Origin of the sequence: Lentzea sp. NPDC003310, from assembly GCF_040610935.1 — a bacterium.
In the GTDB taxonomy this organism is placed as follows: domain Bacteria; phylum Actinomycetota; class Actinomycetes; order Mycobacteriales; family Pseudonocardiaceae; genus Lentzea.
Genome location: NZ_JBEXNC010000007.1, coordinates 1 through 419,277, shown reverse-complemented (window position 1 = coordinate 419,277; position 419,277 = coordinate 1). Strand labels below are relative to the sequence as shown.

Here is a 419,277-nt window from a genome sequence, read left to right as displayed (position 1 = left end):
CTTCTTCTTTTTTTTTGTGTTTTCAAAACTACATCTTTTTTTCTCCTTTTCCCCACCCCTCTTCACGTGTGGCCCGCTCTTGGCTCGGCTCGTGATGGGACCCCACCGCCAACGCAAACATCTACGCAACAGGCAGCCGCTCTGAGCAACAGGCGTGCCATCAACCCGCCCACAGCGCGGACCCCCTGATCAGATTGCCGGGGTCTGGGGCAGAGCCCCAGGGGAAGCACGCAACAGGCGGCCCGCCAACGCAAAGGAACCACCAACGAAACCGACGCGCCCAAAAAATTGGTCTAAACCTTGACACCGAATCCCCACCCCTGAAACGGTGAAACCACGCCCCGGAGGGGCGTGAAGTCGACACAACTGCAGGCCGCGCTGACCGCGCTGGCGATCGCCGGATCAGGAGTGCTGGTGACCGAACAAGCAGAGGCCGCCCCCGCCACCACCCTGCAAGAGCTGGTCCCCCAACCAGCCCAGGTGAAGCCCCACCCAGAAATCACCTTCACCCTCACCAATTCCGCGAAGATCCAAGTAGCCACCCCCGAGGCCCAAAAACCGGCAGAACTGCTGGCATCAATCCTCCGCCCCTCCACCGGCTACGACCTCCCGATCGAACAGGACAAAGCACCAACCGACGGCATAGTCCTGACCGCGGGAGCAGACGAGAAAACGGGCCCAGAGGGCTACCAGCTGGACGTCACCCCCAACCAGGTGGTCATCCGAGCGAACACCACCGCGGGCCACTTCAACGGCATCCAGACCCTGCGCCAACTCCTGCCGCCCCAGATCGAGGCCAAGACCAGACAGCACGGCCCGTGGCACATCCCGGGCGCGAGCATCCTGGACCACCCCAGGTACCACCACCGCGGCGCCATGCTGGACGTCTCAAGGCACTTCTTCACCCCAGAACAGGTCAAGCGCTACATCGATCAGATCGCCGCCTTCAAGATCAACTACTTCCACCTGCACTTGACCGACGACCAGGGCTGGCGGCTGGAGATCGAGAGCTGGCCCGAGCTCACGAAGATCGGCGGCAGCACCGAGGTCGGCGGCCGCACCGGCGAGCTGTTCTACACCCAGGACCAGTACCGGGACCTTGTCGCGTACGCGGCGGACCGGGGCATCACGGTCATCCCCGAGTTCGACATGCCGGGACACACCAACGCCGCCCAGGCGAGCTACGCCGAACTGAACAGCGACGGCGAGAAGAAGTCGCTCTACACCGGCATCGAGGTCGGCTTCAGCTCGTTGTGCATCAACGAGGACATCACGTACCGGTTCGTCGAGGACGTCATCCGCGAGGTCGCCGCGATCACGCCCGGCCCGTACCTCCACATCGGCGGTGACGAGGCGCTCTCCACACCCGACGCCGACTACCAGACGTTCATGGACCGCGTGCTGCCGTTGGTGGAGAAGTACGGCAAGACGACGGTCGGGTGGCACGAGTACATCAAGACCACCGAGGACACGAGCGTCATCCCGCAGTTCTGGGGGACCACGACGACCGACGACAACGTCGCCGCGGCTGCCGAGCGCGGCAACAAGGTGCTCATGTCGCCGGCCAACCGGATCTACCTCGACATGAAGTACGACAAGGACACCGAGCTCGGACTCGACTGGGCTGGGCACGTCGAGGTCAAGGACTCCTACAGCTGGAACCCCGGCGCGTACCTGAACGGTGTGACCGAGGCGAGTGTCCGGGGCGTTGAGGCTCCTTTGTGGACGGAGACCGTCCAGACGTCCGCCGACATCGAGTACATGGCGTTCCCGCGGCTGCCGGTCGCGGCGGAACTGGGCTGGGCGCCCGCGAGCGCGCACGACTGGGACCGGTTCGCGCCTGCGCTCGGCGCGCAGGCACCCCGGTGGAGGGTGCAGGGCGTCAACTTCTACGCGAGCGGCCAGGTGCCCTGGAAGCAGTGAGCTAGAAGTAGCCCTGCCCGCGGTCGGAGTAGCTGACCACGAGGTGCTTCACGCGGCGGTAGTCGGCGAGCACGGCGGTGTTCGCCGGGTACGCGTAGTAGTTGTTGATCCACACCCGCTCGGCGCGCAGGTCGTGGCCGACGTTGTGCGCGAGGACGACGTCGCGGCACCAGACGCCGGCGCCGAGCTGGGCGGTGGCCTCGTTCGCGATCTTCAGCGCGTCGTCGCGGTCGTCGAAGCGGGTCACGGACACGACCGGGCCGAGCACGTCGTCGGCGAACACGGCGGAGCGGTGGTCGCCCTCGAAGATCGTCGGCTGCACGTAGTGGCCGGACGCCTCGCCGCCCACGACCAGGCGCGCGCCCTCGGCCTTGCCGCGCTCCACGTACGCAAGAACTCGATCGCGTTGCGCAAGACTCACGACAGCGCCGACCATCGTGTCGGTGTCGAGCGGGTCGCCCATCCGCAGGTTCTGCGCACGGACCGTCACGAGGTGCAGGAACTCCTCGTAGACGGCGGTCTGGATCAACGCGCGGGACGGGGCCGTGGCGATCTCGCCCTGGTTGGCCGCGAACATCGCGAAGCCCTCCAGCGCCTTGTCCAGGAAGCTGTCGCGCTGCGCGGTGACGTCGCCGAAGAAGATGTTCGGACAGCGGCCGACCTGCACGGGGTGGTCGGCGGAGCCGGTGACGACGTTGACGACGCCGGGCGGCAGCAGGTCGGCGATCACGCCCAGCAGCACGTGGATCGAGGCCGGCGTCTGCAGCGCGGGCTCCAGCACGACGGCGTTGCCGGCGGCGAGCGCGGGCGCGAGCACGCGGCAGGCGTTCATCAGCGGGAACGTCCACGAGACGCGCTCGTGCACGACGCCGAGCGGCTGGAACGTGCGGTAGTCGACGGTGTTGCGGCCGAGCTGCTCGACCTCGCCCACCTCGGCGCGGATGACGGCGGCGTACTGGCGGAACAGCTCGATCAGCATCGGCAGGTCGGCGACCAGGGCCTCGCGGACGGGCTTGCCGTTGTCCCACGTCTCGGCGACGGCGAGCTCGGTCGCGTGCTCCTCGATGCGGTCCGCGATCTCGACCAGCACCGTGGCGCGCTCTCGGGGCGTGGTGCACCCCCACGCCCGTGCGGCGCCACTGGCGGCGTGCAGCGCACGGGCTCGGTCGGCGTCGGTGCCGCGGGCGACCTCGGTGAACACGTCACCGGTCACCGGGGTGACGTTCTCGACGTACTCGCCGGCCACGGGCGACACGTAGTCGCCGCCGATGAAGTGGTCGTACCTCGCTCGGTACGCGACCACGCTGCCGGGCTGACCCGGTGCCGCGTACTGCGTCATTGCGACTCCCTGCCGAAAGAGGCCCACCGGCGGAGTGTGGTGGGGAAAATGAGAAAGTAGGCAGCAGAACGTTGCATGCTCGTTGCAAGCCGTGGATGGATCAGTGGCCCACGAACCCGGGCAACACGCACTGTTGCTGAGTCGAGTCAGAGACGCCGTGTTGAGTGGCACTCGCACGGTGAATTCGCCACGCTCAGTGATTTCCGCGTCGTGGCAGCGATCACTCGCCGCCAACGTCGATCCCGACCTGCACACCGCGCCGACCGTGTTCGCCGCCGACGAGCTCTCCGACCTGCGCGAACGGCATCCGCTGCACCCGACGCTGCCGGTGCTGCGCGACACGTTGCTGGGCTTCGCCGAGGAAGCCAAGCACATCATGATCGTCGCGGACGCCCAGGGCCACATCCTGTGGTGCGAGGGCTCCAAGGACACCCGCGGCAGCGCCGAGGACGTCGGCCTGGCGGAGGGAACGCTCTGGTCGGAGGGCGCGGCCGGGACGAACGGCATGGGCACCGCGCTCGCGGTGAACTCCCCCGTCACGGTCCACTCGGCCGAGCACCTGGTCCGGACCTACCACCACTGGACGTGCGCGGCGAGCCCGATCCGCGACCCCGACACGGGCACCACGATCGGGGTCGTCGACCTGAGCGGCCCGATCGAGACCGTCCACCCCTCGATGGTGGCTCTGGTCTCGGCGTCGGCCCGGCTCGCCGAGTCGGAGATGCTCGCGCGGATGCACGCCCAGGACGAGGAGCTGCGGGCCCGCAACATGCGCCACCTCCTCGCGCTGCGCGGCCAGCCCGGCGCGCTGCTCAGCCCGACCGGCCGGGTGGTGGCCGCCGACCCGTACGGCCTGCTGCCCGCGCGGGTGGACGTCTCCCGCGACCGGGTGGAGCTGCCGGACGGCCGCGAGGCGGTGCTGGAGCCGCTCGCCCAGGGCTACCTGCTGCGCATCCCCCGCCAGCGGCACGTCCGGCGCGGCGTGCTGTCGCTGTCGTTCCTGCTGCCCGAACCCAAGGTCGTGCTGGACGGCCGCGAGGTGCCGCTCTCGTTGCGGCACGCGGAGATCCTGTGCGCGCTGGCGTTGCAGGGCAGGCTCACGGCCGACCAGCTCGCGCTGCACCTCTACGGCGAGCGGGGCAACCCCACGACCGTGCGCGCCGAACTGCACCGGCTGCGCGCCCAGCTGGGCCCGGACGTGCTCGCGACCCGGCCGTACCGGCTCACCGCCGACGTCGAGACCGACTTCCTGGCCGTGCGCGCCGCGCTCAAGGACGCCGACGTGCCGCTGGCCGCGAGCCGGTACCGCGGTTCACTGTTGCGCCGCTCCGAGGCCCCCGTCGTGCGGGCAGAGCGGGACGACCTCGCGACCGGCGTGCGCAAGGCGGTCCTGCAGCGCGGCGACGCGAACGCGCTGTGGACGTTCACCCAGACCGACTCGGGCGAGCACGACGTCGAGGCACTGGAACAGCTGGTCAGGCTGCTGCCACCGGACGACGTCCGGCTCGCCCTCGCGACCGCCAGGCTCCGGAGACTGCACTACGACGACTGACCGCCGTTGACAAGAGTCTCAAAACCTGAATATCTTCCTTGCTAAGAGACTTAGTAGGGGAGGCTGTCATGCGCGTACTCGTCATCGGAGCGGGGACCGGTGGCCTGTGCCTGGCGCACGGGCTGAAGAAGGCCGGCGTGGACGTGGCGCTGTTCGAACGCGACCGCACGCCGCGCAGCATGCTGATCGGCTACCGGGTCGGGATCAGCCCGGACGGCAGCAAAGCGCTGCACAGCTGCTTACCACCGGCCGTGTTCGCGGAGTTCGTCCGCACCACGGCCAGGCCGCCGAAGCACATCGTCATGCGGACCGAGAAGTACAAGGAGCTGCTGGTCGGCGAGGTCGACACGAACCTCGACGACAGCCGCAGCGAGAAGTCCGTCAGCCGGATCGCCATGCGCACGGCGCTGCTGAACGGCCTGGACGACGTCGTGCGGTTCGGCAAGACGTTCACGCACTACACCCAGCACGACGACGGCACGGTCACCGCGCACTTCGAGGACGGCACGTCCGAGACCGGCGACGTGCTGGTCGGCGCGGACGGTGCGCAGTCCAAGGTGCGCCGGCAACGCCTGCCGCACGCCAAGGTGGTCGACACGGGCATCACGTCGATCGCGGGCAAGCTGCCGCTGACCGACGAGAACGCGAAGCTGCTGCCCCCGCTGGCCGACGGCGGCATCACGCTGCTGTTCGGGCCGCACGGCGAGTTCGTGATCGTCCACGTCATGCGCTTCGACGGCACGGGCGTCGAGGACGACTACATCATGTGGGGCTACGCGGCCGCGCACGACAAGTTCCCGGACCTGAACGGCATGAGCCCGGCCGAGCTCAAGCAGGTCGTGCTGAACCTGACCCCGCGCTTCCACCCGGACCTGCGCGAGCTGTTCGCGAAGGCCTCACCGGAGACCGTGTTCCCGATCAGGGTCCGCACGTCCGAGCGCCTCGAGCCGTGGGAACCGAGCAGCGTCACCATGATCGGCGACTCGGTGCACCTCATGACCCCCGGCCGCGGCATCGGCGCGAACACGGCACTGCGCGACGCGGAACTGTTGTGCCGCAAGCTCGCCGAGGCCGACCGCAGCGGGAACACCGTGCAGGCCATCGGCGAGTACGAACGGGAGATGGTCGAGTACGGCTTCCACGCCGTGGAGGCGTCGCGCGAGATGATGGACGGTACGAGCCTGATCCACAAGCCCGTGATCGGACGGGTCGCGGCCGCGTTCTCGCGGACGTTCCTGCGCGTGACGAACGCGGTGCCGCCGCTCAAGCGGAAGATGCTGGCGGAGGACGCCGCCGAGCGTGATCACGTAAGTTCTGCGCATGAGGTCGTTCACGCCCGGTGAAGTGGTGGTGCGGCGTGAGGTGCTGCACGGCAAGGTCTGGTCGGAGATGCCGACCAGGGTCGTCGCCGACGAGCCGGGACTGCTCGCGGTGTTCGTGGAGCCGGGCACGCGCCTCACCTACCCCGACCACCACCACCCGCACCCGTGGGACCAGCCCGACCGCGGTTTCTGGCGCGGCCACGGCAAGCTGATGCTGCACCGCCCGCAGGACGCCTACTCCGTCGACCTGTTCTGGAAGGGCGAGGACAGGGTCTTCGGCAACTACTACCTGAACCTGCAGGCGCCCTACCGCCGCGTCGAGGACGGGTTCGAGACCCTCGACCACGCGCTCGACTACACCCTCGCCCCGGACGGCACGTGGGCGCAGCGCGACCTCGACGAGTTCGAGGAGCAGGTCGCGTCGGGCAAGTACTCCGCACGCGAGGCCGAGGAGATCCGGGCCGAGGCCCTGAAGATCGAGAAGATGCTGGCGTCCGGGGACATCTGGTGGGACACGGCCTGGGCGGACTGGCAGCCGTGAAGGTTCGGCCGCTGACCTTCGACACGCTCGTCGCCGAGATCGTCGACCAGGTGTCGGAGCTCGACGGACGGGTGCGCGTCCTGATCGACGGCGCACCCGCCGCCGAACCCGGCAGGCTCGCGGACGCCGCCGTGGAACCGTTGCGCGCCTTGGGTCGCGCGGTGCAGCGGGTGTCCCTGCAGGACTTCCTGCGCCCCGCTTCGGTGCGGCTGGAGCACGGCCGCACGGACTCGTACTCGTACCGGCACGACTGGTTCGACTACAAGGGGCTGCAGCGCGAGGTCCTCGACCCGGCGCTGGACGGCCGCGTGCTGCCCTCGTTGTGGAACGCCGCCACCGACCGGGCGAGCCGCGCCGAGTACGTCGACCTGCCGGAGAACGGGGTCGTGCTCGTCGACGGCACGCTGATGCTCGACCGGTGGCTGCCGGCCGAGCTCACGGTCCACCTGTGGCTCTCCCCCGGCGCCTTGAAGCGCAAGACGGCCGAGGAGTGGACGCTGCCCGCGTTCGACGACTACGAGCCGTCGGCCGACCTGTTCGTGCGTTACGACCACCCCGAACGGCCGGGTCTGGTCGAGTCGTGAACCGCCCTCCCCCGCGCGGACATAGGCGGGGAAGAGAGGAGGGTCCGTGACCGACGAAGAACTCTGGGGGCGGGTCCGGACCGGCGACGGGGACGCGTTCGGACTGCTGTTCGAGCGCCACGCCCAAGCCGTGTTCGCCTACTGCCTGCGCCGCACCGGTACGTGGGCGGGCGCCGAGGACCTGGTGTCCGTGGTGTTCATGGAGACCTGGCGCAAACGCACGTCCGTGAGGGTCGAGGAGTCCCTCCTGCCGTGGCTCTACACCGTCGCCCTGGGCGCCACCCGCAATCACCAACGCGCTCGCACGCGGTACAAGGCCGCGCTGGGCAAAGTTCCGCCGGCGCACGCAGACGACGATCACGCCGATGACGTCGCACGGCGCGTGGACGCCGAGGCCAGGACACGGGCGGTGATCGCGGAGTTGGAGAACCTGCCCGCAGGCGACCGGGAGGTGCTGGAGATGTCCGCGTGGTCGGACCTGTCCCAGGCGCAGATCGCGCAGGTGCTCGGCATCCCGGTCGGCACGGTGAAGTCCCGTCTCGCTCGCGCGCAACGCACCGTGCGAGGCGCACTGGTGGAGGAGGCGCTGTGAACATCACCCCGGACATCCCGCAGCTCGACCCGATGCGGCTGCAGGTCCGCAAGCACGCGCTGCTCACCGAGGTCAGCGCGAAGCCGTCCCGCCGGTGGTGGCGCTTCACGGTGCCGGCGACAGCCCTCGTGGCCGCCGTGGCCGTGACGCTGGTGCTGTGGACGCCGACGAACCAGGACGCCGCCGCGGCGTGGACCGCCGAACCGAGGGCGCCCGGCGACCTGGCACCCGTGCTGGCGGACTGCGGGAAGACGCTCGACCGGCACGACGCCGAACGGGGCGTGAACGGACCGGACTGGCCTGCTCCGCGGGACGTGGCCGTCGTCGACCAGCGCGGAGACATGACGATGGTGCAGTACATCGGTCCGCAGTCCGAGATGCTGTGCCTGCGGACACCGACGGGCGTCGGCGCGAACGGACGCGGGAACCTCCAGGACCAGGAACCGCTCGGCGACCGGCTGTTCGCCGACTTCGTCCCGTCCGTGGGCATGTACGACGTGGATGGTCGCAACGCCATGACCGTCATGAAGGGACGGGTGAGCCGCGCGGTCGGCAAGGTGGTCATCGGCACCGACGACGGGCTGGAGGTGACCGCGACCATCGGCAACGGCTGGGTCCTGGCCTGGTGGCCGAGCCTGGGCAAGCCGAAGGACGTCAGGCTCTACGACGAAACAGGCGTTGTCCTGCAGACCGCCCCCATTCCAGTCAAGTCCAGGTAGTCTGCAGGGCATGTGGCGACCGGAGACCAAGCAGCGGGCGATGCTCCTGCTCGCGGTCTTCCTGCCTGCCCTCTACGCCTTCACGCTGTTCTCGTCGCCCACCGAGGTCGTCGCGGCCGTGACCGCGCTCGCCCTCGCGTTGATCGTGGTCGTCGCGCTGGTGCCGCTGTCGGTGGCACCGGCGCGGTCGCTCTCGATCCGCGAACGAGCCCAGCGCACGGCACAGCTGCGGCTGCGAAACCCCGACGCAGCAGGCAAAGCCCGTCCTCGAGCACCGGGATGCCGGACGTTCTGACACGTCCCGCAAGCCCAACTCAAGACGGAGAAACCACCCTTGTTCGCTGACCTGGGCGCTGCCCTGGCGAGCTTCGGCATGCCCGCGCTCGCCATCGTGCTGTTCACCATCGTCGTGCGGCTCGCGCTGCACCCCTTCTACCGCGCGGCCGTGCGCGGCGAGAAGGCCAAGGCCAAGCTCGCGCCGGAGATCCAGAAGCTGCAGAAGAAGTACGGCAAGGACCTGGTGCGGTTCTCGGAGGAGTCGCAGAAGGTGTACAAGAAGAACGGCGTCTCGATGTTCGCGGGCATGCTGCCGATGCTCGCGACCGTCCCGTTCTTCATGGTCATCTACCAGGTCGTCACCACGCCGAACCCGTTGCTGGAGGGCACGTTGTTCGGCGTCTCGCTCGGCACGCACTTCACCAACGGCTTCGCGTGGGTGTTCTTCGTGCTGTTCGGCCTGCTCGCCGCGGTCGCCTACCTGACCGTGAAGTGGCAGCAGTCGCGGATGACGATCACACCCCAGCCGGGGTTCATGACCGGGCTGATCAAGGTGCTGCCGTTCGGCACGCTCCTGGTGGCGGCCTACCTGCCGCTGGCCGCCGGGCTGTACCTGCTCACCACGACGACGTGGACGATCGCGGAACGGGCGCTGCTCTACCGCATCCTGAGCTGAAGCTGGGCGACGAGCCGGACGAGCGGGTCGTCCAGGTCCAGGTCGATCCGCTTGAGCCGGTACCTCAACGTGTTCGGGTGCACGTGCAGACGGTCCGCCGCCGCGCGCACGTCACCCAACGCGTCGAGGTACGCCAGCAGTGACTTCGCGAGCTCCGGGTCCAGCGCGTCGATGCGCGGATCCCGGATGCGCGGGTTGTCCTGCAGCAGCGCCAGGATCTCACTCACGAGGACCTGCGAGCGGACGTCGGCGAGCGTCGCCACCTCGGCGTCGAGGTCGCGGGCCATCGCGTCGAGCACGCGTTCGGCCTCCTGCCGCGAGACCTGCGCGTCGTCCAGTGTGGACACCGTGGAGCCGACCGCGGCCTGCACCGCCGTGTGCAGGTGACGGCGTGCGGTGTGGACGATTTCCTTTGTCAGGTTCAGGAGCTGGGCGTTCGGGGCTAGGTCCGGCAGCAGGACGTAGGTGCGTCCGCCGGACTCGCTGACCAGGGCGCTGCGCCGGTACGCGGCCGCGTGCACGGAGATCAGGCCGGTCATCTCGGCGCGGCGCAGCTCGTGCTCGCTGCGGTCGCCCTCGGCGCTGCGGACCGCGAACACCACGACCGCGGCGGGTTTGCGCGGGTCCGCGCCGATCTGGCCGGCGACCGTGGCGGCGTCCATGCGGCCGGTGAGCAGTGCGGCGAGCAGGTTCTCGCGGAACCGCGAGGTGGGCTGGTTGCGCTGCTGGATGAGGTGCGGGGCAGTGACGCGGGCAGCGCCGAGCAACGCCCGTTCGGCCTGCTCGGTCAGCGGCTGGTCGCCCTCCTGCACCCAGATCGAGCCGAGCGGCTGCTTGCCCGCGTGGATGCCGACGGCGATGCGGCGGCGGATGCCGAGCTCGGGGCGTTCGTCGATGCGCACGACCTCCTCGCCGGAGCGGAGCAGGTTGTAGACGCCCCACTCGCGCAGCATCTTCAGGTACGGCTCGGGGCCCTGGCGGCCGAGGATCGACAGCCGGCGCAGCTCGTCGACCTCGTCGGACGAGCGGGAGTACGCGAGCACGCGGCTCGCGGTGTCCTCGATGCTGACGATGCCGCCGGTGAGCGTGGCAATCGTTTGCGCGAGCGCGAACAGGTCGCCGAGGACCTCGCCGTCGTCGGTGGTCGTGGTCAGCACGCCCTTGGCGAGCGACTCCAGGTGGCCCCAGCGGACCTCGGGCCGGACCTCGATCAGCGCGACTCCCGCGTCGGTGGCCGCCTGGGCGAGCGCCGGCGACGACTCCTTCACCGCGACGGCCGCCGCCTTCGCCCGTCCGGAGGCCCTGACCAGCGGCAACGCGGCCCGGCCCCGTGCGCCGATCAGCAGGGCCAGATCACCTGCGGCAACATCGGGTGGGTCGTCCGGGTCCACGATCACGACGTCGCGCACGTCCACCTCCAGGCCCTGCGGAGCGACCTGCAGTTCGACGAGGGGATCGCCGAGCGCGATCAGGATGTGGCGGAGGCTCGACACTGTCCGATCGTACATCTGACCTGATGAATCTTGGCCTGTTGGACAACCGAGGCCACGTCGCCCGGACTTACGGTGTGCGTACCGACGCTGACGTGAAGAGGAGTTGCCGAGTGGACGCGGTCACCCAGGTTCCCGCCCCGGTCAACGAGCCGGTCCTGCAGTACGCCCCCGGTACCCCGGAGCGTGCCGAACTGCAGGCGAAGCTGGCCGAGCTGCAGAAGGAGCCGCTCGAGCTGACGCTGACCATCGGTGGCGAGCAGCGCATGGGTGGCGGCGAGCGGTTCGACGTCGTCCAGCCGCACAACCACCGCTCGGTCCTCGGCACGCTGGCCAGCGCGACCCAGCAGGACACCGTCGACGCCCTGGCCGCGGCCCGCGAGGCCGCCCCGGCGTGGCGCGCGATGTCGTTCGACGACCGCGCGGCGATCATCCTGCGCGCCGCCGACCTGCTCGCCGGCCCGTGGCGCCAGACGCTGAACGCCGCGACGATGCTCGGCCAGTCGAAGACCGCGATCCAGGCGGAGATCGACTCGGCGTGCGAGCTGATCGACTTCTGGCGCTTCAACGTGCAGTTCGCCCGCAACCTGCTGAGCGAGCAGCCGATCTCCTCCCCCGGCGTCTGGAACCGCACGGACCACCGTCCGCTCGAGGGTTTCGTCTACGCCATCACGCCGTTCAACTTCACGGCCATCGCCGGCAACCTGCCGACCGCGCCCGCGCTGATGGGCAACGTCGTGCTGTGGAAGCCGTCGCCCACCCAGTCGTTCGCCGCGCACCTCACCATGCGGCTGCTGGAAGAGGCGGGCATGCCGCCCGGCGTCATCAACCTGCTGCCCGGTGACGGCCTCGCGGTGTCCGAGGTGGCCCTCAACTCTCCCGACCTCGCGGGCATCCACTTCACCGGCTCCACCGCGACGTTCCAGAAGCTCTGGGCGCAGGTCGGCGCGAACATCGCGAACTACCGCTCGTACCCGCGCATCGTCGGCGAGACCGGCGGCAAGGACTTCATCCTCGCGCACCCGTCGGCCGACCCGGACGTGCTGCGCGTCGCCCTGATCCGCGGTGCTTTCGAGTACCAGGGCCAGAAGTGCTCCGCCGCGTCGCGCGCCTACGTGCCGCGGTCGGTGTGGAACAAGATCAAGGACCAGTTCCTGGCCGAGGTCGACGCGCTGACCTACGGCGACGTCACCGACTTCTCGAACTTCGGTGGCGCGGTGATCGACCGCCGCTCGTTCGACAAGCTGTCGGGCGTGCTGCAGGCCGCTCGCGCGGACTCGTCGCTGGAGATCGCCGCCGGTGGCACGGCCGACGACTCGGACGGCTTCTTCGTCCGCCCGACCGTGCTGCTGGGTTCGGACCCGGCGAACTCCGTGTTCACCACCGAGTTCTTCGGCCCGGTGCTCGCGATCCACGTCTTCGAGGACGCCGACTACCTGACCGTGCTGGGGCAGATGGAGAGCGCGGCGCCGTACGGTCTGACCGGCTCGATCATCTCGCGTGACCGCGCCGCCGTGGCGCACGCGCAGGAGGAGCTGCGGTTCGCCGCCGGCAACTTCTACGTCAACGACAAGCCCACCGGTGCCGTCGTGGGCCAGCAGCCGTTCGGCGGCGGCCGCGCGTCCGGCACGAACGACAAGGCGGGGTCGGTCCACAACCTGCTCCGCTGGGTCAGCCCGCGCTCCATCAAGGAGACCTTCGCGGCGCCCACCTCCCACCTCCACCCGCACCAGGGCTAGATCCGGCCCTCCTGAGTGAGGGGAACGTCGTTGCGCCACAAGCACTTCGACGTTCCTCTCACCTTTCACACCCTGAGGACGTGAACCTATGTTGCGCTCCAGCCTTCTCCTGGCGTCCCGCAGCGCGGGTGCCCGCAAGCTCGTCGAGTCGACGCCGCTGACCCGGCCCGTCGTCGAGCGGTTCGTCGCCGGCGCCGACGTCGACTCGGCGATCCGCGCGACCGCCGAGGTGGTCGGCGACGGCCGCCTGGTGACCCTCGACCACCTGGGCGAGGACACCTTCGAGGAGGCCCAGGCGGGTGCCACCGTCGAGGCCTACCTGACGCTGCTGGCCCGGTTGGAGGCGCAGGGGCTCACCGAGGGCGCCGAGGTGTCGGTCAAGCTGTCCGCGGTAGGCCAGTCGCTGCCGGTCGACGGCGAGAAGATCGCGCTGGAGAACGCCCGGCGCATCTGCGCGGCGGCCGCCGTCGTCGGCACGACCGTGACGCTCGACATGGAGGACCACACCACCACGGACTCCACGCTGGGCATCCTGCGGGAGCTGAGGGTCGACTTCCCGTGGGTCGGCGCGGTGCTGCAGGCGTACCTGAAGCGCACCGAGCAGGACTGCCGCGACCTCGCGCACGCCGGATCGCGCGTGCGGCTGTGCAAGGGCGCCTACCAGGAGCCCGCTTCCGTTGCCTACCAGGACAAGCACGACGTCGACCTGTCGTACGTGCGCTGCCTGAAGATCCTCATGGCGGGCGAGGGCTACCCGATGGTGGCCTCGCACGACCCGCGGCTGATCGCGATCGCCGCCGACCTCGCGTCCGCGCGGTCGAAGGACTCCTACGAGTTCCAGATGCTGTACGGCATCCGGCCCGAGGAGCAGCGCCGCATCGCCGCCGAGGGCAACCGCATGCGCGTGTACCTGCCGTACGGCGACGAGTGGTACGGCTACTTCATGCGCCGGCTCGCCGAGCGCCCGGCCAACGTCGCGTTCTTCGCCCGCTCGCTGCTCACCACGAGCTGAGCTCCTCGGCCGTCTCCAGGGCGAACTGCAGTTTCACCGGCTCACCGGCCGCGCGGAGGATCTCCACCGCGCGGCGGGTGAGCCGGAGTGCTTTGTCCGTGTCGTGCCTCGTCTCCGCGCACAGGCGGCCGTAAATCGTCAGGGCGTCGGCGTACCCGGCGTTGCGCTCCAGCTCCGGTCCCGCCAGGTGCCACAGCACCACGGCGGTGTGCGCGGTGTTGCGCGCCTCCTCCTTCCGCTCCGCGCCGCGCAGCCGGCACACGTGCTGCTGGAGCGCGGAAAGGTACGCGGTGGGGGCCGTGCGCGGGGTCAGCGCCCGGCAGACGCCGACCGCGAACTCGGACAGCCGCAGCGCGCGGACGTGGTGGTCCGATTCGGACAGTGCGCGGGCCGTGCTCTGCAGTGGTGCCACCAGTTTCGGGCCGAAGAAGTCGATGAGCTGCGACGGCAGGCGGTGGCAGAGGTCCAGGCACTCGTCGGCGGTCTCCAGCGCCTCGGCGTCGAGTCCGCGCAGGAGTTGCTGCTCCACCAACGTGGCGAGGGCGACGACGAGGCCGGTCTGGTTCCACACCAGGTCCTGCGCGACCAGGCCGCGGTACACCTCGACGGCCTCCTCGGCCGCGCCGACGTCGCCGACGACCTGTGCGACGTTGAGCAACGCGGAGCCCAGGCCCTTGCGGTCGCCCGTCTCACGCCACAGCATCACCGCTTCGCGCGCGGTGAGGGCGGCGTCCACGTCGTCGGCCAGCACGAGCAACGCCTGGCTGCGCCGCGTCAGCGCGTCCGCCAGGTCGGTGCCGAACGTCTCGGGGTTCACGACGGCGAGGCGGCGGAACAGGTTCACCGCGTCCTTCAGCGTCTCGTCGGCCTCCTGCGCGAGCCCCAGGTCGAGGAACACCGCCCCGGCCGCGACGAGGTTGCGGGCCAGGTCCGGCTCGTAGCGCGGGTCCTCCTCGGCGAGCGCCTGCCAGGTGCCGAGCGCGAGGTGCATCGAGTCGGCCGCCTGCTGCCGGTTCCCCTGCGCGTGGAACCGGTGCGCGAGCACGCCGGCGACGCGCGCGAAGTCGGCGCGGAAGAGCGCGGGGTGGTTCTGCGCGAGCTCCTGGAACAGCAGCGTGGCGCGGCTGATGGCGGTCATCGCCTCCTCGTCGCGGCCGAGGGTCTGGTAGCGGTAGCCGATCTGCTCCAGGGCGGACGCGAGCTGCGGGGTGGTCTCCGGGTCGTCGAGCGCGATCTCGTGCCAGAGCGCGATCGCCTCCTCCGAGACGGCGAGCACCTCGTCGTGGCGCTGAGCGTTGATGAGCCGCAGTCCGAGGTCCCCCAGCGCGTCCGCGAGCAACGGCCGGTTCTCCGGGTCGCGCTCCACCAGTTCGCGGTAGCACTCGACCTCGGCCTGCGAGGCCTCGACGGACTCCTGGCGCAGGCCGCACAACATGGTGCGGGCGCTGAGCATCCCGTACATCTCGGCGCGGTCGAGGACGTCGCCCGCCCGCTCGACCAGGCGGCGGGTGAGGATCGACGCGATCGCGTCGGTGGCGAAGCGCTCGTCGCGGAAGACCTGCCGGGCGATGGTCTCGGTGGTGGCGCACGACCCGATCTCGGCGGCGATCCGCAGGCTGTCGCAGGCCATGTCACGCACGACCTCCGGGGTGCCGGTGACGAGGTCGTCGAGCCGCGGGCGCAGGTGCGGCCACCGCTGGGCGGCGCGGGCCAGCAGGTCCGGGTCCGGGTCGTCCGGGGTGACGACGGCGAGGTGGTCCTCGGCGACGCGACCGGTCGCGGAACCGTCCTCGTGCTGGAGCAGCCGGCGGACGAGCTGGGTGCGGTTCACGTCGCACGGGTCGCCGCGGACGACCGCCAGCGCGGCCATGTGCAGGTCGAGGACGGTCTCCTGGGCGATGTTCGGCGGGGGCTCGTCCGGCGCGGTGACGTCGAGCTGCTTCGCGAAGTGCTGGCAGGCGAGCGTGAACGACTCGGCTCGGTCGTCGAGGGTCGGCGTGAGGTCGACGGCCAGGACCTCGTGGTCGAAGTCGGCGATGCGCTGACGGGTGGAGGACCACCACCAGCCCGTGGTCCGCGCCGCGAGCAGCACCCGCGTGCGCGCCGGGCCCTGCCGCAGCGTGTCCTGCAGCAGCTCGAAGACGGCCTGCCACGGCAGCCGATCGGCGTCGTCGACCACCAGCAGCCTGCCGTGCTCGGCCTCGTCCCAGTGCGCCTCGGCGAAGCGCTGGAGCAGCCTGGTCTTGCCCGCGCCCGCCGGGGCGTGCAGCAGCAGGGAGGCCCGGGGTGCGGCGCTGTCGCGCCAGAGCTCCAGGGTCTGCAGCTCGGATTCTCGGCCGTGGAAGGGGACCACCTGACGGGTGGGATCCAGCAACGCGGCGACGCTGAGTGCTCGGTCCACCACTTCATAGTCGGACGCGGGTCAGGCCAGGGGTAGGAAGACCACACCATCGTGGTCTTTTCCCGTTTTTCCTTCACTCCATCGCCGACTCGCTTGGAGAACGTCCAACAGCTACCGGCCCACGTCCGGTTCAGCCTGGACTGAAATTGTCGGACCCCCTCGGCACAATGGGAGACGTGCTGGTCGCTCTGGTTGCCGAGGCGGACGGTGCGGGCCGGTGGCAGAAGCTGGACGACGACGGGACCCCGGCGGGTCCCGCGATGGCCGCTGCGTCGCTCGCCTCCGCCGTCGCGTCGCTGGAGCGCGCCCACCGGCCGCGCTGGGTGTGGGCGGACACGTCCGAGATCTACCCGCTGCTGCTCGCCGCCGGGGTGCGCGTCGACCGGTGCTGGGACCTGCACCTGACCGAGGCGCTGCTGCTCGGCGTCGAGGGCCGCCACCGCGAGCCGAAGGAGCTGGCCGGCGCGCTGGCACGGGTGCTCGGGCTGCCCGCTCCCGCGGACGTGGGGCCGCCGAAGAAGGACGACGCGCTGACGTTGTTCGGGCCGGAGCCGGTGGCGCTGCCGGGCGACACGGACCCGTTGGCCGCGCTGTCGCTGGTTTTCCGGGCGCAGCAACGGAATCCGTCGATCGGGCTGCTGATCGCGGCGGAGTCGGCGTCGGCGCTCGTGGCGGCGGAGATGACGTTCCACGGGCTGCCGTGGCGGGAGGACGTGCACGTCCGGTTGCTGGAGGAGGTGCTCGGGCCGCGTCCCGCGCCCGGTCAGCGGCCGAAGCTGTTGCAGGCGTTGGCCGAACAGATCCAGGAGGCGTTCGGCGGCCGGGAGATCAACCCGGACGCGCCGGCCGGCATCGTGCGGGCGTTCGCGCGGGCGGGCGTCGAGGTGCCGTCGGCGCGGCGGTGGGTGCTGAAGAAGGTCGATCATCCTGCTGTGGCACCACTTCTGGACTACAAGGAGCGCGCACGGCTGTGGGTGGCGCACGGCTGGACGTGGCTCGACGCGTGGGTGTCGGACGGGCGGTTCCGGCCCGACTACGTCGTCGGCGGCGTCGTCACGGGGCGGTGGGCGTCGCGCGGCGGTGCGGCGTTGCAGATCCCGCGGCTGATGCGGCAGGCGGTGATCGCGGACGACGGCTGGTGCCTCGTGGCGGCCGACGCGTCGCAGCTCGAACCGCGCATCCTCGCCGCGTTGTCCGGCGACGAGCGGCTGATCGAGGTGTGCGGCGACGAGGACCTGTACGCGGCGCTGGCGGCGGACTCGTTCAAGGGCGAGCGGCCGCGCGCGAAGATCGCGATGCTGTCGGCGATGTACGGCGGTACCTCGGGCGAGGCCGGGCCGCTGCTCGCCGTGCTGCGCAAGCGCTTCCCCACCGCCGTCGGGTACGTGGAGGCCGCCGCGCAGGCGGGCGAGCAGGGCCGGATGGTGCGCACGAGGCTGGGCCGCACCTCGCCCACGCCGTCCGCGGCCTGGCAGGAGCTGACCGGCGGCGCCGACGAGGCGGGCAACGTGTCGAGCTCGTCGCGGCAGGCCGCGCGGAACTGGGGCAGGTTCACGCGGAACTTCGTGGTGCAGGGCAGCGCGGCGGACTGGACGGCGGCGCTGCTGGGCGTGCTGCGGACGAGGCTGCCCGCGGCCGCGCACCTGGTGTTCTTCCAGCACGACGAGGTGCTGGTGCACTGCCCGCGTGAGGACGCCGACGCCGTGATCGAGGCGATCGCCGAGGCCGGGCGCGAGGCGACGCGACTGCTGTTCGGCGAGACGGCCGTGCGGTTCCCCATGAACGCCGTGCCCGTGACCTGCTACGCCGACGCGAAGTAAGTCCAAACGAGACGGTCCGGTGCGCGCCGTTCGTCCGAACGGGCGCTTGTTCTTACGCCGTGAGAGCGCTCTCATAAGTGGACTGCACCCGTGACAAGGAGGTCACTCGCGCATGAAGCAACGCCGCCGCGTCCTCGCGGCCACGACAGCGCTAATTGCCGCGGTACCCCTGGCGATCGCCGCCATGTCCGCCAACGCTTCGATCCCACCCCCTGCATCGGGATGGACGCAGGTGTGGGGTGACGACTTCAACGGTTCCAACGGATCGCTGCCGTCGAGCGCCAACTGGATCATCGACACCGGCCACGGCTACCCCGGCGGACCTGCCAACTGGGGTACGGGCGAGATCCAGAACTACACGAACAGCACCAACAACCTGAAGCTCGACGGCAACGGCAACCTGCGCATCACCGCGTTGAAGGACGGCGCGGGCAACTGGACGTCCGCGCGCATCGAGACCCAGCGCTCGAACTTCAAACCGGCCGCCGGCGGCAAGCTCGCCATCGAGGGCCGCATCCAGATGCCGAACGTGACGGGCGAGGCCGCCCTGGGCTACTGGCCCGCGTTCTGGACGCTCGGCGCGCCGTACCGCGGCAACTACTGGAACTGGCCGGGCATCGGCGAGTTCGACATCATGGAGAACGTCAACGGCATCAACTCGGTCTGGGGCGTTCTGCACTGCGACGTCGCGCCCGGCGGTGCCTGCGGCGAGTTCACCGGCATCGGCAACTCGCGGACGTGCCCCGGCTCGTCCTGCCAGAGCGCCTTCCACACGTACCGCTTCGAGTGGGACGACGCCGCGAAGACGTTCACGTGGTTCGTCGACGGCCAGTCGTTCCACCAGGTCACGCAGGCCCGTGTCGGCGTGAACGTGTGGAACGCGATGACGTCGCACGCGGGCCACTTCATCCTGCTCAACCTCGCGATGGGCGGCGCGTTCCCGAACGCGCTCAACAACAACCAGCCGACCCCTGTCGCGGCCACCCAATCCGGGCACTCGATGGTCGTGGACTACGTGGCCGTCTACTCGGCTGGCGGCACGACCCCGACCACCACCACCACCACCACCACCACGACCACGACGTCGAACCCCGGCGGTGGGGGTTCCGCGTACAACGAGATGCAGGCGGAGAGCGCCTCCGAGCGCTCCGGCGGCTCCGTTGCGCCCGGTGATGGCGGTTCGGGCGTGCACCAGATCGCGAACGGCGGCTACCTGAAGTTCTCCGGCGTCAACTTCGGCACCGGTCCCGCCCGCCAGTTCTACGCCCGCGTCGCCTCCGGCGCCGGGGGCGGGGTGAGCGGCCTCGTCGAGGTGCGGCTGGGTTCGCGCACCGCGACGCCGGTCGGGTCGTTCGCGGTCGGCAACACCGGTGGCTGGGACGCGTGGAGAACCATCCCCGCGAACATCTCGAACATCTCGGGGACGCACGACGTGTACGTGACGTTCACGAGTGGTCAGCCGTCGCCGTACGTGAGCGTGAACTGGGTGAAGTTCGGAACCTGACCCCCTGGGAGCGCCGGGGTGGGCCCGTCCGTTAAGCTGTCATCGCACGACCACGGATGATTAGCTCAGCGGGAGAGCACTACCTTGACACGGTAGGGGTCACTGGTTCAATCCCAGTATCGTCCACGGTTCTCGGGGCGAGTGGTGTTCGCGGAAAGCGCGAACCTGCTCGCCCCGTTGTGTTTTCCGGGGGTGCAACCCCAGACCCCGCCCGGCGGGCTACGCCCCCGGACCCCCGCCCGCGCGCCGTTCGCTGCTTTTCCCAGCGGGTACGGTCGGGGCGTGTACGCCGAACGTCCCGCTCCCGCGGGCCTGGCCTGCCTGTGGACGCGCACGGTGTCGTCGCCGACTGTGCAACGCGTGGTGCCGGACGGCTGCACGGATCTGATGTGGACGCCCGCGTCGGGCGCGTTGTTCGTGGCCGGACCGGACACCGAGGCGCAGCTCGCGTCCGTCTCCCCTGGCACGTTGTACGGCGTGCGGCTGCCGCCGGGCGCGTTCCCGTCGGTGTTCGGAGTGCCCGCCCACGCCGTCCGGGACCAGCGGGTGCCGTTGTCCGAGCTGGTCCCCTCGGCCAGGCTGGAGACCTTCTCGGACATGGTGGCGTTCTGCGCGTCGCGGGTGGTCGTCGATCCCGCGCTGGCGGCGACGGCGTCGTTGCTGCGGTCCGGTGACGTCTCGTCCGCGGCCTGGGAGATCGGGCTGAGCGAGCGCCAGCTGCGGCGGCGGTGCCTGGACGCGTTCGGCTACCCGCCCAAGGTGCTGCAACGGGTGCTGCGGTTCGACACGGCGTTGCGGCTCGCGTGGGCCGGTCGCCCGTTTTCCGCCGTGGCGTCCGAAGCCGGCTACGCCGACCAGGCGCACCTGGCCCGCGAGGTGCGCGCGCTGGCCGGAGTCCCGCTGGGTCAGCTGATCCGGCCGTAGCGGCGCAGCGTCAGCAACGAGTCCATCGTGGCGATGGACCGCCATTCGAAGTTCACGACCGGCGTGAACGCGGGGAAGCCGAAGTTCCAGCCGCCGTCCTCCTGCTGGCCGTTCTGGAGCGCGTCCAGGTCCTTGCTCAGCTCCTCCTCGGAGAACCACCCCCGCGCCAGGCTGTCCGGCCCCTGCGCGAACTCGTGCGGGTCCAGCCCCTCGCCCTCCGCGTACCCCTCGGTGCTCGGCGTGAGGTGCCGGAGCTTCTCGGCGGCGAGCTCGGCGCGGGCCCGGTCGGGCACCACGTCCAGGAACATCGCCGCACCGCGCAGCTCGTACGGGTGGGTGTGCTCGAGCTTCTCGATCTCCTGCCAGCAGTAGTCCGTGGCCCGGTCGAGCCACGGCCCGGTGACCCCGAGCGCGTGCAGCGCGGCGGCGATCTGGCTGGTCAGGAGCAGCCCGCCCTGGTCGTCGGCCTGCACCCACGGCGCCTTGGGGTGGTCCTTCGAGGTGGACAGCCCGAACGGCACGCTGCCGTCCGGACAGGTGGCGTCGAGCCAGGTCAGCACCGACGCGGCGAGCTCGGGAGCGTTCACCTCGCCGAACATCTGGAGCGCGCGCAGGGCGTGCAGCGGCTGGCTGGTGGGCCCGCGGTGGTCGGGCTCGAGCCCGTGCCCGTACCCGCCGTCGTCGTTGCGGTAGGCGAGCACCGCCGAGACCACGTGCTCGGCCTTGCCACCGTCGAAGGCGTGCTCGAACCAGCGTTGTTCCAGCGTGCGGGCGTTGAGCCAGAGGAAGGTCCTCGCTTGTCCGATCATGCCCCGAACCTAGGCCGGTCGGCCCGCGAGGTCTTGAACGAATCGGCCATGTGACCTGATCTGCTGATTCGTTCTCCTCCGCGGGGAACCGGTCCTATGCGAAAATCCTCCAACAGGGGTGTTGGGTTCTTCTGAGGGGAGCTGGCCAGGATGCTGATGTTCGACGCACTCGTACCGATCAAGGCCGCCGCCGTGGGGGCAGCAGCTGGTGCGGCTGCAGCCGCCGGCGCGGCTGCGGGCGCTGGTGGTGGCGGGGTCGCGAAGTTCAGCGTCGAGCCGGAGCAGGCCCAGAAGATGATCGACGGGCTCAAGCAGGCCCTCGAGAAGCTGATGGACCTCCGCAGGGAGAGTGAGGGAATCGGTCGCGTGGGGGCCCCTGGGCCTGACCCGTTCAGCGGCTACGCGACCCTCGCGATGCGCAAGACTGCCGGCGGCGAACCCGGTGGCTACCTGTGGGCGAACCAGGAGGCCCAGAAGGCCCTGGAACAGACCATCAAGAACATCGAGAAGGCGCTCGCCGAGTACCAGGCCACCGACGAAGCGGCACAGACCGCGATGAAGGGCTGACAGACCTTGAAGCGCATGACCGCCTTGCTGACCGCTGTGCTCGCATTCGGCGTGTTGGCGGGGTGCACGAACTCCGAGACCGGCGGCAACCCGACCACGGCCTCGACGACCGGTGGCGGGCAGACGAGCAGCCAGCCCACCAGCGAGGATCCCGGTACGAAGCTCGACGTCACGAAGTTCGTCAGCGCCCCGTGCACCATCCTCACCGCCAGCCAGGTCACCACCCTGGGTTCGGTGCGAGCGCCAGAGCCAGGCACGTCCGCGTTGGGCCCCAACTGCACCTGGGACGGCCAGGACTCCATCAAGAACTCGACCTACGAGATCTCGGTGACCACCGGCAAGGACTTCGATGCCATGAACGAGAACTCCAAGAAGAACGGGGTCTTCGTCGACAAGCAGATCGACGGCGTGCGAGTCATCTCCACGGACAGCACCGACGCGTCGATGTACTGCTTGACCTCGATCCAGGCGTCCAAGACCGATTCCGTCACGGTCCAGATCTCCACCGCCTCGGACGAACGAGCGACCAAGAAGCCGTGCCCGGAGACTGAGCGGGTCGCGCAGCTGATCATCACAAACCTGAAGGGGTAGCGAGATGGCTGGGGATGAGCCGAACATCGGCGGTTTCGCGTTGCTCCCCTTCGCGGGCGGCGAAACGATCTACAAGTGGTTCGAGGCCGGCAGTGGTCCGAGCCAGAGCACCTCGATCGCTTCCGAAGCCTGGCGTGGACTCTCGAACGGCCACGGCGACGTCGCCCAGTTGATCGAGAAGGCCGTTCGCGATTCCGGCGCGGCCTGGGAGGGGTCTGCGGGTGATGCGGCCCGAGGTGGCACGTCACCCCTCGCCGACTGGGCAACGGTCACCGGTGAGACGGCGACCCAGGCCGGCACCAACGCGGACACCGTCGGCAGTGCCTACGCCAACGCAGCGAACGCTATGACCAAGCCTCCGGCGGTGCCGGACAAGCCGTTCCTGAACGACATGTGGCCGTGGGACACGGACTACGACAACGCAGTCGAGAAGAACCAGCAGGTCAGCGAGCAGAACATCCGCGCGTTCAACCAGTACGCCGGAGCTGTGAACGCGACCATGAACAACCAGCCGACGTTCATCGCGCCTACCGCCACCGACGGCTCCGTCCAGGAGCAGCCCGGTAGCAACCAGCGGATCGACCAGGTCGGCTCCAGCAGCAACAACCCGCCGTCCACCGGCAACACCCCCACGCCCGGCGGTGGCGACCGCGGTGGCAGCGACGGCACGAACCTCGCCGGCTGGAAGCCGCCGACCGACGGCACCAACCCGGCGGGTGTCGACGACCCGCGGTTCACGCCTCCCCCGACCGACGACCCGCGCAACCGGCCGCCGACGAACATCGGTGACCCGACGGTGCCGCCCGGTGGCAGGTTCGACCCGAACGACCCGCGTCGTCCGGGTGGGCCGCTCGACCCCAACAACCCGCGTCGTCCCGGCGGGCCGCTCGACCCGAACAACCCGCGCAACCGTCCCGGTGTGCCTGGCGTGCCCGGTGGGCCCGGTGGTGGTTCCGGCGGCGGTCGTGGTGGCGGCGGCGGTGGTGGGCTCGGCGGGCCTGGTGCCGGTGGTGCCGGTGGTGGGCTCGGCGGTGCCGCGGCTGCCCGCGGCATGGGTGGGCCCGGTGGCATGGGCGGTGGCTTCGGTGGTGCGGCCGGCGTTGCCGGTAGCGGTGCCGGTGCCGGCGCCGGTGGCTTCGGGCCTGCCGGTGGTGCTGCGGGTGCCGCCGGTCGGGCCGGTGCGGCCGGCATGGGTGCCGGCGGTATGGGCGCCGGAGCCGGTCGTGGAGAGGGCGCGGAGGACTCGGAGCACAAGTCCGCCTCCTACCTGCAGGAGACCGAAGACATCTTCGGCGACGGAACGATGGTCGCTCCGCCGGTCATCGGCGGATAAGGGGGAAACGTGCTGCGGAGCAGGGTCGCCATCCCTGTCACGGCGCTCTACCAGGCGTGGCAGGCCGCGGGCCTGCCGACGATGCACCGTGCGCTGATCGCTCAGGTCGACTTCGACGAGGGACTCCTCGAGTCGGGTGACGTGAGCGAGCTCGAACGGATGCAGAGGTCGGCGTGGGCGCAGCTCGAGCAGTACGGGCTCGCGCGCGGCGGGCAGGTCCACCCGGACCTGGCCAACGCGCTGCGGCTCGTGGTCGAGGCCGGCGTGGAGTACTGGGCGTTCTTCAGCCTGAAGGACGGCCCCCAGCAGAGCGTGCTGGTCGTGTCGAACGGTCAGGACGCCCTGCGGATCCTGCTCACCCAGGACCAGCAGTTCGTGCTCGAACCGGTGCGGGCGGACGAGGCGCCGCAGGCGTTGGTCGGCGCGCTGCCGCCCACTCCGGCGGGCCGGGGCAACCCGATCACGCTGCCCGCCGACGCGTTGCAGCAGAAGCGCCAGCCGTCCTATGAGGACACCGGCTCGTTCCTGCAGCAGAGCCGGCCGACGAGCACGCCGAACGACCAGCTCGTGGCGCAGCTCAAGGAGATCATGGGCCAGCCGCGCACCGGTGGTGGCCAGGTCTTCTCGGCCAAGCGCGACCACCTCGGCCGCAAGCAGCGCTGCGTGAACCCGTTGACGTTCATCGACACGCCGAACGGGCGCTACCTCGCGGCGAAGAGCGACGGCTGGCTGCGGGTGCAGCCGGCCGACTTCGGCACGCTGGCGCGGATGACCGCCACGATGCCGTAGAACGTGCCACGGCCGGGTCGCGTGCAGCGGCCCGGCCGTTGTCGTGTCAGGAGAACCGCAGCGCGTCCGGTCCCAGGTCGGCCGGGCTGCGGTGCCCGGACAGCCCGAGCGTCAGGTCGAAGTCCGCGAGCAGGCTGCGCAGCACGTGCCGCACCCCGACCTGACCACCGTGCGCGAGCCCGTAGGCGAACGGCCGCCCGACCATCACGGCCTTCGCCCCCAGCGCCAACGCCTTCACGATGTCGGCACCGGTGCGGACGCCGGAATCGAACAGCACGTCGATCTGCTCCCCCACCGCCTCCACGACGGACGGCAGCGCGTCCAGCGACCCGACCGCGCCGTCGACCTGGCGCCCGCCGTGGTTCGAGACGACGACACCGTCCATCCCGTACTCGACGGCCTTGCGCGCGTCGTCCGCGTGCTGGATTCCTTTGAGGACGATCGGCCCGTCCCAGTGTTCGCGCAGGAACGACAGCTGGTCCCACGACTTGTCGGTGCCGGTGAAGAGCTGCACCCACCGCAGGATCGCCATCGGCAGGTCCTCCTCGGGTGAGCGCTGCAGCCCGGCGCGGAAGACCGGGTCGCTGAACGGGATCGCCGTGCCGACGCCGCGCAGGAACGGCAGGTAGGCCTGGTCCAGGTCGTGCGGCCGCCACGCGAGCGTCCACGTGTCCAGCGTGACGACCAGCGCCGTGTAGCCCGCTTTCCGAGCCCGGTCCAGCAAAGAGGCGCACACGTCGGGGTCGTTCGGCCAGTAGAGCTGGTACCAGCGCGGCCCGTCGCCGGACGCCTCCGCGACCTCCTCGATGGTGTGCGACGACGCGGTCGACAGCACCATCGGCACCCCGAGTTCCGCCGCCGCCCGCGCGGTGGCGAGTTCGCCGTCGGGGTGCAGGATCGACTGCACGCCAATGGGTGCGAGCATCACCGGTGCCGGCAGCTCGGTGCCGAGCACCGTCACGCCGAGGTGCCGTTCGGTCGCGTTGGTGAGCATGCGCGGCACGATCCGCACGCGGTCGAACGCCTCGCGGTTCGCGCGCACGGTGGCACCCGAACCGGCGCCTCCCGCCACGTACCAGAACGGTCCCGGGCCGAGCCGGTCGCGCGCGGACTGCTCCAGCGCGTCCGGGTCGGTGGTGAACGGGGGCACGGCGCCGCCGAGCCCCTGCAGGTAGATCTCGTTCTGGTACGCGGCGAAGGAGGTCATGCCGCCTACTTTGCTACGAAACGGGTGGCACGAGCTAGACCCGTGCCCCCGTCGTCCGCTTCCTCTTCACCCCTACCTGCCGCGGCCACCGCGACTCCAGCCAGATCGCCACGGGCGCGGCCGTGACCACTGTGGACACCGTGCCCGCCACCAGGCCGACCAGCAGCGCGATCGCGAAGTTCGCGAGCGACCCGTCGCCGAGCACCAGCAACGCCGACAGCACGAACAGCACACCGATGCCGGTGTTCACGGTGCGCGGCACCGTCTGCACGACCGCGTCCGACACCACGTCCGGGTACAAAGCCTTCAACCGGGAGCCGCGCAGTTCGCGCAGGCGGTCGAAGACCACGACGGAGTCGTTGACCGAGTAGCCGATCACGGTGAGCAGGGCGGCGAGGAACACGCCGTCCGCCGTCTTGCCGAGCCAGGCGAACACGCCGATCAGCACCACGACGTCGCTGAGCAGGGCCGCGACCGTGGCGAGGCCGAGGCGCCAGTCGAAGCGCACGGCCAGGTAGCCGAGCTGGGCGAGGACGGCGATGGCCAGGCCGATCACGGCGTTGCGGCGCAGTTCGGACGACAGCGACGGGCCGATCAGCTCGTTGCTCGACTGGCGGGCGCCTCCGTCGACGGCGGACGAGACGACCTCGCCCAGCCTCGACGACGTCGCGTCGTCGATCGGGCCGGTGCGCAGCGAGACCTCGTTGCCCGAGGACGAGACGACCACGTCGGAGAGGCCCGCGTCGGCGAGCGCTCCCCGCACCCGGCCGGGGTCGATGGTGCCGCCCGCGGTGAAGTCGAGCATGCGGCCGCCGGTGAACTCGACGCCGAGGTTCAGGCCTCGCGCGAACAGGCCGACGAGGGCCACGAGCACCACGGCGCCGGCGCTGATCAGCCACAGCGCCGGGCGGCGGTAGAGCAGGACGGACAGGCGCCGGCGGACCCAGCCGATCGTGTGCAGGCCGCTCAGGCGGGGGCGCTTGGCGATGAACCGGGAGCCGATGACCCACAGCACGAGCACGCGCGACAAGACGAGGGCGCTGAACATCGACGCCAGCACACCAATGGTCAGCGTGACGCCGAAGCCGCGGACCGGGCCCGTGGCCAGCCAGAACAGCAGACCCGCCGCCAGCAACGTGGTCACGTTCGAGTCGGCGATCGCGCTCAGCGCACCGCGGAAGCCGCTCTCCGAGGCGCGCCGGAGGTTGGGTTTGCGCGCGTACTCCTCGCGCGCTCGCTCGAAGATCAGGACGTTCGCGTCGACCGCCATGCCGATGGCCAGCACGAAGCCGGCGAGGCCCGGCAAGGTGAGCGTCGCCCCCACCGCGAGCAGACCGGCGTAGGCGACGCCCGCGTAGCCGACCAGCGCGACGACGGCGAGGAAGCCCGCGAGGCGGTAGGCGACCATGAGGAAGATCGAGGTCAGGGCGATGCCGATGATCGCCGCCTTGGCGCTCGCGTCGATCGCCTCGGCGCCGAGGGTGGCGCCGACGGTGCGCTGTTCGATCACCTCGACCGGTACCGGCAGTGCGCCGGAGCGGACGACCAGGGCGAGCTCCTTGGCCTCGGCCTCGGAGAAGCGGCCGGTGATCGTGGTCGCGCCGCCGCCCTGGCCCGCGCCGCACGGGGTGTCGAGGCTGACCTCGGGCGACGAGATCGGCTTGCCGTCGAGCACGAACGCGATCTGGCGGCCGGGCGTGCCGGACGGCTCGCAGGCCGCCTCGCCGGTGACCTTCTGCCAGGTCTTGGTGCCCTCGCCCTGGAACTGGACGTTGACCACGAAGCCCGCGCCCTGCGGGTTGCGCGCGGACTGGGCGTCGGAGATGCCTTCACCGGTCATCACGGTCTGGCCGTTGCGCTGCACGGTGAGCTGCGCGGTCTGCCCGAGGACCTTCACGGCCTCCTCCGGGTCCTGCACGCCGGGCAGTTCGACGACGATGCGGTTCTCGCCGGAGCGGGCGATGACCGGTTCGGCGACGCCCAGCGCGTCGACGCGGCGGCGCAGCACCTCGAGAGAGCGGTCGGCGGCGTCGGAGTCGCCCTTGGCCTCCAGGACGATCTGGGTTCCGCCGCGCAGGTCGAGGCCGAGGCGGGGGTCGGTGGTGAGCAGCAGGAATGCGGATGCGACGAGGACCCCGAGCGCTATGAGGGCGCGCAGGAGGAGGCCCCGTCGCGCGGTGTCGCGCGACATGGGTGGGAAGACCTTCCGGGACGTGGGTGCTGGAAAAGGGGATTCAGCGACCGGAAGGCGGTGAGCGGGCGGGCTGGGGCGTCCAGCGGATGCCCTCGGGCGTGCGGTGCACGCGGCGGGCGAAGGAGACGACGAACCGGACGGGCAGCGCGGGCTTGGCGACCGGCGGCGCGTCCATCGGCAGCTGGGCCTGCGGCACCTGGGCCGCGTTGGGGTTGTGCGGCTTCGGCGCGGTGACCGGCAGGTTCGCGAAGTCGTGGCCGTGCCGGACGACGGCACCGGACGTGGCGGGCTCGGCGGGCGCGGCGACGATGAACAGCTGTCCGAGGAACAGCAGGAACGCGAGGGCGACCGCGTTGCGACGCATCACCGCTTCCTGCCTCCACCGACGTAGACGAGCGCTCCCCCCACGACAGCGCACAACCAGGAAAGCACAAGTGGCTGCATCGTCGTAGCCCCGAGGAACAACGCGACGGTCCAGCCGAGCAGGACCAGCGCCGACACGCCGAGCAGCGACACCGTCACGGCGAGCTTGCGCAGGCTGAAGAGCAGCCGGAACGGACGCAGCCGCAGCGCCACCACCAGGCAGCACAGCACCACCGCGCCGGTGAAGAACCCCAGGTAGGGCGTCGGCCGGGGCATGCCGGCGACCAGGCCGAGTAAACCGCCGCCGACCAGCAGCAACGACAGCGTGCGCAGCGCACGCCACACCTGCACCTTGTTCAACTGCAGCTGGACGGGCTTCGACGAGCGCCGCCGTTGCACGGTCGCGAGGTTCGTCCTGGAGTCCGCGTCGGACGGGTCGAGCTTGATCGCCGTCCGGTACGCGTGCTCGGCGGTGCCCCAGTCGCGCATCCGCAGGGCCGCGTCGCCGAGCACCTGGAACGCCCGCGCCTCGCTCGGGGCGAGCTGCGAGGCGTGCAGGGCAGAGTCGAACGCCTCGACGGCACCGTCAGGTGCGTTGGCCAGCACCTCGGCGAGCACGACGTAGCACCGCCAGTCGCCGGGCTTGCGCCGCACGGACTCGCGCGCCGCGACCGCCGCCTCCTGGTGCCGGCCGAGGTCGCTGAGCGCCAGGGCCGCGAGGCGCTGGGGCCAGGCGGGCTCGCCGTCGAGCACCATCGCGCGCTTGGCGGAGTCGAGCGCCTGGTCCGCCTCGCCGAGGTCGAGGTGGGCGGCGGCGAGCCGGCACCACGCCTCGGCGTGCCGAGGGTTCGCCGCCACGAGGGGCCGCAACAGGTCGATGGCCTGCCGCGGCTTCCCCGAGGCGGTGAGGTCGGCGGCACGCAGGAGCACCGCTGTCATCGGCTCGGACACGCCGCACAGTGTGACAAAGCATCGGCGGAACCCGAACGGGTGACCTCGGCGGAGGTGGCGGGGAGTGCCGCAGAACCATCGGCGGAGGCAGCCGGGGAGTGCCGCGAAGCCCTCCCCGGCCTCTCGCTCAGACCGACGCGCCGAACCAGCGCGCCAGCTCCCCCTCCAGCTCCGCCTGGTCCTCGCCCACCCACGCCACGTGCCCGTCCGGCCGCACCAGCACCGCCGGCGCGGTCAGCTCCTCGCTCACGTCCACGACGTGGTCGACCCGGTCCGCCCAGCCGGCGGCCGACAACGTCCCGGCCTGGTCGAGCAGGACGCCACGCCCCGAGTGCATCTGCGCGTAGAGCCCGCCGCCCTTGAGCGCGAGGTCCCCGATCCGCCGCCCCACCAGGTCGTTCTCCGAGCCGAGGTCGTACCGGACCGAGACCGCGATGATCTTCTCGATCAGGTACCGGTTGACCTCCTCGAACTGCACGAGCTCGGTGAACAGCCGCCGCACGGCCTGCGGACCGGGCTCGACCTTCATCAGCTCGATCTGCGCGCGGGTGTTGTTGAGCACCTCCTCGGCCACCGGGTGCCGTTCGCTCTCGTAGGTGTCCAGCAGGTCGGAGGAAGCCCGGCCGTGCACGACCAGGGCGAGCTTCCAGCCCAGGTTGAACGCGTCCTGCACGCCGAGGTTCAGGCCCTGGCCGCCGGTCGGCGGGTGGACGTGCGCCGCGTCGCCCGCGAGGAACACCCGGCCGGACCGGTAGCGCTCGGCCTGCCGGGTGGCGTCGCCGAACCGCGAGAGCCAGCGCGGCGAGTGCACGCCGAAGTCCGTGCCGACGACCTTGACGAGTTGCTCCTTGAAGTCGTCGAGCGTCGGCATCACGGCACGGTCCTCGTTGACGCCCTCCGCGGGCACGACGACCCGGTACGTCGCGGTGCCGCCGATCGGGCCGACGCCGAACCGCTTCTGGGTCTTGCGGACCTCCAGCATCAACGGCATCGCCTCCTCCCACGGGATGCCGATCTCCATCTCGCCGAGCAGCGTCTCGACCCGCGACGGTTCGCCGGGGAAGTCGATGCCCGCGAGCTTGCGCACGGTGCTGCGGCCGCCGTCGCAGCCGACCAGGTACTTCGCCCGCAGCGACGTGCCGTCGTCCAGCGAGACGGTCACGCCCTCGTCGTCCTGCGCGAAGGCGGTCACCGTGACGCCCCGCCGGATCTCGGCGCCGAGCTCGGCCGCGTGCTCGGCGAGCAGCCGTTCGGTGACGGGCTGCGGGAGGCCGAGGACGACCGGGTACTTCGTGTCGAGCTTCTCGGGCGCGGGCTTGTCGATGCCCGCGAAGAACCCCGCGAGCGGGTGGGTCGTGCCGGCCTCCAGGAACCGGTCGGCGATGCCGCGCTGGTCCAGGATCTCGATGCTGCGAGCGTGCAGGCCGAGCGCTCGGACGACCTTCGTCGGCTCGGGGTCCCGTTCGAGCAGCACCACGCTCACGCCGTGCACGCGCAGCTCGCCGGCCAGCATCATGCCGGTCGGTCCACCGCCGGCGATGATGACGTCGATCATGGAGTGATCCCCATTTCCCCAGGTGGATGACGTTGGCCGGGGAATGATGAAGCACACCCAGGGTCTTGTGGCAAGGCCCCCGGTGCGCTATACGTTGAAGTGGGAGGAGAGCGGTGCTCTCCCCCTTTCGTCGTTTCTGGGGGTTACGACGTGGTCCGCTGGTACTTCGCCGGCCTCGTGCTGTCGTTCTTCGGAACGAGCGCGATGATGCTGGTCGCCGGGATCTGGGTGAAGTCGCTGACCGGCAGCGACGCGCTCGCCACGCTGGCGCTGCTCTGCGTGTACGCGCCGGGCGTGCTGTCGCCGTGGATCGGCCGGTTCGCCGACTCCTACCGCCGCAAGCCGTTGCTGGTCTGGACAGACCTCGCGATCGTGCCCGCGCTGGCGCTGCTGCTGGTCACCGACGAGCTGTGGGTGATCTTCGCGGTCCTGCTGCTCTACGGCACGAAGGCCGTCCTGGTGAGCGCGGCCGAGCCGGGGTTGCTGGTGGCGTTGCTGCCGCCGGACCGGCTGGCGAAGGTCAACGGACTGCGCATGTCGTTGCAGGAGGGCATGAAGCTGGTCGCGCCGTTGGCGGGCGCGGCGCTGTTCGCGGCGCACGGCGCGTGGCCGGTCGTGGCGATCGACGCGCTGTCGTTCCTGCTGGCGGCCGGTGCCACCGCGATGATCAGGGTCGACGAACCGCCGCCGGCGCCACGCGAGTCGGCGAGCCTGCCGCAGCTGAAGGCGCTGCGGTGGCCGATCGTCGGCGCGGCGACGGCGTTGTTCGCGTCGTCGTTGAACACGGCGGCGGCGTTCCCGCTGGTCGAGAACGGGCTGGGGTACGGGCCGGAGTTCCTCGGCGTGCTCGCCGCCGTGCAGGGCGCCGGATCGGTCCTCGCGGGCCTCACCGGGAAGCACGCGAACGTCCGCGTCGGCCTGGTGCTGGTCTCGGTCGCCGCGCTGGCCCGTGCGACGGGCTGGCTGCCGGCGGTGCTGGTCTCGGGGTTCGTGACCGGGATCGGCCTGGCCTGGACCGTGGTCGCGGTGGCGACGCTGGTCCAGCGCAGGACACCCCCCGCCGTGCTGGGACGGGTCAGCGCGACGGCGATGAGCCTCGTGTTCGGCGCCGTGCCGCTCGGCCTCGCGGCGGGCGCGTTCCTGGTGGCGCACCTGGGTTTCGCGACGATCTACGTGCTCATCGCGGTGGTGACGGCGTTCGCGGCCGCGGTCCGCGAACGTCAGGCCAGCACCCCGGTGCCCTTCAGGTGATCGAACACGACGCGGGTGACCGGGGAGACCCGGTCCGCGTCGGCGGCGGTGAACCACGCCAGTTCGGCGATCTCGCTCGCCGGCGCCAGCTCCCCGGTGAAACCCGCCGAGTAGCAGGTCATCCGCACGGTCTCCCCCTCGGCACGACCGTGCGCCTGCGCCTCGAACACGCCCACGAGCTCGGCGCCGTGCACGTCGACGGACAGCTCCTCGCGGATCTCGCGCGCGAGCGTCTCGACGTCGGACTCCCCCGGCTCGCGCTTGCCGCCGGGCACGTAGAACGTGTCCTTGCCGTGCGAGCGGGCGACGAGCACCCGGCCGTCCACGACGTGGACCCAAGCCACCTTGTCGATCACGCGACCGACCCTAGGCGCTGGCCAGCTCCTTGACCACGCGGTGCGCGTCGGCGAGCGACTCCACGGCGAGCTCGCGGAACTGGTGCATCTGCGGCACCACGTCCGCCAGCGTGAGCTCGGCGTGCACGAACTCGAGCCGCTGGTCGAGCCCGACCATCGACAGCACGGCGCGCAGGTACGGCTCCTGGAAGTCGAAGCCCTCGCGCGGCGTGCCCGGCTTGTACGAGCCACCGCGGGCCGTCACGACGACGACGCGCTTGCCTCCCCACGCGAACGTGCCGTCCTCGCGAGCGAAGTTGGCGGACGTGGCGACCTGGTCGATCCAGGCCTTGAGCGTCGACGGGATCGAGAAGTTGTACATCGGCGCGCCGATGAGGATCACGTCGGCGGCGTCGACCTCGGCGATCAGACCGTCCGCGATGCCCTGGTCGGTGCCGTCCTTGTGCGGGATCGGCGACGCGTGCAGGTCGCGGTAGGTGTAGCCGCTGCCGGGGTTCGCGGCACGCCAGCTGTCGGCGAACGCGCTGGTCACCTCCCGGGTCACGGACCCCTCGTACCGGATGCTCGTGTCGATGTGCAGCAGATTGGTCATACTCGGAACATACGAGCGAAGAATTTCCGAGTCAAGATGTTCTTAGTCGAGAACATCTCTTCTGGGATGTAGGATGGGACACATGGAGGCGCAGCCGGAAGTCATCGAGGCCTGCTTGGAGAAGTGGGACATGAACTGGCTGCTGCACCGCGCCGCCCAGCGGGTCGGCGCCGCGTTCGCCGAGGAGATCACCAAGTTCGGGATCTCGCTGCGCGGTCAGCTCGTGCTGCAGGCGCTCGCCACCGAGGAGGCCCAGCGCACGCAGCTCAAGCTCGGCGCGATGCTCGGCCTCGACAAGACCACGCTGACGAGCGAGCTCGACAAGCTGGAGCGGGCCGGCCTGGTCCAGCGCGTGCCCGACCCCAACGACCGGCGCGTGCGCACGCCGGTGATCACCGACAAGGGCCTCGCGCTGCAGAAGGAGGCGGGCGACGCGCTCGCCGAGGTCGAACGCGCCTTCCGCTCCCGCTTCACGCACGACGAGATGGTCGTCATCCGCAAGGTGCTGCAGGACCTCTCTCGCGGTGAAGGCCCGACGCACGGGTCCTGCATCTAGACCAACGCGCCGAGGTCCGCCTCTCGCAACTGTTCCGGCGTCACGGTCGCCTGCGCGTCCACCAGCGCCTTCAACGCCGTGCCGTGGTCCCACACGTTGACGTTCATCGCCGCCCGCAACCGTCCGTCGCGCAGCCAGAACGCGATGAACTCCCGCGAAGCCAGATCGCCGCGCACGACCAGCTCGTCGTCCGGGCCGGCCAGGCCGCGGTACTCCATGCCCAGGTCGTACTGGTCGGTGAAGAAGTACGGCGACTTCACGTACGGCTCGTCCAGGTCGAGCAACGACCCCGCGACGTGCGTGCCTTGGTCCTTCGCGTTCGCCCAGTGCTCGACGCGGACCCGGCCGCCGTAGCGCGAGTGCTCCTGCGCCGCGATGTCGCCCGCCGCGAAGACGTCCGGCGCGGAGGTGCGCAGCACCGCGTCCACGGCGACACCGCCTTCGGCCAGGTCCAGGCCCGCGGCCTCGGCCAGTTCGAGCCGGGGCGTCGCCCCCACCGCGAGCACCGTCACGTCCGGGTGCAGTTCGGTGCCGTCGTCGAGCCGCACCCCGGACGGCGAGAAGCTGTCCACTCCCGCGCCCAGCTCGAACTCCACGCCGTGCTCCTCGTGCAGGCCGCGGAACATCGCGCCCATCTCCGGGCCGAGCACGCGCACGAGCGGTTCGGCCAGCGGGTCGACCACCGTCACGCGGCAGCCGTGGGTGCGGGCTGCGGCCGCCACCTCGCAGCCGATCCAGCCGGCGCCGACGATCACGACGTGCCTGCCCTCGCGCAGCGCGGACTTCAACGCCACCGAGTCGTCCAGCGTGCGCAGCACATGTCCTTGTGCGCCAGGCAGGACGCGCGGCCGTGAGCCCGTCGCGAGCAGGAGCCGGTCGTAGGACCGCACTGCTCCGTCCGAGTCCACGACCGTGTGATCGCCGGGCCGCAGTTCCAGCACCGACACCCCGAGCTGGAGGTCGATCTCGTTGTCGGAGTAGAAGCTCGGCTCGTGCACCCACGCGGGTTCCGCAGCCTTGCCCAGCAGCACGTCCTTGGACAGCGCGGGAAGCTCGTACGGGCGGTGGTGTTCGGTGCCGAACATGGTGATCTTGCCGCCGTAGCCGCGATCGCGGAGCGCACCCGCCGCGGAGGCACCGGCGAGACCCGTGCCGACGATGACGATGCGTTGCGGTTCCGCCATTTTCACCCCTCCAGGTGACCTATTCTCGTCCCGAGTGCGACGCTAACCGCAGCTCGGCACGGTCGCTGGACGGAGACGCGAAACCTCCGTCATGACAGCCGGTGACGCACGTCTCCCAGACGTGAGCGCCGGTGGCACCGAGCCGGCGCGCCGAGTGAGCTGGAGGAAGAACCCCGTGGGAGCACCAGAGGAGTGGCAGGTGAGCTGCCGCGACATCGCTTCGCGCCGACGGGACATGACGGTGTTCGTCAGCCAGGGGCACATCGTGATCACCGTGCCGCCGGGGGAAGCCGCCGTCTTGACGCCACTGGAGGTCGGTCGCCTGCGGGCGGCGTTGCGCGATGCCGTCGTGAGCGCGTCCAACACAGACGTGTGACCGCAGTCACACCGTTACCTACTCGCTAGTAGGTAGATGGCAGAGTGGGTCGCATGGTGACCCGCGTGCTGCTGACCCTGGTCAAAGCCGGAGTGATCCGGCCGTTGGGCCCGCGCGGGCTCGCCGGCACCGTCCGCGGGTACCTGCACTGGGACATCACGCTGGCGTGGGGCTACCAGACGGGCGCGGGCCGGCACCCCGACCGCGCGGCGATCGTCGATGACGAGGGCGTGCTCACCTACGCCGAGGTGCACGAGCGCACGAGCAGGCTCGCGCACTCCTTCCGCGCGAGGGAACGCGTCGGGCTGCTGTGCCGCAACGGCCGCGCGTTCATCGAGACGATGACCGCGTGCACGAAGGTCGGCGCGGACGCCGTGCTGCTCAACACCGGCCTGAGCGCGGCACAGCTGGCCCAGGTCGCGCGGGACCAGGAGATCGACCGGATCGTCGCCGACCGCGAGTTCGCCGGCGCGCTGCCGGACCTGCCGACGTTCTTCACCGACGAGCTCGAGTCGCTAATCGCCAACGGGTCCACCGCGGCGCTGCCCCGCAGGCCCCCGCGCGGCCGGTTGATCATCCTCACCTCCGGCACCACCGGCGCGCCGAAGGGCGCCCGCCGCCCGGAACCCGCGAGCCTCGCCCCCGCCGCCGCGCTGCTGTCCCGGATCCCGCTCAAGCACGGCGACGTCATCTCCATCACCTCCCCGCTCTTCCACGCGTGGGGGCTCGCCGCGTTCCAGCTCGGGCTCGTGCTCGGCGCGACCCTGGTGCTGCGCCGCCGGTTCGATCCCGCGCAGGCGCTGAAGGACGCGAACCGGTGCACCGCGATGTTCGTCGTTCCCGTGATGCTGCAACGGATGCTGGAGGTCGGGCACCGGCCGAACCTGCGGATCATCGCGTCCAGCGGCTCCGCGCTGCCGCCGAAGGTCGCCGCCCGGACGCTGGAGGAGTTCGGCCCGGTCCTCTACAACCTCTACGGCTCAACGGAAGTGAGCTGGGCGAGCATCGCCACCCCGGAGGAGATGCTGCGCGAGCCCGGCACGGCGGGCAAACCCCCGCTCGGCACCCGACTGGCCATTGTGGACGACCACGGCACACCGGTGGCACCGGGCGAGACCGGGCGGATCTTCGTCGGCAACGAGATGCTCTTCGACGGCTACACCAACGGCACCAGCAAGGAGTCGCTGGACGGCCTGATGTCGACCGGCGACCTCGGCTACGTCAAGGACGGGCTGCTGTTCGTGGCCGGCCGCGACGACGAGATGATCGTCTCAGGTGGCGAGAACGTCTACCCACACGACGTCGAGGACCTGCTCTCCACCCTCGACGGCGTCACGGAGGTCGCGGTGCTCGGCGTGCCGGACGAGGAGTGGGGCCAGCGCCTCGCCGCCTACGTCGTCGGCGCGGAAACGCTGACCGCCGAACAGATACGTGAACACGTGAAGGCCCACCTGGCGCGGTACTCCGTTCCCCGGGATGTTTTCTTCGTCAACGAGTTGCCCCGCAACGCGGCCGGAAAAGTGCTGAAACGCCAGTTGCGCGAACACCACTAGAGTCAGGCCCCGAGTGAGGGGGCTTGACCATGACGGTTCCCGGCAGAACCGCGGATCCGCGGTCCACCGCCGTGCACAACCTGCGCGAGGCGCGCATCGCCCTGGACGAAGGCAGGCCGGGCGAGGCGTTGGAGCACGCGGAGAAGGCGGTGGCTGCGTTCTCGTGGCTGGACGACGCGGAGGGCGTGGCCGAGGGTGTGCTGGCGCAGTCGGTGGCGCTGGGCAAGCGGGGGCTGTGGCCCAGCGCGCTCGACACGATCGACAAGGTGCAGGCGATCGCCGCGGCCAACCGCCACATCGGACTCCAGGCGCGGTGCAGCTTTTCCCGTGCCGTGGTGGAACAGCGTCTCGATTCGCGGGAGCGCAGCTTCAACTCCTTCGCCCGCGCGCTGGGTCTCGCGGAGCTCACCGGGGACAACGAGCTGATCGGCTCGGTGCTGTTCGAACAGGCACGGGTGTTGCGCGTGCAGTACCACGAGCACTGCACGATCCGCACCGAGGAGAGCCGGTGCAGCCTCGACGGGGAACCGTGCGTGCGCAAGCTGCGCCGCGCGGAGGCGTTGTGCGCCCAGGTCCGCGACCGCTGGAAGACGCTCGGCGACCCGGTGCGGATGGCGATGGTGAACGTCCTGCTGACACACGTGCGCATCGATCTGGGTGAACTTGACCGCGCGCACCGCAGCTGGCAGCGCGCTGACCAGTTGCTTGCCGGAAGGACCCGTCCGGCGGCGCGGGCGGAGGCGTTGATGGCGCGGGCTCGGCTCAGTGGCTCGAGGGAGCGTTACGCGGAGCAGATCGCCCAGCTGTCGCAGGCGGCCGAGCTCGCGATGAGCTGCCTGGCGCGGGAGGTGGCGGTGCACGCGCACCAGCAGCTGAGCGAGGCGCACGAGCGGTGCGGCGATCTGGAACGGGCGCTGCGGCACGCGCGGATGCAGCTGGAGCAGTACCGGTTGTGGGAGCTGCAGGAGGGCCGCGACCTGCTCCGGATGCGCGAGCACGACCTGTCGTCACGGCTCGTGGAACAGTTGGCGCACAAGCGTTTTGAGCCTAGGCGGGAGGATGCGGCGGTGCGCGTCCCGCACTCCGGCGAGCTGCACGAGACCGGTACCGCGGAGCACACGAACGCCCGGATCGCCCACGCGTTGCGGGCGGGACTCACCAAACGCGGCATCGAGGTGCTGCGGCTCGTGGCCGCCGGGGAGAGCACGGCGATGATCGCGGAGTCGCTCGGCCTGTCCCCCAAGACCGTGCAGAACCATCTACAGCGCATCTACACGACCCTTGACGTCAACGGCCGCGCCGGCGCCATCGTCTGGTGGATGAACCTGACAGCGCGCTAGACATGCATTGTCAAACGATTGACAACTGCTCCGACCAGACAAGTTGACCATCGTCCGTTCGGTCGCTCGACGCCGACCGGGAACTGCCGGTTAGCGGGTGATTTACCTACGCTCACGCGGTTGAATTGGGTGTCGTGATGGGTAACAGGTCTGTGTCATGCTCCGGTAACAAGGTGTCCGGTTGACGAGCGAGGGGCGGTCATGGGGAGGCAACGCCGCCGGGCCGAAGCGTCAGTGCTTGCGCAGCGCGATGCGTGCCACGTCCCGCCACAGCAACGGGTCGACGCCCTCGGGGTTGATGTGCTCCAGCAACGCGGCCAGCGCCGTGCGCGCGTCCCCGCTCTCGTCCGGGTCGACCTCGTCCGCCGCCCGCACGAGCAGCAGGTGACACCGCAGCTGCTGCTCCTCGTCGAGCCGTCCCGTGGCGAGCGCGGCCTCCGCGAGCGCCCGCGCCCGGTCGACCTCTCCCTCGCGCAGCGCCAGTTCCGCCCGCAACGCGCGGGCGTGGGCGAGCAGTCCCTCCGGCCGGCGCAGCGCCGCGACGGTCTTCTCGACCTCGTCCAGCAACGCGACCACGTCGTCGAGGTTCACCCCCGGCGAGCGCAGCGAGATGGCCGCCCCCGCCAGGCGGACCCGGCAGCCGTACTCGGGATCGCCCTCGAAGTCGTCGAGCAGCGCCACGGCCTCGCGGATGCAGTGCGCGGCCTCCGTCCTGTCCCCCAGGCGATCCGCGACCTTGGCGCGCACCCACCACGTGGAGATCGCGAGGCGGTCGCGGCCGAGTTCGGGCAGCCGCACCGAGAGCTGGTCCACGACCTGTTCGGCGTCGGCCAGCCGCCCGGCCGCGGCGAGCTCCGCGCACAACGCGATGAGAGCGCGCGTGTGGACGCGACGCACCCGTTCGCCGTCACCGGCCGCCAGCTCCACGGCCTCGGTCGCGGCCTTCACGGATTCGGCCGTCCGGGCGAGGCGCCGCAACGAGGATGCGCGCAGGATCTCCACGAGCGCGTCCACCGCCGGACCGGGAGACCACGACTTGCGCAGCTTCCCCGCCGCCAGCAGCAGGCCCTCGTGGTCGCGTTGCCGGGCGAGCACCGCCAGCCGCGTCCAGCGGACGCACCAGCCGAACATCTCCTCGTCGGTGCGCTTTCCCAGCGTGTCCAGCAGGTCGACGGCCAGCACCAGGTCGCCGTCGTGGTAGGCGAGCAGGGCCTCGCACCACGCGAGCGCCTCGTCCTGCACGGCCGTGCGGTCCTCGTCGACCACGAGCTCGGACGGGTCGACGCCGAGCACCTCGGCGAGCCGGCGGACGACGGTGGGCGACGGGACTCGTTCGCCGGACTCCAGGCGCGACACGTAGCTCATCGAGACGCCGGGGCACGCGAGGTCCTTTTGCGACAGACCGCGCTGCAGCCGGACCGCCCGCAACCGCGCACCGAACCTCGTCAACGACTTCCTGCCCTCATCCACGGCCGCCACCCAACGAAGGAGCCCTCAATGAAGTTGAACACTATCGCCCGGACCATCGCGGCCGTGATCCTCAGTTTGGGGGCGGTGCTCGCGATGTCCGGCGCGGCGTCGGCGGACGACACGGACTCGAAGTTCACTCCCCCGTACTGCGCCCAGCCCTGACCGTCCCGACCGGCCGGGGTGGTCCCGCCTCCCTCGCAAGCGGGACCACCCCGGCCACCGACACACGGATTTCCCCCTCCTGACCACACCGCCCCGCGCGGGTGAGGCACCCTTGAGGGGTGACTCTGCAACTGCGCACGCCTCGTCACCAGGTGAGCCCGAAGTCCGTCCTGCTGTGGACGATGCAGGCCGCCGTCTTCTGGCTCGTGCTGTTCGTGCCCCAGCTGGTCGTGTACCTGCTGGTGGACGAGCCGCCGACGTGGGAGTTCGTGCTCATGATCGCCACGGCGGTCGTCGGCGTCGTGCACACCGCGGTCGAACCGACCTGGCGCTACCGCGTCCACCGCTGGGAGACCACGCCGGACGCCGTGTACACGCTCTCCGGCTGGCTGAGCCAGGAGTGGAGGGTCGCGCCGGTGTCGCGCATCCAGACGATCGACACGAAACGCGGGCCGTTCCAGCAGATGCTCGGCCTCTCGACCGTCACGGTGACGACGGCGTCGGCCGCCGGTCCGGTCGAGATCGAGGGCCTCGACCACGAGACCGCGCAGAGGCTCGTGGTGGAGCTGACGAACACCACCCAGGCCACGCCGGGTGATGCCACGTGAGCCTCCCCTCCGAGGTCCCGGCGGGACTGCCCGCCGCACCGGAGTTCGCGGAACCGTTGCAGGAGTGGCACCGCCTGCACGTGCGGATGCTGGTCGTGCGGCCGCTCAACGAGGGCATCGCGATGCTGGTGCCGATCCTCGTGCTGCTGTTCACCGGCAACGGCGAGAAGTGGCGGCTCATCGCGTCCGGCGCGACGGTCGCGGCGATCCTCACCTTCAGCTATCTCATCTGGCGCACCACGAAGTACCGCATCACCGACGAACGGGTCGAGCTGCACACGGGTCTGCTGACGCGCAAGCAGCTCGCGGTGCCGCGTGATCGCATCAGGACGGTCGACCTCACCTCCAAGCCCGGCCACCGGATCTTCGGCCTGTCCGCGGTGCGGATCGGCACGGGCCAGCAGGACGTCCCGGGCACGGACGGCCTGACGCTCGACGCGGTGACGCAGCAGGAGGCCGAACGGCTGCGTTTGTTGTTGCTGCAGAAGGGGGTCGCGCCTCGTCCGGCGGCCGCGGAGGGCGAGCACGCGGAACCGGTTCCGGTGCCCGAGTCCGAGGTGATCTCGCAGCTCGACCTGAAGTGGCTGAAGTACGCGCCGCTGTCGTTGTCCGGTCTCGTCGCGATCGGTGCCCTCTTCGGCGTGCTGTCGAACTACGCCGACGACCTGGGCCTGCACCCGGTGCAGGACCTGTGGGAGTGGCTCTTCGAGAACCCCAGCCTCGCGCTCTTCGCCGGCTTCCTGGTGGCGCTGGCCGTCGTCGGGCTGATCCTCTCCGTGCCGCTCTACATCCTGCAGTTCTGGAACTACCGCCTGACCCGCGAGCCGGACGAAACCCTGCGCGTGCAGCGGGGTCTGCTCACCACCCGGTCGGTCTCGGTGGAGGAGCAACGACTCCGGGGCGTCGACATCCAGGAACCGCTGCTGGTGCGCGCCGGCAGGGGTGCGAAGCTCGCCGCGGTCACCACGGGCCTGGGGTCGAAGGGCGAGAGCAACCTGTTGCTGCCGCCCGCGCCGCTGTCGGTGGCGCACCAGGTGTCGCGGGACGTGCTCAAGGTCGGCAACGACCCGACGACGTTGCGGCTGCGCAGGCACCCGTTCGCCGCGTTGCGCCGCAGCCTCTTCCGGCACACCGCGCCGTGGATCGTGATCGCCGTCGGTCTCGCGGTCTTCGCACCGTCGTGGGCGTGGCCGATCCCGGTGGCGGTGCTGCCGTTCGCCGCGCTGGTCGGCTGGGACAACTACCGGTCGCTCGGCAACGCGCTGGACGAGCGGTACCTGGTGACGCGCAACAACTCCCTCGTCCGCAGCACGGTCGCGCTGCAGCGCACCGGCATCATCGGGTGGCGCATCCGGCGGTCGTTCTTCCAGCGGCGCAGCGGGTTGATGACGATCGGCGCGACGACCGCCGCCGGTGCGGGCGTCTACCACGTCACCGACGTCGGCGAGGCCGACGGGCTGGCCCTGGCGGACGCGGCCGTGCCGGACCTGCTGCGGCCGTTCCTCGTCGAGTCCGGTGTGGACGGTCAGGCGGAGCGGAACGTCTGACGGTAGGCGCTCGGGGACACCCCGATCGACGCGGCCAGTTGCTGCCGCAGAGCCGCGCCGGTGCCGAAGCCGGCGTGGTTCGCGACCTGGTCGATCGGCAGGTCGGTGGACTCGAGCAGGTGCCGGGCCCGGTCGACGCGCTGCTGCGTCAGCCACTGGCCCGGCGACATGCCCGTCTCCGCGCGGAAGCGGCGGGTGAACGTGCGCACGCTCATCCGCACCTGCGCGGCCATCGCGGCGAGGTCGAGCGGTTCTTGGAGCCGCTCCAACGCCCACTCGCGGGCCAACGCGGTCGAGGTGTCCGGGTAGCTCGGCACCGGCCGGTCGACGAACTGGGACTGCCCGCCCTGCCGCCACGCCGGCACGACGCAGTAGCGGGCGATCCAGTTCGCGACCTCGCTGCCGTGGTCGGACCGGATGACGTGCAGGCAGAGGTCGATGCCCGCCGCGACGCCCGCCGAGGTGAGCACGTCGCCGTCGTCGACGAACAGCACGTCCGGGTTGAGCCGCACCTTCGGGTAGAGGCGGCGGAACTCGTCGGTGGTGTTCCAGTGCGTGGTCGCGGGCCTGCCGTCGAGCAGCCCGGCCGCCGCCAGCACGAACGCGCCCGTGCAGATCGACATGATCCGCGGCGCCTTCGTCGTCGTGAGCGCCTCCAGGACGGCCGGTTCGAGCCACCCCTCGCGCGCCGGCTGGTAGTAGGTGCCGGGCACGAGCACCGTGTCCGCGTCCTTCAGCACCTCCAGGCCGTGCTCGGGCGCGATGGTGAAGCCGCCGCTCGTCGGGATCGGGCGGCGGTCCGGCGAGCAGACGACGACCTCGTAGCGGTCCCTGAGCCGGGCGAACATGTGCGTCGAGCTGCCGAGGTCGAACGCCACCGACTGCTCCAGGGCGAGAACGGCGATCCGGTGCATGGCCCGATTCTTTCACATGTTGGCCATCGGGCCACTGGTTGCCGCGTCGCTTTTCGCCGAACCTGGTCCGCGTGAGACTGCATTGGGCCTGGGTTGTCGCAGGGGTGTCCTTCATCGCCCTCGTGGGTGCCGCGTCGTTCCGCGCGGCGCCGGGAGCGTTGATCGAGCCGTTGCGGGCGGAGTTCGGCTGGAGCACCGGCACGATCTCGCTCGCCATCTCGATCAACCTGTTGCTGTACGGGTTGACCGCGCCGTTCGCGGCCGCGTTGATGGACAAGTTCGGCGTGCGCGTCGTCGTCACCTACGCGTTGACGATGGTCGCGATCGGCAGCGGCCTCACCGTGTTCATGACCGCGTCGTGGCAGCTGATCCTGCTGTGGGGCGTCGTGGTCGGGCTGGGCACCGGGTCGATGGCGCTCGCGTTCGTCGCGACGATCACCGGACGCTGGTTCGTGAAGCACCGCGGCCTGGTCACGGGCGTGCTGACGGCTGGTGGCGCGGCCGGGCAGCTGGTGTTCCTGCCGCTGGTGGCGTGGCTGTCCGGGTCCTACGGCTGGCGGTACGCGTCGCTGGTCATCTGCATCGCCGCGTTCGCCGTGGTGCCGCTGGCCGCGTTCTTCCTGCGCGAGTACCCGCGGGACGTGGGTCTGCTGCCGCTCGGCGCGACCGAGGACACTCCCCCGCCGCCGTCCGGTGGCGCGGCCCGTCGTGCCCTGGGCGCGTTGACCTCGGCCGCTCGCACCCGGCCGTTCTGGCTGCTGGCCGGCGGGTTCGCGATCTGCGGAGCCTCGACGAACGGGCTGGTGGGCACGCACTTCATCCCCGCCGCGCACGACCACGGCATGCCGACGACGACCGCCGCCGGGCTGCTGGCGCTGGTCGGCGTGTTCGACATCGTGGGCACCATCGCGTCCGGTTGGCTGACCGACCGGGTCGACTCGCGGCTGCTGCTGGCGGGCTACTACGCGTTGCGCGGCCTGTCGCTGATGCTGCTGCCGCAGCTCTTCGCCGAGTCGGCGCACCCGTCGATGCTGGTGTTCATCATCTTCTACGGCCTCGACTGGGTCGCGACCGTGCCGCCGACCGTGGCGCTGTGCCGCCAGTACTTCGGCATGTCCGGACCCGTGGTGTTCGGCTGGGTGTTCGCGTCGCACCAGCTCGGCGCGGCCCTCGCGGCGTCGGCGGCCGGGCTCACCCGCGACCACCTGGGCAGCTACGACCTGGCCTGGTACGTCGCGGGCGGGCTCTGCATCGGCGCGGCGGTGCTGTCAGCGTCGCTTGCGCGAGGTCCCGAAGAGGCCCCGCGTGATCTCGCGCGCCAGGGCGCTGCCGGCTGACCTCAGGAACGACTTGACGGCGCTGTTGCCGAGCACCTTCTCGACCATCCCCGGTTCCTCCTTCTCGCGCTTCGGCTCGGGAGGGGCTTCCGGGGATTGTTCCTGTTGGGGCGGCGCGACTTTGGCCATCAGCTGCTCGTAGGCCGACTCGCGGTCGACGGTCTCCGCGTACTTGCCGTGGAGATCGCTTTGCCGAGCCGCCTGCTTGATCGCGTCGTTGCCGATGGTGTCCATCAACGAGCGCGGCGCCCGCAGCCTCGTCCACGCGACCGGGGTCGGCGCGCCCTTCTCGCTCAGCACCGTGATGACCGCCTCGCCGATGCCGAGCGACGTGAGCGCCTTCTCCAGGTCGTAGTGCGGGGTCGTCGGGTACGTCTTCACCGTGCGCGCCAACGCCTTCTGGTCGTCGGGCGTGAACGCGCGCAGGGCGTGCTGGACGCGCGCGCCGAGCTGCGACAGCACGTCGTTCGGGATGTCGGTCGGCAGCTGCGTGCAGAAGAAGACGCCGATGCCCTTGGACCGGATGAGCTTCACGGTCTGGGTGATCTGGTCGAGGAACGCCTTGGAGGCGTTGGAGAACAGCAGGTGCGCCTCGTCGAAGAAGAAGACGAGCTTGGGCTTCTCGACGTCGCCCTCTTCCGGCAGCGTCTCGAAGAGCTCGGCCAGCAGCCACATCAGGAACGTGGAGAACAGCGCCGGGTTGCCCTGCAGCTCGGCCAGTTCGAGCAGGCTCACGACACCCTTGCCGTCGCGTTCGCGCATCAGGTCGGCCGGGTCGAGCTCGGGTTCGCCGAAGAACCGGTCGCCGCCCTGCGCCTCCAGGTTGACGAGCGCCCGCAGGATCACGCCCGCCGTGGAGCTCGAGACACCGCCGATGCCCTTGAGGTCGGCCTTGCCCTCGTCGCTGGTGAGGTGCTGGATGACGCTGCGCAGGTCCTTCGTGTCGAGCAGCGGCAGACCTTTCGAGTCCGCCCAGTGGAAGATCAGCCCGAGCGTCGACTCCTGGGTGTCGTTCAGGCCGAGCACCTTCGACAGCAGGATCGGCCCGAAGCTCGTGATCGTCGCCCGCAGGGGCACCCCGATGCCGCCCGTGCCGATCGACAGGAACTGCACGGGGAAGGCCGTCGCCGTCCAGTCGTCCCCGGTGTCCTGCGCGCGGGTCTTCGTCCGGTCGCTGTCCTGGCCCTGCTGCGACAGACCGGACAAGTCGCCCTTCACGTCCGCCATGAGCACCGGCACGCCGTTGTTGGAGAGCTGTTCGGCGAGCAGTTGGAGGGTCTTGGTCTTGCCCGTTCCCGTTGCGCCTGCGACAAGTCCGTGGCGGTTGACCATGGACAACGGGATGCGGACGTGTGCGGTCGACTCGACGGTCCCGTCGACCAGCACGGCACCGAGTTCGATGGCAGCGCCCTGCGACGCGTACCCGGCAGCGATCTCAGCTTGAGCCGTCATGCACGGGGAGCGTAACCAGGTTGCTGCACGCCGCCACTCGAAGTTGACGCTCCGCGCAGTAATGTTCGGGGCGTGATGGATCGTCTGGTGTGGATCGACTGCGAGATGACCGGACTCGACTTGGGCAAGGACGCTCTGATCGAGATCGCGGCACTGGTCACGGACGCCGAGCTGAACGTGCTCGGCGAGGGTGTGGACATCGTGATCCACGCCTCCGACGAGGTGCTCGATTCGATGCCGGAAGTCGTCATGCAGATGCACGCCAAGTCGGGCCTGACCGAGGAGGTGCGCGCCTCCGCGGTCTCGTTGGAGGAGGCCGAGGCCGCCGTGCTGGCCTACATCAAGGAGTGGGTGCCGGACCCCCGGACCGCTCCCCTGGCCGGCAACTCCATCGCCACCGACCGCGGCTTCATCGCGCGCGACATGCCTGCTCTGGACGCCCACCTGCACTACCGCATGGTCGACGTGTCGTCGATCAAGGAGCTGTGCCGGCGCTGGTACCCGCGCATCTACTACGCGCAGCCGGGCAAGGGTCTCGCGCACCGGGCGCTCGCGGACATCGTCGAGTCGATCCGGGAGCTCGCGTACTACCGGCGGACGGCGTTCGTGCCGCAGCCCGGTCCGACGACCGAGCAGGCCCAGGCCGTGGCCGCTGACCTGCTGAAGGACGTCAAGTAGACCCCGATTTCAATATCGGTGGCTGCCGTTGCTATGCTTTCCTCGCCGGTCAACGACCGGCACATGGTGGGTGTAGCTCAGTCGGTAGAGCACTGGGTTGTGATCCCAGGTGTCGCGGGTTCAAGTCCCGTCACTCACCCTTTGTCGAAAGGCCTCCGCTTTTGCGGGGGCCTTTCTTCACGTTTACGGGAGCCTTCATGACCACGCTCGTCGCCAAGGACCTCGCCGCCGGTCACGGTGATCGCGTCCTCTTCTCCGGCCTGGACCTCGTCGTCGCCCCCGGCGACGTCATCGGCCTCGTCGGCGTGAACGGCGCGGGCAAGTCGACGTTGCTTCGCACGTTGGCCGGCCTGATCCCCGCCGAGTCGGGTCGCGTCACGCTGAACCCGCCCTCGGCCAACGTCGGCCACCTCGCGCAGGAACCGGAGCGCTTCGAGGGCGAGACCGTGCGCGACTTCCTGGCCCGCCGCACCGGCGTCGCCGAGGCGCAGCGCACCCTGGACGCCGCCACGGAGGCGTTGACCGCGGGCAACGACGAGGGCTACTCCGACGCACTGGACCAGTGGCTCGCGCTCGGCGGCGCGGACCTGGAGGAACGCTCACTGGAGGTCGTCGCCGACCTCGGCCTGTCCGTGGGCTTGGACGCGTTGATGACCTCGCTGTCCGGCGGCCAGGCGGCCAGGGCCGGCATGGCCTCGCTGCTGCTGAGCCGCTACGACGTGTTCCTGCTCGACGAGCCGACCAACGACCTGGACCTCGACGGTCTGGAGCGGCTGGAGAAGTTCGTCACGGGCCTGCGCGCCGCCACCGTGCTGGTGTCGCACGACCGCGAGTTCCTGGCCCGCACGGTCACGAGCGTGCTGGAGCTCGACCTGCACCAGAACGCCGTGCACCTCTACGGCGGTGGCTACGAGTCGTACCTCGAGGAGCGCGCACGGGCCCGTCAGCACGCACGGGACGACTACGAGGAGTACGCGGACACCAAGTCCTCGCTGGAGGCCCGTGCGCGCATGCAGCGCGCGTGGATGGAAAAGGGCGTGAAGAACGCACGGCGCAAGGCGGGCGACAACGACAAGAACGCCCGCAAGTTCCGTGCGGACGCCACGGAGAAGCAGGCGTCGAAGGCCCGTCAGACCGACCGCATGATCGAACGGCTGGACGTCGTCGAGGAGCCGCGCAAGGAGTGGGAGCTGCGGATGGAGATCGCCGCCGCACCCCGGTCCGGCGCGGTGGTGGCGTCGCTGCGCGCGGCGGTGGTCGAGCGCGGGGGATTCCGGCTGGGCCCGGTGGACCTGCAGATCGACTGGGCGGACCGGGTCGCGATCACCGGCGCGAACGGCGCGGGCAAGTCGACGCTGCTCGCCGCGTTGCTGGGTCGTGCGGAACTGTCCTCGGGCTACGCGACGCTGGGCTCCGGCGTCGTGGTCGGCGAGGTCGACCAGGCGCGCGGGCTGTTCCTCGGCGACCTGCCGCTCGTGGACGCGTTCCAGGAGGCCGTGCCGGAGATGAACCCGGCCGACGTGCGGACGTTGCTCGCGAAGTTCGGCCTGAAGGCGGCCCACGTGCTGCGTCCCGCCGGGTCGCTGTCACCGGGAGAGCGGACGCGGGCGGCCCTCGCGCTGCTGCAGGGCCGCGGGGTGAACCTGCTGGTGCTCGACGAGCCGACGAACCACCTGGACCTGGCCGCGATCGAGCAGCTGGAGTCGGCGCTGGAGAGCTACACCGGCACGTTGCTGCTGGTCACGCACGACCGGCGGATGCTCGAGGCCGTGCAGGTGAACCGTCACCTGACCGTGTCGGGCGGCCAGGTGACGGTGTCGTAGCTAGCGGTTGCCCTGCACCCAGGTCGCCCACGGGACCTGCCAGTCGCCGAAGCCGTCCCACGACTCCAGCGCCGGCCCGCCCGAGTTGGTGACGATGACGACGTCGCCCTGCTTGCTGTTGTCGAACACCCACTTGGCGTTCTCGGGCGACAGGTTCAGGCAGCCGTGGCTCACGTTGCGCTTGCCCTGGTCGCCGATGGACCACGGTGCGCCGTGGAAGAAGATGCCGCTGTTGGACATGCGGTACGCCCAGTCGACCGGCGTCTTGTAGCCGCCGTTCTCCAGCGCGAGACCGTACGTCGTGGAGTCCATGATCATGTGGGCGTGCTTCTCCATCAGCACGTACGTGCCGGTGGGGGTGGCGTCGGCCGGCTTGCCCATCGACGTCGGCATGGTGCGCACGACCTGGCCGTTGACCTTGGTGACCACCTGGTGCGTCTGGCCGTCGGCCTCGTGGATGACCTCGTCACCGACCGTCGTGGTGATCGTGCGGTCCTCCTGGCCGTAGATGCCGTCACCGATGTGCTTGCCGTAGACCTTGATGTTCATCGTGATCTTGGTGCCCGACTTCCAGAACTTCTCCGGACGCCAGTGCACCTCCTTGTCGTTGAACCAGTAGAAGGCGCCCTCGACCTTGGGCTCGGTGGTGATCTCCAGCATCTTCTCGGCCGCGACCTTGTCGGCCACCTTCTCGTCGAAGTAGAAGGCGAGCGGCTGCCCGACGCCGATCGTGGTGCCGTCCTGGGGGTTGGTCGACACGTAGGTCAGCGTCCGCGGCTTCACCGTGGTGAAGGTCGCTTCCTTGGTCTCGGACTTGCCGTCCGCACCCGTGGCCGTCGCGGACAGCTTGTACTGCTTCGAGTACCCGAGCGGCTCGGTGTTGGTCCACTGAGTGGACTCGTCGTTCATCTTGCCCAGCACGAACTTGCCGTCGGGGTTGGTCAGCTTGACCTCGGTCAGCTTCCCGTCCGCCGCCGTGGCGATGACCGGCAGCCCGGGCATGACGTCCGCCGCGCCGTTGTTCAGCGCGAGCGTCAGCGTGACGGGCTTGGGCGGAGGCGGAGGAGCAGAGCTCGACTCCCCTCCCGCACCGGTGGCCGTCTCGCCGCCGCCCGAACAGCCTGCGATCAGCATCACAGCGATTCCCGCCGCGACCACCCCACGACCGCGCCTGCTCCACATCCCCATCGACGTACTTCCGATCTGCTTGTCGCCCGCTCCCGAGACTGCCTGCACGAAGTCGTTTCAGCGTCCCCCGTCAGAGTGACGACAGGGGGTGGCCGGAAGTTGCTCGAGTGGCCGGATCGTTACGTGGCCGATGCACCCCCAAACCCGCGCTGACCAGCCGATTGGGAACGCGCGGAGGCGCTGTGCTAACGTTCTTCACGTCGGAACGAGCAAGGCTCCGGCACACAAACAAGCGCCGCTAGCTCAGTTGGTTAGAGCAGCTGACTCTTAATCAGCGGGTCCGGGGTTCGAGTCCCTGGCGGCGTACTCCAGAGAAGCAGGTAGAGATTCGTCTCTACCTGCTTCTCTGCTTTTCGGGTGATGAATGGAATTCGCCGTGCGAGTCACAGTCCGGCGGCCTGGATCAGGTAGTCGCGGTCGGCGCACGCGGTCCGCCTCGGCCCTGAACGCCGACCGGCACCAGGACCGTTCGGGGTGGCCCCAGACATCCAGGGCGGACGCGTTGCCGGGATCGGCGGGTTCGGACAGCAACAGGAACCCTAGGACGCGCTCCGCCTCCCTCGGCCACGTCGGGGTCGAGGAGGCCCCGCAGCACGACCGGGACCTCGGCGAAGCCTCGTCCACAAGTTGCGGGTACGTCGCTGTCAGAGAAGCGATCGCGACCTCGTGCAACTCCTTTCCCTGGCGCTGTCACAGATCGGTGCCCTGTCCGGTCTTCGCTGACATGAGCCACGAACACGCCCACCACCTCGACAACCCCGACAAGAGCGGCCCTCCCCCGCGCATCGACGTCATCGGCATGGTGCCGGGAGCCCCGCAGATCCCGGACGGCGCCGAGGCCATGACGATCCTCGTGACGTTGCCACCGTCCAGCCCGGGAGCTCCGCCCCACCGGCATTCCGGCCCCGCGTACGGCTACGTCGTGAAGGGCGCCATCGTCTTCGAGTTGGAGGGTGAGCCGGCACGGGTCGTGCGCGCGGGCGAGACGTTCTGGGAGCCGGGTGGCGACGTCATCCACTACCAGGACGGGAACCACCTGGTGGACGAGGAGTCCGCGTTCGTCGTCACGATGTTCTGCGCACCCGGCCAGCCGATGCTGACCGTCGTGGAACCGGAGGAGTTGGAAGCCCGCCGGCACCTCAGGGCGTAGGACCGTCCATCGTGGACACGGGCAGAAACGGTGAAGCAGGTGGAGAGTCTCCACCTGCTTCACCGGTCAGCAAACAAGAATCAGCCGCGGTGCCACTTCTGGTTGGCGCCGCCGACGCAGTCCCACATGTGCAGGACGGCGTCGTTGTTCGGGTTCCACTCCGCGATGTCGACGCACTTGTTCGCCTGCGGGTTCACCAGGTCACCCGCGCCGGAGAGCACGAACTGCTGCGCCGCGTTGCCGGAGCAGGTCGCGAGCTGCACGGCCGCGCCGTTGTCCCGCGAACCCCACGCCACGTCCACGCACTTGTTGTTCTCGGTGCGCAGGGTGCCGTTGACCCACTCGAACTTCTGGTTCGTGCCGCCCGTGCAGTTCCACACGATGAGGCGCTGGCCGTCGGAGAAGTTCCAGTTCGGCACGTCGATGCACTTGCCGTGCCAGTCGCTCACGATGCTGCTGAAGTTGCTCGCGGGCGGCGGGGTGGAGCCGCCGCTGAACGGGGTGAGGATGATGCCGGCCGAGCGCGGGTCGCCGTCGTGCACCAGGGACTCCTGGGCCTGCACGTCGTCGAACGCGAAGCCGTACGCCTTGCCGTCCACCATGTTCTGGTGCACGAGCCGGGAGTAGTGGTTCGTGATCGCGCCCTGGTAGAAGTCTGCGGGACCGCCGCCGGGCTGGGTGGTGATGCGGTCCAGCGTGGTGCGGTGCAGGGCGGCGCACAGGGTGCGGGCGATCGGGCCGACGATCTGGTCGTTCGGCGCGTGCAGGGCGCCGTCGCAGCCCCAGACGTTCGAGGTCGACGGCTTCGCGAACGACGCGACCTGCTGGCCGGCGCTGTTCGTGAAGTTCATGTTGTTGCCGGAGGTGCGGCCGAAGTACTTCACGTCCGGGCGGTCGCCGAACGGCTGCACGGTCAGAGTCCTGCCCGTGTAGGAGTTCCACGCCTGCGTGATGTACGGGTCCAGGTAGTTGCGGTCGAAGTTGCCGACGTCGGCGGCCTTGCCCGGCGCGAGGACGCGCAGGACGGTGCCGTCGCCGCGGGACATGATCGAGCCGCCCCAGCCGGACTGGTTGCGGATGCCGTTGATGACGGCGTCGCGGCCGCCGGACTTCAGCTCGCCGGTCTTCTTCGTGGTGCCGCTCGCGCCCGTCACGGTCACCGCGTGCGGGACCGCGAACATGTCCACCTGCGAGCTGTTCAGCCAGAGGCCGGCGTCGTTGTAGGTGAACTCGCTCCAGTCGAACAGGATGCCGCTGTTCGGGTCGCCGCCCGCCCACGGCGCCGGCTGCACCAGGCCGTCGGGCGTCAGGAAGAACTTCAGCTTCTCGCCGAACGACATGTAGACGCGGCCGGAGATGAACCGGGGCACGCGCAGCGTGGCGGTGCCGCCCTGGCCGGGACCGGCGATCGACACGTCCGGCGCGGGGGTGGGCGGGTTGCCGCCGGGCGACCACGGCGTGAACGTGCCGGCCTGGTTGACGTACCCGAGGCGGCCGTTGCGGATGTCGGTGCCGAGGACGTACAGGTGCACGGCCTCGGAGCGGCCGCTGTTGTTGGTGACGTTGAGCGGCAGCAGGTCGGGGCCGATCGCCTGGGCCGGGGTGATCGCGATGGACGCCGCCGCGGCCGTCGCCACGGCGGCGAGCGCGCTCCACCACTTCGTACGAGTGCGCATGTGACTCCTTGTGCAGGGGGTGCTCTGCCGGGCAGGTCTCCCGATCGGCGTCAGGGCGACCGGGAGCGTCCGCTCTGGGAAATGGTCCAGACCGGTTATGAGAGCGCTTCCATGGTTGTTCGCGGACATGAACGCTGTCAATACGCGGGCCGGAACTGGCCCCTTGACCAGCGGCGTCGCGATCAGTCCCGCGGCGTGCCGCGCCGGCGGCCGACCACGAACGCGAACCCGGCGAACACCGGCGCCATCGGCAGGTACCGCACCCAGACCTGTCCGGTCGCCTGTTCCAGCCAGTAGCCGGCCGCCATCGCCGCGACGATCCCCACCAGCAGTGCGATCACGACGAGCACGACGGTCCGTCGACGAAGTCTCCCCATGCACCAGCAGTACCCGGACGACGTGCCGCTCCAACGTCGTGGCCCAGATCACAGCGATTCACCCCAAGCGTCGCACCTCGCCGAATCGGCCCGCGACGAACGGCGGGCGGCGCTACGGTGGCCCGGTGCTCACGGCGTGGGGGCTGACCAAGGCCTATGAAGGTCGCACGGTCGTTGATCAGGTGGGCTTCGAGCTCCAGCCGGGGACCGTCACGGCCTTTCTCGGGCCCAACGGTGCCGGCAAGTCGACGACCCTGCGGATGATCACCGGACTCACCAGACCGGACCGGGGACAGGCGACCGTGGCGGGCCGCCCGTTCACCGCGTGGCCCAACCCGTCGCACGTGGCCGGGGTGCTGCTCGACGCGGCGGCCGTCCACCCCGGACGGAGCGGCCGCGGCCACCTGCGGATGGCCGCCTCGCTCTCCGGCGTGCCCGCGCGCCGGGCGGACGAGGTGCTCGAGATGCTCGGTCTCGCGGACGCGGCGACCCGCAAGATCGGCAAGTACAGCCTCGGCATGCGCCAGCGGCTCGGCATCGCGCACGCCCTGCTGCCCGACCCGCCGCTGCTGGTGCTCGACGAGCCCATCAACGGTCTCGACCCGGAGGGCATCCGCGCGGTGCGGAACCTGTTGCGGGGTCACGCTTCCCGCGGCGGCACCGTGCTGCTGTCGAGCCACGTCCTGTCCGAAGTGGACCAGACGGCCGACCGGGTGCTGGTGATCGGCGGCGGGCGCATCGTCGCCGACGGGCCGCTCGCCACGCTGACCACCTCGTCGCGGTCCCTGGTGCGCGCGAGGGACATGAACCAGCTCGCCGGTGCGCTGCAGCGGGCCGGCGTCGCGATCCAGCCGGCGGCGGACGGGTTCCTCGCGGCCCACGCACCGGTCGAGCAGGTCTCGAACGTCACGTTCGCGGCGGGCATCCCGTTGCTGGGCCTGCGCGAGGAGCAGATGAGCCTGGAGGACCTGTTCTTCCGGCTCACGGGTGGGGGCAGGGCATGACGTACACCGTTCCGCAGGTGCAGCAGGGTCCGGCCGGTCCCGCCGCCGGTCCGTGGGCGGCCCGTGCCGCGCAGCGCTCCCCGTTCTGGCGGCTGGTGGCGGTCGAGCTGCGCAAGCTCGTCGGCACCCGGTCGGACAAGATCGTGCTGGCCTTCGCGCCGGTCTTCCTGGTCGGCCTGATGGTGCTGTTCACGTTGCCGCAGACGAAGCTGCCGAGCGCGGGCGACCAGATCGGGCCGTTGCTGCTCGTGGTCCAGCTCGGCCTGCTGCTGGTGTTCGCGACCGTGATCAAGCTGGTCGCGGGCGAGTGGCAGTACAAGAGCGTGCAACCGACGTTGCTCGTGCAGCCCTCGCGGATGCGCTACTTCCTCGCCCAGGGCACGGTTCTGCTCGTCGTGTGGCTCGTCTGCACGCTGATCTCGTTCGCGCTGTTCCCGGCCCTGATGAAGATCGCGGCGGACGGGATCCACCACAACTACCTGCTCGGCCTGCGCCTCGGCTGGGTGCTCGGCGTGACCATGCTGGCCACCGCGCTCGTGCTGCTGACCGCGCTGGTCGTCTCGCTGCTCGTGCCGAACACCGGCGGGGCGCTGACGGTGTTCTTCGTCGTGGTGCCGATCCTGATGGTCGCGCGGCTCTCGCTGCCGGAGGTCTTCGGCCTGATCTACCCGCTCGAAGCCGCGTGGCACCTGGCGGGGCTCGGCACGGGGTGGGCGCAGACGATCTGCTCGCTGGTCGTCTGGCTGGCGCTGCTGGGCATCTCGCTCGTGCGGCTGCAGCGCCGCGACGCGGGCTAACGCGCCCTGCTGCCGCCGTTCTCGTCGATCAGCGGCAGCACCTTCTCCGCCGCCCCGGTAGCCGCGGGGCAGAACTCCCGCAGTGCCCGGTCGATCGGCTGGTCCACGTCGAGGTCCTTCAGCTTCATGCTCTCGTCGAAGTCCATCCCCGCCGCGACCTGGAACGGCAGCTCGGACCCGGTGTCCACGGTGACCGTGCAGTCCTCGTTCACCTCACCGCTGATCACGGTGGTCGCGTAGTAGCGGTCGAGCAGCACGGACCGCTGGAAGTAGTTCCCGGCCCCGCGCTCGCCCATCCACACGTCGACGAAGTGCTGCGCGTTCGACTTCCGCCCGGCTCCCGGCCCCAGCAACGAGATGCGCAGCTTGCCCCACTCCATCTCGGCGACGCAGCCGCCACCCATCTCCGAGGTCACCGGCTTCTTCCGGGAGCCGACCAACGACTGCAGGTCCCTCGGCAGGGTCTCGCACGTGTTGTCGAAGACCGACGGACGGCTCAGGTTGAAGTCGAGGTTGTCGTAGGCGATCGCCTGCCGGTCGAGCACCGGCGCGGGCGAGCTCAGCGGCGGCTCCGGCGGTGCGGTGCAGGCCGTGAGGGCCACGACGGCGGCCAGGACTGCGGTGGAACGGATCGCGCGCGTGCCCATGTGCCAAGTTCAGCACATCCGCGATCTTCGGGGTGGCTGTTCGGGCTGTTCAACCGGGTGACGTCGCGACGCGACGGCGGCCCGTACGATCGCCGGTCGTGACCTCACCGCTGCGCCTGTCCCGGCGTTCCGTGCTGCTCGCCGGTGGCCTGGGCGTGTCGTTGCTGGCGGCGGGAGTCGTGGCGCAGTGGCGGCCCTGGGAGGACGCGGACGGCCTGCCCGGCGCTCCCGAACCCACGGACGACCCGGTCGAGGTCGTGTACTGCGCGGGCTGGGAGAGGTCCGGTCCGGTGTCACCGATCTCCGAGGAGGTCGCGCGGGCCCAGGACGCGGCAGGCGGCCAGTACGCCGTGGGCCTGCTGGTGGGTGGAACGGCGCGGGCGGTCGTCGAGGTGTGCTGGCAGGCGCACCACGCGGAGGTGTGGTTCCTCGACGACTCCGGGCGCCGGTACCGCGGTGTCGCCTACCGCCGCTGGCCCGACGAGCGGTTGCGGCTGTTCGAGGTGCGCGGCTGGAGCTCCGGTTCCCTCCCCGCGGAGCCGGCGGTGCGAGCCCGTGTGCGGCGCGACGCGAGCGGGTCGATCGAGAACGTGTCCCTGGACGAGGAGCTGCGCGGCGGCGGCAAGCTCCACACGAGTCCCGGCTGGGAGCGCTGGCCGGGATCGAAGGTGCTCGAGGAGGAGGTCGCGCTGCCGCCGTGGAACGGCTGGACCGCGCTCGCCGGCCTGACCGGGCCCGTGACCGTCCGCGCCGGGTCCGGCGAGGTGCCCGCCGCCTTCCCGTGGCAGCCGCCGTTCCCGCTCCGTCCGCGTCACGTCACCGAGCTCACCACCGAGGGAACGCGGTTCCGGCTGGACAGCGGCGCCGTCGAGACCGTGCGGCGCACTCCCGCCGGCAGCATCCGGTTGCCCAGCGGGACGCTGCTCGTCGGGGAGCCGAGCTGGTTCGACGCCTCGTCCCCGCCGCTGGCCGCGACGGTCCCGCCCGGCGAGTACGCGGTGGACGTGTTCGGGCTGTCGGGCGACTTCCCCGAGACCACCGCGTGCCGGGTGACCGTCTCGGACGCGCCCGTCACGTCGTGGGAACTGGGCTTGCGCGAGGGTGACCGCGAGCTGGAGCTGGGCGCGGGCGAGTTCTTCGGCAACCCGGTGGACGCCGCCACGCTGGCGCTGGTCGACCGGACCGGCGCGACGGCGTTCAGCGAGGAGGACGTCGAGAAGGCGATGTCCACTGAGGACACCCACGTCACGGTGCGCGGCGAGAAGACCGACCTGGTCGTCGTGCCGGGCTGGAGCGACGGCGCGTTCCCCGTGTGGCTCGGCCGGGCCGCGGACGGGTCGCTCTGCCAGTACGTCCTCGACTTCCAGGTGCCCGGCCTGTCCCCCGCCTGATCGCTACCCTCGAAGGCAGTCGACCTCCTGGGGGCGGGCGTGGAGCTCTACGACGACATCGGCACCGGCTACTCGGCGGGCCGGCGCACGGACCCGCGCTGGCTGAGCGCGATCCTCGCCGCGGTCGGGGACGCCCGCACGATCGTCGACGTCGGCGCGGGCACCGGGTCGTACGAGGTGCCCGGCCGCACGGTGCTGGCCCTCGACCCGTCCGGCGAGATGCTCCGCCAGCGGCGGCCGGACGCGGGTCCCGCGGCCCGTGCGGTCGCGGAGGCCTTGCCGGTGCGCGACGACGCGGTCGACGCCGCGCTCGCGGTCCTCACCGTGCACCACTGGCCGGACTGGCGGACCGGGCTCGCCGAGCTCCGCCGGATCGCGCCGCGCCGGGTCGTGCTCGCCTACGACACGCGGCGGCACACCGAGTTCTGGTTCGTCCGCGAGTACGTGCCGGAGATCGCGGAGCTGGAGCTCTCCCGGCCGTCCGCCGACGACATCGCGCACGAGCTGGGCGCGGACAGCGTCACTCCCTGCCGCTGCCGTGGGACTTCACCGACGGGGTGTTCCCGGCCTACTGGCGCCGCCCGGCCGCGTACCTCGACCCGGTCGTCCGGCGTGCGTGCTCCGCGCTCGCCCAGACCGATCCGGCGGCGGTCGACCGGGGCGTCGGACGGCTGCGCGAGGACCTGCGCAGCGGGCGGTGGCACGACACCCACCGGGACCTGCTCGACCTCGACGAGTGGGACGCGGGGTTCCGGCTGGTCGTGGCGGGCTGACTCAGGCCCAGTCGGGCGAGCGGCCCGCGCCGAACTCCGGCAGGTTGAACTCCGGGTGCGGCACTTCGGGTTCCGCGAACGCGGCAAGGACGTCCCGCGCCGCCACCCCGTACTCGTCCGGTCCAGCCGACCGGACCTCCCAGGCGTTGGGATCGGCCCCGTGTCCTCTCGCCGCAGCGGCGAAACCGTGGTGCTGCGCGGTCATGTGCGCGAGCAGGCCGGCGAGTGTCCACTCGGTGCACGGCGTGCGCCTGTCCAGGTCCTCGGCCGTCACCCGCGACACGATCTCGACGCTGGTCCGCACCACGGCGCGGTGGTGGGCCAGCAGGTCATTGATAAGCATTCGCATACGATATGCAGGTGCTTATTATCTGCGCAAGGTCGTTAGGATGCGGGACGTGGACGGCCGGCGACGTGACCTCGCGGCGATGATCGCGCCGCTGCAGCGGGCGCTGGTCGCCGCCGAGCAGCCGGTGCTGCGCGCGCACAGCCTCAGCATGTGGGGCTACGTGGTGCTCGACGCGCTCGACGGGCAGCCCGTGCGCACCCAGGCGGCGCTCGCCGAGGCCATCGGGGCGGACAAGAGCCGGATCATCGGCGTGCTGGACGACCTGGAGGCCGAGGGCCTGCTCGAACGCCCCCGCGACCCGGCGGACCGGCGCGCGCGGCTCGTGTCCATCACCGCGCAGGGCCGGCGGCGCCGCGCCGCCGTGCAGGCCGAGATCCAGCGCGGCGAGGATCGCCTGCTCGCCCGGCTCGCCCCCGCCGACCGCGAGGCGCTGCTGCGCGCGCTGGCCGTGCTCGCCGACGAGTCGCAGAAGCTCGACTGAAGGAGACACCGTGCCCGACCTGCACGCGCTCTACCGCGACCTGCACCAGCACCCCGAGCTGTCGCTGCAGGAGTTCCGCACGGCCGGTGTGCTCGCGGAGGCGTTGCGGCCGTTGGGGTACGAGGTCACGGCCGAGGTCGGCGGCACGGGTGTGGTGGGCGTGCTGCGCAACGGCGACGGCCCGGTCGTGATGCTGCGCGCGGACATCGACGCGCTGCCCGTGGAGGAGGCGACGGGACTGCCTTACGCCTCAACGGTCCGCGCGACCACATCGGACGGTGCGGACGTGCCGGTGGCGCACGCGTGCGGGCACGACATGCACGCCACGTGTCTCATCGGAGCGGCCGCACGGCTGGCGGAGTCCCGTGCGGAGTGGTCCGGGACGCTGCTCGTGGTGTTCCAACCGGCCGAGGAACTGGGCCGCGGCGCACGGGACATGGTCGCCGACGGCCTGTTCGACCGCTTCGGCACACCGGAGGTCGTGCTGGCGCAGCACGTCAGCCCGTTGCCCGCCGGGATGATCGCGCACGGCAGCGGCCCGCTGATGGCGGCCTCCGACTCGGTGCGCGTCACGTTGTTCGGGCGCGGCGGCCACGGGTCCGCGCCGGAGACCGCCGTCGACCCGGTGCTGATGGCCGCGCACACCGTCGTACGGCTGCAGGGCATCGTCGCGCGCGAGATCGCGCCATCGGAACGTGCGGTCGTCACGGTCGGGCGCATCCAGGCGGGCACCAAGGAGAACGTGATCCCGGAGACGGCCGAGATCGGCGTCAACATCCGGACGTTCAACGAGCACGTGCGCGGCATCGTGCGCGCCGCCGTCGAACGGATCGTGCGTGCCGAGGCCGCCGCTTCCGGTGCGCCGCGCGAGCCCGAGTTCGACTGGTACGACGGCACTCCGGTGCTGGTGTCCGATCCGGACGCGACCGCGCGGACGGTGGCCGCGTTCGCCGAGCACTTCGGCGCGGGCAACCTGATCCCCGGCGCGGTGGTCAACGCGAGCGAGGACGTCGGCGTGTTCGGGACGGCGGCGGGCGTGCCGACCGTGTTCTGGTTCCTCGGCGGCACGGACTTCAGCACGCGGCAGGACGGCCGGCCCGTGGCGATGAACCACTCCCCCGAGTACGCGCCGGACGTCGAGCCGACGCTGACCACCGGGGTCGACGCGCTGGTCGTGGCCGCGCGGACGTGGCTCAGGTAGCCGCGATCCCGTCGTACATGAGGCGCCGCAACGCCTCGCTCTGCGCCGCCTGCGACTCCGGCGTGCGCAGCGAGGAGATCGCCGTGCCGAGGATCATGCCGTTGATCGCCCTGGCGGTGTTGTCGACGTCGAGGTCGGCGCGCAGGTAACCCAGTTCGACGCCGTGCGAGAGGTACGCGGCGGTCAGCGCGGCGGCGAGGTCGAACAGGTCGAGGATCCGCTCGGCCATCGCGCGGTCGATGCCGGGCGCCTCGAACAGCAGCAGGCGCGGCACGCGGGGGTCCTCGCCGAAGATCCGGCCGAGCGCCTCGCCGATGCGCGCGGACTGCTCGCGGTACTCGGCGAGCGTCGACACCGCGTCCGGGGCGTTCTCCGCGGTGAGCGCCCCGGTGATGCGCGCGACCAGCTCGTCGACGACGTGGTCGACGATGTCCCGCTTGTTCTGGAAGTAGCGGTAGAACGTGCCGTGCCCGATGCCGAGGCGCGTGGCGACGTCGGCGATGCCGGTGGCGTGGTAGCCGCGCTCGGCGAAGCAGTCGAAGGCCGCGTCGATGATCTCGCGGCGCAGCTCCTGCTTCTTGCGCTCGGCGCGGCTGACGGGCTCGGCACTGGACGTCATGCGGCCAAGTCTATGACCTGCGGAGTCTTGCGATCACGCGCGGAACTGACATACGGTTCCGAAACTGACACGAGATTCCGTTCAGGCTCGGGAGGTCGGGGATGCACGACGCGGTGATCGTCGGGGCCGGGTTCGGCGGCATGGGTGCGGCGATCGAGCTGAAGCGGCTCGGGCTGCACGACCTCGTGGTCCTGGAGCGGGAGGACGACCTCGGCGGCACGTGGCACGTGAACCGCTATCCGGGGCTCGCCGTCGACATCCCGTCCTCGACCTACTCGTACTCGTTCGAGCCGAACCCGCACTGGTCACGGCTGTTCGCGCCGGGCGAGGAGCTCAAGCGGTACGCCGAGCACGTGGCCGTGAAGTACGGCCTGCGGCCGCTGATGCGCTTCGGGGTGACGGTGACCGGCGCGCGGTGGCGGGGTGACCACTGGGAGGTGCGCGCCGGCGCGGAGACCATCGCCGCGCGCTACCTCGTGACCGCCACGGGGTTCCTGTCGATGCCGAAGACGCCGGACATCGACGGCATCGGGTCGTTCGCGGGCGAGGTCGTCCACACCGCCGCCTGGGAACCCACCGACCTGACCGGCAAGCGCGTGGCGATCATCGGCACGGGCGCGACGGCGGTGCAGCTGATCCCGGAACTGGCCCGGCAGGCCGCGGCGCTGACCGTCTACCAGCGCACGCCGATCTGGGTGAGCCCGAAGCCCGACTACCCGGTTCCTCCGGCCGTGCGGAGGGTGTTCGCACGGCTGCCGTTCGCGCAGCGGGTCGTGCGCTGGGTGGGCAACGCGGTCCTCGAGCTGATGATGATCTCGGGGGTGGTGCGCTACAAGCAGTTGCGGGTGGTGAACCGGCTGGCGGAGCGGTGGTGCCGGGCGCACCTGCGGCGGCAGGTGCGCGATCCCTTGTTGCGGCGCCGGCTCACGCCCGACTACTCGTTCGGCTGCAAGCGGCCGACGTTCTCCAACGACTACTTCCGCACGTTCACGAAGCCGCACGTGCGCCTGGAGACCTCGGCGATCGACCGGGTGGACGCGTCCGGGATCGTCACGGCCGCGGGTCGCACGGACGTCGACGTCCTGGTCCTCGCCACCGGCTTCAACCTGTGGGACACCAACTTCCCGGCGTTCGAGGTGATCGGGCGCGACGGCAAGGACCTGGGCGCGTGGTGGCGGCAGCACCGGTTCCAGGCCTACGAGGGCGTGACGGTGCCGGGGTTCCCGAACTACCTGTCGCTCAACAGCCCCTACTCCTACAGCGGACTCTCGTACTTCACGACGATCGAGTGCCAGATGACGCACATGCGACGGCTGTTCACCGCGATGCGCGCGCGAGGATCAGCGTTCTTCGAGGTCACCCAGCGGGCCAACGACGAGTTCCTCGACCGGATGCGCACGAAGGTCGTGGAGAACACCGTGTTCTCACTGGGACAGTGCGCCACGGCCCACAGCTACTACTTCAACCAGCACGGTGAAGCCACCCTGCTGCGGCCGACCTCGACGGTGAGCGCACGCCGGGCCGCGCGCAGCTTCCCGTTGGCGGACTACGACTTCTCCGGGCGGGGGTCCTCCGTGATCGACGACACGGCGGCGACGTCGAGCCGGCGCTTCTAGTCTGAGCCTCTCAACGGCGAGAGGCACTCATGAAGAAGCAGGCGTACGCGGTGGCCGCGGTCGTGGACTCGATCGCGGCCACCGTGCGCGGCGCAACCTCCGTGCGCCCTGTGACGAAGACCGCACTGATGCCCGCACTGGCCGTCGCCAGCCCACCCCGGGACGCGGGCATGGCCGTGGGCCTCGCGGGTTCCTGGGCAGGCGACATCGCCCTGCTCGGAGACTCGGACAAGGCCTTCCGAACAGGCCTTTTCAGCTTCCTGGCCGCCCACCTCGGCTACACGGCGGCCCTGGCCCGCCGCTCCACCCCCGGTTCCCGCCGCCTGGTCGTCCCGATCGTCGCGGCGTCGACCGCGGGCGCACTGGCGTTCGCGAAGGCGGCCGGCCCGATGGGCAAACCGGTGGGCCTCTACGCCCTCACACTCGGCACGATGGTGGCCGCGGCCTCCACGGCCCGAGGCCCCGGTGCACGCCGCGTTTTCGGTGGTGCGGCGCTGTTCGCGCTCTCCGACGGCCTGCTCGGCGCCAGTCGGTTCGTCCTCAAAGGACGTGCCGCGCGCGTGGCGTCGGCCGGGGTCATGCCGACCTACGCGGCGGCGCAGTGGCTGCTGCACACGGGGTTCCGGGAGTCCGACGGGTGACCCCCGTGAAAACTCGGTGGAACCCCCGTGCTAACGTTCTTCATGTCGGAACGAGCAAGGCTCCGACGTGGATTAGGCGCCGCTAGCTCAGTTGGTTAGAGCAGCTGACTCTTAATCAGCGGGTCCGGGGTTCGAGTCCCTGGCGGCGTACACCGGAGAAGCGGGTCAACTGTCGAGTTGGCCCGCTTCTCCGTTTTCCGGGGCACTCATCCCGATTCTCCCGTTCGCGTGCGGCGGCGAAGACTCGCAGGCCCCGTTCTCCGGCTGGCAGGATGCGGTGCGGGGGGGTCGTGCCCGGCGGACGCGCGTTCCCCTTTCCCGGCCCGAGGATTGGACGCAATGGGACGCTCGTCGGTGTTCACCTTCCAGTACATCGCCATCGACACGGAGGCCGGTGTCACGCCGGAGGAGTTCGAGACCTTCGTGCGTGCCGAAGGCGTTCACCTGCCCCTGTACCCGGGGTGGCGGTGGACCCTGCTGCGCGGGTTGCGCGGCGAGCGGACCGGGCAGTACCTGATGTTGTACGAGATCGAGAGCGCCGAGCAGCGCGACCGCTACGTGACGGCTCGAGGTGAGCAGACCGAGGAGGCCAGGGCGTTCTGGGCGCGGCACCCCGAGGCGGAGGCCGTGTTGGCGCGCTGGCGGCGGCTGGGCACGTTCGGTGAGCTGCCGACGTTGTTCACCGACTACCGGCTGCTCGCCGACAACCCGCGGAGCACGGTCGCGCCCGGCCCCCGGTACCGCGACCGGCCCGGGGAGGCCCCGGTCGCCCGTGTCGTCGGGATCCACAACCTCGCGTTGCGCGCCGGTGTGACCGAGGAGGTGTTCGACCGCTTCATCGCCGAGAACCACCACCGGATCGACGACTACCCGGACTGGCGGTTCCACGTGCTCAAGGGCGAGCGGGGCAACCGCCTCGACCAGTACGTGATGATGATGGAGATCGCGAGCCTGGACGCGCTGGACGTCTTCTACCCCGAACCCGACATCGCCACCGGGGAGGCCGCGGTGTTCGCGGCCGCCCACCGCGACACCAAGCAGATGTACGAGGAGTGGAAGCAGCTCGCCTCGTTCTCGGGCTCGCCGCAGATCTACACCGACTACCTCGCCGTCGCGGAGAACCCGGCCTGACCTCCGCTTCAGTCGATCCGCAGTCCGTGCCCGAACGCGAACAGCGGGTCGTCGTACCCGGCCACGTCCTCGTGGTGCCGGCGCACCTGCTCCATCGACCGCGGCAGGTCGAACGGCAGCCGTCCCTCCGGCGCGATCACCCCCGACACCGCGTCCGCCAGGGCCTCGTCGTTGGTGCCGTAGCTGACCACCACCGTCGACGCGACCTCCAGCAACGGCGTCAGGACGGCGGGCCGGTCCAGCGTCACGTCGAGCACCAGCGGGCACGGGATACGGGCCAGGCGGGAGGCGAGGCCCGGCGGGAAGTCGAGCGAACCCTGGTGGAACCACGACTCCAGGAACAGGTCGGACCGCGGGTCGAACGGCGCCATCAGGCGGATCAGCGCGACGTCGGCCTCCTCCGGGGTCGCCACCACGGTGCCGAGGCGCGCGGCGGCCTCGGGTGAGACGTTCTCCACGTACAGCTTGAGTCCGGAAGCGAGCGGCAGGCGGGCCGTGTCCGAACCCAGCGTCAGCACGGTGACCGAACGGGCCTGCGCGCGGTGGCCCTCGTCGCGGAAGTCCTGGCGTCCCACCACTTCGGCCGCCCGGTCCTCGTCGACGTACGGGTCGTCGAAGAGTCCCAGGTGGAACTTCAGGGCGAGGATCCTGGCGGCCGACTCGTCCACGCGGTCCTCGGTGACGCGGCCCTGGGCGACCAGGTCCAGCAGCACCTCGACGCACTCCTCGCCGCCGAACTGGTCGGCGCCCGCTTGAAGGATGAGCTCCATGCGGCCGTGGGCGTCCAGGTGTTCGACGCCCCAGGCGCGGGCCGGGAGGACCTTGTCGCCCACGTGGTTGTCCATGACCAGTTCCCAGTCGGTCAGGACGACGCCGGCGAAGCCCAGGTCCTCGCGGAGCATGCCGGTGACGACCTGACGGTTGTAGCCGAAGCCGACCTCGTCGATCGCGGTGCCGTCCACCTCCAGGCCGACCGGCATGCCGTAGTACGGCATCACGGCGGCGGTGCCGGCGTCGACGACCGCGCGGAACGGGGCCAGGTGGTCGGCGAAGCGGCCGCCGGGGTAGACCTGTTCGCGGCCGTACGGGAAGTGCGCGTCCTCGCCGTCCTTCTGCGGGCCGCCGCCCGGGAAGTGCTTGCTGGTGCAGGCGACGGAGTCCGGGCCCAGAACAGGTCCCTGGAAGCCGCGCACGTACGCCACGGCCAGATCGGAGGTCAGGGTGCTGTCCTGGCCGAACGTGCCCGCCTGCCGCGCCCAGCGCGGTTCGGTGGCGAGGTCGATGGCCGGGTGCAGGGCGTAGCGGATGCCGACGGCCACGTACTCCTGGCGGGCGATGTCCGCGAACCGCTGCACGAGGGACGGATCGCGCAACGCCGCGAGGCCCAGCGACTCGGGCCACTGCGAGAAGGCCTTGGCGCTGAAGGAGGCGCCGGCGTTCTCGATGAACGCGTGCCGCGGGTCGGTGGAGATGGTCACCGGGATGCCGTGCGGGGTGCTCTCGGCGATGCGCTGGAGGTTGTTGTGCCAGCGCGCGGCCATCCGGGCGTCGTGCAGGGCGTGCACGTTGAAGTGCGACAGGTGTTTGCCCGTCACGACGACGGTGGTGGGCGACTTGCTGATGTCGCCCGGTGCCTCCTTCACCGTGCCGTCCGCGCCCGCCTCGATGACGGTGTGGAACAGCAGGCCTGCCTTCTCCTCCAACGACAACCGGGCCAGCAGGTCCGCCACGCGGTCGGCGACGGGCAGGCGCGGGTCCTCGTAGGGGTCCATCACGCCGTTGCCGTTGAGGTCGCGGTACTCGACGCCGTCCTCGGAAATCAGCCGCACGGGCCGCATGCCAATACCTCCGTAGCTGTTCAGACTCGGCTCGCGCCGAACTCCTCCACGCCGATCACCGGTCGCAGCGCGCGTTCCACGGCCGGGGTCGCGAACGCGCGGCGGATCACGTCGCGGCAGAGGACGTTCCCGATCGCTCCCATCACCATCGCCTGGTCGAGGGAGAGGTAGCGGCGGGCGATCGTGCCCGACCGCACGGCCACCGCGTCGAAGAAACCGCCGGTGCCGTACGCGCGGAGGTCCTCCTCGATGCGGACGAGGTTCGTGTACGCCTCGTCGCGTTCGTGCATCATCGCGAGGAACGCCGCGTGTGGCGTGACGACACCGTCGCCGAACGCCGGTGTGGGCGCGGTGGCGGGCCGGCAGGTGCCGAACCCGATGTCGTAGTTCGTCATCTCCTGGTCGGAGAAGTACCCGTTGGCGCCGTTGCCCGGTTCGTTGCCCGGCCCCATGCCGAGCGCGTCGACGCCGTACTCGCGGTAGCCGCCGGCCGGGTTGCTCGACGGGCTGAAGCCCCAGAAGCCGTACTTCGCCTCGACGAGGCCGTGCTCGCGCTGCGCCCGCACGTGCAACGGGTGGTTGCGGCCCCACGACCGCGGCGCCCATCGGGCCTCCGGCACGAACACGTCCGGCATGAGCTCCTCGAACATCGATCCGCCCCAGCCAGGCACGATCTTCATGCCGCGGTACGGGTACGCGCCCTCGAACACCTCGATGCCGTAGTACGTCCGGGTCTCCCCCACCGGCTGCGTCTCGTGCCACGACCAGTCGCACGACGCCGGGAACGTCCGCCACATCGCGAAGTACTGCTTCGGCGGGATCTGGCCGGTGATGATGCCGAGGTAGCTCGTGATGCGGGTCTCGGACACCGTGGTGTCGTAGTGGTGCGTGGTCAGCCAGACGGGCTCGCCGACGATGTGCGTGCCCTGGTAGACCCCGCCGGGCCGGTCGTGGTCGAACGGGAAGAACCCGCCGTGGATCAGACCTCCCGGGCGCACGGGGTGCGCGGGGTCGTCGCCGGGGTTGTAGAACGCGTCCCAGCGCATGCGGGAGAAGATCCGGCGGGCGAGTCCCGCGGCGGCGCGGTCGGCTCCCGCCACGACGAGCAGGGCCGCGCCGAGCCAGCCGTTGTCCACGCTGGAGCAGAACGGGTGCACGACGGCACCGGTGCCGGGCCAGGCGCGCAACGCCTTCCCGGTCGCCTCGTCGTACCAGTTGAAGTACATGCCGCTGGCTGCGTGGTGCTCCATCCGCTCCACTGTGGACAGCGTGCGGATCAGCCGGGCGGAGGCCTCGCCCGCCGAGATGAGGCCCAGCTCGCGGGCCACGACCGTCGACCACAGGTAGCCGCCGATGTTCGTCGGCGACGTGTAGCCGGAACGGTCGGAGGCCGCGAGCGACTCGGGGATGTTGTCGGCGGGCAGGCCGGTGTTCGACGGGGTCATGGCGACGAGGCTGCGCCAGGTGTCCTTCGCCCAGCGCCGCACTCGGACGGGGTCGACGGTGCGGGTGGCGGCCAGGGCGGACGACGGGACCGCGAGGGCGGCCGCGCCCGCGACGAGCAGGGTTCGGCGGGTGATCCTGGCTGGCGATGTCATGTGAGTCCCCTTTGGACGTTCACTTGATGCCGGTGGTCGCGATGCCTTCGATGAAGCGCCGCTGGAAGACGAGGAACACGAGCAGCACCGGCACGACGACGATGGTCGCCCCGGCGAGGAGCAGGCCGTACTGGATCGAGTTCTGGCCGGTGGAGTACAGGGCGAGCGCGACCGGGAGCGTGTACTCGCTCTCCTGCTGCGCCACCACCAGCGGCCACAGGAAGTTGTTCCAGCTGCCGAGGAACGTGAGGATGCCGAGCGTGGCGAGCGCCGGTCCGCACAGCGGCAGGACGATCCGCGCGAAGATGCGCAGCTCGCCGGCGCCGTCCACCCGTCCGGCGTCGAGCAGGTCCTTCGGCAGCCCGACCATGAACTGGCGCATCAGGAACACGCCGAACGGCGACACGAGGAACGGCAGGATCAACGCCGGCAACGAGTTCGCCAGGCCCGCGTTGACCACGAGCACGTACAACGGGACGAACGTCACCACGCCGGGGATCATCAGCGTCGCCAGGACGACCCCGAACAACGCCCGCTTGCCCTTGAACTCGAGCATGGCGAGCGCGTAGCCGACCATCGAGCAGAAGAGCAGGTTCCCCAGCGTCACCAGCACGGCCACGATCGCCGAGTTGAGGAAGTACGTGCCGAACTGCAGGCGCGAGAACAGCTGCGTGAAGTTGTCGAGCGAGGCGGACTCGGGCCACCACGTGGGCGGGTTCGACCGGATCTCGCCCTCGCCCTTGAAGCTGCCGAGCACCATCCAGGCGAACGGGGAGACCACGACGACGAGCGCCACGCTGAGCGGGACGTAGAGCCACCAACGGTTTTGCCGGTTCACGTCAGCTCCTCTCCCGCAGCAGGCGGAACTGCAGGGCGGTCACGACCGCGATGACGACGAAGATCAGGTAGCTCATCGCCGAGGCGTAGCCGTAGTTGCCGAACCCGAACTGCCGGTAGGTGTACATCGACGCGGAGATCGTCGAGTTGAGCGGCCCGCCGTTGGTCATCACGTACGGCTCCTCGAAGAACTGCAGGTAGCCGATCGCCGTGGTCACCGACACGAACAGCAGGGTCGGGCGCAGCAGCGGCAGCGTGATGTGCCGGAACCGCCGCCACGACCCGGCGCCGTCGATCGACGCCGCCTCGTGCAGGGACGCGGGGACGGCCTGCAGCCCTGCCAGGAAGATGATCATCGCGGTGCCGAAGTTGCGCCACGCGGCCATGAGGATCAGCGCGGGCATCGACCAGTCCGGGTCGCCGAGCCAGTTCGGGCCGTCGATCCCGATCCAGCCGAGCGCGGTGTTGATCAGGCCGAACTCGTCCTGCAGCAGGAACCTCCACACCACGGCGACCGCGACGATCGACGTGATCACCGGGGTGTAGAAGCCCAGCCGGAAGAACGCGCGGAACCGCGTGATCCCCTTGTCCAGCACCACGGCGGCGGCGAGCGCGATCAGCAGCGTGAGCGGCACGCCGACCAGCACGAAGTACGCGGTGTTCGCCGCCGCCGTGCGGAACAGCGGGTCGGCGAACGCCTGCGCGTAGTTGTCGAGCCCGACGAACTCCACCGCGAACGGCGTGCGCAGGTCGCGGTTGCGCGTGTCGGTGAAGCTCATGAACAGCGACTGGAGCACCGGCCACGCGGTGAAGATCCCGAACAGCAGGCAGAACGGCAGGACGAACAGCCACGCCGCCCGTCCCGCCGCGACGGACGACCTCACTTGCCGGTCCCGATGGAGTCGGCGGAGGCCTGCGCCGCCTTCAGCGCACCGCCCGCGTCGGCACCCGAGCGGGCCACCTTCTCGACCTCCGTGTCGAGTGCGGTGATCGCCTGCTCCCACGTGGCGAAGGTCGGCGGCGCCTGGGCCGTGTCGAGCTGCTTGCCGAACGCGGCGAGCTTGGTGTCCGCGGTGAGCGCGGGGTCCTGCCAGACGCTCTTCACCGACGGCAGGTCCGTCGAGGACTGGTACCACTTCACCTGGGTCTTGGCGTCGGCGAGCCAGGTCACGAACTTCCAGGCGGAGTCGCGGTTTTTCGTCTGCTTGAACACCACGAAGTCGGAACCACCGACGAAGCTGGACGACGTCTTCTTGACCGGCATCGGCACGACGTCGTACTTGTCCTTGAAGTCGGCGCCACCGATCTTCTCGACGGCGGACATCATCCAGGGGCCTGAGATGAACATCGGCACGCGGCCGCTCACGAAGTCCGGTTCGGTCGTGGGCTGCGCGGGCGCCTCCTTGTCCGCGATGCCCTCGGAGAAGTACGAGCCGTAGTACTCGAGCGTCTCCTTCATCTCCGGGCTGTCGAAGTTGTAGGCGCCGTTGTCGTTCTTCGTCAGCTGCGCGCCGTTGGACCACGCGAAGGGCAGGAGCGTCTGCCACGAGCCGGTGCCACCGGCCTGCAGCCCGATGCCGAACTTGGCGCCGGCCTTGGTCTGCATGGCCTTGGCCATCTCCTTGAGGCCCGCCCAGTCGTTCGGCGGCTTGTCGTAGCCCGCGGTCTTGGCGAGGTCCTTGCGGTAGTAGAGGAGCCTCGTCTCGACGTACCAGGGGATCCCGTACGACGTGCCGTCCACCTCGGTCGTCTTCTGCGCGCCGTCGAAGAAAGCGCTCTTGTCGATCGAGGACGGCGTCGGGTCGAGCGCGTCCATGCCCGCGAACTCACCCATCCACGTCGAGCCGACCATGGCCGCGTCGGGGGTCTGGCCCGCGGTGATCGCCGAGGTGAACTTGTTGTGCGCGGCGTCCCACGGGATCGCGGTCACCTGGACGTCCACGCCGGGGTTCGCCTTCTCGAACTCCTCCGCGAGCGCCGGGAGCTTCTCGCCCTCGGCACCCATGGCCCAGACGGTGATGGTGCCGGTGGCGGGTCCCTGCGAGATGTCGGCACCCGCCTGACCTCCCGCCTTCTCGTCACCGCGGCCGCAAGCGGCCAGCACCAGCACGAGGGCTGCCACCCCCGCGAGCGTCTTGGAAGTCGTGCGCGCCATTGCTCCTCGCTCCCTCTTGGCGTTCGGTCGGGTCGGGTGGTGATCAGGTGCAGCCGCAGGACGAGCGCACCACCAGCTGGGTGGGCAGCGTCTGCGCGTGGCCGAGCGGCGGTTCCCCGCTCACGAGCTCGTGCAGGCGGTTCGCGGCCAGCGCGCCGAGCTCCTGGACGGGCTGGCGGACGGTCGTGAGGCCGGGCCGCACGTACCGCGCCGTCATCACGTCGTCCCAGCCGACCACCGCGAGGTCGCCCGGCACGTCCCGGCCGGCGTCCTGCAGCGTCGTCATGATCGACAACGCGAGTTCGTCGTTGGCGCACATCAGGGCGTCGGCCTCGTGCTCGCCGCGCAGCAGCCGCCGGGCGAACGCGGTGCCGTCGGCCTCGCTCGGCGCGACCCGGACGGGATCGGCGGGCTCGAGACCGCGGTCGCGGTGCGCGGCCACGAAACCGGCGTGCCGGTCGCGGTGGTCGGGACCGCTGTCCGGGTCGCCGACGAAGAGCACCCGCCGCCTGCCGTGGTCCAGCACGTGGCCCGCGAGCTCCCGCGCGCTCTCCAGGTTCTCCGCCGCGACCGCCTCGACGCCGACGCCCGCCTCGCCGGCGATGACGACCACCGGTTTCATGTCGCGCAGCAGCCGCACCACGCTGTCCGGGATCGCCGACGACCCGAGCACCGCGATGGCGTCGACCCTGGTGGCGAGCTGCCGCACGGCCGCGGGCAGGTCGGTGCGGCTGCCCGCGAGCACCAGCACCACGGACTGGGCGAGCTCGGCCGCCCGCGCCTCGAACCCCATGAGCAGCTCGGCGTAGTAGGGACCGGCGAGCTCCGGCAGCACCAGGCCGTGCGCCTCGTGGTGGCGGACGGCGAGGCTGCGGGCGGCGCCGAGCGGCACGTACCCCAGCTCGTCGACGGCGGTGAGCACCTTCTGGCGGGTGGTCTCGGCGACGACGGCGCCGCCCTTGAGCACGCGCGAGACGGTGGCGATCGACACCCCGGCGCGCTCGGCGACCGAGTAGATCGTCGCTCCCGAGGCCTTGACCTCGGGAGACGCCTGCTGCTTCGCCATCGTGCCGCCCCGCCTGGTTGATGTAAGCGCTTACATGCCCACTGTTTATGTAAGCGCTTACATGCGCCTGTTTCGGCCAGGTTAGGCACAGGTGTGCGCCGGGCACAAGGGCGGGCATGCGGCGAGCACCCGCCTGAGCCTGCGAAAGCCGCAGGTCAGACGGGTGCTCGATCGGTCCAGATCTCTATTCGGCAGTGAAGACCATCGAGTGCCAGCCGGTGGCGCCGTCCGGGATGGGCGCGGCCCGGTCGTTGGTCTGGGTGAGCCCGTTGCGGTCGGTGGCGCGGCACTCGACGGTGTGGTTGCCGGGCGCCACGTCCAGCTCGATCCGCCACATCCGCCAGGTGTCGACGTTGACCTCCCTGCTCAGCGTCGCCTGCTGCCACGGGCCGCCGTCGATCCGGACCTCGACCTTGTCGATGCCGAGGTGCTGGGCCCACGCGATGCCCGCCGCGACGAACCGGCCCGCCGGCGCGCGTTCGAACGACTTCGGCCGGTCGATCCGCGACATCACCTTGACCGGGGCCTTCTTCGCCCAGCCGCGCTGCGCCCAGTACGGGTCGAACGCGTCGAAGGTGGTGAGCTCCATGTCCACCAGCCACTTCGTCGCCGAGACGTAGCCGTAGAGGCCGGGCACGACCATGCGGACCGGGAAGCCGCGCTCGAGCGGCAACGCCTCGCCGTTCATCCCGATGGCCAGCATCGCGTTCGAACCCGGGGCCATGATCGACGAGACCGGCGTGCCGCACGTCCAGCCGTCCACGCTGCGGGTCGCGAGCTGATCCGCACCGGACCGCACGCCCGCGTCGCGCAACAGGTCGGCCAGGTCCACGCCGATGAAGTTCGACGTCGAGATGTACGGGCCGCCGACCTCGTTCGACACGCACACGAGCGTGATGGTCTTCTCCAGCAGCGGACGGCGCAGCAGGTCGTCGTAGGTCAGCACCATCTCGTTGTCCACCATGCCGTGCACGCGCATCCGCCAGTCCTCGGCCCGCAGCCGGGGGATGCTGAGCGCGGTGTCCACGCGGTAGAACTTCTCGTTGGGCGTCAGGAACGGCGGCGTGCCCTCGCGTGCGAAGTCCGCGTCGAACGGGATCTCCGGCGCCTTGCGCCCCGGCCGCAACGCGATCCCGCGCCGCGAGGCCTCGACGTCCACCCGTCCGGCGAGCAGCTGCCCGCCCACTCCCGCGACGGCGGCGCCCGCCGCTACTGCCGCCGTCGACAGCAGGAACCTCCGCCTGCCGGGTGCTTCGGCGGGCTCGCGGGACCACAGCCAGCGGAACGCGGCCATCCCGACCAGGAGGCTCGTCACCGGGGCGAGCACCGCCCACGCGCTCGCCGTGGGCCGGGCCAGCACGGCGGCGATGCCGACGAGCCCGAGGACGCCGGCCAGCGCGGTGCCCGGCCACGGACTGCGCCGGGACAGCAGTCCCGCCACGACCCCGAGCCCCGCGAGCACGACCGCCATGCCCGCGAGCAGCACGACCTTGTCGTTCTCGCCGAACGTGCGGATCGCGAAGTCCTTGACCGGGTGCGGTGTCAGGTCGATCGCGGTGTTGCCGACCGCGAGGAACGGCGAGGCCAGCGGACTCACCAGGCCGGCGACGAGATGGCCTGCTGCCAGAGCCGCGGCCACGGACACGAGGCCGATGAGGATGGAGCGTGTTGCCTTCACACAAGGGATTCGAGACAGCACGCTGGGTGGATTGGCCCGCCGGAAAATCCACAGTGGACTTTCCGGACAGCACTGCAGGCACCCACGCCGGTGGCGCGGGTGCCTGCAGTGTCACGCGTGAAGCGTCAGGCGGGCATCAGGACCGAGTCGATGAGGTAGACGGTCGCGTTGGCGGTCTTCACGCCACCGCAGATCACGTTGGCGTCGTTTACCTTGATGGCGTTGCCCGAGCCGGTGACCTTGACGGTGCCGGTCTGCACGGTCTTCTGGTCGCCGGCGATCTTGTCGGGCGCGATCTGGCCGGGGACGACGTGGTAGGTCAGGATCTTGGTCAGCAGCGCGTCGTCGGTCTTGAGCGTCTCGATCGTCGCCGGGTCGATCTTGGCGAACGCGGAGTCGACCGGCGCGAAGACGGTGAACTCGGCGCCGTTGAGCGTCGAGACCAGGTTGACCTTCGGGTTGAGCTTGCCGGACACGGCGCTGACCAGCGTCGTGAGCAGCGGGTTGTTGCTCGCGGCGACGGCGACCGGGTCGGCGGCCATGCCCGCGACGGAACCGGCGCCGGACGGGACCTGCTTGGCGTAGTCGGCACAACCGGGGCCGACGAGGTTCGCGGCCGGGTCGGCCATCGCCGAGGACGACGCCGCGGTCGAGGTGGGGGCGGCGCTCGACGAGGTGCCGGTGCTGGCCATGTCACCCGAGCCGCACGCTGCGCCGAACAGGGCGAGCGAGGCGGCGCCGAGGGCGAGAACGGTGTTGCGGACGGTCTTGTTCATGACGGACATCTCCAAGGGTGATCGAGCAGTTGCTGCTCGTGATTCGCCGCCCCTCGGGAAGCGGATGGGTGCGGTTATGAATCCGTTACCCGGCACCGTCCACAACGGACTCACCGCGCTGCTGGAAAGACAGTCTGTGTGATTGCGCATTCAGGACCGATCCATCGGCGTCCCGGCTGCGAACACCAGAGGAGAAGACCGGAGAGAGGACCTGGGATGCCAGAGCGTGAGCGGGCGCTGCAAAGCCTGCAGAGCACTCCGCGTGACGTCGGCCCGAGCGCCGACGACCTGCTCACCCTGGTCGCACGGGGTGACGAGGCCGCGTTCGAACGGCTCTACGACGTGGTGTCCGGCTCGGTGTTCGGGCTGATCAGACGAGTGGTGCGGGACCAGGCGCAGTCGGAGGAGGTGTTCCAGGAGGTGATGCTCGAGGTGTGGCGGACCGCGACCAGGTTCGATCCCGAGCGGGGCAGCGCCACGACCTGGATCCTCACGCTGACGCACCGCCGCGCCGTCGACCGCGTCCGGTCCGCCCAGGCCGCCTCGCACCGCGAGGACCGCGCCGCCCGCCTCGACCCGGCGAGGCCGTTCGACGAGGTCAGCGAACAGGTCAACGGCCGCCTGGAACAACGCCAGGTGCGCCGGTGTCTGAGCTTCCTGACCGAACTGCAGCGCGAGTCCGTGCTGCTCGCCTACTACCAGGGCTATTCCTATCCGGAGGTCGCGAGTCTGCTGGGCATACCGCTCGGCACCGTGAAGACCAGGATGCGCGACGGCCTGATCCGACTGCGGGACTGCATGGGGGTGACCGGATGAGGACGACATCCGCTGATCTGCACACGCTCACCGGCGCCTACGCCGTGAACGCGTTGTCCGACGCCGAACGGGAGGCCTTCGAGGCCCACCTGACCGGCTGCGAGAGCTGCGCGGTCGAGGTGGCCGAGCTCGCCGCCACGGCCGCGCGCCTCGGCCTCGCCGTGGAGGCACCGCCGCCGCCCCAGCTGCGCGCCAGGGTGCTCGCCGCCGCGGCCGAGACCCGGCAGCTCTCCCCCCACCCCGTGCGCCTGCGCAAGCCGCGGCGTGCGCGGTGGGCCGGCGCACTGCTCGCCGCCGCCTGCCTCGTCGCCGCCGTCTTCGTGACGGTCCAGTACACGGGCACGTCGGACCAGGAACGGCAGCTGGCGCAACTGTCCAGCGAATACAGCAGGTTCGCCGACTTCCTGTCCACACCGGACGCGAGGCTGATCAACGGCACGGCCCCGAACGGCGCCTCCGGCACCGCGGTCGTGTCGGCGAGCCGCGACGAGGCGCTGTTCCTCGCGAAGAACCTGCCGGACGCGCCCGACGGGCACACCTACCAGCTCTGGCTGATCGACGGCGCGAACGAGAAGCACTCGGCCGGGTTGCTCGGTTCCAGATCCGCGCCGGTGGTGATCAGCGGGCTGACCGGTGCCAAGGAGGTCGCGCTGACCGTGGAGCCGACGGGAGGGTCCGAGCAGCCGACGACGCCCGCGGTGATGGCCATGCCGCTCGCGTGAACCAGGGCCGTGGCTGTCCTGGATGCCTGCCAGCATGCGGCGCATGATCGGACGTTGGCACGGCCTGGTGATCGACTGCCCTGATCCGCAGGCCCTCGCGGAGTTCTACGAGAAGCTGCTCGGCATGGTCCGGGTGCAGGACGACGGGGCGTTCGTCGTCATCGGCGACGCCCCGGACCGACCCGGCGTGGCGTTCGCACGGGTCGAAGGGTGGGTACCGCCCCGGTGGCCGGCCGAAACCGCCCAGATGCACTTCGACGTCCGGGTGGAGGAACTTTCTTCGGCCGGCGCGGAGGTGCTGGCGCTGGGGGCACGCCGGCTCGAAGGGGGTGGCGAGCGGTTCCACGTCTACGCGGACCCCGCCGGCCACCCCTTCTGCCTCGTCAGCTGGTAGGCCGGCGGAGCCGGGCGCGCATCACGTGCGCGTCCAGCGGCAGCGCGTGCTTCTCGACGAGGTCGAACCCGGCCTCGTCGAGCAACGCGCGGTAGTGCGATTCGGTGCGCTCCCGGCCGCCCGTGTTGCACAACATGTGGATGTCCCAGGGGATCGCGAGGGAGTCGGCCTCGCCGTTCTCCGGCAGCAGGCGCTCGATCACCAGGATCTCGGCGTGCGCGGGCATGTTCCGCGCGCACGTCGCGAGGATCGTGCGGCACTGCTCGTCGTCCCAGTCGTGCAGCACGCGCGACAGCAGGTACACGTCACCGGTGGCCGGGACGGACTCGGTGAAGTCGCCGGGGACGAGGGTGACGCGGCCCGCGAGGTCGGCCAGGCGCGGTTCCGCCGCGGCCAGCGCGTTCGGCAGGTCCAGCAGGACGCCGCTCAGGTGCGGGTTGGCGTGCAGCACGCGGGACAGGAGTTCGCCGTTGCCTCCTGCGACGTCCACGACCGTGCGGGCGCCGGAGAAGTCGACGAGCTTGGTGACGCCGGTGAACATGGCGTTGCTCGCGGCCATGGACCCGTGGAACAGCTCCGCCAACGCCGGATCCGTTGCCATGTGGGCGAAGTGGTGGGCCCCGAACGCCTTCGCGTACGACTCCTCCCCGCTGCGGACGGCCTCCGTGAGCTCGGCGAACGAGAGGTAGAACGGGCCGCCGTACATCAGGGCGAGCGGGCGCATCGAACCCGCCAGGTCCGACCGCAGCAGCTCGCCGAGGTCGGTGAGGCGGTGCCGGTCGCCGGAGACGTGCACGACCCCCAGCGAGGCGAGGTAGCGCAACAACCTCGCCAGGCTCTGCGGCTCGGTGCCGGTGGCCTCCGCGAGACCGGGGAGGTCCTCGATCGTCGCGAGGTGGTCGAGCAGCCGGAGCTCGGCGGCGGACGCGATCGCCTGGGTCGCCCACGCGCCGGTCAGCAGGCGCAGCAGCTCCGTGCCGGCGCAGGACTCGCGCTGGTGCAGCGACTGCAGCTGCGGGAACCGGCCCGCGGCGATCAGCTCCAGCCGGCGGAACGCGGGATCGGCGCAGTGCGCGTCGCGGAAGTAGAGGACCGAGTTGTTCTCGTAGCCGTTGTAGCCGCCGCCGTCCGGGCGCATGACGCCGGTGATCATCGTGCGGAGTCCGCGCAACAGCACGGGATCCGGCCGGCGCACGGCCAGCGCGACGTGGTTCTCGCGTTCGTGGCGGCGTTCGTCCTCCGCGATGTGCGCCAGCTCGGGCGGCGTCACCATCACGAAGATCTCCAGCTCGCACGGCCAGCCGTTGCGGTCGGGCACGGGTGCGCGCAGGATGCCGACCTTCAGGTCCGCGACGGGCACGGAGTAGCGGGCACTCAGCCGTTCCCGGACGACGACGCTCGGCGTCATCGTGCCGACCTCGAGGCCGAGCCGCGCGAGCTCGTCCGTCAGCCCCACCAGGGTCTCCGGGAAGATCAGCAACGCGGCGTGGTCGAGGGCGGCGTGCCGGGTCACGGCGGCGCGCTGGTCGGCGGGCAGCGACGGCACGGCGGCGGCGAGCGCCGAGTGCGTGTCGTGCCTGCCGATGAGGGAGATCGCGGCGGTCAGCCGGCCGAGGTCGGCCGCGGCGATGATGCGCGTGGTTGTTGCAGAGGTCATGGTGGCGGTTCCCGGTGGCTCAGATGCCGACGTAGTGCTCGGCGAAGAAGTTCTGGTGGGCGCGGCAGTCGCGCAGGCTGTGCAGCCGGGCGCGGCGGAGGGCGCGGTGGAAGTCGTCGTCCGGCGCGTGGAGGAGGTCGATCATCCAGCGCGAGAACTCCTGCGCCCGCCAGACGCGGGGCAGGCAGGTGCGCGAGTACGCGGCCAGCGGCCGTTCGTCGTCGTTGTGCAGCAACGAGATCAGGGCGGAGGCGAGGACCTCGGCCTCCATGATCGCGAGGTTGGCGCCCTTGGCGGCGGACGGGCTGATCAGGCTCGCCGCGTCGCCGACGAGGAACAGCCTGTCGTGCTGGATCCGGTCGGAGACCTCGGACCGCAGCCGCACGACCCGTCGTTCGGTGATCGGGCCCTCTTTGAGCTGACCGAACTCGTCGACGCGCATCCGGGTGCGCAGTGCCGCCCAGATCCGGTCGTCGGTCCAGGTCTCCGGGTCGTCGCCGGGTGGGACCTGGAGGTAGTACCGCGTCACCTCGGGGCTGCGCGCCATGTGGCCCGCGAAGCCGTCGTCGTGGATCGCGTAGGTCACCGCGGCCATGCTCTGCGGTGCCTCGGCGAGCACCGCGAGCCAGCTGACGCCGTGGTCCTGGGTGAGGCGCGGACCCGGCACGGCCCGCCGCGTCACGCCGTTGCTGCCGTCGCACCCGGCCAGGAATCGGCCCGTCGCAACGCTGTCGCCCTGTTCACCGCGGTAACGGATCGTCGCCGTACCGGAATCGACGTCCGTGACGGTGGCGCCGAAGCGGATCTCGCCGCCGCGGTCCAGGTACTCGGCGACCAGGTCCGTGACGAGGTCCTGCTGCGGGTACACCGTGTGCACCTCGCCCTGCCCGAGGCGGGAGTAGTCGAGCTCGAACTCCCCGTCCTCGCCCCGGAAGGCGCAGACGCCGTGCGATCGTCCTTTGTGGAGCAATCCGGCGCCGAGGCCGTGCTCGACGAGGACCCGCGCACTGTTCGGTCCCAAAAACCCAGCCCTGGCACGGGTTTGCACCTGTTCGCGACTGGCCCGCTCGACAATGAGGGTGCCGATTCCTTGCGCCTGCAACAGGTTTCCTAACACGAGCCCTGCCGGCCCCGCGCCCGCGATGAGCACGGTGGTGTGGTCGACCACGCCTTCTGGTCCTCTCTGCGGATCCATTTTCGGCAGCACTGGACAACAGCCACACGGGCGCGTGCGCGCGGCTCGCCGAGGACCAAGATCATGATCACTCCATCGTGTCCGAACGGAACCGCGCGGTACCGGATCACCGGTCCCGCTGTCGTTGTCCGAAAACGGACAAAGGTCGGCCGAAACGCCCGCCCGGTCCGCGGGCCGCTGGTTTCCTCGGAGCAGAGACCGAACTTGGGGGAGTTCACATGCGCAAGAAGTTGTTCGGCGTGCTCACAGCAGGTGTGGCGGTCGCCGTGGTGGCCGCCGGCCCGTCCGCCGCGGACCCGGCACCGGCACTGATGCAGCCCGATCCGGCGCTCGCCTTCCTGCCCGCCGAGGTGAAGATCGACCAGGCCGCCGTCGAGCGCGGCCGCGAGATCCGCAAGCAGGCCAGGGAGAAGGCGCGCGTGGCCGCGAAGAGCGCGGGCGCGCCGCTGACCTACGCCGAGAAGGAGACCGGCCAGGGCGCCAACGACGCGCCCGCGCGGGCCGAGCACGTGGCCGGGTTCGGCACGGGCCGGGGCAAGAACCCGAAACTCGCGCTGACCGGCACGCTCGCGGGCGATCCCGCGCTCCCCGTGGTGCCACCGCCCGCCGAGACCAACGACGCCATCCCGCTCGCGAACGCCATCAGCACGCCCGTGCGGACCAGCGGCACGATCGGCGACGGCCCGTACGGCAGCGGGGGTGACGGCACCGGCGACCACGACTTCTTCAAGGTCACCGGCGGCGCGGCAGGCACCCTCGTCACCGTCGAGACGGACACCCCGTCCGGCGGCCTGGACACGCTCCTCGCCGCGTTCGACGCGCAGGGCCGGCTGCTGGCCGAGCACGACAACCTCGCGGGCACCACGGACAGCAGGCTCCAGCTCTCCGTGAACGCCGGACAGGACGTGTACGTGATGGTGGCCGCCGCCGGACCGGGCGGCATCCCGGCCGATCCGCTGACGCCGGGCACCGGCAAGCGCGTGCTCACCGAGGGCGCGTACGACCTGACCGTCACGACCGGGTCGGAGCGTCGGGACGCCGACCACTTCTCGGTCGACCTGAAGGCCGGTGACGTGCTGGGCGCGTCGGCCGCGGGCAAGGCGACCAGGGTCGTCGTGCACGACCCGGCCGGACGCGAGGTCTTCGGTTCGTCGCAGGACTTCAGCTTCCTGTACGCCGAGAACTCGCCGATGCCCGCCGGGGGCAACGCCGTCGCGGACTTCGTGGCACCGAGGGACGGCCGCTACACCGTCGGCGTCGAGAACGGCGACGGCGCGTACGACGTCACCGTCGAGGCCTACCGCCCCGGCTCGGAGCTCAACCAGCGGCCCGAGGTCCTCACGCTCTTCCTGGACTTCGACGGCGCGCGCGTCAACACGCGGATCTTCGGCAGCGACCCGACCGCGGGCAACAAGGACCTCTCGCCGTTGAAGAAGTTCCTGCCCGGCTGGGGCCTCTCCGACGCCGACGAGAACAAGCTGATCGACGGCGTCGTCGCGACCGTGCGCGAGAACATCGAGAAGGACCTCGCCGCCAAGGGCACCAACAACCGCTTCGCCGTGCGGATCCTGAACAGCCGCGACCACGCCGACCCGTGGGGGCAGCGCAACGTCAGCCGCGTGGTCGTCGGCGGCTCGATCGCCGAGTCCGGCATCCAGACCGTCGGCATCGCGCAGTCGATCGACGCGGGCAACTTCGGCAAGGAGGAGACCTCCCTGGTGCTGCTGGACATCCTCAGCGCGCCCGCCGCCCAGACGAGCACGTCGCTGAACCGCTACATCACCCCGGCCAGCGACAAGGTCGCGTTCATCGGCCGGGCGATCGGCAACATCACCGCGCACGAGGCGGGCCACATGTCCGGCAGCTGGCACCAGGACCAGTTCAACGCGCTCGACGCGATCATGGACCAGGGCGGCAACCCGAAGGGCATGTTCGGTGTGGGCCCGGACGCCGTCGGCGGCACGGCCGACGACGTCGACGTCGACTTCCACGAGGACGTGCTCAACCCCAACGAGGGCTTCACCGGGATCGAGGACTCCCTCAACCGCACCGCGTGGGCGTACACCAGGGGCGCCAACTGACGGTCCGATTCCCGCCAGACCGCGGGCGGTGATCGCGGCAGGCTGATCCGCATGGGATCACTCGAAGACAAGGCGGCTCTCGTCACCGGCGGGAGCCGCGGGATCGGGGCCGCGGTGGCCGGGAAGCTCGCCGCACTCGGCGCACGCGTCGCGGTCACGTACCAGAACACCAAGCCGGACAACGGTTTCGCCATCCGGGCGGACAGCGCCGACCCGGACGCCGTGGTGGCCGCGGTCGAGGAGACCGCGGTCCACTTCGGACGGATCGACGTGCTGGTGAACAACGCCGCGGTCTTCCAGGTGGGACCGCTGGAGGACCTGGGCGCGGCGGAGTTCGACCACACCATGGCCGTGAACGTGCGTGCGCCCTACCTGGCGGCACGCGCCGCGGCACGGCACATGGGCCAGGGCGGCAGGATCATCAGCATCGGCAGCAACGTCGCCGTGCACGCGCCGTTTCCCGGCTTCGCCCTGTACTCGGCGAGCAAGACGGCGCTGATCGGGATGAGCAAGGGACTCGCGCGCGACCTGGGTCCGCGGGGCATCACGGTGAACGTGGTCAACCCCGGTCCGACGGACACCGACCTGAACCCGGCCGACGGGCCGATGGCGGAGCAGATCCGCGGCCTGACGGCGTTGGGGCGCTACGGAGAACCGGAGGAGATCGCCGCGGTGGTCGCGGCTCTGGCTGGAGAGGCCGGTGCGTACGTCACCGGCGCCAGCATCAACGTCGACGGCGGTTTCACCGTCTGACAGCGGCTACGCCCAGGTCACGGGCAGGGCGTGGACGCCGTAGATGTTCATGTCGGTCCTGAGCCTCACCTCGCGCGCCGGCACCGCGAGGCGCAGGCTCGGGAAGCGGCGCAGCAGTCCCTCGAAGCCGGCGCGCATCTCGATGCGGGCCAGCTGCTGCCCCAGGCACTGGTGCACGCCGTGGCCGAACGCCAGGTGCCCGCGGGCGTTGCGGTGCACGTCGAGGGTGTCGGCGTCGTCGTAGCGGTCCGGGTCGTGGTTGCCCGCGAGCAACGACAGCACCACCATCGACCCCTCGCGGATCGTCTCGCCGAAGAACTCGATGTCCTCTGCCGCGTAGCGGAAGAAGACGTCGGCGACGGCCAGGTAGCGCAGCAGTTCCTCGACGGCCTCGGGGACGAGCGACGGGTCGGCGCGCAACGCCGCCAGCTGGTCCGGGTGCTCCAGCAACGCGAAGGTGCCGAGCGACAGCATGTTCGCGGTCGTCTCGAACCCCGCGAGCAGCAGCAGGAACGCCATGCCCGTCAGTTCCTCGAGGCTCAGGTCCTCGTCGCGGGCCAGGTCCGACAGCAGGTCGTCGCCCGGCTCCGCGCGCTTGGCGGCGACCAGCTCGTACAGATAGGTGTTCATCGCCATGTACGCGGCCATCTTGTCCTCCAGCGTCACCTGGCGTTCCATGAACTTGGAGGAGTTGTGCTGGAACGTGTCGCGGTCGGCGTACGGCACGCCGAGGATCTCGCAGATCACCAGCGACGGCACGGGTAGCGCGAACTCCTTGACCAGGTCGACCGGCGGGGTGAGCTCCGCCAGCGCGTCCAGCTGCCGCTCGGTGATCTCGACGATCTGCTCCTCCAGCGCCTTCATCCGCCGGACGGTGAACGCGCCGGTGAGCTTGCGGCGCAACCGGGTGTGGTCCGGCGGGTCCATGCTGATGAAGAGACCGGGCGTCTGCGGGACGGGTTCGGTCTGCTCGGGCATGCCCGGCGTCGGGAACGGCACGTGGATGATGCCGAGGTCCTGCCGGCTGCTGAACCTGGTGTCCGCCAACGCCTGCCGCACCGCGTCGTAGCCGGTGATCAACCAGCCCTCGTGGCCGTCGGGGAAGAGCATCGGGCTGACCGGGCGCGTCGCGCGCACCGCGGTGATCTGGCTGGGCGGGTCGAACGGCGTGACGTCGCGGTCCATGGGAAGGCCGTGCAACATCGGGGGTTCTCCTTCAGCGGGTGGATTCGCGGTTGAAGAGCTTCTTGGACCACAGGTAGCCGCCGAGCCCGATGACGAGGCACCAGGCGAAGGCCAGGTAGCCGCTGTTGCCGATCGGCGTGCCCGTCAGCAGCCCGCGCAGGGCCGAGATGAACGGCGTGAACGGCTGGTACTCGGCGAACCACCGCAGCACGACCGGCATCGAGTCGGTGGGCACGAACCCGTTGCCGAAGAACGGGAGCAGGATCAGCGGCAGGCCGACGTTGCTCGACGACTCGACGGACTTGCTCGCGAGCCCGAGCGCGGCGGACAGCCAGATCAGCGCGAACGACATGCCCACCAGCAGCAGTGCGATCACGAGCCACTCCAGGGCGTTCGCCCGCGGCCGGAACCCGATCGTGACCGCGATGCCGAACACGAACGACATCGCGAGCACGGTCTGGACGAGGCTGCCGACGACGTGTCCGGTGAGGACGGACACGCGGGCGATCTTCATGGTGCGGAAGCGGTCGACGATGCCCTCGGTCATGTCCATCGCGATCGAGATGCTCGTGCCCTGCACGGCCGCGGTGATCGCCATCAGGATGATCGTCGGCGTGACGTAGTTCAGGTACTCGGCCCTGCCACCGGACGGGCCGCCGAGCCCGGCGCCCAGCGTGCCGCCGAAGACGTAGACGAACAGCAGCAGGAACACGACCGGCATGATCAGCAGCTGGAACGTGAGCGACGGGTAGCGGATCATCCGCCGGAGGTTGCGGCGGACCATCGTCGCCGAGTCGGTCAGCACGTAGGTCATCGCGGGGCCACCTTGTCGGAAGTGCCGGTGAGGGCGAGGAAGACGTCGTCGAGGTCGGGTGTGTGGGTGCTGAGCGACTCGACCTCGACCGCGTTCTCGTCGAGCCGGTCGAGCAGGGCCTTGAGGGAGCGGACGTCGCCGTCGCTCGGCACGCGCAGGGCGAGCGCGTCGCCGTCGCGCGAGGCGTCGCGCACGACGCGGGCGGCGGCTTCGAGGTGCCGCAGTTCGGTGAACTGCAACAGGACGTGGCCACCGGGGATGCGGCGCTTGAGCTCGTCCGCGGTGCCCTCGGCGACGATCCTGCCCTGGTCCAGCACCGCGATACGGTCGGCGAGCTCGTCGGCCTCCTCCAGGTACTGCGTGGTCAGGAAGATCGTGACGCCGCTCGCCACCAGGCCGCGCACGATGCCCCACATCGTGCGGCGGCTGCGCGGGTCGAGGCCGGTGGTCGGCTCGTCCAGGAAGATCACCTGCGGCGACCCGACCAGGGTCATCGCGAGGTCGAGCCGGCGCCGCATGCCACCGGAGTAGGTCGACGCGGACTTGTCGGCCGCGTCCACCAGGTCGAACTGCTCCAGCAGCTCGCCGACCTTCCGCACGCCGGCCGCCTTGCCGAGGTGGTGCAGGTCGGCCATCAGCTTGAGGTTCTCCCGGCCCGTCATCAGGTTGTCGACGGCGGAGAACTGGCCGGTGACACCGATCGCGGCGCGGACGGCGTCGGGATCGTCCGCCACGTCGTGGCCCGCGACGGACGCGGTGCCGCCGTGCGCGCGGATCAGCGTGGAGAGGATCTTGACGGTGGTGGTCTTGCCGGCGCCGTTCGCGCCGAGCAACGAGAAGACGGTGCCGCGCCGGACGTTCAGGTCGACGCCCTTGAGCACCTCGGTGTCGCCGTAGGAGCGGCGCAGGGCGGTGGCGGTGATCGCGTTCACGGTGTTCCCCTCAGGCACGGCGGACGGAGATGTCGCCGAAAGCGGTGTGGGCGGTGACCTTGACGGTCTCCGCGGAGGTGCCGGGGCCGTCGCTGCCCTCCAGCGAGTTGGTGACGCGGCCGAACGACGTCTTGGCGTCGATCCACGCGGCGGTGCCGTGCGCGATCCCGACCTCGATGCCGCCCATCGCGGTGTTGAGCGTGACGGTGTCGCGGACGACCTCGCCTACCTCGATCGAACCCATCGCGGTCCTGGCCTCGACGAGCGACCCCGCGCGCTCGACGTTGATGTCGCCGTTGGCCGAACGCGCCCTCAGGTCGCCGTCGACCGAGCCGACGTCGATGTGGCCGTTGGAGTTCTTGACGACCAGCGAGCCGTGGACCGTGCCGACGCGGAGGTGGCCGCTGCCGGTCTTGACCTCGGCGTTGCCGACGACGGCGCCGATCTTGACGTAGCCCGCGCCGGTGTCGGCCTTCAGCTGGCCGGTCCGGTCGAGGTGGATGTTGCCCGCGGACATGTCGACCTCGGTCACGCCGAGCACGCCGATGGTGCGGACGCTGCCCGCCGTCACGTCGGCGTCCACCTTGGACCCGGCGGGCAGCTCGACCACGACGTCGACCGACCGGGTCTTCTTCGAGAAGTCGAACGTCCGCTTGGGCCCGCGGACCATCAGCACGCCGTCGGCGTAGTCGACCGTGGTCTTGCGCGCGGCCTCGACGTCCGAGGAGTCGGACGAGTCGGTCGGCCGCACCTCGACGTTCGTCGTGGTGCGGTCCGTGGCGACGAACTGCACGTGCCCCGCGTAGATGTCCAGGAGTACGGAAATCGGTTCCGGTGTGGCGTAAGAAGGCATGGCTGTCCCCTCAGAAGGTGGTGGTGGAGCATCCCCGCAGGTCGGGGCGAAGTGGTGCGGTGCGGGAGCTAGCGGACCCAGCCGACGAAACGCGTCGAGCCGGTGATCTCGGACGTGATGGCGTCCGCGATGGACTCGCGCTTCGGGCTCAGCTGGGCCGACGCGGCGCGCACGAGCCACGCGTTGACCGAGCGGCCCTCCTTGGCCGCCGCCTCGTCGATCGCGGCCTTGAGCGGCTCGGGCAGGCGCACGTTGATCCGCACGGTGGTGCCGTCGTCGAAGCCGGCCGCCACGTCCTCGGTGGGGGCGGCGGCGGGCGGCGGTGCGACGGCGGCCGCCGGCTCGGGCGGCCGCCGCGTCACGACGAACTTCGGGTCACGGCCCCGCAGCAGCACCTGCACCGAGTCCGGTGCCAGGTCCGCGGTGATCTCGTCGGCGGCGGCGGACAGGGCTTCGAGCAGCGCCAGCCGGATCGCCGACTCCATCGTCACGGTCAGCCGCTCGACCAGCGCGCTCGCTTCCTCGCCACCGGTCTCGACGGCGGTGAGGAGCTCGCGGCCGAGGGAGGCCACATACGGGGTCAGATCCATGGCACCACTATGGCACACGGTGGCACCACCGGCAAGCAATTCTGGCTCAGCCTGGCATCACTTTGGCTCAGGGCAGGTCGGAGGGGGTGTCAGCCCAGGGCATCGGCGAACGCGGTGAACGTCGGCGTGCCCTTCTGCCGGTCCAGCACCGCGAAGACGACGTGCTCGAAGTAGCGGTTGTCCCGCAACGCGAGCGCGAAGATCCGGGCCACGGTCGCGGGGTCGTTGCCGAACACCCCGCACCCCCACGCGCCGAGCACGAGCCTCCGGTGCCCGTGCGACGCCGCGACGTGCAGCACCCGGATGGCCCGCCGCAGCAACGCGAGAGGGATGCCGTCGGCGCGCTCGGGCTGGCCGCGCAGGATCGCGGACCGGTTCGGCGCGGCGGCGGTGAGGAACGAGACCTCGTACGGCTGCGGCAGCAGAGAACCCTTGTCGTCCTTGAACACCGGCACGCGCGGCGAGTAGATCACGCGGTCGGTGTAGGTGAGGTCCTCGTGCGCGCGGTGGTACGCGTAGAACTCGCCGGCGGCGCGCAGGCACGGGTAGATCGCCGACGCACGGGCGATGCTCTCCTCCTGCGCCTGCGCGCCGTTGAGGAACCCGCCGCCGGCGTTGCGCGCGGAGGCGAAGTTCAGGGCGGCGACGTCCCCGCCGAGACGGCGGGTCGCGTCCACAGTGGACTCATTGGTGACGTCGACCCGCGCCGCCCCGACCTCCGCGGGCAGCGGCAGCACCTCGTCCGGCAGGTGCAGGCGGGTCCCCTCGACGGCGGGACGGACGGCGATGGCGACCTCGCCCGCGGCGGTGGAGTAGGAACCGCGCACCGCGATGGCGACGGTGTCGTGGGCGATCGCTCGCAACCTTGCGCTCATGATGCCCCGAGTCTGACCGGCGCCGGGAGGAACGCCAAGCGAGTTAGCCGCGGCCGTAGATCTCGGCCACGGCGGCGAACGCGGCCTTGGGCTCCCACGAACCGTCGTCGTGGACCTTCACGATGCCGGGGCTCGCCATGTCGAGGTCGCGCTCCGGGTCGTCCGGCCGGTGCGGATGGCTGTGCAGCGCGAACAGGTAGACGAACGCGCTGTCGACCCCGGTCTCCTCGAACGTCGTCAGCACCTCGCGCAGGTAGGTGGCCTGCTCCTCCTCGTCGCGCAGGTACCCGTCCCGAACCCGGACGGGCCGGCCGGTGTCGTCGTTCTCGACGATCTCCATGCTCCGCGGCGCCACCGCCCCCGACCCTCGCCACGCGGCCGTGTTGAAGCCGGTGATGGCGACCGGTTGCCCCTGCGCCACCGCGCTCCTGATGCCCTCGGCGTAGACGTCGGCGACCTCGGCGGAGCGGATCAGCTCGTACGTCCTGAAGTCGAACAGGCTCCAGTCGGGGTTCTCGAACGGGATGCAGGCGTAGGTGACCTTGCCGTGGAACTCCTGCCGCACCAGGGCGACGGCCTCCGCGAGGAACTCCCCCAGCCGCGCGCCCGCGTCCCGCATCCGTTCGGGCTGCCCCAGCAGCCCACCCAGCCGCTGCAGGATGTCGTCGCCGGGCACGAACCCGGAGTTCATGATGCTGAGCTCCACGCCCGTCATGAACACGACCTCGGCACCCCGCGCCCGGACGCGTTCGGCGCGGCGGGCGCAGTCGGCGAACAGGTCGAGGATCTCGGCGGGCGTGAGTTCCAGCGGGTAGGGCGAGAACCAGATCTCCAGCCCGAGGTCGGCGGCGATCTCCGCGGCCCGTTCGAGCCGGTCCGGGTCCCCGCCGACGAGGTGGACGGCGGTGCAGTGCAGGTCGTCCCTGATCGCGGTCAGGTCCCGGCGGACCGCGTCGAGGTCGAACTTCTCCAGCGAGATCTCTCCGTGGCGCACGAAACCGGTGTCGTACGCGATGCCTTTGGCGCGCATGCCGACGAGACTAGGCGCGAAAAGTGCGTGCGCGCAAGTTTGCGTGAGCGCAGTTACGACGGCCAGACGAGCAGCACCGGGCAGAGGGCGTGGTCCACGACGAACCGGGTCGCCGGGCCGAGGCTGCGCGGGCCGGCGTGGCTCACGTCCCCGTCGCGGCACAGCACCAGCAACGACGCGTCCCGGCACGCCGCGACGACCTCGTGCTCGACCCGGCCGGTCCGCGTCTCCGTGCGGCACGGCAACCCGAGCCGTTCGGCGGCCGCTTCGAGCAACCGGGTGGAGTGGCCCGCCGCCAGGTCGTCGACCCGCGCGCCGGGGTCCCTGGCGGGATGGCGTCCGAACAACCCGGCGAGCGCTCCGTGCGCCGCGCCGGGCACGTCGTGGTCGCTGACGTGCAGCAACAGGAAGTCCTCACCGCCGTGCGCACGGGCCGCGTCGACGCAGTCCGGCCAGGTGTCGTCGGCGATCCACACGACCACCGCCATGGTCATCCTCCGATCAGCCGCAGGGACGCCCACAGTGCCACGACCGCGGCGACCAGGGTGGCAGGCACGGCGAGCAGACCGAGCTTCGTGAACTCCGGCAGGTTCACCTCGGTGTCGTGGTCGTGCACGATCCGCCGCCACAGCAACGTGGCGAGCGACCCCGCGTAGGTCAGGTTCGGGCCGAGGTTCACGCCCAGCAGCACCGCGAGCACCACGCCCGGTCCCAGCGGGGCGACCAGCGGCAGCAGCACGAGCACCGCGGGCAGGTTGTTGATCACGTTGGCGAGCACGGCGGCAACAGCGGCCACCCCGAGCAGCGCGAGCAGCCCGGTGCCGTCCGGGAGCGCGAGTTTCAGCACGTCGTCCAAACCGTTGTCGACGACCGCCCGCACCACGATCCCGAGGCCGAGCACGAACGCGAGGAACGGCAACGAGGCCGCCCGCACGACCTTGCCGACCGACGTCCGCTTCCGCACCAGCGCCCGTCCGGCCATCACCAGCGCGCCCGCGCACGCCGCCCACGCCGGGTCGATCCCGGTGGCCGACGCGACCACGAACCCCACGAGCGTCAGACCGACCACGGACAGCGCGAACACCGGCAGCTCCTGCGGCGGGTGCACCACCGGGGCGTGCGCGGGCGCGTCGAGGTCGGTGCGGAAGAACCGCCGGAACACCACGTACTCGACCGCGATCGCGACGACCCACGGCAGCGCCATCAGCGCCGCGAACCGCGTGAAGCTCAGCCCGCTCGACGCGAACGCCAGCAGGTTGGTCAGGTTCGACACCGGCAGCAGCAACGACGCGCTGTTCGACAGGTGCGTGCACGCGTAGACGTGCGGCTTCGGCCGGACCCCGAGCTGCGCGGCCGTCGCGAACACCACGGGCGTCAGCAGCACGACCGTCGCATCCAGACTCAGCACCGCCGTCGTCACCGAGGCCGTGACGAACACCCCGCCGAGCAACGTCCGCGGTCTGCCGCCGGACGCGCGCGCCATCCAGGTGCCGCAGGCGTGGAAGAGGCCCTCGTCGTCGCAGAGCTGGGCCAGCACGAGGATCGCGGCCAGGAACCCGATCACGGGCCCCAGCCGCACCGCCTCGTCCACGACGTGGTCGAGCGGCAACGCTCCGGCCAGCACGACGACGACCGCCGCCGGCACCGCGACCGCCGCCTCGGGCCAGCCCCACGGCCGCACGACCGCGCAGACCAGAACGGCCACGAGCAACAAAACGGACAGCGCCAGCACGGTGGATCCTCCTGCGCCGGCAAGGGATCCGGCCGCGCTGACTCTAGGTGCTGCCCCGCGTCAGCTCATCTTGGCCGCCGCGCTCTTGATGGCCTGCCGGATCCGGAAGTACGTGCCGCAGCGGCAGACGTTCGCGATCCGGTCGATGTCCTCGTCCGAAATCTCCTGCTTCGTCCGGAGCAACGCCGCCGCGGCCATGATCTGCCCCGGCTGGCAGTAGCCGCACTGCGCGACGTCCTGCTCCAGCCAGGCCTCCTGGACGGGGTGCAGGTCCTCACCGGACGCGAGGCCCTCGATCGTGGTCACCTCCTGCCCGGCGCACTCGGACACCGGGGTGACGCACGGCTGGACCTCCGCGCCGTTCAGGTGGGACGTGCAGGCGCGGCACACACCGATGCCGCAGCCGAACTTCGGGCCGCGCACGCCGAGCTTGTCGCGCAGCACCCAGAGCAGCGCCAGGTCCGCGGGAGCGTCCACGGTGACCGGCTTGCCGTTGACGACGAACGTGTAGGTGGGCACAGGGGACGCTCCTTCAGCGCGGGAACGGCTCGAAGTCGACCGGGAAGATGATCGGGAAGCTGCGCGGCACCACACCCGTCGCCCGCGCGTAGGCATTGGCGATCGCACCGACCGCGGCCGGCACGCCCAGTTCCCCCGCGCCGCCCGGTTCCCCGGTCGCCGGCATCACGTGGATCTTGACGTCGAGCGGGGCGTCCTTCTGCCGGGCGTAGTGGAACTGCGAGTACGAGCCCTCCAGCGGCAGCCCCTTGTCGATGTGCAGACCGGCGCGCAGCGTGGTGGAGATGGCGTCGGTCAGGCCGCCGAGCATCTGCGCCTCGAGGCCGCGCGGGTTGATCGGGCGGCCGACGTCCACGGCGATGGTCGCCCTGACCACGCGCGGGTTCTTCGGGTCGCGGGCGTCGATCTCGACCAGGCAGGCGGTGCAGGACTTGTACTCGTCGTGGAACCCGATGCCCTGCGCGAAGCCCTTCGGCATCGCCTTGCCCCACTGGCCTTCCTCGACGACCTTGTTGAGCACGGCGCGTTGCCGGGCGGTCTTGAGGAACTCGCGGCGGAACGCGACCGGGTCCTTGCCCATCTTCTTGGCCAACTGGTCGACCAGGATCTCCTCGGCGCCACGGGTGTTCGCCGAGTAGACCGACCGCCACGACCCGGTGTGCATGCGCAGCGGCACCTCGTTGAGCAACGAGGTCACGACGCCGAAGTTGTACGGCACCTTGCACGTCGTGAGGAACACCGTCTGCGCGAACGACAGGTTGCCGCCGACCGGCAGCTTCGCGGCCGTGGCGGTGAGGATCTCGCCGAGGCCGTGCCGGAAGTCGGTCTCGACCGAGGCCACCCGGTGCTCGAACGTCAGCACGTTGCCGAGCGCGAACGTCGCCCGGAGCTTGTGGTGGCTCGCGGCGCGCGCCCGTCCGTGCCGCATGTCGTCGGTGCGCGACCACATGAGCTTCACCGGGCGCTTCAACGCCTTCGAGATCTGCGCGGCCTCGATCGCGGCGTCGAAGAAGAGCCTGCGCCCGAACGAGCCGCCGCCCTGCACCACGTGCACGGTGACGGCGGACTCGGGCAGCCCGACAGCCGCCGCGATGGTCTGCCGCGCCACGATCGGCGACTTGAGCCCGGCCCAGATCTCCGCGCGGTCGTCCCGGACGTCCGCGATCGCCGAGTTCGTCTCCATCGGCGCGTGGCTGACGAACGCGAAGTCGAACTCCAGGTCGAGGTGCTGGGTCAGCAGCGGCGGCACCACGAACGGCAGTGCGGCAGCCTGCAGCTTCGCCCGGATCTCCTTGTCCGACAACGAGTCGATCGTGCCGGGGTTCCAGGTGACCTTGAGCGCGTCCCGTGCGGCCATGGCCTGACCGAACGTCTCCGCGACCACCGCGACGCCCGTGGGCACGACCCCGATCGCGAGCACGCCGGGCATGGCGCGTGCCGCCGCCGAGTCGACCGACTTCACCGAGCCGTTGATCGTCGGCGGCCGGCGCACGACCGTCGGCATCGCACCCGGCATGTCGTGGTCGAGGGTGTACCGGAACTGCCCGGTGACCATGGCGCGGGCGTCGATGCGGGACTGCGGTGTGCCGACCAGCCGGTGCTCGCCCTCCGGCTTCGGCTGCGCGGCGAACGCCCCGGTGAGCTGCGCGGCGGCCGACGTCAGCAGCCCGTACAGGACCGGGCGGCCGTCCGGCAGGATCACCGCGCCGTCGCGGGTGGACAGCCGCGAGACCTCGACGCCGTGTTGCTCCGCCGCCGCCGCGAGCAGCCGGGCGCGGGCGGCGGCCGCGGCCTGGCGGACCGGCCCGTACACCGACCGCATGGTGTTGGACCCGCCCGTGAGCTGGTTCATCAGCAGCTCGGGCCGCGCGTCGGCGAGCGTGACGCGGACCTGGCCGAGCGGCAGGTCGAGCTCCTCCGCGACGAGCATCGCGGACGCCGTGGTGATGCCCTGACCGACCTCGGCGCGCGGCAGGTCGAGCGTGACGACACCGTCCTCGCCGACGCTGAGCACGGCGAGCGCGCCGGCCGTCGGGGCTCCGGCGAGGATGAGGACGTCGCCGAGATCGAGGATCTCGGCCGGTTGCGGCAGTGTCGGTATGACGGCTTCGGCCGTGCCGGGCACCGCGACGGTGAGCACCGGGGCCGCCACGAGGAACGTGAGGAACCGCCGGCGTCGAACCGGGACCTGGGCTGCAGGGACCGGGACTTCGTTGTCACAGGTCATGTACTCGTCAACGACATCCGGCCCATGCGGGTACGACCGTCAGCCGAACGGGTGCACGACCGATCTCCCTAACGAGCCTGCGGCACCTTCCGGCGCAGCACCGTCTCGGCGCCGCCGGTCGCCACCAGGAGCTTGACCAGGACGCGTTTGACCTCTTCACTGCCGTACACGTCGAGCTCGCGGCGGAGCCGGCGGCTGTCCTCGACGAGCTGCCGGCCCCGCTCCGTGAGGCGGGCGCGCCGGGTCCGGCTGTCCACGCGGTCCGGCACGCGTTCGACGTAGCCGAGGCGCTGCAGCTCCATCAGCTGCTTCGACGCGGCCTGCTGCGTGACGCCGAGCAGCTCGCCCAGCTCCGACACCGTCGGCTCGCCCTCGACCAGGTGCTGCATGACGTAGCCGTGCGAGATCCGCACACCCTCGTGCCCGATCTCGCGCAGCTGCTGGAGAACTGCGTCGTTCGCGGAACTGCCCGCCAGGAACGCGAGGGTCGCGACGTCGATGTCCATCAGGTCCACGGCGCCCATCCTGGCACTCACCGCACAGGTGCACAACGATGGTTGTGAATATGACTGGACATCGTGATCTCCTCTCCTCCCCACCTCCGGCGCCACAACCGGTCGTGGGTCGCCACGACCACCGCGCCGGGGTAGTGGGCGAGCGCCGCCTCCAACTCCTCGACCAGGGCGGGCGACAGGTGGTTCGTCGGCTCGTCCAGCAGCAGCACGTCGGCCTCCCGCGCGAGCAGGCGGGCCAGCGCGACCCGCCGCCGTTGCCCGACCGACAACGCGCCGAGCGGAGTGGCGAAGTCCTCTGTCCTGAGCAGACCGAGCGCTTCGAGCTCGTCCTTGCTCCCGCCGAACGCCTGCAGCACCGTCTGCTTCGGTTGACGCACCACGGTTTCCTGCGGCAGGTAGCCGACCACGCCGTTGCGGACGACCGTTCCCCGCTCGGGTTCGCGCTCTCCAGCCAGGATCTTGAACAGCGTGGACTTGCCGGAGCCGTTCGGTCCCGTCACCAGCAACCGTTGTCCCGCCTCGACTTCGAGGTCACCGAACGCCAGCACCACGCCCTCGCGCACCGCCGCGGCGGGCGGGACGTTGAGGCGCAACGGGTCCGGCGGCTTCGGCACCGGGTCGGCCCGCAGCCGCTCCAGCCGTTCGGACGCGCTGCGCACCCGCGTCCTGATCGACGCCTGCACGCGGCGGCCGTCGCCGTTGTACTTGCACTTGTTGTGGTCCGGGATCGCCCGCCCCGGCGCGACGCGGTGGGCCGTCGTGCCGCGCCACCCGGTCCAGTGGCCGATCTCGCCGACCCACTCCGCGTAGGCCTGTTCCCAGCGCTGCCGCGCCGCCCGCTTCTCGGCGACGTAACCCGCGTACCCGTTGCCGCAGCGGGTGATCGACCGGTTCTCGACCTCGACGACCGCCGTGGTCACCCGTTCCAGCAGGAGGCGGTCGTGCGTCACCACGACCAGGGTGCCCCGGTGCCGGCGCAGCCTGGCCTCGAGCCAGTCGAGCGCCCGGTCGTCGAGGTGGTTGGTGGGCTCGTCGAGCAGCAGCAACTCGGGGTCGGCCGCGAGGACGCAGGCCAGCGCGAGCCGCGCCTTCTCACCGCCCGACACCGTGCCGAGCGCGCGGTCGCGGCCGATGTCGACCCCGAGAGCGGACATCGCGGCCTCGACCCGTGCGTCGGCCGAGTAGCCGTCACGCAGTTCGAACGCCGTCAGCAGATCGCCCAGTTCGTCGAGCCTCTCCTCCGCCGCGGCCGCGGCGATCTGCCGTTCCAGCAAGCGGATCTCGGCGAGCGCGGCGTCGACCGCGTCACCGACCGTGGCGTCCGGCGGCAGGTCCAGCACCTGCCCGAGGTAGCCGATGCCCTGCGCCACAACGGTGATCTCACCGTCGTCCGGGACGTCCTGCCCGGCGATGAGCCGCAGCAGCGTCGACTTGCCCGAGCCGTTCTCCCCGACCACGCCGAGCTTCTCACCCGGCCGGACCGTCAGGGACACGTCGTCGAGGACGCGCTTGTACGCGTAGTTCTTGGTGATTTTTCTGATCGTCAACTGAGCTGACATGAGGGACCCCCACACCGCCGAAGGAACTCGGACACGGATGCGCTGAAGGCGGGGTCAGTAGATCACCTAACCGATGTTGCCATACACCGTACGAGGAGGCAAGCGCATACCGCCCGCATACCCGCCCCCGTTTGCATCTCCCCTGTTCACCGAACGAAGGGAGACCGGCGATGTCCGGCGAAAGGCAGTACAGCCGCCGCTCGATCGGCAAGCTGGCGGCGGGCGCCCTCGCGGCGGCGGGCATGGCGTCGCTGCCGGGCAGCGCCTCGGCCGCACCGCACTACCGCGCGCACGGGCCGTTGCTGACCGACGGCTACCAGACGTGGCTCGACGCGATCACCAACCAGGGCGCCGACCTCGCGAAGGTCGTCACGGGCTGGGGCATGCCGGGCCCCGGGCCGTGGCAGAACTTCCCCGACCACGTCTGGACCGCGGCGGGCGCGACCAACTTCCTCATCGTCCGCACCGTCACCGGCGACACCGACAAGATGATCGACCCGAACCAGGCCGTCGCCGAGATCCGCGACTCGCGCTTCTTCGAGTTCAAGAGGATCCGGTCCGGCGCGGACAAGTGCATCATCGAGCTCGGCAACGAACCGAACATCCGCGTCGCCGACCCGTGGGCGTACGGGTACAACCTGAGCGTCACGATCGACCGGATCCGGGAGACCTTCCCCGGAGCCAAGATCTGCGGCACCGCGCTCTCGCCGAACAAGACGACGAACCCGGACACCTGGTACGCCAACCCGAACTTCGTCAACGCCATCAAGAAGTGCGACTTCGTGGGCGTCCACTTCTACAGCAACGCCGACGACGGTAACTTCGCCGCGCAGGGCGGCTGGAACGAGCTCACGTACGCGGAGACGCTGTCGCGGTGCGCGCAGAAGTGGCCCGGCAAGCCCGTGATCGCGACCGAGTACTCGATGCGGACCACGCGCGTGACGCCGTACAACAAGGGCTACAAGTACGGCAGCCTGATCCACTTCGACGACACGGTGGCGTCGAGCCTCTGGGGCGCCTGCTACTACCACGTGCAGACCAACCCGAACGGCATCGACTTCCACGAGAACGTCGGCTCCGAAGGCGCGCGCGGCTACCGCAAGAGGTTGAGCGAAGGCGGCCTCTGACACCCCTCCCCCGGGTAGACTGACAAGGCGTCTACCTGGGGGTTTCAGGTGCAACGGCACGTGCGCACGATCGACGACGTCATGGCTTTGCTGGACGAGCTGGCCGCACCGTCCGACGGCGACTGGTGGGACCGCTTCTACGCGGACCGGTCCCGCGAGGTCCCGTTCTTCGTGGAGAAGCCGGACGAGAACCTGGCCGCCCACGTGGCGAGCGGACTGCTGAAGCCGGGCCGTGCGCTCGACGTCGGGTGTGGACCCGGCCGCAACGCGGTCTTCCTGGCGCGCAACGGGTTTCGGGTCGACGCCGTGGACATCTCGGCCACCGCCATCGCGTGGGCCGGGGAACGCGCCGCGGGACTGGACGTCCGGCTGCGGCACGGCGACGCGTTCGCGACCGAGGGCGCGTACGACCTGATCTACGACTCCGGGTGCTTCCACCACCTGCCACCGCACCGGCGCGTCAGCTACCTGGCGCTGCTCGACCGCGCGCTCGTCCCGGGCGGCCACTTCGGGCTCACCTGCTTCACCGCCGAGGAAGGCACCGCCGTGCCGGACGCGGACCTGTACCAGCGGACCGGTCTGTCGGGCGGCGTCGGGTACACACCGGACGAGCTGCGGTGGATCTTCCAGGACCTCACCGAGGTCGAGGTGCGGCGGATGTCCGAGGAGCCCGCGGACTCGCCGTCGTTCGGGAAGCGGTTCCTGTGGACGGCCCTGTTCCGCAAAGACGTGCAGCCAACGGACACACGTGTCCGGCAGGCGGAATGATCCGGTGCCGCCACCTGCGAAAGTAGGGACAACCCCCTGCTCCAGTAGGTGATCCAAGGCACAAAACCGGCAGTATCGTCACGCGCGTGACGCACGCCGGAGACCTGGCTGTGGTGCTGCCACTGCTCGTGGCGGCCGTGCTCGCGGGCCTCTACGTCGGCACGCGGCGCAGCCTCACGCGGGCGTTGGCCGAGCGGGACCGCGAACTGCGGGCCGAGCAGGCCCGAGCCGACGAGCGCGCGAGACTCGCCGCCGAGATGCACGACGTCGTCACGCACCGGCTGAACCTGATGGTGCTGCACGCCGGCGCGTTGCGGATCGCGGCGCACGACGACGGCGTGCGCGAGGCCGCCGGCGAGCTGCGCACCGCGGGCTGCCAGGCGCTCGCCGAACTGCGCGACCTCGTCGGCGTGCTCCGGTCCGGCCGCGCCGCCCGCATCCCGGACGTGCTGCCGGACCGGCTCTCCCGCCTGGTCGCCGACTCCGGCACCGGCCTCGCGGTCACCCTCCACGAACACGGTGACGCGGACACCATCTCCCCCGCGATGCGCCGCACGATGTACCGGGTGGTCCAGGAGTCCCTCACGAACGTCCACAAGCACGCGCCCGGCGCGCACACCGAGGTCACCATCCACTGTGGACCGAGCAGCGTCCGCGCGGTGATCCGCAACGCGCGGCCGTCCGCGCCGGTCCTCGCGCTCCCGGGCTCCGGCGGCGGCCTGCTGGGCCTGCGCGGCCGGGTGGAGATGGTCGGCGGCACGCTGACCGCGGGCCCGACGGCCGACGGCGGGTTCGAGGTCGACGCCGTGCTGCCCGCGTTCGTGCCTACGTGACCTCGTCCGAGGCGCGCACCGCACGACACGCCAGGTGGACCGCCAAGCGTTCGTCCGGGTTCAGCAGACTGACCCCGAGCAGCTGCTCGACCCGGTTGATCCGCTGCGACACGGTGTTGCGGTGCACCTTCAGCCGCACGGCCGCCGACGACGTCACCGACTCCTCGTCCAGGTAGACCGCGAGGGTGCGCAGCAGCTGGCCGTCCTCCACCCCCGCCAGCGGTGCGAGCAGCCGGGCGGCCTGGTCGACCAGCGCCGGGGTCTCGGCCGCCATCGACAGCAGGCGCCGCACGCCCAGCTCGTCGACGTGCACGACCTTCGCCGAGCCGGTCATCGCGGCGGCCTCGCGCGCCTCGGCGAGCGTCCTGCCCACGCCCGTGACGCCGGGGTGGGGACGGCCGATGCCCGCGACGAGCGTGCAGCCGCCGAGCACCTGGGCGATCTTCGCGGTCAGCTCGCGGTGCTGCGCGAGCGGCGGTTCGGTGTCGTTGGTGAGCCAGAACGACCAGCCGTCCACGCCCTCGACCAGCTGGCCGTGCAGGCCGCGCCGGGACAGCTCGACGCGCAGCCGCTCGGTGCCGGAGGTGTCGAGCACGCCCGGTGCGGGCGGCACCACCTGGACGCCGGTGTGCCAGCCGTCGAGGCGCCACCCGGCGAGCACGGCCCGTTGCACGAGCTGGGGCGGCACGGCGTCACCGGCGGCGAGCAGGTCGGCCAGCAACGAGCCGCGCGACCGGGCGCGGCGCTCGTCCTCCAGGCGTTCGGTGGCCACCCAGCTGCCCAGGGCCCACGACGCGACCTGGCTGATCCGCAGGACGGTCTCCGCCCAGCGCTTGGTGCTGCCGCGCGCGTGCGAGACCAGCCAGAGGTGCACGTGCCCGGTGCGGTCGGCCTCCACCGGCACGGCCACGGCGAAGCCCTCGGCCAGCTCGGCGGTCGCGGCGACGGAGCCCGCGAGCAGGTCCGGTGGGAGGTCGAGCGGGAACGCGCCCTCGATCACCGTGCCGTCCGCGCTGATCACCGCGCACGTCACGCGCAGCTCGCCGGACAGGATCGTGATCACCGACCGCGGGTCGGGTCTGCCGCGGCCCAGCCGCGCGGTGACGGCGTGGAGCAGCCGGGCCGCCGCGACCTCGGGGCGCCGCACGGCCGTGCGCAGGGCGTCCGCGACCAGCAGCGGGTCGTCCGCGTCGGTCTGCAGCAGCGGCACGCCGAGCCGGTTCGCGAACGACGTGGTGGCGGTCGAAGGAGCCTGGTACGCACCGGTCGACGGCCGCACGAGCACGACGGCCCGCACGTCGGCGCTGTAGGCCCGGCGTAGCGCCAGTTCGACGAGGTAGGGCTGGTGGCCAGTGAGGATCACCAGGTCGCCGGCCGAGCAGGCCTCGACGGCGGTCATGTCGGCGGCCAGCCGCACGTCCGCGACCTCCGTGCCGAGACCGCGTTCGCCCGCCAGCAGGGTCGCGTCGCCGAGCGCTCCGATCTCCAGCAGGTCGCGGACGGTCAGGGAACCGGCGTCGTCGATCACCCGGCGCCCCGGAAGGGCACGTGGTCGAGGTCGTAGCCGAACGCCCGCGGGTCGACCCGGCCGAGCACCTCGGGCCGCAGCCACTGCGGCGGCGCCGGGAGCGCGACCACGTCCACGACCGCGCCGAACCGCAGCCGCTCCGCAGACACCGGCTGGCCGGTCTCGGCGTCGAGGCAGCACAGCAGGTCGGGCGTCGTCACGAGCGCCTCGCCGTCCGCGAGCGCGATGAGGTACTCCCCCTGCATCTCCAGGCGCACGTACGCATCGTCGGCGTCGAGGCGGCGCAGCGCCACCGTTCCGCGCGGGAAGTCGCCGATCGATTCACGCCACACCTCGACGACCTTGCCGCGCGCGACGAGGAAGCCGCCGGAGGCCTTGGCCCGTTCCTCGACCGGGTCCGCGTGCCGCGACCAGATCTCGCCCAGCTCGAGCGCGCGGTGCAGCGACCCGGTCACGCCGGCGGCAACCGCGTCCGCGAGCTTCAGCGGCTTCGCGACCATCATCGCCCAGCCGCCGAAGTCGACCATGACCGTGCGGGCGAGCTTCTCGATGCCGGTCGAGTCGAGCACCGCGCTGTTGCCGCTGGGCTCGGTGACGGCGAGCGGGGTCGTGGGCAGTCCGGCCGCGTCGTAGGTGGTCTGGTCGATCCGCGGGAACGCGCGCCCCATCCCGTCCACGTCGACGTACGGCAGGCCCAGCCGGGCGGCGAGGAGCAGCGGCAGCAGTCCGTTGCACCCGCCGACCTCCCACCCGATGACGGCGGTCGCGGGCGTGGAGTCGTGCGCCTGCAACACCTTCAGCGCTTCCTCGGCCTCCCGGCCGGACGGCAGCTTCTCGATCATCACGGTCGGCGCGCCCAGCAACCCGACGCGCGCGCCGTACCCGTCCGGGTCGGCCTCGCCGGGCTCGAGGACGGTGATCGGGCCGCTCTGCCGCATCTCGTGCCGCAGCATCGCGGCGAACGCGCGGGTCTCCTGCTCGCCCCCGCCGCCCCCGCTGCCGAGCAGGACCACGCCCAGGGCGAGCCGGTCCACCTCGTCGGGCCGCAGCAGGTGCATGCGCAGGACATTAGTGGCCGAGCAGCAGATCACCCACCGCACGCGCTCGCACGCGGCTCGCGTTGCCCGGCAGGTAGGCGAGCGGGATCTCCTCGACCTCGACGATCCGCACGCTGCCCGCGTCCGCGCCCGCCGCCACCGCCCTGTCCACGGCCTCCTGCCCGGCCGCGTCGAGCACCTCGTCGCGGCGGGCGGCGTCCATCGGGAAGACGCGGTCGACCTCGCCGCCGACCTGCGCGATCGCGGCGCCGATGGCGTTGGCGAACGCGTGGTGCGCGGGCCGGACGACCTCGCTGACGCCCTCGATCCCGTCCGGCACGAGGATGCTGCCGCCGCCGACCAGCACGACGGACAACGGCTCCGGACCCGTGCGCATGCGGTCGACCTGCGCGGCGATCCGATCACCGACGTGGTCGAGCACGGCCCGAACGAGCGTGCGGTCGAGGTGGCGGACGAGGCTCCGGTCGCCGATGTCGGCGAGACCGGCGGCGACCGCGACGTCCGTGGCGGTCAGCGCGTCGCCACCGAACACCAGGGCGCGGTCGGCCAGCCGGTACCCGACGCTGTCCGGGCCCACCCGGAGCTCCGGTTCCCGCCGCACGAGGCTGCCGCCGCCGAGACCGGTCGAGCGGACGTCGGGCATCCGGAAGTTCGTGCGCACGCCGCTGATGACCACGTCGGACGACGCCTCGCGCGGGAACCCGTGGTGCAGCACGCCGATGTCGGTCGTGGTGCCGCCGACGTCGACGACCGCGCAATCGTCCATTCCGGACAGGAAGGCGCCGCCGCGCATGGAGTTCGTGGGTCCGGACGAGAACGTGACGACCGGGTGGCGGCGCCCGTACTCGAGGTCCATCAGCGTGCCGTCGTTCTGGCTGAGGTAGACGGGCGCGTCGATGCCCTGTGCCGCCAGCGACTCGGTGAGCCCGTCGGCGATCTGCTCGGCGAGCACGCGCAGGGCGGCGTTGATGATCGTCGCGTTCTCGCGCTCCAGCAGCCCGAGCCGGCCGATCTCGTGCGAGAAGCTCACCAGCAGTCCCGGCACCTCGGCGGTGAGGACGTCCGCGGCCCGTCGCTCGAACTCGCTGCTGACCAACGAGAACACCGACGAGATGGCGACCGACCGCACGTCCTTCGCGGCGAGGTCGGCGGCGACCGCCTTGAGCTCGTCCTCTCGCGGTTCGGAGATGACCCGGCCGTCGTACTCGTGGCCGCCGTGGCAGAGGTACGCGTACCCGCCGATGGCCTGCCGCAGCGGCTCCGGCCACTCGACGAACGGCGGAAGTGCCGTGGTGGCGGGAAGTCCGAGCCGCACGGCCGCCGTGCGCGCGAGACCTCTGCCCTCCACGACGGCGTTGACGAAGTGCGTCGTGCCGATCATGACCGCGGTGACGTCCGCGGGCCCGAACGCGTGCCGCAGCCCGCCGACCGCCTCGACGATCCCCGTCGTGACGTCGGCCGTGGTCGTGGCCTTGCACGCGGCGAGGACCCGCCGGCCCTCGACGAGAACGGCATCGGTGTTCGTACCGCCGACGTCGATCCCGATGTGCATGTCCACCCCTCAGGCGGCCGACGCTTCCTCGACGACCACCTTACGGTTGGTGGCCCTGCGCGTCCTCATGCGGAGAAGGTCCAACCGCCCAGCGGACACGTACAGCGCGAAGGCGAGCACGAGAGAGTTCACACTGGACTGCCCGAACGGCAGCACCTCGGCGACAACAGCCGAAGCGGGCCACACGACGACCGTGACGGGCACCCACGACGGCGCCGACCGCGGCACGAGCGGCCGGGTCGAGATGATCTCGTTGCGCCACCGCCGCACGACGAAGTACTCGGCGGCCATGATCCCCGCGACGGGCGGGAACACCACGCCGAGCAGCACCAGGAAGTGGCTGAACTGGTGCACGATCCCGGCCGTCGCGAGCAGCGTCCCGGCACACCCGACGACCACCGTCACCTGCGCCCGGCTGATCCGCCGCGCGAACACGGCGTCGACGAAGTTCACGAGCCCGAGCGAGGCCGAGCCGAGGTTCCAGTCGTTGATCTTCAACACCGCCGTGACGACGACCAGCGCCCCGATCCACCCACCGGACGCGCTGACGGCGCCCACGACGTCCGTCGTGCCGAGCCCGTGCGCGATGGCCACCCCGGCCAGCCCGACGACCCACTCGCCGAGCGCGATCCCGAGAACCGTCTGCTTGACGACGTCGCTCTCACCGCGCTGGAAGCGGGTCAGGTCCGGCGACGTCACGGCCCCGACGATGAAACTGCCGGTCACCAGCGTGATCGCGGTCCCCATCCCGATCGGCACCCCGGCCGCCGGACTGCTCACGACGGCGCTGACATCGTTGACACCGCCGACCAACACCCAGCCGACCAACAGCAGGAACGCGGGCACCGCCACGTACGACGTCCACGCCGCCCACCGCACGCCGCAGGCAGCGACAACAGTGACGACAACCCCGAACAGCAGCGACCACACCGGCACCGGCACCACCCCGGCCACGCCGGCGAGCACCGCCCCGGCCAGCCCCGTCTGCACCCCGAACCACCCGGTGCACGCCAAGGCGATGATCAACCCGAGCATCGCCGACCCGGCGTGCCCGAACCCGGTCCACCGACCCAGGAACGCCGTCGACAGCCCCTCCCGCTGCCCGATCACCCCGACAGCGACCGCCACGACGTTGAGCACCACGGCACCGATCGTGAGCGCGACGAACGCGTCCCAGAACGACATGCCGAAGCCGAGAGTCGCGCCCAGCAGCAACTGGCTCAGCGCGGTCGTCTGCCCGATGCGCTGGGTCGCGACTGACAACCACGGAAACCGCGCCTGGTCAGGGACACGGCTGAGGGCCTGATCATCACGCCCGAGAAGAGCGGCCACGACCATCCCTCCGCCCCGTGATCGACAACCCGGACAGTAATAGCCCAGTCACGATCGAGCTACAGACAATGTGCACAGTCGGGTGAATCACCACGTTGCGATTCGCACAGCCACTCAATTCATCGCAAGAGCAATCCGCCGCCGCGCCACCAACCGAGTCTGGTGCACGTCCAGACTCACCCCGAGCCCGGGCCGCCGCTCAAAACGGTCGTAACTGCGGCTGAGCAGCCAGTGAGCAGCCTCAGGACTGATCAACTCGAGCCGCATCTCGTCCCGCAACCGCGCCAGCGCCTCCTCCACCTGCCGCGTGAGAAACGCGTGCCGCGTGAGACTCCCGCTGATTTCATCGATCATGAAAACCATGCCGTGCGACGAGTCCCCGTACGAATAACTGCACAACAGTGCCAGATATCCCGCGTCGATCGACCGGTCCCCGATCCAGCAGTCCCCGAATGAAAGCGCTCCCAGATCCCACGCCGGCCCAGGCTGGCGCCGCGCGGCCTCCTGAGCCCACACCCCGGGCCGCCCCGGCAACAGGTGCCCCAACGCGGTCAGCAGAGCGGCACTCCGCCGACTCGGCACCTCCCCCAGGTGCCGGACGACGACCTCCCACAACTCCTCGTTGTCGGCGAACGGCCCCGCGAGCGCGCTGACCTGGAGCTCGACCTCCAGCGGATCGGTGAGCTGCGGCAAGGGGCGCCCGGCGTCCACCACCGCCTGCTGCATGGGGGTCAGCCTCGTCCGCATGGCGGGAGATTAGGCCGATCGGAGCAACGCGCCCCTCGGGTCGACCCACGCCACCACGCGGATCACCCCATCGTGATCACGTCACACGGTCCGTCCAACGGAACCCCGCAGGCGTTGACCGCCTGCCGTCCGACCGTGATGTCCGCCCAGTCCGCGTGCCACCCTGCCCCTTTGGAGATCGCCGCCGACCTCGCGACGAGATCGCTGAACATCTCCTGGGACGTCTTCTCGTGTTCCTCGATGTGTGCTTGCGTCACCCGCCGAACCACCCGACGTGGTCGCCGGCAGCGTCCGAAGCCGGCGACGGGTTGCGCGACTGGGGCTACATGATCTCCTGGTGGTGCAGTGATCAGCAACGAGGCCACCCCGGGTCAATCCAGCTTCCACATTGGACTGACCATTCGTCGGGTCAAGCCTCGGTCATCCAGGGGTCACTGCGGCTGCACGGCATCGAAGACCTTCCTCGTCACGTCACGCGCACTTTCGCGGCACAGCTCGCTCCGCGGGTCGTCGTCGTTCTCCCCAGAGCTGTAGGTGAACGTCATCACCGCGTTCTCGTCGAGAACCTCCAGTTTGCAGCCGGCTCCCCCTGCACGATCAGGCCAGCGGGCTTCCGATCCGAGGTTGAGCCTGGTGTCTTTCTCAGCGCCTGACGACGAAGGCGCGGTGAAGGCGGTTTTCGCGAGTTCGGCTCCGGCGGAGTCCTCCTCGTTGCCGAACGCCTGGACCTGGAAGGTGATGAAGGGTCCGGCGCCGGCCGAGGCCGTGAACTCGCAGGTGCTCACCAATCTCGTCGCGGACCTGGAGACCTGGGGTGCCAGGGGCGGAGGCAGGTCGGGCGCCTTCCGCTGGATCTCAGCGCAGGTCGCGAAGGCGTCCAACCTGTACTTGAGCGTCGGCGGAGGTGCGCTGTCCGAAGTGGGCGTCGGGTATTGCTGGACGCTGGGGACGCTGCAGCCGCCGGCCATCACGATCGCGGCCGTGGCGAGGGCGACAACCAGTCGATTGCGTGTGCGGTGAGGTTTCGTGCTCATGGCCTCTTCTTGTGATGGGTACGACTTCAGCCGGCGACTGCCTGTGGCCACTGCTGACCGGGAAGTTTGAGATCGGTCATCATGCTCTTGATGTCCCGCACCTTGCTGAGTGCCTCCGCGAACCTCTTGGCGATGCCCACCAGGTTGTCGAGGGCCTGAGTGACGAGGGTGCCGATGGCGCCGGCGAGATCCTTGACCGCGAACGGGATTCCGACCACCGTCGCCGCCTCGATCGCGGCGGTGACGAGCGCGCCGAGGAAGCCCGTCGCCATCTTGGACAGCTCGGTCATGTACTCGATGTTGTACTTGGCGATGTCCATCAGCCACTTGCTCACGCCATCCGCCTTGGTCGACACGGCAGTGATCGCCTCGTTCTGCGCCGCGGCCCGCGCCTTGTAAGCGCTGGCCGCAGGCCCCTCCCAATGATCGGCCAGGAACGTCGCGGTCGGCTGCTGGCCGAGTCCGTTCACCGGCGCCTGGACGTCATCGATCCACTTGAAGGACTGCACGATGAGTGACACGACGGGAAAGTGGTGTTCGACAGCTGTCCTGATCAGCTTGAACAGCTTCTCCAGACCGTCACGGATCTTGTCGAGCGCGGGGCGGAGAGCGATCATCGCCGGACCGAGCACGAACCGCCAGTCGTTGATGTGGTGGACGGCGGCGTTGAACTTGTCGCCGCACTCCCGCGCTTTGTCTTCCAGCCCCGCGAACCCTCGGTCGAACTGGCCTTTCATCTCGCCAGAACCTGACATTGCTGTCATCAACTCCTACACGCTGTAGAACTTCGCGAGGTCGATCTCGTTGACGCTTTCAGTGCGGTCGTACTCGTCGGCGATCCTGCGCAACGCGACGTCGATCTGGCCGAACTCGGTGACCGCGCCTTGTAGCACCTTCTCCATGAAGACGCGGAACTCCTCATACTGACGAGCCTCAAGCTCCGCGTTGACGATTCCCGCCCCGAGAGTCGCGAGGTCGCCGACGAAGAATGCGGTAGCCGAGAGGTAAGCGTTCTGCACCGCCGTCACGATTGGTTCGGCCTTGTCCGCCTTCTCCTGCCAGAGCTTGGCTTCTTTGCGCAGTTCTGACGTGACAACCTTGAAGTCAGCCACTTCCGTCCCCCTTGCCCAGCACCTTGAAGCCGTCGAAGTACTCGTCGTCCGCATCATCGCCGTCGCCGCGAGGCCGCTCAGTTCGCGCGACCGGGCTTGGGCGTTCACCCGGACCGACTCCAAAGCCGGCACGGGCGAACAGGTGGAGGATGTCCTCGGCCAGCACGGTGTCGGACGGGTTGTCGAGCGCCTGGGGATTGCCGTGCAGCGCGATCGGACCGCCGTCTCGTACCTGCATCATGAGATACCCGAGTGGACTGCGGATCTCGGTCGTGTCCACCTGCGGCGCCCTTTCCCGCCGGCGGATCGCGTCGTACTCGGCGTCGACGGCGTCGAGCCGGGACTTGTTCCTCGCCAGGAACTCCTCGAGCGACAACTCGGCCGAGTCCACAGAGGACTCGCCCGGCGCGGGCGTGCTCCCGGTGCTTTCCTGGCCCTGGGGCGGCTGAGCAAACTCCACAGCGAGCGCGCGCTGAACCGCGGTGATGTAGGTGTTGTAGAGCGCGGCTGGGAATGCCTCCGGCCTGAGGTGCTCGTACCACCGAGGACGAATCCGAACATTTGTCACCAATTGCGACTTGTTCACGGTGACGGTGATGAGCCCGCCGGGATCGCAGGCCTCGTACGTTTCGGCTGGCCGCAGTTCAACACCACCCGGACGGGTGAGTTCGGCGTAGCGAGCTCTCGTTTGCAGATCATCAGGGATGTTCAGGTTGGCCAGCTCAATGTGCTCAAGCGGCACAATGCCTCCCCCCAAATTGCAGGTACAGCTGCAGTTGCGAACCGACCGTAGCGCCATATCGCCGACAAGTCTGGATTTGACGTAATCGGCCGGTCGCGCTGGGTGATGAAGACGGAAGGCGTCATCCCCTTGCGGCTACCGGTCAGCAGCCACCAAGCTTGGTGCCTCCCACTTCTCCAACGGACCGAGCCAGGCGTGGCCACGGCACACAACCCGTCGAAGAGCAACACGCCCGCATTGCGACGCCACGATCGTGGCCGATGACGGCAAGCGTTATCGCTACAGCAGCAAGAACTCCGGTCTCACCCCCGCGGACGTCGGCAAGCAGGTCCCGATGACCAACAACCTCGTGCGATCCGGAAGGTCGTCCCAGGCGAGCCCGACATGGGCGCTCGCCGAACGAAGGGAGCCGAACAAGGTCGCGTACATGCTGTGCCTCCTGGGACTGCCCGCGATCGCGCTGTTCGTCACCTTCCGCCTGTTCCGCGACCAGAAGCCGGTCCCGTGAAAGGGCATCACCAACGCTGGCTCGCCGTCGTCTGGCTCGGCCTGTGCGCGTACGGCGCGGCGTTCCTCATGCTCTTCTGGGAAGACCACGGCTCCAAGGGCAGTCCCGTCGCCCAAGCCGACGACATCCGCTGCGAGCGCAACTGGCTCCTCCTCGGCACCCGTTGGAGTTGCACCGCGATCGTCACCGATCAAGGTGTGCGCCACCGCTACACCAGCGACTCCTCCCTGCTGACCCCCGCCGACACCTCCGTCCCCATGCAACGCCTCGCCCCGCACCACTTCGCCCCCGCCCGCGCGTCCTCGAACCCCGCACCGTGGCCCGCTGTGGGTGCGGTCTCCCTGGTCGCACTCGGCCTCGTGGGCGCCGGTGTGCTGTGGCAGAACAGCCTCGCGAACCGACCAGCCGTCAAGCACGAGGTGCGGCGCCTGCGCGCCCAGGCCCGTTGGTACGTCGGCGCGGGTGTGCTCGCCTTCCTCGCCGCCTACTTCGTCCACGGCTTGCTGATCACCGCCCGCGCCGACACCTGGCCGCGACGGGCAGAAGGCATCGGTGTGGCGACCTCGTGCGACCGGGATTGGCGTTATCTGGGCGCCCAGTGGCGCTGCGATGTCGACATCACGGCGGAGACCGGTCAAAGGCTCACCCAGGTGATGAGCCACTCGCAGTTCACGCCGGCGGACGTCGGTGTTCCGAAGCCAGTGACCGCCACCGGTGCGAGGTGGGAGGCCGTCGACCAGCCCTACGAGCACAGGTTCGCCAAGGCGTTGTTCGTCCTCTTGCTGGCGGCCGGCGTGGCCTTGCTGATCAAGCCGACGTACGACCTGGCGAGAGTTCGGGATCTGGAGCGCCCCGACGTGCCGGCGCCCTTCCTCCCCGTCAGGTGACCGAGTGCCCGCCCTGTCACCCGAAAGCCCCATAGCGACCAGCTACGGTGGCACAGGTGACGACGTTTCCACGGGTGCCCGCGGACCTGTTCCGCTTCACCACCACCGACCAAGCAGACCTGCACACTGCAGTGATGCGCGTGTTCGGAGTGGCGAACGAGCGCCTGCAGACCGTCCTCACCCCCGATGACGTGCAGCAACGACTCAGGGCAGTCGGCTGGTCCGAGCAGGTGACCGACGACGAGCTGCAGGCTTCCCTCACTGCGCTGCGTGGGTGGGGCCTGCTCGACGCGACCCAGCACCGCTACGGCCTCACCAAGGCGGGCGAGGCCGCGTGCGCCGGCCTGCAGAACGCCACCCACACGCTCGGCACCACCGGCGCGTTGCAGACCGCCGTCCTGGACGCCATCGCCGGCCACCTCGACGAACTGCGGACGCCGCTCGACGAACGCCGCGCCTTCACCGCGCTCACCGAGCTCGAAGCCCACTTCGACGCCTTCAAGGTCGGCACCACGCGCTTCAACGCCGACCTGCAGCGCATCCTGCGGGACGACGAGACCGACCTCGCCACCTTCCAGGACGTCAAGCGCACGACCGTCACCCACCTGCGTGAGTTCGTCGCGGACCTCGACGCGCGCAAGCAGAAGATCCGCGAGGCCGTCACCGCCATCGACGCCGCCGAGCTGCACGAACGCGCGCGCAAAGGGGCCGGGCTCGTCCCCGAGTACTGGGTGCAGCAGCGGAAAGAGCGCTGGAACGACCTGAGGGCCTGGTTCGCGGACAACCCGCCGCGCGTCGAGGAGCTGCAGGACGTGTCGCGCAAGGCGATCGTGCAGTTGCTGCGGGTGCTCGACCGGATCAGCGAGCAGCGCAAGAAGCCCACGAACACCGCCGCCGACTTCCGGGCGCTCGCGAAGTGGTTCGCGCGGACCGAGACCGAGGACGAGGCGCACGAGTTGTTCAACGCCGCGTTCGGGTTGTGGTCCGCGCGGCACGCGCACCTCGCGCACGCCGACGGTGAGCTGTTGCCGACCGCCGAGGCCTGGCACAACACGCCGCCGGTGCCCGTGTCGCCGCAGCTGCGCGCTACCGGCAAGCAGGAGCACATCGGCAGCACGGGCAAGGTGCGCAACGTCGACGAGGTGCGGCGCAACCGCCGGATCCAGGCCGAGAAGGAACGCGCGGAGCTCGAGCACGCCTGGTCGTTGATCCAGACCGACGGCGCGATCCGGATCTCCACGCTCACCAACCTCGACCACGACACCTTCCACCGGCTGATCGACCTGGTCGGGCGGGCGCTCGGCAGCGATCCGGACAGCACCGGCACGCGCACGGCCGGCACGAGCGACGGACGGATGCAGATCAACCTCCGCAACGCCCGCGGCTGGGCGACGATGACCACCCAGAAGGGCACTTTGAGCGGGCCTGACTACGTGATCGACGTGCAGAGCCGATGAGCCGCACGGGGAACCAGCTCGCACGGCTGGAAAGCGAAGAAGTGGCGCGTGGCGTTCGTCTGCTGCTCGCGCGTCCGTTGATCACGGCGACGTTGGACCACGACGGGTTCGACCTCATCAGACGGCGCCGTGAGCCGATCACGAAGTGGTTCGACTACTACTGCGGCTGGCGAGTGGTCGTCGAGCCACGGGCCGGATACGCGCGTCTGTTCAAAGTCACGCAACGGCCTGATAGCTCGCGTCCGGCGTTCGACCGCAGGCGCTACACGCTGCTGTGCCTCGTGTGCGCGGAACTGCTGACCACGCCCGTGATGACGCTTGACGAGCTGACGACCCGCACGAAGCAAGCCGCCACAGAGGACGGCCTCACGCCGTTCGACCCCTCGCGCCGTGGCGATCGCAACGCGTTCAACGACGTTCTCACGTTCCTCGAGGAGCACGGCGCTGTGGAGGCCGGTGAGCACGTCCGCGCGGACCCGACTCTCATCACGCGCCTGCTCGCCGCGCCGGTGCCGCCCTCCACAGTGGACACGATCGCGGACCTCACCCGCGAGACCCGCTACGACAACGCCCACCGCAGCCTGTGGCAGCGGCACTCGGTGATGCGCCGGCTCATCGACGACCCGGTGCTCTACAAGGAGGACCTGACCGCGAGCCAGCTCTCCTTCCTGACGTCCCCCTCGGGGCGCAAGGTCGTCCAGACGGGCATCCGGCTCGCCGGCTGCACGCTGGAGGAACGCGCCGAGGGCTACCTCGTGGTCGACGCCGACGCGATCGCCACGGACACGAGGTTCCCGGACGACGACAACCACGCGAAGGTCGCCGCGTTGTTGCTGCTCGACCGGCTGGCGCTGGGTCCGGCGACGACCGAGGACCTGGCCGAGGAGGCACGCGAGCTGCTCACGAAGTTCCGCACCTGGGCCAAGGCCTACCAGTCGGACGGCGGGGCGGGCAGACTCGCGGCGGACGGGCTCGAACTGCTGGAGGCGTTCGGTCTCGCCCGCACGGAGAACGGCACCGTTCACAGGCTGCCCGCCGCAGCCCGGTACGCGGTCGAGGAGCTGCATGACTGACCGGTGGCAACCCAGCCGCGCCGGCATCATCAACGTCTGGCGCTACTACGACGAGATCTTCTCGTTCTACCAGGGCAGACTGCTGCTCAGAGGCCCCAACGGCACGGGCAAGTCGAAAGCGCTCGAGCTGCTGCTGCCGTACCTGTTCGACGCGAACCTGCGTCCGCACCGCCTGTCGACGTTCGGCAGTGCGGACCGCACGATGCACTGGAACCTCATGGGCGAGGGAAACCAGGGCAGCACGCGTGTGGGGTACGTGTGGCTGGAGTTCCAGCACGGCGAAGAGTGGTTCACGTGCGGTGCGCGGCTCCAGGCCACCACGAACACCTCGAACGTCTCCGCCACGTACTTCACGACGTCGCTGCGGATCGGTGACCTGGCGCTGGTCAACGAGGCCGGGCGCCCGCTGACCACGACCGACCTCACGGCGGCGATAGGCGACCACGGCGTCGTGCACACCTCACCGGCCGATTACCGCAACACGGTGCGGACGACGTTGTTCCCCGGCGTGAGCGAGCAACGGTACGACTCGCTCATCACGGCGTTGCTGCAGCTGCGCACGCCCAAGCTGTCCGAGCGGCTCGACCCGAGCGTGCTGTCGTCGTTGCTGTCCAAGGCGCTCCCGCCGCTGGACCAGTCCGACCTGACCGAGATCGCCGAGGGGTTCGAACGGCTCGACCGGCAGCGCGAGGACCTGCGTCGGCTCGACGAGGAGATCACCACCGCGGAACGGCTCGCGGACGTGCAGCGCGGCTACGCCCAGCGCGTGCTCGGCGCGGCGTCGTGGGCGTTGGAGACCGCGACCGAGCAGCTCGACGAGCTGACCAGGGCCGCGCGGATGAGCGACCGGCGCTTCGAGCGTCAGATCACGCTCACCGACGAGGCGTTCGACCAGCTCGCGGCCCTGGGGCGGGAGGCGAGCGCGGTCGACGCGGAGATCTCCGGCATCTCCGACCTGCCCGCCTACCAGGAGGGCAAGCAGCTCGACCTGTTGCGGCAGCAGCTTTCCGCCGCGACCCTGCGTGCCTCCGAGGCCTCCGCACACGCCGTGAAGCTGCGTGCGCGCGCGGCCGCCGACGACGAACTGGCGGGCCAAGCGAAGGCCGATGCGGCCGCACGCGCCGATGAGCTGCGTCGTTCCGCGGTCATCGCACGGGAGACCGCGGAGCAGGCGGGCATGCGGTCGGTGTTCGAGGAGATCGAGTCGGGTACCGACGCCCGCTCGAGCCGTCAGCTGCTCACCGCCGCCATCCAGACCCGGTCCATCGAGATCAACGAGATCGTGCGTGCCGTCACCGCGCACGAGAGAGCGCTCGACGCACGGAACGCCGCACGCCAACGGCTTGAAGAGACCCGTGACGAGCTCGACGTCGCCACGGACGCGGAATCCGTCACGGAGCAGGCGTTCAAGCAAGCGTCCGCGAAGTTCCGCGCGGACTTCGACACGTGGGCGCACGGCTGTTCCGAGCTGAACGTCGCCGAACACGGTGAGGTCGTCGAGGCCGCAGCGATGTCCCGCGAGGAGTTCAGCCGCATCGAGGCACGCCTGCACGAGACGCGCGCGGCGTTGGACGGTCAGCTTTCGCAGTACCGGGCCATCCGCGAGAAGCTCGCCAACCAGGTCGACGTACCGCCGCCTGCGCCGTACACGCGTGACGGCGACTACCGCTTGCACGCCGGAGGGGCCCCTCTGTGGCGTTTGGTCGACTTCCGGCCCGAGACGCCACAGTCTGTGCGTGGCGCGGTCGAGGCGGCGCTGGAGGCGTCAGGACTGCTCGACGCGTGGCTCACGCCGGAGAACTCCTACGGCGTGACGGAGCGGGATCGGTTCGTGGAGCCGTCCCTGGCGCCTCCTGCTCCCGGCTACACGCTGCTGGAAGTGCTCCTCACGGACGACGAGCGCTGCCGCCGGTTCCTGGAGGGCGTGGCGTTCGGCGACACGGCGACCGGGCACGCCATCGCGATCGGCGCGGACGGCACGTGGCGCCTCGCCAACGCGCACGGCCAGTGGACTAAAGACTTCCCGACCTACATCGGCGCGGACGCCCGCAAGCGCGCCCGTGCGGGCCGGATCGCGGAGCTGACCGGTCTGATCGAGCAGTTGGCCACCGACCTGTCCGGGGTGGACGCGGCGCTGAACCAGATCTCGGTGCGCCGCGCGACGCTGGCGGGCGAACTGGCCCGCCAGCCCTCGACCGATCCGATCGAGGTCGCCGAGGAGCAGCGCACGAAGGCGCAGCTGCGGTGCGCGGCGCGCAAGGACGCCGTCGCGGCCGCGAACCTGCGGGTCGCCGAGACCGAGGCCGAGGTCGCCCGGCACCCCGCCCCGGCCGAGGTCCCGGACGCGGACGCGCTGACGACGTTCGGCACGGCGGCCCACCGCTGGCTGGACGACCGCCACGACGCGGCTTCGGCCGAGGCGCTCGCGGCGGAGGCCGTCAGTCGCGCCTCGACGAGCAGCGCGCTGGCCGACGAGGCCGAGGAGACCACGGCCGCACGTCAGCAGGAGGCCGCCGACCTGGCCGTCACGCTGGAGACGGTCGAGCGTGCCGCGGGCTCCGAGTTCCACGCCCTGGACCAGCAGCTCATCTCGTTGCGCGCCAAGGCACTCGCCCTGGCCGAGGAACGCGAGCTGCTGCAGGACAAGCAAACGGGCCTAGCGCGCACACTCGGCACGTTGGAGGAGAAGCGCCGCGGCGACACCGCACGCGCCGCAGAAGCCAAGATCGTGCACGAGGCAGCCGAAGCGCGCTACCGCCACCTGACCAGCGGCCACCTGCCCGCGGACGCCGGCGAGGTGCCCGACGGCCCGGTGGACCCGCGCCTGATCCGCGACTCCGAGTCCCGCCTCGGCGCCGCCGTCCACGAGGCGCAGCAACGACTCGCGGGCCGCATCCACCTGTCGCTAGACCCCGACGACGAGGTCACCGTGCTGACCGCAACGCTCGACGGCGCGCGCATGGGCGCACACGCCCTGTTGCAGACGCTTCAGGCAGAACGCGACCGCGTGCGCACGCACATCACGGACGGCGAGCGCGACCTCTTCGACCAGACCCTGACCGGCGACACCCGCAGGCACATCGCCCAGCGCATCCAGGGCGCGGCCGAGCTCGTCGAGATCATGAACGAGCGCCTCGAACGCGTGCAGACCGCGTCGGGCATCCGCGTGCAGCTCGACTGGCAGGTGGACCCGCAACTCCCGCCGGGCACCCGAGAGGCACGCGACCTCCTGCTGCGCTCAGACCTCAACGACGACGAGCGCGCGTTGCTGCACCAGTTCTTCCGCGAGCGCGTGGAAGAGGCACGGGCCCATGACTCCGCAACGGGCTGGGAACAACAACTCGCCCAGGTGCTCGACTACACGACGTGGCACCAGTTCGTCGTGAAGGTGGACCGAGGCGAAGGCTGGGTGCCGGTCACCAAACGCGTGCACGGCGCGTTGTCCGGCGGCGAGAAGGCGATCGTGCTGCACCTGCCGCTCTTCGCCGCGGCGGCCGCGCACTACCACGCCACACCGACCGCACCACGGCTCATCCTGCTGGACGAGGTCTTCGTGGGCGTCGACGCCACCAACCGCGGCCAACTCCTGGAGCTGCTGGTCGACTTCGACCTGGACCTGGTGCTCACGTCGGACCACGAGTGGTGCGACTACCGCGAGCTGACCGGCATCGCCATCCACCAGCTCACGACCGGCACGGACGGAGACGACGCCGTCACGACCGTGCGCTTCACATGGGACGGACACAGCCTCACGGCTGATGACTGAACAACGCCAACAACTCTCGTTGGTCTTCGGTGAGCGGGAACGCCGCGCTGGGCCGCGGATAGACCTCCGCGGCCTCCCACAGCTCGGCTCGCACGCTGGTCGCGGTACCGATCCGGCGGCCTTGCAGATCGACCTTGAGCTTGGCGGCGTCGAACAGGTACACGGCTTCGATGACCAGCGGTCGCGACGTTCCGACCGAACTCGCCGCGGCCGACTTCGGACCCGTCAACACCAGGTAGACCTCGGGACCGTCCTCGTGCAGGTCGAGGATGCTCTCCCGCTTCGGGTACCACCTGACGTTCACGGTCCGGCCGTCGGCGAGCCACCCGTCGACGGCATTGTTGGCGTGCGGCTCCAGCGCGATGCCGAAGATCCGCGCCGCGATCCAGTCACCGAGGTGCCCCGGCGTCGCCGGCCTGCGGATGCACGCCGACAACGCGACGTCGATCCGGTTGCGCTCGCCGATCAGCCCGGCCACGCGCCTGATGTCGTCACTCATCGCACACCTCCGCTGCGTTGCACGGCATACGTTCGAACGGTTCGCGGCACCGCGAGCCGCACCGGTTCCAGCTGACGGGCCCGGTCCAGGCACCGCACCAGAGCACGGGCGGACGCTCGTGCCGCCTGCAACGCCGTCCCCGCCGCCGCGGGAGCGAGGTCCCGCGTGCTCATCCCGGAGCTCTCCGGCAGCTCGTAACCGAGCCCGTGGAACTCGGCCGCCAGCGACCGCAGGGCGAACGGCAGGTCGTGGGCGACGAGCACCCGTCCGGACAGGCGCGCGGCCAGCTCGCCCGCGACACCGGCGAAGTCCGGCGCCCGGTGCACGTCCGCCGCGTCGATGCCGGGCAGTTCTCCCAGTTCGCGGCGCGGGTTCACCAGCGTGCACCACTCGTCGGTGCGGCGACCCGTCCCGTCGAGGTGCACGACGGCGACCTCGACGAGCCTGCGTTCGAGCCCGGCGGTCTCCACGTGGACGGCCGCGTAACCGTTGCCCATGCCGGGATGTCGTCCGGTCCCGTACGGACGTTATCCCCGGCCGCCCAGGTCATCCGTAAAGACCAACGCGAGCTCGCCCCTGGTCGTGATGCCGAGCTTCGAGTACGTGTTGGACAGATGGTTGTCCACAGTCCGCACGGAGATCACCAGTGACTCGGCGATCTCCTTGTTGGTCAGGCCTCGTGCGGCCAGCACGGCGACTTCTCTCTCGCGGCACGTGAGTGGTTCCAGAGCGATTTGTGCCAGCGCGGGCGTGCGCGCGCCCTCGCACAAACCGATCAACCTTCCGGCCAGTGCACGGTTGCCCGACGCGGCTGCGGCCTCCGCGGCGTACAGAAGGAATCCGGCTGCCTCGAAACTCGCCGCGACCTCCTGCAGCGCTGTGGAGTCGTTGCGCACCAGCGCCTCCGCGTGAGCCGCGAACACCGGGACGAGCAGCCCGGTCGTCGTGGCCGCGAGCTCCCGCAGCCGTTCGACGGCTTGGGCGGCGTGACCGAGCCGCACCGCTTCGTGCAGCAACAGCGCCTCGGCCGCGAGTTCGGAGTGCGCTCGAGCCTCTTCGGCCGCGTCGAACGGCGACGCCCCGCCCGCCCAGATCCGCGCCTGCCACAGACCGATGCGATAGGGACGCATGCCCTGCGGCGCCAGAGCTTCTGCCTCGGCCAGCAACGCACGGGCGTCGTTGCCCAGCAACGCCTCGACGTGGGCGAGTTCGATCGTTTTGACGAACGGCTGGGCGGGCCGTGCCTCCCGCAGCAGGCGGCGAGCTTCCAGCAGCCTGCCACCCGCCCGTGCGAGGCCCGCACACGACACGGCCCAGATCGCCCTCATGGAGTCCCACTCGGCTTTTTCGCTGTGTGCTTGCACGGCGAGACGTTCCGCACGCGCCAGATCGCCGTGCATGGAGTGCACGAACACCTCGGAGAACGCGGTCATCTCGGCCCCCGGACCGACGCCGGGGTGCGGCGGGATGACCGGGAACGGGCCCGTGTACCGGCCTTGCACGACGTCGATCATCGCGAGGATCGCCGCCTCGCCCGGGTCGTCGTGCGAGAGCAGCGCACGGGCTTCGTCGTACTGCCCGTCGAAGTACAGCATGATGGCCTGGGCGGCCGGCATCACGTGCATGGCCGCGGCCTCGCTCGTGCGCCCCAGCGCCCAGCCGAGGTTCATCGCGCGCATGGTGGTGACCTCGATCGGGTCGTCGTCGGACGCGACCGAAGCGAACACCTCCTCGGCCTCCTCGGCCCGGTCCGTGAAGAGCAGCACGAACGCCAGTTGCCGCGCCGCTTCGACACCGCCACCGATGGACCACGCCGCCCGTGCGAGCCGTTCCGCCAGCACGACTCCCCCGGTCGAGCCGGCGATGTGCGCGGCCTTCAGCAACAACGCGGGGTCGTCCGCCGTACCGCTGTCCAGACGCAACACCGCTACGCGCAATGGGTCGTCGAGCACGGAAGCCAGATACCGCTGATGGTTGCGCTTGCGCAGAGGAGGGCACTGCGCGCGCAGGACTTCGCCGTACAACGGATGCGCGAGCCTCAGTCCGTCGTCGGTCACGGTCACGAGGCCGTCCAACGCCTCAGATGCAGCCAGGTCCAGCGGTTCGCCGAACGCGAGCAGCTCGAGCACACGGCGTTCCTCGGCGGGCACGGCGGCGAGGTGCGCCTCGATCAACTCGACCAGTCGCGGCGACAACGGCAGCGGACCGTCCAATGACCACACACCGCCGTGCGACACCCATTGCGCGGCGAAGTGCATCTCTCGCAGCAGCAACATGTTGCCGGCGGACGCTGTCCACAGCCGATCGGCCGTCACGCTGTCCAGCACACCGCCGAGCACCGTCTCCAGCACCTCGACCACCGCCGCACGGCCGAGCGGCTCGAGTTCGATGCGCGGCAGCAGCTCGTCCTTCCACAGCGCCACCACCGGTTCGGGTGCGCGTTCACCCGATCGCAGCGTGGCCACGACGACGGCTTCGCGGTGCTGCACCAGCTGGTGCAGCAGTCCCGCTGACGCGTCATCGAGCAGATGAACGTCGTCGACGACCACGACCCGACCGCGCAACACGGCCCGTGCGGCGTTCAGCATCGCCAACGGCGAAGGGTTCGTCGACGGCAAGAAGGGCGCCATCACCCCGAGTGGAATTTCCGCCATCGCTGCCGTGGCGCGCAGCCGGACGTCGCAGTCGACCTCGTCCAACAGCCGTGTCTTGCCCACGCCGGCAGGGCCCGCCACGATCAGCCCCGCGCCTCGCACTGCGCGCCGGACCGCGGTCAGTTCGGCGTCCCTCCCCACGAACGGCCACCCCATGACGCCAGGCTAGGGGATCCCCGCGATCAAGATGGGTGATCGCCTACTCATGCCTCTGAGCTGCACGAACACCACCATGGGGGCATGAGCTTCTTCACCGACCCGACCCCGTACTTCCACGAGTGGCGTGCGCAGGGCCCCGCCCTGGTCGAGACCCCGGACGGCCAGAAGTCGTGGATGATCAGCCGCTACGACGACGTCGTCGCGGCTCTCGACCACCCAGGGCTCAGCAGCGCCCTCATCCCCGGCGGCATGCTGAACCACACGGACCCACCGGAGCACACGCACCAGCGCAAGCCCATCGCGCGTGCGTTCTCCTCGCGCCGGATGGAGGCCCTCCGCCCGCGCATCCAGGAGATCACCGACGAACTCCTCGACGCGTGGGAGGACGCGGAGGAGGTGGACGTCATCGAGACGTTCGCCTATCCCCTGCCGATCACCGTCATCTGTGAACTCCTGGGAGTGCCCAAAGAGGACAGAGACGAGGTTCGGAGGCTCTCCGGAGAGATGGTCGAACCCGAGACGATGGCCGAGGCCTTCGGCCGCTTCGCCGCCTACGTCGAGCGCCTGCTGGCCACCAAGGAGCCCGGTGACGACGTCATCACCGAGCTCCGCGACGAACCGAACCTGCTGATGAACCTCGTGTTGCTCATCACAGCGGGGCACGAGACGACCGTGCAGCTCATCGGCAACGGCCTGCTCGCCCTGCTGCGCGACCCCGCCCTGAGGCGGCAGCTGGCCGACGATCCGATCCTGATCCCGGAGGCCGTCGAGGAGTTCCTGCGCTTCGACGGGCCGCTCGCCGTGGGGGTGGGTCGCGTCGCCACGTCCGACGTGGAGATCGGAGGGGTCACGATTCCGCGATCTTCGCAGGTCACCGTCTCACTAGGGGCGGCGAACCGGGATCCGTCCCGGTACCCGGACGCGGACGTGTTGCAGCTGGGTCGAGACCCGCACGTCGCGTTCGGTCACGGCATCCACTACTGCGTGGGGGCGCGGCTGGCCCGCATCGAGGGTGAGATCGCGTTCGGAACCCTCCTGGGGCGATTCCCGGAACTCGCGCTCGCCGCTGAGCCCGAGTGGAGGGAGTCGTTCATCCGAGGCTTGGGATCATTTCGCGTGCGACCGAAGCCCTGACGGCGGCACGGGCGGCCGACAGGTCGTCGACCGCGTAAATCTCGGGACAGGAGGCGATGACGAGGTCCTTGTCCGACGCAACGGTCAGCAAAGAAACTTTCTCCGTCAACGAGTTGGCTTGCCGGACAACTCCCTTGGCGTCAACGCGGATCAACGTGACCCACGTCTCTGACCAGGGAAAGTCCGCTACGGCGCTGGATTTCCGCAGGCCTTCCACATCGAACTCGGCAAATCTGGGCATGACACCAAGATAACGAGTCGAGGTAGCGGAAAGGCAAAGATCACCCTTTCACCGCAATGCAGCCAGCAGATGGGACAGGTTGACACCAACGGCGTCCGCCAACCGGCGCACGACTTCCGGAGCGGGTGCCAACGGGTGTGTCTCGCGGGTGAACGGCAGGCCTTCACCGCCGGAAAACTTCGATTGCGGCGTGACGGGGGCCAGGATCGGGTAGACGCGCCAGCGCGGCACCTTCGAGTCGGCCATGGCGAGCGTGTTCTCGTGCCACAGCATCACGGCGGATTGACGCACATTGCGCGCGAGGACGCAGCCATGGCCCGTGAGCGTGATCGCGCGCGCAGCGGCGCGCACGGGGTTGCGGAACTCGCCCTCCACCACCCACACGCCGGCCATGAACTCCGCGGAGAGACCCTCCGCCTCCAGCGCGGCGATCGTCTCGGCGTGCTGGTCGTCCGCTGCGGCCGTCGCGAGCTCGACGACCTCCTGCACCTCCGAGGTCGTCACGACGCGCGCACCAGCCTCCGTGGAGTGCTGCAACAGCCGTTCCACGTGGCGGTCCTCCGCGTAGGCCGCCCACTCCTGGGCCTTGTCCCACGCCGACCGTGCGATGACATCGGCCTCGGAGCCGCCACGTAGGCGTGCGTCCTGCAAGAGCTGTGCGAGCACCACGGCGATGACCGAGCTCAGCAGTGCGTCGTCACGCGCCTCGTCGTCCTCGGGCACGAGAGAGACGACCAGGTCGCGCAGATCGGTGCGCCAGCTCTCGTCACCCGCCCACACGCCGATGGCGAGCAGGTTCAGGTAGTGGCTCGCGATGGCCATCCGCACGAGCAACGGCTGCGTGGCCACCTCCCGCGCATCGCGCCGTGCGGTCGCCTTCACCTGCTGCCGTTCCGCGGGATCCACCACGCTCACGCGGATCTTGTCGAGTTCGTCGAGGAAGTCGTCCCACCGGTCGTCCGAGAACCGGGCGAAGACGTCGTCCACCTGTTACCTCCAGCTCAAAGTCGAGCGACGGACTCGAGTACTCGTCTGGTGCGCGCCACTTCGTGCGCGCGAAAGACCGCGGCGCCCGCCAACGCCGCGATCGCCGTCGCGACGAGGGTGCCCTCGACGCGCTCGTGCAGTTCCACGCCGAGGGTCTCCCCGACGAAGTCCTTGTTGGACAGCGCCATCAGCACCGGCCACCCGGTCGCCACCAACGCGTCCGTGTGCCGCACCAGCGCGAGGCTGTGCCATGTGTTCTTGCCGAAGTCGTGTGTGGGGTCGATCAGCACGCTCTTGCGTGGCACACCGAGCGAGACCACCCTCTCGGCACGTGTCGTCGTCTCCGCGATGACGTCGGAGACGAGGTTCGGGTAGCTCACCCGGTGCGGACGGGTGCGGGGCACCGCGCCGCCCGTGTGGGAGCAGACGTAGCCGGCGCCGTACTCGGCGGCGACCTCGGCCAGCTGCGGGTCGGCCCCCGCCCACGTGTCGTTGAGCAGGTCGGCGCCGGCCTCGCAGACGAGCCTGCCGACGTCCGCGCGCCACGTGTCGCTGCTGATGATCAGGTCCGGGTAGGCGTCGCGCACGCGTGCGATGAACGGCACGACGCGACGGACCTCCTCACCAGAGTCGACCAGGTCACCCGGCCCGGCCTTCACCCCGCCGATGTCCACGATGTCCGCGCCCTCGTCCACGACGCGGTGCACGGCCTCCATGGCCACGTCCTCGGCGTAGGTGGCGCCCCTGTCGTAGAACGAGTCCGGGGTGCGGTTGATGATCGCCATCACCAGCGCGTGCTCTCGGACGACGGTCCGGCCGCGGAACTGGAGCTCGATCACATCCCGTGTCTACCAGGTGGTCCCCGACCTTTGCACATGGCGGACGTCTCATACTGCGTGGCGTGGAACTGGTGAAAGCGGTCGACGCGCTGTGGCAGCGCGGCTGGCTGCCGTACGACGTGCGCGAGATCGTGTCGCGTGAACTCGACGAGTCGGCCACCTCTCTCGTGGTGGACGTGATCGCTTTGTCCTGTTCGCCGCATGCGGCGGCGACCGTGCACCCGCGCTGGCAGAGCCAGCTGGACGAGATCGGCGCCTCGGTGTGGTGGGAGGGACCGCTGCTGGAGGCGTGGGCGACGCGGCACATCGAGACGCTCTCGTACGCCGAACGCACGGCCTCGGAGCTGTTGAAGTTCCTCGGGAGGTTGCCGTCGTTGCCGCAGATCCTGCCGTTGCCGGGCGACGTGCTGATGTCGGCCGTGCGCGCGGGACTGGACCCGAAGGTGCTCAACCGGGTGCGCGGGCTGCTCGCGAAGGCCGAGTCGACGGCGTTCCCGGAGGAGGCCGAGGCGCTGTCGGCCAAGGCGCAGGAGCTGATGAACCGGCACGCGCTGGAGCGAGCGATGCTCGACGCGGACCTGCCGGCGCTGGCGACGTCGCGGCGGATGTGGCTCGACAAGAGCTACTTCAAGGAGAAGTCGCAGCTCGTGCACGTGGTGTCGGGGGCGTTCCGGTCGCGGGCGGTGGCGTACGACGGGTTCGGGTTCGTCGCGCTGGTCGGCGACGAGGTCGACCTGGAGAGCGTGGAGCTGCTGTCGACCTCTCTGCTCGTGCAGGCGACACGGGCGATGGTGGCCGTGGGCGGAAAGGCCGGCAAGGGCAGCGAGGCGCGCTCGCGGCCGTTCCGGAAGTCGTTCCTGGTGGCCTACGCGTCCCGGATCGGCGAACGGCTGGAGGCGGCCGCGGCGCCCGAACCGCTCGCCGCGGACGAGCGGTTGCTGCCGGTGCTCGCGGACCGCAAGAAGGCCGTGGACACGCTGTTCGAGGAGATGTTCACGCGGACGCGCACGTCCCGCGTGACGGTGCGGTCGGCCGCCGGGTGGGGCGCGGGGCGGGCGGCGGCGGACGTCGCGGACATCGGCACGGGCCGCAACTCGGTGACGTCGGGCTGACCCCTCCACCCCTTCGGGTGAACTCCCGGTCCCAAGAAGCCCTCCCGGGGTCCCACCCCGGAAAAACCGTCAGACCCCCTCCCTAACGTCGCCCCCATGACAACCACCTTCCACAACGAGATCAAGCTCGGCGAGGTCAACTACCGGCTGAGCGCGACGACCGACTCCGACGAGTCCCTCGTGCTCGACCTGCTCGGCTCGCTCGACTCGGGCGAGGTCGTCGCGGACGGCCGCCTCCGCCTGCCGGTCGAGGGCGGCGTGACGATCGGCAAGCTGCTCGCCCGCGTCCTGGGCGCCCACACGCGGCTGCGCAGCCGGCCGTCCCGCCACGCGAACGCCAACCAGCCCTGGACCGAGGCCCTCGACACGGAGCTGCGCACCGAGTGGCTCACCTCACCGGAGACCGACTCGCCGAAGCTGATCAGGACCCTGGCCGACACCATGGAACGCTCCCCCACGGCCATCCGCGCCCGGCTGGCGAGAGTGGGCTGCGACCCGGACGTACCGGGCCGCGAGCTCTCCGCGACGGCCGCGGTCCTGCTAGGGGGAAACTCAGGGGCCGCTCAGGGAAAGACCTGATTCGTCCGCCCCGCGCCCGGCGGACTCTGGAGTGACAGGCACCAGAGCCCAGGGGGTACACAGTGGAGATCGGCGGCTTGTTCACCGCACTGCTCTTCGGAGCGATCATCGGCGGCCTCGGCCGCCTGGTCGTCCCGGGCAGGCAACACGTGTCGCTGCTCGCGACGGTCTTCGTGGGCATCGTCGCCGCCCTGCTGGGCACTGCGGCGGCCACGGTCCTGGGCGTCGCCGACACCCCGGGAATCGACTGGATCGAACTGGCCCTCCAGGTAGGCCTCGCCGGCGCCGGCGTGACCCTGCTGGCCAACCGCTCCAGGCAGAAGGTCCACCACTGACACACGGGCCAGGGCGGCCCGACGCGCCCACCCACACCCGCTCGCTCGCCGCACCCGAGCCGTCGGCCCTCCGCGCGCCCACCAACCACCGCGCCCGGACCGCCAGGCACCCAACGGGTCCAGCGACTCACGTGAGGCCTCCGGCCGACCCGAGCAGCGCTGCCGTCTCGCGCACGAACGCGTCGAGACCCCAGCGCTCCCAACGGGTCCGCCGGCCTGAGGCCGGGTGCTCGCCTTTCATCCGAGAGTCGCACGCGTGCCAGGCGTTCTCCCCGCGAGACGTCTCGCCGCAGCGACTCGGCAACCGCCGCACCCGTCCGCAGGTCGGCGCTTGCCGGTACCGGCGAGCGTCCCGCACCCCGAGAACGCCACCCCTGCACCACCCACCCGGCCACCGTGCATCACCCACCCGGCCGCCGGGCCAACCACCGTGCCCACCGACAACGCCCTGCCCGCCTGTCTGCCTCCACCGACAGATCACCCATCCACCAACCTGTCCACAACCACCAACCTGTCCACCATCCGCCGACCGCCAGCCGATTCCTCACCCCACCAACCGATTTCCCACCCACCAGCCGATTCCACCTACCAGCCGATTCCCACCTACCAACCAACTCCCCCACCCACCAACCGACTCCCCACCCACCTCCAACCACCACAGCCCAGCCGGCACCCGAAGCACACCGGCTGATCAGCGACCGTTCATCCTCCAGACCCCTGGGGCGGCCACAATGCGCGCCTCCGAGGGTTGAGGAGGACCAGTGGTCCGGTTGTGCACAGGCCTGGTGGCCTTGGTGTTGCTCGTCTCGGCCGCCCCCGCCGAGGCGGCGGCGCCGTCGCGGTTCCAGCGGTTCGACACGATGCCGGTGTTCCGCAACAGCTCTGCCGCCGAGCACACGGCCGCCGAGATCGCGGCGGCCACCTCGGACGGCAAGCTGGTCGTCTACACCGACTCGCCCGGCAGGCGGATCGGGTTCGCGCGGGCGGGGCAGCGGCTCGTGCAGGACGGTGTGCTGGCGATGCCCGGTGAGCCGACGTCGGTCGACATCGTCGGTGGCCTGGCGCTCGTCGCGGTCAACACGTCCGCGTCGTACACCTCGCCTTCCGGGGTGCTGGTGGTCGTGGACCTCGGGGCGCGGCGGGTCGTGGCCACGCACGATCTCGGTGGGCAGCCGGACTCGATCGACATCTCGAAGGACGGCCGGTACGCGGCCATCGCGATCGAGAACGAGCGGGACGAGGACGTGAACGGCGGTGCGATCCCGCAGGCGCCCGCGGGGTTCCTGACGATCGTCGACCTGGTCGGCCGCGAGCCTGCGGCGTGGCAGTTGCGCCGGGTCGAGCTGACCGGGCTCGCCCAGGTCGCGCCGGGTGACCCGGAGCCGGAGTACGTCAGCGTCAACGGCCGGAACCAGGTCGCGGTGACGTTGCAGGAGAACAACCACATCGCGGTCGTCGACCTGCGGTCGGGACGGGTCGTGCGGCACTTCTCGGCCGGTACCGCCACGGTCGCGAAGACGGACACGAAGGACGACGGGAGGTTCGAACCGACTGACACCATCACCGCGGCGCGCGAGCCCGACGCGGTGGCCTGGTTGGACGACCGGACGCTCGGCACCGCCGACGAGGGCGACTACCTCGGTGGCTCGCGGACGTGGACCGTCTTCGACGCCGAGTCCGGCGAGGTCGTGTTCTCGTCGGGCAACGAGCTGCAGCAGATCGCCGTGCGGCAGGGGCAGTACCCGGACGGGCGGTCGGACAACAAGGGCGTCGAGCCGGAGGGCCTGGCGGTCGCGCAGTTCGGGCGGGACCGGTACGCGTTCGTCGGCATGGAGCGCGCCAACCTCGTCGCCGTCTACGACGTGAGCAACCCGCGCCGGCCGCGGTTCCTGCAGGCGTTGCCCACCGGGGTCGGGCCTGAGGGACTGTTGCCGATCCCCGCGACCGGGACGCTCGTGGTGTCTGCGGAAGAGGACTCGGCCGAGGACGGCATCCGGTCGTCGCTCAGCGGGTACCGGCTGACGCGCACGCCGCTGGCGGTGTCCCTGGCGCACAACCAGGGGACGCCGTCGATCGTGTCGGACGGCATCGGTTTCGGTGCCCTGTCCGGGCTTTCCGGCATCCCGGGGAACGCCCGTGACGTCGTCGCCGTGACGGACGCCGCCTACACGCCCACCAGGATCCTGACGATCGACACCGTCGCCGCGCCGGCGAAGGTGCGCAAGGAGGTGACGCTGACCAAGGACGGCAAGCCCGTCGGGTACGACGGTGAGGGCATCGCCGCGCGCCGGAGCGGGTACTGGGTCGCGGTGGAGGGCGACGGCAAGCAGAAGCCGAACCTCTTGCTCGAGGTCGCGGCGGACGGCGCCGTCACCAGGGAGATCCCGCTGCCCGAGGCGGTCGCGAAGACGGCCACCGGCAACGGGTTCGAGGGGGTGACGGTGGTCGGCGCGGGACGGTCCGAGCAGGTGTGGCTCGCCGTGCAGCGTGAGTGGAAGGCCGACGAGCCCGGCCAGGCCACGCTGGCCCGCTACACGCCGGCGACCGGTGAGTGGGCGTTCGCCGCCTACCCGCTCGACGCCGCCCAGGCCGGTGCGTGGATCGGGCTGTCGGAGATCACCGCGCTGAACGACCGGACGGTGCTGGTGCTCGAGCGCGACAACCAGCGCGGTGACGCGGCCAGGACGACGAAGGTCTTCCGCGTCGACCTCGGTGGCCTCACGCCGGTGCCCGCGGGCGTCGAGAAGCCCGTGGTCTCCAAGAGGCTCGCCCAGGACCTGCTGCCGGCGCTGCGGGCCGACGGTGCCGCCACGCACGACAAGCCCGAGGGCCTCGCCGTGGTCGGAACGTGGCCGTTGCAGCGGCTGGTCGGTGTCGTGGACAACGACGGGCTGGACGACGCTCCGGGCGAGTCGGTGTTCCTGCGCCTCGGCTGGGTCCACTGACGGAGCGGGCTAGGCCTCGGGTGGCAGGGACAGGTAGGCCGGGCGCAGCAGGTCGGCGAGCGAGGACCGGCCCACGGTGATCGGCACGCCGTCGAGCTGGTCGAGCACCGCGTCGGCGCGCACCGCGGCCGTCGGGTCGCCGAAGGACAGGCTCGACGTGGTCTGCCTCTGCCAGAACGTGTCCAGGCTCTTCGTGAGCGGCGGTGCCTCCTCGCGGGTCACCGCCGCGCGCGTCGTGCCGCGCAGGGTGCGGAGGCGGTCGAGCAGGTCCTCGCGGCCGCGGCCGCGCCAGGCGAGGATCTCGAACGGGTCGTTGTCGAACGACTCGGCGAGCAGGTAGCAGGTGGCGGCGAGGTGCTTGCACGGCACCTCCCAGTCAGGGCAGCTGCAGTCCATCGTCATCTCGCGCTGCGTCGCGGGGAAGAGCCGCAGCCCGAGGGAAGCGAACAGCTCCTCGATGTCCTGCGGCATCTCGCCGGCGAGCAGCTTCGCCGCGTACAGGGCCTTGCCGGCCAGGGCGTGCTCGATGCGCTGCCACTCCTGGCCGGTGAAGGACTTGATGGCGATCCGCGTCTTGTACGGCGTGGGGCGCGAGCCCTGCACCAGTGCGATCACCATGCTCGTGGACAGCGACAACGACAGGACCTGGCCCTGGCGCGCGTAGTTGCGGCCGCGGGTCAGGCGCCCGCCCATGCCGAACGACTCCAGCACCTCGATGAACCGGCGCGACCACCAGGTGGCGCCGATGTCGCCGCGCTTGCTCTTCGCCTTGATCCCGTTGTCCACCTTGATGGTCTTGCCGTAGCGGGACTGGCGTTCGCCGGTCGGGCGTTCTCCGGACCAGTGCTCACTCACCGACGGCCTCCCCGGACAGCGTCAGCAGCTCCCGCAGCTGCGCGGTGGACAGCTCGGTGAGCCAGTTCTCGCCGGCGCCGACCACCAGCTGGGCCAGGGCGCGCTTCTCCTCGATCATGGCGTCGATGCGCTCCTCCAGCGTGCCGATGCAGACGAACTTGCGCACCTGCACGTTGCGGCGCTGGCCGATCCGGAACGCCCGGTCGGTCGCCTGGTCCTCGACCGCGGGGTTCCACCAGCGGTCCAGGTGGATCACGTGGTTCGCGGCGGTGAGGTTGAGGCCGGTGCCGCCCGCCTTGAGCGACAACAGGAACAGCGACGGGCCCTTGGCGTCCTGGAAGCGCTCGACCATGCGGTCGCGGGACGCCTTGTTCGTGCCGCCGTGCAGGAACATCACCTCGGTGTCGAAGCGCGCGGCCAAGTACGGCACGAGCATGCTGCCGAACTCGGTGAACTGCGTGAAGCACAATGCCTTGTCGCCCTCGGCGAGCACTTCTTCGAGCACCTCCTCGAGGCGCGCGAGCTTGCCGGAGCGGCCGGCGACGCGGGAGCCGTCGCCGAGGAAGTGGGCGGGGTGGTTGCAGACCTGCTTGAGCTTCGACATGGTCGCGAGCACGAGTCCCCTGCGCTCGATGCCCTCGTCCGCCTCCTCGATCTTCTGCAGCATGTCGTCGACGACGGCCTGGTAGAGCGAGGCCTGCTCGGTGGTGAGGTTGCAGAGCTGACGCATCTCGACCTTGTCGGGCAGGTCGCTGATGATGCGCGGGTCCGTCTTCACGCGGCGCAGCACGAACGGGTTCGTGATCTTGCGCAGGCGCGCGGCGGCGTCCTGGTCGTTGTGGCGCTCGACCGGGACGGCGAAGCGGGCGCGGAACGTGTTGATCGTGCCGAGCACGCCGGGGTTGGCGAAGTCCATGATCGACCAGAGCTCGGCGAGCCGGTTCTCCACGGGCGTGCCGGTCAGCGCGACGCGGTGGCGCGCCTGGATCCGGCGCACGGCCTGGGACTGGCGGGTCGCGCTGTTCTTGATGTTCTGCGCCTCGTCGAGCACCACGCGGTCGAACGTGAGGTCGCTCAACGCGTCGGCGTCGCGCGCGGCGAGCGCGTACGTCGTGAGCACGAGGTCGTTGCTCTCCACGGCCTCGCGCAACGCGTCGCCGTCCAGGCGATCGGCGCCGTGGTGCACGTGCACCGAGAGTTCCGGCGTGAACCGGGCCGCCTCGCGCTGCCAGTTGCCGACCACCGACATCGGGCAGATCAGCAACGTCGGCGGCCTCTTGCCGTGCGCGCGGTTCAACGCTTCCAGTGCGAGCAGTTGCACGGTCTTGCCGAGGCCCATGTCGTCGGCCAGGCACCCGCCGAGCCCGATCCGGTCGAGGAACGCGAGCCACGCCAGTCCGCGCTGCTGGTACGGGCGCAACTGGGCGGTGAAGGTCTCCGGCGGCTCCACGGGTTCGAGCTGCTCGTCCGCCCGCCCGGACAACAGGTCGCCGAGCCAGCCGTCGGCCTCGACGGACATCAGCGGGAGAGGGAGGCTCTCGTCCTCCTCGGTGAGTCCACTGTGGAGCATGACCTCGGCCGCGGTCATCTGTCCGCCGCCGCGCTTCAGGAACGCGAGCCCCGCCGCCAGCCGCTTCTGGTCGACCTGCACCCACTGGCCGCGCACCTTGACCAGCGGCACCTTCGCCCTGGCCAGCTCGGCGAGCTCCGCGTCGGTCAGCGTGTCCTCGCCCAGGGCGAGCTCCCACTTGTAGTCCACGATGGACTTGAGGCCGATCTCGCTCTCCTTGGCGACGGTGCCCGCGGTGCCGCGGCTCTTCGTCGTGAGCTTCAGGCCGAGCCTCGTCGTCTGCTGCCACCACGAGGGCAGCAGCACGCCGAACCCCGCCTGCGCCAGCACGGGCGCCGCGGTCAGGAACCGGTAGGCGCCCTCCGCGCCCACCTCCAGTTCGGAGGGGTGCTGGCCGCGCAACGCCTCGTCCAGGTCGGGGTGCAGCTTGCTCGCGCGGCCGAGATCGGCGAGCAGGTGCTCCTGCGGCGCCGGGATCCAGCGCCGCAGGACGCCGTCGTCCGCGAACCAGACCTGCTGCGCGGGCACGAGCACGCTCGGTTCGTCGACGGCCTGCAGCAGGAACTCGACGGCCCACTCGTCGTCCGCGCGCTGTTCCGGCGACCGCAGCCGGAAGCAGGTGCGGACCGGGCTCTCGCTGCCCGCGCTGTCGCGCCAGCGGTCCAGGTGCTCACGCAGTTCGTAGAGCTCGACGGGGTCGGCGTCGAAGGCGGGCTCGCCGGTGAGCGCGTCGAGCCACGACTCCGCCGTGGTCGCCCGGCCACGTCGTTTGGGGGCGAGCGCGGTGCCGGCCAGCCTGCTCCGCACCTGCTCGTCGACGGCGGTCGTCAGCGCGGCGCGCACGAGTTCCGCGGGGTCGGCGACGATCTGCTCGCACCGGCAGGCGGGCGGCATCGCGGCCTGCAGCGCCGCGAACCGCGCCGAGTCCGTCCCCGCGAGCACCGGCACCCAGCGCGCGACGGGCCGGTCCGGCGCGACCGACGGCAGCACGCGGCCGCGGTCGACCAGGTCGGTCGCGAACCCGAAGACGTCGAACGCGAACCGGGCGGAGTCACTCAGCCGCACCTCGGCACCGAGTTCCGGGACGCCGGCGAGGCGGACCGTGGGCACACCCCACTGCCTCAGCTGCACCTTGCCGCGCGGCGCCCGTCCCGCCGTCAGCGGGTCGCGCACCAGTTCCGGAGACGCCATCGGCCCCGCCGCGAAGGACGGCAGCAACAGCTGCCGCGTGGTCGTTTTGCCCGGTTCCTGACCGAGCGCGACGGCGAGCGACTCGGCCGACGCCGCGAAGGGGTGCGGTGCGTCCCTACGCGTGCTCTCGCTGCGTGCGGGCAGCCCTGAATCCTCGGCCCACAGCGCGAGGACGCCGTCGGTCGTGCACAGGCCATGCAGTACGAGCACCTTTGAACCCTATGTGCTCACATTGGCGGCATGGTCGAAGACTCCCCTGTCGTGCTGGACGGTCAGTCGCTCAGCGCCGACGACGTGGTGCGCGTCGCGCGGTATCACGCGCCGGTGACCCTCCACGCTGATGGCCTCGCACGGCTCGATGCGTCGTGGCGGGCCAGCCAGCGCCTTGTGGTGCGGCGACAGGTGTACGGCCGCACGACCGGGGTCGGCGCGAACCGCGACCAGATCGTCAGCACCGAGGGCTGGGCCGAGCACGGTCTGCGCCTGCTGCGCAGCCACGCCGGCGGACTCGGCGGCATGCTCCCGGAGGAACAGGTGCGCGCGATGATGGTCGTGCGCCTGAACCAGCTCCTCGCGGGCGGCGCCGGCGTGCGCGCGGCCGTGGCCGACGCCCTGCTCGCCGCGTTGAACGGCAGCTGCTACCCCGGCGTCCACGAGTACGGCGCCATCGGCACGGGCGACCTGACCGCGCTGGCCGAGACCGGGCTGACCCTGCTCGGCGAGCGCTACTGGCTCGGCTCCACGCAGACCCCGGACCCGATCGAGCTCGACTCTGGTGACGCACTGGCGTTGATCAGCAGCAACGCCCTCACGATCGGCATGGCGGGCCTCGCCTGGAAGGACGCGCACCAGCTGTTGAGGGCCACACAGGTCGTGGCCGCGCTGTCGTTCCTCGCCGTGGACGGAGCCGTCGAGGCCTACGACGAACGCGTCCACCAGGGCCGCCCGCACCCCGGCCAGGTGGCGGTGGCCGCCGAGATGCGCCGCCTGATCGGCGAACCGCCGCGGCCGCCCGCCCGCATCCAGGACCCGTTCGGCTACCGGTGCTTCCCGCAGATCCACGGCCCGGCCATCGACGCCGCCACCGACCTGGCCCGAGTGCTGGACGTCGAGTTCAACGCGGCCGCGGAGAACCCGCTGATCGTCGCCGACCAGTTCGGCCCGGAGGACGACGCGGCCTACCACCACGGCGCGTTCCACAGCGCGTACCTGGGGCAGGCCCTGGACCGCCTGCGGCTCGCGATGCTGCACACCGGCCACATCTCGACCGCGCGCCTTGCAACGCTGGTGGAACCGAACTTCACCGGCCTGCACCCGTTCCTCGCCGAGGACGTGCGCGGCAGCTCGGGCGTGATGATCCTCGAGTACAGCGCGAACTCCGCGCTGGCCGAGGTCCGCACCCTCGCCGAGCCGGCGAGCATCGGCAACGCCGTGGTGTCGCGCGGCCAGGAGGAGAACTCGAGCTTCGCGTTCCAGTCGGCGTCGCAGGCCCTGCGCTCGCTGGGCGCGTTCCGCCTGGTGCTGGCGTGCGAGGTGGTGGCCGCCGTCCGCGCCCTGCGGCTGCGCGGCATCACACCGCAGACCCCGGCGCTGCGCACCGCGTTCGAGGCGGCCGAGTCGAAGCTCAACCCGGACATGTCCGACCGCCAGCTCAGCCCGGACGTGGAGGTGGCCTCGGCCCTGCTGGACGACTTCGCCACCTGCTGAGCTTGATCTCCACCAACCTGGAGCTTCTACGGTCAGGTACGACCAGGTTGTTCGAGGTGGGGGATGTGGTTGCGATGCGTGCCGTGCGCGTGCACGAGTTCGGTGGGCCCGAGGTGCTCCGCGTGGAGGACGTGCCCGAGCCCGTGGCGGGCCCAGGCCAGGCTTTGGTGGCCCTGGAAGCCGCCGACGTGATCTTCCTGGACACGCTGCTGCGCGGCGGGTGGGGCGGCGAGTACTTCCCGCTGACCCTGCCGTACGTGCCTGGCGGTGGGGGCGCGGGCCGAGTGCTCGCCGTCGGCCCGGACGTCGATCCGGCGTGGGTGGGGCGACGCGTGATCTGCCGCGCGCCCGGCGGCTACGCGGAGCGCACGCTCTTCCCCGCGGCCGAGATGGTCGAGGTGCCGGACGACCTGGGCGCGGCGGAGGCGGCGGCCATGGTGCACGACGGCGCCACCGCGCTGCTGCTCGCGCGGCGCGTGCCGGTCCCGCACGGGGAGTGGGTGCTGGTGACGGCGGCGGCAGGCGGGGCGGGGTCGTTGCTCGTCCAGTTGCTGCGCGATGCCGGGGCACGCGTGGTCGCGGCGGCTCGGGGTGAGCGCAAGCTCGCGCTGGTCCGGGAGCTGGGGGCGGAGGTCGCCGTCGACTACTCGCGGGGCGACTGGCAGGACCAGGTGCGGTCGGTGACGGGTGGCGTCGGGCTCGTCTACGACGGGGTGGGAGGGGTGCTGGGGAGGGCCGCTTTCTCGGTCGTGGCCGAGGGTGGGACGTTCGTCACCTATGGCAGTTCGGACGGGTTCGCCGACGTCGACCCGGAGTTGGCGGAGCGGCGGCGGGTGCGGGTGGACAACGTGCTGGCTGGCGGTTCGCCGGATCCGGTGACCTTGCGCGGACTGCACACGGACGCGGTTGCGCTGGCTGCGCGGGGGCGGATCCGGCCGGTGGTGGGGGCGACCTTCTCGTTGGAGGAGGCCGAGAAGGCGCACCGGTCGCTGGAGGAGCGGGCCACGCTGGGGAAGTCGGTGCTGGTGATCTGAGGTGGGGCCGCAGGGTGGTGGGGCCGCGGGGAGGTGGGGAGGTGGGGCCGAGGAGGTGGTGGGCTGCAGCGTGAGGGGCGCGGGGTGCAGCGCCAGAGTTTGGGCCTGGCGGAGGCGGCGCGGCGGGGGTCGCGTGATTGGAGCCGCGCGGTGAGGGCGGCCGCGCAGGGCGGCGCTGTTGAGGGGCGCGGCGTGAGGAGAGCAGCGGTATTGGGAGGCGCGAGGACGCGGCGGTGTTGGGGGCGCAGCGCATGCCGACCCGACGCGGGGCCTGGCAGCCCGGTGCGGCGCGGGGTGTGAGGGCGGCGGCGTGAGGGGCGCGGTGTGGCGTGGCGGCGCGGTTCCGTGTGGCGGCGCGGCGGGCGCCGTGTGGCGGCGGGCGGGGTTAGGGGCGTGGTGTGGGTTGACTGGGGTGCGCCGCGATCCCCGTGCGGCGCACCCTGCGCCTGGGGTCAGCCTCCTGCCACGGACGGCAGGATCTGGATCTCTGCTCCTGCCGGTAGCGGGGTGGCTGGGCCTGCCAGGCGGCGGCACTCCTCGCCGTTGACGTAGAAGTTCACGTAGCGGCGTAAGCCTGCCTGTTCGTCGCGCAGTCTGCGGTCCAGGAGGGGGTAGGTGGTCGCCAGTGCGTCCAGGGCCGCGCCCAGGGTGGCTGGGTCCGGGACCTCGACGTCCAGGCTGGCGTTGCCGTCTGCGGCTGTGCGGAGGACGCCTGGGATCAGGACCTTCACCTTCACGTCGGGATCACCGCCGCCCTGACCGACATCACGTCCGGGAGGTGGGAGACCACCTGGTGCCACGTCTCGCCTTCGTCGGGGCTCGCGTAGACCTCGCCGGAGCGGGAGCCGAAGTAGACGCCGGTGGTGTCGGCGTCGTCGGCGCACATCGCGTCTCGCATCACCGCTGTCCAGAAGGAGTCCGGGAGGCCGAAGCCGAGGGACTGCCACGTGTTGCCCGCGTCGCGGGAGCGGTAGACGCGGCACTTGCCCTCTGGTGGGAAGCGGCGGCCGTCGGCCTCGATCGGGAACGTGAAGATCGTGTCCGGGTCGTGCGGGTGGACGACCATCGCGAAGCCGAAGTCGGTGGGCAGGCCTTCGGCGATGGACTGCCAGGTGTCGCCTCCGTCGTCGCTGCGGTAGACGCCGTGGTGGTTCTGGGCGTAGAAGCGCGACGGGGCGGCCGGGTGTTGCGCGACCTTGTGGACGCACTGGCCGAACTCCGGCCACGGGTCCGGGAAGAAGTACGCCTTGATGCCCTTGTTGCGGGCCTCCCAGGACTTGCCTCCGTCGGCGGTGCGGTAGACGCCGCCGGTCGACATCGCCACCAGCACCCGGTCCGGGTCGACCGGGTCGGGCACGATCGTGTGGACGGCCTGGCCTCCGAAGCCCGCCTCCCACTCCGGGCGGTGCGGGTGGTTCCACAGGCCCTCGACGAACTCGAACGAACGGCCGCCGTCCGTCGACTTGAACAGCGCCGACGGCTGCGTGCCCGCGTACACGACGCCCGGTTGCGAGGCCGGGGCCGGCTGCAGCTGCCAGACGCGCTCCAGCGCAGCGCCCTCCACCGGGAACGCGATCGGCGGCGTGTCCGGCTCCTCCCAGGTCGCGCCCAGGTCGTCCGAAATGGACACACCGGGACCGAAGTGCGGCGAGGACACACCGGCCAGCAGGCGCAGGCCCGCGCGCGTGTCGAACGCGACCGCGTACACCTCCTGCATCGCGTGGTGCGGGCCGTCGACCTGCCACGAGACACGGTCCTCACTGCGGGCGAGCCAGAGCCCCTTGCGCGTACCGATCGCCACGACCACCGTCATCGCAACGCCGCCTCCTGAAGTCGGGGGGATGTGATGCGGAGCACGTTACGCCGGGGGTCTGACAATTTCTGAGCGAGCGAGAAACGCCACGTAGCCGCACAAGTTACTCACTGGTAGCGTCCCGGGAGCAGAAGACGCAAGGAGGCGACCAGTGCTGCTCGACCCGAACCACTACGACCCCGCCCACCTCGACGAGGAGACCCGCCGCCTGCTCAGGGCGACCGTCGACTGGTTCGAGGCCCGCGGCAAGCGGCAGCTCATCGCGGACGCGCAGGACCGGGTCTGGTACACCGAGTTCCTCGACTTCGTGAAGCAGGAGAAGCTCTTCGCCACCTTCTGCACGCCGAGCGGCGTCGACGGCACCAAGCGCTGGGACGCCGCCCGCAACGCCGCGTTCAGCGAGGTCCTCGGCTTCTACGGCCTGCAGTACTGGTACGCCTGGCAGGTCACCGTCCTCGGCCTCGGCCCGATCTGGATGAGCGGCAACGAGGAGGCCAAGCAGAAGGCGGCCGCCCTCCTCGACAGCGGCGCGGTGTTCGCGTTCGGCCTCTCCGAGAAGGAGCACGGCGCCGACGTCTACAGCACCGACATGATCGTCACGAAGACCGACGACGGCTACCGCGCGAACGGCAGCAAGTACTACATCGGCAACGGCAACGTCGCCGGCATGGTCAGCGTCTTCGGCAAGATCGACGACGAGTACCTCTTCTTCGCCGTCGACAGCCGGCACGAGAGCTTCGAGCTCGTCAAGAACGTCGTCGACAGCCAGATGTTCGTCAGCGAGTTCCGTCTCCACGACTACCCGCTCACCGACGCCGACATCCTGCACCGCGGCCCGGACGCGTTCTCCGCCGCGCTCAACACCGTCAACGTCGGCAAGTTCAACCTCTGCACGGCCAGCATCGGCATCTGCGAGCACTCGTTCTACGAGGCGATCACCCACGCCCACAACCGGATCCTCTACGGCAACCCGGTCACGGACTTCCCGCACGTGCGCCAGAACTTCGTCGACGCGTACGCGCGCCTCACCGCCATGAAGCTCTTCGCGGACAGGTCAGTCGACTACTTCCGCAGCGCCAACGACGACGACCGCCGCTACCTGCTCTTCAACCCCATCACCAAGATGAAGGTGACGAGCGAGGGCGAGCAGGTGATCGACCTGCTCTGGGACGTCATCGCCGCCAAGGGCTTCGAGAAGGACACCTACTTCACCCGCGCCACCGCGGACATCCGCGCGCTGCCCAAGCTCGAGGGCACCGTGCACGTGAACCTGGCCCTGGTGCTCAAGTTCATGCCGAACTACCTCTTCAACCCCAAGGCCTACGACGAGGTCCCGACCCGCCACGACGCGTCGGACGACGACTTCTTCTGGCGCCAGGGTCCCGCACGCGGCCTCGGCAAGATCCAGTTCCACGACTGGGAGCCGATCTACGCCGAGCACTCCCACCTGCCGAACGTCAAGCTGTTCCACGAGCAGGCCAAGGCCATCAAGACCCTGCTCGCCACGGCCGCGCCGGACGAGGCCCAGCAGAAGGACCTCGACTTCCTGCTGAACCTCGGCCACCTGTTCACCCTGGTCGTCTACGGCCAGCTCGTGCTGGAGCAGGCCAAGATCACGGGCACCGACCAGCACGTGCTGGACCAGATCTTCGACGTCCTGGTCCGCGACTTCGCCGGTTACGCGACCGCGTTGCACGGCAAGGCCAGCAGCACCGAGGCCCAGCAGCAGTGGGCGATCGGCCAGATCCGCAAGCCGCACGTCGACGAGGCCCGCTTCGACGCCGTGTGGCAGCAGGTGGTCGCGCTCTCAGGCCGGTACGAGATGAAGCCCTAGCCCCGGTAGCGCTCCAACGCCGCGATCATGAGTTCGAGCCCGAACTCGAACTCCTGGTCGTGGTCGTACACCCCCAGCTGGTCCAGCACCCCGGCCGACAACGGGAACGCGGCCATGTCGACGGCCCCGTACGGCGAGAGCGCGATCCCGCCGAGCTCCGGCGACGTCGCGACCTCCCGCATCAACGTACCGAGCAGGTACGACACCATCGCCCGCATCATCCCGACGGCGATCTCACCGCGGAACCCCGCGCGGTCGAAGTTCGCGAGCGCCGACTCGATCGTGCGGAACCCCGCCTCGCTGCTCAGCCGCCGCGTCGCCAGCAGCACGAACGCGCGGGGGTGCCGGCGCGCCAGCTCCCGCACCGCGCGGGCGTGCGCCCGGATGTGGTCGCGCCAGTCGTCGCTGTCCACTTCGTACGGCTGCGCCTCGGCCATGATCCGCTCGGCGGCGAGGTCCACCAGCACGGCCTTGTTCGGCACGTGGTTGTAGAGCGACATCGTGCCCGCGCCCAGTTCGGCGGCGAGCCGCCGCATCGAGACGGCCTCGACGCCCTCGCGCTCGATCAACCGCACGGCCGCGTCGACGATGCGGTCGCGGGTCAACGGCTCACGTGACGCGGACACTGGCGGAGACCATACGACGTGGAGTAGCTTCCCTGCGACGTACGGCGTACGTAGGAGGGTCACCCGGCATGACCGAGTCCAAGGCGCTCAGAGCGCTGCGTGAAGCGATCGTCTTGGAGCACATGGAGTCGCAGAACGACCACGACTTCGACACCTCCCTGAACACGTTTCCGCACCCCCGTTACGAGATCATGGCGTCCGGCCAGGTCCTCGAGGGCGTCGACGCGGTCCGCGACTACTGGCAGCGCACCCGCGCGGCCTTCCCCGACCAGCGCAACAAGGTCATCGACGTCCACCACGCGGACGACGCCGTCATCCTCGAGTTCGAGCTGCAGGGCACGCACCTCGGCAGCCTCACCGGAGAAGAAGTTACCGGACGGTCGTTCAAGGTGAGGATGGTCGGTTTCTTTCTCTTCGACAAGGACGTCCTCACCTGCCAACGGGTCTACGGCGACACGGCCACCGTCATGGCGCAGCTCGGCATGCTCGAGGTCCCCGAGGAGTTCTAGAACACCACGCGCACCTCTCCGACGACCTGACCGCCGCCGAGCACCGGCACGGACAGCGACTCCTTCGCGGGCGACACGTCGAACCCCATGGCCGCCAACGCCGTCAGCCCGATCGCCGTCGTCGCGCGGGGGTTGCCGTCCAGCACCTTCACCGCCACCGCGTGGCCCGCGGCCGTCGCCAGCACCAAAACACCTTCCGCGCCGCCCTTGGCCACCACACCGGGCAGCTGCTGCATGACCACCGTGTTCACGTGGCCGGTCCCGCCCACGTACTCGGGAAACGCTCGCATGGCGTCCGCGACGGGCGTGCGCACCAACCCCTGCATCGCGCGCGCCAAGCCGTGCAACGACAACGCGAACACGGGCGCGCCACAGCCGTCGATCGCCGTGTGCGCGACCGACTCGCCTGAAAGCTCCTCCACCGTGCGCATCACCTGCTGCTGCAACGGGTGTGTGGGTTCCAAATAGGTCTGCGTCGGCCACCGCGCCGCCACACACGCCGCGAGCATCGCCGCGTGCTTGCCGGAACAGTTCATCCGCACCCGAGAAGGTTCCGTCAGCCGTTGGCGCGTCTCCTCGTCCTCGGGCCAGGAGACGGGACACCGCAGCAGCCCCACCGGCAGCCCGCCGAGCAACTGCATGACCAGCTCGACGTGGTGGTTCTCCCCCGTGTGCGACCCGGCCGCGATCGCCAGGGACGGACCGGCCAGCGGCGCGCCGGCGGCGAGGCAGCCCAACGCCTGGAACGGCTTCATGCACGACCGCGGCAGCACCGGGTCCTCCACGGCGCCGACCGAGACCCCCACGGCACCGGACGGCAGGAGGCCGACGACGCTGCCGTGGTGCAGGCTCTCCACGAACCCCGACCGGGTCACCTCAGCGAGCAGTGCGGGCACGACGGGCCTCCAGCCGGTGGGCCAGCCTGGACAGCGCCAGGTTGACCACGAGGTAGACGAACGCGACGACGATGAACGTCTGGATGAGCAGACCGTTGTAGTTCGCGAGCACTCGCCCGTTGAACAACAACTCCGTGTAGGACACCACATAGCCCAGCGATGTGTCCTTCAACAGACTGACGGCCTGGGTCACGAGCAACGGCGCCATGTGCCGCACGGCCTGTGGCAGCACCACGAACCGTGTCACCACACCGTCCGGCATGCCCAACGACAGCCCTGCCTCGCGCTGTCCGGGGTCGACCGACGACACGCCCGCCCGGAAGATCACCGCGTAGGACGCCGCGTGCGACAACGCCAACGGCACCACGAGCTTCCAGAACAGCGGCAGGTTCACCCCGAACGACGGCAGCACGAACAGCATCACGTACACGAGCAGCAGCACCGGCACCGTGCGCATGACCTCGGCGTACGCGCGCGTGAACCGGTTGGGCCGCAACGCGAGCAGCAACCCGCCCGCCATCGCCAGCACACCCGTCGCACATGCCGCCACCACCGTCGACCACAGACCTTCAAGCAGATAACGCCACACGGGCCAGGTCAGATACGGCCTCCACCGAACCAGCTCCAGCTGGCCGTTCGCGGCGAACTGCCGCAACCCCAGCGCCACCAGCCCGACCAGCACCAGCCCGGACGCCACCGAGACCCAGAAGACCCGGCGGCGGAACCGCGGGCCGGGAGCGTCGAACATCAGGCGTACCGCCGTTCCAGCACCCGCGCCCCGAACCCGATCCCGGCCGCCAGCACCAGGTAGCAGAGCCCGACCCCGGTGAACACGAGCAACGGCCGCGCGAGCTCCAGGTTGATCCGCTGCGCCGCACGCGTCAGGTCCACCACCCCGACGACCCCGGCCAGCGCCGTCGCCATCGTCAGCGCGATCGCGATGTTCGCCAGCGGCTGCACCACCCGCCGACCCGCCTGCGGGAGAACCACGTGCCACAACGTCTGCCGGAACGACAGTCCCAGCGCCCGCGCCGCCTCCCCCTGCCCGGACGCCACCGAGAGCACGCCCGACCGCAGCGCCTCCGCCACGAAAGCCGCCTCGTACAGCGAGATCGCCGCGAAGGCCGTCCAGAACAGGGGCATCTTCACCCCCACCTCGGGCAGCCCGAACACGAACAGCACGAGCCACGCGAGGAGCGGGATGTTGCGCCACACCTCGACGTAAACCGCGCCAACGGCCCGTAGCAACGGCACGGGCACGATCCGCAGCACGGCCACAAGCAGTCCGACGAGCAACGCGCCCGCGAAAGACAGCAGAGTCAGGGCAACGGTGTTCAGGAAGCCTTCGAGGACCAGGCTCATGAGGCGATCGCGGGTGGCGCCGGCGCGTCGCCGGTGACCACGGTGCCGATCGTCTGCTTCCAGACCTCCTGCCACAGCCCGGACCCGCCGATCTCGCGCAGCCAGTCGTTCACGAACTCCGTGAACTCCGCGTCGCCGTGCCGGATGCCGATGCCGTACGGGTCCTCGGTGAACGGCTCGCCGACCAGCTGCAGTTCGCTGTCCTTCGACGCGTCGGCGACGAGGATCGCCTGGTCCTGCACGTAGGCCTCGCCGCGCCCCTGCTTCAACGCCGTCAGGCACTCGGGATCGGAGCCGAACTCGAGGATCTTCGCGGTGGGCGCCGCGTCCCGCACCGCCTGCACACCGGGGGTGTTCGCGCCGACGATGACGGTCTTGCCGGCCAGATCGGCGGGGGTCGCGATGCCGGACGTGCCCTTGCGGACCGCGATCGACTGACCGGACTCGTAGTAGGGGCCGGCGAACGACACGCGCTCCTGGCGGGCGGGCGTGATCGTGTAGGTCTGGATGATCACGTCGACGGTGCCGTTGGCCAGCAACGGTTCGCGCGTCTCCGACGTGGCGGAGAGCAGCTCCGTCGAGGTCTTGCCGACTATGTAGTGCGCGAGCAGCTTGCCCAGGTAGGCGTCGAAGCCGGTGAGCTCACCGCTGATCGGGTCGAGCTGGGAGAGCAGCGGGGCGTCCTGGGAACCACCGATGAGCAGCCGGCCGCGCTTCTTGATGCGGTCGACAGCCGAACCAGGGACCACCTGACCTGTGTAAACGGGCGCTTTGGCGAGCAGGGCGTCGATCTTGCCCCCGCCCGGCACCGTACCCTCTCCGCCCGAGCACCCGGCCACGAAGAGCAACAGCGCGGCTACGAACAGTCTCCCCATGGGCCGAAGTTACTGATCGCGATGAACCGGGCACAAGACGCACCGAAGCCGTCTGTCCGATACAGGACAGACGGCTTCGGTGTCAGATCAGATGTGCTGACCAGTCAGACTCAGACGGCGCGAACGCCCTGGGCCTGCGGGCCCTTCTGGCCCTGACCGATCTCGAACTCGACCCGCTGGTTCTCCTCGAGAGCCTTGTAGCCGTTCATCTGGATCTCGGAGTAGTGGACGAACACGTCGGCGCCACCGTTGTCGGGGGAGATGAAGCCGAAGCCCTTCTCCGCGTTGAACCACTTGACGGTGCCCTGTACTGCCATCTTGCTACTTCTCCTCTAACAGGTGCCGGATCGCGCTCGCGACCACCGGGTCAAGTCACAGCGGCGTGAACTCCGGAACCTGGAGAACCCGCTCACTCGCAACCTCGTTCCGCGAGCGGGGTAATCCACGAACACGAAACGTACGACCGCAGACAGTCAACCACGGCTCCCCGCCCTCAGTCGAGCCATCGATTTCGCCGCTTCCGTGAGATCCCGAATGAGCCCCGCGGCGGTGCTCGTGTCCGGGCAGACGGCGATGTCGATCAAGGTCACCGTCGCGCCCCCGGCCCGTGACGAGGGCCGCACGACGATCTCCAACGAGCTGGTCGGCGGCGTCCACGGCACCGTGCGGACGATGAACTCGCCGGAAGGCCGGTAACCTGGAAGGTCGTTGACCCAGGGGGCCGTGACCTTTGACCGGCAGCGACAGACTGCTCTTCTTCTTCGTCGGCTTGGTGACCACATTCGTGTTCATCCGCATCAGCGTGCGCCTGATCCGGGCGAAGGTGCGCTGGTGGCCGGGCAACATCGTGGCCGGCGACACGCACGTCCACCACGTCGTGTTCGGCACGGTCCTGCTGCTGCTCTCCAGCGTGACGAGCCTCGTCATCCCGGACGACCTGCACGGCGCCCGGCTGGCCGCCGCGGCCGGGCTCGGGGTGGGCGCGGCGCTGGTGCTCGACGAGTTCGCGCTGATCCTGCACCTGCGCGACGTCTACTGGACGAAGGCGGGCCGGCTGTCGGTCGACGCGGTGTTCCTCGCGGTGGGCCTCACCGGGACGTTCCTGCTCGGCGCGCGCCCGCTCGGCTACGACGAGGTGCTGCAGCTCAACCCGGACACAACGCCCGCGTCCACGTTCACGCTCCGGCTGATCGCGATCGGCGTGAACCTGTGCTTCGCGATCGTGGCCCTGCTCAAGGGCAAGATCTGGACCGGGCTGCTCGGTCTGCTGGTGCCCGTGGTGCCCGCCGTGGGCGCCGTGCGGCTCGCACGGCCGGGTTCACCGTGGGCGCGCTGGCGTTACCTGGAGGGCTCGCGGAAGCTGACCCGCGCGTACCGCCGGGAGGCGCGGATCCGGCAGCCGATCATCAAGGCGAAGATCGCCGTGCAGGAGTTCATCTCGGGACGTCACGACCTGCCTGATCAAGACAGGCCGTGACGGGCTCGAGAGTCACCCTCCGACGATGTCCTGCTGGGCGCAGACCGGGGCCAGCGAGCCGGCGCACAGCTCGGCCGGCTTGACGATGCCCTCGGTGACCAGCGTGCGGACGGTGTCCTTCTTGATCAACGTGGCGCCGAGCAGCACGGACTTGATGTCGCGCCGCGCGACGGGGTCCCGCAGGTTGCCGGTGGCGAGGTCGTCGGCACCCTCCAGGTCTCCCTTGGCGATGGCGATCGCCAGCCTGGCGGCGGCCTCGGCCTCGTCGCGCACCGGCTTGTAGACGGTGACGCACTGGTCGCCCGCGAGCACGGCCCTCAGACCGTCCACTGTGGCGTCCTGGCCGGTGACCGGGACCTTCAGGTTCTTCTTCTTGAGCACGGCGATGACCGCGCCCGCGAGGCCGTCGTTGGCCGCGACCACGCCGTCGACCTTGCCACCGTTGTCGTTCAGGATCTGCTCGAACAGCTGACCGCCGAGGTCGTTGTTCCAGTCGGCGACCGGCTGCGACTTCACGAGCTTGAGCGCGCCGCTGTCGTACTTCGGCGCGAGCCTCGACTTCTGGCCCTGCGTGAAGAGGGTGGCGTTGTGGTCGGTCGGCGCGCCCTCGATCTCGATGATCTGCGCGCCCGGCTTCTCCCCGAGGCAGCCCAGCAGGCCGTCCGCCTGCAGCTGGCCGACGTTCACGCTGTCGAAACCAACGTGGTACTCCGCCTGGCCGCCGAGCGTCACGCGGTCGTAGTCGATGACCGGGATGCCCGCGGCCTTCGCCTTCTTCTGCACCGCGAGTCCACCGGCCGCCGACAACGGCGTGATCATCATGACCTTCACCTTGCGGCGGATCATCTCGTCGGCGATCTGCGCGAACTTCGCCTCGTCGCCCTCGGCGTTCTCCATGAACGGTTCGATGTCGGCGTAGTTGAACGCCTGCGTGAGCAGTGGGCGGTCCTGCTCTTCCCAGCGCGCGGATGTCGTTCGGTCGGGAAGGATTACCCCGACGATTGGTTTGGGACCGCGCGTAGGCAGCGTCGTAGAGCCCTGACCAGCCTCACCACAGGCAGAGAGGAGAAAGAGCAGGCACGCCGACGATGCCATTACCCGTCTTCGCATAAACGCGGAGTCCAGTCCTTGAATCTTGTTAAGTCAAGATTTCTTCTCATAACATCACGCTCCGCTGCCGATCGACTACAGTTCGATTCCGTACGAAAGGCGCTGATGCGTGACGAATTTTCGTGTCAGTGTGTCCAACTTGGGCGGCAATCGGGGGCCGCACCGTGTTGTTGGATCCAGCCCTGACCGGGTGTGAGGAGACAGCTAGGTGAGAACGCGCAGAACCGTGATGGCGGTGGCGGCAACGGTGTCGCTGGTCGCCGCGGGTACTTCGGCGGCGGGGGCCGCACCGGCCTCCACGGGGCCGGTCACGGAGTACACCGTCCTTCTGGAGGAGCCCGGAAACCGCGACTTCGCGATCGACGCCGTGGAGGCGGCGGGTGGCGAGGTCCTGCGGAGCAACGACGCCGTCGGTCTGCTGACCGTCAAGGCGCCCGCGAACGGGTTCGTGGAAAAGGTCTCCGCTTCGAGCGCGATCGTCGGTGCCGCACGGTCCAAGCCGATCGGGCACGCGCCCGCGGCGAAGGCCGAGAAGGCCAAGCGCGAGAACGTCGAGAAGGAGAACAAGAGCGAGAAGGCCAACAAGGCTCCCGCTCAGCAGGGTTCGACCGCCGGCATGGACCCGCTCGACGGGGACCTGTGGGGCCTGAACCTCGTCCGTTCCAACATCGCGCGGGCCAAGCAGGCCGGTGACAAGCGCGTGTACGTCGGGATCCTCGACACCGGTGTGGACGGTTCCCACCCGGACATCGCGCCGAACTTCAACAACGAGCTCTCGCGCAACTTCACCGTCGACATCCCCAACGACTCCGACGGTGGCGTCTTCGACGGCCCGTGCGAGTTCCGCGGTTGTGTCGACCCGGCGAACTGGGACGACGGCGGCCACGGCACGCACGTCGCCGGCACCATCGGCGCCGCTGCCAACGGTTTCGGCATCTCCGGTGTCGCGCCGGGCGTGTCGCTCGTCAACATCCGCGGCGGCCAGGACGCGGGGTCGTTCTTCCTGAACCCCGTCGTCGACGCGCTCACCTACGGCGCCGACATCGGCCTGGACGTCATCAACATGTCGTTCTACGTCGACCCGTGGTACATGAACTGCGCCAACGACCCCACGGCCTCGGCCGAGGAGCAGCTGGAGCAGCGCACGATCATCGCGTCCGTGCAGCGCGCGCTGAACTACGCGCACCGCAAGGGCGTCACGCTGATCGGCGCGGGCGGCAACAACCACGAGGACCTGGGCAAGCCGCGCCAGGACGTGCAGAGCCCGAACTACCCGCCGGGTCACGCCCGTCCGCGTCCGGTCGACAACGCGACGTGCCTCAACCTCCCGACCGAGGGCAACCACGTCATCTCCGTGTCGTCGCTCGGCCCGTCGACCAACAAGGCCGACTACTCGAACTACGGCGTCGAGCAGACCGCGCTCTCGGCTCCCGGTGGCTACTTCCGCGACGGCCTCGGCACGCCGTGGTACCGCACCAACGAGAACCTGATCCTCTCGACGTACCCGCGCAACGTCGCTCTCGCCGAAGGCGCGATCGACGAGGCCGGCAACATCACCCCCGACGGTCTCGCCGCGGGTGTGAAGAAGGCCGTGCAGGGCGACAAGGTCGGGTACTACCAGTACCTGCAGGGCACCTCGATGGCCGCCCCGCACGCCGCCGGTGTCGCCGCGCTGGTCGTCAGCGAGTACGGCAAGAAGGACAAGAAGAACCCCGGCCTCACCCTCGACCCCGACAAGGTCGAGAAGGTCCTCTACAAGACCGCGATCCAGCGCGCCTGCCCGAACCCGCGCACTGTCTCGTACGTCAACGTGGGCCGCTCGCCGGAGTTCGACGCCACCTGTGAGGGCGACGCGAAGTTCAACGGCTTCTACGGTCACGGCATCGTGGACGCCTACGGCGCCGTCACCCGCGGCAAGCAGTTCCTGTAAGTCGTTGTAGGACAACAAAAGGCCCCCGGTGTCTTGCCGGGGGCCTTTTGCGTGCGACGAAAGTGGACTCTCCCCGACACCTTCGTCTGAACTCTCCCGGCCTGCCTTGACCGTGCCGTAGCGGCATAGTTTCAGATGGGTCCTGTCAGCGACCGGAGAGGAGGAACGTCGTGGCGTGGAGCACCAGCCAGCTGGCCGATCTCGCGGGAACGACGTTGCGCACGATCCGGCACTACCACGACGTGGGCCTGCTCGCCGAGCCGGAACGCCGCGCCAACGGCTACAAGAGCTACGGCGTGCCCCACCTCGTGCGGGTGCTGAGGATCAAGCGCCTCACCGATCTCGGGTTGTCGCTCACGCAGATCGCGGAGCTCGGCGACGGGGACGAACATCCCCGCGAGGCGTTGCAGGAGCTCGACACCGAACTGGCCGCGCAGATCGAACGCCTGCAGCGGATCAGGGCCGAGCTGGCACTGGTGCTGCGCCAGGAGGTGCCGACCGACCTGCCGCCGGACGTCGCGGCGATGATCGAGGACGCGAACCTGTCGCCGCAGGACCGGTCGTTCACCGTCGTGCTGGCCCAGCTGCTCTCACCGGAGACGCTGGCCCGCTACGCCGAGACGTTGAAGAACTACTCGCGTGACCCCGCGGTCGTGGCGTTCGACACGCTGCCGGCGGACGCCGACGAGGAGACCCGGCAACGGGTGGCGGACGCCATGCGCGAGATGCCGTACATGGCGCAGATGCGGGCCGCGTTCCCGGATCCGTCCGGCCTGTGGAGCGACGCGCCGCGCGGCGTGGAGCACGCCAGGCGGACGGTCGTGAAGGTCATGGTCGAGCTCTACAACAAGGCCCAGCTGGACGTCCTCGTCCGCATGAGCAGCTGAGCACTCATTTGTGGCGCACCGAGGGGGTGCGTCGTCGGGGAGGTATTTGCCAATGCGAAAAACGTTGTCGCTGGCCGCGGTCGTGACCGCCGCCGCGGGGCTCGTGGCGGTGCCGGGGGTGTCGACCGCCGCCACGCCGAAGCCCGAGGTGCAGTGGGTCGCCTGTCCCACCGACGTGGCGCTGCCCGGACTGGAGTGCGGCAAGCTCCAGTTGCCGCTCGACTACCGCAAGCCGCAGGGCCGCAAGACCGAGGTGATGATCACCAGGCTGGCCAGCAAGAACCCCGCCAAGCGCAAGGGGATCCTGCTGACCAACCCCGGCGGGCCGAGCGAGGGCCTGACGTTCCCGGCCGTGCTGAAGGCGGTCGGACTGCCGCAGGACGTGCAGGACGCGTACGACATCATCGGGATGGACCCGCGGGGCCTCGGCTACAGCTCACCGTCCACGTGCGACATGACGGACGAGCAGATGGCGGACGGCAGCGTGCCGCCGTACGCCAACAACTCCGCCGAGGTGCGCCAGCGCGCCGAGGAGGTCAAGAAGATCGCCGAACAGTGCCTGAAGTCGCACTCGGCCGACGAACTGCCTTACAACACAACGCAGAACATCGCGCGTGACTACGACTCGGTCCGCGCCGCGCTGGGCGAGAAGAAGGCGTCGTTCCTCGGGTACTCGTACGGCTCGTACCTCGGTTCGGTGTACGCCACGCTGTTCCCGAAGGCGTCCGACCGCGTCGTGATCGACAGCAACCTGCCGAAGGGTGGCTGGGACGTCGAGGGCGGCCGGCTGATGGGCCGCGGTGTCGAGGACACGTTCCCCGACTTCGCGAAGTGGGCCGCGGCGCACCCCGAGTACGGCCTGGGCACGACGCCGCAGCAGGTGCGCGCCAAGTTCTTCGACCTGGCCGCGCGGCTCGACAAGAAGCCTTCGGTGGAGGGCATCGACGGCAGGCTGTTCCGCTTCCTCACGTTCTCGGGGCTCTACGCCACCGGTGACGAGGCCTTCAAGAAGCTCGCCGCCTCCTACCAGGCGTTCGACCAGGGCAAGCCGCAGCCGCCGCAGGAGTACCCGGAGGTCCCGCGCGTGCAGGCCCTGCTGGCGGGCCGCCTGAACGTGATGTGCGGCGACTCCGCCTGGCCGTCGTCGGTCGGCGCGTACGAGCGCAACGTGGCGATCGACCGCGTCCGCAACCCGATGTTCGGCGCGGCCGCGGCGAACATCCAGCCGTGCGCCTTCTTCCCCAAGCCGGTGGAGAAGCAGGTCCTGCCGTCCGACCGGGGCCCGCGCAACGTGCTGCTGGTGCAGAACGAGCGGGATCCCGCGACGCCGCTGGTCGGCGCCCAGTCGACGCGCCGCGCGTTCGGCGACAGGGCCGCGATGATCACGATCGACCAGGGCGGGCACGGCGCCTACATCTTCGGCAAGAACAAGTGCGCCAACGACAAGGTCACCGGGTACCTGCTCGGCGAGCAGCGTCCGAACGACGTGAAGTGCGCGGCTGAGACCAGCTGACGGCCCGCGGTTCGACATCGCGTGACCTGAAATTCCGGCGGAAACGTTTGCCAGCCAAGCGTTTCCGCCGGAATGAACCGCCAGACGGCAATTGTCCGTTCGCGAATTAGTAAAGACTCTTGCCAATAAAGGTGCAGACCCCTTACCGTTGCTCCCACGCCGCCCGGGCCCCCAATCCCTGTCCCGGAGGGAACTTCGTGAAAATCACTGGTCGCATCGCGGCCGCACTGCTGACGTGCGCCGCTCTCTTCACCACCACCGTCGGCACCGCCTCGGCGGCCAACCTCGACGAACCGCGCCTCAAGGACATCGCGATGCAGATCGTGTCCAGCGCGGAGAACTCCTCCACCGACTGGAAAGCGCAGTTCGGCTACATCGAGGACATCGACGACGGCCGCGGCTACACCGCCGGCATCATCGGCTTCTGCAGCGGTACCGGCGACATGCTCGACCTCGTCGAGCTCTACAAATCCCGCAAGCCCGGCAACGTGCTGGAGAAGTACCTTCCCGCACTGCGCAAGGTGAACGGCACCGACTCGCACTCCGGTCTCGACCCGAACTTCACCAAGGACTGGAAGACCGCGGCGAAGGACTCCACCTTCAAGGCGGCGCAGGAGTCCGAGCGCGACCGCGTCTACTTCAACCCCGCTGTGGCGCAAGGGAAAGCCGACGGCGTGCGCGCCCTCGGCCAGTTCGCCTACTACGACGCGATCGTCGTGCACGGTGACGGTGGCGACAAGACGAGCTTCAGCAACATCCGCAAGCGCGCGCTCGGCAAGGCGAAGCCGCCGTCGCAGGGCGGCAACGAGACCACGTGGCTCAACGCCTTCATGGACGCCCGTGTGTGGGCCATGAAGCAGGAAGCGGCGCACGAGGACGTCTCGCGCATCGAGACCGCGCAGCGCGTGTGGCTCAAGGCCGGCAACTTCGACCTGAAGACGCCGCTCAAGTGGAAGGTCTACGGCGACAGCTTCTCGATCAGCTAGTGGTTCACGCATGAGAACCGGAGGGCGCCCTGAACTGGGCGTCCTCCGGTTTCGTAAATTTGTGAACATTCTTGCCGAGAGTGGTTCAGACCCCTTACGTTTGCCACACCGCCGCCCGGGACATCCCGGGAGGAACCGCGTGAAGATCTCAGGCCGCATCGCGGCCGCAGTCCTCACCTGCGTCGCGCTCGCCACCGCGACCACAGGCACCGCTCAGGCCGCAGACCTGAACGACCCGCGCATGAAGGACATCGCGATGCAGATCGTGTCCAGCGCGGAGAACTCGTCCACGGACTGGCGCGCCCAGTTCGGCTACATCGAGGACATCGACGACGGCCGCGGCTACACCGCCGGCATCATCGGCTTCTGCAGCGGCACCGGTGACATGCTCGACCTGGTCGAGCTCTACAAGTCACGCAAACCGGGCAACGTGCTGGAGAAGTACCTCCCCGCGCTGCGCCGGGTCAACGGCACCGACTCGCACTCGGGCCTCGATCCCAACTACACCAAGGACTGGAAGACCGCCGCCAAGGACGCCGTCTTCAAGACCGCGCAGGAGTCCGAACGCGACCGCGTCTACTTCAACCCGGCCGTGCGCCAGGCCAAGGCCGACGGCGTGCGCGCCTTGGGCCAGTTCGCCTACTACGACGCGATCGTCATGCACGGCGACGGCTGGGGCAGCCTGGACTTCTCCAGCATCCGCAAACGCGCGCTGGCCAAGGCGAAGCCGCCGTCGCAGGGCGGCAACGAAACGACGTGGCTCAACGCGTTCCTGGACGCCCGTGTGTGGGCCATGAAGCAGGAGCCGGCGCACGAGAACACCACCCGCGTCGACACCGCGCAGCGCTTGTGGCTCAAGGCCGGCAACCTCGACCTGAACACCCCGTTGAAGTGGAAGGTCTACGGCCAGAGCTTCGAGATCAAGTAAACTCGGTGCCACAGCAGAAGAGGGGCGCTCCGAGCGGGGCGTCCCTCTTCGCACATCCGGGGGTGGTCGTGGAGGATTTCCGCAACGGCGCGAGGATTCTGGCCCACTGGGGCTTCACGGTCGACACCGAGCACAGCTGGGTGACCGGCGAGCTGCTGCTCCTGAGCAGCGGGGTGGTCCTGCGCCGCTACGGCGGCAGCACCTGGACCCCCGGCCTCGACCAGACGACCTACCACTTCACCAGGTGGTCCGAGATGTTCAGGCTCGACGGCGACGTCACGGTCGAGCGCGCGGCGAGATCGCTCGGAGGCTACGACCTCCACCTGCCGGGCCCCACGCGCGTCGACCGCTTCCGGGTAGGCCCGTTCCCCGGCGGCAGCGCACGCGCGGTGCCCTACACCTCGCCGGAACAGCTGCCGGACTACACGCGACTCGACCTCGACTTCGTCGACGATCCCGACGACCGCCCCAGGGAGTAGAGGTCCTCCACTCCCTGGGGAACGGTCCTACAGCTGCGTCCAGTCGAGCACCGGCGCCGCGAAGTCGCGGATCGACGCCAGCAACCCGAGCCGGGCCGCCTTCACCTTCTCGTCCTCGGCCATGACGAGCACCTCGTCGAAGAAGGTGTTGATCGGCCCGGTCAGGCCCTCGGCGGCGGCGACGAACGCGGCCAGTCCGGCGACGTCGCGCGGCACCGAGTCGAACGCCTCGTGCAGCGCCACCTCCGCCGGCTCGGACAGCACCGAGGCGTCGTAGGAGGCCTCGACGGTCGCCGGCACGATCCGGCGGACCCGCTGCAGCGCGGCGGTCAGCGCGTCGAAGGACTCGTTGCCCGCCAACGACTCCAGCTGCGCGAGCGTCTCGTCGGCGAGCACCGGCGAGTCGGCCAGCGGCAGCACGGCCTGCACGAACCGGTGCTCGTGCCCGGCGTCGAGCACCGCCTGCTCGTACCGGCGGACGGCGAACTCGCGCGCCGTCTCCAGCGCCTCGGCCGAGACCTCCAGTCCTTCCGCCGCCAGGGAAAGCGCGACCGGCAGAGTGATCGCCCGCAGGTCCGGGAACGCCCGCAGCACCGTGACGGCACCGAGAGCCGCGCGGCGCAGGCCGAACGGGTCGGACGAGCCGGTCGGCTGCGCGCCGATGCCGAAGAGGCCGGCCAGCAGGTCGAACCGGTCCGCGAGCGACAGCAGGGCGCCGGGCACCGACGACGGCAGCGCGTCACCGGCCGACCGCGGGAGCTCCATCTCCCACAGCGCCACCGCGACCTCGGGGGTCTCCCCCGCGCGTGCCGCGTACTCCCGGGCCATCACACCCGCGAGCGACGACAGCTCGATCACCATCTGCGACCCAAGGTCGAACTTGGCCAGCGCGCCCGCGCGGTCGAGCGTCTCGCGGTCGACGTCGACCACGCCCGCGAACCGACCGGCCAGCGCCGCGATCCGCGCCGCGCGGTCGGCCATCGAGCCGAGCTTGTCGGCGAACGTGAGCTTCGCGAGGCCTGCCTTCATCTCCTCGAGCGGCGTCTTGAGGTCCGCCCGCCAGAAGAACGCCGCGTCCTCGTACCGCGCCCGCAGCACGGCCTCGTTGCCCGCCCGCACCAGGTCGGCGTCGACGGACCCGTTCGCCACGGCCACGAAGTGCGGCAGCAGCGCGCCGTCGGCCGAGCGCACCGGCAGGTACCGCTGGTGCTTGCGCATCACCGTGGTGAGGATCTGGCCGGGCAGCTCCAGGTACCGCTCCTCGAACGACCCGAGGATCGGCGTGGGCCACTCGACCAGGTTCGTCACCTCGTCCAGCAGCCCGTCGACCTCGACGACACCGCCGACCGACGCCGCGAGCTCCTGCGCCGCCGCCACGATGGACGCCGACCGCGCCGCCGCGTCGGCCTCGATGCCGTGCGACCGCAGGAACTCCAGGTAGCCGTCCGCTCCCGACACCTCGACGACCGGCTCGCCCGCGGTGCGGTGCACGCGCGTCGACGTGCCCGCGGCGAGCGACGACACCGCCACCGGCACCGGGGTCTCGCCGAGCAGCGCGAGCAGCCAGCGGATCGGGCGCGTGAACGACAGCTTCGGGTCGTTCCACTTCATGTTCTTCTCGGCGCGCAGGTCCGACACGACCTCGGCCAGCAGCCCGCTCAGCACCTCGACGGCGCCGCGGCCCGCGTCGGTCTTCGTCAGCGCCACGAACTCGACGCCGTTCTCGGTCACGCGTCCGAGCGCGGAGACCTCGGTGCCCTGACCGCGCGCGAAGCCCTGCACGGCCTTCGTCGGGTTGCCGTCCGCGTCGAAGGCGGCGGACACGCGCGGGCCGCGCACGGTGCGTTCGGCGTCCGGCTCGCGCGGCGAGACCGCGGGCACCAGCACGACGATCCGGCGCGGCGTGCCGTGCACCGTCACCTCGCCGTGCGTCAGGCGGGTCGCGCCGAGCTTCGACGTCACGGCCTCGCGCACCGCCTCGACGGTCCGGATGACCTCGTGCGGCGGCAGTTCCTCGGTGCCGATCTCGAACAGCAGCGTCGCGGGCGCGACCACGTCCGCGAACGACGACGGCTTGGCCACCGCGGCGGGCAGTTCGGCGACGCCGAGCGGGTGCCCGAGCTCGGCCCGGCGCTCGGCCCACAGCGTGGCGACCTCCCTGGCCAGGCCGCGCATCCGGCCGAACGCGCGGGCGCGCTCGGTGGTCGAGATCGAGCCGCGCGCGTCCAGCACGTTGAAGATGTGCGAGCACTTCAGCACGAAGCTGTGCGCCGGCACGGGCAGGCGGGCGTCGAGCATGCGCCGCGCCTCGGCCGCGAACTCCTCGAAGAGACGCTTGTTCGCCTCCACGTCCGCGTCGTCGAGGTAGTACCGCGACATCTCGTACTCGGCCTGGCCGAACGCCTCGCCGTAGGAGATGCCCGGTGCGTAGGCGATCTTCTTGAAGTGGTCGACGCCCTGCAGCGCCATCATGATCCGCTCGATGCCGTAGGTGATCTCCACCGACACCGGGTCGAGCGTCATGCCACCGGCCTGCTGGAAGTACGTGAACTGGGTGATCTCCAGGCCGTCGAGCCAGACCTCCCAGCCGAGGCCCCACGCGCCGAGCGCCGGCGAGGCCCAGTTGTCCTCGACGAACCGGACGTCGTGCGCGCGCACGTCGATGCCGAGCGCCTCCAGCGAGCCGAGGTAGAGCTCCTGCGGGTCGCCCGGGTCGGGCTTGAGGATCACCTGGAACTGGGTGTGCGTCTGCAGCCGGTTCGGGTTCTCGCCGTAACGGGCGTCGTCGGGCCGCACGGAGGGCTCCACATACGCGACGCGCCACGGCTCCGGACCCAGCACCCGCAGCACGGTGGCCGGGTTCAGCGTTCCCGCCCCGACCTCGGTGTTGAACGGCTGCACCACGATGCAACCTCGGTCGGTCCAGTACTTGGTCAGCGCGAGCAGCGCGTCCTGCATCGTCAACACGGCGACGAGTCTACGAAACGGACAAAACCGCTGGTCAGGGGGCCTCGATCGGGTGGTCTCCGCCACTGTGCCACCCTTTGCACAACCGAGTGGACATTCCGCACGTCTACCAGGTGTACCCGAATGTGCCGAGAGGAGTGGGTGTGGACAACCGGCCGCCGCGGCCGGGAGACCCGAACGGGAATCCCAGGCGACCCTCCGCCACCCCGCGTCCCAGCACGGGCCAGCCGCGCCGCCCGCAGGTGCCGCCGCGTGCCTCTGACCAGCCGCCACGCCGTCAGCCGGGCCGCTCCGAGCCGCCGCGCCGGGAGCCCCCGAAGCGCTCGGAACAGCCGCGCCGCGAGTCGGCGAGCCGCAGCGAGCCTCCTCGTCGGGAGCCTCCGCGCCGGGACGAGCCGCGCCGGAGTTCCGCGAGCCGCAGCGAACCGCCGCGCCGTTCCTCGTCGTCCGCCCCGCGCCCGCGGCCCGTCGCCGACCGCCCCACGGTCCGCACGACGCCCGCCAAGGCGAAGACCCCGGCCCCCGCGCCCCGGCCGCGCCCGAGGCCCGCGGCGGCCCGCCGGCCCAGCAGGGCCGAGCGCGGCGCGTCCACCGGCGCCAAGATCTTCCTCAGCATGCTGTCCGCGACGATCCTGCTGGTCACCGGCATCGCGTGGCAGAACCTGACCGCGCTGACCGACGGCCTCACCAAGCAGGACCTGAACCTGGCCGACGCGGGCGAGAAGCCCGCCGACGGCGCGATCGACATCCTGCTGGTCGGCATGGACAGCCGCACCGACTCCAAGGGCAACCCGCTGCCGCAGAACATCCTGAACGAGCTGCAGGCGGGCGGCAGCGACGACGGCGGGTTCAACACCGACACGCTGATCCTGCTGCACATCCCGAACGACAGCGGCAAGGCGTTCGCCGTCTCGTTCCCGCGCGACTCCTACGTGAAGATCGCGGGCGGGTTCGGGCGACACAAGATCAACTCCGCCTACGGCTACGCGAAGAACCAGGCCGCCGAGAAGCTGCAGGGCAGCGGCAAGACCGGGCCCGAGGTCGAGATGGAGTCCCGCAAGGCGGGCGCGAACAACCTCATCCAGACCATCCAGGACCTGACCGGCGCGACGATCGACCACTACGCCGAGGTCAACCTGGTCGGCTTCTACGACATCACCAAGGCCATCGGCGGCATCGACGTCTGCCTCAACACCAAGGTCCGCGACAGCTTCTCCGGCGCCAACTTCCCGGCGGGCCCGCAGACCATCGAGGGCAAGAACGCCCTCGCGTTCGTCCGCCAGCGCCACGGCCTGCCGATGGGCGACCTCGACCGCGTCGTGCGCCAGCAGGTCTTCATGGCGGGCCTGGCGAAGAAGATGCTGTCGGCGGGCGTGCTCACCGACAGCACCAAGCGCAACGACATGATCAAGGCCGTCAGCGGCGCGATCGTGCTCGACGACGGCTGGGACATCACCAAGTTCGCCCTGCAGATGAAGGACATGACGGGCGGCAACATGACGTTCCAGACGATCCCGACCGGCAACCCCGACCTGCAGACGCCGGAGGACGGCAGCGCGGTCGAGGTGGACGCCGCCGAGGTCAAAGCGTTCGTCAAGGGCCTGGGCAAGGCACCGGCCTCGAACAGCCCAGCCGACCCGAAGTTCGACAAGTCCACGGTCACCGTCGACGTCCGCAACGCCTCCGGCCAGCCCGGACTCGCGGGCAAGGTGCTGCAGTCGCTCGTCGCGAAGGGCTTCAAGCAGGGCGTGCCCGGCAACGCCGACGCGCTGGCGAAGTCGGTCGTCCGGCACGGCAAGGGCGGCGAGGCGGGCGCCGACGCGGTCCAGGAGGCGCTCGGCGGCCTCAAGACCGAGGAGGACGTCAACATCCCGGCCGGCACGGTCCGCGTCTTCCTCGGGGAGGACTACTCGGGTCCTGGCGCGCAGGGTTTCACCGGTTCCGGAGTACTCGCCCTGGACGGTGCGCGTCAGCAACCGGCTGACCCCGCGGCCCCTCCACCCATCTCGGCAGACGGCGTGCGCTGCGTAAACTGATACTCAGAGTAGAGATGTATAGCCCGTTCGGGGGATTCTGCCAGTAAGTTGCGTAAGCAGCGAAGCACTGGCGCCTTCCATCACCGTGAGACCCGCTCACGGGGTGGAGGACCAGAGTGCAGACTGCGAACGGCCAAATCGACACAGCGGCGTACCAGCGCGTGCTCGGTGATGAGATCCGCAGCCTTCGCAAGCAGCGCGGATGGACCCGCAAGGAGCTGAACAAGCGGCTGCAGACGGAGATCTCGCTGCAGACGCTCGCGACGTACGAGCTCGGCACGCGGCAGTGTTCCGTCGTGCGGCTCGTGGAGATCTGCCACGCCCTCGACGTCCCGGCACACGAAGTCCTCGCTCGTGTGCACGAACGCTTCTTCGGCGACACCCCCGCGGGCCACCTGACGCTCAGCCTCGCGGCGATCGCCGCGACCGACAACCCGCGGATCCTGCCGCTCAAGCGGTGGGCGGCCGGACGGCTGCACGCGCTTCCGCCGGGTGCCTCACCCGAGGTGCACCTCGACCTGGCCGCGCTGGAGAACATGGCGCAGCTGTGTCAACTCCAGCCGGTGGAGCTGATCCGGATCCTGCGCGGACTGAGCCGGTAGTTGTACCGAACCCCGTTCACACCAACGCAACGACCGTCCAGGAAGGGCGGAATTCCACCGCCGGTAGAGTCGCTGGGGTGAACGATTCCCCCGCCCGCCTCCCTCTGCGGACCGCAGCCGCCGTGAAGCTGGGCAACCTGAGCTCCACGCTGTCGCAGAAGATGGGCCTCGGCGCCGGCGGCATGATCGGCGGCCGGGTCGCGCTGAAGCTCGACCCCCAGGCGCTCAACCGCCTCACCCAGGGCCGCCGGGTCGCCGTCGTGACGGGCACCAACGGCAAGACCACCAGCACGATGATGCTGGCGCGGGCCGTGGGCGCGCTGGGCGAGGTCGCCACGAACCACAGCGGCGCGAACATGCCCGACGGCCACGTCACGGCGCTCTCGAAGCAGCCGGACGCGCCGTACGCCGTGCTGGAGTGCGACGAGGCCTACTTCCCCGCCGTCGCGGGCGCCAGCAACCCGTCCGTCGCGGTGATCCTGAACCTGAGCCGCGACCAGCTCGACCGGGTCGGCGAGGTCCGCACGATCGAGCGCTCGCTGCGCGACGCGATCAACAAGCTGCAGAACTGCACGATCATCGCCAACTGCGACGACGTGATGGTCACCAGCGCCGCCTGGAACGCGCCCAAGGTCGTCTGGGTCGCCACCGGCACCGGCTGGCACCACGACTCGGCGAGCTGCCCGCGCTGCGGCAGCCCGATCCAGTGGCAGGGCGAGCACTGGCACTGCACGGGTTGCGACCTGGCGCGCCCGCACCCGAACTGGATCACCGCCGACGAGGCGATGATCACGCCGGAGCACCAGAAGCTCGAGCTGCGCCTCACGCTGCCGGGCAAGTTCAACCAGGCCAACGCCGTCATGGCGTCCGCCGCGGCGCACGCGATGGGCGTCCAGGCGGACGAGGCCGTGCGTCGCCTGCGCGGCGTCTCCAACGTCAGCGGCCGCTACCGCACGATCCAGCGCAACGGCCGCAGCGCGCGCTTGTTGCTGTCCAAGAACCCCGCGGGCTGGAGCGAGACCCTCACGGTCGTCAAGGAGGCCAACCACCCGGCCGTCCTGGTGATCAACGCCCAGGAGGCCGACGGCCGCGACCTGAGCTGGCTGTGGGACGTCCCCTTCGAACGCATGCAGGGCCGCACGGTCATCGCGTCCGGCGAGCGGGCCACCGACCTGGCCGTCCGCCTGACCTACGCCGAGGTCCAGCACACGATCGTGTCCGACCCGCTCAAGGCCATCGACCAGATGCCGCCGGGAGCCGTCGAGGTCATCGCCAACTACACCGCGTTCCGCGACTTGAATGCCAGGGCTGCCGCTGATGAGTGAGTCGACAATCCAGATCGCGCTCGTGCTGCCGGATCTCCTCGGCACGTACGGGGACTTCGGCAACGCCGTGGTCCTCGAGAAGCGCATGACGTGGCGCGGCATCAAGGCCGAGATCGTGCCGATCAACTACGGCCAGCCGGTGCCGGACTCGTGCGACATCTACGTCGTCGGCGGCGGTGAGGACACCGCGCAGACGCTGGCGGTGAAGCACCTGCGCGAGCACCCCGGCCTGCAGCGCGCCGTCACGAAGAACGCCGTCGTGCTCGGCGTCTGCGCCGGCATCCAGATCTTCGGCGAGAGCTTCACCCGCGCCGACAACGTGACGCACCCCGGCATGGGCCTGATCGACTCGACCTCGCACGCCGGCGGCAGCCGCGCGATCGGCGAGGTCATCGCGGAGCCGGCCGACGGCCTGTTCGCCGGTCCGCTGACCGGGTTCGAGAACCACCAGGGCCGCACGGTGCTCGGTCCGGCCGCCCGGCCGTTGGCGCACGTCAAGGTGGGCACGGGCAACGACGGCAGCGTCGAAGGCGCTGTTCAGGGCCGGATCGTGTGCACCTACCTGCACGGACCGGTGCTGCCGCGCAACCCCGCGCTCGCCGACATGCTGATCGAGTGGGCGACCGGCACGAAGGTCGCGCCGATCGACCTCCCGGCCGTCACCGCTATGCGTGCGGAGCGGGTTCGGGCAGCTTCATAGCAACGCCAGGCCAGATCACGGCCATCACGTAGTCGGTTGCGAGCGCAGGTCCCACCGAGGGCCTGCGCTCCATCCACACCGCGAGCCGTTCGGTCGCCCCGACGACCATCTCCGCGAACGCCTCCGCCTCCAGCGGGTCGATGTCCGGCGTGAACGACGCCAGCACGGCCCCGATCATGTCCGTCTGCTGCTGCCGGATGCCCTCGACCTCCTCCTGCGCCGACGGCACGGCCACGGCCGCCTCCTGCCGCAGCAGCGCCCACGACCGGCGGTGCTCGTCGATGAACTCGAAGAACGCCAGCAGGCCCAGTCTGAGGAACTCCTCCGGGCTCGCCGCGCCCGAGATCGCCGCCGCCGTCTTCTCCCGCAGCTCCGTCCGAGCGCGGTGGATGCAGCCGATGAGCAGGCCTTCCTTCGAGCCGAAGTACTCGTAGAGCATCGGCTTCGAGACGCCGACGCGTTCGGCGATCTCGTCCATCGACGTGGCCAGATACCCCTGCTCGGCGAAGATCTCCTCGGCGACGGTGAGCATCTGCGCCATGCGCTGGGCCTTGGGCATGCGGCGCCGCGGAGCAGTCACGAACGGAGTCTACCGCTCGTAACTTACTTCGAGTAACCTACTGCGAAGTAGCCACCGCGAGCGGAGGGACTCCCCCATGCACCGAGAGACGAAAGTCCTCGTCATCGGCACCGGCTTCTCCGGCCTGGGCATGGCCATCGAGCTGAAGCGGCGCGGCGAGAACGACTTCGTGGTGCTGGAGAAGGCGTCCGACCTCGGCGGCACCTGGCGGGACAACTCCTACCCGGGCTGTGCGTGCGACGTGCCGTCGCACATGTACTCGTTCTCGTTCGAGATGAACCCGAAGTGGTCGCGGATGTTCGCGCAGCAGGGCGAGATCCAGTCCTACCTGCAGCGCGTGGCCGAGAAGTACCGGCTGCGGCCGCACATCCGGTTCGACACCAAGGTCTCCGGCGCGCAGTGGGACGACGAGGCCAAGCGCTGGACCGTCACGACCGAGCAGGGCGACACGTACGTCGCGCAGGCGCTGGTGGCGGGCGTCGGCGCGTTGCACATCCCGAACGTCCCCGAACTGCCGGGCATCGAGAACTTCGCCGGCAAGACGTTCCACAGCGCGCAGTGGGACCACGACTACGACCTGACCGGCAAGCGCGTCGCCGTCATCGGCACCGGTGCGTCGGCGATCCAGTTCGTGCCGAAGATCGCGGGCCAGGTCGGGTCGATGAAGATCTTCCAGCGCACGCCGCCGTGGATCATGCCCAAGGCCGACCGCGAGATCAACGGCTGGGAGCAGAAGCTGTTCCGCGCCCTGCCGTTCACGCAACGCGCCTACCGCAACTTCGTCTACTGGACGCGCGAGTCGTCCGCGCTGGGGTTCGCGGTGAACCCGAAGATCATGCAGTTCGCGCAGGGCATCGCGTTGCGGCACATGAAGAAGCAGGTGCCGGACCCCGAGCTGCGCAGGAAGCTGAAGCCCGACTACACGATGGGCTGCAAGCGCGTGCTGATCTCCAACGACTTCTACCCGGCACTCGGCTACCCGAACGTCGACCTGGTGACGGACAAGGTCTCCGAGGTGCGCGAGAAGTCCATCGTGGACAGTGCGGGCGTCGAGCACGAGGTCGACGTCATCATCTACGGCACCGGTTTCCACGTCGTGGACTCGTTCGACTACCTGGACATCCAGGGCAAGGGCGGCGTCGACCTCGCGAAGCAGTGGCGCGAGAAGGGGATCGAGACCTACTTCGGCATCACGGTCTCGGGCTTCCCCAACCTGTTCTTCCTGCTGGGCCCCAACACCGGACTCGGGCACAACTCGGTCGTGTTCATGATCGAGTCCCAGATCCGGTACATCGCGCAGTGCCTCCGGCTCCTCGACAAACACCGCGCAGCGGAGCTGGACGTGCGGTTGGAGGCCCAGCAGGAGTTCAACTCCGAGCTCCAGAAGAAGCTCACCAAGGGCGTGTGGACCCAGGGCGGCTGCAAGAGCTGGTACCTCGACGCGCAGGGCGTGAACCGCACCGTGTGGCCGGGCTTCACCTGGCGGTACTGGATGCGGACCAAGCGCGTGCGCGCCGAGGACTACGTGCTCACGACGGCTGGACGATGACCTTCAAGGCGGTCCGCTCGTCCATCGCCTGATAACCCTGGGCGACGTCGTCGAGCGAGACCGTCCTGTCGAACACGGGGCCGGGGTCGATCCGCCCGGCGAGCACGTCGGCCAGCAGCTCGGGCAGGTACGCGCGCACCGGCGCGACACCACCGCCGATGTTGATGTTGCGGCCGAACAGCTTGCCCAGCGGCAGCCCCGGCATCTCGTGCGGCACGCCGACGTACCCGATCCTGCCGCCGTCGCGCACGATGCCCATCGCGGTCTCCCACGACTGCTCGGTGCCGACGCACTCCAGCACCGCCGACGCGCCGAGCCCGCCGGTCATCTCCTTGATCCGCTCGACCGCGGCCTCACCGCGTTCGGCGACCTGGTCCGTGGCGCCGAGGAGCCGGGCGATCTTCGCGCGGTCCTCGTGACGGCCCATCGCGATGATCCGCTCGGCACCGAGCCGCTTGGCCGCGAGCACGCCGCACAGCCCCACGGCGCCGTCACCGACGACCGCGACCGTACTGCCGGGGCCGACGCCCGCGCCCACGGCGGCGTGGTGACCGGTGCCCATGACGTCGCTCAGGCTGAGGAACGCGGGCAGCAGCGACGCCGGCGCGTCCGCGGGAACCCGGACCAGCGTGCCGTCGGCCTGCGGCACCCTGACCGCCTCGCCCTGGCCGCCGTCGGAGCCCTTCGAGCCCCAGAACCCGCCCGCGCGGCAGGACGTCTGCAGCCCGGCCTGGCAGTAGGCGCAGGTGCCGTCGCTCCACACGAACGGCGCGATGACGCGGTCGCCGACGTTGACGGTCCGCACCTCGCTGCCGACCTCCTCGACGATGCCGAGGAACTCGTGCCCGATCCGCTGGCCCTCGGACCGCTTGGCCACGCCCCGGTACGCCCACAGGTCGCTGCCGCAGATGCAGGCGAGCTCGACCCGGACGACGACGTCGGTGGCCTCCTGGACGGCCGCGTCCGGCACCTCCTCGACGCGGATGTCCTTGGTGCCGTAGATCGTCGTAGCCCGCACCTGGAGCCCTCCTCAAGTCTCGTGTCCCGACCTCTGCATCGTGCTCCTGTCGCCCCGTTCCCGCCGAATCGAGACGCTGTGGAATTGGTTACCCGTGCTTAGTATCGAGACCGTGATCACTGGTGGAGGACTCGTCCGGGCGCGCGGCATCCGGTATGCGACGGCTGACCGTTTCGCCGTTCCGACCCCGGTTCCGTGGGACGGCACGCGGCCCGCCGAACGCGGCCCGGCCTGCCCGCAGCCGCCGTCAGCGCTGGTGTCCGTGGTCGGCAACTCGGTCGAGGGCTTGGAGTTCGACGAGCACTGCCAGGTGCTGTCGGTGACCGCTCCGGCCGGGGCGTCCGGTCTGCCCGTGATGGTGTGGTTCCACGGCGGCGCCTACGTGACCGGCAGCGGCGAGTCCACGAAGTACGAGGCGTCGCTGCTCGCGTCCGAGGGCGTGGTGGTGGTCAGCGTCAGCTACCGCCTCGGCGTCTTCGGCTACCTGCACGACAACCTCGGCCTGCAGGACCAGCTCGTCGCGCTGCGGTGGGTGCGGGACCACGTCGCGGCGTTCGGCGGCGACCCCTCGAACGTCACGGTCTTCGGGCAGTCCGCGGGTGGCGACTCCGTCTACGCGCTGATGCTCACCGACACGGAGAACCTGTTCCACCGCGCGATCATGCAGAGCGCGCCGCTGGGCACGCGCAGCCCGGAACGTCCCGAGATGGCGGCCGCGCTGAGGGCCGCGATCCCGGTCGACGCGGCCACGTCCGTCGAGGACGTCCTGGCGGCGCAGGTCGCGGCCGTCACCGAGGTCGGGCCGAAGTTCTCGCCGTCCGGGGGCATGCCGTTCGCACCGGAACTGGCCGCGGGGCTGGGTTCCGCGCCGTCGCGGGTGGAACTGCTCCTCGGGCACACGGCCGACGACGGCAGCCCGTACGTGCCAGACCCGGAGTACTGGGAGGCCGTGACCGAGCTGATCTTCGCCGGAGGCGCCCGCGACCTCGCGCGGGACTGGGCCGCGGCGGGCGGGCAGGTCGCCACCTACCTGTTCCGGTGGGCGCCGGTCGGCGCGCCGCTCGGCTCGTGCCACTGCATGGAGCTGCCGTTCCTGTTCGACCCCGAGGGCTGGGCGGGCGCGGGGATGCTCGCCGGGCAGGAGCCGGATCCGGTGCTGGCCAAGACGATGCGGGGCGTGTGGGCGGCGTTCGCGCGAAACGGGCTGGACGCGCTGCCGTCCCGTTCGCTTGACTTCGGCGGGTGACCGACCGCGAGCGTTTGCGCACGACGTTCGGTGAGGACGCGGCCCGCTACCACCGGGCACGTCCCACCTATCCCCCGGCGTTGTTCGACCGCCTGACGGGTCCTCGGGTGCTGGAGATCGGCCCCGGCACCGGCCAGGCCACGCTGCCGCTGACCGCGCTCGGCGAGGTGACGGCGGTCGAGCTGAGCCCCGCGCTGGCGGAGGTCGCCCGGTCGCACGCCCCCGCCGCACGGGTCGTGGTGGCGGACTTCGACGTGTGGCCGCTGCCCGCCGAGCCGTTCGACCTCGTGGTGTCGGCGACGGCGTTCCACTGGCTCGACCCCGCGACCCGGATGGCCCGCTGTGCCGCGGCGCTGCGTCCCGGCGGTGCGCTGGCGGTGATCTCGACGCACCACGTCGCGGGCGGGACCGAGGAGTTCTTCGGGGACGTGCAGGAGTGCTACGAGCGCTGGGACCCGAGCACGCCACCGGGGTGGCGGCAGTCGCCCGCCTCGGCGATCCCGTGCGAGTTCGACGAGAGCCCGCTGTTCGGCGAGCCGGAGTTCCACCGGTACGAGTGGGAGCAGGCCTACGACGCGGAGGCGTACGTCGACCTGCTGCTCACGTACTCGAACCACACCGTGCTGCCGGACCGCGACCGGTTGATCGCGGACATCCGGCGGCTGATCGACACGCGGTACGGCGGCCGGGTCGTGAAGCGGTACCTGACCCAGCTCGCCCTCGCGGTCACGGTCGCGGGGACCGGCCGGCCATGACCACCGCGGCGCCGCCGCCACCGACGAGCACGAGCCCGGCGAGGCCGAGCGGGAGCACGTCGAGGCCGGTGAACGCCAGGTTCTCCGCTTCTCTCACCTCCGCCTGAGGCGCCTGCGGCGCCTGCGGAGCTGCCTCGGGAGCCGGTGGGGCACCCCGGGGAGGCTCGGCGGGCGTGGACGGCGGCGTGTGCGCGGGGGTGCAGCCGGTGTGGGCCGGGTTGCCGCGGCCGACGCCGTGGTTCGTGTCGCACTCGTAGCCGGAGTCGGCGTCGGAACCACCGGGCTGCTGACCCCGGGGGTTCTTGTTGTCGGCCTTCCCGACGCACCCGGCGCACGGCTTGCCGGTGGCCTCGCCGGTGCCGTTGCCGTTCTCCGACGGCGAGCCGTCGCGGGTCGAGTCGTACGGGCCGTGCGTGTTCGCACCGTTGCCGCTGAAGTCGGCCTGCGACGGCGGCTGCGGCACCGAGGTGTCCTGAGTGGACGGTCGTGGCGGGACGTTCGGGTTGTTCGTGATCCCGTTCCCCTTGCCGGTGCCGGGGTCGGCGAGCGCCAGGCCGGGCGCCAACGCCAGCGCGGCTGCCACCGCGAGGGCAGGGAGTAGACGCGTTGCCTTCATGCCCGCTTGTCGGTGCCGATGTGACCTGCGTTACACCAGGTCAGCACCCGTCCTCTTCGGACCGGAGCACGGGACCGGTCTTTTTCCCGGTCCGCGCGGGCCATCGCGCAGGAACCAACCGACCACAACACGATCCAACATCCGGGTGCTGCTCACCCTGCAACATGGGCAAGACGCCTAGGATGTTCCGCCAAAGGGGCGGGGAGGACACGCAGGAGCCGTGCCCTGGTACGAGGAGGTGGCATGGCCGTGTCGACGACGGCGTTCAACGAGGGCAGGGCCCCGCAGCGGGGTCGCCCTCGGGACGCCAGCAGGGACGACGCGTTACGTCAGGCAGCGCTCGAGGTGATGGCCGAGGTCGGGTACCGGGCTCTCACCATGGACGCCGTGGCGGCTCGCGCGAGAGCCGGCAAGGCGACGATCTACCGGCGGTGGGAGTCGAAGCTCGATCTCGTGATCGACACGTGCACCCAGCTCGCCACGCAGAACCTCGCGGCACCGGACACCGGTTCACTGGCCGGCGACCTGCGCGAGTTCCTCTCGTCGTTCGCCGCGTTCCTGTCCGGACCGATCGGCAAGGCCGCCCAGGCGCTCGTGGGCGAACTGCCGCACGAACCCGAGCTGGCGGCGGCGTTCCGGGAGACGTTCCTGATCTCGCAGCGCGACGTGCTGCGCGGGATCCTCGACCGGGCCGCGGAACGGGGCGAGCTGAGGGCCGACGCACCGCGCGGCATGGCGGTGGAGATCGCGGGCGCGGCCCTGATCTACCGGCTGATGCTGACCGGGGACCCGCTCGACGAACCGTTCGTGGAGAAGGTCGTCGAGCAGGTGCTCCTGCCGTTGGTGCGCGTTTCCTAGCGGAACAGCTTCCGGACCAGCGCGAAGCCGACCACCGCGCCGACCGCGATCAACGTGTACTTGACCTTGGGCTGGCTCAGCACGTCGAGCACGGACGACTTGCCCTGCTCGACGAGCTTCTGCGGGTTGGCGCGCTCGCTGAGCTCGTCCAGGGTGGCGGCCAGCGCGGTGCGAGCCTGCTCGATCTCGCGCTGGATGGTGTCGGGATCGCGAGCCACATGTCCTCCTAGCAGCGGTTCTGCCCGCAACCGTAGTGGACGGCCGGGGGTGCGGCTTCGCGCGACCCGGGAGAGCGGGTCCATGGAGGGCCGATAGGCTTCCACCCGAGGGGTCGTAGCCCAATTGGCAGAGGCACTGGGTTTAGGTCCCAGCCAGTGGGGGTTCGAGTCCCCCCGACCTCATTGATCAGCGGTTTTCAGCGGTTCGCCGCGGGATTCGCCCGCGGTGGACCACTGCTGCGCGAACCGTTCCCTCCCGTAGAGCCGGACCGACTCGAGCTGCTCGAACCGGCCGGCGCCGGTGGAGGTCAGCAACGACTTGGCCACCAGCGCGGACAGCAGCACCAGCACCCGGTCCGCCGGCAGGTCGCACGCCTGCACCGCGACGTCGAGCCCGAACCCGCCGGACCCCTGTGAGATGCACCGGAACACGTGCTTCTCCTCGGCGCTCAGGTGGTCGTAGCTCCACCCGATCGCGGCGCGCAGGCTCTGGTGGCGCACGGCCGCCGTGCGGTTGCCCCGGTTGAGCAGCTCCAGCCGGTCGTCGAGCCGGGCCAGGAGCTCCTCGACGGGCAGCAGGGTGACGAGCCTCGCCGCGAGCTCGATGGCGAGCGGCAGCCGGTCCAGCCGCGCGCACAGGGCGGCCAGCGCGTCCCGGTCCCCCAGCCGCAGCCCCACCTGGTTGGCGCGGGCCCGGTCCGCGAACAGCTCGACGGCGTCCGTGATCGACAACGGCGGCACCGCGAACAGCACCTCACCCGGCACCCGCAGCGGCTCCCGACTGGTCGCGATCACCGTGAGACCGGCGCACCCGAGCAGCAACGGCTCCAGCACCGCCGCACACTCGGCCGCGACGCGGTCGCAGTCGTCCAGCACCAGCACCGTCTCCCGCCCCGCCAGCGCCCGCACGAGGGCGCTCAGCGCGGGTTCCCGCCCGGCCTGCTCACCGAGGGCGGCCGCACAGGCCCGTGCCACGTCCGCGACCGAACCGAGCCCGACCCACGTCGCCCGGCCGCCGGTGAACTCCTTGACGAGCCGACTCTTCCCGACACCGGCCGGCCCGACCAGCGTGAGCAGGCGCGTGCCACTGATCCGGCCCAGCCGGGCCAGTTCGGAGTCGCGGCCGAGGAAACTGTCCAGTGCCGTAACGGGTTCGCGGACGCGCCGCCGGTAGGCCGCTGCCGGCAGGCGTTCGAGCAGTACCGCGCGTGTCTGCGCCGCGAGGTGGCGGTGCCGCAGATCGCACACGTCCCCACCTGGTCAGCCATCGAAATCCATCGTAGCCAAACGACTACCGCCCGGAAAGGCCTTTCCCCGTCGTCGTGGACGATCGGACCGGTACTTCTTGCAACTTTTAGTCCTTTGTGGACTCACCCCTAGTGGTTAACCCCGAGCCGGGAGGTGAGGTTTTCCCCACCCCAACTGTGCGGAACACCCCAATGCCCTCCCCCCTCCCCATCCGTACCGTGGAACCCATGAACTTGGTCGACTGGGTCACCGACCTGATGCACACGGCCGGCGCACCCGGAGCGGCTATGGCGATCGCGCTGGAGAACCTGTTCCCACCGCTGCCGAGCGAGGTCTTCCTGCCCCTGGCCGGCTTCACCGCGGCCCAGGGCAAGATGTCGCTGCTGGACGCCATCGCCTGGACCACCCTCGGCTCGGTGGCAGGCGCACTCCTGCTCTACTGGGTGGGCGCCGCGCTGGGCCGCGACCGAGTCCGCCGCATCGCCTCCCGCATGCCCCTGGTCCGAGTGTCCGATGTGGACAAGACAGAGGCCTGGTTCCTGCGCAACGGCTACCGGGCGGTCTTCTTCGGCCGCATGATCCCGGTCTTCCGCAGCCTGATCTCGATCCCGGCAGGCGTGGAACGCATGCGCTTAGCCCCGTTCGTCGCCTACACGGCCGCAGGCAGCCTCCTGTGGAACACGGCCCTGATCCTCGCGGGCTACCTGCTGGGCGACAACTGGCATCTGGTCGAGCAGTACGTGGGCATCGTCTCGAAGGCGGTCCTGGCCCTAGCAGCAATCGCCGCCCTCGCCTTCGTGGCAACCCGAGCAGCCAAGAAGCGCTCCAAATCCGAAGTCTGAGCCGGCCGCCCCAGCCGCGTCATCCCCAGCTCCACCGGCCCACCCCCGGAGTCCACAGCCCCCAGCCACCGCCTCGGCGCGGCGGGCCATCAAGCCGCCCAGCCACCAGGCCTCAAGCCCCGAAGGCGGCCAGCTCCCCAGCACGGCACAGCAACTGGACCACCCGCGACCACCCACCGCTCCCCGACGGCCCAGCCACCCCAGCGCTACCGAGCCACCCAGCGCGACCCAGCCTCTCCAGCGCATCCCAGCACTCCAGCGCAATAAGCACTCAGCTCCCGGCCAAGCCCCAACCCGTGCGGCCCAACCACCCAGCGCCCCTGTCCCAGCCCAGCGCGGTCCCAACTCAGCGCGGCCCCAACCAGCCACCGCCAGCCAGTCGCCTCCACCCCAGCCACCTTCACCCCAGCCAGCCCCGGCTCAGCCAGCCCCGGCTCAGCGCGGTCCCAGCCAGCGCGGTCCCAGCCAGCGCGGTCCCAGCCAGCGCGGTCCCAGCCAGCGCGGTCCCAGCCAGCGCGGTCCCAGCCAGCGCGATCCCAGCCCGCCCCGGCCCGGCCGGCCCGGCCCGGCCCGCCACCGTCAGCCAGCCACCTCCACCTCAGCGCGGTCCCAGCCCAGCGCCGTCCCAGCCCCCATCCCGGCTCTCCACCCCCAGCGCGGTCCCAGCCCAGCGCGGTCCCAGCCCCCGCCTCCGGCCCACCGTCAGCCCGCCACCTTCACCCCGCCCAAGTACCGAACCAGCTCCCGCACAGCACTCCGCCCAGCCCGGTTGGCCCCGATGGTGCTGGCCGAAGGCCCGTACCCCACCAGGTGGATCCGCGGATCCGCCACCACCCGAGTCCCCTCCACCTGGATCCCCCCACCCGCACCCCGCAGGTGCAACGGCGCCAGGTGCTCCAAGTCGTGCCGAAACCCCGTGGCCCACAGGATCACGTCAGCCTCGAACCGCTCCCCGGAATCCCACTCCACCCCACCAGGCGTGATCCGCGAGAACATCGGCCACCGCTCCAGCACCCCGGAGTCCAGCGCCGCACGGGTCGCGTCGTTCAACGCCAGCCCGGTCACGCTGACCACGCTGCGCGGGATCAACCCGGCCCGCACGCGTTCCTCGACCATCCCGACCACCCAGCGGCCGTAGTCCTCGGTGAACGGTCCCTCCCGCCACACCGGTTCGTGCCGCGTGACCCAGCGGGTCTCCGCCGCGAAAGGACCGAGTTCCATCAACTGCTGCGTCGCCGACGCACCACCACCCACTACCACCACTCGCTTGCCCGCGAAGTCCGAAGGCCCCCGGTAGTCGGCGGTGTGCAACTGACGTCCCGAGAACGTCTCCTGGCCCGGGTAGTGCGGCCAGAACGGTCGGCGCCACGTGCCGGTCGCGTTGATCAGGCCACGCGCGGTCCAGACGCCGGCGCTCGTCTCCACCTTGAGCAGTTCGCCGTCGTTCACGACCTGCGTGACGTTCACGGGTCGGACGACGGGCAGGTCGAAGAGTTGTTCGTAGCGGGCGAAGTACGACGGGATCGCCTCGTTGGCGGGCTCGTCCGGCGACGGCTGTTCGAACGGCATGCCGGGCAGCTCGTGGATGCCGTGCACGGTCCGCATCCGCAGGCTCGGCCAGCGGTGCAGCCAGGCGCCGCCGGGAGCGTCGTTCGCGTCCAGCAGCACGTGGTCCACACCGCGCCGCCGCAAGAAGTAGGAGGCGGACAGGCCCGCCTGTCCCGCGCCGATCACCACCACGTCCGTCACACCACGAACAACGATGGGAGGCCTCCGCTCCTTCTCCCTTTGTGAGCCACGAAACATCCGGCAAAAATGGAACAAGATCGCTAGCTTCGGGGAGCGTGCACCTACTTCTGAGCATGGCATTGCTCGCGGCACCCGTCTCCACGACGGCGCCCGTCCCCGAACCGACGGCCTCCTACGCGGTCTACGACCGGATCACGCACCAGGTGACCGGCCGGGACGTGCACAAACCGATCAGGTCCGCCTCGCTGGTGAAGATCCTGATCGCGATCGAACAGCTGGAGACGCGCGGCGACGACCCGCGCATCGAACCGATGTTGAGGGTCAGCGACGACTACGCGGCCAGCGAGCTGTGGGTCGAGAACGGCTGGGAGCAGGTCGTCGTGCGCACGGCCGAGCGGTTGAAGCTCAAGGACACCCGCCCACCGGAGAACCGCGGCATGTGGGGCTACACGGCCGTCAGCGCGCATGACGTCGTAAAGATCTATCGGTACGTGCTGGAGGAAGCGAAGCCACACGTGCGGCGCACGATCATGGGCCACCTGCAACGGGCCGAGAAGTGCGCGTCCGACGGGTTCGACCAGTCGTTCGGGTTGCCGTCGGCGACGTGGAAGCCCGCGTTCAAGCAGGGGTGGTCGGGCTTCGGCGACCCGACGACGCCGTGCGTGAACCGGCCGCGTCCGCGCATCCAGTGGGAGCTCGACACCAAGTCGCCTGCTCTGCACACGTCCGGGACGTGCTGGTTCAGCATCGTCGCGGTCCTGACGCTGCACCCGGAGGGCACCACCTACGAGAAGGCCGCGAAACGAGTTACCCGGCTCACGGAAGAAGTGACGAAGTATCGGTGTTGATCGATGCATGAGCCGTCTGAGTGAGATCCCGCTGTCCGTGCTCGACCTCGCGCCCATCACGTCGGGGTCGGACGCGACCACCGCGTTGCGGAACTCGCGGGAACTCGCTCAGCAGGCAGAACGCCTCGGCTACCACCGCTACTGGTTCGCCGAGCACCACAACATGCCGGGCATCGCCTCGTCCGCGCCGGCCGTGCTGATCGGTCACATCGCGGACGCGACCGAGACGATCCGCGTCGGGTCCGGCGGCGTCATGCTGCCGAACCACGCGCCGCTCGTGGTCGCCGAGCAGTTCGGCATGCTCGAGGCGCTGCACCCCGGCCGCATCGACCTGGGCATCGGCCGCGCGCCCGGCACCGACCAGAAGACGGCGCGGGCGTTGCGGCGCACGGAAGCCGGTCTCTCGGCGGAGAACTTCCCGCAGGAGCTGACCGAGCTGATCAAGTACTTCGAGGGCACCGCCGAGCTCAACGCCGTGCCCGCCGCGGGCAACAAGCCGCCGATCTGGCTGCTGGGGTCGTCCGGCTACAGCGCGCAGGCCGCCGGGATGCTGGGACTGCCGTTCGCGTTCGCCCACCACTTCAGCGCCCAGAACACGTTGCCGGCACTGGAGTTGTACCGCCGCCACTTCCGGCCGTCCGAGGTGCTCGACGAGCCGTACGCGATGGTGTGCGCCTCCGTGCTCGTCGCCGACACCGACGAGCACGCCCAGTACATCGCAGGTCCGGGAGCGCTCTCATTCGTGCGGCTGCGCCAAGGCCGCCCCGGCCCGCTGGCGACGCCCCAGGAGGCCGCGGACTACCCGTACACCGAGATCGACCGCCTCGTGGTGGAAGACCGCATGTCCACGCAGATCATCGGATCCCCCTCAACGGTCCGTTCCGGGCTGGACGAGTTGATGGAGTCGACGGCGGCCGACGAGCTCATGGTGACGACCATCGTGCACGGCCACGATGACCGTCTGCGTTCGTTCGAACTCCTCAGCGAGATCGCCGAACGGACGCCGTCGCTGGGCCGTTCAGCCGCACATACGTGAGTCGGCCACGCGTGACCTTCACGTTTTGTACGACTGACACTGCTCTGAACGGGTGATAAACGGCTCCGCTTGTAGCGCGTGGCACACAGTGGGCGATGATCGGTGTGAGCGCGCACGCCCCCCGACGCGCTCCCTAGCTTCACCCAGTGGTCTCGACCACTAGGACGGCGTGGGGCCGGCGCTCTCTGTGGCGCCGCCCACGCCGCCCATCACGAGTCGGCCACGGCCCGGCACCAGGTCCGCTTCTTCAGGCCTCTTTCGTTCGCACTCCCCCTTCTGCACCGTCACAGTTGACGTGAGTCGTTCACACCCACCGCCGGGGTGGGAAAGGGGAGTTCGTGAAGTTCGCCAAATCGGCCGCGGGCCTGTGCCTGTTGCTGGCCGTGGCGGGATGTGCGGGCCCCAGTGTCGCCGTCACCCCCGACGAGAACCTGACGGTCGAGCAACGAGCCGAGACACCGAGCGCGTCCGGCGCCGCGGCCTTCGGCACGCAACGCGTGTGGGCGTCCGGCCTCTCCGTCGTGATCTCCGCACCGCGCTCCCTCGAGCCGTCCGAAACGGCGATCCCGAAGGCAGATCGCACCGCGGTCTTCACGATCACCGTCTACAACGGCTCCAAGACCCCGTACCGCCCGTCGCAGCTGGCCGTCCGCGCGACGGCGAACGGCGACCCGGCGGCCGAGCTCGTCGACTCGGTGCAGGGCCTCAACGGCCTCGGCACCGCCGTGGCCGAACTCCCGCCCGGCCGCGACACCCAGCTCCAACTGGCGTTCGCGGTACCGGAGTCGACCGTGCGCATGCAGCTGACCGTCCAGCCGGGCGGACAGGGCCAGGACGCGCCCACCGTCTTCGAGGGCCAGGCGTAGTCCCGGGAATAGTCTCTGGGGCATGACCAGTCGTCTCGAACCGGGCGACACCGCGCCCGCCTTCACGCTGCCCGACAGCGAGGGCAAGCCGGTGTCCCTGTCCGACTACCTCGGCAAGTCCGTGGTCGTGTACTTCTACCCGGCCGCCAGCACGCCGGGCTGCACGAAGCAGGCCTGCGACTTCCGCGACAACCTGGGCGCCCTCGCCGACTCCGGCTACGAGGTCGTCGGCATCTCGCCCGACAAGCAGGAGAAGCTGGCCAAGTTCCGCGACTCCGAAGGCCTGAACTTCCCGCTCCTCGGCGACCCGGACAAGAAGGTCCTGACCGAGTGGGGTGCCTTCGGCGAGAAGCAGAACTACGGCCGCACCGTCCAGGGCGTCATCCGCTCGACGTTCCTCGTCGGCCCGGACGGCAAGATCGTGAAGGCCATGTACAACGTCCGCGCCACCGGCCACGTGGCCAAACTGCTGCGCGAACTCCCTGCCTAGTTCACCCGATGTGAGACCGCCGTCGCCGAAACGCGACGGCGGTCCTTTTTTCGGGTATGGTCGAGACGAGGGCGTGCACAAAGCCGCCCCTTGTTCCGGTGAGGGTGATACACCGTGTGTCGCGTGACGGCACCTAACGGCCCCGACATCCCGTCTGATTTCGTCTTGCGAGTCCACTTCCCCACGCGCGGCGGCTGACCAGGCGTTTCCGCCTCAAGCCACCCGTTCTCTTCAACACGCACGCGTCACGCTGCGTGCATTTCGCGCTGGGAAAATTCAATGCTCAAGTGGATACTGCTCGCCCTCGCCGTGGGCGCGGAGGTTTTCGCGACCCTCTGCCTCAAATACTCCGACGGCTTCACCAAACCCTGGCCGGTGGCGGGCCTCGCAACCGGCTTCCTGACCGCCCTGTACCTCGAATCGCTCGTGATCAGAATGGGCGTCCCGGTAGCCATCACGTACGCGATCTGGGCAGGCGCCGGCATCGCCCTGGTGGCCATCACCAGCCGAGTGCTCTTCGCCGACCCGCTGAACCTCGCGATGCTGGGCGGCATGGCCCTGATCGCCGCAGGCGTCTGCGTCGTGTCGGTCGCCTCCCACGCCCAGGCAGCCGTCTAACCTCGTTTGGGTGGGCTTAGAAATCCAGGCCGTCTCCAAACTCGGCCAGTCAGTAGCACTCCGAGCCGCCACCGAGTGGCTGGCAAGTCACACCGACGAGCGCTCGCTGTCGCTCACCGAACTGGCCGCGGCCGAACTCTCCAAGCCCACCCAGCAGGCCAAGCTGAAGACCCTGGTCGAACACATCGGCCACCAGGTGACCGAACAACTGGAATCGGCCCTGGACCGCTTCTCCGACAACGACATCGCCTCCTCCCTCACCGCAGTGGAGGAGGCACTCTCGTACGTCGACCTGTCCGACGCGGCCCTCCTCGCCGACGACGCCGACCCGGAGACCCTGGCCCAACGCATCCGCCGCTCGGTGCCGCGCGCCGATCTGGGCCGCTGCTACGAACTCGCCCTCGACCAGTCCTGCCGCTACCTCGTGCAGATCGTCAGGGCACTTCCGTCGTTCCAGCCGCGAGCCCTGGCCGAGGTTCTGTCCCGCGCCACCGCTCAAGCCGCTCAACTCGACGACGTCTTGTCCAGACTCCCCCGCACCTCGCTGTACGCGCCGCAGGGCACCGACAACGACGACGAGTTCCGCGACGAGTACCTGCGCTACATCGGGGCTTCCCTGGACCACCTGGAACTCCTGGGCCTGTCGATGAAGGACCGGCCGCGCCTCGCGCTGAGCGTCGCCTACCTGAGCCTCACGGTCCTGGGCGAGAAACGGCAACAACCAAGCTGGTTCACTGAAGTCGACCACCTCCAGCACTCAGGCGTGCGAGTCGAAGAAGCGCTCGCACAACGGACCTACGTGCGAGGTGAAGCCGGTTCGGGAAAGACCACACTGCTCGACTGGCTCGCGGTGACAGCCGCTCGCGGTGGGTTCAGCGGCAACCTCGAGCCGTGGAACGGGTTGGTGCCGTTCCCGATCCGCCTGCGCGCGTACGTGGAAGATCGCCTGCCCAAGCCGGAACAGTTCGTCACCGACTGGCTCACGGGTGTCATGCCCGCCGCGTGGGTGCACCGCGTTCTGCACGCGGGCAAAGGACTTCTGCTCGTGGACGGCGTCGACGAAGTGCCACCGCACAAGCGGCAGAAGGTCCGCGAGTGGCTGCGGGAGTTGCTGCACACCTTCCCCGAAGCCCAGGTCGTGGTGACCGCACGCCCCGCCGCCACGGACGAGAAGTGGTTGGCAGAGCTGGCCTTCGAGTCGGTCGAGCTGGAGCAGATGAGCCCTGGCGACGTGAAGGTCTTCCTGCAGCGCTGGCACGAGGCAGCCGGTGCCCCCGAGGAGACCCAACGGCGGTTGCTCACCCAGCTCGAAAGCCGCCGGCACCTGCAGGGCCTGGCTTCGTCACCTCTGCTGTGCGCGATGTTGTGCGCGTTGAACCTCGGCAGGATCTCCGAACTGCCGCACAGTCGAATGGAGCTGTACTCCGCCGCGTTGGCGATGCTGCTCGACCTGCGCGACGCCGAACGCGGCATCGCCCGGATCCTGACCGCTTCGGACAAGACGGTGGTGCTGCGCGACCTCGCTTGGCGCCTGCAACTGGGTGGGTTGACCCAGCTCTCCACCGCCAGGGTGCGCGAGCACATCACGCGCAAGCTCCGTTCCATGCCCAACGTCGACGAGCAGTCCGAAGCCGTCCTCACCCACCTGCTGGAGCGGAGTGGTGTCGTCCGCGAGCCGGTTCCCGGCCGGGTCGACTTCGTGCACAGGACCTTCCAGGAGTACCTCGCCGGCGAAGAAGCCATGCAGGACGGTCAGGTCGAGACGCTGATCGCTCACGCCCACCAGGACTCGTGGACGCAGACGATCGTGCTGGCCTGCGGCCACGGCCAGCGATCGCAGGTGAACGAGTTGCTGACCGGCGTGCTGGACCGGGCCGATCGTGAACCGCGCAGGGCTCGGAAGCTCCGGCTTCTCGCCGCCGCGTGCCTGGAAACGGTCCTCGACGCCGACGCCGAGGTATGCGATCGGATCGACGCGATCATCCGGGACCGGCTCGTGCCACCGCGCAGCAAGAAGGAGACGGCATCGCTGGCGACGATCGGCCACCGGGTGCTCCGCTACCTGCCCAACTCGCTCGACGAGCTCTCCGCGGCCTCAGCTGCCGCGACGGTCCGCAGCGCCGCGCTGGTGGGATCGCCGGAGGCACTGACCAAACTCAAGGATTACGCGTCTGATCCCAGATCACAGGTGCAGGAGGCGCTGCTCAGTGCCTGGCTGCACTTCGACCTCCAGCGCTACGCCGAAGAGGTCCTCGCAGACGCAGCGCTGAAGGGAGGGGTGGTCATGGTGGAATCGGTTCGCCAGCTTCCCCACCTGGCTCGGCTCACCCGACTAACAGGCCTGAGTCTCTCGCTGCACAGGTCAGAGTTTCCAGTGGATTTCAGCTTCATCGAAGATCTTCCTCGACTACGCATGATCGTCGCATTACTGCGTGGCGAAATCGACCTCGAACCGTTCAGAGGGACAGAACTTCAGTTCGCTCAACTGATCGATGCACGGTGCTACATCAACACCGCGTCCATGCCGAGCGTCCCAACCCTAGGTTTGATCCAGAAAGATCCGTGGTCAAGCCTGGACTTCCTCCGCGGCAAGTCGGTGAGCACCCTCATTCTCAGCGGCGCGGCGCCGGAATGTGATCTGGGTGCCTTGGCCGAAGTGACCGGCCTGAGCAGCCTGTCGTTCAGCGGAGCAGTCAGCCTCGAGACGTTCCCGCAACTGCCGGGGCTACGAAGCCTGACTCTGATGAGCGGAAGTTCTGTCGACGTTCGTCCGCTGCAGGATCAGTCGCTGACACTGAGGCTCTACAGGAGGAAGACCTATGTTGGGGTCGAAGAACTCGGCCCCAACATCACCGTCGACTGGGTCGGCTAGACGAGCTTGCGCAGGTGTGGCACCAGGAGCTTGAGCGCGCGCCCCCGGTGGGACTCCGCGTCCTTCTCCTCCGCCGTCATCTCGGCAGAGGTGACCGAAGACCCCTCCGGCACGAAGATCGGGTCGTACCCAAAGCCATTGGTCCCACGACGAGCGCGAAGCAAAGTGCCACGCCACTCCCCACGAACCACAACCTCTTCCCCACCCGGCACAACAAGAGCCACGACAGACACGAACGCCGCACCACGCCGCTCGTCCGGCACGTCGCCCATCTGACCGAGCAACAGGTCCAGGTTCGCGTCGTCATCCCCGTGACGCCCAGACCACCGGGCGGACAGCACGCCAGGCATGCCGTTCAACTCGTCGACAGCCAGCCCGGAGTCATCGGCAACGGACACCAGACCCGTGGCCGCAGCAGCGTCACGAGCCTTCGCCAGCGCGTTGCCCTCGAAGTCGGGCGCGGTCTCCGGCGCCTCGGGGAACTCCGGCACGTCCGAAAGCGACAGCACCTCGATGCCGTCCAACGACTCCGCCACCACGATGCGCTGCAACTCACGGAGCTTCTTCGCGTTGCGCGACGCCAGGAGCAGCTTCACCGCTTGCCACCGGACTTCGGCTCCGGCAGCACACCGGGGTACGGCTCGGCCAGCGCGCGAGCCTGCAGGCGGTTGAGCTCGGCGCAGCCGCGCAGCGCGACGTCCAGCATGCGGTCCAAAGTGGACCGCGCGAACGTGGCTCCCTCGCCCGTGCCCTGCACCTCGATCAACGTGCCCGCGTCGGTGGCGACGACGTTCATGTCGACCTCGGCCCGCGAGTCCTCCTCGTACGGCAGGTCGAGCCGGACGCGGCCGTCGACCACGCCGACGGACACGGCGGAGACCGCGCACGAGAGAGGTGACGGGTCGGCCAGGCGGCCTGCCGCTCCCAGATACGTGACGGCGTCGGCCAGGGCCACGTAGGCGCCGGTGATCGCCGCCGTGCGGGTGCCGCCGTCGGCCTGGATGACGTCGCAGTCGATGACGATCGTGTTCTCGCCGAGGGCCGCGAGGTCGATGCACGCCCGCAGGGACCTGCCGATCAGGCGCGAGATCTCGTGCGTGCGGCCGCCGATGCGGCCCTTCACGGACTCGCGGTCGCTGCGGCTGTGCGTGGCCGAGGGGAGCATCGCGTACTCGGCGGTCACCCAGCCGAGGCCGGAGCCCTGACGCCACCTGGGGACGCCTTCGGTGACACTCGCGGCGCACAGCACGCGGGTGTTCCCGAACTCGATCAGGACCGAGCCCGCGGGCCAGGTCTGATATCCACGCGTGATCCGGATGTCACGCAACACGTCGTCGTTTCGGCCGTCGCTTCGCACCACGGCGCCTACCCTAATGAACCCTGCGGAGCGCCATGGCGTAGGGAGAGACATGCTGACGATCGACGGTATTCCGCTTCACCCGTTGCTGGTGCACGCGGTGGTCGTGCTGCTGCCCCTGGCGGCGCTCGGTTCGGTCGCGATCGCGCTGGTCCCGCGGTGGCGGCAGAAGTACGCGTGGCCCGTTCTCGGGGTCACCCTCGCCGGTGTCGCCGCTGTTCCGGTGGCCAAGCAGGCCGGTGAGGACCTCCAGGCCGCGCTCGAGAGCAGGGTCGGGCCCAACCCCGCCATCCAGACGCACGCGGACCTCGGGACGACGTTGCTGCCCATCGCGCTCGGGTTCGGCGTCGCGGTGATCGCGCTGCTGGTGGCCGGGCGGCTCGCCGACCGCGAACGGCAGGCGGAGGCACCCACCACGAAGACGTGGCGGGTGGTCTCGGTCGTGGTGTCCGTGCTGGTCGTGCTGCTGGCCGTCGGCACGGTCGTGCAGACCGTGCGGGCCGGTCACAGCGGGTCGGAGGCCGTCTGGAGCGGTGTCGGGAGCTGAAGCGGGGCCGTCGCCGACTGCTTCAGCGTGCGCGTGACCGTGCAGAACTGCTCCACGGCGCGGCGGACGACGACCTCCAGCGCCTCGGGGTCGTCCACGGCGGACAGGTCGTACGAGAGCGTCACCGGGATGGAGATCACCTCGTTGCCGCTCTCGGACTGGACCGCGTCCGCCTCCGCTGTCAGCTGATCGCCGCCTGTTCTGCGCAGGATCACTGTCTCCGACGTCACCACCGCGCACCCGGCGGCGGCCGCGACCAGCAGTTCCACCGGGCTGAACGAGCCCTCCTGGCCCTTGCGGCCGATCCTGACCGACGCACCGCGGCCGTTCGTGGCGACGAACTCGTGCTCGCCCACGCGCTCCAGGTTGATCATGTCCGCTCCCCCACCTCGTACCGGCCGCCCTGCACGACCAGCTCACTCGGCCCGCCGAACGCCGACCGGGCCTCCTCCAGCACGTCCTCGCGCGACGTCCACGGCGGCACGTGCGTGATCAGCAGCCGACCGGCCCCCGCCCGTGCGGCCAGTTCGCCGGCCTCGCGTCCGGACAGGTGCAGGTCGGGCTGGCGGCCGGGAGCGTGCGTCCAGCTCGCCTCGCTCAGCAGCACGTCGGCCCCCTCGGCCAGGGTGTCCAGCGCCGCGCACGGGCCGCTGTCGCCGGTGTAGGCGAACGTCGCTCCGCCGCACGAGATCCGGAACCCGTAGGCCTCGCAAGGGTGTGCGACCACCGCCGAGTCCACTGTGAACGGTCCGATCTCGACCCGCGAGCCCAGGCCGTGGAACTCGAACACGTCGCCGAAGTCCAGCGCCGACCGCTCGGCCTCGTTCGGCGCGTACGCCGCCACGAACCGCGAGGGGGCCTCCTGCGGGGCGTAGACGGGCAACCGCGCGGACGGCGGCGACGGGTGGTACTTCCGCGCCACGTAAAGGGAGGACACGTCGACACAGTGGTCGGGGTGCAGGTGCGAGAGCACCAGCGCGTCCATCGAGAACAGCGGCCGCTCCTCCTGGAACCGCGACAGCACGCCGTTGCCGAACTCCAGCGCCAGCGTGAACCCCTCGGCCTCCAGCAGGTATCCCGACGCGGCCGCGCCGGGGCCGGGGATGCTGCCGGAGCACCCGAGCACGGTCAGCAGCACGTCAGCCCCACTGTTCGAAGGTCGGCAGGAACCGCGACGCGAGCTTCGCGAACCGCTCGGGCGGTCCGGTGCAGGTCACCCGGTGCACGGCGGGCTCCACGGCGAACTCGTCCCGCTCGGTCAGCAGCCGCACGACGTCCTTCACCGTCTCCTCGGCGCTCGACACCAGCGTCACGTGCTCGCCCATCACGATCTGGATCACGCCCGTCAGCAACGGGTAGTGCGTGCAGCCCAGCACGACCGTGTCGACCTCGGCGCGCTGCAACGGTTCCAGGTACGCCTGCGCGAGCCCGAGCACCTGCCGGCCGGAGGTGATGCCGCGCTCCACGAAGTCGACGAACCGCGGGCACGCCGCCGCCGTCACCGTCACGTCGCGGGCCGCCTGGAACGAGTCCTGGTAGGCGTGCGAGTTGATCGTGCCGAGCGTCGCGATCACGCCGACGCGGCCGGAGCGGGTCGTCATCACCGCGCGCCGCACGGCCGGGAGGATCACCTCGACCACCGGCACGTCGTAGCGCTCGCGGGCGTCGCGGAAGCAGGCGGCGGACGCGGTGTTGCACGCGATCACCAGCATCTTCGCGCCTTCGTCCACGAGCCGGTCGCAGACCTCCAGCGCGTGCTTGCGCGCCTGCGCGATCGGGAGGGGTCCGTACGGACCATGAGCCGTGTCGCCGATGTAGTGGATCGACTCGCCCGGCAGCTGGTCCATGATCGCGCGGGCGACGGTCAGGCCGCCGACGCCCGAGTCCATGATCCCGATCGTCACGCGGTGAATGTAGCCGGTGTCGTGGTCCGCCGGTTGTCGCGAGAAACACCCCAGGCAGCGAGAACGCCACCGATTGCGCCGAACAGGTGGCCTTCCCAGGACACGCCCGGCTGGCCCGGCAGCACGCCCCACAGCGCGGCGCCGTAGAGCGCGAACACGCCGACCGCGATCACCAGCTGCAGCCACGAGCGCGCGAAGACGCCGCGCACCAGCAGGAACGCGAGGAACCCGAACACGAGCCCGGACGCGCCGATGTGGCTGCCGGGGCTGCCGAACACCCACACGCCCAGCGCGGACGACAGCCAGATCACGGCGGTGATCTGCACGAACTGCGCCAGCCCGCCCGAGGTCGCGAGGAACCCGAGCAGCAGCAACGGAACCGCGTTGCCGGTGAGGTGGCTCCAGTCGCCGTGGATCAACGGCATCCAGAGCAGGTTGTCCCATTCACTGAAGTCACGCGGCCGCACGCCGTCGTCCTCGAGCGAGCCGCCGGTCGCCACGTCGAAGGCCTCGACGACGTAGAGGAAGCCGACGAACCCCGCCACGACGAGCAACGACAGCACTGGGTGCGGCGGGATGACCCGTTTCGCGAGCGCGGTGCGGTCCACACGTCCAGGGTACGTGCCCTTTAGGGTGGTTGGGTGTCGATCGAAGTAGCGGTGCGCGCATCCGCCCAGCTGGGCGAAGGCCCGACGTGGGACCACGGCAGTTCCACCTTGCTGTGGGTGGACATCCTCGCCTCCGAGGTGCACCGGTACGCACCCGCCCGCGACGACGACGCGGTGCTGACCGTCCCCCAGCACGTCGGTGCCGCCAAGCCCCGCGCGCAGGGCGGCATCGTCTGCAACCTGCGCGACGGCATCGCGCTGATCGACCGCGACGGCGCCAAGTCCTGGCTCGTCTACTGGGCCCGCGAGGGCGTGCGCGGCAACGACGCCGGCGTCGACCCGTCGGGCCGCCTGTGGGCCGGCACCATGCGCTACGACCAGGCCGCGGACGAGGGCTGGCTCGCGCGGATCAGCGGTGACGGCAGCGCGAAGGTCATGCTGGACAAGGTGAACACGAGCAACGGCGTCGGCTGGAGCCCGGACGCGACGCTCATGTACTACATCGACACCCCCACGCGCCGCATCGACGTCCTCGACTTCGACAACGCCTCCGGCACGGTTTCGAACCGCCGGCCGCTCACCCACGTCGGCCACACCGAGGGCTGGCCGGACGGGCTCACGGTCGACGCCGACGGGTGCGTGTGGGTCGCGCTGTGGGGCGGTCGCGCCGTGCGCCGGTACACCCCGGACGGCGAGCTGGACCGCGAGATCGAGGTCCCCGTCGACAACCCGACGGCGTGCTGCTTCGGCGGTGCGGACTTCACCGACCTCTACGTGACGTCGGCGCGCACCGGGCTGTCCGATCAGGCACTGATGGACCGGCAGCTCAACGGGTCGGTGCTCGTGCTGCCCGGCGTCGGCCAGGGCGTGCCCGGCGTCGCGTTCAACGGGTGAGCTCCCCCGAATAATCAGTGCTCACGACGTGAGCCGACGAGATACGATCGCCTCGTCGGCTCAACGTCAGTTTATGAGCATCTGGGGGGATGCAACATGAGTGAAGACGACCACGCCTGGAAGGGCGCTCTGTAACTCACGCCCAGAGGTGGCCGTCGAGCTTGGCGGCCGCCTCGTCCAGCGTTCCCGCGTAGGCACCGGTGGACAGGTACTTCCAGCCGCCGTCGCACACGATGAACACGATGTCCGCGGACTTCCCCGCCACCTCGGCCTTCTGCGCCACGGCCAGCGCCGCGTGCAGGATCGCGCCCGTCGAGATGCCCGCGAAGATGCCCTCGGACTCCAGCAGCTGCCGGGTGCGGCGCAACGCGTCGTAGGACCCGACGGAGTACCGCCCGGTCAGCACCGACTCGTCGTACAGCTCCGGCACGAAGCCCTCGTCGAGGTTGCGCAGGCCGTAGACCAGCTCGCCGTACCGCGGCTCGGCGGCGATGACCTGCACGTCCGGCTTGGCCTCGCGCAGGTACCGCCCGACGCCCACGAGCGTGCCCGTGGTGCCGAGACCGGCCACGAAGTGCGTGATCTCGGGCAGGTCGGCGAGGATCTCCGGACCCGTGCCGCGGAAGTGCGCGTCGGCGTTGGCCGGGTTCCCGTACTGGTAGAGCATGATCCAGTCCGGGTTCTGCTTCGCGAGCTCCTTCGCCGTGGCGACGGCCTGGTTCGACCCGCCGGCGGCAGGCGAGAACACGATCCGCGCGCCGTACGCCTGCAGCAGCTGCCGGCGCTCGGTCGAGGTGTTCTCGGGCATCACGCACACGAGGCCGTAGCCCTTGAGCTTCGCGGCCATCGCGAGCGAGATGCCGGTGTTGCCGGACGTCGGCTCCAGGATCGTCGCGCCGGGACGCAGCACACCGTCCCGCTCCGCCGCCTCGATCATGGCCAGCGCGGGCCGGTCCTTGATCGAGCCGGTCGGGTTGCGGTCCTCGAGCTTCGCCCAGAGGCGCACGTTCTCGGACGGCGACAGGCGCGGCAGGCCGACCAGCGGCGTGCCGCCCAGCGCGTCCAGGAGCGAGTCGTAGCGGGCCATGGGGAGGATCAGCCGCCCGCGACGGCCGGGAGGATGGTGACGTTGTCGCCGTCCTTCACCGCGGCCTCGAGGCCACCGGAGAAGCGCACGTCCTCGTCGTTGACGTAGACGTTGACGAAGCGGTGCAGCGAGCCCTCCTTGACCAGGCGGGCCTTGAGGCCGCCGTGGTTGTTCTCCAGGTCGTCGATGACCTCGGCGAGCGTCGTACCGCTGGCGGACACCGACTTCTCGCCCCCGGTGTGGGTGCGCAGGATCGTCGGGATCGACACGGTGACTGCCATGGTGGTTCTACCTCCGGGAAACGTAACTCAGGATTCGATGATCTTGACCGGTTCCTCGGTCACGACACCGTCGACGATGCGGTACGACCGCAGCTCGTGCTCGATCGGGTCACGCGTGGAGACCAGGACGTAGTGCGCCTGGGGCTCGTTCGCGAACTTGATGTCCGTGCGGGACGGGTAGGCCTCGGTCGCGGTGTGCGAGTGGTAGATGACCACCGCTTCCTCGTCGTTGGCCTGCATCTCGCGGTACACCTTGAGCTGCTCGGCGGCGTCGAACCGGTAGAACGTGGGGGACCGCTCCGCGTTCTCCATCTCGATGATGCGCTCGGGACGATCGGAGCCCTCGGGCCCCGCGATCTGCCCGCACGCCTCGTCGGGATGGTCGCGGCGCGCGTGCGCCACCATCGCGTCCACCAGGTCACGGCGAATCACCAGCACGCGCTCAATCCTACGGGCTGGCGGGAGTTGTCTCGGTATGCGAGATACCCACGTCATCCTCCTTGTTTTAGCTATGGCTTATATTAGTGGTCGCTACTACAGTGGCCGCCGTGCACGCGTTCGACGTACTCGCGGACCCGGTCCGCCGGCGGATCCTGGAGCTGCTCGCCACCGGTGAGCGGGCGGCGGGCGACGTCGGCGAGGTGGTCCAGGCGGAGTTCGGCATCACCCAGTCCGCCGTGTCGCAACACCTCAAGGTGCTGCGCTCGAACGGGTTCGTCGAGGTGAGACCCGCCGGCACGCGACGGCTGTACGCGGTCGCGCCCGACCCGTTGCGGGAGATCGACGCGTGGCTCGACAACTTCCGGCGGTTCTGGGAACCGCACCTCGACGCGCTCGCCACCGAACTGGCTCGGGGCAGGCGGGAACGCAGACTGGAGGCAGAAGGTGACTGACCGGTCCTACGAGGACGGCAGGCTCGTCGTCCGCAGGCAGGTCGTGCGTTGCGACCGACCCCGCGAGATCGGCCTGACCTGGGAGACGAGCGGCGGCGTCACCGAGGTGCTGCGGTGAGGTTCACCAAGGAGGTCGTGCTCGAGCAGCCGATCGAACGGGTGCGCGTCCTCACGTCCGACCCGGCGCACCTGCACAAGTGGCAACCGGACCTGGTCGGCATCACCCAGCACAGCGACACGCCCGGCGTCGCCGGCTCGACCGCGACCCTGAAGTACCCCAGGTTCACGCTGGAGGAGACCGTCCTGTCGGCCACCGCCGACGAACGGGTCTCCCGCTACGAGACGCGCGGCATGGTCCACACGATCGCGAACCGGTACTCGGCACTCGACGACGGCCGCACGCTGCTGGTCTGCGAGAACGAGTTCGAGCTGTCCGGGCTGCTCAAGCTCGGCCGCCGGGTGCTGGAGAAGTCGCTGCGCGAGCAGGTCGAGACCAACGTCGAGAACTTCAAGGCGTTCATCGACGCCGGCTGAGCACCACCACGAGGTAGAGGGCCAGCAGGGCCACGCCGCGCCGCCGTTGCCCCTGGTCGAGCCCGCGCCACGCGGCCAGTTCCGCCCAGGCGGCCAGCGGCGTGGCGGCCACGCCCAGCTTCATCAGCACCTTCCCCACCGCCGGCGGCACGAGGAACGCGGCGGCGAAAAGCCCCGCGGGCGCTACCACCGCGAGCTCCCTGCCGGGGATCTCCCGCGCCGCGCCGGGCGGTGCGAGCTCGGAGACGACACCTGCTGCCTGGTCGATCACATCGGTCATGCGCGGGGGTTACCCGCTCAGAGGTCGCGGAAAGCCCTCACACCGTGCGAAGTGGTCGCCTCGCGCACCCCGGAGACCACCGCCTCCGCGAACATCTCGGCCGCCGCCGCGCACAACGCGTCGAGCGCGAACGCCCGCGGCTCGGCGAGCGGCACGGCTCCGGTCGCCAGCGCGAACACCGTGTCGCCGTCGAACATCGAGTGCGCGGGCCGCACGGCTCGCGCCAGTCCGTCATGCGCGGCCATCGCGAGCCGCTGACACTCCGCTTTGGACAGGTCCGCGTCGACCGCGACCACGCCGATCGTCGTGTTGAGACCGGCGGACGGCGGCGGGGGCAACGTGACCGGCGTGGTGCCGAGCGACGGCAGCCAGGGCAGGCCGGACGCGCGGTCGACGACCTCGCCGGACGCGTTCACCACGGCCAGCGCGCCGATCCGGTGGGCGCCGACGGTGGTCGACGCGACCCCGATGCCGCCCTTCAGCGAACCGCAGCGCGCACCGGCACCCGCGCCGACGCAGCCCAGCTCGAAGGTCTCGGACGCCGCCTCGCAGGCCGCGTGGCCGAACGACGAGTCCGGCCGGTTGCCCCAGTCCGACAGCGGCAGGTCGAAGATCACCGCGCCCGGCACGATCGGCACGACGTGGTGCGGTTCGGCGCCCACCCGGAAGCCGATCGAGCGTTCGGAGAGCCAGCGCATCACGCCGTCGGCCGCCGCGAGCCCGTACGCCGACCCGCCGGACAGGCAGATCGCGTGCACCTGCTGGACCAGGTTCGCCGGGTCCAGCAGGTCGGTCTCGCGGGTGCCGGGCGCGCCGCCGCGGCTGTCCACGGCAGCGACCGCACCGGCCGGCACCAGCACGACGGTGGTCCCCGTCGCCCAGCCCTCCTCCAGCCGGTGGTGGTGGCCGACGAGGACGCCGGGGATCACGGCATCATCGCTTCGACCAGGGTGTCCTGCACCCAGGTCAGCCAGTGGTAGACGCCGAGGTGCGGTGACCTCGGGTCCTCCGGCGGCAGCTCGTCCGGCATGTCCTCGGTGACGTCGAGCGCCGTCCCGAGGGCCAGACGCACGTCGTTGAGCGACGCCATCCAGGCCTCGGCCTGGGCGATCGACAGCCGCAGCTCACCGCCGTCGGGCGAGCAGGTCTGCAACACGACCTCGGCCGCGGCCGTCTTGTGGTCCAGGAGCTCCGGTTCGTGCAACGAGCGCAGCGCCGAGGCCGAGTTGACCTCGTCCGGGTCGGGCGCGTCGTCGTCGAGGCGGTGGAAGTCGGGCAGCAGCCTGCCCAGGATCGGGTCGTCGGGAGCCTCCGACGGGCCCGTCCTGATGCCCGTGAGCTCCGCCAGCTCGTCCTGGGGCGCCTCCTCGGCGCGGGCCAGCAGCATGTCCTGGATCTGGCTGACCAGACCGCGCACGACCGCGGCCTCCTGCCGGTCGAGCCGGCCGACGACGACGTCGCCGTCGCGGATCCACCTCTTCACGAGGACCGCTGCATGGTCGCCCAGAGCCCCGCCGCGTGGAGCTTCGCCACGTCGGCCTCGACCTTGTCCTTCGTTCCCGATGTCACGATCGCCTTGCCCTTGTGGTGCACGTCGAGCATCAGCTTGGTCGCATGGTCCCTGCTGAACCCGAACAGCTTCTGGAACACGTACGTCACGTAGGACATGAGGTTTACCGGGTCGTTCCAGACCACGGTCTGCCAGGGTCGGTCCTCGGCGGCGACTTCCTCACCGACGGCCTCCGGCTGCGTCCGTTCCTGTTCGACGGGCGTGGTCATACCGCCAATGGTGTCATGTTCGCCGCAGTGACGGAGACCGCGTGCGGGTAAACCGGATGCGACCTTAGGGTTGGTGACCATGACCTCGACGGCGTTGCTGACCGACCACTACGAGCTCACGATGCTCGCGGCCGCGCTGCGTGACGGCACTGGTGACCGTCCGTGCGTGTTCGAGCTCTTCGCGCGCCGGTTGCCCAACGAACGGCGCTACGGCGTCGTCGCGGGCACCAACCGGCTGCTCGACGCCATCGCGGAGTTCCGCTTCGGCGACGAGGAGATCGACCAGTTGCGCCGCAACGCCGTGGTCGACGATTCGACCTTGGAATGGCTCGCGAACTACCGGTTCTCCGGCGAGATCGACGGCTACCCCGAGGGCGAGCTGTACTTCCCGGGCTCGCCGGTGCTGACGGTCCGCGCGTCGTTCGCCGAGGGTGTCGTGCTGGAGACCCTGGCCCTGTCGATCCTCAACCACGACAGCGCGATCGCCTCGGCCGCCGCCCGCATGGTGACCGCCGCGAACGGCCGTCGCATGATCGAGATGGGCTCGCGCCGCACGCACGAGGAGGCCGCTGTGGCCTCCGCCCGCGCGGCGTACCTGGCGGGCTTCACCGCGACGTCCAACCTGGAGGCGGGGCGCCGCCACGGCATCCCGACGGCCGGCACGTGCGCGCACGCGTTCACCCTGCTGCACGACTCCGAGGAGCAGGCGTTCCGCAGCCAGGTCGAGGCCCTCGGCGCGGGCACGACGTTGCTGGTGGACACCTACGACATCACCAAGGGCATCGAGACGGCCGTCGCGGTGGCCGGTCCCGACCTCGGCGCGATCCGGATCGACTCGGGCGACCTGGGCGTGCTCGCCCGCCAGGCCCGCGACCAGCTCGACTCGCTGGGCGCCCGCACCACCCGCATCGTCGTGTCCGGCGACCTGGACGAGTACTCGATCGCCGCCCTGCGCGCCGAGCCGGTGGACGCGTACGGCGTCGGCACGTCGGTCGTGGTCGGGTCCGGCTCGCCGACCGCCGGCATGGTCTACAAGCTGGTCGAGGTCGACGGCCGCCACGTCGAGAAGCGCAGCACGTCGAAGCAGTCGCGCGGCGGCTGGAAGAAGGCGCTGCGCCGGCACAAGGACACGGGCACGGCGTTGGAGGAGGTCGTGTTCCAGGCGTCCTCCGAGCCGGAGCTCGGGCCGCACGACCGGCTCGTGCAGGTGCCGCTGATGCGCGGGGGCAAGGTCACCGACGAGGTCCCCACGCTGGAACAGGGCCGCGAACGCCTGCGCGCGGCCCTCGTGAGCGTGCCGTGGGAGGGCCTCAAGCTCTCGCGCGGCGAGCCCGCGATCCCGACGATCTACCTGGAGAGCTGACATGACCAAGGCACTGATCGTCGTCGACGTGCAGAACGACTTCTGCGAGGGCGGCTCGCTGGCCGTCGCCGGGGGCGCCGCCGTCGCCGCGGCCATCTCGCAGCACATCGCCACCTCGGCGTACGACCACGTGGTGGCGACGCGGGACTACCACGTGGACCCCGGTCCGCACTTCTCGCTGACGCCGGACTTCATCGACTCGTGGCCGGTGCACTGCGTGGCCGGCTCGCCGGGCGCGTCGTTCCACCCGGAGCTCGACGTGTCGGGGATCGAGCAGGTGTTCTCGAAGGGCCGCTTCGCCGCCGCGTACTCGGGGTTCGAGGCGGAGAACGACCTCGCGGGCTGGCTGACCGACAAGGGCGTGACCGAGGTGGACGTGGTCGGCATCGCGACCGACCACTGCGTGCGCGCCACGGCCCTCGACGCGCACCGCAACGGCTTCCGCACGACGGTCCTCGTGGACCTGACGGCGGCGGTCGCCCCGACGACCCGCGACGCCGCCGTCGAAGAGCTGCTCGCCGCGGGTGTCCGGGTCTCCTAGGGAGTGGGCGAGCAGGCCACCGTGCCGACGGTGACGCTGCCGGTGTAGCCGGACGACGGTTCGAAGGTGATCCTCAGCAGCGTCATCGCGAGGCTGCCGTCGTTCGGCACCGGGAACACCGTGTCGGTGAACTTCGCCTTGGCGAGCACGGTTCCGTTGCTCGCCTTGATGTCGTGCACGTAGCCGGACGGGATCTGCTGCGGCAGCCCGGTCCACCCGGACATGCCCTTGAGCTCCCAGCCCGCGGTCGTGCTCTTCTCGTCGGCCGCGCAGGTGACCGTCCACGACGCGATCTTGAGCCGCGGCCCCTTCAGCCCCGGCGCGGCGAGCGCGGACAGGTCGAAGCCCGTCCCCTTGGCCTCCGACCTGGTCTTCGTCAGGAACTGCGCGGGGTCCACCACCTCGGTCGTGCAGGCGGAGGTGGTCTCGCCGATCTTCAGCCCCGTCCGGCTCACGGCCGGGCTGGCCCCGGTGACGGTGCCGGCCGCCTCCGGGTTCACGTCGCACACCGCGAGCGGCGCGACCTTGAACGCCTGGTCCGCCTTGGCGAAGTCGGCGGAACCCGACGACGCGCTCCCGGGCGGGTTGGCCGCGAGCGCGGGGGCCGCGGTCGCGAACGTCAACGCGACCACAGCGCCTGCGATCGAAATCCTGCGCACTTTTCGCATTGCCTCGTTTCCCACGCGCCCGATAATGGTTGGCTCGCGCCGCGCTGATAACAGCCCAGCGCGCCATGTCACCCTTTCGTGTAGGCAATTTCCCGGTCGGGTGACCCGCGTTCTCGTCAGCGGACGCCGACCAGCGTGGCGTACGGCTCCCGGCGCGGCAGGGCGGTCGGCAGGCCGGCCAGCCTCTCGAGGGCGGCGCAGACCCGCACGGCGGCACGCCCGTCGCCGAACGGGTTGCGCCCCAGCGGAAGCCGCAGCCGGGAGCCGAGCACCCAGCCCGCCTCGGCGAGGATGCGGGTGGTGTCGGTGCCGACGAGCCAGGCGCACCCGGCGTCGACGGCGAGCATGCGTTCGGTCGTCTCGCGCAGCACCAGGACCGGCACGCCGAACGTCGGCGCCTCCTCCTGGATGCCACCGGAGTCGGTCAGCACGAGGGCCGCGCGCCGCAGCACGCGCACCAGGTCCGGGTAGTCCAGCGGGTCGGTGATCACGACGCGCTCGTGCCCGCCCAGCAGCGACACGACCTGTTCGCGCACACCGGGGTTCGGGTGCGCGGGGATGAGCACGTGCAGGTCCGGGTGCCGGTCGGCGATGGAGCGCACGGCGTTGAGCACGCGCATGAGCGGGCGGCCCCACGACTCGCGGCGGTGCACGGTGACGAGCATGAGCCGCCCGCCGGTGGCGTCGAGGCTGCGCTCCAGCGCCACGAGGTCGGGACTGGAGGCGGGCAGGTCGGCGGCCGCGACGCGCTGCACGGCGTCCACGACGGTGTTGCCGGTGACGACGATGTGGCTGTCCGGCAACGACTCCCCGTTGAGCGCGTTCGCCGCGTCGTCGGTCGGCGCGAGGTGCAGCGAGGTGATGCGGGAGATCATCTGCCGGTTCCCCTCCTCGGGGAACGGGCCGTAGAGGTCACCGGTGCGCAGACCGGCTTCCAGGTGTGCCACGGGGATGCCGCGCCAGTACGACGCGAGGGCCGCGGCGAGCGTCGTCGTGGTGTCGCCCTGCACGAGGGTGACCGAGGGGTCGCGCTCCTCCAGCAGTGCGTCGAACTCGGGCAGCAGCCGGGAGACCAGCTCGGCCTGCGTGCCCGTGGTGCGCGGCACGTCCAGCCGCACGTCGGGCACCAGGTCGAACGCAGCGAGGGCCTGCTCGACCATGCCGGAGTGCTGTCCGCTGTGGACGATCGTGGGCCGCAGGCCGGGGTGCCCCTTCAGGGCGATGGCGACCGGGGCGATCTTCAGTGCCTCTGGCCGGGTACCGGCCACCAGCAGAACCTCTTTGCTCACCGTGACGTCCTCTTTCTCGCAGGGGGACCGGGAGGCCCGCCTCCGGGGCCGGGGGCAACCACCGGAGGCGGACCGATTCAGCCGGCTCGGTTCGGTCTGATTCGGACGGGGACCGCGCGCCGCCGCTTCCGCGCCGAGTGCAGGAGAAGCGCACCCGCGACGAGGAGGACGACCCCGGCGGAGATCCACCACGTCACGTCCGCGCCGGTGACCGCGAGGGCACCCACGCCCGTGCCGACACCCACGCCGGTACCGGGGACCTTGTACATCCGCCGCTCTCCTCGGTCAGGCCGCGGTCAGCGACGCGCGGCGGCGCAGCGCCACGAAGGCGACCGGAGCGGCGACGACACCGAGCAGACCCAGGCCGATCCACAGGCCGGCACCCGACGCCATCGGGATGGGCAGGCCGGCGGGACCGCACGTGGCCGACGAGATGATCACGTCGCCCGTGCCGATGGAGCCCAGCACGCCCTGCAGCAGCTTGATGTGGATCGCGTTCACGGTGAGGCTGCCGTCGTTGTTCTTGATCTGCTCGTTGAAGATCACTTCAGCGATCTTGATGCCGGCGAGCTGCACGTCGAGCTTCGTGTTGGCAGCCGGGTCGGCGTTCACCTGGCCGAGCTTGCCGAGGTTCACGCCCGCGAGCTTGGTGGCGCCGGCCAGACCCTTCTGGGTCGCCGTGCACTCCGCCTCGACCAGCTCGGCGGAGATCTTGCCGGTGACCTTGGAGAGCAGGTCGACCCGGACGTCCGCGGTGCTCGCCCGCGAGGTCACCCCACCGGACTTCTCGTCCCGGGACGCGGACGCGTTGATGAGCCCGGTCTTGAGGATCCCGGTGAGGTCGACGCCTGCGAACGTGTTCTGCGTGGGGCCGTTCGCATTGGCTGCGGCGAACGGTTCCGCGTTGACCGCGGGGTTGCCGAGCAGCGTCACGTTGAGCTTCGCACCGTAGGCCGAGGCGTCCCCCGGAGCGGCAGAAGCGGGTGCGGCACCGACCAGGAGTGCGGCAATCGCGATGACTCCAGCCAGTCCCGTCATTCGGACACGCATGAAACTCCTTCCCTTGATTCCTCCGGCCCCAGGGCGCGTTGATACCGATGTGGTTTCACGCTTTCCGGGGGCAATTACCGGCATCGGCTTTCTTTCGAGGGAACTGAGGGTTACTCCCCGTATCGGGCGACACGACCACTCGACTTGCCCAATCGGCGCCACTCATCGTGGGGTTTTAGATCAATTTCCGGTCACGGCGTCACCCGATCCGGGGGTATGGGATGACGTTGCGTCTACCGATGGAACGTCAAGTAGCCCGTCTGGGCGCTCCCTCATCGGTGGAAAGGATCTTCGGGTGACGCTTGCCGTGCGCCGCACCGCATTCCCGAGCCGGGTGACGGTGGTCGCCCTGCTCGCCGTGGCGGCAGGACTCGTGTTCGCACACCGCCTCTACCGCACGGCGGAGATCTCGCTGTCGGGCGCGGTGCTGAGCGTCATCAGCTCCTACGGCGTGGACGTGGTCCCCGAGCGCCAGACCGTCTACTTCGGACTCGGTTCGGACACCCCGCTGGGGCTGCGGATGACACCGGAGTGCACGTCCGCGTTCCTGGTGCTGCCGCTGATCGTGGTGGGCGCGGTGATGATCGCGCTGCGGCCGCGGATCCAGTCGCGCGTGCTGATCGCGCTGGGGGTCGCCGCGCTGGCCGTGGTGGTCGTGAACCAGTTCCGCGTGCTCACGCTGGTGGGCCTGGTGAACTGGCTCGGCGTCGACACCGGCTACTACTGGGGCCACACGCTGCTCGGGTCGATGGTGAGCGTGTTCGGTGGCGCGGCCGCGCTGGTCGCGTTCGTCTGGCTGGCCACGCGGAAGTGAGCCTCGACCTCGTTCTCGGGTTCACGCAGGCGCTCGCGCTGACGATGAGCGTCGCCTTCGTGACGTACGTGTTCGTGATCGTGGTGCCGTACCTGAAGCGCAAACCGGCGCCCGTGGGCGATCCGTCGTCGTTGGAGTGGCACTTCTTCGTGCCGTGCCGCGACGAAGAGGCCGTCATCGGTGACACGATCCGTTATCTGAGGGGCACTTTCCCCATCGCGCACGTGTGGGTCATCGACGACGACTCCGACGACAGCACGGCCGGCGTCGTGCGGATGTTGAAGCGCAACGGCGGTGTGCGCGACCCGCAGATCCACCTCGTGCAACGCCAACGCCCCTATGCCCGCACCGGCAAGGGCAACGCGCTGAACGACGCCTACCGCACGTTGAAGATGTGGATGGGACGACGCGCGGACGCGGACCGCGCGGTCGTCGTGGTGGTGGACGCGGACGGGCGTCCGGCGCCGAACTGCCTCGAGGTCTGTGCGGCGCAACACCTCTTCGGCAACCCGCGGATCGGTGCCGTGCAGGTGGACGTGCGGATGATCAACGCGGGCCAGCGGCAGCCGGGCGTGACGTGGTGGCGGCGCGCGTTCGGGGCCGGGCTCGTGCGGATGCAGGACCTGGAGTTCCGCACGGCCATCGCGGCGATCCAGATGTCGCGCGGCGCGACGGGCACGATCTCCATGGGCGGCAACGGCCAGTTCACCCGGCTGTCCGCTTTGGACTCGATCGCGGGCTCGACCGGATCGCCGTGGCGCGGCTCGTTGCTGGAGGACTTCGAACTCGGTGTGCACCTGCTGACCGAGGGCTGGCACACGGGTTTCTCGTTGGACACGCACGTGAACCAGGAGGCGCTCTACTCGTTGCGGCGCTTCCTCGCGCAACGCACCCGCTGGGGCCAGGGAACCATGCAGTGCATGCGCTATCTGCGGCGCATCTGGGACTCCGACCACCTGACCACGCTCGGTGCCGCGGAGATGATGTACTACCTCGCCCAGCCGTGGATGCAGCTGCTGGGCACGCTGATCTACCCGATCCCGATGGCGATGATGGCGTACCGGTTCGCGGTGTCGCCGTCCGAGGTCGTGACGTGGTTCTTCGACGGCGCCTGGATCCTCTTCACCGTGTACGGCGCGTTCGGGCTGCTGCCGTTCGTCCTCTGGGGACCGGTGTACCGCGCGCGCTGTGTGCCCGTGGGGTTCTGGAAGTCCATCGCGTACGGGTTCGGCTACGCGCTGTACATCTACACGTTCTACATCACGTCGTGGCGCGCGTTGATCCGTTTGGTGCGCGGCAACAACGGCTGGACCAAAACGAGGCGCAACAAGGAACGCGTGGCGGGCAAGGTCGCGTTGGATGTGTGACCGGTCACTTTGTGGAGATCGAACAAAGACGTTCTCCAGTTACGCTGGTTAACCTCAGGTTCTCTTAGCTCTGGGGAGGGAACCGTGACTCTCGCACTCGCGCCTCGTCGCACCGTGCTCGCCGATTTCGTGCCGGGCGCACTGGCCCGCGATCTGACGTTGATCGTCGCCGGTGCCGCCCTCACCGGTCTGGCCGCCCAGGTGGCGCTGCCGATCCCCGGCAGCCCGGTGCCGTTGACGGGCCAGACGTTCGCCGCCCTGCTCGTGGGTGCCTCGCTCGGCTGGCAGCGCGGCGCGACGTCCATGCTGCTGTACCTGATCGCGGGCGTCGCGGGCGTGCCGTGGTTCCAGGGCGGCTCGTCCGGCGTGCCGGTCTCGCTCGGCTACGTCGTGGGCTTCGTGTTCGCCGGCGCGCTGGTGGGCTACCTGGCCGGACGCGGCGGCGACCGCACGCCGTTGCGGACCGTGGGCCTGATGGCGCTGGGCAACCTCGCGATCTACTCGGTCGGCGTGCCGTGGCTGATGGCCGCGACCGGCATGTCGTTCGCGAAGGCCCTGACCGTGGGCGTGCTGCCGTTCCTGATCGGGGACGCGCTGAAGATCGCGCTGGCCGCGGGCCTGCTGCCGGGAGCCTGGGCGCTCGTGCGCCGTCGGTAGCTTGGTCGTGTGATCACGGACTACCTGTCGTTCCTGGATGCGCGCCTGCCCGGTCTCGTGGCAGGCGCGCATCTTTATGGCTCCCGCGTGCTGGACGACGTCGTCGCCGACTCGGACCTGGACGTCGTGGTCGAGGTGTCCCGTTTGGTCGAGGTGCCCTCTTTCGAGGGTGCCGACGTGACGGTGGTGCTCGCCGGTTCGTTGGAGAGGCCGGTTTCCGACGTGACGCCGTTGGCCGGCGAGGTGACTCCCGTGCTGTGGCAACAGTTGCGGACCGTCGGTCAGACCGTGCGCGGCACACGGCCGTCGTGTCCCCTGGACGACGGCGACGTGGAGGCCTACTGCCGCGCGAACCTCGTCGAGTACTGGGACCGCCTGTTCACCGCGGTGCGCGCCATGCCCTCGCTGACTCGCGGCGACATCCTCTGGGTGGGCCTGGGTCCAGCACGGCTGTGGCACACCATCCGGACGGGCGAGATCGTCAGCAAGTCCCGCGCCGGTGAGTTGGCCGCAGCGCGTTGGCCCGATCTCCCCCTTCTGGACGTGGTCGCCGCACGGCGCGACCCCTCCGTGTCCCTGACCGCGTCCCACGCCCAGGCCGCCGTGGACCTGTTCGACCGCATCAGGGCCGACGTAACGACGTGAGGTCCGCGGCCGAGAAATCCGCGTGACGACGCATACCCCCGAAGAGCTGGGCTGTCTGACCGGCGGCCCGGCCCGTGCCGCCGAGGTGGCCGTGGCGAGCCTGATCCAGGCGGGCCTGGTCCGGGTCTCGCGCGAGGGCGTGCTGAGCGCCGTCCACCTGCCGGGCCGACGCCCCAACACGCCGTTGGAGGCGCAGATCCACCAGGGCCTGCGCCACGGCCGGCACCTGAACGACGTCGTCTACACGGCGTTCGGCTCCCCCGAGGCCGAGGGCCTGCGCGCGCACCTGGTCAACCGGGGCCTGCTGCGCCGGCGCCGTTCCCACCGGCCCCGCCTCTACCCGTGGCTGTTCCTGCTGGGGACGGTGCTCCTCGTCGCGGGCGTGCTGAGCGCCGTGGCCCCGGAGCTCCTGACAGACTTCCTGGACTTCGCCCCGTCCCTGACCGGATTCCCGTTCTGGTATTACCTCGCGGCGGGCGGCTTCGCGATGGTCTGGGCCTCCGTGCTCTCGGCCCGCGATCCCGGCCGGCTGCGGACGCGCGCGGGCTACGTCGCGGTGAAGCGGGCGCAGCGCCGCGCGGACTCCCGCGACCCGCTCGGGGCGGTGGCGGTGCGAGGGCTGCGGGGCAAGGTCGGCGGGGTCGCGGTGGCGGGGATGTTCGGGCTGTCCGCGGTGGTGGTCGGGACGCTGCCGTCGCGGGACACGTCGTCCAGCAGCAGTTGCGGGGGTGGGTGCTCGTCCAGTTCGTGCGGGGGCGGGGACAGCGGTGGAGGGGGCTGCGGCGGTGGATGTGGTGGCGGGGGCGGTGACTGAGGCCGCGCTTCCCGGGCTCGCCGCCCCTTCCCGGCCGCGCCCCGTCCCGGCCGCGCCCCTCCCCAGCCGCGCCCCTCCCCAGCCGCGCCCCTCCCTAGCCGCGCCGCTTCCCTCCGCGTCCCTCCCTTCCGCGGTCCACTCCTTCCCGGCCGCGCCGCTTCCCTCTCGCCCTCCCTCTCCGCCGCAGCCCCTCCGCACCGCCCCTCCAGCACTCCGCCCCTCCTCCCCCTTCGAACACGCGGGTCCGGCGAGACTGTCGGACCTGACGGGTACGGTCTGTCCCGTGCCTGAAGTTCCCCCCACCGTGAGCCTGCTCGAGACCGCCGTCCACGCCGTCGGCGGTGCGGAGCGCCCTGGTCAGGTGGAGATGGCCGAGGCCGTCGACCACTCGATCCGCACGGGCGAGCACCTCGCGGTGCAGGCCGGCACGGGTACCGGCAAGTCGCTCGCCTACCTGGTGCCGTCCATCCGGCACGCGGTCGCCGAGGACGAGACGGTGGTGGTCTCCACCGCCACGATCGCGCTGCAGCGGCAGCTGGTGGACCGGGACCTGCCGCGCCTCGCCAAGGCGCTGAAGAAGGACCTGGGGCGCGAGCCCACGTTCGCGATCCTCAAGGGCCGCAGGAACTACCTGTGCATGCACCGCGTGCACAACGGCGCGCCGGACGAGCCGGAGGAGGACGCGCTGTTCGACCCGTTCGCGGTGTCGAAGCTCGGGCGCGAGGTGAAGCGGCTGCACGAGTGGTCGTCGGACACCGAGACCGGCGACCGCGACGAGCTGGTGCCCGGTGTCAGCGAGCAGGCGTGGCGGCAGGTCAGCGTCACGGCCCGCGAGTGCCTCGGGGTCAGCAAGTGCCCGATCGGGTCCGACTGCTTCGCGGAACGGGCGCGCGCGGAGGCGGGCAAGGCGGACGTGGTGGTCACGAACCACGCGATGCTCGCCATCGACGCGTTGGAGGGCTACCAGGTGCTGCCCGACCACGACGTGGTGGTGATCGACGAGGCGCACGACCTGGTGGACCGCATCACGTCCGTGGCCACGGAGGAGCTCAGCGGCTCGAGCGTGTCCATGGCCGCGCGCCGGTGCGGGCGGCTCATCGACCAGGACATCGCGGACCGGCTCGCGGAGGCGAGCGACGGGCTGGCGATGATCCTCGAGGACATGCCGTCGGGCCGGCTCGACGCTCTGCCCAGGGCTCTCGCGGGTGCGCTCGCGGCCACCCGCGACGCGGCGCACAACTGCATGTCGGCCATGGGGTCGGAACGGAAAGAAGACCCGGACGGGGCCACGGCGCGCAAGCTCGCGCTGGCGTTGCTCGAAGAGGTGCACGACTGCGCGGTGCGGGTGCTGGAGGCGTTCGACGAGGAACGCGACGTGGTGTGGGTGTCCGGCGACTTCAACCAGAAGGCGCCCAGCCTCCGGGTCGCGCCGCTCGGCGTCGGCGGGCTGCTCCGGGAACGCCTCTTCGCCAAGCGCACCACCGTCCTCACGTCCGCGACGCTCACGCTCGGCGGCGCGTTCGACACGATGGCGCGTCAGTGGGGGCTGCCGCCGTCGGAGAAGGTCCGCAAGATCGAGGGCGCGGCCACCGAGAAGGACATCGACGGTCCGAAGTGGAGCGGCCTCGACGTCGGCTCACCGTTCGCGCACGGCACGAGCGGCATCCTCTACGTGGCACGGCATCTGCCGCAGCCGGGCCGCGACGGCCTGCCGCCGGAGTACCTCGACGAGATCGAGGCCCTGGTGAACGCGGCGGGCGGCCGCGCGCTCGGCCTGTTCTCCTCGACGCGGGCGGCGAAGGCGGCCACGGAGGCCCTGCGCGACAAGCTCGAGTACCCGATCCTCTGCCAGGGCGACGACGCGACGGGCCTGCTGGTCAAGAAGTTCTCCGAGGACGAGCGCACGTGCCTGTTCGGCACGCTGTCGCTGTGGCAGGGCGTCGACGTGCCCGGCCCCAGCCTGCAGCTCGTGATCATGGACCGCATCCCGTTCCCGCGCCCGGACGACCCGCTGGCCTCTGCCCGCCAGAAGGCGGTGAGCTCGCGCGGCGGCAACGGCTTCCTGACCGTCGCCGCGACGCACGCCGCCCTGCTGATGGCCCAGGGCGCCGGCCGGTTGCTGCGCTCGATGAACGACAAGGGCGTGGTCGCCGTCCTCGACCCGAGGCTCGCCACCGCCCGCTACGGCGGGTTCCTGCGCGCCTCGCTGCCCCCGTTCTGGACGACGTACGACCCGGAGGTCGTCCGCGGCGCCCTCAAGCGCCTGGACGCGGCCCAGACCCGGTGATCCGCTCGATCAACTCGTCGCGGTAGGCCTCGGCCTCCGTCCGGTCCTCGGAGGCGTCGGCCCGCTTCAACGCGCCTTCGAGGATCTTCAACGCCTGCCGTTCGTTGCCGCGCGCGTCGGCCTGCCGTGCCGCGTCCTCCATGGCCTTCGCGAGCTTCGTCCGCGCCTCGGGCTCCTGCTCGGCCTTGCTGACCCGGATCCAGTTGCCGCCGGGGTCCACGACGGTGAACCCGGTGTACCGGTCGTTGCGCAGCCGCGGCCGGGTCATCCGCGGGATGCCGGAGACGAGCACCTTGCCGTGCACCGCGCGCATCCCCGCCGCGAACGCCTCGAACAACGGGCCGGTGTCCTCGACGATGATCACGCACGTGCTGTGCGACTCCTCCGGAACGTGTCCGGGCATCCCGTAGAAGTGCAGGTTGATGTCCTCACGCCGCATGGCGACGTACGGATTGGGCTTCATCTGCCGGTACGTCTTGGAGAAGCCCAACATCTCGTAGAAGGCCGCCATTTCGTCGATGTCGACGCACGGCAGGAGGGGGATCGTCAGTTCGTTGGCCACCGCCCGAAGCTAAGCCCGGTCCTGCGAAAACGACACGGAGCTATTTGCTCAAGCGAACGAATTAACGGTACATCCCGAGCCGTTCCAGCAGCTCCTCGCGGAACTCCAGCGCCGACGCCCGCTCCTCCTCCGAAGCGTGCACCTCCCGCACCAACGCCCCTTCGAGGATCTTCAACGCCTGCCGCTCCGCCCCGTGCGACCCGGCCAGCGTCACCGCGTTGCTCAACGCGCGGGTCAGCCCGTTGCGCGCCGGCTCCCGTTCCCGCACGTCCGGCACCACCCGGATCCAGTTGCCACCGGGATCGACGAACAGGAACCCGTCCCGGCGCGGCCGCGTCATCCGCGGGATGCCGGTGAGCAGCACCTGCCCGTAGACCGCGCGCATGCCGGCCGCGAACGCCTCGTACAGCTCACGCGGGTCCTCGACCTGGATCAGGCACGAGCTGTAGGACTCCGCCGGGTCGTAGCCGGGGATGCCGAAGAAGTGGAGGTTGATCTCCTCGCGCCGCACCGACAGGTACGCGGTCGGCCGGTACTGCCGGTACGTGACCGTGAAGCCGAGCATCACGTAGAACTCGGCCACCTCGTCGACGGAGGCGCACGGCAGCAGCGGGATCGTCACCTCGTTGGCCACCCGGCCACGCTAGCGCCGCAGGTCAGCCGTCCACCAGCAATCCGCGTAACGGTCCTTGCAATCTTCCGGCACGGCGGGACACACCGGGCAACGACGTCACGCGCGCCGGGCGTTCCAGGGCCGGGCGCCACAGCTTGTCCACGACCTCGTGCACGGGACCGGAGACGTCACCGTCGAGGTGCTCCGACCACAGCTTCAGCCGGGTCGCCCGCACGACCTCCGGGTCGTCGGTCACCACGTTGACCTCGGTGTCGTTGAACAGCGAGTGCTCGTTCAGGTTCGCCGAGCCGACGGACAGCCACTTGTCGTCCACAATGGACAACTTGGCGTGCACGTACACCGGTGCGTCGCCGTGCGACACGAGAGTCGAGGCCAGCACCCGGTCGCCGGGATCGGCGTCGAGGAGGCGGCCGAGCTGCCCGCGCGTGGTGTCGGCGCCGTTGCTCGGCTTCTGCGGCAACAGCAGCACCAGCCGGAAGTCCGGCGAGGGCGGGTTGCGCACCTTCTCCAGGAGCACCTCGGTGATCTCCGGCGACCACAGGAACTGGTTCTCCACGTACACGAACGACTCGGCCGCGCGCAGCGCCCGCAGGTACGAGTCGAGCAGGCTGAAGTCGCCGTGCGGCGCGAAGTCGTAGGTCTTCTCCGGGATCGTGCGGACCAGCTGCACCGACGACGACCCGGCCTCCGGTGGCACCTCGGGCGCGGGCAGGGTCTCCATCGCGATCTCCAGCCAGCGGGCCGCGAAGTGCGCCGCCACCTCCGCGACGACTGGGCCCTCCAGCTTGGCGATGTGGTCGTGCCAGCCCAGGTCGCGCGGCGGGTGGTCCGGCGAGTCGTGGCGGTCGCCCTCCACCGCGGTCATGTCGAGGCCCCCGACGAACGCCACGTCGTCGACGATCACGATCTTCTCGTGGTGGCAGTGCAACGTGCGTTCGCGGGCGTCCAGCTCACACCGGACGGCGCCGCACTCCAGGAACGCCTTCTGCGCCGCGAGCGCCCGCTTCCGCGTCGGCTCGAAGAACGGGACGGGCGGGCCGGCCCACAGCAGCACGCGCACCGGAACCCGTTCGGCGGCGGCCGAGAGCAGCTCGCGCAGCTGGGGAGCACCGGGCTCGCGCGTCAGCTGGAAGTCGGGAGAGGCGTGCCAGTTCGCGATGTGCACGTACTTCTGCGCGTTCTCAATCGCTTCGGCGATCACGGGGAACGCGTTGGCGCCGTCGACCAGCACCTCGATCTTGTTGCCGCGCTGCACAGGGCGGCGCGGGGTGAACCACCCCGCGCCGTCGCCCGCGAGCACGTCGCCCCACCCCAGCCGCGTCAGCCTGCGCGTGTGGTGCGAGCACAGCATGTTCTCCAGCCCGTCTCCGAGCCGGGCGTCGAGCACGTCGAGTAAGCCCACGAGACGCGGATTTACCCGATTCGCGCGCTTCTAAACCGCGAGGACCGTCGTGGTGCCGGGCTCGACCTCGGTGAAGCCCGCATCGCGGACCGCCACGACGTCGTCGCGCCGCAGCAGGTCGTCCCACTCCTGCGCCGACGGCGTCCGCACGGCGCAGCGGTAGTCGAGCGACGCCCAGGACTTCAGCTCGTCCACGGACAGGCGCGGCGCCAGCAGCATCGAGGCGTGCCCGACCTGGGCGGCAAGCTTGCCGGCCGACATCTCGACCCGCGGGTTCACGTACAGCAGGCGGGCGCCCTCGGGCACGGCCCCCGGCTCGTCGACCGGCAGGTCGGACCCGGAGATCTGCAGCTTCGCGACCTCCCGGGGCGTCTCGGACACCAGCACGGGCAGCAACGACCGGACCGACGCGCCGTCCACGGTGATCGTCACGCCCGGCAGCTCCTGCACGGCCTCCCACTGCACGCCGCGGGCGCGTCGCGACACCTTGCGGATCCGCCCGGCCACCCACGCGCGCACGGCCTCGTGCCACTCGCCACCGACGTCGGCGCGCGGGTCGAGGCACACCGCGACCGCCGACGCGGCCGCCGCCTCCAGCAACGCCGTCCGCGACGGCGGGTCGACGCGTTCGATGCGCAGCACCATCGGCATCGCGCGGACTTCGGACTCCTCCGCGTAGTTCCGGGAGGCGATCAGGTCGAGGATCATCACAGCCGGGTCAGCTCCAGGCCGTCCGCGGCGTCCGCGGCCTCCACCTCGGCGCGCGTGACACCGAGGATGAACAGCACCGCGTCGAGGAACGGGTGCGACAGCGCGGTGTCCGCCACCTCGCGCAGCGCGGGCTTGGCGTTGAACGCGATGCCCAGCCCGGCCGCGTTGAGCATGTCGATGTCGTTCGCGCCGTCGCCGACCGCGACGCACTGCGCGAGCGAGACGCCGACCTCCTCGGCGAACCGGCGCAGCGCCACGGCCTTGCCCGGCCGGTCGACGATCTCGCCGACGACCTTGCCGGTCAGCTTGCCGTCCACGACCTCCAGCGTGTTCGCCGCGCAGAAGTCCAGCTGCAGCTCGTCCGCGAGCCCGGTGATCACCGACGTGAAGCCGCCGGACACCACACCGCAGAAGAACCCGAGGCGCTTGAGCGTGCGGATCGTCGTGCGCGCACCGGCCGTGAGCTCGAGCGACGACCCGACCTCCTCCAGCACCTTCTCGTCGAGGCCCTCCAGCAACGCCACGCGGCGCCGCAGCGACTCGGCGAAGTCGAGCTCACCGCGCATCGCGGCCTCGGTGATCTCGCGCACCTGCTCCTCGCACCCGACGTGCGCGGCCAGCATCTCGATCACCTCGCCCTGGATCAGCGTGGAGTCGACGTCGAACACGACGAGGCGCTTGGCCCGGCGGGTCAGCCCGGCCCGTTCGACGGCGATGTCGAGGCCCACCCGCACCGACACGTCCGCGAGCGCCGAGCGCAGTGCCGCATCGTGCTCCATCGTGTCGTCCGCGACCGAAACCCGCAGCTCGAGACCCGTGACGGGGTAGTCGGCGACGCCGCGGATGGCGTCGATGTTGACGCCCAGCGACGCGAGCCGGCGCGCGACCTCGGTGAACGCCTTCGCGGTGACCGGACGGCCGAGCACGATCAGCACGTGCGAGGACTCCAGGCGGGCGGTGCGCTTCGAGTCGGCGCCGATCTCGATCTCGACGTGCATCGACACGGTGGCCATGGCCTGCTCGACCGCTTCCTGCAGACCCTCGGGGTCGTGGTCGGTCGAGACCAGCGCGCCGAGCACCAGGCGGCCCCGGATCACGACCTGCTCGACGTCCAGGACCTCGACGCCGTGCCTGGTCAGCACGGCGAACAGCACGGAGGAGACGCCGGGCTTGTCGGGACCGGTCACGGTGATGAGCACGGGCGTTTTCACGTCGTCGTCTCCTCGTAGATGCGAAGAACCCCGGACGCGTGGATGCATCCGGGGTTCATCGTTGAACCTGTTACTGGCAGGTTACTTGTCGTGGTCCGGTTCTTCCTTCTCGGAGGCAGTGCCGGACTTGATGGCCGCTGCAGCCAGCTCGGACGGAGCAGGCTTGGCGTCCTTGTGCGGGATCGTCTTGCCGGTGAAGGACACGTGGCCCTCGTTCCGGATGCGCTCGATCATGTGCGGGTAGTGCAGCTCGAACGCCGGGCGCTCCGAACGGATCCGGGGCAGCTCGGTGAAGTTGTGGCGCGGCGGCGGGGACGAGGTCGCCCACTCGAGCGAGTTGCCGTAGCCCCACGGGTCGTCCACGGTCACGAGCTCACCGAAGCGGTAGCTGCGGAAGACGTTCCAGATGAACGGCAGCGTCGACGCACCCAGGATGTAGGCACCGATCGTGGAGATCATGTTGAGCGTCGTGAAGCCGTCGGACGCGAGGTAGTCGGCGTACCGCCGCGGCATGCCCTCGTTGCCCAGCCAGTGCTGGACGAGGAAGGTCGCGTGGAAGCCGAGGAACGTCGTCCAGAAGTGCAGCTTGCCGAGCGGCTCGTCCATGAAGCGACCGGTGATCTTCGGGAACCAGAAGTAGATACCCGCGAAGGTCGCGAACACGATCGTGCCGTAGAGCACGTAGTGGAAGTGCGCGACGACGAAGTACGTGTCGGACACGTGGAAGTCGATCGCCGGCGCGGCCAGCAGGATGCCGGACAGACCACCGAAGAGGAACGTGACGATGAAGCCGATGCTGAACAGCATGGGCGTCTCGAACGTCAGCTGGCCCTTCCACATCGTGCCGATCCAGTTGAAGAACTTCACACCGGTCGGGACCGCGATGAGGAACGTCATGAAGGCGAAGAACGGCAGCAGCACGGCGCCGGTCGCGTACATGTGGTGCGCCCACACGGCGACGGACAGGGCCGCGATGCCGAGCGTCGCGTAGACCAGGCCGTTGTAACCGAAGATCGGCTTGCGGCTGAACACCGGGAAGATCTCCGACACGATGCCGAAGAACGGCAAGGCGACGATGTAGACCTCCGGGTGACCGAAGAACCAGAAGAGGTGCTGCCACAGGATCACGCCGCCGTTGGCGGGGTCGAACACGTGGGCGCCGAGGTGCCGGTCCGCCAGCAGGCCCAGCAGGGCCGCGGTCAGGATCGGGAACGCGAGCAGCACCAGCACCGACGTCACCAGGATGTTCCAGGTGAAGATCGGCATCCGGAACATCGTCATGCCGGGCGCGCGCAGGCAGACCACGGTGGTGATCATGTTCACCGCGCCGAGGATGGTGCCGAGACCACCGACCACCAGGCCGGAGATCCACAGGTCGGCGCCGACGCCGGGCGAGTGGATCGCGTTGCTCAGCGGCGTGTACGCGAACCAGCCGAAGTCAGCCGCACCACCGGGGGTGATGAAGCCCGCCATCACGATCAGGCCACCGAAGAGGTACAGCCAGTACGAGAAGGCGTTGAGCCGCGGGAACGCCACGTCGGGCGAACCGATCTGCAGCGGCAGGACGAAGTTGGCGAAGCCGAACACGATCGGCGTCGCGTACAGCAGCAGCATCACGGTGCCGTGCATCGTGAAGAGCTGGTTGAACTGTTCCTGCGAGAGGAACTGCATGCCGGGCCGGGCCAGCTCGGTCCGCATCAGCATGGCCATCGCGCCGCCGACCATGAAGAAGGCGAACGAGGTGACCAGGTACATGATGCCGATTTGCTTGTGGTCCGTGGTGCGGAACATCCGCAGCAGGAAGGACCCCTTGACCGCAGTGCGCGTCGGATAAGGACGCGTTGCGATCGGCTGCGGGGCTACGGCCGTCACGGTGCCTCCAGGCCTTGGTGGGACCAGTTCGTTCGGGAAACTCCTGGGGATATTAGACGCAACGGATCAGCTCCGTTCGGGTGGCCCAGGGCCGGTGGCCAGCGGCGTAGCGCACGTCACACGTATCCTGCCGCCGTGCTCCGATTGCTCGCTGTCGCTTCTGTCCTGTTGCTGGCCGCATGCGGCTCTCCCGCCACGCACAACTCCGCGGACGTGGCGTTCGCCCAGGGGATGGTCCCGCACCACGAGCAGGCGCTGGAGATGTCCGACCTGGTCACGTCCCGCACGGACAACCCTCGGGTGGTCGACCTGGCCAAGCGCATCGCGGACGCCCAGAAGCCCGAGATCGACCGCATGAACGGCTGGCTGAAGGCCTGGAACGCGCCCGTGCAGGCGTCGACGCCACATGGCTCACACGGCCACACGGAGTCGCACGGCATGGTCGACCTGGGCAACCTCGCCGACCTGGAGGGCACCGAGTTCGACCGCCAGTGGCTCTCGCTGATGATCCAGCACCACCGCGGCGCCGTGGACATGGCGCAGAAGCACCTCTCGGCCGGCACCGACCCGGAAACGCGCAAGCTCGCCCAGGACGTCGTGAGTCACCAGGAGAAGGAGATCGCCGAAATGGAGTCGCTCCTCCCTCAGGGCTGATGCCAGCCTTCTGCCCGTGAACGCACTTAGCGCCGCGGTCGCGTTGGCAGCCACACACGGCGTGGTCTCGAACGACCCGTTCGTGCTGAAGCAGGGCAGCAACCTGCTCGTGCACCTACGCCCAGCACCGGTCGTAGCGCGCGTTGCCACACGCACGGCCCTAGTGCGTCCTCACGTCTCCGACCACTTCGCCCGCGACCTGGCGTTATCAGCGTTCTTGGACGCACGGGGCGTACCGGTAGTCACGCCCTCTGGTGAGCTGCCCGCAGGACCTCACACGTTCAACGGCCACGTGATGTCGTTCAGCACGTACGTCCCGCACGAGCCCGGTGCACGCCTACCGCGAGAAGACGTCCTCAAGCTCCTACCGGCCCTACACGCCGAACTACGGCACTACGACGGCCCCCTGCCCGTTCGCGGTCCTCTGGACGACGTGGACCACGTCCTGGCCTATCTGGACAGCCGCGGCGCGCCAGACCTAGACAGGTTCCGCACGTGGCGCGACAGGCTGCTCCTCGCCTGGCAAGACCACTACCGCGACGTCCAGCCCCTCCACGGCGACGCACACCCCGGCAACCTGCTGCTCACCCCGTCCGGCCCGGTCTGGAACGACTTCGAGGACGCCTGGCTGGGCCCGCGCGCCTGGGACGTGGCCTGCTCCGCAAACGAAGAAGCCGCCCCACGCGCCGTAGAGATCTACGGCGGTGAAGCGGCTCCTCAGGACGTGGAGTTCCACGTGGAGACACGCACCATGTTCGGCACGCTCTGGGGCGTGCTCATGGAGTGGTCTTAGGCGCGACGCCTGCGCATCACGAACACCAGCGCGACACCAGCGGCAAGAAGCGCGGCACCGAGGCCGAGCATCCAGGCGGACCCGAAACCGGTGGCCGCGAGCTCGTCCTCGTTCGCGACGGGAACGACCGCGGGGGTGGTCGTCGTGGTCGGCGCGACCTCACCGGACGTGGTCGTAGTGGTCGTCGTGGTGGACGAACTGGGGGTCGACGAGTGCGTCACGGTCGACGGCGAGGTGGTCGTCGTGGTCGTGGTCGTCGTCGTGGTGGTCGTGGTCGTCTCCTTGACGCCACAGCCGTACCAGTGGCTGATGTCCGAGCCGTTGCCGTTGTCCTTGAGCGGCGCGCGCAGCTTCTCCCACGGCAGCGGACCGAGCTTGTCCGCGAGGTAGACGTTGAAGACCGGACCGCCCTTGACCACGATGCCCGTGACCTTGAGGTCCGAGAGCACACCGGTGATGTTCAGGTGCAGCTCGTTGTCGCCACCCGTGTAGACGAACTGGTTCGGGTGAATCGTCTGACCCGTGAGCCCACCCACGGTGCACGCCTCGGGGTGGTTGATGTCGACGTTCTTGAGATACGCCGTGGCACGCTCGTCGCCGGAAACCGGTGCGTCGGAGTCGGGCTGGGCGGCGGCGGTGGTCACCAGGGACAGCGCGGCCACAGCGGCCAGGGCGGTCGAGGCGAGCAGACCGGATCGTCTCAGAGGCGTCAGGCGCATCGGGTTACTCCGTGGGGGTTGGCGGATGCGGCGATCTAAGACGATCGACGTCGCCCGAACGGGCTAGATGACGATCAACTTCGTCCTTGTGGCCGATTCGTTATTCCCCTGTGAAGTCGCATCCCCAAACGACCGAACGCCGAGGAACCGGCGAAACCGGTCCTCGGCGTTCGGTGATCAAGCCTCAGTCGTTCTGCGCGACCTCGGCCGGACGCAGGTAGACGGTGGCACCGCCGTTGGGCATGTGCCGGAAGAAGTCAACCTGGTTCACAGGCTGGCCAACCACTGGACCGCCACCTTGTGGCAGGTGGGGGGTGCGCCCGCTGGGCATCGCCGGCGGCATCTGCGGGCGGACTGGCTGGTTCGGGGTCACGTCATCGGATCCTTCTCGAATGGGATGGTGCACCCTCTGGTTCGACGAGCTCCGAGGCGACCAGAGATCTGAGCGCGACGACAAGACGCCGGATCACGGCCTCCTCCGTCTCGTTCCACTCTTCCGCCGCCAAGGCCAGCATGGAAGCTGGAGCTACTTTTTCGCTTTCGCCGCCACGGAACTGGGCTATGACCCAAGTCGCGTCGGTGTCGAGCCAGAAGATGTTCGGGGGGCGGGAAGCCGTTGCGGCCACCGAACGCCCAGACGCCGCGCGGGCGCGCCTCACGCCGGGTACGAGCTGGAGGTGATCGGTCTCCAGAAACTGTTCCGCGAGTGTGTCACCGTCCATCGTGGACGGCATTTCGTCACGACTCGGTGCTGTGCCGCGCAGTGCGTGCAACAGCCAGCGAGCGTCGGAACACAGGTCAGCTTGGTGTTCGACGAGCCACTGGCCGATCTCGGCCGCACGCTCGTGCGCCTTGGGCAGCAGCGACAGAGGGCTGAGTTGCTGGGATTCGCACTGAAGGGCGAACTGGCTGAGCGCCGTGTAGGCATGCCAAGCGGCGTATGCCTGTTCCATCGGCCACTCTACCCGCGACCACGAGTTGACGAAGTGGTCGGCGCGATGCGAGCGGGCGTCGAGAAAGTCACGAGTGACGGCGAAGTCGAAGAACTTGAGATGTGAGCCCTCGTGCACGAGAGCTTCGGCGACTTCCATCGCGGTCGCGGGTTCGTCGATGAGCACCAGACCCGGCATGTACCGGGTCGACGCCGACACGACGCCGCCCGAGGTCTCCGACTTCAGGACGACGAACAGGTCGAGGTGGGCCAGCAGGTCGTCGGACATCTCCGGCGCCAACGCGCGGAACAACTCGACCGCCTCGGCGACCAGTGCCAGGGCCGCGGCGAAGCGCTCGCCGTCCGCCCTCGTCAGGACCTGCGGCTTCGCACCGGCGGGAGCGATGATGCGCAGCGGAGTGGCCAGCTTGGACGTGGCGTCCGAATCGGACACGACGGCGATACCCGCCGCATCGGCCACCTCGATCCGCGCGGCCGCGAACAACGTCTCGCCGTCCAGGTCCTCATGACCGGCGAGCGCACGTCCGAGTTCGTAGCGCACCGCCGGGTGGTCCAGGAGGTTGTCCGACAACCGCGCGCCGGGCGCGTAGATCTCACCGGCGAGCCGGTAGAGCGTGCGCCGCTCGTCGACCAGCACGCCGGCGGGCGCGATGGCCGCATGCATGGCATGCGTACTCGCGACAGTCGGCACAGCCGAACCCATCACCAAAGCCACAACTCCGGTACTTGCCTGCCCCGACGCGAATGCAGCGATGGCGCCACCGCTTCCGGTGGCGCCTTGCTGATGGCGCGAGAGCCTAGCGGTTACCACAGTCACTGTGACAGGTGCCACCCCCAAAATGCCGTTGCCCGTGCTAGTTGGTATTCCCAGCAGCACGGGCAACGGCCTCCCCCTGGGCGGCGGCTAGCCGAACATGATGCTCGTGACGTTGACGAAGCCGACGACGGCGAGCGCGACGACCGACACGGCGATCATCGTCAGCACGGTGCGCCAGCCGATGGCGGTGACGGCGACAGCAACGGCGGCGGCGATTCCTAGTGAGCTCCCTGCAGACATGGTTCTTCCTCCCGACTAGGCGAGTGCGTGTTCCTGGATGTGGGCGGTCCAGGCGCATCGCCATGCTGAAAGTCTGGCCGGTTGTAGGTTGTCTGTCAACGGTCGACGGGTTGCCAGACAAGTTGCAACCAGACTGCAAGAGGCCTACGCTGGACCAATGCCCGCCGACGACGTCCATCTCGGCGAGAGCTGGTCGCTCTCGCCCGATTCGCGACGGCCCCTCCCCGAACTCATCGAGCAGAAGCTCCGGGAGTTGATCGTCGGCAAGACGTTCAAGGCAGGCGACCGCCTCCCCACCGAGCCCGTGCTCGCCGAGAAGCTGGATGTCGCACGCTCCTCCCTTCGCACCGCCCTGCAGCGACTGCAGCTGCAGGGCATCGTGGAGGTGCGCCGCGGCCTCGGCTGGTACGTCCGGCGCACAGACCTCTCGGCGGTCGACGAGCACCTGGAAGGAAGGCTCGCCGCACGGCAGTTCTCCCAGACCGACCTGCTGGAGGCGCGGATCGCGCTCGAGATCACCGCCGCGAGTCTCGCCGCCGCCCGCGCGGACGACGGCGAGCTGGACGAGTTGGCGAAGCTGAGCCGCCGCTACCAGCGCGCCGCCGTGGACGACACCCAGGAGGTGCTGGAATCCGACGAGGAGTTCCACCAGGCACTGGTCCGCGCGTCGCACAACGAACTGCTGGTGCAGATGTACCAGGCACTGGTCCCGGGCCTGCGCGACTGCAGGCGGCACGCCCAGCCCTCACGCGAAGTGCACAACAGGTCGGCGAACGACCACGAACAGGTGGTCTGGTTCCTGCGCAGGCGCGACGAACTCGGTGTGAAGAGCACGCTGACCACGCATCTGCTGGGGCTGTACAACGACCTCGCGAATGACGAGCCCCACGAACGGGCGACACTCAGCACGTTCGTCGGTTTCGACGACGACCCCATGTGGCAACAGGACGAGCGGCGCCGCTGATACGGCGTCCGCCGAAAGGCCCTGGCGCGGATCCCTCATCACTCCCACCATGTATGTCAGGTGGTGGAGTGAGGGGGCGGGCAACGAGTGGTGACGGCACAACCCCGCAGGCGTTGGCGGGCCGTCGCCATCGCAGCCGGCTTCCTGGTCGCCGCCACTGCCGATCTGGCCGCCGTGCTGCTGTGGCACCCGTCCTCCCCCACTGGCCAGTTGCTGCACCAGGTGCTGTTCGTGGCGTGGCCGTTTCCCCTGCTCGTCGCCCTGGTCATCGGTGGCTACGAGCTCTTCCTGCACCGCCGCCTGGTCGCCGAGATCGGTTTGATCTCCGGGCCGAGCATCCTCGCGCACCTGCTGCCGAGCGAGGTGCTCAGAACGTTCCTGTCATCGATCTACGGTGCCAACGACGCGAACCAGGACGTCGTGTCCGGCCTGCTGGGCGGCGAGGGGGTCAACCCGCGCGGCGGCGACCTCACGATCAGCACGAACACCACGGTGAAACTGGAGCTGGAAGGCATCGACAGCGCGGCCTACCACCTGATCACGACGCAGAGCTACCAGTTCCGCCACACCGTGCCGGTCGACCGCTTCGTGCTCTTCGTGACGAGCAGCGTGCTGCTGCGCGACACGATCAGCGCCGCCTGCCGCTATCCGTTGTTCGAGCTCTACTTCGTGCCCGACCAGTCGCAGTTCCTCGACTCGGTCGACGAGATGCTGCACTCGACGCAGATCGCGATCGACTACATCGACCACGACAACAACCGGCGATCGGCGGAACCGAGCCAGATCCCTCCCGTGGAGGTGCGGTTCAACGAGTGGGCCAACTACCTGACGTTCTTCCGGGAGGCCATGGGCGCGCTGCCGAAGTTGAGCCAGCACTCTCACGCGGGTGACCTCCGCATCTTCGAGTGCGACCTGAGCGACATAGCCGACGACCACGTGGTGCGGGCGATCTGCGGGCTGACGATCAACTCGCGCACGGTCCAGAGCACCAGCGACGGCTTCTGCTACTGGCAGTCCCCCTATCCGTCCTACGTGGAACGGATCACCTTCGACGTGCGGCGCCTCGCCGTGGACCACGCTCCCGAGCAGGAGTTCAGCGTCATGCCGTTCACGTTCCGCTCGAACACGCTGCCCGCGCAGTGGCTGAGCGCCGAGGACCTGAGCGACCTCTACGTCCGCTCGTGGGTGCTCCCCGGTCACGGCATCGCACTGCTGTGGCGGGAGACGCGCGACTGATCCGCGTCGGCAGTCAGGGGGACACGTAGACCGTGCCTCCCGTCGGAGCACTGCGGAACCAGTCGACCTGACTGACAGGCCGACTGCCGGGCGCGCGTTGCTCCGGTGACGGCGGAACGCTCGGCGCCGGCGCGACCGGACTCTGCTCAGGGGTCATCGAGATCTCCTCCTGGGTCGAGGCGGCAGTTCGAGGGTAGGTGCGCGTGAGCCACAAAGCGTCGACCGGGCGGGTGAGGCCGAAAGGCCCGAAGTGGCGCGCTTGCAAGCGGACGCAAGAAATTGCGTACACTTGCGCCATGACGCAACGGAGGCTGGCCGAGGTCGCGGCCAAGGTCGGGGTCAGCGAGGCCACCGTCAGCCGGGTGCTGAACGGCAAGCCAGGCGTCTCGGACGCCACCAGGAGTGCCGTGCTCACGGCACTTGACGTGCTGGGTTACGAGAGGCCGACGCAGCTGCGGGGTGAACGGGCCCGGCTGGTCGGGCTCGTGTTGCCCGAGTTGCAGAACCCGATCTTCCCCGCGTTCGCGGACGTCGTGGGCAACGCGCTCGCGCAAAGGGGTTTCACGCCCGTGCTGTGCACGCGGACCGCTGGTGGCGTGACGGAGGCGGAGTACCTGGAGCTGCTGCTCGAGCAGCACGTCAGCGGGATCGTGTTCGCCGGCGGGCTGTACGCGCAGAAGGACGCCAGTCACGGGCACTACCAGCAGATGATGTCCCGCAAACTGCCTGCGGTGCTGGTCAACGCCGCGATAGACGATCTGGCGTTCCCGCGGGTGTCGTGCGACGACTCGGTGGCGGTGGAGCAGGCGTACGGACACCTCACGTCGCTGGGGCACCGGCGGATCGGGGCCGTGCTCGGGCCGCCGGACCACGTGCCGAGCCAGCGCAAGCAGGTCGCCATCGACAAGTGCGGTGGCGCCGATGTCGAGCACGCCATGTTCAGCCTGGAAGGCGGGCAGGCGGCGGCCACGAAGCTCGTGCAGCGCGGCGTTACGGCGATCATCTGCGCCAGCGACCCCCTGGCGTTGGGGGCGATTCGAGCGGTCAGGCGCGCGGGTCTCGACGTGCCGAAGGACGTGTCGATCATCGGGTACGACGACTCCGCGTTCATGACCTGCACTGATCCGCCGCTGACGACTGTGAGGCAGCCGATTGAGGCGATGGGGAGGGCTGCGGTCGAGTTGCTGGCCAACCAGATCTCCGGGAACGCCGTGGCGCCGGACGAGTTGCTGTTCGAGCCGGAGTTGGTGGTGCGGGCGTCCAGCGCGCCGGTGAGGTAACGAACGAAGTCAACTTCTTGCGAGTTTTCGTCTGGATATTGCGTTCAGATGTAACGGGGACTTATGGTCGCCGTCACATCGACGCGCTCGCGAGAAGGGCGGCCCCACCATGAAGAAGTCCGCTGCCGTGCTGATTGGCGGTGTCCTGGCGCTAAGCACCGTCGGCTGTGGGAGCGGTTCCACGACCGAGCCGGGCGGCAAGGTCCAGATCAACATCAACGGTCAGCCGCCGCAGACGCAGGCGTTCGACCGCAAGGTGTTCGACGAGGACGTCGCCGAGTTCGAGGCGGCGAACCCGGACATCGACCTCGTGCCGCACGAGGGGTTCATGGACCCGAAGACGTTCAGCGCCAAACTCGCCGGCGGGCAGCTGGAGGACGTCTTCTACGTCTACTTCACCGACCCCGCGGCGCTCATCGCGCGCAAGCAGGCCGCCGACCTGACGGACTACGTCAAGGACGTGCCGTTCTACGGCGACATCAAGCAGGAGCTCAAGGACGTCTTCACGGTCGACGGCAAGGTCTACGGGCTGCCGACGGCCAACTACACGATGGGCCTGCTCTACAGCCGCACCAACTTCACCAAGGCGGGCCTCGACCCCGACAACCCGCCGAAGACGTGGGACGACGTCCGGACCGCCGCCAAGAAGCTCAAGGACGCCGGTGTCACCGGGTTCGCCGAGTACAGCAAGAGCAACCAGGGCGGCTGGCACTTCACCACGTGGATGAAGTCCGTCGGCGGTGACATCGCGAAGAAGGACGGCGACAAGTACGTCGCCGACTTCAACAACGACAAGGGCAAGGAAGTCCTGCGCAGGCTCAAGGAGATGCGCTGGGACGACAACTCCATGGGCGAGAAGCAGCTCCTGGAGATCGGCGACGTGCAGAACATGATGGGCGCCGGTCAGCTCGGCATGTACCTGGCCGCGCCGGACAACGTCGCCGCGATCGTCAACCAGTTCAAGGGCAAGTACGACGACTACGGCCTGGCCGCGATCCCGGACCAGAAGGGCACCCTGCTCGGCGGCGAGGGGTACATGATCAACCCGAAGGCCACGCCGGACAAGATCAAGGCCGGCCTCAAGTGGATCCAGTGGAAGTACCTGAACCCGGACCGGCTCGAGGGCAACCTGCAGAAGTACAAGGACCGCGGTCAGCCCGTCGGCCTGCCGATCCCGCCGATCGCCGACATCTGGACCGGTGAGCCGCGCAAGAAGCAGGAAGACCTGAAGGCCAAGTACGCCACCATGCCGGTCAAGAACTTCCAGGCCTACGTGGACGGTTCGGAGAAGACCAAGGGCTCGCTCGAACCGCCGCAGGCGCAGCAGGTCTACGCGATCCTCGACAGCGTCGTGCAGGCGACGCTGACCAACAAGGACGCGGACCACGCGGCTCTGCTCAAGGACGCGGAGACCAAGGTCAACGCTGTTCTGGCGCAGGTGAAGTAGGTGCGGCGCCACGTCACCGCGTACGGCTTCCTCAGCCTCGCGCTGGTCGTCTTCGCGATCTTCTCCTGGTGGCCCATCGTGCGCGGGGTGGTCCTGAGTTTCCAGCAGGTCAACTTCGTCACGAGCCCCGACTGGGTGGGCTGGGAGAACTTCGAGCGGCTCTTCGCGGACCCGCTGTTCGGGGTGGCGTGGCGCAACACGCTCTACTTCACGGTTCTGGCTCTCGTCATCGGTTTCGGCGTCCCGTTCCTGACGGCCGTGGTGCTGAACGAGCTGCGCCACGCCAAGGGGTACTTCCGCCTGCTGGTCTACCTGCCGGTGATGTTGCCGCCGGTCGTGACGGCCCTGCTGTGGAAGTGGTTCTACGACCCGGGACCCGGCCTGTTCAACTCCGTCCTCAGAGGACTCGGGCTGCCGACGTCCCAGTGGCTCGACTCCAGCAGCACCAGCATGATCAGCCTCGTCCTGGTGATCACGTGGGCGAACATGGGCAGCGCGACGCTGATCTACCTGGCGGCGCTGCAGACCATCCCCGGTGAGCTGTACGAGGCGGCGGACCTGGACGGCGCCGGGATCGTCAAGAAGGTCTGGCACATCACGATCCCGCAGACCAAGTTCGTGATCCTCATGCTGTTGCTGCTGCAGGTCGTCGCGACCATGCAGATCTTCACCGAGCCGTTCATCATGACCGGCGGCGGACCGGAGGAGTCCACGGTCACCGTGCTGCTCCTGCTCTACCGGTACGCCTTCTACTACAACGACTTCGGCACCGCGAGCGCGCTGAGCCTGATCCTCTTCGCGGTGCTGGGCGTCTTCTCCTTCCTCTACCTCAAGATCACGAAGAAGGCCGACGCATGAGGACTCTCACCAGGGGCACCGGCCCGCTCTACTGGGTCGTCCTCACGGGCACGCTCGTCCTGTTCACCGCGGCGTTCCTGCTACCGCTCGTCTGGGTGCTGCTCGGCGCGTTCAAACCGCCGGCCGAGCTCGCCCAGCAACCACCGACCATCCTGCCGCAGACCTGGGAACCGGGCGCGTACGTCGAGGCCTGGAACTACATGGAGCTCGGCAAGTTCTTCGTCAACACGCTCGTCGTCGCGATCGGCGCGTGGGCCGTGCAGATGGCCGTGATCGTGCCTGCGGCCTACGCCCTGTCCAAGCTCCGGCCGCTGTTCGGCAACGCGATCATGGGCCTCATGCTGGCGACGCTCATGTTGCCCTCGACGGCCGTGCTGGTCCCCGTCTACCTCACGCTCACCGACCTCGACCTGCTGAACAACCCGGCGGGCATCTGGTTGCCGGCCGCGGCGAACGCGCTGAACGTCTACCTGCTCAAGCGCTTCTTCGACCAGATCCCGGAAGAGCTCCTCGAAGCGGCCAGGATCGACGGCGCGAGCACGTGGACGACCCTCGTCCGCGTCGTGCTGCCGATCTCCCGCCCCATCCTCGCCGTCGTGTCGATCTTCGCGGTCGTGGCGGCGTGGAAGGACTTCATCTGGCCGCTGCTCGTGTTCCCAGATCCGGCGAAGCAGACGCTCAGCGTTGCGCTTCAACGCTTCGCACCGGACACACCGATCAACCTCCTGCTCGCGGGCCTCGTGCTGGCGAGCCTGCCGATGGTGGCGCTCTTCCTGGCGTTCCAGCGGCACATCCTCGCGGGGCTCACCGCGGGCGGCGTAAAAGGGTGAAAGGACACCAGTTGACTTCCTCCCCCTCGTGACCGAAGGGAATTCCTACAGCTCACGCCGAAGGGTTTTCTGCTTCGTCGCCGACTGCCTGCCCGGAGGATTCCGTTGAGGTCTTACACCGACTCCACAGACTGTCACCGCCAGCCCGGCGGCCAGGATGTTGCGTGCCGCGTTCACGTCCCGGTCATGGGTCGCACCACAGACACAGGTCCACACTCGCGTGTGCAGCGGCATCTCCGCCGCGAGCGCACCGCAGATCGAGCACAGCTTGGACGACGGGAACCAGCGGTCCACGGTGATCACCTCCCGCCCGTACCACTGCGCCTTGTACTCCAGTTGGTGCCGGAACTGCCGCCAGCCCGCATCACTGATCGCTCGGGCCAGACGGCGGTTGCGAACCATGTTCGACACAGCCAGATCCTCGATCACGAGCGTTTGGTTCTCACGCACGAGCCGAGTGCTGATCTTGTGCAGGTAGTCCGCACGCCGGTCGCTGATCCGAGCATGGACACGGGCGCCCTTGACGCGGGCCTTGTCCCGGTTGCTGCTGCCGTTCTGCTTGCGACACAACGCTCGCTGGGCTTTGGCCAGCCGTTGCCGGTCCCGGCGTTCGTGCCTGGGGTTGCCGATCTTCTCGCCGGTCGACAGGACAAGCAGGTGGTCGAGTCCGGCATCGATGCCCACCACCGCTTTGGTGGCAGGCAACGGCTGAACACCAGAGTCTTCACAAAACAGGGACACGAACCAGCGGCCGGCCTTGTCCCGCGAGACGGTCACCGTCGACGGCGTTGCTCTCTCAGGCAGCGGTCGCGACCAGCGGATGTCCAACGGCTCGGCCATCTTCGCCAGGCTCAACCGGCCGTCGTGCCATCGGAACGCCGACCGCGTGTACTCGGCCGAGGCGCGCGACTTCTTCAGCGACTTGAAACGCGGATATCGCGCGCTTCCGATGAAGAAACGGGTGAACGCGTTCTGCAGATGCCGCAACGCCTGCTGCAGCGGCACCGACGACACCTCACGCAGAAAGGCCAGGTGATCAGTGCGCTTCCACGCCGTCAGCAGTGCCGACGTCGCTTCGTAGCCAACCCTCTCCCCGTACTGCTTCCAGGCTTCGGTCCGGGCCTGCAACGCCAGGTTGTACACCTTGCGGACACATCCGAACGTGCGCGACAGCTCTGCTGCCTGCGCCTTGGTCGGATAGAAGCGGTACCGAAAAGCCCGCCTCACCTGCCCGTTCACAGCTCAAAAATTACCGGTACCGGGCGTGACCCTGCCCGCCCGGGTCGCGAACACCGCGTCGCACTGACTGCGGCACGACTGACGGAGGACACCAGATGAGTTGGTGGCGCAACGCATCCATCTACCAGGTCTACCTGCGCAGCTTCGCCGACGGCAACGGAGACGGCATCGGCGACATCGCCGGGCTGCGCGCCAACCTCCAGCACATCGCGAGCCTCGGCTTCGACGCGATCTGGCTGAACCCGTGGTACCCGAGCCCTCTCGCCGACGGCGGTTACGACGTGGCGGACTACCGCGACATCGAGCCGGTGTTCGGGTCGCTCGCCGACGCCGAGAAGCTCATCGCGGACGCGCACGGCCTGGGCATCCGGATCATCATCGACCTCGTCCCGAACCACTGCAGCGACCAGCACCCGTGGTTCAAGGACGGGCTGTGGGACCGCTTCCACATCCGCGAGGGCGACGAGCTCCCGAACGACTGGCAGTCGCGCTTCGGCGGGCCGGCGTGGAGCAGGCTGGAGGACGGGCGCTGGTACCTGCACCTCTACGCGGCCGAGCAGCCGGACTTCAACTGGGAGAACCAGGTCGTCCACGACGAGTTCGAGGACATCCTGCGGTTCTGGCTCGACCGGGGTGTCGACGGCTTCCGCATCGACGTGGCCGACGGCCTGGTCAAGGACTTCAGCCGCCCGAACGCCGACCTGCCGTACTCCGACCAGGACGGCGTGCACGACATCTACCGCCGCTGGCGCGAGATCGTCGACGAGTACGACGGCGACCGCATCCTCGTCGGCGAGATGTGGCTGCCGGACCCGGAGCGGTTCGCGCGGTACCTGCGCCAGGACGAGATGCACAGCGCGTTCAACTTCGACTTCCTGTGCTGCCCCTGGAACGCGCAGGAGCTCAGGAAGGTCGTCGACAGCACGCTGGCCGCGCACGAACCCGTTGGCGCACCCCCGACCTGGGTGCTGTCCAACCACGACGTCACGCGGCACGTGACCCGCTACGGCCGCGAGAAGACGGGTTTCTCCTTCGCCGACCGGCAGCACGGCGCCCCGACCGACTTCGAACTGGGCACGAGGCGGGCACGGGCGGCGATCATGCTCACCGCGGCGCTGCCCGGCGGCGTCTACGTCTACCAGGGCGAGGAACTGGGGCTCTGGGAGGTCGAGGACCTGCCGGACGAGCTGCGCGAGGACCCGGTGTGGCACCGCTCCGGGTTCACCGACCGGGGTCGCGACGGCTGCCGCGTGCCGCTCCCCTGGTCCACGCAGGACGGTCCGAGCTGGTTGCCGCAGCCCGAGAACTGGCAGGACTTCTCGGTCGCGGCCCAGACGGACGACCCTGAATCGATGCTCGCCCTGTACCGGCAGGTGTTCGCGCTGCGGCGCGGCGTCGACGGGGACCTGGAGTGGCTCGACCTCGGTGAGAACGTGCTCGCGTTCAAGCGGGGCGAGCACACCTGCATCGTCAACCTCTCGGACGCGCCGATCGACCTGCCGGGCGTGCCAACGTTGTCAAGCATCCCGCTGGAGGACGGCCGGCTGCCGGCGGACGCGGCGGCCTGGCTGAGGTAACGACGAACCGACAGGTACCGGAGCGGTTGTGGTCGAAAGGTGACCACAACCGCTCCTTCGTTTCTGCCCAGATGGGAGCAAAGCGGGCAGACAAGCACACCGAATCGGGCATGCCCGGTCGGGTCGACCTGCGTGAACACCTCGTCACGCAGTGCGAGCCGGGCGAAAATCGGGCAGGATCTCAGCCAGTTGTGGTGGCGACCACAGTGTTTCAAGGGTGTTTCATCTATGCACGGCCCGAACGGGCAACCCAAGAGCCGAGTGGGCAGGTGACATGCGAGCCGAGGAACGCAAACGGCGCATCCTGGCCAGGGCCCGCGCCGACGGCCGCGTCGACGTGGTGGAGATGGCGCAGGAGCTGCGCGTCGCGCCCGAAACGGTCAGGCGCGACCTGCGCGTGCTCGACGAGCACGGCCTGGTGCGGCGCACGCACGGTGGCGGTGTCCCGGTCGAGAGCGCCGGCTTCGAGACAGGGCTCCGGTTCCGCGCCGGGTCCCACGTCCCGGAGAAGCGGCGGATCGCGAAGGCGGCCGCCGAACGGCTCGACGACGCCGAGACCGTCTTCATCGACGAGGGCTACACGCCGCAGCTCGTCGCGGAGGCGCTGCCCACGACCAACCCGCTCACGATCATCACCGCGTCACTGCCGACCGCGGCGGCGATGTCCGAGCACCCGTCGTGCACCGTCCTGCTGCTGGGCGGGCGCGTCAGGGGCCACACACTGGCCACTGTGGACCACTGGACCACGAGGATGCTCGGCGAGATGGTGATCGACCTCGCCTACATCGGCGCGAACGGCATCTCCCGCGAGCACGGTCTGACCACGCCCGACCCGGCGGTCGGCGCGGTGAAGGCCAAGGCGCTCAGCGCTTCCCGGCGGAAGATCTTCGTCGGGACGCACACCAAGTTCGGCGTCTCCAGCTTCCACCGGTTCGCCGAGGTCTCCGATCTGGAGGCCGTCGTCACCGACTCGGGCCTCACCACGCACGAGGCCCACCGCTACACGTTGCTAGGCCCCAAGGTCATCAGAGCCTGACCCCGCCCTCACCCTTTGGGCGCGATCACATCCCCCGTCTTCAGCGCGCCCAAAAACCCTTGAAAGGAACCGACGATGTCGTCGATTCGCACACTCGGAGCCGCTACCGCTGTGTTGCTACTGGCTTCCGCCTGCTCCGGCGCAGGTGGTGGGGGCGGTGGTGAGAACTCGCTGAACGTCCTGATGGTGAACAACCCGCAGATGCAGGACCTGCAGAAGCTCACCGCGGACAACTTCACCAAGGAGACGGGCATCAAGGTGAACTTCACCGTGCTGCCCGAGAACGACGTCCGCGACAAGATCAGCCAGGACTTCTCCAGCCAGGCCGGGCAGTACGACGTCGCGACGATCTCCAACTACGAGACGCCGATGTACGCCAAGAACGGCTGGCTCGCGCCGATGGACGACTTCGTGTCCAAGGACAGCGGCTTCGACCAGGCCGACATCCTGGAGCCGATCCGCCAGTCGCTGACCGCCGCGGACGGCAAGGTCTACGCGCAGCCGTTCTACGGCGAGTCGTCGTTCCTCATGTACCGCAAGGACATCTTCGAGGCCAAGGGCGTGACGCTGCCCGAGAAGCCGACCTGGCAGCAGGTCGCCGAGGCGGCGCAGAAGGTCGCGACGCCCGAGGTCCGCGGCATCTGCCTGCGCGGCCAGCCGGGCTGGGGCCAGGTCATGGCGCCGCTCACGACGGTCGTGAACACCTTCGGCGGCACGTGGTTCACCAAGGACTGGCAGGCGCAGGTCAACGCGCCGGAGTTCAAGGAGGCCACCAAGTTCTACGTGGACCTCGTCCGCAACTACGGTGAGAACGGCGCCCCGCAGGCCGGCTTCGCTGAGTGCCTCAACAACATGACGCAGGGCAAGGTCGCGATGTGGTACGACGCCACGGTCGCCGCCGGTCTGCTGGAAGCCGCCGACTCCCCCATCAAGGGCAAGCTCGGCTTCACCCAGGCGCCGGTCGTGAAGACCGACAGCTCCGGCTGGCTCTACACCTGGGCGTTCGGCATCCAGAAGGCGTCGAAGAAGCAGGACAACGCCTGGAAGTTCATCTCGTGGGCGTCCGGCAAGGGCTACGAGGAGCTCGTCGGCAAGAACCTCGGCTGGAGCAAGCTCCCCGACGGCAAGCGTTCCTCGACCTACCAGCGCGCCGAGTACAAGCAGTCCTCCGGCAGCTTCTCCGCGATGGCCGAGGCCGCGATCAAGAGCGCGAAGCCGCTCAACCCCGGTGTGCAGGAACGTCCGGCGCCCGGCATCCAGTTCGTCGGCATCCCCGAGTTCACCGACCTCGGCACCCAGGTGTCGCAGCAGATCAGCTCCGCGATCGCGGGTGCGGTGACGGTGGACCAGGCTCTGGACAACGGTCAGGGACTCGCCGAGAAGGTCGCGGCGAAGTACAAGGGACAGTGACATGGCAGTCCTGACTCGTGAGGAGCGGCCGGTGGACAACCGGCCGCCCCCGGTCCCCCGGAAGAACTACTCGAAGTGGGCTCGGCGGGCACCCCTGCTGCCCGCGCTCATCTTCCTGATCATCGTGACGCAGCTGCCGTTCGTGGCGACGCTCGTCATCTCGTTCATGAAGTGGAACTCGCTCGACCCCACCAACCGCGGGTTCGCCGGGTTCGACAACTACGTCAACGTGTTCACCGACCCGGACCTGCGGTCCTCGGTGGTCAACACGATCGTGCTCACCGCGTCGGTCGTGATCATCAGCCTGGTTCTCGGGCTGGGGCTCGCGCTGCTGCTGGACAAGAAGTTCGCGGGTCGCGGGTTCGTCCGCACCCTGCTGATCGCGCCGTTCCTCGTGGTCCCGGTGGCGGCGGCGCTGATCTGGAAGCACGTGCTCTACAACCCGGAGTACGGCCTGTTCAACGGCATCCTGAACTGGCTGGGCTTCGACGCCCAGCCGGACTGGATCTCGAACATGCCGATGACCGCGGTCGTGCTGTCGCTGGTGTGGCAGTGGACGCCGTTCATGATGCTGATCCTGCTGGCGGGCCTGCAGTCCAAGCCGATCGAACCCGTCGAGGCGGCCACGATCGACGGCGCGTCGTCGTTCCAGATCTTCAAGTACCTGACCTTCCCGCACCTGCGCCAGTACCTGGAGCTCGGTGGGCTGCTCGGGTCGATCTACATCGTGCAGAACTTCGACGCGGTCTTCACGATCACGTCCGGCGGTCTGGGCACGGCGAACCTGCCGTACATGATCTACCAGACCTTCTACCAGGCCCACGAGTACGGCGAGGCCTCCGCGGCCGGCGTCATCGTGGTGGCGGGGTCGATCATCATCGCGACCTTCGCGTTGCGCACGGTGTCCTCGCTGTTCAAGGAGGAGAAGCGATGACCGCCCGATTGGTCAAACACGGCTGGGGTGTGCTCGCCTGGCTCGCGGGCATCGTCTTCTTCGCGCCGGTGGCGTGGATGTTCCTGACGTCGCTGCACAGCGAGTCGGACGCGGCGACGAACCCGCCGTCGCTGCTCGCGCCGATCACGTTCGACGGCTACGCGGAGTTCTTCGACTCGGGGGCGTGGCCGCCGCTGATCAACTCGTTCAGCGCCTCGATCGGATCGACGATCATCGTGCTGCTGCTGGCGATCCCGGCCGCGTACGCGTTGTCGATCAAGCCGGTGGAGAAGTGGACGGACGTCCTGTTCTTCTTCCTCTCCACCAAGATGATGCCGGTCGTCGCGGCGCTGCTGCCGATCTACCTGATCGCGCAGTTCTCCGGGATGCTCGACAACATCTCGTTCCTCACGCTGCTGTACTGCTCGATGAACCTGCCGATCGCGGTGTGGCTCATGCGGTCGTTCCTGTCCGAGGTCCCCAAGGAGATCCTCGAGGCGGCCTCGATCGACGGCGCCGGGCTGCTCACGATCCTGCGCCGGGTGGTCGCCCCGATCGCCATGCCGGGCATCGCGGCGACGGCGTTGATCTGCTTCATCTTCAGCTGGAACGAATTGCTCTTCGCACGGGTGCTGACCGGTGTCGTCGCCGGCACCGCCCCCGTGTACCTCACCGGGTTCGTCACCTCCCAGGGCCTGTTCCTGGCCAAGGTGTGCGCGGCCGCGGTCGTGGTGTCTCTGCCGGTGCTCATCGCCGGGTTCGCCGCCCAGGACAAGCTCGTCCAGGGCCTTTCGTTGGGAGCGGTCAAGTGAAAGCAGCAGTGATCACCGGCGTCGGGTCCGTCGAAGTGACCACTGTGGACGACCCCACGTGCGGTCCGCGCGAGGTCGTCGTCAAGGTGGCGGCCTGCGGGTTGTGCGGCACGGACCTGCACATCCTGCAGGGCGAGTTCGCTCCCACCCTGCCGGTCGTGCCCGGTCACGAGTTCGCGGGCACGATCGTCGAGATCGGGTCGCAGGTGAACGAGGTCAAGGTCGGCGACCGCGTCGCCGTCGACCCGTCGCTCTACTGCTACGAGTGCCGGATGTGCCGCAACGGCATGAACAACCTCTGCGAGCGCTGGGCCGCCATCGGCGTCACGACGGCCGGTGGCGCGGCGGAGTTCGCGGTGGCTCCTGTCGCGAACTGTGTGAAGCTGCCCGACCACGTGCGGCTCGAGGACGCGGCGCTGATCGAGCCGCTGTCGTGCGCGGTGCGCGGCTACGACGTGCTGCTGCGGTCGAAGATGGCGCAGCGGGTGCTGATCTACGGCTCGGGCACGATGGGCCTGATGATGTTGCAGCTCGGCAAGCTGACCGGCGCGTCGTCGATCGAGGTCGTGGACCTCAACGAGGAGCGCCTCAAGACCGCCGTGCAGCTCGGCGTCACGGGCGTCGCGACGTCGGCGGACGAACTGGACCGGCCGCAGGGCTGGGACGTCGTCATCGACGCCACCGGCAACGAGAAGGCCATCCAGGACGGCATCAACCGGGTCGCCAAGGGGGGCACGTTCCTCCAGTTCGGCGTCTCGGACTACTCCGCCCGCGTGACCATCGAGCCGTACAAGATCTACAACCAGGAGATCACCATCACCGGCTCGATGGCGGTGCTGCACTCGTTCGAACGGGCGGCGGACCTGTTCGCGACCGGAGTACTGGACCCCGAGATCTTCATCAGTGACCGGGTGCCGCTGGACGACTACGCAGGGGCGTTGGACCAGTTCAAGGCAGGTGTGGGCCGCAAGATCCAGGTCCTGCCGTGACCTGATCCGAGAAAGTTCTCAGAAGTTCGCGGGCACTCGTGTATCCAGACGAGTGCCCGCGACTCTTTCCGGACATGTCGAAGTCCCGGCAGAACGTCGAAGTACCGCCGTACTTCTCCCACATGTCCGACGAAGAGCTCCTCGCCTGGTACGCGGAGCTTCAGGCGCGCGCGATGAACGCGCCGCCTGGGGACGTCGATTTCGACCACGCCCACCAGCCGGCCCAGCCGGTCACGGTCGAAGTGCTGCGCCAGCGGATCATGACGTTCCAGGGCTGGCCGGGAGGCCTCACGACCCAGGACGCCGGTTCTCCGTTCCACAACCTGTGGCACTGGCTCAGCGACTGACGCGGCGCGAGGTCACCCTCGCCCGCGTCATTGGTGCGTTGGTGGCCGTGTGTGTGCTCTACGCCGTCGTGCACACCGCGGTCACCGGCGCCGTCTCCCATCCGCGGAACTGGCTCGTCGCGTTCGCCTGCACCCTGCTCGGCGTGCGGGTGATCGGCCACGTCCGCAGGTCACCCGTCGGGTGGCTGCTGCTCGTCATGGGCGTGTTCGGCGGCATCGCCGTCGCGGCTGCGGGGCAGCCGGAAGACCACCCGGCCCGTTGGGTCGAGGCATGGGTCTGGTGGCCCACGTACGCGCTGTTGCCCGCCGTGGCACTCGTGTTCCCGAACGGCAAGCCGTTGAGCAACCGCTGGTGGGTCGCTATCGGTGCGTCGTTGTTCAGTGCTGTCTTCGGCACCATCGGCATCGCGTGGGCGTCGTGGGGCGATCCCGCGTCGTTCTGGATGAGCGAAGGCGGCGGGTTCGCGAAGACGATCACGCTCGTCGCCGTGCTCGCGGCCGGGATCTCGGTGCTCGCGGCCGTGGTGTCGCTCGCCCTGCGGTGGCGGAGGGCCGAGGGGGACGAACGCCGGTTGCTCGTGTGGGCGTTCGCGCTGCTGACGCTGGCCGGCGTGGCGACGGTCGTGGAGACGACGGACGGCCACATCGCGTGGATCGTCGGTGTGCTGGCGTTTCCTGCTGCTGCGGTCATCGCCATCGTGCGGTACGGCCTATACGACATCAGCCTGCTCATCCACCGGTCGTTGCTCTACGGCTCGTTGACGGTCGTCTTGCTGTTGGTCTACCTCGGCGTGATGGTCGGCGCGGGTGAGTTGCTGACGGACGACACCGAGGTGATCGGCGTTGTGGCGGCGGGACTGGCGTTCGCGCCGATCCGCTCCTGGTTGCAGCGCAGGCTCGACCTGTGGCTCTACGGCCAGCGTTCCGATCCTTATGCCGCGTTGTCGTTGTTGAGCGAGAAGCTCGAACGGTCGCAGGACGTGCTTCCGACCGTGGCCGCCACAGTCGCCGAGTCGTTGAAACTGCCGTACGTCGCCATCCGCGGTGGGTCGGTGCTGGCCGAGCACGGACGTAGTCGCGGGTGGCCGCAGTTGCGCTTTCCCATGACGTACCGGGGTTCCGCCGTCGGCGACCTCGTCGTCGAACCGCGCGCCCCCGACGAACGGCTGACCGACCGCGAGCTGAGCCTGCTCGTCGACCTCGCCCGTTCGACGGCCCCAGCGGCACAGTCCATCAAGCTGACCGCCGATCTGCAGCTCGCCCGCGAACGGCTCGTGCGGGCGCGCGAGGAGGAACGGCTGCGGCTTCGCCGCGACCTGCACGACGGCGTCGGTCCGGCGCTGGTCGGGATCCGGTTGCAGCTCAAGGCGTTGCGGCGCTCGATGGGCGACGCGCTCGACCCCGTGCTCGCCGACGTGGACTCGACCGCCGTCGAGGTGCGCAGCCTCGTGGACGGGCTGCGGCCGCCGATCCTCGACCAGGGCCTGGCGCTGGCCGTGCGCGACGAGGCCGCGCGGTTCGCCGGTGAGCTGGACGTGCGGGTCGAGGCCGAGCAGATCGACGGGCTGTCCGCCGCGGTCGAGGTCGCGGCCTACCGGATCGTGGCGGAGGCGCTAACCAACACCGCACGCCACTCCGGCGCGTCGACCTGCGCGATCACCGTGCGGGCCGACGGCGACCTGGTCGTGGAGATCGTGGACGACGGACGTGGTGTCGCCGCCGGTTCCAAGCCGGGCGTAGGTCTCGACTCGATGCGTGAACGGTGCGCGGAGCTGGGTGGATCGTGCACAGTGGGACCCGCGGAACCACACGGCACCAGGGTGGTGGCGCGGATCCCGTTGGAGGCCCAGTGACGCGCGTTGTCATCGCGGACGACCACCCGGTGTTCCGGCGCGGGCTGAAGGCGTTGCTGGACGGCGAGGACGGCATCTCCGTCGTGGGCGACGCCGCCGACGGGCAGGAGGCCGTGCGCGTCGTCCTGGACCTCGAACCGGACGTCGTCGTGATGGACCTGCACATGCCCGTGCTCGGCGGTGTGGAGGCGGCGAAGCAGATCTTGGACGTGCTGCCGTCCGTCGGTGTCCTCGTGCTGACCATGCACGAGGACGACGAACTCGTGTTCGCGGCGATGAAGGCCGGTGCCCGCGGCTACCTGGTCAAGACGACCGACGACGACGAGATCGTCCGCGCCGTGCAGGCGATAGGAGCCGGCGAGGCGATCTTCAGCGCCACCATCGCCCAGCGGATGATGGGCTACTTCACCGCGATCTCGTCCACCAAGGCCGTGCTGTTCCCGCAGCTCACCGACCGCGAACGGGACGTGCTGGAGCTGATGGCGTCCGGCCTCGACAACCCGTCCATCGCGCACCGGCTCTCGCTGTCGGGCAAGACCGTCCGCAACCGCGTCTCGGCGATCTTCACCAAGCTCCAGGTGGCCGACCGCGCGCAGGCCATCGTGCGTGCTCGCGAGGCGGGACTCGGAAGTCCCTCGTAGATCGGGACACCAGTCACCTGACGGCGGGACACCTCCTTCGTTTGGATCGGCGTATCCGCCGAAGGGGGCCCGATGGACATCACCTGGGACGTCGCACACGCGCGGCTCAGCCACGACCGAATGCTGCACATCGCCAAGGCGCTCATCTCGATGCGCCCCGAGACCGTCACCCTGGGCGGCGGCGAACCGCTCGGCGTGCCCGGCCTGTTCGAGATCGTCGAACTGTTCCGCGCCGCCGGCATCGACGTCGTCCTGCGCACGTCCGGCAAGTCGCTGCACCCGTCGATGGTGCGGACATTGCTGCTGTCGTGCTCGCGCATCGAGGTGTGCGCGATGGCGTTCACGCACGCCATGCACGCGTTGCACCTGCTGGACATCGGCGCCGCGAAGCTGGACCGGCACGCGGTGTTCGGGCTCGACGCCACCGGCATCCGGCGCGGGTTCGACCGGCTGGAGGACTTCTGCGCCACGACGGCGTTCGAGATGCCCCGGCTGGCGTTCATCGCGTTCAGCGACACGATCGGCTCGGACCACGCGCAGTACCTGCAGTCGCTCGCACCTCAGACCGTGCGGGTGACCGTGGAGACCGCCGACACGTCGGTGGTCAGAGCGAGTTGAGCAGGGCGCGCCAGGCAGAGGTGGAGAACGCGAGTACGTCGTCGCTCGCGTTCTTCGTGTCGCGGACGAGGACGTCGTGGGACGCCGACACCTCGACGCAACTGCTGCCGCTGCCACCGCTGCTGTAGCTGCTCTTATGCCAAGTCCGTTCGGCCGACATGAGGATCCTCTCGAAGTCCGCTGACGTAGTCCGCCAGCAATCGCTTCGATTGTTCCGCATCCAACGCGACGGCATCCAGGCGTTCGAAGAGCCTCCTGGTGCGCGCGACCACGAGGCTGCTCTGCGCGTACACCTCCGCCGTGTCGGAGTCGCTGTAGACGACCGGAGCCGCCTTCCCGAACTCGTACAGCGTGACGGCGGAGCGGAATTGGGCGAGGTGGGCCGGCACGATCCGGAGGATGTGAGTGTTGAAGAGCAGACGCAGGTACTGGTCTTCGCGCAGCGCGGCGTCACCCAGCCGCATCCGCAACGCGAGTTCGTGGAGGTAGAAGGTGCATTCGGGGCGGTTGCGCCGCCTCAGGACCGCCTGCCGTTCGATGCGCGCCTGGACGAACTTCTCGATGTCCTCCGGGAGCTCGATCTGGCTGTCCACGAATAGCTCGCGCGCGTAGGACTCCGTCTGCAACAGGCCGTGCACCGTCAGGATGTCGAACGAGACGATCTTGGTCGCCATCGCCTCCATCATCGCGAGCGTGCGCAGGTTGTCCGGCAGCTGGGCGAAGAAGAGGTCGAAGGCGTTGTAGTAGCGGCTGCGGAACTCGTTGGCGAACTCGATGTTCTTGCCGCACGTCGCGAGGTACTGCACGAGGTCGACCTCGCTCGCCCGCACCTTGCCGAGCTCGATGTCGGACACCTTGCTCGGGTCCCACCCCAGTTGAACGGCCATCGCGCGGCCGTTGAACTGCGTGGACGTCTCCCTGAGGTGGCGTAGCTCGTCACCGAGATCCCGGCTGTACGGGGTGGACATGATCGCGGTCATGCCCAACGACGGTATGGCTTGGATTCGGTCCATGCCACTGGCTCATTCGGGTGAAAATGAGCTAGAAAACACCGCCCCGAGCAGCGAAAACGTCCCCGATAGGCTGCATAGTGCCGAGGGCGAGACGCAGCAGCACGCGCGCCTTGCGGGGACACAGCCAGCCCGCCATCACCACGCCGCGCTTGATCAGGTCCGACTCGGACCCGACGAACCCGTACGTGCCCTCGAACGTCGTCCCCGCGCCCGTCCGCGACGCCACCACGACGGGGAACCGGGCCCGGGAGATCGCCTCGGCCATGCCCTCCGACACGTGGCCCACGCCCGTCGCCGCGACCACGACCCCCTTGACGTCGAGCCAGTCGAGGATCGCGCCGTCATCGTCCACAGTGGCCTCGACGAGTGGAACCGGTGGCGTGTCGAGGGGTCTGGGCAACGCCGGCAGCCGGTGCGCCGGGTGGAAGTAACGCGGGGTGCCCTCGACGACCAGGCCGAGGGGGCCGGGGTAGGACTGGAAGGCGTTCATCAAGCTGCTGTGGGACTTCCTGACCCACCTGGCGGCGTGGACCTCGTCGTTCAGCACGAGCAGCGCGCCGCGACCGCGTGAGTTCTGCGCCGCGGCGACGGAGACGGCGGCGGCGAGGCTCGCGGGGCCGTCCGCGCCGGAGAGTCCCGGGTGGCGCATGGCGCCGGTGACGACGACCGGTTCCTCGTGCGGCCACAGGCAGTCGAAGAAGTACGCGGTCTCTTCGAGGGTGTCGGTGCCCTGGACGACCACGACGCCACTCGCGCCGTTCGACACCTGCTCGTTCGCCCAGTCGAAGGCTTCGAGGAGGGTGGCGAAGGTGAGCGAGGCGCCGGGGATCGTGGCGAGGGTGGCGATCTCGCCGACTTCGAGGCCCTGGACGAGGTCGCGTGCGCCCAGGGTCGGTGACACCGCACCGGAGCCCGTCATCGTGATCGTGCCGCCGAGCGATGCCACCGCCACCTGTGAGCTCATGGGCTCACTCTAGGGTCACTGGCGCCAGTACGTGATGTTGCGGAAACGGGCCTCCGCGCGGCCGCTGCCGTGGTGGTAGACGCCGTTCTTGAAGTAGCGCGTGGCCGGGCCTTCGTCCTGGTGCGTCAGTTTCAGGGCGCCGTTGTAATAGGTCTTCACGGTGCCCCTGCCGCCCGCGACGGCGGTGTGTTCGACACGAATCTTGAACCACTTGTTGTAAATGCCCGTCGCGACGACCTGATTGCTGTCCTTGCGCAGGGTGCCGCCGTTGATGTTGGCGACGTTGAGCATCACGTCGGTGGCGCGGGTGCCGCTCGGCCGGCTGCCGCGCAGGATCTGCACGACCGTCGGGCCGCTGACGCCGGCCGGGATGTAGATCTCGCCCTCCCAGGCGCGCGACCCGCTCGAGTACTCCTGGTTGAAGCGGAGCTCGGTGCGCGGATCCGTGGGGCTGCCCTGGGTGTGCGGCTGGTCGTAGTCGTACACCCACATGGTGTGGACGCCGCCCTCGAACTTGTACCTCGCGCTGGTGGCGAGGTTGTAGGGCTTCTGGACGGTGTAGGTGTACGGGGCGCTGACCCACTGGGCGGACGGCGGCTGAGCGAGGGCCTGAGCCGCCGGGGCCACGAGCAGGGGTGCGGTCAGCGCGAGGGCGAGCACGGAGCGTCGTGTGTGGAGTGCAGGGGTTTCCACGGTGAATCCCTCCGACCTTCGATAAGTGGTCTGTACCACTTTGGGGTCGAGGGCGGAGGGAATCAACACTTGTCCGAAATTCCGGAACAATGTTCAGGTGGAGGAACTTTTCACATTCCTGAACGCAGCTCGTCGAAAGTCGGGAACTTCGTCGCGATGTCGCTGCCGGTGAAGTTGCCGATCCACCCGTCGTCGTCGTGGAAGAACCGCACCGACACGTAGTCCGGTTCCGTGCCCATGTCGAACCAGTGCGTGGTGTTCGCCGGAACGCTCAGCAGGTCGCCCGCGGTGCAGAACACCGCGTACACCTTGTCGCCGATGTGCAGGTAGAAAACGCCCGCGCCACGGGCGAAGTAGCGGTCCTCGTCGTCGTCGTGCGTGTGCTCGGCGAGGAACTTGTTGCGGAACTCGACGGCCTTCGCGCGGTACTCGTCCGTGTCGGCCGGGGTCATCTCCATCGCGTCGACGTAGCCGTAGCCCTCGGTCTCGCTGACGCGGGCGATGTCGGCTTCGAAGACCTGCAAGGCGTTCTCGGCGGTCACACCGTCCACAACGGACCAGCGGCTGAAGCGCACGCCGTGCTCCTTGAGCGTGGTGGCGATCTCCTCGGCGTCGGTGGTGCGCAGGACGGTCTCCTCGGGGCCGGTTTCCGGCCACACCGTCAGCAGCGTCATGAGTGCCTCCCCGTAAAGATGTCTCGCGTCTCCACTTTGAAGCGCAGCAACCACTCCAGGCATTCCAGCCGGTGCCGGGCCTGCACCAGGTCGTCACCCCAGACGTACACGCCGTGCCGTGCGACGAGCAGCGCCGGCACCTTCGGGTCGAAGCCCTTCTCGAAGGCGTCGCCCAACTCGGCCATGTCCTGCGAGTTGCGGACGACCGGGATCACGACCTCCTCGTGGTCGTACCGGCCGAAACCCTTGAGCATCTCCAGGTCCTTGAGCACCACGCCGTTCGGCCAGTGCTCCGCCGCCACGACCGGTGCCAGGGCGTGGACGTGCACCACGGCACCGGCTCCGGCCACCGCGGCGATCCGCGCGTGCAGGCCGGCCTCGGCGGACGGGACCTTGTCGCTGTCCACGGCGTTGCCGTCGACGTCGATGACCACGCTGTCCTCAGCGGTGATCTCGCCCTTGTCGACGCCGCTGACCGTGACCGCGAGCCGCAGCGGATCCCGTTGCAGGACAACGGAGAGGTTGCCCGACGTGCCGCGCATCCAGCCCATCTGCGCGTAGCGGACGCACTCGCGCGCGAGCTCCGCGGTCATGAGAGTTCCCAGACGGTCGGGTGGGGCGTGAAGTCGGCGTTGCCGTACGGCTCGCCGGCGCGGGCGACGCCGACCGTCTTCCAGCCCGCCTCCTGCGCGGCGTGCAACTCGGCCGGCACGTCGCTGTAGAAGGTGATGTCGTCGCTCTGCAGCGTCTCGGCGATCTTGTGGTACGACGCGGCCTCGCGCTTCGGGCCCGCGTTGACCGTGTCGAAGTGGTGCTCCAGCAACGGGGTCAGGTCGCCGTCGGTGGTGTGCTGGAAGAACGCGATCTGGCCCGCTACGGAGCCGCTCGAGAAGATCGCGAGCTTCACGCCGTCGCCGTGCCACTTGCGGATGGCGGGGACGACGTCCGGGAAGAACTCCGCCACCAGGTCGCCCTGCGCGTAGCCCTGCTGCCAGATGAGGCCCTGCAACGTCTTCAGGGGCGTGACCTTCTGGTCGGCGTCCATCCAGTCGTGCAGCGCCTTGACGACGTCGTCGTGCCCACTGAGCTCCTTGATCTGCCGCACGGCGTCGGCGACCACCGGGTCGTCACCGTGCTGCTCGATCCACGGCCCGAGGCGCGGGCGCGCGTAGTCGTAGAGGACGACCAGCACCTGGTCCGTCGCGCTCAGCGTGCCCTCGATGTCGAGCACGACCCACTTGCTCACCGCTGTTCTCCCTCGTAGTACTTGTCGAGCTCGCCGGCCTGGTAGACGCCCCGGTCCGTCACCACGTCCGTGACGAAGCGCGGTGGCGTCACGTCGAACGCCGGGTAGTGGCCCTTCACCCTCGGCGTGGCGCTCGGGGTGCCCAGCACCTGCAGCACCTCGGCGCCGTCGCGGAACTCGATCTCCACGTGGTCCGTCGTGGGTGCGAGCCGGTCGGGTGCCTGCACTTGGGCGTGGAACGGTACTCCGAACGCGTGCGCCGCCACGGCGAGGCCCAGTGTGCCGACCTTGTTGACGACGTGCCCGTCCATGGTGACGCGGTCGGCCGCCGTGACCAACGCGTCGACCTCACCGCTTTGCAGCACGGCGGCGCCCATGCCGTCCGTGATGAGCGTGGTGTCGACGCCCATCTCGATCAACGTCTCCGCCGTCAGCCGGGCTCCCTGCAGGTAGGGCCTGGTCTCGGTGCAGAAGAACCGGAGCGTCTTGCCCTGCCGCTGGGCCGCTCTGACCGTTTCGGTCAGGTAGAGGTCGGCCCAGCAGTGCGTCATCACGGTGGCGTTGTCCGGCAAGAGGTTCGCGGTGTGCTCGCCGAGCGCCTGGCTCTTGGCGCGGTAGCGGCGGTCGCCCTCCTGCGCGCCTTCGAGTGCGCCGGCGACGTCCTGGGAGGCGTCCACGTGCTCCAGCACGACCTGGGTGGCCTTGCGCAGCGCGTTGTTGGTGCGCCTGGTGTTCTCGAGCAGGCGTGCGGTCTCGGCGAGCTCGTCGCGGGCTTCGGCGAACGGGCGTGCTTCGAGCGTGCGGGCCTTGAGCACCATGCCGTAGAGGGCCGCGAAGTACGGGCCCGAGGACTGGGTGACCATGTCCTCGATGGCCCGTGCGACGTCCTCGGCCGTGCGGCAGAGCACCCACTCGCGTTCGAACGGGAACCGGCGGCGGTCGAGGATCAGCACGCCGTCGTCGGTGAGCCGCACCGAGTCGGCGAGGACCGGCTGCATCAGCTGTACCCGGTGTGGGCGGGGCGCGCGCCGGTCAGGAAGTGCTCGCCGACCTCGCGGGCCTTGTAGACGACCGGGTCGTGCAGCGTGAGCGTGCGGGCGTTGCGCCAGAAGCGGTCCACGCCGTACTTGGCGGCCGTGCCGCGGGCACCGACCTGCTCGAAGATGCGGCTGGTGACCTCGTTGACGAGCTTGGTGCTGACGACCTTGGCCTCGGAGATGGTCACCGCGACCTCGCCGCGCTTGGCGGGCGTGAGGTGCCGGCCCAGCTCGGAGGCCTCCCAGAGCCGGCGGGCGGCCTCGTCGGCGAGCAGCCCGGCGGCCCTCGTCTGCGCCACCATCTCGCCGTAGGCCACGACGGTGTACGGGTCCTCGGTGGCCGCCTCGACGCCGCTGACGAACCACGGGCGGGTCTTCGTGCGGGTGTAGTCGGCGGCCTCGTGCAGCGCGCCCTCGGCGATGGCCACGTAGAGCTGCGCGAGCACGAGCTGGAAGCCGAGGGCGGCGAGGCTGATCCTCGGGTCCTCGTTCGCGGGCTGCACGCCGAGGACCTCGCGGACCGCGACGTTCTCGAAGTTCACCCCACCGGACGCCGTGAGGCGCTGACCGATGTTGTCCCAGTCGTCCAAGTAGGTGATTCCGTCGGCCTTGCCGTCGAGCAGGAAGGTGAGCTTCTCGCCGTTGTCCGTGCGGGTCGCGCTGACCACGAGCCGGTCGGCGACGGCCGCTCCGGTGGCGAAGGTCTTGCGGCCGTTGAGGGTGTAGGAGCCGGTGCCGTCGGGGGTGAGCTCGAGGGCGGCGTCGAGCGGGTTGCTGACGCCCGCCCAGAACTGGTCGTCGTGCACGGTGAAGGGGACGTCGAACAGTCCGCTGCGCCAGATCTGCAGGTAGTGGTACCCGAGGAGGTGTCCGGCGTTGGCGTCGGCGGCGCCGATGATCCGGCCGATCCGCTGCTGCTCGGTCCAGTCGCGGACGTTCAGCAGGCCGCTCTGCCGGAGCAGTTCCACCTCTTTGGTGGGTGGCTGGTTGGCCCGGTCCCTGTCCGCCGCGTCGGACCTGAGCGTCGCCGCAACCTCGTGCGCGACGTCCAGCCAGTTCGACATTCCTGCTCCTCTCGGTGGTACCCGGTCCAACTTACTTCTTCACACCTACGGGCTAACCACGATGTGAGAGAGACCCGTCCCTGGCAGACTGCGCGCGAACCTCGCTCTGGCGGGGGTCCAACATCTAGGGAGCAATCGGTATGGCGCAGGGCACCGTGAAGTGGTTCAACGGCGAGAAGGGCTTCGGATTCATCGCGCAGGACGGCGGCGGTCCGGACGTGTTCGTGCACTACTCGCAGATCTCCGGCTCCGGCTTCAAGTCGCTGGACGAGCAGCAGCGCGTGGAGTTCGAGATCGGGCAGGGTCAGAAGGGACCGCAGGCGCAGGACGTCCGCGTCATCTGATTTCAGCTCTTCGAGGCCCGCTCGGCGTTCTGCCGGGCGGGCTTCTTTTGTGCCCAGACGGATTTTCGGGCCGCTGCGGTTGTGGCGAGCGTTACGGCCAGGAGCAGGGCGCCGCCGTCGGTGACGAGTTCGAACATCCTGTGGAGCGTCTGGTCGGTCACCCGCGCGTGCAGCGCCGTGCCGATCGTAAGGACGATCGAGGCGAGTCCGGTGATGCGCAGCAGCTTCTCCCTCGATGGCTCTCGATGGTGTCCGCGCGAGGCTCGTTGCGGATCGGGGAAGTCCCTTGGAAAGGCCCTGAGCTGGGGTTCCCGGAATTGTCAGACCCGTCTGCCATGGTGACTCCACCAGCTCGTTCGGACCGCTACGAAAGGCTTCGGGTCTCGCCGATGAACCGCCGCACCACGCTCCGCACCCGTCCGCCGCACCGCGCGTCCGCCGCCCTGCCCACCCGTCCGCCGCGCCGGAAGGCGGCCCGGTGACGGCGCGGCGGTGCGTCCGGCACCGCGCAGACGGCCGCCGTTGCTCGGCCTACGCGGTCGTCTGGGACTCGGTTGCCGTCGCCGATCCGGTGGCGTGCCGGGCCCATCTGACGTCCGCCGAAGTCCAGGCGGTTGGGCTTGCTCGGTCTGGTGCGCCTCTGCTGCCCTGGCGGTCGCGGCGCCTCACGCCGTCGAGTCCCACGTCGCACGGGCTGCGGAAGTCGCTCAACAAGGCGGCTTACCTGCTGGCCGTGGAGACCGGGCGGCATCCCGGGGTGGTCAACACCGAGGTGAACGGTGTCATCGGGGTCGAGCGGCGGGTCGAGGCCGACAAGGAGCAGTTGCGGGAGGGGTTGCGGTACGTCGGGGAGCGGTTACGGGCGTTGGGTGGGTCGCGCCTCGGGTCCGGTGGGCTCGGGTCCGGCGGGCGAGACGCCGGTGGACGCTCCGGGTTCGACGGCGAGCCGCCGTTCTGAGCGTGGCTTCGCTCAGGTCCGGTGAACGGGACGCGGGTCGAACCCAGGTGGGCGCCCCGGACGGTTGCCAACGCCGGCGGCACCGGACGCGAGAAAGGCGCCGCCGCCCGCCGGAAAAGGGAAAGGCGCCGCGGCCCGTCGGCCACGACGCCTGTACTTCCCGCCGCGGGATGTCGACGACGAGGGCTCGGCAGCGGAGCTGCGAGCGAGTGGCAACCGAGGGAGTCGAACCCTGCGCGGCTTGTGAAGGCGGCGCCCGAGGTACCGGCCCTAACCCTTCGGTTGGGCGACGGCTGCCGTGGAGTTGTCCTGCCCTCTAGGAGGACGCTGCGACTCGTGGGATACCCACAGTGTTAAACGTCCAAACGCTTGAAGGCGTTTCATGTTTCACTCAGGTGGGTGACCCTGGTCACCGTGCGATACCTCCCTGCCATCGCAGCCCTGCTGCTACTGCCTCTGGTACCCGCCACCGCGCAAGCGGCTCCGGCGGGCACTTTCTACGTCACCAGTGTCCGGACCGGCCTCAACGTCGCCCAGAGCGGCAGTGGACTGGCACTGCACCGCCCCAAGGGAAACGAGGACCGCCAGCAGTGGCGGCTGAGCGACGGGAGGTTCGAGAACACCGACTCGCCGGGTCAGTGCATCACCCGTCAGCTCACCATGGGTTCGTGCTCACAAGGGGATACGGTTCACGAGCCCCGTCAGTTCGGTGATCAGTGGGAAATCTTCGGCCTCGGCGGCGAGACGCGCTGGTACCTCACGCCGGTCACCGCGCAGACCGAGCCGATGCCGCAGGATCCGCGGCTCGACCAGATGACGTTCCTGACGGCCCACAACGCTTACGCGAACGGGGTGGACGGTGGGTTCGCGCCGCCTTTCATCAACCTCGCGAAGAACCAGACGCGTGGCATCGTGCAGCAGCTGAACGACGGTGTTCGCGGGTTCATGCTCGACATCCACCAGACGCCGGACGGCGCGATCCTGTGCCACAACAGCTGTACGCTCGTCAGCAAGCCGGTGGCGCTCAACGTCGACATCCAGCGGATCGTGGACTTCCTCAAGAACAACCGGAGCGAGATCGTCACGGTGTTCCTGGAGGACTACGTCGACGCGAACACGCTCCGGACCGAGCTGCGCAAGGTGCAGGGGCTCCAGGACGTGCTGTACCGGGCCGAGGGTGTTCAGCAGAACGGGTGGCCCAAGCGCAGCGAGCTGCAGGCCGCGAACAAGCGGCTGATCATCTTCACCGACCACGGAAAGGACGGGCGGGAGGACAGCGGTGTGCTCTACCAGAAGGACTGGACCGTCGAGAACTACTGGTCGATGGGTTCGGGGCTCGGCAGTTCCGACTGGTCGTGCTACAGCCGATGGGATGAAAAACCGCTCACCGCGACGGGCTCGTTCCAGCCTTTGTTCGTCATGAACCACTTCCGGGACGTGCCGTTCACGAGCACGGCCACGACGGACAACGGCAAGCTCGCCAACCGGGCGCAGCAGTTCTGCCAGCCCGCGGCCCGCAAGAAGCCGAACTTCCTCGCGGTCGACCACTACCACCTCGGGAACGCGGCGCAGGCCGTGCAGCAGCTCAACGCGTACGTATATAGGCCGTAGCCCAAATCGTGGGAGTTGTACGCTCCGCGCATGGCCTCGATCCTGTTCACGCGCGGAGCGCCCTCTCTCGACATCATCGACCAGGAAGGCCTGCGCGACGCCGCGCAGAAAGCCTTCACGGACGACCCCGGCGGCACCTTCGCGTACGGCACGAGCGTCGGCTACGTGCCGCTGCGCACCTGGCTCGCCGAGCAGCACGGTGTCGAGCCGGAGCAGGTGCTCGTCACCAACGGCTCGATGCAGGCCGACGCATTCCTGTTCGAACTGCTCGTCAACCCCGGTGACGACGTGGTGGTCGAGGCGCCGACCTACGACCGCACGCTGCTGAACCTGCGCCAGCGCGGCGCCAAGATCCACGCCATCGAGCTGGAGACCGACGGCATCAACGTCGACTCGCTCGAGGCGCTGCTGGAGAGCGGGGTGCGCCCGAAGCTCGCGCACATCATCCCGAACTTCCACAACCCGGCCGGCTACACGCTGTCCGAGGCGAAGCGCACGCGCCTGCTCGACCTCGCGGCCAAGTACGACTTCGTGCTGTTCGAGGACGACCCGTACGTCAAGGTGCGGTTCGAGGGCGAGCCCCTGCCGACGATGCTGTCGCAGGACCAGAACGAGAAGGTCGTCTACGCGTCGTCGTTCTCGAAGACCATGGCGCCCGGCATCCGCTGCGGGTACCTGGTGGGCCCGAAGTCCGTGATCAAGGCGATCCAGGACATCGCGACCACCACGTACATCTCGCCGAACATGGTCGCGCAGTCGATCGTGAACTCGTACTGCCGCTCCGGCCAGCTCGAGGAGTCGGTGAAGAACGTCCGCGAAGCGCTGCGCGCCCGCAAGGACGCCCTGGTCGCCGCGCTGCAGCGCGAGCTGCCGGAGGCCGTCTTCACCGCGCCGCAGGGTGGCTACTTCATGTGGGTCGAGCTGCCGGGCGTGTCGATCGACAAGCTCGTGCCGGTCGCCAAGGAGCACGGCGTCGAGTTCGTGAAGGGCTCCGACTTCCTGCTCGAGGGCGGCGACAACGCGCTGCGCCTCGCGTTCTCCGGGGTCACGCCGGAGCAGATCGACGAAGGCATCACGCGCCTCGGCGCGGCCGTTCGAGCGCTCTGACCTGCGCTTCCACGTGCTCCGGCAGCGCCCGTCGCTGCCGGAGCGCCTGGCGCAGCCTGGGCAACGCGACCCGGAACGCCCGCGGGTCCTTGAGCGACTCCGCCACGGCCTTGGTCACCGGCCTGCGCATCCACGCGGTCAGCAGCGCGTTGCGCCGCTCGACGACGTCCGCGCCCGGCGCGCGTCCGGTGGCCGGGTGGTGGTGCGCCACCACGTCCTCGACGTAGCAGAGCGCCCACCCCGCCGCCGCGAGGTCCCACGACAGCAGCGTCTCCTCGCCGCGGAAGAACAACACCGGGCTGAAGCCGCCCACGTCCAGGAACGCCTGCCGCCGCACGATCGCCGAGCAGGCGAGGAACCCCAGCACCGCGGGTCCCGCGACGCCCTGCCCCAGCGGGCTGTCGCGCAGCAGCGGGGTGATCGGGTCGGGAGTCCCGCCTGAGCCCACGAGCGTCTGCGCGGCGATCACCGCCAGGTCCGGGTGCGCGTCGAAGACCTCCTCGGCCCGCTCGACCGCGTCGGGTGCCCACCAGGAGTCGTCGTCGGCGAAGGCCACGAACGGCGTCCGCGCCGCCCGCACGCCGAGGTTGCGCCCGACCGCGCCGAGGTTCACCGCCGACTCCAGCACCAGGACGGCCGGGAACTCCGTGCGCACGCGGGAGACCGTGTCGTCCGAAGAGGCGTTGTCGACCAGGACCACGGGCACCGCGAGCTCGCTGAGGCGCGCGAGCGTGCGCAGCAGGCTGTCCACGCGGTCCCGCGAGACGATGACGACGGTGGTCCGGGGCACACCCGTCGTCTACCCCGAGACAGCCTCCTAACACTTTGACAGTTACTGCCAAAACTTATGGCAGTAACTGTCACTTCGCGCTACCGTGACGCCGTGGACACCTTGACCACGCGCGCCGCGAAGGACCTGCGCACCCGTCTCGCCATCCAGGAGGCGGCCATCGCCCTGTGCCTCGACCAGGGCTTCGCCGCCACGTCGACCAGGGCGATCGCCGACCGCGCGGGCGTCTCCGAGCGGACGTTGTTCCGCACGTTCGGCACCAAGGCCGCGATCTTCTGGTACGACGCGTTCCTCAGCCGCGTCGTCCGCGCGCTCACCCCGGACCCGGATCCCGTTGCGGCACTGGGCAAAGCCGTCCGCACGGCCATCGACACGATCACCCCGGAACAGTGGGCGCTGGAGCTCGGGCGGCGTGCGGTGATCATCCGGGAGCCCGACCTCATCGCGACCGGCACGCAGGAGCTGAACACCGGTGCCGCGCAGATCGCCGCGGTCCTGACGCCTCCGCTCGCCTCGCCCGCCCAGGCCTTCGACCTGGTGCTCTTCGCGCGGTTCGCGGTGGCGGGGATGGGCGCCGTGCCGATCCACGCGGACACGACGCCCGTCGCGTGGGGTGCCGAGCTGGAACGGGTCGTGCACAAGGCGGCCCACGGCGCGCTGGAGCGGTCATGAAGCTGATCACGGATCCGAACACGCTGGCAGGGCTCAGCCACGACGAGGCCGAGTGGGCACCCGCGGGCACGCCGCACGCGGCGTTCCGGCCGGAGTCCACCGAGGACGTGCGGGAGGCGGTCCGGCACTGCGCCGCCAACGGCATCCCGATCGTCCCCAGGGGTGCGGGCACCGGACTGTCCGGTGGGGCCAACGCGGTCGACGGCTGCCTGGTGCTCGACCTCAGCCGCATGGACCAGGTCCTGGAGATCGACCGCGACAACCTGCTCGCCGTGGTGCGGCCGGGTGTCGTGAACGACGACCTGAAGAAAGCCGTTGCCGCGCAGGGACTCTGGTACCCGCCGGACCCGGCCAGCTCGCCGTGGTCGACGATCGGCGGCAACGTCGCGACGAACGCGGGCGGGCTGTGCTGCCTCAAGTACGGCGTGACGCGCGACTACGTGCTCGGTCTCGAAGCGGTCATGGGCGGACCGGTCGCGTACGGCACGGCGGTGCGGCTCGGCCGGCGCACCAGCAAGGGCGTGGCGGGCTACGACCTCACGAGCCTGCTGGTCGGGTCCGAGGGCACGCTCGGTGTCATCACGGAGGTCACCGTCCGGCTGCGGCCGGCGCCGCGTCCGTCCGGCACGGTCGTCGGCGCGTTCGACAGCCTCGTCGCCGCAGGTCGGGCCGTTGCGCTGAGCACCAGCCGCGGCCTGCAGCCCGCCGCGCTGGAGTTGATCGACCGCGCCTGCCTGCAGGCCGTCGAGGACTGGAAGCACCTCGGCATCGAGCCGGACACCGAGGCCATGCTCCTCGCCCGCGCCGAGACCGCGGAGGACGCGGACGGGCTCGTCGCCGCCTTCACCGACGCGGGCGCCGTCTGGACGGAGCGGTCCACCGACTCGACCGAGGCCGAGGCCCTGTTCGCGGCCCGCCGGCTCACCTACCCGGCGCTCGAACGCCTCGGGCCGTTGCTGACCGAGGACGTGTGCGTGCCGCGGTCGGCGGTGCCCGCGATGCTCGCGCACATCGAGGAGATCGGCGCGCGGCACGGCGTCCGGATCGCCACCATCGCGCACGCGGGCGACGGCAACCTGCACCCGTTGCTGATCACCCCGCCCGGTGACGACGCCGCGCGGGTCGCGGCCCAGGCGGCGTTCGAGGACATCATCGACCGGGCGCTGGAGCTCGGCGGCACCGTCACCGGCGAGCACGGCGTGGGCCTGCTCAAACGCGACGGCATGATCCGCGAGCTCGGCCCGGACGCCTGGTCCGTCCAGCGGGCGGTCAAGCAGGCGCTCGACCCCCTGAACCTCTTCAACCCCGGCAAGGCCTGAAGGAGTCCGCGTGTTCGTTCCGGTAGAAGGCGGCGACCTGGCCGTCGAGATCCACGACGGCGACACCCCGCCCGTGCTCGCGATCCACGGTGTCAGCGGCAGCCGCAAGCTGTGGAACTGGGTCGCCGCCCACCAGTTCTCCCTCGTCGCCCCCGACCTGCGCGGTCGCGGTGACAGCCACACCGTTCCCGGCGCCGGGATCAGCCGGCACGCCGACGACATGGTGCGCGTGCTCGACGCCCTGGACCTCACGTCCGTGACGGTGTGTGGCATGTCGATGGGCGGCTACGTGGCCGTGGACCTGGCAGTGCGCTATCCGGAACGGCTGCGCGCGCTCGTGCTCGTGGACGGCGGGCTCCCGATGGCAGCGCACGCCGCGATGACCGACGAACTGCTCACGGCCGCTTTCGCACCACAGGTGGCTGCGCGCGAACGCACGTGGACCGCCGACGAGTACCTGACCGTCCAGGCGACCCTCAACCCGTTGATCGACGCCACCGACCCGTTGATCCGCGACTACTTCGCCCACGACCTGACCGAGGACGGCCACCTCAGGCTGCCGGCGGACACCCTGGTCGCCGACGCCAAGGACGTCATCTTCGGCACCTCGCGCTGGCGGGAGCTCACCGTGCCGACGTGGTTCGTCCACGCCGAGTGGAGCACCGGCCCGGACACCCCGCCCGCCTACACCGTCGAGCAGGCCGCGGCGTTCGCCGCCGCACTGCCCGTGCTGCGCGAGCCCGTGCTGATCAACGAGGTAGACCACGGCGGCACCGTCATGACCAGGGCGGGCGCCGCCGTGACCGGCGAGGTGCTCGCCGACGCCCTGAAGTGACCTGACGCTCCTCCGCTGGACCCGAGCCTGCCCGCGAGTTAGTGTGTACACCAATGATTAGTACACCAAGCATCCCGGAGAACCCGCTCGAACTGGAGCGGCAGGTCTGCTTCGCGCTGGCCGTGGCCAGCCGGACGGTGATCGCGGTCTACCGCCCGATCCTGGAGCCGCTGAACCTCACGCATCCGCAGTACCTCGTGATGCTGGCGCTCTGGGAACGGTCACCGCGCACCGTCAAGGACCTGAGCGCCGCCCTGCAGCTCGACCCCGGCACGCTCAGCCCGCTGCTCAAGCGGCTCGAGGCGATCAGGTACGTCGCGCGGCAGCGGGACAAGGCGGACGAACGCGCGCTCGCCCTCACCCTGACCGAGACGGGTCAGGAGCTGCGGAGCGAGGCGCTCAAGATTCCCTTCAAGGTCGTGGAGCAGCTGGACATGACGTTCGAGGAGCTCGCGCAGCTGAACCAGGTGCTGCACAAGGTGATCGCGAAGGCCACCCGATGAGCGCGGTACCGAACCTCGCGCAGAAGGTCTGGTACTACGCGGGCGGGCGGTTGCCGCAGAAGTACCGCGAGTTCGTCCACGACGACGTGACCGGTCCGAAGTGGCTGTTGCGCTTCACCGTGCGCAGTCTGGTGCAGGTCACACCACTCACAACGGTGATCGCGCTGGCCCTGGTGTTCGGACTGGGATCGCCGTGGCCGCTCGCAATCGCGTGCGGTGGGCTCGGTTTCGTTGTAGGACTGTACTTCGCGCTGTCCTACGCACCTGAAAGTGTGGACCATAGGCTGACGAAATACGGGTACCCGAGGGGCTCGGCGACCCAGGGGCGCCGTGAGCGCAACGCAGCACAGGACCGCGAGAAGCAGGCGAAGTACGACGCGGTCTGGCGGCGATCCGAAGGGTAGAGACCTATGGCCTTGTTGAGCGACCAGTTCGAGTTCACGAGGCCACAGGCGCTCACCCTCACAGCCGGGGTCCTGCAACTCGCGTTCGGCTGGTTCGACCTGTTCGGTTTGGACCCCAACTACCACGTCGTCCAGATCGGAGTCGGCGCACTCGGCGTCGCGATGGCGTGGCGGCACGACCTGGCGCGGATGTACGGACTCCTCCTGCTGCTGGCGTTCGGGACGTTGGCCTTCTCGCTCAGCGACGTGACGGCCGAGAGCTTTCTCGAAGTCAGGACGGCGTTGATCGGCCTCGTGATCACGCTGGCCAGGCCGGCAAAGCGCGTTCAGGACTGACGTCGCGCCCGACCGGGTGCAGCGCGGTCAGTGTCGCGAAGCCCTCGGTCAGCAACGCCGTGTCCGTCCCCGGCGTGAGGGACTCCTCGTTGTAGACGTGCACGAGCTCGACCTCACCGTCGCCCACCTCGTCCACCCGGCTCTGCACCGTGCCGAACCGCGCGAGCTCGGCCCAGCGAAGTCCTTGCACGTCAACGACGTTCGGCACGTTCACCGACAGCGCGGTGGCGGCCGGCAGCTCGAGCAGCACCGGCAGCACGACGCGTACGACCTCGCCCGCCTTGTCCCACAACGGTTCGGGCCCGTCCAACCCGACGTCGAGCGACACCGCCATCGACGTGACGTCGTTGAGCTGCGCGGTCAGCGCCGCGCCCACGGTGCCGGAGTGCAGGACCGCGCGGCCCACGTTCGCGCCGAGGTTCACGCCGGACAGGACCACGTCGGGCTTGCCGCCGAAGCCTCCCCGGCACGCGATCAGCGAGATCAGGCCCGGATGCGCGGCGACCGCGTAGGCCTCGACGTCCAGGCCGGGCAACGTCCGGCGCTCGCTCACCACCCGGCCGGAGTCGCCCAGCGCCGCGACCGACGCGCTGGTACCGCTGGCCTGGGACGCGGGCGCCGCGACGACCACCTCCAGACCGTGGTCGGCGGCGGCCGCGGCGAGCGTCCACAGGCCGGGCGAGTCGATTCCGTCGTCGTTCGTGATCAGCGCACGCATGAGCTCATTCCTCGATCGGCTCCAGTTCCACGCGCTTGCTCAGCTCGCGCACGGCATCTCCCCCGCCACTGCCGAGGCCGTGCCGCGTCACGTTGACGGCTCCCGCCGCCGCGCCGAGCTTCACCGCGTCCGTCAACGACATACCCAGCGCGAGGCCCGCCGAAATCCCCGCGGTCATGGAGTCGCCGGCGCCGCGCGTGTCGACGGGCTCCAGCTTCGGCATCCGCACGAGGTACAGCTCGTCCTCCAGCAGCGCCAACGCCGGTTCGTCGGCGCGGGACACGACCACGCCGTGCACGCAGGAGGAAGCGATCTCGCGGGCTTTCTCGATCAGCTTGCCCAGGTCCTCCTCGCCCAGTTCCTCGTGCGAGACCTTGACGACGTGCGGGCCACCGCGCACGGCCTCGGCCAGCCGGTCGCCGGCGAGGTCGACGATCACGCGGCAGCCGTTGCTGGTCAGGTCGGAGGTGAGGCGGAAGTACGTGTCGTGCGGCAGGACTCGGTCGTCGGACGGCCCGCTCAGCACGGCGGTCCCGGCACGGATGCCCTCCACCAGCGCGAGCTCGTAAACGTCGTCCAGCTCGTGCCGGGACAACGCGTCGGGCAGCATCTCGACCATCTCGGACCGGCTGCCGTCGCGGCGGTCGTGCACGTAGGCACCGTTGCGCGCGGCGACGTCACGGGCCTTCAGATCGACGTGCTCGCCTTCTAACAGCGTGCGCAGCACACGGCCTGTCTCGCCACCGAAAGTCGCGCACACGACGGCTTCGACGCCCAAGGCGGCGATCATCCTGGACTGCCAGAAACCCTGGCCGCCGGCGTGCAGGTGCACGTCCGGCTCACCGTCGAGGTCCTCGACGGTGACGGTCAGCTGAGGGGACGGGGCAAATACGGCAACTCGGGCATCCACGACGGTCTGGTACCCGGTGCGGGCGAGCAGTATTCGCCCACACCGGGTGAATCAGACATCAGCAGGAGCCGCCGTCACGCCAAACGCCCCATTGGCCGGTGGTGCCGGGCTCCTCGCCCCGCGTCCACCACTGCGCGGTCCACTTCTTGCCGTTGTGCGACACGACGTTGCCGCCGGTGTAGACCTTGTCGCGCTCCCACGCGGGCTGCGTGCAGGGACCGGGACCGGGGCCGCCGGTGTCCCACGGCACCTGCGTGGACTTGTAGAAGTTGATGCCCATGGTGGTCCAGCGCGGTCCCTGGGCGCCCAGCCTCGTCTTGAACTGGTCCCAGTTGTGCGTCGACCACGGCGACCACGCGAGCTCGGCGATCGCCCCGAGCCGTGGGAACGCCATGAACTCGATGTCCTGCATGGTCACCAGCGTCTCGCTCCACAGTGGAGCTTCGACGCCGTGGACCGCGGACTCCGGCACCCCGCTCAGGTGCGTGCCGGGGTTCCACTCGTAGGCGGTCTGGACCTCGATCAGGCCCGCCCAGGACAGGCCCAAAGGCGTGCTGGAGTTGTACTTCATGTCCAGGTACGCCTTGTTGGCAGGCGACATGATGACCTTGTGACCGCGTGCCGCCGCGGCCTGCACCACCGCGTTGGACGTCGAGGTGCCCCAGTACTGCGGCATCGTCGCGGTGTCGGTCGTCGTCTTCACGAACTCGTGCCAGCCGAGCGCGGTCTTGCCGTACTTCTTCACGATCGGCAGCGTGCGGTCCATGAACGTCTGGTAGTCCGCGTCCGGCGTCGAGTGGGCCTCGTCGCCGCCGATGTGGAAGTACGGGCCGGGCGTGAGCGCGGCGATCTCGCGGATCACGTCGTCCACGAACTGGTAGGTGATCTCCTTGTTCACGCACAGCGAGGAGTAGCCGACCTCGATGTCCGTGCGCAGCGGCGGGGCCTGGCCGTTGCAGTTGAGCTCCGCGTACGACGCGAGCGCCGCGTTGGTGTGGCCGGGCAGGTCGATCTCGGGGATCACCGTGATCTTGCGCGACGCCGCGTACTGCACGATCTCGCTGTACTGCGCCTTGGTGTAGTAGCCGCCGGGACCGCCACCCACCTGCGTGCTGCCGCCGTACGTCGCGAGCCTCGGCCAGCTGTCGATGACGATCCGCCAGCCCTGGTCGTCGCTCAGGTGGAGGTGGAAGTAGTTGATCTTGTAGAGCGCCAGCTGGTCGATGTAGCGCTTGACCGACGCGACCGGGTGGAAGTGGCGGGCCACGTCGAGCATCGCGCCGCGGTAGGCGAACCGCGGGTAGTCGACGATCGAGGCGCCCGGCACGGTCCACGGACCGGCCTGCGCGGTCGTGCTCTCCACCTTGGCGGGCAACAGCTGCCGCAGCGTCTGCACGCCCGCGAACAGGCCTTCCGAGGTGTTGGCGCGCAGCACGACGGAGCCTGCCGCGACGTCGAGCTGGTAGCCCTGCTGACCGACCGTGCCCGGTGCGCCCGAGAGCAGCAGCGAGATGCCGTCGGACGGCGTGCCGGTCGTGTCGGACACCGGGAAGGCGTAGCCGGTCGAGGGCCGCAGCAGGCCGGCCAGGAAGGTGCCGACATCCCGCGCGGCAGGGGCGGTGTAGATCTTGGTGGCGGCCGTCAGCGTGTGCGTCACGCCGCTCTTGGCCTGCACGGACACCGGGACGGGCACCAGGCTCTGCAGCGGTTCCGCGGCTTGCGACTGCGCACTGACGGACAGCGCTGCCGTGACAGCGACGACCGCGGCGAGAACGCGAGTTCTCACGACTCCTCCTCACGAGTCGGGGGCGGCGACCCTGCCTCCAGCGTGCTCAAACATCCCTTTTGTCGTCAATGGTCTGGGCCAATTCTTTGTTCGAGACCGGCTCGAAAGCGGCCTTCCGGGCGGCCCGGCGCAGCGTCCGGAGCAGCACGGGACCGGTCAGCGCGACGAGAACGGCGGTGGTGACGGCCCGCATGAGGTCCCACCCGAGCGACGTCGCGAGCGTGAACGCCGCGAGCCGCACCAGGTTCGTGCCCGGCGAGGAGCTCGGGTCGAAGCTGATCGAGGTGCCCTCGCCGACCGCGAACGGCCAGAACGACAGGTTGAGCAGGAAGCCGTAGACGAGGCTGCTCACGACGCCGTACGCCGCGAGCAACGCGATCTCGGCCCTGCCGCGCCACTGCGGCAGCAGCCCGGCGCCCAGCGCGACCCACGCCGCCCCGAGCATCTGGTACGGCAGCCACGGCCCGACGCCGCCGGTCAGCAGGGCCGAGGCGAACAGGGTGGTGTTGCCGAGCACGAACCCGAACCCCGGCCCGAACACCCGGCCGCCGAGCACCATCAGGAAGAAGACGGTCTCGATGCCCGCCGTGCCCGGTCCGAGCGGCCGGATCGCGGCGCCGAGCGCGGACAGCACGCCGAGCATCGCGATCGCCTTGGAATCCATCCCCTTGTCGCTCAACTCGGCGAGCACGACCGCGAGCACCAGCGGCAGCAGCAGCGCGAACGTCCAGGGCGCGTCGCCGCCGTGCGCGATGTCGCTGGCCGGCGCGACGACGAGCGGCCAGGTGAACGCGGCCAGCCCGATCACGCCGGAGACCGCGAGCGCGACCACCGACCGCTTCCGGATCGCGATCACAGGGCGGCCTCGACGTCGGCGACCGTGAGCCACGGCCCGAGGATCTTGCTGACCTGCGGCGCGAAGATCGGCGACGACGTCACGACCTCGCGCGCCGGCCCGTCCGCGACGACCTCGCCCTCGGCCATCACCACGACGCGGGTGGCGAACTCGGCGACGAACTCCACGTCGTGCGTGGCGAGGACCGTGGTGCCCGGCAGGCGTTTCAGGACGGCGGCGAGCGCTTCCTTGGCCGGGTGGTCGAGGCCGCGCGTGGGTTCGTCGAGCAGCAGGACGTCCGGCGCTCCGGTCAGCATCACGGCGAGCACCAGCGCGAGTCGCTGACCCTCCGACAGGTCACGCGGGTGGGCGTCCTGCGCGATGGAGGCCAGGGTCTCGAGGATGCCCCGGCACGTCCCGGGCGGCTGTCCGGTCTCGGTGTCGGCCTGGGCGCACTCCTGCGCGACCGTTTCGAGGTAGAGCAGGTCGGACGGCTGTTGCGGCACCAGCGCGACGGTCTTGCGCCGCTCGGCGGGCTTGAGCGACTTGGGGTCGGTGCCGTCGACGGTCACCGTGCCGGACGTGCGCTTACCGCTGCCCTGCACGGCCCACAGCAGTGACGACTTGCCGGACCCGTTGCGGCCCATGAGCGCGACCCGTTCGCCGTGGCCGGCGGTGAGCGTCACGCCGCGCACGGCCTGCACATCTCCGTACCGGACAACGACATCACGCGCTTCGAGGACGGGGGTGGCCGTCACGACCGGCTCCGGCGCGGGTTCGGGCAGGCGGGCGCGCAGGGACGCGGCCCGGCGCCGGGCGTCGCGGACCGAGACCGGCACCGGCTCCCAGCCGGCGACCCGGGCGAGCCGGACGACGGGTGGCGCGACCGGTGCGTCCCTGAGGATCTCCCCGACCTCGCCGGCTTTGCCCTGCGGCAGCAGGAGAGCGCGGTCCGCGTACTGCGCCACGCGTTCGAGCCGGTGCTCGGCGATCACGACGGTCATGCCGAGGTCGTGCACAAGTCGTTGCACGGCAGCGAGAACGTCCTCGGCCGCGCCGGGGTCGAGCGCGGAGGTCGGCTCGTCCAGCACGAGGACGCGCGGGTGTGCGGTGAGCGCGGCACCGATCGCGACGCGTTGCTGCTGGCCACCGCTCAAAGTCGCGAGTGGACGGTCGCGCAGCGCGGCGAGGCCCAGCAGGTCGAGGGTCTCCTCCACGCGCTTGCGCATGACGTCGTTCGACAGGCCCAGCGACTCCATCGAGTACGCGAGCTCGTCCTCGACGTTGTCCGCGACGAAGCCCGCCACCGGGTCCTGGCCGACGAACCCGACGACGTCCGCCAGCTCGCGCGGCGGGTGCGTGGCGGTGTCGCGGCCGTCGACCAGCACGCGGCCGGCCAGGGTGCCGCCGCTGAAGTGCGGGACCAGGCCGTTGATCGCGCGCAGGAAGGTGGACTTGCCGGAGCCGGTGCGGCCGACGACCAGGCAGAGCTCGCCCTCGGGGATCTCCAGGGACACCTCCGCCAGCACGGGGTGCTCCGCGTAGGTGATGGTGACGTCCTCGAACCTGATCATGGCTCCTCCACCGGCCACCGGACGGGTCGTGCCCGCATCACGTCTCCCTCGCGAAGGCCACCGGTGCCAGGGCCACCAGCACGCCCAGTGCGGGCAGCAGCGGCAGTTCCGGCACGGTGAGCGGCACCGTCGACGGCGACAGCGCCGGGTCCGCCGAGAAGACCAGCACGACCGCCCCCACCACCCCGCTCAGCGCGACCCCGATCGCCGTGGGCGTCCAGCGGTCCGGCCGGTAGCGCGTGCGCGGCACCCGGCGCGCCCCGACCTTCAGGCCCGCGATCGCCAGCACACCACCGAGCACGAGCAGCGGCCAGCCGGTGTACGCGCCCGCGAGCAGCCCGTACGTGCCGATGCAGAGCCCGAACAACCCGGCCAGCACCAACGTCCCGGTCAGCAGCCGGTCCCCGCGCGAGATGCCCGCGGTGCGCCCGTACCCGCGCGAGTCCATCGAGGCGGCCAGCACCAGCGACCGGTCGAGCGCGTCCTCCAGCACCGGCACCAGCATCGTGCGGATCGCCCGCGCTCCCCTGGCCGTGTCGCCGCGGAGCTGCCGCGCCCGGCGCACCGACCGCGCGGACGCGACCAGTTGCGGTGCCACGGTCAGCGCCACCACGACGGCCACGCTCACCTCGTACAGCGCGGCGGGCAGCGACCGGAGCAGGCGCCGGGGGTTCGCCAGGGCGTTGGCGGCGCCGACGCAGCTCAGGATCGTCGCGAGCAGCAAACCCTGGTACAGCGCGAAGACGAGTCCCTCCGCGCTCACCGGGCCACCGACGCGGATGCCCTGCGCCCAGTCGGGCAGCGGGACCTGCGGCAGGGTGAACAGCACGGTCGGGCCGGTGACACCACCGAGCAACGCGTGCACCAGGACGCGCAACCCGATGATCAGCAGGCCGAACTTGAGGAATACGCCGTAGGTCCCAGCCCACGGTGTGTTCGCGCGGCACGTCACGACGACCACGCCCGCCACGGCGAGGACTAGGCCGAGCAGCAACGGGTTGGTGGTGCGGCCGGCGGCGGTGGCGAGACCGAGCGCCCACAGCCACCACGCGCCGGAGTGCAGCTTCACCACGAGCCTCGCACCGGGTGCGGCCTCACTCTTCCGCCGCGGTGCGGCGCCGCCGTGCCACGAGCAGCCCGGCCACGACCAGCGCGGTGATGACCAGCACGCCGAGCAACGTCCACAGCGGGCCGGCGCCGGACTTCTCCTCCACCCGTTGCGGCTGCCCGGCCACGGCCGAAGTCTCCGCCGCCGACGAGGACGCCGTCGACGAGGGCGCAGACGACTCGGCGGTGGTCGACGGTGCGGCGGACGACGAGGTCGCCGCCGTCGTGGTCGTCGTGGTGACCGCGGGCGGTTGCTGGGCCGGCGGCTGCCCCACCGGAGGCGCGGGCGGTGGCTGCTGGGCGGGCGGGGGCGGTGCGGGTGCCGGTGCGGCGGGCGGAGCGGTACCGGGCTGCTCCCCCGCGCCGAACGCCCACCCCTCCACGGTGCCGCGCGCCGGCACGTACGTCGCGGCGCCCTGGTTGCTGTAGGACCACGCCCCACCGGCCGGTGCGTGCCAGTACGACCAGTACGCGGTGGCGGGCGAGGCGTTGACGCACTTGTCCGCGTCGGTCCCCGGCCTGCCGTTGATGCGGCAGACGAACCCCGCCTGCCGCGACGCGTAGGTGTAGCCGAAGCCGGCCGCCGTCAGCGCCGCGACACCGGAGGCCGGACTGCCCGGCGCACAACCCTGTTGCACGCCACCGCCGAGCCCCCGGTAGTCAACGACGACGGTGACGCCGTCGCAGCCCGCCGCGTGCGCCGGCACCGGAAGGAACGCGGTTGTCAGTGCCAGCGCGAGGAAGAGCCTCCTCACGGGGTGGCGCTCGGTGCGGTGCCCGCGCCGAAGGACCAGCCCTCGACCGTGCCGGGCGCAGGGTTGTAGCTGCCCGCACCCGAGCTGCTGTAGGTCCAGGTGCCGCCGGGGGTGGCGTGCCAGTACGACCAGTACGCGGTCGCCGGGGCGCCGTTGCACGGGTTCGGGAGCGTGTTGATCTGGCACACGAAACCCAGCTGGCGCGGCACGTACTTGTAGGTGAAGCCGGCGCCGGTCAGCGCGGCGATGCCGCTGGCGGGGTCACCGGCGGCGCACCCGGTCTGGACGCCACCGCCGAGCGAGGCGAAGTCGACGACGACCTTCACGCCCGCGCACGAGTCGGCGGAGGCGGGTGTGGCCACGAAAGCACCAGCGACCAGAGCGAGGACAGCGAGCACGCGGCGCATCACGCACCAGCCTTCCGACGACGGGAGACGAACAGGAGAACGGCACCGGCGAGCACCGCGAACGACCCGGCCAGCGTCAGCGGCACGGCCTGGTCGGGCCCGGTGACGGCGAGCGGCGGGTCGACCGGAGTCTCGGCGGCACCGCCCGGAGCAGGCACCGGCACGGTGGTCGTGGTGGTGGGAGGCGTGGCGGTGCAGTCGATCGCGGGCACCCCCGGCGTCGCGGAGGCCGCGGACACGTCGGCGAGGCTCACGCGGGCGAGGCCGAGCATGCCCTGCGTGGTCGCCCGCACGACCGTGCCGGCGTCGAAACCCTTGGTGTCGAACGCGATCGCGCCGCGCTGCTCGGCCGGTCCGGTGCAGCCGACCTGCAACGTCCTCAGGAACGCCACGGCCTTGTCCGCCGCGGCGGTGCGGCCACCGGCGAGCAGGGCGCCGACCGCGAGGCCGGTGGTGTTGGCGTTGGTCGGCGGCTCCATCGCCTGGAACCCGCCGTCGGCCTGCTGCTGCTTCACGAGCCACTCGAGCGCGGGACCGGACGCGGTCTTCTCGCCGGCCGCGAGCAGTGCCTGCAGCACCATCGCCGTACCGTCCACATCGGACTTGCACGTCGGCTGCGCGAACGCGATCGGGAACCCACCGTCGGCACACGCGGTGGACGCCTGGAACTTCACCGCCGCGCTCACGTCCCGGCCCGCGCGGTGCAGCACGATGATGGCCAGCGCCTGCGTGAACGCGTTCGTCTGCTCGTACTGCGGATCGGTCCTGTCGCGGTAGCGCCCGGTATCGTCCTGCAACCCCGTGAGCCGCCCGAGCAGGTCGACACCGCCGTAGGAGGCGGGGTTCTCGCCGAGCGTCTGCGCGACCAGCGCGAGCTTCGTGAGGCCACCGACGTAGGACTCGGCCTCGCCGTCGCCGACGAACGTCTCCAGCTGCTCCGGCGCGGCGAGCCACGCGGACGCCTTCGCCGCGGTCGTCCTGCCCACCCCGGCCGCGGCCAGCGCGTAGACGCCGTCCGCCGTCAGCCCGGGATCGCCGGAGGAGGGGTCGGCGGGGAAGCGCAGCAGCCGGTCACCTTCGCTGAACTGGGCGACCAGCCACGTTCCCGGCGACGGCTCGGCCGCCTGTGCCTGTGGTGTCGCCACCAGCGCGGTCGCCACCAAGGCGACCAGCGCGGATCTCCTGATCACTACGCCTCCCATGCCCGCTGTCCTCGACGGGTCGGTGGAGCTACCGCACGCCACGGGTAATCGGACTATCACCGTTGCGGGTCAGTGCCGGAGTTGCACCGGCTTCCCCCGCGGCGTGCGGATGCTGTTGTCAACCAAGGATCGTGCGGGAGGGATCGAGCGGAGTCAAATGGCTGTGAGCTGGGCCATTGATCATCGGTAGACCGGCAGCGAGAAGCTGTTGACCACGGCGGCGAAGTCCTCGTCGTCGTGCGCCCCGCCGCGTTCCAGGTTGCGCAGCGCCATGTCCTGGTTCGCGATGACGTACGGCCGCAGCAACTCCTCGTAGCGCGCGAACGCCGTGGAAGGGTCCTTGGCGAGCTCGGCGGCGAGCACGTACGCGCCGACCAGCGCCAGGCTGGTGCCCTGCCCGGACAGGGGCGACCCGCAGTAGCCCGCGTCCCCGAGCAGCACGACGTTGCCGCGCGACCAGGAGTCCATCCGGATCTGGCTCATCGAGTCCATGTGGAAGTCCGGCGCCTCCCACATGTGCTTCAGCGCGACCGGCCAGATCCAGCCCGCGCCCTCGAACTTCTCGGCGAGCAGGCGGCGCCGTCCCTCGACGTCGCGGTGGTCGAGGGTCACCTCCCCGTGGAAACCCATGTACACCCGGCACTCCGTGTTCGAGCGGGCGCTCATGACACCGCCGCCGACCACGACGCCCTGCTGGAACGTCTGCCAGTGGTCGAGCTCGAGGAAGTTCGGCGCGGTGAAGACGGCGAGGTTCATGCCGAGATCGGTGATGAACTCGGACTCCGGGCCGAAGACGAGCCTGCGGACGTTCGAGTGCAGGCCGTCCGCGCCGACGATGACGTCGAAGTCGCGCGGTGCCGCGTTCTCGAACGTGACGCGGGTGCCGTCGATCGAGGTGATCGTGTCGTCGAACAGGTGCTCGACGCCGTCCGCCGCGTCGAACAGCAGCTGGGCCAGGTCGTCGCGGAGCAGCTCGACGTCGGGGCTCGACAGGTCGCCGCCGCTCAGGGTGTGCGTGGTGGAGCGGAACAGCTCGGTGCCGTCGGCGTCGACGACGTTCATGCCGCGCATGTTCGTGCCGAGAGACCTGAGCCGGTCGCCGAGGCCCATGCGCTCGACGACCTCCAGGGCCGGGCCGCGCACGTCGATGGCCTGGCCGCCGGGACGCAGGCCCCGTGCCCGCTCGACCACGGTGACCTCGAAGCCGTGGTGGCGCAGCCAGTAGGCGAGCGCGGGTCCGCCGATGCTGGCGCCGGAGATCAGAACGTTCTTCACGGTGTGTCGCCCCCTGTGAGTCGGTGTTGCCCACAAGGTGCGGGAGGCCGCTGACCGTCCGCTGACCATCGGCGGTCAGTGGCGGTCAGGGCCTGACGGAGTTCAGCGCACGAGCGACTGCGCGCTGAGCTTCACCGCGAACGGGAATTGCAGCTCGATGATTTCCTCGCCGTCGGAACGGGCCTGTTCGACGTACACCCCGTTTTCGAGGTGCAGACAACGCAGCCACGGACCGTCGTAATCGATCATCCAGTAGTTCGCGCAGCCGACTTCCTGGAACTTGGCCCGCTTGAGTTCGAGGTCCACGTGCCGCGTGCGCGGCGAGAGGACCTCGACCGCCAGCACCGGCGGCCCGATGAGCGCCTGCTTCGAGAACTGCTCGCGCCGGCCCACGACCAGGTCGGGGATGAAGACCGTGTCGTCGGCGAGCACGACGTCGACCGGAGCCGGGAGGACCTCGAGCTCCGGTGGGCAGGCAGCGGTCAGCGCCACCAGCAGGCGGGCGACCACGCGCTGGTGCACGGGGCGGGGTGAGGGGCTCATGACCAGCACCCCGTCGACGAGTTCGAAACGGTGCCCGTCATCAGGCATCGCCTCCAGGTCCGCCCACGTCAGCGGTCTGCCGTGGGGAAACGTCGGGACACCACCCATGGTGCGTTCCACCCCCTGGTCGAGGCCACTGCCCGCCGGACGGGTACCGGCGCTGCCATTAGACAAGACTGGTCCGATTCTCACGACTCGCAAGCCCCTTTTGGCCGACCCCACACCACTGCACGCACTCCGCTACGTCAACACCATCCCGCAGGGTGAGCGATCACTGGTCCTGCCGTGGAGGGCACCACCCGGACGGAGCAGCGAGATGGTTTCAATCGAACAAGTGGCTAATTTTCGATCAATTTTCGGGCGATTTTTGATAACGCGCCGCGCCCTGCCAATTGCTCGCGAATGCGACCCTAACGGAATCTTACGAGCGGGCCAAGCACTCCATTGGAGCAATACCTCACGAGTACCTCACACTCCGGTGATCAAAACACACCCCCGCGCCTTCCGCTCGAATTCCGCTGAATCCGTGTGACCGCGGTGGGGACGGTGTGGGGACGGGCTCGCCCACCCTCGGTGGCGACACCACCGAGGGGAGCACGAGGATGCGGACGACCGGGGACAGGGTGCGTCAGGGGATGGCCTTCGCCGTGCTGGTGACGGCCGTGGTCACGTTGGTGGCGCTGGGGCTGTGGCTCTAGCCAGGGAGGCCCGCGCGCGGGCGACCGTGCGCGGCTGGCACAGGCGTTCGGCGGCCGGCACCGCCTCCCGCGCGCACCGGAGCGCGGCTGCCTGGTCGCCGAGCGCGTGGTGCAGGTCGGCCAGCTGGATGAGCAACCGCGCCTCGCCCCAGCCCCGCTGGTTCCGGCGCACCAGGTCGAGACACCGCCGGGCGTACCCGACCGCCGCGTGCGGCCGTCCGGTCAGCTCGGCGTGCAGGGCGAGGGAGATCAGGATCGACATGCCGCCCTGGCGGTCCCTGACCGTCGCCATGGCCGCGAGGACCGACTCGTCGTCCGGCTGGTTCATCCCCTCGCGGGTCTGCTCCAGCATCGCGCGCACCATCTCGCGAGCGGCGTCGAGCCTGCCCATGGCGTAGAGCAGGTAGCCGAAGTCGGCCATGGCCAGCACCCCGCCGCGCCAGTCGCCGATCTCCCGGTACGCCGCGAGACTCCGGTCGATGAACCGGACGGCCTCCTCGTCCCGGAACTCGTTGTAGTGCACGTAACCGATGTCGTGCAGGATCATCGCGCACGACCGCACGTCGCCTTGTCCCGCCAACAGCTCCAGCGCCTCCTCGAGGTACACCAGAGCCTTGTCGTTCTCACCTCGTTCGGCGTGCACGACACCGATGTTGTTCAGCGCGTTGGCCTCGCCCGTCTTCGCCCCGACGTGGCGCATCAGCTGAAGTCCGCGTTCGTTGTACTCCATCGCCTTGTCAAACTCACGGCGTTCCCGCGCGATCAGGCCGAGCAGACCGAGCGTCGAGGCCTCGCCGCGCAGGTCCCTGATCTGCCGCATCAGGTCGAGCGCCTCGTGCAGGTGCCGCACCGCCCTCGGGTCGCTGTCCTCGATGTACGCGGATCCCAGTCCCCGCAACGCTTCCGCGCGGGCCTTCAGGTCCCCGAGCTGGTGGGTGGCCGCCAGCGCGAGGCTCTGCAGCTCCACCCGTTCACGGCCGTAGCCGCGCATCAGCAGGAAGTAGGTGATGAGGTGCGGCAGCTGCCACGCGTGCCGGTAGTGCCCCTGGTAGGCCGCGAAGTATACCGCCGCCTTGAGGTTCAGCCGCTCCTGCTCCAGCCACGCCACCGCGTCCGCGTGCGTCGCGAGCCGCACCGGGTCGACCGGCACGTACCGGACGGCGGTCTCGATCCGCGGCCGGCCGGGGTTCAGCCTGGCCCCGGCCTCGGCGGCGTGGTGCAGGTAGTGGTCGAGGACGCGGACGACGGCTTCTTCCCGCTCGTCCTCCTCGACCGACGCCTTCGCGTGGTCCGCCAGCAGGTCGTGGAACCGGTAGCGGCCGTTCTCCTTCTGCTGCACCAGGTGCGCGTCCAGCAGCTCGTCCAGCAACCGTTCGGCCTCGGCCCGCGTCGCACCGATCACGGCGGCCGCGAGGTGCACGTCCCAGTCCTCGCCGGTGTGCAGACCCAACCGCCGGAACAGCCGTTGCTGCTCGGCCGTGAGCTGCTGGTAGGACAACGCGAACGCGCCCGCCACACTGCGCTCGCCCGCGGCCAGCTCCGCCAGCCGCTGCTCGGTGAGGCGGCGGGTCAGGTCCCGCGCGGTCCACGCCGGCCGCGTGCGCCACCGGGCACCGACGATCCGCACGGCCAGTGGCAGGTAGCCGCAGAGCCGGACGACCTCGCGCGCGGACTCCAGGTCACGGTCGACTCGCTGACGGCCGACGATGCTCGCGAGCAGGTTCAGCGAGTCCTCTTCGGACAGCACGTCGAGCGAGATCGTGTGCGCCGCGTCGAGGTCCACCAACCGGCGGCGGCTCGTCACCAGCACGAGGCCGGTGCCGGGCAGCAACGGGCGGACCTGCGCGGTGCTGCCCGCGTTGTCGAGCACCACGAGCGCCTTGCGGTGGGCCATTTCCGCCCGCCACCGCGCCGCACGGGCGTCCAGCCCGTCCGGGATGTCCTGCGCGGGCACGCCGAGCGCGGTCAGCAGCTCCAGCAGCGCGTCCGACGGCGTGCGCGGCTCGACACCGGCGGTGTGGGAGTGCAGGTCCACGAACAGCTGCGCGTCGGGGAACCGGCCGGCGAGCCGGTGCGCGGCCCGCACCGCGATCGTGGTCTTGCCGATGCCCGCCATGCCGTCGATCGCGGTGATCGCCACGCACCCGGACGGCACGGCGGCGAGGATCTCGTCCAGGTCCTCGCCACGACCGGCGAAGTCGGCGATGTCACCGGGCAGGTCGTTGCGCGCACGGGGCCGGTTGTCGGCCGTGAGCACCTGCTGGTGCGCCTTCTGCAGGTCCTTGCCGGGATCGAGGCCGAGCTCGTCCGCGAGCCGCCCGCGGATGTCGTCGTAGGCCTGCAACGCCTCGGTCTGCCGATCACACCGGTGCAGCGCCACGACGAGCTGCGCCCACATCCGCTCCCGCGTCGGGTGCTGCAGCGTGAGCGACCGCAGCTCGGGCACGAGCCGCTCGTGCTCACCGGCGCGGAGATCTTCTTCGATCCGCGCCTCCAGCGTCGCCAGGTACCTCTCGGTCAACGCGGGCACGTGATCACGCTCGAGGGCGTCGCACCCGACATCCACGAACGGCCGCCCGCGCCACAGCGCCAACGCCTCCCGGGGCTCCAACAACCCGAACCGGTGCACGTCGACCTCGTCCGGCGACACGTCGAGCAGGTACCCGCCGGGCTTCGTCACCAGCAGCCCCGGCAACACCTCCCGCAACCGCCCGACCGTGGTCTGCAGCGCGTTGCGCGACCCCCCGGCCAACTCGACCAGCTCGTCGACCCCGACCACCTGCCCGGCCCGCACCAACAAGGCCGCGAGCACCACCCGCCGCTTACCGGGCGGGATGTGGACCGGCCGCCCGTCGAGCACCACGTCCAACGGCCCGAGCAGGCCGAACGACCTCACGTCCACTGACCCCAGTGCACGACCTCGTCCAACGGCTTCCGCTTGCGAGTGCGCGGCGAAGCACCCTCGGAGATCCCGTCCTCCGCCGGGTGCCCGATCGCGATCATCCCGATGGGCACGTACATGTCCGGCACCCCGAACGCCGCCCGCAACTCGGGCCACTTGTCCTTGTCGGTCCCGAAGAACACGGCCCCGAGCCCCTCGTCCACAGCCGTCTGCAGGATCAACAAGGCGGCCATACCGGTGTCGATGTCCCAGTAGGGCACCGGCCAGTGGTCCTCACTGCGGTCGGTCCACCCCTTGTCGGCCTGCGCATACCGCTCCAGGTACACGTCCTTGGCCGAGAAGGGGATCACCACCACAGGCGCGGTCTTGGCGTTCTCGCCACCCCACCACTCGAACATCTCGGCGAGCCGCCGCAACGACTCCCCCTGCAACACCAGGAACCCCTGCCCCTGCGAGAACCCGGCAGAAGGCCCGCGCACAGCGTTGCGCATGATCCGCTGAATGCTCTCGTCGCTGACAGGCTGATCGGTGAACTTCCGCACCATCCGCCGCCGCCGGACCACGTCCTGGAACTCCATCGCCCTACCCCCAGATAGTCGAGAAACCCAACTCGACCGTATCAGTGGCGGCACACCGCACCACGGGGCTTCACGCGATGCCGAAGGCGAGCAGTGAGACCTTCGTTGTCGGGCAAGCGGTAACGGCGACGTGCCCTCTCAAAGCAACCACGCACGATGGCGATTGGGGCTTGACTTTGGGTGCGAGACGCTACCCTGCCAAGCTCGGCCGGGCTCTTTTCAGCCCGGCTTTTAACGGCCGACCAGCGTCTCGCAAGGGCCCCGAAGTCAAGCCCCAATCGCTATCGTCGCGAAGCGGCGATGAAATGACCCGGCTCGTCCCGGCCCAAGCCGACCACCCTCGCAAGGTGACAGGACGCAAGGCACTCGCCCACCCCGCTGGAACCGCAACCAACGAACGCAAGCCGCCCCGAGCAGCCCGAGCCAGCCTCAAAGCCGCCGAAGCCCAGCCAACACCCGCTCCAACAACATCCCATCAGGCCGATCCGCACCATACGACGAAGCCGTCCGATGCACATCGATCAACCCGTGCCCGGCCATATCGCCGAGCAGCACCTTGGTAACCCCCAACGGCAACCCGCGCAACGCCGCGATCTCCGCCACCGACCGAGGCTGCGAGCACAACGCCAGCACGTCCTGGTGCTCGGGCCGAACAGCCGTAGAAGAGAACTCGTTGACCGAAACCAGCGTCTCGATCTCCAGGTGCACGTCGGACGTGGTCCGCCCACCGGTCCACGCATAAGCGCGCACGATCGACGAGGTCTCGACCCCGGTCTCCACCGACGGCAGCGAGGCGAACGGCTCGAACGGCAGCGTCGCGTACGGGTCCGGCGTGGCGGGCGGCGGTTCCGGCGCCCGCTGCGGCTTGGCCTTCTTGCCGCGCTTGCGGATCCGCTCGCTGTCGAAGCTGAATCCGCTGATCAGATCGCCGAAGTTGACCTGTTCCTCGGGCTCTCTCATGCGAGCTCGGCCCGCAGTTCGGGCGTGAGCAGCTGGCCCACCTGCCGCACGACCACCGTCATCTCGTAGGCGACCTGGGCGACGTCGCTCGACGACGACGCCAGCACCGCGAGGACGGAGCCGTCGCTGATCGAGGACAGCAGCATGACGCCGCCGTCCATCTGCACGACCGTGCGGACCACCGCCTCGCCGGCGAAGCACTGGGAGGCGGACTCGGCGAGGGAGACCACGCCGGCCACGATCGCCGCGAACTGCGGCGCGACGTGCGCGGGCAGCTTCGAGGACGAGATCAACACCAGTCCGTCCGCGGAGATCACCACGGCGTGCTCGATGCCGGGCGTGCGTTCGGCGAAGTTGGTGACCAGCCAGCCGAACTGGTCCACCTGCGTGCTCATCGACTCTCCTGGTTTTCGGGAAGGCCGCGTTGCACACCGCGCTGGAAGGCGTTGAGGAAACCTCGGGCCGACTCCGGCGTCTGGCGTGCGGGTGCGGGGGGAGGCGGCGACGCGGCGGCGTGCGACGTCTGCTGGAACCACGAAGCCTGCTGCCGTTCGATCGCCTCCCCTCGGAAAGACTCCCAGGTCTCTTGCCGTCGTGGTGCCAGTTCGGCCGGAACCAACACGATCGCGCGAGTCCCGGAACCCTGTACGGCGTCCAGACGTACCACGATCTGGTGGCGTGCGGCGAGCCTGCCCACGACGAAGAGACCCATTTCGCGGAAGACCTGCACGTCGACACCTTCACCGGCGGCCTCGAGCCGGTGGTTCACGCCCGCGAGTGCCTCGGCGTCGATGCCGATGCCGTGGTCGACGACGTCGATCTGCACGATGTCGCCCGCCTCGATCGACGCGCTGATCGAGACCTGGGTGTGCGGCGGCGAGAACGCCGTCGCGTTGTCCAGCAGTTCGGCCAGCAGGCGCACCAGGTCGCTCGCGACGTAGCCGACGACCTCGGCGTTCGGCGCCGTGTGCACCATGACCCGCTGGTACTGCTCGATCTCCGCGGCCGCCGCGCGCAGCACGTCGGTGAGCGGGATCGGCTTGTGGAACCGCCTGGCCACGTCGCCGCCGGAGAGCACCATGAGGTTCTCGTTGTTGCGGCGCATGCGGGTGGCGAGGTGGTCGAGCTTGAAGAGGTTCGCGAGCTGGTCCGGGTCCTCCTCGTACTTCTCCAGCTCCTCCATCAGCTTGAGCTGGCGTTCGACGAGGCTCTGGCTGCGCCGCGAGAGGTTCACGAAGATGTTGCGCATGTTGGCGCGCATGCTCGCCTGCTCGATGACCGACTTCACGGCCTGCTGGTGCACCGCGTCGAACGCGCGCGCCACCTGGCCGAACTCCTCGGTCGTGTGGACCGGCACGGACTCGACCTCGGTGCTGCCGCGGCCGGTCGCGACCATCTCCGGGAGCTTCTCCCAGGCGACGTCGAGCGCGGAGCGGCGCAGCGCGTTCAGCGAACGCAGCAGGTAGCGGCCGACGACGAAGCCGACCGTGGCGGCCAGGATCAGGCTGGCGAACAGGATCGCGGACGCGGCACCGGCGGCGTCGCTCGACTCGTCGCGCAGGCGGTCCGCCGTGTCGCGCAGGTCGGTCTGCAGGCCCTCGACCACGCTGCCCATGGCCGTGACCACGGCACCGGAGGCCTTGGTCCAGTCCGCCGCCGCGATCGGCAACGGCTTCGGCCGGTTGTTCGCGTTGGTGCCGGTGTTGTTGCCCGTGTTCGGCGCGTCCGAGGTCGGGTGCAGCACCGCGGCGGCGAGCATCGTGCGTTGTGCCTCGATGTCCGGGCCGCTGAAGTTCTTGCCGTAGACCTTCATCTGGTCGGGCGTCGCGAGGGCCGCGAACTCGTCCGCGATGTAGCCGAGCTTGACGTTCGACTCGACGAGCGCGCGGACTTCGGCGTTGGTCAGCTGGCCGCGGGTGAGCCCGGACAGCACGACGGCCTGCTGGTAGAGCACCTGGTCGCGCACGTGCACGACGTGGTGCAGGCCCATCGCGGTGCGCAGCAGGGCGGCGTCGCCGAACTCGCTCGCCATGACCTCGTCGACGTCGAGCAGCGAGTCGGTCAGCTCGCTGTAGATCTTGATCACCGCGGGGATGTCGTTGCTGCTGCGGTCGCGCAGAACCGTCAGGTCGCCGATGCGGTTCTGCACGTCGTAGATGCGGGCGGTCACGACCTCGCTGAGCGAGGTCTTGCCGATCTGGTCGCGCAGCACCGCGCGGGCGTCGTCGGTGCGCTTGCTCTGCTCGGCGAGGGCCTCCGGGCCGACGCCCTCCGCGACGATCCGCCGTTCCGCCTGCACGCCCTCGATCACGGGGATGAGGGCGGCGCGGACCTTCACCAGGCGCTGCAGGCCCGCGTAGGTCTCGGCGCGGTCGATCTGCGAGTTGATCTGCAACACGCCGGCGCCCACCGCGATGGTGACCGGAACGATCAACACCGCGGCGAGCTTCACCGGCAGGCGCCAGTTGCGCCAGTTGACGAGCGCGTTGAGCATCAGACGAAGAGCTTGGCCGCGTTCAGGAACAGCCGGTACAGGCCGTAGGCGAGCGGGAGACCCACCCACAGCCACGCACCGATCAGCAACAACGTGCTGGATCGGCTCTCTTGGGGTGAGCTCACTTCTTCACCACGCCTTCCGCGTCGTCCTTCTCAGCGGCACCTGAGACTTCGGCGGCCTCGGCCTCGTTCCACTTGGCGACCGCGTCGTCGTCGCTCCTGCCCGACGTCTCCTCGGGCGTCTGCTCGGCCTCGACAGCGGCCTTCGGCTCGTGGAACTTCGGATCCACCGGGCGGATCAACTCGTTCGCGACGAAACCGACGACCAGCAGCGAGATCATGATGTAGAACGACGTCGCGTACAAGTCAGGGCCGGTGTGCCCCGCCCGCTTGCCCGCGTCCGCGATCGCGTTGACGATCAGCGGCCCGAGCACGCCCGCCACCGACCACGCGGTCAGCAGGCGGCCGTGGATCGCGCCGACCTGGTAGGTGCCGAACAGGTCCCGCAGGTACGCGGGCACGGTCGCGAAGCCCGCGCCGTAGAACGACAGGATCACCATCGCCGCGATGACGAACAGCGGGGTGCTGGTCGAGCCGACCGTCAGCAGCACCAGGTAGAGCAGGGCGCCGACGCCGAGGTAGAGGCGGTAGATGTTCTTGCGGCCCACGATGTCCGAAGTGGACGACCAGATGAACCGGCCGGCCATGTTCGCGGCCGAGAGCAGCGCGACGAAGCCGGTGGCGGCGGTCGCGGCGACCGGCGTCGAGGACTCCTTGAAGAAGTCGACCAGCATCGGCGCGGCCTTCTCCAGGATGCCGATGCCCGCGGTGACGTTGAAGCACAGCACGACCCACAGCAGCCAGAACTGCGGCGTCTTGATCGCGTTGTTGGCCGAGACGTTGAACGCGACGTTCGCCTTCGGCCTGTCCTTGAGGAGGGCTTCCTTCTCCGCCGTGAACTCCTTGGAGGGCAGGCGGATCAGCAGCACGCCGAGGCTCATGAAGACCGCGTACGCGAGGCCGTGCACGAGGAAGGCCTTGCCGATGCCCGACGTGGTGGCGCCGAACGCCGTCAGCATCGAGGTCGACCACGGGGACGCGATCAGCGCACCGCCGCCGAAGCCCATGATCGCGATGCCGGTCGCCATGCCCGGACGGTCGGGGAACCACTTGATCAGCGTCGAGACCGGCGAGATGTAGCCGATGCCGAGGCCGATGCCGCCGACCAGGCCGTAGCCCACGACGACGATCCAGTACTGCCCCGCCCAGACGCCGACCGCCGAGATCAGCAGACCGGAGCAGAAGGCGAGCAGCGACATGAGCATCGCCCAGCGCGGACCCCTGCGCTCCACCGTCGTGCCGAGGACGGCGGCGGAGAGGCCGAGCATCACGATGCCGAGCTGGAACGGGAGTGCGGACTGCGTTCCCGTGATGCCCAGGGATTTCTCCAGCGGCGTCTTGAAGACGCTCCAGGCGTAAGCCTGACCAATGGAGAGATGAATCGCCAGAGCTGCGGGCGGAACGAGCCAGCGGTTCCATCCGGGAGGCGCGACTTGGCGTTCGCGCGCTAAGAACCCCACTTTATCCCCAACCGTCACCACTTAATGCGGACCGGCCGATCCTAGGCCAGGTGCACACGTGCGACAACGGCCTTGAGCAAGACTTCAGGTGTTGCACACGGCGCAACTCACGACTGTCCACTTGATACAACGCCTGGTGCGAACCATTTGAGACGAATGAGAAGCCGGTTTTCAGTCCGGTTTCAGTCCTGTGCAGGTCCGGCATTGGTCCGGTTTCGCCCGTTTCCGCGCTCTCCGCCACGTTGACTGCACACGTGAGGACGCTAGAGTGAGCGCCGCACACGAGGGGCAGGACCACATGACCAAGGCGATGAGGTCGCCTGGCGAAGCACAGCAGGAGTACCGGGAAATCCGGGGTTTCGCGTCGTTCGACGACCCCGAGACTTTGTCGTACGTCGATTCCGACGGCAACCCGAAGTTCGAGCTGATTCGCCAGACCGACGAATTCCGCACGCTCCGCCGCCGTCTCACGACGTTCATCTTCCCGATGACCGCGCTTTTCCTCACGTCGTACCTGACCTTCGTACTGCTGTCCGCGTACGCGAAAGACTTCGTCAGCACCAAGGTGATCGGCGTGATCAACCTCGGGATCCTGCTGGGCCTCGGACAGTTTGTGACTTCGATCATCATCACGCTCGGTTATGCCCGTTACGCAAAGCGACGGCTGGACCCGCAGCGGAAATTGCTCGCCGAGAAGACAGGCGTCGAGGAGTAAGTCATGCCCACCACCGGCAACCCGGTGCTGAACCTCAGCGTCTTCGCGGTGTTCGTCCTGATCACCCTCTACATCGTCTACCGCTTCAGCAGCCGGAACGTGACGGCGTCGGACTACTACGCCGCCGGCAGCTCGTTCACCGGCGCGCAGAACGGCGTGGCGCTCTCGGGCGACTTCCTGTCCGCCGCGTCGTTCCTCGGCATCTCCGGCGGCATCGCGGCGCACGGCTACGACGGCTTCCTCTACTCCGTCGGCTGGGTCGTCGCGTGGCTCGTCGGCCTGCTGCTGATCGCGGAGGGCCTGCGCAACACCGGCCGCTTCACCGTCGGCGACGTGCTGGCGTTCCGGATGAAGCAGCGCCCGGTCCGCGCGGCCGCGGCGAACGCAACGCTGGTGATCTCGTTCTTCTACATGATCGCGCAGATGGCGGGTGCCGGCGGCCTGATCGCGTTGCTGCTCAACGTGACCTCGAAGTGGGGCCAGGCGGTCCTGATCGCCCTGGTCGGCATGGTCATGGTGCTCTACGTGCTGCTCGGCGGCATGAAGGGCACCACGTGGGTGCAGATCATCAAGGCCGTCCTGCTGCTGCTCTGCGTGACGCTGATGAGCGTGTTCCTGCTGGGCAAGTTCGGCTTCAGCCTGTCGGCGATCATGCAGCAGGCCACCGAGAACAACAAGCTCGGCGAGGCGGTGCTCGACCCCGGCGCCAAGTACGGCTTCAGCGCGATGTCCAAACTGGACTTCGTCTCGCTGGCGCTGTCGCTCGTGCTCGGCATCGCGTCCCTGCCGCACGTGCTGATGCGCTTCTACACCGTGCCGAACGCGACGGAGGCCCGTCGTTCGGTGGTGTGGGCGACCTGGACGATGGTCATCTTCTACCTGTGCACGCTGGTGATCGGCTTCGGCGCGATGGCGCTGGTCGGCACCGACAAGATCGCCGCGGCACCCGGTGGCGAGAACTCCGCCGCGCCGCTGCTCGCGTTCGAGATCGGTGGCGCGGTGCTGCTCGGCGTCGTCTCCGCGGTCGCGTTCGCCACGATCCTCGCGGTCGTCGCCGGCCTGACGCTCGCGGCCTCCGCCTCGTTCGCGCACGACGTGTACGCGAACGTGATCAAGCGCGGCAACGCCGAACCGCGGCGCGAGATCCGGGTCGCCCGGCTGACCGCGGTCGTCGTCGGCGTCCTGTCGATCATCGGCGGCATCGCGGCGAACGGGCAGAACGTCGCGTTCCTCGTGTCGCTCGCGCTGGCGCTGGCCGCCTCGGCGAACCTGTCGACGATCCTCTACACGATCTTCTGGCGGCGCTTCAACACCACCGGCACGTTGTGGAGCATCTACGGCGGTCTCGGCTCGTGCCTGGTGCTCATCATCTTCTCGCCGGTGCTGTCGGGCGCGAAGACGTCGATCTTCCCGGACGTCGACTTCGCCTGGTTCCCGCTCGGCAACCCGGGCCTCGTGTCGATCCCGTTCTCGTTCCTCTGCGGGTTCCTCGCGACGATCTTCTCCAAGCGCGAGCCGGAGATGGACGCCCGGTCGGCCGAGATGGAGGTCCGCGCGATCTCGGGCATCGGCGCCCGCACCTAGCCGCGCGGGATGAGCCCCGACTCGTGGGCGATGATCGCGGCCTGCACGCGGTTGCGGACGCCCAACTGCCGGAAGATCGTGCTGACGTACACCTTGATGGTGCCCTCGACGACGTAGAGGCGTGCCGCGATCTCCGCGTTGGACAGCCCGGCGCCGACCAGTCCGAGCACCTCCCGCTCCCGCGCGGTCAGCACCTCGACCCGTTGCGCCGCTAGGGGTTGCGGGTGCGCGCGGGAGAGCTGGTCCACGACCCTCTTGGCCACCAGGGGCGACAGGTACGCGCCACCGCCCGCGACCGCGCGGACGCCGGAGATGATCTCCTGCGGGTCGCCGGTCTTCAGCACGAACCCGGCCGCTCCCTCCCCCAGCGCCCGGCTGATGTACGCGTCGTCCGCGAACGTCGTCAGCACCAGCGTCTTCGTGCCCGGATGGCACTCGCGGATCACCTTCGCCGCGTCCAGCCCGTCGAACACCGGCATGCGGATATCGAGCACGGCGACGTCGGGCCGGTGCCGGGCGACCAGGTCGATCGCCGCGCTGCCGTTCTCCGCCTCCGCGACCACCTCGACGTCCCCGGCGGTCGCGAGGACGGCCTTCACGCCGAACCTGACCACCGGTTCGTCGTCCGCGAGCACGACCCTGATCAACCGCTCCTCCTGGCGAGCCACTCCTTCAGCACGAGCCGATCATTCCGGAAGCACAGCTGGTGCAGGTCGTGGCGGTCGCCGTCGAAAGGGTTGGGGTGCGTGCTGTAGTAGCGGCACTCGGTGCCGGGCGGCGCGGTCACGCCCAGCGGGTTGTCGACGCGCGTGCGCAGCGGCAGGTCCAGGTCGTCCTCGCGCTGCCCGAGTTGTGCCCGTTCGAACTGCTGGGGCGTGAGAACGGACGTGACGGCGTCGAACACCATGTAGCCCGGCACGCCGACGGCGATGCCCGCGCACACCGCCGAGGTGATCAGGACGGTCCGCCGCGCGCTCTTGCGGAGCTCCTCCTGCGTGCGTTCCCGGCGGACGTGCGTGGGCGTCGTGCGGGCGCGCGGCCGTTCGGGGAGCTTCGCCCTGACCTCGAACCCGCCGTCGTCGCTCGGTGCGGCCTCGAACCAGCCGCCGACGAGCGCGACCCGTTCGGCGAGGCCCACCAGGCCCTTGCCGCTGCCGACCGCGTCGGTCCGCGGCGCCGGGCCGTTGGTGATGCGGAGCTCGAGGTTGGCGGTGAGCGAGACGGTGACCTTCGCGCCGGGCGCGTGCTTGATCACGTTCGTCAGCGCCTCGGCCGTCACCCGGTGCACGGTCCTCGCGATGATGCCGTCGATCGCGGTCCGGCGGTGGTTGACCAGCTCGACGTCGAGCCCGCTCCGCGCGACGACCTCCTCGATCGTCGCGACCGGTTCGTCCTCGTCGGCCCGCAGGACCTGCATGACGTCGGCGAGCCGTTCGGCGGCGGCCGTGACGCTGGCGCGCGCGGTCTTGGCGGCCTCGCGCTGGTCCGGTGTGAGGGTCGGTTCGAGCTCCAGCGCGCCGGTCAGCAACGCGGCCCGCGCCAGCTCGTGGCCGACGAGGTCGTGCATCTCGCCGGCGAGGCGGGCACGTTCGGCGGCGCGGGCGTTCTCCGCGCTGCGCTCCAGCAACGAGGCGTGCTCCCAGCCGACCTCCCGCAGTTCCGCGTACCGGCGCCGGAACCGGCCGAACGCCCAGGGGACGACACCGAGGACGCCGATGCCGGAGGTGACGGCGAGAGCGGTGTCGGACCCGCCGCGCTCGGTCAGGGCGACGACGACCCCCGCGACCTCCGCGACGGTCAGGGTGATCGCGCCCGGACGCGGGTCCGGGGCGCACCGCCCGGCGAGGAAGCTGACCAGCGCGAGCGCGGGGGCGAGCACGAGGACGGGAACGTCGAACTCGACGCTGACGAGGTAGCAGACGAGCCAGGTTCCCAGTGCCAGCCCGAGGGCGACCGCCTGGCGCCGGCGCACGACGACGAACGCGGCGGTGAACAGCACCAGGTAGAGCAGGACCTCCCACACGACCGCCATCATCGCAGTCGCTGCATCACCACGGTCGGCGCGTCCACCTCCGCGCGCTGCGGCCGCACCGGCAGCTTCTTCTTCAGCAGCACCGCGATCCCCCACGACACCAGCGCGCCGAGCGCCAGCCCGGCCAGCACGTCGTGTACATAGTGGACACCCACGACCACGCGCGACGCCGCCGCCGCGACCGCGCAGACCGCCGCCACCCAGCCGTAGGTCCGGTGCAGCGCCCAGATCGCCATCGCGGACGACCCCGCGATCACCGAGTGGTTGCTGGGGAACGACCAGTCGCCGGGCTCCGGGCACTCCGCGATCGACGGCCGCGTGCGGCACGGCCGTTCCTCCTGCACGACGAGCTTGACCACCTCGCTGATCGCGTAGGCGACCACCACACCGGCGCCGGCGAGGAAGGCGCGCAGCCTGTGCTGGAACCACAGCAGTCCGAACATCAACGCGAACACGACGAGCACCGCGTCGGTGCCCACAGTCAGCCAAGTCACCCAGCCGAACCTACGAAGATCCCGGCTGGGGCACCCCTGCCGTTCGGAACCGATCCGACCTAACTTTCGACAAGGTCGGTGCGCCACCCGAGGCGGACAATGCCCTGATGAATCTCGCGACCGTGCGCTCCGGTCCGCTGGTGCAGCGGGCGGCCATCGCACTCGTCCAGGTCCTCGGCCTGGCCGTGTGGTTCTCGATGTCCGCCGTGGTGCCCACGCTCCGGGTCGAGTGGGGCATGAGCGCGGGCGCGGCGGTGTGGCTGACCGCGTCCGTGCAGCTCGGATTCGTCGTGGGCGCGGTCGGGGCCACGGTGCTGAACCTGGCCGACCGCGTCCGCCCGCACCTGCTGCTCGCCACCTCTGCCGCGGTGGGCGCGGTGCTCACGCTGGTGCTCGGGCTCGTCGTGGACGGGCTCGGCGCCGCGATCCCGTTGCGCTTCCTGACCGGCGTGGCGCTGGCGGGGGTCTACCCGGTCGGCATGAAGCTGATGGCGTCCTGGTCCGAGACCCGCAACCGCGGCCGGGCGCTGGGCGTGCTGATCGGGGCGCTGACGCTCGGGTCGGCGCTCCCCCACGTGTTCGGGCGGCTGCCGTGGCGCGAGGTGCTGGTGGCTGCGGCCCTGATCGCGTTCCTGGGCGCCGTGGTCGCGCTGCTGTTCGTGCGGCCGGGTCCCTTCCTGACCGCGACTACCGCGCAGCTGAACCCGCAGTACGCCGTGCAGATGTTCCGCGAGCGCAAGCCACGCCTGGTGAACCTCGGCTACTTCGGGCACATGTGGGAGTTGTACGCGCTGTGGACGTGGCTGCCGACGTTCCTGCTGAGCTCGCGGGAACCCATTGGTGTCACGGTGTTCCTGACGATGGGCGTGGCCGGGTTCGCGGGCTGCCTGATCGGCGGCTGGGCGGCGGACCGGTTCGGCCGCGCGCCCGCCGCGGTGGGGGCGCTGACCGTGAGCGGGCTGTGCTGCGCGCTCTCGCCGCTGGCCTGGGGAACGCCGCTGCTGATCGCGTTCTGCGCGGTCTGGGGCGCCTCGGTGATCGCGGACTCCGGGGTGTTCTCGGCGTCGCTGAGCGAGGTCGCCGACCCGCGCTACGTCGGCACGGCGCTGACCGCGCTGACCGCCGTGGGCTTCGGGCTGACGGTGGTCAGCATCCAGCTCGTGCCGCTGGTCGCCGAGGTCGGGACCTGGCGCTACGCGTTCCTGCTGCTCGTGCCGGGACCCGTGGTCGGGGCGCTCGCCATGCTCAGGACTAGGTCGTAGTAGCCCTCGGGGTTGTCCGCGCCGGACCGGCCGTCGATCAGCTCGCGCACGACGTCGCAGTGCCCGGCGTGCTGCGCGGTCTCCGCCACGACCCGGACGAGCAGGTGCCCGAACGTCGTCTGCCTGCGTTCCTCCGGCCACCACTCGACGCTCGCCGGCGCGTCCAGCGGGAGCTGCGCGATCGACTCGTCGGAGTGCCGCCAGGCCTCGCGGTACAGGCCGACGAGGTACTCGCGGGACTCGTCGGGCTTGGCCCACAGGTCGCCGTTCTGCCAGATCGACCTGTCCTCGACCCACGGCAGCGTGAACGACGCCGGACGGCCCGCGCTGACACCGAGGTAGCCGAGCTCGATGCCGATCAGGTGCTTGACGAGGCCGAGCAGGTTGGTGCCGCTGGGCACGAGCGGGCGCCGCACGTCGTACTCACCCAGTCCGTCCAAAGAGGACACGACCGAGTCGCGCGACTGCTGGAGGTAGCGCCGGAGGTCCTCAGCGATCATCGACCTTCACTTCCTTCGGGTGTGCGACGGTCTGCGCGGGCGGGCGCGGGACGTCGGGCGCGGTGCCCCACTGGCTGTAGACGGCCGTGAGATGTTCGGTCTGCCCGTCGACCGTGGGCGTGGTCTGCTCGACGCGGACGACCCGGTCCTCGTCGTCCACCTCGACGACGAGCCGCACGTCGCCGTTCGCGTAGCTGCCCGAGTGCGGCACCCCACCCGCCTCGAACACGTAACGGTCGCCGTCGCGCCCGGTGAGCCGGACGGTCTTGCGGTCGATCTTGGTGAACAGGCTGCCGGGGCGGTACTCCCGCGACGCGAGCGTCAGTTCGGTGGTGAGCGGGCCGACCCACAGCGCGTCGTTCAACCCCATGGAGGAGAACTCCTTGCCTGGCGGGAGGGTGAGGTCGCTGTGCCGGAGGTAGCGGTCGTGGTCGACCGAGACCGAGCGGGAGTCGGTCGTGCCGTCGCGGCTCTCGTAGTGAGCGGTCACGTCCTCCTGCAGCGTGCCGCCCATCCAACTGGAGTGCAGGACGCCGGTGTAGGACTGCTTGCGCGGGATCTTGCCCACGACCTCGATCCGGACGTCGAACCGCACCGACTTCTGCCGGCCTGTTCCCTGCCGCCAGCCGTCGAGCAGGGCCACCGGGTCCGCGGGCGCCACCTGGCCTGCGGGCGCCGCCGAGCACGCGGTGAGCACCAGGAGAAGGGCGAGAGCGCGGAGCATGCGACGAGTCTCGCAAAACGGCGCGGTCGTGCGGGCCGGAATGGCAGGGTCGGGCAGGTGCAGAAACTGATCATCGCCGCCCTGCTCGGCGCCTCCCTCGTGACCACCGCGGCGCCCGCCTCGGCCGGCACCGCCCACCGCGTCGACGCCGCCGCCGGGTGGCTCGCGAGACAGATGGCCGACGCCGAGCGCCTCGAGACCGAGTTCGGCGGCGTGAAGTACCCCGACCAGGGCCTGACCATCGACGCGATCTTCGCGTTCGCGGCCACCCGCACCGCCGACGACTACGCGGACCGCGCCGTCGCGTGGCTCGCGAAGCCGGAGATCGCGAGCGGGTACCTCGGCGCGGACGGCGAGTCGTACGCGGGCGCGCACGCCAAGCTGGCCGTGGCGGCACGGGTGAAGGGCAAGGACCCGCGCGCGTTCGCCGGGGTGGACCTGATCGCCGGGCTCCGGGGGCTGCAGGCGCCGTCCGGCCGCTTCTCCGACCGCTCGGCGTTCGGTGACTTCTCGAACGCCTTCACCCAGTCGTACGCCCTGTTGGCGCTGGGCCGGGACGCCAGGGGTGCGGCCTACCTGGCCGCGAGCCAGTGCCCCGACGGCGGCTTCCCCGTCACGTTCGAGACGTCGCCGTGCGTGAGCGACGTGGACGCCACCGCGATCGTCGTGCAGGCGCTGCGCTCGCAGGGCGAGCCCGTCGGACGCGCGCTCACGTGGCTCGAGTCGAAGCAGCAGGCCGACGGCGGGTTCCCGAGCGCGCAGGGCGGCTCGAACGCCAACAGCACCGGTCTCGCGGCCCAGGTCGTGCGCGGCCGCTCGGCGGTCAAGGCGCGCGACTACCTGAAGTCGCTGCAGGTCGGGTGCGACGGCGTGGAGAAGGGCGCGATCGCGTTCGACTCGTCGGGCTTCGACCGGGCCACCGCGCCGCGGGCGACGGCGCAGGCCGTCCTGGGGCTGACCCGCGCGAACCTCGTGACGTTGCGCGGCGGCGGCCGGGACGGAGCGCCCACACCGCACTGCTGACGTTTGCGCGTCCGGTTCCCCGGAAATCACGAGGGCATGACCGAGCACCAGTTCACGACACCGCTGGGCGGCGGCGAGCCCGTCGACGAGGAACCGGACGCGGTCGCCGTCGCGGAGGACGGCGAGCACGTGACCGCGCCCGAGGAGACCGCGATGCACATCGAGGAGACCGAGGAGGGCGGCGGCCGCGTCGATCGACCAGGCGACGGCTACCTGGACGACTGAGTCACGGAGAGTGACGCCCAGGTCAGGCCGGGATCGCTCGAATCTCGCTCAAGTCCCGCTAGAGCGGCCGTTCGTCTAGGACACAAGCTGACCTCAAGTGGTCCTAGAGTCCTTTGTGTCGGGACAAACGAGCGAAGGACTACAGCGATGACCACCACCGAGATCCTCACCGGCGAGCGCGCGGACCTCCTCGAGACCCTGCGGCAGCACCGCTGGTTCCTGACGTTCACCGCGCAGGGCCTGAGCGACGAGCAGGCGGCGTCGAGCCCGACGGCCAGCGCGCTGTGCATCGGCGGCCTCATCAAGCACGTCGGCACGGTCGAGCGGAGCTGGGTGCGGTTCATCGAGCAGGGCACCTCGGCGATGGAGACCGACCCGGAGTCCGAGGACTACGAGAACCACGCGCGCACGTTCCGGATGGAGCCGGGCGAGACGCTGGAGAGCATCATCGCCGAGTACAACGAGATCGCGGCCTACACCGACAAGCTCGTCGAGACGGTCGACATGGACCTCTCGCACGCGCTGCCCGCCGCGCCGTGGTTCCCCGAGGGCAAGACCTGGTCGGCCCGGCGAGTGTTCGTGCACATCGTCGCGGAGACCTCGCAGCACGCGGGCCACGCGGACATCATCCGCGAGACGATCGACGGCCAGAAGACCATGGGCTGATCAGGCATTCGGCGGCGAGAAGGTCGAGAGGAACTGGTCCCGGAAGTCGCTCATCCGCGACACCGGGGCCGACCCTCCCGGCTTGATCCCGTCGTCCCACCGCCAGCCCCGCACCTCGGCCATCACGGCCGGGTCCTTGGCGACGATGGTGATCGGCACGTCCCGGGAGGCTCCCTCGCCGGTCACCATCTGCGCCGGCTGGTGGTCGCCGAGGAACACCATCACCAGGTTCTCGTCGCCGTAGCGCTCCAGGTACGAGACCACGGACTCCAGCGAGTACGAGATCGAGTGCGCGTAGTCCGCGCGCACGGCCGCCGGGTCGCGGCCGAAGATCGACTCCGGCGGGTCGTTCGAGGCGGGCATGGTCGAGTAGATCGAGCCGTCGCCGAGCTCCTCCCAGTCCACGAAGTCCGGCGTCGGCGACCACGGCGCGTGCGAGGACACCATCGGGATCGCCGCCATCACCGGACCGTGCTGCTTCGCGCGTTCGTTGCGCTGGAACGACTCCAGCGTGAACTGGTCCGGCGTGGTCGCGTAGCCGAAGCGCGGCCCCTGGTAGCCGAGGTCCTGCGCGGCGTAGATCTTGTCGTAGTGGAAGAAGTCGCCTTCCGGCCACGCCTGCGTGATGCCTGGGACGACACCCACCGACCGCCACGACGACTCGCGGAACGCGCGCGGCAGCGTGAGCCGGTCCGACGCCACGAGGTTGCGGTAGCGCTGCTGGTTGTCGATCCACAGCCCGGACAACAACGTCGCCTGCGCCATCCAGCTGCCACCGCCCGCGGTCGGCGAGGTCAGGTACGCGGACTTCGCCGAGTACCCGGCGGCCTTCAGCCGATCGTTGCCCTGCGCCAGTTTCGCGGCCACGTCCGGCATGTCGAGGGCGGACTTTCCGTAGCTCTCCACGAACGTGAACACGACGTCCTTGCCCTGCAACGAGGACAGCAGCCCGGGGTGCCCGCGGAACGCGTCGACCGAGGCCTCCGCCGCGAACACCTCCTTGTCGTTCAGCCCGGCCTGAACGCGCCGCGCGTGGTCCACGAGCGACGTCGCGGCGGCGTCGGAGTAGACCGGAACCCCCGGCACGGCAAGCGAAACGCACGCCACCACCGCCGCGGCCACCACGCGGATCGCGACCGGACGACGTCCGGCGGCGACAGATCCGAGGCGCAGCACGGACGCCGCGGCCAGCCACACGATGCCGGCCACCAGCGCGACCGCCAGCACCACCGCGAGCACGGAGGCGAACCGGCCGAACGTCACGTCCACGAAGTCGATGGCGGGCACCAGCAACGGCCAGTCCAGCACGAGGTCGAACGGCCGGTACAGCACCACGTCGAAGCCGATGTCCATGATCTTCACGACGGTGAAGAGCCCCAGCGCCACACCGCCGACGACGGCGGCCGGCTTGCGGAACCGGTCCGGCAGCAGCACCAGGACCATCACGCCGACGAGACCTTCCAGCGGCACCCGCAGGAACGCCTCGGGGGTGAACTTCTCGAGGTCGCTCGGCGCGATGAGCACGACCACCACGAACAGCCCGGCCAGGACCGTGACCGCTCGCCGCAACAACATCCTCACCGAGAATCCCCTTTCCAGACCCTACGAGGTAAACGCGGCCCGGCCCGCGACCGGTTCAACTCCTCTACGATCGGTTCCCGTGACCCGCCCGCACGTTCTGCTCAGCGTCGCCGTCAGTCTCGACGGCCACATCGACGACCGCGGCACCGAGAGGTTCCCGCTTTCCAACTCCGCGGACTTCGACGAGATCGACCGGTTGCGCGCGGAGTCGGACGCGATTCTGGCGGGAGCCGAGACACTGCGGCGGGACAACGCGCGACTGCTCGTCTACAGCGACGAACGGCGTGCGGCGAGAATCGCTGCGGGCAAACCGGAGTACCCGCTGCGCGCCACCGTCACGAGGAGCGGCGACCTGGACCCTGAGCTGCGGTTCTGGCACTGCGGCGGCGACCGGGTCGTCTACTCGCGGAATCCCTCGACCACCGTCGGCCACCTCGCCGAAACGAAGACCTTCAGCGAATTCCCGGAGATTCTGGACGATCTCGGCGCACGCGGCGTGCGCAAGCTCATGGTCGAAGGCGGCACGAGCATTCACACGGCGTTCCTGGCGGCCGGACTGGCCGACGAGATCCGGGTGGCGGTCGCACCGATGCTGATCGGTCAGGCGACGGCCCCGCGTTTCGTGAATCCCGCCGAATTCCCCGGTGGACCGGCACGCCGATTCCACCTGGAGGACGTCACGAAAGTCGGGGACGTCGCGGTGCTCCGCTACTTCCCGAAAGTCACTTCCGCACCAGCTTGAGCGCGCCGAGGATCTGCTCCCGGCGGTAGACCGCGATCACCAGCGCCCACACCACGTAGATCAACGGCCACATCGCGCCCTTCAGGCCGCCGTTGGTCACGAGGAACACCTCGGTGAGCGCCGCGCCGGTCATGATGCCGGCGAGCGCCAGCGCCGCCAGGCCGCAGATGCGCGGGACGAGCAGGCCGATGGCGGTGGCAATCTCCAGCGCACCGGTGAAGTAGCGGAACCACTGGCCGAACCCGATGTCGTCGAACTTCGCGACGAACTGGTCGGTGAACAGCGAGTAGCCGTTCCTCACGAACTCCACGGCGAGCACGATCTGCAGGATCCAGACGACGATGTTGCCGATCTTCGCCGCGGTCGAGGTCTGCTCAGACATGGCGGGATTCTCCCACCGGGACCGCCGCGTTGTTCCACAGCCACAACACATCGCGACCGAACGACCACACCAACGATGCCAACGCGAGACCAACGAGCACGCCCGCGAACGGCAGCAGGCCCGAGGCCGCGACGACGAGGAAGATCCCCTGGACCGCGGCGACGACCTTGCGGGCGTAGCTCGCGGGCAGCGGCGCGTTCATCCAGCGCAGGCGCCAGGACGCGGCGACGAACACGTAACGCATGAGCCCGATCGCGAGCACCCACGGACCCAGGTGGACGGCCACGTACGCGCTCAGCACCAGGATCAGGAAGGCGTCGACCTCCATGTCGAACCGCGCGCCCAGAGCGGTCGAGGTGCCCGTGCGGCGGGCCACCTGGCCGTCCACCCAGTCGAGGGACAACGCGACGGCCGCCAGCGTGACGACCAGGGCGACCGGCACGTCCTGGCCCGCGCGGTCGGCGACCAGGGCCGTCACCGCGCCGACCATCAGGCCGCGGGCGAGCGTGACGCGGTCGGCCGGTCCTAATGCCGCGACGCGGTGGCGTTGCATGCCGTAGCCGAGGAACGCCCAGGTGGCGAAGCCGTAGGCGAGACCGGCGGCCCAGCCGAGCGGGCCGAGCCCGGCGGTCGCGGCGACCACGGCCAGCGCGAGGACCTGGAAGCCCGCCCAGATGGCAGGCTCGCGCAGGACGGGCGCGGTCCTGGTGTGCTGAAGTGTGATCATCAGGTGCCCCTAACGAACTTCGTGCGGCGGAGGTGTTGTGAGTGACACGTACGGCGAGTGCCTTTTGGCTCAATGAATCGGGAAACGGGGAAGTACGGCAGGTCACACTGGCCGAACCCGGTCCCGGTGAGGTCGAGGTGCGCACGCTGTTCTCCGGTGTCAGCCGCGGCACGGAGACCCTCGTGTTCCGCGGTGGCGTGCCGGAGAACCAGCACGAGGTGATGCGCGCACCGTTCCAGGAGGGCGACTTCCCGTGGCCGGTGAAGTACGGCTACCTCAACGTCGGCGTGGTCGAGAACGGCGACCTCCGCGGCCGCACGGTGTTCTGCCTCTATCCACATCAGACTCGGTACGTCGTCCCGGAGAGCTCCGTCACGCCCGTGCCGGAGGCGGTTCCGGCGGAGCGGGCCGTGCTCGCGGGCACCGTCGAGACCGCGGTCAACGCCGTGTGGGACGCGCGGCCGTTGATCGGCGACCGGATCGCGGTGGTCGGCGGCGGCATGGTCGGGTCGAGCATCGCGGCGGTGCTCGCGACGTTCCCCGGAGCGCGGGTCGAGCTCGTGGACGCGGACCCCGGTCGGCAGGCCGTCGCGGCGGCGCTCGGGGTCGGTTTCGCGCTCCCCGGCGACGCGCTCGACGGCTGTGACCTGGTCTTCCACGCCAGTGCGACCGAACAGGGCCTCACCACGGCGTTGAACCTGCTCGCGCCGGAAGGCCGGGTGGTCGAGCTGAGCTGGTACGGCGACCGGAAGATCTCGGTGCCGCTGGGCGAGTTCTTCCACTCCCGCCGGCTCACGATCCGCAGCAGCCAGGTCGGCGCGGTCGGCCGCCCGGACCGCACCTACGCCGAACGCCTGGCGGTCGCGCTCGACCTGCTCGCCGACGACCGGTTCGACGCGCTCATCACGGGCCACAGCGCGTTCGAGGAGCTCCCGGACGTCATGCCGAAGCTCGCGGACGGGGAGATTCCGGCGCTGTGCCACCGGATTGACTACGGTCGGGACCATGTTCCCGAGTGACACCACGGTCGACGTCCGCGGCAAGCGCGTGGCCGTGCTCCCGGTCGGCAGCACCGAGCAGCACGGCCCGCACCTGCCGCTCGCCACGGACTCGGTGATCGCGTGGACCATCGCGTCGGAGATCGCCGCGAGGTACCCCGAGGTGCGGTTGCTGCCGCCGATCCAGTTCTCGTGCTCGCAGGAGCACGCCGACTGGCCGGGGACCGTCAGCATCTCCGCGCGCACGTTGATCTCAGTGGTCGAGGACATCGCGGAGTCCTTGCGCCGCACGGGTGTCACGCACCTGGTGCTCGTCAACGGGCACGGCGGCAACTACGTGCTGTCGAACGTCGTGCAGGAGGGCGAGAACCTGGCGCTCTTCCCCGGACGCGACGACTGGGCGTTCGCGCGGGAGAAGGCGGGCGTCGAGACCTCGGCGTACAGCGACATGCACGCGGGTGAGCTGGAGACCTCGATCCTGCTGCACGCCCACCCCGATCTGATCCGTCCCGGTTACGAGTCCGCCGACCACCTGGCGGAGGACCGGCGGCACATGCTCACCCTGGGTCTGGCGCCGTACACGGAGTCCGGCGTCGTCGGGCGTCCGTCGCTCGCGTCAGCGGGCAAGGGCCAGCTCCTGCTCGCGGGGCTGACCGAGTCCTTCGGCCACTACCTGGGGCTGCTGGGCCTTGCGCCGTGACACGAGCAGCACGACCGCGCCGGGCAGAGCGGCGATGAGCGCCAGCACGCCGTAGACGATGCCCGTGGTGAAGCCCTGCGCGGCACCCAGTCCGGCGGCACCGAACGCCACCGCGAGGAACGCCTCGCGCGGGCCGAACCCGCCGATGTTGACCGGGATCGCCATGATCAGCAGCGCCAGCACGACGACCGGCGCGAGCTGGGTGACCGTGGCGTCGGACCCGGCGGCGCGGGCGGCCACCAGGAACATCGCGACGTAGCCCGCGACCGTGGCGGCCGACAGTCCGAGGACGGCCGGCCAGGTCCGGAACGACAACAGCCGGATGCCGTCGGCGAGGGTGTTGACCAGCACCCGGCGCACCGGCCTGATCTGCCAGCCGACGGCCGCGGCGAGCGCCAGACCGGCGACGACCAGGCCGGCCGTGATGCCGTCCGGCGCGAGGTCGAGGCCGGGCGCGGGGTGCGTGAGCAGCACCGCGAGCCCGATCCCGATGAGCACGACCTGACCCGCCATGCGCTCGAAGAACACGGCGCGCACGCCCCGTCCGACGTCGCCGGACTCGCGGCCGTGGTGGACCGCGCGGTGCACGTCGCCGAGCACGCCCGCGGGCAGCACGGCGTTGACGAGTTGGGCGCGGTAGTAGTCGCCGACCGCGGTGCGCAGGGTCAGCGGCAGGCCGAGGCGGCGCGCGACGAGGACCCAGCGACCCGCGCTGAGCACCGTCGTCACGAGCCCGATCGCCAGTGCGGCGGCGATGGAGAACGCGTCGATCGCGCGCAGTCCGTCGAGGAACGCCCCGGTGCCCAGGCGCAGACCCAGGGCGACCAGGATGCCCACCGCCAGCAGCAGGCGGAGCCACGGCCAGAACTTCTTCATCACACAGCTCCCGGTAGTGCCAGCAGGTCGACGTGGTGGACCACCGCGGAGGCCTCTGACCTGCGACGCAGGTACTCCGAGGCCTCGGCGGCGAGTGCGGGTTCCTGCTCCACCGCGGCGTCGACCCAGCCCTTCAGCCATTCCCGCTGCAGGGCGTCGCCATTCATGCGCCAGGGGCTCTGAGCCGTCCGGACCGACGCTCCCGCCGCCGCGAACGCCTCGCGGGCGGCGGCCGGAGCGTCCGGTCCGAGCAGACGGCGCCCGTCCACGACGCGACGCTGGTGGGCGTTGAACGCGTCCTGGAAGGCGGCGTCGAGCGGCTCGGCCGGGTCGAGTTCGATCCGGCCTGCCACCGAGAGCGTGAACAGTGCGGGCACATGAGCTTCTACGCAGGCCAGTGCCAGAGCGTTCATCTCTTCGGCGGTGAGCAGGTCGAGCAACGCGGAGCACGTGACCAGGTCGGCGCCCGCGAGGTCGGCGGCTTCCAGGGACGTGAGGTCGCCCTCACGCGTCTCGGCGGTGACGTCCGGCAGCGCGCTCATGCTCGCCTCCGCGAGCTCGAGCAGCCGGGGGTCGCGGTCGTGCAGCACCCAGTGCTGCACGCCGCCGAGCCTCCCGGCGAGCCAACGTCCCATCGATCCCGTGCCACACCCGAGGTCACGGATCGTCAGGGGGTTTCGGTTCACCAGAGTTTCGCGGAGGGTGTCCGCGAGCTCGGTCGAGCGCGCCTGTGCGTCGGCGTTCTCCCGCAGTGCCAGCCATTCCGGGGCGAAGGTCATGGCCGGAGCGTAGCCAGCACCCTCCGCAGGTCCTCTGTGGATTGATCCCAAGTGGACAGACGAGCCCGTCGGCCGAGGGCTCGCGCGCGCAGTTCCGAGCGGAAATCCTGATCTTGGAACCAGCGCGTTAACGCAGCTTCCAATGCATATTCGTCCCCAGCTGGAATAAGCAGACCGCCGTCCCCGAGCGCGTCCGGGACGGCGCTCGCGATGACCGGCAGACCGTGTGCGAGGGCCTCGGTGACGACCATGCCGTACGTCTCGGCGCGAGAGGTCAGCACGAACAGGTCGGCGGACGTGTACGCGCTGGTCAGGGCCTCGCCGGCGAGTGGCCCGGGGAAGCTGACGCGGTCGTCGCGCGGCAGTTCGTGCAGGAACGGCCGGTGCGGGCCGACGCACGTCAGCCGCCAGTCGCGGTCGATCCTCCGCAACGCCCTGACCAGCAGGTCGTGGCCTTTGCGGGGTGTGATGGACGCGACGCAGAGCAGGTGGTGGACCCCGTCCGAACCGTGCGCGAGGGGCGCCGGGTCGACGCCGGGGACGACGACGTGGACGCCGGTGAGCCCGTGCCGGCGTTCGATCTCGCGGGCGGCCGTCGGACTGGTCGCGACGACGGCCCGTGCGGCCCGGAGGACCTGCCCTTCGCGGGCGTCGAGGTCCCGCGCGACCGCCGGGTCGAGGCCCGTCTCGTCGGCCAGCGGCAGGTGGACGAGGACGACGATCTTCAGTCTTCGTGTGTGAGGAACGACGATCTCGGGTAGTCCGCAGCTCACGAGACCGTCGAGGAGCACGACGTCTCCGTGCGGGAGGGCCGCAAGCGCTTGCTCCAACGCGGTGGCGTCGGCGGGACGCGGCCAGTCACCAGCGACGAGCACACGGTCCATACCCGCGCTCACGCGCAGGTCGTAGACGTTGCCGCCGCTGGGACTGCCCGGATCCCCGACGTCAGCCGGAAGGACGAAGTGCACGTTCGTAGCTCGCCCAGGCGACGTGCGACTCGTGGAGTGTGACGGCGATCGCATCGATCCCGTGAGCGCCCTCACCGAGAGCGCCCTCGGAGATCTTGTCCGCGAGCTGGTCCGCGATGTGCTTCGCGAGCCACTCTGTGGAGGTGTTGATGCCCGCGAACTGGGGTTCTTCGTCCAGGTTGCGGTAGTTGAACGCAGCCAGGACCTTGTTCAGCTCCTGGGTCGCGAGTCCGATGTCGACGACGATGTTGTCCGAATCGAGCTCAGCCCGTTTGAACGTTGCGTCCACCAGGAACGTTGCTCCATGCAGACGTTGCGCTGGACCGAAGACCTCGCCGCGGAAACTGTGGGCGATCATCACGTGATCGCGGACGGTGATGCTGAACAGGATGACCTCCGCTGTGCGGTCGGGTTACGGTGCGACCTCCATCCGAGCGTAGCTGCACGTTCGGAAGGCGCCTGGCGACAAGGGGACCGGAGATGTTCGAACAGGCCTTCAACGACGAAGACGTGGCAGAGTCCGATCTGGTGACACGCCGTGGCACCTTCAGAGCAGTCGCGTTCCGCGCGGACGGTCACGAGCACATGGCCCTCGTCTACGGCAAGACGAAGCTGCGCGAGAACGTCCTCGTGCGCATCCACTCCGAGTGCATGACCGGCGACATCTTCGCCGCGATGCGCTGCGAGTGCGGCGAACAGCTCGACGCGGCGCTGAACACCATCGTGCGTGAAGGCAGCGGAATCCTCGTGTACCTGCGCGGGCACGAAGGTCGCGGCATCGGCCTGGTGTCGAAGATCCGCACGCACGTGCTGCAGGACCAGGGACTGGACACGTTGGACTCGGCGACGTCGCTCGGCCTGCCGGTCGACGTGCGCGACTACTCCCCCGCCGCCCGCGTGCTGAAGCACCTGCGCGTGCAGTCCGTGCGGCTGATGTCCAACAACCCGGACAAGATCGCGGCGCTGGAGTCGAACGGGATCTCGGTGACCGCGCGCGTGCCGTCGCTGATGACCCCCAACGCGCACAACATCGCGTACCTGACGGCGAAGCGGGACCGGCTCGGCCACGACCTGCCGCAGGTCGACGAGTTCTCGACGCTGCCACACGCTCGCTGACCATTGCTTTCCCAGCATGTGGGGCTCAAAATGCCTTGATGCTGGCGTTGCGGGCAGAGCGTGCGTTCGACGGTGAGAGGTCGATCGCCGGCCCCGTCACGGTCGTCACCGAGGGCGGGAAGATCAAGGCCGTCGAGCACGGCCACCCCGACGTGCCCGGTGCCGAGGTGGTCGATCTCGGCACCGCGACCGTCCTACCCGGACTGGTCGACACCCACGTGCACCTGTGCGGGGACGGCGGGCTCGGCGCGCTCGACCGCCTGCCGTCGTTCACGCCGGAGCACCTGGACTCGGTGATCGAGGAGAGCCTCGACCTCCACCTCCGGGCGGGCGTGACCACCGTGCGGGACCTGGGCGACCGCGCGTGGGCCGTGACGGACCAGCGCGACCGGTTCCGGCAGCGCGTCCTCGCCTCCGGGCCTCCCATCACGAGCCCGCGCGGCCACTGCTGGTCGATGGGCGGTGAGGCGACCGGCGACGAGGAGCTGCGCCGGGCCGTCCGCGAGCGGGCCGAGCGCGGGGTCGACATCGTCAAGATCATGGCCAGCGGCGGGTTCGCCACCCCCGGCACGGTCGTCGACGACTGCCAGTTCACCGAGCACGACCTGCGCGTCGTGGTCGAGGAGGCCCACTCGCTGGGCCTCCCGGTGACCGCGCACGCCCACAGCCTCGCGGCGGTCCGGCACGCCGTGACCGCGGGCGTCGACGGCATCGAGCACTGCACGTGCCTGGCCGGCGGGGCGATGGTGCTCCCCGCCGACCTGATGGACGCGCTGGCGGAGGCCGACATCGCCGTCTGCCACACGCTCGGCTCCACGTCCGAACCGCCGCCGCACATCCAGGAGGCGTTCGACCGCATGGGGATGAGCCTCGCCGCGAAGATCGACGCGGTCGGCCGCATGCACGACCACGGCGTGCGCGCCGTCTCCGGCACCGACGGCGGCATCGCACCGGGCAAGGGGCACGGGATCACCGCCCACGCCCTCGGCAACATGATCGAGGCCGGCCTGCCGAACTCCGTGGTGCTCGCGAGCGCCACCAGTCAGGCGGCGCGGGCGTGCGGCGTGAGCAAGGGCGTGCTGAAGCCCGGCTGGGACGCGGACGTCATCGCCGTGCAGGGGAACCCGATGCGGGACATCACGGCGTTGCACCACGTGACGACCGTGGTGATCGGTGGTCAGATCGCGACGACCGTCTTGCCGACCGACCGCCGCGAGTAGACGTGGTCGATCGCGTCGAGCGCCTCCGAGAGCGGGAAGACCTTGTCCACGGGGGCTTTCACCTTCTCGGCCTCGACCAGTGCGCGCAGCTCGTCGAACACGTCGGCGCACTCGGCGGACATCAGCGGGACGAACTTCTTGGAGGAGAACAGGTTCAGCAGCGGTGAGGCCATCAGCTTGTGGAACCCGCCCGTGATCGCCCCGCCGGTCTCCGCGCCCACGAGCACGATCCGGCCCCGGTCGGTGGTGGCCTTGCGCAGCAGCGAGAACGGCCTGGCGCCGCCGCAGTCCAGGATCAGGTCGTACGTGCCGGTGAAGTCCGCGACGGTGTAGTCGACGACCTCGTCGGCGCCCAGCGACCGCACCAGGTCGACCTTGCGGGTGCTGCACACCCCGGTCACGTGCGCGCCCAGCGCCTTCGCGATCTGCACCCCGTACGAGCCGACGCCACCGCCCGCGCCGAGCACCAGAACCCGTTGCCCCGGCTGGACTCCGCGCAGCCCCTGCAACGCGGTGGCGCCCGAGATGGGCACCGCGGCCGCCTCGGTGAACGAGGTGTTCCGCGGCTTGCGCGCCAGCCGGGAGACCGGCGCGACGGCGTGCTCGGCGAACGACCCCTCGCACGTGCCGAACACCTCGTCGCCGACCTCGAACCCGGTGACACCGGGGCCGACCTCCGTCACGACGCCGGCGACGTCCCGTCCCGGCACGACCGACTTCGGCGCGCGGAACCCGAAACCGAGGATCCGCAACAGGTACGGCCTGCCGGTGAGGATGTGCCAGACGCCCATGTCGACGCCCGCCGCCCGCACCTCCAGCAGAACCTCGCCCTTCCCAGGCACAGGCACATCGAGGTCACCGAGCACCGCCGATCCGTATCTTCGTTGCACGACAGCCTTCACAGCTCTTCCTCCTCCGGGTAGTGGAAAACGTCCTCCAGCGGCACCTGGAACACGCGGGCGATCTTGAAAGCCACCTCGAGAGACGGTGAGTACCTGCCCTGCTCGATGGCGATCAACGTCTGCCGCGTCACGCCGATGGCCGCGGCGAGATCGGCCTGCTTCATCTCGTCGCGCGCGAACCGCAGCGCACGGATGGAGTTCGTGACTTTCGTGGGCTTCACACCGTTCCCCGCTGGTAGAACGCGATCTTCGCCAGCGAACCGAGCACCGCGGACAGCACGAAGCCCAGGTACAGCACGTTGGCGATCCAGAAGTGCGGCGCCTCGAACATGGCGAGCGCCATCGCGGCGATACCGCCGATGACGACGAACGACTGGCCGATCTGGTCGCTGAAGCGGCCGATCTCGCGGTCGCGCTCGTCGGCCTGCAGCCCGTCGTGGCGCGACGCGATGCCGAACCAGATCCCGGACACGATGCCCGCGACGATGCCGAACCCAATCGTCCACAGCATCGCGCCGACGTACGGCGCCTCGACGAGCGGACGGCCGTCAACTCCGTTCAGGACAAGTAAGACGTACACGGCATATCCCACCGCCGAGATGACCGCCAGTGCCCACGCCCGCTTCTCCTCGAACGCCATGGTCCCGCTCCTGATGTCAAAGAAACCTGACATCACCAAGGTAAAACGAACCAGACACCGTGTCAAACATCTTTGACTCGACCAGGCCGTGACCGGCCCGTGACCAACGCGTCCGTATGGCGGTCGACCGCATCCGATCGGACCCGTTAGCGTGCCGCTCATGCTCCGTCCGATTCTCGTTGCGTGCGCGCTTGCCCTCACGGCGTGCGGGCACGCGGTGACGGCGGAACCACCCGCCGCCGCACGCACCCACACCCCCGCGGCGGCACCTCTCGTCGCCACGCCGGAGGTCTGCCCGCTCCCCGACAGCGGGTTCGAGTGCGACTTCCAGAAGCGGATCAAGGCCGCTCAGGACTACGCCGAGACACGGCCGGGGACCACGGGTTTCGTGCTGCGCGACCGCAAGTCCGGCGCGGTCTGGCGCAACGACCACGCGGGCGACATGACGTGGACGGCCTCGACGATCAAGCTCGCGATGGTGGTGAACCTCCTGGAGCGCCAGCGCACCGGCAAGATCAAGCTCAGCGCGGACGACCGCAGCCTGATGAACGCGATGCTGCACACGTCCGACGACGACGCGGCCGACTCGTTGTGGCGCAAGTACACCGGCGCGACGTTCAACGCGGCGTTCCCGAAGTACGGAATGACCGATTTGGTGCCACAAAAGGGATACACGTCGGCGTTCCCGTACTGGGGCTTCGAGAAGTGCACGGCGAACGACCTCGACCGCCTGATGAACTACGTCCTCGACTCGGTGCCGGCGGACGACCGCGAGTACATCCTCGGGCAGATGCGTCAGGTCGGACCCGTCCAGCAGTGGGGCGTGTGGGGCCCGGACTCCGGCGCGAAGAACGGCTGGTCCGAAGAGGACGGTGGCTGGGTGATGAACTCGGTCGGGTTCGTCGGCCAGGACCAGCGGTACACGCTCGCGATCATGAACAACCTCAAGGGCGAGGGCGCGTACGACGAGGGGCGCGCGACCGACACCGAGATCACGCGCATCCTGTTCCGCTGAACGTCAGCGGGGTGTCCGGGAGCACGCGCGACAGCACGCAGGCCCGCGAGCGTGCGTCGTCAGCCCTGAATCGACTCCCACAGGCACAGCACGCTGCCCTCGCTGTCCTTCACGTACTGCGAGAACCCGTGGTCGCCAACGCGTTCCTTGGCGTTGAGCAGCACGCCCCCGGCCTCCTCGACCTTGCGCGCCACCACGTCGATGCTCGGCACCTCCACGATCAGCACGGGCCCCTGCACGAACTCGGTGCGCGGCGAGATCCCGCCGTCGGCGTCCGCGACGTCGACCGGCTTCCCACCGGCGTCGACCAGCACGTAGTCGAACGGCAGCTGAAGCGCCGACCAGCCGAACACGTCGCGGTAGAAGGCCGTGGCCCGCGCCAGGTCGTCCGCGGGCAGCTCGAACTTGACCCGCCTCATCGCGCGAGGTCCGGGACCTGGGCGACGAGCTCCTCCGGCGCCGACAACCGCCAGGCCTCGAACACCAGCTCCGCCAGCTCGTCGGCGTCGACGCCTTCGAGGTGCACCACGACCCAGCCGAAGCCCCCGGCCGTGAACTGCTCCTCGAACACCTCGGGCCGCTCCGCCACCAGCGCCTGCTGCTCGGACAGCGTCTGCTTCAGCCCGACCGTCTGCGTGCGCGGCCAGTAGTACCCGAAGACCTTGCCGCGCACGCGGAACGTGTCGTACTGCTGACCGGACGAGCGCTGCACCTCCGCGAGCCCGTCCACCATCTCGAAGAGCTGCTTGTTCGTAGTCGCCACCACCGACCCCCAAAGCCGAAGAGCGGAAAGTATAAATCCGGCTTTCAGGACGCGGCCGCACCGAGCCGCCGCACTTGGTCGGCCACCAGCGCGGCGTGCGACAGCGGCGTGCTCAGGTCGTCGACCTCCCCGTTCGTCGTGTAGTCGAGCAACACCACGTCAGCGGACTCCGCGAGCGCGTGCAACCGCTCCACCTCGGCCCGCAGCCGGTGCTCCAGAACCCAGCGGTAGGCAGGTAAGTAGATCTCCAGCCGCGCCGTGCGGTAGTCGAGCAACCGGTCACCGGTCAGCCCCGCGCGGTGCCCGCGAACCGGCCCGAACCGGCGGACCGTGCGCTTCAGGCCCTTCATCGACGTGACCGCGAGCTTCGACGCGTCGACATCGGCCGACTCGAAGACCTTCAGCGCCTGCCACAGGCCCTCGACGGACTCGCTCGTGACGCCCGGCGACAGCGGCACCGGGATCCCGCCGTGCGGGAAGAACGGGCTGAAGCGCACCCACGGCTCCGGGCCGCGGGAGGTCACGTCGAGGACGAGCGCGTCCGGGCGCTTCAGCTTGCGCCGCTTGCTCGCGACTTCGATGGGCATGGTCCGAGGATGGCAGGAGGGTCTGACAATTCCGGGCCGCTCGGCGGGGTCAGAACCGGGTGAGCTCGTAGAGCTGGGCGCCGTTCGCCCCGTAGACGACCGCGTGGTCGGCCCGGTCGAAGGCGATCTTGAAGGTCGCCTGGTTGGGTCCCTGCTTCACGAGCAGCGAGTGGCGGTTCTGGTCGTCGGGCGCGGTGGACAGCGTGCAGGTCATCGGGCCGCCGATGTCGAGCGGCTTGCCCTGGTGGTAGTAGAAGCCCTCGCACTGCGCGCCGTTGCCGCCGAACGTCTTCGTGCCGGTGCCGTCCGACGCGGTCCAGGTCCCGACGGCGGTCTGCGTCACGTCGGTGCCACCGGCGGCGCCGTCGTCGCCGCTCAGGTTGACGACCACGGCCCGTCCCACCAGGAACAGCGCGACGATCGCCACCGCCGCGACCAGGATGCCGCCGTAGTTGGTCTTCTTGCGGTTGTCGGTGTTGTTGCTGCCGCTGACGTTGCCGCCCGCGATGACGCCGTTGCTCGCGTTGATCGAGCCGCCCGCGGAGACGCTCGAGCCCGCTCGCTCGTCGCGCGGAGGCATTCCGGACTGTGGCTGCACGTTCGTCTCCCTCAGGTCGGCCAGTGCCCGGCACTCCACCACCGGAGGTGGGCGCGGGACGGCCGTTGTGCGTCACGTGCGGCACAGACGCGGCATTTCGTTATAGCCCGATCTGCCTCTTCAGCTCCGCGAGATCGCGAATCGAGATGCGCGCGCGGTCGACCGACACGAGGTTATTCCGCTTGAGTTGTGCCAATGCGCGACCGACCGAGGAACGGGAGATGTCCAGTTCTCTGGCCAATTCCTCCTGCGACCCGATGTGAATCACCGGACCGGCCGCGGCGCGGCCGACCAGGAATCGCCGCACCTTGTCGGCGGCGCCACCGCCCCGTTCCAGCAGACTGGCGTCGGATTCGCGCAGCCGTTTCGACACGACCGCGCCGAGAAGGCGCAGGACGCCCGGATGTTCGGCGACGACCCGGTCGAACTGTTCTCCGGTCAGGACGAGCGCGCGCACGTTCGTGACGGCCACGACCGTGGCGGATCTGACCCCGTTGTCGAGAAATGCCTGCTCACCGATGATGTCACCGGCGAACCGCGTCGCGACGACCCGTTCACCGTCCTCGCCCAGCACTCGAACCCGGCCGCTGAGCACGACCGCCACGCACGATCCCGTTGCCGCCGCCCTGATCAGCGTGTTCTGCCGGGTGAAGGGCCGCACCTCCCCCACGTCGGCGAGCTTCCTCCGCTCCTCCGGGGAGAGGAGGCACCAGAAGCTGTCCGGACGCTGTTCCCTCGTGACGACGTCCAATGCGAGCCCACGCATGTCCACTTCTTTCCTCAGCGGGCGAACTCGCATGCACATCGCTCGCCGCAGCCGAAACGCAACGGGGAACCTCGGGCATTCATTCGACAGGAGCAGTGCGGTCACATCTTGCTCGATCCGAGCGATGACTGGGATTGCCGCATCCGACGAAGGTCAGGACCGAACATGACAACCACCCAAGTCCTCGCCTCGGTGACCAGGGAACACCGTAAAGGAAGTTTCTGGCGTCGTCTCACCGAGACCGAGAGAACCGCGTTCGCGACGAACGCCCGATTCCGCTGTTTCGCCAGGGGCGCGGAGCTGATCTCCGCCGACGACCGCACCCGGTGGGCGGCCATCATCTACAGCGGACGTGTCCGAATCCTCGGTGAGGGAGGGAGAGCGGTCGCGACGCGGTGGGCCGGCGACATCGTCGGCGAGCAGGCCGTGATCGACGCGGGGGCGCGGCCGGGCGCTGTCGTCGCCGACACGAAGGTCAGGGCGATCCTGCTCGGCAAGCACGAGCTGGACGGTCTCTTCGCGAGGTACCCGCACGTGGTGCTGACGTTGTGCGCGGTGGTGTCCGAACGCCTGCGCGAGGCCGACGAGTTGCTGGAGAGCCAGGCGAACGACGCCTTCACCCGCGTCGTCGACTCGTTGGTGCGGCTCGCGGAGGAGTTCCGCGGTGACGAGCACGGCAGGCTGAGGATCCCCATCGGATCGCAGTCCGCACTCGCCGAACAACTGAGACTGTCCCGTGAGTCGGTCGTGCGCGCGTTGCGCACGCTGCGCGCGCAACGTCTCATCTCGACTGATCGTCGAGGTGTCGTCGTGGTGCACGACTTGGCTGCTCTCCGTGCGACATAACGGTTCGTGGCCGCTGTGCCGCATGTGACGCAGACGGCGCGAAAAGCGCCGGAGGCGGTGCTGCACTGGCCGGCATGGATCCCTTGCCCGGCTTGGTGCTCACCCTCGACGTCCGGTCCTTCAGCGGCCTGAGCAACACGTCCATGCTCACGACGCGGAAGTCGTTGTACCGCATCGTGATCGAGTCGTTCGGCGCGGGCGGCGTGCGCTGGAACGACTGCGCGCACGAGGACCGCGGGGACGGAATCCTCGTCGTCGTACCGGCGACGGTGCCGAAGACCGCGGTGCTGGGCCCCGTCCTCACCGAACTGATGCGCCGCGTCGGGGAGGCGCCTGCGAACCCCGACGGGACCGGGATGGAGGTCCGCGTCGCCGCCCACGGCGGTGAGATCCACCGCGACGTCAAGGGGTTCGCCGGCTCGGACGTGATCCTGCCGTTCCGGCTGCTCGACTCGCAGGTGCTGCGCGACGCCCTGGCCGGGACGACCGCCCGCTGCGTCGTGATGGTCTCGGACTCCCTGTACGAGAGCACCGTGCGGCACGACTACCCCGGGATGGCCGGCCGCGTGTTCCAGCCCGTCGAGGTTCGGGTGAAGGAGACGACCGTGCGGGCCTGGCTGCACGTGCCCGGAGGCGTCGCCGCACGGCCCGCCGCGACGTCACCCGAACAGCCCGAGCCGCACCAGCCGGCGTCCCATCACCACGGCGCCCACATCAGCGCGGGCGGTGACATCCGGGTCGACAACGGCGTCCTCGCCGGAGGCGACGTGATCACGACAGAACGCCACCACCTCCCGTGGTGGCGCCGACGGAAAGGATGACCGATGAGAAGACTGCTGGCGCTGGGTTTCGTGATCGCGCTGACCGCGTCCGGCTGCGGCCTGCTCGACAGCAAGCACGAGGTCGGCGAGTGCGTGCGCACCCGAGTGGCACTCGGCGGCACCGACATCACCTCCGCCGACTGCCCCGCGAAGGGCTTCGACGAGAAGTCCTTCACGGACCCGGTGTACAAGATCACGGCCGTGCTCGAGTACGAGCAGTCCTGCCCGAGCGGCCGGTCCTTCGGCGGCATCGAGCTCAAGCACGAGCCCGACGACGCCGTCTACTGCCTGTCCCCGGCGGCGGGCCTGTGAAGAAGATCGCGACGACCGCCGTCGACCTGGTGCGGCGCCTGGAGCTCAGGCAGCTGCACCAGCCCGACGAGGTGAACCGCGCCCAGGCGCTGCAGGCCCTCTTCGCGCGGTACGACCTCCGCGGCCCGGACCCGCAGGTCCTGGTCGGCGAGGTGACCGTCCTGCTGGAGGAGGACCAGAACTTCCGCCGCTCCGTCACCGCACAGCTGCCGGCGTTCCACGGCACCACGATCTCCGCCGGTGGCTCCATCAGCGTGACCGACGGCATCATCGCCGGTGGCGACGTGCGGGACAGCCACAACACCCACAACAACAAGAAGACCAACTACGGCGGCATCCTGGTCGCCGGGGTGGCGGTGGTGGCCCTCTTCCTGGCCGGACGCGCGGTGGTCAACGTGATCGCCGAGATCCCGGCGGACCCCGGTGGCGGAGGCGCCGCGGTGCTCACCGGGTCCCACACGTGCCGCGACTTCCTCGCGGCCGACCAGTCCACCCAGCTCGCGACGCTGAAGCGCATCTACCTCGACGCGGGCGACGCGGAGCGCGCGGGCGACCCGTTCATCCTGCAGAACGGTCAGTACACGTGCGGGCAGGCACCGAACATGAAGCTCGCGAACCTGGCGAGGCGCTAACGATGATGACTCACTGAAGGCACGGGCGTGCCACGAGATCCGCTCGGCACGCGGCTGCGCTGGGTCAGCACGACGCAGACGAGCACGACGGCCGCGGTCGCGAGGGCGGGCCAGCCGACCGGCTCGCCCAGCACGAGGGCCGACCACAGCAGCGTCAGGACCGGTTGGGCCAGCTGGATCTGGCCGATCTTGGCGACGCCGCCCGCGGCGAGACCCGCGTACCAGGCGAAGAAACCCAGGAACATCGAGATCAGGGAGACGTAGCCGAAGCTGAGCCACACGACGCCGTCGGCGCGGGAGAAGTCCGCGGTGTACAAGGAGATCGGGAGCGTCACCGGCAGCGAGACGACGAGCGCCCAGCAGACCGTTCTCGCCCCACCCAGTTCGCGGGAGAGCGCGCCGCCCTCGGCGTAACCCAGGCCGCACAACACGACGGCGACGAACAGGTAGAGGTCCGCGAGGCCCAGCGAGCCGGAGAAACCGCCGCCGGTGGCGACGAAACCGAGTACCGCGAGCAGGCCGGCGCCGCTGGCGAGCCAGAAGCGGAGCGGTGGCCTTTCGGAGGCGCGCAGGACGGCCCAGATCGCGGTGGACATGGGCAGGACGGCGATCACGACGGCGCCGTGGGCCGAGGTCTGCGTGGTGAGGGCCAACGAGGTGAAGAGCGGGAAGCCGATCACGATGCCGAGGGCGACGACGACCAGCCGGCGGAGCTGCGTCACCGACGGCCGTGGGGCTCGCGACAACGCGAGGTAGGCGATCGCCAGGATGCCCGCCACCAGCGCGCGTCCGAACGCGACGAACCACGGGTCCAGTCCTGCCACGGCGAGGCGGGTGGCGGGCAGCGAGAAGCTGAAACCCAGGACGCCGAGCGCGCCGAGTGTTACCCCCGCCGGCACGATAACGTTACTCTTGGCTCTCATGAACGAGGATAACGCAGCTGCTCGCGTTATCGAGCACCTGAGAGCGGCGGCACAGTCCGGGCAGACCGGTGACCGGATGCCCTCGGTGCGCGACCTGATGGCGCGGCACCGGGCCTCGCCCGCGACCGTCCAGCAGGCGATCCAGCGCGTGGCGGCCGAGGGACTCGTCGAGGTGCGGCCCGGCCGGGGCAGTTACGTGGCGCCGAAGGAGACCGCCGTCAGCCACGACCTGTCGTGGCAGGCCGTGGCACTCGGCGAGGGCAGGCCGGGCGAGGACCTCGTGGCGAACCTCGTCGCGGTACCCAAGCCCGAGGCCATCCCGCTCACGAGCGGCTACCTCGACCCCGGCCTGCAGCCGACCGAGGCGCTCGGCGCCGCGCTGAGCCGTGCGGCCCGCCGGCCCGCGAGCTGGGGACGCGTTCCGGTCGAGGGCAAGGAGGAGCTGCGCGCGTGGTTCGCGAAGGAGGCCGGTGGTGAGCTGAGGGCCGGCGACATCACGGTGTGCGCGGGTGCCCAGGAGGCGCTCGCGACCGTCTTCCGCGGGCTCGGCGAGCGCGGTGACGCCGTGCTGGTCGAGTCGCCCACCTACCTCGGCGCGATCGCGGCGGCACGCGATGCCGGCCTCAAGGTCGTGCCGGTGCCCGCGGATCAGGACGGCGTGCGGCCGGACCTGTTGCGCGCCGCGTTCGAACGCACGGGCGCGAAAGTCTTCTACTGCCAGCCGTTGCACGCGAACCCGCACGGCGCCGTGCTGTCCGACGAGCGCCGGGCCGAGGTCATGCGGATCGTCCGGCACGTGGGCGCGTTCCTCGTGGAGGACGACTGGGCGCGCGGCTTCACCGTCGACGGCGTCGCGCCGCCGACGCTGGTCTCGCAGGACACCGACGGGCACGTCGTCTACGTCCGCTCCCTCACCAAGGTCGCGGCGCCCGGACTGCGCGTCGCCGCCATCGGGGCGCGCGGACCGGCGGGCACCCGGCTGAAGAACACCAGGTCCCGGCAGGACCTGTACGTCGCGGGTCCGTTGCAGGAGGCGGCGATCGACTTCGTGACGTCGCCGGCGTGGCGGCGCCACCTGCGCACGCTCCAGCAGTCCTTGAGGGCCAGGCGTGACGCTCTGGCCCGCGCGGTCGCCGAGCACCTGCCGGAGTTCGAGGTCGCGCGGTCCTCCGGCGGACTGCACCTGTGGGCGGCGCTGCCGGACGGCGTGGACGACCTGGAGCTGACGACGGCGGCCGCGGCACGCGACGTCGTGGTGTTCCCCGGCCGGCCGTGGTTCGCGGCTGAACCGCCGGGCAGTTTTCTCCGTTTGACCTACGGCGGCGCACCCGAGCACGTGCTCGCCGAGGGCGTCCGCCGGCTGGCCGACGCCGTGTCCGCGGTCCGGCGGTGACCGCATCGGGTGAATTGCATCGTTCGTTAACTTGACTCACTCCAGAAAAGACGGCAGGGTGGCGGACGTGCCCACGGCTTCCGATTTCGAGCGCCTGCTGCGTGGAGCGTCGCTTCGGGTGACCGCCCCGCGGATGGCTGTGCTGTCCGCAGTGCACTCCCACCCGCACGCCGACACGGACTCGATCATCGGCGTCGTGCGTCAGAACCTCGGTGCGGTCTCCCACCAGGCCGTGTACGACGTGCTCCGAGCGCTGACCGGAGCCGGCCTGCTGCGCAAGATCGAGCCGCAGGGCTCGGTCGCGCGCTACGAGGCGCGCGTCGGGGACAACCACCACCATGTCGTGTGCAGATCCTGCGGTGCGATCGCCGACGTCGACTGCGCGGTCGGCCACGCGCCCTGCCTGGACGCATCCGACGACCACGGGTTCGTCATCGACGAGGCCGAGGTCATCTACTGGGGCTCCTGCCCCGAGTGCACGACCGCCGCGAAAAGTTCCTGAACACCCGGAAGGATTCCCGTGTCCGACAGCACTGACGCCAAGGTGAGCGAGTCGAAGGGTGAGTGCCCGGTCGCTCACGACCGGCGCAGCCACCCCAGCGAGGGCGGCAGCAACCGTGACTGGTGGCCCAACCAGCTCAACCTCCGGATCCTCCGCAAGCACCCCGTCCAGGCGAACCCCATGGGCGGTGACTTCGACTACGGCAAGGCGTTCCTGACCGTCGACCTCGACGAGCTGGCGCGCGACGTCGACGCCGTGCTCACCGAGTCGAAGGACTGGTGGCCCGCGGACTTCGGGCACTACGGCCCGTTCATGATCCGCATGGCGTGGCACAGCGCGGGCACGTACCGCACCCACGACGGCCGCGGTGGGGCCGGCGCGGGCATGCAGCGCTTCGCGCCGCTGAACAGCTGGCCGGACAACGGCAACCTGGACAAGGCCCGCCGCCTGCTGTGGCCGGTCAAGAAGAAGTGGGGCGCCAAGGTCTCCTGGGCCGACCTCATGATCTTCACCGGCAACCGCGCGCTGGAGACCATGGGCTTCACGACCTTCGGTTTCGCCGGCGGCCGCAACGACGTGTGGGAGCCGGACGAGGACGTCTACTGGGGCCCGGAGACCGAGTGGCTCGGCGGCGACTCCCGCTACAGCGGTGAGCGCGACCTGGAGTCGCCCCTCGCGGCCGTCCAGATGGGTCTGATCTACGTCAACCCCGAGGGCCCGAACAGCAACCCGGACCCGCTGGCCGCCGCCCGCGACATCCGCGAGACGTTCGGCCGCATGGGCATGAACGACGAGGAGACCGTCGCCCTCATCGCCGGTGGCCACACCTTCGGCAAGGCGCACGGCGCCGGCGACCCGTCGCTGGTCGGCTCGGAGCCCGAGGGCTCGCTGATGGACGCGCAGGGCTTCGGCTGGGTGAGCACGCACGGCACCGGCAAGGGCCGTGACGCCATCACCTCCGGCCTCGAGGTGACCTGGACGCAGCAGCCCACCAAGTGGACGAACCTGTTCTTCAAGAACCTGTTCGAGTTCGACTGGGAGCTCACCAAGTCCCCGGCCGGCGCCCACCAGTGGAAGCCGAAGGGCGACCAGGGCGCCAACACCGTCCCGGACCCCGAGGACGGCACGCTCAACCGCCAGCCGATGATGCTGACCACGGACCTCTCGCTGCGGTTCGACCCGATCTACGAGCCGATCTCGCGCCGTTTCGCCGAGAACCACGAGGCGTTCGCGGAGGCCTTCTCCCGCGCCTGGTTCAAGCTGACCCACCGCGACATGGGCCCGATCCAGCGCTACCTCGGCCCGCAGGTGCCGCAGGAGGAGCTGATCTGGCAGGACCGCCTGCCCGTCCGCGACTTCGAGCTGATCGACGCCGCCGACATCGCGTCGCTCAAGGCGAAGATCCTGGAGACCGGTCTCTCGATCTCGCAGCTGGTCAAGACCGCGTGGGCCTCGGCCTCGTCGTTCCGCCAGAGCGACAAGCGCGGTGGCGCCAACGGTGCCCGCATCCGCCTCGAGCCGCAGCGCGGCTGGGAGGTCAACGAGCCCGACCAGCTCGCCCAGGTGCTGCGCACCCTCGAGGGCGTGCAGGAGGCGTTCAACAGCTCCGCGACCGGCGGCAAGAAGGTCTCGCTGGCCGACGTCATCGTCCTCGGCGGTGCCGCCGCGATCGAGCAGGCCGCCAAGGCCGCGGGCCACGACGTCGAGGTGCCGTTCCTCGCGGGCCGCACCGACGCCACCCAGGAGCAGACGGACGCCGAGTCGTTCGCCGTCCTGGAGCCCAAGGTCGACGGCTTCCGCAACTTCGGCAGCAAGGCCAACCCGCTGCCGTCGGAGTACCTCCTGATCGACAAGGCGAACCTGCTCGGCCTCTCCGCCCCGGAGATGACCGTGCTGGTCGGCGGCCTGCGCGTGCTGGGCGCCAACCACGGCGGTTCGCAGGCGGGCGTCCTCACGGCCAAGCCGGAGACGCTGACCAACGACTTCTTCGTCAACCTGCTCGACATGGAGACGGAGTGGAAGTCGGTCACCGACGACCAGGAGCACTTCGAGGGCCGCGAGCGCTCCAGCGGCACCGTCCGCTGGACCGCCACCCGCAACGACCTGGTGTTCGGCTCGAACTCCGAACTCCGCGCCGTCGCCGAGGTCTACGCGAGTGACGACGCCTCCGAGAAGTTCGTCCAGGACTTCGTCGTGGCGTGGAACAAGGTCATGAACGCGGACCGGTACGACGTCTGATCCAGCTCCACCCGAGGACCCCAGGCCACTCCCCCGGCCTGGGGTCCTCTCCGCATTCGCGGCCGGGAGGCCGTGCGCTGGATCCGAGGCCGTTCGTTCATCGGTTACTTCGCCGCGGTGGTCGCGGCCGTCGTTCCCGCAGGAGTGATCCTGCCGTTGCCCGCCTGGACGCTGCGGTGAGACGTTGATCGTTGTTGCCTCCCAAGGGTTGTCTGGTCATTCGGTCTTAAGCCGGATGACGATGCGGGCGACGGTGACCGCGTTGAGGTAGGACTGGGCGGCCTTGTCTTGCGAGCGTGATCGAACCGGTGGGCATGCTCGCCCCGGCCAGGCCAAGAAGGGCGAACAGCGCGGGCTCCCATTCGCCGGTACCGCCAGGTGTCATCGGCAGCTCAGGGCGTTCTTCCCAGGACTCGCGGAGAACCACGGTCACATCGCCGAGTTCGGGCAGCGCCGCCACCACCAGGCGGCGGACGGGTACCCGAACGGTGGCATCCGCAGCAGGTTCAGGTGGCCAGGCCGCCCCATTCCTTGAGGCGGTTCGTGCACCGCTCGACGGCGGCGCAGCTGCTCCCGGATGACACGGCTGGCACAAGCCTTGTCCGACGGCACGCGGTCGGGCTTGGAACGCACCCGGCCCGGACCTGGCGTCACAGCGGCGGATCCCGGCCATGACCTGTTCGAGCCGCGGCGCATCACCGGCCAGACCGTGTGCGGCTGAAACCCGATTGCCCGGTTCGACGACGAGTTCAACCGGGTCCGCCTCCACTTCGCCGACGGCGGTGAGGAGAGCCGGAGTGCGACCACCTCCGGCTGTGGTCGAAGACCTCCGGTTCCCACGCGTCGTGCGAAGGTTGCAACCGTGCTGTGCAGCCACGGCGCTGCGCTCCGGGCATGAGCGCGGCGAACTGCTGCAACCTCCTTCCTCCCTGCAACGCCCGCCGGTCGAGCCACACTGCTCTCGGTTCCGGCTGCCGTGCTCCAGCAGCTGTTGTTCGGGACGTGGCGTCAACGCCGCACGCGCGGCAGCACCACCGTCTCCTCCGGATCGCCCTTCGAGCGTTGCCTCAGCCTGGTGACCAGGAACAGCACGACCGCCACGGCGACGGCTGCCAGCACCAGCTTCTGGAACACGCCCGCGTAGGACTCGACGCGGTGCCAGTTCTCGCCCAGCAGATAGCCGGCGCTCACGAAGACCGTGTTCCAGATCAGGCTGCCCAATGTCGTGAGGATCAGGAACTTCGGGAAGTTCATGCGCTCCACGCCCGCCGGTAACGAGATGAAACTGCGGAAGAGCGGCACCATTCGGCCGAAGAACACGGCTTTGGTGCCGTGGCGCTGGAACCAGGCCTCGGTCCTGTCGAAGTCGGTGACCCGGACCAGCGGGATGCGAGCCACCAGCGCTCGGGTCCGGGTGCGGCCGAGCAGGACACCCGCGTAGTAGACGATCACGGCGCCCGCCATCGAGCCCAGCGTGGTCCAGAACAGCGCCGCGGGCAGGCTGAACACGCCCTTGCTCGCGGAGAAGCCGGCCAGGGGCAGCACCAGTTCGCTCGGGATCGGCGGGAACAGGTTGTCGAGGCCCACGACCACGGCCGCGCCCACGCCTCCCAGTGACTCCATCAGCGAGACGGCCCAGTCAGCCAGCATTGCGTTTCCCCCTCGGGTGAACGGCGAATCGGTCGAGGTCAACGCTAGGAATGGGGAGGGCGGTGGACCACGTGGCTTTCCGTCGGGATTCGTGGGGGAAACCGCAGTTCGATATTGCGGTAAACCGCAATGCCGGGGCGCGGGGCGGCCAGTACGGTGGCGAATGTGCAGCAAATGGAGCGGCTGAGCGCGGGTTCGCTGGTGCGCGGGTGGTTCCGGATGCTCGTCGGGCTCGTGATCGGGTCGGTCACGGGTCTGGCCGGGCTCGCCGCCGCGGCGGCCGACGTGGGCGTGGTCCGGCTGACCGAGTACGAGTTGGGCAGGATCGCGCGGTTCGACCGGGTCGTGCACACGAATCCGCTGACGCGCAAGGGATGCCGGCGCTATCTCCTGGCGCGGTGGCTGGTCGGTGCCCTCGGCGCCGGCGTGGTGTGGATGCTGGCGTTCTGGTACACCGTCGCGATCTCGATGGTCACGGCGTGGCTCTTCGACGGGGATTGGGGGTTCATAGAGGACAGTGACCGGGTCACTCTCGGCTTGCTCGCCCTGGTGGCGATCCCGGGTGCGCTGGTCATCTTCGTGACGACGGCCGGTGTCGTGGGCGTCGCGGTGCTGGACCGGTGGCTCGCCACCACGTTGCTCGGGACCAGCCAGCAGGCGTTGTTGCGCGAACGGGTCGCGGAGCTGACGAGCACGCGGGCCGACGTGATCGAGGCCATCGACGACGAACGGCGGCGGATCGAGCGCGACCTGCACGACGGTGTCCAGCAGCGGCTGGTGGCGCTCGGCATGCTGATCGGCCGGGCGAAGCGGGCCAAGGGCGAGGAGCAGCTGCAGGAGTTGTTGCGGCAGGCGCACGACACGGCGGGCGAGGCCATCGACGAGCTGCGCGAGGTCGCGAGTCGCGTCTACCCCGCGGTGCTGGACGACGCGGGGCTGGACGCGGCGCTGGAGGTGCTGGCGGAACGGTCGAGCGTGCGCGTCGACCTCGGCAACGGGCTCGCGGAGCCGCCCGGCACGGCGCTGGCGACGGTGATCTACTTCGTGACGTCCGAGGCGGTCACCAACGCCGCGAAACACGCGGACGCGTCGCTGGTCGAGATCCGCGTGGGGCCGGACGGGGAGGACGGCATCACGGTCGTGGTGCGCGACGACGGTGTCGGCGGGGCGGACCCCACCGGCACGGGGCTGTCCGGGTTGGCGAGGAGGGTCAAGGCGGTGGACGGCGAGTTCGAGGTGACGAGCCCGCCGGGTGGACCCACCACGGTCTACGCGAGGGTGCCGTGCGGGTGATCCTGGCCGAGGACTCGACGCTGCTGCGCGAGGGCCTCGTCCGGTTGCTGGCCGAGGAGGGGCACGACGTGGTGGCCGCCGTGGGCACCGCGCCGGAGCTGCTCGCGGCCGTCGAGGAGCACCGGCCGGACGTCGTGGTCACCGACGTGCGGATGCCGCCGGACCACAAGGACGACGGCATGCGCGCCGCTCTGGAGATCCGCGAGCGGTGGCCGGAGGTGAGCGTGCTCGTGCTCTCGCAGTACGTCGAGAACCGCTACGCCACCGAGCTGATCACGAGCACCGGCGGCAAGGTCGGCTACCTGCTCAAGGACCGCGTCGCGCAGGTGGACGAGTTCCTGGAGGCGCTCGACAGGGTCGCGGCGGGTGGCGCGGCGTTCGACCCCGAGGTCGTGCGCCGGCTGCTGACCAGGACCAGCCACGTCGACCCGCTCGACACCCTGACCGCACGGGAGAAGGAGGTTCTCGAACTGATGGCGCAAGGCCTCACCAACGCCCGCATCTCGGCACAGCTGCACATCTCGCAGAGCTCGGCGGAGAAGCACATCAACGCGATCTTCGACAAGCTCGGGCTCTCCGGGTCGTCCGGGCTGAGCCGCCGCGTGATGGCGGTGGTCCGCTACCTGGGCAGCTGATGGCGGTCGAACGCGGCACGTTCAACGACGCCGTCGTGGAGCCGGGCAAGTGGGTGAAGCGGTACCCCCGCCGCGACCTCGCGGACGCCCGGCGACGGGCGCGGGCGCTGCGGCTGATCTCACGGCTGGACCTGCCGTTCGCGGTGCCGGAAGTCATCGACGACCGGCTGGACCTGCCGCTCGGGGAGGCCCACGTCGTGATCTCGTACGTGCCCGGCGAGCAGGCCGGGACCGCGAGCGACGAGGCCGTCCGCGAGGTGCTCGACGCGTTGGCCGCGGTCGAGCCGACCGAGGAACTCCTCGCACTGCTGGACGAACCGCTGCGTCACGCGGGCGGCACGCACACCGCGGAGACGATCCGCGAGCACGTGTTTCCGTTGCTGGACAAGGATGAACGCGCCCAAGCCGAGGAGGTGCTGCGGCGGTTCGCGGAGCTGCCGGAGGCGAAGGGCTTCGTGCACGGCGACCTGGCACCGGTGAACCTGCGCTGGCACAAGGGAAAGGTCAGCGGGATCATCGACTGGGACTTCGCCTGCGCGGGCGATCCCGCCCTGGACGCGGCCTCGTTCGCGAACTACGGCTGGCCGCTCGTCCGACGGGTGCGGCCCGAGTTGTACGAACGGGCGCGCACGCACGCCGCGATGTTCCCACTGACCGGCGCGGTGTCCGCACTTCTGCAGGACAGCGACCCAGCGCGGTTCCTCGCCTGGTTCCGCCGCCGCTGCGCGGTCCGCGAACACCCACCGGCCAGCTGACGGGCCTCGCTCCAGGACGCAGTGGGAGGGGTGTCCGTGGGCAACGCGTTCGCCGCCGGGCAAGCCGGCGCCAAGATGTGCTCACCGTCACAGGCATCCCGAGCGCACTCACCCGGTCCGAGGTGCCGGCCGCGGACAAGGTGCCGAGGACGAGCTCGACGACCGGGCGCTCCCTCTCAGGTCATCGTGCTCGGCGCTGCGACAACCCGGTGCCACCGCGCCCAGGCCGACCGGCCGGCGCCGGTGCCGATCCCGGGCGGCACTGATCTTGGGAGTGGTGCTCCTCGGTGCCGGAATCGTCCTGCTGCGGGCGACTTCACCCGGACGGAGGACTTGATCACTATGATGGGTGAGTGCCCCTGAGTCGTCGACCTCTCGCGTCACTCGCTGCGCTCGCGCTGGTCAGTGCGGTCACAGCGTGCACGAACGCCGCGGTCGGCGACCCGGTCGGAGTACCCGTCGAGCAGCAAAAAACCACGTCAACGAAGAAGCCGCCGCCGGCCGCGCCCCCGCGGGACAAGATCAAGCTCACCGTCGAGAACGGCCGTCAGAGCCCCGGCACGGTGATCGCCGGCGCCGGGGACGCGCCCTACAACTACGCACCGGCCGTGATGGTCGACAACGGCAAGGTGCGGGCGTGGTGGTGCAGCCAGCTCAGCGCGGCGCCGCCCGGTGGTGACGACATCCTCTACAGCGAGGGCCCGACCGTCGCCGGACCGTTCTCGACGGCGGTCCCGGTGTTCTCCGGCAGCGGTGGCAGCTTCGACGCGATGCACACCTGCGACCCGTCGCTGATCAAGATCGGCGACACGTACTACATGTATTACACCGGCGCGGCGCGGGACAACCACGCGAACGGCAGCTCGGTCGGCGTCGCGTCCAGCAAGGACGGCATCTCCTGGACGCGCGAGGCGGGCGGCAACTCGATCGTCGCGCCCGCCGGGGACAACATCCGCGAGAACACCTACGGCGCAGGCCAGCAGTCGGCGATCTACCTCGACGGCTGGGTGTACCTGATGTTCACCGACACCACCGGCCTCGCCTCGCACCAGAACGGCGCGGGGCAGTACGTGCTGCGCTCGAAGGACCCGACGTTCACCAAGGGCGTCGAGGCGCTCGGCAAGCAGGGCTTCAAGGCCGTGACGACGAACAACGGCCCGCGCACGAGATCGGTGGTCGAGGCGTTCAGCGCGGACTGGATGTGGATCGAGGCGGCGTCGTCGTTCGCCATCGCCCACGAGACCGACGACGGCACCACCATCACGTTCTGGAACAGGGACTTCACCCGCCACCCCTTCCAGGCCGTGGTCATCCCCGGCCCGTGGAAGGAAGGCCCCGGCCTGCTGCGCACCCCCGAGGGCCACGCCCCGGTCGACGGCAGGGACCCGTGCGGCCGCGTCGGACTGGACGTGCTGCGCGGCACCATCGAGGGTCCGGCGGGGCCGACCAACATCTCGCACTTCGGCCTCGACGCGATCGGCCTCAAGGGCTGCGCCACCGCGAGCGAGGTCCGGTCGCTGAACGGGTTCGCGGTGCCGTCCCCGGAACGCACGCTCGACGTCGTCGTGGGCGGCAACGTGATGCGCTTCGAACGCCGGTCGGTGGCGCAGAAGTTCGCCCGCGGTGTGCTCGGCACCCGGCCCGCGGGTGTGGAGGCGCTGAAGCTCGCGTTCTCCGTCCCCGCCGGGGCACCCGCCGTGAGCAATCCGGCCGGTCAGATCGGGCTGCTGCTCGACGGGAAGCTGTGGGTGATCGGGTCGGCCGAGATCGCGGCGCTGAACTCGTCCACGATCACGTCGGTGAGTGCCGAGCAGTGGGCCAAGTACGAGCGCCTGCCGGATCTCGTCCGCCGCTGAGTTCCGAGGCCGAAGCGGACACGGGGGACCGAACAGTGGCTGTCACGACCGAACGGGCCAGAGCACTAGCGGACGAGGTCGTACCGCTGCCCGACGAGCCGCGGCACGAGCGGGCGTGGCTCGGGCTGCTGGCGGGTTTCGTCGCCTCGATGGCGTTCCTGCTGCTCATCCCGCCCGGCTGGGCGCGGCTCGACCGCCTGTGGGCGGAGGACGGCGCCCGGTTCGTGGTCGACGCGGTGCGGTCGCCGGTGCTCGACAACCTGGTCGACCCGTACGGCGGCTACCTGCACGCCCTGCCCCGCCTGGTGGCGCAGCTGGTCGCGCTGCTGCCGTTCGAGTGGGCGGCCGCGGGGTTCGCGGTCTGCGCGGCGGTGTTGCGGGCGCTGGTCGCCCTGATCACGTTCTCGGCCTCCAAGGCGTACCTGCGGTCGGGACCGATGCGGTTCGCGCTGGCCTCCCTGGTCGTCGTGCTGCCGGCGGGCAACTCCGAGACCTTGAACAACATGACGAACCTGCACTGGTTCCTCCTGTACGGCGTCTTCTGGGCGTTGTTGTGGCGCAACGCCCCGCGTGTGCCGGTCGCGGTGTTCGTCGTCCTCGCCGCGCTGTCGAGCCCGCTGGTGTTCGTCCTGGCGCCGATCGCGCTCGTGCGGCTTCTCCAGCCGCGCCGGGAGGTGCCGATCGCGTTCCTCGCCGCGCTGGTCGTGCAGGGCCTGACGATGGCGTTCGCGTCCCGGACGCCGTACTCGCACGACGAGGTCGACCCGGTGCAGGTGCTGCTGGCGAGCCTGCTGCGGGTGCCCGTGGTGGCGTTCCTCGGTTCGGAGCGGACCGGCGACTTCTACCCGGCGGACGGCAACATGGTGATCCTGTTGTCGCTGCTGACGGCCGCCGTGCCGATCGCGCTGGGGTTGTGGTTCGGCGACCGCGCCGGGCGGACGCTCGCGCTGGTGGCGGTCGGGTACAGCGTGGTCGTCATCGTCGCGTGCCTGGTGCTGAACTGGTCGCAGGCGCTGCAGGTGCAGGCACCGGACGTCGTGATGGCGGCGCAGCGTTACAGCATCGCGCCGTGCCTGTTCCTGTTCACCGCGATCTTCGTCGGGTTCGACGTGACGCCGCCGAGGCTGTGGCAGCGCCTCACCGTCGGCGGCAGCCGGTACGTCGTCGGGTTCCTCGTGCTGACCAGCGTCATCGCGCACCTGCGGGCGCCGGAGACCGTGCTGCGGGGGATCCCGTGGGACGAGAGCCTGGCGCGGGCACGGGCGGAGTGCGCGGCGGGCGCACCGGAAGCGCGGCTGGAGCACGAACCGCAGGACTGGTTCTTCATCGTGCCGTGCGCATCGGTGCGCTGACCCCGGCTACGCGCGCCGGACGAACTCGCGGAACGAGAGCGGTGGCCTGCCCGTCACGTCCTGCACGGTCGTGGTGACGCGGTCCTCCGCTCCCCCGCGGATGTCCTCGTCGAGCCCGGCGAGCAGGGCGGCGAACTCGCGCGGCAGGCCCGCCGCGATCCGTTCGGTCATCTCCTCCGCGCTGACCGAACGGTGCCGCACGGGCCTGCCGGTCACCTCGGTGATGATCGCCGCGGCGTCGGCGTAGCTGAGCGCCTGCGGACCGGTGATCACGTGATCGGTGTTGTGCGGCACCGGATCCGTCAACGCGCGGGCGGCCACCGCGGCGATGTCGCCCGCGTCGACGAACCCGACGCGCCCGTCCCCCGTGGCCGTGACGATCTCGCCGGCGCGCACGCCGTCCGCGAGGGGGTGGTCACCGGTGAAGTTCTGCATGAACCAGGACGGCCGCAGCACGGCCCACTCCGGCAGGGCGCGCACGAGTGCGGGGAGAGCGCCCATCCCCGAAGCGCTCTCCGGCACCGCGGACGAGCTCAGCAGTACCACCCGCCGCACGAGCCGCGCTCGAGCGAGCAGCGACTCGACCACCGGGACGGGGTCGACGACCCCGATCGGGGGGATCAGGTAGATCTTTCTTATCCCCTCGAGCGCGGTCTCAAACGTCGCGGGCACGTCCCAGTCGAATCGGACGTGGTTGTCCCGCACGGGTTTCCTGGTGCCCACCCGGGCCTCGGGCAGCAGCGACGCGAGACGGGCACCGGTCGTGCCGGTACCGCCGATGATCAACGTGGTCACGCGATCTCCTGTGCCAGCAACGGGTTCCAGTAGTCGCGGTAGTGCGCGATCTCGCCGTCGCGGGTCGTGATCACCGCGATGTACGAGGCGCGGTAGGGCTTGCCGGTCGCGACCACGACGCCCTCCGCGTCGAACTCGGCGACGAGCACGTCCGGGTCGGTGCTCTGGTGCACGACCTGCTTCGGGAACGCCCGGATGTCGAGCATCTTCGGGTAGTCGCGCAGGTAGTCCTCGATCGCGGCACGTCCCTCGACGCGCGCGGGCCAGCCGGGCGGCGCGAACGGGAACTCCATCACGCCGTCCTCGGCCCACAGGCCCGCGAAACCGATCATGTCCTTGTCCAGCAGCAGTTGCAGTGCCCTCGGGATGAGGTCCACGACGCCTCCAACAGAAATGGACGATACGGTACCGTCCCGTCCTCCATGATAGGCGGGACGGGACCGTATCGTCCAGTCCTATGATGTGCGCCATGACGAAGCGCACCCCGACCGGCGCCGCCGTACTGCAGCCCCAGGTGACGCGGGCGATCACCGACGCCGTGTTCGACGAGCTCGCCCTGCACGGCTACGGCCGGCTGTCGATGGAGGCGGTCGCGAAGCGCGCGGAGGTCGGCAAGAGCGCGCTGTACCGGAGGTGGCCCTCCAAGCAGGACATGGTGGTCGCGGCGCTGTCGGAGTTCTCCGTGCCGCTGGCCGAGGTGCCGGACACGGGGTCGTTGCGCGGTGACCTGCTGGCCACCGTCACGGCGGTGCACGACTGGTTGACGCACCCGCGGTTCGCGACGGTCCTGCCCGACCTCACCGCCGAGGCCGTGCGCAACCCGGCGCTGTCCGAGGCGATCGCGGCGATGATCGGCGAGCCCCGCCGCGCGCTCGGCGCGGTGACGCTGCGGCGGGCGGTGGACCGGGGCGAGCTACCGGCCGACCTCGACCTCGAGATCGCCCTGGACCTGGTCGCGGCACCGGTCTACTGGCGCCTGTCCGTCCGGCGCGCCGCCGTCGAGGCCGACTACCTCGAACGGCTGGTGGACCACCTGGTGCGCGCCCTTCAGTGCTGATAGCTCGGGTAGTCGACGTACCCGTGCGGGGTCTGGAAGAAGGTCTCCTGCCCGGCGTCGACGAGCGGCAGGCCGAGGCGGAAGCGTTCGACCAGGTCCGGGTTCGCGAGGTAGGACCGGCCGTAGCTGATCAGGTCGGCGCCGTTCGCGAGCCAGCGCTCCCCGTCCTCGCGCGTGCTCACCTTCGGGCCGATCTGGCCGCCGGGGTTCAGGATCCACGCCGTCGGCCACACCTTGCGCAGACCCATCAGCACCTCGTCGTCCACTGTGGCCAGCACGTGGACGTAAGCGATGTCCGGCAACGCTTTCAGCAGCTCGGCGTAGAGCACGGGCACGTTCTCCTCGACGATGCCCTGGATCTCGCCGCCGGGTGAGAGCCGGATGCCGACGCGCTCCGGTCCGATGGCCTGCGCGGCCGCTTCGACCGCCTCGACGGCGAACCGGATGCGGCCGGAGATCGAGCCGCCGTAGCCGTCGGTGCGGTCGTTCGCGCTGGAGGACAGGAACTGCTGGATCAGGTACCCGTTGGCGCCGTGCAGCTCCACGCCGTCGAACCCGGCCTCGACGGCCCGTCGTGCCGCATCCGCGAAGGCCTGGACCTGCTCGGCGACCTCGGGCGTCGTGAGGGCGCGGGGCACGGGCGCGGGTGCCATGCCGGTCGGCGTGAACACGTCGGTGCCGGACGCGATCGCCGACGGGCCGACCGGGTGGTGGCCCGCGACCTCGACGTGGCCGATCCGGCCGCCGTGCATGAGCTGGGCGAAGATCCGGCCGCCGTTGGCGTGCACGGCGTCGGTGACGACGCGCCAGGCCGCGACCTGTTCGTCGGTGTGGACGCCGGGCATGAACGGACCGGCCTGCCCGACGGCGTTGGGGTGCACGCCCTCGGTCACGATGAGGCCGGCGGTGGCGCGCTGGGCGTAGTAGGTGGCCGTGTCCTCGGTCGGTTTGCCGTCGACGGCCCGTGCGCGGGTCATCGGCGCCATCACGAGGCGGTTCGGCAGGGTCAGGTTCCCGAGGCGGTAGCTGGTGAGGAGCATGCCGCCTAGGCTAGGAACCTGACATTGACGTCAGAGGTAGCTTTTGTGGCGGAGGTCTCATGCGCATCGGTGAGCTGGCGGAACGCACGGGCGTGAGCGTGCGCGCGTTGCGCTACTACGAGGAGCAGAAGCTCCTGGCGTCCGAACGCAGCGGCAGCGGGCAGCGGCGGTACGACGAGAAGGCCGTCACCAGGGTGAAGCTGATCCAGCAGCTCTACGGCGCGGGCATCTCCAGCGCGTCGATCCTCGAGATGCTGCCGTGCGTGGTGACGGGGGTGGCGGCGCCCGAGGTCATGGCCAAGCTGATCGGGCACCGCTCGTCGGTGGTCAGGCAGATAGAGGAGCTGCAGGAGACCCTCCTGCAGCTCGACCGGGTGATCGCGGGTGCCACGGAGGCCTACGCGACCGGGAAGCCGTGCCCGCCCCAGTGAGCGGGCACGGCCGCGGGCCTCAGATCGTGGCGGTGTCGATGACGAACCGGTACCGCACGTCGCTGGCCTGCACACGCTCGTAGGCGGTGTTGATCTGGTCGGCACCGATCAGCTCGATCTCGGCGCCCAGCCCGTGCTCGGCGCAGAAGTCCAGCATCTCCTGGGTCTCCGCGATGCCGCCGATCATCGAGCCGGCGAGCGTCTTGCGGCCGCCGAGCAGGCCGAACAGGTTGATCGAGATCGGCTCCTCGGGGGCGCCGACGTTGACCAGCGCGCCGTCGACCTTCAGCAGACCGAGGTAGGAGCCGAAGTCGAGCGGCGCGGACACCGTGGAGACGATCACGTCGAACTTGCCCGCGAGCTCGCTGAACGTGGCCGGGTCGCTGGTGGCGCGGTAGTCGTGGGCGCCGAGCTTGAGCCCGTCGTCCTTCTTGCGCAGCGACTGCGACAGCACGGTCACCTCGGCGCCGAGGGCGGCGGCGATCTTGACGCCCATGTGGCCGAGACCACCGAGGCCGACCACGGCGACCTTCTTGCCCGGCGCGACACCCCAGTGCTTGAGCGGCGAGTACAGCGTGATGCCCGCGCAGAGCAGCGGCGCGGCCACGTCCAGCGGAAGACCGTCCGGGATGCGGACGACGAAGTTCTCGTCGACCACGATCTGCTTCGAGTAACCGCCGTAGGTGACGTCGCCGCGGCGGTCGACAGCGTTGTAGGTCATGGTGTTGCCGCCGGTGCAGTACTGCTCCAGGCCGCGCAGGCAGTTGTCGCACTCGCGGCACGAGTCGACCATGCAGCCGACGCCGACGCGGTCGCCGACGGCGTGGCGGGTCACCTCGGAACCGACCTCCACGACCACGCCGGCGATCTCGTGGCCCGGCACCATCGGGAAGATGGCCTCGCCCCAGCCCTCGTTGACCTGGTGGATGTCCGAGTGGCAGATCCCGGCGAACCGGATGTCGATCAGGACGTCGTGCGCGCCGACCGCGCGACGCTCGATGGTGGTGCGCTCCAGCGGTGCCTTGGGTGCGGGAGCGGCGTAGGCAGCGACGGTGCTCATCTGGGTCTCTCCTCTTGTCCGTTCGTGTCGGTGACGACACTGCTCCGGTCCGAGGGGCCTACCCAGCCACCTGGTTTTCGTACGTCTGGTGTGCCTACCACTGGCAGTAGCAGGCACGACGTGGACACGGCGGGGATACTCGGGGACATGACCGTCGATCCGCGCACCGAGCTGAGCGACTTCCTGCGCAGCCGTCGCGCCCGGCTGTCCCCCGACGACGTGGGCCTGCCCCGCTACGGCCGCACCCGCCGCGTGCCGGGCCTGCGCCGGGAGGAGCTGGCGCAGCTCGCGGGCGTCTCCGTCGCCTACTACACCCGTCTCGAGCAGGGCAACGGCCGCAACGTCTCGACCGAGGTCCTCGACTCGATCGCCCGTGCCCTGCGGCTCACCGACGCCGAGCGCGAGTACCTGGGCAACCTCACCCGCAGCAAGCCGCCGAAGAAGAAGGCCGACCCGCGCTCGATGGTGCGCCCGGCGCTGCGGCACCTGCTGGAGGGCATCGCCGTGCCCGCGTACATCGGCGGGCGCCGTACGGACATCCTCGCGTGGAACCCGATGGCCGCCGCCCTGTTCGGCGACTGGGGCCGGCTCGAACCCCGCGACCGCAACTGGGCGCGCATGATCTTCCTGCGGCCGCAGACCCAGGAGCTGTTCGTCAACTGGGAGAACAAGGCCGCGGACATCGTCGCGTTCCTGCGCTCCGACGCCGCCTGCTGCGCCAACGACCCGGAGATGGCCGCGCTGATCGGCGAGCTGTCGTTGAAGAGCGACCTGTTCCGGCAGCTCTGGGCCGCGCACGAGGTCAAGGAGAAGAGCTTCGGCACCAAGCGGCTGCGCCACCCGCTCGTGGGCGAACTGACGCTGTCGTACGAGACGCTGCGGATGCCCAACGAGCCGGGCATGTTCCTGAGCACCTACCACGCGGAACCCGGCACGCCGTCCGCCGAGGGCCTGCAGCTGCTGGCCAACTGGGGCGCGGACGCGACGTCGTCTGTGACCACCAAAGCATGAGAACACCGCGTCTGGAGATCGAGTACTGCACGCAGTGCCGCTGGCTGCTGCGGGCGGGCTGGACCGCGCAGGAGCTGCTGACGACGTTCACCACCGAGCTCGGTGAGGTCGCGCTGGTGCCCGGCACCGGGGGCGTGTTCGACGTGCGGCTGGACGGCGAGACGCTGTGGTCGCGCAAGGAGCAGGAGGGTTTTCCGGACCTCGCGGTGCTCAAGCAGCTGGTGCGCGACCGGGTGGCGCCGGAGCGGTCGCTCGGCCACACCGATCGCAAGAGGTCAGCCGACTCCTGACGGCCGGTCGCGCGAACGCCTGCTGCGGTTGGCCTTCCGGAAGAGTCGCCACACGTGCTCGGCCTTTCGGTGGTGACCTCCTTCGAGGTAGGCGGAACGCGCCGACTCCAGATGCCGCTGCACCTCCTCCTTCCTGCCCGCGTCCAACGCGATCAGCGCGAGCTTGCGGTGCGCGCGGCCGGTCAGGTCGTGCCGGCCGATCTCCGCGGAGATCTCGGCACAGGCCTGGAAGTGCGCAGCGGCCAGCTCGCGTTCGCCTTCCGCGTCGGCGAGAACCCCCATGCTGTACCGGATCTGAGCCTCGCCCACCCGTTCTCCGTGGGCGCGGTACACGGTGAGCGCCCGGCTGTACTGCTTCCACGCCGAGCGGAAGTTCTTGTGCCGCCGGGCAAGTGAGCCGAGGTTGTGCAGGGCTCTGCCTTCGCCGTTGTGGTCGCCGAGTTCCCTGCTGAGCAGGATCGCCGCGTCGAACCGTTCGCGGGCCGCCGTGTAGTGGTTCATCTCGCGGTGGATCCGGCCAAGGCCGCGCAGCGCCTTGGCCTCACCCTCGCGGTCGCCGAGTCGCACCGCCGCGTCGAGGGCCAGTTCGTACGCGGCGATCCCCTCCGCACCGTTGCGGCGGCGGTAGAACTGGTAGGTGCCCATCGCGAACGCCAGCCGCAGCACCTGGTCGTACTGGCCCAGGCGGTGCGCCAGTTCGATGACGGCGACGAGGGTGGGACGTTCGGTCCGCAACCACAGCCGGGCGCGCTGCCGCGTCTCGACGTCGGGCCGCTGCTGCTCGGCCCGTTCCGCCGCCTCGGCGAAGTAGTCGATCAGCCGGGTCAGCGCCGCCTGGCGGACCTCGTCGTCGTCGGCCTCGCAGTGTTCGGCCGCGTACAGGCGCAACAGGTCGTGGAACCGGAACCAGCCGTGCGGCTCACCGTTCTCGATCATGTGCGCACGGCGCAGCCCTGCCAGCAGTTTCCGCGTCTCGCGCAACGGTCGTCCGGCGAGCGCCGCGGCGGCCTCGATGCTGACCTGGCGGCCGGGGTTCAGCGACAGCAACCGGAAGAGGCGTTGCTCGGCCGGGTCGAGCCGGTCGTGGGAGAGGTCGAACGCCGCGCGCACGGCCACGTTCTCGGGTGAGCTCAGCTCGGCGAGCCTGGCCTCCCGCAACAACTCCGCCAGGTCGCGCAGCGGCAGGCCGGGGTCGTCGGACAGCAGGGCCGCGACGATGCCGAGCGCGAGCGGCAGGTGCCCGCACAGCTCGGCGATCTCGTGCGCGGTCTCCGGCGCGGACGCCACCCGTTCGTCGGCGGGGTCGCTCGCCCGCAGCCAGTTCTCCAGCATCGCCACGGAGTCGTGGGCAGGGAGCACGTCGACCGCGAGCCGGCGTGCGCCCTGCAGGTCGCCGAGCATGTGCCGGCTCGTCACGAGGACTCGGTGCTGCTCGCCCGGCGGCAGCAGGGGACGGACCTGGGCCGAGGACGAGGCGTTGTCGAGGACGAGCAGCGTCGGCTGCCGTTTCGCGAGCCGGGAGCGGTAGAGCACCTCTCGTTCCTGCTGCGTCTCGGGCACGCGCAGAACGCCGAGAGCGCTCAGCAACGCGGCGAGCGCGGTGGGCGGTTCGACCGGCGTCGAGTAGCCCTGGAGGTCGAGGAACAGCACTCCGCCGGGGAACCGCGCTGCCGCGTCGTGGGCCGCCTTGACCGCGAGCGTGGTCTTGCCGACACCCGCGAGACCCGTCGACACCACGACCGCGTGCGGACCGGTGAGCACGTCGGCGAGCGCCGTGAGGTCGGCGGACCGGCCGGTGAACCCGGCGGCGACCGGCGGCAGTCCGTCGAGCGCGGTCAGCCCGCCGGACTGCAGGTACACGTCCCGCGCCTGCACGACGGTGCCGTGGACTTCCCCGCTCACCTCGTTGTGCATCTTCCCGTTCTACCGCAGACCCGCGAATTCCCTGCGGCGCCGACTCGAAGGCTCGTAGGGTGACGCGGTGCATCCGAACCAGGGTTGGCAGGCACGGCAAGGAGGGCACGTCCCGGGCTACGGTCCCGCGCCCGGCTGGGGCCAGCCGCTGCGGCCGAGCACCGCTCCGGCCTTCCTCACGGGCGGACTGTGGTTCCTCGTCGCGGTCCTCTGCTTCGTGCTGGCGGGCCTCAACTCCGCGGACGGCAAGGGCATCCGGCAGACCCCGGAGGCCGCCGTCGCGTTGCTGGGCCTCGCGTTCGGGCGCGGGTTCATCGCGAACGGCGACCCGGCGATCGTCGCCACCTACGTCGCGGGCGGGGTGGTGCTGCTGCTCGCGGCACTGGTCGTCGCACGGCTCGGGTTCGCGCGGTGGGTCCTCGCCGGGCTCGGTTTCCTGGTGTGCGCCTACTACGTCTTCGCCATCGTCCGGCTGACGATCAACCACGCGGGCACGCTCATCATCGTGCCCGGCATCGCGCTGCTGCTGTGGCTGGCCGCGTCGATGGTGTCGGTGCTGCCCCCGGTCGGACGGGCGATGCGGTGATCAGGCCGTCGTGATGAACCCCTTCGCCACCATCCAGTCCCGCGCGGCCGCACCCGCGTCCCTGCCCTCCACGTCGACCTGACGGCACAGCTCGATCATCTGCTCGTTGGTCAGCGCGGCGCTCACCGCCTCCAGCGGACCGCGGATCTGCGGGTAGCGCTCCAGGAACTCGGCGCGGACGGTCGGTGCCACGTTGTACTGGGGGAACGCCTTCTTGTCGTCCTCCAGCACGCGGAGCTTCTGCGCGGCGATGCGGCCGTCGGTCGTGAACACCTCGCCGATCGGGCACGTGCCGCCGGCGACGGCCGAGTAGATGGTGCCGATGCCGAAGTTCTTCACCTCGGTGACCGGGAAGCCGTACGCCTTCTTCGCCGCCGGGAAGCCGTCCTGGCGGCTCGTGAACTCGGTCTCCAGGCAGAACACCGCCTCGTCCGGGTTCCGCGCGAGGAACGCGGCCAGGTCCGAGGTGGTCTTCAGGCCGTGCTGCTCGCCGTAGGCCTCGGTGACGGCGAACGCGTACTGGTCGTTGAGCGGCGAGTAGGCGAGCCACTCGACGCCGAACCTCTCCAGGTCCGCCTTCTTCGTGGCGTCGTACTGCGCCTGCTCGCCGCCGGGCACCGGGAGTTCGTTGCCCTGGTAGTTGATCCAGCCGGTGCCGGTGTACTCCCAGGTGACGTCGACCTCGCCGTTCAGCAGGGCCTGCCGCGCGGTCTGCGAGCCCTTGAGGTCGGTCAGGTCGACGACGTCGGCGCCGGCCGCGGACAGCGCCATCTCGGCGAGGTAGCCGAGCAGGATGTTCTCGGTGAAGTCCTTGGACCCCACGGTGATCTCGACGCCCTGCAGCGACCGGTCGGTCTTGATCGACCCCGGCAGGACCTGGTACGGCAGCGCGCTGTTGACGTCGAGGCCGCAGCCCGACAGCAGCAACAGCGTCACGAGCAGGAGCTTCCTCACCTGACCCCCTTGGGGCCGAAGCGCTGTTCGATCACCGCGCCGACCCAGTCGACCAGCAGCGCGAGTCCCGCCGCCAGCGCCGAACCGGTCACCAGGACCTTCATCAGGTTCAGCTTGTAGCCGGTGTCGATCAGCAGGCCGAACCCGCCCGCGTTGACGAACAGGCCGAACGTCGCCGTGCCGACCGCGAGCACCAGCGAGGTGCGCAGGCCGGCCAGGATCAGCGGTGTCGCCAGCGGGAGCTCGACGCGCCACAGCACGCTCGACGCGGACATGCCGATGCCCCTGCCCGCGTCCACAAGGGACGGATCGACCTGCTGGACGCCGACGATCGTGTTGCGCAGCACGGGGAGCAGCGAGTAGAAGGCGAGCGGCAGCGCGGCCACCCACAGCCCGCCGGACGCGCCGGTCACGAGGAACCACAGCACCAGCACGCCCAGCGCGGGCGCGGCCTGGCCGACGTTCGCGACCGCCAGGAACACCGGGGCGAGGAACCGCGCCCACGGCCTGGTCGCGACGATGCCCGCCGGGACCGCCACGGCCACCACGATCGCGGTCACCACGACCGTCATCAGCAGGTGGTCCTTCAACGCCGTGAGCAACGACGTCGCGTTCAGCGTGCTCTTCTCGGTCGCCGTGAGCTCGCCGGAGAACACCCACGCCAGCACACCGCCGACGATCAGCAGCACCGCGACGGGCTGGGCCCAGAACCGGATCCGCTCGGCCGTCATGCGCCCGCCCGCAGCCGTTGCACGACGTCGGTCACGGTCGTGAGGTCGATCGTGCCGACGTACTCGCCGCGGCCACCCGTGACGACCGCCCGGCCGCCCTCGTTGACCATCGCCTCCAGCGCGTCGCGCAGGGTCGACTGCAGCGTCACGGAGTCCTGCACCGGACGGCCGATCCGGGCCAGCGAGGTGGCTCGCCTCAGCTCGGTGAGCTGCACCCAGCGCACCGGCCGGTCGCGCTGGTCCAGCACCAGCAACCACTTCTCAGTGCCGAGCTCCACAGTGGACGGATTGGCGTCGGCGCGGGCGGTGACCACCTGGCCCAGCTCGACGTCGCGGACCCTGGTGAGCGTCAACGCCTTCAGCGACGCGCCGGCACCGACGAACCCGGCCACCGTGTCGTCGGCCGGGTTGGCGAGGATCGCGTCCGGGGTGTCGTACTGCAGGATCGTCGACCTCTCGCCGAGCACCGCGATCCGGTCGCCGAGCTTCACCGCCTCGTCGAAGTCGTGCGTGACGAACACGATCGTCTTGTGCAACTCGTTCTGCAGCCGCAGCAGCTCGTCCTGCAGGTGCCCGCGGGTGATCGGGTCGACCGCGCCGAACGGTTCGTCCATCAGCAGCACCGGCGGGTCGGCGGCCAGTGCCCGCGCGACGCCGACCCGTTGCTGCTGGCCGCCGGAGAGCTGACGCGGGAAGCGGTCGGCGAACTCGCCGGGGTCGAGTCCGACGAGGTCCATCATCTCCTCGACCCTCGCGGCGGTCCTCTTCTTGTCCCAGCCCAGCAACCCCGGCACGACGCCGATGTTCTGCGCCACCGTGAAGTGCGGGAACAACCCGGCCTGCTGGATCGCGTAGCCGACGCGCCGTCGCAGGTCGTCCGGGTCGATCTTCAACGCGTCCTCGCCGCCGATCGTGATGGTGCCGGACGTCGGCTCGATCAACCGGTTGATCATCCGCATGGTCGTGGTCTTGCCGCAGCCGGACGGCCCGACGAACACCACGATCTCCCCGGCGGGCACGACCATCGAGAAGTCGTCGACGGCCGCCGCCCTCTGCCCGGGGTACCTCTTGGTCACGTGGTCCAGCTCGATCTCGATGCCCTTTTCAGCCACGGACGCCCCTCGACACGGTGAAACGGTTGACCAGCACGTAGACGCCGTCGAGCAGCAGGGCGAGGACCACCACGCCGATCGTTCCGGTGAGGGCCTGGTTCATGGCGTTCGCACTGCCCGCGTTCGCGAGTCCGGAGAACACCTCCGACCCCAGACCCGGTCCTTTCGCATAGGCCGCGATGACCGCGATCCCCATCAGCATCTGCGTGGCGACGCGCATTCCGGCGAGAATCGCGGGCCACGCCAAACGCAACTCGACGCGCGCGAGCACCCCGAGTCTGCTCATCCCAATCCCTCTTGCGGCATCGCTCACAGCGGGGTCGACCCCGGCCAGTCCGACGATCGTGTTCCGCACGATCGGGAGCAACGCGTAAAGCACCAATGCGACGACCGTCGTGTCCGCACCGAGCCCGAACACGGGAATCAGCAACGCCAGCAGCGCGAACGATGGAATGGTGAGAATCGTGCTCGCCAACGCCGTGGCCAGCGCGGACCCGGCCGGGCTGCGGTAGACCGCGACCCCGATCACCACCCCGAGCAGAGTTGCCAGAACCGTGCACTGCACGACTGCACTGACGTGCAGGAACGCTTGCAAAGACAGCCGATCCCAGCGATCGGCTACGTACTCGAGCACATTCATCCTCGTGGCCCCGCCCTCGAAGTTGGCGTCCACCCAACACCATTGTGGACAGTCGAGCAACCATTCGCCACCGAACCACCGTCTCAGCGGGCGGAATTCCGTTCGCGTTCGAGGCGGTTCTGGTAGACCTCTGCGGCTGTCCACCAGGCACTCCGCTCCAGTGGGTTTCGAGCCAAATCTCATACTTTCTTCAACCAAGTAAGAGAGCGCTCGCACCCACCCATGCCCGCTGACCGCTTGGGGGATTTCTGAGATGGCGCACGAAGCTGAAGTGGACGGCGGCTGCCTTCCCGACCTGCTGCGCAAGCAGGTCGAGGAACACCCTGATCGCACGGCCGTCGTCTTCGGTGAACACAGCATCACCTACGGCGAACTCTTCGAACAGAGCTCCGCACTCGCGACCCACCTGCGGCGGCTCGGCATCAGCGAGGACGACTGCGTGGGCATGTTCGTCGAACCCTCGCTGGACCTCGTGGTCGGGGCCTGGGGAATCCTCTGCGCGGGCGGTGCCTACCTGCCGTTGAGCCCGGAGTACCCGGAGGAGCGCCTCCGGTACATGCTCGAGGACTCGCGCACGAAGGTCGTCGTGACGCAGCCCGCCCTCAAGCAACGCCTGGCCGAACTGGCGCCCGCCACCACGAGGATCGTGACGCTCGCCGACTGCGACGAGGCCTTCGACGACGGCTTCTCCCCCGCGCAGACCAGTCTCGCCTACATCATCTACACGTCGGGCAGCACCGGCCGGCCCAAGGGCGTGATGATCGAGCACCGCAGCATCGTCAACCAGATGCTGTGGCTGCAGGACGCGCACGCCATCGACAGCACGAAGCGCGTGGTGCAGAAGACGCCGATGAGCTTCGACGCGGCGCAGTGGGAGATCCTCGCGCCCGCGATCGGCAGCACGGTGGTGATGGGCCGTCCCGGGATCTACCGCGACCCCGAGATGCTCATCGAGACCATGCGCGAGCACGGCGTCACCACGCTGCAGTGCGTGCCGACCCTGTTGCAGGCGTTGATCGACACCGAGGAGTTCCCCACCGTCACCTCGCTGAAGCAGGTCTTCAGCGGCGGCGAGGCGTTGTCGCGCACGCTCGCCCAGGCGTTCGTCGCGGAGATGCCGGGTGTCGCGCTCATCAACCTCTACGGCCCCACCGAGACGACGATCAACTCGTCCTCGCACGTGGTGGATCCCGCCGAGCTGGCCGAGGCCCCGAAGTCCATCTCGATCGGCCTGCCCGTCGCGAACACGACCTACCTGGTGCTCGACGAGAACCGGGACATGGTCACGCCCGGCGAGATCGGCGAGCTCTACATCGGCGGCGTGCAGGTCGCCCGCGGGTACCTGCACCAGCCGGAGCTGACCGAGGAACGGTTCGTGGACGGCATGTTCCGCACCGGCGACCTCGTGACGCAGAACCTCGACGGCACCGTGCAGTTCGCGGGCCGCGCGGACAGCCAGGTCAAGCTGCGCGGCTACCGCGTGGAGCTCGACGAGATCCGGCTCGCGATCGAGACGCACGACTGGGTGCGCAACGCGGCGGTGATCGTCAAGGAGGACCAGCGCACCGGGTTCCAGAACCTGATCGCGTGCGTCGAGCTGAACCCCAAGGAAGCCGCCCTGATGGACCAGGGCAACGCGGGCGCGCACCACCAGTCGAAGTCCAGCAGGCTACAGGTCCGCGCGCAGCTGTCGAACCCCGGCGTGCGCGACGACCTCAGCGGGCGGCAGAGCTTCGAGCTGCCCGGCGAGGAAGCCTCGTGCCTGCAGCGGAAAGTGGTCTTCTCCCGCAAGTCCTACCGGTTCTACGAGGGCGGCCAGGTCACCGACGACGACCTGCGCCGGCTCCTGGAGCGCAAGCCGATCGGGGCGGGCTCGAAGGACCCGAAGTCGATCCACTTCGCCGAGCTGGGCGAGATCCTGCGCTACTTCGGCGCGCACTTCAGCGACCAGCGGCTGCTGCCGAAGTACGGTTACGCGTCACCGGGTTCGCTCTACGCCACGCAGCTGCACCTGGAGCTGCACCACATCGCGGGCCTGCCGTCCGGGCTGTACTACTACCACCCGCTGCGCCACCAGCTCGTGCTGATCCGCTCGCTGCCGGAGAGCTTCGAGGCCAAGGCGAAGCTGCACTTCATCGGGCACAAGGCCGCGATCGAGGCGGTGTACCTCAACAACATCCAGGAGGTCCTGGAGATCGAGACCGGCCACATGGTCGGGCTCTTCGAGGAGGTCCTGCCGGGTTACGGCCTCGACGTCACGGCGTCCGCGTACACGCCGGAGACCAAGGACCTGCTCGACGTCGCCGACGAGGACTACTACCTCGGCACGTTCGAACTGTGCGCCTACACGGGAATCCGCGAGGACGACGTCGAGGTCTACCTGCAGACGCACCCCGGTCGCGTCGCGAACCTGCCGGGTGGGCTCTACAAGTACGCCGACGGCGAGTTCGAGCGCGTGTCCGACGACCTGTTGCAGCGCAAGCACGTCATCGCGATCAACCAGGCCGTGTACGAGCGGGCGAGCTTCGGCGTCAGCGCCGTCGCCCGGTCCGCCGATCTCTGGCGCCGCTACGTCGACCTCGGCCGGACCATGCACCGGTTGTCCGCCAACGACGTCGACCTCGGCTTCATGTCCTCGGGCTACAGCTCCAAGTCCAGCAACGACCTCCCGTCCGCCAAGCGCATCTGCGACATCCTCAAGGCCGCGGGCGAGCAGGACGGACCGTCGTACTTCTTCCTGGGCGGCAAGGTCTCCTACGAGCAGCGCCGCAGCCCCGGGATGAAGGAAGACGTCGTCCACATGAAGGGCCCGGCCGAGCTGATCCGCGACGACCTGGTCAACTTCCTGCCGGACTACATGATCCCGAACAAGGTCGTGGTGCTGGACGCGCTGCCGGTCACCGCGAACGGCAAGATCGACGTCAAGGCCCTGGCCGCGTCCGACAAGACCGACGTGGACGACCAGGACCGGCCGTTCGTCGCGCCGCGCACCATCACCGAGCGCCGCATCAGCGAGATGTGGAAGAAGCTGATGAAGCGCGAGACCGTCTCGACGCACGACGACTTCTTCGAGACGGGCGGCAACTCGCTGATCGCGGTCGGCCTCGTCAACCGCATCAACAAGGAGTTCGGCACCTCCCTGCCGCTGCAGGTCCTCTTCGAGTCGCCGACGATCGAGCAGCTCTCCCGGCGGGTCGACGGACTGCACGAGGGACCGATCTCGCGGCTGGTTCCGTTGCAGCCGGGCGGGGACGACGTGCCGGTGTTCTGCTGGCCTGGTCTCGGCGGCTACCCGATGAACCTGCGCACGCTCGCAAGTCGTTCGGAGCGCCCGTTCTACGGCGTGCAGGCACACGGCATCAACGAGGGCGAGACGCCGTACGGCACGATCCGCGAGATGGCCGCCGCCGACATCGAGGCCATCAAACAGGTCCAGCCCGAAGGCCCGTACACGCTGTGGGGCTACTCCTTCGGCGCGCGGGTGGCGTTCGAGACGGCCTACCAGCTGGAGCAGGCGGGCGAGCAGGTCGCGAACCTCTACCTGATCGCACCGGGCTCGCCGAAGGTGCGGTCGGAGCGGGACAGCGACGAGGCCTCGTACGACAACAGCGCGTTCGTCACGATCCTGTTCTCGGTGTTCGCGGGCAGCATCACCGACGCCCGCCTGGCGCGGTGCCTGGAGGTCGCGAAGGACGAGGACAGCTTCGCGGCGTTCGTCAGCAGCGAGTTCCGCGACCTCGACAGCGAGCTCGTGCGGCGGATCATCAGGATCGTCACCGAGACGTTCTCCTTCAAGTACACCTTCGGCGAGCTGGCCGAACGCACGATCACCGCGCCGCTCACCATCTTCAAGGCGCAGGGCGACGACTACTCGTTCATCGAGGGCAGCGAGGGCTTCTCGGTCACCGAACCGACCGTCGTCGAGCTGCGGGCCGACCACTACAGCCTGCTGCGCGAGCCCGACATCGACGAGCTGCTCACGTCGATGAGGCGCGACGACACCGTGCGGCAGGAGATCGCGCAGGTGCCGGTGCTGCTGTCCGACGCGCAGATGGCCGAGCTGATCGCGGCCGTCACCAAGGCCGTCACCCTCGCCATCGCGGGTGGCCAGTCGTGAGGAGGACGTCGTGCCGCACGTGAACATCAAGCACTTCCCTGCCCCGCTCAACGACGAGCAGGCGTCCGCGCTGGTCTCGGCCGTCACCGAGGCGGTGACACGCGCGTTCGGCTGCGACGAGGGCGTCGTGTCGATCGCACTGGAACCGGTCGAGCGGCGGGCGTGGCAGGACCAGGTCTACGCGCCGGAGATCGTGGAACGGAGCCATCTCCTGCGCAAGACCCCGACCTACTGAGGTGCCGATGCGCATTCCCCTGGTGTACAGCGAGGAAGTGGCCGAGGCGATCACGGCGGGCCAGCCCGTCGTGGCGCTCCCGTCGAGCGTGCTGAGGTCCGGTCCCGACGACGCCGAGACCGCCCGCCTGACCGAGGACGCCGTGCGGGTGAGCGGGTCGGTGCCCGCCACCATCGGCGTCGACAAGGGACGGATCCTCGTCGGCCTCTCCGAGTCCGACTTCGAGAGGTTCGCGTGCACACCAGGTGTTCCGCAGGCCGGCGCCCGGGACCTGCCGGTCGCGCTGGCCCGCGGCGCGACGGCCGCGACCACCGCCTCGTCGTCACTGGTCGCGGCCGGGCTCGCGGGACTGAGGTTCCTGTGCTCGGCGGAGACCGGCGACCTCGTGCGGCTGGCCGCGCACCGGGTGGCGGTGGTGTGCGCGGAGACCCCGGACCTCGATCTCCTGGAGTCACAGGGCGTCCCGCTCGCCTGCTGCGACGACCCCGTCCTGGTGGCGCGCGCGATCGAGACCCACTGGGCACTCGGTCACCCCGGCTCGTTCGTCGTCACCGCGCCGGTGCCGCCGGCGGTCGACAGCGCCGGCACCACGAAGGCGACCAGGGCAGTGCGCGTCGGCACCGCCGAGGTCGCCGGCGGCCTCGCCGCAGCGCACGCGAAGGAGTACCCGTCATGAACCGGTGCGCGATCTTCGACCTCGACGGCACACTGATCGACACACCCCGGGGCCTCGTCACGACGTTCGCCGCGGTGTTCGCCCAGCTCGATCTGCCCACAGTGGACTCGGCGACCATCCGCGGCACGATCGGCCTGCCCCTGCCGTCCGCGTTCGCGAAGCTGCTCGGCGTCCCCGAGGACGACCCGGTGGTCACGTCCTGCGCCGGCCTCTACCGGCCGACGTTCCGCAGGGTCGTCCTCCCGGCGGCGACGCAACTGGTGTTCCGCGGCGTGTACGACGGGCTGAGGTCGTTGCGGGAGGACGGTTTCGTGCTCGCGGTGGCGACGAACAGGCTCATCGCGCAGGCCGAGGAACTGCTGACGGCGGCCGGGCTGCGCGACGAGTTCGCGGTCGTCGTGGGCTCGGACCAGGTCGCGAAACCCAAGCCCGACCCCGAGTCCGGGCTGGTGGTGCTGCGCAGGCTCGGGGTGTCCGCGCAGGACGCGGTGATGGTCGGGGACACCACCTACGACATCGGGATGGCGCACGGGGCCGGGATGGCGTCCGTCGCCGTGACGTACGGGGTGCACGGCGTCGACCAGCTGCTCGGCGCGGAGCCGACCTGGCTGGTCGACTCGTTCGCCGGGGTGGTCGCCGCCGTGCGCGAATGCGCCTGAGGTCAGCGCACCACGTCGTAGACCAGCTTCTGGATGCCGTTCGAGTACGTCTCGGCCTCCACCACCTTGAGCAGCTGCTTGTCCTTGTCCGTCTCGCTGAACAGCCGCTTGCCCGCGCCGAGCAGCACCGGGAACACCAGCAGGTGGTAGCGGTCGATCAGCCCGGCGTCGGACAGGTTGCGGTTCAGCGTCGCGCTGCCGTGGATGGAGATCGGGCCGCCCTCGGTCTCCTTCAGCGCCGCCACGTCGTCGAGCGACCGCAGGATCGTGATGTCGCCCCAGTTGTCGACGAGCTGGTCCTCCTTCAGAGTGCTCGACACGACGAACTTCGGCATCACGTTGTACTTCGGGAAGTAGTCGAGCGTCGGCCACACCGGCGAGAAGCCCTCGTAGCTGACCCGGCCCATCATCATCGCGGTGGCCTCGTCCTGCTCACGGCCCTTGAGCTCGTAGGCGGCCTCGTCGAACTCGATGTCCTTGAAGGTCCAGCCGGAGCTGCGGTGGCCCGGCTCGCCACCGGGTGCCTCGACGACGCCGTCGAGGGAGACGAACGCGGTGGCGATGAGGGTGCGCATGGTGGTTCTCCTTGGTGTTCGCGCTTGCTGTCATCAGTGCGTCGAACGGGAGATGGCGGCAATCGACATCTCGCGCCAAGAAATTCTGCGACACGTGTGCCGGCGGCGCCGCGCACCCCTCCGAGCGCGGCGCCGCCGGTCTGCTCGGGGAGTCTTCCCGCTGGTCGCGACCCTCACATGGGGGCCGAGCCCCCAATTAACGGACGGGCGTGGGTGATGAGGTCGGCGCGGGTCTGGCAGCCGGTGCGCGCCTTGAGGCTCGCGACGTGCCGTTCGACGGTCCGGGGCGACAGGAACAGGCGTTCGGCTATCTCGGCGTTGCCGAACCGCTCGACGACGAGGCGCAGCACCTCGTACTCGCGGACGGTGACGCCCGCCCTGCGCAGGTCCGCGGGGACGGTGTCGTGGTCGCGGCGGCGGCGTTGCACCGGGGCGCCCGCCTCGCGCAGCGCGGCGCGGCAGGCGGCGGCGACGGCGGGGGCCGGGAGGTGGTGGAAGTGCTCCTCGGCCTCGCGCAGCCACTCGAGCGGCTCGCCCCAGCCGTCCGCGAGCGCGCACGGGCCGGCGAGCCGGAGGCCCAGGTGGCGCGGCAGGCCTAAGCCGGCGCTCAGGGCCAACGCCCGCGCGGCGGCGGCGTTCGCCTCGGCGACCCTGCCCTCGCGGCCGAGCAGGATGGCGTCGCTCCACGCGAAGTAGGTGCGGTGCAGCTGGACCTGCGCGAGGTGCGACTCGGCCAGCCGGGCGTGCTCGGGGCGGCCCGCGAGGCCGAGCGCGACCCGCACCAGCAGGCGCGGCCCCTGGTAGAACGTGCCGCGCAGGATGCGCGGTTCCGTGACGGCCTCCTCCACCTCGTCGAACTCGGCGAGCGCGCGGTCGTAGCGCTCCTCCATCAGCGCGCAGACCGCCGAGCTGTACGACCAGATCTCCTCCGAACCGCCGTGGTCACGCAGTTGCGCCAACGCCCGGTCGGTGGCCTTGCGGTCGCCGTGCATCGCCGCGATGCCGGCCTCGATCGCGACGGCGAGCGCGGCGAGCGCGTGCAGACCGAGCTTCGCGGCGGCCTCCCCCGCGCTCGCGCCGCACCTCGCGGCCTCCCCGTACTCGCCGCGCACCAGGTACGTGGCGCCCAAGTGCAGGTCGGCGGCGATCAGGATGACGATCGCACCGGTGTCGAGCGCGGCGCGGCGGTCGGCGAGCAACGCGTCGACGCCGGTCGTCAGGTACTTGTCGGTGATCCCCAGCTCCAGCAACGCCCGCAGCCGCCACGCCGCGAGCCCGTGCTGCTCGGCGACCTGCAGCCAGCGCTGGACGTGCTGCCGCGCCTCCGCGAGGTCCTGCCCCCGCGTGCACCGGGTGAGCACCTCCAGCGCCTCGCAGACGATCTCCGGCGGGCCTGTGGCAGCGGCGCGTTCGGCCAGGGCGCGCGCCTTCGGCAGGAGGTCGAGCTGGTTCAGGCCGAGCAACAGCGCGGCCTTGACGACGTCGACCTCCGGGCAGGTCTCCTTCGTCACCGCCAGCAGGTCGAGGCCGCGTTCCCACTGCCCCGCGACGGCGGCGACCCTGGCCTGCGCGAGCCGGACGGCCGCCCGGCGCTCCGGTGCGGCGTGCGCGGCCGTCAACGCCTGCTGGAGCCGTTCGCCCAGTGCGAAGGCCCGTGCGCCGTTGTCCGCCGGCACGACGACCGCGGCCAGCGGCAGGACGTCGGCGAGCGCGGCCAGCAGGTCGGCGGCGAGGTCCGGGTCGCCGGTCCGGGACTGGCCGCGTTCGAGCAGCTCCACGGCGGCACCGAACCGGCCGAGCGCGGCAGCGCGCCGGGCCGCCCGCACGAGGCACTCCACGGCCTTCGCGGTCTCGCCGCCTGCCTGCCAGAGCTCGGCGACGAGCTCCGGTTCTCCCGGCCGCAACGCCTCGGTGCTCCGCGCGGCCCGACGGGCCAGCGCCGCCCGTGCGATCGGCGTCATCCGGCCGGTGATCGCGTCGGCGGTCAGCGCGTGCCGGAACTGCCCGCCCTCGATGAGCTGCGCGCGTTCGGCCTCCCGCAACAACCGCTCGGTGCCCACGCCACCGGCGAGGTCCGTGACGACGTCGAGCGGGAACGTCCGCCCGAAGATCGCGGCGGCTTCGAGCAGAGCCACACCCTCGGGACCCAACGCGTCGACCCGGTGCACCGTGGCCGCCGCGACCGTGGGCGGCACGGCGCTCAGGTCCCCGTTGAGCAGCTCCTCCACGACGAACGGGACACCGTCGGACACCTTCACCAGCTGCGCCAGCACGTCCGGCGGCACCGGCTCCCCCAGGCACCGGCGGGCCAGCTCCGCGACCTCGTCGTCGCCCAGCCCCGTGAGCCGCACCGTCGCGGCCACCCGGCGGGCGGTGGCCTCCTCCGCCAGCCGCCGCGCGCCGTCCGGGTGCGGCCGCGCCGTCGCCACCAGCAGCACGGGCGCGTCCGCGAGGTTGTCGAGCAGGTAGTCGACGACGGCCAGCGTCTCGCCGTCCGCGTCGTGCAGGTCTTCGAGCAGCAGCACGGTCTTCTCGGCCGTGATCAGGCGCAGCACGGCCTCGGCCCGGACCACGGCCGGGTCCGGCATCCCGGCGGGCGCGTCCGGCGTCATCCGCAGCAGCACGGGCAGGTAGGCGCCGAGCTGCCGTTCGTCCGGCGCGACCGCGCGAAAGGCCGACAGCACCGCCTCGCACAACGCCCGCAGCGGCACGGCGCGGCTGGCACGACCCCGGAGCACGCGGAACCCGCGTCCGACGGCGTGCCGCGCGACCTCCGACGCCAGCCGCGACTTGCCGATCCCCGGTTCCCCGACCAGGAACACCGCGCCGCCGCGGTCGTGCTCGGCACGGGTGAGCGCGGCCCGCAATGCGGAGGTCTCCTCGTCACGACCGACCAGCACCGGGGACTGGAACCGCATGGCGCCCGAGGGTACTAGGCGGTCAGGAATCGAGAAGCACGACGGACCGACCAGTCCTACCGTTGACCTCACCAGCAACCGGGAGGACAGCGAAGATGAGCAGCAGCAAGGGAATCCGCCAGTTCCACCGCGTCGTGAGCATGGTCTTCATGGCCACCGTCGTGTTCACCGCCGTCGCGCTCACCGTGGACAGCTCGGTGGTGTGGGTGTCGTACGTGCCGCTGCTGCCGCTGTTCGTCCTGATGGGAACGGGCGTCTACATGTGGTTCCTGCCGCAGATCGCCCGCCGCCGCGCGGCTCGCCGGACGGCCTAGTCCGAGAGCCGTGCCTCCAGGTGCGTGAGGGTGGCGTCGAGCGCCACCCCGTACACCGCGATCCGGCACGCGAGCCGCCACAACGTCGCGTCCGACGGCGCCAGCGCGAGACCGATCACGAGCTCCCGCACGAGCCGCCGGGTCTGCGCCACCAGCACCCCGACGCTCTCGGTGATCTCGCCGAACGCCGCCGACACCGAGCTCAGCCCGCGGATCGCCTCGATGTTGTGGCTCATCAACCGCACGTGCTCCGCGGCACCGGTCCACTCCGGCACGTCGTGGGTGAGGAAGTCCTCCAGCTCGTCGGCCATCGCCTGCTGCTCGACCGCGATGTTGTACCAGGTCGACGCGTGTGCGGCGATGACGTCCGGCAGCCCGGTGAGGTCGTCCAGCACCTCGCGCAACGGCCCGATGCGCTCCATCGCCGCGTGCGCCGAGTCCTCGACCGGCTCGACCAACGACGGCAAGGCGGCCTCACGCGCGAGGTCCGGTACCGGGGCACGCACGCCGTAGAGGTCGTACAGCCCGCCCACGATCAGACGCAGGTTCTCCTCGACGTACGCGACCAGCTCGTCCTGCCGGGCGTGCTTCTCCAGCACGGTGTGGATGATCCACTGGCAGAGCCGCCCGTAGACGGTCTCGTCGCCGACGACGACCGCGCTGGCCTCGTGCACGGCCACGAACCGCACGCGCACGGCCTCGATACGGCCGGCATGGCGAACGATCTGGCCGGTCACCCGTCTCCCTCGCCTCGACGAACCCTCGCCGGTCCACGGTAGTGCCCGGACGGACTTGACCCTGCACCGTGGTGCAGGGTCCATCGTGCTCGGCATGACCAGAGATCACGTCGCCCGCTGGGGCAGAGCCGGTGCCCTGTACGACCTGGTGGCGAGCATCGCCTTCGTCACGCCCTGGACCGGCGCGTTCGCGATGGACCTGATCGGCACACCCCACACCACCGCGACGCGGATGTTCGCCACGCTGTTCGGCACCGTCGTGGTGATGTGGTCGGTCGTGCGGTGGCTGAAGCCGGAACGACTGCTGATCACCGCCGACACCGTCGGCCGCGCCCTGTTCTGCTGCTGGTTCACGTGGGCGTTGCTGCAGGGCGAGACCAAGGCGATCGCGGTGTTCCTGGTGCTGGAGCTGTTCTGGGGCGCGGCCCAGCTGCGCGCGCTCACGCGGAGGTAGTTTCCGGTGGTGCGCATATCCGAACTGGCCCGCGCCGCCGGGGTGGGCATCAGCACCGTGCGGTTCTACGAACGCCGCGGTCTCGTCGTCCCCACGACGCGGTCCCACGGCGGTTACCGCCACTACGACCAGGAGGCGGTGAAGCGGTTGACGTTCATCCGCCGCGCCGCCCGGCTCGGCTTCACGCTCACCGAGGTCGAGCAGCTCCTCTCCGCCTCCACGACGCCCGACGTCGGTGACGTGATCAGCGGCAAGGTCGCCGAGATCGAGCAGCGGATGACCGACCTGGACCGCGTGCGGCTCGCGTTGCTGGACGTCGCCGAGAACGGCGTGCGGGATCAGTGCCCGGTGGTCGCGGCGCTGAGCGACTGAGCTCCACCGCGTAGTCGCGCAGCAGTCCGTGCAGGAAGTAGCGGCCCGGACGGCGTTCGGCGAGCAGGTTCGCGCGGGTCAGCTCCGCGAGCAACGGCAGCACGCGCGGTGTGCCGCACAGGGCCGCGGCGTTCTCGACGGAGATGTCCGCGCCGCTGTGCAGGCCCAGCAACCGGAACAGCCGGGCCGCCTCCGGGCCCAGGGCGTCGTAGGACCAGGAGAACACCTGCCGCAGGTCCGTCGCGGAGTCCCCGCCGTCGAACGGGTCGAGGCCGCCGCGCAGTTCGGCGGCAATGTCCGGCAGCGGGAAACCGGTGCAGCGGGCGCGGGCGGCCACGACGGTCAGCGCCAGGGGCAGGCCCGCGCACCGCGTGACGATCTCGGCCGCCGCCGCGGCGTCGGGCACGGCACCGAGGCGGGCGGCGAGCAGCGCGCGGGAGTCCTCTGTGGACAGCAGGTCGAGCGGGACCGGCCGGGCGCCGTCCACCGCGACGAGACCGGTCAGCCGGTCCCGGCTGGTGACCACCACCAGGCAGCCGGGGAACCGGGGCAGCAGCGACCGGACCTGGTCGGCGTCGCGGGCGTTGTCCAGCACGACGAGCACGCGCCCGCCCGCCACCGGTTCCGGCAGCGCCACCGCGCCACCCGGTCCGAACCCGCGCAGGTCCACGTGCAGCTGGCCGTCCGGGAACCGGTCCGCGACCCGGTGCGCCCAGTGCAGCACCAGCGCCGTCTTGCCGACGCCCGCCGTACCGGTCACCGCGACGAGCGGGCTCGCCAGCGCGTCGTCCAGCGCGGCGAGCTCGCGCTGCCTGCCGACGAACGAGCGCGGCGCCGCGGGCAGCTGCCTGGGCGCGGCGGGCGGGCCGAGCTCCGCCGTGAGGATCCGGCGGTGCACCGATCTCAACCCCGGGCCGGGGTCGGCGCCGAGCTCGTCGGCGAGGCGCAGCCGGATCTGCTCGTAGCGCAGCAACGCGTCGGCCTGCCGTCCGCACCGGTACAGCGCGAGCATCACCTGACCGGCCAGTCGTTCGTCGAGCGGGAACTCCGCCGCCGTCGCCTCCAGCTCCGCCAGCAGCCCGGCGTGCCCGCCCCGCTGCAGCACCAGGTCGTTGCGGTCCAGCACCGCCGCGAACCGCCGGGCCTGCAACACCGCCCGCACCCCCGCGAGCCACGGTGTGTCCACTGTGGAGAACGGCTCGCCCCGCCACAGCGCGAGCGCCTCGTCCAGCAGCGCGACGGCCCCGCCCGGCTCGGCACGCGCCCGGTCCACGAGCGCGTGGAACCGGTGCAGGTCCACCGACATCGGGTCGACGGTCAGCACGTACCCGCCCTGCCGCCCGACGATCCGCACCTCGCCCGCGAGCACCTGCCGCAACCGCGACACGTACCCCGCCACCGCGTTGCGCGCCCGCTGCGGCACGTGCTCACCCCACACGCGGTCCACCAGCACGTCGACGGGCACGAGCCGGTTCGCCTCCACCAGCAGCACCGCGAGCACGCACCTCTGCCGGGAGTGACCGATGTCCACCACCCGGTCTCCCGCGCGGACCTCGACGTCGCCGAGCAGTCCGAACTCCACTGTCCACACTCCCCTCCAGGAGCACGAGGAAAGGCCGCTGAGCAGCCGATCACACGGTTACCGAATCCCCGCCGAACACCGGACGGCGAAGGTCGTCCACGACAGATCGGGCGCAGGGTCCCGATCGACGGATCTTCGGAGGGCACACATGTCCAGGACGCTTCTTCGCCGCACCGCCGCCGCGATCGCGCTGACGGCCGCCGCGGTGGCGTTCGCCGGCGCGGGCACCTCGTCCGCGGCGGTCACCTACGACCTGCTCCGCAACTCCAACAGCGCCAAGTGCCTCGACGTCGCCGGCGGCAGCGGCGCCAACAAGGCCGCGATCGTCCAGTACACCTGCGACGCGTCGAAGTCCCACCAGCAGTGGACGCTGGAGCAGGTCGGCGACGGCAGCGGCGCGGTGCGGATCAAGGTCGCCCACAGCGGCAAGTGCGTCGACATCTGGGACTCGAGCCAGGACCGGACCGCCGACGCCACGCAGTACACGTGCAGCCCCACCAAGTGGAACCAGCAGTTCCTGGTCGAGACCACCTCGACCGGCACGATGAAGTTCCGGGCGCGTCACAGCGGCCTGTGCCTCGACATCGAGGACCGCGACTTCGAGAACAAGTCGATCCTGCACCAGGACACCTGCGTCGCGCACCGCGCCCAGGAGTTCCGCATCGGCTGACCGCCCCTCCCCCGCCTCCGGTGTTCCGGCTCGTAGGCTGTCGGGCACCGGTGGCGAACGGGAGGTCGAGCGGTGGCACACGACTCGGTGGCGGAACTGATGGCCGAACTGGCCGCGCTCGACGACCCGAAAGCACGCGCGGTCAACGAGAAGCACGGCGACGACCACGGCGTGAACCTGGGCAAGCTCCGCGCCATCGCGAAGCGCCTCAAGACCCAGCAGGACCTGGCGCTCCAGCTGTGGGCGACCGGGGACACCGCGGCACGGTTGCTGGCGCTGCTCGTCTGCCGCCCCAAGGCGTTCGGCCGCGACCAGCTCGACGCCATGCTGCGCGAGGCCCGGCGTCCCAAGGTGCACGACTGGCTCGTGAACTACGTCGTGAAGAAGAGCCCGCACGCCGAGGAACTGCGCGTGCTCTGGTTCGGCGACCCGGACCCGGTGGTCGCGAGCGCGGGCTGGGCGCTCACGGTCGACCGGGTGGCGAAGCAGCCGGGGGGCCTCGACCTCGACGGGCTCCTGGACGTCATCGAGAAGGACATGAAGGACGCCCCGGACCGGCTGCAGTGGGCGCAGAACCACTGCCTGGCGCAGATCGGGATCGAACACCCCGCGTTGCGCGCCCGCGCGGTGGAGATCGGCGAACGCCTGGAGGTCCTCAAGGACTACCCGACGCCGCCGGGCTGCACGTCCCCGTTCGCACCGGTCTGGATCACCGAGATGGTGCGGCGCAAGGGTTAGAGCCAACCACGCTCTCTGGCCGTGTTCGCCGCCTCGGACCGGTTGCGCGCCCCGAGCTTCGCCATCGCCGTCGACAGGTAGTTGCGCACGGTCCCCTCGGCGAGGTTCAGCCGGGCCGCGATGTCCGCGTTGGACGCCCCGGTCGTGACCTCCTGGAGCAGCTCGCGTTCCCGCGGCGTCAACGGGTCCGCGCTGTCCCAGGCGGCCACCGCGAGCTCGGGCGCCACCACCCGTTCGCCCGCGTGCACCCGCCGCAGCGCCGACACCAGATCCGCGATCGGCGCGTCCTTGAGCACGTACCCGGCGACGCCCGCGTCCATCGCCCGCCGCAGGTACCCGCTGCGGGCGAACGTCGTGATGATCAGGACGCGGGTCCGGTCGCCGCGGCGGACGAGCTCCGCGGCCACGTCCAGGCCGGTCCGGCGCGGCATCTCGATGTCGGTCAGCAGCACGTCGGGCCGGTGTTCCGCCACGGCGGCCAGGGCCTCGTCGCCGTCCCCCGCCGACGCGACGACCGAGACGTCCGGCTGCAGGTCGAGCAGCTGCGCGAACGCGCCGCGCACCATCGCCTGGTCCTCCGCCAGCACCACCCTGATCACGTGGCCACCTCCAGCGGGACGGCGATCGTCACGGTCGTGCCGGCCGCGGCGCTGCGGGCGACGAGACCGCCCAGCGCGGCGATCCGCTCGCGCATGCCCGTCAGCCCGTTGCCCTCCGGCGCGTGCCCGCCGACGCCGTCGTCCGCGACCACCAGCCGCAACTCGCCGTCGCGGGCCTCGACGCCGATGTGACACGTCCTCGCGCGGGCGTGCCGGGCCACGTTGGTGACGGCCTCCCGCAGCGCCAGGGCCAGTTCGTGCTCGGTCGAGCCGACGATCACCAGATCGGGGTCGCGCCGCACGACCACCTCCACGCCGAGGCTCGCCAGCGCGGCCCGTGCGGCCTCCAGCTCCGTGTCGAGCGACGCGCTGCGCCACCCGCTGACGGCGTCGCGGATCTCCCCCAGCGCCGCGCGGGCGGTGCGCTCGATCTCCGCCGCCTCCTCACCCGCCCGCGCCGGGTCCGCGCTGACGAGCTGGGCGCGCACGATGATCGCGGTCAGCGTGTGGCCGAGCAGGTCGTGCAGGTCGCGGGCGATGCGCTCCCGTTCGGCGAGGGTGGCGAGGTGCTCGACCCGCGCGGTGCGGATGCGCAGCTCGGACCGCTCGCGCTCCCGTTCCGCCCACTCGACCTGCACGAGCCCGACCACCCACAGGAAGATCAACGACGGCAGCAGCGCCCACACCCGGTAGGGCATCTCGACCACCGACACCACGCCGAACACGCAGATCAGCGCGGACAGGCCGACGAACCACCGCATCGCCACCCGCCGCGACTCCGACAGGCCCGCGAACACCCCCGCGTAGACGAAGAGCACAGCGGCGCCGGCGTTGAACGGGGTCGCCAGGGCGCCGAGCACGACCGTCGGCACGAGGCACCAGCGGCGGACGAGTTCGGGCCGCCGCCACGACAGGACGTACAGCGGGACGAACGCCAGGACCACGACGGCGACGAGCGCCCAGTCCACCCAGGACGTGGCCGGGTCGAACACCGGTGCCCACAGCAGGTTCCCCAGGTAGATCAGGTGGAACCAGCGGGAGATGCCCACTTCTCTTCTCATGACCGGGCATGACGATACGACACGGCCGCGAGCACCGCGGCGATGATCGCGAAGCCCAGCAGCGCCAGCACGTGCGAGAGCACGGCACCGCCGGTCAGCTGCGCGCGGGCGAGCTCGGACAGGTGGTACGTCGGCAGGAACCGCGCGATGTCGCGGAAGAACGCGGGCATGATCTCGAGCGGCATCCACAACCCCGACACCACGGCGGACGGGATGAGGATCGCGTTCAGCACGGCGGCCGCGGCGCCCGCGCCGACCTGGAACCCGATGGCGAGGCTCAGCAACGCGAACGGCAGCGCGCCGAGCATCAGCACGAAGAGGATCCGCAGCAGCACGGGCGCCGGCGCGCTCAGCGATCCGGTCACCGCCGCCACGGCCGTCATCGAGACCAGCACCCCGGCGGCGTAGGGCAGGGCCGCCACCACCTTCGCCGCGAGCGTGACGCCGATCGGCACCGCGGACACCCGCTTCGCCCGCAGCCAGCCACGTTCCCGGTCGGACGCGACGCCGATGCCGGGGTTCATCAGCACGACCGAGATCACGCCGAACGCGCCGAACGTGGCGATCATCGTGGTGCCCGCGGAGATCCCGCCCGCGCTGAACTTCCCGAACAGCGACACGAAGAGCGCGAAGAACCCGACCGGCATGAGCACCGAGAAGAACAAAGCGGCGGGTTCGCGGACGATACCCCTCAGCTCGTCCGCGAGCTCCACGCCGAAGATCCTGGTGTTCACGCCGCACCCCTCTCGATCAGACCGGCCACTGCCTCTTCCAGCCCGGCGCCCTCGACCCGCAGGTCGCTCAGGCCGGGGTCCTGCGCCAGCCACACTCGCAGCAGTTCCTCGGGAGCCCGCGTGCCGAGGCGCACGTGCTCCCCGTCGGCGCGCAGCGACACGACCCCCGGCAAGGCTTGGAGGCGCTCCAAGCCCAGCCCCGTCCGGGCGATCACCGTGCGGTCGGGCAGCTTCGCGACCAGGTCGTCCGGCGTGCCCTGGGCGAGCACGCGGCCGCCGGCCAGCACGACGACGCGGTCGGCGACGGCCGACGACTCCTCGATGAGGTGGGTGGTGAGCAGCACGCCGGTGCCGCGCTCACGCCGTTCGGCGAGGATCCGCCAGAACCGCTTGCGGGCGGGTACGTCGAGGCCAGCCGTCGGTTCGTCGAGCACCAGCAGTGCCGGGTCGGCGACCAGGGCCATGGCCAGTTGGAGCCGTTGCTTCTGCCCGCCCGAGAGCTTCGCCGCGCGCCGCCCGGCCAGGTCGGTCAGGTCGAGCTCGGCCAGCACCGGACCGGCGGCGGACCGGGGCTTGCCCGCCCGCACCGCCGCGCCCGTGACCAGTTCGGACACCTTCAGGGTGTTCGGGAACCCGAGCGACTGCTGCACCACCCCGAGCCGCCGCCGGGTCGCCGCGAAGCGCGGGTCCCCGCCGCACACGCGCACCGAATCCGCCTGGGCGGGCAGCAGTCCGATGACCTGGTTCACCAGCGTGGTCTTGCCCGCGCCGTTCGGCCCGAGCAGCGCCACGCACTCCCCCGCACCGACGTCGAGGTCGACGCCGTCCAGCGCTCGCGTGGCACCGTAGCTGTGCCTCGCTCCCCGTACCTCAAGCACCGTTTCCATGGCGTTGAGCCTGGTCGGAACGGGCTGTCGTCAGTAGTGAGGCCGAGTCACGAGGTCCGGATGACAAATGTCATTCGGGTCGCACGGCCTGCGCTCTCGGGTACTTGCGGCCGGGCATCGGCGCGGGCGAGCCGGTGAACGACACGGGTGTGCCAGCCAGCAGCAGCGTCAGCCCGTCCGGCAGCTCGTCGCGCGAGACGAACCACGACCCGCCGCGCGAGTCCGTGATGAACCCGTGCGGCTGCCCGGACTTCCACGACGCCACGGTGCCCTTGCGCCGCCCGCGCGGCGCGCCGACCGGTGACGCCACCACCTGCGACGACCGCACGAAGGCGCGGCGCAACGGGTAGTCGGGCCGGTCGCCGGGCGCGAACAGCTCGTCGAAACCGGGGGTGAACGGGGTCGCGGCCCGCAGCGGCGCGGCCGTGCGCGGCGTCCACGCGGGAGGTTTCTCGATCGTCTTCACGTCCACGACGGGCACGATCACGTGCACGCCCCGGTCCGTGAGCTTCGCCGCGAGCGGCGCGAAGTCGGAGTCGCCGGTCAGCAGCACGACCCACTGCAGCGGCACGGTCGTCGCGCGGTCCCACGCCTCCAGGGCGAGCAGGACGTCGACGCCCTTCTCCTTGCCGTTGTGCAGCGGCAGGTCGTGCCTCTCGATGCCCGCGGCGGCCAGCGCCCGGTCGAACGACTCGGCGGGGGTGTCGATGCGGCCGCGCACGTAGTGGGCCTCGGCGACCACGCACTCGTCCAGCGGACGACCCGTCTCGGTGTGGACGTACCAGCGCACCGCGTCGTGCAGGCCGTCGAGCGAGACGCGCGCTCCCCTGGGGTGCGCCGTGGCGTAGAAGTCGCTCAGGTAGGCGAACCAAGTGCCGTCGTAGAACACTCCGATCCGGACGGTCTCACCCACCAGCCGAGATTACTACTTCCCCTCGAACGCCGAGTGACCAGGCGCGACCGGTAACTCCAGCAGCTGGTTCGCGACGTCGGTGAACTCGCCCCCGCACTGCCACAGCGTCACGTCGGGGTCCACGACGAACGGGTCCACCGGGTCCACGTCCCCCTCGGCGACGCGGTAGGCCAGGGCCTCCGACTCCGAGTACGCGAGCACCGTCTCGTTCGTGCCCTTCCACACCCGTCTGAACATGACCGCGTTGACGCACGTGAAGTGGTCACGCACGACTGTCCGCCGAAACCCCCTGCGCAGCAACAACTTCATGCATTCTTCAACGCCGCTCACAACACCCGATTGTGGCTGGACGCCACCGTCGTCCTCACCGTTAGTCACTCGATAGGGTCAATTCTTTGAGGCATGTGCACAACGCGGGCGTCCCTCGTTGGTGCACGTGGCCAGCCGAGAACGACTCGATCGGGCTATCGCGCCCGTCCGGCTGATGCGCAAACCTCTGGCGGTGGTCGACATCCCCGCTCCGGACCCCGCCTCGCCGCTCTACGACCGTGCCGCGACCCAGATCCCGCGCATCGCCGAGAAGGTGCTCGAGGCGTTCTTCGCCAGATCCGCGACGTACCGGCAGCTCCCGCACCAGCTGGTCGACCGCGAGATCACCGAGGCGGTGACCCGGCACCTGCAGGTCTTCCTGCGCTCGTTGCGCGAGCAGCGCCCGCCCGCGCCCGAGGAGCTCGACATGCAGATCGCCACGGCCGTGCGACGCGCCCAGCAGGGCGTTCCACTCGACATCGTGCTCAGCACGTACCACGTCGCGGCGACCGTCGGCTGGGAGGCGATGGCCGCCGTGGCCGAGCCGGAGGAGGTGCCCGACCTGCTGGCCACGGTGCCCGCGCTGCTGCGGTACCTGAGCGTCGCGGTGCCGGCGGTGGCCGGGTCGTACCTCGCCGAGCAGCAGGCCCTGCACGCCGAACGCCGCGAGGCGGGCCGTGCGCTGGTCGCGGCCCTGCTGACCGGGCGCGAGGCCGAACCTCTCGCCGAACGGATCGGGCTGGAGCTGTCCGGTCATCACGTCGTCGTCGCCGTACGCGTCGAGGCACCGGAAGTGGCCGAGGGCGCTGACGCACGGCTCGCCGTTCATGGGCTCGTGCGACGGCTACGAGCCGAACTGCCCAAGCACGCTCTGTCCGCGTTGGACCACGACGGCGGCACGGTGCTGCTGCCCACCACGGAGGACACGCTCGACCTCGAGCTGGAGTCCGCCGCCGACCTGGTGCGCACCCTGGTCACGGCCGCGGGCACCGGGCTCATCGGCGGCATCGCGGCGGCCGAGACCAGGGAGGACGTCCCGGCGGCCGCCCGGCAGGCCGCGGACATCGCCGAGCTCGCCCAGCGCCTCGGCCGCCCGTCCGGCGCGTACGTCCTCGACGACGTGCTGCTGGAGTACCAGCTCTGCCGGCCGGGCCCCGGCCGCAAACGCTTGGCCCGCGTGATGGACCGGCTGGCCGAGCACCCCGACCTGCTGCACACGCTGCGGACGTTCATCAACAGCGACCACAACCGCCACCGCACGGCCGACGAGTTGCACCTGCACCGCAACACGCTGAACTACCGCCTGCGCCGTGTCACCGAACTGACCGGCTACAACCCCGCCGATCCCACGGACATAAGGCTGCTCTCGGCGTCGTTGATCGTGCACGACCTGAGGGCCTGAAACGCCGCGAAGGCGAGCGCACATCCCCGTGCGCTCGCCTTCGTCCCACGGCTCAGATCAGTCGCCGTGGGGGTTCTGCACGGAGACGTGCACGTGGTCGTAGTGACCGGCCGTGACACCGCTGCCGCCGGTGTAGGTGCGCCAGCCCTCGGACGAGCGGGCGACGCTCCAGATCTTGCCCTGCCAGATCACGTAGCGGACGTCGAGCTTCGACGCGTGCTTCTGCAGCCAGTAGGCGAGCTTCCAGCCCTGGGCCTTCTGCGACTCGGTCGGGTAGGTGCCGATCGCGTTGGAGATCGTGCAGTCGAGCGCGTTGCCCGTGTTGTGGTTGCTCGTCGACGACTCGTAGCTGCGGTAGTCGCCCACCCAGCACTGCTTCTCGCCGGTCTTCGAGGCGATCTGGTCGTCGATGAACTGCGTGCGCTTGGTGGCCTGCGGCGCCCGTGCCGTGGCGGACGGGTGCGGGTTGGTCTCCGGCGCGGGGTAGGTGCCCGGCGACGGGTCCGGGTCGTTGCCGGCGTCACCGATGCGGTGGGAGGCGTTCTCGTTCTTGAGCTCGGCCTTCAGGTTGCCCTTGGCGCCGGCCGCGAACGTCTGCTTCGCGCCACCGTAGTTGCTGTTGTAGAACACGGTGACGGCCTTGTTGGTCTTGTTCCAGACCGACGCGGCGTTGTTCTTGACGCAGACGCCCTGGCCGTTGCCGGCGCTCTTGAAGTCGTAGCAGCTCGGCTGCTCGTCGCCGTAGTCGGCGATCGAGGCCGCGAAGTCGGACACCGACCCCGCCTGGTCGCTGTTGTAGTACAGGCAGAACTCGCCCGTCTCGCAGGACCCGTTGCGGTCCGTCGCCGCGTTCGCGACGCCCGCCCCGAAGGACGCGCTGACGAGCGCGCCCATCAATGCCACAAAGGTGAACTTCTTCAGCACGATCGACCCTGTTTCGTGTCGGTACCCCGCTTGGTGCAGGGGAAGTTTCGATTCGTGAGAAGAGTCGCGAGCCGCGCTGACATTCCCCTGACACCCGCGGCCACCGATGTGTCAGCGGGTGTGAGCGGCCTACTCGCAGGCCACGCCGTCACCGTCGCGGTCGAGCGCCGAGCGGTACCCGGGCTGCCCGCGGTAGAGCGGTGCCACCCCGGCGGCCTTCGCGGCGGCGCAGTTCGAGAAGTACGCGGGGGCGGGGGCGGGCAGCGGCTGCGGCACCACGGGCTGCGGCGCGGGCACCGGGACCACCGGGGCTGCCACGACCGGCGCGGGCTTGACGTCGAGCCCGCCGCACGACGGTCCCCAGAAGCCGAGCGTCGCCTGCTTCGCGGCCGTCTGGGCGGCCTGGATCGCCGCGTCCGCCCCGGTGATCGCCCGTGCGGCGCCCTGTCCGGCGGCGAGCACGGCGTAGTCCGTGCCGTCGGCGAGCCGGAGCGTCGACGCCGCCACCTGTACCGGCTTGCCCACCAGCGTCTTCGTCGCGAAGTCGGCGGCGGACGCGGCCCAGCACTCACCGGGCTGGGCGAGTCCGGACAGCACCACCTTGACACCGTTGGACAGCGTGACCGTCCGACCATCCACAACGGACTGGACCGTGACCGGCGGTGGCGTGGTGGTGGTCGTCGTGGTGGTCGTCGTGGTCGTGGACGTGGTGGTCGTCAGGGAGGAGCCGGCCGCGAGTTCCTCGGGGGACGCGCCGCACGCGGACACCACCAGCAGGAAACCGGCAGCGATCGCTGCTTCCTTCGACAGCTGCTTGGAAACGGTCATGGCCGCCACATCGCGACCATCGCCTTTCCTTGTTACACAAGTCCATTCGACTGCGCATACAGCGCGGCCTGCGTGCGGTCGCGCAACCCGAGCCGGCCGAGGATGCGCGAGATGTGGTTCTTCACCGTGCCCTCGGACAGGTGCAGGCGCTCGGCGATCTCCTTGTTCGTGGCACCCGCCGCGACCAGCCGCAGCACCTCGGCCTCGCGCACGGTCAGCGGTTCGCGCTCGCCGCCCGACCGGTCCAGCACCGCCGCCAGCCGTGCCGCGGCGGCCGGGTCGAACTGGGCCACGCCCGCCGCGGCGAGCTTGACCGCGGCGGCCAGTTCCTGCGACGGCAGGTCCTTCAGCAGGTAGCCCGAGGCTCCGGCGCGCAACGAGCGCACCACGTAGTCCTCGTCGTCGAACGTGGTCAGCATGACGACCTTGCAGCCGGGCGCCCGCCGGCGCAGCACCGCCACCGCCTCGACCCCGTCGAGGCCCGGCATCCGCACGTCCATCAGCACCACGTCCGGCGCCAGCGCCACCGCCCGTTCGACGGCCTCGTGCCCGTCCGCCGCCGTGCCGACGACCTCGATGCCGGGCTGCAGTCCCAGCAACGACGCGATGCCCTCGCGGATCAGCCGCTGGTCGTCGACGACCAGCACGCGCGTCACGCCTGCCCCGCAACGGGAATCGTCACGGTCAGCGTCGTGCCGGCCGGCGAACTGGCGATGTCGACCCGTCCGCCCGCCAGCGCGACCCGTTCCCTCATCCCGAGCAACCCGAACCCCTCCGCCGCCGCACCCATGCCCCGTCCATCATCGGCCACGGTCAGCCGGGCGCGCTCGGCGTCGAGCTCGACCGCGACGGCGATGCGCGTGGCCCGCGCGTGCCGGCGCGCGTTCGTGATGCCCTCCTGCGCCGCGCGGTACAGCGCGTGCAGCGCACCGGTCGCGTGCTCCTCGGGCGACCCGCTGACCGTGAGCGCCACATCCCCCTGCCCCGCAACGAGTTCGTCCAGCGCGGACGGCAGGTGGAACGGCCGCAGCGAACGCACCGACTCGCGCACGTCGCCGAGCGCCCGCCGCGCGGACCGTTCGGCGTCGAGCACCGCGGCCTTCGCCGTGCCCGGCTCGCGGTCGTGGAACGCGGAGGCCTTCTCCAGCGACACCACGATCGCCGTCAGGTGGTGCCCCAGGTCGTCGTGCAGGTCCCGGGCCACCCGCGCCCGTTCCGCCGCCGCCGACAGCTCCGCGATCGTCCGGTTCGACTCCTGCAACCGGATCCGCCCGTCCCGCTCGCGCACCGCCACCGCGGCCATCGTGAGCGTCAACACCAGTCCCACGGCGAACATCACCAGGTCCGACACCTGCTCGACGTGCGCGTACCAGCCCGGCGTGCTCACCACCGCAAGCACCAGACACCCCACCGCCAGCGCGACCGCCACCCGCCACCCGAACGCGAAGAACGCCGTGAACGGCACGAGCACCAGCAACAGCCGCGCCAACCCGGATCCGTCCACATAGGCCAGTCCGACGTACAAACCAGTCCGCAACGCCAGCAGAACCGCCGCTATTGACGCCGGCGTGCGCACCGGGTACCTGCGGAACTCGGCCAGGTCCACGACCACGAGCAGCGCCAGCCCGGCCACCAGCAACGGCACGGAGGTGTCGCCGAGCCCGGACAGCGCGGCGTACACCCCCGCGACGAGCACGGCGGCGCACATCACCGGCGAGACCCAGAACGCCGGCCGCGAGGTGTACATGCCGCTCAGGCTAGTGCCGGACGAGCCGACCACACGGCCGCCGACAACCACACCAGCACCGCCGCGCACGCAACGTGCACCAGCGCCGACACCGGCGTGTCCGGCAGCACCGCGAACACGGCCAGCAGCACGAAGCTGATCCCGTACCCCCACGCCGGCACCGCGGGAAACACCCGCGCCCGCACCATCGACACCCCGAACAGCACCGAGCCGACCACGAACACCAGCGACCCGGCCTTCAACACCACCTGCGTCACCGGCGCGAGCACCCCGGGTTCGAGGAAGAAGACCACCAGGTTCAACGCGAACGCCACCCCGGTGAACACCCCGAGCCCCAGCAGGTTCGAGGCGAACGCGAACGCCCCGAACCGCCCGGACGCGTGCGCCTGGTGCCCGTGGAACGCGAGCACGGCAGGCGCACCGAACGCCGTCCCCAGCCCGATCACCGCACTGGTGACCGCCGTCTCCCCGGTGAAGGCCTCCACGGCCCCGGGAACCCCGATCGAGAGGGCGAGGACGACCCCGCACACGGCACCGAACCCCGGCAAGAACATCTTGTTGTCCGTCACGTCCCCGACGCTAGGGACGCCCCTGCCGTGCGCCGAAGTCCCGACCGGCCAGTCCTCCGGCCGGAGGTCATGCCGCCGGGGGTGCCGATCGGCACGTGCCGGCACTGCGGCGAGCCTGCCCCCAACGCCCCGGAGCTGCGCTTTCCAGGTTTCTTCAGGGTTTTCGAGTGGGCGCGGTGAGCATGCTCGGCACGAGCAGAACCGAGATGACCGTTGCGATGACTGCCGGAGGCATGGGTGATCGTCCCGCCTGTTGTTTACGTGCCATGTGATTTCCCGGCGAGCCCCGACGGGGAGCTGGCTGTCGATCTGCGTCCCACCCGGGACGGACAGGTGGCCCTGATCGTCTACACCGCGCTCGACCGGCTGGTGTCCTGCTGCGGCCCGCACCAACCCTGGGTCGTGATGCCGACCGCCGACCTCGACAAGGTCGGCGAGGTCGCACCCTACGACCTGATTCTCCTCGACATCGAGATTCCCGGAGAACTGCGCAGGGAGGCGGCGAGGTGACGGCGCACGGATATCGGGTCGACCCGTCCGAGTTGGAACGTCACTCGAGCTCGCTGCGCACGGCCGGCGCGGAGCTGGACGGCCTGGCGAGCCACGTGCCGGACGCGCCGGACGCGGGCGAGCTGAGCGTCCCCCTGGCAGACCTCCTGGCACGGCTGGTCGAGGCCACCGCCGAACTGGTGACGGGCCTCGGTGCCGCGGGCGACGAGATCGCCGAGGCGAGTGCCACCTACGTCGACGTGGACCACGCCAACCAGTCCGCTTTCCACACCGGACTTCCCTGAGAAGAAAGTGCGCATGCCCATCGAGACCCGGGTCGACGGCGACCCCGATGCCATCATGTCCGTGGCCACGTGGTTGCGGACGACGTTGTCCAACAGCATCTACAACGCCACCACACGAGTGCACGCCGCCCGCAGCGAGTCGGAGTGCGACTGGACGGGTGCCGCCGCGGACGCGTTCCGCGCGAAGATGAGCAGCGGCGGCAGGAAGGCCGACGAGCTCGCCGAGGTGGCGGACGAGGCCGGGCGGTTCTTCGAGCGGTGCGCCGACGACCTGCGCACCGTTCAGGTCCGCATGGAGCGGACTCGATCCGCCGCCAGGGCCGAAGGCCTCGACGTCGTCGGCACGCGGATCCTCGAACCGGGACCCACGCCTCCGGCAGCGGCGCTGCAGCCGGACGACGGCCTCGCCACGACGCACGACCAGGCCGCTGACGCACGACGGGTCGTCGCATACCGCCTGCTCTCGGAGGAAGCGGCCGCGACGATCGCCGCCGGCGCGCTCGCGTGCGACGTCTTGGTGAACATCGGGAGTGACCTGATCACGAAAACGGTGTTCCAGGCGGCTGATCTCGCCAACGGGCTCGTCGGGGGCTTCGCCGGTCAGCACGTCAGCGTTCTGAAGCAGAGAGCGGTACAGCTCAGGACGCAGGCCGCCGCGCACGTCGGTCACTACCTCAGGTCCGGTGGCGGCAGCACGAGTGTCGCGAAGTACAACAACGCCGCCGCCTACCGGGCCAACATGGCCGCGATGGACGCCGCCCAGCGGGCCGAGACCGGCCTGGCCCGCCGCATCGGCGCGAAGGTGCCCGTGGTCGGTCTCGTCATCACCGCGGCCGGCGTCGGCTACGACATCCACACGGGCAAGCCTCCCGGCAAGGCCGTCGTGTCCGGCGTGACGGGACTCGGCGCGTCGACCGGCCTGGGCATGGCGATCGGCGGCCCCGTGGGAGCGGCGGTCGGCTTCGTCGGCGGACTGGTGGCGGGTGGGCTCGCCGACGCCGTGTGGGACCGCCTGCCCAAGACGGTCACCACCGCGATCGACGCCGGGGTGAAAGCGGTCGGCAAGGCGGTCGCCGACGTGGCCGGTTCGATCGGCAGAGGGGCCAGGAAGATCTTCGACCTGCTCTTCTGAAGATCGTTCGGCCCCGCCCCACGCCCCTGAGTACCCAATTGATAACTATCCGTCACCAATTCGGTACGCTGACCGCGTGGATGGTGGAAGGCCGCGCTTCGCGGTGCTGGGGACCATTGAGGCACGCGCGGGTGACAAAGCGCTCGATCTGGGGCCGGCGATGCAGCGCAAGGTTCTCGCGGTGCTGATGGTGAACGCGGGGCAGGCCGTGTCGTCGAGTCAGATCGTCGAGTCGGTGTGGCACGACGCGCCACCGCACAACGCGTTGAACACGCTGTACACCTACATCGCCCGGCTGCGGAAGGTCGACGGCCTGGAGATCACGCGGCACCCGTGCGGCTACCTGCTCGACGTCGAGCCTGAATCCGTTGACCTGCAACGCTTTCGCGCGCTGTTGCGGCGAGCTCGCGACCTGCCCGACGACAGTGCCGGCGACCTGATCCGGGAGGCGCTGGGACTGTGGCGCGGGGAGCCGTTCGACGACGCCGACACGCCGTGGTTCCTCCAGCAGCGCGCGGTCCTCGCCGGTGAGAGGTTCGCCGCCCGGTTGCGGTACCTCGGGATCGCGTTGGGGCGCGGCGAGCACGGTGAGCTGGTGCCGGAACTGCTCGCGCTGGCGGACGAGCACCCGCTGGACGAGAAGGTGGCCTGGTTGCTGCTGCTCGCGCTCTACCGCGGCGGGCGGCAGGCGGAGGCGTTGCGGCACTACGAGGACCTGCGCGTGCGGCTGCGAGAGGAGCTGGGCACGGATCCGAGCCCGGAACTGCGGCTGCTGCACCGGCAGATGCTCGTCGGCGACGTGCCGACCGCCGCACCCGTCCGGCAAGCGGTGCCGTACCAGCTCCCCGCACCGCCTCCGGTGTTCGTGGGACGCACCGACATCACAGCGGCGCTGGACGGCCTGAAGAGCGGCGTGGTCGTCATCGGTGGCCCCGGAGGGGTCGGCAAGACCGCGCTCGTGCTGCGCTGGGCGCACGACAACGCGAGCCGGTTCCCGGACGGGCAGTTGCACGTGAACCTGCGCGGGTTCGACCCGTCCGCGCCGCCGGCCCGGCCCGACGTGGTGCTGCACAGCTTCCTCAGCGCCCTGGGCGTGCTGCCGGAACGCATGCCCGACGACCTGGACGCACGCAGCGCACTGTTCCGCGAGCGGGTCGCCGGGCGTCAGATGCTGGTGGTGCTGGACAACGCGCTGAACGAGGACCAGCTCCGGCCGTTGTTGCCGGGCGGGAACACCTGCCTCGTCGTGGTGACGAGCCGCAACAGGCTCACCGGGATGGCCGTGTCCGACCAGGCGTGCCAGGTCACGGTGCCGATGCTCACCGACGACGAGGCGGTCGCACTGCTGGACCAGCGCCTCGGCAGCGCACGACTCGAGGACACCGAAGCGCTGCGGGAGCTCGTCCGCCTCACCGCGGGCCTGCCACTCGCGCTCGCCGTCGTGGCGGCGCGGGCGTTGGCGCATCCCATCTTCCCGCTTCGTGCGCTGGTCAAGGAGCTACACGACGAGCACAGCCGCCTGGACGCGCTGGACGCCGGTGAACCGGCGTCGAACGTCCGCGCGGTGACGTCGTGGTCCTACCACCGGCTCTCCCCCGCCGCCGCCCGCCTGTTCCGGCTGCTCGGCGCACACCCCGGCCCGGACATCGGCCTGGCCGCGGCCGCCGCGCTGGCGGGAGCCCGACCCGTGGAGGTCCGGCGGCTGCTCGACGAGCTGACGAGGGCGCACGTCCTGGACCAGCCCACTCCCGGCAGGTTCGCCTCCCACGACCTGCTGCGGTCGTTCGCCCGGGACGAGACCACGCCAGAGGAGGCGCGGGAGGCACTCGACCGGGTGCTCGACCACTACCTGCACACGGGGTTCACCGCCGAACGCCGGCTGTCCCCGCACTGGCCGCCCATCGCCCTGGCTCCCCTGCGACACGACGTGCACCCGCTCCAGATCGAGTCCTACGACGAGGCCGTCGACTGGTTCACGGCGGAACGCGCGGCGTTGCTCGCCGCCGCCGACCTCGCGGCCCGCGGCGGCTGGGACGTCCACGCCTGGCAGTTGCCCTGGGTGTTGTCGACCTACCTCACCCGCAGCGGTCACTGGGACGATCGCGCCGCCTCCCAGTGCGCCGCGCTCGCCGCCGCCCGTCGACTGGACGACCACACGGCGCTCGCAGAGGTGTTGCTGCTGCTCGGTCGCGGCCACAGCGTCCTGGGCGACCAGGCACGGGCCGTGGACGAGCTCACCGAGGCACTCGCGTCCTTCCGCGCCATCGCGAACGGCACCGGCGAGGGGATCACGCAGTTCTCGCTCGGTCTCACCCACGCACGGCGCAACGACCCGACGACCGCGCTGGACCACGCCCAGCAAGCCCTGGCGCTCTTCCGCGGCACCGGTGATCGCGCGTGGGAGACGTTCAGCCTCACCGCGGCGGGCTGGTACCACGTCCTGCTGGGTGAGATCGACCTGGCCGCCGACATCGGCGCCGACGCACTGCGGCTGCTGGACGAAGTGGGCGATCGGGACTGCGAAGCACACACCCACCGCATGCTCGGCGTCGTCCAGCAGCAACGCGGTGATCACGCGGCGGCCGTCGTGCACCACCGGCGCGCCCGCGAACTGTTCCGCGACCTGGGCGACTCCTACAGCGAAGCCGCGACCGCGGACCAGCTCGGCGACTCCTTCCGAGCTCTCGGCGACGACCCGGCGGCCCGCGAGGCGTGGCTGCGCGCGGCGACGTTGTTCGAGGCCTTGGGACTGCCCGAGACCGACACCGTGCGATCGAAGCTGGCGGACTGATCGTCGCGGGCGTCAGCGGTGGTACTTCGACTGCAGTCGCAGGACCAGGTTCGGGTCCAGCCCGGCCGGGCGGTCCTCCTTCGGCGCAGCGTTCCCCGGTGACACCGGCGCCCTCGGTGGCTCCGGGGGCTTCCTGACCACCGCCGCGCTCACGGGTTTCACGGGCGCCGCGCGACGGCGTGCCCTGTCCTGCTCGGCACGGAGTTCCTGTGCTTGCAGCACGAGGACGTGCACCACGCGAATCAGGATCGTCAGCACGAGGAACACGATGGCGGTCCACTTCTTCGCGTCCCGTTGCGCGACGTCGCCGGCGAGCTCGGGCGCGACGCGGTCGGCGGGATCGAAGGCCAGTTCGATGTGATCACCGATGCCCGCCAGTGCTTCGGGCTTGGTCACGGTGGAGGGGCCGCCCCCACCGCACTCCAGACGGTGGTCGTAGTGCGTGCTGGTGTCGGTGCTGTAGGTGCCGTCGCCGTTGAGGTGGCGCTCGACCTCGACACGTCGGTCGACGTCGAGCACCCTGCACGACACCGTTCGTCCGTGGTCAGCCAGATACGTCATGGTCGTCGCGGTGCTCGCTGACACGACGGCGATCGCCAAGCTAAAGAACGCCGCGATACCCACTCCCAACCCGTGCACGGCCGATGACAGGAAGACGACGAGCCACACCAGCAGGAAAAGCCCTAGCACTGCGAAAAATCGCAGCACTCCATTTTCGACACCGGTCTTCACCCGCACCAAGAAAACAATCATGGCAACGGCCGCGATCGGCAGCACGACAACCATCAGCAGTGCTCCGACCAAACGAAGAGTGCGCACCAGGTTCATATCGCAACAGTGGCCGCCACCTCCCTCCGACTTCTTTCACGGACCTTGAATCCGCAGCTCAGAGCCAGAGGCCTCACCACGAGCACCTCGATAAAATTCACGTTGTAAGTTCCGCTGCCCTACAACGTGACGAAGAAGAGGGGCCATGAAGATCTGGAACAGGAACACCTTCCTGAGCACACTGTTCCTCTTCGGCGGATTTCTGCTCTTCGCCATGCTCGGTGATCTGCTCGGAGACCGGCTGGATCTCCCCATCCCGTTCTACCTCACCGCGACCGGTCTGATCCTCCTCGCCGTCGCGGGCGTGCTGTGGCCGATCTACCGGGACGTCCCGATCGACGGCCAACTGGGCAACCCGCTCTACGTGGCGCTGTTCTACGCGGGCATCGGCGCCTGGACGTGGCTCGCGACGGGACTCATGTCGATCGGGATCACGGGCTGGCTGGCATTTCCCGGCGCCCTCGTCCTCGCGGGCGCGTGCCTGCTCGTCACCGGAGGCCTGTGGCGCTCGGACACGCCCGAGGCCGTCGGACTGTGCCTGGTGATGGTCTTCGGCCTGGTCTGCTTGGTCGTCGGCGTGTTCCTGGTGTTCCCCCTCGGCTGGGGTTGGCTCGTGCTCTACCTGATCGGCGCGGTGATGACCATTCCCGCGCTCGGCGGATTGATGGCATGGCTCGACAAGCGGAGGGAGAACATCCTGTCGGCCGGAGCGTCCCGGCAGGCGCGGCGATGAACCACAGGACAGAGCCCGGTCCGCTGTTCGTTCTCGGCGGGGTGCTGCTCCTGGCCTGCGTCGGGTACGGCGTGTGGGCGCAGTTCCTCAGCTTCGACGGGCCACCGACCTGCGGCGGCGAGGAGATGCGCCCGAACGAGGTGTGCGTGGACTTCTCCGGCCGCCGCGATGCCGTCGACTACGAGGCGATGCTCAAGGCGCAGCAGGAGTCCGTCGGGATCTCGGCGCTGTGGCGTGCGGGCATTCCGGGGATGCTCGGCACCGCCGCCCTGGTCGTCGCCGTCTGGCGCCGCATCTCGTCGGAGCGGACGATGTCGACGCGGGACGCGTTCCTCACCGTGCTGGTGTTCGTCACGGTGCCGTTGCTCGTGGTCGCCGTCGTGCTGCAACTGCTCGGCGCACGGCTCGGATGGCCCTGGGCCTCTCCCGTGGGAATCCCCGGCCTGACGCAGGGTGTGCTGACCGCGATCGTGGCGGCCGCGATCACGGTGTACGTGCCGTTCGCCTGGAGCGACCAACGCCCGTCGAACGAGGCACCGGCACCACCGCGGATCCCCGAACCCGAACGACGGCAAGCAAAACCCGTGGAGCGGCTCCAGAAGGCCAAGCAGCGTCCCAAGCGCGAGTCCGAACGGAAGATCCCACGCCGGTCGCCGCAGGACCACAGCGACCCGACCAGCGACCTGTGGATCGACTGCCGAGCACAGATCAGCTCCGAGCCCGTGCCGAACGCTCGGGTGCTGCTGCACCGGATCATCGGCCTGACCGGACTGGCCGCCATGCTGGCAGCAACGGCGAGTGATGGCTGGTGGGCGTGCGGACTCGGCGCAGGCGGCCTGGCGCTGGTGTCGGCCCGCCCGGCGAGCAGGCCGCCGACCCTGAACACCGCGGTGCTCTGGGGCACAGCGGCAGCACTCGGCTTCGGCATCGCCATGACCCGACTCCTGCCCGTTCAGCCGTTGAACTGGACCTCGCTGCTCACGGCGGTCGTGCTGGGCTTCGGCTCCTACTACAAGATGCTGAGCGTCAGCTACGCCGCGGAGTCGCCCAGGCTCAGCCACATCTGGTGGCACCTGTCCAGCGTGCTCCTCGTGCCCACGGCGGTCCTGCTGGCACTCAACGCGTCGATCAGCGGCACAGCCGAGTCCGTGGTCGCCCAGGTCGCCGTGGGAGGCGCACTGCTCGTGGCCTTCCCGTTCCGCGAGAACTTCCCGCCGCAGTGGCAGACTTTCCGTCGCGCGTTGCTGTGCCTGTTCTTCACGGCAGGCGCGGTGATCGCAGCACTCGGTGCCACCCCGACGAGCTGGATCCTCGGTGGCGTCGTGGGACTGGCGGCTGCGGCGAGCGCGGTGTCACGCCCCAAGACGAAGGCCGCCGCACCGGCGACCCAGGTCCAAGACACCCCATGATGCCCGGACGCGACGCCTCAGGAGCATTGCGGCACAACCGATCCCGCCACCCCTCACACCGCCGTTCCCCGCTCCAGAACAGCACCGCAAGGCAATCAGCAGATCACCCCCGGACAGCAAAAAACCCGCCTGACCAGCGAGATTCGCTAGATCAGACGGGTTCTTCTTCAAGTGGAGCTGAGGGGACTCGAACCCCTGACCCTCACACTGCCAGTCAAATCCACAAAGGACCCTGACCAGCGAAAACCCAGTTCTCCCAGGATATCCAGCGCCGTTACTTGCCGTTCAGCGCAGTTGCGTGCCACTCGGCGACGTTCAACTCCTTGCCGTGCTCCAGTTTTGCTCCACCACGTTCAGTGTGAAACCGCCGCGCGCAAAGGCCGAAGTTTGAGACTCACAAGCCTGGTTTGCTTCAGATGGTTGTCAACTCTCATCGTTCGGACGCCGTCGTCCCACACGCTTGACGACTCGCCGAACTGGACCTGCGTGGTTGGCAGGTGAACCTGATGGCGTGGCTGGCGTAACGCCCAGAACCTGTGATGCGAAGGTCAACCATGCCGCCGCATCAACGCCGTTGAGGTCGCCGGTCCACATGAGCGAACCGTTCGGTCCGCCGCCGTCGTCGTGCGGAAGGATGCCGTTTTCCTCGTACCAAGCCTTTTTGAGCTCCCACTTCCGGGCATAGTCGGGGAGGTCGAGCATGCCCGCGTGTTCCCAGTAGATCATGCGGCCATCGTTGGCAGAGATCGTAAAGTCAGGTAGGACAACGCGACCGTCAGCGCCCGTGAAGGGTTCCTCGTACAGCCACTGGCCTGGAGCCAGTTGATCGAGGAGGCCGGCGATGATGACCTCGTTCTTCGACGCCATCGGAATGCCGTTCGCCGACACATGCAGAAGCTTACGGTCGAAGCGACATGCTGTGCCCCGGATCTGAAGCGACACAGGGTTTGGCGCGTCGAACAGATCCGTGAGTCGTCGGGCCGTCTCCGACCGCCAAGGCTGCGCAAGCTCCCGTAGGTCGGCGAGGCTCCCCTCATGCAGGATGACGACCTTGTCCTTCTGCCTGGTGAGAGCGGTGTACATGAGTTCCCGAGAGACGTTCGCCGCAGCGGGGAGGACTAGGAAGGTCGTACCGAACTCGGATCCCTGGGACTTGTGAACCGTGACCGCCCATGCGAGCTCCAGCAGCGAGTCCTCAGAGTCTGTCGGCCAGTAGGAGTACCGGAATCCGAGTTGGGAAGAGAACTCCACCTCGAGGCGCAACTTGTACTTCGGCGCCTTGCTCGCTGGAGTCACGAAGCCGATCGCGACGCCGATCTCACCGTTCGCGACATAGTTCATCGCGTCCTGTTTCGGCCATGCCTTCAGACGCCTGTTGGTGGTCTGCATGACCTTGTCGCCGCGGACGATCAGCTCGGGTCCGATCGGCTTCGGGATGTTGCCACGCCGGTTGTCTCGCTGTGCCCACGAGGTGTCACCTGCACGGTACGTCCGCTTGAGGTGTCGGTTGAGCTCGATCGTGCCGAATGCGCGAGACCGGGTCGGTGAGAGGACCTGCCAGTCTTCGGCGCGTTCCCCCGCGCCGACCTCCCAGTTGAGATACGAACCGTTGATGGTGCCGCCGTACGTGAGCGCGAAGGCTCGCGCGGGGTCCGGATCGCCATCGAGGTCCAGGTTGTGTTTCAGCTCGTCGGTCAACGCCTCGACGGCAGTTCGATCGCCCCAAGGCACGTAACGCACGGTCGGAAGGTCAGCGTCGGCGGCCAGCTCCGCCCAGATTGCCTCGTCGCCGGCACCTCGCGTGTTGTCGCCGAACCAGGCTGCCAGCTCGAGGTCATGTCGTGTGCCGTGGCTTCCATCGGCGAGCTGCCGCCTGGGCACCTGGAGTTCGACGTAGCCCGGCGCGACCCGAACCCAACTCGGAAACCCATCAGGACGCAGCTTGTTGACCAGATCGACGAAGGGGCGGCCCGCTCCGATCGGCGGTAGCTGACGGGGATCTCCCACAAGGATGAGTCGCTTGGCTCCTGAGAGAGAGTCGAGGGTTGCGGCCAGCATCTCCTCGGTGAGCATAGATGCTTCGTCGATGACGACCAGGCCGTAGTTGTGTCGTGGTTGCTGGTCACCCCACACGAGGTACCGACCGGTCTCCCCGTCGTATCGGCGGGTGGCACTGAGGTATGAAGCCAAGGTCTTCGCGGGCAACCTGACCTTTGTTTCGAGCTGGACCTTGGCCTTGCCGGTAGGAGCAAGGAGCAGGACGCTGCCCACAGCGACGCCGGGATACTCGACCAGGGCACGTAGCAAGGTGGTCTTGCCGGTTCCCGCTGGACCGATGAGCACCGAGAGCGGAGCGTCGTGAAGGGCCGAGAGGCCCTCAGCCTTCTCGTCGCGCGCCCGGTCTTCAAGTTCGTCGAGCGTTCCCGTGACGTCCTGATTTCGATCGAGCGCGTTGTCCAGCACCTGCCTGGCGTCTGTGACCACGCCCAGGCTGCTTCGACTCTTCTGGGTCTTGATCCAGTTTCGGATAACGGAGGAGGTGTCCTCGTAGCGGCTCAGCTTGTACGCAGGGGTGCCCTCTACAAGCAAAACGCTGGTCAGAGGTGACCAGTCTTCCCACTTGCTGATGCCGTCGTGGTCCAAATCAAGGCCAGTCAGGATCGTGTTGGTCAGATTGGGCGGCTGGGCGAGCGAAATGTCATTCGCCAGCGCGATGACCTCGCCGCCCGGCACGACGGTGTCGCCTTGCCATCCCTGCCGTTCGAGAACGTCTGCCAGCAAGGCCTCGATCCGACGCCTGTCGAGGTGTCCTTCCAACTCCACCATGTCAGGTAGCGGTGGCTTCCACGTCACATACGCCGGGGGAAAGATGGCGCGATCAACGGTGGTGAATGGCACATGGTCCGGTTGGCCGTAGGTGCACGTCGACGCAAAGTACGGGTTGTCCAGGAGATCCTCGGCCGCCGTCTCGACCTCGGTGTCGCCATCGAGCAGCATCTTCACCTGGGCTGGGGATATATCGAAACCTGAGAGCAGGCGAAGCACAGCCTGGCGTTCAGACGAGACCTTCTTCCACACTCTGGCTTGCAGAGCTTGGATGTGCGGTCGTATCGGCGCCGGCGCTCCCGATGGGTCAGCGAAGACCGTCTCAAGGAGATCCCAAGGGTCGGTGTCGTCACCCGACTCAGCCATCACCGCTCGTGCCGCCAAGAATGGCTGCTGGACACCGATCACTTTCAGGACCCCCGGCAGGCCGGGGACAGGGCCGCGAAGTTGCCAGAGTCGTTCGATCTGGTCCTGCAGCCACTCTCGTCCAGCTTCAGGGATGTCGATCTCCAGGTCACGCATACCCTCCGCGGCGGACTGGAGCGAGCTCAGCGCTTCGATGGCGGCGTCGTCGGAGAGGTGCTCCGTAACATAGGAGAACTCGACGTTGCGTCCCTCAGGAGCCCACGCGAGCGCGGAGTCGACATCAACGCCGCCGTCCATCAATGGGATGAGCTGCTGGTATGGCAGCAGGATGCCTTCGGCCATGTCGGCGCGGAGGGAATGCTCGACGATCGTTTCCCACATGGATGAACTGAACGGCGGGTTTCCTGACTGGTTCCACATCGGCGGTGGAGTGAGCCGGGTGATCCGGGCAGCACCAACCAGTAGTCGATCGGCGCGTTGCTCCTGAAGGGGCGAGTGCTTCAAGTAGGCGAAGACCAATGAGTCATCCGCGACAACGGGCTCAAAAAAGGCGTCGAGGATGGCGCGTTGGTTAAGCCCGTCCATCGTCCATGGAGGGGTGTAGTTCAGGGCCGCATCGGCGGCGTCCTCCGCGCTCTGATTGAACAATGGAACCCGGTCGTGACCGACCTCCTGGGCGAACGACTCGCGGTTCATCCAACGGAAGGGAACCGCTTCGAAGGCGTATCCCGGAAGCGTGATGTGCGTATCGTGGATCTTGCCTCGCAGCGCGTGGTTGTGGCGATATGGGTGCTGCTTGACAACGGTGTAACCCAACGGGGACATGAACGTCGCGCGCTCACTCAGACAAGGCAACCGATCCTGGTCCAGACTGTCGATTCCGACACCGGCGTTGACCGCCTCGAACGAGTCGTCGCGCTTCTTGCCAATCGCGGCGAGCAACGTGCACGACGAGTTGCCCAACGGGTCATCGCAGACGAACTGGTCCCACGGACGGTCACGCCAAGGAACCCTCATCGACAAATGCTGAATACCGGCCACGCCAAGGTTCTACCATCATGCACCGACTTCTCGCCGTCTCCAGCCAACACGTCGTCCAGACGGTGGAGTCCTAGCGCCTCGACGAGGAGGCCTGCACTCCCACGCCATCAGCCACAGAGCTCAAAACGACGGCGATGGCATCGGCGGAGTTGCGGGCAAGTTCTCGACCGAGATCGTGCGCGGTCCGCAACGTTCTCGTGAACTCCGCCAGTCTGCGGAACGCCGAGCCGTACGTTTCCTGCAGCTCAACCGGCAAAAGGAGAATCCGGACCCGACGCGGCTCGATGCGATTGCTGGTCCCAGAAGAACTGGTCACAGACATGGCTTGACGCCCACCGTCAGTGCTGGACAGGTAGCCGGCCAGGTACCAGGGATTCAGGATGTCGCTGTTCGTGCGTATGAGGTGGATACCGACATCAAGGTACGTCCCCGCATCGTCCTCTGTAGCAACCCGCGCGATGGGCGTCTTCACGAACATCGGCACAAGAACATCACCTTGCCGGATTGGTGGGTTCTCAAGGACGTCATCGGGCACGGGTCCGGTTTGCGACGGCCCGCGACCGAGGGAAATGTCGCGGGAGGTGAGGTAACGGGCAGATCCTGATCCCACACCAGTGGTACGTGGAGTGGTTGACAGCGGACGACGCAGCATCACAACACCTGACTTCGCCAACTCGTTCAACGTCACGGTCCGCATGCCTGGCGAGTCCGGGGCAGGAATATCCGGCATTGGCGGAACCGCCTGCTTCACGACGCGCAGCGCGTCCTCGAAGGCCATGCGTGCCGAGTTCAGTGCTGTGGCCGACGTGTCATGACGCACTGGCAACGGCAGGTGGCGCCGCGGAGTGAGATCCGTTTCCTCGTCCAGAAGCGTCATGACCGAGATCGCCCTGGCGACTCCTGGCCGTTCGGCGAACCCGTGCGGCGCCGACGTGAAGTCCGACCAAAGTTCAGTGACCAATGCACGGATCTGCTCACCTTGTTCGCTCACCCGCATGACTTCACCTGTGTCGACGAGCAACACCTCGTCACGCATCGGCGCGCCTGCGACCGGGCGCTCCAGCACCCAGATCTGCAGAGAGAGGGCATAGTGAGCGGCAAATCCAGTCGGCAGCGAGATGACGGCTCTGAGCGCACCACGCCGCAACAGCTCGGCCCGAATACGTCGCCCAGAGCTACGGAACGCCACACCCGGCGGAAGCAGTAGGACAACCGGCTTGCCAGGAGCGACGTAGGACAACGCTCGTTGCACCCAGGCGAGCTCGGACTCCATGCGCGACGGGAAGCCATACTCCCAATCCGCACCGTCTTCGAGCTCCTCGTATCCCCAGGTCCGCGCCGCGAAGGGCGGGTGCCCGACAACGGCCGCAGCTCGCCCCCGCGGAAAACCTGGGTGCAGCAAGGAGTTCTGCGCACGGATGTCGAATGCGACCGAAGGCTTGACCGAGTCCGTGTTGCGGAGCGCCAAGCGAAGTGCGGCAACAAGAGCGATCGCCGGGTTCACATCCTGCCCCTGCACCCGGCGACAACCGCGGTCAGCCGCGGAAAGCAGGAACGTTCCGCTACCACACGCCGGATCCACCACGGTGCCCGAAACGTCTCCCGCCAAGGTGATCATGAGATCAGCGAGTTCAGGAGGGGTGGCGGCGAAGCCGGTTCGAGCCCCTTGTCCGAGAAAGCGGTCACAGAGCTGGTTGAAGGCAGCTGCGGCACCGTCCGCCACCGCCGTGCCGGCGGCGGCCGCGAGCAGGCTGAGCTGTCGCGCCCCCAGGTCATACTGAAGCGAGAGGAGTAGCTCCCCCAAGCCACCCACGTCGCCCCCCGGTGCCTGGACGAAGGTGTGCTTCGCCCGCTCCATGACGCGGGTGAAGCCTGCCTTGTCGCCGGGAACCTCCTTGGCGGGGTCCTGGCGCAGCTGAAACAGCAGAAGTCCCGTCAGTGCGAGGGCGGCTTCACTCGACATGACTTCACGCGCGGACTCAAACGCCTGCCACAACTTCTCAGCGGCGGCGACCTGACCAGCCTTGCCCTCCTTCGCCAGCCACGCCTCGACCTCGGCGAGGTCGAACCGCGGACTGCGATCAGTACCACCGACCGGCTTCGGGAAGTCACCGTGCCGCTTGCGCCAGTTGCTGACAGCAGTCGGCTTCACGTCGGCGATACGGGCGATGTCCGCGGCAGCCACCTCCACCCGTCCGGCTGTCATGCCACACCTCACATCTCGTCATCTACGTGTGGAAACACCAGATAGATCATACCGCGCCCTGCCGTGAAATCCACGGTAACAGCATGCTGCGGCACTGCATCACAGACGTTGGTTGGCAGTATTCACAGCCACACCTGATACAGTTCACACACTCCTCCAGTAGAAGGAGTCACCGAACAAGACCGGGAGAGTCCCGTGACCGACCCCTGGCGGATGCCGACAGGCCCGAACGACACCCCTCGACCGCCGCGCGTCAGCACCCCGGCGCCGACACGGTCGGGCCGGAAGGCCGATCGGGTGATGACCCGTTGGGGTCGTAACGCAGGTCCGGATGGACCCGACGAGACAACCAAGTTCAGTCAGACCGCGGAACGGAGGCGCTGACCATGCCGAACGACGACCCGTTCGACCTGCATTGGGGCGCCCTTCGCCCGTACATCTCCGTCGTGATCCTGGAATGCACGTCGGATGATCCAGCCGCCGCGTTCCGCACACTTGCCAAGTTCCTGCAACGTCCAGGAAGGAAGCAGGACGGCCGGGACTCCGCCATCGTCGCGCTCGGCGACTTCGACGACGGGCACACCGGACTTCCCGGCGGCAGCCGCACACTTGAGGAGATCGGGCTCGATCAACTCGGTGGCTTCGTGCGGCAGCAACGCATCAGGCCTCCCTGGTCGAAAGCGGATCTCGAGTTCACAGACGTCAAGAACGACCTCACCGTCTCCCTTCGGCGAAGCCGCCTCCTCGCGGTGCACACCGACGGTCCGACTCAGCGGCGTCTGCTCAAGTGGATCGACAAGCAGCCACGGCCCCCACTGCGCCGCGTCACCGCCACCGTGCTGGAGGGCGCCCTTCTCCAGGGAGAGACCAAAGGGCTCTGGCTGCGCGGCACCCACCGCCGCAGGACCACAAAACCCGACACCAAAACCTCGAGCGGCATCCGGCTGCAAGACACACTTGATCCTTTTCAGGACGCGTCGTTCGCACTCGGTTCGGCGCGCTCCGAGCTCGCAGACGACCCCGAACGACTCGTTCTACGCGGCATCGTCGGCACCACTCCACGCAGTTCTTTGGTGTGGTTCAAGGCATCCGTCGACTTCGTGATGTTCACGACCGCGGTCGTCGAACTGCTGGTCATGATCGAGAAGGCCCTGCTCGAGGAAAGTCCGCCGACGACGGCTCTGTCGATGTTCGCCCGCGGGGTGCACGACCTGTCCGAGGTGTACGGAGCGTTCGAGGTGACCGCGGACCACCCTGATCATCTCTCCTCCGCGGCCGACGACGAACTTCTCGTCGCCGCCGAGTTGCTGGATGGAGCAATCACGGGGGTCACCGGCAGGGACGATTCGCCGAACCTGATCCTTGAAGTCGGGATCGACGGCGCCACGTGCGGCGAGTTGAACGTCAGTCCACGTCCTCGTCCTGGCGGATTCAGGCTGGAGATCGGCCTGCGAGGCGAACCTACCTACGCCCAGCCCGTACAGAACTTCCTCGACGCCGCGGGCGACGGCAACCTTCTCACCGTCTACTACGCGTCTGGACATACCTTCACCGACGGCCAGATGTGGACCTCCCGGATCGGCACGGTGCCGTTCCCCAACTGGAAGTTCCGGGACTTCGCCGGATACGACATCACGCAGGAGAAGCCGGCGAAGAAATCGGCACAGGACATTCACGCGGCGACAGGTGGCGCCGGCGACCGATCGCTCTTCGGATGGGTCGCCCACAACTACACCGACGGTTGGCTCATCTGTGACGACGGGGCAGGCGAGGCCGCGGACTTCCTGCACATCGCGAACGACGGAACGCTGAGCGTCATCCACGTCAAGGGCGCGAAGAGCAGCACCCCCAAGCGCGGCATTGCCGTCGGCGCGTATCAGGAAGTCGCAAGCCAGGCAGCCAAGAACCTCGTGTTCAACGACATCGAGGCGCTGCATGCGCACCTGTCAGCGAGCCCGCTGGCCGAACCCGCATGCTGGAGCAGCGGCAAGAGGACATCTGACCGCTCCGAGTTCCTCGACATGCTCGACGCCCGCAGCGTGAAAAACGACATGCGCGTCGTGATCGTTCAGCCACACGTCAGCGAACCAACTCACGACCGCCTCAGAACCGCGCCGTCGGGGCAGCCTCAGAGCGGCGATCTACTGCGCCTCAACCTGCTGGACACGCTCCTCAACTCGGCCCGCCTGGCGATCGCGGGCGCCGGTGGCGACCTGATCGTCATCGGCAGCACGAAATAGCCGCCACGTGAGGGAACGATCAGTTTCCAATGGACGGTCGCGGCGTGCCTGGTACCTGGGTGATGTACCCGTTCCGGGCACGCCGCAGCCAGCCCGGCTCGGTCAGGGCACGACGCAACCTCCACGTCCACGCTCTGCCGGTTTGATAGCGGTCGCAGATCGCTGTCAACGACGGCATCACCAGGTCGGTGCCCTGATCCCGGATCGCGTCCAACACAACAGCAACGATCTCATCCAAATAGGACTGACGGTCCGGCGCATCGACGTGTGGGGGCCGCCTCTGCGGCTGGGGCAGTCGCAGCTCGGCCAGTCCGTCAACACGCCACGTCGGCGACACTGTCAGGTGCCACATTCCCGCTTCGCAGCAATGAACACCCCGCACGGCCAAGTCCGCGTCGCCGAACGCGAGCTGCCGCAGGCGGTGCAACTCACCCGTGGCATGCCTCTTGTATTCCCAGCCGAGCACGCCACATAGCCCACACAACGTCGCGCGGGCATGTCCACTACGCCGCAACGAGAACCTACCGCTCGCAGGTTCGCTGCTGCCAGCAGAGCGGGCTGGCGCAGTACCGCCAGCCGGTCGGCGGCGGCGGCGCAGTCTCCGGGACCGGGATGGCGGCCGCGCCACAGGCAGCGAACACGACCACCAGCGGCGGCACATCCTCGCCCTGTGGCACGCAGACCGCGAGCGAGTCGTAGTCGAGGGTGTGGACGATCCGCTGGAAGTAGCCCGCGGCGATCTGATCGACGTACCAGACGAGCCCGTGCTTGTGTCGGATCGGCAACGTCACGAGGTCCGCCGCGGATGCTTGATCTTCGCGCGCAACGTGACGGCCTCCGAGCCGCCGTTGCCGTCCGCCTGCGTGCCATGCAGATCATGGCCGTGCTCCAGTTCCGCGCCGACCAGTTCGTACTCGTCTGCGCACTACTACGACACCCCGACCGCAATTGAACAGTGCGGGACAATCATGGGGCATATGCACGGAGTGGCACTCGGTGCAGACGAATCCCGGCGGCTCATTGGCGCCATCGTCACCAGGTTGGAGCATGAAACATGATCAATAACTGGCGCAAGCCTTCCCGCAGCGAGGGGAACGGCATGTGCGTCGAGCTCGGGTACGACGCCACGTCATCCGGCGTGCGCGACAGCAAGAACGCGGCAGGCCCCGCGCTGCTGTTCCGAGGCCAGGCCGCGATCCTGGCCCTCGTCGACGCAGTGAGGACCGACAAGATCACTTCGGAACGCTGAACCCGCGAGCGCCGTGGCCCGGCCGTAGGTGGTGGCCGGGCCACGGCAATCCAGACGACGTCCTCCGCCGACCGGGCACCCGTCTCCGACATATCAGCACGAATTCGGATCCCACCAACCAACGCGCGGGCAATTAGCCCGACCGCTCGGCCGATGCGTCAGGCGCAGCAAGACCTGAAGCTCGTCATTCCATGCCGCCGTCCGCCGCTGGATGGCGACGACCATGACCGGGCGGTGGGTCGAGCTTCGACGTGTAGTTCTCGCCGTCGATGAGTGGGACGTCGAGATCGACACCAACGGGAGCCATACGGTCGTACTCCTCAAGGACAAAGTCCTTGGTCCGGTACCTGCCGTACTTCGAAATCTCGTTGTTCTTGAGTCCGCCACCGGAGTCAGACTGGAAGGTCTCCAAAATGTATTCCACATCGGGACGATCTATTCCATAGAGGTGGAAGAAGTACGCATCCAGCTCAGCCCGAATCCGCGCACGTCGTTCCTCATCCCACCGGAAGGGCGGCCCGGAGTCGCCGAGATCACGAGCAAGCCCTGCCATATCATACGCCGTGTAAACAAGTTCCAAGACGCGAAGCGCGATGAACACGGAATGGCGCTCCAATGCCCGAGGCGGCGGCACAGGAAGCTGCTTCCAAACCATAAGCCCCATGTGGATTCCACCAACCTTTTGGCGACCTATGAAGTCGAAGATCAGGGAGCTCTGAGTCGCAATGAGACACGCGGTAAGCGCAGGCGAAACTCGCACCAACATCAGTGGATAGGTATTTCCGACTGCCGATCGCGGCAAGAAAGCAGGGATCGCAGTTCGTTCATTTGTTGCATTTGTGACGTCACGCCACCCACATAGCCAGTCACGATCCCAGCCTAGATCATCCAGACGCATCGCAACCCCCGGAACCTCAACCTCCTTGCCCTTCCTAGTCGTCGTTATCAATCCAATGTCCTGGACCCAGTACCGCGAATAAGGAAGAATCGATGGATCCCGCTTCTCTGCGATAGACAAGCGACTACGATCTTCGTTTCCCGTGCCATTGAAGGAGCTCCAGCGATGATCGAAATGGTGCATCATCTTCGCTTCATATAGCGGCAGCATCCGCTCGCCACCTCGAACGAAGATATTGCCCATTAGCGTCCACCCATCCGCTTCCAGCTGATCTCGCGTACGAAAAAGATCAGAGTCGTCGGTCAGATGGAACGGCGTCGGCACAAAGTCAACACGCCAAGGATTTCCGTCTCCTTTGCCGCCGGTCCAGATAACCGGAACACGATGATAGACCGCAGCCGTAAGATCGGCATCGCGTCGACGCCGAAAGATCGGAAGACTGCCAGTATTCGGGCTGATGAGTGATATCTCCTCGGGGCTGAGCTCGAAGACACGGTCTTCGTCGTCCAGGTCGACAGCATCCGCAAGGAAGAATGCGAGGCTCGCCGCCGGCTCACGGAGAGCTCGACCGACGAGAGACAGCAGGCAAAACTTGTAGCTGGTGTGCACCCCAAAAAATAGCGGCTTGCGGTTCTCAAAATCATACAGAACGGAGATGGCGCCACGCCGAGCAATATCACCGAAAAGGTACTGAGCCCCAGCACCCGTCGCGATCGACGTAGGGATTATACCGCCCGCACGACCTTCGGGTGCCATGATAGACACGAAACGCTCAGCGAATAGATGATCGGTCTGCAGAACTGTCACACCTTTAACTGAGAGCCCTTTTCCGCAAAGAGGAAACGCGCCCGAGCTGCCCGCGAATAGAAAAGTTGATTTCACCTTGCGACGCTCATCGAGATAAACCTCACCCGCCGATGGGTTCTCCTCCAGCCACTCGGCGATTCTGGTACGGCGTGCCGCACCAGCGGTAGCCGCTATTGATGGTTCAACTGTGCTGAAGTATTCCTTCTCCGCAAAAGCGACTTCATCCCACGGCGGGTTGCCCAGCACGCAGGAGAACCCACCCGCCCAGCCGGTGGCCGGATCCACTCCCGAGCCGTCGTCGGGCACGGTGAAGACATCGGGGAACGCAAGGTGCCAGTGGAAGAACCGGTACTCGTCGCGGAGCCGAACGATCTCATCATGGGTCGCCTGCGAGGCCGCCGTCGCGGTCAGATCCTGGAGAGCGAGGAAGACGTCGTGCGTGATCGCGGTTGGTGCATCCTTCGTCTTGCGCCACACGAACGCCGCGCACCACGCGTCCGCCACGTGCCGGGCGTTGCTGTACTCGGCAGAGGCTTCCCACTCCTGGTAGTCAGCGGCCTGCCGGTGGACTTCGGCGAGGTTGCCGGACGGCGCATCGGTGATGCGGCGCAGACCGGCCGCGAAGGACGTGTTGGCGACCTTCGTCTCGACAGTCCGCTCGAACAGCCCGATCTGCCCCTTGCGCTCCTTGTCGTTCTGCTTCTCCAGGGAGGCGGCGTGCTTCGGGTCATCGCCTTCGACCGACTTGAAGGCCTTGTTCGGGATGCCGTCGCGCAGCAAGGCCGGGGTGGCGCCGATGAGGCCGTTGCCGTGCTTGACGTGCGCGTCCAGAAAACCAAGCGGCTTACCAGGCTCCAGCGCCTCCAGCCACAGCGAGACCTTGGCGAGTTCGACCGCCATCGGGTTGAGGTCGACGCCGTATATGCACCGGGCGATCACCTCGTGCAGTGCGTGGCGCACCGCATCGATGGTGGGCTCCGGGTTGTTCTCCCGCACAGCGGCGACGCGCTTGGCGATGCGACGGGCAGCTGCCACGAGGAAGTGTCCGGAACCGCAGGCCGGGTCGCAGACGGTCAACGACAACAGCTCGGCGACGATGTGCCCGGCAGGGTCGGGCGTGCCGGCGGCTGAAGCCTTCTGCTCACCACGTTTCTGCGCATCGTCGATTACCGGGTCCAAAGTGGAGTCGAGCAGAGTCTCGATCAACGAGCTCGGCGTGTAGTACGAGCCGGTCTTCTTCCGGTCGTTGCCGAGTCGGTCGATCAGCTCGAATGTCCTGTCCACGGCACTGTGCTTGGGCACGAGCTCCAGCAAGGACTCGTAGATGGAGCCGAGTTCCTCCGCCCCCATGTGGCGGTAGTCCACCCGCCGCAACCGGCCGGAGTCTCCGTCGCGCACGCGGGACAGGTGGCGCACAGCGTCCAGCAGATCTGCGTTGGCCAGTGACAGCCCTCGCAACGGATCGTCAGCTTCGGTGTCGTCGAAAAGCCCGCCGAGACCTGGCAGTCCCAGCTCCGGTCGACCGTTCTCGTCGCCCAATGCATCAAGAACGACGTGCAGGGCCTGATAGAGGTCGCTGTGTGACGTACCCCGGCGGCGGCTTGCCTGGTGCCGCAGACGCGCCGAAGAGAAGTAGTTCGCATAACGGCGACGGGCTTCAGCCGACGCCTCAGGCAGGTGAAGGAGGTCCCGTTCCTCGGCGACGAAGAGGAAGATCAAGCGATAGACGAGGCGCAGCAGCGATCCGTGGAACGCCTGGACGTCCAGATTTCTACGGAGCTCACCGTTGTCGGGATGCTTGAGGAACCCTGTCCCCAGCCTGGTGATCGCCTGCTTGACTCCGTTTCGTTGGTTGTGCAATGCCCGTACACCAGAGTCAATGGCCTCGACCCGCCACGTCTCCAGCCAGCACGCCGACGGCGCCCCACCCTCGTCGACCTTGAAGCGGGTGACGTGCAGCAGCCGGTACAGCAGGACGAACTCGCTGAAGAGTTCACCGTCGAAGATCGCTTCCAGGTCGAACTCGACGTAGGAGGCGGTGGCCAGCGCGTTGGAGTCGCGCAGCAGCCGCAACTGGCGGCCGTTGCTGACCACACCCCAGAGGTGGGTATCGGTGCGGTTCAGGCATTCCTGGACAAGCGACTGCGGCGGAACGGTGCCCGCGCCGCCGGGCCGCTTGTCCAGCAAGGTGTTCCACGCGGCCAGGTGTACGGGAACGTGGTTCCAGCGGTGACTGATCGCGAAGGTCTTGCTGCCGTCGTCGGAGGCGATGCCAGAGGTGCCGAGCGAGGTCAGTTCTCCAAAACCTAGTTCTGCGAAGAGTGGCTCCAGCCACTGCGTGATCGCCACTCCGGTGGGATCTGCCGGAGTTTCGGGTTCCGGAACACGGGGAAGCCGTTCCCTCAACTCGGCCCAGACGGCCTTCAGGTAGTCCCAGCGGCGTTCCGCGTCGTCACGCACCGAGCGCGAGCCGATGACGCGGTAGTCGACCGGCAGGGAGCCCTTGACGTCCTTGCCTTCCGAAATGCGCTTCAGCATGTCGACAGGCAGGAGGCCGCCGACGGTGTGGGTCGCGGAGAAAACCTGGTTTCGCGCGATAACGGACATCAGGCAGCTCCGGACACAGGCAGGTAGACGTAGATGCCGAGGATGTCGGCGTCTTTTTGTGCCGTGACGCTCATGCCCCGGACGATTTCGCCAGAGGCACTGCGAACCCGGCGGTGGGACGCGAGGAGCTCGGCGGCCAGCTCCTGTCCGTAGGCCGTGAGATGTCCTTCGGTGGCAGGCAGCCCCTCCAGGGCGCGCTTCATGGTGCTTTCACCGAAGGCCGGGTTGGTGTTCTCGTCGGCGGCCAGGTCCGCCAGCCGCAGGGCGTCCTCTCCCGCGAGCCAGGTGGCGTTGCTCGGAGAACCCTGGAATGCGACCAGCCGCGCGTCCTCGGCGACCAGCTGACGCTCGCCGGCACGTGACGGCAATGTGAGGTGAAAGCGGTAGCGAACCAGCAACAGTGTCGTTCGGGTGTCGACACCACGTGTGCGAATGACGCCGCAGCGACGGGCGGGCCGGGGACCGTCGACCTTGGCGTCGAGCGCAGCGTTGAGCACGTACCCCGCGAGTGCATTGATCACCGGATCGGTGCGAACCAGAGCAGCTTCGCCGCGTGCCACCGCGGCCGTCGCCCGGAACGGCACAGGACGTCGCTGTTCGACAGCGTCACCGCCCAGAACCGGGGCGAGAACGTCACGAAGTCCGGCCGGTGTGCCACTCAGGTCGGCGGTGAAGCCGTCCGCATCATCGCGCAGCACGGCTTCGAGCCCACTCAGCGCCTGCCTCACGAAGCTGGTTGTCTCACCGGAGCGCCCCAAGGTGTCGCGGATCGCGGCCACCTCGCGGGCAACCTCATCGATGTGGATCGCGCGCTGGGCGAACCGGGAGCGAGAGGCCTTCTCCCTCTCCTCCGCGGACTGCCACTCCGCTTCCACCGCAGCGGTCCTGCTTTTGAGCTCTTCCGGCTCGAACAAACCGACCTGCTGAGGAGTCCCGGTGTGCATCAACAGCCATTCGACGATCGCGTCCGTCACGCCGGACGACGTGGCATCAGGCACAGAAACCGAGATGCCCAGGGTTTTCCAGATCTGCCGATGCTTCTTGATGAGGACTTCGAGGACCTTGCCATCGATGCCGTTGTCGCTGCCGTACAACGTGATGACCCGGACGATGTCTCGCTTCTGGCCGAAGCGGTCGACGCGGCCCTCGCGTTGATCGTGCCGCGTGGGGTTCCAGGCCAGGTCGTAATGGACTACGGCATCGAAGTGGTGCTGGAGGTTCACGCCCTCGGAGAGGCAGTCAGTAGCGACCAGCACACGCCGGGCCGCGGGGTCGTCACCGGCGTCCTCAGCCAGTTCCTCAATGCGCTGCAGGCGCTGCTGCGGAGAGAGTGTTCCGGTCACCGCACGCACGACGGTCTTCTTGCCGAGCTTGCCGTCCAGATGTTCGGCGACGTACTCGGCAGTCGGGATGTAGCGGCAGAAGACGATCGGGTGGTAGCCCTTCTTGACGAGTGCCTTGAGGTGCTTGACCAAGCTCGCGAGTTTGAGATCTTCGTCAGGCCCTTCCAGCTGTTCGGCTCGGTCGGCCAGCTCAGCGAGCCTGGCTCCCGCGTCCTCGATCTCCGCACCTGGCGCGACGTCGAGGCCCTCCAATGCGTCGTTGTCCGAGGCATCGCTGGTCAACGGGGCGCCGAGCCGGTCGGCCTCCTCGGCGGTGGAGGCTATTGCCGCCGCGGATCGGGTGCGCAGGGTCTGAGCAGCAGCCCTCGGCGAGGAAACCAGCGAGCGCAGCAACGCGATCGCCGACCACCAGGCGATGCGGGCGTCCCGCTTGCTCCGGTCCCGCGCATTCGTCACACGCTCGCCCGCATAGGCGATGGCGTCCTCGAGCAGAGCCCGGTACGCGGGCGACAACAAGTAGGTCTCGTCCTTGAACTCCCGGTCCACGGGAAACTCGGTGTCCTCGCGAAGGCTGTCGTCGGACAGCCCGTCCTTCTTCGTGAGGAACTGACGCACGTCAGCTCGCTTGCGATGCACGAAGTGCGCGGCGAGCAACCTTCGGCCGGCGTCCGAGTCGAGGTTCACGGTGGCAAGCTCCGGCCGGACCAGACCGAGCAGGTTGCGGAACGCGCTTTCCTTGCCACTGTGCGGTGTTGCCGTCACCAAGAGCAGGTGGCGTTCGCCGTCGGCGGCGACGCGTTGGAGCAACTCGTAACGCAGCTGGTTCTGGGCGGAGGTCCGCTCGTCGGCGGCAACGCAGGTGTGGGCCTCGTCCACGATCACCAGGTCCGGGCAGTGCCGCACGAAGTCGTCGCGGTGCCGGGTGGACTTGATGAAGTCGGTGGAGACGATCACGTTGGGATGTTTGTCGAAAAGGGACTGTCCAAGGTCGAGCCGGCGTTCCAGCTTGGCGACGGTGGACGCCAGCACCAGCTCCGCGTCGATACCGAACTTGGTGCGCAGCTCGTCCTGCCACTGCTCGGCCAATGCCGGGGCGCACAGGACAGCCAGTCGTTGCGCGCTTCCCTGCGCGAGCAACTCGCTGGCGATGAGGCCGGCCTCGATCGTCTTACCGATGCCGACATCATCGGAGATGAGCATCCGGACCGTCTGTTGGCGCAGGGCCATCATCAGCGGAACAAGCTGATATGCCCTGGGCTCGACGGCGATCCCGGCCAGAGCGCGAAACGGCCCGGCGCCGGAGCGGAAGCCAATGCGCAGGGCGGAGCGGAGCAGCCCCGCGGCGAGCGCGTCGCCGAGGTCGTCCACTGACGGTGGCGCAAACCTGGCGCTGTGGACGTCCTCGAAGGCCGGGAAGACCGCCGCGATGTCATCGTCGGCACCACCCAAGGGACGCAGAACGAGCATGTCGGCGGCGCTTTCCGGCAGCACAACCCAGTCACGCCCGCGAGCGGAGACAAGGTCACCCGCGGTGAAAGCGATCGTCATCGAAGTCATCATCTCTTTCGTGATCACGCGCTCATGAGCCCGAAGTAACGCTGGTTCTGTTCGACGATCGTCGCCCAGTCGGCGTCGTGCGGGAACCGCACGACCTCCCAGCCCTTGTCGTACAAGCGCTCCTCGGCCTCCCGGTCGCGCTCGGCGATCACCGCGTGTTCGTGTACCGGCCCGTCGACGAAGACCGCGACGTTGGCACCACGCAACCGGTATACGAAGTCGGGCCTGGCCAGCGCGTCCGCGACGAAGGTCTGCGCCTCGTCAGGCAGCCGCAGTCCTCGCTCCTTGAGCCAGGCGATAAGCCGGCCTTCCAGCTTGGAGTCCGACTGAGAGGTCAGTCTGGCCAACTGCTCCGAACGTGACTCACCGCTGCCTGTGGTGAGCGCGTGCGCATCTGCCAGGCGCAGCAACAGATCCCGCACCGAGTGACGGTCGATTGCACCGTGGTTGAGCTGGTTTCCGTAGGTGAGCAGGCACTCGTAGCAGCCTCGTGCGCACAGCCGGTTAGGATGCGGGCCGCCAAGGTCGGCGCCATCGGTGTCGAAGTGACAGATGGCGAGAGCAGCACTTGCGGCACGCTTCAAGGCATCCCGTTCGGACTGCATCAGACGCAGCACACCAGCACCACCTTCCGCGGCCTCGGTGAACAGCATCCGGTCACGGGGACCGTCGTCAGGGGGCAGCAGCTCGCTGGTCAGTTCGGAGTCTTCCAACTCGAACGCCGCTTCGATGCCGCGTTCCAGCGCGTACATCAAGGTCAACGCCACCGCCGCCGGGAGCGGCTCGGCGAGCTTCGCCACCAGGATGTTGCGCCGATCCTCGACGTACGGCTGAACGCGCTTCCTGCGCCGCTTCTCGTTGCCATCAGCGTCGACGACAGGCATCTCGCTGGAGTCACCCGACGCATCCGCGGCGTCTCGTTCGTTCATCCAACGCCCGTCCGCGGGATCGAGCCAGAAGCCTGGCGGCTCGTCATCCTTGGCACGCGAGCGACCGACGTTGGTGATGCGCACGGTGGCGGAGTCGCCATAGGACACTGTGGCGAGTGAACCATCCTTGTCCGCGACAATGGCGTCCCGGCGACCAGGACGCGCGCCGTGGTCGTGGAACCGGTAGGACGTCACCAACCGATAGCCCGCGCGTCGGCGTTCCTCCTCATCCGAGGAGATCCTCTCCCGTCGCCGGGTAAAGACAGTATGCAACTGGAGCAGGCCTGTCGTGTACTCGCCCAACGGCTCGTCACACATGTCGCACCGGTTGTCGTTGTTCTCTGAGTCGTGGTGGTATCCACAAGCCGCACAACGCTTCGCGGTGGTCGTGACGATGTCGCCGCTCGCGTCCGGCGGCAGCTGGATCCGGGTGACCTGGTAGCGAGCGCCTTCGTGGTAGATGAGCGCGCCAGGTCCGAACTCCCGGATGGCGAGGAACCTCGGGCGCTGCAGGTAGTCACCATCGCCGAACCGGCGGCCGGACATGGGGATGTACGCGGCGAGCGGCAGTCGCGGGAACGAGTAACCGGGGAGGAATCCCTCGCTGGCGAGGTACCGGTAGGGGTTGAAGTCGGACAGCACCGATTTGCTGTCCACGCTCTCGTTCTTGAGCAGGTTGAGCTGTGTCTCCGCCTCCTTGCGGCGGGCAGAAGCGATCTTGCGGTCACGTTCGGACAGGGTGTGGTCCAGTACTCGGCGGTTCTGCTCTGCCTGATCGACAAGTGCTGCCCTGAACAGCCCGCGCCAGCGATCGAAGGCCGAGTTGAACTGTGTGGCGGAAGCGCGCACCGCGTCGTCGATCCACTGGTCGTGCCACCACGTGGTGGCGGCGAAGTCGGCCAGCAGCCCGCCGAACACCTGCCGTGCCGCTGCGGCTGCGCGTTCGGGCGCGTGGATGTCTTGCAGGGCAACAGCGACGTGTTCGTGCAGGAACAGTGACGGGTTGGGCGTACGAGCGTCCTCGGCATGACTGACGTCGATGATCTCCGGGATGGCGCGGCCCAGCTTGAGCCCCGACTCCGCCAGCCAGATGGCCTGGACGTGCGACCGGACCAGGTCCTCGTTCGCGAGGTCGAGGCGAGGTGGCGCGACCACACCAGCGACCATCCGCTCCGAACGGCGGAAGTAGTACTGGTCATGGCTGTTGCCGGTGGCGCAGTACGTGGTGACGAGGGCAGGTTGCCCCGACCGGCCCGCACGACCGCTGCGCTGCGCGTAGTTCGCAGGCGTCGGTGGCACGTTGCGCATCATGACGGCGTTCAGCTCGGAGATGTCCACGCCCAGTTCCATCGTCGGCGAGCAGTAGAGCAGCTTGAGCTCGCCCTTGCGGAACGCTTCCTCACGCCGCTCGCGCTCCTCCGGATCGACCTGCGCGGTGTGCTCTCGGGCGCTGAGACCGCCGAGAGCTCCAGCGGTGCTCCGGTAGAGATCGCGAAAGAAGGTGTTGACCCTGGGGCCATCACCGCTGGCGTAGGTGCGGGTCAACGGGTCATGGGTGCCGATCTCCCCGGTACCCGCACGCCAGACGAGTGCCGCTGCCGAGATTCGATAGCCGGTGATGGTCGATCCCGCTGGCCGCCGGAAGCGGCCCGCCTGCTGCGGCGCCACAGCGATCTCCTGGACCAGCCCGGCGCCGGCGAGCACCTTCAGGAGATCCACGATGACGTCCTGAGCGTCGTCGGTCGACAGGTCCTTGAAGTGCAACCGCCGCAGATACTTGCCGAACTTGCCCCGGCCCGACAGGAAGATCCCCGAGCGGTCCATGCCGGGTCGGGAAGGCCGTGGATAGGCAGTGCCCACCTTGGGGCGGTCACTCGACGACAGAACCCAAGGATCGATCAGGCGTTCTTCGCTGGCCCGCTGAAGGTTGTCGAAATCTTCCCTGAAGTGCTGGACATCGATGGCCAGACCGCGGCGCATCTCATCCAGCAGAACCCGCATGATCTCAGTGCGCAGGACCGGCGTGGCGTCACGCAGACTCGCCTGGCACTTCGACCATCGGTCTTCCTGGTCTGCAACCCATTCCAGATCCTCGTAGTGAATCTGCAGCAGGCCGGTCTGCTCCAGGTTGGGCATGGTGATGCGCCAACCTCGCTCGAGATCCAGGTAGAGGCGGAAGGCGATGACATCTCGGAGGGTCTTGGCGGCGTTGCGGGCAAGCGACGGAGGTAGATCCGCTCCACCCGCATAGTCGGCCAGTTCCAAACCAAGCGCTTCCGCGACTCGGGACGGCAGTTCCTCGTGACGGATACCGTCCTTCGACTCAACCACAGCTCGGTACAGGGCTCCGCGCAGCTGGGTGATCTGCACGAAGTCGTTGAAGTGGCCAGCCTGCAGCGATGCATCCTGCCGGTTGTCGACAAAGGTGAGGAGCTTGCGCGCCTTCTTGTCGAGTGCCTCCTCTGGTGCTTCCTTGAGCGACCGCACGATGGACGTCGAGACCAGGGAGGTCGCTGAGGATCGCCCTTCCTGGTCGAGGGTCGCGAGCTTGGCGAAGTCCTTGCCTCTTGTCTGCTCGTAGCTCACGCCGCAATGCAGACAGAAGAGGAACGGCGCAGGGATAAAGGCTGCGGACAGTTCCCCTCGCCCTTCGTTCCCGAACAGGTCCACGGTGACGGCGCGTGGAAGCCGCTTCCGATAGGAGTCGCGAACAACCTCGTCGCCATGATCATCGATCTCGAGCCATGACTCGGGCAGGCGTCGTTCGGTCACGGCATCGTCGGGTTTGCGCGGCCATGGGCGGTCGGAGTCGACGTACAGATAGCCGTCCCCGGTACGACCACCTGTAGCGATCGTGTCCCGACGAGGCTCGTAGACAGGCCTGCCGTCCTTCTCGGTCCGCCACACAGTGAGGTAGTCCTGACCACACTCACGGCAGAAGGCCAGCGGCAGCAGGATCTTGCCGTCCGAACCAGGCTGGACCAGCTGGTAGTCGCGCGTCAGATGGCGCGTCAGCTTGTCCTCGAGCGTGACGTAGACGGTGTCGCCCTTGGAAATGAACTGGTGCAGACGGAAGGCGAACAAGGGGCGTTCGGTAACCGGATGCCGGGCTTCGGCACCTGCCTCCAGGGTGCGGCGAATCGCCGTCACACAGATGTCTTCAGGCACCCCGCTGTCTCGGGCAAGCTCGCCGGCCGCGACTTCGATTTTGACGGGCTTCTGCCGGACCAGACGACCTGCCGAGTCCTTGATCACGCCGAAACGCGTCTCGACCCAGCGCGCCAGCGGATCGGCCACGAGGTCCGCGTAGGCACGAGGAGCACCAGGCGCCCGAAGCCGCTCGACCGGCACCACCTCGGGGGTCTCCCCGGTAGCCCGCACCAGCGTCTCACCGATGATGTTCGTGGCACTGATGTCCGTGCCGAACAGTGTGGTGGCAACACGAGCCACGACCGCGCGCTGCTCGTCGGCGGTTCCCTCGCTGGACATGGTGGCGGAGGTGCCCACGCATTGCAGGCGATCTGCCTGGCATGCTTCGCGCACCCTGCGGACGAGCAGAGCCACATCCGCACCTTGCCGACCGCGGTAGGTGTGCAGTTCGTCGAGAACGAGGAACTCGAGCCCCTTGGCCATCTTGATCAGCGAACGCCGATCGTCGGGCCGGGTGAGCATCAGCTCCAGCATCACGTAGTTCGTGAGCAGGATGTCCGGCGGATTGTCGCGGATGTCCTTGCGGCGCTCGTCGGTCTCCTGGCCGGTGTAGCGGGCATAAGTGACCGGCTCGCGCCCTTTGCCGTATCCGTCGAGGAGGTACTTGTCGAGCTCCTTGAGCTGGCTGTTCGCCAGCGCGTTCATCGGATAGACGATGATCGCGCGGACCCGCTTACGAGCCTTGGGGCCTTCTCGCTGCCGGTCCTTCAGCACCTTGTCCACGATCGGCACGATGTAGGACAGGGACTTGCCCGACCCGGTGCCGGTGGTGAGGATGTACGACTCGCCGGACTGCGCGATGTCGATGGCCTCGCGCTGATGACGATGCAGCGTGAGCGGTCGACCGTCGCTGACCATGCCGCCCTCGGTCTTGCGCGCCTGGAAAATCCGCGCGCACTCCTCGTGCAACACGCCTTCGCGAACCAGTTCCAACATGGTGCCGCCGGAGGCGAAGAACGGGTTCAGCGACAACCAGGGGTCTGGCCACTGCGACTTCGCGTCCAGGTCGTCCTCGACGAAGTCGGCGATCCGTTCATCACGAACGATCGTCCCACCCTCGGTGAACGACCGGTAGTCCTCGATGAGCTTGCGGTGCACACCGAACACATCCATACCGGTCGCCATCGGCCGAGCCTCAGGAACGCTCTCTTCGACAGTTGGTTCCACCGCACGAACCTCGGCAAGCTGCATGACAGGGTTGAACACGTCCCAGCCACGAACACCCTCCTCGCCTACCGCCAACGGCAACAACGTCTCGCGAACGGTGACCGCATCGGCCGGCCGTTCGACTGGGTCTTTCGCCAGCAACCTCTCGACGAGCCTCGCCAGCTCCTCGGGAACGTCTGATCGCAACAGCCGCACAAGCGGTGCAGGCTCCTCGATGTGCTTCTGCCCGAGCTCATGCGAGGACTCACTGTGGAACGGTGGCACTCCAGTAAGGAGCTCGAACAGTACGCACCCGAGGGCATACAGATCGGCCGCTTGAGTGACCGCGGAAACGCGAAACTGCTCAGGCGCCATGTAGCGGGCAGTGCCCACCGTGGCACCAGTACTCGTGACCCTGTCCCCGTCGACGTCGTCGACGATCCGCCCCATGCCGAAGTCGAGGACCTTGACCAGTCCGCCACGCAACAACATCACGTTGGAGGGCTTGAGGTCGCGATGGATGACGCCTGCGCTGTGCGCGGCGGACAGACCGTCTGCTATCTGGGCGCCCAGTGCCGCGACCCACGAAACCGGTAGCTGGGCTTGTTCAGCCACGAGGTCACGCAATGTCCGCCCGTCGAGCAACTCCATCGCCAGATACGGGCGCCCCGTCGAGTCCACGCCTCCATCGACAGTGCGGGGAAGGTTCGGATGGTCGAGTCTGCGCATAATGCGCACCTCCCGGCCGAACCGTTGAGTTGTCTTGGCGTCGGACGCCGGGTTGACCGAAGTGCCGAGACGGCTGCGCAGGATGAGCTTCACCGCGACCCCACGATCGCCAGCGCCCTCCGCCGCCTGCAGGTCCTCGGCGCGGTGAACCTCACCCATGTTGCCGGTGCCGATGGGCCCCAACAGTCGGAACCGCTCTGCCACGACGTCCGGGTTAGCTGGCACTACTCGCCCTCTCTCCACGCTGCTCAACACGGTTCTACGCCACATGCCAGCGGCGTGCCCGCGGTACAACAGAGTATTGCGATATTGCCGACCTGTCTCGCGTTCCGACTTCGATGTCGATACACAGCCGACCAACGTTACTCAACGGCCGCACCGATATGCCGCCCAAGACGTGACAGCATCTGATTACCCTAAAGATCGACGCGCCTCAATGTGCAATATCAGCAATCACACAAATTTCAGATTAGCGAATCACTTTCAACACAAGCTGGATTGAGTCTTCAACGCCAACACGCAAACCCTGCCGATAACCAGTTGGATGCTGTACGCGCCTCAGCAAGCGAACGCCAGTGCAGACACAACCAAGCCGCCCTCACGTCGAGTAACGCCCCAACGAGAGCATCGATGCTGAACATGCAGGTTTGCGTAGCCCTGCGCGCACCTACACACTCGACGTCGACTAAAGCGCGGAAGATCGGACTCGCCCGGTCGCCCCAAACACCCGTAAGCACGGGGTGAAGTACGTCAAATCCCAGAGCGCGCAGACGATACTTCCTCAACCGGCGGGCCCTATGCGCCAACGTTGACGAGCCGAAAGAACCACTCAACCCACCACCGACAGGCGCCCTCAGTTTCACCCATACGGACCATAAGCCCCAAGGGGAAGACTGGCACCGTTCTCGGGCGCACACCCCTTGCCCTGGTCTGCGCCGACCATGCGCACCACCATCCAAAATGGACAAACTACGAGGTCCCCTGAACCCGTCGCGACACCATCAACGGTATCGCCATTGCAATCCCCACAGGAGGTGGAGGGTCGCGGAGTCGGCGTCACCCCTGCCGCAGGCTCGGGCAGCCACGCCGAAAGGCCGCTGGCGACACACCGTTCTCGTCACATCGACCAGGCCGAGCGCAGCTCGGCCTCCAGCCTGCAGGAACATGACAGCGACAGTCACGGACATACCCTCGTGACATCCACAGGCGGCTGCCAGGTTTCACCCAGATGGATGATACGTTCCTGGAGCAGGTCGTTGACCCTGTTTCGCCGCACTGGCGACCCTTGCTCCAGTTTTGCTCCAGTTGGGTGCGCAATGTCCACGCTGGACAAACAAAACAAGATCGCCCGCGAACCTGGTTTACGCAGGTCACGGGCGACTCGATACAGCCATTAAATTGTGGAGCTGAGGGGACTCGAACCCCTGACCCTCACACTGCCAGTGTGATGCGCTACCAGCTGCGCCACAGCCCCTTGAAGGTCCACGTTCCCGGCGGGTTTCCCCGTCGTTCTCGTGTGGCTATACCGTACAACACCCCTGCCACAAGATAAAAATCGGGGGTCCCCCAACCCCATCCGGCCTGGTCGGACCGGGTGCCACCCACCGCACGCGACACGAAATCCCTGATCATCACGACCCACACCCGGACGTGACACGCGCCACGTACCGAAAGGGGTACGCGGCGCGTGGAGTCCACAGAGGACTACTTGGTCAGGTCGGCGAGCCAGTTCTTGTTGTCCAGGTCCACGAGCTTGCCGTTGGCGGCCACGCTCGGGGTGCCGCGGAAGCGGCCGGACTCGGGGTCGCGCAGTGCCGGATCGTTGCTGGTCTTGGACATCAGCTCGTCCAGCTGCGACTTGTAGGTCTGGTTCTGCACGCACGACTCGAAGGTCGCGGACGTGACGCCGACCTCCTTGCCCAGCTTGATGAGCTGGTCCTTGGTGTAGCCGGCCTCGCCTTCCTCGGGCTGCTTGGCGAAGAGGGCCGCGTGGAACGCGTTGAACTTGCCGTCGTCGGCGACGCAGAGGGCCGCGTTGGCCGAGTCGGTCGAGTAGCCCTCCGGGGAGGACAGGCGGTTCAGCATCGGCAGGATGTTGTAGCGGATCTTGACCTTGCCGTCCTCGACCGCCTTCTTGATGTCGGTGCCGTAGGTCTTCTCGAACGTGCCGCAGATCGGGCACAGGAAGTCCTCGTACACGTCGACCGTCACGGTGGCCGTGTCCTTGCCGACCAGGACCGTGTTGCCCTCGCGGACCGCGGGGGCCGAGATCGTGTGGTCGGCCGGGGCCAGCGGGATCGCGTCCGTGGTCGAGGTGTCCGGCTTCATCTGCTGGAACACGACGTACCCGATGACGGCGACGGCCAGGACCGCGACGACGGCGATGCCCGCGATCACCTTGGTGCGGTCGGAACCGCCCGTCGACCGGGCCTGGACCACCGCACGCGCGGCCTGCTTCTTCTTCCGCGCACTGCGCTCTGCTCCACCCACGGCGACGAGGGTAGCGACACAAACTAAAAGAAAGCTGAGCGCGCAATCACGCTTCAGGGTGACGTGGCTTGCCGCCCACGCGTTCGCCGGTGGGGATCTCGGCGCTCTCGTCGAGGCAGCCGCACTCCGGCGCCACCGCGGCGGCCGTGTGCTCCTCCTCGTGTGTGGGCAGGGTCTCCGGCGCGACGAGCCAGAAGCCCACCGACAGCAGCAGTGCGGCGCCGGTGATGGCGAACGAGGCGCCGAAGCCGAACGAGTCGGCCAGCAGGCCCGCGCACATCGGGCCGATGATCGCGCCCAGGTCCGTCACCATCTGGAAGCCCGCGAGGACCGGGCCGCCCTTGCCGCGCGCGCCGATGACGTCGGCCACCACCGCGTTCTGCGGCGGGTTCAGCAGGCCCGCGCCCATGCCCGCGACCAGCGACGCGACCATGAACGTCCACAGGTCGCCGGTGAAGCCCATCCAGACCGTGGCGGCACCGCTGACCAGCAGACCGACGATGGCGACCGGCTTGCGGCCGCGGGTGTCCGCGATCCGGCCGGACAGGAAGAGCATCGCCGCGTTGCCGCCCGCGAACACCGACATCGAGATGCCGGCGACGGCCGGGCTGTGCTTCAGGGCCTCGATGACGAACACCGGCACGAGCGAGATCCGGACGCCGAACACGGCCCAGCCGTTCGCGAACCCGGACGCCAGGGCGGCGCGGTAGGCGCCGTGACGGACGGCCTCGCGCACGGTCATGGGCGTGTCGGTGTTGGTGCGGTCGATCTCCACGAGCGTCGAGCGGCGCAGGAAGAACCAGACGACGAACGCCGCGAGGCACAGCAACAGGCCGTACGACACGAACGGCACCCACAGGCCGAACGGCACCAGCCCGGCGCCGACGATCGGTCCCGCGACGTTGCCGATGAGGAAGCCCGCCGCCCACATGCCGGAGGCCCGCCCGCGCATCGGCGCCGGCGTGATCCGGATCAGCAGGCCCAGCGCGGCCACCGTGAACATGGTCGACCCGACGCCCGCCAGCGCGCGCCACGACAACATCTCGGCGTAGCTCGACGAGAACCCGCTCATCGCGGTGCCCAGCGCCACGATCAGGATGCCGACGATGTACACGCGCGGTTCGCCGAACCGGTTGACCAGTCTGCCGCTCATCGGCGCGAACGCCAGCCGGACGAACGCGAAAGCGCTGATCAGAGCCGCGACGGCGGTGTGACCGACGCCGAACGACGCCGCGTAGACCGGCAGCACGGGTGCCACGATCCCGAACCCCACGGCGATGATGAAGCTCGCCGCGACCAGAACCCACACCTCGACCGGCAACCGCTCGCGCACAAAGCCTCCCTTAGCCCTGCTAAGGATATGTCACGCGGCAACTAAGTAACTCAGTCGAGTAGCTCATCGACTCTGCGTACATAGGCGGTCACGGGATACGCCGCAATGAACCCGCACGCTTCGGCGAAACGCTCCCCCGGTCCCTCGTCCACCTGCGCCGCGACGAGCATCGCGCCCGAGGAACGCAACGCCGAGACAGCGGACACGACCAGAGACCGCCCCACGCCTCGTCGACGCCGTGCGGGACGCACGACGCACTGCTCGACCAACCCGACACCGCGTTCGGCGAAGCCCGACACGAACCCGCCGATCCGGTCGCCGTCGTCCACCACCAGGAGCCGGCACCGCGGGTCGTCCAATCGATGCCCGAGCCAGCGCCCCAGCCGCTCGCGGTTGCCGACGAGCTCGTCGGACAGCAGCTCGACGATCCCCGGCAGGTCCGCGTCGACAGCGGGCCTGACCTCGTCGAACTCCGCCACGGTCCCCCGGTGGACGACCGTCTGCAGCTCCTCGACCGCGTACCAGCCCGAGTCGTCGGCGATGCCCTCGATCTCGTCCACGGTGGTCGGCGACGCGTACACGACGGCCTCCGCGCGCCCCACGTCCGCGAACGTCTGCTCCAACTGCAGCAGCGTGGACGCGACCTGCACCGACGTGCCGTCGAGCGCGCACGCGAAGTTGCCGGACGGCAGCGGGTTCTCGCGGTTCACGACCACGGCCGCACTGCCGACCTTGCCCACCCGGCCGTACCGCACGGCGCCGGACGCGAGCCGCGCCCCCTCGACCAGGATCGCGAGCGAACGGGACTGGTACGGGTCGAGCAACTCCGGGTCGTCCGGGTCGCGCAACGGGTCAACCAACGCGGCGGTCCTTCCACTGGGCTCCCGGACGCAGCGCGCAGTCCAGGAGGAACACCCCGATCGTCGCCCACGACAGCGGCGCGAGCACAGCCGAGGTCCCCGGCTGCCCGACCCGGCGGGTGAACTCGCGGTGCGCCACGGCCTGCGCGCCCCACGCGAGCCACGACCACGGCGAACGCCACCGCAGCACCGGGACCAGCCCATATGCGAGGTGCAGCAGCCCGGCGGCGGCCAGCAGCGGCCGTCCCCACGGCCCGAACATCTCCCGGAACGCCGGCTGGATGCTCTTGCGCAACGACCGCCAGCAGTCGCCGAACGTGTCGATGCCGGACGTCGTGAGCAGCATCGAGGCGTCGACGAACCGCACGAACCCGCCGGCGTCCCTGATCAACGTCGCCAGCCCGACGTCGTCGGCGTGGGTCCCGGCCAGCGCCTCCCAGCCACCGGCGGCGAGGAACGCCTCCCTGCGCACCAGGACGCAGTGCCCGACCGCGAGCGCCGTGGCCCCGCGCCCGTCCGGCGGCGACCCCTCGAACACCAGCGTGTTGAACGCGGGCAGCAGGAACCACCAGGCAGGCCCGGTGCCGCTCCCGGACGACGACACGAGGTCCGCGCCCAACTCGGTCGCCGTCGCCACGAGCCGACCGACCAGGTCGGGTGTGCACGTCACGTCGGCGTCCACGAACAGAAGCCACTCCTCGTCCCGTGCGGTCTGCACGCCGAGATGCATCGCGTGCGTCTTGCCGGCCCACCCAGCTTCGGGACCGGACGACTCGACCACCTCTGCACCCAGTGAGCGCGCGACCGAGGCAGTGCCATCAGAAGAAGAGTCGTCCACCACGACGACACGCACGCCCGGCTGACCAACGAGCCCAGGCAACAACCTCGGCAATGTGGCTTCCTCGTTCCGTGCGGGCACCACGGCCAGCACGGACGCCTCCACCGACGAGGCCGACACCTCGGGCACGTGCCGCCACTGCCGCACGGTCCGCCCGGACCGCACCACCGACAGGACCGCGGAAGCCACGCCGATCATCCCCATGGGACAACCCTGACACACTCAACGGCGTGGACCTGCCTGATCTCCCGGTGAAATCCGTGCTGCCCGAGCTCATCGCGAAGCTCGACGACCACGGGGCGGCTGTGCTCGTCGCACCTCCGGGAACCGGCAAGACGACGCTCGTCCCGCTCGCCCTCGAAGGCAGGGTCGTCGTCGCCGAACCCCGCCGGATCGCCGCCCGCGCCGCCGCCGCGCGGATGGCGAGCCTGCTGGGCGAGCCGGTCGGCCACACCGTGGGCTACTCGGTCCGCGGCGACCGCAAGACCAGCCGGCACACCCGCATCGAGGTGGTGACCAGCGGCCTGCTCGTCCGCCGGCTGCAGCACGACCAGGAGCTCAAGGGCGTCGGCACGGTACTGCTCGACGAGTGCCACGAGCGCCACCTCGACGCCGACCTGCTGCTCACGCTGCTCCTCGACGCCAAGTCCGGGCTGCGGCCGGACCTCAAGCTCCTGGCCACGTCCGCGACCGTTGCCGCGCAACGGCTCTCGGACCTGCTGAACGCCCCGGTGCTGCACTCCGAGTCGCGCATGTTCCCCACGGAGATCTCCTACGTCCCGCCGGCCAGGAACGAGCACATCGAGAACACCGTCGCCAGGGCGATCCACCGGGCTCTGTCCGAAGTAGACGGCGACGTGCTCGCGTTCCTGCCGGGAGTCAAGGAGATCAACCGCACGGCGCGCCTGATCAACGCCGAGACGGTGATCCTGCACGGCCAGCTCAAGGCCCAGACGCAGGACGCGGCCCTCAAGCGCGGCGACCACCAGCGGGTCGTGCTCGCCACCAGCATCGCCGAGTCGAGCCTCACCGTCCCCGGCGTCCGCGCGGTCGTCGACGCGGGCCTCGCCAGGGTCCCGCGCGTCGACCACCGCCGCGGTCTCGCGGGCCTCACCACGATCCGCGTCTCGCAGGCCGTCGCCGAGCAACGCGCCGGTCGCGCCGGACGTGAGGCCCCCGGCCGCGTCTACCGCTGCTGGCCGGAGCACGAGCACTCGACGCTCCCCCGCTACCCGGAACCGGAGATCAAGACCGCCGACCTCACCCGCCTCGCCCTCGAGCTCGCGGTCTGGGGCACCCCGGAGGGCAGCGGCCTGAGCTGGTGGGACGCCCCGCCGGAGGGCGCGCTGAAGGCCGCGCAGGAGACGCTGAACGCCATCGGGGCGCTCGACCCGGACCGCCGCGACCGCATCGCGGGCGTCGGCCTGCACCCGCGCCTCGGCCGCGCGCTGATCGACGGCAGCGCCGTCGCGGGCAACCGGACCGCCGCCGAGGTCGTGGCCCTGCTCGACGACAGCGCGCACCCCGCGACCAGCGACCTCGCGACCGCGTTGAAGACCCCCGGCAAGTGGCGCCAGGAAGCCAAGAAGCTCGAAAAGCTCGGCAGCAACCCGCACGGCAACGGCGACCCCGCCCTCGTCGTCGCCCTCGCCTACCCCGAACGGCTGGCCAAGCGCCGGTCCAAGAACAGCAGCGTCTACCTGATGGCCAACGGCACGGCCGTCGAGCACACCGACTCGCACCACAAGTGGCTCGCCGTCGCGATCGCCGACCGCGAACCGGGCAGCAAGCACGGCCGCGTCCGCCTCGCCGCCCCGGCCGACGAGGAGCTCGCCGTCACCGCCGCCGCGGCGCTCGTGCACACCGTCGACGACATCCGCTGGAACGGTGACGTGATCGCCAACGAGGTGCGCAAGCTCGGCGCGATCACCCTCGACGAACGCAAGCTCACCGACCTCGACAAGGCCCAGCAGGCACTGCGCCTCGGCCTCGAGACCGAAGGCCTGGGCCTGCTCAAGTGGTCCGACGCCGCGACGAAGCTGCGCGAGCGCATGGCGTTCCTGCACCGCACCCGCGACTGGCCGAGCGTCGACGACGAGGCCCTGATCCGCGCGATCGACCTCGGCAAGGCGCGCAAGCGCTCGGACCTGGGCAAGATCGACACGGTGGCGCTGCTGCGGAGCCTGCTGCCGTGGCCGGAGGCGGCGGAGCTCGACCAGCTCGCCCCGGAGCGGATCGGCCAGGGCAAGATCGACTACACGCAGGACCAGCCCGTGCTCTCCGTCCGCATCCAGGACGCGATGAAGTGGGCCGACACCCCGAAGATCGCCGGCGTACCGGTGGTGGTGCACCTGCTCTCCCCCGCCGGCCGCCCGACCGCGGTGACGAGCGACCTGAGGTCGTTCTGGCGCAACGGCTACCTGCGGGTGCGCAGCGAGCTCAAGGGCCGCTACCCCAAGCACCACTGGCCGGAACGCCCCTGGGACAAGAGCAGGTGAACCGCTGAGAACCGGACAACGTTGGTCTTCGTCATGGCACACATCGCGGTCTTCCTCCTCCCCGAGCGGGGGCACTTCCTGCCCGCGCTCGGGTTGATCGCGGAACTGGTGCGCCGCGGCCACCGGGTGAGCTGCCCCGCCACCACCCGGTTCGCGCCCGCGGTCGCCGAGTGCGGCGCGACCGCCGTCCCCGTCGAGTCGACGCTGCCCGAAGCCCTGCCGGGCTCGCTCTACGAGGCCGCGAAGCTCGCGTTCACCGAGGCCGAGTCGTCGCTGCCGCAGCTCGAGAGCACGTTCCGCGCCGACCGCCCCGACCTGGTGCTGTGGGACATCGCGGCCTGGTCCGGCGGCATGGTCGCGCACCGGCTGGGCGTGCCCGACGTGCTGCTCGAGGTGTTCCTGACCAGCAACGCGCACTGGTCGCTCGGCGCCGAGGTGATCCCGCCGCGGACGTTCGGCCCGGACGCGATCAGGTTCTTCACCGGGCTGCACGCCTTCCTCGGCAGCTCGCTGCCGGAGTTCGTCGCGGGCACGCGCCGCCGGATCGCCCTGTTCCCGCGCGAGTTCCAGCCGCACGGCCACACCTTCGACGAGCGCTACGCCTTCACCGGCCCCTGCCTGACCGAACGCGCGTTCCAGGGCACGTGGGAGCCGCCGCCCGGCCGCCCGGTGGTGCTGGCGACGACGGGCACCCAGGTCTGCGCGGACGCGGCGCGCGGCATGCCGTGGCACCTCGTCACGAAGGGCAAGGTGCTCAGCCCGGCGGTCAACGTCGAGACGCACGACGAGGTGCCGCAGCTCGCGGTCCTGGAGCACGCCGCCGTGTTCGTGACGCGCGGCGGCATGGCCGGGGTGGTGGAGGCGCTGCACCACGGCGTCCCGATGATCGTCGTGCCGCACATGACCGACCAGCGGCTCAACGGCCGGCGGGTCGAGGAGCTCGGGCTCGGTGTGCTGCTCGACACGGTGACCGTGCAGGGCGTGCGCTCGTTGGTGGATCAGCTGACGTCGGATTCCGCGATCTCCGCGCGCGTGCAGGACATGCGGCGGATGATGGCGCGGGCGGGCGGCAGCGCGGTCGCCGCCGACGTCGTCGAGGAGGAGCTGGCGCGGTGAGACGGATCTGGGACGACGCGGTGCGCACGCTCGGCGGTGCGCCGGACGCGGGCGATCTGATGGAGCGCTACGCCGAGCCGCACCGGACCTACCACAACACCTTCCACGTGGTGTCCGTCGTCCGCGACTCGTCGGCGCTGGCCGACGCGTTCGCGTTCACGGTGGAGGAACGCGCGGTCCTCGCCCTCGCGGCCTGCGCGCACGACGTGATCTACGACGGCAACCCCGGCGAGGACGAACGCGCGTCGGCCGCGTGGGCGCGCGACCGTTTGGTGGGCCTCGACGAGACCTACGTCGCGCGGGTGGAGTCGCTGGTGCTGGCCACGATCACGCACTCGTCCGATGACCCGCTGGCGCACGTGCTGCTCGACGCCGACCTCGCGATCCTCGGCTCGGAGCCGGAGCACTACGACCGCTACAGCCAGGCCGTGCGCCAGGAGTACGGGCGGTACGACGACGCGACGTGGCGGGCCGGCCGGGCCAAGGTGCTGCGGACGTTGCTGGACCGCGAGGTCCTGTACGTGAGCGAGCCCGCGCGGCAGCTGTGGGACGACGCCGCGCGGAGCAACCTGGCCCGTGAGCTTCAGTCGCTGGCCTGAACCTCCAGCCGCGCCTTGCGGACGCTGTAGGCGAAGTAGATGACGAACCCGAGTGCCATCCAGGCGAGGAACGCGATCCACGTGTCCAGCCCGAGGCTGAACATCATGTAGACGCAGAAGCCGAGGCCCAGCAACGGGGTCACGGGCGCGAACGGCACCCGGAAGCTGCGCTCGCGGTCGGGCTCGGTGCGCCGCAGGATGATCACCGCGATGTTGACCAGCGCGAACGCGAACAGCGTGCCGATGCTCGTCGCGTCCGCCAGCGCTCCCAGCGGCACCAGCGCGGCCAGCACGGCGATGAACGAGCCGACGATCACCGTGTTGGCGAACGGCACCCCGGTGCGCGGGCCGAGCTTCGCGAAGATCGACGGCACCAGCCCGTCGCGCGCCATCGCGTACAGGATGCGCGTCTGTCCGTAGAGGACGGTCAGCACCACCGACGTGATCGCGATGACCGCGCCGATCGACAGCAGGACCGGGAAGATCGTGCTGCCGGTGTTGTCCGTCAGCACCCGGCTGAGCGCCGCCTCGGTGCCCTCGAAGCTCTGCCACGGCATCGCGCCGACCGCGGCCAGCGCCACCGCGCAGTACAGCGCGGTCACCACGACCAGCGAGATGATGATCGCGCGCGGCAGGTCGCGCTGCGGGTTGCGCGCCTCCTCACCGGCGGTCGACGCGGCGTCGAACCCGATGTAGGAGAAGAACAACGTGGCCGCGCCGGCGCTCATCCCCGCGAGCCCCAACGGGAACAGCGGCTCGAAGTTGCCGGCCCGGAACGCCGTGAACGCGACCGCGCAGAACATCAGCAGCGCGCCGACCTTCACCCACACCAGCACCGTGTTCGTGCGCGCACTGCCCTTCGCGCCGCCGAGCAGCACCAGCATCGAGATGACCACGACCAGCACGGCGGGCACGTTCACGACCCCGCCCGCTCCCGGCGCCTGGCTCAGCGCGTCCGGGATCCGCAGTCCTGTCACCAGGTGCAGCAACTCGTTGACGTACTGGCCCCACCCGACCGCGACGGCCGCGACCGAGACCCCGTACTCCAGCACGAGGCACCAGCCGCAGACCCAGGCGACGATCTCGCCGAGGGTCGCGTAGGCGTAGGAGTAGGAGGAGCCGGACGCGGGGATCAGGCCCGCGAGCTCGGCGTACGACAGCGCGGAGAACAACGCGGTGATGCCCGCCAGCACGAACGACAGCACGATGGCGGGCCCGGCGAGCGGCACCGCCTCCCCCAGCACGACGAAGATGCCGGTGCCGAGCGTGGCACCGATGCTGATCATGGTGAGGTGGCCGACACCCATGGTGCGCTTGAGTTCGCTGCCAGGGTGAGTCAGCTGGTCGATCGGCTTGCGCCGCAACACCCGCGCCCCGATGCGCTGTCCGTTGCTCATCAGGACAACCTAACGGTCACCTATGCGACTAGCGGCCACCAACGGGTCGGAACGTGCGGCGGTATGTGTCCGGTGGCACACCCACGGTCCGATGGAAGTGGCGGCGCAACGTCGTGGCGGTGCCCATGCCGGACGCCTCCGCGATCTGGTCGACGCTGTTGTCCGTCATCTCCAGCAGTTCCTGCGCGCGCCGGATGCGTTGGGTGTGCAGCCACTGCAACGGCGTGGTGCCCGTCACGGCCCGGAAGAGCCGGGCGAGGTGCCGCGAGCTCATGCCGGCCTGCCGCGCCATGTCCTCGACGGTGATCATCTGGTCGAACCGCGCGGACACCCAGTCGAACAGCTCCGTCAGCGGGTGCCCCTCCCCGGACGGCACAGGCGCCAGCACGAACTGCGCCTGTCCCCCGTCGCGGTGCGGAGGCACGACGAGCCGGCGCGCGGCCGTGTTCGCCGCGGCGGCACCGAGGTCGGCGCGGATCACGTGCAGGCTCAGGTCGATCGCCGCCGCCTTGCCCGCGCTCGTGAGCACCTGCCCGTTGTCGACGTAGAGCACGTCCGGGTCGACCTCGACGCGCGGGTAGCGGCGGGCCAGCTCGTCGGTGTGCGCCCAGTGCGTCGTCGCGCGGAGGCCGTCCAGCAGCCCGGCCTCCGCGAGCACGAACGCGCCCGTGCACAGCGACACGATCCGCGCGCCGTTGTCGTGGGCCGCCTTCACGGCCTGGACGAACGCGGGGTCGAACGGCACGTCCACGTCGTCGATGGCGGGCACGACGACGGTGTCCGCACGGCCGAGCCCGTCCAGCGGCAGGTCGGGTTCGAGCGTGAACCGCCCGACGCGCACCGGTGCGTCCCCGCAGATCTTGACGTCGTAGTCGAGCTGCGGGGCGGTGAAGATCTCGTAGGTGGCGGTCAGCTCGAAGTGCAGCATCCCGTCGGTCACAGCGAACGCGAGCATGTCCGAAAGTGTACGCATCGTGTCGTTCCAGACACTGGCTCGGAGGTCGTCGTCCGGCTTGACTGGTCCACATGGGACACAAGATCGCGGTGTACGGAGCCTCCGGCGTGACGGGCCGCTTCGTGGTGGCGGAACTGGACAAGCGCGGCCACGAAGCTCTGCCGTTCGGACGCGCGCAGGCCACCGCCGACGACCCGGCGGCACTCGACCGGGCCCTCGCCGGCGCCGCCGCGGTGATCAACACGGCCGGTCCGTTCGCGGTCACGGCCGGCCCGCTGATCGCCGCCGCCGAACGCGCGGGCATCCCGTACGTCGACGTGGCGGCCGAGATCGAGGCGAACGCCGACACGTTCGCCCGCGGCGCCACGATCCCGGTCGTGCCGGCGATGGCGTTCTTCGGCGGCCTCGGCGACCTGCTGGTCACCGCCGCGATGGGCGACTGGACCTCCGCCGACTCCGCGCACGTCGCGTACGGACTGAGCGGCTGGCAACCCACCGCGGGCACCCTCACCGCGGGCCAGGTCTCCCGCGACCGCCGCGCCGGGCAGCGCGTCCGGTTCCACGACGGCGAACTGCAGTACCACCACGACACCCCACCCACGCTGGACTGGGAGTTCACCGACGGCCCACGCGCAGTGGTCGGCGAGTTCTCGATGGCCGACGTCGTGACGGTGCCCAGCCACCTGCCGATCCCGTCGGTGACCAACTACATGTCCGTAGAGGCAGCCCAAGGCCTCCAAACCGCCTCACCGCGCCAGGAGCCGGAGACGTTCGAGGTGGACGTCCGCGTGCGCCGCGGCCCCGAAGAACGCCGCATGACCGCCTCAGGCAAAGACATCTACGCAGTGAGCGCCCCTCTGGCCGTAGAAGCAGTAGAACGCCTGCTGAGCGGCCGCTTCACCACCACCGGCGTAGCCTCCGCCGGCAAGATGTTCAACGCCAAGGACTTCCTGACCTCACTAATCACAATTCAGACCACGCGCCGGTCTTGACCGTACGCCCCAGCGATGCGAAGCGAGCAGTACGAGCCCCACAAACAAGGAGGGCCGCCGAGGTCGCGAAGCGACGAGGCGGCCGGGGGTCCGGGGGCTTGCCCCCGGCGTGGGGGTCTGGGGGCTCGGCCCCCAGAGGACACGCGGAACGAAAGGGGCGAGTGTGCTCCACGAGCACACTCGCCCAGAGTGGAGGTGCCGGGAATCGAACCCGGGTCCTGTGCCGGTTCATCAGGGCTTCTCCGTGCGCAGTTCGCTGTGTCTCTGCTTGACCCCACCTGTCACGCGAACGAGCAGGTGTGACGGGCCCAGTCGCTGTGAGTTTCCCCAACAGTCTCCGCGACCGAGACTGCGAGTAAGCCCTCTAGCTGATGCCGGGAACTAGGCCGAAGGCACTCCTAGGCCGACAACCGCTAGCTCCGCTGTCAGGCAGCGAGAGCGTACGCGGTGCGCTTGTCGTTAGACGTGGCGCTTATTGGTTTGCGATGACGCTTAACGGTGGTCTCTCGCCTGCACCGACACGCTTCCCCTGAATCAACGTTCACAGTCGAAACCGTTCACCCCCTTGTAGTGGTACGCATAGCATAACGACTGCAGCCACTGAGTTCTTCCCGAGGCAGGTAGGGCTGTCCCCACCCCTGACCGGATGGCTGGCCAGATGGTCTCTGACCAGCGGGAACGACAGCATGGACGTCATGAGGAAACCGAACGCGCTCGCAGCCGGGTTCTACCTGCTGACCAACCTGGTGACCGGCATCTTCTGGTTCACCCTCACGGTCGTGCTGACCGTCGTCGGCTTCGCCACCTCGATCCTGTGGGTCGGCCTGCCGATCCTGTGGGCCTCCATGTACGTCGTGCGCGGCGGCGCGACGGTGGAGCGGGCGTGGGTCCGGGCGGCGCTGGGGACGGACATCCCGCAGCCGTACCGCCCGAAGGCGGAGGGCACGCTCTGGCAGCGCTGGAAGGCCCAGTTCGCGGATCCGGCGACCTGGCGCGACTTCGGTTACCTGCTGCTGCTCCTGCCGATCGGCGTGCTGGAGTTCTCGGCGGTCCTCGCCATGTGGTCGGTGGCGGCGGCGTTCATCGCGGTGCCGTTCTGGATCGGCGAGGCACCGTTCGCGGTGGTCGTGGGCGAGTTCTGGACGATCGACTCGTTCGTGTCGGCGCTGCCGGTGTCGCTGATCGGGCTGGCGCTGATCCCGTTCGCGGCGCTCGGGACGCGCTGGCTCGGGTCGCTGCACGGCAGCTTCGCGCGCGGCATGCTCGGCCCGACGCGCGCGGACGCGCTGGCGATCGAGGCGGAGCGGCTGTCGTCGAGCCGGGCGCGCGGGGTCGAGGCGGCCGAGGCGGAGCGCCGGCGCATCGAACGCGACCTGCACGACGGCGCGCAGCAGCGGCTGGTGGCCGTGGCGATGGGGCTGGGCCGGGCGAAGTCCAAGATGGACACCGATCCCGCCGCCGCCGCGGAGCTGATCGCGGAGGCGCACGCGGACGCGAAGCTCGCCATCAAGGAGTTGCGGGACCTGGCGCGGGGCATCTACCCGTCGGTGCTGGGCGACCGCGGTCTCGACGCGGCGCTGTCCGCGCTCGCCGCGAGGGTGCCGATCGAGGTCGACCTCCAGGTCAACGTCGAGCCGCGGCCGCCGACAGCGGTGGAGAGCGCCGCGTACTTCACCGTCGGCGAGGCCCTCACGAACGTCACCAAGCACTCCAACGGCACCAAGGCGACCGTGCGGGTCAACCGGGTGGACACGGGGGTGCTGGTCGAGATCACCGACAACGGTCAGGGTGGCGCGGAGCTCAAGCCCGGCGGCGGGCTCGCCGGGCTGGCGGACCGAGCTGCCACGATCGACGGTGTCGTTGTCGTCGTCAGCCCCGCGGGTGGGCCGACTGTTGTTCGAGCGGAGTTGCCGTGCGCGTGGTGATCGCCGAGGACTCGGTGCTGTTGAGGGAGGGCGTGCAGCGGTTGCTCGCCGACGAGGGCATCGAGACCGTCGCGGCCGTGGAGAACGGCGACGGGCTGCTCGACGCCGTGACGGAGCACAAGCCGGACCTGTGCGTGGTGGACGTGCGGATGCCACCGACGTTCACAGACGAGGGCCTGCGCGCGGCCATCGAGTGCCGCCGCCGCTACCCGGGGCTGCCGGTGCTGGTGCTGTCGCAGTACGTCGAGGAGCGCTACGCCGTGGAGCTGCTCGCGGGCGGTGCGAGCGGGGTCGGCTACCTGCTCAAGGAACGGGTCGCGGACGTGAAGGAGTTCGTCGACGCGGTGCGCAGGGTCGCCGACGGCGGCACGAGCATCGACCACGAGGTGATCACGCAGCTCATGGTGCGCAGCAAGAAGAGCCCGGTCGACAAGCTGACGCCCCGCGAACGCGAGGTGCTCGGGCTGATGGCCCAGGGCCTGTCCAACACCGCCATCGCCGCCACGCTCGTCGTCTCCGACGGCGCCGTGGAGAAGCACGTCGGCAACATCTTCGCGAAGCTCGGCCTCGAACCGTCGAACTCCGAGCACCGCCGCGTGCGCGCCGTCCTCGCCTACCTGGACAGCTGAAGCAACCGGGCGCCGTTGTCGTGCAGGACCGCCTGCTCGGCCGCGGCGTCCAGGCCCCACGACCTGATGGCGTCGATCTGCACCTCGTAGGGGTACGGGATGTTCGGGAAGTCGGTGCCCAGCACGACCCGGTCCGCAAGCCCCGCGATCCGCGCTCTCCAGTCCGCGGGCAACGGCGTCATCTTCTCCGTGAACGGAACGCCCACCATCGTCGTGTCGACGTGCACGTTCCGATAGCGCTCCACGAGGTCCAACGCTCCGGAGTAGTCCGGCATCCCCGCGTGCGCGAGAACGGCCATCAGCCGTGGATGCTTCTTCAGCACCTCTTCGAAGACGCCGAGCCCGGTGAACTCACCCGGCATCGGCCCGTCGCCGCAGTGCACGACCACGGGCACGCCGGCCTCCGCGAGTTGACCCCACACACCGTCCAGCAGGGGGTCCCTCGGGTCGTACGCGCCCACCTGGACGTGCGACTTGAAGCACCGTGCACCGTTCTCCAACGCCGTGCGCACGTACGCGTCGGCAGCCGGTTCGGCGTAGAACGTGCCGGTCGAGACGGCCTCGGGCACCCGTGCCGCGAAGTCCGCCACCCAGTCGTTCAGCCACTGCGCCATGCCCGGCCGGTGCGGGTAGAGCAGCGGCGCGAACGCGGAAACGCCCAGCTCCCGCAGTGCGGTGAGCCGGGCGTTCTCGTGGGTGCGGTACCAGATGGTCCAGTCGACCCCGGCCTCGCGCACGCGGTCGAAGTAGGCCCAGACCTTGTCTAGGACGTTCTGCGGCATGAAGTGGACGTGGACGTCCACCAGTGCCATCAGTAACGGCCCTTCAACGCCCGTCCGTGCGCACGCGCGATCTCGCGGTTCGCGTCGCGCTTCGCCATGTCCTGGCGCTTGTCGTAGGACTTCTTGCCCTTCGCCAGCGCGATCTCGACCTTGACGTAGCCGTCCTTGAAGTACATCTGCAGCGGCACGAGCGACAGACCGGACTCCTTGGTCTTGCCGATCAGCCGCTCGATCTCGCTGCGGTGCAGCAGCAGCTTCCGCTTGCGCCGGACCTCGTGGTTCGTCCAGGTGCCCGCGACGTACTCCGGGATGTGCAGCGCGTGCAGCCAGATCTCGCCGTCGTCGACCTGGGCGAAGGCGTCCACCAGGGACGCCCGGCCCATGCGCAGGCTCTTCACCTCGGTGCCGACGAGCTGAATGCCCGCCTCGTAGGTGTCCAGAATGGACCAGTCGTGCCGAGCCTTGCGGTTCGACGCGATGACCTTCTGCCCGCGTTCCTTGACCATGACGACCAGTCTAAGTGCTCGGCAAAATCCTTAAAGGCGCACGTAGAGACGCAGTGTCACGTAGCCGGTCGTCGCCGAGATGACTATCGCGACGAGGAACAGCCACGGCGACACGATCAGGATGTCCAGGTAGCCGATCGGCGGGATGATGCCCGACTCGGTCAGGTTCCTGGTGATCCGGTCGAGGAAGAACGCCTTGAACAGCACCAGGCCGCCGACCGCGGTGACCGAGCCGATGATGCCCGCGACGACCGCCTCGATGAGGAACGGCAGCTGCGTGTACCAGCGGGTCGCGCCGACCAGGCGCATGATGCCGACCTCGACGCGGCGGGTGAACGCCGACACCTGGATGGTGTTCGAGATCAGCAGCAGCGCGGCGAACGCCTGGATGAGCGCGAGGATCAGGGCGACGTCGCGCATGCCGTTGAGGCCCTCGAAGAACCTCTCCAGGAACTTGCCCTGGTCGTCGACGCCCTTCACACCGGGCTTGCCCTCGAAGGCCTGCTTGATGACGTCGGTGCGCTCCGGGTCCTCGAGCTTCACGCGGAACGTGGCCGGGATGGCCTCGGGACGGGCGAGCTTGAGCAGTTCCGGCTGGGCCTCGAAGATGCGCTTGAAGCGCTCGAAGCCCTCGTCGCGGTTCTGGAACACCACGGTCTCGACACCGGACGTCTGCTCCAGCTGGGAGCGCAGACCCGCGCACGGCTGCTGGGTGCAGTCCTTGTCGTTGGCGCTGACGTCGTTGGTCAGCAGCACGGAGACCTCGAGCTTGCCCGCGTAGTTGGCCTGCATCTTGTCGACCATGCGGACGACGAGCAGGCCACCGCCGAGCAGCCCGAGCGAGATGGCGGTCGTGAGGATCATCGCGATCGTCATCGTGACGTTCCGGCGAAGTCCGGTGATGACCTCGCTGAACACGAAGCTGGTACGCATCGGGGGCGGGGTTCCTTGGGGGTCGGGGATCTAGGGACGCTTAACGGCCAACGCCGTAAACGCCGCGCGCGTCATCGCGGACGACCTTGCCGTACGAGAGCTCCACCACTCGGCGGCGCATCGAGTCGACGATGCCGTGGTCGTGCGTGGCCATGATGACGGTCGTGCCGGTGCGGTTGATCCGCTCCAGCAGCAACATGATGTCCTGGCTCGTGTCGGGGTCCAGGTTTCCGGTCGGCTCGTCGGCGATCAGCACGAGCGGGCGGTTCACGAACGCACGGGCGATCGCGACGCGCTGCTGCTCACCACCGGACAGCTCGGTCGGGAACCTGTCCTCCTTGCCGTCGAGGCCGACCAGCTGCAGCACCTCCGGCACCACCTTGACGATGGTGTTGCGGGGCTTGCCGATGACCTCGAGCGCGAAGGCGACGTTCTCCGCCACCGTCTTCGTGGGCAGAAGACGGAAGTCCTGGAACACGCAGCCGATCGACTGGCGCAGGCGGGGGACCCTGCGCCGCGACATCTTGGCGACGTCGAAGTTGGAGACGTAGACGCGCCCCCTGGTCGGCACCTCTTCGCGCAGCAGCAGGCGCAGGAACGTCGACTTGCCGGACCCGGAGGGCCCGATCAGGAAGACGAACTCGCCCTTTTCCATCTCGACGGACACGTCGTCGAGCGCGGGACGCGTGGAGGTCTTGTAGACCTTGGAAACGTGTTCGAGACGAATCACGAGGCGCGAGTCTACTCATGGCCGGGGTAAAGCCCCCGTTCCGGTTAACTTCGCGCACCGGAAGGGCGGCCCGAACCTCGACGCACCGTGTCCGACCAGGCACGACCCGTCCACGAAAAGAGCACGTCCCGCCCTCGTTCGGGCTGAACGTGCTCTTCGGCTCAGATCAGGTCCGCTACCCCTGCTGGGACTGCTTGCGCCAGCGGATGCCGGCCTCGAGGAAGTCGTCGATCTCGCCGTCGAGCACCGCGCCGGGGTTGCCGACCTCGTGCTCGGTCCGCAGGTCCTTGACCATCTGGTACGGGTGCAGCACGTAGGAGCGCATCTGGTTGCCCCAGCTCGAACCGGAGTCCTTGAGGGCGTCCATCTTCGCCTGCTCCTCCTGCCGGCGGCGCTCGAGCAGCTTCGCCTGCAGGACGTTCATGGCCGTGGCCTTGTTCTGCAGCTGCGAGCGCTCGTTCTGGCAGGACACCACGATGCCGGTCGGGATGTGCGTGAGGCGCACCGCCGAGTCCGTCGTGTTGACGCCCTGGCCACCGGGGCCGGACGAGCGGTAGACGTCGACGCGCAGGTCCTTCTCGTCGATCTCGACGTGGTCGGTCTGCTCGACGACGGGCACGACCTCGACGCCGGCGAACGACGTCTGGCGGCGGCCCTGGTTGTCGAACGGCGAGATGCGCACGAGGCGGTGGGTGCCCTGCTCGACGCTCAGCGTGCCGTAGGCGTAGGGCGCGGTGACGCGGAACGTGGCGGACTTGATGCCGGCCTCTTCCGCGTAGGAGGTGTCGAAGACCTCGACGCCGTACTGGTGGCGCTCGGCCCAGCGCGAGTACATGCGCAGCAGCATCTCGGCGAAGTCCGCGGCGTCGACGCCACCGGCCTCGGCGCGGATGGTGATGAGGGCGTTGCGCTCGTCGTACTCGCCGGACAGCAGCGTGCGGACCTCGAGCGACGCGATCTCCTCGCGCAGCTTGGCGCGGTCGCCGTCCGCCTCGGCCTGCGCGTCCGCGTCCTCGGCCTCTTCGGCGAGTTCGTAGAGCAGCGGCAGGTCGTCGAGGCGCGCGCGCAGGCCGGTGACGCGGCGGAGCTCACCCTGCTTGTGGGAGAGCTGGCTGGTGACCTTCTGCGCCTTCTCCTGGTCGTCCCAGAGGTCGGGGCGGGTCGCCTGCGCCTCCAGGTCCGCGACAGCGGCGCGCAACCCATCGAGGTCCATCACCGCCTCGATGCTCGAAAGCGTCGCGGAGAGGTCCTTGATGTCTGCTTCGACGTCCGGGTTCACGCAAAAAGATTACGCCAGCGCCGGTCGTCCGTGGCGACCGGTGCTCGCGGGCGTGCTCGGGGCGAGGAGGCCGCGGACCGGCGCCGCGCGCTTTCGACGTCCAGGCGCACATCTCCTGGGCGTCGAAGGCGACCGGCGTCAGTCCGCGGCCGTCGCGCTCACGCGGTGGGGATCGCGTCCAGCAGCTTGAGAACCGCCTTCGCGTGGGCGAGACCGAACTCGGCCACCGCCTTGGCGTAGGGGTCCTCCGCCGTCTTGGCCGCGCTCTTCGCGCTCTCCTGCTCCTGACCGTACGTGGAACGCGCGGTCGTGATCAGGGATTCGCGCTGCTTCGCGGTCAGCGAGCCGGCGTGCACCAGGCGCAGGATGAGCGGGCTGCGGAGGTGGTCCGGGCCGGGCTCGGACAGCAGCCAGTTCTTGAAGGCCTTCTTGCCCGCGGCCGTCAGCACGTACTGCTGGCTGGACCGCGGTCCCTGCTTGCCGAGGCGCAGCAGGCCCTGGTCGGCCAGCGCGGGCAGTTCGCGGTACACCTGGGAGCGGGTCACGCTGAAGAACGCGCCGAAGCGGTCTCCGGCCTCCGCCACCAACTGGCCACCGGTCTTGGGTCCGTCGTGCAGCAGCCCGAGCAGGGCGGCTGCGGTCGCATTCAGGTCTGACACACCAACAACGTTCCCACGTCCGGGGGAAGCTGTCCACAATGGTCAGCCGTTCTGTCCACAGTGGCTGATCACCGGGCTAGTCTGATGGGCCATGCGGAGCAACGAAAAGTCTCGCTGAGTAAGCGGCAGTTTTCGAGCCTCACGCGTTTGGCCTCTTGACCGTCTGTGTCCATCCCGGATGGAAAAGTCCTTTCGCAGAAACGAAAGTCCCTCGCACTCACTCGATCGGCGGTACGACTCTCACCGGCCGGAGCCACCCGAATGGACGGTCGGGCCCCGGCGTCGCACGACCTGGTGATGTCCGCGCCGACCCCTTTCCCGCGCCTGGAGTTCCGGGAAAATGATCAATGCCAGGCTGGCGTAGTTGGACGACGGAGGTCGGGGACCGTGAAGAACCTGAACTTGAAGTGGCTGGACCACAAGAAGGTGGCCGCGCACACCAGGGCGTGGGTGACGGGAGGGATCCCGGAGCAGGCCGGCAAGGACGAGTGCATGGTGTGCGGCAAGCAGATCCGCAAGCACCGCACGGTCAACGGCGAGGGCCGCATCTGCTCCAGCATGCTGTGCGCGCAGTACTGGGCGGAGAACATGACCTGAAAGACCCCACAGAGCGCGTGGCCCCGCGCCGACCGGACCCACCTGCGGGAGGCCGGGGCTCGTCCCCACGCGGAGTGGGGCGCGCAGCGACTCAATGCGAAACACGAAGAAGGCCGGAGCCTGATGGCTCCGGCCTTCTGTCTAGTAGCGGGGACAGGATTTGAACCTGCGACCTCTGGGTTATGAGCCCAGCGAGCTACCGAGCTGCTCCACCCCGCGCCGCTTCTAGCTTGTCTTGCTGTTGTAAGTAGAACTATACACGCCCCGAAAACCCCTTTTTCACCACCCCCCACTAACGATGTTTGCGCTGTTCAGAGGCCATGAATGCGCCGATCGCCCGCCGTCGTGCCGAGGAAAGGTCGGCGCCGCCGCAGTGGCGTCGGATTCAGTTGTCGAAAAGCAAGAAGCCCGGAACCTGATGGCTCCGGGCTTCTGCCTTGTAGCGGGGACAGGATTTGAACCTGCGACCTCTGGGTTATGAGCCCAGCGAGCTACCGAGCTGCTCCACCCCGCGTCGGTAATTAGAACCATACGCGGGGCGGAGCACTTAATGCAAATCGTCAGGTCAGCCCGACGGTGTGGGGCTCGGCACAACCGACGACTGGCCGGTCTGCGGCGACGACGGCGCCCCGGTGTTGTACTGCTTGAACCTCTTCGACGCCTCGTCCAGCTTGGCGTACGCCTGGCCGAGCTCGGTGAAGTTGCCGCTCGACTGCGCCCGCTTGATGTCGGCGAGCGCCGTGTCGATGTCGTTGATCGCCTTCTGCAGCTCCGGGCTCAGGTTCCCGTTGGCAGGCGGCGTCGACGGCGGTGTGGACGGGTTGCTGGTGTTGCCGTTGCCGTTGTTGTCGCTCGGCGGCGGCACGACCGCGCCGGCGCCGCTCAGCACCTGGTCCAGCGCCTCGTTCAGCGTGGACGCGTAGCCGACCCGGTCGCCGTACCAGACGAGCACCTTCGACAGCTGCGGGTACGACGTGTTGTTCGACGCCCGTTCGATGTAGACGGGTTCGACGTAGAGCAGCGCTCCGCCCAGCGGCAGGGTCAGCAGGTTGCCGTAGACGACCGTCGTCTTCTGCTGGGTCAGCAGGTTGAGCTCGCGGCTGACGTTGTCCGAGGTGAGGAACTGCGTCTGGATCTGCTGCGGGCCCTTCGCGTCCTGGCTGAGTTGCAGGACGCTGATCTTCCCGTAGTTGTCCGGGTCGGAGCCGACCGAGACGTGGGCCGCCATGAACTCCCGGTTCTCGCGGACGAGCGGGCTGGTCAGCTGGAAGCGGACCTTGCTCGGGTCGCTCGGGTCACCGGCGAGGACGTAGAACGGCGGCTGGGCGTCCCGGCGCTTGCTCGCCGCGTCGCGCTGGGCGTCGGCCGTCGTCACGTTGTCGATGGTCGGGTCCTGCGGCGGTGCCCAGTAGGCGACACCGGAGTAGAAGTCCGACGGCGACGAGACGTGGTACTTCGACAGGATCTGCCGCTGCACCTTGAACAGGTCCTCGGGGTAGCGGAAGTGCTGGCGCAGCTCGTTCGAGATCTCGCTGCCCGGCTTCACCGTGCCCGGGAAGACGCCCATCCACGCCTTGAGGACCGGGTCCTTGTCGTCGATCTGGTACAGGTTCACCGAGCCGTCGTAAGCGTCCACAGTGGCCTTGACCGAGTTGCGGATGTAGTTGACGGGCTTGTTGACCTGCGAGATGACGACACCGTCCGCGGTGAGCGAGTCGTTCGTCGCGTCACCGAGCTGGGTGCGCTGCGCGTACGGGTAGTTCTCGAGCGTGGTGTAGCCGTCGACGATCCAGGTGATGCGGCCGTTGACGACGGCCGGGTACGGGTCGCTGTCCACCGTGAGCCACGGGGCGACGGCCTGCACGCGGTCGCGCGGGGTGCGCTTGAACAGGATCTTCGATTCGTCGGCGATCGACTGGTTGAAGAGGATGTTCCGCTCGCCGTAGTACGCCGCGAAGGCCAGCTTGTTGAACAGGCTGCCGATCGGGACGCCACCGCTACCGGTGTAGGTGTAGGACTTCGCGTCGGTGTCGTACTCCGCCGCCGAGCCCGGCGGGCGGCCGCCGACGATGGAGTAGTCGTTCACGCCGAACAGCTCGCCGTAGTACGTGCGCGGCTGGTCGACCTTGATGCCCTTCGGGTCGTTGCCGACGTCGCCGTTCGACTTGACCTCACCGGTCTTGAAGTCCGGGTAGCCGCCGTTGGACTCGTCGGCGACCGCGTTCACCTTGTTCGCCTCGGCGTAGACGAAGCCGTTGCCGTGCGTGTAGATGAGGTGCTGGTTGATCCAGTCGCGCTGGCCCTGCGGCAGGCTGTCGAGCTTCAGCTCGCGGACCGCGACGATGTAGTCACGCAGCTTGCCGTCCACTGTGTACCGGTCGACGTCGAGCTTGTTCGGGAAGCCGTAGAACGGCCGCAGCTGCTGGAACTGCGTGAACGTGCGCGAGAGGACGGCGGGGTCGAGCAGGCGGATGTTGCCCAGGGTCGCCGCGTCGTTGGTCTTGATCTGGTCGTTGCTGACGTTCTGCTTGCCGTCGTACGGCTTCGTCTCGACCTTGTCGTCGGTCAGCCCGAACGACTGCCGCGTCGCCGCGATGTTGCGGGTGATCGACTCGGCTTCCTTCTGGATGGCGTTCGGCTTCACCGAGAACTGCTCCAGCACCGCGGGCCACGCGGCGCCGACGAGCACGCTCGACAGCACCAGCAGCACGGTCGCGATCGCCGGGAGCTGCACGTTGCGCATGAACGCGCCCGCGAAGAACGCGACGGCGCAGAACACGGCGATGCACAGCAGGATCAGCTTGGCCGGCAGCACCGCGTTGAGGTCGGTGTAGCTCGCGCCGACGAACTTCTCGTTCTCGTGCAGCAGCAGCGTGTACCGGTCGAAGAAGTACGCGACGGCCTTCAGCAGCACGAACGTGCCGGCGACGAGCGCCAGGTGCAGCCGCGCGGGACCCGAGAGCTGACCGCCGCGACCGGCCAGCCGGATGCCGCCGAACAGGTAGTGCGCGATCACGGCGCCGATGAAGGACACCGCGACCGTGATGAACAGCCACGACAGCACCCACTCGTAGAACGGGAGCTGGAACGCGTAGAAGCCGATGTCGTGACCGAACTGCGGGTCCGTGACGCCGAACGGCTGGGAGTTCAGGAAGAGCTGGATCTCCTGCCAGTTCGCCTGCGCCGACGCGCCCGCGATCAGCCCGACGAACACCGGGATGCCGATCGAGAACAACCGCATCCGCCGCATCACGACCGTGCGGTAGCGGGCCACCGGGTCGTCCGGCCCGGACACCGGCACGAACACCGGCCGTGCCCGGTAGGCGAGGTAGAGGTTCAGCCCGACGATGCCGCCGACGACGAGGCCGACGGCGACGAACAGCCCCAGGCGGGTGAGCAGCACCGTGCTGTAGACGTCGCGGAATTTCACCTCGCCGAACCACAGCCAGTTCACGTAGGTGTCGAGCAGCCGCGATCCCGTGATGAGACCGAACAGGAGCACAACACCGACGATGAGCAGTATCCGGCTGCGTCGGGACAGTTTCGGCAGTCCGACCGGAGGCCGTGTGGCCACGTGGCACGCTCCTGGATCGCGGTAAATCGATACGTACGTTTAGTCCAACTCTACGGACGACGCCCTGGGTTCCCGTGAAGTCCGCAGTCTTACGATGTCACGCGTGTCAGCGAGTGAAACGCCAGCGGTCATCCTGCCCACGGTCGCCCGCGAGGTTGAGCAGTTCGTAGCTTCTGGCGGCTGGGAGCAGCCGCCGCAGCTGTTCGCCCTCGTGCCCACCTCGGAGCTGCTCGCCCAGCAACCGGAGCTGGCCGACCAGCTCGACCCGGAGGCGAGCCCGTTGACCCCGATCGCCCAGGACTCCCTGGAGGGCGACCTGGGTGACGCACTCGCGGGCATCGAGTGGCCCCCGGCCGTCACGGGCTGCGCCCTGGCCCAGGAGATCGTGGTCCTGCCGCCGGAGGCGGAGACCGAGCTGAGCCACGGCGAGCTCGACGACGAGGCGGCGCGCAAGTTCGCCTCCGAGCACCCGTCGCGGCGCGAGGCCCGCCTGGTGGCCGCGGTGCTGCGCGACGGTTCCGTCTCGTGCGTGCTGCGGCTGCGCGGGACGGTCGAGGTGCCAGAGGAGGTCGTCGAGCACCCCGAGCTGGCGCCCAACCTCACCGACGCCCTGCTCGCCACGCTGCGGCCCTAGTCGTCACCCCTCCAGGCTGGCACAACCCCGGTGCGTGACCGCGCCGGGGTTGTGGAGTCGTTGCCTGATGTTCGCGGTGAGCGGACACAGGATCTCGCTGGCGGCGTTGCCCGACCGCGGCGACGACTTCGCCCGGCGGTGTGAGCGGTCCCTGCGCCAGTTCACCCACCTGGGCGGCTGGCCCGCGGCCGTCCAGGCCTGACCCCTGTCCCCGGCCCGGCGTCGGGGACCGGCGCCGTGCGGGCCGCGCTCACCCGAGAAGTCCCGCCGGCCGTCTGCTGTCAGCACCGCGGACGTCTCGATGATCACCAGCCTGCTCACGCAGGGACCTGCCCGCACCGCAAGCCCGCCGACATGGGAGCCCGCGCGCACCGGGACCTGCTGACACGGGAAGCCTGCTCGCGCCAGGAGCCCGCCCGCACCGGAGCCCGCCAGCACCAAAGCTCGCTCGCAACCGAGAGCCTGCGCGCCCTAGAGCTCGCTCACGCCGGGAGCCCGCCCACACCGGGACCTGCTCGCCCCACAGCCCGCCCACGCCGGAAGCCCGCGCGAACCCAGCCGATCTTGTCGGACCCCCTGAGTACGTTGAGATGCAGGGGTTCCCGATCCGGGGGTACCCCTGCGTCAGCTTGGGGGAGCAGACCTTGATCACCAGACCGACCGACAACGGCCGCGAGATCCCGTGGATCGACGACTGGGTCCGCCCGGTCGTCCGCCTCCACCCGACCCCGGGCCGGCCCGGCCCCACCGACAGCCACCTCGGCGGCCCGATGCTGTGGCCGCGCGACGAACCCTGGCCGACCTGCGACGGCTCGACGCACGACGGCTTCCTGCTCACCGACGAGGAGGTCCGCGGCCTCGTCACGCCGTTCGCCGGGGGCCTGCAGCTCTACCGGCGCGACTTCCCGGAGCTGCCGTTCCCCGACGGCACCGACCTCCTGCAGGTCTTCCTGTGCCTGATCGTGCACACGGACCACTACGGCCCGGACGCCCGCCTGGTGTGGCGCGCGGCCGGCGAGGTCACCGAGCCGCTGGCCGAACAGCCCGCGCCGGTGCTGACGGACCCCGTCTACGCGATCGAGCCGTGCGTGTTCGTCCCCTGCCGCCGCCAGGAGTACCCGATGTACTCCGAGCTGCCGTTCGAGCTGTTGGACGAGCTCGAGTTCACCAAGGAGCCGGACTTCCGCGGCGGCAGCGTCGACTGCTGGCCCGGCATCGGCGACTACTCGAAGATCGGCGGCTGGACCCGGTGGTACAGCAGCGACGGGGGCTGGGAGGCGTGCCCCGACTGCGGGACCAAGCGCGTTCAACTGCTCGCGCTGACGTCGAACGAGAACGAGTGCGACCACGACGTGGGCGAGCGACCGCAGTTGAGCTTCGACGGCAGGGACTCCGCGGTGAACGTCTTCGTGTGCCCGGCGGACGCCCGTCACGCCCTCTTGGTGGAGGTGCAGTGAGCGAAGGGCTCGCCCGGCCGGGCGAGCCCTCGGCCTCAGCAGCCCGGGGTGTCCTTGCCGGCGTTGAGCGCCTCCAGCGAGGACACCGCGTCGGACAGGTTCTGGACCTTGATCAGCCGGAGGCCCTCCGGGGCCTGCTGCTTCGCGTCCGTGCAGTTGTCGGCGGGCACGAGGAACGCCTCGGCGCCCGCCTCCTTCGCCGCGACCATCTTGAACGCGATGCCGCCGATCGGCTTCACGGTGCCGTCGCCGGTGATCTCGCCGGTGCCCGCGATGGCCTTGCCGCCGTTGAGCTCGCCCGGCGTCAGCTTGTCGACGATCGCCAGCGCGAAGATCAGGCCGGCCGAGGGGCCGCCGACGTCCGACAGGCTGATCTTGATCTTGAACGGCACGTCGGCGCGGTCGACCGGCGAGATGCCGATGAAGCCCGCCGGGCGGCCGTCGTCGCGGGTGCCGAGGGTGAGCTGGGTCGACTGTGACGTGCCGTCCTTCTCGAACGCCACCTCGATGCGGTCGCCCGGCTTGGTGTTCTCGAGCGCGGCGCTCACGTCGGCGGCGCTCTGCACCTGCTTGCCGTTGACCGAGATGATCCGGGCGCCGAGCGGGATGACGTTCTCGGCGGGGCTGCCCTTGGTGACCTGGTTCGCGATCACCATGCCCGGATACTTCAGGTAGTGCAGCGCGGCGACCTCGGCCGAGGTCTGCGACTCGCTGAACGCGCGCTCGTTGTTCTCCTGGACCTGCTGCTCGGACTCGCCGGGCTTGAAGAACTCCTCGCGCGGCGCGAGCGCGTAGCGGCCGGACAGCCACAGGCCCAGTGCGCCGAAGAGCGACACGTCGTCGGTGAGCGAGACCGTCGTCATGCGCAGGGTGCCCTTGGTGGGGAACGTGTCCTGGCCGTCGACCGCGACCACGTCGGTGTCCTTGACCTGGCCGAGCACGTCGTAGGTCGGGCCGGGGCCCAGCGCGACGTACGGGACTCTGGCGAAACCGCCGAGCAGTCCGAGTGCCGCCACCACCAGGAAGCTGACGATCAGCGTCCAGGTCCGGCGCGTCAGTCCGCGTTCCCTCGGCGGGGGCGCGGGCGGGGGTGCGGTCGTGACGGTTTCACTCACGGCTGAACAGCGTACGACCATGTCTATCCGCGTACGGTAGAGGCATGAGTGACGTGCCGTTCGGGTTCAGCCCGCACGACCCCGACGACAAGAGCGGGAAGCCGGGAGACAACCCGTTCGACTTCAGCCAGTTGGGCAACATGCTGAGCCAGCTCGGCTCGATGTTGAGCAACGCGGGGTCTTCGAGCGGGCCGGTGAACTACGACCTCGCCAAGCAGATCGCGTTCCAGCAGCTGTCCTCGAAGGCGACCACGATCGGGTTCGCCTCCGACCAGTCGAGCGCGGTCACCGACGCCGTGCACCTGGCCGAGATGTGGCTCGACCCGGTCACGTCATTGCCGGCCGGCAGCCGCACGACCCAGGCGTGGACCGCGCGCGACTGGATCGAGCGCACCATCCCCACGTGGCAGCGCCTGTGCGACCCGGTCGCCCAGCGCATGTCCGGCGCGTGGGTCGAGGCGATGCCCGCCGAGGCGAAGCAGGCAGCGGGCCCGCTGCTCGCGATGCTCGGCCAGATGGGCGGCATGGCGTTCGGCTCGCAGCTGGGCAACGCGCTGGCGCAGCTCGGCTCGGAGGTGCTGACCTCGACCGACGTCGGCCTGCCGCTCGGTCCCGAGGGCACCGCGGCACTGCTGCCCGCGAACATCGAGAAGTTCACCGAGGGCCTGGAGCGCCCGGCGTCCGAGGTCATGGTCTTCCTCGCCGCCCGCGAGGCCGCCCACCAGCGCCTCTTCACGCACGTGCCGTGGCTGCGCCCGCGCCTGCTCGACACCGTCGAGGCGTTCGCCAAGGGCATCAAGGTCGACACCTCGGCCCTGGAGCAGCTCGCGGGCCAGATCGACCCGTCGAACCCCGCCTCGATCGAGGAGGCCATGGGCTCGGGCCTGCTCGAGCCGCAGACCACCCCGGAGCAGAAGGCGGCGCTGGAGCGCCTGGAGACGCTGCTCGCGCTCGTCGAGGGCTGGGTGGACGTCGTGGTCGACGCCGCCGTGTCCGAGCGTCTGCCCGGCTCCGCGGCCCTGCGCGAGACCCTGCGCCGCCGCCGCGCGTCCGGCGGGCCGGCCGAGCAGACGTTCGCGACGCTCGTGGGCCTCGAGCTGCGCCCGCGCAAGCTCCGCGCGGCCTCGGCCCTGTGGAAGCTGATCGGCGACCAGCACGGCGTCGAGGTGCGCGACGGCGTGTGGGAGCACGCCGAACTCGTCCCGACCGCCGAGGACCTGGACGACCCGCTGGAGTTCGCCGAGCGCCTGACGAGCACCCGCAAGGCGCTGGAGGACCCGATCGCCGAGCTGGAGCGCACCATGCGCGAGAGCGAGGGCAAGGCCGGCGACGAGCCCGAAAGCGGTAAGCCCGAGGACGGCGGCAAGCCCGAAGGGGCCTGACCAGCCGCTCGAACGACGCGCCCGGCGAGGAACCTCCTCGCCGGGCGCGCTTCGTTTCCGAAACCCGGCGAGCACACCCCCACCGAGCACGATCCGCGTCCTGAACCCGGCAAGCACACGCCCGCCAGGCACCATCCGTTCCGAACCCGGCGAGCACGCCTCGCCGAGCACCGTCCGTCCCGAAACCCGGCGAGCACACCCCCGCCGAGCGCCATCCATCTCGAAGCCCGGCGAGCACCCCGCCGAGCCGTTGCTCAGTCCTCCGTGATCCCCCAGCCTGCGGCGGCCGAGAGACCCTCCAGATAACCCATGGCCCGCTCGGTCTTCGGGTAGCGGTGGACCCACTCCCAGAAGTCCTTGCCGTGCCCTGGCACGAGCAGGTGCGCGAGCTCGTGCACCAGCACGTAGTCGAGCACCCACGGCGGTACGTCGCGCAGCCGTTCGGACACGCGGATCGTGCCCTCCGTCGGCGTGCAGGACGCCCACCGCGTGCGCATGGGCGGCACCCAGCGCACGCTCACCGGCTCGGCCAGCGAGTCCAGGTAGCGCGCCGACAGCTCGGCGCACCGGGCCATCAACGCCTCGTCCGACGAACGCGCAGGGGACTTCCTGCGCGTCTCGCTGCGCTGGAGGCGGCTCAACATCTCCGCCACCCAGTGCTTCTCTTCCCCCTTGGTCATCCGTGCCGGTAGGAGGACGACGACGGTGTCGCCCTCCCGGTACGCGCTGACCATGCGGCGGCGCCGGGGGCTCCGCCGCACCTCCACCCGCGGTTCGGCCATGCAGTCACCGTAAACGTCGCCACCGACAATTTTCCGCCCCCAACCGGCGGCAGGCGCGCACCCGGCGGGTGAAGTTCCACCGAACGGCGGCTGGACACGCGCGAAAACGACATGCGCGGTTTCCCGCCCTCGCGGAGGTACCGTCGCGCCAAGGTCCCCGAGTGTGTCCGCACTCACAACTGCAAGGGAGGGGCTGTGGCCGAGTCCTACAACGGCTACTGCGTCAAGTGCCGGGAGAAGCGCGACTTCGACGGCACGGTCGAAGAGACCAATGGCCGGCGCATGGCGAAGGGCACCTGCCCTGTCTGCGGTACGAAGATGACGCGGATCCTCGGCAAGGCCAAGGTCTGACGTTCGCGCTGGCAGGGGGCCTCGCCCCCTGCCAGTCTCTACCGTCGTGGACACCAGACCCCGTGTGCGTGCAGGACTGGCCGTGGTGCGCAGAGCCCCCGGCGTCGTCCAGGTCGGCATCGACCCGAAGCACGCCGTCGTGATCGACTCGCTGCCCGACGCGCTGGTCGACGAACTGATCACCCTGGACGGCCGGCACACCGTCGCCGAACTGGGTGAAAGGCTGAAGAACCGCGGCGGGGACCCCACCCAGCTGGGTGAAGTTCTCGCTTCGCTCGACGAGGCAGGTCTGCTCGACGACGGCCCCGCGGCGAGGGGTGGGACGGCCGCGGTCCACGGGTCCGGGCACCTTGCACTTTCAATTACTTCGCTTCTAGCGGAATCGAGCGTCCAGCTCGCCCACAACGCGGACCTGACCGTGCTGGCGGCGACGCTCGTCCCCGATCCGAACCTCGTGAGCACGCTGATGGCGTTCCGCACGCCGCATCTGGCCGTGCGCGTCCGTGAGGGCGTGGGCATCGTGGGGCCGCTTGTCCTACCTGGTCGTTCGTCGTGCTTGAACTGCGCGGACCTGCACCGCACCGACCAGGACCCGGCGTGGCCGGCCATCGCGGCCCAACTCGTCGGCCGCCCCGCCTCGACGGACGTACTGTTCGCGTCGGGCACGGCGGCGCTGGCCGTGGCGCAGATCCTGGAGTCGCTCGGGCACGTCCGCGGCCGCGACCTCGCACCTCCGCCCGTGCTGAACGCCACTCTCGAGCTCGACCTGGTGACCGGCGTTGCTGAGAGGCGAAGCTGGTATCCGCACCCTGACTGTCAGTGCTCCGCACATAACATGGCCGAGTGACCGAGATTCCGCGCAAGGCCGTGCAGCGCACCGCCAAGCTGGCGAGCCTCCCGCTCGGGGTGGCCGGCCGGGTTGTCGGCGGCTGGGGGAAGCGACTGACCGGACGCGCGGCCGACGAGGTCAACGCCGAGGTGACGGCCAAGACGGCGGAGCAGGTCTTCGCGGTGCTCGGCCAGCTCAAGGGCGGCGCCATGAAGTTCGGCCAGGCGCTCAGCGTGTTCGAGGCGGCCGTGCCGGACGAGCTGGCGGCCCCGTACCGCGAGGCCCTGACGAAGCTGCAGACCGCGGCCCCGCCGATGCCCGCCCGCACCACGCACCGGGTGCTCGCCGAGCAGCTGGGGGCGTCCTGGACGAAGCGCTTCCAGTCGTTCGACGACGAGCCGGCCGCGTCGGCGTCCATCGGCCAGGTGCACCGCGCGGTGTGGCACGACGGCCGCGACGTGGCGGTGAAGGTCCAGTACCCCGGCGCCGACGAGGCCCTGCGCGCCGACCTGAAGCAGCTGCTGCGGTTCTCGCGCCTGCTGCAGGCGATCATGCCGGGCGCCGAGGTGCGGCCGCTGCTGGAGGAGCTGCGCGACCGGTACCTGGAGGAGCTCGACTACCGCGACGAGGCCGCGAACCAGCGCGCGTTCGCGAAGGCCTTCGAGAACGACCCGCACGTCGTGGTCCCCCGCGTCATCGCCTCGGCCCCGAAGGTCATGGTGACCGAGTGGACCTCCGGCGTGGGCCTGTCGAAGATCATCCGGGACGGCTCCGCCGAGGACCGCGACCAGGCCGGACAGCTGCTCGCCGAGTTCCACTTCTCAGCCCCGTCCCGCTCGGGCCTGCTGCACGCGGACCCGCACCCCGGCAACTTCATGCTGGGCGACGACGGCCGCCTGCGCGTGATCGACTTCGGCGCCGTGGCCCGCCTGCCCGACGGCCTGCCGAAGACACTGGGCCTGATGACCCGCCTGGCACTGGACGGCCGTTCCGCGGACCTGGTCGAGCTGCTCCGCACCGAGAACTTCATCCGCGAGGGCATGGAGCTGCACGGCGAGGACGTCCTCGGCTACCTGGCCCCGTTCGTCGAGCCGCTGCGCACCGAGTCGTTCCACTTCACCCGCCGCTGGCTGCAGTCGCAGGCGGAACGGGTGGGCGACCTGCGCAGCCCGGACTCGCAAACGGGCCGTTCCCTGAACCTGCCGCCGCAATACCTGCTGATCCACCGCGTGACATTGGGCGCCACCGGCATTCTGTGCCAACTCGACGCCCACGTGACGGCGCGGGAAATCGTCGCGCGCTGGCAGCCGGGATTCGACGACTAACTCGTCCGAGTGAACCCGGGCCGAGTTGTCCACAACCTGGCCCACACCCCACATCGCGGGCTCCCCGATCCCCCACGATGTATCCATGACCACCATCGCCACCACCGCTGAGCTGCGCAAATCCGGCCTCTCACCGAGGCAGATCCACCACCGCTGCACCCCGGCGGGCACCTGGCAACGCCTGCTGCCGGGTGTAGTCCTGACCACGCCGTCCCCACCCACGCGCCTCGACCGCCTGCGCGCGGTGCTTTCCTTCGCCGGGCCTGGTTCGGCGATAACCGGAGCCGACGCTCTGGTGCGAATGGGCGCCGCGGTCCCTCTTTCCCGGCACATTCACGTGCTGGCAGGAGAGAACACGCGAAGAGCCCATCCGTGGATTCTTCTGGAACGCACCACCCGCCCACCCGACGTGGTCGAACGCCACGGTCTGCGGCTGGCGGGCCCAGCCCGCGCGACCCTGGACCTGGCCCGCCGCGAACTGAACCCCCGCGCCGTGGCCGAGATCGTCGACGCCGTGCTGGAGGCGGGCCTGTGCACGCCGGCCGAGCTGTCCGCCGAGTTGCGCGCGGGCTGTCGCCGCGGAACAGCCCTGGTCAGACAGGCCCTACTGCACCTGCACCCGGTCTGACCGCCACGGCGCGACGTCACGTCTGAGGGCACCGCGAACCCGAGCGGCTACGTGAGCCGCGCCATCCCAGCCGGGCGCCTGAACCCGGGCGGTGCCCTCACCCCTCGCACCGTCCTCGATGAACGGCACTCACCCTGTGCCTCGTCGGTTCAGCACGACAGATCCGCACCCACTCATCGGCGCGCTCGCGTTGGGCACCGCTCACCCTCTGCGGTCCCACATCGCTCACGCCATCTCACCCAGAGGCGACGTCGGGCGAGCCGAAGCCGCTGGTCGGCGTGTCCTGACGCACCAGCCTCGTCACGCCACCTCGCACCGCCCTCGAGGCGAGCTCACCGCCAGTACTCGTCCGGCAGCTTCCCCTCGATGTCCCGCACGTGGGTCTTCGAGCACACCTGACACAACCACCGGAGCCCGCCCCCGGCCCGCTCCGAAGACCAGGCCAAGAACTCCAGGTCGGAAACGGAGGACCGCACGCGCCCACATCTGTGGCAGGCAGCCACCGCCTCACCAGCCACCGGTCCACCGCTCACCGGCGCCGCCCGACGTGCACGGTGTCCGTCTCCAGCAGGAACACGTCCTCCCGGGCACCGACGTACTCCGAGTCGGACGGGTTGAGGAGCCGGCGCAGCGCGTCGCGGTCCGCCGGGTGCAGCCGGGAGCCGGTGACCTCGGTGAGCCAGGTCAGGCGGTCCACCGCCCAGTCGCGGACCAGCTGCTTGGCCGGTGCCGGGTGGTCGACGACGAAGCTGAACGCGCTGATCTCGCCCAGGCCGGCGTCGGCCAGGGCGACGTTCCAGCCGACCGGCAGCCGGACCGAGCCGGTCATGTTCTCCCGCATCGAGACGAACCACTCGGCGCGGGCGGCCGCCATGCGATCGGCGAGGCCGGGTTCGCCCACGCCGAGGTCCCACGGGAGGAAGCGGGTCTCGAGGCCGCCTTCCGCCAGGGCCAGCCAGCCGCCGGGAGCGAGTGCCGAGACCAGGCGGCGGACGCCGCGCAGTTGATCGGGGAGGTGGTGGACGACTCGGGAGCCCCAGATGAGCTCGACCGGGCCGGCGAACGACAGCGGGTCCTCGGCGGCGAGGTCTGCCAGGACCGGTTTGACCTGCACCACGCCGTCCGCCTCCAGGCGGGCGGCGGCGCAGGCCGCGTCCAGCAGTTCGGGGGTGGCGTCGACCAGGACGAGGACGCCGCCGCCGTGCTCGCGCAGCGCCGCGACGAGCGGCACGCTCATCGCGCCGGCGCCGCAGCCGACGTCCATCACGACCGGTGAGTCGGGGAGCGGCTCGACCAGTCTGCGTGCGACGGAGGTCAGCGCCTCCTGCTGCAGCGAGCCGTAGCGCCTCATCGCGTGGAGGCGGGCTGACCAGTCGATTCCGTCGTGAGTGTGGTGCGGCACAAAGGGAACGGTACGGAGGAACGGCCGAGGCCGCCATCCACCTTCTCGTGGATGACGGCCTCAGCTCGTCACTGTCAGAGGTCGAAGCGAGCCGCTCTGCGTCCCGCCCATCGCGACAACCTGCGCCAACGTTGCGCTGACGCGAGGCGGTTCGCCAGGCGTTGCTCTTCAGCGAACCTCTGGGCTTCTTGTATTCGTATTCGCACGAGTTCTTCGTTCAGAGACATGGGAGTCAGGCCCTCGTTCAGGTAGGCGGGCATTGCGCTGTGGTTGAGCTGCACGGTGTTCACGCCGCCGACTCCGTCCTGCTGGCCGGAACAACTGCCGCGTCCTTGCGCGGACGGCCACGCGGCCGCTTCCGCGCGATGACGACACCGCGCTCGAAGATCTCTCCACCCCAGACGCCCCACGGCTCGTGACGAGCGATCGCGCCGGCGAGGCACTCCGCGAGCACCGGGCAGGTGCCGCAGAAGGACTTCGCCTTCTCCAGGTCGGCAGGAGCGTCGGCGAACCAGAGGTCGGGGTTGTGGGTGCGGCAGGGGATGTCGAGTCCCTCCGCGAGGTCCGGAAGTGCCTCGCCCGTGAGCGGGACAGTTGCCGTCAACATCAGGGTTTTCTCCTTGTGTGGGGTACTGCAAAAACACGAAGGCCGCGGACTCTGTGCGAGTCCGCGGCCTTCGTGAGCCTGGTGGTCCTTCGACCCCCTTATGGGGTCGGCAGGAGCCTTCTCACTTGATGCGCGGACAGCGCATTCGTGTAGTTGTGGACGCCATCGATCACCGGCAGCGCGACGATCGGCTGCTCGCTGCGCAGATCGGTGCCGCGCAGTCCGGTGGCCCGCTCGCGGGCCTGCAGTGCCATCGGCTTCAGGGCAGATTCCTGCCACAAGGCCTGGGCGTTGGCAGACGCGCAGAAGCCCTCGGACACGGGGAGGCCGAGCGCGCGCGAAGTCATGGTGAGCTTCACAACGGCCACCTCCTCCATAGAGAGCTCTGCTGCTGAGAGCGAGAGCGAGTAGTAGTAGTTCTTCTTCCCCAGACGGGTCCTCCGGACCCGGCATGAGCAGGTTATGACCCCGTACCTGGGGCTCGCAACCTATTTAACGAAACTTGTCCCGATCAGGTGGCGGAGTACCCGACACCGGCTCGGACCAGGCCCAACACGTCGTCGCCGAACTTATCAAGCTTCGCGGCGCCGATGCCCGAGATCGCGACGAGTCCGGCCGAATCCGTGGGTCGCTGCTCCGCGATCGCCATCAGCGTCGCGTCGGTGAACACGACGTACGCGGGCACCTTGAGCTCCCGGGCACGTCCTGCCCGCCACTGGCGCAGCGACTCCAGCAGCTCCTCGTCCACATCGGACGGACAGGACCTGCATCGGCCGAGCTTGACGGCCTGCGCCTCGACCAGCGTCGACGCGCACACCCGGCAGGTCGGCTTCTCCTTCTTCATGAGAGGAGGTCGCTGCGCACCGGCGGATACACGCGCGGCGGGGTGGTTCTCGGGCACGAGGCTGTAGAGGAACCGCGAACGGCGCCGGTACTTGCGTCCACCGGCGGCACGGGCCAGCGCCCACGACAACCAGATGTGCTCACGCGCACGCGTCACACCCACGTACAGAAGGCGGCGTTCTTCTTCGACCTTCGCCTCGTCGCCGTCGGCGTACTGGATCGGCATCGTGCCCTCGACGAGCCCGACGAGGAACACGGCGTCCCACTCGAGCCCCTTCGACGCGTGCAGCGACGCGAGCGTCACGCCCTCGACGGTCGGCGGGTGCTGCGCCTCGGCGCGCAGGTCGAGTTCGACGCAGAACCGCGGCAGGTCGGCCTCGGGAGACGAGACGGCGAACTCCTCCGCGAGCTCCACGAGCGCGAGCAACGACTCCCAGCGCTCGCGCGCGCTGCCACCGGTCGGCGGTTCGTCGGTCAGCCCGACGCGGCCGAGCACCGAGCGGACGACCTCCGGCAGGCTCCCCCGCACGTCGCCCGCCGAGCGCAGCGTGATCATCGCCTGCCGCACCTCGGCGCGCTCGAAGAAGCGCTCGCCGCCGCGCACCAGGTACGGGATGCCGAGCGAGGCGAGCGCCTGCTCGTACACCTCGGACTGGGCGTTGACGCGGTAGAGGATCGCGATCTCGGACGCCGCGACGCCCTCGTCGAGCAACGTCTTGACGCGGCCCGCGACGGCGTCGGCCTCGCTCGGCTCGTCGTCGAACTCGTGGAACCGCGGCTTCGGCCCGTCCGGGCGCTGTCCGATGAGCTGCAGCCGTGAGCCGGCGGGACGGCCGCGCGCCCACTTGATCACGTCGTTGGCCAGCTCCACGACCTGCGGCGTCGACCGGTAGTCGCGCTCGAGCCGCACGACGACCGCCTCGGGGAACCGCCGGCCGAAGTTCAGCAGCGGCTGCGGCGAGGCGCCCGCGAACGAGTAGATGGTCTGGTTCGCGTCGCCGACCACCGTCAGGTCGTCCCGCGCGCCCAGCCACGAGTCGAGCACGCGCTGCTGCAGCGGCGTCACGTCCTGGTACTCGTCCACGACGAAGCAGCGGTAGCGGTCGCGGAACTCCTGCGCGACCTCGGCGTTGTCCTCCAGCGCGCCCGCCGTGTAGAGCAGCAGGTCGTCGAAGTCGAGCAGCTGCGCCTCGTTCTTGAGCTGCTCGTAGGTCGTGTAGAGCTTCAGGATCTGCTCGGCGGGCGCCGGGATGTCCCTGGCTGCGCGCGCGGCGGCGGCCGGGTAGTCCTCCGGCGCCAGCAGCGACGCCTTGGCCCACTCGATCTCGCTGGTGAGGTCGCGCAGCGCGTCGGGCTCGGTCGGCATGCCCAGCCGGGACGCGGCGCGGGCGACGACGCGGATCTTCTGGTCGACGAGGTCCCAGCGCGGACCGCCGATGACACGCGGCCAGAAGTAGCGCAGCTGGCGCGAGGCGGCGGCGTGGAACGTCACGGCCTGTGCGCCGTGCACGTCCAGAGAGCGCAAACGTGTGCGCATCTCGCCGGCAGCGCGTTTGGTGAACGTGACCGCGAGGACCTGCGACGGAGCGACGTGGCCACGTTGGCACAGGTAGGCGATGCGGTGCGTGATGGTGCGCGTCTTGCCGGTGCCGGCGCCCGCGAGCACGCACACGGGGCCGCGCGGAGCCTCGACCGCTGCACGCTGTTCCGGATCGAGACCCTCCAGCAACGCGTCCATAGCCAGGCAGTCTCGCAGACGGCCGATGCAACACCGAGACCAGCGCGCCGTATCCTGGGAACCATGGCTGGTAAGCAGGACAAAGCGGCGGCGAAGGAAGCGGCGAAGGTTCGCCGCGCGGCATCGCGCGAACGGCGCAAGCAGATCTTCGAGGCGTTCAAGATGCAACGCCGCGAGGACAAGGCTCTCGTGCCGATGATGCTGGGCGCCCTGCTGGGCGTCACCGCGATCGCCGTGGTCCTGGGCATCGTGTTCAACGCGGTCTGGATGTTCGTGCCGCTCGGCGTCGCCATCGGCGCGCTGCTGGCCGTGATCATCTTCGGCCGCCGGGTGCAGAGCAACGTCTTCCGCAAGGCCGACGGCCAGCCGGGCGCGGGTGCCTGGGCGCTCGAGAACCTGCGCGGCCGCTGGCGCGTGACCCCCGCCGTCGCGGGCACCACGCAGCTCGACGCCGTGCACCGCGTGCTGGGCCGGCCGGGCGTCGTCCTGGTCGCCGAGGGCGCTCCGCAGCGGGTCAAGCCGCTCCTCGCGCAGGAGAAGAAGCGCATCGCCCGCGTCGTCGGCGAGACCCCGATCTACGACTTCATCATCGGCAGCGGCGAGGGCCAGGTCCCGCTGAAGAAGCTGCAGTCGACCCTGATGAAGCTGCCGCGCAACATCACGGCCGCCCAGGTCGACACCCTGGAGACCCGCCTGTCCGCGCTCGCCAGCCGCGGCGCCGCGCTGCCCAAGGGCCCGATGCCCGCGGGCGCCAAGATGCGCAACGTCCAGCGCGCGATGCGCCGCCGCTGACACCAGCTCCGCGAAACGGCGCCCGTCCCCTTCACCAGCGGGGACGGGCGCCGTTTCGCGTCAGGCCCCGCCCACGACGACCCGCACGGTCGAGTACCTGCGCCGGAGCTCCTTGAGCGGCTGGTACGCGGGCGAGTCCCAGAACTCCTGCACCGCCTTCCGGCTCTCGAACTCGTGGATCACGAGCCGGCGCCACGACCAGTCGCCCTCCAGCACGAGCGGCACCGCCTCGTCGAGGACGTTGCGGGCGCCGACCTCCGCCATGAGCGGGAAGACCTGGTCCACGTACTGCTGGAACCCCTCGTCGTCGGCGATGTCCGAGTCGATCACTACGTATGCGGTCATGCGACCAACCGTACGAACGGCCGACCGGTCTTTCCCATGCCCGAAACCACCTGAGAAATACGCGAGAAGACCGCAGCTAGGGTGAAACGGTGGACGTCTTCACCGATGTCATCGCCACCATGCGCGTGGGCCGGGCCAAGTTCACCCGCTCGCGCTTCGCCGGGTCGTGGGGCCACCGCTTCGGCCCGTACCCCGGCGCCGGCTTCCACGTCGTGGTGCGCGGGTCGTGCTGGCTGCTCCCGCCGAGCGGTGCACCGGTCCGCCTCGACGCCGGTGACGTGGTCTTCCTCCCGCACGGCGCGCTGCACGGGCTGAGCGACCGCCCGGACCGCACCGCGGCGGACCTGCCGCCCGCGAGCGACGAGGACGAGGCGCCGGACGACCCAGACGCGCACACACATCTCGTGTGCGGCGCCTACCGGCTGGACCGCGGCCAGGCCCACCCGTTCCTGCGCACCCTGCCCGACGTGCTGCACCTGCGCGCCCGGCCGGGCAGGCACCCCGCGTTGCGCGCCGCCGTCGACCTGCTCGGCGCGGACGTCGCGGAGTCGAAACCCGGCGCCGGGGCCGCCCTGCCCGCGTTGCTCGACCTGCTGCTCGTCTACCTGCTGCGGGCGTGGCTGGAGGAGGAGTCCGAACGCAGGCCCGGCACCGGCTGGTGCGCCGCGTTCACGGACCCCGTCGTCGCGGAGGTTCTGCGCCTCGTGCACCGCGAACCGGCGCACAGGTGGAGCGTGACCGAGCTCGCCGGCCGCGCGGGCATGTCGAAGACGGCCTTCGCCCGCCGGTTCACCGCGCTCGTGGGGCAGCCGCCGATGGAGTACCTCACCTGGTGGCGGCTGAGCACCGGCGCACGACTGCTGCGCGACGGCGACGAGACCCTCGCCGCGGTGGCCCATCAGGTCGGCTACACGTCCGAGTTCGCCTTCGCCGCGGCGTTCAAGCGCGAGTTCGGCGTGGCGCCCGGCAGGTTCCGCAGGGCCGCTAGCGCACCTTGATGACGACGGTGCCCGCCGCCTTGTCGTGCAGGCAGCGGCCGTCCGAGTCCCAGACCAGCGCCGGGATCAGCGGGAAGATGAGGACGGTGCGCAGCAGGGCGCGCGGCAGGTGCACGAACGTCTTGCCGTCGATCCGCGCCACCCGCAGGCCCAGCAGCGCGTGGCCCGGGGTGAACCCGAAGAACGCGACGGCGACCACGGTGATCACGAACCAGGCCAGCAGGCTCCAGTTCCGCGGCAGGTCGGGCATGGTGAACAGGCCCGCGACGCCGGCGGCCAGGAAGAAGTCGACCAGGATGGCGAACGTGCGCCGCCCGATCGACGCGATGGACCCCGGCCCGTCCTTGGGGAAGCCGTGGCGCTCGCCACGCCAGCGCTGTTGAGTGCCGTCGTTCGAGTCTTCACCCGGCGACAGCACCGAATTGGGCCCTGACAGCCACGAACCGGTCCACCTGCTCACCCCACCAGAGTAAAGCCGTGCTCAACGGGTGAGCACCCGCAGGTCGTCTTGCCCCTTCGGACGACCCCGTTAACACTGGCGAAACATCGGAGTGACGGACGGGCAACACCGCCGACATACGGTCGCTCCTGATGACAAGCCGTTGTCCATAGTCAAGGAGTCGACGAGGGTGTTCAAGAATTCCGACGAGGTGCTGAAGTTCATCACCGACGAGGGCGTCAAGTTCGTCGACGTGCGGTTCAGCGACCTGCCCGGCGTCATGCAGCACTTCACGCTGCCGGCGAAGGCGTTCGACGCCGACGCCATCGAAGAGGGTCTCGCCTTCGACGGCTCCTCCGTGCGCGGCTTCCAGTCCATCCACGAGTCGGACATGCTCCTGCTGCCCGACCTGTACACCGCGCGTCTCGACCCGTTCCGGATCGAGAAGACGCTGATCGTCAACTTCTTCGTGCACGACCCGTTCACGCGTGAGGCGTACAGCCGCGACCCGCGCAACATCGCGCGCAAGGCCGAGCAGTACATCACCGACTCGGGCATCGCGGACACCGCGTACTTCGGCGCCGAGGCCGAGTTCTACATCTTCGACTCGGTCCAGTTCGACACGACCGCCAACTCCGCGTTCCACAAGATCGACGCGGTCTCCGGCTGGTGGAACACCGGCCGTGAGGAAGAGGGCGGCAACCTCGGCTACAAGGTCAAGTACAAGGGCGGCTACTTCCCCGTCACCCCGAACGACCACTACGCCGACCTGCGCGACCAGATGGTCCTCAACATGGAGGCCCAGGGCTTCACGGTCGAGCGCGCCCACCACGAGGTCGGCACCGGCGGCCAGGCCGAGATCAACTACAAGTTCAACACGCTGCTGCACGCCGCGGACGACCTGATGCTGTTCAAGTACATCATCAAGAACACCGCGTGGCAGGCCGGCAAGTCCGTCACCTTCATGCCGAAGCCGCTGTTCGGCGACAACGGCTCGGGCATGCACACGCACCAGTCGCTGTGGAAAGACGGCGCGCCGCTGTTCCACGACGAGAGCGGCTACGCGGGTCTGTCCGACACCGCCCGCCACTACATCGGCGGCATCCTGCACCACGCGCCGTCGCTGCTGGCCTTCACCAACCCGACGGTGAACTCCTACCACCGCCTGGTCCCGGGCTACGAGGCCCCGGTCTCGCTGGTCTACTCCCAGCGCAACCGCTCGGCGTGCGTCCGCATCCCGATCACGGGCAACAACCCGAAGGCCAAGCGCATCGAGTTCCGCTGCCCCGACTCGTCGGGCAACCCGTACCTCGCCTTCTCGGCGATGGTCATGGCGGGCCTCGACGGCGTGAAGAACAAGATCGAGCCGCCGGCCCCGATCGACAAGGACCTCTACGAGCTCCCGCCCGAGGAGGCCCGCGACGTCAAGCAGGTCCCCGCGACGCTGGACGCCGTGCTCGACAACCTCGAGGCGGACCACGAGTTCCTGCTCGAGGGCGGCGTGTTCACGCCGGACGTGATCGACACCTGGATCTCGTACAAGCGTGAGCAGGAGATCGACCCGCTGCGTCTGCGCCCGAACCCCTACGAGTTCGCGCTGTACTACGACGTGTGATCGGCGGCTCCACCGCTTGATCTGACCAAGGCCGAGGGCCGGGCGACTGTCTCAGTCGCCCGGCCCTTCGCTTTAGTCCCAGTAGTTGAAGAGCGCTTCGCCCGGGGTGCCCGGCCGCCAGTAGGTGATGTCGGCCGGCGAGAGGTGCGGCCAGGCCGCAGCGTCGAACGGACCGGTCAGCTCGGACCTGGTGAGCGCTCTCACTCCGGGTAACAACTCCGACAGCACGGCCACCAGTTCCGGCGCCTCGACGAACGTGAGCGGCCCCGACTCCGCGGCATCACGAGGTTCCGCGACGGCGAGCACCGCGGAGTCGCGCGTGCACACCACGGCGACGGTGCGGCCGCCGCAGGCGATGAGCGCCTGGTGGAAGTTGGGCGTCACGCTGTCGGCGAGGCGGAACTCGAGCACCCGGCCGCCCGTGCGACGTGCGGCTTCGTGGCAGGCACCGCGGAACGTCCGGACATCCGTCATCCGGTGACGGTAGCCCGCGCTAGGTGGCGAGCAGGGTGACCGTGGACGACGACCCGCTCACCCGCACGTTCGACACGAGCACGTCGGCCTCGCCGCCGGTCGGCAGCTTGATGCGCGCCTCGCCGCCGACCAGTTCCTCGGCGGCCGTGCCCGCTCCGGACAGCTGCCACTCGCCGCCGTCGTTCACGGTCTCGATCAGGTCGACCCGTTCCATCTCGAACGCGTTGCCGTCCGCGTAGATGAGCCGTGCCGGTCCGGAATAGCTGAACATCAGTGCTCCCCTGCCGGATGTCCTTGACGCAAGGACACACGTACGGGGCGGCCGCGGGGTTCACGAAGATCCACAGAGGACTCAGGCGGACAGCCGGGTGCGCACTTCCATCAGGGCCTCGCCGAGCAGGTTGAGGCCCAGCCACTGGGCCGGGTCGGCGGCGCGTGGATCGGACGCGACGAGGCCGATGCCCCACACGCGGTCCTGCGGGCTCGCCTCGACGAGGACGCGGGAACCCGTGCCCAGCAAGTAGGACCGCAGCGCCGGGTCCTGGCCGAACTTCGCGAGGTTGCCCTCGACGACGATCTCCAGCCGCGAGGAAACCCAGACATCGTCGGAAAAGCCGGTCACCTGACGGCCCAGTGCCTTGGCCTCGCCCGGGGTGCGGGCGGCCAGAACGCGCGCGGCGACGGCGGTGTCGTCGAAGAGCAACGCCTTGCGCCACATCATGTAGTGCTCGGCGGAGGCGAACTCCTGGCCGTCCACGACGAACGTGCACGGCCACCACTGCGAGAGGCAGCCCTTGCCGACGCCGCCGTCTCGTTCGGGCTGGTGGCCCCAGAAGAAGAGGTACTTCACGAGGCCAGAGAGTAGGCGACTACTCGCGGGATTCCTCGGGCTTTTCGTCCAGCTCCGGCATTTCCGGTTCGCGCCACGCCTCGGAGCGGGTCGGGCCGTTGGCACGCAGCTCGTTCTCGACCTCCTTCTTCAGGTGGTCGTCCTTCATGAAGCCGTGTTGATCGCTTCCACGCTGGGTCATGCCCTCAGGCGTACCCGGTCCTGCCGAAAAATCACTTCGGCAGCGGGATTCCGGTGACCGTGATCGCGGCGCCGGTGGGCGCGAACTGGCCGGAGATCGAGGAGAACGTCAGCGTGAGCGAGTTCACACCCGTCCCGATCTTCTCGTCGAGGACGACGGTGCCCGAGGTGGTGCTGCCCTGGGTGACGAGGCCGTCCCACTTGCTGCTGGACGCCGCGTAGGTCCGCTTCAGATCGTCGAGGACGGCGATGCCGACCACGGGGAGGGTCATCCTGGCCTGGGAGGCGTTCGTGGCCGTCACGAAGAGCTTCACGCGGCCGTTCGCGGCTTCCACGCGGTTGACCTCTATCGTCAGCATGCCGCGCTGCTGCTTGAACGAACCCGTCGTGACCTTCACGTCCGCGGACGGTTCCGTGGTTTCCAGTGCGCCGTCAGGGGTTTCGACGCCGTTCGTCGTAGTCGTCGTCGCCGTGACGTTGGGCTGCGCGGCGGAGTTGTTGCCGCTCAGTGCATATTCGATCACGCCGAGTAGCGCGAGCACACCGGCAGCCACGCCCGCGATGGCGATCACGGTCTTTCCTCGGCGCGTGACCCTGCGATGCTGCATGACTTCCTCTGCTCGACCCCCGACGACTACAGCTCCCCCGCTGAGCGCGCCTAGTCTCATCTCGATTGGGTGAAACGTCAATGCGCTAGTGTCCGCGCGTGTCTCAAGATGTCGCCGAATTCACGGCTCCGCAGTTGCTCACCACCCACATCTTCGATTCCGCGGGCGACGCGCTCGAAGCGGTTCAGGCCGCTGACGTGCTCGACCTCGGTGTCCGCGTCTACAACCGGCTCGTGCCCGACGCCGACGACGCGGAGGCGTTGGAGGAGGAGTGGGTGGTCGAGGTCTACACCAGCGCTCCGGCGGTGGACCCCGATTCCGACGAGGACTGAGAAGTTCCAGGAAGGGGCACGCCACGTGGCGTGCCCCGAACCTGAAGAAATACCTGAAGATTTCAGGCAGTCAGTACGACTTTTCCTCGCACGTGGCCACCTTCGAGCAGCTTGTGCGCCTTCACGGCCTCTGCCAAGGGAAATGTCTGCTGCACCTCGACGCGCAGCCGGCCCGCCTCGACCAGGTCCACCAGCCACTGCGTCTGCTCGGCGTTCGGCCGCGCCCAGGTGTTGACCACCCCGTTCTCCCGCGCCCTCGCCCCGTCCACAATGGACGTCATCCGCGCGCGGTCGCGCACGAGCTGCAACGACTGGTCGAACGCGAGCCCACCGGCGTTGTCGATCACCACGTCGACCAGGCCGTCGCCGCCGACGAGCTCCGCCACCGCGTCGACCAGCGCGTCACCGTAGGCGACGGGCTCGGCCCCGAGCGACCGCACGAAGTCGTGGTTGCGCGGCGACGCCGTGCCGATCACCCGTGCCGCGCCCAGCTCCCGTGCGATCTGCACCTGCAGGTGCCCGACGCCACCGGCCGCCGCGTGCACCAGGACGACGTCCCCGGACCCGGCGCCGGCGGCCTTCAGCGACTGCAGCGCCGTCAGACCGGCGAGCGGCAGCCCGGCCGCGGTCACGAAGTCCACGGAGGACGGTTTGCGCGCGATCATCCGGTCCGGCACGGAGACCAGCTCGGCGCACGTGCCGAACTGCACGTGGTCCTTGCGCGCGTACGCCAGCACCTCGTCGCCCGGCTGCCAGTCGTGCACGCCGACGCCGACCTGCCGCACGACCCCGGCGACGTCCCAGCCCGGGATCAACGGGAAGTGGTGCGGCAGCAGGGTCTGCAGGTACCCGGCTCTGATCTTGCAGTCCACCGGGTTCACCCCGGCGGCGCGCACCTCCACCAGGACGTGGTCGGGCCCGACCAGCGGGTCGGGCAGGTCCTGCACCGACATGACCTCGGCATCGCCGAACTGGCTGTACGCGATCGCTTTCACGGTTTCTCACCGTAGAAGACACGCTCGGCGACCGCACGCGCACGACGAGTGGTCCTGCGGTACTCCTCCAGGAACTCACCGGGGTCGCCACCGGGTTCGTGGCCCATCACCGACGCGACCGCCACGAGGTCGCGTCCCGACGTCGGCAGCTGGTCGGACGCCTTGCCCCGCACCAGCGTCACGGCGTTGCGGGCCTGCGTCGCGAGGTTCCAGGCCGCGGTGAGCGCGGCGGCGTCCTCCTGCGCCAGCAGACCGGCGGACACCGCGGCCTCCATCGCGGCCATTGTGGACGGTGTGCGCAGGCCCGGCACGGCACCGGAGTGCTGCAGCTGCAACAGCTGCACGGTCCACTCGACGTCGGCGAGCCCGCCCCGGCCCAGCTTGGTGTGCGTGCTGGGATCGGCGCCGCGCGGCAGCCGTTCCGCGTCGACCCGCGCCTTGATCCGCCGGATCTCCCGCACGGACGCGGCGTCCAGCCCGCCCTCCGGGTAGCGCAGCGGGGCGATCAACTCCTCGAACTCGGCACCCAGCTCCGCGTCCCCCGCGATGAACCGGGCCCGCAGCAGCGCCTGCTTCTCCCAGATCTCGGCCCACTGCCGGTAATAGGCCCGGTAGGACTCCAGCGTCCGCACCAGCGGGCCCTGCCGGCCCTCCGGGCGCAGATCGGCGTCGACCTGCAGCGGCGGGTCCTGCGACGGCGCGCCGAGCAGCCGCCGGATCTTCTCGACGACCCCGCTCGCCCACCTCACCGCGTCGGCGTCGGACACGCCCTCCAGCGGCCGGCACACGAACATCACGTCGGCGTCCGAGCCGTAGCCGAGCTCGTGGCCGCCGAGTCGGCCCATGCCGATCACGGACAGCGCCGCAGTGGGTTCCCCGGACGCGCGCACCGCCGCGTCGAGAGCGCTCTGCAGCACCGAGCTCCACACCTCGGACAACGACACGCAGACCGTCTCGAGCGGCATGAACCCGAGCAGGTCCGCGGCGGCGATGCGCAGCAACTCGTGGCGCCGCAACGATCTCGCGGCCGCGATCGCCCGCGCCGCGTCGCCGTAGCGGGACACGGCGCTGCGCAACGGTTTCCCGATCGCGTGCGGGTCGCCGCCGACCAGCGCCTCGGTGTCCGCGAGCAGCCGCAGCACCTCCGGCGCGCGCACCAGCAGGTCCGGCACCAGGCGCGAGGTGCCGAGCAGCACCGCGAGCCGTTCCACGACCGCGCCCTCGTCCCGCAGGAGCCTGAGGTACCAGGGGGTTTCCGCGAGCGCCTCGGACACCTTCCGGTACGCGAGCAGCCCGCCGTCGGCGTCGGGCGTGCCGGCGAACAGGTCGAGCAGGACGGGCAGCAGCGCGCCCTGGATGCGCGCCCGCCGTGACATGCCCTGCGTCAGCGCCTGGATGTGCCGCAGCGCCCCGTCCGGCGACGTGTAGCCCAACGCGGCCAGCCGGGCCACGGCCTCCTTGGTGGTGAGCCGCAACGCCTCGGTCGGCACGCCCGCCACGGACTGCAGCAGCGGCCGGTAGAACAACTTCTCGTGCAGCCGCCGGACCTGGTTGGCGTGCTTGCGGAACTCCGCGAGCAACACCTGCCCCTCGGACCTGCGCCCGTCCGCCGCGAGACCCACCGACCGCGCGAGCCACCGCAGCGCCGTCACGTCGTCGTCGGCCGGGAAGAGGTGCGTGCGCAGTAAACGCTGCAGCTGCAGCCGGTGCTCCAGCGTCCGCAGGAACCGGTACGAGCGCCCGAACTCCGCGGCGTCGTCCCGCCCGACGTACCCGCCCAGGCCGAGCGCGGCCAGTGCGGCCGTCGTCGCCTGGATGCGCAGGTCCTCGTCCGAGCGCCCGTGCACGAGCTGCAGCAGCTGCACCGCGAACTCGACGTCGCGCAGTCCGCCGCGACCCAGCTTCAGCTCGCGCTCGGCGAGCCCGGTCGGCACGTGGTCCTCGACCCGGCGCCGCATCGCCTGCACGTCCTCGACGAAGTTCTCGCGCTCGGCCGCCGTCCACACGTACGGCCGCACCACGTCGAGGTACGCCTGACCGAGCTCGGCGTCGCCGGCGACCGGCCGCGCCTTCAGCAACGCCTGGAACTCCCAGGTCCGCGCCCACTTCTTGTAGTACGACGCGTGGCCCTCGACCGTGCGGACGAGCGCGCCCGCCTTGCCCTCGGGCCGCAGCGCCGCGTCGACCTCGAAGCACGACTGGCCGGCGATCTGCATCATCGTGCTGGCGAGCCGCGTCGCCACGCCCAGGTCTCCCTCGGCGACGAACACGACGTCGACGTCGCTCACGTAGTTGAGCTCGTTCGCGCCGCACTTGCCCATCGCGATCACCGCGAGCCGGCACCGGTCCGCCGCGCCGTTCACGCGTTCGGTGGCGAGCTGCAACGACGCCCGCAGCGCGGACACGGCCAGATCGGACAGCTGCGCGGCCACCGTGTCGTACGGGACGAACGGCAGTTCGGGCTCCACGACGTGCGCGAGGTCGTTCGCGGCGACGAGCAGCAGCTTCGCCCGGTACTCCGTGCGCAGCACCTCGCCGTCGGCCAGCTCCAGCGACACGTCGACCTCGTCGGTGAGCGAACGCCACCGGTCGGGGTTCACGACGAGGAAGTCCGACAGCGCAGTGGAGGAGCCCAGCACGGCGAGCAGCCGCCCGCGCACCACGACGTCCTTGTGCAGCGCGGCCGACAGGGCGTCCCAGTCGACGACGGCGTGCAGGCGTTCGAGGCCCCGCAGCGCGAGGTCGGGGTCGGGGCAGCGGGACAGCGCGGACAGCACCGCCTCGGAGCCCTCGGTGGGCCGGCGGTCGGCCCACAGGCCGAGACCGCGCAGCACTTCCTCGCTGCGCGGCTCGGTGAGACCGAATCTCGCGGGAGACGCGTGACGGAAGGGTTCGCTCATCAGACGCCAACCCTAGTGCCGCGACCGGCAGCCTTCGCCCCGCAGTCCGATGTTCGGACGGGTGCATCGTGGCACCGGCCCCACGCCCTCAGCCTGGTTGGCTGTGGGTGTGGGGCCGGTGCCACGAGGTGCCCTGCTGGGCGCCGGAGTACGCGGTGAAGGCTGCCGGTCGCGGCACTCGCCCTCACACGGCTAGAAGACGATCAGTGAGAGTCCGTAGAGCACGACGGCGACGCATCCGGCGAAACTCGCGTACGCCGGGACCTTCTTGTCACCCGACAGTGCGCGGATGCCGACGACGAACAGCGTCACGACCAGAACCGTGACCAGCAGCGTGGCGCCGAAGACCTGGAGCAGCGCCTCCCAGTCGACCTTCATGCCGCCACCTTGTGCAGCTCGGCCTGGGCCGCGACCTCGTCGACGATGTGCTCGGGCTTGACCGGCTCACGCCGCGCCATGATCCAGATGACGAGCGAGACGACGATGCCGATGACGGCGACGCCGATGATGCCGACGGTGCCGGTCGAGGCCCACTTGCCCGCGAGCGCGCCGACGATGCCGGCGGCCGGGAGCGTGAGCAGCCAGCCCGCGGCCATCTTGCCCATGGTGCCCCACTTGACGCCGCGGCGGTCACGCCCGAGGCCGGAGCCCATGATGCCGCCGGACGCGACGTGCGTCGTGGACAGTGCGAAGCCCAGGTGCGAGGACGCGAGGATGGCCGTGGCCGTCGAGGTCTGCGCCGCGAAGCCCTGCGCGGGCTCGATGGTGGTCAGGCCGCGGCCGAGGGTGTGCGTGATGCGCCAGCCGCCGAGGTACGTGCCGAGCGCGATCGCGAGACCCGCGCTGACGATCACCCAGGTGGGCGGGCCGGAGCCGGGGGCGAGCGAGCCGGACGTGATCAGCGCGAGCGTGATGATGCCCATCGTCTTCTGCGCGTCGTTCGTGCCGTGCGCGAGGGAGACGAGGGAGGCGGACGCGACCTGGCCGACCTTGAAGCCGGTGTGCGCGACGCGCGGGTCCGCGGCCTTCTTGAGCCGGTAGACGACGATCGTGGCGATGGCCGCGACCAGGCCGGCGACGAGCGGCGCCACGATCGCGGGCACCAGGACCTTGTCGACGACCTTGGCGAAGTGGATGGCGTCCACACCGGACGCGACCCAGGCCGCGCCGATCAGACCGCCGAAGAGCGCGTGCGACGAGCTGGAGGGCAGTCCCACGTACCACGTGACGAGGTTCCACATGATCGCGCCGACCAGGCCGCCGAAGATGACGGCGGGGGTGATCTGGGCGTCGTCGACGATGCCGCCGGAGATGGTCTTGGCGACCTCGACCGACAGGAACGCACCTACGAGGTTGAGCACCGCCGACAACGCGACCGCCGTGCGGGGCTTCAGGGCACCCGTGGCGATGGAGGTGGCCATGGCGTTGGCCGTGTCGTGGAACCCGTTCGTGAAGTCGAAGATGAGAGCAGTGATGACGACGATGATCACTACAAGAGCGGGATCCACAGTGATCCTCCGGCTGGATCGAACAAGCTGTCCAGGAGATTACGGTACCGCCAACGGAGGATGTCTTAAAACCTACGAAAGTAACGTCACACCAACGGAAGTTGTGTGCCCGAACCCAACGCCGGCAACAGTTCTCCCCGAACGAGTTTGGCGAATCTGCCGACGAACGGCTGCCACACCTCCTCGAAGTCGCGGTGCGCCTGCTCGAGGAACTCCTGGTCGAAGTGGTGAGCTCGCGCACACGACGCCGAATCGGGATCCTTGGCCGCCCAGTGCAAGACGATTTCGGGCGTCGTCTCGATGTGGAACTGGAGGCCGTAAGCGCTCTCCCCGACACGGAACGCCTGATTCGGATATTTCGGAGACGCCGCGAGGTGCTCGGCACCGGGCGGCAGCAGGTGCACCTCGTCGTTGTGGAACTGCAGCACGTCCGGCGTGAACGGCAGGTCGGCGAACAGCGGGTCGTTCGCGGCAGCGTCGCGCTTCGCGACCAGCAGCACGCCGACCTCGGGACCCTGCGGTCCCTTTCGGACCTGACCACCGGTGGCGGCCGCGAGGAGCTGCGCGCCGAGGCAGATCGCCAGGGTGGGCAGCCGCTTCGACACTGCGCTGGACAGCAGGCGGCGGGCGTCCGCGAGCCACGGGTGGTCGAGGTCGTCGAGCGCGCCCATCTCACCGCCGAGGCAGACGACGCCCTGGTAGCCGTCGAGGTTCTCCGGCGCCGGCATCTCCTTGAGCGGCACGAGGTCGAGTTCGACGCCCTCGGCCTCGAGCCAGTCCCCGAGCTTGGCCAGCGGGTCGGACTGCGAGGGCTGCAGGACGAGAAGGCGCGGTGCGTTCACGTCACCGAGCCTAGGTGGGACCAGGTCAGCAAGAACACGCGACCTTCGCAACAGGTGCCCCGATCAGGTGATCCGACTCGACCGGGTAGCCCGCCTCCCGCCAGGCAGTGATGCCGCCGGAGAGCCGCTTCACCCGGAAGCCGCGCTGGGCGAGCGCGAGGGCGCCCTTGGTGGCGGCGTTGCACTGGAAGCTCTCGCAGTAGCAGATGTAGACGAGGTCCGGGTCGAGGTCGAGCCGGTCGGGCAGGTCGCGGTAGGGCAGGTTGATCGCGCCGGGGATGCGGGCCTGGGCGAACGCCTCCGGGGCGCGCGTCTCCACCAGGACGTAGCCGCGGGTGTTCCCGTCGAGCAGGTCGCGGTGCACGTCGTCGGGGTCCGCCTCGAACGCGAGCTCGGCGGCGAAGTGCGCTGCGGCGGTGTGAGGGTCGGCGGCGGGGAAGCGGAGTGCGTTCGTCATGCCTTTGATCCTCGCGGGAGCGTTCGGCCGGGGACATGCTGAAGTCCAGGCGTTCGAGCGGTTCTCCTTATGATTTCCAGGTGGAACTCGACGCTGTGGACTGGAAGATCCTGTCGCTGCTGCAGCAGGACGGGCGGATGTCGTTCACCGCGCTCGGCCGGGAGGTCTCGCTGTCCGCGCCGGCGGTGACCGAACGGGTGCGGCGCCTGGAGTCGCTGGGCGTGATCACGGGCTTCACCGCGGTCGTGTCGCCGTCCCGGCTCGGGCTGCCGATCGAGTCGATCGTGCGCGTGCGGGTGCGGTCGCTCGACACGCCGCGGTTCCGGTCGCAGGTGCTGGTGCTGCCGCAGGTCCTCGACGCCGACCACGTCACCGGTGACGACTGCTGGCTGCTGCGGGTGGTGTGCCGGTCCATGGTCGAGCTGGAGGAGCTCGTCGAGGTGATGCAGCGGTACGGGGACACGACGACGTCGCTCGTGTTCTCCTCGCACGTCCGCAACCGGCCGCTGTCGGCGGAGCTGTTCGGCTAGGTCCAGCGGTACTCGGACCAGTCGGAGAACGCGCGGAACCCGATGCCCTGGTAGACGGAGTTCGCCGTGGGGTTGGCCACGTCCGCCGCGAGCACGACGTGCTCGGCGCCCTCGCCGTACGCCCACTTGCTGACCGCCGCGGTGGCCGCAGCGCCGTAGCCGTGCCGGCGGTGCTCGGGCGGCGTGTAGACGGGGCCGACCCTCGACATGCCGATCAGCGGTGTGGTGCTCGCGGCCCACGACACGGGGACACCGTCGACGAGCCACAGGACGTGTCCCGCGGACATCCACCTGCTGTCCGTCGCCCGCTGCTCGGCCTCGTGCCGCGGGAGCCGGTCGAGTTCGGCCACGAACCTGATCCACCACTCGGTGACGAGGTCGTCGTCGGCCGGGGTGGCGAGGCGGGACTCCCCCGGCACGTCCGGCACCACCAGGTCCTCCAGCCGGTACATGCGCAGGTGGTAGGTCTCGGTGCCGCCCTCGCGCCACTGCGCGCGGAAGGCCTCGACCCGGTCGCGGGTGCCGGTGACCTCGTCGATCGGCTCGCCGCGCAGGACGTCCGCCACGAGGGGTGCGGCGTGCACGGGCATCGCGGCGACGTGCAGCGGCCGACCCTCCATCCTGGTCACCGCGCCGACGACGTTTCCCTTGTCGTGCAACGACAGCAGCGTGACGGCCGGGCGTCGTCCCGCCTGGGCGGCGTCGAGCCCGGTCAGGTGCACGCTGTGGTTCACGGGGTCGGCGTGGAGGAAGTCCCCCGCGGTGGCGAGGAAGTCGTCGAGGTCGTCGTGGCTCAGTGCTTCCACCAGAACTCCGCCCAGTCGTCGAGTGGTTCGTAGCCGATGCGCTGGTAGATCGAGTTGGACGTCGGGTTGGTCAGGTCCGCGAAGAGCAGGACCTCGGTGGCGCCCTGGTCCAGCGCCCACTGGCTGGCGGTCGCGCTCACCGCCGCGCCATAGCCGTGCCGGCGGTGCTCGGGCGGGGTGTAGACGGGACCGATCCTGGTCATGCCGGCCTGCGGGAGGCTCGCCACCGCCCAGGCGACCGGCGTGCCGTCGACCTCCCAGAGGGCGTGGCCGTTGCCCAGCCGCACCGAGGTGCGCATGGCTTCGGTCGCCGGAGCCGCCGGAGCGTCGGGCACGGCCTCGGCGAGGAACGCCTCGCGCCAGGCACCGAGGAGTTCCACGTCGTCGTCGGTGGCCATCCGGCTGGTGCCGGCGATCTTCGGTGGGGTGAGGGTTCCCAGCCGGTACTGCCTGGTGGTCAGGGACGCCGTGCAGATCTTGCCCAGTGCTGTGGCGAAGGCCTCAGATTTCTCCTTCGGACCGATGACGCCGGGGGCGTCCGGATCGACCCTGGCGGCGACGTCGGCCGCGAGCTCCACCGCGGCGAGCGGAAGGTCCGCTGCCTGGAACGACCAAGGAGGCGTGCGCACCAGAGAGCCGACCACGTTGCCGTTGTCGTGGAAGGTGATCAGGATCGGCGGTTCCTCGGTGGCCGGCGAGCGGCGGACGCGGTCCAGTGAGGTGAGAGCCATCGTGTTCCGCACCGGATCGGCTGCCAGCCGATCGTGGGTGGCAGCGTCGAACGATTCCAGCGTGACGTGCACGACCGCGTCCATGGGTCCATGAGACCAGAGCGCGCAAGCGAGAATCCGGGAAACGCAGAAGACCCCTGAGGGGAGCACCGAAGTGCTCGACCCTCAGGGGTCTTCTGGAAAGAATGTTCGGCGACGACCTACTCTCCCACACCGTAACCAGTGCAGTACCATCGGCGCAGAAGGGCTTAACTACCGGGTTCGGAATGGGACCGGGTGTTTCCCCAACGCTATGATCACCGAAACTCTGTGGAGTTGTACCTGCGGCGATCGGTATGCCGCTCGGTTCTTCCAGAACCGCACAGTGGATGCGTAGCGTCTTTGTAACAAGTCCTCGGCCTATTAGTACCAGTCAGCTCCAACCGTTACCGGTCTTCCACCTCTGGCCTATCAACCCAGTGGTCTAGCTGGGGGCCTTAACTCACGAAGAGTGGGATACCTCATCTTGGAACGAGCTTCCCGCTTAGATGCCTTCAGCGGTTATCCCTTCCGAACGTAGCCAACCAGCAATGCTCTTGGCAGA

At 69.7% G+C, this 419,277-nt stretch carries 414 protein-coding genes, 8 tRNA genes, 2 rRNA genes, 1 other RNA gene, 3 pseudogenes and 1 riboswitch; of the genes and pseudogenes, 196 read left to right on the top strand and 232 right to left on the bottom strand.

What is annotated here, in order from left to right; genetic code table 11:
- Nucleotides 1-351 precede the first annotated feature (351 nt).
- Nucleotides 352-1,923 (top strand): beta-N-acetylhexosaminidase, encoded by a 1,572-nt coding sequence (locus ABZX02_RS17160; protein ID WP_355299128.1) that lies wholly within the window; start codon nt 352-354, stop codon nt 1,921-1,923.
- A gap of 1 nt (nt 1,924) precedes the next feature.
- On the opposite strand, the gene ABZX02_RS17155 is transcribed toward ABZX02_RS17160, so the two are convergent.
- Entirely contained in the window at nt 1,925-3,262 is a 1,338-nt protein-coding gene (locus tag ABZX02_RS17155) for an aldehyde dehydrogenase family protein (RefSeq protein WP_355299126.1), read from the bottom strand.
- A gap of 196 nt (nt 3,263-3,458) precedes the next feature.
- Here ABZX02_RS17155 and ABZX02_RS17150 point away from each other — a divergent pair, with 196 nt between their 5' ends.
- From ABZX02_RS17150 to yidC, 8 genes are all read left to right on the top strand, one after another.
- A complete protein-coding gene (locus ABZX02_RS17150) occupies nt 3,459-4,814 on the top strand; it encodes a GAF domain-containing protein (protein WP_355299124.1) in 1,356 nt (451 codons plus the stop codon).
- A 68-nt stretch (nt 4,815-4,882) separates the two neighbouring features.
- Nucleotides 4,883-6,157 (top strand): NAD(P)/FAD-dependent oxidoreductase, encoded by a 1,275-nt coding sequence (locus ABZX02_RS17145; RefSeq protein WP_355299122.1) that lies wholly within the window; start codon nt 4,883-4,885, stop codon nt 6,155-6,157.
- The gene (locus tag ABZX02_RS17140; protein ID WP_355299120.1) at nt 6,135-6,677 is read left to right on the top strand and encodes a DUF402 domain-containing protein; all 543 of its coding nucleotides are present in this window, start codon (nt 6,135-6,137) and stop codon (nt 6,675-6,677) included. The genes ABZX02_RS17145 and ABZX02_RS17140 overlap by 23 nt, the downstream gene beginning before the upstream one ends.
- Nucleotides 6,644-7,261, top strand: coding sequence for a uridine kinase (locus tag ABZX02_RS17135; RefSeq protein ID WP_355299118.1), 618 nt, complete (start codon nt 6,644-6,646; stop codon nt 7,259-7,261). Before ABZX02_RS17140 ends, ABZX02_RS17135 begins: the two co-directional genes overlap by 34 nt.
- A gap of 46 nt (nt 7,262-7,307) precedes the next feature.
- A complete protein-coding gene (locus ABZX02_RS17130) occupies nt 7,308-7,853 on the top strand; it encodes an RNA polymerase sigma factor (RefSeq protein ID WP_355299116.1) in 546 nt (181 codons plus the stop codon).
- Nucleotides 7,850-8,572, top strand: a complete 723-nt coding sequence (locus ABZX02_RS17125; protein WP_355299114.1) for a hypothetical protein — start codon at nt 7,850-7,852, stop codon at nt 8,570-8,572. The genes ABZX02_RS17130 and ABZX02_RS17125 overlap by 4 nt, the downstream gene beginning before the upstream one ends.
- A 10-nt stretch (nt 8,573-8,582) precedes the next feature.
- The gene (locus ABZX02_RS17120) at nt 8,583-8,867 is read left to right on the top strand and encodes a DUF6412 domain-containing protein (RefSeq protein ID WP_355299113.1); all 285 of its coding nucleotides are present in this window, start codon (nt 8,583-8,585) and stop codon (nt 8,865-8,867) included.
- Nucleotides 8,868-8,906: 39 nt separating this feature from the next.
- A complete protein-coding gene (gene yidC, locus ABZX02_RS17115; RefSeq protein WP_355299111.1) occupies nt 8,907-9,524 on the top strand; it encodes a membrane protein insertase YidC in 618 nt (205 codons plus the stop codon).
- Here the strand turns inward: yidC and ABZX02_RS17110 are convergent.
- On the bottom strand, nt 9,506-11,017 hold the full coding sequence (locus ABZX02_RS17110) for a helix-turn-helix domain-containing protein (RefSeq protein WP_355299109.1): 1,512 nt from the start codon (nt 11,015-11,017) through the stop codon (nt 9,506-9,508). The two genes, yidC and ABZX02_RS17110, sit on opposite strands and share 19 nt — an antisense overlap.
- A gap of 110 nt (nt 11,018-11,127) precedes the next feature.
- On the opposite strand from ABZX02_RS17110, the gene pruA reads away from it, so the two are divergent.
- Nucleotides 11,128-12,753 (top strand): L-glutamate gamma-semialdehyde dehydrogenase, encoded by a 1,626-nt coding sequence (gene pruA, locus ABZX02_RS17105; RefSeq protein WP_355299107.1) that lies wholly within the window; start codon nt 11,128-11,130, stop codon nt 12,751-12,753.
- An 88-nt stretch (nt 12,754-12,841) separates the two neighbouring features.
- Complete coding sequence (locus ABZX02_RS17100) at nt 12,842-13,765, top strand: proline dehydrogenase family protein (protein WP_355299105.1); 924 nt, start codon at nt 12,842-12,844, stop codon at nt 13,763-13,765.
- Here ABZX02_RS17100 and ABZX02_RS17095 read toward each other — a convergent pair.
- Entirely contained in the window at nt 13,752-16,166 is a 2,415-nt protein-coding gene (locus ABZX02_RS17095; protein ID WP_355299103.1) for a hypothetical protein, read from the bottom strand. The two genes, ABZX02_RS17100 and ABZX02_RS17095, sit on opposite strands and share 14 nt — an antisense overlap.
- Nucleotides 16,167-16,342: 176 nt before the next feature.
- Between ABZX02_RS17095 and ABZX02_RS17090 the strand changes: the two genes are divergently transcribed.
- The 4 genes from ABZX02_RS17090 to ABZX02_RS17075 all read left to right on the top strand — a co-directional run bounded on the left by ABZX02_RS17090 (nt 16,343) and on the right by ABZX02_RS17075 (nt 20,414).
- Nucleotides 16,343-17,986 carry a bifunctional 3'-5' exonuclease/DNA polymerase gene (locus ABZX02_RS17090; RefSeq protein WP_355299101.1) on the top strand — a complete coding sequence of 548 codons (1,644 nt, stop codon included), beginning with the start codon at nt 16,343-16,345 and terminating at the stop codon, nt 17,984-17,986.
- A 112-nt stretch (nt 17,987-18,098) separates the two neighbouring features.
- Entirely contained in the window at nt 18,099-19,490 is a 1,392-nt protein-coding gene (locus ABZX02_RS17085; protein WP_355299099.1) for a carbohydrate-binding protein, read from the top strand.
- 54 nt (nt 19,491-19,544) lie between these two features.
- Nucleotides 19,545-19,616, top strand: a tRNA-Val gene (locus ABZX02_RS17080).
- A 156-nt stretch (nt 19,617-19,772) separates the two neighbouring features.
- Nucleotides 19,773-20,414, top strand: coding sequence for a helix-turn-helix domain-containing protein (locus ABZX02_RS17075; RefSeq protein WP_355299098.1), 642 nt, complete (start codon nt 19,773-19,775; stop codon nt 20,412-20,414).
- Here ABZX02_RS17075 and ABZX02_RS17070 read toward each other — a convergent pair.
- Complete coding sequence (locus ABZX02_RS17070; RefSeq protein ID WP_355299096.1) at nt 20,396-21,223, bottom strand: hypothetical protein; 828 nt, start codon at nt 21,221-21,223, stop codon at nt 20,396-20,398. The genes ABZX02_RS17075 and ABZX02_RS17070 overlap by 19 nt on opposite strands.
- A gap of 150 nt (nt 21,224-21,373) precedes the next feature.
- Here ABZX02_RS17070 and ABZX02_RS17065 point away from each other — a divergent pair, with 150 nt between their 5' ends.
- Genes ABZX02_RS17065 through ABZX02_RS17050 form a run of 4 tightly spaced genes read left to right on the top strand, consistent with a single transcriptional unit; the run spans nt 21,374 to nt 24,503 of the window.
- The gene (locus tag ABZX02_RS17065) at nt 21,374-21,790 is read left to right on the top strand and encodes a hypothetical protein (protein WP_355299094.1); all 417 of its coding nucleotides are present in this window, start codon (nt 21,374-21,376) and stop codon (nt 21,788-21,790) included.
- Between the two features lie 15 nt (nt 21,791-21,805).
- Nucleotides 21,806-22,381 (top strand): DUF3558 domain-containing protein, encoded by a 576-nt coding sequence (locus ABZX02_RS17060; RefSeq protein WP_355299092.1) that lies wholly within the window; start codon nt 21,806-21,808, stop codon nt 22,379-22,381.
- A gap of 4 nt (nt 22,382-22,385) precedes the next feature.
- Complete coding sequence (locus ABZX02_RS17055) at nt 22,386-23,714, top strand: PPE domain-containing protein (protein WP_355299090.1); 1,329 nt, start codon at nt 22,386-22,388, stop codon at nt 23,712-23,714.
- A gap of 9 nt (nt 23,715-23,723) precedes the next feature.
- Nucleotides 23,724-24,503, top strand: a complete 780-nt coding sequence (locus ABZX02_RS17050) for an ESX secretion-associated protein EspG (RefSeq protein WP_355299088.1) — start codon at nt 23,724-23,726, stop codon at nt 24,501-24,503.
- 46 nt (nt 24,504-24,549) lie between these two features.
- Here the strand turns inward: ABZX02_RS17050 and ABZX02_RS17045 are convergent, their stop codons facing one another.
- From ABZX02_RS17045 to rox, 5 genes are all read right to left on the bottom strand, one after another.
- Nucleotides 24,550-25,710 carry a lactate 2-monooxygenase gene (locus ABZX02_RS17045; protein WP_355299086.1) on the bottom strand — a complete coding sequence of 387 codons (1,161 nt, stop codon included), beginning with the start codon at nt 25,708-25,710 and terminating at the stop codon, nt 24,550-24,552.
- Between the two features lie 34 nt (nt 25,711-25,744).
- Complete coding sequence (gene secD, locus ABZX02_RS17040) at nt 25,745-27,901, bottom strand: protein translocase subunit SecD (protein ID WP_355299084.1); 2,157 nt, start codon at nt 27,899-27,901, stop codon at nt 25,745-25,747.
- 43 nt (nt 27,902-27,944) lie between these two features.
- The gene (locus tag ABZX02_RS17035) at nt 27,945-28,268 is read right to left on the bottom strand and encodes a hypothetical protein (RefSeq protein ID WP_355299082.1); all 324 of its coding nucleotides are present in this window, start codon (nt 28,266-28,268) and stop codon (nt 27,945-27,947) included.
- Nucleotides 28,268-29,218, bottom strand: a complete 951-nt coding sequence (locus tag ABZX02_RS17030) for a tetratricopeptide repeat protein (RefSeq protein ID WP_355299080.1) — start codon at nt 29,216-29,218, stop codon at nt 28,268-28,270. Before ABZX02_RS17030 ends, ABZX02_RS17035 begins: the two co-directional genes overlap by 1 nt.
- A 127-nt stretch (nt 29,219-29,345) precedes the next feature.
- Nucleotides 29,346-30,773: a rifampin monooxygenase gene (gene rox, locus ABZX02_RS17025; protein WP_355299078.1), complete on the bottom strand. Its 1,428-nt coding sequence runs from the start codon at nt 30,771-30,773 to the stop codon at nt 29,346-29,348.
- A gap of 150 nt (nt 30,774-30,923) precedes the next feature.
- On the opposite strand from rox, the gene ABZX02_RS17020 reads away from it, so the two are divergent.
- Nucleotides 30,924-32,024, top strand: a complete 1,101-nt coding sequence (locus tag ABZX02_RS17020; protein WP_355299077.1) for an MFS transporter — start codon at nt 30,924-30,926, stop codon at nt 32,022-32,024.
- On the opposite strand, the gene ABZX02_RS17015 is transcribed toward ABZX02_RS17020, so the two are convergent.
- Entirely contained in the window at nt 31,994-32,380 is a 387-nt protein-coding gene (locus ABZX02_RS17015) for an NUDIX domain-containing protein (RefSeq protein WP_355299076.1), read from the bottom strand. The two genes, ABZX02_RS17020 and ABZX02_RS17015, sit on opposite strands and share 31 nt — an antisense overlap.
- Nucleotides 32,381-32,390: 10 nt before the next feature.
- Entirely contained in the window at nt 32,391-32,972 is a 582-nt protein-coding gene (locus tag ABZX02_RS17010) for an NAD(P)H-dependent oxidoreductase (RefSeq protein ID WP_355299074.1), read from the bottom strand.
- Between the two features lie 82 nt (nt 32,973-33,054).
- Here ABZX02_RS17010 and ABZX02_RS17005 point away from each other — a divergent pair, with 82 nt between their 5' ends.
- Nucleotides 33,055-33,528 (top strand): MarR family transcriptional regulator, encoded by a 474-nt coding sequence (locus tag ABZX02_RS17005; RefSeq protein ID WP_355299072.1) that lies wholly within the window; start codon nt 33,055-33,057, stop codon nt 33,526-33,528.
- On the opposite strand, the gene ABZX02_RS17000 is transcribed toward ABZX02_RS17005, so the two are convergent.
- Nucleotides 33,525-34,712, bottom strand: coding sequence for an FAD-dependent oxidoreductase (locus ABZX02_RS17000; protein ID WP_355299070.1), 1,188 nt, complete (start codon nt 34,710-34,712; stop codon nt 33,525-33,527). The two genes, ABZX02_RS17005 and ABZX02_RS17000, sit on opposite strands and share 4 nt — an antisense overlap.
- A 175-nt stretch (nt 34,713-34,887) precedes the next feature.
- Here ABZX02_RS17000 and ABZX02_RS16995 point away from each other — a divergent pair, with 175 nt between their 5' ends.
- Genes ABZX02_RS16995 through ABZX02_RS16985 form a run of 3 tightly spaced genes read left to right on the top strand, consistent with a single transcriptional unit; the run spans nt 34,888 to nt 37,981 of the window.
- Nucleotides 34,888-35,088 carry a hypothetical protein gene (locus tag ABZX02_RS16995; RefSeq protein ID WP_355299068.1) on the top strand — a complete coding sequence of 67 codons (201 nt, stop codon included), beginning with the start codon at nt 34,888-34,890 and terminating at the stop codon, nt 35,086-35,088.
- Between the two features lie 53 nt (nt 35,089-35,141).
- Nucleotides 35,142-36,641, top strand: a complete 1,500-nt coding sequence (locus ABZX02_RS16990; protein WP_355299067.1) for an AMP-binding protein — start codon at nt 35,142-35,144, stop codon at nt 36,639-36,641.
- A 29-nt stretch (nt 36,642-36,670) separates the two neighbouring features.
- Nucleotides 36,671-37,981, top strand: a complete 1,311-nt coding sequence (locus ABZX02_RS16985; protein WP_355299065.1) for a LuxR C-terminal-related transcriptional regulator — start codon at nt 36,671-36,673, stop codon at nt 37,979-37,981.
- Between the two features lie 231 nt (nt 37,982-38,212).
- Here ABZX02_RS16985 and ABZX02_RS16980 read toward each other — a convergent pair whose 3' ends face one another.
- Nucleotides 38,213-39,451: a helix-turn-helix transcriptional regulator gene (locus ABZX02_RS16980; RefSeq protein WP_355299063.1), complete on the bottom strand. Its 1,239-nt coding sequence runs from the start codon at nt 39,449-39,451 to the stop codon at nt 38,213-38,215.
- 27 nt (nt 39,452-39,478) lie between these two features.
- Between ABZX02_RS16980 and ABZX02_RS16975 the strand changes: the two genes are divergently transcribed.
- The 3 genes from ABZX02_RS16975 (at nt 39,479) to ABZX02_RS16965 (ending at nt 41,768) form a co-directional block, all read left to right on the top strand.
- Nucleotides 39,479-39,613: a hypothetical protein gene (locus tag ABZX02_RS16975; protein WP_355299061.1), complete on the top strand. Its 135-nt coding sequence runs from the start codon at nt 39,479-39,481 to the stop codon at nt 39,611-39,613.
- Nucleotides 39,614-39,795: 182 nt separating this feature from the next.
- Complete coding sequence (locus ABZX02_RS16970; RefSeq protein WP_355299158.1) at nt 39,796-40,221, top strand: PH domain-containing protein; 426 nt, start codon at nt 39,796-39,798, stop codon at nt 40,219-40,221.
- Nucleotides 40,218-41,768 carry a PH domain-containing protein gene (locus ABZX02_RS16965; protein WP_355299059.1) on the top strand — a complete coding sequence of 517 codons (1,551 nt, stop codon included), beginning with the start codon at nt 40,218-40,220 and terminating at the stop codon, nt 41,766-41,768. Before ABZX02_RS16970 ends, ABZX02_RS16965 begins: the two co-directional genes overlap by 4 nt.
- Here the strand turns inward: ABZX02_RS16965 and ABZX02_RS16960 are convergent.
- A complete protein-coding gene (locus ABZX02_RS16960; protein ID WP_355299057.1) occupies nt 41,747-42,682 on the bottom strand; it encodes a helix-turn-helix domain-containing protein in 936 nt (311 codons plus the stop codon). The genes ABZX02_RS16965 and ABZX02_RS16960 overlap by 22 nt on opposite strands.
- Nucleotides 42,683-42,744: 62 nt before the next feature.
- Here ABZX02_RS16960 and ABZX02_RS16955 point away from each other — a divergent pair, with 62 nt between their 5' ends.
- Nucleotides 42,745-44,019, top strand: a complete 1,275-nt coding sequence (locus ABZX02_RS16955) for an MFS transporter (protein ID WP_355299156.1) — start codon at nt 42,745-42,747, stop codon at nt 44,017-44,019.
- Here ABZX02_RS16955 and ABZX02_RS16950 read toward each other — a convergent pair.
- Nucleotides 43,951-45,471: a helicase HerA-like domain-containing protein gene (locus ABZX02_RS16950; protein ID WP_355299055.1), complete on the bottom strand. Its 1,521-nt coding sequence runs from the start codon at nt 45,469-45,471 to the stop codon at nt 43,951-43,953. The genes ABZX02_RS16955 and ABZX02_RS16950 overlap by 69 nt on opposite strands.
- A 72-nt stretch (nt 45,472-45,543) precedes the next feature.
- On the opposite strand from ABZX02_RS16950, the gene orn reads away from it, so the two are divergent.
- The 3 genes from orn (at nt 45,544) to ABZX02_RS16935 (ending at nt 47,972) form a co-directional block, all read left to right on the top strand.
- Entirely contained in the window at nt 45,544-46,149 is a 606-nt protein-coding gene (orn, locus tag ABZX02_RS16945; protein WP_355299053.1) for an oligoribonuclease, read from the top strand.
- A gap of 66 nt (nt 46,150-46,215) precedes the next feature.
- Nucleotides 46,216-46,288 (top strand) — tRNA-His (locus ABZX02_RS16940).
- Between the two features lie 58 nt (nt 46,289-46,346).
- Nucleotides 46,347-47,972, top strand: a complete 1,626-nt coding sequence (locus tag ABZX02_RS16935) for an ABC-F family ATP-binding cassette domain-containing protein (protein WP_355299051.1) — start codon at nt 46,347-46,349, stop codon at nt 47,970-47,972.
- Here the strand turns inward: ABZX02_RS16935 and ABZX02_RS16930 are convergent, their stop codons facing one another.
- Nucleotides 47,973-49,106 (bottom strand): Ig-like domain-containing protein, encoded by a 1,134-nt coding sequence (locus ABZX02_RS16930; protein ID WP_355299049.1) that lies wholly within the window; start codon nt 49,104-49,106, stop codon nt 47,973-47,975.
- 286 nt (nt 49,107-49,392) lie between these two features.
- Here ABZX02_RS16930 and ABZX02_RS16925 point away from each other — a divergent pair.
- Together ABZX02_RS16925 and ABZX02_RS16920 are read left to right on the top strand one after the other, a co-directional pair.
- Nucleotides 49,393-49,466 (top strand) — tRNA-Lys (locus ABZX02_RS16925).
- A 418-nt stretch (nt 49,467-49,884) separates the two neighbouring features.
- Nucleotides 49,885-50,310, top strand: coding sequence for a cupin domain-containing protein (locus ABZX02_RS16920; protein WP_355299048.1), 426 nt, complete (start codon nt 49,885-49,887; stop codon nt 50,308-50,310).
- Between the two features lie 80 nt (nt 50,311-50,390).
- Here the strand turns inward: ABZX02_RS16920 and ABZX02_RS16915 are convergent, their stop codons facing one another.
- Together ABZX02_RS16915 and ABZX02_RS16910 are read right to left on the bottom strand one after the other, a co-directional pair.
- The gene (locus ABZX02_RS16915) at nt 50,391-51,986 is read right to left on the bottom strand and encodes a beta-1,3-glucanase family protein (RefSeq protein ID WP_355299046.1); all 1,596 of its coding nucleotides are present in this window, start codon (nt 51,984-51,986) and stop codon (nt 50,391-50,393) included.
- Between the two features lie 182 nt (nt 51,987-52,168).
- Nucleotides 52,169-52,363, bottom strand: a complete 195-nt coding sequence (locus ABZX02_RS16910; RefSeq protein WP_355299044.1) for a hypothetical protein — start codon at nt 52,361-52,363, stop codon at nt 52,169-52,171.
- Nucleotides 52,364-52,488: 125 nt separating this feature from the next.
- On the opposite strand from ABZX02_RS16910, the gene ABZX02_RS16905 reads away from it, so the two are divergent.
- Both ABZX02_RS16905 and ABZX02_RS16900 read left to right on the top strand, forming a co-directional pair.
- Complete coding sequence (locus ABZX02_RS16905; RefSeq protein WP_355299042.1) at nt 52,489-53,367, top strand: ATP-binding cassette domain-containing protein; 879 nt, start codon at nt 52,489-52,491, stop codon at nt 53,365-53,367.
- The gene (locus ABZX02_RS16900) at nt 53,364-54,164 is read left to right on the top strand and encodes a hypothetical protein (protein ID WP_355299040.1); all 801 of its coding nucleotides are present in this window, start codon (nt 53,364-53,366) and stop codon (nt 54,162-54,164) included. The genes ABZX02_RS16905 and ABZX02_RS16900 overlap by 4 nt, the downstream gene beginning before the upstream one ends.
- Here the strand turns inward: ABZX02_RS16900 and ABZX02_RS16895 are convergent.
- Nucleotides 54,161-54,811 (bottom strand): hypothetical protein, encoded by a 651-nt coding sequence (locus ABZX02_RS16895; RefSeq protein ID WP_355299038.1) that lies wholly within the window; start codon nt 54,809-54,811, stop codon nt 54,161-54,163. The two genes, ABZX02_RS16900 and ABZX02_RS16895, sit on opposite strands and share 4 nt — an antisense overlap.
- Before the next feature lie 98 nt (nt 54,812-54,909).
- On the opposite strand from ABZX02_RS16895, the gene ABZX02_RS16890 reads away from it, so the two are divergent.
- Together ABZX02_RS16890 and ABZX02_RS16885 are read left to right on the top strand one after the other, a co-directional pair.
- Complete coding sequence (locus ABZX02_RS16890) at nt 54,910-56,202, top strand: DUF4241 domain-containing protein (RefSeq protein WP_355299036.1); 1,293 nt, start codon at nt 54,910-54,912, stop codon at nt 56,200-56,202.
- Between the two features lie 39 nt (nt 56,203-56,241).
- A pseudogene (locus tag ABZX02_RS16885) lies at nt 56,242-56,975 on the top strand (class I SAM-dependent methyltransferase).
- Between the two features lies 1 nt (nt 56,976).
- Here the strand turns inward: ABZX02_RS16885 and ABZX02_RS16880 are convergent.
- Nucleotides 56,977-57,318 (bottom strand): maleylpyruvate isomerase N-terminal domain-containing protein, encoded by a 342-nt coding sequence (locus tag ABZX02_RS16880; protein ID WP_355299033.1) that lies wholly within the window; start codon nt 57,316-57,318, stop codon nt 56,977-56,979.
- Between the two features lie 46 nt (nt 57,319-57,364).
- Here ABZX02_RS16880 and ABZX02_RS16875 point away from each other — a divergent pair, with 46 nt between their 5' ends.
- Complete coding sequence (locus ABZX02_RS16875) at nt 57,365-57,805, top strand: MarR family transcriptional regulator (RefSeq protein WP_355299032.1); 441 nt, start codon at nt 57,365-57,367, stop codon at nt 57,803-57,805.
- A gap of 10 nt (nt 57,806-57,815) precedes the next feature.
- Nucleotides 57,816-59,006: an amidohydrolase gene (locus tag ABZX02_RS16870; protein ID WP_355299030.1), complete on the top strand. Its 1,191-nt coding sequence runs from the start codon at nt 57,816-57,818 to the stop codon at nt 59,004-59,006.
- On the opposite strand, the gene ABZX02_RS16865 is transcribed toward ABZX02_RS16870, so the two are convergent.
- Nucleotides 58,999-59,625 carry a TetR/AcrR family transcriptional regulator gene (locus tag ABZX02_RS16865; protein WP_355299028.1) on the bottom strand — a complete coding sequence of 209 codons (627 nt, stop codon included), beginning with the start codon at nt 59,623-59,625 and terminating at the stop codon, nt 58,999-59,001. The two genes, ABZX02_RS16870 and ABZX02_RS16865, sit on opposite strands and share 8 nt — an antisense overlap.
- A gap of 101 nt (nt 59,626-59,726) precedes the next feature.
- Between ABZX02_RS16865 and ABZX02_RS16860 the strand changes: the two genes are divergently transcribed.
- The 4 genes from ABZX02_RS16860 to ABZX02_RS16845 all read left to right on the top strand — a co-directional run bounded on the left by ABZX02_RS16860 (nt 59,727) and on the right by ABZX02_RS16845 (nt 63,013).
- The gene (locus ABZX02_RS16860) at nt 59,727-61,241 is read left to right on the top strand and encodes an NAD(P)/FAD-dependent oxidoreductase (RefSeq protein WP_355299027.1); all 1,515 of its coding nucleotides are present in this window, start codon (nt 59,727-59,729) and stop codon (nt 61,239-61,241) included.
- A 29-nt stretch (nt 61,242-61,270) separates the two neighbouring features.
- Nucleotides 61,271-61,882: a lysoplasmalogenase gene (locus tag ABZX02_RS16855; RefSeq protein ID WP_355299025.1), complete on the top strand. Its 612-nt coding sequence runs from the start codon at nt 61,271-61,273 to the stop codon at nt 61,880-61,882.
- A gap of 76 nt (nt 61,883-61,958) precedes the next feature.
- Nucleotides 61,959-62,032 (top strand) — tRNA-Lys (locus ABZX02_RS16850).
- A gap of 189 nt (nt 62,033-62,221) precedes the next feature.
- Entirely contained in the window at nt 62,222-63,013 is a 792-nt protein-coding gene (locus ABZX02_RS16845) for a hypothetical protein (protein WP_355299024.1), read from the top strand.
- A gap of 8 nt (nt 63,014-63,021) precedes the next feature.
- Here the strand turns inward: ABZX02_RS16845 and ABZX02_RS16840 are convergent, their stop codons facing one another.
- From ABZX02_RS16840 to ABZX02_RS16805, 8 genes are all read right to left on the bottom strand, one after another.
- A complete protein-coding gene (locus ABZX02_RS16840; protein ID WP_355299023.1) occupies nt 63,022-64,842 on the bottom strand; it encodes a glycoside hydrolase family 3 N-terminal domain-containing protein in 1,821 nt (606 codons plus the stop codon).
- 29 nt (nt 64,843-64,871) lie between these two features.
- Nucleotides 64,872-66,449 carry a glucoamylase family protein gene (locus tag ABZX02_RS16835; protein ID WP_355299021.1) on the bottom strand — a complete coding sequence of 526 codons (1,578 nt, stop codon included), beginning with the start codon at nt 66,447-66,449 and terminating at the stop codon, nt 64,872-64,874.
- Between the two features lie 19 nt (nt 66,450-66,468).
- On the bottom strand, nt 66,469-67,287 hold the full coding sequence (locus ABZX02_RS16830) for a carbohydrate ABC transporter permease (protein ID WP_355299019.1): 819 nt from the start codon (nt 67,285-67,287) through the stop codon (nt 66,469-66,471).
- Between the two features lies 1 nt (nt 67,288).
- Complete coding sequence (locus tag ABZX02_RS16825) at nt 67,289-68,170, bottom strand: sugar ABC transporter permease (RefSeq protein ID WP_355299018.1); 882 nt, start codon at nt 68,168-68,170, stop codon at nt 67,289-67,291.
- Complete coding sequence (locus tag ABZX02_RS16820; RefSeq protein WP_355299016.1) at nt 68,167-69,441, bottom strand: sugar ABC transporter substrate-binding protein; 1,275 nt, start codon at nt 69,439-69,441, stop codon at nt 68,167-68,169. Before ABZX02_RS16820 ends, ABZX02_RS16825 begins: the two co-directional genes overlap by 4 nt.
- A gap of 43 nt (nt 69,442-69,484) precedes the next feature.
- Nucleotides 69,485-70,507, bottom strand: coding sequence for a LacI family DNA-binding transcriptional regulator (locus ABZX02_RS16815; protein ID WP_355299014.1), 1,023 nt, complete (start codon nt 70,505-70,507; stop codon nt 69,485-69,487).
- Nucleotides 70,508-70,691: 184 nt separating this feature from the next.
- Entirely contained in the window at nt 70,692-72,185 is a 1,494-nt protein-coding gene (locus ABZX02_RS16810) for a molybdopterin-dependent oxidoreductase (protein WP_355299012.1), read from the bottom strand.
- A 125-nt stretch (nt 72,186-72,310) separates the two neighbouring features.
- Complete coding sequence (locus ABZX02_RS16805; RefSeq protein ID WP_355299010.1) at nt 72,311-72,961, bottom strand: fasciclin domain-containing protein; 651 nt, start codon at nt 72,959-72,961, stop codon at nt 72,311-72,313.
- Nucleotides 72,962-73,177: 216 nt separating this feature from the next.
- Between ABZX02_RS16805 and sigK the strand changes: the two genes are divergently transcribed.
- Genes sigK through ABZX02_RS16790 form a run of 3 tightly spaced genes read left to right on the top strand, consistent with a single transcriptional unit; the run spans nt 73,178 to nt 74,893 of the window.
- A complete protein-coding gene (gene sigK, locus ABZX02_RS16800; RefSeq protein WP_355299008.1) occupies nt 73,178-73,777 on the top strand; it encodes an ECF RNA polymerase sigma factor SigK in 600 nt (199 codons plus the stop codon).
- Nucleotides 73,774-74,499, top strand: a complete 726-nt coding sequence (locus ABZX02_RS16795) for an anti-sigma factor (protein WP_355299006.1) — start codon at nt 73,774-73,776, stop codon at nt 74,497-74,499. Before sigK ends, ABZX02_RS16795 begins: the two co-directional genes overlap by 4 nt.
- A gap of 43 nt (nt 74,500-74,542) precedes the next feature.
- Complete coding sequence (locus tag ABZX02_RS16790) at nt 74,543-74,893, top strand: VOC family protein (RefSeq protein ID WP_355299004.1); 351 nt, start codon at nt 74,543-74,545, stop codon at nt 74,891-74,893.
- On the opposite strand, the gene ABZX02_RS16785 is transcribed toward ABZX02_RS16790, so the two are convergent.
- Both ABZX02_RS16785 and ABZX02_RS16780 read right to left on the bottom strand, forming a co-directional pair.
- Complete coding sequence (locus tag ABZX02_RS16785) at nt 74,883-76,550, bottom strand: methyltransferase (RefSeq protein ID WP_355299002.1); 1,668 nt, start codon at nt 76,548-76,550, stop codon at nt 74,883-74,885. The two genes, ABZX02_RS16790 and ABZX02_RS16785, sit on opposite strands and share 11 nt — an antisense overlap.
- A gap of 19 nt (nt 76,551-76,569) precedes the next feature.
- Nucleotides 76,570-77,745 carry a 4-hydroxybenzoate 3-monooxygenase gene (locus ABZX02_RS16780; RefSeq protein ID WP_355299000.1) on the bottom strand — a complete coding sequence of 392 codons (1,176 nt, stop codon included), beginning with the start codon at nt 77,743-77,745 and terminating at the stop codon, nt 76,570-76,572.
- Nucleotides 77,746-77,963: 218 nt separating this feature from the next.
- On the opposite strand from ABZX02_RS16780, the gene ABZX02_RS16775 reads away from it, so the two are divergent.
- Entirely contained in the window at nt 77,964-79,826 is a 1,863-nt protein-coding gene (locus ABZX02_RS16775; protein ID WP_355298998.1) for a hypothetical protein, read from the top strand.
- A gap of 51 nt (nt 79,827-79,877) precedes the next feature.
- Nucleotides 79,878-80,579, top strand: a complete 702-nt coding sequence (locus ABZX02_RS16770; protein WP_355298996.1) for an SDR family oxidoreductase — start codon at nt 79,878-79,880, stop codon at nt 80,577-80,579.
- 6 nt (nt 80,580-80,585) lie between these two features.
- Here the strand turns inward: ABZX02_RS16770 and ABZX02_RS16765 are convergent, their stop codons facing one another.
- The 13 genes from ABZX02_RS16765 to ABZX02_RS16705 all read right to left on the bottom strand — a co-directional run bounded on the left by ABZX02_RS16765 (nt 80,586) and on the right by ABZX02_RS16705 (nt 93,398).
- Nucleotides 80,586-81,782, bottom strand: coding sequence for a cytochrome P450 (locus ABZX02_RS16765; RefSeq protein ID WP_355298994.1), 1,197 nt, complete (start codon nt 81,780-81,782; stop codon nt 80,586-80,588).
- Nucleotides 81,783-81,795: 13 nt separating this feature from the next.
- Nucleotides 81,796-82,578 (bottom strand): ABC transporter permease, encoded by a 783-nt coding sequence (locus ABZX02_RS16760; RefSeq protein WP_355298992.1) that lies wholly within the window; start codon nt 82,576-82,578, stop codon nt 81,796-81,798.
- The gene (locus tag ABZX02_RS16755) at nt 82,575-83,510 is read right to left on the bottom strand and encodes an ATP-binding cassette domain-containing protein (RefSeq protein ID WP_355298990.1); all 936 of its coding nucleotides are present in this window, start codon (nt 83,508-83,510) and stop codon (nt 82,575-82,577) included. Before ABZX02_RS16755 ends, ABZX02_RS16760 begins: the two co-directional genes overlap by 4 nt.
- A 10-nt stretch (nt 83,511-83,520) precedes the next feature.
- Nucleotides 83,521-84,363 carry a DUF4097 family beta strand repeat-containing protein gene (locus ABZX02_RS16750; RefSeq protein ID WP_355298988.1) on the bottom strand — a complete coding sequence of 281 codons (843 nt, stop codon included), beginning with the start codon at nt 84,361-84,363 and terminating at the stop codon, nt 83,521-83,523.
- 68 nt (nt 84,364-84,431) lie between these two features.
- On the bottom strand, nt 84,432-84,953 hold the full coding sequence (locus tag ABZX02_RS16745) for a ribbon-helix-helix protein, CopG family (protein ID WP_355298986.1): 522 nt from the start codon (nt 84,951-84,953) through the stop codon (nt 84,432-84,434).
- 89 nt (nt 84,954-85,042) lie between these two features.
- Nucleotides 85,043-85,828, bottom strand: coding sequence for a TIGR02452 family protein (locus ABZX02_RS16740; RefSeq protein ID WP_355298984.1), 786 nt, complete (start codon nt 85,826-85,828; stop codon nt 85,043-85,045).
- Between the two features lie 43 nt (nt 85,829-85,871).
- Nucleotides 85,872-86,858: a hypothetical protein gene (locus ABZX02_RS16735; RefSeq protein WP_355298983.1), complete on the bottom strand. Its 987-nt coding sequence runs from the start codon at nt 86,856-86,858 to the stop codon at nt 85,872-85,874.
- Nucleotides 86,859-86,911: 53 nt separating this feature from the next.
- Nucleotides 86,912-87,346: a universal stress protein gene (locus ABZX02_RS16730; RefSeq protein WP_355298981.1), complete on the bottom strand. Its 435-nt coding sequence runs from the start codon at nt 87,344-87,346 to the stop codon at nt 86,912-86,914.
- Nucleotides 87,347-87,348: 2 nt separating this feature from the next.
- The gene (locus ABZX02_RS16725; protein ID WP_355298979.1) at nt 87,349-88,590 is read right to left on the bottom strand and encodes an SLC13 family permease; all 1,242 of its coding nucleotides are present in this window, start codon (nt 88,588-88,590) and stop codon (nt 87,349-87,351) included.
- A gap of 60 nt (nt 88,591-88,650) precedes the next feature.
- The gene (locus tag ABZX02_RS16720) at nt 88,651-89,109 is read right to left on the bottom strand and encodes a (2Fe-2S)-binding protein (protein WP_355298977.1); all 459 of its coding nucleotides are present in this window, start codon (nt 89,107-89,109) and stop codon (nt 88,651-88,653) included.
- 13 nt (nt 89,110-89,122) lie between these two features.
- Nucleotides 89,123-91,336, bottom strand: a complete 2,214-nt coding sequence (locus ABZX02_RS16715) for a molybdopterin cofactor-binding domain-containing protein (protein ID WP_355298975.1) — start codon at nt 91,334-91,336, stop codon at nt 89,123-89,125.
- 68 nt (nt 91,337-91,404) lie between these two features.
- Entirely contained in the window at nt 91,405-91,842 is a 438-nt protein-coding gene (locus ABZX02_RS16710) for a MarR family transcriptional regulator (RefSeq protein WP_355299154.1), read from the bottom strand.
- Nucleotides 91,843-91,868: 26 nt separating this feature from the next.
- A complete protein-coding gene (locus tag ABZX02_RS16705; protein ID WP_355298974.1) occupies nt 91,869-93,398 on the bottom strand; it encodes an ABC-F family ATP-binding cassette domain-containing protein in 1,530 nt (509 codons plus the stop codon).
- A gap of 182 nt (nt 93,399-93,580) precedes the next feature.
- On the opposite strand from ABZX02_RS16705, the gene ABZX02_RS16700 reads away from it, so the two are divergent.
- The 3 genes from ABZX02_RS16700 (at nt 93,581) to ABZX02_RS16690 (ending at nt 96,138) form a co-directional block, all read left to right on the top strand.
- Nucleotides 93,581-94,537, top strand: a complete 957-nt coding sequence (locus ABZX02_RS16700; RefSeq protein WP_355298972.1) for a hypothetical protein — start codon at nt 93,581-93,583, stop codon at nt 94,535-94,537.
- Between the two features lie 60 nt (nt 94,538-94,597).
- Nucleotides 94,598-95,305: a class I SAM-dependent methyltransferase gene (locus ABZX02_RS16695; protein WP_355298970.1), complete on the top strand. Its 708-nt coding sequence runs from the start codon at nt 94,598-94,600 to the stop codon at nt 95,303-95,305.
- An 86-nt stretch (nt 95,306-95,391) separates the two neighbouring features.
- On the top strand, nt 95,392-96,138 hold the full coding sequence (locus tag ABZX02_RS16690; protein WP_355298968.1) for a histidine kinase: 747 nt from the start codon (nt 95,392-95,394) through the stop codon (nt 96,136-96,138).
- Here the strand turns inward: ABZX02_RS16690 and ABZX02_RS16685 are convergent.
- The 10 genes from ABZX02_RS16685 to ABZX02_RS16640 all read right to left on the bottom strand — a co-directional run bounded on the left by ABZX02_RS16685 (nt 96,131) and on the right by ABZX02_RS16640 (nt 105,243).
- The gene (locus ABZX02_RS16685; protein ID WP_355298966.1) at nt 96,131-97,666 is read right to left on the bottom strand and encodes a helix-turn-helix domain-containing protein; all 1,536 of its coding nucleotides are present in this window, start codon (nt 97,664-97,666) and stop codon (nt 96,131-96,133) included. The two genes, ABZX02_RS16690 and ABZX02_RS16685, sit on opposite strands and share 8 nt — an antisense overlap.
- Nucleotides 97,663-98,724, bottom strand: coding sequence for a DUF917 domain-containing protein (locus ABZX02_RS16680; RefSeq protein ID WP_355298965.1), 1,062 nt, complete (start codon nt 98,722-98,724; stop codon nt 97,663-97,665). Before ABZX02_RS16680 ends, ABZX02_RS16685 begins: the two co-directional genes overlap by 4 nt.
- Before the next feature lie 10 nt (nt 98,725-98,734).
- Entirely contained in the window at nt 98,735-100,276 is a 1,542-nt protein-coding gene (locus ABZX02_RS16675; RefSeq protein ID WP_355298963.1) for a hydantoinase/oxoprolinase family protein, read from the bottom strand.
- A 9-nt stretch (nt 100,277-100,285) separates the two neighbouring features.
- On the bottom strand, nt 100,286-101,539 hold the full coding sequence (locus ABZX02_RS16670) for a cytosine permease (protein WP_355298962.1): 1,254 nt from the start codon (nt 101,537-101,539) through the stop codon (nt 100,286-100,288).
- Nucleotides 101,540-101,722: 183 nt separating this feature from the next.
- The gene (locus ABZX02_RS16665; RefSeq protein WP_355298960.1) at nt 101,723-102,334 is read right to left on the bottom strand and encodes a hypothetical protein; all 612 of its coding nucleotides are present in this window, start codon (nt 102,332-102,334) and stop codon (nt 101,723-101,725) included.
- A gap of 83 nt (nt 102,335-102,417) precedes the next feature.
- Complete coding sequence (locus tag ABZX02_RS16660; RefSeq protein ID WP_355298958.1) at nt 102,418-102,612, bottom strand: hypothetical protein; 195 nt, start codon at nt 102,610-102,612, stop codon at nt 102,418-102,420.
- Between the two features lie 174 nt (nt 102,613-102,786).
- Complete coding sequence (locus ABZX02_RS16655; protein WP_355298956.1) at nt 102,787-103,389, bottom strand: hypothetical protein; 603 nt, start codon at nt 103,387-103,389, stop codon at nt 102,787-102,789.
- A 26-nt stretch (nt 103,390-103,415) separates the two neighbouring features.
- Nucleotides 103,416-104,126 carry a hypothetical protein gene (locus ABZX02_RS16650; RefSeq protein ID WP_355298954.1) on the bottom strand — a complete coding sequence of 237 codons (711 nt, stop codon included), beginning with the start codon at nt 104,124-104,126 and terminating at the stop codon, nt 103,416-103,418.
- A gap of 33 nt (nt 104,127-104,159) precedes the next feature.
- On the bottom strand, nt 104,160-104,501 hold the full coding sequence (locus ABZX02_RS16645) for a hypothetical protein (RefSeq protein ID WP_355298953.1): 342 nt from the start codon (nt 104,499-104,501) through the stop codon (nt 104,160-104,162).
- Complete coding sequence (locus ABZX02_RS16640; RefSeq protein WP_355298951.1) at nt 104,494-105,243, bottom strand: YbaB/EbfC family nucleoid-associated protein; 750 nt, start codon at nt 105,241-105,243, stop codon at nt 104,494-104,496. Before ABZX02_RS16640 ends, ABZX02_RS16645 begins: the two co-directional genes overlap by 8 nt.
- A 244-nt stretch (nt 105,244-105,487) precedes the next feature.
- Here ABZX02_RS16640 and ABZX02_RS16635 point away from each other — a divergent pair.
- The 5 genes and pseudogenes from ABZX02_RS16635 to ABZX02_RS16615 all read left to right on the top strand — a co-directional run.
- A pseudogene (locus ABZX02_RS16635) lies at nt 105,488-105,751 on the top strand (hypothetical protein); the annotation flags it as partial.
- Nucleotides 105,748-106,638 (top strand): DUF6346 domain-containing protein, encoded by an 891-nt coding sequence (locus tag ABZX02_RS16630; protein WP_355298949.1) that lies wholly within the window; start codon nt 105,748-105,750, stop codon nt 106,636-106,638. The pseudogene ABZX02_RS16635 and the gene ABZX02_RS16630, both read left to right, overlap by 4 nt.
- Nucleotides 106,639-106,694: 56 nt before the next feature.
- Complete coding sequence (locus tag ABZX02_RS16625; RefSeq protein ID WP_355298948.1) at nt 106,695-108,095, top strand: TIGR02677 family protein; 1,401 nt, start codon at nt 106,695-106,697, stop codon at nt 108,093-108,095.
- Entirely contained in the window at nt 108,092-109,168 is a 1,077-nt protein-coding gene (locus ABZX02_RS16620; RefSeq protein ID WP_355298946.1) for a TIGR02678 family protein, read from the top strand. Before ABZX02_RS16625 ends, ABZX02_RS16620 begins: the two co-directional genes overlap by 4 nt.
- Nucleotides 109,161-112,934, top strand: coding sequence for an SbcC/MukB-like Walker B domain-containing protein (locus tag ABZX02_RS16615; protein WP_355298944.1), 3,774 nt, complete (start codon nt 109,161-109,163; stop codon nt 112,932-112,934). The genes ABZX02_RS16620 and ABZX02_RS16615 overlap by 8 nt, the downstream gene beginning before the upstream one ends.
- Here ABZX02_RS16615 and ABZX02_RS16610 read toward each other — a convergent pair.
- Genes ABZX02_RS16610 through ABZX02_RS16600 form a run of 3 tightly spaced genes read right to left on the bottom strand, consistent with a single transcriptional unit; the run spans nt 112,918 to nt 116,243 of the window.
- Nucleotides 112,918-113,433, bottom strand: a complete 516-nt coding sequence (locus ABZX02_RS16610) for a hypothetical protein (protein ID WP_355298942.1) — start codon at nt 113,431-113,433, stop codon at nt 112,918-112,920. The two genes, ABZX02_RS16615 and ABZX02_RS16610, sit on opposite strands and share 17 nt — an antisense overlap.
- Complete coding sequence (locus ABZX02_RS16605) at nt 113,430-113,930, bottom strand: hypothetical protein (RefSeq protein WP_355298940.1); 501 nt, start codon at nt 113,928-113,930, stop codon at nt 113,430-113,432. The genes ABZX02_RS16610 and ABZX02_RS16605 overlap by 4 nt, the downstream gene beginning before the upstream one ends.
- Before the next feature lie 30 nt (nt 113,931-113,960).
- The gene (locus tag ABZX02_RS16600) at nt 113,961-116,243 is read right to left on the bottom strand and encodes a LuxR C-terminal-related transcriptional regulator (protein ID WP_355298939.1); all 2,283 of its coding nucleotides are present in this window, start codon (nt 116,241-116,243) and stop codon (nt 113,961-113,963) included.
- Nucleotides 116,244-116,327: 84 nt separating this feature from the next.
- Here ABZX02_RS16600 and ABZX02_RS16595 point away from each other — a divergent pair, with 84 nt between their 5' ends.
- The gene (locus ABZX02_RS16595) at nt 116,328-117,380 is read left to right on the top strand and encodes a cytochrome P450 (protein ID WP_355298938.1); all 1,053 of its coding nucleotides are present in this window, start codon (nt 116,328-116,330) and stop codon (nt 117,378-117,380) included.
- Here ABZX02_RS16595 and ABZX02_RS16590 read toward each other — a convergent pair.
- The 3 genes from ABZX02_RS16590 to folP are packed head-to-tail and all read right to left on the bottom strand — an operon-like array spanning nt 117,337 to nt 119,447.
- Nucleotides 117,337-117,621, bottom strand: a complete 285-nt coding sequence (locus ABZX02_RS16590) for a hypothetical protein (protein ID WP_355298936.1) — start codon at nt 117,619-117,621, stop codon at nt 117,337-117,339. The genes ABZX02_RS16595 and ABZX02_RS16590 overlap by 44 nt on opposite strands.
- A gap of 48 nt (nt 117,622-117,669) precedes the next feature.
- Nucleotides 117,670-118,608 (bottom strand): hypothetical protein, encoded by a 939-nt coding sequence (locus ABZX02_RS16585; protein ID WP_355298935.1) that lies wholly within the window; start codon nt 118,606-118,608, stop codon nt 117,670-117,672.
- 14 nt (nt 118,609-118,622) lie between these two features.
- Nucleotides 118,623-119,447, bottom strand: a complete 825-nt coding sequence (folP, locus tag ABZX02_RS16580) for a dihydropteroate synthase (RefSeq protein WP_355298933.1) — start codon at nt 119,445-119,447, stop codon at nt 118,623-118,625.
- Nucleotides 119,448-119,509: 62 nt separating this feature from the next.
- On the opposite strand from folP, the gene ABZX02_RS16575 reads away from it, so the two are divergent.
- The 4 genes from ABZX02_RS16575 to ABZX02_RS16560 all read left to right on the top strand — a co-directional run bounded on the left by ABZX02_RS16575 (nt 119,510) and on the right by ABZX02_RS16560 (nt 124,418).
- Nucleotides 119,510-120,559, top strand: a complete 1,050-nt coding sequence (locus ABZX02_RS16575) for a DUF2786 domain-containing protein (protein ID WP_355298931.1) — start codon at nt 119,510-119,512, stop codon at nt 120,557-120,559.
- Between the two features lie 96 nt (nt 120,560-120,655).
- On the top strand, nt 120,656-121,138 hold the full coding sequence (locus ABZX02_RS16570; RefSeq protein WP_355298929.1) for a hypothetical protein: 483 nt from the start codon (nt 120,656-120,658) through the stop codon (nt 121,136-121,138).
- A 62-nt stretch (nt 121,139-121,200) separates the two neighbouring features.
- Nucleotides 121,201-121,473: a GlsB/YeaQ/YmgE family stress response membrane protein gene (locus ABZX02_RS16565; protein WP_355298928.1), complete on the top strand. Its 273-nt coding sequence runs from the start codon at nt 121,201-121,203 to the stop codon at nt 121,471-121,473.
- A gap of 761 nt (nt 121,474-122,234) precedes the next feature.
- On the top strand, nt 122,235-124,418 hold the full coding sequence (locus ABZX02_RS16560; RefSeq protein ID WP_355298926.1) for an esterase-like activity of phytase family protein: 2,184 nt from the start codon (nt 122,235-122,237) through the stop codon (nt 124,416-124,418).
- Between the two features lie 9 nt (nt 124,419-124,427).
- On the opposite strand, the gene ABZX02_RS16555 is transcribed toward ABZX02_RS16560, so the two are convergent.
- Both ABZX02_RS16555 and ABZX02_RS16550 read right to left on the bottom strand, forming a co-directional pair.
- Nucleotides 124,428-125,273 (bottom strand): SWIM zinc finger family protein, encoded by an 846-nt coding sequence (locus ABZX02_RS16555; RefSeq protein ID WP_355298924.1) that lies wholly within the window; start codon nt 125,271-125,273, stop codon nt 124,428-124,430.
- The gene (locus ABZX02_RS16550) at nt 125,266-128,244 is read right to left on the bottom strand and encodes a DEAD/DEAH box helicase (protein ID WP_355298922.1); all 2,979 of its coding nucleotides are present in this window, start codon (nt 128,242-128,244) and stop codon (nt 125,266-125,268) included. The genes ABZX02_RS16555 and ABZX02_RS16550 overlap by 8 nt, the downstream gene beginning before the upstream one ends.
- Before the next feature lie 30 nt (nt 128,245-128,274).
- On the opposite strand from ABZX02_RS16550, the gene ABZX02_RS16545 reads away from it, so the two are divergent.
- Both ABZX02_RS16545 and ABZX02_RS16540 read left to right on the top strand, forming a co-directional pair.
- Nucleotides 128,275-129,741 carry an aromatic amino acid ammonia-lyase gene (locus tag ABZX02_RS16545; RefSeq protein ID WP_355298920.1) on the top strand — a complete coding sequence of 489 codons (1,467 nt, stop codon included), beginning with the start codon at nt 128,275-128,277 and terminating at the stop codon, nt 129,739-129,741.
- A gap of 56 nt (nt 129,742-129,797) precedes the next feature.
- Nucleotides 129,798-130,775: a zinc-binding dehydrogenase gene (locus ABZX02_RS16540; RefSeq protein ID WP_355298918.1), complete on the top strand. Its 978-nt coding sequence runs from the start codon at nt 129,798-129,800 to the stop codon at nt 130,773-130,775.
- Between the two features lie 452 nt (nt 130,776-131,227).
- Here ABZX02_RS16540 and ABZX02_RS16535 read toward each other — a convergent pair whose 3' ends face one another.
- Nucleotides 131,228-131,512, bottom strand: a complete 285-nt coding sequence (locus tag ABZX02_RS16535) for a MoaD/ThiS family protein (RefSeq protein WP_355298917.1) — start codon at nt 131,510-131,512, stop codon at nt 131,228-131,230.
- Nucleotides 131,509-132,588 carry an exo-alpha-sialidase gene (locus ABZX02_RS16530; RefSeq protein ID WP_355298915.1) on the bottom strand — a complete coding sequence of 360 codons (1,080 nt, stop codon included), beginning with the start codon at nt 132,586-132,588 and terminating at the stop codon, nt 131,509-131,511. The genes ABZX02_RS16535 and ABZX02_RS16530 overlap by 4 nt, the downstream gene beginning before the upstream one ends.
- A 151-nt stretch (nt 132,589-132,739) precedes the next feature.
- On the opposite strand from ABZX02_RS16530, the gene ABZX02_RS16525 reads away from it, so the two are divergent.
- Complete coding sequence (locus ABZX02_RS16525; protein WP_355298913.1) at nt 132,740-134,422, top strand: acyl-CoA dehydrogenase; 1,683 nt, start codon at nt 132,740-132,742, stop codon at nt 134,420-134,422.
- Here ABZX02_RS16525 and ABZX02_RS16520 read toward each other — a convergent pair.
- Entirely contained in the window at nt 134,419-135,048 is a 630-nt protein-coding gene (locus tag ABZX02_RS16520; protein WP_355298911.1) for a TetR/AcrR family transcriptional regulator C-terminal domain-containing protein, read from the bottom strand. The two genes, ABZX02_RS16525 and ABZX02_RS16520, sit on opposite strands and share 4 nt — an antisense overlap.
- A gap of 68 nt (nt 135,049-135,116) precedes the next feature.
- Here ABZX02_RS16520 and ABZX02_RS16515 point away from each other — a divergent pair, with 68 nt between their 5' ends.
- Nucleotides 135,117-135,557 carry an ester cyclase gene (locus ABZX02_RS16515; protein ID WP_355298909.1) on the top strand — a complete coding sequence of 147 codons (441 nt, stop codon included), beginning with the start codon at nt 135,117-135,119 and terminating at the stop codon, nt 135,555-135,557.
- Here ABZX02_RS16515 and ABZX02_RS16510 read toward each other — a convergent pair.
- The 5 genes from ABZX02_RS16510 to ABZX02_RS16490 all read right to left on the bottom strand — a co-directional run bounded on the left by ABZX02_RS16510 (nt 135,554) and on the right by ABZX02_RS16490 (nt 139,007).
- On the bottom strand, nt 135,554-136,453 hold the full coding sequence (locus tag ABZX02_RS16510; protein WP_355298907.1) for an asparaginase: 900 nt from the start codon (nt 136,451-136,453) through the stop codon (nt 135,554-135,556). The genes ABZX02_RS16515 and ABZX02_RS16510 overlap by 4 nt on opposite strands.
- On the bottom strand, nt 136,434-137,201 hold the full coding sequence (locus ABZX02_RS16505) for an amino acid ABC transporter permease (RefSeq protein ID WP_355298905.1): 768 nt from the start codon (nt 137,199-137,201) through the stop codon (nt 136,434-136,436). Before ABZX02_RS16505 ends, ABZX02_RS16510 begins: the two co-directional genes overlap by 20 nt.
- Nucleotides 137,201-137,815 (bottom strand): amino acid ABC transporter permease, encoded by a 615-nt coding sequence (locus ABZX02_RS16500; RefSeq protein WP_355298903.1) that lies wholly within the window; start codon nt 137,813-137,815, stop codon nt 137,201-137,203. Before ABZX02_RS16500 ends, ABZX02_RS16505 begins: the two co-directional genes overlap by 1 nt.
- Nucleotides 137,812-138,690: a glutamate ABC transporter substrate-binding protein gene (locus tag ABZX02_RS16495; protein ID WP_355298902.1), complete on the bottom strand. Its 879-nt coding sequence runs from the start codon at nt 138,688-138,690 to the stop codon at nt 137,812-137,814. The genes ABZX02_RS16500 and ABZX02_RS16495 overlap by 4 nt, the downstream gene beginning before the upstream one ends.
- Nucleotides 138,691-138,800: 110 nt before the next feature.
- Nucleotides 138,801-139,007: a cold-shock protein gene (locus ABZX02_RS16490; RefSeq protein ID WP_030468404.1), complete on the bottom strand. Its 207-nt coding sequence runs from the start codon at nt 139,005-139,007 to the stop codon at nt 138,801-138,803.
- A 217-nt stretch (nt 139,008-139,224) separates the two neighbouring features.
- Between ABZX02_RS16490 and ABZX02_RS16485 the strand changes: the two genes are divergently transcribed.
- Together ABZX02_RS16485 and ABZX02_RS16480 are read left to right on the top strand one after the other, a co-directional pair.
- Nucleotides 139,225-139,386, top strand: coding sequence for a hypothetical protein (locus ABZX02_RS16485; protein ID WP_355298900.1), 162 nt, complete (start codon nt 139,225-139,227; stop codon nt 139,384-139,386).
- A 76-nt stretch (nt 139,387-139,462) separates the two neighbouring features.
- Nucleotides 139,463-140,167 (top strand): hypothetical protein, encoded by a 705-nt coding sequence (locus tag ABZX02_RS16480; RefSeq protein WP_355298898.1) that lies wholly within the window; start codon nt 139,463-139,465, stop codon nt 140,165-140,167.
- Nucleotides 140,168-140,179: 12 nt separating this feature from the next.
- On the opposite strand, the gene ABZX02_RS16475 is transcribed toward ABZX02_RS16480, so the two are convergent.
- Complete coding sequence (locus ABZX02_RS16475; RefSeq protein WP_355298896.1) at nt 140,180-141,262, bottom strand: substrate-binding domain-containing protein; 1,083 nt, start codon at nt 141,260-141,262, stop codon at nt 140,180-140,182.
- A gap of 244 nt (nt 141,263-141,506) precedes the next feature.
- On the opposite strand from ABZX02_RS16475, the gene ABZX02_RS16470 reads away from it, so the two are divergent.
- The 6 genes from ABZX02_RS16470 to ABZX02_RS16445 all read left to right on the top strand — a co-directional run bounded on the left by ABZX02_RS16470 (nt 141,507) and on the right by ABZX02_RS16445 (nt 148,000).
- The gene (locus ABZX02_RS16470; RefSeq protein WP_355299152.1) at nt 141,507-143,207 is read left to right on the top strand and encodes a S8 family serine peptidase; all 1,701 of its coding nucleotides are present in this window, start codon (nt 141,507-141,509) and stop codon (nt 143,205-143,207) included.
- A gap of 170 nt (nt 143,208-143,377) precedes the next feature.
- Nucleotides 143,378-144,094: a MerR family transcriptional regulator gene (locus tag ABZX02_RS16465; protein WP_355298894.1), complete on the top strand. Its 717-nt coding sequence runs from the start codon at nt 143,378-143,380 to the stop codon at nt 144,092-144,094.
- 52 nt (nt 144,095-144,146) lie between these two features.
- Complete coding sequence (locus ABZX02_RS16460) at nt 144,147-145,607, top strand: alpha/beta hydrolase (protein WP_355298893.1); 1,461 nt, start codon at nt 144,147-144,149, stop codon at nt 145,605-145,607.
- 197 nt (nt 145,608-145,804) lie between these two features.
- The gene (locus tag ABZX02_RS16455) at nt 145,805-146,593 is read left to right on the top strand and encodes a chitosanase (RefSeq protein WP_355298891.1); all 789 of its coding nucleotides are present in this window, start codon (nt 145,805-145,807) and stop codon (nt 146,591-146,593) included.
- Nucleotides 146,594-146,732: 139 nt separating this feature from the next.
- Complete coding sequence (locus ABZX02_RS16450) at nt 146,733-147,521, top strand: chitosanase (protein ID WP_355298889.1); 789 nt, start codon at nt 146,733-146,735, stop codon at nt 147,519-147,521.
- 68 nt (nt 147,522-147,589) lie between these two features.
- A complete protein-coding gene (locus ABZX02_RS16445) occupies nt 147,590-148,000 on the top strand; it encodes a hypothetical protein (RefSeq protein ID WP_355298887.1) in 411 nt (136 codons plus the stop codon).
- A gap of 27 nt (nt 148,001-148,027) precedes the next feature.
- Here ABZX02_RS16445 and ABZX02_RS16440 read toward each other — a convergent pair whose 3' ends face one another.
- Entirely contained in the window at nt 148,028-150,958 is a 2,931-nt protein-coding gene (locus ABZX02_RS16440; RefSeq protein ID WP_355299151.1) for a glycine--tRNA ligase, read from the bottom strand.
- A gap of 286 nt (nt 150,959-151,244) precedes the next feature.
- Nucleotides 151,245-151,583, bottom strand: coding sequence for a hypothetical protein (locus ABZX02_RS16435; RefSeq protein WP_355298885.1), 339 nt, complete (start codon nt 151,581-151,583; stop codon nt 151,245-151,247).
- Here ABZX02_RS16435 and ABZX02_RS16430 point away from each other — a divergent pair.
- From ABZX02_RS16430 to ABZX02_RS16415, 4 genes are all read left to right on the top strand, one after another.
- Entirely contained in the window at nt 151,582-153,003 is a 1,422-nt protein-coding gene (locus ABZX02_RS16430; RefSeq protein WP_355298883.1) for an LCP family protein, read from the top strand. The genes ABZX02_RS16435 and ABZX02_RS16430 overlap by 2 nt on opposite strands.
- Before the next feature lie 116 nt (nt 153,004-153,119).
- On the top strand, nt 153,120-153,605 hold the full coding sequence (locus tag ABZX02_RS16425; RefSeq protein ID WP_355298881.1) for a helix-turn-helix transcriptional regulator: 486 nt from the start codon (nt 153,120-153,122) through the stop codon (nt 153,603-153,605).
- 77 nt (nt 153,606-153,682) lie between these two features.
- Nucleotides 153,683-154,930: a MurT ligase domain-containing protein gene (locus tag ABZX02_RS16420; RefSeq protein WP_355298879.1), complete on the top strand. Its 1,248-nt coding sequence runs from the start codon at nt 153,683-153,685 to the stop codon at nt 154,928-154,930.
- Complete coding sequence (locus ABZX02_RS16415; RefSeq protein ID WP_355298877.1) at nt 154,923-155,630, top strand: glutamine amidotransferase; 708 nt, start codon at nt 154,923-154,925, stop codon at nt 155,628-155,630. The genes ABZX02_RS16420 and ABZX02_RS16415 overlap by 8 nt, the downstream gene beginning before the upstream one ends.
- Here ABZX02_RS16415 and ABZX02_RS16410 read toward each other — a convergent pair.
- A complete protein-coding gene (locus tag ABZX02_RS16410) occupies nt 155,596-156,171 on the bottom strand; it encodes a TetR/AcrR family transcriptional regulator (RefSeq protein ID WP_355299149.1) in 576 nt (191 codons plus the stop codon). The genes ABZX02_RS16415 and ABZX02_RS16410 overlap by 35 nt on opposite strands.
- 115 nt (nt 156,172-156,286) lie before the next feature.
- Here ABZX02_RS16410 and ABZX02_RS16405 point away from each other — a divergent pair, with 115 nt between their 5' ends.
- Nucleotides 156,287-157,759, top strand: a complete 1,473-nt coding sequence (locus ABZX02_RS16405; protein ID WP_355298876.1) for an NAD(P)/FAD-dependent oxidoreductase — start codon at nt 156,287-156,289, stop codon at nt 157,757-157,759.
- Here the strand turns inward: ABZX02_RS16405 and ABZX02_RS16400 are convergent.
- Nucleotides 157,740-158,777 carry a zinc-dependent alcohol dehydrogenase family protein gene (locus tag ABZX02_RS16400; RefSeq protein ID WP_355298874.1) on the bottom strand — a complete coding sequence of 346 codons (1,038 nt, stop codon included), beginning with the start codon at nt 158,775-158,777 and terminating at the stop codon, nt 157,740-157,742. The two genes, ABZX02_RS16405 and ABZX02_RS16400, sit on opposite strands and share 20 nt — an antisense overlap.
- A 112-nt stretch (nt 158,778-158,889) precedes the next feature.
- Between ABZX02_RS16400 and ABZX02_RS16395 the strand changes: the two genes are divergently transcribed.
- A complete protein-coding gene (locus ABZX02_RS16395; RefSeq protein ID WP_355298872.1) occupies nt 158,890-160,023 on the top strand; it encodes a carboxylesterase family protein in 1,134 nt (377 codons plus the stop codon).
- Complete coding sequence (locus ABZX02_RS16390) at nt 160,020-160,778, top strand: class I SAM-dependent methyltransferase (protein WP_355298870.1); 759 nt, start codon at nt 160,020-160,022, stop codon at nt 160,776-160,778. The genes ABZX02_RS16395 and ABZX02_RS16390 overlap by 4 nt, the downstream gene beginning before the upstream one ends.
- Here the strand turns inward: ABZX02_RS16390 and ABZX02_RS16385 are convergent.
- The gene (locus ABZX02_RS16385; RefSeq protein ID WP_355298868.1) at nt 160,750-161,394 is read right to left on the bottom strand and encodes a hypothetical protein; all 645 of its coding nucleotides are present in this window, start codon (nt 161,392-161,394) and stop codon (nt 160,750-160,752) included. The genes ABZX02_RS16390 and ABZX02_RS16385 overlap by 29 nt on opposite strands.
- 243 nt (nt 161,395-161,637) lie before the next feature.
- Between ABZX02_RS16385 and ABZX02_RS16380 the strand changes: the two genes are divergently transcribed.
- Nucleotides 161,638-162,252, top strand: a complete 615-nt coding sequence (locus tag ABZX02_RS16380; RefSeq protein WP_355298867.1) for a TetR/AcrR family transcriptional regulator — start codon at nt 161,638-161,640, stop codon at nt 162,250-162,252.
- On the opposite strand, the gene ABZX02_RS16375 is transcribed toward ABZX02_RS16380, so the two are convergent.
- Nucleotides 162,249-162,470: a DUF3618 domain-containing protein gene (locus ABZX02_RS16375; RefSeq protein ID WP_030469566.1), complete on the bottom strand. Its 222-nt coding sequence runs from the start codon at nt 162,468-162,470 to the stop codon at nt 162,249-162,251. The two genes, ABZX02_RS16380 and ABZX02_RS16375, sit on opposite strands and share 4 nt — an antisense overlap.
- A 109-nt stretch (nt 162,471-162,579) precedes the next feature.
- Between ABZX02_RS16375 and ABZX02_RS16370 the strand changes: the two genes are divergently transcribed.
- A tRNA-Leu gene (locus tag ABZX02_RS16370) sits at nt 162,580-162,653 on the top strand.
- On the opposite strand, the gene ABZX02_RS16365 is transcribed toward ABZX02_RS16370, so the two are convergent.
- Nucleotides 162,651-163,718 (bottom strand): hypothetical protein, encoded by a 1,068-nt coding sequence (locus tag ABZX02_RS16365; protein WP_355298864.1) that lies wholly within the window; start codon nt 163,716-163,718, stop codon nt 162,651-162,653. The genes ABZX02_RS16370 and ABZX02_RS16365 overlap by 3 nt on opposite strands.
- Before the next feature lie 227 nt (nt 163,719-163,945).
- On the opposite strand from ABZX02_RS16365, the gene ABZX02_RS16360 reads away from it, so the two are divergent.
- On the top strand, nt 163,946-164,560 hold the full coding sequence (locus ABZX02_RS16360) for a DedA family protein (RefSeq protein WP_355298862.1): 615 nt from the start codon (nt 163,946-163,948) through the stop codon (nt 164,558-164,560).
- A gap of 702 nt (nt 164,561-165,262) precedes the next feature.
- Here the strand turns inward: ABZX02_RS16360 and ABZX02_RS16355 are convergent.
- Nucleotides 165,263-166,366 (bottom strand): FAD-dependent oxidoreductase, encoded by a 1,104-nt coding sequence (locus ABZX02_RS16355; RefSeq protein ID WP_355298860.1) that lies wholly within the window; start codon nt 166,364-166,366, stop codon nt 165,263-165,265.
- Nucleotides 166,367-166,404: 38 nt separating this feature from the next.
- Here ABZX02_RS16355 and ABZX02_RS16350 point away from each other — a divergent pair, with 38 nt between their 5' ends.
- The 6 genes from ABZX02_RS16350 (at nt 166,405) to ABZX02_RS16325 (ending at nt 173,039) form a co-directional block, all read left to right on the top strand.
- Nucleotides 166,405-167,157, top strand: a complete 753-nt coding sequence (locus ABZX02_RS16350) for a hypothetical protein (RefSeq protein WP_355298858.1) — start codon at nt 166,405-166,407, stop codon at nt 167,155-167,157.
- Between the two features lie 7 nt (nt 167,158-167,164).
- Complete coding sequence (locus tag ABZX02_RS16345; protein ID WP_355298856.1) at nt 167,165-168,193, top strand: LLM class flavin-dependent oxidoreductase; 1,029 nt, start codon at nt 167,165-167,167, stop codon at nt 168,191-168,193.
- Between the two features lie 338 nt (nt 168,194-168,531).
- Nucleotides 168,532-169,059, top strand: a complete 528-nt coding sequence (locus ABZX02_RS16340) for a hypothetical protein (RefSeq protein WP_355298855.1) — start codon at nt 168,532-168,534, stop codon at nt 169,057-169,059.
- Nucleotides 169,060-169,081: 22 nt separating this feature from the next.
- Nucleotides 169,082-169,549: a thioredoxin-dependent thiol peroxidase gene (gene bcp / locus ABZX02_RS16335; protein ID WP_355298854.1), complete on the top strand. Its 468-nt coding sequence runs from the start codon at nt 169,082-169,084 to the stop codon at nt 169,547-169,549.
- Nucleotides 169,550-169,828: 279 nt separating this feature from the next.
- Complete coding sequence (locus ABZX02_RS16330) at nt 169,829-170,167, top strand: multidrug efflux SMR transporter (RefSeq protein ID WP_355298852.1); 339 nt, start codon at nt 169,829-169,831, stop codon at nt 170,165-170,167.
- A gap of 10 nt (nt 170,168-170,177) precedes the next feature.
- Nucleotides 170,178-173,039 carry an NACHT domain-containing protein gene (locus ABZX02_RS16325; RefSeq protein ID WP_355298850.1) on the top strand — a complete coding sequence of 954 codons (2,862 nt, stop codon included), beginning with the start codon at nt 170,178-170,180 and terminating at the stop codon, nt 173,037-173,039.
- Here the strand turns inward: ABZX02_RS16325 and rdgB are convergent.
- Nucleotides 173,036-173,635, bottom strand: coding sequence for an RdgB/HAM1 family non-canonical purine NTP pyrophosphatase (gene rdgB, locus ABZX02_RS16320; RefSeq protein ID WP_355298849.1), 600 nt, complete (start codon nt 173,633-173,635; stop codon nt 173,036-173,038). The genes ABZX02_RS16325 and rdgB overlap by 4 nt on opposite strands.
- The gene (gene rph, locus ABZX02_RS16315; protein WP_355298847.1) at nt 173,632-174,399 is read right to left on the bottom strand and encodes a ribonuclease PH; all 768 of its coding nucleotides are present in this window, start codon (nt 174,397-174,399) and stop codon (nt 173,632-173,634) included. The genes rdgB and rph overlap by 4 nt, the downstream gene beginning before the upstream one ends.
- A 49-nt stretch (nt 174,400-174,448) precedes the next feature.
- Between rph and ABZX02_RS16310 the strand changes: the two genes are divergently transcribed.
- Nucleotides 174,449-174,943 (top strand): DUF2231 domain-containing protein, encoded by a 495-nt coding sequence (locus ABZX02_RS16310; RefSeq protein ID WP_355298846.1) that lies wholly within the window; start codon nt 174,449-174,451, stop codon nt 174,941-174,943.
- On the opposite strand, the gene ABZX02_RS16305 is transcribed toward ABZX02_RS16310, so the two are convergent.
- From ABZX02_RS16305 to ABZX02_RS16290, 4 genes are read right to left on the bottom strand one after another with little or no spacing between them, the layout of a single operon-like run.
- Nucleotides 174,901-175,317, bottom strand: coding sequence for an OsmC family protein (locus tag ABZX02_RS16305; RefSeq protein ID WP_355298844.1), 417 nt, complete (start codon nt 175,315-175,317; stop codon nt 174,901-174,903). The genes ABZX02_RS16310 and ABZX02_RS16305 overlap by 43 nt on opposite strands.
- Nucleotides 175,314-176,081: an MBL fold metallo-hydrolase gene (locus ABZX02_RS16300; RefSeq protein ID WP_355298842.1), complete on the bottom strand. Its 768-nt coding sequence runs from the start codon at nt 176,079-176,081 to the stop codon at nt 175,314-175,316. Before ABZX02_RS16300 ends, ABZX02_RS16305 begins: the two co-directional genes overlap by 4 nt.
- Nucleotide 176,082: 1 nt before the next feature.
- A complete protein-coding gene (murI, locus tag ABZX02_RS16295) occupies nt 176,083-176,832 on the bottom strand; it encodes a glutamate racemase (protein WP_355299147.1) in 750 nt (249 codons plus the stop codon).
- Between the two features lie 11 nt (nt 176,833-176,843).
- On the bottom strand, nt 176,844-177,455 hold the full coding sequence (locus ABZX02_RS16290; protein WP_355298840.1) for a rhomboid family intramembrane serine protease: 612 nt from the start codon (nt 177,453-177,455) through the stop codon (nt 176,844-176,846).
- A gap of 33 nt (nt 177,456-177,488) precedes the next feature.
- Between ABZX02_RS16290 and ABZX02_RS16285 the strand changes: the two genes are divergently transcribed.
- The gene (locus tag ABZX02_RS16285; RefSeq protein ID WP_355298838.1) at nt 177,489-178,349 is read left to right on the top strand and encodes an SMP-30/gluconolactonase/LRE family protein; all 861 of its coding nucleotides are present in this window, start codon (nt 177,489-177,491) and stop codon (nt 178,347-178,349) included.
- A 136-nt stretch (nt 178,350-178,485) separates the two neighbouring features.
- On the opposite strand, the gene ABZX02_RS16280 is transcribed toward ABZX02_RS16285, so the two are convergent.
- Genes ABZX02_RS16280 through ABZX02_RS16270 form a run of 3 tightly spaced genes read right to left on the bottom strand, consistent with a single transcriptional unit; the run spans nt 178,486 to nt 180,155 of the window.
- A complete protein-coding gene (locus ABZX02_RS16280) occupies nt 178,486-179,436 on the bottom strand; it encodes a cysteine synthase (protein WP_355298837.1) in 951 nt (316 codons plus the stop codon).
- A gap of 8 nt (nt 179,437-179,444) precedes the next feature.
- On the bottom strand, nt 179,445-179,717 hold the full coding sequence (locus ABZX02_RS16275) for a MoaD/ThiS family protein (protein WP_355298835.1): 273 nt from the start codon (nt 179,715-179,717) through the stop codon (nt 179,445-179,447).
- 27 nt (nt 179,718-179,744) lie between these two features.
- Nucleotides 179,745-180,155, bottom strand: a complete 411-nt coding sequence (locus tag ABZX02_RS16270; RefSeq protein ID WP_086661214.1) for a M67 family metallopeptidase — start codon at nt 180,153-180,155, stop codon at nt 179,745-179,747.
- A 110-nt stretch (nt 180,156-180,265) separates the two neighbouring features.
- Here ABZX02_RS16270 and ABZX02_RS16265 point away from each other — a divergent pair, with 110 nt between their 5' ends.
- Genes ABZX02_RS16265 through ABZX02_RS16255 form a run of 3 tightly spaced genes read left to right on the top strand, consistent with a single transcriptional unit; the run spans nt 180,266 to nt 181,144 of the window.
- Complete coding sequence (locus tag ABZX02_RS16265) at nt 180,266-180,610, top strand: metalloregulator ArsR/SmtB family transcription factor (RefSeq protein ID WP_355298833.1); 345 nt, start codon at nt 180,266-180,268, stop codon at nt 180,608-180,610.
- Entirely contained in the window at nt 180,603-180,728 is a 126-nt protein-coding gene (locus ABZX02_RS16260; RefSeq protein WP_355298831.1) for a hypothetical protein, read from the top strand. Before ABZX02_RS16265 ends, ABZX02_RS16260 begins: the two co-directional genes overlap by 8 nt.
- On the top strand, nt 180,725-181,144 hold the full coding sequence (locus ABZX02_RS16255; protein ID WP_355298829.1) for an SRPBCC family protein: 420 nt from the start codon (nt 180,725-180,727) through the stop codon (nt 181,142-181,144). The genes ABZX02_RS16260 and ABZX02_RS16255 overlap by 4 nt, the downstream gene beginning before the upstream one ends.
- Here the strand turns inward: ABZX02_RS16255 and ABZX02_RS16250 are convergent.
- The 4 genes from ABZX02_RS16250 to clpS are packed head-to-tail and all read right to left on the bottom strand — an operon-like array spanning nt 181,128 to nt 183,203.
- On the bottom strand, nt 181,128-181,424 hold the full coding sequence (locus ABZX02_RS16250; RefSeq protein ID WP_355298827.1) for a hypothetical protein: 297 nt from the start codon (nt 181,422-181,424) through the stop codon (nt 181,128-181,130). The two genes, ABZX02_RS16255 and ABZX02_RS16250, sit on opposite strands and share 17 nt — an antisense overlap.
- A 17-nt stretch (nt 181,425-181,441) precedes the next feature.
- Nucleotides 181,442-182,353, bottom strand: a complete 912-nt coding sequence (locus ABZX02_RS16245) for a P1 family peptidase (RefSeq protein WP_355298825.1) — start codon at nt 182,351-182,353, stop codon at nt 181,442-181,444.
- The gene (locus tag ABZX02_RS16240; protein ID WP_355298823.1) at nt 182,350-182,907 is read right to left on the bottom strand and encodes a DUF2017 domain-containing protein; all 558 of its coding nucleotides are present in this window, start codon (nt 182,905-182,907) and stop codon (nt 182,350-182,352) included. Before ABZX02_RS16240 ends, ABZX02_RS16245 begins: the two co-directional genes overlap by 4 nt.
- Entirely contained in the window at nt 182,904-183,203 is a 300-nt protein-coding gene (gene clpS / locus ABZX02_RS16235; protein WP_285638104.1) for an ATP-dependent Clp protease adapter ClpS, read from the bottom strand. The genes ABZX02_RS16240 and clpS overlap by 4 nt, the downstream gene beginning before the upstream one ends.
- Before the next feature lie 79 nt (nt 183,204-183,282).
- On the opposite strand from clpS, the gene ABZX02_RS16230 reads away from it, so the two are divergent.
- Together ABZX02_RS16230 and ABZX02_RS16225 are read left to right on the top strand one after the other, a co-directional pair.
- Nucleotides 183,283-184,566, top strand: a complete 1,284-nt coding sequence (locus ABZX02_RS16230; RefSeq protein ID WP_355299145.1) for a nicotinate phosphoribosyltransferase — start codon at nt 183,283-183,285, stop codon at nt 184,564-184,566.
- Between the two features lies 1 nt (nt 184,567).
- A complete protein-coding gene (locus ABZX02_RS16225; RefSeq protein WP_355298821.1) occupies nt 184,568-185,107 on the top strand; it encodes an isochorismatase family protein in 540 nt (179 codons plus the stop codon).
- On the opposite strand, the gene ABZX02_RS16220 is transcribed toward ABZX02_RS16225, so the two are convergent.
- The 4 genes from ABZX02_RS16220 to ABZX02_RS16205 all read right to left on the bottom strand — a co-directional run bounded on the left by ABZX02_RS16220 (nt 185,104) and on the right by ABZX02_RS16205 (nt 188,114).
- Entirely contained in the window at nt 185,104-185,766 is a 663-nt protein-coding gene (locus tag ABZX02_RS16220; protein WP_355298819.1) for a hypothetical protein, read from the bottom strand. The genes ABZX02_RS16225 and ABZX02_RS16220 overlap by 4 nt on opposite strands.
- A gap of 125 nt (nt 185,767-185,891) precedes the next feature.
- Nucleotides 185,892-187,064 (bottom strand): UDP-N-acetylglucosamine 2-epimerase (non-hydrolyzing), encoded by a 1,173-nt coding sequence (gene wecB / locus ABZX02_RS16215; protein WP_355298817.1) that lies wholly within the window; start codon nt 187,062-187,064, stop codon nt 185,892-185,894.
- Between the two features lie 77 nt (nt 187,065-187,141).
- The gene (locus ABZX02_RS16210; RefSeq protein ID WP_355298816.1) at nt 187,142-187,333 is read right to left on the bottom strand and encodes an LPXTG cell wall anchor domain-containing protein; all 192 of its coding nucleotides are present in this window, start codon (nt 187,331-187,333) and stop codon (nt 187,142-187,144) included.
- A gap of 16 nt (nt 187,334-187,349) precedes the next feature.
- Nucleotides 187,350-188,114, bottom strand: coding sequence for a choice-of-anchor P family protein (locus ABZX02_RS16205; protein ID WP_355298814.1), 765 nt, complete (start codon nt 188,112-188,114; stop codon nt 187,350-187,352).
- A gap of 295 nt (nt 188,115-188,409) precedes the next feature.
- Between ABZX02_RS16205 and xrtP the strand changes: the two genes are divergently transcribed.
- From xrtP to ABZX02_RS16175, 6 genes are all read left to right on the top strand, one after another.
- Nucleotides 188,410-188,928 carry an exosortase P gene (gene xrtP / locus ABZX02_RS16200; RefSeq protein WP_355298813.1) on the top strand — a complete coding sequence of 173 codons (519 nt, stop codon included), beginning with the start codon at nt 188,410-188,412 and terminating at the stop codon, nt 188,926-188,928.
- A 44-nt stretch (nt 188,929-188,972) separates the two neighbouring features.
- Nucleotides 188,973-190,295: a glycosyltransferase gene (locus tag ABZX02_RS16195; protein ID WP_355299143.1), complete on the top strand. Its 1,323-nt coding sequence runs from the start codon at nt 188,973-188,975 to the stop codon at nt 190,293-190,295.
- Nucleotides 190,296-190,379: 84 nt separating this feature from the next.
- A complete protein-coding gene (locus ABZX02_RS16190; protein ID WP_355298811.1) occupies nt 190,380-190,952 on the top strand; it encodes a biotin transporter BioY in 573 nt (190 codons plus the stop codon).
- A 9-nt stretch (nt 190,953-190,961) separates the two neighbouring features.
- Nucleotides 190,962-191,597 carry a nucleotidyltransferase domain-containing protein gene (locus tag ABZX02_RS16185; protein WP_355298809.1) on the top strand — a complete coding sequence of 212 codons (636 nt, stop codon included), beginning with the start codon at nt 190,962-190,964 and terminating at the stop codon, nt 191,595-191,597.
- A 22-nt stretch (nt 191,598-191,619) separates the two neighbouring features.
- Nucleotides 191,620-192,411: a TIGR04222 domain-containing membrane protein gene (locus ABZX02_RS16180; protein WP_355298807.1), complete on the top strand. Its 792-nt coding sequence runs from the start codon at nt 191,620-191,622 to the stop codon at nt 192,409-192,411.
- A gap of 367 nt (nt 192,412-192,778) precedes the next feature.
- Complete coding sequence (locus ABZX02_RS16175; RefSeq protein ID WP_355299141.1) at nt 192,779-194,698, top strand: ATP-dependent DNA helicase; 1,920 nt, start codon at nt 192,779-192,781, stop codon at nt 194,696-194,698.
- Here the strand turns inward: ABZX02_RS16175 and ABZX02_RS16170 are convergent.
- The 6 genes from ABZX02_RS16170 to ctaD all read right to left on the bottom strand — a co-directional run bounded on the left by ABZX02_RS16170 (nt 194,667) and on the right by ctaD (nt 201,090).
- The gene (locus tag ABZX02_RS16170; RefSeq protein WP_355298805.1) at nt 194,667-195,260 is read right to left on the bottom strand and encodes a hypothetical protein; all 594 of its coding nucleotides are present in this window, start codon (nt 195,258-195,260) and stop codon (nt 194,667-194,669) included. The two genes, ABZX02_RS16175 and ABZX02_RS16170, sit on opposite strands and share 32 nt — an antisense overlap.
- Nucleotides 195,261-195,321: 61 nt before the next feature.
- Complete coding sequence (locus ABZX02_RS16165) at nt 195,322-195,894, bottom strand: VOC family protein (RefSeq protein WP_355298804.1); 573 nt, start codon at nt 195,892-195,894, stop codon at nt 195,322-195,324.
- A 22-nt stretch (nt 195,895-195,916) separates the two neighbouring features.
- The gene (locus ABZX02_RS16160; RefSeq protein ID WP_355298802.1) at nt 195,917-197,296 is read right to left on the bottom strand and encodes a phospholipase D family protein; all 1,380 of its coding nucleotides are present in this window, start codon (nt 197,294-197,296) and stop codon (nt 195,917-195,919) included.
- Nucleotides 197,297-197,326: 30 nt separating this feature from the next.
- Nucleotides 197,327-198,004: a peptidyl-tRNA hydrolase gene (locus ABZX02_RS16155; protein WP_355298801.1), complete on the bottom strand. Its 678-nt coding sequence runs from the start codon at nt 198,002-198,004 to the stop codon at nt 197,327-197,329.
- On the bottom strand, nt 198,004-199,218 hold the full coding sequence (serB, locus tag ABZX02_RS16150) for a phosphoserine phosphatase SerB (protein WP_355298799.1): 1,215 nt from the start codon (nt 199,216-199,218) through the stop codon (nt 198,004-198,006). The genes ABZX02_RS16155 and serB overlap by 1 nt, the downstream gene beginning before the upstream one ends.
- An 81-nt stretch (nt 199,219-199,299) precedes the next feature.
- Complete coding sequence (gene ctaD / locus ABZX02_RS16145; RefSeq protein ID WP_355298797.1) at nt 199,300-201,090, bottom strand: cytochrome c oxidase subunit I; 1,791 nt, start codon at nt 201,088-201,090, stop codon at nt 199,300-199,302.
- A 135-nt stretch (nt 201,091-201,225) separates the two neighbouring features.
- Between ctaD and ABZX02_RS16140 the strand changes: the two genes are divergently transcribed.
- Complete coding sequence (locus ABZX02_RS16140; protein WP_355298795.1) at nt 201,226-201,744, top strand: DUF305 domain-containing protein; 519 nt, start codon at nt 201,226-201,228, stop codon at nt 201,742-201,744.
- A 16-nt stretch (nt 201,745-201,760) separates the two neighbouring features.
- Nucleotides 201,761-202,537 (top strand): phosphotransferase, encoded by a 777-nt coding sequence (locus tag ABZX02_RS16135; protein WP_355298794.1) that lies wholly within the window; start codon nt 201,761-201,763, stop codon nt 202,535-202,537.
- Here the strand turns inward: ABZX02_RS16135 and ABZX02_RS16130 are convergent.
- From ABZX02_RS16130 to ABZX02_RS16120, 3 genes are all read right to left on the bottom strand, one after another.
- Nucleotides 202,534-203,256, bottom strand: a complete 723-nt coding sequence (locus ABZX02_RS16130; RefSeq protein WP_355298792.1) for an LPXTG cell wall anchor domain-containing protein — start codon at nt 203,254-203,256, stop codon at nt 202,534-202,536. The genes ABZX02_RS16135 and ABZX02_RS16130 overlap by 4 nt on opposite strands.
- A gap of 374 nt (nt 203,257-203,630) precedes the next feature.
- A complete protein-coding gene (locus ABZX02_RS16125) occupies nt 203,631-204,899 on the bottom strand; it encodes an HEXXH motif-containing putative peptide modification protein (protein WP_355298791.1) in 1,269 nt (422 codons plus the stop codon).
- Nucleotides 204,900-205,112: 213 nt separating this feature from the next.
- The gene (locus ABZX02_RS16120) at nt 205,113-205,265 is read right to left on the bottom strand and encodes a hypothetical protein (RefSeq protein WP_355298789.1); all 153 of its coding nucleotides are present in this window, start codon (nt 205,263-205,265) and stop codon (nt 205,113-205,115) included.
- Between the two features lie 157 nt (nt 205,266-205,422).
- On the opposite strand from ABZX02_RS16120, the gene ABZX02_RS16115 reads away from it, so the two are divergent.
- From ABZX02_RS16115 to ABZX02_RS16090, 6 genes are all read left to right on the top strand, one after another.
- Nucleotides 205,423-206,229 carry an FCD domain-containing protein gene (locus tag ABZX02_RS16115; RefSeq protein ID WP_355298787.1) on the top strand — a complete coding sequence of 269 codons (807 nt, stop codon included), beginning with the start codon at nt 205,423-205,425 and terminating at the stop codon, nt 206,227-206,229.
- A 90-nt stretch (nt 206,230-206,319) separates the two neighbouring features.
- Nucleotides 206,320-207,465 carry a hypothetical protein gene (locus ABZX02_RS16110; protein WP_355298785.1) on the top strand — a complete coding sequence of 382 codons (1,146 nt, stop codon included), beginning with the start codon at nt 206,320-206,322 and terminating at the stop codon, nt 207,463-207,465.
- Between the two features lie 296 nt (nt 207,466-207,761).
- The gene (locus ABZX02_RS16105; RefSeq protein WP_355298783.1) at nt 207,762-208,745 is read left to right on the top strand and encodes a substrate-binding domain-containing protein; all 984 of its coding nucleotides are present in this window, start codon (nt 207,762-207,764) and stop codon (nt 208,743-208,745) included.
- A gap of 109 nt (nt 208,746-208,854) precedes the next feature.
- Nucleotides 208,855-210,192 (top strand): extracellular solute-binding protein, encoded by a 1,338-nt coding sequence (locus ABZX02_RS16100; protein WP_355298781.1) that lies wholly within the window; start codon nt 208,855-208,857, stop codon nt 210,190-210,192.
- Complete coding sequence (locus ABZX02_RS16095; protein WP_355298779.1) at nt 210,193-211,050, top strand: sugar ABC transporter permease; 858 nt, start codon at nt 210,193-210,195, stop codon at nt 211,048-211,050. It begins immediately after the preceding gene.
- Nucleotides 211,047-211,880, top strand: coding sequence for a carbohydrate ABC transporter permease (locus ABZX02_RS16090; RefSeq protein WP_355298777.1), 834 nt, complete (start codon nt 211,047-211,049; stop codon nt 211,878-211,880). The genes ABZX02_RS16095 and ABZX02_RS16090 overlap by 4 nt, the downstream gene beginning before the upstream one ends.
- Before the next feature lie 45 nt (nt 211,881-211,925).
- Here the strand turns inward: ABZX02_RS16090 and ABZX02_RS16085 are convergent, their stop codons facing one another.
- Nucleotides 211,926-213,119 (bottom strand): RNA-guided endonuclease TnpB family protein, encoded by a 1,194-nt coding sequence (locus ABZX02_RS16085; protein WP_355298775.1) that lies wholly within the window; start codon nt 213,117-213,119, stop codon nt 211,926-211,928.
- Nucleotides 213,120-213,214: 95 nt separating this feature from the next.
- Between ABZX02_RS16085 and ABZX02_RS16080 the strand changes: the two genes are divergently transcribed.
- The 10 genes from ABZX02_RS16080 (at nt 213,215) to ABZX02_RS16035 (ending at nt 223,336) form a co-directional block, all read left to right on the top strand.
- A complete protein-coding gene (locus ABZX02_RS16080; RefSeq protein WP_355298773.1) occupies nt 213,215-214,696 on the top strand; it encodes a glycoside hydrolase family 13 protein in 1,482 nt (493 codons plus the stop codon).
- 274 nt (nt 214,697-214,970) lie between these two features.
- Nucleotides 214,971-215,732, top strand: coding sequence for a DeoR/GlpR family DNA-binding transcription regulator (locus ABZX02_RS16075; protein WP_355298771.1), 762 nt, complete (start codon nt 214,971-214,973; stop codon nt 215,730-215,732).
- Nucleotides 215,733-215,843: 111 nt separating this feature from the next.
- Complete coding sequence (locus tag ABZX02_RS16070; protein WP_355298769.1) at nt 215,844-217,142, top strand: sugar ABC transporter substrate-binding protein; 1,299 nt, start codon at nt 215,844-215,846, stop codon at nt 217,140-217,142.
- 1 nt (nt 217,143) lies between these two features.
- On the top strand, nt 217,144-218,076 hold the full coding sequence (locus ABZX02_RS16065; RefSeq protein WP_355298768.1) for a sugar ABC transporter permease: 933 nt from the start codon (nt 217,144-217,146) through the stop codon (nt 218,074-218,076).
- The gene (locus tag ABZX02_RS16060) at nt 218,073-218,888 is read left to right on the top strand and encodes a carbohydrate ABC transporter permease (RefSeq protein WP_355298767.1); all 816 of its coding nucleotides are present in this window, start codon (nt 218,073-218,075) and stop codon (nt 218,886-218,888) included. Before ABZX02_RS16065 ends, ABZX02_RS16060 begins: the two co-directional genes overlap by 4 nt.
- Nucleotides 218,885-219,877, top strand: a complete 993-nt coding sequence (locus tag ABZX02_RS16055; RefSeq protein WP_355298765.1) for a zinc-dependent alcohol dehydrogenase family protein — start codon at nt 218,885-218,887, stop codon at nt 219,875-219,877. Before ABZX02_RS16060 ends, ABZX02_RS16055 begins: the two co-directional genes overlap by 4 nt.
- Before the next feature lie 74 nt (nt 219,878-219,951).
- Nucleotides 219,952-220,224, top strand: coding sequence for a hypothetical protein (locus ABZX02_RS16050; protein WP_355298763.1), 273 nt, complete (start codon nt 219,952-219,954; stop codon nt 220,222-220,224).
- A 41-nt stretch (nt 220,225-220,265) separates the two neighbouring features.
- A complete protein-coding gene (locus ABZX02_RS16045) occupies nt 220,266-222,077 on the top strand; it encodes an ATP-binding protein (protein ID WP_355298761.1) in 1,812 nt (603 codons plus the stop codon).
- Nucleotides 222,074-222,718: a response regulator transcription factor gene (locus ABZX02_RS16040; protein ID WP_355298759.1), complete on the top strand. Its 645-nt coding sequence runs from the start codon at nt 222,074-222,076 to the stop codon at nt 222,716-222,718. The genes ABZX02_RS16045 and ABZX02_RS16040 overlap by 4 nt, the downstream gene beginning before the upstream one ends.
- Nucleotides 222,719-222,790: 72 nt before the next feature.
- The gene (locus tag ABZX02_RS16035) at nt 222,791-223,336 is read left to right on the top strand and encodes a radical SAM protein (protein ID WP_355298758.1); all 546 of its coding nucleotides are present in this window, start codon (nt 222,791-222,793) and stop codon (nt 223,334-223,336) included.
- On the opposite strand, the gene ABZX02_RS16030 is transcribed toward ABZX02_RS16035, so the two are convergent.
- The 9 genes from ABZX02_RS16030 to ABZX02_RS15990 all read right to left on the bottom strand — a co-directional run bounded on the left by ABZX02_RS16030 (nt 223,323) and on the right by ABZX02_RS15990 (nt 230,027).
- The gene (locus ABZX02_RS16030; protein ID WP_355298756.1) at nt 223,323-223,496 is read right to left on the bottom strand and encodes a DUF397 domain-containing protein; all 174 of its coding nucleotides are present in this window, start codon (nt 223,494-223,496) and stop codon (nt 223,323-223,325) included. The genes ABZX02_RS16035 and ABZX02_RS16030 overlap by 14 nt on opposite strands.
- On the bottom strand, nt 223,471-224,316 hold the full coding sequence (locus ABZX02_RS16025; protein WP_355298754.1) for a helix-turn-helix transcriptional regulator: 846 nt from the start codon (nt 224,314-224,316) through the stop codon (nt 223,471-223,473). The genes ABZX02_RS16030 and ABZX02_RS16025 overlap by 26 nt, the downstream gene beginning before the upstream one ends.
- Before the next feature lie 61 nt (nt 224,317-224,377).
- The gene (locus tag ABZX02_RS16020; RefSeq protein ID WP_355298752.1) at nt 224,378-225,313 is read right to left on the bottom strand and encodes an asparaginase; all 936 of its coding nucleotides are present in this window, start codon (nt 225,311-225,313) and stop codon (nt 224,378-224,380) included.
- Between the two features lie 15 nt (nt 225,314-225,328).
- Nucleotides 225,329-226,006, bottom strand: a complete 678-nt coding sequence (locus ABZX02_RS16015) for a polysaccharide lyase family 7 protein (protein ID WP_355298750.1) — start codon at nt 226,004-226,006, stop codon at nt 225,329-225,331.
- A gap of 110 nt (nt 226,007-226,116) precedes the next feature.
- Nucleotides 226,117-226,680, bottom strand: a complete 564-nt coding sequence (locus tag ABZX02_RS16010) for a cupin (protein ID WP_355298748.1) — start codon at nt 226,678-226,680, stop codon at nt 226,117-226,119.
- Nucleotides 226,677-227,273: a methylthioribulose 1-phosphate dehydratase gene (mtnB, locus tag ABZX02_RS16005; RefSeq protein ID WP_355298747.1), complete on the bottom strand. Its 597-nt coding sequence runs from the start codon at nt 227,271-227,273 to the stop codon at nt 226,677-226,679. Before mtnB ends, ABZX02_RS16010 begins: the two co-directional genes overlap by 4 nt.
- A complete protein-coding gene (mtnC, locus tag ABZX02_RS16000; protein ID WP_355298745.1) occupies nt 227,270-227,926 on the bottom strand; it encodes an acireductone synthase in 657 nt (218 codons plus the stop codon). Before mtnC ends, mtnB begins: the two co-directional genes overlap by 4 nt.
- Nucleotides 227,923-228,924 carry a s-methyl-5-thioribose-1-phosphate isomerase gene (locus ABZX02_RS15995; RefSeq protein ID WP_355298743.1) on the bottom strand — a complete coding sequence of 334 codons (1,002 nt, stop codon included), beginning with the start codon at nt 228,922-228,924 and terminating at the stop codon, nt 227,923-227,925. The genes mtnC and ABZX02_RS15995 overlap by 4 nt, the downstream gene beginning before the upstream one ends.
- Nucleotides 228,924-230,027, bottom strand: a complete 1,104-nt coding sequence (locus ABZX02_RS15990; RefSeq protein ID WP_355298741.1) for an acyl-CoA dehydrogenase family protein — start codon at nt 230,025-230,027, stop codon at nt 228,924-228,926. Before ABZX02_RS15990 ends, ABZX02_RS15995 begins: the two co-directional genes overlap by 1 nt.
- Before the next feature lie 140 nt (nt 230,028-230,167).
- Between ABZX02_RS15990 and ABZX02_RS15985 the strand changes: the two genes are divergently transcribed.
- Entirely contained in the window at nt 230,168-230,371 is a 204-nt protein-coding gene (locus ABZX02_RS15985) for a cold-shock protein (RefSeq protein WP_089921919.1), read from the top strand.
- 2 nt (nt 230,372-230,373) lie between these two features.
- Here the strand turns inward: ABZX02_RS15985 and ABZX02_RS15980 are convergent, their stop codons facing one another.
- Entirely contained in the window at nt 230,374-230,508 is a 135-nt protein-coding gene (locus ABZX02_RS15980; protein WP_355298739.1) for a hypothetical protein, read from the bottom strand.
- A 341-nt stretch (nt 230,509-230,849) separates the two neighbouring features.
- On the opposite strand from ABZX02_RS15980, the gene ABZX02_RS15975 reads away from it, so the two are divergent.
- From ABZX02_RS15975 to ABZX02_RS15965, 3 genes are all read left to right on the top strand, one after another.
- Nucleotides 230,850-231,329, top strand: a complete 480-nt coding sequence (locus ABZX02_RS15975) for a hypothetical protein (protein ID WP_355298737.1) — start codon at nt 230,850-230,852, stop codon at nt 231,327-231,329.
- A gap of 414 nt (nt 231,330-231,743) precedes the next feature.
- On the top strand, nt 231,744-232,940 hold the full coding sequence (locus tag ABZX02_RS15970; RefSeq protein ID WP_355298736.1) for a PI-PLC domain-containing protein: 1,197 nt from the start codon (nt 231,744-231,746) through the stop codon (nt 232,938-232,940).
- 30 nt (nt 232,941-232,970) lie between these two features.
- Nucleotides 232,971-234,047, top strand: coding sequence for a PLP-dependent aminotransferase family protein (locus tag ABZX02_RS15965; RefSeq protein WP_355298734.1), 1,077 nt, complete (start codon nt 232,971-232,973; stop codon nt 234,045-234,047).
- Here ABZX02_RS15965 and ABZX02_RS15960 read toward each other — a convergent pair.
- Complete coding sequence (locus ABZX02_RS15960) at nt 234,013-234,837, bottom strand: glycosyltransferase (protein WP_355298732.1); 825 nt, start codon at nt 234,835-234,837, stop codon at nt 234,013-234,015. The two genes, ABZX02_RS15965 and ABZX02_RS15960, sit on opposite strands and share 35 nt — an antisense overlap.
- A gap of 93 nt (nt 234,838-234,930) precedes the next feature.
- Between ABZX02_RS15960 and ABZX02_RS15955 the strand changes: the two genes are divergently transcribed.
- From ABZX02_RS15955 to ABZX02_RS15930, 6 genes are read left to right on the top strand one after another with little or no spacing between them, the layout of a single operon-like run.
- Entirely contained in the window at nt 234,931-235,509 is a 579-nt protein-coding gene (locus tag ABZX02_RS15955) for a helix-turn-helix domain-containing protein (RefSeq protein WP_355298730.1), read from the top strand.
- Nucleotides 235,506-236,828 carry an FAD-linked oxidase C-terminal domain-containing protein gene (locus ABZX02_RS15950; RefSeq protein ID WP_355298728.1) on the top strand — a complete coding sequence of 441 codons (1,323 nt, stop codon included), beginning with the start codon at nt 235,506-235,508 and terminating at the stop codon, nt 236,826-236,828. Before ABZX02_RS15955 ends, ABZX02_RS15950 begins: the two co-directional genes overlap by 4 nt.
- 10 nt (nt 236,829-236,838) lie before the next feature.
- Nucleotides 236,839-237,663, top strand: a complete 825-nt coding sequence (locus ABZX02_RS15945) for an alpha/beta hydrolase (protein WP_355298727.1) — start codon at nt 236,839-236,841, stop codon at nt 237,661-237,663.
- A 53-nt stretch (nt 237,664-237,716) separates the two neighbouring features.
- A complete protein-coding gene (locus ABZX02_RS15940; protein ID WP_355298725.1) occupies nt 237,717-238,166 on the top strand; it encodes a MarR family transcriptional regulator in 450 nt (149 codons plus the stop codon).
- Nucleotides 238,163-238,570 (top strand): DUF5313 family protein, encoded by a 408-nt coding sequence (locus ABZX02_RS15935; RefSeq protein ID WP_355298723.1) that lies wholly within the window; start codon nt 238,163-238,165, stop codon nt 238,568-238,570. The genes ABZX02_RS15940 and ABZX02_RS15935 overlap by 4 nt, the downstream gene beginning before the upstream one ends.
- 6 nt (nt 238,571-238,576) lie before the next feature.
- Nucleotides 238,577-238,906: a hypothetical protein gene (locus ABZX02_RS15930; RefSeq protein WP_355298722.1), complete on the top strand. Its 330-nt coding sequence runs from the start codon at nt 238,577-238,579 to the stop codon at nt 238,904-238,906.
- Here the strand turns inward: ABZX02_RS15930 and ABZX02_RS15925 are convergent.
- The 18 genes from ABZX02_RS15925 to ABZX02_RS15840 form a co-directional block, all read right to left on the bottom strand.
- Nucleotides 238,869-239,624, bottom strand: coding sequence for a 5'/3'-nucleotidase SurE (locus ABZX02_RS15925; protein ID WP_355298721.1), 756 nt, complete (start codon nt 239,622-239,624; stop codon nt 238,869-238,871). The genes ABZX02_RS15930 and ABZX02_RS15925 overlap by 38 nt on opposite strands.
- A 4-nt stretch (nt 239,625-239,628) precedes the next feature.
- Complete coding sequence (locus tag ABZX02_RS15920) at nt 239,629-240,534, bottom strand: PfkB family carbohydrate kinase (RefSeq protein ID WP_355298719.1); 906 nt, start codon at nt 240,532-240,534, stop codon at nt 239,629-239,631.
- A gap of 58 nt (nt 240,535-240,592) precedes the next feature.
- On the bottom strand, nt 240,593-242,275 hold the full coding sequence (locus ABZX02_RS15915; protein ID WP_355299139.1) for a family 20 glycosylhydrolase: 1,683 nt from the start codon (nt 242,273-242,275) through the stop codon (nt 240,593-240,595).
- 91 nt (nt 242,276-242,366) lie between these two features.
- Complete coding sequence (locus tag ABZX02_RS15910) at nt 242,367-243,176, bottom strand: ECF transporter S component (protein WP_355298717.1); 810 nt, start codon at nt 243,174-243,176, stop codon at nt 242,367-242,369.
- Nucleotides 243,173-244,729 (bottom strand): ATP-binding cassette domain-containing protein, encoded by a 1,557-nt coding sequence (locus ABZX02_RS15905; RefSeq protein ID WP_355298715.1) that lies wholly within the window; start codon nt 244,727-244,729, stop codon nt 243,173-243,175. The genes ABZX02_RS15910 and ABZX02_RS15905 overlap by 4 nt, the downstream gene beginning before the upstream one ends.
- Before the next feature lie 37 nt (nt 244,730-244,766).
- The gene (locus ABZX02_RS15900) at nt 244,767-245,801 is read right to left on the bottom strand and encodes a CbiQ family ECF transporter T component (protein WP_355298713.1); all 1,035 of its coding nucleotides are present in this window, start codon (nt 245,799-245,801) and stop codon (nt 244,767-244,769) included.
- A 22-nt stretch (nt 245,802-245,823) separates the two neighbouring features.
- Nucleotides 245,824-246,591 carry a hypothetical protein gene (locus ABZX02_RS15895; RefSeq protein ID WP_355298711.1) on the bottom strand — a complete coding sequence of 256 codons (768 nt, stop codon included), beginning with the start codon at nt 246,589-246,591 and terminating at the stop codon, nt 245,824-245,826.
- Nucleotides 246,588-246,953 carry a hypothetical protein gene (locus tag ABZX02_RS15890; protein WP_355298709.1) on the bottom strand — a complete coding sequence of 122 codons (366 nt, stop codon included), beginning with the start codon at nt 246,951-246,953 and terminating at the stop codon, nt 246,588-246,590. Before ABZX02_RS15890 ends, ABZX02_RS15895 begins: the two co-directional genes overlap by 4 nt.
- Nucleotides 246,954-246,997: 44 nt before the next feature.
- The gene (locus ABZX02_RS15885; RefSeq protein WP_355298707.1) at nt 246,998-248,188 is read right to left on the bottom strand and encodes an LPXTG cell wall anchor domain-containing protein; all 1,191 of its coding nucleotides are present in this window, start codon (nt 248,186-248,188) and stop codon (nt 246,998-247,000) included.
- Between the two features lie 33 nt (nt 248,189-248,221).
- Nucleotides 248,222-248,330, bottom strand: a riboswitch (cobalamin riboswitch).
- A 50-nt stretch (nt 248,331-248,380) separates the two neighbouring features.
- Nucleotides 248,381-249,475, bottom strand: a complete 1,095-nt coding sequence (locus ABZX02_RS15880) for an FAD-dependent monooxygenase (protein ID WP_355298705.1) — start codon at nt 249,473-249,475, stop codon at nt 248,381-248,383.
- Nucleotides 249,476-249,577: 102 nt separating this feature from the next.
- A complete protein-coding gene (locus ABZX02_RS15875) occupies nt 249,578-250,126 on the bottom strand; it encodes a Uma2 family endonuclease (protein WP_355298703.1) in 549 nt (182 codons plus the stop codon).
- Nucleotides 250,127-250,684: 558 nt separating this feature from the next.
- Complete coding sequence (locus ABZX02_RS15870) at nt 250,685-253,612, bottom strand: BTAD domain-containing putative transcriptional regulator (protein WP_355298701.1); 2,928 nt, start codon at nt 253,610-253,612, stop codon at nt 250,685-250,687.
- Nucleotides 253,609-254,196, bottom strand: a complete 588-nt coding sequence (locus tag ABZX02_RS15865) for a nitroreductase family protein (protein ID WP_355298699.1) — start codon at nt 254,194-254,196, stop codon at nt 253,609-253,611. The genes ABZX02_RS15870 and ABZX02_RS15865 overlap by 4 nt, the downstream gene beginning before the upstream one ends.
- A 429-nt stretch (nt 254,197-254,625) precedes the next feature.
- Complete coding sequence (locus tag ABZX02_RS15860; RefSeq protein ID WP_355298697.1) at nt 254,626-255,156, bottom strand: DUF742 domain-containing protein; 531 nt, start codon at nt 255,154-255,156, stop codon at nt 254,626-254,628.
- Nucleotides 255,153-255,551, bottom strand: coding sequence for a roadblock/LC7 domain-containing protein (locus ABZX02_RS15855; RefSeq protein WP_355298695.1), 399 nt, complete (start codon nt 255,549-255,551; stop codon nt 255,153-255,155). Before ABZX02_RS15855 ends, ABZX02_RS15860 begins: the two co-directional genes overlap by 4 nt.
- Nucleotides 255,548-257,650 carry a nitrate- and nitrite sensing domain-containing protein gene (locus ABZX02_RS15850; protein ID WP_355298693.1) on the bottom strand — a complete coding sequence of 701 codons (2,103 nt, stop codon included), beginning with the start codon at nt 257,648-257,650 and terminating at the stop codon, nt 255,548-255,550. Before ABZX02_RS15850 ends, ABZX02_RS15855 begins: the two co-directional genes overlap by 4 nt.
- On the bottom strand, nt 257,650-257,775 hold the full coding sequence (locus tag ABZX02_RS15845; RefSeq protein ID WP_319967897.1) for a hypothetical protein: 126 nt from the start codon (nt 257,773-257,775) through the stop codon (nt 257,650-257,652). Before ABZX02_RS15845 ends, ABZX02_RS15850 begins: the two co-directional genes overlap by 1 nt.
- Nucleotides 257,772-259,232, bottom strand: a complete 1,461-nt coding sequence (locus tag ABZX02_RS15840) for an OFA family MFS transporter (RefSeq protein WP_355298691.1) — start codon at nt 259,230-259,232, stop codon at nt 257,772-257,774. The genes ABZX02_RS15845 and ABZX02_RS15840 overlap by 4 nt, the downstream gene beginning before the upstream one ends.
- A 268-nt stretch (nt 259,233-259,500) precedes the next feature.
- On the opposite strand from ABZX02_RS15840, the gene ABZX02_RS15835 reads away from it, so the two are divergent.
- A complete protein-coding gene (locus ABZX02_RS15835) occupies nt 259,501-259,947 on the top strand; it encodes a DUF485 domain-containing protein (protein WP_355298689.1) in 447 nt (148 codons plus the stop codon).
- Between the two features lie 3 nt (nt 259,948-259,950).
- Nucleotides 259,951-261,531 carry a cation acetate symporter gene (locus tag ABZX02_RS15830; RefSeq protein ID WP_355298687.1) on the top strand — a complete coding sequence of 527 codons (1,581 nt, stop codon included), beginning with the start codon at nt 259,951-259,953 and terminating at the stop codon, nt 261,529-261,531.
- Here ABZX02_RS15830 and ABZX02_RS15825 read toward each other — a convergent pair.
- The 3 genes from ABZX02_RS15825 to ABZX02_RS15815 are packed head-to-tail and all read right to left on the bottom strand — an operon-like array spanning nt 261,528 to nt 264,057.
- Nucleotides 261,528-262,178 carry a response regulator transcription factor gene (locus tag ABZX02_RS15825; RefSeq protein WP_355298686.1) on the bottom strand — a complete coding sequence of 217 codons (651 nt, stop codon included), beginning with the start codon at nt 262,176-262,178 and terminating at the stop codon, nt 261,528-261,530. The genes ABZX02_RS15830 and ABZX02_RS15825 overlap by 4 nt on opposite strands.
- A complete protein-coding gene (locus tag ABZX02_RS15820) occupies nt 262,175-263,566 on the bottom strand; it encodes a histidine kinase (protein WP_355298684.1) in 1,392 nt (463 codons plus the stop codon). The genes ABZX02_RS15825 and ABZX02_RS15820 overlap by 4 nt, the downstream gene beginning before the upstream one ends.
- Nucleotides 263,563-264,057 carry a phosphatase PAP2 family protein gene (locus ABZX02_RS15815; protein WP_355298682.1) on the bottom strand — a complete coding sequence of 165 codons (495 nt, stop codon included), beginning with the start codon at nt 264,055-264,057 and terminating at the stop codon, nt 263,563-263,565. Before ABZX02_RS15815 ends, ABZX02_RS15820 begins: the two co-directional genes overlap by 4 nt.
- Nucleotides 264,058-264,164: 107 nt before the next feature.
- Between ABZX02_RS15815 and ABZX02_RS15810 the strand changes: the two genes are divergently transcribed.
- A complete protein-coding gene (locus ABZX02_RS15810) occupies nt 264,165-265,319 on the top strand; it encodes an MFS transporter (RefSeq protein ID WP_355298680.1) in 1,155 nt (384 codons plus the stop codon).
- On the opposite strand, the gene ABZX02_RS15805 is transcribed toward ABZX02_RS15810, so the two are convergent.
- Both ABZX02_RS15805 and ABZX02_RS15800 read right to left on the bottom strand, forming a co-directional pair.
- Nucleotides 265,250-265,819 (bottom strand): DinB family protein, encoded by a 570-nt coding sequence (locus ABZX02_RS15805; RefSeq protein WP_355298678.1) that lies wholly within the window; start codon nt 265,817-265,819, stop codon nt 265,250-265,252. The two genes, ABZX02_RS15810 and ABZX02_RS15805, sit on opposite strands and share 70 nt — an antisense overlap.
- Nucleotides 265,809-266,543 carry a hypothetical protein gene (locus tag ABZX02_RS15800; protein WP_355298676.1) on the bottom strand — a complete coding sequence of 245 codons (735 nt, stop codon included), beginning with the start codon at nt 266,541-266,543 and terminating at the stop codon, nt 265,809-265,811. The genes ABZX02_RS15805 and ABZX02_RS15800 overlap by 11 nt, the downstream gene beginning before the upstream one ends.
- Nucleotides 266,544-266,600: 57 nt before the next feature.
- Between ABZX02_RS15800 and ABZX02_RS15795 the strand changes: the two genes are divergently transcribed.
- The 3 genes from ABZX02_RS15795 to ABZX02_RS15785 all read left to right on the top strand — a co-directional run bounded on the left by ABZX02_RS15795 (nt 266,601) and on the right by ABZX02_RS15785 (nt 268,457).
- Nucleotides 266,601-267,566: a prenyltransferase/squalene oxidase repeat-containing protein gene (locus tag ABZX02_RS15795; RefSeq protein WP_355298675.1), complete on the top strand. Its 966-nt coding sequence runs from the start codon at nt 266,601-266,603 to the stop codon at nt 267,564-267,566.
- Between the two features lie 36 nt (nt 267,567-267,602).
- On the top strand, nt 267,603-267,791 hold the full coding sequence (locus tag ABZX02_RS15790; protein WP_355298673.1) for a hypothetical protein: 189 nt from the start codon (nt 267,603-267,605) through the stop codon (nt 267,789-267,791).
- 147 nt (nt 267,792-267,938) lie between these two features.
- Nucleotides 267,939-268,457, top strand: coding sequence for a DinB family protein (locus tag ABZX02_RS15785; protein WP_355298671.1), 519 nt, complete (start codon nt 267,939-267,941; stop codon nt 268,455-268,457).
- On the opposite strand, the gene ABZX02_RS15780 is transcribed toward ABZX02_RS15785, so the two are convergent.
- Nucleotides 268,458-270,032 carry a sulfatase-like hydrolase/transferase gene (locus tag ABZX02_RS15780; RefSeq protein ID WP_355298669.1) on the bottom strand — a complete coding sequence of 525 codons (1,575 nt, stop codon included), beginning with the start codon at nt 270,030-270,032 and terminating at the stop codon, nt 268,458-268,460.
- Here ABZX02_RS15780 and ABZX02_RS15775 point away from each other — a divergent pair.
- Nucleotides 269,974-270,780, top strand: coding sequence for a dihydrofolate reductase family protein (locus ABZX02_RS15775; protein WP_355298668.1), 807 nt, complete (start codon nt 269,974-269,976; stop codon nt 270,778-270,780). The genes ABZX02_RS15780 and ABZX02_RS15775 overlap by 59 nt on opposite strands.
- Here the strand turns inward: ABZX02_RS15775 and ABZX02_RS15770 are convergent.
- Nucleotides 270,761-271,162, bottom strand: coding sequence for a DoxX family protein (locus ABZX02_RS15770; protein ID WP_355298666.1), 402 nt, complete (start codon nt 271,160-271,162; stop codon nt 270,761-270,763). The two genes, ABZX02_RS15775 and ABZX02_RS15770, sit on opposite strands and share 20 nt — an antisense overlap.
- Nucleotides 271,155-271,889: a CDP-alcohol phosphatidyltransferase family protein gene (locus tag ABZX02_RS15765; RefSeq protein ID WP_355298664.1), complete on the bottom strand. Its 735-nt coding sequence runs from the start codon at nt 271,887-271,889 to the stop codon at nt 271,155-271,157. Before ABZX02_RS15765 ends, ABZX02_RS15770 begins: the two co-directional genes overlap by 8 nt.
- 41 nt (nt 271,890-271,930) lie before the next feature.
- Between ABZX02_RS15765 and ABZX02_RS15760 the strand changes: the two genes are divergently transcribed.
- On the top strand, nt 271,931-272,908 hold the full coding sequence (locus ABZX02_RS15760) for a zinc-binding alcohol dehydrogenase (protein WP_355298662.1): 978 nt from the start codon (nt 271,931-271,933) through the stop codon (nt 272,906-272,908).
- A complete protein-coding gene (locus ABZX02_RS15755) occupies nt 272,895-273,587 on the top strand; it encodes a creatininase family protein (protein ID WP_355298660.1) in 693 nt (230 codons plus the stop codon). The genes ABZX02_RS15760 and ABZX02_RS15755 overlap by 14 nt, the downstream gene beginning before the upstream one ends.
- Here ABZX02_RS15755 and ABZX02_RS15750 read toward each other — a convergent pair.
- Genes ABZX02_RS15750 through ABZX02_RS15735 form a run of 4 tightly spaced genes read right to left on the bottom strand, consistent with a single transcriptional unit; the run spans nt 273,504 to nt 276,598 of the window.
- The gene (locus ABZX02_RS15750) at nt 273,504-274,463 is read right to left on the bottom strand and encodes a lysylphosphatidylglycerol synthase transmembrane domain-containing protein (RefSeq protein ID WP_355298659.1); all 960 of its coding nucleotides are present in this window, start codon (nt 274,461-274,463) and stop codon (nt 273,504-273,506) included. The two genes, ABZX02_RS15755 and ABZX02_RS15750, sit on opposite strands and share 84 nt — an antisense overlap.
- Nucleotides 274,463-275,242, bottom strand: coding sequence for a class I SAM-dependent methyltransferase (locus tag ABZX02_RS15745; RefSeq protein ID WP_355298657.1), 780 nt, complete (start codon nt 275,240-275,242; stop codon nt 274,463-274,465). Before ABZX02_RS15745 ends, ABZX02_RS15750 begins: the two co-directional genes overlap by 1 nt.
- On the bottom strand, nt 275,239-276,210 hold the full coding sequence (locus ABZX02_RS15740; RefSeq protein ID WP_355298655.1) for a glycosyltransferase family 4 protein: 972 nt from the start codon (nt 276,208-276,210) through the stop codon (nt 275,239-275,241). The genes ABZX02_RS15745 and ABZX02_RS15740 overlap by 4 nt, the downstream gene beginning before the upstream one ends.
- Nucleotides 276,188-276,598 carry a 6-carboxytetrahydropterin synthase gene (locus ABZX02_RS15735; RefSeq protein WP_355299137.1) on the bottom strand — a complete coding sequence of 137 codons (411 nt, stop codon included), beginning with the start codon at nt 276,596-276,598 and terminating at the stop codon, nt 276,188-276,190. Before ABZX02_RS15735 ends, ABZX02_RS15740 begins: the two co-directional genes overlap by 23 nt.
- A 92-nt stretch (nt 276,599-276,690) precedes the next feature.
- Between ABZX02_RS15735 and ribA the strand changes: the two genes are divergently transcribed.
- Both ribA and ABZX02_RS15725 read left to right on the top strand, forming a co-directional pair.
- A complete protein-coding gene (gene ribA / locus ABZX02_RS15730; protein ID WP_355298653.1) occupies nt 276,691-277,326 on the top strand; it encodes a GTP cyclohydrolase II in 636 nt (211 codons plus the stop codon).
- Between the two features lie 38 nt (nt 277,327-277,364).
- Complete coding sequence (locus ABZX02_RS15725; protein ID WP_355298651.1) at nt 277,365-278,546, top strand: amidohydrolase family protein; 1,182 nt, start codon at nt 277,365-277,367, stop codon at nt 278,544-278,546.
- Here the strand turns inward: ABZX02_RS15725 and ABZX02_RS15720 are convergent.
- The 3 genes from ABZX02_RS15720 to ABZX02_RS15710 are packed head-to-tail and all read right to left on the bottom strand — an operon-like array spanning nt 278,504 to nt 280,088.
- Nucleotides 278,504-279,448 (bottom strand): NAD(P)-dependent alcohol dehydrogenase, encoded by a 945-nt coding sequence (locus tag ABZX02_RS15720; RefSeq protein ID WP_355298649.1) that lies wholly within the window; start codon nt 279,446-279,448, stop codon nt 278,504-278,506. The two genes, ABZX02_RS15725 and ABZX02_RS15720, sit on opposite strands and share 43 nt — an antisense overlap.
- Nucleotides 279,445-279,612: a helix-turn-helix transcriptional regulator gene (locus ABZX02_RS15715; RefSeq protein WP_355299136.1), complete on the bottom strand. Its 168-nt coding sequence runs from the start codon at nt 279,610-279,612 to the stop codon at nt 279,445-279,447. The genes ABZX02_RS15720 and ABZX02_RS15715 overlap by 4 nt, the downstream gene beginning before the upstream one ends.
- Before the next feature lie 53 nt (nt 279,613-279,665).
- Complete coding sequence (locus ABZX02_RS15710) at nt 279,666-280,088, bottom strand: hypothetical protein (RefSeq protein ID WP_355298648.1); 423 nt, start codon at nt 280,086-280,088, stop codon at nt 279,666-279,668.
- Nucleotides 280,089-280,248: 160 nt separating this feature from the next.
- On the opposite strand from ABZX02_RS15710, the gene ABZX02_RS15705 reads away from it, so the two are divergent.
- On the top strand, nt 280,249-281,103 hold the full coding sequence (locus tag ABZX02_RS15705) for a tat pathway signal sequence (protein WP_355298646.1): 855 nt from the start codon (nt 280,249-280,251) through the stop codon (nt 281,101-281,103).
- A 59-nt stretch (nt 281,104-281,162) separates the two neighbouring features.
- Here the strand turns inward: ABZX02_RS15705 and ABZX02_RS15700 are convergent, their stop codons facing one another.
- From ABZX02_RS15700 to ABZX02_RS15680, 5 genes are all read right to left on the bottom strand, one after another.
- Complete coding sequence (locus ABZX02_RS15700) at nt 281,163-281,522, bottom strand: VOC family protein (protein ID WP_355298645.1); 360 nt, start codon at nt 281,520-281,522, stop codon at nt 281,163-281,165.
- Nucleotides 281,519-281,836 (bottom strand): MmcQ/YjbR family DNA-binding protein, encoded by a 318-nt coding sequence (locus ABZX02_RS15695; RefSeq protein ID WP_355299134.1) that lies wholly within the window; start codon nt 281,834-281,836, stop codon nt 281,519-281,521. Before ABZX02_RS15695 ends, ABZX02_RS15700 begins: the two co-directional genes overlap by 4 nt.
- Before the next feature lie 74 nt (nt 281,837-281,910).
- Nucleotides 281,911-282,453: a hypothetical protein gene (locus ABZX02_RS15690; protein ID WP_355298643.1), complete on the bottom strand. Its 543-nt coding sequence runs from the start codon at nt 282,451-282,453 to the stop codon at nt 281,911-281,913.
- Nucleotides 282,454-282,502: 49 nt separating this feature from the next.
- The gene (locus ABZX02_RS15685; protein ID WP_355298641.1) at nt 282,503-283,051 is read right to left on the bottom strand and encodes a hypothetical protein; all 549 of its coding nucleotides are present in this window, start codon (nt 283,049-283,051) and stop codon (nt 282,503-282,505) included.
- A gap of 100 nt (nt 283,052-283,151) precedes the next feature.
- A complete protein-coding gene (locus tag ABZX02_RS15680) occupies nt 283,152-283,922 on the bottom strand; it encodes a Crp/Fnr family transcriptional regulator (RefSeq protein WP_355298640.1) in 771 nt (256 codons plus the stop codon).
- 60 nt (nt 283,923-283,982) lie between these two features.
- On the opposite strand from ABZX02_RS15680, the gene ABZX02_RS15675 reads away from it, so the two are divergent.
- The 4 genes from ABZX02_RS15675 (at nt 283,983) to ABZX02_RS15660 (ending at nt 286,428) form a co-directional block, all read left to right on the top strand.
- The gene (locus ABZX02_RS15675; protein ID WP_355298638.1) at nt 283,983-284,663 is read left to right on the top strand and encodes a Crp/Fnr family transcriptional regulator; all 681 of its coding nucleotides are present in this window, start codon (nt 283,983-283,985) and stop codon (nt 284,661-284,663) included.
- Nucleotides 284,664-284,737: 74 nt separating this feature from the next.
- Nucleotides 284,738-285,484, top strand: coding sequence for a hypothetical protein (locus tag ABZX02_RS15670; protein ID WP_355298637.1), 747 nt, complete (start codon nt 284,738-284,740; stop codon nt 285,482-285,484).
- Nucleotides 285,485-285,487: 3 nt separating this feature from the next.
- Complete coding sequence (locus ABZX02_RS15665) at nt 285,488-285,796, top strand: hypothetical protein (RefSeq protein ID WP_355298635.1); 309 nt, start codon at nt 285,488-285,490, stop codon at nt 285,794-285,796.
- Nucleotides 285,793-286,428 carry a hypothetical protein gene (locus ABZX02_RS15660; RefSeq protein ID WP_355298633.1) on the top strand — a complete coding sequence of 212 codons (636 nt, stop codon included), beginning with the start codon at nt 285,793-285,795 and terminating at the stop codon, nt 286,426-286,428. Before ABZX02_RS15665 ends, ABZX02_RS15660 begins: the two co-directional genes overlap by 4 nt.
- On the opposite strand, the gene ABZX02_RS15655 is transcribed toward ABZX02_RS15660, so the two are convergent.
- Nucleotides 286,425-287,327: a DMT family transporter gene (locus tag ABZX02_RS15655; protein WP_355298631.1), complete on the bottom strand. Its 903-nt coding sequence runs from the start codon at nt 287,325-287,327 to the stop codon at nt 286,425-286,427. The genes ABZX02_RS15660 and ABZX02_RS15655 overlap by 4 nt on opposite strands.
- Nucleotides 287,328-287,349: 22 nt before the next feature.
- Between ABZX02_RS15655 and ABZX02_RS15650 the strand changes: the two genes are divergently transcribed.
- The 3 genes from ABZX02_RS15650 to katG all read left to right on the top strand — a co-directional run bounded on the left by ABZX02_RS15650 (nt 287,350) and on the right by katG (nt 291,484).
- Nucleotides 287,350-288,744 carry a PLP-dependent aminotransferase family protein gene (locus ABZX02_RS15650; protein ID WP_355298629.1) on the top strand — a complete coding sequence of 465 codons (1,395 nt, stop codon included), beginning with the start codon at nt 287,350-287,352 and terminating at the stop codon, nt 288,742-288,744.
- Nucleotides 288,745-288,811: 67 nt separating this feature from the next.
- A complete protein-coding gene (locus tag ABZX02_RS15645; protein WP_355298627.1) occupies nt 288,812-289,246 on the top strand; it encodes a Fur family transcriptional regulator in 435 nt (144 codons plus the stop codon).
- 18 nt (nt 289,247-289,264) lie between these two features.
- On the top strand, nt 289,265-291,484 hold the full coding sequence (gene katG / locus ABZX02_RS15640; RefSeq protein ID WP_355298625.1) for a catalase/peroxidase HPI: 2,220 nt from the start codon (nt 289,265-289,267) through the stop codon (nt 291,482-291,484).
- A gap of 429 nt (nt 291,485-291,913) precedes the next feature.
- Here katG and ABZX02_RS15635 read toward each other — a convergent pair whose 3' ends face one another.
- Together ABZX02_RS15635 and ABZX02_RS15630 are read right to left on the bottom strand one after the other, a co-directional pair.
- Nucleotides 291,914-292,117, bottom strand: coding sequence for a hypothetical protein (locus tag ABZX02_RS15635; protein ID WP_355298624.1), 204 nt, complete (start codon nt 292,115-292,117; stop codon nt 291,914-291,916).
- 375 nt (nt 292,118-292,492) lie between these two features.
- Nucleotides 292,493-293,134 (bottom strand): DedA family protein, encoded by a 642-nt coding sequence (locus ABZX02_RS15630; RefSeq protein ID WP_355298622.1) that lies wholly within the window; start codon nt 293,132-293,134, stop codon nt 292,493-292,495.
- A 174-nt stretch (nt 293,135-293,308) separates the two neighbouring features.
- Between ABZX02_RS15630 and ABZX02_RS15625 the strand changes: the two genes are divergently transcribed.
- From ABZX02_RS15625 to ABZX02_RS15605, 5 genes are all read left to right on the top strand, one after another.
- A complete protein-coding gene (locus tag ABZX02_RS15625) occupies nt 293,309-294,427 on the top strand; it encodes a sensor histidine kinase (protein ID WP_355299132.1) in 1,119 nt (372 codons plus the stop codon).
- Entirely contained in the window at nt 294,418-295,062 is a 645-nt protein-coding gene (locus ABZX02_RS15620; RefSeq protein WP_355298621.1) for a response regulator transcription factor, read from the top strand. Before ABZX02_RS15625 ends, ABZX02_RS15620 begins: the two co-directional genes overlap by 10 nt.
- Complete coding sequence (locus ABZX02_RS15615; protein ID WP_355298620.1) at nt 295,062-295,817, top strand: aminoglycoside phosphotransferase family protein; 756 nt, start codon at nt 295,062-295,064, stop codon at nt 295,815-295,817. The genes ABZX02_RS15620 and ABZX02_RS15615 overlap by 1 nt, the downstream gene beginning before the upstream one ends.
- A 353-nt stretch (nt 295,818-296,170) precedes the next feature.
- Nucleotides 296,171-297,673, top strand: coding sequence for a beta-xylosidase (locus ABZX02_RS15610; protein WP_355298618.1), 1,503 nt, complete (start codon nt 296,171-296,173; stop codon nt 297,671-297,673).
- A 35-nt stretch (nt 297,674-297,708) separates the two neighbouring features.
- Nucleotides 297,709-299,025, top strand: a complete 1,317-nt coding sequence (locus tag ABZX02_RS15605; RefSeq protein ID WP_355298616.1) for a hypothetical protein — start codon at nt 297,709-297,711, stop codon at nt 299,023-299,025.
- A gap of 6 nt (nt 299,026-299,031) precedes the next feature.
- On the opposite strand, the gene ABZX02_RS15600 is transcribed toward ABZX02_RS15605, so the two are convergent.
- Together ABZX02_RS15600 and ABZX02_RS15595 are read right to left on the bottom strand one after the other, a co-directional pair.
- The gene (locus ABZX02_RS15600; RefSeq protein WP_355298614.1) at nt 299,032-299,820 is read right to left on the bottom strand and encodes an ergot alkaloid biosynthesis protein; all 789 of its coding nucleotides are present in this window, start codon (nt 299,818-299,820) and stop codon (nt 299,032-299,034) included.
- The gene (locus ABZX02_RS15595) at nt 299,817-300,197 is read right to left on the bottom strand and encodes a nuclear transport factor 2 family protein (protein WP_355298612.1); all 381 of its coding nucleotides are present in this window, start codon (nt 300,195-300,197) and stop codon (nt 299,817-299,819) included. The genes ABZX02_RS15600 and ABZX02_RS15595 overlap by 4 nt, the downstream gene beginning before the upstream one ends.
- 92 nt (nt 300,198-300,289) lie before the next feature.
- Between ABZX02_RS15595 and ABZX02_RS15590 the strand changes: the two genes are divergently transcribed.
- Nucleotides 300,290-300,877, top strand: coding sequence for a TetR/AcrR family transcriptional regulator (locus ABZX02_RS15590; RefSeq protein WP_355298610.1), 588 nt, complete (start codon nt 300,290-300,292; stop codon nt 300,875-300,877).
- Here the strand turns inward: ABZX02_RS15590 and ABZX02_RS15585 are convergent.
- Complete coding sequence (locus tag ABZX02_RS15585) at nt 300,868-301,917, bottom strand: alkene reductase (protein ID WP_355298608.1); 1,050 nt, start codon at nt 301,915-301,917, stop codon at nt 300,868-300,870. The two genes, ABZX02_RS15590 and ABZX02_RS15585, sit on opposite strands and share 10 nt — an antisense overlap.
- Nucleotides 301,918-301,976: 59 nt before the next feature.
- Between ABZX02_RS15585 and ABZX02_RS15580 the strand changes: the two genes are divergently transcribed.
- Nucleotides 301,977-302,348, top strand: a complete 372-nt coding sequence (locus ABZX02_RS15580; RefSeq protein WP_355298606.1) for a MerR family transcriptional regulator — start codon at nt 301,977-301,979, stop codon at nt 302,346-302,348.
- Between the two features lie 19 nt (nt 302,349-302,367).
- On the opposite strand, the gene ABZX02_RS15575 is transcribed toward ABZX02_RS15580, so the two are convergent.
- Entirely contained in the window at nt 302,368-303,408 is a 1,041-nt protein-coding gene (locus tag ABZX02_RS15575; RefSeq protein ID WP_355298604.1) for an NAD(P)-dependent alcohol dehydrogenase, read from the bottom strand.
- Between the two features lie 147 nt (nt 303,409-303,555).
- Here ABZX02_RS15575 and ABZX02_RS15570 point away from each other — a divergent pair, with 147 nt between their 5' ends.
- Together ABZX02_RS15570 and ABZX02_RS15565 are read left to right on the top strand one after the other, a co-directional pair.
- The gene (locus ABZX02_RS15570) at nt 303,556-304,419 is read left to right on the top strand and encodes a helix-turn-helix transcriptional regulator (RefSeq protein WP_355298602.1); all 864 of its coding nucleotides are present in this window, start codon (nt 303,556-303,558) and stop codon (nt 304,417-304,419) included.
- Nucleotides 304,416-304,709, top strand: a complete 294-nt coding sequence (locus ABZX02_RS15565) for a SelT/SelW/SelH family protein (RefSeq protein WP_355298600.1) — start codon at nt 304,416-304,418, stop codon at nt 304,707-304,709. The genes ABZX02_RS15570 and ABZX02_RS15565 overlap by 4 nt, the downstream gene beginning before the upstream one ends.
- Here the strand turns inward: ABZX02_RS15565 and ABZX02_RS15560 are convergent.
- Nucleotides 304,695-306,623: a tetratricopeptide repeat protein gene (locus ABZX02_RS15560; RefSeq protein WP_355298598.1), complete on the bottom strand. Its 1,929-nt coding sequence runs from the start codon at nt 306,621-306,623 to the stop codon at nt 304,695-304,697. The two genes, ABZX02_RS15565 and ABZX02_RS15560, sit on opposite strands and share 15 nt — an antisense overlap.
- Nucleotides 306,624-306,690: 67 nt before the next feature.
- Here ABZX02_RS15560 and ABZX02_RS15555 point away from each other — a divergent pair, with 67 nt between their 5' ends.
- Nucleotides 306,691-307,209 carry a hypothetical protein gene (locus tag ABZX02_RS15555; RefSeq protein WP_355298597.1) on the top strand — a complete coding sequence of 173 codons (519 nt, stop codon included), beginning with the start codon at nt 306,691-306,693 and terminating at the stop codon, nt 307,207-307,209.
- Here the strand turns inward: ABZX02_RS15555 and ABZX02_RS15550 are convergent, their stop codons facing one another.
- The 4 genes from ABZX02_RS15550 to ABZX02_RS15535 are packed head-to-tail and all read right to left on the bottom strand — an operon-like array spanning nt 307,210 to nt 310,646.
- Entirely contained in the window at nt 307,210-308,163 is a 954-nt protein-coding gene (locus ABZX02_RS15550) for a glycine betaine ABC transporter substrate-binding protein (protein WP_355298596.1), read from the bottom strand.
- The gene (locus ABZX02_RS15545; RefSeq protein ID WP_355298595.1) at nt 308,160-308,894 is read right to left on the bottom strand and encodes an ABC transporter permease; all 735 of its coding nucleotides are present in this window, start codon (nt 308,892-308,894) and stop codon (nt 308,160-308,162) included. The genes ABZX02_RS15550 and ABZX02_RS15545 overlap by 4 nt, the downstream gene beginning before the upstream one ends.
- Nucleotides 308,891-310,006: an ATP-binding cassette domain-containing protein gene (locus ABZX02_RS15540; protein WP_355298593.1), complete on the bottom strand. Its 1,116-nt coding sequence runs from the start codon at nt 310,004-310,006 to the stop codon at nt 308,891-308,893. Before ABZX02_RS15540 ends, ABZX02_RS15545 begins: the two co-directional genes overlap by 4 nt.
- A complete protein-coding gene (locus ABZX02_RS15535; protein WP_355299130.1) occupies nt 309,999-310,646 on the bottom strand; it encodes an ABC transporter permease in 648 nt (215 codons plus the stop codon). The genes ABZX02_RS15540 and ABZX02_RS15535 overlap by 8 nt, the downstream gene beginning before the upstream one ends.
- A 253-nt stretch (nt 310,647-310,899) precedes the next feature.
- Here ABZX02_RS15535 and ABZX02_RS15530 point away from each other — a divergent pair, with 253 nt between their 5' ends.
- Genes ABZX02_RS15530 through ABZX02_RS15515 form a run of 4 tightly spaced genes read left to right on the top strand, consistent with a single transcriptional unit; the run spans nt 310,900 to nt 316,333 of the window.
- Nucleotides 310,900-314,763, top strand: a complete 3,864-nt coding sequence (locus ABZX02_RS15530; protein WP_355298591.1) for an amino acid adenylation domain-containing protein — start codon at nt 310,900-310,902, stop codon at nt 314,761-314,763.
- Nucleotides 314,750-314,998, top strand: coding sequence for a tautomerase family protein (locus ABZX02_RS15525; RefSeq protein ID WP_355298589.1), 249 nt, complete (start codon nt 314,750-314,752; stop codon nt 314,996-314,998). Before ABZX02_RS15530 ends, ABZX02_RS15525 begins: the two co-directional genes overlap by 14 nt.
- 7 nt (nt 314,999-315,005) lie before the next feature.
- Nucleotides 315,006-315,674, top strand: a complete 669-nt coding sequence (locus tag ABZX02_RS15520; RefSeq protein WP_355298587.1) for a pseudouridine-5'-phosphate glycosidase — start codon at nt 315,006-315,008, stop codon at nt 315,672-315,674.
- Nucleotides 315,671-316,333: an HAD family hydrolase gene (locus ABZX02_RS15515; protein ID WP_355298585.1), complete on the top strand. Its 663-nt coding sequence runs from the start codon at nt 315,671-315,673 to the stop codon at nt 316,331-316,333. Before ABZX02_RS15520 ends, ABZX02_RS15515 begins: the two co-directional genes overlap by 4 nt.
- 2 nt (nt 316,334-316,335) lie before the next feature.
- Here ABZX02_RS15515 and ABZX02_RS15510 read toward each other — a convergent pair whose 3' ends face one another.
- Together ABZX02_RS15510 and ABZX02_RS15505 are read right to left on the bottom strand one after the other, a co-directional pair.
- Complete coding sequence (locus ABZX02_RS15510) at nt 316,336-316,908, bottom strand: dihydrofolate reductase family protein (RefSeq protein ID WP_355298583.1); 573 nt, start codon at nt 316,906-316,908, stop codon at nt 316,336-316,338.
- A 173-nt stretch (nt 316,909-317,081) separates the two neighbouring features.
- The gene (locus ABZX02_RS15505) at nt 317,082-319,826 is read right to left on the bottom strand and encodes an AAA family ATPase (RefSeq protein ID WP_355298581.1); all 2,745 of its coding nucleotides are present in this window, start codon (nt 319,824-319,826) and stop codon (nt 317,082-317,084) included.
- Between the two features lie 95 nt (nt 319,827-319,921).
- Between ABZX02_RS15505 and ABZX02_RS15500 the strand changes: the two genes are divergently transcribed.
- On the top strand, nt 319,922-320,140 hold the full coding sequence (locus ABZX02_RS15500; protein WP_355298579.1) for a hypothetical protein: 219 nt from the start codon (nt 319,922-319,924) through the stop codon (nt 320,138-320,140).
- On the opposite strand, the gene ABZX02_RS15495 is transcribed toward ABZX02_RS15500, so the two are convergent.
- Nucleotides 320,137-320,877 (bottom strand): hypothetical protein, encoded by a 741-nt coding sequence (locus tag ABZX02_RS15495; RefSeq protein WP_355298578.1) that lies wholly within the window; start codon nt 320,875-320,877, stop codon nt 320,137-320,139. The two genes, ABZX02_RS15500 and ABZX02_RS15495, sit on opposite strands and share 4 nt — an antisense overlap.
- Nucleotides 320,878-320,971: 94 nt before the next feature.
- On the opposite strand from ABZX02_RS15495, the gene ABZX02_RS15490 reads away from it, so the two are divergent.
- On the top strand, nt 320,972-321,331 hold the full coding sequence (locus tag ABZX02_RS15490; protein WP_355298576.1) for a hypothetical protein: 360 nt from the start codon (nt 320,972-320,974) through the stop codon (nt 321,329-321,331).
- Between the two features lie 6 nt (nt 321,332-321,337).
- Nucleotides 321,338-321,703, top strand: coding sequence for a MerR family transcriptional regulator (locus tag ABZX02_RS15485; RefSeq protein WP_355298574.1), 366 nt, complete (start codon nt 321,338-321,340; stop codon nt 321,701-321,703).
- A gap of 328 nt (nt 321,704-322,031) precedes the next feature.
- On the opposite strand, the pseudogene ABZX02_RS15480 reads toward ABZX02_RS15485, so the two are convergent.
- Nucleotides 322,032-323,204: pseudogene (locus ABZX02_RS15480) on the bottom strand (BTAD domain-containing putative transcriptional regulator); the annotation flags it as partial.
- 229 nt (nt 323,205-323,433) lie between these two features.
- On the opposite strand from ABZX02_RS15480, the gene ABZX02_RS15475 reads away from it, so the two are divergent.
- The gene (locus tag ABZX02_RS15475; RefSeq protein WP_355298572.1) at nt 323,434-323,955 is read left to right on the top strand and encodes an RICIN domain-containing protein; all 522 of its coding nucleotides are present in this window, start codon (nt 323,434-323,436) and stop codon (nt 323,953-323,955) included.
- 99 nt (nt 323,956-324,054) lie between these two features.
- On the top strand, nt 324,055-324,693 hold the full coding sequence (locus tag ABZX02_RS15470; RefSeq protein WP_355299129.1) for a DNA alkylation repair protein: 639 nt from the start codon (nt 324,055-324,057) through the stop codon (nt 324,691-324,693).
- Here ABZX02_RS15470 and ABZX02_RS15465 read toward each other — a convergent pair.
- The 6 genes from ABZX02_RS15465 to ABZX02_RS15440 all read right to left on the bottom strand — a co-directional run bounded on the left by ABZX02_RS15465 (nt 324,690) and on the right by ABZX02_RS15440 (nt 329,196).
- The gene (locus ABZX02_RS15465; RefSeq protein WP_355298570.1) at nt 324,690-325,292 is read right to left on the bottom strand and encodes a response regulator transcription factor; all 603 of its coding nucleotides are present in this window, start codon (nt 325,290-325,292) and stop codon (nt 324,690-324,692) included. The genes ABZX02_RS15470 and ABZX02_RS15465 overlap by 4 nt on opposite strands.
- Nucleotides 325,289-326,353 carry a histidine kinase gene (locus tag ABZX02_RS15460; RefSeq protein ID WP_355298568.1) on the bottom strand — a complete coding sequence of 355 codons (1,065 nt, stop codon included), beginning with the start codon at nt 326,351-326,353 and terminating at the stop codon, nt 325,289-325,291. The genes ABZX02_RS15465 and ABZX02_RS15460 overlap by 4 nt, the downstream gene beginning before the upstream one ends.
- On the bottom strand, nt 326,350-327,087 hold the full coding sequence (locus tag ABZX02_RS15455) for an ABC transporter permease (protein WP_355298567.1): 738 nt from the start codon (nt 327,085-327,087) through the stop codon (nt 326,350-326,352). The genes ABZX02_RS15460 and ABZX02_RS15455 overlap by 4 nt, the downstream gene beginning before the upstream one ends.
- The gene (locus tag ABZX02_RS15450) at nt 327,084-327,974 is read right to left on the bottom strand and encodes an ABC transporter ATP-binding protein (protein WP_355298565.1); all 891 of its coding nucleotides are present in this window, start codon (nt 327,972-327,974) and stop codon (nt 327,084-327,086) included. The genes ABZX02_RS15455 and ABZX02_RS15450 overlap by 4 nt, the downstream gene beginning before the upstream one ends.
- Nucleotides 327,975-328,044: 70 nt before the next feature.
- A complete protein-coding gene (locus ABZX02_RS15445) occupies nt 328,045-328,887 on the bottom strand; it encodes an NYN domain-containing protein (RefSeq protein ID WP_355298564.1) in 843 nt (280 codons plus the stop codon).
- 12 nt (nt 328,888-328,899) lie between these two features.
- Nucleotides 328,900-329,196, bottom strand: coding sequence for a hypothetical protein (locus ABZX02_RS15440; RefSeq protein WP_355298562.1), 297 nt, complete (start codon nt 329,194-329,196; stop codon nt 328,900-328,902).
- A 175-nt stretch (nt 329,197-329,371) separates the two neighbouring features.
- On the opposite strand from ABZX02_RS15440, the gene ABZX02_RS15435 reads away from it, so the two are divergent.
- A complete protein-coding gene (locus tag ABZX02_RS15435; protein WP_355298560.1) occupies nt 329,372-330,598 on the top strand; it encodes a helix-turn-helix domain-containing protein in 1,227 nt (408 codons plus the stop codon).
- Nucleotides 330,599-330,655: 57 nt separating this feature from the next.
- Here the strand turns inward: ABZX02_RS15435 and ABZX02_RS15430 are convergent, their stop codons facing one another.
- The 5 genes from ABZX02_RS15430 to ABZX02_RS15410 form a co-directional block, all read right to left on the bottom strand.
- On the bottom strand, nt 330,656-331,522 hold the full coding sequence (locus tag ABZX02_RS15430; protein ID WP_355298559.1) for a peptidase inhibitor family I36 protein: 867 nt from the start codon (nt 331,520-331,522) through the stop codon (nt 330,656-330,658).
- 129 nt (nt 331,523-331,651) lie between these two features.
- Nucleotides 331,652-332,350, bottom strand: coding sequence for an excalibur calcium-binding domain-containing protein (locus tag ABZX02_RS15425; protein ID WP_355298557.1), 699 nt, complete (start codon nt 332,348-332,350; stop codon nt 331,652-331,654).
- Between the two features lie 32 nt (nt 332,351-332,382).
- Entirely contained in the window at nt 332,383-333,006 is a 624-nt protein-coding gene (locus ABZX02_RS15420) for a response regulator transcription factor (RefSeq protein ID WP_355298556.1), read from the bottom strand.
- Nucleotides 333,003-334,097 carry a sensor histidine kinase gene (locus tag ABZX02_RS15415; RefSeq protein WP_355298552.1) on the bottom strand — a complete coding sequence of 365 codons (1,095 nt, stop codon included), beginning with the start codon at nt 334,095-334,097 and terminating at the stop codon, nt 333,003-333,005. Before ABZX02_RS15415 ends, ABZX02_RS15420 begins: the two co-directional genes overlap by 4 nt.
- Before the next feature lie 5 nt (nt 334,098-334,102).
- A complete protein-coding gene (locus ABZX02_RS15410; RefSeq protein ID WP_355298550.1) occupies nt 334,103-334,666 on the bottom strand; it encodes a hypothetical protein in 564 nt (187 codons plus the stop codon).
- A gap of 237 nt (nt 334,667-334,903) precedes the next feature.
- Here ABZX02_RS15410 and ABZX02_RS15405 point away from each other — a divergent pair, with 237 nt between their 5' ends.
- The 4 genes from ABZX02_RS15405 (at nt 334,904) to ABZX02_RS15390 (ending at nt 339,383) form a co-directional block, all read left to right on the top strand.
- Complete coding sequence (locus tag ABZX02_RS15405) at nt 334,904-335,176, top strand: SAV_915 family protein (protein WP_355298548.1); 273 nt, start codon at nt 334,904-334,906, stop codon at nt 335,174-335,176.
- Nucleotides 335,173-335,460, top strand: coding sequence for a hypothetical protein (locus ABZX02_RS15400; protein WP_355298547.1), 288 nt, complete (start codon nt 335,173-335,175; stop codon nt 335,458-335,460). Before ABZX02_RS15405 ends, ABZX02_RS15400 begins: the two co-directional genes overlap by 4 nt.
- Before the next feature lie 13 nt (nt 335,461-335,473).
- Nucleotides 335,474-336,592: a hypothetical protein gene (locus ABZX02_RS15395; RefSeq protein ID WP_355298545.1), complete on the top strand. Its 1,119-nt coding sequence runs from the start codon at nt 335,474-335,476 to the stop codon at nt 336,590-336,592.
- A gap of 76 nt (nt 336,593-336,668) precedes the next feature.
- Nucleotides 336,669-339,383 carry a BTAD domain-containing putative transcriptional regulator gene (locus tag ABZX02_RS15390; protein ID WP_355298543.1) on the top strand — a complete coding sequence of 905 codons (2,715 nt, stop codon included), beginning with the start codon at nt 336,669-336,671 and terminating at the stop codon, nt 339,381-339,383.
- Nucleotides 339,384-339,395: 12 nt separating this feature from the next.
- On the opposite strand, the gene ABZX02_RS15385 is transcribed toward ABZX02_RS15390, so the two are convergent.
- Nucleotides 339,396-340,211: a hypothetical protein gene (locus ABZX02_RS15385; RefSeq protein ID WP_355298541.1), complete on the bottom strand. Its 816-nt coding sequence runs from the start codon at nt 340,209-340,211 to the stop codon at nt 339,396-339,398.
- Nucleotides 340,212-340,356: 145 nt separating this feature from the next.
- Between ABZX02_RS15385 and ABZX02_RS15380 the strand changes: the two genes are divergently transcribed.
- A complete protein-coding gene (locus ABZX02_RS15380) occupies nt 340,357-340,944 on the top strand; it encodes a hypothetical protein (RefSeq protein ID WP_355298540.1) in 588 nt (195 codons plus the stop codon).
- Entirely contained in the window at nt 340,941-342,353 is a 1,413-nt protein-coding gene (locus tag ABZX02_RS15375) for a hypothetical protein (protein WP_355298538.1), read from the top strand. The genes ABZX02_RS15380 and ABZX02_RS15375 overlap by 4 nt, the downstream gene beginning before the upstream one ends.
- A 423-nt stretch (nt 342,354-342,776) precedes the next feature.
- Here the strand turns inward: ABZX02_RS15375 and ABZX02_RS15370 are convergent, their stop codons facing one another.
- Both ABZX02_RS15370 and ABZX02_RS15365 read right to left on the bottom strand, forming a co-directional pair.
- Nucleotides 342,777-346,562, bottom strand: a complete 3,786-nt coding sequence (locus ABZX02_RS15370; RefSeq protein WP_355298536.1) for an AAA family ATPase — start codon at nt 346,560-346,562, stop codon at nt 342,777-342,779.
- 94 nt (nt 346,563-346,656) lie between these two features.
- A complete protein-coding gene (locus ABZX02_RS15365; RefSeq protein ID WP_355298534.1) occupies nt 346,657-348,792 on the bottom strand; it encodes an N-6 DNA methylase in 2,136 nt (711 codons plus the stop codon).
- A gap of 386 nt (nt 348,793-349,178) precedes the next feature.
- Between ABZX02_RS15365 and ABZX02_RS15360 the strand changes: the two genes are divergently transcribed.
- Nucleotides 349,179-351,032 carry a hypothetical protein gene (locus ABZX02_RS15360; RefSeq protein WP_355298532.1) on the top strand — a complete coding sequence of 618 codons (1,854 nt, stop codon included), beginning with the start codon at nt 349,179-349,181 and terminating at the stop codon, nt 351,030-351,032.
- A gap of 19 nt (nt 351,033-351,051) precedes the next feature.
- On the opposite strand, the gene ABZX02_RS15355 is transcribed toward ABZX02_RS15360, so the two are convergent.
- A complete protein-coding gene (locus ABZX02_RS15355; RefSeq protein ID WP_355298530.1) occupies nt 351,052-351,498 on the bottom strand; it encodes a hypothetical protein in 447 nt (148 codons plus the stop codon).
- 55 nt (nt 351,499-351,553) lie between these two features.
- Entirely contained in the window at nt 351,554-351,823 is a 270-nt protein-coding gene (locus ABZX02_RS15350; RefSeq protein ID WP_355298528.1) for a hypothetical protein, read from the bottom strand.
- Between the two features lie 263 nt (nt 351,824-352,086).
- On the opposite strand from ABZX02_RS15350, the gene ABZX02_RS15345 reads away from it, so the two are divergent.
- The gene (locus ABZX02_RS15345) at nt 352,087-352,281 is read left to right on the top strand and encodes a DUF397 domain-containing protein (protein ID WP_355298527.1); all 195 of its coding nucleotides are present in this window, start codon (nt 352,087-352,089) and stop codon (nt 352,279-352,281) included.
- A gap of 184 nt (nt 352,282-352,465) precedes the next feature.
- Here ABZX02_RS15345 and ABZX02_RS15340 read toward each other — a convergent pair whose 3' ends face one another.
- The 8 genes from ABZX02_RS15340 to ABZX02_RS15305 form a co-directional block, all read right to left on the bottom strand.
- Nucleotides 352,466-356,524 (bottom strand): DNA methyltransferase, encoded by a 4,059-nt coding sequence (locus tag ABZX02_RS15340; protein WP_355298525.1) that lies wholly within the window; start codon nt 356,522-356,524, stop codon nt 352,466-352,468.
- A 68-nt stretch (nt 356,525-356,592) separates the two neighbouring features.
- Nucleotides 356,593-359,511: a DEAD/DEAH box helicase gene (locus ABZX02_RS15335; protein WP_355298523.1), complete on the bottom strand. Its 2,919-nt coding sequence runs from the start codon at nt 359,509-359,511 to the stop codon at nt 356,593-356,595.
- On the bottom strand, nt 359,508-365,711 hold the full coding sequence (locus ABZX02_RS15330; RefSeq protein WP_355298521.1) for a protein kinase: 6,204 nt from the start codon (nt 365,709-365,711) through the stop codon (nt 359,508-359,510). The genes ABZX02_RS15335 and ABZX02_RS15330 overlap by 4 nt, the downstream gene beginning before the upstream one ends.
- A gap of 1,197 nt (nt 365,712-366,908) precedes the next feature.
- Nucleotides 366,909-366,981, bottom strand: a tRNA-Ala gene (locus tag ABZX02_RS15325).
- Between the two features lie 230 nt (nt 366,982-367,211).
- On the bottom strand, nt 367,212-367,997 hold the full coding sequence (locus tag ABZX02_RS15320; RefSeq protein ID WP_355298519.1) for a thioredoxin domain-containing protein: 786 nt from the start codon (nt 367,995-367,997) through the stop codon (nt 367,212-367,214).
- A gap of 46 nt (nt 367,998-368,043) precedes the next feature.
- Nucleotides 368,044-369,330 carry an MFS transporter gene (locus ABZX02_RS15315; protein WP_355298518.1) on the bottom strand — a complete coding sequence of 429 codons (1,287 nt, stop codon included), beginning with the start codon at nt 369,328-369,330 and terminating at the stop codon, nt 368,044-368,046.
- Between the two features lie 50 nt (nt 369,331-369,380).
- The gene (locus tag ABZX02_RS15310; protein WP_355298516.1) at nt 369,381-370,190 is read right to left on the bottom strand and encodes a GNAT family N-acetyltransferase; all 810 of its coding nucleotides are present in this window, start codon (nt 370,188-370,190) and stop codon (nt 369,381-369,383) included.
- Entirely contained in the window at nt 370,183-371,232 is a 1,050-nt protein-coding gene (locus ABZX02_RS15305; protein ID WP_355298514.1) for a glycosyltransferase, read from the bottom strand. The genes ABZX02_RS15310 and ABZX02_RS15305 overlap by 8 nt, the downstream gene beginning before the upstream one ends.
- Before the next feature lie 26 nt (nt 371,233-371,258).
- On the opposite strand from ABZX02_RS15305, the gene hrpB reads away from it, so the two are divergent.
- From hrpB to ABZX02_RS15290, 3 genes are read left to right on the top strand one after another with little or no spacing between them, the layout of a single operon-like run.
- A complete protein-coding gene (gene hrpB, locus ABZX02_RS15300) occupies nt 371,259-373,526 on the top strand; it encodes an ATP-dependent helicase HrpB (protein WP_355298513.1) in 2,268 nt (755 codons plus the stop codon).
- A 33-nt stretch (nt 373,527-373,559) separates the two neighbouring features.
- Complete coding sequence (locus ABZX02_RS15295) at nt 373,560-374,642, top strand: nucleotide disphospho-sugar-binding domain-containing protein (RefSeq protein WP_355298511.1); 1,083 nt, start codon at nt 373,560-373,562, stop codon at nt 374,640-374,642.
- Entirely contained in the window at nt 374,639-375,241 is a 603-nt protein-coding gene (locus ABZX02_RS15290) for a hypothetical protein (protein WP_355298509.1), read from the top strand. The genes ABZX02_RS15295 and ABZX02_RS15290 overlap by 4 nt, the downstream gene beginning before the upstream one ends.
- Here ABZX02_RS15290 and ABZX02_RS15285 read toward each other — a convergent pair.
- Both ABZX02_RS15285 and ABZX02_RS15280 read right to left on the bottom strand, forming a co-directional pair.
- Nucleotides 375,226-376,638 (bottom strand): amino acid permease, encoded by a 1,413-nt coding sequence (locus ABZX02_RS15285; protein WP_355298507.1) that lies wholly within the window; start codon nt 376,636-376,638, stop codon nt 375,226-375,228. The genes ABZX02_RS15290 and ABZX02_RS15285 overlap by 16 nt on opposite strands.
- A 28-nt stretch (nt 376,639-376,666) precedes the next feature.
- A complete protein-coding gene (locus tag ABZX02_RS15280) occupies nt 376,667-377,593 on the bottom strand; it encodes a helix-turn-helix domain-containing protein (protein ID WP_355298506.1) in 927 nt (308 codons plus the stop codon).
- A 71-nt stretch (nt 377,594-377,664) separates the two neighbouring features.
- Between ABZX02_RS15280 and ABZX02_RS15275 the strand changes: the two genes are divergently transcribed.
- Nucleotides 377,665-378,585: a saccharopine dehydrogenase gene (locus tag ABZX02_RS15275; protein WP_355298504.1), complete on the top strand. Its 921-nt coding sequence runs from the start codon at nt 377,665-377,667 to the stop codon at nt 378,583-378,585.
- Between the two features lie 187 nt (nt 378,586-378,772).
- Here ABZX02_RS15275 and ssrA read toward each other — a convergent pair.
- Nucleotides 378,773-379,150: a transfer-messenger RNA gene (gene ssrA / locus ABZX02_RS15270) on the bottom strand.
- A gap of 130 nt (nt 379,151-379,280) precedes the next feature.
- On the opposite strand from ssrA, the gene ABZX02_RS15265 reads away from it, so the two are divergent.
- Both ABZX02_RS15265 and ABZX02_RS15260 read left to right on the top strand, forming a co-directional pair.
- Nucleotides 379,281-380,510, top strand: a complete 1,230-nt coding sequence (locus ABZX02_RS15265; RefSeq protein WP_355298502.1) for a sensor domain-containing protein — start codon at nt 379,281-379,283, stop codon at nt 380,508-380,510.
- Nucleotides 380,498-381,139, top strand: coding sequence for a response regulator transcription factor (locus ABZX02_RS15260; protein ID WP_355298500.1), 642 nt, complete (start codon nt 380,498-380,500; stop codon nt 381,137-381,139). The genes ABZX02_RS15265 and ABZX02_RS15260 overlap by 13 nt, the downstream gene beginning before the upstream one ends.
- On the opposite strand, the gene ABZX02_RS15255 is transcribed toward ABZX02_RS15260, so the two are convergent.
- From ABZX02_RS15255 to ABZX02_RS15230, 6 genes are all read right to left on the bottom strand, one after another.
- On the bottom strand, nt 381,124-381,951 hold the full coding sequence (locus ABZX02_RS15255; protein ID WP_355298498.1) for an amidohydrolase family protein: 828 nt from the start codon (nt 381,949-381,951) through the stop codon (nt 381,124-381,126). The genes ABZX02_RS15260 and ABZX02_RS15255 overlap by 16 nt on opposite strands.
- Nucleotides 381,951-382,427 (bottom strand): SsrA-binding protein SmpB, encoded by a 477-nt coding sequence (gene smpB, locus ABZX02_RS15250; RefSeq protein WP_355298496.1) that lies wholly within the window; start codon nt 382,425-382,427, stop codon nt 381,951-381,953. Before smpB ends, ABZX02_RS15255 begins: the two co-directional genes overlap by 1 nt.
- Before the next feature lie 30 nt (nt 382,428-382,457).
- A complete protein-coding gene (gene ftsX, locus ABZX02_RS15245) occupies nt 382,458-383,360 on the bottom strand; it encodes a permease-like cell division protein FtsX (protein ID WP_355298494.1) in 903 nt (300 codons plus the stop codon).
- 40 nt (nt 383,361-383,400) lie between these two features.
- Complete coding sequence (gene ftsE, locus ABZX02_RS15240; protein ID WP_030470385.1) at nt 383,401-384,090, bottom strand: cell division ATP-binding protein FtsE; 690 nt, start codon at nt 384,088-384,090, stop codon at nt 383,401-383,403.
- 175 nt (nt 384,091-384,265) lie between these two features.
- Nucleotides 384,266-385,369 (bottom strand): peptide chain release factor 2, encoded by a 1,104-nt coding sequence (prfB, locus tag ABZX02_RS15235; protein ID WP_355298491.1) that lies wholly within the window; start codon nt 385,367-385,369, stop codon nt 384,266-384,268.
- Between the two features lie 158 nt (nt 385,370-385,527).
- Nucleotides 385,528-386,028, bottom strand: coding sequence for a helix-turn-helix transcriptional regulator (locus ABZX02_RS15230; RefSeq protein WP_030470382.1), 501 nt, complete (start codon nt 386,026-386,028; stop codon nt 385,528-385,530).
- Between the two features lie 387 nt (nt 386,029-386,415).
- Here ABZX02_RS15230 and ABZX02_RS15225 point away from each other — a divergent pair, with 387 nt between their 5' ends.
- Nucleotides 386,416-386,625 carry a hypothetical protein gene (locus ABZX02_RS15225; RefSeq protein WP_089922009.1) on the top strand — a complete coding sequence of 70 codons (210 nt, stop codon included), beginning with the start codon at nt 386,416-386,418 and terminating at the stop codon, nt 386,623-386,625.
- Nucleotides 386,626-386,770: 145 nt separating this feature from the next.
- Here the strand turns inward: ABZX02_RS15225 and ABZX02_RS15220 are convergent.
- The 3 genes from ABZX02_RS15220 to ABZX02_RS15210 form a co-directional block, all read right to left on the bottom strand.
- Nucleotides 386,771-386,844: transfer RNA gene (locus ABZX02_RS15220), tRNA-Met, on the bottom strand.
- 221 nt (nt 386,845-387,065) lie between these two features.
- Nucleotides 387,066-387,139: transfer RNA gene (locus ABZX02_RS15215), tRNA-Met, on the bottom strand.
- A 51-nt stretch (nt 387,140-387,190) separates the two neighbouring features.
- Entirely contained in the window at nt 387,191-390,199 is a 3,009-nt protein-coding gene (locus tag ABZX02_RS15210) for a UPF0182 family protein (protein WP_355298489.1), read from the bottom strand.
- Nucleotides 390,200-390,293: 94 nt separating this feature from the next.
- Between ABZX02_RS15210 and ABZX02_RS15205 the strand changes: the two genes are divergently transcribed.
- Nucleotides 390,294-390,833 (top strand): PPA1309 family protein, encoded by a 540-nt coding sequence (locus ABZX02_RS15205; protein ID WP_355298487.1) that lies wholly within the window; start codon nt 390,294-390,296, stop codon nt 390,831-390,833.
- Between the two features lie 3 nt (nt 390,834-390,836).
- Here ABZX02_RS15205 and ABZX02_RS15200 read toward each other — a convergent pair whose 3' ends face one another.
- Nucleotides 390,837-391,154: a hypothetical protein gene (locus ABZX02_RS15200; RefSeq protein ID WP_355298485.1), complete on the bottom strand. Its 318-nt coding sequence runs from the start codon at nt 391,152-391,154 to the stop codon at nt 390,837-390,839.
- Between the two features lie 323 nt (nt 391,155-391,477).
- On the opposite strand from ABZX02_RS15200, the gene ABZX02_RS15195 reads away from it, so the two are divergent.
- Nucleotides 391,478-392,290 (top strand): hypothetical protein, encoded by an 813-nt coding sequence (locus tag ABZX02_RS15195; protein WP_355298483.1) that lies wholly within the window; start codon nt 391,478-391,480, stop codon nt 392,288-392,290.
- A gap of 35 nt (nt 392,291-392,325) precedes the next feature.
- Here the strand turns inward: ABZX02_RS15195 and ABZX02_RS15190 are convergent, their stop codons facing one another.
- On the bottom strand, nt 392,326-393,405 hold the full coding sequence (locus ABZX02_RS15190) for a PDZ domain-containing protein (RefSeq protein WP_355298481.1): 1,080 nt from the start codon (nt 393,403-393,405) through the stop codon (nt 392,326-392,328).
- 44 nt (nt 393,406-393,449) lie between these two features.
- Here ABZX02_RS15190 and ABZX02_RS15185 point away from each other — a divergent pair, with 44 nt between their 5' ends.
- Nucleotides 393,450-394,787, top strand: a complete 1,338-nt coding sequence (locus tag ABZX02_RS15185) for a zinc-dependent metalloprotease (RefSeq protein ID WP_355298480.1) — start codon at nt 393,450-393,452, stop codon at nt 394,785-394,787.
- 254 nt (nt 394,788-395,041) lie between these two features.
- Here ABZX02_RS15185 and ABZX02_RS15180 read toward each other — a convergent pair whose 3' ends face one another.
- Entirely contained in the window at nt 395,042-395,569 is a 528-nt protein-coding gene (locus ABZX02_RS15180; RefSeq protein WP_355298478.1) for a M48 family metallopeptidase, read from the bottom strand.
- Between the two features lie 195 nt (nt 395,570-395,764).
- Between ABZX02_RS15180 and ABZX02_RS15175 the strand changes: the two genes are divergently transcribed.
- The 4 genes from ABZX02_RS15175 to ABZX02_RS15160 all read left to right on the top strand — a co-directional run bounded on the left by ABZX02_RS15175 (nt 395,765) and on the right by ABZX02_RS15160 (nt 398,702).
- Nucleotides 395,765-395,920, top strand: coding sequence for a DUF5679 domain-containing protein (locus tag ABZX02_RS15175; RefSeq protein WP_355298477.1), 156 nt, complete (start codon nt 395,765-395,767; stop codon nt 395,918-395,920).
- Between the two features lie 46 nt (nt 395,921-395,966).
- On the top strand, nt 395,967-396,767 hold the full coding sequence (locus tag ABZX02_RS15170; protein WP_355298476.1) for a hypothetical protein: 801 nt from the start codon (nt 395,967-395,969) through the stop codon (nt 396,765-396,767).
- Complete coding sequence (locus ABZX02_RS15165; protein WP_355298474.1) at nt 396,764-398,074, top strand: AarF/ABC1/UbiB kinase family protein; 1,311 nt, start codon at nt 396,764-396,766, stop codon at nt 398,072-398,074. The genes ABZX02_RS15170 and ABZX02_RS15165 overlap by 4 nt, the downstream gene beginning before the upstream one ends.
- Nucleotides 398,075-398,159: 85 nt before the next feature.
- Entirely contained in the window at nt 398,160-398,702 is a 543-nt protein-coding gene (locus ABZX02_RS15160; RefSeq protein ID WP_355298472.1) for a hypothetical protein, read from the top strand.
- Between the two features lie 332 nt (nt 398,703-399,034).
- Here ABZX02_RS15160 and ABZX02_RS15155 read toward each other — a convergent pair whose 3' ends face one another.
- From ABZX02_RS15155 to ABZX02_RS15135, 5 genes are all read right to left on the bottom strand, one after another.
- Nucleotides 399,035-399,178, bottom strand: coding sequence for a hypothetical protein (locus ABZX02_RS15155; protein WP_355298470.1), 144 nt, complete (start codon nt 399,176-399,178; stop codon nt 399,035-399,037).
- 53 nt (nt 399,179-399,231) lie between these two features.
- Entirely contained in the window at nt 399,232-400,104 is an 873-nt protein-coding gene (locus ABZX02_RS15150; RefSeq protein ID WP_355298468.1) for a methyltransferase, read from the bottom strand.
- Nucleotides 400,105-400,390: 286 nt separating this feature from the next.
- Nucleotides 400,391-400,711: a WhiB family transcriptional regulator gene (locus ABZX02_RS15145; protein ID WP_089921809.1), complete on the bottom strand. Its 321-nt coding sequence runs from the start codon at nt 400,709-400,711 to the stop codon at nt 400,391-400,393.
- A 98-nt stretch (nt 400,712-400,809) separates the two neighbouring features.
- Entirely contained in the window at nt 400,810-401,070 is a 261-nt protein-coding gene (locus ABZX02_RS15140) for a hypothetical protein (protein ID WP_355298466.1), read from the bottom strand.
- A gap of 152 nt (nt 401,071-401,222) precedes the next feature.
- A complete protein-coding gene (locus ABZX02_RS15135; protein ID WP_355298465.1) occupies nt 401,223-403,292 on the bottom strand; it encodes an ATP-dependent DNA helicase UvrD2 in 2,070 nt (689 codons plus the stop codon).
- Between the two features lie 63 nt (nt 403,293-403,355).
- Here ABZX02_RS15135 and ABZX02_RS15130 point away from each other — a divergent pair, with 63 nt between their 5' ends.
- The gene (locus ABZX02_RS15130; protein WP_355298463.1) at nt 403,356-404,084 is read left to right on the top strand and encodes a DUF4191 domain-containing protein; all 729 of its coding nucleotides are present in this window, start codon (nt 403,356-403,358) and stop codon (nt 404,082-404,084) included.
- A gap of 60 nt (nt 404,085-404,144) precedes the next feature.
- Here the strand turns inward: ABZX02_RS15130 and ABZX02_RS15125 are convergent, their stop codons facing one another.
- Nucleotides 404,145-404,429 (bottom strand): DUF1330 domain-containing protein, encoded by a 285-nt coding sequence (locus tag ABZX02_RS15125; RefSeq protein ID WP_355298461.1) that lies wholly within the window; start codon nt 404,427-404,429, stop codon nt 404,145-404,147.
- Between the two features lie 89 nt (nt 404,430-404,518).
- Here ABZX02_RS15125 and ABZX02_RS15120 point away from each other — a divergent pair, with 89 nt between their 5' ends.
- Complete coding sequence (locus ABZX02_RS15120; protein WP_355298459.1) at nt 404,519-405,427, top strand: AraC family transcriptional regulator; 909 nt, start codon at nt 404,519-404,521, stop codon at nt 405,425-405,427.
- On the opposite strand, the gene ABZX02_RS15115 is transcribed toward ABZX02_RS15120, so the two are convergent.
- On the bottom strand, nt 405,414-405,887 hold the full coding sequence (locus ABZX02_RS15115) for an RDD family protein (RefSeq protein ID WP_355298457.1): 474 nt from the start codon (nt 405,885-405,887) through the stop codon (nt 405,414-405,416). The two genes, ABZX02_RS15120 and ABZX02_RS15115, sit on opposite strands and share 14 nt — an antisense overlap.
- 169 nt (nt 405,888-406,056) lie before the next feature.
- On the opposite strand from ABZX02_RS15115, the gene glnA reads away from it, so the two are divergent.
- Nucleotides 406,057-407,481 (top strand): type I glutamate--ammonia ligase, encoded by a 1,425-nt coding sequence (gene glnA, locus ABZX02_RS15110; RefSeq protein WP_285637677.1) that lies wholly within the window; start codon nt 406,057-406,059, stop codon nt 407,479-407,481.
- A 72-nt stretch (nt 407,482-407,553) separates the two neighbouring features.
- Here glnA and ABZX02_RS15105 read toward each other — a convergent pair whose 3' ends face one another.
- The 5 genes from ABZX02_RS15105 to ABZX02_RS15085 form a co-directional block, all read right to left on the bottom strand.
- Complete coding sequence (locus ABZX02_RS15105) at nt 407,554-407,955, bottom strand: hypothetical protein (protein ID WP_355298455.1); 402 nt, start codon at nt 407,953-407,955, stop codon at nt 407,554-407,556.
- Between the two features lie 19 nt (nt 407,956-407,974).
- Entirely contained in the window at nt 407,975-408,226 is a 252-nt protein-coding gene (locus ABZX02_RS15100) for a hypothetical protein (RefSeq protein WP_355298453.1), read from the bottom strand.
- 81 nt (nt 408,227-408,307) lie between these two features.
- Nucleotides 408,308-408,805 (bottom strand): NADAR family protein, encoded by a 498-nt coding sequence (locus ABZX02_RS15095; RefSeq protein ID WP_355298451.1) that lies wholly within the window; start codon nt 408,803-408,805, stop codon nt 408,308-408,310.
- Nucleotides 408,806-408,824: 19 nt separating this feature from the next.
- Nucleotides 408,825-408,986, bottom strand: a complete 162-nt coding sequence (locus tag ABZX02_RS15090; RefSeq protein WP_355298449.1) for a hypothetical protein — start codon at nt 408,984-408,986, stop codon at nt 408,825-408,827.
- Between the two features lie 31 nt (nt 408,987-409,017).
- A complete protein-coding gene (locus tag ABZX02_RS15085; RefSeq protein WP_355298447.1) occupies nt 409,018-409,593 on the bottom strand; it encodes a hypothetical protein in 576 nt (191 codons plus the stop codon).
- 98 nt (nt 409,594-409,691) lie between these two features.
- Here ABZX02_RS15085 and ABZX02_RS15080 point away from each other — a divergent pair, with 98 nt between their 5' ends.
- On the top strand, nt 409,692-409,925 hold the full coding sequence (locus tag ABZX02_RS15080; RefSeq protein WP_355298445.1) for a hypothetical protein: 234 nt from the start codon (nt 409,692-409,694) through the stop codon (nt 409,923-409,925).
- A 62-nt stretch (nt 409,926-409,987) separates the two neighbouring features.
- On the opposite strand, the gene ABZX02_RS15075 is transcribed toward ABZX02_RS15080, so the two are convergent.
- From ABZX02_RS15075 to ABZX02_RS15050, 6 genes are all read right to left on the bottom strand, one after another.
- A complete protein-coding gene (locus ABZX02_RS15075; RefSeq protein ID WP_355298444.1) occupies nt 409,988-410,920 on the bottom strand; it encodes an NADP-dependent oxidoreductase in 933 nt (310 codons plus the stop codon).
- Nucleotides 410,917-413,820 (bottom strand): bifunctional [glutamine synthetase] adenylyltransferase/[glutamine synthetase]-adenylyl-L-tyrosine phosphorylase, encoded by a 2,904-nt coding sequence (locus ABZX02_RS15070; protein WP_355298443.1) that lies wholly within the window; start codon nt 413,818-413,820, stop codon nt 410,917-410,919. The genes ABZX02_RS15075 and ABZX02_RS15070 overlap by 4 nt, the downstream gene beginning before the upstream one ends.
- A gap of 192 nt (nt 413,821-414,012) precedes the next feature.
- The gene (locus ABZX02_RS15065; protein WP_189160458.1) at nt 414,013-414,198 is read right to left on the bottom strand and encodes a hypothetical protein; all 186 of its coding nucleotides are present in this window, start codon (nt 414,196-414,198) and stop codon (nt 414,013-414,015) included.
- On the bottom strand, nt 414,195-415,328 hold the full coding sequence (locus ABZX02_RS15060) for an inorganic phosphate transporter (protein WP_355298442.1): 1,134 nt from the start codon (nt 415,326-415,328) through the stop codon (nt 414,195-414,197). Before ABZX02_RS15060 ends, ABZX02_RS15065 begins: the two co-directional genes overlap by 4 nt.
- A gap of 86 nt (nt 415,329-415,414) precedes the next feature.
- On the bottom strand, nt 415,415-416,170 hold the full coding sequence (locus ABZX02_RS15055; RefSeq protein ID WP_355298440.1) for a type 1 glutamine amidotransferase: 756 nt from the start codon (nt 416,168-416,170) through the stop codon (nt 415,415-415,417).
- Nucleotides 416,171-416,195: 25 nt separating this feature from the next.
- The gene (locus ABZX02_RS15050) at nt 416,196-416,627 is read right to left on the bottom strand and encodes a rhodanese-like domain-containing protein (protein ID WP_355298439.1); all 432 of its coding nucleotides are present in this window, start codon (nt 416,625-416,627) and stop codon (nt 416,196-416,198) included.
- Between the two features lie 80 nt (nt 416,628-416,707).
- On the opposite strand from ABZX02_RS15050, the gene ABZX02_RS15045 reads away from it, so the two are divergent.
- Nucleotides 416,708-417,157, top strand: a complete 450-nt coding sequence (locus ABZX02_RS15045; RefSeq protein ID WP_355298437.1) for an Lrp/AsnC family transcriptional regulator — start codon at nt 416,708-416,710, stop codon at nt 417,155-417,157.
- On the opposite strand, the gene ABZX02_RS15040 is transcribed toward ABZX02_RS15045, so the two are convergent.
- The 4 genes from ABZX02_RS15040 to ABZX02_RS15025 all read right to left on the bottom strand — a co-directional run.
- Nucleotides 417,154-417,963: a GNAT family N-acetyltransferase gene (locus tag ABZX02_RS15040; protein WP_355298435.1), complete on the bottom strand. Its 810-nt coding sequence runs from the start codon at nt 417,961-417,963 to the stop codon at nt 417,154-417,156. The two genes, ABZX02_RS15045 and ABZX02_RS15040, sit on opposite strands and share 4 nt — an antisense overlap.
- A complete protein-coding gene (locus ABZX02_RS15035) occupies nt 417,951-418,778 on the bottom strand; it encodes a GNAT family N-acetyltransferase (RefSeq protein ID WP_355298434.1) in 828 nt (275 codons plus the stop codon). Before ABZX02_RS15035 ends, ABZX02_RS15040 begins: the two co-directional genes overlap by 13 nt.
- 103 nt (nt 418,779-418,881) lie before the next feature.
- Nucleotides 418,882-418,998 (bottom strand): 5S ribosomal RNA (gene rrf, locus ABZX02_RS15030).
- Nucleotides 418,999-419,076: 78 nt separating this feature from the next.
- A 23S ribosomal RNA gene (locus ABZX02_RS15025) occupies nt 419,077-419,277 on the bottom strand; the annotation flags it as partial.

Excerpts from the sequence above, each read along its gene's own strand:
- ABZX02_RS17155 (WP_355299126.1), bottom strand. The coding sequence starts at position 3,262 with ATGACGCAGTACGCGGCACCGGGTCAGCCCGGCAGCGTGGTCGCGTAC.
- ABZX02_RS17145 (WP_355299122.1), top strand. The coding sequence starts at position 4,883 with ATGCGCGTACTCGTCATCGGAGCGGGGACCGGTGGCCTGTGCCTGGCG.
- ABZX02_RS17140 (WP_355299120.1), top strand. The coding sequence starts at position 6,135 with ATGAGGTCGTTCACGCCCGGTGAAGTGGTGGTGCGGCGTGAGGTGCTG.
- ABZX02_RS17120 (WP_355299113.1), top strand. The coding sequence starts at position 8,583 with ATGTGGCGACCGGAGACCAAGCAGCGGGCGATGCTCCTGCTCGCGGTC.
- ABZX02_RS17100 (WP_355299105.1), top strand. The coding sequence starts at position 12,842 with ATGTTGCGCTCCAGCCTTCTCCTGGCGTCCCGCAGCGCGGGTGCCCGC.
- ABZX02_RS17085 (WP_355299099.1), top strand. The coding sequence starts at position 18,099 with ATGAAGCAACGCCGCCGCGTCCTCGCGGCCACGACAGCGCTAATTGCC.
- ABZX02_RS17070 (WP_355299096.1), bottom strand. The coding sequence starts at position 21,223 with ATGATCGGACAAGCGAGGACCTTCCTCTGGCTCAACGCCCGCACGCTG.
- ABZX02_RS17065 (WP_355299094.1), top strand. The coding sequence starts at position 21,374 with ATGCTGATGTTCGACGCACTCGTACCGATCAAGGCCGCCGCCGTGGGG.
- ABZX02_RS17060 (WP_355299092.1), top strand. The coding sequence starts at position 21,806 with ATGACCGCCTTGCTGACCGCTGTGCTCGCATTCGGCGTGTTGGCGGGG.
- ABZX02_RS17055 (WP_355299090.1), top strand. The coding sequence starts at position 22,386 with ATGGCTGGGGATGAGCCGAACATCGGCGGTTTCGCGTTGCTCCCCTTC.
- ABZX02_RS17045 (WP_355299086.1), bottom strand. The coding sequence starts at position 25,710 with ATGACCTCCTTCGCCGCGTACCAGAACGAGATCTACCTGCAGGGGCTC.
- secD (WP_355299084.1), bottom strand. The coding sequence starts at position 27,901 with ATGTCGCGCGACACCGCGCGACGGGGCCTCCTCCTGCGCGCCCTCATA.
- ABZX02_RS17035 (WP_355299082.1), bottom strand. The coding sequence starts at position 28,268 with ATGCGTCGCAACGCGGTCGCCCTCGCGTTCCTGCTGTTCCTCGGACAG.
- rox (WP_355299078.1), bottom strand. The coding sequence starts at position 30,773 with ATGATCGACGTCATCATCGCCGGCGGTGGACCGACCGGCATGATGCTG.
- ABZX02_RS17010 (WP_355299074.1), bottom strand. The coding sequence starts at position 32,972 with ATGACCAATCTGCTGCACATCGACACGAGCATCCGGTACGAGGGGTCC.
- ABZX02_RS17005 (WP_355299072.1), top strand. The coding sequence starts at position 33,055 with ATGGAGGCGCAGCCGGAAGTCATCGAGGCCTGCTTGGAGAAGTGGGAC.
- ABZX02_RS17000 (WP_355299070.1), bottom strand. The coding sequence starts at position 34,712 with ATGGCGGAACCGCAACGCATCGTCATCGTCGGCACGGGTCTCGCCGGT.
- ABZX02_RS16990 (WP_355299067.1), top strand. The coding sequence starts at position 35,142 with ATGGTGACCCGCGTGCTGCTGACCCTGGTCAAAGCCGGAGTGATCCGG.
- ABZX02_RS16985 (WP_355299065.1), top strand. The coding sequence starts at position 36,671 with ATGACGGTTCCCGGCAGAACCGCGGATCCGCGGTCCACCGCCGTGCAC.
- ABZX02_RS16975 (WP_355299061.1), top strand. The coding sequence starts at position 39,479 with ATGAAGTTGAACACTATCGCCCGGACCATCGCGGCCGTGATCCTCAGT.
- ABZX02_RS16970 (WP_355299158.1), top strand. The coding sequence starts at position 39,796 with ATGCAGGCCGCCGTCTTCTGGCTCGTGCTGTTCGTGCCCCAGCTGGTC.
- ABZX02_RS16960 (WP_355299057.1), bottom strand. The coding sequence starts at position 42,682 with ATGCACCGGATCGCCGTTCTCGCCCTGGAGCAGTCGGTGGCGTTCGAC.
- ABZX02_RS16950 (WP_355299055.1), bottom strand. The coding sequence starts at position 45,471 with ATGACGGCTCAAGCTGAGATCGCTGCCGGGTACGCGTCGCAGGGCGCT.
- ABZX02_RS16935 (WP_355299051.1), top strand. The coding sequence starts at position 46,347 with ATGACCACGCTCGTCGCCAAGGACCTCGCCGCCGGTCACGGTGATCGC.
- ABZX02_RS16930 (WP_355299049.1), bottom strand. The coding sequence starts at position 49,106 with ATGCTGATCGCAGGCTGTTCGGGCGGCGGCGAGACGGCCACCGGTGCG.
- ABZX02_RS16920 (WP_355299048.1), top strand. The coding sequence starts at position 49,885 with ATGAGCCACGAACACGCCCACCACCTCGACAACCCCGACAAGAGCGGC.
- ABZX02_RS16915 (WP_355299046.1), bottom strand. The coding sequence starts at position 51,986 with ATGCGCACTCGTACGAAGTGGTGGAGCGCGCTCGCCGCCGTGGCGACG.
- ABZX02_RS16910 (WP_355299044.1), bottom strand. The coding sequence starts at position 52,363 with ATGGGGAGACTTCGTCGACGGACCGTCGTGCTCGTCGTGATCGCACTG.
- ABZX02_RS16900 (WP_355299040.1), top strand. The coding sequence starts at position 53,364 with ATGACGTACACCGTTCCGCAGGTGCAGCAGGGTCCGGCCGGTCCCGCC.
- ABZX02_RS16895 (WP_355299038.1), bottom strand. The coding sequence starts at position 54,811 with ATGGGCACGCGCGCGATCCGTTCCACCGCAGTCCTGGCCGCCGTCGTG.
- ABZX02_RS16880 (WP_355299033.1), bottom strand. The coding sequence starts at position 57,318 with ATGCTTATCAATGACCTGCTGGCCCACCACCGCGCCGTGGTGCGGACC.
- ABZX02_RS16875 (WP_355299032.1), top strand. The coding sequence starts at position 57,365 with ATGCGGGACGTGGACGGCCGGCGACGTGACCTCGCGGCGATGATCGCG.
- ABZX02_RS16865 (WP_355299028.1), bottom strand. The coding sequence starts at position 59,625 with ATGACGTCCAGTGCCGAGCCCGTCAGCCGCGCCGAGCGCAAGAAGCAG.
- ABZX02_RS16860 (WP_355299027.1), top strand. The coding sequence starts at position 59,727 with ATGCACGACGCGGTGATCGTCGGGGCCGGGTTCGGCGGCATGGGTGCG.
- ABZX02_RS16855 (WP_355299025.1), top strand. The coding sequence starts at position 61,271 with ATGAAGAAGCAGGCGTACGCGGTGGCCGCGGTCGTGGACTCGATCGCG.
- ABZX02_RS16845 (WP_355299024.1), top strand. The coding sequence starts at position 62,222 with ATGGGACGCTCGTCGGTGTTCACCTTCCAGTACATCGCCATCGACACG.
- ABZX02_RS16835 (WP_355299021.1), bottom strand. The coding sequence starts at position 66,449 with ATGACATCGCCAGCCAGGATCACCCGCCGAACCCTGCTCGTCGCGGGC.
- ABZX02_RS16820 (WP_355299016.1), bottom strand. The coding sequence starts at position 69,441 with ATGGCGCGCACGACTTCCAAGACGCTCGCGGGGGTGGCAGCCCTCGTG.
- ABZX02_RS16815 (WP_355299014.1), bottom strand. The coding sequence starts at position 70,507 with ATGGCGAAGCAGCAGGCGTCTCCCGAGGTCAAGGCCTCGGGAGCGACG.
- ABZX02_RS16805 (WP_355299010.1), bottom strand. The coding sequence starts at position 72,961 with ATGAACAAGACCGTCCGCAACACCGTTCTCGCCCTCGGCGCCGCCTCG.
- sigK (WP_355299008.1), top strand. The coding sequence starts at position 73,178 with ATGCCAGAGCGTGAGCGGGCGCTGCAAAGCCTGCAGAGCACTCCGCGT.
- ABZX02_RS16795 (WP_355299006.1), top strand. The coding sequence starts at position 73,774 with ATGAGGACGACATCCGCTGATCTGCACACGCTCACCGGCGCCTACGCC.
- ABZX02_RS16790 (WP_355299004.1), top strand. The coding sequence starts at position 74,543 with ATGATCGGACGTTGGCACGGCCTGGTGATCGACTGCCCTGATCCGCAG.
- ABZX02_RS16785 (WP_355299002.1), bottom strand. The coding sequence starts at position 76,550 with ATGACCTCTGCAACAACCACGCGCATCATCGCCGCGGCCGACCTCGGC.
- ABZX02_RS16780 (WP_355299000.1), bottom strand. The coding sequence starts at position 77,745 with ATGGATCCGCAGAGAGGACCAGAAGGCGTGGTCGACCACACCACCGTG.
- ABZX02_RS16775 (WP_355298998.1), top strand. The coding sequence starts at position 77,964 with ATGCGCAAGAAGTTGTTCGGCGTGCTCACAGCAGGTGTGGCGGTCGCC.
- ABZX02_RS16770 (WP_355298996.1), top strand. The coding sequence starts at position 79,878 with ATGGGATCACTCGAAGACAAGGCGGCTCTCGTCACCGGCGGGAGCCGC.
- ABZX02_RS16765 (WP_355298994.1), bottom strand. The coding sequence starts at position 81,782 with ATGTTGCACGGCCTTCCCATGGACCGCGACGTCACGCCGTTCGACCCG.
- ABZX02_RS16760 (WP_355298992.1), bottom strand. The coding sequence starts at position 82,578 with ATGACCTACGTGCTGACCGACTCGGCGACGATGGTCCGCCGCAACCTC.
- ABZX02_RS16750 (WP_355298988.1), bottom strand. The coding sequence starts at position 84,363 with ATGCCTTCTTACGCCACACCGGAACCGATTTCCGTACTCCTGGACATC.
- ABZX02_RS16745 (WP_355298986.1), bottom strand. The coding sequence starts at position 84,953 with ATGGATCTGACCCCGTATGTGGCCTCCCTCGGCCGCGAGCTCCTCACC.
- ABZX02_RS16740 (WP_355298984.1), bottom strand. The coding sequence starts at position 85,828 with ATGAGCGCAAGGTTGCGAGCGATCGCCCACGACACCGTCGCCATCGCG.
- ABZX02_RS16735 (WP_355298983.1), bottom strand. The coding sequence starts at position 86,858 with ATGCGCGCCAAAGGCATCGCGTACGACACCGGTTTCGTGCGCCACGGA.
- ABZX02_RS16730 (WP_355298981.1), bottom strand. The coding sequence starts at position 87,346 with ATGGCGGTGGTCGTGTGGATCGCCGACGACACCTGGCCGGACTGCGTC.
- ABZX02_RS16715 (WP_355298975.1), bottom strand. The coding sequence starts at position 91,336 with ATGACCTGTGACAACGAAGTCCCGGTCCCTGCAGCCCAGGTCCCGGTT.
- ABZX02_RS16710 (WP_355299154.1), bottom strand. The coding sequence starts at position 91,842 with ATGGACATCGACGTCGCGACCCTCGCGTTCCTGGCGGGCAGTTCCGCG.
- ABZX02_RS16700 (WP_355298972.1), top strand. The coding sequence starts at position 93,581 with ATGTCCGGCGAAAGGCAGTACAGCCGCCGCTCGATCGGCAAGCTGGCG.
- ABZX02_RS16680 (WP_355298965.1), bottom strand. The coding sequence starts at position 98,724 with ATGCACCTGCTGCGGCCCGACGAGGTGGACCGGCTCGCCCTGGGCGTG.
- ABZX02_RS16675 (WP_355298963.1), bottom strand. The coding sequence starts at position 100,276 with ATGCACATCGGGATCGACGTCGGCGGTACGAACACCGATGCCGTTCTC.
- ABZX02_RS16665 (WP_355298960.1), bottom strand. The coding sequence starts at position 102,334 with ATGCAGCAGGCGGTGGTGGACGCCGGGCGCCCCTTGCCGCAGCTCACC.
- ABZX02_RS16655 (WP_355298956.1), bottom strand. The coding sequence starts at position 103,389 with ATGAGCACGAAACCTCACCGCACACGCAATCGACTGGTTGTCGCCCTC.
- ABZX02_RS16650 (WP_355298954.1), bottom strand. The coding sequence starts at position 104,126 with ATGAAAGGCCAGTTCGACCGAGGGTTCGCGGGGCTGGAAGACAAAGCG.
- ABZX02_RS16620 (WP_355298946.1), top strand. The coding sequence starts at position 108,092 with ATGAGCCGCACGGGGAACCAGCTCGCACGGCTGGAAAGCGAAGAAGTG.
- ABZX02_RS16615 (WP_355298944.1), top strand. The coding sequence starts at position 109,161 with ATGACTGACCGGTGGCAACCCAGCCGCGCCGGCATCATCAACGTCTGG.
- ABZX02_RS16610 (WP_355298942.1), bottom strand. The coding sequence starts at position 113,433 with ATGAGTGACGACATCAGGCGCGTGGCCGGGCTGATCGGCGAGCGCAAC.
- ABZX02_RS16605 (WP_355298940.1), bottom strand. The coding sequence starts at position 113,930 with ATGGGCAACGGTTACGCGGCCGTCCACGTGGAGACCGCCGGGCTCGAA.
- ABZX02_RS16600 (WP_355298939.1), bottom strand. The coding sequence starts at position 116,243 with ATGGGGTGGCCGTTCGTGGGGAGGGACGCCGAACTGACCGCGGTCCGG.
- ABZX02_RS16595 (WP_355298938.1), top strand. The coding sequence starts at position 116,328 with ATGAGCTTCTTCACCGACCCGACCCCGTACTTCCACGAGTGGCGTGCG.
- ABZX02_RS16590 (WP_355298936.1), bottom strand. The coding sequence starts at position 117,621 with ATGCCCAGATTTGCCGAGTTCGATGTGGAAGGCCTGCGGAAATCCAGC.
- ABZX02_RS16570 (WP_355298929.1), top strand. The coding sequence starts at position 120,656 with ATGACAACCACCTTCCACAACGAGATCAAGCTCGGCGAGGTCAACTAC.
- ABZX02_RS16545 (WP_355298920.1), top strand. The coding sequence starts at position 128,275 with ATGGTCGAAGACTCCCCTGTCGTGCTGGACGGTCAGTCGCTCAGCGCC.
- ABZX02_RS16530 (WP_355298915.1), bottom strand. The coding sequence starts at position 132,588 with ATGACGGTGGTCGTGGCGATCGGTACGCGCAAGGGGCTCTGGCTCGCC.
- ABZX02_RS16515 (WP_355298909.1), top strand. The coding sequence starts at position 135,117 with ATGACCGAGTCCAAGGCGCTCAGAGCGCTGCGTGAAGCGATCGTCTTG.
- ABZX02_RS16505 (WP_355298905.1), bottom strand. The coding sequence starts at position 137,201 with ATGTTCGACGCTCCCGGCCCGCGGTTCCGCCGCCGGGTCTTCTGGGTC.
- ABZX02_RS16500 (WP_355298903.1), bottom strand. The coding sequence starts at position 137,815 with ATGAGCCTGGTCCTCGAAGGCTTCCTGAACACCGTTGCCCTGACTCTG.
- ABZX02_RS16495 (WP_355298902.1), bottom strand. The coding sequence starts at position 138,690 with ATGGGGAGACTGTTCGTAGCCGCGCTGTTGCTCTTCGTGGCCGGGTGC.
- ABZX02_RS16490 (WP_030468404.1), bottom strand. The coding sequence starts at position 139,007 with ATGGCAGTACAGGGCACCGTCAAGTGGTTCAACGCGGAGAAGGGCTTC.
- ABZX02_RS16485 (WP_355298900.1), top strand. The coding sequence starts at position 139,225 with ATGAGCCCCGCGGCGGTGCTCGTGTCCGGGCAGACGGCGATGTCGATC.
- ABZX02_RS16475 (WP_355298896.1), bottom strand. The coding sequence starts at position 141,262 with ATGGCATCGTCGGCGTGCCTGCTCTTTCTCCTCTCTGCCTGTGGTGAG.
- ABZX02_RS16470 (WP_355299152.1), top strand. The coding sequence starts at position 141,507 with ATGGCGGTGGCGGCAACGGTGTCGCTGGTCGCCGCGGGTACTTCGGCG.
- ABZX02_RS16460 (WP_355298893.1), top strand. The coding sequence starts at position 144,147 with ATGCGAAAAACGTTGTCGCTGGCCGCGGTCGTGACCGCCGCCGCGGGG.
- ABZX02_RS16440 (WP_355299151.1), bottom strand. The coding sequence starts at position 150,958 with ATGCAGGACGCGCTGCTCGCGCTGACCAAGTACTGGACCGACCGAGGT.
- ABZX02_RS16430 (WP_355298883.1), top strand. The coding sequence starts at position 151,582 with ATGCTGTCCGCGACGATCCTGCTGGTCACCGGCATCGCGTGGCAGAAC.
- ABZX02_RS16435 (WP_355298885.1), bottom strand. The coding sequence starts at position 151,583 with ATGCTGAGGAAGATCTTGGCGCCGGTGGACGCGCCGCGCTCGGCCCTG.
- ABZX02_RS16415 (WP_355298877.1), top strand. The coding sequence starts at position 154,923 with ATGAGTGAGTCGACAATCCAGATCGCGCTCGTGCTGCCGGATCTCCTC.
- ABZX02_RS16410 (WP_355299149.1), bottom strand. The coding sequence starts at position 156,171 with ATGGCGCAGATGCTCACCGTCGCCGAGGAGATCTTCGCCGAGCAGGGG.
- ABZX02_RS16405 (WP_355298876.1), top strand. The coding sequence starts at position 156,287 with ATGCACCGAGAGACGAAAGTCCTCGTCATCGGCACCGGCTTCTCCGGC.
- ABZX02_RS16385 (WP_355298868.1), bottom strand. The coding sequence starts at position 161,394 with ATGAAGGCAACGCGTCTACTCCCTGCCCTCGCGGTGGCAGCCGCGCTG.
- ABZX02_RS16380 (WP_355298867.1), top strand. The coding sequence starts at position 161,638 with ATGGCCGTGTCGACGACGGCGTTCAACGAGGGCAGGGCCCCGCAGCGG.
- ABZX02_RS16360 (WP_355298862.1), top strand. The coding sequence starts at position 163,946 with ATGAACTTGGTCGACTGGGTCACCGACCTGATGCACACGGCCGGCGCA.
- ABZX02_RS16355 (WP_355298860.1), bottom strand. The coding sequence starts at position 166,366 with ATGTTTCGTGGCTCACAAAGGGAGAAGGAGCGGAGGCCTCCCATCGTT.
- ABZX02_RS16345 (WP_355298856.1), top strand. The coding sequence starts at position 167,165 with ATGAGCCGTCTGAGTGAGATCCCGCTGTCCGTGCTCGACCTCGCGCCC.
- bcp (WP_355298854.1), top strand. The coding sequence starts at position 169,082 with ATGACCAGTCGTCTCGAACCGGGCGACACCGCGCCCGCCTTCACGCTG.
- ABZX02_RS16330 (WP_355298852.1), top strand. The coding sequence starts at position 169,829 with ATGCTCAAGTGGATACTGCTCGCCCTCGCCGTGGGCGCGGAGGTTTTC.
- ABZX02_RS16310 (WP_355298846.1), top strand. The coding sequence starts at position 174,449 with ATGCTGACGATCGACGGTATTCCGCTTCACCCGTTGCTGGTGCACGCG.
- ABZX02_RS16305 (WP_355298844.1), bottom strand. The coding sequence starts at position 175,317 with ATGATCAACCTGGAGCGCGTGGGCGAGCACGAGTTCGTCGCCACGAAC.
- murI (WP_355299147.1), bottom strand. The coding sequence starts at position 176,832 with ATGGACTCGGGCGTCGGCGGCCTGACCGTCGCCCGCGCGATCATGGAC.
- ABZX02_RS16280 (WP_355298837.1), bottom strand. The coding sequence starts at position 179,436 with ATGGCCCGCTACGACTCGCTCCTGGACGCGCTGGGCGGCACGCCGCTG.
- ABZX02_RS16275 (WP_355298835.1), bottom strand. The coding sequence starts at position 179,717 with ATGGCAGTCACCGTGTCGATCCCGACGATCCTGCGCACCCACACCGGG.
- ABZX02_RS16250 (WP_355298827.1), bottom strand. The coding sequence starts at position 181,424 with ATGACCGATGTGATCGACCAGGCAGCAGGTGTCGTCTCCGAGCTCGCA.
- clpS (WP_285638104.1), bottom strand. The coding sequence starts at position 183,203 with ATGACCACGCCCGTCGAACAGGAACGGACGCAGCCGGAGGCCGTCGGT.
- ABZX02_RS16230 (WP_355299145.1), top strand. The coding sequence starts at position 183,283 with ATGACCTCGACGGCGTTGCTGACCGACCACTACGAGCTCACGATGCTC.
- ABZX02_RS16225 (WP_355298821.1), top strand. The coding sequence starts at position 184,568 with ATGACCAAGGCACTGATCGTCGTCGACGTGCAGAACGACTTCTGCGAG.
- ABZX02_RS16210 (WP_355298816.1), bottom strand. The coding sequence starts at position 187,333 with ATGTACAAGGTCCCCGGTACCGGCGTGGGTGTCGGCACGGGCGTGGGT.
- ABZX02_RS16205 (WP_355298814.1), bottom strand. The coding sequence starts at position 188,114 with ATGCGTGTCCGAATGACGGGACTGGCTGGAGTCATCGCGATTGCCGCA.
- ABZX02_RS16195 (WP_355299143.1), top strand. The coding sequence starts at position 188,973 with ATGAGCGTCGCCTTCGTGACGTACGTGTTCGTGATCGTGGTGCCGTAC.
- ABZX02_RS16175 (WP_355299141.1), top strand. The coding sequence starts at position 192,779 with ATGGCCGAGGCCGTCGACCACTCGATCCGCACGGGCGAGCACCTCGCG.
- ABZX02_RS16155 (WP_355298801.1), bottom strand. The coding sequence starts at position 198,004 with ATGATCCTCGACCTGATCGCCTCCCGGAACTACGCGGAGGAGTCCGAA.
- ABZX02_RS16130 (WP_355298792.1), bottom strand. The coding sequence starts at position 203,256 with ATGCGCCTGACGCCTCTGAGACGATCCGGTCTGCTCGCCTCGACCGCC.
- ABZX02_RS16120 (WP_355298789.1), bottom strand. The coding sequence starts at position 205,265 with ATGTCTGCAGGGAGCTCACTAGGAATCGCCGCCGCCGTTGCTGTCGCC.
- ABZX02_RS16115 (WP_355298787.1), top strand. The coding sequence starts at position 205,423 with ATGCCCGCCGACGACGTCCATCTCGGCGAGAGCTGGTCGCTCTCGCCC.
- ABZX02_RS16105 (WP_355298783.1), top strand. The coding sequence starts at position 207,762 with ATGACGCAACGGAGGCTGGCCGAGGTCGCGGCCAAGGTCGGGGTCAGC.
- ABZX02_RS16100 (WP_355298781.1), top strand. The coding sequence starts at position 208,855 with ATGAAGAAGTCCGCTGCCGTGCTGATTGGCGGTGTCCTGGCGCTAAGC.
- ABZX02_RS16090 (WP_355298777.1), top strand. The coding sequence starts at position 211,047 with ATGAGGACTCTCACCAGGGGCACCGGCCCGCTCTACTGGGTCGTCCTC.
- ABZX02_RS16080 (WP_355298773.1), top strand. The coding sequence starts at position 213,215 with ATGAGTTGGTGGCGCAACGCATCCATCTACCAGGTCTACCTGCGCAGC.
- ABZX02_RS16075 (WP_355298771.1), top strand. The coding sequence starts at position 214,971 with ATGCGAGCCGAGGAACGCAAACGGCGCATCCTGGCCAGGGCCCGCGCC.
- ABZX02_RS16065 (WP_355298768.1), top strand. The coding sequence starts at position 217,144 with ATGGCAGTCCTGACTCGTGAGGAGCGGCCGGTGGACAACCGGCCGCCC.
- ABZX02_RS16060 (WP_355298767.1), top strand. The coding sequence starts at position 218,073 with ATGACCGCCCGATTGGTCAAACACGGCTGGGGTGTGCTCGCCTGGCTC.
- ABZX02_RS16050 (WP_355298763.1), top strand. The coding sequence starts at position 219,952 with ATGTCGAAGTCCCGGCAGAACGTCGAAGTACCGCCGTACTTCTCCCAC.
- ABZX02_RS16035 (WP_355298758.1), top strand. The coding sequence starts at position 222,791 with ATGGACATCACCTGGGACGTCGCACACGCGCGGCTCAGCCACGACCGA.
- ABZX02_RS16030 (WP_355298756.1), bottom strand. The coding sequence starts at position 223,496 with ATGTCGGCCGAACGGACTTGGCATAAGAGCAGCTACAGCAGCGGTGGC.
- ABZX02_RS16025 (WP_355298754.1), bottom strand. The coding sequence starts at position 224,316 with ATGACCGCGATCATGTCCACCCCGTACAGCCGGGATCTCGGTGACGAG.
- ABZX02_RS16020 (WP_355298752.1), bottom strand. The coding sequence starts at position 225,313 with ATGAGCTCACAGGTGGCGGTGGCATCGCTCGGCGGCACGATCACGATG.
- ABZX02_RS16010 (WP_355298748.1), bottom strand. The coding sequence starts at position 226,680 with ATGACGCTGCTGACGGTGTGGCCGGAAACCGGCCCCGAGGAGACCGTC.
- mtnB (WP_355298747.1), bottom strand. The coding sequence starts at position 227,273 with ATGACCGCGGAGCTCGCGCGCGAGTGCGTCCGCTACGCGCAGATGGGC.
- ABZX02_RS15995 (WP_355298743.1), bottom strand. The coding sequence starts at position 228,924 with ATGCAGCCGGTCCTCGCCGACTCGGTGCGGCTCACCGACGACGGCGTG.
- ABZX02_RS15990 (WP_355298741.1), bottom strand. The coding sequence starts at position 230,027 with ATGTCGAACTGGCTGGACGTCGCGCACGAGGTTGCGGCGACGCTCAGG.
- ABZX02_RS15985 (WP_089921919.1), top strand. The coding sequence starts at position 230,168 with ATGGCGCAGGGCACCGTGAAGTGGTTCAACGGCGAGAAGGGCTTCGGA.
- ABZX02_RS15980 (WP_355298739.1), bottom strand. The coding sequence starts at position 230,508 with ATGTTCGAACTCGTCACCGACGGCGGCGCCCTGCTCCTGGCCGTAACG.
- ABZX02_RS15965 (WP_355298734.1), top strand. The coding sequence starts at position 232,971 with ATGGCCTCGATCCTGTTCACGCGCGGAGCGCCCTCTCTCGACATCATC.
- ABZX02_RS15950 (WP_355298728.1), top strand. The coding sequence starts at position 235,506 with ATGAAGCTGATCACGGATCCGAACACGCTGGCAGGGCTCAGCCACGAC.
- ABZX02_RS15940 (WP_355298725.1), top strand. The coding sequence starts at position 237,717 with ATGATTAGTACACCAAGCATCCCGGAGAACCCGCTCGAACTGGAGCGG.
- ABZX02_RS15935 (WP_355298723.1), top strand. The coding sequence starts at position 238,163 with ATGAGCGCGGTACCGAACCTCGCGCAGAAGGTCTGGTACTACGCGGGC.
- ABZX02_RS15930 (WP_355298722.1), top strand. The coding sequence starts at position 238,577 with ATGGCCTTGTTGAGCGACCAGTTCGAGTTCACGAGGCCACAGGCGCTC.
- ABZX02_RS15925 (WP_355298721.1), bottom strand. The coding sequence starts at position 239,624 with ATGCGTGCGCTGATCACGAACGACGACGGAATCGACTCGCCCGGCCTG.
- ABZX02_RS15905 (WP_355298715.1), bottom strand. The coding sequence starts at position 244,729 with ATGATCAGGTTCGAGGACGTCACCATCACCTACGCGGAGCACCCCGTG.
- ABZX02_RS15875 (WP_355298703.1), bottom strand. The coding sequence starts at position 250,126 with ATGGGTGGTGTCCCGACGTTTCCCCACGGCAGACCGCTGACGTGGGCG.
- ABZX02_RS15865 (WP_355298699.1), bottom strand. The coding sequence starts at position 254,196 with ATGGAGTTCCAGGACGTGGTCCGGCGGCGGCGGATGGTGCGGAAGTTC.
- ABZX02_RS15860 (WP_355298697.1), bottom strand. The coding sequence starts at position 255,156 with ATGAGAGAGCCCGAGGAACAGGTCAACTTCGGCGATCTGATCAGCGGA.
- ABZX02_RS15855 (WP_355298695.1), bottom strand. The coding sequence starts at position 255,551 with ATGAGCACGCAGGTGGACCAGTTCGGCTGGCTGGTCACCAACTTCGCC.
- ABZX02_RS15850 (WP_355298693.1), bottom strand. The coding sequence starts at position 257,650 with ATGCTCAACGCGCTCGTCAACTGGCGCAACTGGCGCCTGCCGGTGAAG.
- ABZX02_RS15830 (WP_355298687.1), top strand. The coding sequence starts at position 259,951 with ATGCCCACCACCGGCAACCCGGTGCTGAACCTCAGCGTCTTCGCGGTG.
- ABZX02_RS15820 (WP_355298684.1), bottom strand. The coding sequence starts at position 263,566 with ATGATGGCGGTCGTGTGGGAGGTCCTGCTCTACCTGGTGCTGTTCACC.
- ABZX02_RS15810 (WP_355298680.1), top strand. The coding sequence starts at position 264,165 with ATGAATCTCGCGACCGTGCGCTCCGGTCCGCTGGTGCAGCGGGCGGCC.
- ABZX02_RS15805 (WP_355298678.1), bottom strand. The coding sequence starts at position 265,819 with ATGATCGCTGAGGACCTCCGGCGCTACCTCCAGCAGTCGCGCGACTCG.
- ABZX02_RS15800 (WP_355298676.1), bottom strand. The coding sequence starts at position 266,543 with ATGCTCCGCGCTCTCGCCCTTCTCCTGGTGCTCACCGCGTGCTCGGCG.
- ABZX02_RS15790 (WP_355298673.1), top strand. The coding sequence starts at position 267,603 with ATGACCGAGCACCAGTTCACGACACCGCTGGGCGGCGGCGAGCCCGTC.
- ABZX02_RS15785 (WP_355298671.1), top strand. The coding sequence starts at position 267,939 with ATGACCACCACCGAGATCCTCACCGGCGAGCGCGCGGACCTCCTCGAG.
- ABZX02_RS15775 (WP_355298668.1), top strand. The coding sequence starts at position 269,974 with ATGAGCACGACCACCACGAACAGCCCGGCCAGGACCGTGACCGCTCGC.
- ABZX02_RS15780 (WP_355298669.1), bottom strand. The coding sequence starts at position 270,032 with ATGTTGTTGCGGCGAGCGGTCACGGTCCTGGCCGGGCTGTTCGTGGTG.
- ABZX02_RS15770 (WP_355298666.1), bottom strand. The coding sequence starts at position 271,162 with ATGTCTGAGCAGACCTCGACCGCGGCGAAGATCGGCAACATCGTCGTC.
- ABZX02_RS15765 (WP_355298664.1), bottom strand. The coding sequence starts at position 271,889 with ATGATCACACTTCAGCACACCAGGACCGCGCCCGTCCTGCGCGAGCCT.
- ABZX02_RS15755 (WP_355298660.1), top strand. The coding sequence starts at position 272,895 with ATGTTCCCGAGTGACACCACGGTCGACGTCCGCGGCAAGCGCGTGGCC.
- ABZX02_RS15750 (WP_355298659.1), bottom strand. The coding sequence starts at position 274,463 with ATGAAGAAGTTCTGGCCGTGGCTCCGCCTGCTGCTGGCGGTGGGCATC.
- ABZX02_RS15745 (WP_355298657.1), bottom strand. The coding sequence starts at position 275,242 with ATGACCTTCGCCCCGGAATGGCTGGCACTGCGGGAGAACGCCGACGCA.
- ribA (WP_355298653.1), top strand. The coding sequence starts at position 276,691 with ATGTTCGAACAGGCCTTCAACGACGAAGACGTGGCAGAGTCCGATCTG.
- ABZX02_RS15725 (WP_355298651.1), top strand. The coding sequence starts at position 277,365 with ATGCTGGCGTTGCGGGCAGAGCGTGCGTTCGACGGTGAGAGGTCGATC.
- ABZX02_RS15715 (WP_355299136.1), bottom strand. The coding sequence starts at position 279,612 with ATGAAGCAGGCCGATCTCGCCGCGGCCATCGGCGTGACGCGGCAGACG.
- ABZX02_RS15710 (WP_355298648.1), bottom strand. The coding sequence starts at position 280,088 with ATGGCGTTCGAGGAGAAGCGGGCGTGGGCACTGGCGGTCATCTCGGCG.
- ABZX02_RS15705 (WP_355298646.1), top strand. The coding sequence starts at position 280,249 with ATGCTCCGTCCGATTCTCGTTGCGTGCGCGCTTGCCCTCACGGCGTGC.
- ABZX02_RS15700 (WP_355298645.1), bottom strand. The coding sequence starts at position 281,522 with ATGAGGCGGGTCAAGTTCGAGCTGCCCGCGGACGACCTGGCGCGGGCC.
- ABZX02_RS15695 (WP_355299134.1), bottom strand. The coding sequence starts at position 281,836 with ATGGTGGACGGGCTCGCGGAGGTGCAGCGCTCGTCCGGTCAGCAGTAC.
- ABZX02_RS15690 (WP_355298643.1), bottom strand. The coding sequence starts at position 282,453 with ATGCCCATCGAAGTCGCGAGCAAGCGGCGCAAGCTGAAGCGCCCGGAC.
- ABZX02_RS15675 (WP_355298638.1), top strand. The coding sequence starts at position 283,983 with ATGACAACCACCCAAGTCCTCGCCTCGGTGACCAGGGAACACCGTAAA.
- ABZX02_RS15670 (WP_355298637.1), top strand. The coding sequence starts at position 284,738 with ATGGATCCCTTGCCCGGCTTGGTGCTCACCCTCGACGTCCGGTCCTTC.
- ABZX02_RS15665 (WP_355298635.1), top strand. The coding sequence starts at position 285,488 with ATGAGAAGACTGCTGGCGCTGGGTTTCGTGATCGCGCTGACCGCGTCC.
- ABZX02_RS15650 (WP_355298629.1), top strand. The coding sequence starts at position 287,350 with ATGAACGAGGATAACGCAGCTGCTCGCGTTATCGAGCACCTGAGAGCG.
- ABZX02_RS15630 (WP_355298622.1), bottom strand. The coding sequence starts at position 293,134 with ATGCTGGCTGACTGGGCCGTCTCGCTGATGGAGTCACTGGGAGGCGTG.
- ABZX02_RS15625 (WP_355299132.1), top strand. The coding sequence starts at position 293,309 with ATGGAGCGGCTGAGCGCGGGTTCGCTGGTGCGCGGGTGGTTCCGGATG.
- ABZX02_RS15615 (WP_355298620.1), top strand. The coding sequence starts at position 295,062 with ATGGCGGTCGAACGCGGCACGTTCAACGACGCCGTCGTGGAGCCGGGC.
- ABZX02_RS15590 (WP_355298610.1), top strand. The coding sequence starts at position 300,290 with ATGACGAAGCGCACCCCGACCGGCGCCGCCGTACTGCAGCCCCAGGTG.
- ABZX02_RS15585 (WP_355298608.1), bottom strand. The coding sequence starts at position 301,917 with ATGCTCCTCACCAGCTACCGCCTCGGGAACCTGACCCTGCCGAACCGC.
- ABZX02_RS15580 (WP_355298606.1), top strand. The coding sequence starts at position 301,977 with ATGCGCATCGGTGAGCTGGCGGAACGCACGGGCGTGAGCGTGCGCGCG.
- ABZX02_RS15575 (WP_355298604.1), bottom strand. The coding sequence starts at position 303,408 with ATGAGCACCGTCGCTGCCTACGCCGCTCCCGCACCCAAGGCACCGCTG.
- ABZX02_RS15570 (WP_355298602.1), top strand. The coding sequence starts at position 303,556 with ATGACCGTCGATCCGCGCACCGAGCTGAGCGACTTCCTGCGCAGCCGT.
- ABZX02_RS15565 (WP_355298600.1), top strand. The coding sequence starts at position 304,416 with ATGAGAACACCGCGTCTGGAGATCGAGTACTGCACGCAGTGCCGCTGG.
- ABZX02_RS15560 (WP_355298598.1), bottom strand. The coding sequence starts at position 306,623 with ATGCACAACGAGGTGAGCGGGGAAGTCCACGGCACCGTCGTGCAGGCG.
- ABZX02_RS15545 (WP_355298595.1), bottom strand. The coding sequence starts at position 308,894 with ATGACGGCCGAGCGGATCCGGTTCTGGGCCCAGCCCGTCGCGGTGCTG.
- ABZX02_RS15535 (WP_355299130.1), bottom strand. The coding sequence starts at position 310,646 with ATGAATGTGCTCGAGTACGTAGCCGATCGCTGGGATCGGCTGTCTTTG.
- ABZX02_RS15530 (WP_355298591.1), top strand. The coding sequence starts at position 310,900 with ATGGCGCACGAAGCTGAAGTGGACGGCGGCTGCCTTCCCGACCTGCTG.
- ABZX02_RS15520 (WP_355298587.1), top strand. The coding sequence starts at position 315,006 with ATGCGCATTCCCCTGGTGTACAGCGAGGAAGTGGCCGAGGCGATCACG.
- ABZX02_RS15515 (WP_355298585.1), top strand. The coding sequence starts at position 315,671 with ATGAACCGGTGCGCGATCTTCGACCTCGACGGCACACTGATCGACACA.
- ABZX02_RS15510 (WP_355298583.1), bottom strand. The coding sequence starts at position 316,908 with ATGCGCACCCTCATCGCCACCGCGTTCGTCTCCCTCGACGGCGTCGTC.
- ABZX02_RS15505 (WP_355298581.1), bottom strand. The coding sequence starts at position 319,826 with ATGCGGTTCCAGTCCCCGGTGCTGGTCGGTCGTGACGAGGAGACCTCC.
- ABZX02_RS15500 (WP_355298579.1), top strand. The coding sequence starts at position 319,922 with ATGAGCAGCAGCAAGGGAATCCGCCAGTTCCACCGCGTCGTGAGCATG.
- ABZX02_RS15490 (WP_355298576.1), top strand. The coding sequence starts at position 320,972 with ATGACCAGAGATCACGTCGCCCGCTGGGGCAGAGCCGGTGCCCTGTAC.
- ABZX02_RS15475 (WP_355298572.1), top strand. The coding sequence starts at position 323,434 with ATGTCCAGGACGCTTCTTCGCCGCACCGCCGCCGCGATCGCGCTGACG.
- ABZX02_RS15470 (WP_355299129.1), top strand. The coding sequence starts at position 324,055 with ATGGCCGAACTGGCCGCGCTCGACGACCCGAAAGCACGCGCGGTCAAC.
- ABZX02_RS15460 (WP_355298568.1), bottom strand. The coding sequence starts at position 326,353 with ATGAGAAGAGAAGTGGGCATCTCCCGCTGGTTCCACCTGATCTACCTG.
- ABZX02_RS15450 (WP_355298565.1), bottom strand. The coding sequence starts at position 327,974 with ATGGAAACGGTGCTTGAGGTACGGGGAGCGAGGCACAGCTACGGTGCC.
- ABZX02_RS15440 (WP_355298562.1), bottom strand. The coding sequence starts at position 329,196 with ATGAAGTTGTTGCTGCGCAGGGGGTTTCGGCGGACAGTCGTGCGTGAC.
- ABZX02_RS15435 (WP_355298560.1), top strand. The coding sequence starts at position 329,372 with ATGCGCAAACCTCTGGCGGTGGTCGACATCCCCGCTCCGGACCCCGCC.
- ABZX02_RS15425 (WP_355298557.1), bottom strand. The coding sequence starts at position 332,350 with ATGACCGTTTCCAAGCAGCTGTCGAAGGAAGCAGCGATCGCTGCCGGT.
- ABZX02_RS15415 (WP_355298552.1), bottom strand. The coding sequence starts at position 334,097 with ATGTACACCTCGCGGCCGGCGTTCTGGGTCTCGCCGGTGATGTGCGCC.
- ABZX02_RS15395 (WP_355298545.1), top strand. The coding sequence starts at position 335,474 with ATGCCCATCGAGACCCGGGTCGACGGCGACCCCGATGCCATCATGTCC.
- ABZX02_RS15385 (WP_355298541.1), bottom strand. The coding sequence starts at position 340,211 with ATGAACCTGGTGCGCACTCTTCGTTTGGTCGGAGCACTGCTGATGGTT.
- ABZX02_RS15380 (WP_355298540.1), top strand. The coding sequence starts at position 340,357 with ATGAAGATCTGGAACAGGAACACCTTCCTGAGCACACTGTTCCTCTTC.
- ABZX02_RS15375 (WP_355298538.1), top strand. The coding sequence starts at position 340,941 with ATGAACCACAGGACAGAGCCCGGTCCGCTGTTCGTTCTCGGCGGGGTG.
- ABZX02_RS15370 (WP_355298536.1), bottom strand. The coding sequence starts at position 346,562 with ATGAGGGTTCCTTGGCGTGACCGTCCGTGGGACCAGTTCGTCTGCGAT.
- ABZX02_RS15365 (WP_355298534.1), bottom strand. The coding sequence starts at position 348,792 with ATGACAGCCGGACGGGTGGAGGTGGCTGCCGCGGACATCGCCCGTATC.
- ABZX02_RS15360 (WP_355298532.1), top strand. The coding sequence starts at position 349,179 with ATGCCGAACGACGACCCGTTCGACCTGCATTGGGGCGCCCTTCGCCCG.
- ABZX02_RS15345 (WP_355298527.1), top strand. The coding sequence starts at position 352,087 with ATGATCAATAACTGGCGCAAGCCTTCCCGCAGCGAGGGGAACGGCATG.
- ABZX02_RS15340 (WP_355298525.1), bottom strand. The coding sequence starts at position 356,524 with ATGCTGAAGCGCATTTCGGAAGGCAAGGACGTCAAGGGCTCCCTGCCG.
- ABZX02_RS15305 (WP_355298514.1), bottom strand. The coding sequence starts at position 371,232 with ATGGGGATGATCGGCGTGGCTTCCGCGGTCCTGTCGGTGGTGCGGTCC.
- ABZX02_RS15295 (WP_355298511.1), top strand. The coding sequence starts at position 373,560 with ATGGCACACATCGCGGTCTTCCTCCTCCCCGAGCGGGGGCACTTCCTG.
- ABZX02_RS15285 (WP_355298507.1), bottom strand. The coding sequence starts at position 376,638 with ATGAGCAACGGACAGCGCATCGGGGCGCGGGTGTTGCGGCGCAAGCCG.
- ABZX02_RS15280 (WP_355298506.1), bottom strand. The coding sequence starts at position 377,593 with ATGCTCGCGTTCGCTGTGACCGACGGGATGCTGCACTTCGAGCTGACC.
- ABZX02_RS15275 (WP_355298504.1), top strand. The coding sequence starts at position 377,665 with ATGGGACACAAGATCGCGGTGTACGGAGCCTCCGGCGTGACGGGCCGC.
- ABZX02_RS15265 (WP_355298502.1), top strand. The coding sequence starts at position 379,281 with ATGAGGAAACCGAACGCGCTCGCAGCCGGGTTCTACCTGCTGACCAAC.
- ABZX02_RS15255 (WP_355298498.1), bottom strand. The coding sequence starts at position 381,951 with ATGGCACTGGTGGACGTCCACGTCCACTTCATGCCGCAGAACGTCCTA.
- smpB (WP_355298496.1), bottom strand. The coding sequence starts at position 382,427 with ATGGTCAAGGAACGCGGGCAGAAGGTCATCGCGTCGAACCGCAAGGCT.
- ftsX (WP_355298494.1), bottom strand. The coding sequence starts at position 383,360 with ATGCGTACCAGCTTCGTGTTCAGCGAGGTCATCACCGGACTTCGCCGG.
- ABZX02_RS15205 (WP_355298487.1), top strand. The coding sequence starts at position 390,294 with ATGTCACGCGTGTCAGCGAGTGAAACGCCAGCGGTCATCCTGCCCACG.
- ABZX02_RS15185 (WP_355298480.1), top strand. The coding sequence starts at position 393,450 with ATGAGTGACGTGCCGTTCGGGTTCAGCCCGCACGACCCCGACGACAAG.
- ABZX02_RS15180 (WP_355298478.1), bottom strand. The coding sequence starts at position 395,569 with ATGGCCGAACCGCGGGTGGAGGTGCGGCGGAGCCCCCGGCGCCGCCGC.
- ABZX02_RS15160 (WP_355298472.1), top strand. The coding sequence starts at position 398,160 with ATGACCACCATCGCCACCACCGCTGAGCTGCGCAAATCCGGCCTCTCA.
- ABZX02_RS15145 (WP_089921809.1), bottom strand. The coding sequence starts at position 400,711 with ATGTTGACGGCAACTGTCCCGCTCACGGGCGAGGCACTTCCGGACCTC.
- ABZX02_RS15135 (WP_355298465.1), bottom strand. The coding sequence starts at position 403,292 with ATGGACGCGTTGCTGGAGGGTCTCGATCCGGAACAGCGTGCAGCGGTC.
- ABZX02_RS15130 (WP_355298463.1), top strand. The coding sequence starts at position 403,356 with ATGGCTGGTAAGCAGGACAAAGCGGCGGCGAAGGAAGCGGCGAAGGTT.
- ABZX02_RS15125 (WP_355298461.1), bottom strand. The coding sequence starts at position 404,429 with ATGACCGCATACGTAGTGATCGACTCGGACATCGCCGACGACGAGGGG.
- ABZX02_RS15105 (WP_355298455.1), bottom strand. The coding sequence starts at position 407,955 with ATGACGGATGTCCGGACGTTCCGCGGTGCCTGCCACGAAGCCGCACGT.
- ABZX02_RS15100 (WP_355298453.1), bottom strand. The coding sequence starts at position 408,226 with ATGTTCAGCTATTCCGGACCGGCACGGCTCATCTACGCGGACGGCAAC.
- ABZX02_RS15090 (WP_355298449.1), bottom strand. The coding sequence starts at position 408,986 with ATGACCCAGCGTGGAAGCGATCAACACGGCTTCATGAAGGACGACCAC.
- ABZX02_RS15085 (WP_355298447.1), bottom strand. The coding sequence starts at position 409,593 with ATGCAGCATCGCAGGGTCACGCGCCGAGGAAAGACCGTGATCGCCATC.
- ABZX02_RS15070 (WP_355298443.1), bottom strand. The coding sequence starts at position 413,820 with ATGAGCGAACCCTTCCGTCACGCGTCTCCCGCGAGATTCGGTCTCACC.
- ABZX02_RS15065 (WP_189160458.1), bottom strand. The coding sequence starts at position 414,198 with ATGAAGGTCGACTGGGAGGCGCTGCTCCAGGTCTTCGGCGCCACGCTG.
- ABZX02_RS15050 (WP_355298439.1), bottom strand. The coding sequence starts at position 416,627 with ATGACGAACGCACTCCGCTTCCCCGCCGCCGACCCTCACACCGCCGCA.
- ABZX02_RS15035 (WP_355298434.1), bottom strand. The coding sequence starts at position 418,778 with ATGGACGCGGTCGTGCACGTCACGCTGGAATCGTTCGACGCTGCCACC.